Origin of the sequence: Agreia sp. Leaf335 (assembly GCF_001423605.1) — a bacterium.
Taxonomy (GTDB): Bacteria; Actinomycetota; Actinomycetes; order Actinomycetales; family Microbacteriaceae; genus Agreia.
Map to the genome: position 1 here is coordinate 456,136 of NZ_LMOQ01000002.1, position 452,855 is coordinate 908,990.

A 452,855-nucleotide genomic window follows, 5' to 3' on the forward strand; every position below is an offset into this window, starting at 1 on the left:
GAAGCCCTGCTCACGCAGGAGGCCTATCAGTCGCGACGTGTCGGGCATGGCCTCGGCACGGTAGTTCTGGTGCAGACGATCCTCCGTCGCGGCGAGCAGGAGCTCCGGGCTCTGAATGAGCGCTGCGATGAGGAGGGTCGAGCGCGACACGTTGAAGATGGCATCGGCATGCGGCACCGACTCCGGCTGCAGGCTACGAGCGAGCGCGGTGGACATCGTCGCCTGAGGAACGAGCACAAGAGGAGAGACGCCGCGGTGCACGATCAGTTTTTTGAACTGCGGCCCCTCTTCTGTGACCCACGCGATCGTGAGGCCACCGAAGAGGCACGGAGCGACGTTGTCGGGATGCCCCTCCATCTCGGTTGCCAACGCGAGCAGACCGAGCGCGTCGATGTCGACGATTCCGTCGAGCAGCCCCTTGGCCGCCATGATGCCCGACACGATGGCGGCACCCGAGGAGCCGAGGCCACGGCCGTGCGGAATGACGTTGCGGGCCACGAGGTCGAGGCCCGGCATGGGCTGGTCGTATGCGGCGAACGCGTGGGCTATCGCACGCACAACCAGGTTGGATTCGTCGGTGGGAACCTCGCCCTCACCGACACCGGAGACCTGAACGGTCGCTCCGGGCTGTTCTCTGACGGTGACCGTCAGTTCGTCGTAGAGGGCCAGCGCCAGGCCGAGGGTGTCGAATCCGGGGCCGAGGTTCGCGGTCGTGGCCGGAACCTTGACCGTGACCGATCGTCCGACAAGGCTCACGACGAGGCTTTCGACAGACCGAGCACACCGGCGATCTCGTCGGTGTCCACGGCGACCGACGTGGGAGTCACGTCGGAACCGTCTGCGGTCTTGAGAGCCCACTGCGGGTCTTTCAGCCCGTGACCCGTGACGGTGAGCACGACGACCGCGCCCTTGCCGATCACTCCGGCATCGGCGCGCTCCAGGAGGCCGGCGACACTGATCGCGGACGCGGGCTCCACGAAGATTCCGACCTCGGCCGAGAGAATACGGTAGGCCTCGAGGATCTTGTCGTCGTCGATGGCGCCGAAGTATCCGTCGCTTGCTTCGCGGGCCGCCAGGGCGAGCTCCCAGGATGCCGGGTTTCCGATGCGGATGGCGGAGGCGATGGTCTCGGGGTTGCGAACGATCTCGCCGCGCACGATCGGAGCGCTGCCCGAGGCCTGGAACCCGAACATGCGGGGCAGCTTCGTGGTCTCGCCGCGAACGAGTTCTTCGGAGTATCCACGCGAATAGGCCGTGTAGTTGCCGGCATTCCCCACGGGAACGATGTGGAAGTCGGGCGCGTCGCCCAGAACTTCGACGACCTCGAACGCGGCCGTCTTCTGGCCTTCGATGCGGTCGGGGTTCACGGAGTTCACGAGGTGCACGGGGTAGTTCTCGGCGAGATCGCGCGCGATGTCGAGGCAGTCGTCGAAGTTGCCCCGCACCTGCAGCAGCTCCGCGTTGTGCGCGATCGCCTGGCTCAGCTTGCCGAGCGCGATCTTGCCCTCGGGAACGAGAACTGCGGCCGTGATGCCGGCGTGCGTGGCATAGGCGGCCGCGGATGCCGAGGTGTTGCCGGTCGAGGCGCAGATGACGGCCTTGGCACCGTGCTCGACGGCCTTCGAGATGGCCATGGTCATGCCGCGGTCTTTGAAGGAGCCGGTCGGGTTCATGCCCTCGAACTTCACATAGACCTGCGCGCCCGTGCGAGCAGACAGCGCCGGTGCGGGGATGAGGGGCGTGCCACCCTCTCCCAGGGTCACGATGGGTGTCGCCTCCGAGATGTTGAGACGGTCCGCGTACTCGTGCAGCACTCCGCGCCACTGGCGGGATGCTCGTGTGGTGCTCACGGGATTATGCTCCTTCAACTCTCAAGACGGATTCGACCCGCACGACGACCTGCTGGTCTGCGATGTCGGCCACCGTGCGCGATAGAGCGCGCTCGCTGGCCACGTGCGTGACAATGACAAGGGTAGCGGTGCCGGAGGACTCCGACGTTCCGGCGCTCAGCGCGTCCGACTTCACCGCTCCTGACTCCACCGACGCGATGGACTGCTGCACCGTCTCGACGGAGACGCCGTGCTCGCTGAAGAGCGAGGCGATGCGGGCGAGCACGCCCGGCGCATCCGACACCTCGAGTGTGATCTGGTAGCGGGTGCTCACGCTGTCGATCGGAAGAATGGTCAGGTTGGCGTGCGTGGTCTCCGCCACACCGGGTCCGCCGGCGACGTGGCGACGGGCGGCGGACACGACATCGCCGAGAACCGCCGACGCGGTCTCGATCCCACCGGCTCCGGCGCCGTAGAACATGAGGTCGCCGGCCGCCTCGGCCTCGACGAAGACGGCGTTCTTTCCCCCGTGGACGGCGGCGAGCGGGTGCTGACGCGAGATCAGCGCGGGATAGACACGGGCCGATACCCCGTCGACGCCCGAGGTGGGGTCGGTGATCCGCTCGCAGATCGCCAGCAGTTTCACCACGTAACCGGCCTTCTGGGCCTTACTGACCTGCGCGGCCGTGATCTGCGTGATGCCCTCGCGGTGCACCGCTTCGACGGGGACATCGGTGTGGAACGCGAGGCGCGCGAGAATCGCCGCCTTCTGCGCAGCGTCGTACCCTTCGATATCGGCGGTGGGGTCGGCCTCGGCGTATCCGAGCTCGGTGGCGACGGCCAGGGCGTTCTCGAACGTGTCCCCCTCGACATCCATCTTGTCGAGGATGAAGTTCGTGGTGCCGTTGACGATGCCCAGGATGCGCTTCACCCGGTCTCCGGCGAGCGAGTCGCGGAGCGGACGGATGATGGGAATGGCGCCCGCGACCGCGGCCTCGTAGTACACCTGGGCACCCACCTGTTCGGCAGCGGCCTGCAGTTCGGGTCCGTGAGCCGCCAACAGCGCCTTGTTGCCCGTGACGACGTCGGCGCCCGAATTGAGTGCGTGAAGAATGTAGCTCCGCGCGGGCTCGATGCCGCCCATCAGCTCGATGACGATATCGGCCGATTCGATCAGGCCCATCGCGTCCGTCGTGAACAGCGCGGGGTCGATCGGCGCCGTGCGCGGAGCATCGACATCGCGGACGGCGATGCCGATGAGGTCGAGACCGGCGCCGACTCGTGACGCGAGTTCCTCGTGATGCTCGGTGAGCAGCGTCGCCACCTGGGCACCGACGGATCCCGCGCCCAATAGTGCGACTCGGAGGTTGCGGTAGGCGATCATGATGCTCCTGGTTCATCGGATGCGACACCCGTGTCGCGTGCAAGAAGGTCCTGCTCGGTCTCGCCCCGGATGAGCAGGCGTGCCTCGCCGTTGGCAACGGCAACGACGGGCGGGCGACCGACGATGTTGTAGTTGCTCGCCAGCGCCCAGCAGTACGCGCCCGTAGCGGGAACGGCCAGCAGATCGCCGGGAGCGACATCGCCGGGAAGGTAATCGGCGTAGACGATGATGTCGCCCGACTCGCAGTGCTTGCCGGCAATGCGCACGAGTGCGGTGTCGGCAGCGGATGCGCGGCTCGCGATGCGGACGGAATAGTCGGCTCCGTAGAGGGCCGGGCGGGCGTTGTCGCTCATGCCGCCGTCGACGCTCACGTAGCGCCGCACCGCCGTCGCTCCGGATTCGTCCCCCGGGAGGGTCACGTCGACGTCTTTGATCGTTCCGACGGTGTAGAGCGTCACTCCTGCACCGCCCACGATCGAGCGACCCGGTTCGAACGCGACGATGGGCAGAGCGATGTCGAGACGAGCGCACTCCGTGGCCACGATGTCGGCGATGCTGGCGGCGAGCTCGGCGATGGGGGTCGGGTCGTCGGCCGTCGTGTACGCGATGCCGAATCCTCCCCCGAGGTTGAGTTCGGGCACAGGGCCGTCCTCCAGGAGCGTGGCGTGCAATGAGAGCAGACGCGCTGCCGACTCGGCGAATCCGTCTGCACCGAAGATCTGCGAGCCGATGTGGCAGTGCAGCCCGAGGAACATCAGGCTGGTGTGCGAGCGGATCGTTCGCACGGCGGCTTCGGCTCGCTCGAGCGGGAAGCCGAACTTCTGGTCTTCGTGGGCGGTCGCGAGGAAGTCGTGCGTGTGGGCGTGGACACCGCTGTTGACCCGCAGCCTGACGGCCTGGATCTTGCCCGAGCGGGACGCCGCATCCGCCACGCGGTCGATCTCGATCTCGCTGTCGATCACGATCGTGCCGACCCCGGCGGCAACGGCGCGCTCGATCTCTTCGACCGACTTGTTGTTGCCGTGCATGCCGATGCGGGCCGCGTCCACTCCGCCCGCCAATGCGACGGCGAGCTCTCCGCCAGAACAGACGTCGACCCCGAGACCCTCGTCACTGACCCAGCCGGCCACCGCCGTGCTGAGAAACGCCTTGCCGGCGTAGTAGACCTTGGCCCGGGTGCCGATGCGCTCGAACTGCGACGAGAAGGCGGCGAGAGTCTCCCGGGCACGCGAGCGGACGTGCTCCTCGTCGACGACGTACAGCGGGGTTCCGAACTGGGCAGCGAGATCGGTGGCCGGTACTCCGCCGATCGAGACGACGCCACGCTGGTCGCGAGAAGCGCTCGACGGCCACACGGCCGGAGCGAGGTCATTCGCGTCGACGGGAACCGACAGCCATCCGGGGGCGAGCGGGTGTGCGACAGAGGTCATGGAGGATCCTGACGTGAGATCGATCGTCCCGGCACGGGACCAGTGGTCGGGTGGGGGCGAGCGAACCCGGATTGGTTCCTGAAGCCTTCGCGCGCCCGCAGACGGGGCGACAGCAGAATACTACTGGATGTCCGCCGCCAGGCTTCCTGGCTCGTGGATCTGCACGAGCTCTCCGGACTGGCGGGCCACCCAGAGTTCGCCGTCTGCGGAGAGCGCGATCGCCGTCGGCAGATCTCGCTCGCCCGGCATGGCGATCATTCTCGAGCGCCCGTCGCCGTCGAGGTGCCCGATCGCGTCGACGCCGTCGATCGTGAACCAGCACCCGTCCGTCGCGTCGGAGGCGACACGCACGGGCCGCCACTCCGGCTCGGGCAGAACGAACTCTGTCACGGCCCCGCCGCGGCCGACGCGACCGATGACGCGGCGTACGGGATCGGCGAACCACAGGCATCCGTCGTCGCCCATGCTGACCGCCGTCGGCGCGGCCGACGGGTCGTCGAACTCCACGAGCGAGGGCGCGGAGTCGCCTCCCCTGGCGTGCGCGATCGACCCGGCGCCGGGAAGGGCGAACCAGACGGACGAGCCGTTCGATGCGATCGAGGCGGGTGCGCCTCGGGGCACGCCCGTGTCGAATTCGGTCACGCGACCGAGGATGTCGACGTGGCCCACGGCATCGGCGTGTTCTTCGACGAACCATGCGCTGCCGTCGGGCTGTCCGACGATGCCCGCCGGGGCGGCATCCGGCGTGACCGTTGCCGACCATGCGATACCGCGTGAATCGAGACGGAGGACGCGATCCTCTGCACTGTCGGTGACCCAGACGGAGTCGTCGGTCGCGACGGCGACCGAGTGGGGTTCGGCGGACTCCCCCTCGAGCGCTATCCTCCGCTGCTCCCCGTGCGGCGACAGGCGCACGACGACGCCATCCTCGGCGAGAGCGCACCACACGGCTCCGTCCGCGGTGACCACGATGTCTCGGGCCCCCGCCGACGAGCCTTCGAGGGAGTGGACGACTAACGGCGACGGCATCACGGGCACGTTCCCATCGAGCGAAGACTCGTCTCATCGAGGGTGAAGTCGGCTGCACTCAGGGCGACCGTGGCCGACCCCGGAACGACCGTCAACGAGGTGAGGGTGACACCCTGCGGCAAGCGATCTGCGATGCACAGAGGAATCGACGTGTCGAGCACCGCGTTCACTGCACTCGAGGCATCGATCACGGTGGAACCTGCGGTGAGCGAGGCGGTCTCCGGCGTCAGGACGACGGAGTCGGCCGTCACCGAGACCCCGGCCGTCACCAGGTACTCGAGAGTGAGCCCGAGAACCGAGATCGACCCGTCGTAGCCCACCGACTGGTCGCCGAGTGTCAGCGCGGCCGCACCCGGAACCTGGATCACGCTGTTCACCGCGTCTTCGCTGAGCGACAGGCGTGCCGACACGGCGCCGACAGGCTTCGAGAGATCGGTGGGGACTCCCTCCGCCTCGACGTGCGCGGTGACAGGGACACCGTCGACCGACAGTGCCGGCGCGTCGAGAGTGACCCGATCGAATGTGCCCGAGAGATACTGCTGCAGAAAAGAGAAGCCGCCGATCTCGACGTCGACCTTTCCGTCGACGGTGTCGGGCAGGCTCGATGAGATCTCCGCTCTCGCGCGGTCTTCCGCATACGCGCGCAGCGCGATGTCTGCGACGACGACGACGACGGCGAGAACCACGACGGTCGCCAGGAGCACCACGATCCCTCGGGTGCGTCGGCGGGGCTTGGTGTTCGCTTCACCATTGATCATCGGCTCGCCCACGCGACCACCTACATCCGTTCCGGAGCGGAGACGCCGAGGAGGTCGAGGCCGTTGCGGATGACCTGTCCCGTCGCGTCGTTCAGCCACAGACGGGTGCGGTGGAGATCGCTGATCGGCTCGTCGCCCAGCGGAAGCACGCGAGCCTGGGAGTACCAGCGGTGGTAGTGACCGGCGACCTCCTCGAGGTAGCGTGCGATGCGATGCGGCTCGCGCAGTTCGGCGGACTTCTGCACGATGCGTGGGTATTCCTGCAGTGAACCGAGAAGCTCGGTCTCTGACTCGTGCGAGAGGAGGGTGGGCTCGAACACCGAGCGGTCGACGCCGGCTGAGGCAGCATTGCGCGCAACCGAACGGGTGCGCGAGTGCGCGTACTGAACGTAGAAGACAGGATTGTCGTTGGTCTTCGAGCGCAGCACATCTCCGTCGAGCGACAGGGGCGAATCCGCGGGATAGCGGGCGAGCGAGTAGCGCAGCGCGTCCGCGCCCACCCACTCGAGCAGATCGTCGAGTTCGATGATGTTTCCGGCGCGCTTCGAGAGCTTGGCGCCATTGAGATTCACCAGCTGGCCGATCAACACCGAGATGTTGACGGCGGGGTCGTCTCCCGCCGCAGCAGCCAGAGCCTTGAGCCGCCCGACATAGCCGTGGTGGTCGGCGCCGAGAAGGTAGATCTTCTCCGTGAACCCGCGGTCCTTCTTGCTCAGATAGTAGGCCGCGTCTGCGGCGAAGTAGGTGACGACTCCGTTGCCCCGCGTGAGCACCCTGTCTTTGTCGTCGCCGAAGTCGGTGGTGCGCACCCACACCGCGTCGTCTGCTTCGAACACGTGACCCTGGGCGCGGAGCCGGTCGGCCGCGTCATCGATCAGGCTTCGCCCGGTCGCCGGGTCGATCTGATGCAGCGTGCGCTCAGAGAAGAACACGTCGAAGTGCACGTGGAAGCGCTCGAGCGAATCCTTGATCTCTTCGAGCTGCCTTAGGTATCCGAGGTCGCGAGCGACCGGGACAGCCTCGTCGAGCGGGAGGTCGAGCAGATTCGGCGCGCTCTCGAGCACGTGCTTCGCGAGTTCTCCGATGTAGGCGCCCGGGTATCCCTTCTCCGGCGTCGGCTCGCCCTTTGCTGCGGCGAGGATCGAGAGGCCGAAGTTGTCCATCTGATTGCCGGCGTCGTTGATGTAGTACTCGGTCGCGACGACGGCACCGGATGCGCGCAGCACGCGAGCGATCGCGTCGCCGAGGGCGGCCCAGCGGGTGTGGCCCAGGTGCAGCGGCCCGGTCGGATTCGCCGAGACGAACTCCATGTTCACAGAGAGTCCGTCCAGCGAGTCGTTGCGGCCGTAGCTCTCTCCGGCGTCGACGATCTGTCGGGCGATCTCGGCGGCCGCGGCGACGTCGAGAGTGATGTTGATGAACCCGGGACCCGCGACATCCACCGACGCGACGCCCGGGATGGCCTCGATCTCGGGCGTGATCTCCGCGGCGAAGGCGCGAGGATTCGTTCCCAGCCTGCCCGCGAACTTCATCGCCACGTTGGAGGCCCAGTCTCCGTGATCGCGGTTGCGAGGACGTTCGAGCACCAGGTCGGCGATGGTGACACCAGCGTCGGGAACGGACTCCCCCGCAGCTCGGCGCCGCTCGATACGAGCGGTCACGATGTCGAAGAGGGCCAGGGAGAGCTGTTCGGGAGTCACGAACGTCGATCTTACCGTTCAGGCTGCGCCGGCCGCGGTGCGTGCGCGACGGTCGTCCTCAGCGCAATTGCACCAGCCGCGTCACATCGTCGGTCGGCAGCTCGTCGACCGTCGCCGTCACCTCGAGCTCGGTCAGAGTGAGCAGCCCGTCGTGGTTCGTGAGAAATGCCGTGTCCGCCGCATCGCGTCCCGTCGAGATTCGGACAAGGCTCTGCCTCGGGGCCAGCGCCGTCGCATCCACGATGTACCACGCGCCGTCGACGAAGGCTTCGGCCACGGCATGGAAGTCCATGGGATCGAGCCCCGGCGCGTACACGGCGACCAGCCGAGCGGGCACGTCGAGTGCGCGGAGCAGCGCTACGACGAGGTGCGCGTAGTCGCGGCAGACTCCCTGTCTGGCGAGCAGCGTTCGAACGGCACCGTCGGTGGGCAGACTCGAGCCGGGAACGTAGCTCAGCTTGTCGCCCACCCACGAGCTGACGCCGTCGAGCAGGGCCCGCCCCTTGAGACCGGCGAACTCGGACACGGCGGTGGGCAGGAGGATGTCGGACTCGCAGTACCGACTGGGCTTGAGATAGGTGATGCGGTCGATCGCCGTGATGGCGGCGGGCACCGCCTCCCCCGTGACCGTCGCCCAGTAGTCCATCGTCAGCGTTCCCGCGCCGACAGTGAACTGGTGCAGCCGCGTGCCGTGCACATCCGAGATCTCGACCGGGGTGATGCTGCTGCCGCCGTAGCGGAAGTCGATGGTCTCGACGTGTCGGGTGATGCCTTCAGCGACCGATGCCGCGAAGACCATCGTGACGGGACTGTCGATACGAACGGCGATGTGTGCTGAGACGGAGCGCTTCATGGCATGCATCATGCCATTCGAATGTTTCGAGTTCGTGTTGCGCACGGGTCGTCGCCACCGTCCGATCACGCGCGCTACAGTGTGCCGCTTCTGGTAGGTTTTCTGGAGTACGCCCTCGTAGCTCAGCGGAAGAGCGCTTCCCTCCGAAGGAATAGGTCGCTGGTTCAAATCCAGTCGAGGGCACACCGGCGCTTCGTCGGCCGCGCACATCCGGGGGTCGGATCGCCATGAGGATTCTCTTCGCCGCACTCCGCGTCGCCGTCGCCATCGCCATCCTCGCCGCGATCGTCGGCCAGTTGATGACGAGCCTCGCGTTCTGGTCGGATCGAGGCGTCACAAACGTCGGCAGCAACATCGTGAACTTCTTCAGCTTCTTCACGATCGAGTCGAACGTCGCTGCGGCGATCGTGTTATTGATCGGCGCGGTCCTGATGGTGGCACGCCGTGGCCACGATCCCGAGTGGTTTCAGGTGACGCGCGCGGCCGTCGTGAGCTACATGGTCGTGACCGGCCTCGTCTACAACGTGCTGCTGCGCGGCATCGACCTGCCGCAGGGGGCGACGCTCGGCTGGTCGAACGAGATCGTCCACGCCGTCGCGCCCGCCTACGTTCTGCTCGATTGGATCCTCGCTCCCGGACGCCGCCCGATCTCCGCGCGCCGGATAGGCGTGATCCTGATCTACCCGCTGGCCTGGGTGGTCTACACGCTGGTCCGAGCGCCCTTCGTCACCGATCAGGTCTACGGGACCGAGTACTGGTACCCGTATCCGTTCCTGAACCCGAACAGCTCGCCACAGGGATACGTCTCGGTCGCGTTCTACGTCGTGCTCATCGCCGCGGTCATCGGGCTGACGGCAGCCGGCGTCCTGTGGCTCTCTCGACGGGGCACGGTCTCCCGCCGAGACTCTCGACAGCTGTCCTAGCCCGACCCCGGGCCACGGGGGTTAACTGGATCCATGGCCACAACCGTTGCAGACCAGCTCATCGCCCAGCTCATCGACGCGGGAGTCCACCGCATCTACGGCATCGTCGGAGACAGCCTCAATCCGGTGGTCGACGCCGTGCGCCGCACCGGTGGATCCGCCAAAGGCGGCATCGACTGGATCCACGTGCGCAACGAGGAGGCTGCGGCCTTCGCCGCCGGAGCCGAGGCACAGCTCACCGGCAAGCTCGCCGTATGCGCCGGCAGTTGCGGCCCGGGGAATCTGCATCTCATCAACGGTCTCTTCGACGCCCATCGATCGGGTGCGCCCGTTCTTGCGATCGCGAGCCACATTCCGAGCATCGAGATCGGCAGCTCCTACTTTCAAGAGACCCACCCCGACCGTCTGTTCGTCGAGTGCTCGAATTATCGCGAGCTGATCTCGACGGCCGTACAGGCGCCGCGCGTCGTGAACTCCGCCATCCGGCACGCGACAGGACTCGGCGGTGTGGCCGTCGTCACGCTGCCCGGCGATATCGCCGAGTTGGATGCCGTCGGCTCGGCCCCGGCATTCGTTCTCCCCCGGCCTCCCGCGATCGTGCCCGACGCGAACGACATCGCTGAATTGGCCAGCGCGATCAATGATGCGAAGACGGTCGCCATCTTCGCGGGCGCGGGCGTCGAGGGCTCGCACGACGAGGTCGTCGCCTTCGCCGACCTGCTCGCCGCCCCCGTGGGTCACACGCTACGCGGCAAGCAGTGGATCCAGTACGACAACCCCTTCGACGTCGGCATGACAGGTCTCCTCGGCTATGGTGCGGCACATGCGGGAATGCACGATGCAGAGCTGCTCATCCTGCTCGGCACCGATTTTCCGTACGAGCCGTTCCTGCCCGACGGAACGAAGGTGCAGATCGCCCAGATCGACGCCGACGCGTCCCACCTCGGGCGGCGCGCGAGCGTCACTCATGCGATCCACGGTGACGTCGCATCGACCCTGGCCGCCCTCACCCCGCTGATCCGGGGCGAGCGAAACCGGAGCTTCCTCGAGAAGACCCTCAAGCGGCACCACAAGTTGCTCGACTCGGTCGTGGGAAAGTACACCGACGTCGACAAGACCGTGCCGATCCACCCGGAATTCGCCGTCACCGTGCTCGACGAGCTGCTGTCGGACGATGCCATCGTGACCGCCGATACCGGCATGGGCAACGTCTGGCAGGCGCGCTACATCACTCCCAACGGGCGCCGCCGGCTGATCGGTTCGTACCTGCACGGATCGATGGCCAACGCCGTTCCCCAGGCCATCGGAGCCCAGTCTGCTTATCCGGGTCGTCAGGTGGTCACGATCTCGGGCGACGGTGGCCTGTCGATGCTGCTCGGCGAGCTGGTGACCATCGCCGCGTACAAGCTCCCCGTCAAGGTGGTCGTGTTCAACAACTCCACCCTCGGCCTCGTGAAGCTCGAGATGTTCGTCGACGGCTACCCAGATTTCGGCGTGGACGTGCCAGGGGTCGACTACGCCGCCGTCGCCGCTGCACTCGGCTTCTTCTCCCGTCGCGTCGAGGATCCACAGGACCTGCACGGGGCCCTGAGCGAGGCGTTCGCCCACGACGGCCCCGCGCTGGTCGACATCGCCACCGATCCGCTCGCCCTGTCGCTGCCACCGAACATCACGGTAAAGCAGGTCACCGGATTCGGACTGGCGTTGTCGAAGCTCGTTCTGAATGGCGGCGTCGGCGAGGCCGTGCGGATGGCGCGCTCGAACATCAGACACGTTCCGGGGCTCTGAGCCTCTTATACTTAGTGCCCTATTGATTCGTGCGCATCGCACGGGCGAAGGGAAGCGTGCATGCCGCAGGACGTCGACGTGCTGGCGCTCGAGAATCAGGTGTGCTTCGCTCTGGCCGTGGCATCGCGCAGCGTGATCGGGCTCTATCGCCCCGTTCTCGAGCCGCTCGGTCTCACGCACCCGCAATACCTCGTGATGCTGGCGCTCTGGCAGCAGGATCCGAGGTCGGTGAAAGAGCTCGGAGCGGCGCTTCAGCTCGAACCCGCGACCCTCTCGCCCCTGCTCAAGCGGCTGGAGGCATCCGGTCTCATCGATCGACGACGCAGCGCGGCCGACGAACGGCGCCTCGACGTGACCCTCACCGAAGCAGGCCGGGCGCTGCGGTCACGGGCGGAGAGCATCCCGCAGACGATGATCGAGCAGTTGGGCATGCCCGTCGCCGAGCTCCAGGCGATGCAGGCGTCGCTGACGGCGATCATCGCGGCGGCGACGCGGTCGAGCGACTGAGACGACCGGTTCGAGTCTCAGGCCAGAGCGCGCTCGCGCACGCTGAGCCGGGCCACCAGCTGCGCGAGCTGGCCGTCCGGGGCACCCGGGTCCTCGGGGTGGAACTGCACCCCCGTGACCTGTGCGTCGGCATGCTCGACCGCCTCGACGACGCCATCCGGCGCCGTGCCGATCGCGACGAGACCCTCGCCCAGCCGGGCGACCGCCTGGTGGTGCGCGCTCTGTACGACGATCTCGGTCGCGTCCAGATCCGTCGACAGTCTGCTCGAGGAGTCGAGAGCCACGGTGTGCGCGGCCATGATGTCTCGAATGGGCGCACCGAGGTTCTTGTGGATGGTCTGGTTGCCGAGGTCCTGCACGACGTCTCCGCCGAGAGCGACGTTGATGACCTGGAGTCCCCGACAGATGCCGAGCAGAGGCGTGCCGCGTCGCAGCGCTCGGTGCACGAGCGCGATCTGACCCTCGTCGGCGGTCTCGAAGTGCTGGCTCTCGAAGGGGTAGTCCGCCGCTCCGCCATAGAAGCGAGGCGAGATGTCTTCGCCGCCCATGATCATGATGGCGTCGCTCGCGTCGGTGAGAGAGAGCAGTGATGCTGTTCCGACATCGGCGGCGGCGACACGGTTGACGAGCCAACCGTCATTCTCCGCAGCACGCACGGCTCGGGAGTTGAGCACCTCGACATAGGCGTGGTACTCGACATCGCGCGGGCGGTACCGGGTGACCTCGACGACGCTGAGTCGCTTCTCGGTGCGGGTGGGCATGCATCCATCATGCTGATTTCGACGCGCGCTCCCCAGCACACTCGTAACGCGGCGACACACAGTGTCGATACCGTCGAGACAGACCTCTGTTCTAGACTGCCTGCGATGTCCAGTAGCGATCGACGACGATTCTCCAGCCTCTCATCCCGCCTTCTCGCCGGGGTCGGACTCGTGCTCGCCCTGTTCGCACTTCAGGTGCCCTCGGCCGCTACGGCGACCGGACCGGTCGACCTGGACGGGGCATACATCGTCGACCGGTCGAGCGTGCTCGGTAGCCGGGCCGGCGAGGTGCAGGACGCTCTCGACGACCTCTCGGCCGACGAGAGCGTCAATCTCTTCGTCGTCTACGTCGACAGCTTCACCGGAGTAGACGACAGGCAGGCATGGGCCGACGACACGGCCATCAAGAACGATCTCGGCGTCAACGACGTGTTGCTCGCCGTGGCGACAGACGACCGGCTCTATCAGGTCTCCGTCGATCCGGGGTTCGCTCTGGATGACGCGCAGCTCTCGAGGCTGGCCACCACCTCGATCCAGCCGTCGTTGCGCGAGAACGACTGGGCTGGCGCCGCCATCAACACGGCTACCGGATTGGGTGAACTCCTCCGGGGAGATGATCTCTCCGCCCCGGTGATCGCACCGGGCCAGGAGACCGCGAATGGCTCGGGTGGCGGGTCGACCGTCTTGACCTGGATCCTCGGAGGCGCCGTCGTTCTGGTGGCGGCCATCGTCGGGCTCGTCTTTCTGCGGCGTCGAACGAAAGCCTCGGCAGAATCGGCGCGGTCCCGAGGATCCGGCCCTAGCCAGGAAGACCTCGATCGGCAGGTCGGCAGGCTGCTCGTGCAACTCGATGACGCGACCGCGAGCAGCGAACAGGAATTGGGTTTCGCCATCGCCCAGTTCGGAGACGACGCGACCGCGACGTTCGCGCAGACCCTGGAGAGCGCCAAGCAGAAGGTGCGCGAGAGCTTCGCGCTCAAACAGCGTCTCGACGACAGCACGCCCGATAGCGCAGAAGACCGGAGAGCATGGTCGCTGAGGATCATCGACCTGTGCACGAAGGCCGATGCCGAGCTCGACGCTCAGGCCGAGGCGTTCGCGGCGCTGCGCGAGCTCGAGAAGAATCCGCAGCCCGCGCTCGACGCCATCGCGACGGGCGTAGCAGCGGCCCGTCAGACCGCTCCGAGGGCGGCGTCGACCCTCGCCTCACTCACCGCGCGCTATGAGCCTCACGCACTCGCGACGGTCATCGAGAACGCGTCTCAAGCGGAGAAACTGTTGTCGTACGCCGACGCCACGGCGCGCGCCGTGCCGGATCTCGTCGCCGCCGGTCGCGCAAGCGAGGCGGCCGTGAGCATCCAACGTGCGCAGGGCGCGGTCGCGCAAGCCGGAGTCCTGTTCTCAGCGATCGACACCCAGGCGACCGCGTTGCAGAGCGCGGTCGCCTCGCTCACCTCGGCTATCGGAGAAGCGTCCAGCGACACAGCCGAAGCAAGGGCCCTGCTATCGACTCCCTCGGGCGCGGCCCGCGGCGCCGAATTGAGTCCGTTGATCGCCCAGCTGGAGGCGGCCGTGGCTCAAGCGCAGACCTCCGGTCCTTCGGATCCCGTTGCCGCGCTCCAGTCGCTCCAGTCGGCGAACGGGCCACTCGACGCGGCACTCGCGGTCGAGCGTGAGAAGGCGCAACGGTTGGCGCGCACGCAGGAACAGCTCTCGAGAACGCTCGCGGCTGCATCCGGCACCATCTCGGCGGTCAAGGAGTATGTCGTGACGCGCCGAGGGGCCGTCAGCGTCGATGCCCGCACCCGCATAGCCGAGGCCGAACGGCTGCTCACCGAGGCCTACGGCCTGCAGACGACAGATCCGGAACGGGCGTTGGCCTCCGCCACACAGGCGAACAGATTCGCGCAGACAGCCGATCAGTCCGCCCGCATCGATGTCGACGCCTACAGTCCTCCGTCGAGCCGGGGATGGCCCGACGACGACGGCGATTCGGCCGCGCTCGGAGGTCTCCTCGGGGGTCTGTTCTCGGGTGGCGGCTCGACGAGACGCTCGTCCTCCGGCGGCTTGTTCGGAGGATCATCAGGCTGGGGCGGCAGCTCGCGTTCCTCGGGTTCATCACGTTCCTCGCGGTCGTCGGGCTCACGTCGGAGTTCCTCGTCATCACGCTCAGGCGGTCGTCGCGGCAGCGGCGGGCGTTTCTAGCACACGCACGATCCACGGTCACAACCCAAGGAGAAGACAATGGCAAAGCAGTCCATCATCGGTCGCATCACGCAGCTCGCCAAGGCGAACATCAACGCTCTGATCGATCAGGCCGAGGATCCCCAGTTGATGCTCGATCAGCTCGTGCGCGACTACAGCGACAACATCGCCGATGCCGAGAGCGCCATCGCGCAGACCATCGGAAACCTGCGTCTGCTCGAAGACGACCACCGCGAAGACGTGTCGACGGCAGAAGACTGGGGTCGCAAGGCGCTCGCTGCAAGCCAGAAGGGCGACGAGCTCCGTGTCGCCGGCAACACTATCGACGCCGACAAGTTCGATGCTCTCGCCAAGGTGGCCCTGACGCGTCAGCTCCAGAGCGAAAAGGAGGCCGCCGACGCCGAACCCTCGATCGCCTCGCAGACCGAGGTGGTCGAGAAACTCAAGGCGGGCCTCAACGCCATGAAAGAGAAGCTCGGCCAGCTCACGCGCAAGCGCGACGAGCTCGCGGCGCGCGCCAAGACCGTCGAGGCGCAGAGCACGGTGCAGGATGCGCTGAAGAGCATCGATCTGCTCGACCCGACCAGCGACCTCGGCCGGTTCGAAGACAAGATCCGACGCGAGGAGGCGAAGGTGCGCGGCCAGGAAGAGCTCACGGCCTCGAGCCTCGACGCCCAGTTCGAGAGCCTCGACGATCTCGGGGAGCTCACCGAGGTCGATGCCCGTCTGGCGCAGCTGAAAGCGAAGAACCAGCCGGCTCGACCCATCGACGCGCCGGTCGAATAGCATCCGGTCCGACGCCCCGAAGACCGTGGAAGACTGAGCAGGTGCCAGCTACTTTCGTGATCGTGCCCCAGTGGCAGGGCTCCGGTTCGTCGAGGGCCATGCGCCTCGTCGACGGGGCGTCGGCCATCCAGGGCGATCTGCCCGCCGCAGCCACCAGAGTCGTCGATGTACCGATGGGCGCGGGCGAATCGCAGGGCACCGGCGTTCTGCGCTACACGGCCATCCAGTCCGTGCTCGCCAATCAGCGACGCGTGCTCGGCGCCACCGTCGGCCCGGTGGTGACGATCGGCGGCGATTGCGGCGTGGAGTTGGGAGCCGTCCCGCACGCCCTCGAGTCGTCCGGCGAATCGGTTGCCGTCGTCTGGTTCGATGCCCACGGTGACCTCAACTCGCCTGAGACCTCGCCGTCGCACGCGTTCCACGGAATGGTTCTGCGCGCTCTGCTCGGCGATGGTCCCGACGCGCTCCTGCCCTCCGTCCCACTGTCGAGCACACGAGTCGTGCTCGCCGGCACGCGGTCGCTCGACGACGACGAGGCCGCCTACATCGAGTCCGCGGGCCTGCGCGTGGTCTCGGTCGCCGAGCTCCAGGAGCCGGAGGCCGTGGTCGAGGCGGTCCTGCAAACGGGGGCGAGCTCCGTGTACATCCACGTCGACCTCGACGTCATCGACCCCGCCGGGATCGACGGCGTCGGCTACCCCGAACCGTTCGGACTCACCGTTCAGCAGCTCGTGCAGGCGATCTCGGCCATCCGTGCGCGGTTCGCGCTCGTCGGTGCCGGCATCACGGAGTTCGCTCCATCGACGCCCGAGTCCGCGTCCGACGATCTGCCCGGCATCCTCCGCATCATCTCGGCCCTCACCCGCCCCGTGCCGCGACAAGAAGAGAGCACCCCGTGACCGACTCCCCCCGGCCCCATGGGGCGCGGATCGTGACCGAACGACGCGGCCACGTTCTCCTGATCCAGCTCCACAGGCCTGAGAAGCGCAACGCGGCCGACTTCTCGATGCTGCAGCAGCTCTCGTCCGCCTACGGCGAGCTCGACTCCGATCCCGAACTGCGGGTGGGGCTCGTGCACGCTGCCGGTGATCATTTCACCGCCGGGCTCGACCTCGCCGACATCGGCCCGCGCATCACCGAATCGGGAATCGACTACGTCGATGACGACGGAATCAATCCGTGGCAGGTCTCGGGGCGCAGTCTCAGCAAGCCTGTCGTCATGGCGGTGCAGGGAATCTGCCTGACGCTCGGAATCGAGTTGATGCTCGCCAGCGACATCGTCGTCGCCGCCGATTCGACGCGCTTCGGACAGCTCGAGGTGAGCCGTGGCATCCTGCCCTTCGGCGGGGCCACCCTGCGTTTTCCCCGCGCCGTCGGCTGGGGGAACGCCATGCGCTGGATTCTGACGGGCGACATGTTCGACGCGGCGGAGGCCCTCAGAATCGGACTGGTGCAGGAGGTCGTTCCCGAGGGAACGCAGTTCGAGAGGGCGCTCGAGCTCGCCGAACGCGTGGCGGCGCAAGCGCCCCTCGCCGTGCAGGCCGCGCTCGCCAACGCCAGACTCGCCGTTCGCTCGGGCGACGCGGCAGCCGAGGCCGAGCTTCAGCCCGCTCTCGTTCGTCTCGCGTCGAGCGACGACGCACGGGTCGGTCTCGAGGCATTCGCAACCCGCACCACGGCTCGTTTCACAGGCCACTGAGCAAGGACACATCATGACAACGACCGAATACGACCTCATCGTCATCGGCGCGGGCGCCATCGGAGAGAACGTGGCAGACCGCGCCGTCCAGGGCGGCCTGCGCACGGCCCTCATCGAGAGCGAACTCGTCGGAGGAGAGTGCAGCTACTGGGCGTGCATGCCCTCGAAAGCCCTGCTGCGGAGTGGGTCGGTGCTGCGCTCGGCGCAGTCCGTGGAGGGTGCGAAGGAGGCGGTGACGGGAGACATCGACGTGTCCGCAGTGCTGAATCGACGCAACTCGTTCACCAAAGACTGGAAAGACGACAGCCAGGCGGACTGGGTCTCGAGCGCTGGCATCGACCTCATCCGCGGGCACGCGCGGTTCGTCGGCCGCAAGCGCATCGAGGTCACCGGTGCCGACGGAACGACGACCACCTACTCGGCGAAGCACGCCATCACGGTCTCGACCGGATCCGCGGCCCTGCTGCCCGACATTCCCGGTTTGGCCCAGTCCCGTCCGTGGACGAGTCGCGAAGCGACCAGCGCGCAGTCGATCCCGTCGCGACTCGCCATCATCGGCGGCGGTGTCGTGGCCGTGGAAATGGCCACAGCCTATGCCAGCCTGGGCGCCGTCGTCACTCTCCTCGTGCGTGGGGCGCTCCTCGACTCGATGGAGCCGTTCGCCGGCGAGCTCGTCGGATCGTCGCTCGCCGACCTCGGTGTCACCCTGAAGCTGCACACCTCGCCGACGTCGGTCGAAAGGCTTGCGGGCGGCGACGTCGTCGTTCACCTCGACGACGGATCGACCGTCACGTCCGACGAGCTTCTGGTGGCCACCGGACGCACGCCGCGCACGGAGGACCTCGGGCTCGAGACGATCGGGCTCACGCCCGGCGACTGGCTCACCGTCGACGACACCCTGCGAGTCGTCGACGGCAGCGGTCAGCCCTTCGACGGAGGCTGGCTGTACGCCACGGGCGATGTCAACCACCGCGCGCTCCTGACTCATCAGGGCAAGTACCAGGCGCGGGCCGCCGGCGACGTGATCGCGGCGCGCGCCGATGGCAGAGAGGTGTTCGACGAGCCGTGGGGCGCACACGTCGCCACGGCAGACCACCGCGCTGTTCCGCAGGTCACCTTCAGCGACCCGGAGGTCGCGTCGGTCGGATTGACCGTGGCTGCGGCAGAGAAGGCGGGGTACCGCACGCGCGTCGTCGACTACGAGATCGGCAACGTCGCCGGCGCGAGCGTACATGCCGACGGCTACACCGGCACCGCGCGCATGGTCGTCGACGAAGATCGCCGGGTCGTTCTGGGAGTCACCTTCGTCGGCCCCGACGTGGGCGAGATGCTGCACGCCGCCACCATCGCCGTCAGCGCCGAGGTCCCCATCGACCGACTCTGGCACGCGGTTCCGGCCTATCCGACGATGAACGAGATCTGGCTCCGCCTGCTCGAGACCTACGGTCGGCCCGTCGGCGCGTGAAGCCGATCTCGATTCCCGACGTCGCGCTGACCCGGGCAGTGAAGTCGGTCGTGCTGACTCCCCCATTGGCCCGCGCCGGCTACCTGTACGCCACGGCGGTGGCGCTCGTCTGGGGCTTCTCGCTCAGCACCGGAAAGGTGAGGCGCGTCGATGGTCTCTTCGTGTGCGAGGGCATGCCCACGTGGTCGTTCTCGAGGGGCGGATCGTGCGTGGGCGGGGTCTACCTCACCGACACGAACACGAAACCCGCCGTCCTCGAGCACGAGTCCGTGCACCGGACCCAGTGGAAGAAGTACGGAATGGTCTTCCCCGTCCTCTACTTTCTCGCGGGTCGAAACCCTCTGACCAACCGGTTCGAGATCGAAGCCGGTCTCGAGAAGGGCAACTATCGGTGACCGCGACGAGCCGTCCGTTGGCCGACGCCACAGTGGTGATCACCGGCGCGAGCTCAGGAATCGGACGAGCCGCGGCCGAAGAGCTCGGGCGTCGGGGGGCGCGCGTCGCCGTTCTCGGTCGCGATGCCGACCGAACCCGCGACGTGGCCGCATCCATCACGAATGCCGAGCCGTTCGTGGCGGATTTCGCATCGTTGGCCGACGTGCGGCGCGTGTCGAGCGAGCTGCTCGAGCGCTTCGACCGCATCGATGTGCTCGCCAACAACGCGGGTGGCCTCGTCTCGCGCCGCACGCAGACGGTCGACGGCCACGAGAAGACGTTCCAGGTCAACCACCTCGCGCCCTTCCTCCTCACCCGTCTTCTGCTTCCTCGACTTCGAGAGACAGCAGCCGCAGGGCACCCTGTCACCGTGATAGCCACGGGGAGCGTGGCGAATCGATGGGGTCGGCTCCGGCTCGACGACCTCGATTCCCGCGCGAGGCCGTGGCTCGGCGGATGGCAGGCCTACGGCTCGGCCAAGACCGCGGTGCTGCTCGGCACGCGAGAACTCGCTCGCAGAACTCGCGGCAGTGGCATCACCGCATACGCTTTTCATCCGGGGTTCGTCACGACCTCGTTCGGTGCCGACTCGTGGATGCTCCGGCTCGGCAACGCGCTCGGCAACGGCGGCCTCGGAATCACTCCGGAGACCGGCGCGGTGCCGTTGATCGAGTTGGCATCGGCCGCCATCCCTCCCGCCCCGAGCGGAACGTACTTCGACGGGCTGGTCCCCAACGGGAGAACGAGCGGCGCCGCACGCGATGACACCCTCGCGTCACGTCTCTGGGGGGTATCCGAGAAACTCGTCGATCTCGAGGTCGTCACCGACTGACCGGGCCGTGCGGAAACGTTTCCATGTAGCCGCTACTATGGCGGAGTTACCCGCTTCACCCGACATCTTCCCCTTCCCCTCTTCGCCTCAGAACCCCCCGAGGATTCCTGTGACTTCTGCCCCGATTCCGGTGCTCTCCATCACTGACGCACGCGAGCGACTCACGTCGCTGAAAGCCGTGCTGTTCGACCTCGACGGAGTACTCACACCGACCGCCGACGTGCACATGTCGGCATGGGCCCGTCTCTTCTCTCCTTACCTCGCCTCGCGCGGCATCGACGAGCCGTACACCGACGCCGACTACTTCGCCTATATCGACGGCAAGCCGCGTTACGACGGCGTGCGCTCGTTTCTGGCCTCGCGCTCCATCACGCTTCCGGAGGGCACGCCTGATGACGCTCCCGAACTCGAGACCGTCTGCGGTCTGGGCAACCGCAAGAATTCGGCGTTCACAGAGTCTCTCGAATCCGACGGCGTAGCTCCGTACCCCGGGTCTCTGCGCTTTCTCGATGCGATCACCGACGAGGGACTCCTCGTGGCCGTCGTGTCGAGCTCGCGCAATGCCGAACCCGTGTTGCGTGCGGCGGGCATCCGCGATCGTTTCGAGGTGGTCGTCGATGGTCTCGTCGCGGCTCGCGAGGGTCTCGCGGGCAAGCCCTCTCCGGCGACCTACGCCTACGGCGCGGCGCTGCTCGGGCTGTCTCCTCAGCAGTGCGTCGTCGTCGAGGACGCCCACTCCGGAGTACAAGCCGGACGCGATGGTAAATTCGGTCTCGTACTCGGGGTGAACCGCGGCGCCGGCACGGCCGAACTCCTCGAAAGCGGCGCCGACATCGTGGTCGACGACCTCGCCGAGCTGCTTCCCCTTACTCCTTCAACCTCGACTCCTACCCCAGGGGAACCCGCATGAATCTGATCTCCCGCGACCCGCTCGACCGCAACCGTTTTCCCCTCGACGAGTGGGCGCTCGTCGAGACGGACTTCAGCTCGAAGGACATGGGCCGCACCGAGACCCTCTTCGCCATCGGCAACGGCTACCTGGGACTCCGAGGCAACGTCGACGAGGGGCGCGACGGCCACGAGCACGGCACCTACATCAACGGGTTCCACGAGACGTGGCCCATCAGGCACGCCGAAGAGGCCTTCGGCTTCGCCCGGGTCGGCCAGACCATCGTCAACGCCCCCGACGCCAAGATCATCCGGCTCTATGTCGACGACGAGCCGCTGGTCCTGACCGAGGCCGATCTGCCGATGTACGAGCGTCGGCTCGACTTCGCCGACGGCATCCTGTGCCGCTCTCTGGAATGGCGCACGCCGTCCGGCAAACGGGTACTGATCAACTCGCGTCGCATGGTCTCGTTCACCGATCGTCATCTGGCGTTCATGGACTACGAGGTGACCCTGCTCGATGCCGACGCCTCGGTCGTCATCTCGAGCCAGATCCTCAACAGGCAGGACGGTATCGACGAATACCACGCTCCGACCGCCGCGTCGAAGGACTTCGACCCGCGCAAGGCCGAGGCATTCACCGATCGTGTCCTCCAGCCACGCTACAAGCGCGACGAGGACGGCCGTTATGTGCTGGGCTACCGCTGCACGAATTCGGGCATGACGATCGCCTGCGGGGCGGACCACACGATCGAGACCGAGAACGAGTTCGAGGAGTCGTCCCAGATCGGCGACGATCTGGCCAAGCACGTCTATCGGATCCGTGCCCACCAGGGCAAGACCATCCGCATCACGAAGACGGTGAGCTACCACACGTCGTCCGGAGTTCCCACGCGCGAACTCGCGGACCGCTGCGATCGCACTCTCGACCGCGCGCGTGACGAGGGCATGGAGTCGTTCGTCGAGCGCCAGCGCGAGTGGCTCTCGGAGTTCTGGGCCCGCACCGACGTGGTGCTGCCCGGGCAGCCGGTCCTCCAGCAGGCCACGAGATGGAACCTGTTCCAACTCGCGCAGGCATCCATGCGTGCCGACGGCCAGGGAGTCTCTGCCAAGGGTGTCAGCGGATCGGGCTACGGCGGCCACTACTTCTGGGACACCGAGGTGTACGTACTGCCGTTCCTCACGTACACGTCGCCGATCGCCGCGCGCAACGCTCTCCGCTTCCGTCATGCCATGCTCGACCATGCCCGCATGCGTGCGACCGAGCTCAACCAGCTCGGCGCCCTGTTCCCGTGGCGCACCATCAACGGTCTCGAGTCGAGCGCGTATTACGCCGCCGGCACGGCGCAGTACCACATCGATGCCGACATCTCTCATGCGCTCACCCAGTACGTCTCGGCCACGGGCGACGAGGACTTCCTCGCTCGGGAGGCCATCGACATCCTGGTCGAGACCGCGCGGATGTGGGCCGACCTCGGGTTCTGGCGGGCCAACGGCGGCGATATCTTCCACATCCACGGCGTGACCGGTCCCGACGAGTACACCACCGTCGTCAACGACAATCTGTACACCAACGTCATGGCACGCTCGAATCTGCGCTCCGCCGCGGCGGCCGTCACACGTATCCGCGAAGAAGACCCCCAGGCGTACGACCGTATGGTGGCGCGGGTCAAGTTCGACGAGGCCGAGATCGACGAGTGGTCGCGTGCCGCCGAGGCGATGCACATTCCGTTCGACGAGAATCTGCGCATCCACCCGCAGGACGCCCAGTTCCTCGAGAAGGAGCGCTGGGATCTCTCGCACACTCCGCCCGAGAAGCGCCCGCTCCTTCTGCACTTCCACCCGCTGGTGATCTACCGCTTCCAGGTGCTCAAGCAGGCCGACGTCGTTCTCGCTCTCCTGCTGCAGGGCGACCAGTTCACGGCCGCAGAGAAGCGTGCCGACTTCGATTACTACGATCCGATCACCACCGGCGACTCGACGCTGTCGGCCGTTGTGCAGTCGATCATCGCGGCCGAGGTCGGGTACTCGAGCTTGGCGCTCAGATACTTCACCTCGGGCCTCTTCGTCGATCTGGCGGATCTGCACAACAACACCGCCGACGGCGTTCACGTCGCCTCGACGGGCGGGGTGTGGAGCGCGCTGGTCTACGGATTCGGAGGCTTCCGTGACCACGGCGGTCGCGTCACGATCGACCCGCGGTTGCCCGAGGAATGGCAGGGACTCACCTACCGCATCACGCTGCGTGACACTCGGATCCGAGTCGACCTGCGGCAGGCCGACATCGAGCTGACGGTCGAGGACGGCGACAGGGCCACGGTCTTCGTTCGTGGCGAGCGTGTGACGGTGCAGGCGGGCGAGCCCGTTCTTATCGGACTCGATCACCAGGGGCCACGGCTGCCGGGCGCTCCGAGGGCCGCCGACGTCGAGGGCAATCTCAGGGCAGATGGAAGTGTCATCACCTCGTCACTTCCGACCATCTCGCTCGACACCTCCGAGGCCGGCCTGCTCGAGCCCATCGACTGATACGCGGTGTCGCGGGCGCTAACGTGGAGGGTGTGAGCACCTCAACGCAGTCCCTCGAACTCCGCACATTTCAGGCAGGCCGCGACGGTGAGACCGCCGACGGGCCGACCGCTGGTTGGCTCGAGGCGGACTTCCTCGGCTTTCTCGGACGCCGACCGACAGAGGCGCACGCCGCTGCCCTGGGGGGATACCTCCGGGAGGACGGTCAGGAACTGACGGGCGTGTACGACACCGCGTCGCCCGAGCACTCGTTGCGCCCCGACATTCCCGTGGCCACGTTCGCCTCGTTCGAAAAGCCCCTCACGGTGAGCCCCGGGGTGCAGCTGAAAGCCCACCTCATCTCGTCCGTCACCGTCCGCGCCACGCATCGGCGCCGCGGCATCCTCCGCCGCATGATGACAGAGGATCTCCGGCGCGCCGCCGAAGCCGGGTTCGCCGTCGCGGCCCTCACTGCATCAGAGGCATCGATCTATCGTCGCTTCGGCTTCGGGGCGGCAACGTGGGTGCACGAGCTGACCGTCGACACCGACGCGCGTTTCGCTCTCATGAAAGCACCCTCCGGCCGGTGCAGCGTCGTCGATCCACGCGATATCCCCGCCCTCGCTGGCACCGTCTTCGATGCCTTCCATGCGAGCCAGCCGGGATCCATAGGCCGGCACGCCCAGTATTCCGACCGTATCTCCGGCACACTCACCGACGAAGGCGAAGAAGACCGGGCGCGGCGGGCTGCTGTGCACTACGACGAGAGCGGCGTCGTCGACGGCTACGTCACCTACCGATTCGGCGGGTGGGAGACGAAACCTCACGCGATCGAGGTCAACGACCTCGTCGCCGCTACGGGCGATGCCTATCTGGCGTTGTGGCAGTACCTCGCCTCGGTCGACTTGAGTACTCGGGTGACGTTCTCGTCTGGTGCGCCCGACGATGCTCTGCGCTGGGCGCTTGTCGACCCGCGAGTGCTGACGGTCACGAATGTCGAGGATCGGATCTGGCTGCGCATCCTCGACCCCATAGCGGCGTTCAGCGCTCGGCGGTACACCTCCGATGGGGAGGTCACGTTCCGGGTTGTCGACTCCCTGGGATTCGCGGACGGCTTCTACAGGCTGACCGCCGCGGAGGGCGCGGGGTCACTCGAACGCATCGGCTCCGGTTCCGTCGACATCGAGATGGATGCGTGGGTGCTCGGCGCCCTGTACCTCGGCGGCGCGGATCCGCGCGTGGCCGCAGCGGCGGGTGCCCTGAGCGAGGTCGTTCCGGGCTCCGCAGAGACGCTGCAGCGTCTTCTCGCCCCGGCGGTGCCGGTCTACTGCAACACCGCGTTCTAGACGAGGGCCTGGCCCCGAGAACCGAAAAGCCGACGAGCTCGGACTACCGAGCGAGCGTTTCGCGGCTGGAACCGAGTCGTTCAGCGAGGTCGGCTCGAAGATCGTCGATGCGCGCGGCCTCTCCGCCGAGCCACACGCAGAGTTCGGCTCCATCGGCCACAACATCGCCCGTGGTCATCTCGCTCACCCACGCTCGGACAGCGCGGCCGAGCACCTGCCCGGGAGTACCGGTGCGCACGTCGCGCGCCAACCAGCTCACGGTGATGCGTTCGGGTGACTCGAGGGCGATGACGTCGAGCGCCGTCTCCACCTCGATGAAGATCTGCCCGCGTGCGGTATCCGGGAGAGTCTCTATGAGGCCCTGAATGACGGGAATGATCGTCGAATCGCCTGCCAGCAGTACGCGCCCGGCGGTCGTGGGCATGGCTCCCGCCTCGGTCATCAGAACTCTCATCGAACTTAGTATAGGCATACCTAACCTACGAAGAGAATCCCCCTATGACCAGATCGGCGGATGCTTCTCCTCCCACCGCAGCCGACGCTCGAGCTGCCGCGCGATAGACAGGAGGACGCTCTCTCCCCCGGGTCGGCCGATGAGCTGCATGCCGATCGGAAGAGAATCGGAACTCGTGCCGACCGGCAGTGTGATGGCCGGAAGCCCGGCGGCGTTGACGTACGACGAGAACGGCGAGTACTCCACCTGCTGGGCGAAGTTGCGTTCTGGATCGGCGGCGTCGTACCAGCCGATGGGACGTGGAAGAAGGGCGAGGGTCGGCGTGAGCACAGCATCGAATCCAGAGAATCGATCGATGGTGCGACGTTCGAAACGAGACAGCTCGGCGAGTGCCTGCGCGAGCTGCACGGCCGTCAGCTCGCGGCCGCGGCGACGAAGCCAGCGGGTGAGCGGTTCAACGTCGCCATCGGCATCCGCATCGGCTTCGGCTTCGATGGGCGCGCCGGACTCGATCCGGATCTGGGCCGCGCCGGCCTGCCAGACGGTCGTGAACGCCGAGCCGTACTCGGGAGCCGGTTCGAGCCCGACCTCCTCGATCCCGTGATCGAGGGCCGACAGCAGAGCGACCGTATCGGCGAGCACCGCCGTGATCTCGGGGTCGATGACGAGCTCGTGCGAGCTCGACCACGGGGAGTCGACGCAGACCCCGATCTGAAAGCGGCCCTCGCCTCTGATGGCGAAACCCAGAAAGTCGCCGTCATCCTCGCTCGGAGCACGCAGGGCGAAGTGATCGTCGATCACCGAGCCCCGGCGTCCGATCATTCCATCGAGCAGGAAAGCCGCATCCACGACGCTGCGAGCGATAGGCCCAGCGACCGGGAGCCCGCCGAGCGCGTCGATGCCCGACAGAGCCGGGACGCGCCCGCGCGAGGGCTTGATCCCGACGAGCCCGCATGCCGCCGCGGGGATGCGGATCGACCCGCCGCCATCCGACCCCGGTGCGAACGGGAGCAGCCCGGCGGAGACGGCGGCAGCCGCTCCCCCGCTCGACCCTCCCGGACCGAGATCGAGATTCCACGGGTTGCGGGCTGGCGGAGCCAGAAGGGTCTCGCTGTGGCTCGTCATACCGAATTCGGGTGTCGCCGTCTTGCCGAGGCTGATGCCGCCCGCTTCGTCGAGGACTCCGGGCAGCTCGTCGCTCGCCTCGGGAACGAAGTTGGCGAACGCGCGCGAACCGAATGTCGTGCGCACTCCCTCCCTCCTCCACAGGTCTTTGTCGGCGAACGGCATGCCCCACAGGCGCGTCGACCGAGGGACATGCATCTCGACGTGGCGGGCGCGCTCGAGCGCGCGCTCGGCCGTCACGGTGAAGAACGCGCCGAGCTCGCCGTCGCGTGCCCCTATGCGGTCGAGGTAATGCTGGGTCAGTTCGACCACGCCGAGCTCTCCTCGCTGCAGGAGGCGGTACTGGTCGAGGGCCGAGAACTCGTGCGGGGCGGTCATGAATCGAGCCTAGTTCTAGGCTGGAGATCGTGACCTCGATAAGCACCGGGACTCTGCCCGAAGACGACCGACCGGAACCGCCCGAACGCGGCGGCGAACGCGAGATGCTCGATGGGTTCCTCGACCTGCAGCGCGCGACGGTCGTCTACAAGGCCACCGGTCTCAGCGACGCCGACGCCGGGCGACGCCTCCTGCCCTCGCTGACCACGGTGGCGGGCCTCATACGGCACCTCGCCGATGTGGAACGTTCCTGGTTCCGAGAGGTCATGGACGGCGAAGCGATGATCTCGTATCGCTGGTCTGACGAAGACCCCGATGGCGAGTTCAGGATCAGCGAGAAAGACACGCTCGCCGAGATCATCGCCGACTACGAGAAGGCGGTCGCAGAGTCCCGAGCAGTGCAGCTGAGGCACTCGCTCGACGATCGCTGCCAGGGTCGCGAGGCCCGTTTCACCCTGCGCTGGATCACGGTGCATCTCATCGAGGAGACGGCACGCCACATCGGTCACATCGACATCCTGCGCGAGATGCTCGACGGAGCAACAGGCGAATGATCGGGTGCCGAGCGGCGAGACCCCGGTCGATCGAACTCTCTTCTACTTCAGCGACTTCTGCAGCATGACCGTGCCGAGCCACCGGTTGAACTTGAATCCGACGCGGCCGAGGCGACCGACCTCCTTGAATCCGAAGCTCTCGTGCATCTTCAGCGAGGCTTCGGCGCCCTGATCCGCGATCACGGCGAGCACCTCTTTGATGCCCACAGCCTTGGCCCGGGTCAGGAGTTCTGCCATCAGCGCCTTGCCGAGACCCTTGCCCGTGGCGGCCGGGCCGAGGTAGATCGAGTTCTCGACGGTGCGACGGTACGCGGCCTTCTCCTTCCACGGGGCGACATAGGCGAAACCGAGGATGTTACCGCTCGGCGACACAGCGACGAGAAAAGGGAATCCGAGCTTGGAGACCCACGCGAATTTGGAGCGCCAGGCCTTCAACGACATCGGATCCTCGTCGAAGGTGACGGTGCTGTTCGCCACGTAGTGGTTGTAGATCTCGCGCACGTCAGGGAGGTCGCGAGTCGTCGCGTCACGAATGACGTATTCGAACTTCGGCGGCGGCGGGGTCTTTGGGCGCAAAGCTGGCGGCAGTCTGCGTCGCGGCTGGTACTCCTCTTCAAGCATTGTGCAAGCCTATTCCGCCGCGGTCTCGAGCGACCAGTCGACAGGCTGCGCGCCCTGCGTTTCGAGCAGTGTGTTTGCTCGACTGAATGGCCGCGATCCGAAGAAACCGCGACTGGCGGAGAGAGGGCTGGGATGCGCCGACTCGATGAACGGGGTGTCTCCCAGAAGCGGTTTGAGTGCCGCTGCATCTCTACCCCAGAGGATCGATACGAGCGGCTCGCCACGAGAGGCGAGGGTACGCACGGCGAGATCCGTCACTCTCTCCCAGCCCTTTCGCCGGTGCGAGCCTGCATCACCCGGGCGCACGGTGAGCACCCTGTTGAGCAGCATCACCCCGGAACGCGACCACGAACTCAGATCTCCGTGTGCCGGCGGCTCGACCCCGAGGTCGTCGCGCAGTTCTCGGTAGATGTTCTGCAGGCTGCGCGGCAGCGGACGCACGTGGGCATCGGTCGCGAAAGACAGGCCGATCGGATGCCCGGGCGTCGGATACGGGTCCTGTCCGACGATGAGCACACGGACCTGCGCCAGCGGAAGACGGAATGCTCGGAACACATTGCGACCGCTCGGCTGGTAGCCGCGCCCCTCAGCGACCTCGGTGCGCAGGAACTCGCCCAGCGCGACGATGGTCTCCTCCTCCGGGGACAGCGCCTCCGCCCACGATGGGTCGATCAGTCCCTCGTCGACCAGTGTGCGCAGAGAACCGGCCATCGATCAGCCGACGCCGATCGTCGAAACCCGAACGGTTCCGTTCTCTCGTGTGACAGACCAGACGCTGCCTGATCCGACCACGCGTAGCGAGCTCTCCCCCACGATCAGCGCTGTGTGCTCATCGATGGCCAGTCCGCCGTCGACCACCGCGGCCTCCGTCGCCGCGATGAGTCGAGCGACGGTGCCCCACTGCGCGGCGTGAACGTCGATCGCCGTATCGATGAGCCCGATGCCCTCGGCTACGGTGACCTGCTCGATCTCCTGGGCCGCATCGACCGGGCAGACCTGCACCTCGCCGATCTTCCACCCGCCGATCAGTGCTCCGTCGCTGACCACGGCAGCGCCGGCCGACATGCCGAAGTAGGGAACGCCGGACTCCACGAGCGCACGGATGGCCGCAAACGACGACGCCAGGCTCTCGCGATAAGCGGGCACGAGACCGCCCCAGACGACCAGGCCGTCGAGGTCGACGAGGAGCGACTGATCGATCGGTGCGCCTTCCGGGGCGAGTACGGCGATCGGATCGATCTTGCCGAGAGTGCCGAAGACCGCAGACAGCTCCACGAACTTCTCCGGGCCGTCGCCATCGCGAACGAGCACGATGGCCACGCGGGGGCCATCGAGACGACCCGCTTCGGTCGCCCTCTGGGTGGCCTCGTCGAGGAAGGGACGGAAGACCGCCCCATCGTCGTCGAAAGGCCAGCCGCCGCCGGAGAGGTGGATGGACATCAGACGGTGACCGGAGGATGCGCCGACCACGGGAACACTATCCACCGATCGGTCTTGCGCCAGAAGAAGTCGGGTTCGATCACGGATCGAGGCTTCGAGTACAGCGTCGCCGTCTTGACGATGACTCCGACGTTCTCGAGCAGTCCGACGACCATCGCGAGCGTGCGTCCGGAGTCGGCGACGTCGTCGACCAGGAGGATGTTCTTGCCGATGAGAGCGGTGTTGTCGAGCATCGGCGGAAGGAGAATCGGTTCGGGCAGCGTGGTCTCGATGTCGGAGTAGAACTCGACGTTGAGACTGCCGCAGCTCTTGGTTCCGAGAGCGTAGGCGAGGGCGCCGGCTGGCAGGAGGCCACCGCGGGCGATAGCGATCACGAAGTCCGGAACGAAACCGCTTCCGAGAACGTCCCGCGCGAGATCCCGAGAAGCGTCACCGAACTCCAACCACCCGAGGACCTCTCTCTCGGGTTCGGCCGCAGGGGCCAGATCGGCAGTCGTCTTCTCGTCGCTTCGAACCATGCCTCATACGGTACCGGGTTTCTCACCCGTCACAGCGCGAGTAATATCCGCTCATGACGACCGAACCGGGCAGGCGGCGATTCGTCGCGACGCGATCTCTCGGCACGACGTCCGTGGGTGTCACGGCGAGCCTCATCGGCTACTTGTTCCTCGTCGAGATCACCAGCGGCATCCTTCAGGGCTACTACATCCCCCTCATTCCCGACCTGGTGAAGCATCTGGGAATCGTCGATGCAGACTTCAACTGGTTCGAGGCCGGTCAGCTTCTGGTGGCTGCTCTCGTCGTACCCATCATCGCGAAGCTCGGCGACATGTGGGGCCACAAGCGGATGCTGCTTCTCACGACGGTTCTGACGGCCGCGGCGAGCTGGTGGCTCGTCGTCGCAGACGACTTCGTGTCGTTTCTCATCGCGTGGGCGCTGCAGGGATTCTATGTGGTGTGGCTGCCGCTCGAAGTGGCGCTGATCTTCGAACGAGGTCGTCGTACCGGCCGTGCCGCGTCGCAGACCCGTCGCGCCGCCGGCCTGCTCGTCGTCGCTCTCGAGGCAGGCGCGATCCTGGGCGCACTGGCGGGTGGCCGTGTCTTCGCGGCATTCGGCGACGCCGTCGGCCCCACCCTGATGATTCCCGCGATCGCCGTCACCCTCGTCTTCTTCGTGGTGCTGTTCGGCGTTCCCGAATCGTCGCCTCATCCCGGGCGCTCTCTCGATCTCGCGGGCTTCTCGATCCTCACCGCCGGCCTGCTGCTCATTACGTCCGGGCTGACATTCCTCCGAATCAATGGTCCTGAGACCTGGTGGGTCTGGGCGCTCATCGTGGTGGGGGCTCTCGTCTTCGTGCCGTTCGTGCAGTTCGAGCGGCGACAGTCCGATCCGGCGATCGACATGAGGGTGCTCGCGCAGCCCTCCATGTGGCCGGTTCAGCTCACGGCTGCGCTCATCGGAATCAGCCTGCTGGGTGCCCAGGCGCCGCTCAGTACCTTTGCAGGCACGAATCCGGTCAACGGATACGGCCTGGGTCTCGCGGCCAGCGATATATCCAACCTCATCGGCGCGTACCTCGTGTCGATGATCGTCGGAGCGATCCTCTTTCCGATCGTGTCGACCTGGGCGACCCCGCGGGTCGCGCTCATCGGGGGCGCCTTCCTCGTTGCGCTCGGCTACCTCCTCTTCCTGCCTTTTCACGACTCGACTCCGCAGGTGGTCGTCAACATGGTCGTGGCGGGACTCGGATCGGGAGCCTTGGTCGGCGCGCTCCCCAGCGCAGCCGCCGCGGCAGCTCCCCGTGGTCAGACGGGCGTCGCCGCAGCACTCACGAACACGACGAAGACGATCGGTGGCTCGTTCGCCTCAGCGGTCTTCGGCGTCGTGCTCTTCGCCGGAGCGTCCTCGATCACCGCCACCGCGTCGAGCCTTCTCGGCTATATGCAGGTGTGGGCCATTTGCGGCCTCGGTGCACTCACCGCGGCCATCCTGCTCTTCTTCGTACCGCGCCTGGCGTTTGCCGACCCCGTCGCCCCAGAGGAGGGACCGACGGAGCTCGGGTCAGCCTCGAATCAGCCCCGGTGATCCTCGGGGCGCACGTGGAGCGCTCCCCGATGCACCTTGTGCGGCGCCGACTGCGCAACGGGCTTGATCACGACGAGGTCGAGAGACACGTGCGGGGGCTGCTCGACCATCGACACGATGACCCGTGCGACGTCGTCGGCGACCAGAGGATCGGGCACGTTCGCGTACACGCTCTCTGCCCGCTCCCTGTCGCCTCCGAATCGGTTCAGCGAGAACTCTTCGGTGTAGACCATGCCGGGCGCGATCTCGAGCACGCGGATGGGCTCGCCGCTCACCTCGAGCCTCAGCACCTCGAGCATGGCGGCCGCCGCGAATTTGGCAGCGTTGTAGCCGCCGCCGCCCTCGTAGGCCGTATGTCCCGCAATAGAGGTCACGGTGATGATGTCGGCGACATCGCCGTCGCGGACCGACTCGCGTAGCTGTGGCAACAGGGCCGAGATCACTCTCTTGACGGCCACCACATTCACCTCGTACATCCAGGCCCAGTCGTCGACATCGCCGTTCTCGATCGAGTCGAGACCGCGCGCTCCCCCGGCGTTGTTCACCAGGGTGTTGACGCCGCCCGTCTCCTCGACGTACGCGGCAAGGGCATCGACCTCGCTCTGCACCGTCAGGTCTGCGACGAAGTACCGGGCGCCCGTGCGCTCGGCGAGCGCTTCGAGTCGATCCCTGCGTCGCGCCACGCCCACGACATCCCATCCGGCGGCACGCAGTGCGACCACCGTGGCCTCTCCGATACCCGAGCTTGCTCCGGTGACGACCGCGCGACGAATCATTGACCTACCTCTTTCGACAAGGTTCGAACTCCGCTTCCACGGTAGTGCGTTCGAGACTCCCTCTCCGACCGTGCGATGCGAGGCCGTTTCAGGCCGAAGCTAGGCTGGTCGCCGTGACATCTCCTCAGCAGCCGCGCCAGCCGGGCGGCGCCGTGCTCGCCGCCGGATCGAAGCAGCGCCTGCCGTTGTGGGACAACGCACGGTACCTCGCGATCACCCTGGTGGTGGTCGGTCACGCCATCCTGCGGCTGATCGACGCGTCCGACACGTCGTACAGCGTCTACATCATCATCTACGCCTTCCACGTTCCGGTCTTCGTTCTCGTCAGCGGGTACTTCGCCAAGGCGAGCCCTCCCGGCGCGAAGCAGCTCAAACGGCTGGTCACCGATCTCGTGTTGCCGTATCTGATCTTCGAGACCATCTGGACCCTGGTGCGATGGGCGGTCGTCGGAACCCTGAACCTCGATCTCGCGCAACCGTCGTGGACCCTGTGGTTCATCCTCTCCCTCATCGCCTGGCGCATCGGGCTCCCCTACCTCGCACAGCTGCGCTACCCGCTCCTGATCAGCGTGGGAGTATCGGTCTGGGCGGGATACATCGGGGATATCACCTCGGAGTTCGCCATTTCGCGCACCCTCGGCCTTCTGCCCTTCTTCGTGCTCGGATGGCGCCTACGGGGCAGCGATCTGACACGCCGGTGGCTGTCATGGTCTCCATCCACGGTCATCTGGTGGCGCGTCGGCGCTGCAGCACTGTTCGCCGCCGTCGCCATCGTCGTCTTCACCGGCATCGACTTCTGGCGAGAAATCGGAATCCGACAGTTCCTGCTCTTCGACGAGTCCTACGCCGCAGTGGGATACGACCACTGGTGGGCCGGCGGCGTGCGCCTCGCCGTGATCGTCGTCGCCGTCATCCTGTCGTTCGCCTTCCTCGTGCTCGTGCCGCGCCGTCGGACGGTCTTCACCGACCTGGGCCAGGCGACGCTGTACATCTACCTCCTGCACACGTTCGTTCTGTACCCGTTCCGGGAGTCCGGCGTACTCGAAGGCGACGTGCCCATCTGGTATCTGCCGGCCATGATCGTGTTCGCGATCGTCGTCACGTTCCTGCTGGCCTCTAAGCCGGTGCGCACACTCCTCAGGCCGCTCGTCGAGCCGCACCCTCGCTGGCTGTTACGTCGTGTGTCCCCGTCCGTTGACGCCCGTGGGCCCGGTTCCTAGGCTCGCCTGAGAGCGATCAGCTCTCGCATTCGCCCCAAGGAAGCAGGACTCATGAGCGACAACGACGCCAGCTGGAAATTCGAGACCAAGCAGATCCATTCGGGTGCGGCTCCCGACCCGGTGACGAATGCCCGCGCCACACCCATCTATCAGACGACCTCTTACGTCTTCAACAACTCCGACCACGCGAAGAACCTCTTCGCGCTCGCGGAATTCGGCAACATCTACACGCGCATCCAGAACCCCACGCAGAACGTGGTGGAGGAGCGCGTCGCCGCGCTCGAGGGAGGGACCGCCGCACTACTCGTCGCCTCCGGTCAGGCCGCCGAGACATTCGCCGTGCTGAACATCGCCGAGGCCGGTGACCACATCGTGTCGAGTGCGTCGATCTACGGCGGCACCTACAACCTCTTCAAGTACACGCTGGCGAAGCTCGGCATCGAGACCACGTTCGTCGAGAACCAGGACGACGCCGAGGAGTGGCGCCGTGCGGTGCGCCCCAACACGAAGCTCTTCTTCGCTGAGACGATCGGCAACCCGAAGATCAACATCCTCGACATCGAGCTCGTCGCCGAGGTCGCCCACGCGTCGGGCGTGCCGCTCATCGTCGACAACACGATCGCCACGCCCTATCTGATCCGCCCCTTCGAGCACGGTGCCGACATCATCGTCCACTCCGCCACCAAGTTCCTCGGCGGTCACGGCACGGTCATCGGCGGTGTGATCGTCGACGGCGGAAAGTTCGCGTGGAGCAAGAACCCCGAACGATTCCCCGGCCTCACCTCGCCAGACCCGTCGTATCACGGCGTGAACTACGCAGAGGCGCTCGGCGATGGGATCGCGTACATCATCAAGGCCCGCGTGCAGCTGCTCCGCGACCTCGGCTCATCGATCGCCCCGGCCAGCGCGTGGCAGCTCATCCAGGGCATCGAAACGCTCAGTCTGCGCATCGAACGCCACGTGCAGAACGCGCAGGAGGTCGCCGAATGGCTCGATGCACACGACGACATCGCCACGGTCTACTACGCGGGCCTGCCTACTAGCCCCTGGTACGCCACAGCCAACAAGTACGCGCCGAAGGGCGTCGGCGCCGTTCTGTCATTCGAACTGAAAGGCGGGGTGGATGCCGGGCGCGCGCTGGTCGACAACCTCACGCTGTTCAGCCACCTGGCCAACATCGGCGACGTGCGCAGTCTCGTCATCCACCCCGCCTCGACGACCCACTCGCAGTTGACGCCCGAGCAGCAGCTCACCTCGGGTGTGACCCCCGGTCTCGTGCGGCTCTCGGTGGGGCTCGAGAACATCGACGACATCAAGGCCGATCTCGAGGCCGGCCTGAGCGCGGCCCGCGAGGTGGCGCGCGCCAACGCCATCGTCTAATTCGCTCGTCCGCTCCCGCCGGCGTCCCGGCCCGACGTAACATTCGGGCCGCGACGCTCGCTGCACGCCAGAATGAAGTGATATGGACTGGCAGACACCCGAAGACACCGTCCCGAGCGGCTTCGTCACCGACGCACAGATCAGGTCGATCCTCGGCAAGCCGCCCGCATCCGGCGCCTGGCGCGACGGCGACCCGATCGGCAGCCGCACGTTCGTGTCTATCGGTTCGTTCGACTTCGAGATCGGAACGAGCATCCCGGATGTCCGCATCGCGTACGAGACGCTCGGCACGCTCTCGCCCGAGCGCGATAACGCGGTTCTCGTTCTGCACGCCCTGACGGGTGACAGCCACCTCGTCGGACACGCCGCACCCGGGCATCCGACCGACGGCTGGTGGGGCGGCATCGTCGGGCCGGGTCTGGCGATCGACACGAACCGGTGGTTCGTCGTCAGCCCCAACATGCTGGGAGGCTGCCAGGGAAGCACCGGACCGGCGTCGCTCGGTCCCGACGGAATCGAATGGGGCGCGTCCTTTCCGTACACGACCATCTCCGACCAGGTGCGTGCGCAGCTCGCGTTCTCCGACGCGATCGGGATCGATCGCTGGGCCGCAGTCGTCGGAGGTTCCATGGGAGGGATGCACGCGATCGAGTGGGGCGTCGCCCACCCCGAGCGCATCGATCGACTGGCGGTGATCGCGGCGCCGGCCCGCTCGAACGCCGACCAGGTCGCACTCAACTCCGTTCAGGTCGAGGCGATCCACATCGATCCGCGATTCGCTGGCGGCGCCTACTACGACGCGGCGGATGGAGAGGGGCCCCATCGCGGCCTCGCACTGGCCCGACGTATGGCGCTTCTCAACTACCGCAGCCCCTCCGAGCTGAACGATCGGTTCCAGAGGAGCTGGCAGTCGGGCATCAGCCCACTCGGCAGCGACGGCAGATTCGCCGTGGAGTCGTATCTCGACTTTCACGGCAACAAGTTCACGCGTCGCTTCGACGCCAACTCCTACGTGACGCTGGTGCAGGCGATGAACTCGCACGATGTGGGTCGCGGGCGCGGCGGGCTGGCCGACGCTCTCGCGAATGTGACGATCCCCACGGTCGTCATCGGCATCGACAGCGACCGGCTCTTCCCCATCGAGGATCAGTTCGAGATCGCGCGGCATGTTCCCGGAAACATCGACGGCACCGAAGCGGTGGTTCTCTCGTCGCCGTTCGGGCACGACGGTTTTCTGATCGAGAACGAGGCGGTCGGTCGACAACTCACGCGCTTACTGGATGCCTGACCCCGGCGACCGCGCGTCTGCCGAGAAACACAAAAAGCCGGGAGCGTCGCCTTGCCAACGACACTCCCGGCGGTTCCCCCCAAGCAGTTCACTCAGGCTACGCCCCCTCCATCTGCAACACAATATGTGCATGTCCCCCCACTTCAGGGCACAGGACCAGTAGCATGACAGTCGTGAAAGTACGCCGGTTTTCTGCAATCACCCGGCGTCGATCATGGCACTGAGTACAAGCGGTCAACGCCGGTTCCTCGCCCGCACGACCCGCCTGGTCGGCCTCTCCTTCGTTGGCGCGTCGTTCATCACGCTCCTGCTCGACATTCCCACCGACCTCGACGTGCTCGCAGCGGCGCTCCCTCTCTTCGCCGTCATGGCGACCGGCTTCACCGTCGTCGGAAGAACGCGGTCGCTGCCCTGGACGGCGACAATCCTCGTGACGGGCGTGGCGACGATCCTTCTTCTCAGCCTGGATGCCCTCGGAGGCGGCGCCGATTCGACCTCCACGGCCGCGCTCCTCCTCGGTTCGGCGGCCCTGCCCTCCCTCGTGATCTGCAACCTCGATTCCCTCGCTCGGATCGTCACCGTCGCCACCGGTGCCGCACTCGTCGTCGTGACGACCGTCCTGACCACCGTGCGGGCTGTGCCTTGGCTCGAGAGCCTGCTGTCCGTCGTCGTCGGTTGGTCGATCCTCACCGGCGTCACCGTCTGGCTCTCCGTCAGCATCTCCCGCGCCCTCGACCGCATCTCGCGCCTGGGACGAGCGCATCTCGCCGAACGGCAAGCCACAGAGACCGAAGCGCAACGCCGACAGGGCGCGCGCCTCCTGCACGACACTGTTCTCGCCACCCTCACGCTGCTCGCGCACTCGGGCGTCGGCGTGCGTCCTGACGCGCTGAGGGCCCAAGCAGCCGAAGATGCCCGTCTCCTGAGACAGCTCCGCCTCGGCGGAACCCCGATGCCTCGGTCGTCGGGCGCCTACACGCTGGAAGCGACGGAGACGAGCGATCTCGGGCATACGCTCGAATCGGTCAAGCAGCGCTTCGATCGCATGGGACTGACGGTCTCGTGGCACGGCGCGGGGCGTCTTCTGCTGCCCAGCGACGTGCTCGACGCCTTCCTTCTCTCGCTTGCGGAGTGCCTCGAGAATGTGCGCCGACACTCGGGCGTCAGCAATGCGGAGGTCACGATAACCCAAGACGACACGACGGTACGGGCCATGGTGACCGACACGGGTGTGGGTTTCGATCTGGACCAGGTCGACTCGGCCAGGCTCGGTCTCGCCGAGTCGGTGGTCGCCAGGATCAGAGAGGTGGGCGGTCGCACTCGACTGTTCTCCGCCCCGGGCTCAGGAACCACGGTCGTGCTGGAGGTGCCCAAAGCATGACCGAAACCCTGCCGCCAGATGAACCGCAGCGCAGCGAGGATCCGAACGTCCTCAGTCGACTCGTGCGCGCACGGCGTATCGGACCCCGAGCCGTTTCGGCTCTGCACGACGATCTCGCCAGGGATTCCCGGCTGGGCTACGGCTACCTGGGCATCGCGGCGATCGTCCTCGGCTCGTGCCTCTTCCTGAGGGGCCTGCTCTCGTTCTTCGTCGAGACGCTCGCCCGCCCCGCAGACGGGTCCACCCTGGTCCGGGTTGTCGCCTGGACCCTTCTCACGGTAGCCCTCGTCGGGTCGTGCCTGCTCGCCCGCAGATTCCACGGCCGCATTCCTGCCGTCGCATTCGCGTCGGCCACGGTGCTCATGGCGCTCGCTCTGCTTCTGGAGACCATCGCGAATCTGGGCACCGCCCAACCCATCCTCCACTCGTCGACCGTCTTCGGAGTGGGAGCGACGCTACTCGCCCTGGTCGGATCGCGGCCGGCACGACAGCTGCTCGTCGCGGACGCGGTGTTCGCGGTGATCATCGTCGCGATGCTGGTCTCCGGCGCCTTCTCCGACTCATTCGCCCCCGGCCCGTCTATGCAGATCGCCTCCATTGCACTGCTGCCCCCGCTCCTCGGCGCGCTGGTCGTACAGGGTTTCGGTGCGCTCGTGCAACTGGAGCTCGACCGCTCAGTCGTCGAGAGCGCGCTCCTCTCGCCCCGCTTCGCGTTCGGCATGCGCGCATCCGACGAACTCGCGCGTCTCGACCTCGACGCCGAAAAGATCCTCGATGGTGTCGCCCGAGGCACGATCGATCTCCCCCTCGATCCGGAGGTGGCGGGGGCGGCCTCGTCGATCGCGACGGAGTTGCGCCTGCTCCTGGTTGCGGGGCGTCACGACACCTGGCTGCACCACGCGATCGAAGAGTCGGAGGTGCTCGGTCCCGTGGTGACCCTCACGGATCCGCGCGGTCTAGCCGGATTCCTCGATCCCAGCCAGCGCGAGGGACTCCTCTCTGCCGTGTGGCTGCTGGTGGCGGACTCCCTGCGCGTACAACCGACCCTGCAGATCGTGGTGGGGCCACAGAGCGTCGAAGAAGACGGCGACGCTGCCGATAGGATGAGCTTCCCGGTCGCACTCACGGTCGACGGCGTCCCCAAGCGGCGCATCGACCCCGCCGTATGGCCGGCGCTCGATCGTGTCGGCGACCATTCTGAGATGGTCACGAGGGCCAGTATCACGATCGTGACGACAGTTCGTACCGTGGCACAGCAGGTCGCAGCGTAAGCGGCCGGGAGGACAACCGTGACAGACTCCGCAGCACAGATCAGACTCGCGATCGTCGACGACCACCGCATGCTCCTGGGAGCGTTGACCGAGTGGATACGAGGTGCGGCCGACGACATCGACATGGTGGCCGCCGTCACGACGTGGCCAGATCTGCTGACCCACCCCGAGTTCCCCGTCGACGTGGTGCTGCTCGACCTCGACCTCAAGGACTCGCTTCCGATCTCGGTCAAGCTGCGCACTCTCAAGACCACCGGAGTCAAGACCGTGCTGATGAGCACGTACTCCGAGCCTGCGGTCATTCGCGAGGCGATCGCCGCCGGCGCCCTGGGCTACCTCGTCAAGAGCGAAGAGGCGGGGATGATCGTCGAGGCCATCCGTGCCGCGCACGCGGGAAAGCCGTTCATCTCGAGCGAGCTCGATCTCGCACTGTCTGCCGACGAGGTCGGCGGTGCGCCCAAGCTCTCGGCGCAGGAACGGCGGGTCATGGCCCTCTACGGTGGCGGCGAGCCGGTCAAGCAGGTCGCCCAGGCGCTCGAGATCTCAGAGGAGACCGCGAAGTCCTACCTCAAGCGCATCCGAGAGAAATACCGGGTGGCCGGCATCGACGTCGGAACAAAGGTCGCCCTGCGCAAGAGGGCGATTCAAGACGGGCTGCTCGTGCAGGTCGACTACCACAGGGCCTCGGAGACCGACCTCACGGAGTGATCTCGTCGAGTGCGCTTTCGAGCCGTTCGACCTTGGCTGTCAGTTCGCCGGCGTAGCCGTCACGGATGTCCGCCTTCAAGACGAGCGAGACCCGACTGCCGAAACGTCCCACGGCCTCGGTCGCCTCCTTGACGACGGCGAACACCTCGTCCCACTCCCCCTCGATGGTCGTGAACATCGAATCGGTCTGATTCGGCAGCCCCGAATCGCGGACGACCTTCACGGCCGCGGCGACGGCGTCATGCACCGACCCGTCTTCGCGCCCGGTTCCCGAGGGTGCTACAGAGAATGCGACAAGCATCAGGTGAACTGCCTTTCCAGTGGATCGTGACGAGGGCGAGAAGATACGGGGTGGCGTCTCAACCGCCAGACCATGCGGACGGCCATGGCGAATAAGACGACGAGCGCCGCATTGCGCAGAGTCAAGACGAGGAGCATCCCTGGTTGCAGCACCAGAAGGGCGTCGTAGCCGAACGGGTAGATGATCTGGGTGACGGCGGCGATCACCAAGGCCAGCACCGCGGGGGCCAGAAACCGTCTTCCCTGGCTGACGATACCCAGCACCACGGGGGCGGCGATCCACAGCACGAACTGAGGTGAGCCGACCTTGTTGAAGACGAGAAGACCGACGACGATGGCGAGGCTGAGCGGGGCGAGCAGATGAGCAGGCCGAGCCCCGCTTCGCGCGACGAGAGCGCCCAGGGCCAGCAGAGCCGCTGACGAGATGACGAGGAGGGGGGTCATGACGGCGCTGGCGGTGTCGACACCCGAGCCGAGCACCTGGAAGGTGTTGATCGACTGGATGTACTTCACCGAGGCGGCCGCCGGATCGAAGAAGGCGATCCACATCCACACCGTGCTGATCGGCGCCTCGATCTGCAGTCCGCGAGAAGACTGCTGCGAGATGAATCCGAGGCTGTTCACGCCGCTTCCGACCAGGAGCACGACCAGCCCGATGACGACGCCGGTCGCGACGAACGAGATCGCCGCGCTTGCCCGCCGTCGGATTGCCACGACCATCGCGGCGACGAGGACCGCGGGCCACACCTTGATCCAGGTCGCGAGAGCGAGCATCGCACCGGCGACGGCCGGCCGATGCTGAGCCACCAGGAGAGCGATGATCGCGATGGCGACCGTGGTCACGTCGATCCTGCCGAGGGCCACCGGGCCCAGGAACAGCATGAAACCGATCCACCACCATGCGGCTGTGATCCGCAGCGCGCCGAATCGGGCGCCCGGCCCCGTGCGCGCAAGCAGATAGGACAACACGACGGCGTTGGTGACGACCACGACGAGCAACCAGCCGACCCCGTACAGCTCGGGACCGAGCACCATCGCCGCGAGCATGGGGACCAGGGCGACGAGCGGGTAGACCCAAGGCTCGGACACTCCCACGACGTCTCCGGCAAGGGCGTTCTGCACCCACGTGCTGTATTGCCGGGTCACATCCCCCCACGGCAGCGTCGGGTGCGTGAGTCCGACGAATCCCAGCCACGCGTGCACGAGCACGAACGCCACCCACAGGACCGCGGGTCGCCGCACCGTCGTCGCCAGCATCATCCGCACGTCGCCCATACTAGGCCGCACCCCACCGGCCGTGCGCGATCTCGATCACAGGCTGCTCTCCGGTGGCTCCCAGGCAAGGATCACCTGCGCCTGATTGTCTGGCCCTTCTCCCACCAAACACCACGGACGGATCATGAAGAGAATTGCGAGCATCGCACTCGGCGTCTCGGCGTCGGTTCTCGCGTTGGGGACCATGGCTGCCGTAGCTGGCCCCATCATGTACGGCAGTGCAGCCGCGAGTCCGACAACCGTGGTGCCGAGCGTGATACCCACCGTGCGCGAGGCATCGCCCCAGGTCGACGTCGACGATCCCGCCGGTCTCTCCGGCGACTGGGCCGTCGCAGACGGTTCCGAGGCGGGGTACACGATCGACGCGGTGGTGAATGGTTCCGCTCTCACCGTCACCGGCACGACCGACCATGTGACCGGGTCGGCGATCGTCGACGACAGTGTTCTCACGGGCGCGACGATCGTGGTGGAGGTCGCGAGCATCACCACCGACAACGCCGCACGCGACGCCTATTTCAGGGGGCCGGCGCTCGACGCAGACGACTTTCCCACGGCGTTGTTCACCCTGACCACTCCGATCCCGCTCGACGACGATCTGGTCGGCGGCACGCCGGTGGTCGTCGCCGCATCGGGCGACCTCACCCTTCACGGCGTGAGTCGACCGGTCGACGTGTCGCTCACCGCCACTCTGCAGAATGGTCGACTGACCCTGGCCGGCACTGTGCCCGTGTCATTCGGCGACTACGGCATCGCGCCCATCGACCTCGGATTCGCGCGCGTCAACGATCAGGGCTCGATCGACTTCGCTCTCTCCGTCTCACCGCGCTGACGCCCGCGCTCGCCCGGCCGTCGACGCGGGCGCCAGGTCAGCGTGCGGCGTGGTCGAGCAGATCCGCGATCGTCGCGCCGACCGACTCGGCGATGTCCAGCGCCGTGATGGGCCCTCCGCCCGACGCACGAGCACCCGCCGCCTGGTGAAGGTACGCTGCCGTGGCCGCCACCCCAAGCAGAATGTCCGTGCCCTCGTCTGCGAGGAATGTCGCGTTCGTCGCGAGCAACGCCCCCAGAATGCCGCCGAGGACGTCGCCCGAGCCCGCGGTCGCTGCCCAGCTCGACGACGCGGTGACGCTGATGGTGTCGGTCGACGGCCCGGCGATGATCGTGCGCGCCCCCTTGAGGAGCACGACCACGCCGAAACGCTCCGCGGTCGCTGCGGCCCAGTGCTCGGGGTCGTCGGAGATGGCGGCCCGCTCGACGGTGACGCCGACACGGTCCCAGAGCGACGCGAGTTCGCCCGCGTGCGGAGTGATGATCGTGCTGGCTCCGGCCGTGAGCACGAGGTCGAGAGCACCCGCGTCGATCACGCAGGGCACGTTTTCTCCAAGAGCGCTTCGAAGCAGCGCTGTGTCGTCGTCCGATCTCTTCTCGGCGTCCATGCCAGACCCGAGCAGCCATGCCTGCACCCGGCCCGGTGCGGTCACGACCTCCGGTCGCCGTTGGAGCACGAGACCCGTCGGCACGACGGGCCCTAGGTAGCGGATCATCCCGACGCCGGTTCGCGCAGCGGCGTCGACGCCGAGCACGGCAGCTCCCGGATACATGTCCGATCCCGTCCGCACCCCCAGAACGCCGCGCCGATACTTGTCGTCGCTGGGTTGCGGGACCCGCACTAACGGCACCGCGTCGGCGGCGGTCCACTCGGTCGATCCTGCCGCGAGGCCGGTCTTAGATGCAGAGGTGGGTTCGGTCTTGTCGCTCACAGCTCCACGATAGATTGGATGAGTCCCCCACCCTCTTCCGACGTGCGGAGCTTCATGCCCATCAGCATCCCCGGCAAGGTCGTGGTCTTCGACTACGGCGAGGTCATCTCCTTCTCCCCCTCGGATGCCGACCGCCAGGCGCTGCTGTCGATCGCCCGGGTGCCGGAGGAGAAGTTCTGGCCGCCGTACTGGGCCAATCGGGACGCTCTCGACGGCGGCACCCTGAGCATCCGCGACTACTGGCTCGCGATCGCTCGGCACGCCGGGGTCGAATTCAGCGAGTCGCGCATCCAGCAGCTCTGGATCGCCGACTATCGGAGCTGGCTCAGCATCAATCCCGATACCTACGACATCCTCCTCGCGCTTCGCGACGGCGGCACGCGCATCGCACTCCTGTCGAACGCGGGCTTCGATTTCGGCGACTACTTCCGTCACGGGCCCATGGGCGCTCTCTTCGAGCGGGTCTTCGTCAGCGCGGAGATGGGCCGACTGAAACCGGACGAGGGCATCTATCTCGAGGTACTGCGCGATCTCGGCGTCGAGGCTCACGACATGATCTTCATCGACAACAAGGCCGTCAACATCGAGGGAGCGGCGAGCGTCGGCATCGCCGGTCACGTGTTCACGACCGCACCTCTTCTCCGCGCCTACCTCGACGACACAGCCGCATCCGCGACTCCGGCCTCCTGACACCCCACGAAAGACCCCTCATGAGCGAATCCATCCTCTTCCGTCCACTCAGCATCCGGGGCGTGACCATCCGCAACCGCATCTGGGTCGCGCCCATGTGCCAGTACTCCGCCGAGGCCTGCGACGGCATGACCACCGACTGGCATCTCGTGCACCTGGGATCCTTCGGCCAGGGCGGTGCTGGCCTCGTGATCACCGAGGCGACGGCAGTGAGTCCGGAGGGCCGCATCTCTCCGCAAGACCTGGGAATCTGGAACGACGAGCAGACGCAGGCGTTCCGGCGTATCACCGACTTCCTGCACGGCCAGGGCGCGACGACGGGCATCCAGTTGGCCCACGCCGGCCGTAAAGCCTCGACGTATCGGCCCTGGGCACCCGAGCGCGGCACGGTTCCGATAGATGCCGGCGGTTGGCCGACCGTGGCGCCGTCGCCTGTCGCATTCCCCGGCTACGCGACGCCCGGCGAGCTCGACACCGCTGCGATCGACGGTGTCGTCGACGACTTCGTCGCCGCGGCCCTCCGGTCGATCGATGCCGGATTCGACGTGCTCGAGATCCACGCGGCCCACGGCTACCTGATCCATCAGTTCCTCTCGCCGCTCAGCAATGAGCGCACAGACGAATACGGGGGAAGCCTCGAGAACAGAGCCCGGCTCCTCCTCCGGATCGTCGGCGAGACCCGGGCCGCGGTCGGCGAAGACGTTCCGCTCCTGGTGCGCTTCTCCGCCACGGACTGGGTGGACGACGGCTGGAACGAAGAGCAGACCGCCACCGTGGCAGCGTGGGCGAAAGACGGCGGCGCCGACGTGTTCGACATCTCGAGCGGCGGGAACATGACCGGCGTCACGATTCCGGTGTCGCCCGGTTATCAGGTTCCCCTCGCCGAGTACGTCGCGGCGAACGGCGACGTTCCGGTCAGCGCCGTGGGTCTCATCACGACGGCGGCCCAGGCCGCCGAGATCGTCGACGAGGGTCGCGCCGATGCGGTCATGCTCGGACGCGAGATGCTCCGAGACCCGCACTTCGCCCTGAGAGCTGCGCACGAGCTGGGCGTGACGGTCGATTACTGGCCTGCTCAGTACGAGCGCTCGGCCTGGCCCGCCTAGAACCGCGGCACGCGCCCGACGGCTCGATTGTCAGAGCCGCCGAGTCGCGTCCTGGACCTCGCCCACCAGCTCCTCGATGATGTCCTCGAGGAAGAGCACGCCGGTTGTGCGACCCGACTCGGAGAACGTGCGCGCGAGGTGCGCGTTCGTACGGCGCATGCTGGCCAGTGCGTCTTCGAGTTCCGTTCCCTCGTAGATCGAGACGAGCTGCCTGATGCGTTTGGCAGGCACCGGCAGGTCGACCTCGTCTGCATCGATGTCGATCACGTCTTTCAGGTGCAGGTAGCCGTCGGGGCGCCCCTCCTCATCGACCACGATGTAGCGAGAGAAACCGTGTTTGGCCACGGCGTGCTCGATCTCGGCGGGGGTCACGTGGTCCGAGAGGCTCACGAGCGATTCGAGTGGAACAGCCACGTCTTTCACCGTCTTCGAGGTGAACTCGAACGCCGCGTTGAGAGCGCCGGTCGTGTCGCTCAGCACACCCTCGCGAGTGGACTGCGAGACGATGGTCGACACCTCGTCGAGCGTGAACGCGCTCGCCGCCTCGTCTTTCGGCTCGACACCGAACAACCGCAGGATCGAATTGGCGGTCGCGTTGAGCGCGACGATCGCGAACCGGAAGATTCGGGCGAGCCACACGAGAGGCGGAGCGAGCAGCAGAACGGCGCGCTCCGGAAGCGAGAACGACAGGTTCTTGGGAACCATCTCGCCGAAGACGACGTGCAGGAACGAGACGATGAGCAGCGCGATGACGAACGCGATCGTGCCGATGACCTCCTCCGGCAGGCCGGTGAACGCCAGAGGAATCTCGAGCAGGTGATGGATCGCGGGCTCGGAGACGTTGAGGATCAGCAGCGAGCACACGGTGATTCCGAGCTGACACATGGCCAGCATCAATGTCGCGTGCTCCATGGCCCAGAGCGCGGTCTTGGCGCTCGCCTTGCCCTGCTCCGCCAAGGGCTCGATCTGCGATCGACGAGCCGAGATGACGGCGAACTCGGCGCCGACGAAGAAGGCGTTGGCCAGGAGAAGCACAACGAGCCAGACGATACCCAGCCAATCAGCCACGGTCGTTCACCTCCGTATTCGATTCGTCGGTGATGAGCGCGTCGACGGGGGCCGCTGCCTCGTCGGTGGCGATCGGGGTGAAGCGGATGCGATCGATACGACGTCCGTCGAGCCGCACGACCGCGAGTTGGCCGGTGGGCAACTCGACGGTGTCTCCGACGACGGGAAGCCGACCGAGTTCGCTCATCATGTAACCGGCCACCGTCTCGAACGGACCATCGTCGGGAACGCTGATTCCTGCGCGATCGGCGAGCTCATCGGGTCGCAGCATTCCGGGGAACGACACGGAGTTCAGGGTCTTGACCACTCCGGCGCGTGACCGGTCGTGCTCGTCGTCGAGTTCGCCGACGAGCTCTTCGACCAGATCTTCGAGTGTGACCACACCCGCCGTTCCGCCGTATTCGTCGACCACGATCGCCATCTGGTAGCCGCGTCCGCGCAGCTCACCGAGGAGCGAGTCGAGCTTCATGGTCTCGGGCACGCGGATGACGCTCGAAGCGAGTGCCGCGGCCGGCACGTCGTGCCTCCTGTCGCGCGGAACGCTGACGGCCTGCTTGACGTGCACGACTCCGACGATGTCGTCGATGTCGTCGTCCAGCACGGGGAAGCGGCTGTGTCCCGTCGTTCGGGTGAGCGTGATCACGTCTTCCGCGCTGTCCGTGCGCTTGACGCTCGCGATGCGGGGCCTCGGCGTCATGGCGTCGGACGCCGTGTGTCCGGAGAAGAGCAGAGTGCGGTTGAGCAGTGTCGCAGTGTCGACGTCGAGGCTGCCCTGCATGGCAGATCGGCGCACGAGCGACGAGAGCTCCTCCGCGGTGCGGGCGCCCGACAGCTCTTCTTTCGGCTCGATGCCCATAGCTCGCAGCAACCCGTTCGCGCTGTTGTTGAGAAGACTCACGGCGGGCTTGAACACCATCGTGAAGAGGCGTTGAGCCGGAATCACCAGCTTCGCGGTCTGCAGCGGCAGGGCCAGCGCGAAACTCTTCGGCACGAGCTCGCCGACGATCATCGACAGCAGCGTGGCGAAGACGATCGCGATCGTCGCGGAGACGCCCGGCACGACCGCTTCGGGGATGCCGACGCCGGTCAGAGGGGCGCGAAGCAGATTCGAGATGGCCGGCTCCATGGTGTACCCGGTGAGCAGGGTCGTGAGCGTGATGCCGAGTTGAGCGCTCGAGAGATGCGTCGACGTGATCTTCAGCGCCGCGATCGTCGGGCCGAGGCCCGTCGCACCACGATTCTGCCGCGTCTCGAGATCGTTCCGATCGAGATTGACGAGCGCGAACTCGCTGGCGACGAAGATGCCGGTACCGAACGTGAGAACGATACCGACGCCGAACATGATCCAGTCAAGAGGCATGAGTGCCGCCGGAACTGCTCAGAAGAAGGGATGGATGGGCTGAGGGAGGGTCGTCCATTGTCTCGCCAGTATACCGGCAGCCGGCGCCAGAGCGGCCGTGCTCCTACCAGCTGACGGGCAACGCCTTGCCCTCTTCGTACCCCGCCGCCGACTGAATGCCGACCAGCGCGCGATCGTGGAACTCGGCCACGTCGGAGGCGCCCGCGTACGTGAACGAGCTGCGGACTCCGGACGTGATCATGTCGAGCAGATCCTCGACAGAGGGGCGCAGCGGGTCGAGGTAGATGCTGCTCGACGAGATCCCCTCGGCGAACAGGGTCTTGCGGGCGAGCTCGTAAGCGTCGAGACGTCCGAAGCGGTCTTTCACGGCCTTGGTCGACGCCATGCCCCAGCTCTCCTTGTAGAGCCGACCCGTCGCATCCGTCTTCAAGACGCCGGGGGCCTCGATCGTGCCCGCGAACCATGAACCGATCATCACGCTCGACGCCCCGGCGGCCAGAGCGAGGGCAACGTCGCGCGGGTAGCGCACTCCCCCGTCGGCCCAGACGTGGGCGCCGAGTTCACGAGCCGCGTCGGCCGTCTCGAGCACGGCAGAGAACTGGGGTCGTCCGACGGCCGTCATCATGCGGGTGGTGCACATGGCGCCCGGGCCGACTCCGACCTTGAGGATGGTGGCACCCGCAGACACGAGATCGCGCACCGCATCGGCGGTCACGATGTTGCCGGCCACGATCGGGAGGCCGAGGTTCTCGTTCGCCACCGTCTCGATGGCGCGCAGCATGCCCTCCTGGTGTCCGTGCGCCGTGTCGATCACCAGCACGTCGACGCCGGCCGCCGCCAGGGCCCGGGCCTTGGATGCGACGTCGCCGTTGATTCCGACCGCCGCGGCGACCCGGAGCCGACCCTGCGCGTCGACCGCCGGTGTGTAGAGCGTAGAGCGGAGCGCGCTGGTGCGGCTGAGCGTTCCGATGACCGATCCGTGCCTCATCACGGGAGCGAACTCGAGCTCGGCCTCGACCATCGCATCGAACGCCTCACGGGGCGAGTCGATGTCGTCGGCCGACAGCGCGGTGAGCGGTCCGTGCAGCAGATCTCCGAGGAGCGCGTCGGGCAGTGCCGAGGCGAGCCGGGCAGCAGCGATGCATCCGAGATACACCCCGGCGGAGTCGTGGATGACGATTCCGTGCCCGGCCACCGCGGGAATCTGACGCAGAGCCTCCTCGACGGTGTCATCCGGGGCGAAATCGAAGGGGGTGTCGAATTCGACGGGCTGCGCCTTCACCCAGCGAATCGCCGCATCGAGGTCCTGCAGATGCATGTCCTGCGGCAGCACACCGAGCCCGCCGCGTCGCGCCAGAGTGGCGGAGAGCCGGGGGCCCGTGACCGAGTTCATGTTCGCGCTGACGATCGGGATGCTCGCTCCCGTGCCGTCGTTCGGCGCGAGAGACACGTCGAGCCTGCTCGTCACCCGCGACCGTGACGGCACGAGGAAGACGTCTGAATACGTGAGGTCGTGGGTCGCGGTCGCGTGATAAAACTCCATACCTCAACGGTAGTCGCTTCCGCGCCGAGCGGGCCCACGTCGGGTGGCGCTTCAGGCTGAGGGGATTAGGCTTGACCATGAACGTGTCGGGCGCCCGCCGGCAACGATGCAGGGCGCTGACGACTGTCATGAATGTACTGATTTCAGGCGAATTGTCGATGCACGATGAAGAGAGTGGGCGATCGGGCTTGTCTAGCCAAACGACCGGAGTGGAAAACGACGAGAGCGCGTCGGAGTTCGGAGCCAATGAATGGCTCGTCGAGGAGCTCTACGAGCAGTTCAAGGTAGACCGCAAGTCGGTCGACGAGTCGTGGTGGCCGATCCTCGAGAGCTACCACTCGACCGTGGTGTCCAAGGGCGGTGCAGCCTCGGCGCCGACGGCCCAGCAGGCGCCACCCGCGGCGACCGAATCCGAGCAGATCGCCGAAGCCTCCGAAGCGACCACCCCGCCGACGTCACCCGTCGCCACGGTCTCGACCGAGGCGCCGTCCGGCGCATCCGTCGCCGACCAGCGCGAGAGCCAGCCCGCGGCCCGCACGACGAGCATGCAGGCGCGACAGGCGCCGATCCCCGCAGAGGCACCGGTCTCCGCGCCGAAGCGTGACACCACGGCAGAGTCCACCAGCAACGAAGACGACGTCGAGAAGGACACGGTCACCCCGCTCAGAGGTATGGCCAAGACGCTCGCGACCAACATGGATGCCAGCCTCACCGTGCCGACGGCCACCAGTGTCCGCTCGATCCCGGCGAAGCTGCTGATCGACAACCGCATCGTCATCAACTCGAACCTCAAGCGCAGCCGCGGCGGCAAGGTATCGTTCACCCACATCATCGGCTGGGCCCTCGTGCAGGCGATGAAGGAGTTCCGCAGCCAGAACGTCTACTACGACGAGGTCGACGGAAAGCCCTCGGTCGTCGCGCCGGCCCACGTCGGACTGGGCATCGCCATCGACATCCCGAAGCCCGACGGCACACGCGCCCTCCTCGTTCCGGGAATCAAGCGCGCCGACACCATGGGCTTCAACGAGTTCCTCGGGGCTTACGAAGAACTGGTCAGCCGCGCCCGAGCGAACAAGCTCACGGCATCCGATTTCCAGGGCACCACGATCTCGCTCACCAACCCCGGCGGAATCGGAACGGTGCACTCGGTTCCGCGCCTGATGAAGGGGCAGGGTTGCATCATCGGCGCCGGAGCCCTCGAGTACCCCGCCGAATTCCAGGGCACGAGCGCGAGGACGCTCAACGACCTGGGTATCGGCAAGATCATCACTCTGACGAGCACCTACGACCACCGCGTCATCCAGGGCGCCGGTTCCGGTGAGTACCTGCGCAAGGTGCACGAGCTGCTCATCGGTGAACGCAACTTCTACGAGAACATCTTCGCCGAGTTGCGCATCCCCTACGCTCCGATCCACTGGGCTCCCGACATCAGCGTCGACCTCTCGGACGCCGTCGACAAGACCGCTCGGGTGCAGGAACTGATCAACGCCTTCCGCGTGCGCGGCCATCTGATGGCCGACATCGACCCCCTCGAATACCGCCAGCGCACGCACCCCGACCTCGACATCGAGAACCACGGGCTGACCCTGTGGGATCTCGACCGAGAGTTCGTGACCGGCGAGTTCGGTGCGAAGCGCAGCGCGCTCCTCCGCGACATCCTCGGCGTGCTCCGCGACTCCTACTGCCGCAAGACCGGCATCGAGTACATGCACATCCAGGATCCCGCCCAGCGCAAGTGGATTCAGGACAAGGTCGAGCGTCCTTACGCCAAGCCCGGCCACGACGAGCAGATGCGCATCCTCGCCAAGCTCAACGAAGCCGAGGCTTTCGAGACCTTCCTGCAGACCAAGTACGTCGGCCAGAAGCGATTCAGCCTCGAGGGCGGTGAATCCACGATCGCGCTCCTCGATGCGATCATCCAGGGTGCCGCAGACGAAGGTCTCGACGAGGTCGCGATCGGTATGGCGCACCGTGGCCGTCTCAACGTGCTCACCAACATCGCCGGTAAGACCTACGGTCAGATCTTCCGCGAATTCGAGGGCACTCAAGACCCGCGAACCGTTCAGGGCTCGGGAGACGTGAAGTACCACCTCGGCACCGAGGGCACCTTCCACGGCAGCGACGGCACCGAGATTCCCGTCTACCTCGCCGCCAACCCGTCGCACCTCGAGGCTGCCGATGGCGTCCTCGAAGGAATCGTCCGGGCCAAGCAGGACCGCAAGGCGATCGGAACGTTCTCGACGCTGCCGATCCTCATCCACGGAGACGCGGCCCTCGCGGGACAGGGCATCGTGGTCGAGACCCTGCAGATGTCCCAGCTGCGCGGCTACCGCACCGGCGGAACGATCCACATCAACATCAACAACCAGGTCGGCTTCACGACCCCTCCCGGCGAATCACGCTCGTCGGTCTACTCCACCGACGTCGCGAAGACGATTCAGGCTCCGATCTTCCACGTGAACGGCGACGACCCCGAGTCGGTCGTGCGTGTGGCGCAGCTCGCCTTCGAGTACCGGCAGCAGTTCCACCGCGACGTCTTCATCGATCTGATCTGCTACCGACGCCGCGGGCACAACGAGGGCGACGACCCGTCGATGACCCAGCCGCTCATGTACAACCTCATCGAGGCGAAGCGCAGTGTGCGCCGGCTGTACACGGAGTCTTTGGTGGGTCGTGGCGACATCACCGAGGAGGAGTACCAGGCAGCCCACCGAGACTTCCAGGACCGCCTCGAGCGCGCCTTCGCCGAAACCCACGCCGCGCAGACCTCGTCGATTCCGGTCATCACGGCCGACGGATCGAGCGTCGCGGATCTCGAGCTTCCCGATGCTCAGCAGAGCGACTCGGCCAGCTCTGATGCGTTCTCGACCGCGGTGGCGGAGTCGACGATCCACCAGATCGGCGACGCGTTCCAGAACAAGCCCGCCGGCTTCACGGTTCACCCCAAGCTGCAGCAACTGCTGAACAAGCGTCTCGAGATGAGTCGTTCGGGCGGAATCGACTGGGCATTCGCCGAGCTGCTCGCCCTTGGTTCACTGCTGCTCGAGGGCACCCCCGTGCGTCTGGCCGGTCAAGACACGCGTCGCGGCACCTTCGTGCAGCGTCACGCGGTGCTCCACGATCGGGAGAACGGCCAGGAATGGCTGCCGCTGGCCAACCTCAGCGAGAGCCAGGCCAGATTCTGGATCTACGACTCCCTGCTGAGCGAATACGCCGCGATGGGCTTCGAATACGGCTACTCCGTCGAGCGGCCCGATGCTCTCGTGCTCTGGGAGGCCCAGTTCGGCGACTTCGCCAACGGCGCTCAGATCGTGATCGACGAGTTCATCTCGTCGGCCGAGCAGAAGTGGGCGCAGCGCTCGTCGCTCGTCTTGCTCCTGCCTCACGGCTACGAAGGCCAGGGTCCCGACCACTCCTCGGCTCGCATCGAGCGCTACCTGCAGCTGTGCGCAGAGAACAATATGACCGTCGCGCGTCCGTCGACGCCGGCCTCGTATTTCCATCTGCTGCGCCGGCAGGCGTACGCTCGTCCGCGCAAACCGATGGTCGTCTTCACCCCGAAGGCGATGCTGCGGTTGCGCGGCGCGACGAGCGACGTGCCCGATCTCACCAACGGAACATTCGAGCCGGTCATCGACGACAGTCGCATCACCGACAGGTCTTCGGTCACTCGGGTTCTGCTGCACTCGGGCAAGATCCACTACGACCTGGTCAACGAACTGCAGAAGAATCCCGACGACACGATCGCGCTGGTGCGTCTCGAGCAGTACTACCCGGCTCCGCTCGACGAACTGAAGTCGGTTCTCGATCAGTACCCAGACGCCGACGTGGTGTGGGTGCAGGACGAGCCCGAGAATCAGGGAGCCTGGCCCTTCGTGGCGGTCGAGGTCGCACCGCACCTCGGGCGTTCGGTGCGTGTCGTGTCACGCCCCGCGGCGGCATCGCCCGCGGCCGGATCGGCCAAGCGCCACGCCGTCGAGCAGACCGAGCTCATCGAGCGCGCCACCCAGAGGTGATGATCGGTCGGTTCCTCGGGCGTGGCTCGAGGAACCGACCGCTAGCCGCGTGTCAGTGCGTGGCTTGAATGGTGCGGATCTTCAGCAGCACCTGGTCGCGCAGGTCGCCGGGCGCGGTCTCGCGACAGGCACGCTGAACGGCCTCGGTCAGCACGCGTCCGACATGCAGCTCAGACTCGCAGTCGATGCATCCGGCGAGGTGCTCGCGGATGTCTTCAGCGTCTGTCGAGCAGAGTTCGTTGTGCAGGTATTCCTCGAGTTCGGCCTTGGCCTTATCGCAACCGCAATCGGTCATTTCTTCGTGCTCCCCGTCTTCGATGCGACATTAATGCCGCGATCTGCTGCGTAGTCGGTCAGAAGTCCCCGGAGAAGTCGTCTGCCTCGATGCAGACGACTCATCACTGTGCCGACAGGGGTCTTCATGATGTCGGCGATCTCCTGGTAGGAGAAACCTTCGACGTCGGCGAAATAGACCGCCAGACGGAAATCTTCGGGTATCGACTGCAGCGCGTCTTTGACCGCGCTGTCGGGCAGGTGATCGATGGCCTCTGCCTCGGCAGAGCGGCTCGACATCGCGGTGGCCGATTCGGCCTCGCCCAGCTGCCAGTCCTCCATATCGGAGATCGTGCCCTTATAAGGGTCGCGCTGCTTCTTGCGATATGTGTTGATGAACGTGTTAGTGAGAATGCGGTAGAGCCACGCCTTGAGGTTCGTGCCCTGCTCGAACTGCCCGAAAGCCGCGTAGGCCTTCACGAACGTCTCTTGAACCAGGTCTTGAGCGTCGGCAGGATTGCGCGTCATGCGCAGGGCAGCGCCGTACAGCTGATCGAGGAACGGTATCGCCTGTTCCTCGAACAGATCCCGCGGATCTGGGGTGGCCGCCGGAGGGGTGTCAGGTGTGGAGTTGCTCATCAGAGCAGAGTCTACTTTGGCGAGGGCGCGTTCCGCCCAGGCCATGCCTGGGGTTGCGAGCGAAGGCCGTACGCGTTCCTGTGTCAGCATGTCTGCCCCCACCTCCTGCCTCTCGCTCCGCCGTCGGTCCGTTCGACCGCCATACGATCAACAACGACGATCGGAACGTCGTTTATTCCGCTGTCGCGGTAATCTGGGGAGCAATGGGCATCATCAATCAACTCGATCCGCGCTTCTCCCCCTACGACGACGAGACGCCGGGGGTCGCCGCCGTTCCTCCCGGCGATGCGCCGTGGCCGGCCCCGACCACCTCCGGGCCGATCGACGCCGCTGTCGTCCTGCCCGGCTCGAAGAGCCTGACGAACCGGCAACTCGTGCTGTCGGCGTTGGCCGATTCGCCGTCGACACTCCGCGCTCCTCTGCACTCGCGCGACACCACCCTGATGGTCGAGGCGCTCCGATCCATGGGAACGACCATCGAGGCAGTCGCCGGTGGGGGCGAGTTCGGCGAGGACTGGCTCATCACTCCCGCCGACGAGCTTCTCGGCAGTACGACGGTCGACTGCGGGCTCGCCGGAACGGTGATGCGATTCATCCCGCCCGTCGCCGCGCTGGCCCTCGGACCCGTCGTGTTCGACGGCGACGAGGCCGCTCGTCGCAGGCCCATGAAGACGACGATCTCATCGCTCCGCTCGCTCGGCGTCGATATCGCAGACGACGGAGCCGGGGCGCTGCCCTTCACCGTGCACGGCACGGGTGCTGTCACGGGCGGGGAGATCGTCATCGATGCGTCGAGCTCTAGTCAGTTCGTCTCCGGTCTTCTGCTCTCCGCCGCTCGGTTCGACGAGGGCCTCGTACTGCGTCATTCTGGCGAGCGGGTGCCCAGCCAACCCCATATCGAGATGACGATCCAGGCTCTGGCAGATCGCGGCATCACCGTCGAGACGCCCGAGCCGGGCGTCTGGGCGATCGTCCCCGGCAGCATCCGGGGTGCGACCGTCGACATCGAGCCCGATCTCTCGAATGCGGCGCCCTTCCTCGCCGCGGCCGTGGCCACCGGCGGGCGGGTGAGCGTCAGCGGCTGGCCGACGACCACCACTCAGGTGGGCGCCCACCTCATAGACTTCCTGCCGCTCTTCGGGGCCACCGTGTCACTGGTCGATGGGGTGCTCACTGTCGAAGGCACGGGCCACATCAACGGCATCACGCTCGACCTCTCCGAAGGCGGAGAGCTCGCTCCGGCGTTGGTGGCGCTTGCCGCTCTCGCCGACTCGCCCAGCGAGATCACCGGCATCGGACACATCAGACACCACGAGACCGACCGGCTCGCTGCCCTCGCTGCCGAGATCACGGCGCTGGGTGGTGCCGTCACCGAACTCGACGACGGGCTGCGCATCGAGCCCGCGCCTCTGCACGGCGGAACGTGGAAGACGTACGCCGACCACCGGATGGCCCACGCCGGCGCGATCATCGCGCTCGTCACCCCCGATGTCCTCATCGAGGACATCGCCACGACCTCCAAGACGCTCCCCGAGTTTCCCGAACTCTGGAGCGCGCTGGCCGCGAGCAGCTCATGACCTGGTGGTCGAACGACGACGATGACGACGACGACGAGGAGTCGCAGTACGACGAGTCGAGCGTTCGTGTGCGGCCCAATCCGAAGGGCAACAAGCCGCGCACGAAGATCCGCCCCGAGTACGCCGATGCAGTGCCGGGTCGCATCCTGACGGTCGACCGGGGGCGCTTCACCGTCTTGGTCGACGAGGACACACCAGGCGAACGGGCGATAACCGCATCGCGGGCCCGCGAGCTGGGCAAGACCGCCATCGTGACCGGTGACCGGGTCGGTCTCGTGGGTGATACCTCCGGAGCCGAGGGCAGTCTCTCTCGGGTGGTCAAGATCATTCCGAGAACCACGCTGCTGCGGCGCAGCGCTGACGACACCGACGCCGTCGAGCGCGTCATCGTGGCCAATGCCGACCAGATGCTGATCGTCGTGGCGGCCGCCAACCCCGAGCCGCGCGCACGACTCATCGATCGCTACCTCGTCGCCGCGTTCGATGCCGGGATCACGCCGATCCTCTTCATCACGAAGACCGACCTCGCCGATCCCGCCGAGTTCCTCTCGGAATTCGACTGTCTCGACCTCACCGTGATCACGGGTCAACGCGACGAACTGCCCCTCGACGAGTTGAAGGCTCTGCTCATCGGCCACACCACGGTGACCGTGGGCCATTCCGGGGTCGGCAAATCCACCCTCGTCAACGCTCTGGTACCAGGTACCGATCGGGCGATCGGGCGAGTGAACGTCGTGACCGGAAGGGGCCGGCACACGTCCTCGTCGACCCTCGGCCTTCGCGTGCACGACGACGAGGGCCGCTCCGGCTGGATCATCGACACGCCGGGCGTGCGTTCGTTCGGCCTCGGCCATGTCGACCCGGCGAACGTCCTGAAATCCTTCGCGCGGATGGCTATTCCTTCCTCCGTGCCTCCGCCCGATGGCATCCCGCTCAGCCAGGCTCACGATTGGGAGATCGTCGACCGTGTGCTGGCGGGCGAATTGGGATCGAGCGGCATAGCCCGCATCGAGTCGCTGCAGAAGCTCGTCGGCTCGCTCAGCGACTCGTAGCAGCCGCTCGGCGATGACGGTGTGTTCACCCGCGCTGACTACGCTTGGGGCATGACCGAGCCGTACGCAGATGATCTGGCCCTCGCCCTCACGATCGCAGACGCCGCCGATGCGATCTCGCTCGATCGCTTCATGGCGCTCGATCTCGTCGTCGAGAAGAAGCCCGACCGAACACCGGTGACGGATGCGGACAGGGCCGTAGAACGCGAGATCAGAGACCGGCTCGCCGAGGCGCGTCCCAGCGACGCCATCCTCGGCGAGGAGTACGGCTCCGCCGGCGACTCCGTTCGACAGTGGATCATCGATCCCATCGACGGAACGGCGAACTACCTGAGGGGCGTCCCCGTGTGGGCGACCCTGATCTCCCTCGTCGTCGACGGCGAGCCCGTGGTCGGAGTCGTGAGCTCCCCCGCCCTCGGACGCCGCTGGTGGGGTGCGCTTGGTCAGGGCGCCTGGACGACGGACTCCACCCTCGCACCGGCATCGCCAGCCCGACGCCTCGCGGTATCGGCCGTCGCGCGGCTCGACGATGCGAGCGTGAGCTACAACAGCCTGAAAGGGTGGGACGAGGCCGGCAGGCTCGACAGCCTGCTCTCGCTGAGCCGCGGAGTCTGGCGAACCCGGGCCTACGGCGAGATGTGGTCGTACATGCTCGTCGCGGAGGGCGCGCTCGATGTGGCCGGCGAGTTCGACCTGCAGCCCTACGACATGGCAGCTCTCATCCCCGTCATCCATGAGGCCGGCGGTCGATTCACGTCCATCGACGGCGTTCCCGGCCCGTGGTCGGGCTCTGCTCTCGCCACCAACGGGCTGTTGCACGACGAGGCGCTCCGCGTGCTCGCCGAGGAGAGCTCCGCCCCACGAGTGGCGCGCTAGTACCGTCGGTCGATGCGCGTCGTCTCGACATCGTCGACCCGACCCGCCCGAGGGTCGTACTCGAACGACCCGCGGTAGGCGAACACCTGACCGAAGACCGGATGCGTCAGGGTGACATCGACGCGCTGGCACGCCGATGCCGCATCCCAGCGTTCGAGGAGGTCGACGCGAGCCGACAGAAGCCGAGGAACGGCGAGGCGCAGACGACCGAGCCACAGCCAGGTTCCGACAGACCGCATCTGGAGCCAGCCCTCGGGTGACACGGAGAGCCTCAATGACACTTCCAGAAACCGGGTCCGACCGAGGAAGTCGTGGAGCAGCCCGTCGCGGCCGGCCAGCATCGTGTCCTGCATGGTTCGCGTCACTCTCGCGAATGCAAAAGTGCGGGTTGAGCTGAGACACAGCCGACCGTGGGCATCGGAATGCGGCACGTTGACCACGGTGAGACCCACGCCGTTGCCGCGTTCGCCGAACAGCGCGTCGGCCCTGGCTATCGCCGCGAACAGAGGCACGAGCCAGGCCTTCGTCGGCCCGGCGAAGGCGTAGACCCCGCGCCCGATTCCCGCCTCACCTCGGGCAGCACCGCCGACGTAGTGCGACAGTTCCGGCTGCAGCCGATCGGTCTGGTCGCCGAGCAGGGCCTGATACACGGACCGGTGCGCCACGGGCACGGTTGTCTATCCCGTGTTCTGCAGGCCGGCGGCGACACCGTTCACGGCGAGCAGGAGTAGTCGATGCGTGTCGTCCGCCGGGTCGACGCTGCCTGACCTACGCACTGCTCTCAGCGCGCGCAGCTGCAGCAACGACAGAGCGTCGACGTAAGGGCTTCTCAGACGCACCGCGCGCTGCAGCACGGGACGGCCCTCGAGGATCTCCCCGTGCCCTGTGGTTCGCCGTACCCACTCGCGGGTGAGTTCCATCTCGTCGAGCACGAGCGAAGCCAGGTCGTCGCGGTCGCCCAGGGCGAGGTACCGCTCGGCGAGCCTGTCGTCGGTCTTCGCGAGCGACATCTCGACGTTGTTGATCATCGCGGTGAAGAGCGGCCAGCGCTCGTAGGCGTCGCGGAGGGCGTCGACGTCTCCCACAGCGGCGAGAGCCGAACCCAGCCCGAACCACCCGGTCAGGTTGATTCGCGCCTGCGTCCACGCGAACACCCATGGGATGGCCCGCAGATCCTCGAGCGATTCGACCGACAGACCGCGGCGGGCGGGCCGGGAACCGAGCGCCAGCAAGCCCACTTCCTCCATCGGCGTGACCTGGGCGAACCAGGGAGCGAACCCATCGGCCTTGATGAGCTCGAAGAAGCGTTCGCGCGAGCGGAGATCGAGCGTGCGGGCGATGTCGGCGAAGTCACGCGTGGCGGTGTTGTTCGCCTCTTCGTTCGACGGACTCGACGCGAGCAGCGTCGCCGCAGCCATCTGTTCGATGTGGCGCGCCGCGATGGCCTTGTCGCCGTACTGAGCGAAGATCACCTCGCCCTGCTCGGTCAGTTTGAACCGGCCCTGCACTGATCCCCCGGGCTGGGCCATCACGGCCTCGTTGGCCGGACCGCCACCGCGACCGAGTGCGCCGCCTCGACCATGGAAGAGGGTCAACTCGATGTCGTTGTCCTGCGCCCAGCGCGAGATGCGCTCCTGCGCCGAGTACAGGGCGAGCGTCGCCGAGACCGGTCCGACATCCTTCGACGAGTCGGAGTACCCGAGCATGACCTCGAGACGCCGACCGGTTGCGGCAAGCCGTTCCTGCACCTGCGGCAGCGTGATCATCTCGTCGAGGATCGTCGTGCTCGCTTCGAGGTCGGCGAAGGTCTCGAAGAGGGGAACCGCGTCGAGGACCGGCGCTGCCTCGGGCGATCCGAGGGCGGCCTCGGCCAGGGCGAACACGGTGGCGATGTCGGCGGAGGACTGGGTGAATGAGACGATGTAGCGGCGCGCCGCGGCCGTCCCATAGCGCTTCTGCAGTGTCGAGATGGTGCGATAGACCGACAGCACCTCCTGCGTCATCTCACTCAGTTCGCCCCCGGCCCGGATCTCTTCGAGAGCCTGGCGGTGCACCTTGGAGTGCTGGCGAACCTCGAGCTCGGCCAGGTGGAAACCGAAGGTCTCGACCTGCCAGATGAGGTTCTGCAGTTCGCCGTTGGCGCTCCGATCGGCGCCGGCCTCGCGGAGGGACTGCTGGATGACCCGCAGATCGGAGATCAGCTCATCCGGCAGGCCGTAGGCCAGGTCGGTGCCTTGACGCGTGGCGACGATGCGCGCCGCGACGACCATGAGCACGCGGCGATGAGGCTCGTGCGGCGAACGAGTACCGATCTGGCTGGTCACCTGGGGGGCGATCGACTGCTGCCGCTGCCACAGAGCCATCAACGCGTCACTCGCCGGGGTGTCCTCGGAATCGAGGGTCAGCGTGCGACCGATGCGGGTGGCCGCGTGTTCGAGACCGAAGAGAATGTGCTCGCTCGCGATCGCTGCCGCCTCCTCGGTGACCTCTGCCGTGACGAAGGGATTGCCGTCACGGTCCGCCGCGATCCAGCTCCCGAGTCGCATGAAGGCCGGAGCGACGACGGGCGCCTTGCCGGCTTCGGAATCGAGCATCCAGTCGTCGAGCAGCCGGTAGACCTGCGGCACGACCTGAAACAGCGTCTGGTCGAAGATGTTCATCGCCGTACGCACCTCGTCGAGGGGGGTCGGCCTGGTCGTTCGCAACGGAGAAGTGCGCCAGAGAACGTCGATCTGCTCGAGCAGGCGCCGTTCGATCTCTGCCGAAGCCAGGCGGCCCTGCTGACCGGCGTCTCTGTCAGAGAGGAGATCGCTGATGCGACGGATGGCAGAGGCGACCGCCCGGCGGCGCGCCTCTGTCGGATGGGCGGTGAGCACGGGGTGGAATCGAAGCGCTGCCAACCGCGCCGCCGTCTCGTCTCGACCGACCTCGTCGACGAGACGCTCGATCGCCGCGGGAAGCGAATCCGCTGGAGCCGGATCGCTCGGAGAGGAGAAGCGCGTTCTCAGCACCCGCACCCTGTGGTGCTCCTCCGCCAGATTCGCCAGGTGGAAGTAGCTCGTGAAGGCACGCGCGACCTGCTCGGCCCGCACGGGCGTGAAGGAGTCGACCAACTTCTCCGCGTCTTCGATCGACGCATTGTTCTGCTTCTCGTACGCGTCGATGGTGAGTTCGCGCAACCGCTCGACGTCGTTCAGGAGTTCTGCGCCACCGGCTTCGGTCAGAATCTTTCCGAGTAGCGATCCGAGTAGACGAACGTCGGAGCGCAACGCAGCGTCGACCTCGTCGCGAATGCTTCTGCGGCTGGGCTCGGGAGTGCCAGGGTTCGTGTCAGCGAAAATCGTCACCGACCTAAACTAGCGCTCCCGTGTTGACGGCATGTTTCGTCGTCGTCATAAGTCGACGCGATCGGTCGACTGCACGCGGTCGATCAGCTGCCTCCACGGTCCGACCACGCGGGTTTCTGGAAGGGTCGCCCGCAGTTCGGAGTCGTCGGTGTCGACGACAGCCGCCAGGGCATCGGGAGGCGACTCGACAGTGATGACGAACACGAAGCGATCAGGCACGCCGTCACCATCGAGATCTCGTGCCTCACGCCAGGGACAGGCGTCGAGGATTCGGAGCCATTCCTCGAGTGCCGACCGCGATTCTGCGCCGAGCTCGACACGCCATGTGCGACGCAGGGCTGCGAAGCCGCCGGTGCGCACGACGATGATGTTCATGCGCGCACACCCACCGAAGACCAGGCCCGTTCGACCGCGTCGAGTTCACTCGAGCCGTCGCCGAACCGATTTCTCGCGGACTGCCCCGTCGCCCGTGCGAAGTCGGCGAAAGTCGCCGCGGGAGCGAGCATTCCCTGAGTGAGGGTGTCGTACCAGATCTGGCCAGCGCGCTGCCACGCGTACCCGCCGAGCGTTTCGGCCACCAGGTAGAACGCGCGATTCGGGATCCCGGAGTTGATGTGGACCCCGCCGTTGTCGTCGTTCGTGTCGACGAAGTCGCGCATGTGTGCGGGTTGTGGATCGACGCCCAGGATGTCGTCGTTGTAGGCGGTGCCGGGAGCTTTCATCGAGCGGAGCGCAGCCCCCTCGACCATGTCTGTGAACAACTCCTCACCGATGAGCCAGCTCGCGTCGGCAACGGTCTGCTGCCGGGCGTACTGCTCGACCAGAGATCCGAACACATCGGAGACGGACTCGTTGAGCGCGCCGGACTGCCCCGAGTAGTCGAGCGGGTTCGAGTACTGGGTGACCCCGTGGCTCAGTTCGTGTCCGATGACGCTGAGCGACAGGGTGAAGCGGCGGAAGATCTCTCCGTCTCCGTCTCCGAAGACCATGCGCTCGCCGTCCCAGAAGGCGTTGTCGTACCGAGAGCCGTAATGCACCGTGGCGTCGAGCCCGAGCCCCCTGTCGTCGATCGACGACCGGCCGTAGGCGTCGGCGAAGAGCGCGTATGTCGCCCCGAGGCCTTCGTATGCCTCGTCGACCGCCGGGTCAGCCGTCGGTGCGCCACCTTCGCGCCTCACGACCGTGCCGGGCAGGACCTCCCGGCCACCCGCGTCGCTGATGGTGCGCTGAGGACCGCGGGCCGCCTGCGTCGGGTCTGCCGGGCGCAGCACCGCGCTCTGGCGCGCGGCGCGCAGCGGTCGGGTGTTGAGCAACGTCTGGTGAGCGGCCGTAGCGACCGTCTCGAGATTGCTGGCATCGAGCGTCGACAGGCGGGCCAGCAGGTACGGGGGAACAATCGTGCATCGCATGAATCGAGCCTCGCACCTACGACCGACACCGTCCACGAGACGCGAGGGCCTCGGGCTAGAATTTACGGTATGACGACTGCTTCCGCCCCGGCCAAGACCTCCGCTCCAGTCAAGTATCTGACCAAGGCCGTCGGCGGCGGTCTGTTCATCCTCTTCTGGGCCATCGCCATCGTGCTGTGGGTACTGGTCGGACAATTCGACGACGCGGGGCTTCGCGGCTTCGTCGCCGACGCGGGGATCGTCTTCGCGTCGCTGGGCACCGCCGCACCGTTTCTGGCGACGACGCGCTCTCTGACGATCGCGTTCGGCTGGGGAGCCGTCGCGCTCGGCTTGTTCGCGCTGGCCGATCTGGGGCAGCTCACGGTGATCGTCTACCTCCTGCGCATGTTCGTGCCGCTTGTCGCGATCCTCGCTCCCGTCAACAAGTTCGTCAACGGTTACCGAGTGTTCGTCTAAGTGCTGCGCATAGCTCTCGTCTGCCTGCACACCTCACCAGCCGACGAGCCCGGCTCCGGCGATGCCGGAGGCATGAACGTGGTCGTTCTGCACCAGGCGCAGGCGCTGGCGGCTCTTGGGCACGATGTCGAGATCGTCACCCGACGATCGACGTCGACCGCCCCGGCCGTCGTGAATCTCGGCAAGAGCCTGCGGCTGCGCTTCATCGATGCCGGCCCCGCGCATCCGGTCGCCAAGGGCGACCACGAGAAGTACATCGACGAGTTCGGTGAGCGGCTCTCGGAGCTCGGCCCCTACGACGTCATCCACTCCCATCACTGGTTCTCCGGCATGGCCGCGCTGCCCGTCGCGCGGGCCCGCCGCGTCCCGCACATCCAGAGTTTCCACAGCATCGCCGCCGACGACGCGACGCCTCTCTCCGACGGAGAGCGGTCGGAATCTCCCGGGCGGATGGCCGGAGAATCCTGGCTGGCGCGCGAGTCCGACGCTCTGATCGCCATCAGCAATGCCGAAGCACGCACGATCGAGACCCGATTGGGCGGTGACCCTGCGCGGATCACGGTCGTCTCCCCCGGTGTCGACAGCGACCTCTTCACGCCCGCCGGCCACGGATCCTCGACACCGGCGCGCGCTCCCTACGCGGTGGTGGCCGCCAGACTGCAACCGCTGAAAGGTCTCGACCTGGCAATCGAAGCCGTCGCCGCCGTCTCTCCCGACCTCAGGCCCGACCTCGTCGTGTCTGGCGACGCATCCGCTGATTTCGACGGCTACGTCGACGAGCTCTCCCGGCTCGCCGAGCTCAGAGGCATCGCCGACGCGGTGCACTTCATCGGGCCGCAGTCACGTGAGGCTCTGGCCGAACTGCTGCGCCAGGCGCGCGTCGTGTTGATCCCCTCGCATTCCGAGACCTATGGACTCGTCGCCCTCGAAGCCGCTGCCAGCCGGGTTCCCGTCGTCGCGGCGGCATCGGGAGGGCTCCGAGAGGCTGTGATCGACGGCGTCACCGGAATAGTCCTCGACTCTCGCGATCCCGCCGCGTGGGCGCAGGCCATTGCGCGGCTTCTCTCAGACGACCATGAGGCCGCGGCCCTGTCGAGGCGGGCCCGAGAACACGCGGAGGAGCTCAGCTGGTCACGGTCTGCCGAGGCGCTCCTGAGCGTATACACCGGCCTCGCATTACCCATCGCTGTCGCGTGAGCATCCTCGACGGTGTGAGCCGCGTGCTGTTCGTGCACGCGCATCCCGATGACGAGACCCTGGCCACGGGTGCCCTGATCTCGGAGATGGTCGACCGAGGCATCCGGGTTCATCTGGTGACCGCAACGCGAGGCGAGCGTGGAGAGATCGTCGCCGGCGCCCTGGCGGTGGAGCCAGACCCGGAGACCCTCTCGCAGATCCGCGAATCCGAGTTGAGCGCCGCATCCGCGATTCTCGGCATCAGCGACAGATACTGGCTCGGCAGCACGCCGGCACGAGCTCGCGGTCTCGCCGAGCGGCGGTACCGGGATTCGGGCATGGCATGGATCACACCGGAACTCGCCGGCCCCTCCCCCGATGTCACGGCCGATGCGCTCGTCAGCGCCCAGCTCGACGAGGTCGCGAACGACCTGACCGCGCTGATCGAGGAGATCCGGCCGACCCTGGTCGTGGGTTACGACGACGCCGGCGGATACGGGCATCCCGATCACGTCCGCATGCACGACGCGACCGAGGCCGCGTGCCGCATGACGAACACCCCGTGGGCCGAGATCGTGGCAGAACAGGGCGACGAGGTCGAGTGGTTCGATCTCGAGCACCGACTGCCCGTCGTCGCCTCGGCGCTCAGCGCCCATGCGACGCAGGTTCGCGTCGACGGAGACCACATCGTGCACTCCGGAGGTCAGCGACAGGCCATCCCGACGTCCATCGGGCTCCGCGCACGCTGAAAGCCAGCCCTCGGATCAACGGGGCGACGAGAACTCGACAGTGCGTGATGTGACCTCTGTGGTGGAGATGCGGGGAATTGAACCCCGGTCCACTGCTGTGATTCTGCGCCTTCTACGGGCGTATCCTGTTGAGTCGTTCTACTCGGCCCCGAGTCTTGTTACAGGCATCTGACTCGACGGGCCCAGCCCGAGTGCAAGTCCCTCCGCGCCCTCTGGCGTAACGCGGAAGCAATCTCTCTGAATGTCGCCAGAACCCGGGTAGAGAGCATTCCCGGACTGACGGTCTCTATTTAGTGCTTAGAAGAGAACTACGCCGCGAGGGCGAAGTCTGCCTGAGCAGAGACAGTGCGGTTTGATTTGGCACTTATTGTTTTTCAGAGATCGTTAACGAGATAACCCTGAATCCTCGACCCGCTTCTCGCAGTTTCGCAGGCAATGTCGAAACCGATCATCCCCGAGCGGGTCACTATCACGCACTGTTGAGTTGTGTTGTGCACCAGCACCTCTATGGATGCAGCTTCTTATCTTACGACAGATATGCGGCAAGGGCCAGCACGGGTCGATCGCCGTCGCGGATAAAGTGAACCCATGAGCGAGACGATCATCACTGTCACTGCATCGGCCGATACCCACCACGCCCCGGAACGCGCCGTCGTTCAGCTCGCCCTCGGCTTCGAGGGAGCCGATCGACAGGACGTCTTCGAGAAGACCCGTCGGCTGCACGCAGAGACCTCCGACAGCCTGCGGGCCTTGCACGACCCGGTGGCTGACGCGGTCACCCGGTGGAGCGCTGACCAGGTGAGCGTATGGGGCCAGCGCCCGTGGAGCCAGGACGGCGCACAGCTGCCCCCCGTCTATCACGCGACGACGACGGTGCGTGCTCGCTTCCGCGACTTCTCTGCGCTGGCTGCCTGGATCGATTCCATCGCCTTCCGTGACGGGGTGACGGTGACGAGCGTCGACTGGGCGCTCACGTCGGCCACGCATTCGGCACTGCAGTCCGACGCTCAGAAGACCGCGATCGTCTCTGCTCGCTCGAAAGCACAGAGTTACGCAGAGGCACTCGGGCTGTCGACCCTCCGCGCGATCGCTGTCGCCGATCCCGGGATGCTCGGAGACGACGGCCGAGCCGGGTCGACCGTGAGCGTCGCCCGGTTCGCGTCGCACGAGATGGCGAAGAGCAGTGCAGGCGGGCCGCTCGACCTGACGCCCGCCGACGTTGTCATCAGCGCATCCATCGAGGCACGATTCGCGGCCACGGCATGACCCGCGACCTCGTCGGCCGAACCATCGTCGTCACCGGTGGCAACGCCGGGCTCGGATACTTCACCGCCGAACAGCTCGCCCGCCGCGGCGCTCGCATCGTCATCGCGAGTCGAAACGAGGCCAAGGCGAAGCTGGCCATCGATTCCCTGTTGCGTGAGGTCGAGGGCGCCGAGCAACCGTCGTTCGTCCATCTCGATCTCGCCGACCTCGCGAGCGTGTCACGCGCATCCGACGAATTGGCCGCGCTGCCCTCGAACGACGTGCTGGTCGCGAATGCCGGCATCACCGAGGGCACCGCCGAGTCGAAGACGGTCGACGGCTTCGAGAGCATGTTCGGCACCAATCACCTCGGCCACTTCGCCTTGATCTCGCAGTTGATGCCGTCACTTCTCGCCACGGCGAGCTCCCGCATCGTCCACCTGGGCAGCATCAGTCACCGGTTCTACCCTCTCGATCTCGACGAGCTCGATTCTCCATCGAAGTTCCGCAGCTTTCGGAGCTACGCCCGTTCGAAGCTGGCCGTGATGACGTTCGCCTTCGAACTCGACCGACGACTTCGAGAGGCCGGTCACGACACGCGGAGCATCGTCGCGCATCCCGGATTCGCGCTCGACGAACTGACGCCACTACGGCCTGGGGTCACCCCCGACGCCCGGCCGAGTTCCGCCGTGCAGACCCTGCTTGGGTCATTCGCTCAGGGCAAGGATGCCGGCGCCTGGCCGATCGTGCTGGCCGCCACAGACGTCTATCTTCGCGGCGGTGAATACGTCGGGCCCGCAGGATGGCAGCAACTCAAAGGACGCCCCCGTGTCACGGCCGCCAAGGCATGGTCTCGCGATCGAGCCGCCGCAGCCAGGCTGTGGCAGCTGTCGGAGGATCTGACCGGAGCATCCCTGCGACTGTGACCGGCGGCTGCGCCGCCGTCGATCAGGCGATCAGTCGCCGAGATTACGGCGTGCCGACATCGCCCTGTCAGACTCGCGCTTGTCCTGCCGTTCACGCAGCGTCTGGCGCTTGTCGTACTCGCGCTTTCCCTTCGCCACAGCCAACTCGACCTTGGCACGCCCATCGCTGAAATAGAGCTGCAAGGGAATGAGCGTGTAACCGCCCTCTTTCGTCTTGTTGTGCAGCTTGAGGATCTGCTCCTTGTGCAGCAGCAGTTTGCGCTTGCGACGTGGGGTGTGGTTGTTCCACGTACCCTGCGTGTACTCGGGGATGTGCACGGCGTCGAGCCACGCCTCGCCGTTCTCGATGAACGCGTAGCCGTCGACCAGCGAAGCCCGACCCATGCGCAGCGACTTGACCTCGGTGCCGTTCAAGACCATTCCGGCCTCGTACGTCGACTCGATCGTGTAGTCGTGCCGAGCCTTGCGGTTGGTCGCGACGACCTTCTGACCGCTCTCCTTGGGCACGTTGCACTCCTGACGATTCGTGTGCCGCACAGCGCGTGCGGCAGCCGTCCAGTATACGCCCAGCCGAGGGTCGCGCTCGCCCGCGCCCGCAGCGTGACGATCAGACCTTGAGGTACCGGGTGATAGCGAACTTCGCCGACAGTGCCGCCAGCACTGCTCCGACGACCACCAGGATGGGTGCAACCAGAAGCGCGTCCCCGGTATTGACGAACGAGGTGAATGGCAGTTGGTTCAACAACCAGCCCTGCACGAAGAACTTCACGATCGACCAGATAGCCAGCCCGGCGAGGGCCGATCCGATGAGCGAGGCGATCACGCCCTCGATGATGAACGGGGTCTGGATGAACCTGTTCGACGCACCCACCAATCGCATGATCCCGAGTTCTCGGCGGCGCGAGAAGGCTGAGAGCCTGATGGTGGTGGCGATCAGCAGCACGGCCGCGATCAGCATGATGGCGGCGACGGCGATCGCGGTGTAGCTGGCTGCGTTGAGTACCGTGAAGATCTGCTCGAGATAACTTCGTTGGTCGGTCACGCTCTGCACGCCGGCGAAGCCGGAAAGGCTCTCGACGAGCACGGCCGACTGAGTGGGGTCCTTCAGGTTGACCCAGAAGGTCTGCGGCAGCAGATCGGGCGTCACGTAGTCGGTGACCGGGTTGCCCTTGAACTGCTCCTGGAAGTTCTCGAACGCCTGATCGTGATCCTCGAAGTAGTACTTGTCGATGAATGGCGACAGCGTCGGACCGTCAAGCTGTGCTTTGACAGCGTCGATCTGGTCCTGCGTCACATCGCCGTTTCCACAGGTCTCCCCCGTGTCGGTGGCGGTACACAGGTAGACGGCGACCTGAGCCTTGTCGTACCAGTAGTTCTTCATCTGGCCGATCTGCATCTGCAGCAGAATAGCCGTGCCGACGAAGGTGAGAGAGATGAAGGTGACGAGCACGACGGAGATGACCATCGAGACGTTGCGTCTGAGGCCGGTGCCGACCTCGCCGAAGATGAGTCCGAGTCTCACGAGGTGGGTCCTACGTTCTGGTCTTTGGCCGGGTCGATTCGTTCACCGGGAGCCCGAAGCCCCAGCTTCTCGGCCAGGCCGAGCTGATCGGTGACCGGGTCGACCGCACGAGGCGTGGCCGACAGCGGCGCCGGCGGCGCGGATGCGGCGGGTGCAGCGGCGGCGGGAGCGGATACGGCCGGCTCGCCCTGGTCTGGAGCGGGGGTCGCTTGGGTCTGGGCCGGAGTCGCAGAGACGTTCGCTGCCTCCGAGGCATTCGGTGCTTGGGGCGCGACGACGGGCGCGGAGAAGGTGGGAGTCGTGCCGCTCATTCCGCGGCTGCCGCGCACCATGCCGGGGATGCCGATCTCGGCGGTCATGCCGCTGTCACGAAGGGCGATCTCGGCCGTCATTCCATAGCCGCCTTCGAGCTCGTCACGAACGACCTCGCCCTGTACGAGCTCGATCACGCGACGCTGCATCTGGTCGACGATGGCGTTGTCGTGGGTCGCCATGATCACCGTGGTGCCGCCCGCGTTGATGCGCTGCAGGACCTGCATGATGCCACCACTGGTGAGGGGGTCGAGGTTTCCGGTCGGCTCGTCGGCGAGCAGGATGGCGGGCTTGTTGACGACGGCGCGGGCGATGGCCACGCGCTGCTGCTCTCCACCCGACAGCTCGTGCGGCAGGCGATTGGCCTTCTCGTTCAGACCGACCATGGCCAGCACGTCGGGCACGGCCTCCTGGATGAATCCGCGCGACTTGCCGATGACCTGGAGCGTGAACGCCACGTTGTCGAACACGTTCTTGTTCGGCAGAAGGCGGAAGTCCTGGAAGACGACGCCGAGGTTGCGCCTGAAGTAGGGCACCTTCCGCGACGAAATCGTTCCCAGGTCTTGGCCGAGCACGTGGATGCTGCCACTCGTGGGCTTGTCTTCCTTCAGCACGAGGCGCAGGAAGCTCGACTTGCCGGAGCCCGAGGCTCCCACAAGAAAGACGAATTCACCGCGGAGGATCTCGAGGTCGACGCGGTTGAGCGCCGGCTTCTTGGTCCCCCGGTAAATCTGGGATACGTGATCAAATCGAATCATGGCAGGTTGAGCTTAAGCAGGCCGACGAGCTTGTCCACGCACGACTCGCCACGGAGCGCCGATTGACCCGCGAGTCTGAAAGCGAGCCCGGTATTGCCTAGGAGACCTTCTGCTTGCGCCAGCGGATGCCCGCCGAGATGAAGCCGTCGAGCTCGCCGTCGAAGACATTCGAGGGGTTGTTCGATTCGTAGTCGGTGCGCAGGTCTTTGACCATCTGGTAGGGCGCGAGCACGTAGCTGCGCATCTGGTCGCCCCAGCTCGCCGTGATGACACCGGCCAGTTCCTTCTTCTTCGCGTTCTCCTCGTCGCGCTGCAGCAGGAGCAGTCTCGACTGGAGGACCCGCAGTGCTGCGGCGCGGTTCTGGATCTGGCTCTTCTCGTTCTGGCAGCTCACGACGATTCCCGTGGGGAGGTGCGTGATGCGAACGGCCGAGTCCGTCGTGTTGACCGACTGGCCGCCCGGGCCTGACGAGCGGAAGACATCCACCCGGATGTCGCTTTCGGGAACGTCGACGGATTCGGTCTGAGCGATAAGCGGGATGACCTCGACGGCCGCGAAGCTCGTCTGGCGCTTGCCCGCCGAGTTGAAGGGGCTCATGCGCACGAGCCGGTGGGTTCCCGCCTCGACAGACAGCGTGCCGAATGCGTATGGAGCGTCGACCTCGAACGTCGCGCTCTTGATGCCCGCCTCTTCTGCGTAGCTGGTGTCGAGCACCGTGACCGAGTAGCCGTGCTGCTCGGAGTAGCGCAGGTACATGCGCAACAGCATCTCTGCGAAGTCGGCGGCGTCGACGCCGCCCGCTCCGGCGCGGATGGTGATGACGGCGGCCCTCGGGTCGTACTCGCCGTTCAGAAGCGTCTGCACCTCGAGCTCTCCGAGGAGCTTCGTGAGGCTTTCGAGCTCGGCCTGAGCCTCCTGGGCCGACTCCTCGTCGCCCTCGGAGTTGATGAGTTCGACCATGATCTCGAGGTCTTCGAGACGCGAGGTGATGCTGGTGACCTTCCCGAGGTCGGACTGCGCGTGCGACAGAGCGCTGGTCACCTTCTGCGCCTTCTCGGTGTCGTCCCAGAGGTCGGGCACACCGGCCTGAGCGCTGAGGTCGTCGATACGTGCCTTCAGGTCATCGACGTCGATGACCGAGAGGATGTCGCGGAAGGTGGAGCGGAGGGCGGCGATCTGCTCGCTGAAATCAAGTTCCTGCATGGTGCACCCAGCCTACCGGGCGGCCGCGGGCGATCCTCCGGCGTAGGGTTGGATGCGATATGAGCGACACAGAGACCGGTTTCCGTTTCCGTTCCATCGCCCTCCCCGCTCTTCTGCCCTCTCTGCTCTTCGCTATCGGCGAGGGGTCGATCATCCCGATCATCCCCGCCATCGCCCAGGATCTCGGCGCGGGTCTCGCCTTCGCCGGCTTCATCGCGGCGATGATCATGGTCGGAGAACTGATCGGCGACATCCCGAGCGGCTGGATCGTGAGCCGCATCGGCGAGCGGAGGGCCATGGTCGGGGCGTCGCTCGTCTCGATCATCGGCGTCACGACGTGCATCGTCGCATCCGGGCCCTGGATGCTCGGGGTCGGCATCTTCTTGCTCGGCCTGTCGACCGCGACCTTCGCCCTGGCGCGGCACGCGTTCATGACGACCTTCGTTCCGCTGCCGTACCGGGCTCGGGCGCTGTCGACACTCGGTGGAACATTCCGGGCGGGATGGTTCGTCGGACCGTTCATCGCCGCAGGACTCATCGCCCTCACGGCACACGCGGCGATCGTCTTCTGGGTGCACCTCGGATGCGCCGTCATCGTGATCGTGCTGCTCATGGTGATGCCCGATCCCACAGCCGCGGCCGCCGCTCGCACCGGCGCCTCCGGCTCGCACGAGACCGAGGGCGAACAGCTCGTCGCCGGGGAATCGCACGGCCTCTTCCGCACGATCTGGAACTTCCGCGGGGTGCTCGTACGGCTCGGAACGGGTGTGGCGATCGTCGGCGCGCTGCGCGCGAGCCGCTCGGTCATCCTGCCGCTCTGGGCCGTGAGCCTCGGACTTCCCGAGAGTACGACAGCCCTCATCATCGGTCTCGGCGGCGCCATGGACTTCGCCCTCTTCTACGCCAGCGGGCAGGTGATGGACCGCTTCGGCAGGCTGTGGAGCGTCGTGCCGTCGATGCTCGGAATGGGCATCGGACTCTTCGTCCTCGCGTTCACCCATGACCTGCAGAACGCCGTGGGCTGGTTCATCGGCATCACGGCCGTCACCGGTCTCGCGAACGGAATCGGCAGCGGCATCCTGATGACCCTCGGCGCCGATCTGGCCCCCAAGAACGATCCGGCGCCGTTCCTCGGCGCGTTCCGCTTCACCGGCGACGCGGGAACGGCCGCCGCTCCCCTGCTGGTCTCCCTGGTGGTGGCCGTGGCGACACTGTCGCTGTCGACCGCGATCATCGGCGTCATCGGCGTTCTCGGGGCAGGCCTCATGCTGCGCTACGTGCCCCGCTACGTTCCCCGACGGCCGGGCCGCCCGTCTGCGTGATCAGGCCTCGATAGTTCTCATCAGGTGGATGGCGTGGCCTGCTGCGCCCGGGCCTTCGCGCGCGATCGCAGGTCGACGAGTCCCACGATCAGTGAGACGGTGATCAGCGCGATCGCGATGAGGATTCCGTTGCGGAATCCGTCGTGGTACACGGTGAGCTGGTCGGGCGTCGTCGCCTCGCGATAGAGCGTGGAGAAGAAGGTCGAACTGACGGCGGCCACTCCGATCGCGGTTCCGACGCGCTGACCGACCTGCGCGAGCGAACCTGCGACGCCGCCCTCGCTCACGGGCACCTCGGCCAGCGTGAGCGTCTGATTGGGCGAGATCACGAGGCCGCCTCCGGCTCCCGCGACGGCCATGGCGGCGGCCATCCACCAGATCGTCTGATCGCGCGGAGTGAGCACGGCGGCGGCGAGGATCAGCGAGAAGCCGATGATGACCGTGACGGTACCGATGACCACGAGCTTGCGCCCGTAGCGCTCGACGATGCGCCCGCCGATGAGCGAACTGGCGGCAGAGGTGAGCGCGAACGGGATGCTGACCATGCCGGCGAAGACGGGAAGCGCGCCGAGGCCCTGCTGCAAGTAGAGAGTCGTGAGCAGGAAGGTACCGGGGATGGCGGCGAAGTAGGCCGTGGCCACGAGGATGCCGTTGCGATACGAGGCGATGCGGAACAGGGCGAAGTGCACCACCGACGACTTTCCGCGGCGGGAGTAGTCGCGCTCCCACAGTAGGAACGCGACTGTTCCGAGCACGAAGCCGATGAGCCAGAACCAGCGCTTGGGGTCGTCGTCGGGGCCGCCCGTGGTGAAGACGAAAGGCACCATGACGCTGAACACCGAGAATCCGAGGAGCAGGATCCCGACGAGGTCGAGTTCGGTCTTGACCGTCGACCCCTTCGGTTTTGTGGGCAGCAGACGCAGCGCGAAGAACAGGGCGATGAGTCCGAGCGGGATGTTCATCCAGAACAGGAGTCTCCACCCGTCGGTCTCGCCTCCGAGGGCGATCAGAAGGCCACCGAGGGTCGGACCGAACGCGGTCGAGACTCCGATCGTCGCTCCGAAGATTCCGAAGGCACGCCCGCGGGCCGGGCCCTGAAAGAGCTGCTGCACGAGCCCGAGTACCTGTGGCATCTGGATGCCGGCGGCGACGCCCTGCAGGATGCGCGCGATGAGCAGCGTCTCGACCGTCGGTGCGAGGGCGCAGGCGAGGCTCGCCAGGGTGAACGAGATGAGGCCGATGGAGAACAGGAGTTTGCGCGAGTAGATGTCGCCGAGCCGCCCGGCCGGAACGAGCGCGAGTCCGAAGGCGAGGGCGTAGCCTGCGACGATCAGCTGGAGTTCGGTGGACCCGGCGCCGAGCGCCTTCTCGATCGACGGAAGACCCACGTTGACCTTCGACAGGTCGAGGATGGTGAGCGCGGCGACTCCGACGGCAACGGCGAACGCCTGCCACTTCGCCCGCTCGGTGATCTCGATCTGAGGTGTCGGTGAAGTCGCTGCCATGGACACGTACGCTACACCGAGGCTGTGGGTTGCCTGAGGGCCTTGCGTAGATTTCAGCGGAATGTAGAACGAGCGACCGAGGTGACCTCGATGGGAAACCCGTTCGGCACGACGAGCGACAGCACCGCGGGCCGCCACGACGCGGAAAGGGTGACGCTGGCGCTGCGCCCGTCGGAGGTGGTGGCCTCGATCACCGTGAGGTCGTCGAACGATGCGGATGACGGGGCGTTGTCGAGATAGTCGTCGACGGCTGCGTCGACGGCCTGCGGCTCGAGCCTCGGAACGACGGCGGAGTCGACCAGCTCGACATCGTCGAGGGAGAACGACTCGGCACCGGCGAGGGCGGCACCGTCGGCCATGGTGAAGAGGCGTGTGCGTTCAAGGTAGAGACTCGATGCGGCAACGACGACGAGCACGACGAGCAGTGCCAAGGCCGCGTAGAAGATGGTCAGCAGCAGGGTCGAGCCCTCGTCGGAGCGGAGTCGCTCTGCCACGGCGTTCGCACTCACCAGTTGGGCCGCATCATGAATGGAATCTCGAGACCGTCTGGGTCGCAGTAGCGACGAACGGAATTCCGCCGGCTTTCTCGCTCCCCAGGAACGCCGGGAGCAGAGGAAGAGGAACCGACACGCGCACCGTGACCGTGACGTGACCCGCCCGCGTGAGGCAGGCATCCGGAACCGGCTGGCACGAGTATTCGAGCGGAGCGACGCCGGCGGAGATGCCGAAATCGGAGAAGGCGATCGCCGCCGCCTGCTCGGCCGACGCGGCGCCCTGCTCGACGGTCGGTGACTGCACGAACACACGAGCAGCCTGTCGCGCCGCGCCCTCGGCGGCGAAGGCGGCACCCTGCAGCACGGAGAGTGCGCTCACGAGGTAGACGAGCGGTACGAGAAGCAGGATTCCCGCGGTGATGAACTCGAGCGAGGCCGAGCCGTCGTCAGCCCACAAGCGTCTCCGCAGCCGCATGCCCTGTCACCTCCAACGATCTCGGAGGTCCGAAGGGACCGGCGAGCGGCAGGGGCGCGCTCACGGTGACCTCGGTAGCGGGAACCCCGAGGTACTCGGTGTACCCCGAGGTGACTCCGGCCGCGTAGTCGGCGCCCACCGCAGTGGTGATGAGTTGCCTCGTGCGCTCCGCTCCGTCTTCGGGCGAGTTTCCCGCGAGCGCCGCGAACCGAGCCCCCTCTGCCGCCGCGTCGATGAGCGTGTTGCGCACGTGCAGGGCGAAAGCCAGCTGGATGACCCCGAGCGTGAGAGCGGTCAGCAACACGCCCACGAGGACGAACTCGACCGCGGCCGAGCCTTCGTCACGCCGCAGTCTCTGCAGGAGCCGCCGACTCTTCGACTGCATGAGCAGATCAGAACGCCGTCACGCGATCGATGGCCTGCTCGAAGACCTGGCTGAGCGCGGGACCGGCGAGACCCCAGATGATGATCACCAGACCGGCCGTCATCAGTGTGATGAGCACCCAGCCGGGCACGTCGCCCTGATCGTCGCGCAGGCGCCGGGCGAGTCGAGTGGGTATCGAAATCATGTTTCTCTCTTTTCAGCGGAATCGGAGGATGGGGCGTTCAGGGAGCAGACGGAGGGACGAGTGGCTCGGCATCAGAAACCCGTCTGCAGCACGACGATGCCAGGCCACACGGCGAAGAGCACGGTGGTCGGGAGGATGAGGAAGACGAGGGGCACGAGCATCGTGACCTCTTTCTTGCCCGCCGACTCGAGCAGGGCGCGCTTGGTGTCTTCGCGGGAATCCTGAGCCTGGGCCCGCAGCACGTCGGACAGTGGGGTTCCCCGCTCGAGAGCACCCGTCATCTGTTCGACGCAGCGAGTGAAGGCGGGCAGGGCCAACGCACCGGCCCGCGACTCGAGTGCTGCGACGAGACCGACTCCCGAGTTCACCTCGGTGACCACGACGGCGAATTCGCGAGCCAGCTCTCCGCTCGAGACACGAGCCACGCGTCGCAGCCCGTCGAGTACCGTCTCTCCGGCCGAGAGGCTGAGCGTCAGGAACTCGAGCACCGTGGGAAGCTCGCTGTCGATGCGCGCGATGCGCTTTCTTGCTGCCCTCCGCAACACCAGATCGCGTGCGGCGATGCCCACTGCACCGAGCACGATCGGGATGGCCAGCTGAGTGGCCATCGGCATCGTCGTCGTGGGTGACGAGACGGCGACGAGGACCGCGCCGACGGTCGCTCCGGCCACACCGTAGACGAGTTGTTGCGAGCGGAAGTGCTCGACGGAGAGCTCCGACCGGGACTGCGCCAGACGACGCTCGATCTGTTCCGTACCTCCCAGGATTCCACTGAGGATGTCGATGGCGACCCGGGCGAGAGGCGACAGGAGCACACCAAAGACCGGAAGCGGGTCGCTGGAACGCTTCGTCAAGAATTCACGGGCGCCCGCCGAGACGTCGACCAGGTAGGGCGCGGTACGTTCGGCCAACGACGGTCTCGACAATCGCGGGGTCAGGCTCACCAGCGACCAGAGGCCGACGCCGAGAACGACTCCGAAGAGCATCGCCCAGGCCACGGTCGCGCTCATGCGAACCACCGACGTTCTTCTGGGATCCGCGCAATGACCAACATCACGCGGTACGCGATGACGCTGAGGACGAGGCCTCCCACGATGAGCGTCACTCCCCCGGCGCTGTTGTAGGCGGCAGCGGCCTCAGGACGTGTCGACAACAGCAGCAGAACGATCCACGGTGCCGCCACCCCCAACCGAGCCGCATTCATGACCCAGGACTGCCGGGCTTCCACTTCGCTGCGTATCGCCGCGTCTTCTCGCAGATAGCCCGAGAGACTCCGCAGCACCCTTGTGAGGTCGGTGCCACCGACCTCTCTCGACATGCGCAGCGTCTCGAGGATGCGGTCGGCCGTCGGGTCTGCGAGCCGCGCCTTGAGCGCGTCGAGACTCACGCCGAAGTTACCCGTCGTTCGGTACAGCGCTTCGTACTCGGCAAAGGCCGCGCGGCTGGAGACGGGCCCCGCGTGCGCGAGAGTACTCACGCTGTCGGGCAGGGCGACGCCGCTGCGAACGGCCGACACGAGGTGGTCGACGGCATCCGGCCAGTAAGTGTGACTCGCACGGCGACGAGCTCGGCCGCGGTGGCGCACCACGGAGATCGGCAGAAGCGCCCCCACCACAAGGGCGGCGGCATCGAGTGCGAGTACGGCGAGAGAGGCCTCCGCGACCGCGGAGGCGACCAGTCCCAGGCACGCGCTTGCCGTGATGAACACGGAAACGGGCATTCTCTCGAGTCCTGCACGATCGAGTAGGGAACGAAGACGACTGACGCGTCCCTTCACCACAGGCTCCGTCGGTGCGGGCCAGAGGGCAGGGGCCGCGCACAATACGAGGCCCAGACCCAGAATGAGTCCGAACACCGTGCTCATCGGTCGCCCCGGCCGAGCACGATCGATGGTTCGAGACCGGCGGCCCGGAATTTCGCCGTCTTCGTCGGGTATCCCCCGGTCGCGACGAGGTCGCGGCCCTCGAGAGCGAAGATCGTGCTGGCCTCGATGACTCCGCCCTGGCCCGGCGCGCCCGAGACCTGGCCGCTCGGCGCGAGGATCTCGACGATCCGACGCGCGCCACGCTTATCCATCTCGCAGTGCACGACGATGTCGATGCACGACGCCACCGTGGGTGTCACGAAGGCGGCATCGATGTTGCGACCGGCGAGCAGGGGCAGTGTGCAGAGCTTCACCAGCGCGTCCCGGGCGCTGTTGGCGTGGATGCTGCACGCTCCGGGCAACCCGGAGTTCAGCGCGATGAGCAGATCGAGACTCTCCGCCTCGCGCACCTCGCCGACCACGATGCGGTCAGGGCGCATTCTCAGTGCTTCTTTGATGAGGCGCCGCAGAGTGATCTCACCCGTTCCCTCGAGGCTGGCCTGACGGCATTGCATCGCGACCACGTCGCGCGCAGTGAGATCGAGTTCGAAGGTCTCCTCGACGGTGACGATGCGATCACTGGGCCGAGCGACAGAGAGCAGGGCATTGAGCAGGGTGGTCTTGCCGCTCTGCGTCGCACCCGACACCAGGATGTTCTGCTGCGCGAGCACGCACATGCGCAGGAACTCGGCAGATTGCTGGGTGAGTGCGCCCAGCCCGACGAGCTGATGAAGGTCTCGGATGCGCCGGGCGAATTTACGGATGTTGACCGCAAGGTGAGCTCGGGTGACGTCGGGGATCACGACGTGCAGTCGGCTGCCATCGGGAAGGGAGGCGTCGACGAAGGGAGAACTCAGATCGACGCGTCGGCCCGAACTCTGCAGCATGCGCTCGACGAGCTCTCTCACCTCGAGATCCGACAGCACCACGCTCGAGCGCTCCGAGACGCCGTTCTTGGCCACGAACACTCGGTTGGGGCCGTTGATCCAGATCTCCTCGATGCTGGGGTCGTCGAGGAGCGGCTGCAACGCACCGAAGCCGGTCAGCGAGGCCACGACCTCGCGGGTCGCGAGCGTCTCGTCGGCCAACAACGGAGAGCCGCCGCCCAGGGCCCGCTCGGTGTACCGCCGAACCTCGTCGTCGACGAACTGCCTTGCGAGGCTCTCGTCTGACGCCAGATCGACACCCTCGCGGCGCACGCGGTCACGCACACGTTCGGTGATCAGCTGCACGGCGTTCGCCACACGCATCCTCCTGTCGATCGTCCTCGACCGACATGATGCACCGAAACGCCGAAGCCCCGCGGAAGTTATCCACAGGGCTTCGACGAACAGGCGAGCGAACTACTCGTAGCGCAGCGACTCGATCGGATCCTGACGGGCCGCACGCAGCGCCGGGATCGTGCCGGCCAGGAACGCGATGCCCATCACCACGAGGATGATCACCGCGATCGACGCAGGATCGAAGGCGATCAGGGTGAGCCCCGGAAGAGCCGACAGCAGGCCGTTCGCCAACACCCCGTTCAACGCTGTTCCAGCGAGGATCGCCCCGGCCGCTCCGATGGCGCTTCCGAGGAATCCGATGAACACGGCCTCCAGGCTGAAGAGGCCGAACACCCGGCCGCCGCCCATGCCCATCGCCTTCATGAGTCCGATCTCCCGCGTGCGCTCCTGCACGCTCATCAGAAGGGTGTTCACGATGCCGAAGCCCGCCGCGATCAGCGCGATCACCGCGAAACCGTTCAGCACCAGCACGATCGCGTCGATGACCGTCTTGAACGACCCGATCTGATCCTCCACCGTGGTGGCGTCGTAGCCGAGCGCCTTGAGGTCGCTCTTGATCGTCGACACCTGCGCATCCGAGGACGACGGATCGAAGCGCACGCTGACCGACGCATAACTGTCTTTCGTCGAGCTGCTCAGACCGACCGATTGGGCGTCGTACAGCGCCGTTGTGAGCGCGTCATTGGCGGTGAGGCTCGAACTCCCGAGCAGACCTGCCTCGGCGACGCCGGAGACGGTGGCATCGATGGTGCTCGACGTGCCCGTCTGGTCTGTGACGCCGAACGTCACCGTCTTGCCCACGGCATCCGAATCGCTCGAGAAACCCAGGGGCTCGACGTACGACACTGGCAGGGCGACCTCGAAGGCATTTCCGTCGCTCGACGGCTCCGAGCCCGCGGCCAGGTCGAGGCTCATGCCCGACACGAAGCCGCCGATCGCCGCCTGGTACGGGGTGCCACCGTCGTACTCCACGTAGTTCGGTCGGGCCGTGAGTACGGGATCGACGGATTCGACGCCCTTCACCGCCCGAATGTCGCCGAGCTCGGCCGCCGTGATGGCCTCGACCGTCGACCCGGGCCTGCCGGTCGCGCTCTCGACGTTGGTGGTGTCGGGCTCGTACTTCGCCGGCCCCGACGTGGTGTCCTCCACGGTCTTCGTGACCGTCATCACATCGTCTGCGCCGATCGAGGAGACGGTCGTGTCGATGTAGCGATTGATGCCCGTCCCCACCCCGCTCGTCAGTGCCAGCGTGAAGGCTCCGATGAAGATGGCCAGCACCGTGAGGGTCGTTCGGGTCTTGCTGCGGAACGTGTTGCTGATCGCCGAACGGATCAGATCGAGGCCGCTCATGCCGTCGCTCCGTTCCGGTCGACGATGAGGCCGTCGCGGATGAAGACGCTGCGGTCGGTCTTCGCCGCCAGGTCCTCGTCGTGGGTCACCACGATCAGCGTGATCCCCGTGCGCCGGTTGAGATCGAAGAGGATGTCTTCGACCACCGCGCCCGTGGCCGTGTCGAGGTTGCCCGTCGGCTCGTCGGCGAAGATCACGCGCGGTTCGTTCACCAGGGCGCGAGCGATGACCACGCGCTGCTTCTGGCCGCCCGAGAGATCGGTGGCCTTGTTCTTCGCCTTGTCGGCGAGCTCGAGCCGCTCGAGCGCCTCCATTCCACGCCGCCGTCTTTCCGAACCGCCGACCCCGGCGATGCGCAGCGGCAGCGTCACGTTGTCGAGCACCGAGGTGTTGGGGGTGAGGAAGAACTGCTGGAAGACGAACCCGAAGGTCTGGTTGCGCGTGCGATTGAGGGTCCGACCGCCGAGAGCTCCCGCGTCACGACCGCTCAGCTCGACGGCGCCGGTCGACGGCTTGTCGAGCAGCGCCAGCAGGTGCATGAGCGTCGACTTGCCCGAGCCGCTCTTGCCGACGATCGAGATGGACTCGCCCTCGTCGATATCGAGCGATACCCCCTTCAGCGCGTCGAAGCGGGCTGCGCCTCGACCGTAGGACTTCTTGACGTCTCGCGCCGCGAGAACCGGAACCGGCATGGATGCTCCTGAGCTGTCTGCTCGTGCGATGTGCACGATCACTCCAGACTCGCTGCACATCGGATGCCCGTCGTCACCCCGGCACGGCATCTTCGGCTACCACGAACGTGGGACGCGCGCGGCTCGAGCGTGCTGCGAGACTGGACGACAGCGAACCCACGACAGGGATCACGACAGGAAGAAGGCGCGCCCGTGAGATCCGGTTCTCGAGCGTTCCCCGTGCCCTTCGAGTCGCCCCTGCCTGTGCGGCTGCGCTGGATCCCCTCGGCCCTCGCGATCATCGTCGTCTGCGTTCCCGTCGTCGTCGCATCCCGCAGCAGAGCCGCTGCCGGCGGCACCACGACCGAGGTGCTGGCGCTGTCTGTCGTGGTGGCGCTCGTTCTGGTCGCCGCCTTGGTGCTGCGCACGCGGTACCCCCGCAGCACGGCGGCGGTCGCGATCGCGGCGGCCTGCGCGGCAGTTCTGCTGTCGAGCCTGGCGCTGACCGGTCCCGGTCCGGTCGTCGCGTCGATCATCACACTGATGATCACGGTCTTCGGTGTCGGATCACGCCAGGGCCGCACCCCGGCGCTCATCGTGGCCGGTGCCGCAGTCGTGGCCACCGGCAGCGTGTTGCTTCTCGCTCCCCCGCCCGAGTCGCGCGGCGTCGAATCGCTCATACTGCTCGTCGCCCTCGTCGGCCTCGCCGCAACGGGTGGCGTGGCCCAGTACAACGGGCGCGCTTTCATTCAGGCCATCACCGAACGGGCACGACGAGCAGAGGAGACGCGGGAATCCGAGGCAGAGAGGCGGGTGACCGAGGAGCGGCTCGCCATCGCCCGCGATCTGCACGACGTCATGGCCCACCAGATCGCCGTGATCAACCTGCACGCCGCCTCGGCCTCGAAGGCCCTCCGCACGAGACCGGATGACGCGGAACGCTCCCTCACCACCGTGCGCGAGGCGGCGCGCACCGTGCTCGGTGAGATCGGGAGCCTCCTGACCGTGCTCCGCTCGGCCGACAGCGGGAGCTCGGCGGTGCTGGCTCCTACGCCCGGACTATCGGAGCTTCCGCGCCTCTTCGACGAGTTCTCGAAGGCCGGGCTCACCGTGGAGCAGAGGACGGTCGGCACCCCGGTCGAGCTCGACTCTCTGCGCGACATCGTCGCGCACCGCGTTCTGCAGGAGGGCCTGACGAACGCCCACAAGCACGGCGGCGACGGCACCGCCCTCGTGCAACTCGACTACGGCGACGACGGCCTCGGGATCACGGTCACCAACGTGACTCGGCCCCGGAGCGACGACAGGACCGTCGTGGAGAGCGGTCACGGACTCGCGGGGGTGCGCGAGCGTCTGTTGTCGGTGGGAGGAACGCTCGAGACGTCGTTCGGCCCGGGGCCCGTGCACCGCTTCGTGGCGCATCTTCCCCTCGACGCTCCTCATCACGATCCGCGCGGCAGCGCGCAGGCCGTCCCCGACCCGAAGAGGCACACATGATCTCCGTCGTTCTCGCCGACGACCAGGCGCTCATCCGCACCGCCGTCTCCGAACTCGTCTCCCACGAGGAGGGCTTCACCGTCGTGGGCGAGGCGGCGAACGGTCGGGAGGCCGTCGACGTCGTTCGCGCGACCCGTCCCGACATCGTGCTCATGGACATCCGGATGCCCGTGATGGACGGACTGCAGGCGACCGAGGCGATCTGCGCCGACCCCCTGCTCGCAGGGACGCGCATCGTGATCCTCACCACCTTCGAAGACGACGAGTACGTGCTGCGGGCGCTGCGGGCGGGCGCCAGCGGGTTCCTCGGCAAAGGCACCGAGGCGGATGCGCTCATGGCGGCGATCAGGACGGTCAACGACGGCGAGGCGCTGCTGTCCCCGAGGGCGACCAGAGCCCTCATCGATCGCTACCTGTCACCTGCGGAAGCGTCGCCGCAGCGTGTTCCTGACGAGCTGGCCCTCTTGACGGAGCGGGAGCGGGAGATTCTGCTTCTCGTCGGATCGGGCTTGTCGAACGGCGAGATCGCCGCCGGGCTCGTGATCTCGCCGCAGACGGCGAAGACCCACGTCAACCGCATGATGTCGAAGCTCGGCGTGCATGATCGCGCCCAACTCGTGATCATCGCCTACGAGTCCGGCCTGCTTGTTCCGGGGCGAAGCTGACCAGCCCCTGCCGGTACACTGGTTCTGCTCTGCGGGAGTGGTGGAATTGGTAGACACGCAGGATTTAGGTTCCTGTGCTTTCGAGCGTGAGGGTTCAAGTCCCTTCTCCCGTACTCCCCGCTGTCGTCCACGTATCCCGGGCCTCGGCGGGGGTACTCTTGATGCACCGCAGATCGCACACTTGTCCGCCGCCGACCGGCCTTGACTCGACCCGCCGACGACTGGAGCCCAGATGACACACGCCGCCCTCATTCCCTGGCTTGATCCTGAGACGCTCATCCAGAGCTTCGGGCCGTTCGCCTTGATCGGCGTCTGTCTGATCATCTTCGCGGAGACGGGACTCCTCATCGGATTCCTCTTCCCCGGCGACACTCTGCTGATCATCACCGGCGTTCTCGCCTTCAGCCCGGGCATCGGCGTCGACATCTGGTGGGTGTGTCTGGCCATCGGCTTTGCCGCCTTCGCGGGTGGTGAGGTGGGGTACCTCATCGGTCACAAGTTCGGACCGCGCCTCTTCGAGCGCAAGGAGTCCGGCCTCTTCAGTATCAAGAACGTCGAGCGAACCAACGCGTTCTTCACGAAATACGGCGCATTCGCCGTCATCCTCGCCCGCTTCGTTCCCATCGTGCGCACGTTCGCTCCGATCGCCGCCGGCATCGGACACATGAACTACCGCAAGTACTCGCTGTACAACCTCATCGGCGCCGTCATCTGGGGCGCAGGTGTGACATTCATCGGATATCTCATCGGGAACATCCCCCCGGTGAAGGACTTCGTCACCAGCTACATCGACATCATCCTGCTCGCCGCAGTCGCGGCGACGCTCATCCCCACGATCTGGCACTACGTGCAGTCGACGATGAAGGCTCGAAAGGCCAACGCTGCGGGGGCTGCCCAGGCTCAAGCAGATCTGGCACTCGACCCCGACGTCTTCGACCACAAGCCGGAGGCTTAGGAAGCTCGCACCAATGTACAGAACCAACTATGCGTCCTCGCTCACCCGCGAAGACGTGGGCCTCGACGTCATGCTCTCCGGCTGGGTGGCGCGCATCCGCGACCACGGCGGCGTCGCCTTCATCGACCTCCGTGACTCGTCCGGCATAGCCCAGGTCACATTCCGTGACGAGCTGGTGGCGGCAGCCGAGAGCCTCCGTGTCGAGTCCGTCGTGACGGTCAAGGGAATCGTCCGCGAGCGTCCCGCGGGCAACGTGAACACCACCATCGCCTCGGGCGAGGTCGAGATCCAGGCGACAAGCCTCGAGGTTCTGGCCGCCAGCGACGTCCTGCCCTTCCAGCTCGACGACGAACCCGGTGAAGAGACCCGCCTCGCCTACCGCTACCTCGATCTTCGCCGCGAGAGCGCCGCGTACCCCCTGAAGCTGCGCTCCAAGGTGTCTGCCGCCGTTCGCAACGTGCTCGTCGACGAGGATTTCGTCGAGGTCGAGACGCCCACACTCACCCACTCGACCCCCGAGGGTGCGCGTGACTTCCTAGTGCCCGCCCGTCTCAAGCCCGGCACGTTCTATGCCTTGCCGCAGAGCCCCCAGCTCTTCAAGCAGCTCCTCATGGTCGGCGGGTTCGAGAAGTACTTCCAGATCGCCCGTTGCTACCGCGACGAGGACTTCAGAGCCGACAGGCAGCCGGAGTTCACGCAGCTCGACGTCGAGATGAGCTTCGTCGACCAGGAGCAGGTCATCGAACTCGCAGAGAAGGTGCTGCGGGCTATGTGGCGCACGATCGATGTCGAGCTCCCCACGCCGCTGCCCCGCATGACCTACGCAGAGGCGATGCGTCGCTTCGGCTCGGACAAGCCCGACCTGCGCTTCGGCCTCGAGCTCGTCGAGTTCACGGAGTACTTCGAGGGCAGCGACTTCGCCATCTTCAAGGCACCCTACGTGGGTGCGGTTGTGATGCCCGGCGGTGCCGGACAGGCCCGCCGTGCCCTCGACGCATGGCAGGAGTGGGCGAAGCAGCGTGGCGCCAAGGGGCTCGCCTACGTGCTCGTCGGCGAAGACGGAGAACTGCGCGGCCCGGTCGCGAAGAACCTGTCCGAAGCCGAGCGCGCCGGCCTCGTGGCCCACGCCGGCGCTCAGCCCGGCGACTGCATCTTCTTCGCAGCGGGCGCCGCCAAGGCGTCACGCGGGCTCCTGGGTGCGCTCCGCGGCGAGATCGCAGAGCGCCAGGGCCTCATCAACCCCGCAGCCTGGGCCTTCACGTGGGTCGTCGACGCTCCCCTCTTCGAGCCTGCCGGCGACGCGGTCGCGAGCGGTGATGTCGCGGTCGGCGCCGGCGCGTGGACGGCAGTGCACCACGCCTTCACCTCGCCCAAGCCGGAGTTCATCGACACGTTCGACTCCGACCCAGAGTCGGCCCTGTCGTACGCCTATGACATCGTCTGCAACGGCAACGAGATCGGTGGCGGAAGCATCCGTATCCACACTCGCGAGCTGCAGGAGCGCGTGTTCAAGATCATGGGCATCAGCGAAGAAGAGGCGCAGGAGAAGTTCGGCTTCCTCCTGCAGGCCTTCGCGTTCGGTGCACCGCCTCACGGTGGATTCGCCATGGGCTTCGACCGCGTCGTGTCGCTGCTCGCGGCCACGGAGTCGATCCGCGACGTCATCGCCTTCCCGAAGTCGGGTGGCGGCAACGACCCGCTCACGGGCGCACCGGCCGAGCTGGAGACCGTGCAGCAGGTCGAGTTGTACCGCACGCTGGGCGTTCAGGCTCTGCCGCAGAAGTAGGCCCTCGGCACGGGGACACCTCGCCTACGGGTGCAGGTGTTCCTCGTGCTGCGCGTGCTCGGCGGGCTCGATCTGGAACGTGGAGTGTCCGACGTCGAAATGCGCTGACAGGCAGGTCGACAGGCGATCCAGCAGCCGCCCGGAGTCTCCGCGCTCGAACACGGCGGGCTCCACCACGACGTGCGCCGAGAAGATGTTCTTGCCTGTGGTCACCGCCCATACGTGCACGTCGTGCACATCAACCACACCGTCTTCCGCGAGGATGTGGCTGCGGATCTCGGCGACGTCGGTCTCGACGGGCGTCTGCTGAAGCAGAACCCGGATGACGTCGCGCAGCAACGAGACGGCGCGCGGAATGATCATGGCGGCGATCACCAGCGACGCGATCGCATCGGCCGGGGCGAATCCTGTGAACAGGATCACCAGCGACGCGACGATGACGGTCGCCGACCCGAGCAGATCGCCGAACACCTCGAGGTACGCCCCCCGCATGTTCAACGATGAGCTTGCGCCCCCTCGGAGCAGCATCAGCGCCGCGAAGTTGGCGATCAGTCCGATCGCGGCGACGACGAGCAACGGCACCGGAGGAATCTGCACGCCATCCGGCGTGATGAGCCGAGAGACTCCCTCGATGGCGACGAATGCCGCGACACCGATCAGCAGTAGCCCGTTGAACAACGCGGCGAAGACCTCCACGCGCTGGAAGCCGAAACTGTGCCTCTCCGTGGCGGGTCGGGCCGCCACGATGGTCGCGACGAGAGCTACGATCAGCCCGATCAGATCGGATGCCATGTGCCCCGCGTCGGCGAGGAGGGCGAGCGACCCCGTGGCCAGGGCACCGACGATCTCGACGATCAGGACGGTCGCGACGATCGCGATCGCCCAGCCGAGGCGCGACCGGTTCGTCGTCGCCGAGGCGTGGTCGTGGGAGCCGTGGGAGTGTTGTTCGCTGCGAGCCATCGTCCTCCCAGCGTAGGCAGCCACGCGAGCTGCACCTAGCGGCGCGGCTAGTTAGGAATGACGCTCATTCTCAACACGGGAACCAGTTCGCGGAACGCTCTGCTGCGGTGGCTGTCGGCGTTCTTCTGCTCGGGCGTCAGCTCGGCAGCGGAGAGATCTCCTCCGTCGGGCACGAAGATCGGGTCGTAACCGAATCCGTTCTCGCCGCGCGGCGCATCCACGATTCGGCCCGGCCATTCGCCCACGGCGAGATGCTCGCTGGCGGCCCGGCCCGGCTGTTCGGGCACGACCACGGCGATGGTGCACGCGTACCACCCTGTGCGGTGGGGGTCCTTGATGTCGGCCAGCTGGTCGAGCAGGAGGTCGAGGTTCGCCGTCGCTCCTCGTCCGTGACCAGCCCACCGCGCGGAGAAGATGCCCGGGGCTCCCCCGAGCACGTCGACGCAGATGCCCGAGTCGTCGGCGAGGGCCGGAAGACCGGTGTGGGCGGCCGCGACCCGCGCCTTGATCAGAGCGTTGTCGGCGAACGAGACGCCGTCTTCGATCGGCTCCGGCCCGTCGTACGCGACAATCTCGAGTTCGGGGATCTCGGCCGCCAGGATCTTCTGGAATTCCTCGACCTTGTGCGCGTTGTGCGTCGCCAGAACGACCCGGATGCTCATTCGCCCGATCCGAGAACCCTCGCCTGGATCTCGGCCAGCTCGGCCGTGCCCGCCAGCGCGAGGTCGAGAAGGGCATCGAGTTCGGCGCGATCGAAGGGCGCGCCCTCGGCTGTGCCCTGCACCTCGACGAAGAGTCCTCGGCCCGTGACGACCACGTTCATGTCGGTCTCCGCGCGCACGTCCTCGACATAGGCGAGATCGAGCATCGGAACGCCGTCGATGATGCCGACCGACACCGCGGACAGGCTGTCGATGACGGGCTGCGACTTCTGACCGATGAACTTCTTGGTGCGAGCCCACTCGATGGCATCGACCAGCGCCACGTACGCACCGGTGATCGCCGCCGTGCGGGTACCCCCGTCTGCCTGCAGCACGTCGCAGTCGATGACGATGGTGTTCTCGCCGAGAGCCTTCATATCGACGACCGCACGCAGGCTACGGCCGATCAGTCGCGAGATCTCGTGCGTGCGTCCGCCGATCTTGCCTTTGACGGCTTCGCGATCCATGCGGTCGTTGGTCGAGCGCGGAAGCATCGAGTACTCGGCCGTGACCCACCCCTGGCCCTTGCCCTGCTTCCAGCGGGGCACCCCGTTGGTGAACGACGCGGTGCAGAGCACCTTCGTCTTGCCGAACGAGATCAGGGCCGAACCCTCGGCCTGGTCGCTCCACCCACGCTCGATCGTGATGGGGCGCAGCTGGCTGGCGGTGCGGCCGTCTTTGCGGGAATCGTTCGACATGGTGTCTCCAGGAGGGGATCAGTGGATGGGGGGAAGGGTGATGACGCCGGTCTCGACGAACTCGACGGTCTCGACCTGGCGGCCGAGCATCAGGTCTGCGAGCCGCATGAATTCGTCGGCGCTCGCGCCGGTCGCCTCGTAGCGGTGCACTGGCGGCGGCGACGACGTGCGCTCGATTCCGCGGCTCACGAGTTCGCGGAACACATCGTTCGCCGTCTCGGTGTCGCTCGAGACAAGACGTACACCCTCTCCCATCACGTAGGAGATCGCCCCCTTCAGGAAGGGGTAGTGGGTGCAGCCGAGCACGAGTGTGTCGATATCGTGCTCACGAAGCGGGGCGAGGTAGCGCTCGGCGACGGCGAAGAGCTCACGACTCGTCGTGTCGCCCGCCTCGACGAATTCGACGAATCTCGGGCACGCCTGAGTGAAGAGTTCGAGGTGCGGGGCCGCGGCGAACGCGTCGTTGTACGCGCGGGAGCGGATCGTTCCCTCGGTGCCGATGACTCCGACCTTGAGATTTCTCGTCGACGATACGGCGGCGCGAACCGCGGGCTGGATCACTTCGACGACGGGAACCGAGTACCGTTCGCGGGCATCGCGCAGCATCGCGGCGGAGGCCGTGTTGCACGCGATGACGAGCATCTTCACGCCCTGCGCGACCAGCGTGTCGAGCGCCTCGAGCGCGAACTGCCTGACCTCGGCGAGAGGTCGCGGTCCGTACGGTGATCGAGCGGTGTCGCCGATGTAGGTGATGGATTCCCGGGGCAACTGATCGCGGATGGACCGAGCCACGGAGAGGCCGCCGACGCCGGAATCGAAGACTCCGATCGGCGCATCACTCACCCGTCAAGACTACTGCGCGCGCGGGCCGCGGATATGCTTGCCGAGTGACCGACGCCTCTTCGCTTCTCACCGACCGTTACGAACTCACGATGCTCGATGCGGCCATCCAGGCCGGAACGCACGAGCGGGAATGCGTTTTCGAAGCCTTTGCGCGCCGGCTCCCCCAGGGGCGTCGATACGGAATCGTGGCAGGTACAGGGCGTCTGCTCGAACTGATCGAGGCCTTCCGATTCGGCGACGCCGAACTCGAATGGCTGAGCAGGGAGGGCATCGTGCGCACCGCCGCGCTCGACTGGCTCGCCGACTACCGTTTTCGCGGCACGATCACCGGATACCGGGAGGGAGAGGTCTACTTCCCCAACTCCCCCATCCTCATCGTCGACTCGACCTTCGCAGAGGGAGTCATCCTCGAGACGCTCATCCTGAGCGTTCTCAACTACGACTCCTCGGTGGCGAGTGCAGCATCCCGCATGGTCTCGGCGGCGGCCGGGCGCCCACTCGCGGAGATGGGTTCGCGCCGCACAGGCGAAAGATCTGCCGTAGCGGCTGCGCGCGCCGCCTACATCGCGGGGTTCGGCGCCACCTCGAACCTCGAGGCAGGGCGCACCTGGGGCATTCCCACGATGGGCACGGCCGCCCACTCGTTCACCCTGCTGCACGACAGCGAGGAAGCCGCGTTCCAGGCCCAGGTCGACGCGCTCGGGCCATCGACGACGCTGCTCGTCGACACCTTCGACGTACACAAGGGCGTCGAGCTCGCCGTGCGCGTCGCGGGGCCCGAGCTGGGAGCGGTCCGCATCGACTCGGGCGACCTGCCCTCCCTCGTCACCGCCGTTCGGGAACAGCTCGATTCCCTCGGCAACCAGGGCACCAAGATCACCGTGACCAACGATCTCGACGAATACACCATCGCTGCGTTGGCCGCATCGCCTGTCGACTCCTACGGGGTGGGAACGTCTGTCGTGACCGGATCCGGCTCCCCCGCCGCCGGTATGGTCTACAAGCTCGTGGCGCATAAAGATGCCGAGGGCGCATGGGTCCCCGTCGCCAAGAAATCGGCCGAGAAGGCCACGGTGGGTGGGCGCAAGCATCCGGTGCGAACGATGAACGACCTCGGTCGAGCGGTTGCCGAGACGATCGACGTCGGCGATTCCGCGGTGTCGAACAGCTCAGCTCGCGACCTGCTCGTCACCCTCATCGAGAGGGGCGAGGTCGACGCCCGCTACACGGGCCCGGAGGGCGTTGAGCTGGCTCGCACCCACAGAGCCGACGCCATCGCCGAACTCCCCGATCAGGCGTTCCGTCTAGGCCGGGGCGAGCCCATCATCCCCACCGTCTACGTCTGATCAAACGGAGCGTCTATTCGGGCTTCAGGCCCTCGTAGATGCGCTTGCAGTCGGGGCACACCGGAAATTTCTCAGGATCACGACCGGGCAGCCACTTCTTGCCGCACAGCGCCTTGACCGGCTTACCCGTCATCGCAGACTCGAGGATCTGTTCTTTCTTGACGTAGTGAGAGAACCGCTCGTGGTCGCCTGGTTCGATCGTCTCCTGCTCGAGCAACTCCTCGAGTTCGCGGTCGAGAGTCGATGTGCCGCCACCCTCGCGGGGTCCGCCGGGTTCGGCGATGCTGGCTGCTGGACTGGTGTGAGGAACGTGACTCATGCCACCAGTCTAATTTCACCGAGCGCAGCGGTGACCCTGCACGCAACCGCGGTGCTCTGAGCTGCGAGGTGTCAGTTGCGCAGTGCGGCCGCGAGGATGTCCGGGCCGCGACGATCGAAGATCGCACCGCCGACGACGGTTCCGGCGACGAACACGACCACACCCGCGCCTGCCCCCCACCATAGCGACGGCCAGAAGGCCGACTCGTCGCCCAGGAGGCCGAGGATCGCGTAGACGACCGACGGCGCCGCGAACAGCGCCGTGAGAAGAACGAAGGCGATCTGCACCACGAATCCCGTACCGCCGCCGACCTGGGGCTGCGAGAACGGCCCGTCGCCGGGACGAACCGCAGGGTAGGGAAACAGCGATGAGAGGAGGTTTCCGACTCCCAGCCCCGCAAGCAGGAGGACTGTGCTGACCCCCAGGATCGCGGGCAGCGTCGCGAAGCTGTCGGCGAAGAACGCCGCAGCGACAGATCCCACCGCGATGAGGGGAATGCCCATCGCGAGAACGGGAGCGGTACGCCCCATACGATCGGCGAAGCCGACGCGGCTGGCGGAGACATGGAGCCAGACAGCCGAGTTGTCGAGGGCGACGTCGTTGTGCACCGAGAACGCCAGCGTCACACACAGCGCCGGCACCGTGAGCAAGACCAGATATGTGAGCGGGATTCCGGCGATCACAAAAGCGAGGAACACGACGACGAGGAATCCGAAGACGCCGATCACGGGAACCGGGTACCGGGCGTCGCGCGCCCAGTAGGTGAAGCTCCGAGCTGCCACGGCACCCGTGCGAGTGGTGGGTGTTCGAGCGAACCACCCGAGGTTCGCGTGCTCACGCTCGGGAGTGTTGCGCTGGGCGGTGACCAGCACTCGGGCGACGAGGGCTCTCCACGACACCCAGAGCAACGCGACGGAGGCGAGAGCGATGAGGAGTTTGAGGGCGATCTCGCCGGCAGGGATCTCTCTCGCGGCATCGGCCGGAAGAGCCCACGCGGCGCCGAGAGGACTCCAACTCAGCGCGTCGGCCGCAGCACCGGCGAGGCCCGAACCGTCTCGACCCCAGTTGACGCTGACCCAGAGGACAACGGCGGGCGATACGAGCACGAGAAGGACGACGGTCACAAGCGTGGCCGTCTCTCGAGCCCGGCGGGTGGCGAGGCCGATGGCGGCGAGGAGCGACGTCACACGCGACGCGAGAACCGCCGTGGCGACGACGAGGAGTACGGCGAGGACGGCCAACAGAATAGTCGCCGCGTTCTGCGACCACACCTGAAGGGTTGACACGGCCACGATCAGGGTCAGGATGACGGGCAGACCGACGAGGCCCGCGACGGCCAGACCGCGCGCCAGTGTCGACGCGGGAATGCCGAAGAGGGCGAAATTGCGGGGGTCGAGTGGATCGGGCACGGTGGAGACCAGTGGCCCGACGATGAAGGCCAAGACGATGACCGATCCACCGATCACTATCGTGGTTCGCGCCTCTTCGGATCCGGGAGCCACCGACGAGAGCACCCACACGCACACGACCGTCAGAGCAACGGCGACGACGACGCTCGCCACGACACCGACGTTCTGCTTAGGGGTGCGGTTGAACGTGTTGCCGAGAAGCCTGAGCTTCAGTTTGAGGAATTCAGCAACCATTCCATGCCTTCCGCTGCCTTGCGCCCACCGGCGAGCTCGACGAAGCGGTCTTCCAGTGTGCCGCCGCGCCTGACCTCATCGACCGTGCCCTGCGCCAGAACCTGCCCTTGAACGATGATCGCGACTCCGTCGCACACGCGCTGGATCATGTCCATGCTGTGGCTCGACAAAACAACCGTTCCGCCGGTCTCGACATATTTCTGCAGGATCTCGATCACATTGGCCGCAGACACGGGGTCGACGGACTCGAACGGCTCGTCGAGAACAAGGATGCGAGGCGAGTGGATCATTGCCGCGGCAAGAGCGATCTTCTTCGTCATTCCCGCCGAGTAGTCAGTGACGAGGCGCCCCAGGGCATCCTCGAGCCCGAAGGCCGCCGCGAGGTCATCGCTGCGCTCGCGCACCGACTTGTTGTCTAGACCGCGGAGGGTGCCTGCGTAATAGAGCATCTGTCGACCGGTGAGACGATCGAACAGTCGGAGCCGATCGGGAAGCACACCGATGATCTTCTTGGCCTGCGCCGGGTTTGCCCAGACATCGAGGTCGTTGATGGTGATCGTGCCCGAGTCGGGTCGGAGGAGACCCGTGACCATCGAGAGCGTTGTGGTCTTACCCGCACCGTTCGGGCCTACGATTCCGTAGAACGCTCCCTGTCGGACCTCGAGGTCGATGCCGTCTACCGCCGTCGTGCTGCCGAACTTCTTGACCAGGCGGCTGATCGAGAGAACGACCGGCTGCTGCGCACGGAACGCAGCGCGCTCAGCCGCCTCGGCCTCGGCCAGCGCGGCTGCCTTCTTCTGAGCTGCCGTGAGCCTGACGGCCTTCGGTGCCGGCTTCTTCGCCGTTTTGCTGATCGGCGCGGCCGTCAGGTCGAGAACGATGGGGGCATCGGATGCCGACGGTGCGGCCTTGGCGCGCGGCGCTGCGGGCTTACGTGGGGCGCGGGGCGCGGAGGGCACTCGGTCTGCACCGGCGGCGGCGCGCGAAGCGCTGGTGCTGCGAGCACGGGGAGATCGAGGTGAGGCCGGGCGGGGCTTGGCCGCGCTCTGAGCGGGGGCCCCGGGCTGATCGGGCTCGGACTGACCGGTCTCGGCACCAGGGGTCTCGGCTCCAGCGGTCTTGTCGCCGCCTTCTTCGTCCGGGGTCACGTTCGATTCAGAGTCCTGGGCGATCGCTTCCTCGGCGGAGGCACCGTCGGTCACGGCGTCATCGGCAACAGCGTTGTCGGCCGTGTCGGTCGGGGACTGGGGCGTCACATCGTCCTCTTCGCTGGTTGCGCCGATCGAGTCGGCGCCTGGTTCGGCAGGCTTCACCGGTCGGACTTGGGTGCGCGGCTTCGCCGTGCGCGACGGTCTCACCGTCGTAGAGGACTGCTCCGCGCCCGCCGAACGAGGTTTCGATGTTCTGGCGGCTCGCGGTTTTCGTGCTGTGGTGCCGGTTTTCGAGGGCCGAGACGTTGCGTCTTGGGCTCCGGTAGCTGATTGTGCTGCCGAGGTAATCGACTCCTCGTTCAACTCTTCGCTGCCTTCGCCCCCGGTCGCGGAAATGTCTGACTCTGAGCTCACCGAACTTAAGGTATCAGCCGAGACCGACACTCGCATTCATCACCGACACACAGTGATGTGCTTTCACCCGTCAATTCACACCCCGAGAAAAGGCTGACGGTTATATCACGAACACGAAACGATGAGCCAGCATCACGTGACCCGAAACGGGGGACACGATACAGTGAACAACGACATGACGGAGTGTCCAGCGCCTCTCATACGGCTTAACGGTTTCTGAATTCTCGACTCCTATGTAGATGCGCACTTTTGTCCTCAAGCACGTCCGCACCATCAAGGAGATCCATCGTGACCACCCAGGTAGTCATCCTCGCAGCGGGAATGGGTAGCCGACTCGGCCGCACCCTTCCCAAGCCGCTCACCGAACTCAATGATGGCCGCACGATCATGGGCCAGCAATTCGACAACATCCATCACGCCTTCGGCAACAACGCCAAGGTCACGATCGTCGTCGGCTACAAGCTCGAGCACATCATCGAGGCTTTCCCCCAGGCGTCGTTCGTGTACAACGAGCAGTACGACCAGACCAATACCTCGAAGAGCCTCATGCGCGCTCTCCAGGCATCGGGGCCCGGCGGCGTCCTGTGGATGAACGGCGACGTGGTCTTCGACCCCGCCGTTCTCGACCGCGCGGCCGCGATGATCGCCCGCGATCAGTCGTTCGTCACCGTCAACACCTCCAAGGTGTCCGACGAGGAAGTCAAGTACACGACCAGCGCCGAGGGCTACATCAAAGAACTGTCGAAGACAGTGAAGGGTGGCCTCGGTGAGGCTGTCGGCATCAACTACATCTCGGCAGCAGACAAGGCCACGCTGCTCCGCCAGCTCAAGGCGGTCGGCGATCAGGACTACTTCGAGCGCGGCATCGAACTCGCCATCGAGCAGAACCGACTGCTGGTCGAGCCCGTCGACATCTCCGATCTCTACGCCGTCGAGGTCGACTTCGCCGAAGACCTGGAGCGCGCGAACCTCTTCGTGTGACCCACCCGCTCGGCGTATGAATCGGCCGACCCGGACTTCGTGCCCCCTCATTTCGATCACTGATCGGCGTGAGGGGGCATTATTCGTGTGCGGGATAGAGTGGAGCGTTGTTCTTCGACAAGAAATGAGAACCGGCACGTGACGACGACGCTCAGCGAGGTGCGGCCGAACCAGCGCACTCCGTTCGCGCGATATCGCAACGCCCTCTGGCTCCTGACCAGACGAGACCTGCGCGTTCGCTACTCGACGTCGGCTCTGGGGTACGTCTGGTCGATCCTCGATCCGCTCGTCATGGCGCTGATCTACTGGTTCGTCTTTACGCAGGTCTTCCAGAAGTCCGTCGGCGAAGACCCGTACATCGTCTTCCTCCTGGCCGCGCTGCTGCCCTGGATGTGGTTCAACGGGACCACCGCCGACGCCACGCGCGCGTTCCTCCGCGAAGCGAAGCTCATCCGCTCGACGAAGATCCCCCGCACCATCTGGGTGAACAGGCTCGTGCTCTCGAAGGGAATCGAGTTCCTCGCCAGCCTGCCGGTGCTGGCGGTGTTCGCCATCTTCTCCGGCGCGACTCTGCACATCGAGGTCCTCCTCTTCCCGGTCGCGATCCTCATCCAAGGCGTCCTCACGGTCGGCGTCGGCCTCATCGTCGCGCCGCTCGTCGTCTTCTTCCGTGACCTCGAACGAGCGGTGAAGCTCGCTCTACGCGCACTCTTCTATGCCTCCCCGATCATCTACAGCACCACGGATCTGCCGGCTCAGCTGCACGTCTTCGCGGCATTCAATCCGCTCAGTGGAATCTTCTCGCTGTATCGATCGGCATTCTTCCCCGAACAGCTCGACTGGTTCCTCGTCGGCGTGAGCGCGGCGATGAGCGTTCTCGTTCTTCTCATTGGCATCCTCGTGTTCCGGCGCACCGAACGCGCTGTACTGAAAGAGATCTGATGAACGACTCCCCCGTCATCACCGTCGCCGATGCAGGCATCCGGTTCAAACGAAACCGGCGATCACGCCGCAACTTCAAGGATCTCTTCGCGGGGCGTCTGCGTCGTTCGCGGCCGGACGAGTTCTGGGCTCTGCGCAACGTGAGCTTCACCGTGCGACAGGGCGAGGCCATCGGAGTGATCGGTCGCAACGGTCAGGGTAAGTCCACCCTCCTCAAACTCGTCGCCGAGGTCGTCCTGCCCGACGAAGGAACCGTGCGCGTGGGCCAGGGGGTCGCCCCGCTCATCGAGATCACCGGAGGATTCGTCGACGACCTCTCTGTTCGCGACAACGTCTATCTCACCGCCGGGCTGCACGGCATGACCAAGGCGCAGATCGACGAGCGCTTCGCTCGCATCATCGAGTTCGCCGAGATCGGCGACTTCCTCGACACGCCCTACAAGCATCTCTCCAGCGGAATGAAGGTGCGGATCGCCTTCTCGGTGATCTCTCAACTCGAGGAACCGATCATTCTCGTCGACGAGGTGCTCGCCGTGGGTGACAAGGCATTCCGAGAGAAGTGCTACCGACGCATCGAGGAACTGCTCGCCGGAGGCCGCACTCTGTTCTTCGTCTCCCACAATGAGAAAGACCTCAGGCGTTTCTGCACCCGCGGGCTCTATCTCGACAAGGGTTCGCTGGTTCTGGATGCGCCGGTCGCGGACGTTCTCGCGCGTTACGCCGCGGACTACCCGGTCGCGGCCGCGCCCACAAAGCGCCCTTAGAAGTCGAATCCTCCGCCGAAGTCCCCTCCCCCGAAGTCTCCACCGCCGTCGCCGAATCCGCCGCCGTCGCCGCCGGATGCGTCCCCACCCGACGTATCGCCCCCGGTGCCGCTCTCGGAGCCAGTGTCCGCCGAAGCGTCCTGACCGGAAGCGTCGGCACCGGCGGTCTCGTTGCTGCCCAGATCGGGTATGAACGCCTGAGCGACTGCGCTGCCGATGACGATGCCGGCCACGCTGCCGAGGAGCGACCCCGCGAACATTGATCCCATGCCCGACCCGAAGCCCGGCCCGCCTGCCCGATTCTGCGCGCCGAGAGACCGCTCGAGTGTTCCCGGACTGCGCAACTCAGACCGGGTCGCCGCCTGTGCGAGCGCCGGGGCTCCCGCGTCGCGAGGTGCCTCACCCTGCGGAGCCTCCGCACTGAGCTGAGCGAACACCTGAGCCCGCTGATCCGGCGTCAGGCGGGCGAAGGCCTCTTCGTGCACCTGCTCGATCGTCTCGGGCGGCGCGGTTCTCAGAAGGTAGCGGTAGCGTTCGAGCGCGATCTCGTCGTCTGATCGGCCGTCCGGGGTCGCGTCCTTCACCGCTCCAGGCGGAGTGCCGTAGTCGGGGACCGATCCGGTCGTGCCCTGTGGTGCCTGCTCCGGTTCGCGACCCAGCAGCCTGTCGAGGAAGCCCATGGGATGTCCTTTCTCACATGTCTTCCGTCCATCTTCCCCGGTCGGGCTGGGGCGGGGCTGTGCCACTCGGCCGTTGGAGATAATGGACAGTGATGAGAACGCGCGACACCGGATCCCTTGCCCGCGCGATGCCGTGGTTCCTGCTGGCGGCGGTCGTACTCTTCGCGCTCAATCTGCGCGGACCGATCGTCGCGATCGCTCCGGTGATCGGGCAGATCCGAGAGGAGCTCGGCCTGTCTGCGGCGACGGCGGGCCTGCTCACGAGCCTTCCCGTTCTCTGCTTCGCCCTGGCCACTCCGCTGGCCGCAGCCCTGATCGGGCGCGCCGGACCCGAGCGGGCCGTGCTCATCTCGTTGACCGGGATCCTCATCGGTACCCTGATCCGGGCTCAGGGCGGGTTCGCCGTCGCGGTGATCGGAACCCTGGTGATCGGCATCGCTATCACCATCGGCAACGTCGTCGTCCCCGTCGTGGTTCGACGCGACTTCCCCGCGTCGAGAGTCGGCATCGTGACCGGTGTCTACACGGCGACGCTCAACGTGGGCGCCATGCTGACCTCGCTCGGCACCGCTCCCCTGGCTGATTGGCTGGGGTGGCGGGCTGCTATCACCGCCTGGGCCGTACTCGTCGTCGTCGCCATCCTCGTCTGGGGCCAGGCCGCAGGCTGGCGCCGATCGGTCCTCGGCGATCGAGCAATCACCTCCGAGACCACCGAGTCGGCACCCGTGCACTCCGCCTCGTACAGGAGCCTCACCGCGTGGCTGCTCATGCTCGCGTTCGGCGGACAGGCTTTCTCGTACTACGGCATCACCACGTGGCTGCCGACGATCCTCCACGAGGTACAAGGCCTCGACCCCAAATCAGCCGGGGCCAGCTCGTCCGTGTTCCAGCTTCTGGCAGTGGTCGGAGCTCTGGGTGTGCCGGTGCTCGCCAACCGTTGGCGTCCTGGCTCGGTGGTCGGGCTCGTCGGCGCGCTCTGGCTGGCCATGCCGGTGGGGCTTCTGCTCGCGCCTCAGCTCTGGCCCCTCTGGTCGGTCGTCGGCGGTGCCGCGCAGGGCGGCGGCATCACGATCGTCTTCATCATCATCGTGCGCATGTCGACCAGCAACGATCAGGCGAGGGGCATGTCCGCGTTCGTGCAGGGCGGCGGCTATCTGTTGGCGGCAACGGGGCCATCGATCGTCGGCGCGGTGCACGAGGCGACCGGCGGATGGTCGGCGCCGCTCATCGTCGTGTCCGCCTCGGTCGTGGTGCTTCTCGTCTTCGGGGTCACGGCATCAGCCCGCGTGGAGTCCCGGCACCCCTGAGCCTCGCCGGGGCCAGGCGCCTCAGTTCGGGAGCAGTATCGCGTCGTCGAGAAGAGAACGCACGAGCGGCAGCAACTCCGCTTCGAGGGCTAGCTCGTCGACCTCGAGCAGTTGGCCGAGCGCGGCGCAGATGGATCCGACCGTGAGTTCCCCATCGCACGCGCCGACGAGAGCGGCGAGCCCGGTGTCGATCGGTGTCTGTCGACCGAATCCGCCTCCCTGCCTCAAGATCATCGCTGTGGGGTCGTCGTCGCCGGGCCAGTAGTGCCGTTCCACGGTCACGTCGGATGCCACGACGAGCGTCGCCGAGGCGAGTTCGGCATCGTCGCGCGCGGCTTGCCAGTCGTGTCCGTCGAGGCACTCCGCCAGATGTGCGCCGAGTCCGGAGCCGGAACCCCCGAGCGGGCCGTGCAGCTGCTCGAGACGGCGCAGCGGGGCCGCGGGTGTATCGGGCGCCACCGCATCCGGTCGCCGAAGCGTGACGTAGCCGAACCCGACGTGATCGACCCCGCGGTGTTCGAAGTCGTTGAGCCACGCTCCGTAGAGACGGTCGAACTCCGGCGAAGCCGGGGTGGTGCCTCCGTCTCTGATCCAGGTCTCTGCGTACTCGTCGATGTGCTGCACGTCTCGTTCGATGACCCAGGCATCGATGAGAGGATCGGTCGCTTCGTCGAGCCATCCGTTCACTCGATCGAGGCCCGCCTGCCCACGCGTGTACTCCCAGTTGCCGAGGAACTGCGCGATGCCGCCCGGGGCGAGGTACTCGCTCGCGTGGCGCATGACGTGCTGCACGAGGGCGTCGCCGACCATGCCGCCATCGCGGTACTCGTAGCTCGGGACTCCTTCGGCTCGGGGCGTGATGACGAAGGGCGGATTCGAGACGATCTGGTCGAAGGTCTCATCGGCGACGGGCTCGAAGAGGCTGCCGAGCCGAAATTCGATGTTCTCGAATTCGTTCAGCTCGGCGTTCAGGGCGGCTATGTCGAGCGCACGGGCGGAGATATCGGTTGCCACGACCCGGCGCGCGTGCCGCGCCGCATGCATGGCCTGGATGCCGCATCCGGTTCCGAGGTCGAGCGCAGCGTCGACGGGCCGCTGGATCATGAGTCCGCTCAGGGTGAGAGAGGCGCCTCCCACGCCCAGCACGTGATCTTCGCCGACGGCGTGTCCGAGAGACAACTCGCCGAGGTCCGACGCGATCCACCAGCTGCCGACTCCGAGCTGGTCGATGAAGCTGTAGGGGCGCAGATCGGCTGTCGGCCGCACGCTCTCGTCTCGCTCGCTCACCGACGAGATCAACCTGAGCTCGGAGGCGCCCTGGAGTCCTAGGGTCGGCAAAGCTTCAGCAAGCATCGCGGGCGACACGGGCAGGCCGAGGACGAACAGCTCCGCGAGGGTGGCCGTCGGCGTGGATCGGCCGAGCGTGCGCTTCAGCGCGGACAACGCTCTGAGCGCCGGCACGCGCTGGTTGCGGTGCAGTGCCGCATCCGCGTCCGGGCCCCACAGGCCGGAGAGGGCGGAAACGGTGAATCCCGCCGCGGTGAGGTCTGAACGGAGGGCGGCGATGAGGTCGCGTTGGGGATGGGTCACCCCCTTATTCAATCCCACCCGCGCTGCCAGACTGAACGGGTGAGCACCCGACTAGTCATCATCGCCGACACTCATCTGCCGAAACGTGCGAAGGCGCTACCGCCTGAGCTGTGGTCTGCAATCGACACGGCCGATGTCGTCCTGCACGCCGGCGACTGGGTCGACGAGGCGACGCTCGACGCACTCGAGGCTCGATCCCAACGCCTGATCGGCGTGTACGGCAACAACGACGGCCCGGAGCTCCGGTCACGACTGCCCGAGATCGCACGATTCGAGATCGAGGGACTGCGATTCGCGATGGTTCACGAGACAGGGGCGTCGATCGGGCGCGACGAGCGCATGGCGCAAACGTTCGTCGACGAAGACGTCCTCGTCTTCGGCCACAGCCACATCCCGTGGAACTCCTCCGCAACAAACGGTCTGCGCCTGCTGAATCCCGGCTCACCCACCGACCGCCGCAGGCAACCGCACTGCACCTTTCTCACGGCGGTGGCCGACGCCGCAGAACTGCGAGAGGTCGAACTGCACGCCATCGACAGGGGGCGCTCGTGACTGCCTCGCCCGTCCTGTTCTTCGTCGACGCATCGGGCTTTCTACGAGCCGATCCTCGCGAGCCGCAGGTGAACGTAACCGACTGGGGCGCCACGCGCGGAGATGGCATCTTCGAGAGCATCAGCGTCATCGCAGGCCGGATGCCCGCCCTCGCGGCCCGCTTCGACCGTCTCGAGGCTTCGGCGGGGGCGCTCGACCTGCCGCTCATCGACCGGTCGATCTGGACGACCGCTCTGGCTCGAGCGATCGAGACACACGAGGCCGTCGACCGTCTCGCCGTCACTCTGGTCATGACCCGGGGAGTCGAGAATGCTGACAGCTCCCCCACGGCCTGGCTGCTCGCACGACCCGCCCGCGATTTCACAGCCATCAGGCGCAGGGGCGTCTCAGTGGTCACCCTCGACCGGGGCTACGCGAGCGATGCCGCCGACGGTGCGCCGTGGCTCCTGCTCGGCGCCAAGCATCTGTCGTACGCGACGAACGCGGCGGCCCTGCGCGAGGCATCCAGACGCGGCGCCGACGACGTGATCTTCACGTCGACCGACGGACTCGCACTCGAGGGTCCGACGTCGAGTCTTATCGTGCGCCGCGGCGACCTGGTCGAGACCCCTGGCGTAGAGACGGGGATCCTGGCTGGAACGACGCAGGCCACCACGTTCGGCTTCTTCGAGTCGAAGGGGTACCGAACGAGATTCGCCGGCATCAGGGCTGCCGACCTATCGACGTGCGACGCCTTGTGGCTCGTGTCGAGCGTACGTCAGGCCGTAGCGGTACACACTCTCGACGGCCGAGCCATGCCCGTCGACGACGCCCTGACGGCCGAGCTCAATTCATGGCTGAGTGACGAGGCCCGGCCCGAGTGATCAGTTCTTGCCGGGCGCGATGATGGGGATGCTCGCCGTCGTGTAGATCGTCTCGCGTCGAGGCAGGAAGAGCGCGAGGATCGCGCCCGCGAGGGCGACGGCGGCCGCGAGACCGAACGACCACTGGAATGCCGCGGCTGTGGGAACGGCACGCTCTCCCACGATGTCGACGTGCGACGAGAGGATCACCCCGATGACGGCAGCTGCGATGGTCGAGCCGAGCGTGCGCATCACCGAGTTGAACCCGTTCGCCGCCGCGGTCTCCGAGGCCGGCACCGCGTGCATGATGAGTGTGGGCATTGCGGCATACGCGAAGCCCACGCCGAATCCCACCGCGGTGGCGACGAGCACCGCGTGCCAGACCTCCGTCATCAGACCGACGGCCAGCACATAGCCCACGGCGATGATGAACGAGCCCAGAACGAGAGACGTTCGCGGACCCCTGCTTGCCGACAACCGCGCCGCGATGGGCGAGAGGAAGAACATCACGATTCCGCTGGGCATCAGGCAGAGGCTGGCGATGAACAGCGTCTGCCCGAGACCGACACCCGTGTCGGTGGGCGCCTCGAGGAGTTGCGGCAGAACGGCGACGCTGGCGAAGTAGGCGAAGCCCACGGTGATCGAGGCCAGGTTGGTCAGCAGCACCGGTCGGCGCGCGGCGATCCGAAGATCGATCAGCGGGTTGGATGCGCGGAGCTCGTAGACGCCCCAGACGATGAGGACGACGGCTCCTCCGGCGAAGAGGCCGATCGTTCCCGGCGTCGCCCAGCCCCACTCACTGCCCTTCGAGACAGCGAGCAGGATCGCCACGAGTCCGATTCCGAACCCAGTCGCTCCGATGAAATCGAATGAGCCGCCCGTGCGCAGCGTGGAGACCGGGATGATCCAGAGGACGAGCACGAACGCGAGAGCCGACAGCGCGGTCGCCATCCAGAACAGCACGTGCCAATCGAACGTGTCGGCGACGAAGGCCGCCACCGGCAGGCCCAGAGCGCCTCCGATTCCGAGGGTCGAGCTGACCAGCGCGACCGCCGCACCCAACCGCTTGGGATGCAGTACATCGCGCAGAATGCTGATACCGAGCGCGATCACGCCGAGTCCGACTCCCTGGAGCGCTCGACCGGCGATGAGCACGGTCACGTCTTGTGCCAGTGCACAGACGATCGAGCCGACGATCGTGATGGCGAGAAGCAGCAGCGTGATGCGACGTTTGCCGAACATGTCGCCCAGCCGACCGGAGATCGGAGTGGTGATGGCCGCCGCCAAAAGGGTGGCCGTGAGCACCCAGGTCGCGTTCGAGCTGGAGGTGTCGAGCAGTGCGGGCAGCTCCGGCGTGATGGGCGTGACCAGGGTCTGCATCACCGCTGCCGTCAGGCCGGTCAGCGCCAGTGTGAAGACGATCGCCCGTTCGCTCGGGGTGCGGCTCAGTCGCGCACGCTGGCGGCGTTCTCGTTCGCTGTGGTCGTCGGTGGGTTCGGGTGTATTCGTCGAGGGGGCCATAGGCCGGGTGGTGCCTTTCGAGAGGAGGTTGCGCGTGTGCAACAATCTCGACCCGAGTTCTATGCCCGGTCCCCTCGACGAATATTTCGCGCTTAGAGTGCGCGGAGCTTCTCCAGCAATGGCTCGGCGACCTCGTCGAGGAATCGCTGCTGAAGTTCATCGCCGATCTGCACGATCGCCACGTCGGTGAACCCGGCGTCGAGGTACGGGCGCACGCTCTCGGCGAGTTCGTCGAGATCGGGACCGCAGGCGATCTGCGCCGCCACATCCTCGGGACGCACGAACTGAGTGGCGCCCTCGAAGCCCGCGGGAGTCGGCAGGTCCGCGTTTACCGCCCAGCCACCCGCGAACCAGCGGAACTGCTCGTGAGCCCGGGCAATCGCATCCTCTTTGTCAGGCGCCCAGCTGATGGGGATCTGCCCGATCGACCGCGAGGGTGCGCCTCCCGAACGCGCCGCCGCCCAGCCGGAGACGAGCTCCGCCGACGGCTCGGTCGTGATGAGGTGATCACCGAGAGGGGCGAACCGCTCGATCGATTTCTCGCCCGACACGGCCAGTCCGATGGGGACCCCGCCCTCGGGCACATCCCAGATGCGGGCCGAGTCGACGCGGAAGTACTCGCCCTCCCACGTGACGAGATCGCCGGTGTGCAGCTGACGGATGATCGTCACCGCCTCCTCAAGCATGTCCTGGCGTGGCGCGACCGACGGCCACCCTTCGCCGACGACGTGCTCGTTGAGGTTCTCGCCGGATCCGAGTCCCAGAATGAACCGGCCATCGCTCAACAGCTGCATCGTGGCTGCCTTCTGGGCGATCACTGCGGGGTGGTAGCGCATGGTCGGGCAGGTCACATAGGTGGCGAGTTCCACCCGTTCGGTGGCCTGAGCGACGGCACCGAGCATCGACCAGGCATACGAGGCGTGACCCTGCTCGGTCAACCAGGGTGAGTAGTGATCGCTCGAGACTTCGAAGTCGAACCCTGCTCGCTCGGCATCGACGGCGTAGCCCACCAGCTCCTTCGGGCCGCTCTGCTCTGTCATGAGGGTGTATCCGAACCGTGTCATAGACGTGCCTTTCTCGTGTGCGTGCTCTTCACGCTACGAGGTCGTCGAGCGGGCTGTCAGGGGTTGTCCTCGAACCGACCATGTGCTGGCCCAACGGGAGTAATGTCCTCGCATGACCCGCTTCGAGTCCCCGGCTCAGCATGACGATCGTCTCCTTCGGTTGCCCGACATGGCGCGTCTCCGACGACTCCTCCCGTCGAATCTGGATGTCGCGGGGCTGGCTTCGCGCAGCGTGGCCGATTTCGTCGGGGCGATCAACGACTACCTCGTCGCCGCCGGCAGCCCTCCCAGACGGTGGTCGCTGGATGCGGATCGCATCGCGGGCGCCTACGGATGCGACCGGCTCCTGCGCCAGAACGGCCAGCCCGTGCAGATGTTCGCCGAGCTCTCCGGATTCTTTCCCACCCGCGACGGGTGGATTCGCACCCACGCGAACTACCCCCATCACCGAGGGCGCCTCTGCCTGGCGATGGGACTCGACGACACGGCGACGGCCGCCGACTTCGCCGCGAAAGTCTCTGGTCTTGACGCTACAGACGTCGAAGATGCCGCGTGGCCCGTCGGGGCGCTCGCCGTGCGGGTACGCGAGCCCGGTGAATGGACGCCGTCGGAAGGCGTTGTCGTCAGCGACCACCTCGTGGATCGTCGCGAGGCGACCCGCCAGCCGCGCGACCGACCCGGAGGGCCGCTGTCGGGCATCCGGGTTCTCGACCTCACGCGGGTGATCGCGGGTCCTGTGGCCACACGGAGCCTCGCACTCCTCGGGGCTGACGTGCTGCGTGTCGACCCGCCCGCGATGCCCGAGATCGCCGTTCAGCACATCGACACGGGTCAGGGCAAGCGCTCTACGTTCATCGACGGCAAGGCCTCTTCGGGGCGCGCCAGGCTCGACGCTCTTCTGGCCGAGGCAGACGTTCTCGTGAGCGGCTACCGGCCCGGCGCGATCGAGGCTCTCGGATTGACCGTACCCCCGGGGCTGGTGCACGCAACGGTGAACGCCTGGGGCGAGGAGGAGAGCTGGAGGGATCGACGGGGCTTCGACAGTCTCGTGCAGGCGGTCACGGGTATCTCGATGATCGAGTCACGGTCGACTGCGGATGAACGGCCCACCCCCGGGGCTCTGCCGGTCCAGGCACTCGACCACTCCGCCGGATACAGGCTCGCCGCGGCGGTCGTACGCGCCCTCACGCGCCAGATCGAGCACCCGTCAGGTCATCGCATCTCTGTGTCGCTCGCCGGTGTCGCCGCCGAGCTTCTCGAAGCCCGTCCGGGAGTTCGGACGACGGAGGGCGCGGCGCTGACGAACGCGGTCGTCGTCACCCACGGCGACGTGACGACCGCCCGACCCGCCCTCGCCGAGTTCGCCGACTACGCCTCGATCGCGCATCCACTCGGAACCGACTCGCCTACGTGGGTCTGACGGCCCGAGACCGCGCCCAGCGAGTCTCTCGGGCTGGCCTGTCGTGAGTTGCTAACGTCGACCAGATGAACACCGACGATCGCTATGGCTCCGACGTACTGGCCGACTTCTCGAGGCGTCCAGCCAAAATCGACCTCCCGGTCGTCGAGGCCGTCACCGATCTCGTTCTCGAAGACGTCGCGAGCGACTTCTGCGGCTCCGTCGTGCGGATCGAAGGACGGATGGTCGAGCTGGAGGATTGGAAAGGCCGCCGCCGCATGTTCCCTCTCGGACCGGGCTTCCTCCTCGAGGGCACTCCGGTGGCCGTTCGCGCTCCTCGAACGAAGCAGACCGGACTCGGACGCACGGCATCCGGCTCGATCGCGGGGCCGCAGGAACGAGCACGCGTCGCCAGGGCGAGCCGCATCTTCGTCGAGGGCCGACACGACGCCGAGCTCGTCGAGAAGGTCTGGGGTTCCGACCTGCGGGCCGAGGGCGTGGTGGTCGAATATCTCGAGGGTGTCGACCACCTCGAGGAGGTCCTCGCCGAGTTCCGGCCCCGACCAGGGCGGCGTGTGGGAGTTCTCGTCGACCATCTGGTTCCGAACTCGAAGGAGAGCCGCATCGCCGAGAAGGTCGCTCGCGGCCCCCACGGCGCGAACGTGATCGTCGTGGGCCACCCCTACGTCGATGTGTGGCAGTCGGTGAAACCCGCCAGACTCGGGCTCACGGAGTGGCCGGTCATTCCTCGCTCCATCGAGTGGAAGCACGGAATCTGCGAGGCCTTCGGGTGGCCGCACGCGGAGCAGGCCGACATCGCGCGCGCCTGGCAGCGCATCCTCTCTCGGGTGTCGACCTACACCGATCTCGAGCCCGAGCTACTCGGCCGTGTGGAGCAGCTCATCGACTTCGTCACGGCCGAATAGGGCTCGCCTCACCAGCCGAGAGTTCCCGGCGCGCCCTTGAACGGGCCGACCACCCGCGAGGTGATCCACCCGCCGTAGAAGTCACCCTCCTGCGGCGTGACCGCCTCGCCGTCGACGGTGCAGGAATCCATGGCCGACGGATAGACGGCGACCCTGTCTCGAAGCTCGTCGAATCCGGCCGTCGGCGTGGGATAGAACCAGCCCGCGCCCTGCGCCACATGTCCTCCGCCCTGAAGCGTGACGTATTTCGCGGATCCCTTGAACTCGCAGAACGAGCTGCCGGACGCGGGGCTGAGCACCCCGTCGGCGAAGTCGGCACGGGGCACGTAGTACACGGGCGGATGGCTCGTCTCCAATACTCGGCGAGCGTCGGTCGTATCGGCTATCACGACACCGCCAAGGGTGATCTGGATGCGTTCGGTCGATTTCTCGACACGAGGAGGGCGTGGGTAGTCCCACACCGACTCTTGGCCGTCTTCGGGAATCTGGGCATGCGCGGGTCGAGTTTGCATGTGTCGACGCTACGCCTCTCGGGTTCGAAACGTAGGATGATCACCCCACCGACCGAACGAAGGACTCTCAGTGGCGAAGAAGCAGAAACAGATCGGCGAGGCCCAGCCAGGGCCGACGGTCTACGACCCGGACCTGCACCCGCAGTTCACCAAAGGCATCGACGGCCTCTTGAGCGTGCACCGCCCGGTCGTGATCGCGCACATCCGATCCATCCGCAAGATGCATCCGAACGCGACGACCGAGCAGATCATCAAGATCCTCGAGACCCGCTATCTCGCCGCCGTCACGACAGGCGGCGCAGCCGTCGGCGCAAGCGCCGTGATCCCGGGAATCGGAGTCGGCATCTCTCTCGCCCTCACGAGCGTCGAGACGGCGGGGTTCCTCGAGGCCAGCGCCCTGTTCGCGCAGTCGATCACAGAGGTACACGGCATCGCCGTCGACGACCCCGATCGGGCACGCACACTCGTGATGTCGATGATGATGGGTACCGCGGGATCCGATCTGGTCAAACAGTTGGCTGGTCAGGTGACGGGCACGGGTGCGCCACGAAACCAGTACTGGGGCACATTGGTGACGCGCAGCCTCCCCCAGTTCGCTATCGGACCGATCGCAGACCGGATGAAGACCACGTTCCTCAAACACCTGGCCGCTCGGGCGGGAGCAGGGGCTGTCGGTCGCCTCGTGCCCTTCGGCGTCGGCGCCGTGATCGGCGGAACGGGCAATCACATCCTCGGACGCAAGGTCGTTCACAGCGCACGCTACGCCTTCGGCCCTCCCCCGCCGTTCTTCCCTGCGAGCCTCGAGCCGAAGGTCGTCGTGCCGCGAGAGAAGAAGGCGCCTCGCCAGAAAGAGTTGTCGAACGAGAAACGACGTCGGCCGCGCATGCTCACCCGCTCTCGTACGACGCCAGAGCCCGACGTGCTGGCACCGGATGCTCCGGGTTCGCAGTGGCCGGACGTGCGAATCTGAGTCGATGGGGCCTCAGTGACGTTCGGGGGTCTGGCCGGTCTCGGGTGCGTCCACTCCCGCCGGAGCGTCGACCAGATCGGCGAAGTCGTTGTGCTTCCCGAGATAGGACGACACCATAGGGCAGCGAGCCACGATGCGCATTCCCTGAGTGCGACAGTCGTTCAGCGCGTACTCGATAAGCGTCGTCGCCAGACCTTGCCCGGTGTGGGCGGCGTCGACCTCGGTGTGGGTGAAGACCCGACGAGGCCCGGCGTCTCGGTAGTCACAGCGGGCCACGACCTCGCCATCGATGCTCAGCTCGTAGCTGTGTCCGGAATCGGTGATATCAACCATGGTCTCTATTGTGCTTCGATTCGGCGACTCGCACATCAACGTGGTGAATTGCTGAGAGTCAACTGCTAGGGTTGACGAAGTTACACATTTGTTACACATATGAAGGCGAGGTGAGAGCATTGTTCGCACGTTTCACAGAAATCACCCCGGTGAGCACGACGCTAGCCGATACCGGCGTTGCCTTCGTACCCATGCTCGTCGCCGCAGCCGTCGTTCTGGTCGTCATCGGCATCGCCGTCGTTCTGGTGCGCATGCGACTCGCCCGCGTCGAGCGCTGAAGACAGCCCTCAGCTCCCCGCTCCCTGTCGTCAGTCCGACTCTTCGGTGACAGGCTCGTGGTCGTCGACAGCGCCATCGTCGGCGTGTAGCGCCGCGTTCCTCTGCCACTCGGCCATCAGCCCGGCGATCGCTTCGTGGAAACGGCGCGTCGTGGCACCGGGCGTCGTATCGCCGAAGTATCGCTCGACCCAGTACGCGAGGCGAGCCTCTGCTTCCGGGTCATGCTCGAGCGCGTCGATCCGCGACACGATGTCGACGGCCTCATCGGCGTCGAGCCACTCGGCCTCGAAGAGATAGCCGCTCGAGTCGATCTCGGCGAGGGCGTTCGCCGGGCGTGTCACGAACAGCGGCTTGCCGCTCGCCAGTCGGTCGTAGACCATGGCAGAGATGTCGACGATCGCCATGTCCGCCGCAGCGAGCTGCCACCCCAGCTGGGGGCCGTCGTCGTAGACGTGCTGGGCCCGAGGATCGGCGCTGTTGGCCTGCGCGATCAGCCTGATGATCTGCTGGTTCGCCGCGGCATAATTCGCATCGACGACACCGCTCCGGGGGTGGGGCCGGTAGATCACGCGATGCTTTCCGGTCGCCAGAAGCTGCGTCACGAGGCCGACTCCGTGGGTCGCGATCGACCCGTATGCTGCAGACGGCCGATCGCCTTCCCACGTGGGTGCATAGAGAACGACGCGGCGCCCATCTGGAGTGTAGGGAACCGGCCCCGAGTAGTGGTCGGCCTGAGGTCGTCCGATGCGGATCGCCCGCTTGTCGAAGTCGTAGTCCCACAGAACACGGTTGAGTCTCGCGACAGCCGCCTCTCCGGCGACAAGGCTGTAGTCGTAGGCCTTGAACTGGTTTGTCGTCATGTACATCTTGTCGCTCTCACCATGGTTGATGAAAACGTGCCAGCGGCGCCCGTAACGCATCATCTGGAAGTTGCGGGTGTTCTGATTCACATAGAACATGATCTTGAGCGGCTGCTCTTCGATCAGGCGCTCGAGATCGACGACCTTGCGCACGTAGGCGACCGGGAGCGGGGACTCGTCGAGGAGAGCGTTCATCGCCGAGGGGCTTCGGCTGAGGATCACGACGGGCCAGGTCTTCGACAGCTCGAGCAGCGGCTCGTACCACTGTCGGAGCTGATAGAGGTTGACGTCGCCATCGGCGAAGTACACCCCGATCTCGAACGTTCCGGGCGCGAACTCGGGCCGACGAGAGAGCTTGTGAGCGAGTTGACCCCGTGTTCGTCGCGACTTCATCAGGTCCACTCCGACCTTGAGACCGAGCTTGGCGTCGCGAAGAATTCCCACGTTTCAAGGGTACTCAGCCTCCGCTGCGGCCCCCGACCAGGGGGCTCTACCGGTAGCCAATCGTGATCAACGAGCTCGAGGCATCCGGGAACAGCGCTGGTGCGCCGTCTAGACGATCGGCGGCCTGCCGGCCCTCGTCATCCGCGCGACGGTGCGCCAGCGCATAGGCCGCCGCTCGCCGGCGTCTTCGCGCCAGCCTGCGAGCCAACCACCGAACCAGGCACGCAGTGCTGTCGGGCGGCGGGCCCAGCGAAGAATCTGGATGCCTGTCCACGCGCCGACGTAGACGGGAACGAGCACCGCGGGCAGGTTGCGCTTGGCCAACCAGACCCGGTTCCGGGCGTTGAGACGGTAGTAAAACGAGTGCCGGGTCGGCTCGATGGCCGGGTGATTCGCCACAAGCTCGCCCGCGTACCAGGTGATGAGGCCCTGATCCCAGACGCGCCACGCGAGCTCGATACCCTCGTGTGCGTAGAAGAACGGCGCCGCCCACCCACCCGTCGCATCGAAGACGGATCGGGGCAGGAGCACCGCGCCCTCCCACACGGAGAAGACGGGCGACGAGACACGAGGGTCGCCCTTGCGGATGCGCGGGGTCCAGCGACGGGGATTCGTCACGCCCCGCGGGTCGACCACCCGCGGCTGCAGGAGTCCGATGCGCTGATCTCGTCGGATGACATCGATGGCGTCGAGGAGGAAAGTCGTCGACGGGATGCTCGCGTCGTCGTCGAGAAAGAAGATGAACTCCCCCGAGACCGCACTGACGCCAGCGTTGCGGCCCGCGGGAATACCGAGGTTCTCGGGCAGGGCCAGCGAGGCGACGCCATCCGGCAGCCCCTCCGGCACCCAGCCGTTGCCGACGCAGACGATGTCGAGCACTACTCCCGTCTGAGCGAGAATCGACTCGAGACCGCGGCGCAGGTCATCGGGCCTCTTGCCCTGGGTCAGCACGACGACCCCCACGGCGGGCGTTTGCGCCTCGGGCGTCGGCACCCCGGGCGTTGGCACGTCGCCTATGAGCGCACCCGCTTCGACGCCATGATCGCGACGAAGTGTCCGATGAGAGCCAGCACCGCGAGGGGCAGCAGAGCGCTCACCAGGATGCGGTCGGCAAGAGGACCTCCGATGACGAGGCCGAGGGCGGCGAAGGCGAACGCCAACATCGTGAGTTCGACGGAGTGGTAGAGGCGGTGGAAGGGGACGAATCGAGCCAGTCTGCGCAGCCGCGCAACAAGACGCTGAGACGGCTCGGATTCCCCCTGCTTGTCGGCGAGCTTGCTGAGCCCCGCGTTGGCCCGGGCCACATGCACCATGTCGTTCAGTGCCTTGTTCAGAACGATGACGAGGGCGAGGGCGAAGCCCAGAGTCGTCCAGAGATAGTCGGCCGGTGCGTCGAACGGAAAGCCGGCCGCCCGGATGCCGAGGGCGATGGGAATCAGCGATTCGGTCGTGTAGTGGCCGACCTTGTCGAGGAAGACACCGGCGGGAGAGGAGGTTCCCCGCCATCGCGCAACCTCGCCGTCGCAGCAGTCGACGAGCATCTGCAACTGGCCGAGCACGAGAGCGAGGAAAGCCCCTCCGATGCCCGGGATGAGAAGCGCGGCCGCCGTCGACCATCCCACGAGGATCATGAGGCCGGTGACCCCGTTCGCCGAGATCGACGTCTTGAGCAGCAACCAGGTCAGATAGGGAGAGATGTTGCGCAGGTAGAGCGACGCGGTCCAGTGCTCGGCATTGCGGCGGCCTCGAACCTCAGGAGGCTGGGCGACAGCGCGCAGCTCGGCGATCGAGGACGGCCGTCCTCGCGTTGACGTCGGTGACACGGTTACCTTCCGGTGTGCGCGGTGATATTGCTCGTGAGCTTCAGGAACCCCAGAATGAAGCCCGTTCCCCAACTGAAGTGGATGCACGGCAAGACTACGAGAAACCATGCACCCGTGCGAATACCTCGACGGGCAGCGATGCCGATCGACGCCACGACCACGAGCAGCAGGTAGAGAATCGGAAAGATGAAAAGCGCCGTGAAGATCCAGGAGATCACCAGCGCGGGGCCTTGGGCGTTCCCGACCAGGCCGAAGTACCCGAAGCATCCCAACAGAAGGCCGAGAGCCACGCTGAGCACCGCCACGGGCGGAGCGAAGTACTTGAGCGCGTTAGAGCTGAAGAACCGCCGGGCCAGATCACCCCGCCAGAGGCCTGTGGAGAAGAATTGCCGGCCGAGCTTCTCGAGTGACGGCCGCGGGCGGTAGACGACCGTGAGCTTCGGCGTGAACCAGACGACGCCCCCGGCTTCGCGCAGGCGCCGGTTGAGCTCCCAGTCCTGGCCGCGGCGGATCTCCTCGTTGAAGAGGCCCACCCGCTTGATCCACTCGCGGCGGAAGACCCCGAGGTAGACCGTCTCCGCCGGACCTTCTTCACCACCGAGGTGGTGTTGACCTCCTCCGAGTCCGATTGCCGACCCGTAGGCCGCGGCGACGGCATCCTCGAACGGCGTTGTGCCTTCGGCCTGCATGATGCCGCCGACGTTCGCGGCATTCGTGCGCGCCATCGTCTCGACGGCGATCCGCGTGTAATCCGTCGGAAGCACCGAATGCGCGTCGACCCGAACAACGATCGGATTGTGCGAGGCGTTGATCGCCACATTCAGGCCGCTGGGAGTCGAGCCCGTGGGGTTGTCGATCACCTGGATGCGCGGATCGACCCTCGAGAGACGCTCGACGAGCTCGGTGGTTCCGTCGATGCTCGGTCCGAGCGCCACGATCACATCGAACGGACCGCGGTAGTCCTGAGAGAGCAGACTGTCGATCGCCGCTTCGACGTGGGTGACCTCGTTGAGCACCGGCATGACGTAAGAGACGCCGGGCAGTGAGCTCGCTGGGGTGTTCGGGGTCATGGCATCCACTCGTTGTGTTCTGGTGCCCTGTCGCACGCGGGATTCGATGTCGTCGCGCCGACACTGGCCGAACGAGCCTATCGCAGGCCTCATCGGCGCATCTGTTCGCGGTCTCCCCCGGCACGCAGCAATCCCCGGACAGCCGAAGCCGTCCGGGGATCGCCGACACGCAGATCGATTACTGGGTGAGCTCTCCGAGCTTCACATCGATGTCCTGGTTCTTGCCGTCACGGTAGACCGTGAGCTTGGCATCGGAGCCCGCAGCGAGACTGCGAACCTGCGCCGTGAGGTCGGTCGCGCCGGCCACGGGGATGCCGTTGAAGGCCGTGATCACGTCGCCAGCCTTGATTCCCGCCTTCTCCGCAGCTCCGCCCGATGAGACCTCTTTCACGAGGGCTCCTGCGGTGACGCTGGCGAGTGCCTGATCCGAGCTGGCGTCGCCCACGGAGGCACCGAGGAGTCCGTGGCTTCCGGCACCGTTCTTGATGATCTCTTCGGAAATGCGCTTGGCGAGGTCTGCGGGAATGGAGAATCCCACTCCGATCGAGCCCGACTGCCCAGACGAACTCGAGCTAGAACCTGCGCTGGCGATCGCCACGTTGATTCCGATGAGTTCACCCTTGTCGTTCAGCAGCGCACCGCCCGAATTGCCGGGGTTGATGGCAGCGTCGGTCTGGATGACGGCAAGCGAGATGCTCGACGTGGCCTGAGCCTGCTTCGGAGCTTCCGAACCTCCCTGGCCGGGAATGTCGAAGTTCCAGAAGTCGTAGGGGTTCTGCTGGGTGCCGTCGCCCGGTGCGCCGTTCTGGTCGGGAGGAGTCGAGTCGGTGTCACCCTTGGGCGCAGCGGACGACGCGACGGTGATCGCGCGGTTCAGAGCACTGACGATGCCGGTCGTCACCGTTCCCGAGAGGCCGAGTGGTGCGCCGATGGCGACAACGGAGTCACCCACGTTGAGCTTGGACGAGTCACCCCAGGTGATCGGAGTGAGGTCTTTCGCCTTGTCGAGCTTGACCACGGCGAGATCTGCCACGGGATCGGTGCCGACGAGCGTTCCGGAGAAGATCCGTCCGTCGTTCGTGGTGACCTGGATGGTCGGCTTTCCCGTCGCACCGTCGAGTGTCACCACGTGGGTGTTGGTGAGGATGTAGCCGTCGTCCGAGAGGATGACACCCGAGCCCGTTCCGCCCGACTGTCCGTCGTTGACCGAGAGCGTGACGACCGAGGGCGATGCCTTGGCGGCGACCGCCGTGGCGAGCGTCGCGTCATTCGCGTCGTTCACCGTGATGGTCTGCGGGCCGGATGCGCTCGAGCTCGAGGTCTGCTGGTTCTGGTTCAGCGTCAGCGCGGTAATTCCAGCCCCGGATGCGCCGCCGACGAGCGCCGCAATGGCAAGAGCGGCCACGATCAGGGTCGCTCCACGCTTCTTGGGGGCCTTGGAGCCGGAGGTGTCCGCTCCCGCGACCGGCGGCTGCTGAGGCGGCTGGCCGAAAGAGCCGTTTCCGTAGTTGCCCGGTGCAGCGGCGTAGGGCAGAGTCGGCTGGGTCTGGTTGGCCTGCGGCTGGTGGGGCGCATGAGGGCCCGATGGGGTCTGGTTGTGCGGTGCGGCGTACTGCGCGGTCGTGCCGTGAACAGGTTGGGTCGGCGCGGTGTGCTGCGGAGGCTGCGGTGCGGCGGCGGGCGTCTGCGAGTAGCCCGGGGTGTACGGCGCAGCTGCGGGCTGCGGAGTATGAGGCTGCGGAGACGAGGGCTGCGGCGCAGCTGCCTCAGGCTCGGTCGCCGGGTTGGGTGTCGCGGCGGATGCACCGGGTGCGTAGTGGGGGAAGGCGGGGGCGTGCTCGGTGGCGGCGGGGCTCGAACCGGTGTTCGTGGTGTCGTCGCGGTCAACGCCCTCGGCTGCCGCCGGGTTGATCGGGTTGTCGGTGTTCTCAGACAATGGGTGCTCCTTCCAAGCCACATAAGCATCGCCATCGAAGCTGGACGTTGGCTATACGTGGGCTGAAAACGGACTGCCGTATCGCTCGGGCCGAGCTTTGAGTTGCCACGGGCCGCATCGCGCTCAGCCATTCCAGGGGATTCAGCATCCCGGAGATACGCGTCGCTGACCGCAGTTGTCAGCCACGAGCACCGTCTTAGCGGCCTTCGCCGAAGCCGTCAGCGGCGGCGATGTGGAGGGCACCGTTCCCGCGAGCGCCTGCCACGCGCCGCCGCCGATTCGGTATTCCGCGGAATAGCGGATGGTGAGCGAGATCGTGTAGTCGCCGGCGCGATCGAAGACGTGACTCGTCGCTGTCTCTGAGAACTCGGCCAGGCCCAGAGCTGACCACGTGGCGCCGCCCGTTCCGCTCGTCATGCTGGAGCCGTCGCCGTGATCCCAGGTGAAGGACACAGGCGTGAACCGAACCTCGGCCGGAGTTCCCAGCAGGGTCGTCGTCACGATCGATGACGTGGCGTCGGCGTAGAAGTTCGTCGGAAGCCCGACCACCATGAAGCCCCTCGGCTCCATGCCTTGCGCGCTGACGGCCGGTACGAGGTGAGCGACTTCGCCCGTCGTGACGCCTGGCGCCGCTGGATTGCCCGCGTTGGGCGCGTCGAGCCGCACCTCGTCGCACAGCTCCTCATTCGTCGCGATGCACGGAACCTCGACACCGCCGCCCCCGGGTTCGCCAGACTCGCCGCCGCCGGACTCCTGAGCGCCGCCACCGCCACCCGATCCGCCGCTGCCGGGGCTGCTACCACCCACCCCGACATTGACCCCGCCGCCGGACACCTCCCCGCACCCCGATGTCCACTGATCGATTTGAGAACAACCCGCCGCGTTCGCAACAGAAGCGTGCACAGGCAGGAATATGCCTAAAACGACTAACGAGCTCAGAACTGCTACTCGCAGAAATTCTTTCCCGTCCATACCTTCCTCTCAGAAAGCAGGAAGAGTGAATCTTGACTGTGTTTCAACTCGACTTCAAATGGCGTAATCGACACACGGTCAGGAGAAACGAGGGAGTTGCCCTGGGAATCAAGGAGGTCAACAGCTCCCACATCTTCACAGATATACGCCCGAATCCGACTGTCGTCCCAGTCAGCAATTTCGACGTAAACGAGTCCAGTCGCTCCGGTAATCCGAAGACCGGCCTCACTAAGTTCGCTCATATTTTGAACGATCTCTTTGAGCGCTTCTCCCTCTGAAACCTGAGACAGCTTTGTAGTATCGGATCCTCCTTGGGCACCCACTTCATCGCTGACAGCAAGGAAACTCTTGTAACTCTCGGTCGCGATTGTTTTGGCTTCTTCACGAGATGTCGTTTGAGTCGCTATCGGAGACGCTGGGGTCGGTCCACTTCCGTTTTGGGGGCGAGCGCAGCCAGCTGCAGAAAGCATGACTATGACTAGGCCGCTTGCGAACAAAGATCGCCGAACAGACGCACCGCGTTTCTGACCGAACATGGGTACACCGTAAAGGATGACGGCGGATGACGGGGAAAGTTATCCACAGAGCCTCTGGCGGTAGGTTTGGTGTTCGTGACTATCTCCGGTTCTTGGCGGCGCACAGCGCGTGGCGCGGGCCTTCTCTCGCCCGACGGCTCCATCCGTTCCACGATCTTCGCCGAGATGAGCGCGCTCGCCACGTCGACAGGAGCGATCAATCTCGGGCAGGGCTTTCCCGACGAAGACGGCCCCGCCGAGATCCTCGATGCGGCACGACAGGCGATCAGCGATGGACTGAACCAATACCCGCCTGGCCTCGGAATGCCCGTTCTCCGCGACGCGATCGCCGCTCACCAGAAACGCTTCTACGGGCTCGATGTCGACGCTGAACGCGAGGTACTCGTCACGGCCGGCGCCACCGAGGGTCTTGCGGCCACGCTGCTGGCCCTCGTCGACGACGGCGACGAGGTGGTGACTCTCGAGCCTTTCTACGATGCGTACGGCGCCGTGATCGCCCTGGCCCGCGGCATCCATCGGACCGTACCCCTGCGGCTCCCCGCGTTCCTGCCCGACCACGACGAGTTGCGCGCAGCCGTGACCGACCGCACCCGGGTCATCCTGATCAACAACCCGCACAACCCCACCGGCACGGTGCTCCCCCGAGAAACACTCGAGCTGATCGTCGAACTCGCTCACGCGCACGACGCGATCATCGTGACCGACGAGGTGTACGAGCACCTCACCTTCGACATTCCGCACATCCCCGTCGCGACTCTGCCCGGCGCCCGGGAGCGCACCGTGACGATCTCCTCGGGCGGCAAGACGTTCAACACCACAGGCTGGAAGATCGGGTGGCTGACCGCACCCCACGAGATCGTCACCGCCATCCTCGCCGTGAAGCAGTTTCTGACGTTCGTGAACGGCGCACCTTTTCAGCCCGCGATCGCCGTCGGCCTCGGGCTGCCCGACCAGTTCTTCGAACAGATCGCCCGCATCCTGCGGTCGAAGCGCGACATTCTCTCGGCGGGACTCGTCAAGGCCGGCTTCGACGTCTTCACCCCGCGCGCCGGTTATTTCATCGTGGCCGATGCCGCACCCCTGGGGTACAGCGATGCAGCAGCGCTCTGCCGAGAACTGCCCGCTCTCGCCGGCGTCGTAGGAATTCCGATCAGTGCTTTCTGCGGCGAACAGCTCGCGGCCGAGTACTCGTCGCTCGTGCGGTTCGCGTACTGCAAGAAGGTCGACGTGCTCGAACGGGCCGCAGCCCAGCTCGCGCGCGCGGGGCGCGAGAGCCGCTGACCTCAGCCCGCGGGCTTCTCTCCACGCGCGAGCTTCTCGACCATTCGCTCGATGGCGCGAGCCCGACCCTGCTCCGTCTTCAGGGCATGGATGCGGTAGTACACCGCGAACCGGTTCTGCGCATTGAGGGTCGCGTAGAACGCCTGTGCGGCGGGGTTCCGCTCCAGAGCGATGAGAAAGTCCGGATGCGGCTGCGCATCTGTCGAGGTCGCGTATGCCCTGTCCCACCGGCCATCTGCCCGTGCCCGCTCGATCTCGGCCAGGCCGCGAGACGACATCCGGCCCTCGGCGATCATCGCCTCTGCCGCCAGGCGGTTGCGCATCGACCACGGGCTGGCAGCCCTGCGTGGTGTGAACCCTCGGAACGACGTGTACTCGTCGCGTGAGCGCGACTGCCCGTCGATCCATCCGAACTCGAGCGCCACGTCGAGCGCCTCGGCATAGGTGACCGTCGCGAAGGGCGCGCCTTTCTTGGCCACGATCAGCCAGATGCCGACTTCCAGATCCTGGTTCTTGAGCATCCAGTCGCGGAACTCGTCACGCGACGAGAATTGCAGGCTCTCCCGCTCCGCAGCCATATCAACCGCCTCTTACAGCTCTCGCGTTCCGAAGCGTCGCAGAGCCAGCGCAGGATTCACACGCCGCACCTCGTCGAGGCGTCCCCGGTCGATCCACGCGACGGCGACGTCTTCGTTCTCCGCGAGGGATGCGACGGTCACTCCCATCGGATCGACGACGAGGCTGGCCCCGACCCCGATAGGCGGCGTGTGATCGGCCGCGGCGACATAGATGGTGTTCTCGAGGGCCCGCGCGGTCACGAGCGTGCGCCAGTGGTGCTCCTTCAGTACTCCCCTGACCCACTCGGCGGGCACGAGCACGAGGTCCGCTCCGGCGTCGACCAGGCGCCTCGACACCTCGGGAAAGCGGATGTCGTAACAGGTCTGCAGCCCCACGGTGAATGGCCCGACGGTGAAGGTCTCAGGAGCCTCGATGGCACCAGGTTCGACGAAGTCGCTCTCACGCGACCCGAACGCGTCGTAGAGGTGGAGCTTTCGGTACGAGGCCACGAGCTGCCCAGACGGCGAGACGGCGACGACGGCATTCGAGAACCGTTCGCCCTTCAGTGTCGTCTCGATCATGCCCGCGACGATGTGGATCTGCAGTCGGCCAGCCAGGGAACGCAGCGCCGTGACGAATGCGCCGTCGAGTGGTTCGGCATTCTCGAGGAAACCCTCGCCGAACGGGTCGGAGAAGTACGACGAGTACTCGGGAAAGACGACGATGGATGCGCCACGCGACGCCGCCCGCTCGGCCAGCCTCGTGATCGTCGTCACGTTGGCGGCCTTGTCAGTGCCGGGGGCGAATTGGGCGACGCCGACGCCCAGGGCCTCGGTGAAATCGGACGGCGAGATTGACGGGCTGACCATTCCCACACCCTAGCGAAGAGGAGTGATGAGAGGATCGGTCAAATGACCATGACAGAGCCCGCACCCGAAACAGCCGCCTGGTGGACCCGCGCCGTGGTCTACCAGATCTACCCCCGGAGCTTCGCCGACTCGAACGGCGACGGCATCGGAGACCTCGGCGGCATCCGCTCGAAGCTCGACCATCTCGCCGAGCTGGGCGTCGACGTGATCTGGCTGTCGCCGATCTACCGCTCGCCCCAGGCCGACAATGGCTACGACATCAGCGACTACGAGGACATCGACCCCCTCTTCGGCACCCTCGAGGAATTCGACGTGCTGCTGGCCGAGGTGCACGAACGCGGCATGAAGCTCGTGATGGATCTGGTGGTCAACCACACGAGCGACGAACACCCCTGGTTCATCGAGTCACGGTCTTCGAGGGACAGCCCGAAGCGCGACTGGTACATCTGGCGCGACCCGATGGAGGGGCACGAGCCCAACGGCTGGACGAGTGCCTTCAGCGGTCCGGCCTGGACCCTTGACGCCGCGACGGGTCAGTACTATCTGCACCTCTTCGCGGCCAAGCAGCCCGACCTCAATTGGCAGAACCCCGAGGTGCGAGCCGCCGTGTTCGCCATGATGAACCGCTGGCTCGATCGTGGAGTCGACGGCTTCCGGATGGACGTCATCAACTTCATCGCCAAGACGGAGGCGGAGCTGGTCGGCGAGAGCGTGCAGCCGAGCATGGGCCCGCAGATCCACGACTACCTGCACGAGATGCATCGCGAGGTGTTCGCGGGCAGAGACACCGAGCTGATCACCGTCGGTGAGATGCCCGGAGTCACGGTCGAGGACGCGGCTCTGTTCACGGGAGCCGACCGCGAAGAACTCGACATGGTCTTCCAGTTCGAGCATGTCGGGCTCGATCACAGCGACGCGGGCAAGTTCGACAATCTCCCGTTCGATCTCGTCGCTCTCAAGACATCGCTCGCGCGGTGGCAGACGGGCCTCGCCTCGTCGGGCTGGAACAGCCTGTACTTCGGCAACCACGACCAGCCGCGCTCGGTTTCGCGTTTCGGCGACGACGCACGCTTCCGCTACGAGTCAGCCACGTTGCTCGCTGCGATTCTGCACCTTCATCGTGGCACGCCGTACATCTACCAGGGCGACGAGATCGGCATGACCAACGCCGGTTTCACGACGATCGAGCAGTACAAGGACATCGAGAGCGTGAATCACTACTCGGAGGTCGTCGCCGGGGGCGCGGACCCCGCGATCGTCCTCGAGCAGATGGCGTTCCGCAGCCGGGACAATGCCCGCACCCCCGTGCAGTGGACGCCGGGTCCGCAGGCGGGCTTCACCCACGCAGAGCCGTGGATCGAGGTCAACCTCAATGCCGACACGATCAACGTGCAGACCGACCGTGCTGCGGCGGACAGGTCGATCTTCGAGTTCTACCGTGGCCTCATCGCGCTGCGGCACGAGCTCGCCGTCGTCGCGCTGGGCGAATTCGCGCTGCTCGAGCCGGAGCATCCGACTCTCTACGCCTTCACGCGCACCCTCGGCAGCGATCGTCTGCTCGTCGTGGGCAACTGGTCGAGCGAGCAGCTGAGATTGCCGCAGGGCCTGACGGACGACGCCGGCACGCGGCTCATCGGAAACTACCCGGAGTGGGATATGCAGACACTCGAACCATGGGAGGTTCGGGTCTACTCTCGCGCGGAGCGGTCTGGCACCTGACACGTGGCCTAGCCTTGTCTCAGGCGCCGTCTTGCCGCGCCGTTGTCGTCGAAAGGACATCGCACCCGTGAAGCTCCACTCCGTTCGCGTCCATCCCAGCTCCGATTCGCTGGCGCGTGGCGACCAGCTTGCGCACGCGATCGCGGAGGTCGCAGCGGACCCGGTGGCTGTCGATGCCGATGTCACCGAGATGATCATCAACCGTGTGATCGACAACGCCGCGGTCGCCGCAGCCTCGTTGACCAGGCGGCCCGTCGTCTCCGCGCGATCGCAGGCAGAACGGCACCCCTACTCCCCCGGGTCGACCGTGTTCGGTCTGGCATCGGATGCGCGTTTCTCGCCCGAGTGGGCGGCCTGGGCCAACGGCGTCGCCGTTCGCGAGCTCGACTTTCACGACACGTTCCTCGCGGCCGAGTACTCGCACCCCGGCGACAACATCCCGCCGATCCTCGCGGTGGCCCAGCACGCGGGCCGCTCGGGGGCCGAGCTGATTCGCGGCATCGCCACTGGCTACGAGATCCAGGTCGATCTCGTCCGTGCGATCAGCCTCCACGCGCACAAGATCGACCACGTCGCGCACCTCGGGCCCTCTGCCGCTGCCGGAATCGGAACCCTGCTCGGTCTCGACATCGAGACGATCTTCCAGGCCGTCGGCCAGGCGTTGCACACGACCACGGCCACGCGGCAGTCCCGCAAGGGCGAGATCTCGTCGTGGAAGGCCCACGCTCCGGCCTTCGCCGGCAAGATGGCAGTCGAGGCCGTCGATCGAGCGATGCGCGGAGAGACCAGCCCCACTCCGATCTACGAGGGCGAAGACGGCGTCATCGCCTGGCTGCTCGATGGTCCCGGTGCCTCCTACGAGGTTCCGCTGCCCACCGCCGGCGAGTCGAAGCGCGGCATCCTCGACACGTACACGAAGGAGCATTCGGCCGAGTACCAGGCCCAGGCCTGGATCGACCTGGCGCGCAAGCTGCACAACGAATATCCGATTCTCGTGGAGCACCCGGAGGACATCGGAAGCATCACGATCCACACGAGTCACCACACGCACTTCGTGATCGGCTCGGGTGCCGGCGACCCGCAGAAATACGACCCCACCGCATCGCGCGAGACCCTCGACCACTCGATCCCCTACATCTTCACGGTGGCGCTGCAAGACGGCTCATGGCATCACGTCGACTCGTATGCCCCCGAGCGCGCGGGGCGCGAAGACACCGTGCGGCTCTGGAAGAGCGTGCGCACTGTCGAGGACTCAGAGTGGACGAGGCGATACCACTCGATCGACCCGCAGGAGAAGGCGTTCGGAGGACGCGTCGAGATCCTTCTCACCGATGGCACCCTGATCAGCGATCAGATCGCCGTCGCCGACGCTCACCCGCTCGGCGCGCGACCCTTCGCCCGCGAGCAGTACGTCGCCAAGTTCCGCACTCTCGCCGAGGGCGTGCTTGAGCAGTCCGAGATCGAGCGATTCCTGTCTGTCGCCACCCGCCTGCCCGAACTCCGCGCCGACGAGCTCGCGGGCCTCACCATCACGGCGCGTCCCGGATTGTTCGAGGGCATCGCCACACCGAAGGGACTCTTCTGATGCTGTATGCCCCGACATCCGCGGCCGACAAGCGCGTAGCTCTGCGCGCCGGCCTGGCCAGCGGCGAACTGCAGCTCTTTCCCGGGGCGTTCAACCCCCTCTCCGCCAAGCTCATCCAGCAGAAGGGCATGGACGGGGTCTACATCTCGGGCGCCGTTCTCTCCGCCGATCTCGGACTCCCCGATATCGGTCTCACGACCCTCACCGAGGTCGCGGGCCGCTCGCAGCAGATCGCCCGCATGACCGATCTGCCCTCGATCGTCGACGCCGACACCGGTTTCGGCGAACCCATGAACGTCGCTCGTACGATCCAGACACTCGAAGACGCCGGCGTGGCAGGAATGCACCTCGAAGATCAGGTCAACCCGAAGCGCTGCGGCCACCTCGACGGCAAGCAGGTCGTCGATCTCGACACGGCCCTGAAACGCATCAAGGCAGCCGTCGAAGCGCGTCGAGACCCCAATTTCTTGATCATGGCCCGAACGGATGCCCGTGGTGTCGATGGTCTGCAGGCCGCGGTCGACCGCGCGAAGGCTCTCGTCGATGCCGGAGCCGACGCGATCTTCCCGGAGGCCATGGCCTCGCTCGAGGAGTTCGCCGCTGTGCGTGCTGCCGTCGACGTGCCGATCCTCGCCAACATGACGGAGTTCGGTAAGAGCGAGCTGTTCACGACCAGACAACTCGCCGATGTCGGGCTCAATCTCGTCATCTTCCCGGTGTCGCTGCTGCGACTGGCGATGGGCGCCGCCGAGAAGGGGCTCGACACGATCACGCGTGAGGGCTCGCTCACCTCGATGCTGCCCGAGATGCAGACGCGCGCTCGCCTCTACGAGGTGCTCGACTACGAGGCGTACAACGCCTTCGATTCCGGCGTGTTCAACTTCTCGCTCGATCGCCACTTCGGAGCTCAGTAACCGGGCTGCACCAGCTTCTGCGCGGCACGTACCGCTGAGACTCGTCTTCGGGCGGTGACGGCCTTCGATTGTGCGTCGGCAGGGCCCGTGAAGGTGCTCGGCGCGCTCGCCCAGGCGAAGGCGAGCCCGAAGAGCATCGTGATCAGATCCTCGGGCTCCCACTGGTCATCGAGCTTCCCGTCCGCCTGCGCGTCGAGGATTAGCTGCCGCTCGGGGAAGAGGCGCGACCTGTCGTCGTCGGAGAGCGAGGGAGACACGCCCTCCAGTCGGGCCCAGTGCAGCATCCGTATGTGCTCCGGGTGCGAGATCGTGTGATCGAAGACCCCACCCACGAAGCCCGGCAGGTCGTCGATGTCGATCGGATTCGCCTCGGCAACTTCGCGCTGATTCAACTGCAGCACCACCTGGAACAGAGCCTTCTTGTCGCCGAAGTAGGCGTACAGCCGCTCCTTGCTGGCGCTCGCGGCCGCAGCGATGCGATCCACCCGAGCCCCCGCAAGGCCGAAGTCGGCGAATTCCGTTCGCGCAGCGTCGAGAATTCGCTGTCTGGTCGCCTCACCGTCACTTCTCATGGGTATAGCATAGCTAAGCCAACCAACTAGTTCGTACGAAAAGGATCCCGCTTCTTCATGACGCTTCCCTCCACCGCCTCGACCGAGGCCGTCCACGATCACGCCGCACACCCACGACGGTGGTGGCTGCTCGCTGTGCTCGCACTCGCGCAGCTCATGGTGGTGCTCGACGGCACGATCGTGAACATCGCCCTGCCCGACGCTCAGATGGAGCTCGGCATGAGCGATGGCGACAGGACCTGGGTCGTCACGATCTACGCCCTCGCATTCGGTTCTCTTCTCCTGCTCGGCGGTCGTATCGCCGACTACTGGGGACGCAAACGGTCGTTCATGCTCGGCATGGTGGGGTTCGCCATCGCATCCGGCATCGGCGGATTCGCCGCGACGACCGAGCAGCTTCTGATCGCACGTGGCCTGCAGGGCGCCTTCGCGGCGATCCTCGCACCCGCTTCCCTCGCCATCCTCACCATCACCTTCCCCAACGGCAAAGACCGCATCAAGGCGTTCGCCGTCTACGGGGCGATCGGCGGAGGCGGAGCGGCCGTCGGGCTCCTCCTCGGCGGCGTGCTCACCGAGTACGCGAGCTGGGGCTGGTGCCTGCTGGTGAACGTGCCCATCGCGATCGTCGCCATCGTGGCCGGGTTCCCCCTGATCCGAGAGAGCCGCGCACACGGCAACACACGCTACGACCTTCCCGGTACCGTGCTCGTCGTCGCTGGACTCGCATCCCTGGTCTACGGCTTCTCGCAGGCCGAGAACGGATGGGGCCGTTGGGAGACCATCGGCTTCCTCGCCCTGGGCGTCGTTCTGCTTGCCGCCTTCGTCTGGTGGGAGTCGCGTGCGGCCAACCCGCTACTTCCGCTCCGCGTCATCGTCAACCGGGTCCGCGGCGGCGCGTTCCTCGTCTCTCTGCTTACCGGCGCCGCCCTCCTCGGCGGCCTGCTCTTCCTGACGTTCTACTTCCAGATCGTGCTCGGCTTCAGCCCGTTGCAGTCGGGCCTCGCGTCGCTACCCATGACCTTTACGATCATGATCGGCGCCACCGTGCTGTCGAAGTTCCTTCCCACGACCGGCGTTCGCCTGCCCATGACCGTCGGTCCGATCGTGGCGGCCGCCGGACTCACCTGGCTCTCGTTCATCACCGTGGAGGGCAACTACGTCGTCGAGGTGCTGCCCGGAGTCATCCTGCTGGGCATCGGTCTGGCCTGCATCTTCGTTCCCCTGCAGAACGTCGCACTCTCCGGAATCGACGAGCACGACGCGGGAGTCGCCAGCGCGGCGGTCTCGGCGACGCAGCAGATCGGCGGTTCGATCGGAACGGCCCTTTTCACCGCGCTCTACACCGCGGCGATCTCGGCCTACCTGGCGGCGAACCCGCCCTCCGCGACGGCTCAGCTCGAGGCATTCGTGAGCGGCTACTCGACGGCATTCCTGTGGGCCGCGGGCCTCATCCTGCTCGCCGCACCGATCTCGTTCTTTCTCGTGCGGCCGTCGAAAGACGAGCTGATGAACGTGCCCGACGCCGTTCACCTGGGCTGACCTTCTGACGCTACGGTGGAGGCACTATGAACACTGCCTCCACCCTGTCCGACATTCCTCTCGCCGGCGCCGCCTACACACTGACCTCGGGCGACTATTCGGCCGACATCGCGGGAGTCGGCGCAAGTCTGCGCGCTCTGCGCCATCGAGGGCGCGATCTCATCGTTCCTTTCGATGCCGATGAGGTTCGGCCCGCTTTCCGCGGAGCCGTTCTCGCCCCGTGGCCGAACCGGGTGGTCGACGGCCGGTACACGTTCCGCGGCACCGAATACGAACTCGCGCTCACCGAGCCCCGCCGTGGGCACGCACTGCACGGTCTCGCTGCATGGCAGGAATGGCTTCTGGTCGACTCCGGTGACGAGTTCGTCGAACTCGCGTTCCAGATCGAGGCCCAGTCGGGGTACCCCTTCCGCGTGCTCGTCGCCGCGCGCTACGAGCTGTCTGAATCGGGCCTCACCACGACCATCCGGGCCATCAACACGGGCCGCGACGCCGCCCCCTACGGAACGGGCCCGCATCCGTATCTCGTCGCCGGGCCCGGCCGGGTCGACGACTGGTCGCTCGAACTGCCGGCACGTGCGGTGCTGACGGTCACTCCCGACCGGTTGATTCCGATCGATCTCGGCGACGTCGAGCTCGAAGACGACGGCGCGTTCGATTTCGTTGCGGCCAGGCCGATCGATTCGACCTTCATCGATCACGCGTTCACCGAACTGGAACGAGACGACGACGGCGTCTCAACAGTGCGGGTCACGACCCGAGATGGAGAGTCCGGAGTGGCGATCAGCTGGGGCACCGAATGCCAGTGGGTGCAGATCCATACGGCGGATCAGCCAGAGCCGGCGATCAACCGACTCGGCTTGGCCGTCGAGCCGATGACCTGTCCCCCGGATGCCTTCAACACGGGCACCGACCTGATCGTCCTCGACCGAGGCGAAGAGCACACGGCCAGCTGGACCATCTTCGCCCTTTAACGAACTCGTTCCCTGAGCCTGTCGAGGGTTGTACCTCGACAGGCTCAGGGAACGACGACGGCCTATGCCGTCAGCTATTCGGCGACGTCCTCGTCGACCCAGTCGAGGGTCTTCGTAACGGCCTTCTTCCAGTTGCGGTACAGGCGCTCACGCTCGGCGTCGTCCATGTTCGGCGTCCAACGCTTGTCTTCCTGCCAGTTGTTGCGCAGGTCGTCGAGGTTGTCCCAGTATCCGACCGCGAGGCCGGCCGCATACGCGGCGCCGAGCGCGGTGGTCTCGGCGACGACCGGGCGAACCACGGGAACGTTCAGGATGTCGGCCTGGAACTGCAGAAGGGTGTCGTTAGCGGTGGCTCCGCCGTCGACCTTGAGCTCGGTCAGCGGCACACCCGAATCGGCGTTGACCGCGTCGAGAACCTCGCGGGTCTGGAATGCGATGGATTCCAGCGCCGCCCGGGCGATGTGGCCCTTGTTCACGTACCGGGTGAGGCCGACCAGCGCGCCACGGGCATCCGAGCGCCAGTGCGGCGCGAAGAGACCCGAGAACGCGGGCACGAAGTACGCGCCGCCGTTGTCGTCGACCGTCTTGGCGAGCACTTCGATGTCGGGAGCGCTCTGGATGATGCCGAGGTTGTCGCGCAGCCACTGCACCAGCGAACCGGTGACGGCAATCGATCCTTCGAGTGCGTAGTGGGTCGCGCCGTCGCCGAGCTTGTAGCCGATGGTGGTGAGTAGTCCGTTCTCGCTCTTGACGATGTCGGTGCCGGTGTTGAAGATCAGGAAGTTGCCGGTGCCGTAGGTGTTCTTGGCCTCGCCGAACCTCACGGAGCAGGCTCGAGTCGGAGACCGTGCCGTATACCTCTGACGAGCTGCGGACCTCGGGCAGCATCGACTTCGGTACGTCGAACGCCTTCAGGATCTCGTCGTCCCATTCCAGGGTCTTGAGGTCGAGGAAGAGGGTGCGACTGGCGTTGGTCACGTCGGTCGCGTGGACTCCCCCGTTGATGCCGCCGGTCAGGTTCCAGAGAACCCACGTGTCGGTCGTTCCGAAGATGAGGTCACCGGCCTCGGCACGCTCCCGCGCTCCGTCGACGTTCTCGAGGATCCAGACGATCTTCGTTCCCGCGAAGTAGGTCGAGAGCGGCAGCCCCACGGTGTCCTTGAAGCGATCGCCACCGCCATCCTTCGACAGGCGGTCGACGATGGCCTGGGTGCGGGTGTCTTGCCAGACGATGGCGTTGTACACGGGTTCGCCCGTGTTCTTGTCCCAGACGACGGCGGTCTCCCGCTGATTGGTGATACCCACCGCGACGATGTCGTGACGCGTCAGGTTGGCCTTCGAGAGGGCCTGGCCGATGACCTCGCGAACGTTGTCCCAGATCTCTTTGGGGTTGTGCTCGACCCAGCCCGCCTTCGGGAAGATCTGTTCGTGCTCCTTCTGACCCGTCGAGACGATTCCGCCCTCGTGGTTGAAGATGATCGCTCGAGAACTCGTGGTTCCCTGATCGATCGCAATGACGTACTTGCTCATGTCTAACTCCTTCGTTATGTGGTTCTGCCTAGCCGGGGTGCCGGTTACGTGAGGATGGGAAGAAGGGGCACAGCCGCGAGGCCGGCGAGCACGCCACCGACGATGGGGCCGAAGACCGGGATCCAGGAGTAGGACCAGTCGGACGATCCTTTGCCCTTGATGGGCAGCAGGGCGTGCGCGATGCGCGGGCCGAGGTCACGGGCCGGGTTGATCGCGTAGCCGGTCGGGCCACCGAGGGATGCGCCGATCGCGATCACGAGAATCGCCACCGGAAGAGCGCCCAACGCCGCAAGACCGCCGCCCGGCTCCTGCCGACCGAAACCGATCACCACGAACACCAGGACGAAGGTGCCGATGACCTCGGTCACGAAGTTCCACCCGTAGGAACGGATGGCGGGACCGGTCGAGAAGACGCCGAGCTTGTTGGCCGCGTCGGGCTCCTCGTCGAAGTGCTGCTTGTAAGCCAGCCACACGAACACAGCACCGATGATCGCACCCAACAGCTGAGCGGCGATGTAGACGAGGATCGAGATCAGGTTCACGGGAACACCCGAGCCGAATTCCTTCGCCCCGTTCGCGACGAGCCCCAGCGTGACGGCCGGGTTCAGGTGCGCACCGCTGTTGTACGACACGATGACACCGCAGAAGACGGCGAAGCCCCAGCCGATGTTGACCATCAGGGTGCCGCCGTTGAAGCCCTTGGTCTTCACCAGGGCCACATTGGCGACGACGCCGCAACCGAGCAGGACAAGCAGGGCAGTGCCTACGAGTTCCGCGATGAATACAACCCCGAGATTGTCCACATTGACCTTCTTTCGCGTGACGTCGACGTCACATTGATAAGAATGAGGGGCCGACCGACGCCGACCCCTCATTGACGCTAGCGATCAGTTGTCGATGCAATCAACAGATTCTCGTGCACGTCTGTTCAGACTCTGCCCCGTCAGTCGGCGACGACGGCAGTCGCCGTAGGCGCCTTCGCGGCGTCGAGCTCGAGGCCGTGGAACAACGCGAGGTCGCGCACGGCTGCCGCGCGCTCGTCGGCGAGTTGCGTCTCGGACCAGCCCAGCGCATCCGATACGAGCGAGCTGAGTTCGTCGAACGCCGACTGATCGAGATCGCCCACGAACGCGAGGATCGTGCGACGTAGGACGAGGTCGGTGAGGTGCACCACGAATTCGTTCTCGACGAGGTACGCGATCTCGGCGGCAGAGAATCCCGAGACGTTCTGGAGTTGCTTGTCGTCGACCGCTGCGCTGATGGAGTCGATGACCTTGTCGGCCTTGGTGCCGTAGCGGGCCAGCAGGGCGCGCGCACGCTCGGCGCCCACGTCGGACGCGTGTGCCGACACCCAGGTATTGGTCGCCTGGGTCGTCGTCGGGAAGCCGACCCCGCCGCCGATGGAGAGCTTCTCAGTGTTGACGGTGCGCGTACGACCGATCAGCTCGAGCGTCTCGTTCGCGAGGTGCTCGGAGAGGGCCCGGAAAGTCGTCCACTTGCCACCGACGAGACTCAGCATGGGAATCTTCGTTCCACCGAGACGTGACGGCTCGATGCGGTAGTCGCGGGAGACGAATCCGGGCGCCGTGTCATCGTGCTTCGGCAGGGGGCGGATGCCCGAGTAACGGAAAACGATCTGCGAACGGTCCACGGGGATGCGTGGGAAAACGTGCGACACGAGCTTGAAGAAGTAGTCGACCTCCTCTTCGGTGCACACTGCAGGCTTCGTGATATCGGCTTCCAGGTCGGTGGTACCGACGAGAACCCGACCGTTGAGCGGGTAGATGAGCACGATCCGACCGTCGTTGTTCTCGAAGAAGACCTCGCCGCCTGCGCACGCCTTGTAGAGCGCCGGGTTGTCGAGAACGATGTGAGAGCCCTTGGTGCCTCCCATGAAGGTGCTCGGCATACCGAGGGCCTCGTTGGTCAGGTCGGTCCACGGGCCCGTGGTGTTGACGACGGCGTCGGCGGCGATGCTGAACTCGCGACCGGAGACCGTGTCGCGCAGGAGGACCTCGTCGCCTGAGACGCCGATGGCCTCGACGTAGTTCGCGCTGCGCGCGTTCGGTCCCACGGCTCGGGCGTCCTCGACCAGATCCAAGGCGAGCCGTTCCGGGTTCTCGACCGCAGCGTCGAAGTAGGTCGCCGTGTACTTCACGTCAGGGCGCAGCTGGGGAAGCTTCTTGAGGGACTTCTTGCGACCCGCGAACTGGTGCCGGGGCACAGAACCGCCGTCACGCGAGAAGGAGTCATAGCCGAGCAGTCCCAGCTTGATGAGAAGCGCTCCGCGCTCCTTCGGCTTTCCCTGCTTGTGGGTGAGGAAGCGCAGAGGAGCGGAGACGATGCCGGAGAACGTGGAGAAGATGGGAATCGTCGTCGGCAGAGGCTTCACGTAGTGAGGCGCGAGCCGCAGAAGACGGTTGCGCTCCTGCACCGACTCGCGAACGAGCCTGAACTCGCCGTTCTCGAGGTAGCGGACTCCACCGTGGATCATGTGGCTCGACGCCGCCGACGCACCGGAGCAGTAATCGCTGCGCTCGACGAGGACGACATCGACACCCTGCAGCGCCAGGTCTCGGAAGGTCGCGATGCCGTTGATGCCGCCACCGATTACGAGCACCTGTGCTCGCGGTGTGGCGATGAGGCCAGCGACGTCGGGGCGCAGCTCTGTGCCATTGGATGGGGAAACGACTGGTGCACTCACTGTGTACTCGCCTTCGTGTAAGTAAGTTCTTGATTACTGAACAAGTCTGAGCATCCGTACACAATTGTTCAAGCGTTATGCACAGACGTGCACTCCGTGGGAGACTGTTCACCATGACCATCGCCTCCGCGGACCAGCACGCAGAAAAGTCGCGCGACGCGCTGCGTGCCGCGCAGCTCTACTACCTCCAGGACATCACCATGGAGGCGATAGCGCACGAGCTGCACACATCGCGCTCCTCCGTCTCCCGACTGCTGAGTTTCGCCCGGGAAACCGGCCTCGTCGAGATCCAGGTGAAGTCGCCGGCCGAGCGGGTGTCGACGTCGCAACAGCGTATGCGCGAGCGCTACGGCGTCACCGCGCACATCGTGCCCGTGCCGGCCTCGACGAACGAGGTCGATCGACTCGAACGCGTGGCGGTGTCGGCTGCACGCATTCTCACCCCCTTCGTCGACTCCAACATGACGATCGGAGTCGCGTGGGGATCGACGATCAGCGCGGTGAGCCGCCACCTTCCCGAGAAGGTGACGCACAACACGACTCTCGTGCAGTTGAACGGTGCGGCGAATTTTCAGACCACGGGAATCGTGTACGCAAGCGAGATCATGACTCGCTTCGGTGTCGCCTTCGGCGCCGCCGTTCAACAGTTTCCTGTGCCCGCCTTCTTCGACGACGCCGCCACCAAACAGGCGATGTGGCGAGAGCGGGCCATCAGGCGGGTACTCGACATACAGAAGCGCATGGACATCGCCCTCTTCGGTCTCGGTTCGCCGTTCGCCGATGTGCCCAGCCATGTCTATATCGGCGGCTACCTCGACGAATCCGACTACGCATCCCTCACCCGCTCGGATGTCGTCGGTGACGTCGCGACGGTCTTCTACCGCGAAGACGGGTCGTCTACGGATATCCCCATGAATTCGCGCACGAGCGGTCCCGGTCTCGAGCTCGTGTCGCGCGTTGCTCGACGGATCTGCGTGGTGAGCGGCAAATCGAAACTTCCGGCCCTGCGCGGCGCTCTGGCAGCCGGCCTGATCACCGACCTCATCATCGACGAGCCCACGGCCCACCTGCTGACCGACGACGCGGTCTGATCGACCTCTGCGACCCGCACCCCGGATGTCCGCGGTGAGGTTTCCATTCCTGACCCCACGCCGGTCCGTGTCCCGGTATCCTGAAAAACGGCCTGCCCGACCACAGTGACGGCATTCGATCGATCCGGATGCCGAAGGAGTTTCATGACTTTCGACGACCTCTCCCCCGAACCTCAGAATTCTGACGAGAACAGGGAGAATCGCGCTCCTGCTGCGGCATCCACCACCGAGCAGCCCCTCGTGCTCTCGGGGCGCGATCGCTTCGCGGTGAGGCTCATCGACGCCGCCGTGAAGATCGGTTCCGAGGACTTTCAGGCGCGCTATCGCCCTGTCACCGAAGAACTCTTCAGCCACCACCTCATCGACCCAACGGCCAAGCCGGCCTACGTGCAGCCCGACCTCGAACCGATCTCGACGCTCGAGACCACCGAGGATCCCCTGGAGATCATCCGTCTTCATCTCGACAGCGTGATCGAAGATCGTCAGGCCCGTGACGAAGCACGAATGAATGCCGAGGCTCACCTCGCAGATGTCTCGGCGCAGTTGGCCGAATCCCGGGCCCATGCAGACGACCTGCAGCAGCAGCTCACCACCCAGACCGCCCGGGCAGAGAATGCCGAGTCCGAGGTCGCCCGACTCCGAGCAGAACTCCAGAGCCAGGTCTCTGCGCTCACGGCGCAGCGCGAGGGTGAGGTAGCCGCTCTGCACCAGCAGCGCGAGGCCGAGGTCGCTGTGCTGACGGAACAACGGGCCACCGAGGTGGCAGAGCTCTCCGCTCGCCTGACCGCCGAGGTGAGCGCGCTCACCGCTCAGCGCGACACCGATCTCGGCGCTGCTCACCAGCAGCGCGAAGCAGAACTCGCGGCGCTCGCGAATGAGCGTGATGCGCAGGTCGCGGCGCTGCACCAACAGCGGGAGAACGAGCTCCTCTCGTTGACGGCTCAGCGCGACGCCGAGATCGCCGAGCTGCGCCAGCAGCGCGACACCGAGGTCGCCGAGCTTCAGGCGAGGCTCGCGTCGGAGGTTGCCTCTGTGTCGAGTCAGCGTGAGAACGAGGTCGCGACGCTGCGCAGTGAGCGGGACGCCACGATCGCTGGGCTCCACGCGCAGCGCGAGACCGAGGTGGCGTCGCTCACGGCCGAACTGGCAGAGCTTCGTGCACAGCGTGACGCGCAGGTTGCAGAGCTCACGGCGAGACTCGAGTCGCAGATCGCGGAGCTAGACGGTACCCGCACGACGGATGTCTCCGCGTTGGCGGCCGAGCACGCGAACCAGCTCGAGACGATCGACGAGGCGCACCAGCAGCAGATCGCCGAGCTGAAGGCCGCTCACGACGCGCAGGTCGACGAACTCACCAGCGCGCACGAACAGCAGCTCGCCGAGGTGAACGCCAGCCACGAACGGCAGACATCGGAATTGATTGTCGAGAAGGCGTCGGCCGCCTCCGTGGTGCAGGCGGAGTCGGGAGACTCCGACGCTGCCCTCTCCGAGACCAGGAGCAATCTCGCCGACGCCGTCGCTCGGGCAGAGCAGACCGCGTCCGAACTCGAGAAGAGTCGCGCCGAGATCGCCACGTTGCGCGAGGAACGAGACCGCAGCGACGCACAGCGTGACGCGGCCATCGAAGAGCTCGACGGCGTCACCGCCCAGCGGGGTGAATGGGAGAACCGGCTTCGCCTCACGGTGGCCGCTCTGGCCAGCGCCGAGGTCGTCGGCGACTGGACTGAAGACAACGCTCCCGATGAGCGCCTCGTCGAGTTCGTACGCTCGAGCACCCAGTCACTCGAGGAGAAGATCACTCGGATCGAACAGATCGCCACTGAGGAGCTGGTCGACGAGAACGAGACGAATGAGTACGCGATCGGCGCGAACGACGCCGCCGTGCGAGTCCTCAACGCCCTCGACGATGTCGAGGCCGACGCGCCGGTCGCCGCTCCCTAGCGAACGAGCGCCGGTCGCCGCTCCCTAGCGAACGGCGACCCGGCCTGGCGTCACGATGTGCTCTCGGCCGGGGCTGAGGCGGCCTCGTCGAGCCGGAGACCCGGCTGGGGCTGCTTCTTCAGCTGGCCTGTCACGGCCAGTACCACGATGACGGCACCGAGAACGAGGGCACCGGATACTCCGAGGATCGTGCCGAAGATCGCGTTGTCACCGGGCGTCTCGTCTGAGAACGTGACCAGCCAGGTCGTCGTCGCCGCGTTGAGGGCCCCGTGCGCGATGACCGCGGGCCAGACCGAGGCGGTGCGCAACCGGAGCCATCCGAAGATGACACTGAGAAACACGCACCAGGCCGTCATCATCGCAACCCCGAGCAGATCTGTGCGGCCGTAGTTGTAGCCGAGGAGAATGATCGGCGAGTGCCACACCCCCCAGATGACACCGGTGATCAGGAGCGCCGGCCATGTGCCGAGGGGACGCAGATTCGGCAGGAGCCATCCTCGCCAGCCGAGTTCCTCGCCGAACGCCGCGAACGATGAACTCACGATCGCGATCGGCAACGTCACCACATTGATCAGCACGATCATCTCGATCGACAGCCCAGGCACGCTCTGTCCGGTTGCAGCCATGGCCGCATCGAGACCTGAGAACGACACGAAGTCGAGACGGATGAGGCCGAGGGCGCTGCCCAGCAGCATCGCCAGGAACGCCAGGACGGGAATCCCAAGGAATGCCACAGCGCAGAAGAGAAGAGTTCGACCGACCGGCCGCAACGGAGAGAGCCCGAGCAGCCGCGGGATGTTCGCCGGCCTCTTGACGAACAGAACGCAGACGAAGGCTGCGATCGTCGGGGTGTACATCATCGCGAGAGTGGTGAGCATGAACCGGGGATCCGAGAGGCCGTCGCCGGAGAACCAGATGGGAAGCTGCACCAGCCAGGCGAGGCCCAACGAGATCACCACGAAGCAGAGCACCGCCGACCACGGTACCGAGGTCGGATAGACCGGACCGCGTCGAGTGTTCTTGGCCTTCTGAGCGTCGACCTTCGCCGATCGAGCATCGACCGTTGGGGCCGGCTCGGCCACAGCGGGTGACGCTGCCTGCACAGGCGTGAGATCGTTCGACGCGTTGCTCATGGAAGACTCCTTAGTCGACACCTGGTTGTGCGTCTCAGCGTAAGAAGCTCGTCCGTGCGCCACATCCGCCGCTCGGGTGACCCGTACGGTGCGCCTCCCCCTGGCGAGGGAGAGAGACCGCCCGTTTTCAACCCCCTGGAGTGGGTCTGATCGGCCTCGCTAGCATCGAAAAATAAGCGCATACGCGTCGGTCAGGAGGGGCACCGTGCCAGACAAAAAGAATCCATCCATCAAAGATCCGAAGCTCTACGAGGAGCTTCGCGACGAGGGCGCGTCGAAGCAGAAGGCCGCGCGCATCTCCAACGCGGCCGCGAAGAAGGGCCGGTCTGAAGTCGGGCGTTCGGGTGGGGAGGCCGGGTCTTACGAGGACTGGACCGTGGCCGAACTGAAGAAACGCGCCAAGGAGCTCGGACAGAGCGGCTACTCGAAGAAGACCAAGCCTCAGCTCATCTCTTCGCTGCGAGACAGCTGAGATCACCGAGCGACCATCGGCGACACCGCGATGTGACAGGCTTGTCGTCGTGGCCCAGACTCTCGATGCGACCGATGTCGACGTTGCCCTCGAAGAGAAATTGGGATTGGGGGTGCCGTGGATAACGCTCGTCTGGAACGACCCGGTCAATCTCATGTCGTACGTCTCGTACGTCTTCCGCAGTTACTTCGGATTCTCAAAGGCCGAGGCAGAGCGTCGGATGCTGCAGGTGCACAATGACGGTCGTGCTGTCGTGGCGACAGGTACACGAGAAGAGATGGAACGACATGTGGAGGCCATGCACGACTTCGGCCTCTGGGCCACGCTGCAGAAAGCGGACTCATGACACCGTTCGCGCACGAGGGCGGGGTCGCAGTCGCCTCGTTCGAGCCCGCGGAGGTCGAGATCCTCGCGCGGCTCGCCAGCGAGGTGCAGGACCTCCTGACGAACACGACCGATGCGGAGGGCGACGCGATCAGATCGTCCGCCATTGACAGGCTCCTTCCCGCAGGCTATGGCGACGACGGGGAGAACGACGCGGAATTCCGCCGCTTCACTTCGGAGGGACTCATCGAACGCAAGGTGCGCAATGCCCAGGTCATCATCGAGACGTTGTCGTCCGTAGATGGGTTTCCCCGGCTGGTAGAGCTGGATGCGGCCGCCTCGCAGGCGTGGTTGCGCGGTCTCACCGATATCAGACTCTCGATCGCGGCCGATCTGGGCATCGAACACGACGACGACGAGCTCCACCTCGCCGATGGAGACCTGTACCTGCTCGAGGTCTATCGGTGGCTGGCGTTCGTTCAGGAGAGCCTCATCGACACCCTGGAGATTCACTCCTCCTGAGCGATTGGGACACAAAGTCTCATTGCGCATTACAGCCGTAGCGACAAGACGGCGAGACTGTAGGGCGGAAACGATCTACGGGAGAATCCATGGCAGTCGAGCACAGCGAATCGCTGAGCGGAATTCGGTCGACCCGCATGACCTCGGAACAGATCCGACGCCGGATGCTGGATGCAGCACTCGAGTCGGTGGGCGAGAGCGGAATGTCTCTGGGATACCCGGGCCTTCAGATGGACGAGGTCATCTCCGCGGCGGGGGTTTCTCGAAGCTCTGTCTATCGAATCTGGCACTCCAAGGAGCTCTTCGTCGCTGATCTGCTCAACGAGGCTGCCAGCCGCTTCGCGGACAAGATCAACGACGACCGGGCGCTGAGTACGGCCATCGACGTCATCTCCTCCCGACCAGACTTGCACTCCACCGAGGAGGGACGACGGCGTCTCATGCGAGAGACCATCCGAGTCGTCCTCGAGCAGAACTTCTACAGCACGATCGACTCCGCTGCCTGGCAGTCCTTTCTTTCGACGTCGGCGGCTCTTCTCGTCCATGACGGCAATGACTCGCTCCGTCGAGTAGCGGACACGTTGCGGCAGGGCAGTGACCGATTCATCTCCGACATGGCCGCGTTCCACGAGGCCCTGACCTGTCTCCTCGGTTTCACGTTGCGCGACGAATTCGCCGGCGGCTACACCCTGTACGCCGTGCTCGGCTCGTCGATCGTCGAAGGTCTCGCGATACGTCACCTGTCGAACCCCACGGTGACGGACAACTTCTACGTCGGCCCTCCGACCCTCACCGACGAGCCCACCGAATGGGCACCGTCGGCCATCGGCTTCCTCTCCATTTTCGATCAGTTCTTCGTTTCCGATCCAGAATTCGATCCGAGCACCATCTGGTCATGCATGGAGGAGCTCAGCGGGAAGACGGGACGCGGGTCCACTGAGCTCGACGCTCCATGACATCCACGCACCATCACGCCCCATCGACGATCTCGCAGATGAGAGCCGACGCGCGCCTCACCGCGAGAGAGGCTCTCGTGATGCTCGGCTCGACGTTTCGATTTCCGCTCGAGGTCGAGGACGATGGATCGGCCTATCTGAGACCCACCTCAGACACGACACTCGAAGTGCATGTCGACGACGTCGATCCGCAGCACCCCCTCGTGCTGACGGTGTGGCATTGGAAGAGCGCTGACGACGCACTACTCGCTCGGGACGCGTTGCAGACGCTCATCTCGCACGGAACGGGCTGGCGTATCGTTCCCTCGGGTTAGGGGGTGTTCCATCTCGACGCCGCTTTGAAAACCGATGCAGCGGAGCTGATGAACGACGAAAGCCCCAGACAGTGTCTGGGGCTTTCGTTCTCTTCTCTGTTGCGGGGACAGGATTTGAACCTGCGACCTCTGGGTTATGAGCCCAGCGAGCTACCGAACTGCTCCACCCCGCGCTACCTGTTAAGACTAACACAGGGCGGGAGCGGTTCGGACCACTCGGGGCTGGTTACTGCCCCTGAGCCGACAATGCTCGATCGAGGGCTGCCTGGAGTTTGGCGTCGGCGACACCGTATGCTGCCCAGTCACCTGCCTTGAGGGCGGTTTCGCGCTCATCGAGTGCTGCCTTGGCGTCTTTCAACGCCTGCGTGAGACCGCCGGTATCGGTCGTGGGCGTACCCGTTCCGGCATCCGGCTGTGTGCCCGCCGAGTTGTCGGGCGCCTGCGCGCCGTCACCCGCGGGAACCGCCTCGTCGCCGGCGACAGCGCCCGAGTCTCCGCCGAACAGCTCGTCGAGTGCGGCGTCGAGCGTGTCTTCGAACGCGATCTTGTCACCGAAGGCGACAAGGATCTTCTGCAGGAGCGGATAGCTCGTGCCGCCCTTGGATTGCACGTAGACGGGCTGCACGTAGAGAAGACCGCCTCCGACCGGCAGAGTCAACAGGTTTCCGCTCTTGACCTGGGTCTCGCCCTGGCGCAACAGGTTGAGCGCCTGAGACACGGTCGGGTCGGTGGTGAAGTTGTTCTGCACCTGACCTGGCCCGGGAACAGTGTCGTCCTTCGGCAACGTGAGCAGCCTCAGCTTGCCGTAGTCGTCCGAGACCTTTCCGTCTTCCGATCCGGCGTTCGAGTCGACCGCCAGATATCCGTTCAGCACGTTACGGCTGCCCTCCCCTGTCGACACCGGGATGAAGGTGGAGTACAGGGAATACGAGGGAGCTTCCTGCCCGGGCATCTGCAGCGTCAGATAGTACGGCGGCTGCAGACTGGGGCTCTCGCTCGGGGCGGTGGGATCGTTCGGCGTCGTCCAAGCGTCTTGCTTGGAATAGAACGAACCAGCGTCTGTCACGTGGTACTCGCCGAGGATGGCGCGCTGCACCTTGAACAGGTCGGCCGGGTAGCGCACGTGACTCAGCAGATCTCCGCTCATCTCGCTCATGGGCTTGAGCGTCGAGGGGAAGATCTTCTGCCAGGTCTTCAGCAGCGGGTCGGTGTCGTCCCAGGCGTAGAGGGTGACCTTGCCGTCGTAGGCGTCGACCGTGGCCTTCACCGAGTTGCGGATGTAGTTGATGTCGTCGACCGCGAAGGCGGGTCGAGGCTGGTACGTGTCGGCGATCACGTCGGAGAGGCTCTCCGTGCGCGAGTACGGGTAGTTCGCGCTCGTGGTGTAACCGTCGACTATCCAGACGACCTTCCCGTCTACGACTGAGGCGTAGGGGTCGGAGTCCATCGTCAGATACGGTGCGACCTTCGAGACTCGCTTGGCCGGGTCACGGTCGTAGAGGATCTGCGACTGATCGGTCACGCCGTCTGACAGGAAGATCTGCTCGGACTGGAACTTCAGCGCGTAGACGAGCTTGTTGAAGATGTTGTCGAGCTTCGGCCCGCCGTCTCCGGTGAACGTCGTGTACGTCTGCTGCGCGCCCTCTTCACCCGACGGGTAGTCGAGCTCGTTCTTGGGCCCGCCCTCGGGTCCGCCCACGATGGAGTAGTCCGGCGACGATTCGCCGAAGTAGACCCTCGGCTCGTACTGACCGAGTTCACCCGTGGTGGGGATACCGGACTCGAGGAAGACCGGCTGGCCGTCGACAGAACGCTGGTTGCCGAACGCCGCGACGAGGCCATAGCCGTGCGTGTAGACGATGTGCTGGTTGTACCAGGTGTTCGATGTGCCGAGGCCCTCGAGGTTCAGGTCGCGAACGGTGGTGACGGCGTCTTGTACGGTGCCGTTGATGTTGTAGCGATCCACGTCGAGATACTGCGGGAACTGGTAGTACTGACGGAACTGCTCGAGCTGCTTGTACGTGTCGGAGACGAGAGCCGGGTCGATGATGCGGATGTTCGCGGTCGTGACCGCATCCTGACGCAGTGCGCCGGCCGTCGCGTCGGTCGTCGCGTCGTACTCGGTTTCTTCGACGCCGGAGACGCCGTAGGCGTCGCGGGTCGAGTCGATGTTGCGCTGGATGTACTCCGACTCGAGGGAACGCTCGGAAGGGTCGACCTGGAAGCGCTGAACGACCCAGGGATACAGGGATCCGAGAATCAGGCTCGACACGATGAGCAGCACCGTGCCGATGATGGGCAGACGCCAACGACCGATGACCGCGGCGACGATGAAGAGCAACGCCACGATGCCCGCGATGCCCGCCAGGATCGACAGACCGGGGATGGTGCCGTTGACATCGGCATACGTGGCTCCGGTGATGAGCTTGCCGGTGCCGTTCGTGGCCGTGGAGTACTGGTCGAGCCAGATGCTCGCGGCCTGGACGGCGAGATACAGGGCCGCGAGAACGGCGATCTGGATGCGCGCGGTCTTGGAGATGCGCACCTCACGGCCCGCGACACGAATCGCTCCGTAGAGGTAGCTCGTGGCGAGGGCGGCGATTCCGGCGACCAGGATGACGGCGGATGCGAATCCGACGACGCCCCTGAAGAACGGCAGGTCGTAGAGGAAGAACGAGATGTCGAGGCCGAACTGCGGATCGGTCTGACCCGTCGGCGTTCTGTTCAGCCACATGAGCGTCAACTGCCAGCGTGATGCGGTGGCGACACCCGCGAAGATGCCGAGCACGACGGGAATGCCGATCGAGGCGAGGCGACGGAGCGGCTCTACGACCTGCTGATAGCGATCCAGCTGCGAGTTGAGCTTCGCGTAGACCGGGCGCCAGCGGAAGGCGATCTCGATCGACGCCCAGACCGGAATGGCCATGGCGAGGAAGCCGACGAGGAACATCACCCCGCCTGCGGCCCACTGGGTGGTCAGTACATCGACGAAGCCCACCTGGTCGTACCAGAGGATTTCGGTGTAGAGATTGGAGAAAGCGAAGAATACTATCGCCAGGGCGACGACGATGGCGATGGTGATCGCCAGAGGTGCTCTGGATCTTCTGATGGGCTTCTCGGCGGTTTGGGAAGTCACGTGTGGGGGCCTCTTTACAGCGGTGCGGTGTCCGTCCATCCTAGACAAGGCATGCTGAGAAGTGCCCCGCCGACAGTTGCGCCACGGGAGAACACGGCCGAGTGCACGGCCGTCGAGCGACTACTTGGCGGTGCTCGCGTCGCAGGTGGGCAGGGCGTCGAGTCCGCTACCGCTCGAGATCGCTTTCAAAGCGGCCAGCGAATCGTCGAGGGTCGCGACGGCGAAGACTCGGATGCCGTCGGGCACGTGGCCCGTGACCTCGTCGCAATTCGATGCGGGGGCCAGGAACCAGTCTGCTCCCGCGTCACGCGCGCCGAACAGCTTCTGCCGGATGCCGCCGATGGGGCCCACCGTGCCGTCCGCCGAGATCGTCCCGGTGCCCGCCACCTTCTGGCCGCCGTTCAACTCGCCATCGCTGAGCTTGTCGATGATCCCCAGAGCGAACATCATGCCGGCGCTCGGTCCGCCGACGTTGTCGAGTTGGATCTTCACATCGAACGGGAACTCGAAGCTCGCCTGCACACCGATTCCGAGGACCGAGGTGTCGCCGCTGGTGATCGGGGTGACGGATGCCTCGATGGGCGCACCCGCGCGCGTCACGTCGACGACGGCCGGCTTGTCGGTGCCGTTCGCCGCCACAGCCGCGCGGAGTTGGTCGATGGAGCCGACAGCCTGTCCATTAACACTGGTGACGACGTCGCCGGCCTCGAGTTCGCCCTCTGCCGGCGAGCCCTTCGCCACGCTTCCCACGCTGACGCTGGTCGTGAAGTCGTATCCGAGGCTGCTGAGCGCGGCGGCGATAGCCTCCTGCTGGCTGTCGACCATCAGAGCGGCGTTCTGCTCGTCACGCTGTTCGGTGGTGACGTCAGGAGGATAGACAGCCTCGAGCGGTACGACGGCTTTACTGCTGTCGAAGTACGCCTGCACGACCTCGGCCCACGACGGAGTCTGCTTCGGGGTTCCGACAACGGAGACCGTCAGCATGTCGAGCGTTCCGCCCGTGGGATACGTGGGCTCCCCGTCGATCGAGATCAGGGGCGTGTCCTTGCCCTCTACGGTCTGGGAGCCCAGGGTGTCGAACACGGGCCCCGGCTGCTCGATGACGTACGGCGTCGGGAGGAAACTCATGACGAGGCCGAGTACGAGTGCGATGACGAGCACGGTCCACCCCGTCGTCCGACGGCGCGCGGAGCGTCGCTCGGCCGAGATCTCCTCGGGCGTACGGAGGGCGAACGGCACGCCGTGCTGGGCATCGGAGTCGTCGACACGATTCGCGTCATTCAAACCGAACAGGCTCACGTGTCTCCTCGACGACGGGTGGAAATCAGTTGGGGCGTCACCCCGGGAAGACTGTTCGCCACGGGCGCACGGCCGGAGGCCCCAGCCTATGGGAAATCCCAGCAAGGCCGATCGGCCACCAGCTAGCGTAGAGAGCAATTCTGACAGCGGGCATGGAGCACACCGGATCCCCGCCGACTGTCGGGCGAAAGAGGTTTCCTGCCATGAGCGACGACACATCCAAGGAGCCGGAGGACGACTTCCGCGACATGCTGCGGAGTTTCCTCGAGGGCAACTCGGAGATGGACCCGGCCAAGCTTGCCAGCGCGGCGGGACTCCCCTCCGACCCAGCTGCCGTGCAGCAGCTCATGCAGCAGCTGCAGAACGCCATGAGCACGACGGGCGACGGCATCGACTGGCAGGTCGCCACCAAGCAGGCGAACGAGTTCGCCGGGCAGTCGACGCTGAGCGTCACAGACTCCCAGCGCATCGAGCTCGACGGCGCTCTGCACATCGCGGCTCTGTGGCTAGACGAGGTCACGAGCGTGACCGAACTCGCCCTGTCGCCGGTCTATCTCACCCGACAGCAGTGGACTACCGAGACCATGCCCGTGTGGAGCCAGCTGGCTGAGCCCGTCGCACTGAGCATCGCCGATGCCCTCACCGCCGTGCTGAAAGACCAGGCTCCCGAGGAGATGGCGGGCATGCTCGCCGGGGCATCCAAGCTCATGCGCAATCTCGGGGGCGCGCTCTTCGCCGTGCAGCTCGGTCAGGTCGTCGGCCAGCTCTCGACCGAGGTCGTCTCCGGCGGCGATGTCGGCATCCCTCTCTTCGAAGATCAGAAGGCCGCGCTGCTTCCACAGAACATCTCGACGTTCAGCGAAGGTCTCGACATCCCCCTCGACCAGGTTCAGCTCTACCTGGCGGTGCGAGAGCTGGCGCACGCCCGCCTCTTCCGGCACGCCAAGTGGCTGCGATTGCACCTCATCACGTCCATCACGGAGTTCGCCCGCGGAATCCGGATCGACACGGAACGCCTGGAGGAGCTCGCAGAGGGCTTCGACCCGTCGAACCCCGAGGAGCTTCGTCAAGCCGTCGTCTCCGGCGCGCTCATCCCGCCCAAAACCGAGGCGCAGCAGCATGCCCTCACCCGTCTCGAGACGATGCTCGCGCTCATCGAGGGCTGGGTCGATGTCGTCACCGCACAGGCGACGAAGCGGCTCCCCTCGAGCAATGCCGTCGCCGAGACCGTACGCCGACGTCGGGCCACGGGCGGGCCTGCGGAGTCCGCATTCTCGACGCTCATCGGGCTCGAGCTGCGTCCGCGTCGTCTTCGAGAGGCGGCTGCGATGTGGCAGGCCGTGACCGACGCGGTGGGCTCAGACGTTCGAGACGAACTGTGGTCACACCCCGACCTCGTTCCCACGAACGAGGACATCGACGACCCAGCGGCGCTCGTCGCTCGACTGCAGGCAGGTACTCCCGCCCCCGACGAGATGGACCAGGCACTCGAAGATCTACTGCGCGGCGAGGGCGAGTAACGAGAGGGCGTCAGTCGGCCGCTCGCCGGTCGGCTGTGCATAACTTCGGCGGCGCGCGTCGTCGATCGGGCATCATCTGTGCATGGTTCTGCAGATAGATCCCCGTTATCCCGTCCTCTGGCGCACACCGTCTAGCTTGCAGATCGGAGCCGACCGGTCGATCGTGACCCTGCACGACGTCACGGTCGCCGAGGAGCACCTGGTCGCCGTGCTGCGCAAAGGCATCAGCCCGTCCGGCCTCGACATGGTCGGCGAGACCGTCGGCGCGACCCCCGAACACGTCGAAGACCTCCTGGCGCGAGTTCGTCCGGCACTGCGCGGTCGCGACGTATCGAGCCGCGGTCTCGAGGGCACGAACATCGTCGTCACCGGTTCTGCCGTCGGCGCGGCCGCCATCCGCTCGGTGCTCGCCGGTTTGGGCACCACCCTCGTCGACGACGGCGGCCCCGCCGACCTGGCCGTCATCGTGTCGACCTTCAGTACCGACCCTCGTCAGTCCGGCGCCTGGCTCCGTCGCGACATCCCCCATCTCGCCGTCGTGTTCGGTGATTCCGAAGTGCGCGTCGGTCCACTGGTCGAGCCGGGCTCTGGTCCCTGTCTGCACTGCGTCGAACGTGCCCACATCGACGACGATCCCCACTGGCCGGCCCTCGCCGGACAGCTTCTCGGACGACGTGCGTACACCGAGGACGCGCTGACGGTCTCGACGGTCACGCCCCTCGTAGCACGCGCCGTGCTCGACCGTCTCGCCACGGATACGCCCGGCGACAGGAGACTCCGGCTACGCTCACGCGCCAGCATCGTCGACGGAAAGACGGGCGACTTCGGCGAGAAGTCGTTCAGTCCTCACGCCGAGTGCGCGTGCCAGGGAGTGCCTCCTGCAGAAAGCGAGACGGTTGTCTCTGCTGAGAGCGGCCCATCCCCGACTCCGAGTACGACAGCTCCAGCCGACGGCGTGCGCGGGTGAGCCCTACGTAGAGCAGCCTCCGCTCCTCGTCGATCTGGTCGAACGTCGTGGCGTAGCTGATCGGGACAAGCCCCTCCGACAACCCGGCCAGAAAGACGACAGGCCACTCGAGGCCCTTGGCAGAATGCAGGGTGGCGAGCGTGACCGCCTGGATGGTCGGCTCGTGACCCGATCCTTGGCGCTCCATCAATTCGTCGGTGAACTCTCGGAAGGTCGTGGAGTCTTTCTGGCCCTCCGCCAACGCCATCAATGCGTTCAGCGCTTCCCACTTGTCTCGAACGGCGCCGCGCGCCTCGGGCGCGTCCTGACTCCACCCGAGCGAGCGCAGAACGTCACTGACCGATTTGAACAGCGGTTCGCCGGAGATCGACACCGAGGCCGCACGCAGTGACATGACCGCCTGCTTGACCTCGGGGAGGTCGAAGAATCTCTTCGATCCTCGGATCTGATAGCTGACGCCGGCATCGGCCAGCGCGGTCTCGAGAGCAGCCGCCTGCACATTCACTCGGTACAAGACGGCGATATCTTCCGCCGGTGTCCCCTCGTCGATGAGCCGCGCGATTCTGGCCGCGATGCCCCTCGCCTCTGCGACATCGGATGCGTACGGGGTGATCTCGGGAGTCACTCCCTGTTCGCCGAGTGCGTGCAGCGACAACGCGCCCGAACGCCCCTTCATCAGTCGGTTCGCCACGTCGACGATCGCCGGCGTGCTGCGGTAATTCTGCTCCAGCCGCACCGTGGTGGCGTTGTCGTACTCCGCTGCGAACGAGAGGAGGTAGTCGCTCCGGGCACCCGCGAAGGAGTAGATGGTCTGGCTGGCGTCACCGACGACGCAGAGGTCGCTGCGCCCACCGACCCACAGTGACAGCAGATGATGCTGGAGCGGCGAGACGTCCTGGTATTCGTCGACGACGAAGAAGCGGTACTGCTCGTGCACCTGCATCGCGACGGCAGGCTCCTGCTCGATCATGCCGGCCGTCGCGAGCAGCACGTCCTCGAAGTCGAGCTGACGGCGTTCGTCTTTGATGTCTTCGTACTTCTGGTGCAGGGCGAGTACCTGATCGACCGTGAGCGAGCCCGGCAGCGAACGCGACGTGCGCAGCGCCAGTTCGTAGGCATCCAGGTCGAGACTCGACACCTTTCGCCATTCGATCTCAGCGGCGAGGTCGCGCAGGCTGGCGGTATCGACCTTCAGCCGCAGCGTCTCTGCCGCGTGACCGAGGAGGCGCGCCTTACCCTCGAGCACCCGGGGCGTATCGCCCCCGACGACGGTGGGCCAGAAGTAATTCAGTTGCGAGAGGGCCGCGGCGTGGAACGTCCGCGCCGAGACACCCCCGGCCCCGAGAGGCCGCAGCCGCGTTCGCAGTTCAGCGGCCGAGCGCGCGGTGAAGGTGAGCGCCATGACGCGATTGGGTGAGTAGACGCCTGTCGCGACTCCATACGCGATGCGGTGCGTGATCGCCCGCGTCTTGCCCGTTCCCGCACCGGCGAGGATGCACACCGGACCGATGAGAGCGCGAGCGGCGATCTGCTGGTCGTCGTCGAGGGCCGCCAGGATGCTCTCCGAGAGCTCGCCGTTAGTGAGGGTGCCGGCGCTCACCACGCGAGGGCCTCTTCGGGCAGCGGTCCCCCGTACCAGTGCTCGAGGATGGCATGGGCGATCGACGACGGACCGGGGAGGGCCACGCCCGTGGTCGGATCGGCGATTTCGGCCCGAGTGAACCAGCGGAGATCGAGAATCTCTTCGCCGTCGGGGCGTAGAGCTTCGTCTGCGAAGGCGGGATCGACATGGGCGTAGAACCCGACCATCAACGATGCGGGGAACGGCCACGGCTGCGACCCGAGGTACTGAGGGGTGAGGATGCGCACGCCCGACTCCTCGAAGACCTCACGCTGAGCCGCCGCCTCGAACGACTCCCCCGGCTCGACGAACCCGGCGAGCAGCGAATAGCGGTTCTGCTTCCACATCGCGTTGGAGCCGAGGAGGATCCTGTCTTGAGAGTCGACGATGCCCACGATGACGGCCGCGTCGGTGCGAGGGAAGAGCTCGACGCCCAGCTCTACGTCGCGGCGAACCCAGCCGCCCTTCTCGACGACCGTCTCCGCGCCGCTTCGAGGCGAGTGACTGTGTGACGCATGCCATCCGGCGATCGCCAGGGCCTCGACGAAGGCACCGGCATCGCGATCGCTCAACACGGTCGCCGCCTCCCGCAGATTCAGCCAGCGAGCCTCATCGGGCTCGAGTCTCTCGGCCTCGTCATCGTTCACGACGACGAGCACGATACGCGTTCCGACCGGTTCCGGAGACGTCGTCGACAGCGAGATTCCCAGATAGACCCGTAGCTCGATGTCCTGAATCCGATCGACGGGAAGAAGCGCCAGAGCGGGCCTGCTGCTGAAGTCGGCCGCGGCCAGAGCTCGCCCCCGCCACAGGGGCAGCAGGCGAGTCGTCGGATCCGCCCAGAGCTCCTCGAAGAGCTCGGGCCGCGCTCGCGACTCGTGGTCGCGATCGATTTCCTGCCGAGAGAGGGGCAGATGAGAAAGGAAGGTGGAAGTCATATGAACCAATCGTGCGTGGCGAACGCACCTCTGAGAAGATGCCAGCCCTACCCTGTTGGTATGGCCAGATCCCACTTCACTCTAGCCGCGCTCTCGACCGCGGCCGTTCCCGGGGCTGACATCGTCTCGACCAGGCCAATCGGCACAGGTACGGGCGGGCGTTACGACTCCGCCGTCGTCACCTTGCGCGACCGCAACGAACTCATCGTTCGAGTGCCGACGTCGCAAGATGCCGAGACCGAGCAGTCTCGCGACCTCGTCGCCCTCAACGCCCTCACGGCCGGATTCCGAGGCCGTCTTCCGTTCGATGTTCCTCAGGTCGAGGGCCAGACACCGGTGGCGAACACGCGCGCGATCGTCTACGGCTACATCACCGGCAACCCCGCCGTGTTGGCCGAACTCGACGCGGCCGATCCGGTGGCCGAGTCGATCGGGCGCGCCATCGCATCCATTCACTCTCTGCCGACATCGCTCGTCACCGACTCGGGACTTCCGGTGCAGACGGCGGCCGATGCGGCGCGTCTCGCCCGCATCACCAAAGACAGGGCAGCCGCCACCGGCTCAGTGCCCTCTGATCTGCTTGCACGCTGGTCGACGGCGCTCGAAGACAGCGCACTCTGGCAGTTCCAGCCGACCGTCGTGCACGGATCGCTCTCGCCCGAATCCTTTCTCATCGCCGGTGATGCGGTGACGGGAGTGCTGGGGTGGTCGCAGCTGCAGGTCGGAGACCCCGCGTCGGATCTGTTCTGGCTCAGCTCGGCCCCCAGCGAACAGTTGGCGACCCGCGTCTTCGGCGCCTACAACCTGGGCCGCAGCACGCCGGTCGACCGTCAGCTACGAAAGCGGGCGCGCCTGTACGCCGAGCTCGAGATCGCCAAGTGGCTGCTGCACGGCACCGAGAAGCACGACGAGACGATCATCTCCGATGCGAAGACGATGCTGGCGGGCCTATCTGTGAGCGTGGAATCGGACATGCTGAATCCTCTGTCTACCGACACCGGCCAGATCATGGCCGTCGAAGAAGTCGAGGAGATGTTGCGTCGCACACCACGCGCCGACGTGTCCTCTGCGCGCGACAGCACGCGGGTGAGTGGAATCTCGGAAGACTAGAACGGCCAGAGCTCGAGAAGCTGTTTCTCTGAGAACAGCTGCTCGGGTGCGATGACCGTGTCGTCTGCGACGAAGTAAAAGACCGCGTCGATCAAGTCAGGGTCGATGCCCTTCCACTTGGCGTAGGCCAGACGGTAGAGCGCGAGCTGCAGCTGCTTCACCTCGAGGTCTTCGGGCGTCGTCGGTGCTTTTCCCGTCTTCCAGTCGACCACTTGGTAACGCTCGCCCTCGGCGAAGATCGCGTCGATCTTGCAGACCACGACCTGGGTTCCGAGCACCAGATGGATCTCGATCTCGACCTCGAGCGGCTGTCTGTCGGCCCACGGTGACGCTTCGAACGTGGCCTTGAGGGCGTCGAGTTGCGACTGCTCGAGCGGAAGCTCGTCGGCTGCCTGGTCGCTTTCGCCTGCCACGACATCGATCAACTCCGCGCTACCCGCCATGCCGTAGCGACTCTCGACCCACGAATGGAAGCGCGTGCCCAGTCGTGTCTGCCGGAACGGCTTCTCGGGCATCGGGCGGCGAAGCGATCGCGCGACGGCGTGCGGATCGGTCACGTAGTCCTTGAACCGCGAGGCAGCGATTCGGTTGGGAACCGGTGCGTGACCCGCCTCCTCGACCTGTCGGTCACGTTCGGCCAGGAGCAGGTCGAGGTCGCGCTGCCACCGGCCGGCCGTGAGGGGCTGCGGGCTCTGGATGCGCTCGAGCACCGATTCGGCGGCCTGCTCGACGCGGCCACGTCGGGCGCCCAGGGGGTCGAGGGGCCATCGTGCAGTGAGGCCCTCGCCCTCGAGCGGGTTCTCTTCGTTCTCCGGATACTCCGGTACGTCATCGATCAGACCGGAGTGCGCGAGTTCGGTCAGAAAGGTCGACGCGCGGCGCGGCTTCGACTGCGTGGCCCAGAACGATCCGGTGAGCAGCAGCGAGTTGCGCGCGCGGGTGACTGCGACGTAGACGAGTCGTCGCTCCTCTGCCAGGTGTTTCGCCGCGAGCTGGGCCTGGAAGGTCTTCACCGCGCTGTCGAAGGCCTGTTGCGACGCAAGGCCGCGCCACTCGAGCGATGGCAGCGATGAGGCATCGCCCCTGAACTCGTAGGGCAGGACTCCGAAACGGAGCCACCCTTTTCCTTCTTTGCTCTGGGCTGGAATCTCATCGGCGACCAACCTGGGCACGGCCACGACGTCCCACTCCAGGCCCTTCGACCCGTGGATCGTCAACAGCTGCACGGTTCCCGGCTCCGGCTCATCGGTGCGAGGACTCAGGTCGTCTCGCTTCTCTGCCCTGTCGAGCCAGGCGAGGAAGCTGCCGAGGGTTCCCTCGTCGTCTCCGGCCAGGAACGAGGCGATCTCGTCGTGGAACGCATCGAGCGCTCCCCGGGAGCCGCCGCTCGCCGCGACCCGCTCGTTGGCGGCGAGTTCGACGTCGAGTAGCAGCTGCTGCTCGACGAAGCGCACGAAATCGATCAGAGGGAGATTCGCGCGGGCGCGGAATGTGGCCAGGGTGCGCCCAGCGTGTCGCAGACGTTCGAGCCCCTGTTCGGTGAAGCGCTCGAGTTGATGGTGCGTCGACGCATGCTCAATGACGAAATCGAGGGCGTCGACGATCGATGCCGAATCGTCGGGCGCCACCGATTCGCGCATGCTGCGTTTGACGTCGTCGGGCACGGCGCGGTGAAAGGAGTCTCGAGCGGCGAGCCAGCTCGCGACCTCGGTCAGGGCCCTGAGATCCCGCACTCCGATGTTCCATCGGGCACCGGAGAGAAGCCTGATCAACGACGAGCCCGCTGAAGGGTCGTGGGTTGCCCGGAGGGCGCTCACGACGTCGACCACCTCGGGCGAGCTCAAGAGTCCGCCAACACCGAGGATGTGGAACGGGATCCCCCGACGGTCGAGAGCGGCCGCGAAGAAGTCCATGTGGCTTCGAACCCGAAACAGCATCGCAGCGGACAGCGGCCGTTCTTTGTCGATGTCGTCAGACGACGCGTGCGATGCGAACTGCTGAGCGAGCCAGTCCGCGACCGCTTCGGCCTCGTCGTCGCGAGTCTCGAGGAAGCGGTACTCGACACTGCCCTCGGGTGCTTCGGGTCGCGGTCTCAGGCGATGCACGTCGACGGGAGCATCTCTGCGTAACGGCTCGACGAGGGTGTTCGCCGCGTCGAGCACCGAACGCGAGTTGCGCCAACTCGTCGACAGCGAGAAGGTCGGAACGGTACCGGAGCCGAAGTCGCGTCCGAACCATCCCAGGTTGCTGGCGCTGGCGCCTCTCCACCCGTAGATCGACTGATGCGGGTCGCCCACGGCCATGACGCCGTGGCCTCCGAAGAGTCTGGCGAGCAGACGTGTCTGCACAACGGACGTGTCTTGGTACTCATCGAGAAGCACCACGGAGAATCGCGAGCGATATTCGTCGACGATCTGCGGATTGCGCATGCAGATCTCGAGCGCCAGCGCCACCTGGTCGGAGAACTCGACGAGGCCCTTCGCCTGCTTCTGCCGAGCGTAGGATCTGGCGAGATCGACGAGCAGGGGAAGCGCGCTGACGGGCTCGATAGCGGCGCCTATCGACGCGTACGGAGTCGACTTCGCCTTGCCCTCTGTGTAGGGAAGGTCTGCCAGGTACGTGAATCTCTCGGCCAGCCCGGCCACGCCCGCGGCATCGACCACGTTCTCGCTCAACTCTGAGCTGAGCGAGAGCACCGCTTCGACGAGTTGATCGAGGCTCTTGCCGAGCGGCACGAGCCTCTCGTCGCCCTCCGCGAGCAGCACCCGTCGAGCGAGGCCCCATGCTGCGTTCTCTCCCAAGAGCACCGACTCCGGTTCGCGTCCGACGAGCAGCGCGTTGTCTCTGAAGATCGTGTTGCCGAACGAGTTGTAGGTCGACACCGTGGGCCGGTCGAAAAGGTCACGCGAGTCGGTGGCGCCGTCGAGCCCGCCCGCGGCCTGGGCGGCGGCGGCGGGGAGCAGCCCTGCCCTGCGCAACGAATCGATGTGCCCTGTTATGCGGGTGTTCAATTCGCCGGCTGCTTTGCGAGTGAAGGTGAGCCCGAGGACTTCGTTGACCTGAACCAGACCGTTCGCGAGCAACCAGACGACCCTGTTCGCCATCGTCGCCGTCTTGCCGCTCCCGGCGCCGGCGATGACGAGAGACGGGACGAGGGGCGCCTCGATCACCGCGCACTGCTCGTCGGTGGGCCGGGGCATGCCCAGGGCCTCGGCCAGTTCGACCGCGCCGATCATGCGCTCACCGCCCGGATCACGTGTATACGACACGCGCCATGCGACCACGGATCGAGGCAGTGAGATCCGATGCGAGCCTCGACGTGCGAGCCGGCCATGCCCGACGCATCGGCGATGATGCGTCGCCGAAACTCCTCGAGTTCGGAGGACGATCGGGGGGCCTGAGTATGGTCGACGAAGTTCTTACCCCGTGACGATTTCGACACGATGAGGAGTCGTGCCCCGCCCGAAATGGCATCGGCGGGCACTCCCTCGATCAGGCCCGCATCGAACGCGAGCTGATATGCCCCCAGTTGCGCGTTCTCGCCGATCTCCGAGGCGGAGTATGCGCGTTTGCCGGTCTTCAGATCGACGATCACCACTGATCCGTCGGGGTAGAGCTCGACCCGATCGATCGTGCCTCTGAGAACCGCCTGGTCGACCTCGAGTTCGAACTTCGATTCCGCGCCGAGGAGCGTGCCGCCCTGGCGGTCGAACTCGGCGAGATACGTCGACAGGCGGGAGACGAGCTGCCGGGCCTCTCGACGTTTGATCTCGCTGAGCCACGACGATTCGAAGTACAGTTCGCTCCATCGCGAGTCGACGAGATCGAACAGCGCCTCTTCGCTCGTGTCGGGGGCGTCCGACGTCGTGCTCGTCTCCATGGCCTCGTGAATCAACGTTCCAACCTGCGACGAGGTGTTCGACGATCCTCCCCCGAGATGATCGATCAGCCAGTTGAGCGGGCAGGTCTCGAAGGACTCCATGCGCGATGGCGAGACGGTGACCCGGGACTCCTCGTCGGACAGATCGACGAGCGGCTCCGATGAACTCGCCCCCGCGAGTCCGTACCACTCGGCCGGATGCGCACCGGGCACGGCCTCACGCGCGAGAGTGGCGAGTGCCGACACCGACTGCGAGTCACCTCGGGTGGCGACCGATCGTCGAAGAACCCCTACGAGGCCACGAAGAGACAACGGTGTGCGGGATATGGCACCGGGTACAGGTTCGGGAAGCAGCCGGAAGAGAGGTGACGGTGACGAATCGTCGTCGTCGACCGCGGTGACCAGCAGCTCGGCAGAGGCCCGGGAGATGGCCTGGGCGAACATACGGAGCTCGTCGTGGAGCACAGCCGTTCTCTGATCGAGCACAGCCGGAGCCTCGCCCCGCCTCGCCCCCTCGAGGGCATCGGCCCCGAGCAGGGTGCCCCGTATTCGCAGGTTGGGCCAGACGTTCTCCTGCACCCCCGCCACCACGACGAGGGCGAACTGCGTGCCGACGGCGCCGGCCGGTGACGTGACGGTGACCGCCCGAGCGGTAGCCGCCCTCGCCAGAGTGTCTTCGGGAACGTCGACGTCGAGCAGCTGCTCGAGGAACACGGTCGCCGGAGCCTCAGGCGACCGCTCGACGAACCTCTTGGCCGACGAGAAGAGTGCGACGACGGCGTCGAGTTCGTGCGACGTCTCGTCGGCGATGAGGCCGGTGCCGAGGGATTGCGCGCGCCAGGGCTCCGCGAGGCCGCTCGTCTCCCAGATCTGCCACAACAGCTCTTCGACGCTCGCTTCGGTGGAAGCGGCCTTGCGTGCACTGTCGATCATCGAGGCAAGGAGACGCGCCTTGCGACCCACTCGCGGCTCGATTCGAGCGAGGACCAGCGGCATCTGCAGAGCGTCGACCAGCAGCTCGGACCCGGTACGGTGCCCGCCGGCCTCGAACTCGAGTTGCCGAAGAGCGCGCTTCAGCCGCCGAAGGAGCACCGCATCGGAGGCCGCCAGCGGACTCAACAGAAGCGACTCGGCGAGGTCGCCCGTGAGCTCGCGGCGCCCGAGCGCGACTTCGAGAATGGAGGCGAAGGCGCGAACCACGGGTTCGTCTCTCAACGCAACACGGGCCCGGGACACGCGAGTCGGCACGTCGAAAGCGGCGAGCCCCCTCTCGAGAGGCGCGATCTGCGATCCGCTGCGAACGATCACCGCCATGTCGTCCCATGCGACGTTCTCGAACACGTGCGCCTCGCGAAGACGGCGCGCGATCACTCCGATCTCGTCGGACGGGCTCGTGGCGAGAACCGTGGAGACACCCGGTCGCACACGGGAGTGCGCGGCCTCGCCGGCCGCAACCGCTCGGCGCTGACTGCCCGCACGCGCGGTGCCGATTCGGCCGGTGACGTCGGCCACGAGCGACCGCAGCTGGGCACCGTGCCGATGCACCGTGTCGAGCACGATCGGCGGTTCGGTCGACACACCGAGATAGTCGCCCAGTCGAGCGAGGGTGTCGGGGTGCGCTCCGCGGAACGTGCCGGTGCTAATGTCGGGGTCTCCGAACGCCACGACGGCCACGCCCCGACGCGCGAACTCGCGGACCAGAGTGAGGGTGGCGAGGGTCGACTCCTGTGCGTCGTCGAGCACCAGGAGTCGCAGCCGCGCGAGCGATCCGACCGCCGCTTCGAGTTCGTCGGGCGCCGACTCTGCCGCCCGCAGCAGCACAGCTGCCTCTCGAGCGAGTTCGGCGGAATCGAAACTGCGGTCGCGATAACTGGTCTTGACCCGGTCGTACCCCTCGATGAACTGGGCGGCGGCCGCCCACTCCGGCCGGCCTGCAGACTCGGCGAGCGTCGCGAGCCGATCTGTGGATGTGCCCGTCTCGACGGCGCGCATCATGAGGTCGCGCAACTCGGTGCGGAACCCTCGAAGACGCCGAACATCCTCTGCGAGATGGTCAGGCCAGGCAGGGCCGGACGCGTCGGCGATGTCACCGTCGAGCAACTCGGAGATGATCTGGTCTTGTTCTGCGCCGGTCAGGAGAACGGGCGGCTCATCGCCGTGCACGGCCGCCATGCCGCGCATAATCTGGAAAGCTATCGAATTCGCCGTTCGAGCGAGCGGGCCGTTCGACGGCACCGCCATGCGAAGGGCGAGGCGATCTCTCAGGGCCGTCGCCGATGCACGCGTGGGGGTGATCACGAGAACCTCGTCGGGCGAGAATCCGCCGTCGTGCACGCGATGGCAGAGCAGCTCGACCAACGTCGTTGTCTTGCCTGTGCCCGGCGCGCCTATGACGGCGCAGCTGGCCGAGTCGCCGAGCGCCAGGACGCGCAACTGCGCGGGGTCGCTGGCGTAGGGCCGATCAAATTCCACGAGAGCAAAGCTAACGTGTGCCGCCGACACAGGTCGGCATCCCCGGCATCGAGCCTGTTCGCTATCGGCGAGTCGCCGGAGTCTCGGATCGGCGTGACGGCTCGCGATTCTGTCCTAATCTGGACGCATGGCCCCAGAGCGGGCCGCAGCACTTGTGAAAGGTAGCCCTGGTGGATATTCGAATCGGCATTGCCCACTCCCCCCGCGAGATCAGCTTCGAGTCGGGCCAGTCCCCGGCCGACATCGAGAAGGCCGTCGCCGAGGTTCTGAGCGGAGCCTCCAGCCACCTGTCGCTGACCGACGTCAAGGGCACCGTCTACCTCGTTCCGGCGACGACCCTCAGCTACGTCGAGATCGGCGCAGAAGAGGCACGACGAGTCGGTTTCGTCCTCTAGCCTCATGGAGCTGCTCTTCATCACGCTCGGCGGCGCCATTCTGGGCCTGATCGCGCGCTACAGCTTGCCGCGCCGCGAGAACCACGGAGTTGCGTTCATTCCGTCGATCGGCGCGGCGGTGGCGGCCGTCATCTGGGTCGCCCTCACCTGGGCAGGCCTGCCGTGGGACGGTGGCTGGATCTGGGTGATCAGTCTCGTCGTCACCGCCGCGGTGGTGACCATCGCGGATCGCGCGATCGGCAGCTCCCGCGAGCGTGCAGACATGGCTCGGTTCAACCTGCTCCGCACGCCGTCCGCCGCGAACTGATCCGATGGCATCCCTCGCCGAGGCCGAGCAGCTCGATGCACGCGACCCTCTGGCGGCGCGGCGCCACCTGTTCGTCGGCGCCGATGACGCGAGCATCGTCTCCTATCTCGACGGCAATTCCCTCGGCCGTCCTCTCCTGAGCAGCGCCGCGCGACTCGCGTCGTTCGCATCGGATGCCTGGGGCCAACGTCTGATCCGTGGCTGGGACGAAGAGTGGTTCGATCTGCCGCTCGCCGTCGGAGACCGGATCGGAACAGCGACCCTCGGAGCCGCTCCGGGCCAGGTCGCTGTGGGCGATTCGACCACCGTGCTCCTCTACAAGCTCATTCGCGCGGCTGTCGACGCGCGGCCCGGTCGCGCCGAGATCGTCGTCGATACCGACAACTTTCCGACAGACCGCTATCTCGTCGAGGGCATCGCCGCCGAGCGCGGCCTCTCTCTCAGATGGATCGAGTCCGACACGCGGGGCGGCGTCTCCCCCGCCGACCTCGAGGCCGTGGTGAGCTCCGACACCGCCCTGGTGCTCCTGTCGCAGGTCGCCTACCGATCGGGGTTCCTGGCCGATGTGCCCGCGCTCACGGCGCTCGCGCACGACGCCGGCGCGCTCGTGCTGTGGGATGTCTGCCATTCGGTTGCGAGCGTGCCCATCGAGCTTGACGCGTGGGGCGTCGACATCGCCGTCGGATGCACCTACAAGTATCTGAACGGTGGCCCGGGATCGCCTGCTTTCGTCTACGTTCGCCGCGACCTGCAGAGTGACCTGTCTCAGCCGATCCAGGGATGGATGGGGCACGCTGCGCCATTCGAGATGGGCCCCGGTTACTCCCCCGCGTCAGGCATGCGGCGGTTCCTTAGCGGCACGCCGTCGATCGTCGGCATGCAGGCCCTTCGTGACATGGTCGAGCTCATCGACGAGGTGGGGATGGCGGCGATCCGCGCGAAGTCGGAGACTCTGACCCGCTTCGCCATCGATGCCGTCGACGACTGGCCCGCATCCTGGGGCGTCGAGGTCGCGACCCCGCGCGAGGCAGAACGCCGGGGCAGTCACGTGACCATCGAGCATCCCGCATTCAAACAGATCACCGCCGAGCTGTGGCGCCGTGGCGTCATCCCCGATTTCCGCGCCCCTCAGGGAATGCGCCTGGGACTGTCTCCTCTGTCGACGAGTCACGTCGAGCTCTGGAACGGCCTCGAGGCCGTGCGAGAGCAACTCGTCAGGCTGTGAGCCCGAGCCCGTCCATGCGGCGGGTGTGTGCCGCGATGACCTCGGTGAACACCGGTTCGATGCGCTGCTCGTCGGAGTTGCGGTTGTCTGTGTGGTGGATGGCGGAGCGGGCGACGAGAAGAGTGTCTCCCACCACGCGGCGACCCCACATGGCAAGGTGCGATCCGAGCTTTGGATCGGTCGCGATGCCGTCTGCCACGATCGTGGCGATCGCGTGCCGGCCGGTCTCGGCGTCGAGGATCTGCACCATGCGCGGACCCGACCCGTTCTCGAGCCCGGCGGCGAGATGGATGAAGAAATCGTCGAGGATGCCGGCGCTCACGTAGAGGCTCGTGAGAGCCTCGAACCAGGTCGCCCCCGCGACGACCTCGCGATAGTCGTCGATCGCAGCGGCGAACGGCTGCATGATGACGGCCGGATCGGCGACGTGCCGACGGATCTCGGCGACCAGCCGTTCGTGCTTGTCGAGCGCCTGACCGGCGGCCGGGCCGAGAGACTCCTTGTGGGCGACGGTGGGCGCCTGCGTGACGATGCGCGAGAGCGACTCGAAGAGCGAGAGCTGGATGTAGGCGGCCTGGCCCAGGTACGGCAGCAGGGCCGGAGTGAGTTCGGCGAGATTGACGCGCGGCAGTGCCACGGCCTCGCCGCGCGGCTTCAGGCGGGGCACCTCGAGGCGCACCTTGGGCCGGCGAAACGTGAACACCCTCGTTAGCCTAGCGGCGCGCCGCACCCGCCAACGGACCCAACGCGCCCTTATTCGTGTCGATCCAGTAAACTCGGGGAAGCCCTGACACAAATCGGGGCGTCTACGCCGCCCGCCAGGCGCCATCGCCGGCCTTCGACGCGCAGGGGACGGACCACTCCGGTCACGATCCCCGCCTCGACCACTCTCCCCAGCGGCGTAGCCCGATAATTCATGACAGGGCATCACACAGTGACTTTCACCGATCTAGGCATCGACCAGGACATGGCCGACGCTCTTGCGAGCAAGGGCATCCTCGAGCCGTTCCCCATCCAGACCCAGACGATCCCCCTCGCCCTCGACGGCCAGGACATCATCGGCCAGGCCAAGACAGGCACCGGAAAGACGTTCGGATTCGGCCTGCCGCTGATCCAGCGCCTCGGACTCACCCCGGAGAACGGTGTGCAGGCGCTCGTCGTCGTGCCCACCCGCGAGCTCGCAGTGCAGGTGACCGAAGACCTCGTACTCGCCACGTCGAACCGTCCCACGACGATCGTGTCCATCTACGGCGGCAAGGCCTACGAAGGCCAGATCGAGCAGTTGAAGGCGGGCGCGCAGATCGTCGTCGGCACCCCCGGTCGACTGCTCGACCTCGCGGGCCAGCGACTGCTGAACCTCGCCAACGTGCGAGAGATGGTGCTCGACGAGGCCGACAAGATGCTCGACCTCGGGTTCCTCGCCGACATCGAGAAGCTCTTCGCGCAAACCCCGGCGACGCGTCACACCATGCTGTTCTCGGCGACCATGCCCGGCCCGATCGTGGCCCTCGCGCGCCGATTCATGACGAAGCCCATCCACATCCGGGCCACCGACCCCGACGAGGGCCAGGTACAGGCGCAGATCAACCACCTCATCTACCGCGCCCACAACATGGACAAAGACGAGGTCATCGCCCGCATCCTGCAGGCCGAGGGCCGCGGCAAGACCGTGATCTTCACCCGCACGAAGCGCGCCGCGGCGAAGCTCGTCGAAGAGCTGAACGACCGCGGATTCAACGCCGCGGCAGTGCACGGCGATCTGAATCAAGAACAGCGCGAGCGTGCGATGGCGGCGTTCAAGGCGGGCAAGAAAGACATCCTCATCGCCACCGACGTCGCAGCACGCGGCATCGACGTGCTCGACGTGACCCACGTCATCAACCACACGATCCCCGAAGACGAGAAGGCGTACCTGCACCGCGTCGGTCGCACGGGCCGTGCCGGCAAGACCGGTATCGCCGTGACGTTCGTCGACTGGGACGATCTGCACAAGTGGGCGCTCATCAACCGTGCTCTCGAGTTCGGCCAGCCGGAGCCCACCGAGACGTACTCGTCGAGCCCGCACCTCTTCTCCGACCTGAACATCCCGGCCGGCACCAAGGGCCGTCTGCGGCCCGCTTCGCCCAAGACGGATGCGCCCGCCACGGACCGCGCCCCGCGTGGTTCGGGCGACTCCCGTCCCCCGCGCACCCGCTCGCGTGCGCCGCGTTCCGCCGGCACAGAGTCGGGTACCGCGAACGCTCCCCGCACCACGTCTGCAGACGGTGCCGGAACCCACACGGGCACGGGCCCGGAGCACCACGACGGCAACAGCGCTCCTCGCCGCCGCACGCGTCGTCGCACACCACGCGCCGCGGAGTAGATCGACCCGTTTCGTCAGTCGGGCAGCACGGGCTTCCAGCCCGTGCTGCGCTCGACGAGGCGTTCGAGCACTTCCGGTGAGGTCTGGTTCTCCGCCAGTCTGTTGGGCTTTCCCTCTCCGTGATAGTCGCTCGACCCCGTGATCGCCAGGCCGAATTGGGCCGCGAGTTCTCGCAGCCGCGCCTTGCCGTCTTCGGTGTTCTCGCGGTGGTCGATCTCGAGCCCGAACAGACCCGCGTCGACGAGTCGCGACAGTTCCCTCTCGCTCACGACGCCATCGCGCCCGTGTGTGGCGGGATGCGCGATAACAGGAACGCCGCCCGCCGCCACGATGAGTTCGACCCCCGTCAGCGGGTCGGGCGCGTAATGCGGAAGGTAGTAGCCGGCCTGCCAGTGCAGGATTCCGGCGAACGCATCGCTTCTCGTCACCGAGTGTCCCTTGGCGACGAGAGCGTCGGCGATGTGCGGCCGCCCCACGGTCGCCCCGTCCTGCGTCTGCGCCAGCACATCGTCCCAGCTCAAGTCGTAATCTGCGGCGATGGCCTGCACCATGTCCTCCGCCCGGGTAAGCCGGGCAGACCGGATGCGCGCGGTCTCGGCGACCAGCCCGGCGCTGTTGGGATCGAAGAGATACGCGAGCATGTGGATGCTTGCACGGCCTCGGCGAGTCGACAGCTCCATTCCGGGAATCAGGGCGATTCCCGCCTTCCGAGCCTCAGCGGATGCCGACTCCCAGCCGGCCGTCGAGTCGTGGTCGGTGAGGGCCACGGTACCCAGTCCCGCTTCCGCTGCCGCGCGCACGAGCCTGGCCGGAGTCTCGGTTCCGTCCGAGGCACTGGAGTGTGTGTGCAGATCGATCGGCCCTGGGGGGAATACGGATGCCATCTGCCCATCGTACGAGTTCGAGCACGCACGGGCTCGCCGCTACGATGAGCGCATGAGGTCGACGATCCGCGAGGTGCTCCGGCTCGCGGGCCGCACGTGGCCCATGCTGCTGGTCTGGTTTCTCGGCGGCTGGATCGTGCGCTGGATCGTCATCCGTATCGCCGCCGAGCTCGGGGCGATCGACGCGACGCTGGGCCTGATCGTTCTGCCGATCGCCGTGCTGGCCAGGCTGGTGTCGTACATCGGCATGTTTCTGGTGCTCCGGGACTCCATGCCCGCCTTCACTCGGCTCGCGCAAGGCAACGTCACCGACGACTCCGCCGAGGAGACAGCCCTCGGTTTCCGCGACATTCTGCTCTCGAGCGTGCTCGTCTTCTTCGCGTTGTATTCGGCGATGGATCTCATGCGCCAAGACCTCCTGCAGTACGCAGGTCTCGCCATCGAGTCCGACAACTTCTTCACCTACGCCGACTCCGGCACGACCGTGCTGGCCGTCACCGCCACTCCTGGGTCGGTCGCGGTGGCCATCATCGCCTTCGTCGGTCGCTTCGCCCTCAAACGCCTGCGATCACGGTTGCCGGCGTGGACCTCGATCATCACGGTCTACCTCGAAGCGGTGTGGGTGTTCATCGCGGTCAACGTGTTGTCGAGTCTCTTCAGCGTCGTACCCGACTGGATCGACAGCCGCCAGTTCATCCGGTCTCTCGACGACCTGCGTCAGACACTCGTCGAGAATTCTCTGACTCTGAGGCTCGCGTGGGATGGCGCATCCTGGGTCTGGAACTCGAGCAGTGAGATCGTCTTTCTCGCCCTGGCCTGGCTTCTCGTCGCCGGCGTCGTCTATGTGCGTTCGCTGACGACCTCGCGGCTCGAGTTGCGCCGGCGCGACCGCCCCCGAGGACCGCTCCTCGGGGCCACCCTGAACTCCGCCCCAGTCGGCCTGGCTCGCCGTGCGCGACCCTTGTTCGACGACGCCATCGAGATAGCGAAGCCCCTGCTTCTGAGCGCCAGGGTGATTCTGAGAGGCGGCATCGTCTTTCTGGCCGTCTACGTCTTCGCCTACGCCCTCTGGGTGAGCATCGGCGACTGGGTGCTCGCGGGAATCTACGCGGCGATCGGCCCACATCCCTACGCGTGGTGGATGGCGACCGATCAGCCGATCGGCTTCTTCATCGATCTCCTCGTCGAGCCCGTGCGCATCAGCCTGCTCGCGGTCGCGTTCGACTTCTGCCTGAGGTCGTCTCGCCGCGCCGCCGATGTGGCGCTCGACGACATGTCTTCCGACGTCGATGCGCTCGAGACCTCCGACGGCGAGAGTTCCAGCTCGAGGTAGTTCGGTGACAGTCCGGGCTTCTCGATCTGCACCCACGAACCCGTCTTCGCGGCACCGCCCGGAAGAGTAGCGGCGACGATGAGCCTGTAGGGCGCGCCCTCAGAGTCGGCGCACGTCGTCTGCGCATCGCCGGTCGAGGGGAACTTGCGGGGCAGGTCGACGTTGGCGTTCCAGGTGCGTCTCTCCGGATGTTCCGGGCTCGTCGCCGAGATGGTGAGATTACACGAGTCGACGGGTCCGTCGCCCGGCGTGACCTCGAGAACCGCCACGATCAGATCCAGATCGGGCTCGAGTTCGAGCTCGTCGCCACCCTCTGTTCCGCCGCGCACGAGCACCGTATCGTCGACCCTGAACTCGACACCGCCGTAGACGACGCTGTCACCGCCGGCCACCTCGATCGGGCGGGAATAGAGGCCGTTCTGGTAGTCGAACCACTCGCTCGACGTGGTGAGGATCAGTGTTCCCGGCAGCAGCACGGCGAGGGCCAGCACCGGCCAACGATTTCGTCTCCACCACGACGGCTCGGATGCCTGGGCCGGCTCGCCGGGCTGCTCCGCGCTCACAGGACCCTCTCTTGGGGCCGCGACACCGCGACGTCTGCTTCGACGGGAAGCGACGTCAGATCGACCTGCGTGACGAGGCGGGAGTCGAGAATCGCTTGAAACGATGCATTGATGCCGATCTCGGCCCTGGCAGCCTCTGGTGATCTCAGTGCCTCGTCGGAGACTTCGAACAGAATGACCCCGGCCGAGGCGATGCCGGGTCTGACGCTGCCGTCGTCGAGCGTCACCAGAGGCAGTCGTTCGGTCGCGTAGTAGGTCGTGTCTCCGATCGTGAGGGTCGGTCGGTACAGCGACGAGGGTTCGAACCTGGCCGCGATATCTGCGTCGACCACGACCCAGGTTCCCGTCGTCTCGCCTGTCCACTCGCTGTCGGCGGCCGTGGCGTCGATCGACGATGCCAGGCGCACGGCGGTCACCGACCCCGTGAGCGTGCGGCCGGTCAGGACATCGCCGATGTCGCCGCGCACGTTGAAGGGCGCATTGATGTCGTCGCCGTGCGGCGTGATCCCGTAGACCACTACCGTGGCCGTCAGCGCGACGACGACCGTCAGCGCCGACACTGCGCCGCGTCGGGTCACTCGCACGCGGGCCGTCACCGGGCGTCGTCCTTCGCGAAGTCGAAGCCTCGGTCGCCCACGACGAGGGAGACGTCCGCCGTGACGACGGGGTTGTCCCACGTGTCGTCGAAGAGGAACCCTTTTCGCAGGGTCTTGTCGAGCACGTGCACGGTGATCGTCGAACCGGCTCGTTCGTCGGTGGCGGGGATCTGCCACAGCAGAACGACCTCTTGTGAGACCCCGGGCTGCAGCATGGCATTGCTCGAAGACTCGCCGATACGGATGACCTCATCGGCTTGCGGGTCGCCGTTGGAACCCGTGAGACCGTCGACCAGGACGTTGTCCTTCGACTTGTCCATCGGCGTCGTCGACACGTTGGTGATCAGCGCTCGTACCGCGAAGAACCGATTGCCCTCGTCGGGCTCGAAGTACGGATCGAACTCATCGGCGAGAAACGCGTCCGTGATCGTCACATCGAGCTGCTTGCCCTCGATGACCTCGCCGCTCGCCGCCTGCGCAACCGGCGGCTTCGCCACCGTGTTCAACCCTCCGAAGCCCGCGACCGTTCCGAGCACGACGACGATCGCCGAGACGACGTAGAGAGCGGGAGAGGCGCGCTCGACCAGCGAGACCAGACGCGACGTCGAACGGTCACGGACGGCTGGCATGCGTCTAACTTACTCGGCACCCGAATCGATGGCTCAGAATAGATGCATGGCCGACGCACAGAAGACAGACAACTCCGACGCTCCGACGCAAGCCGAAGCGTCGAACAGAAGCACCACCCCGGGCTCGACGACGTTCCGCGATTTCATCGCCAGCGGGTGGGCGGATCGAACCGGCATCGTCCCGCCGGCCCGGCCCGAGGCATCCTTCGCCGCGGCGCGCCGCGACGCTATCTCGGCTCTGTACCCCGACGAAACCCTGGTCATTCCCGCCGGCGATCGCAAGCAGCGCTCCAACGACACCGACTATCCCTTCCGCGCCCACTCCGCGTTCTCGTGGCTCACGGGCTGGGGCTCCGACAGCGAGCCCGGAGCCGTGCTGGTGCTCGCCCCGCGGGCCGGCGGTGGACACGACGCGACGCTCTACTTCCGCGAGCGGGCGGGGCGCGACTCCGACGAGTTCTACGCGAACTCGGAGATCGGCGAGTTCTGGATCGGTGCCCGACCGTCACTGGCCCAGGTCGCCGGCGACCTGGGGATCGCCACCCGCGGCATCGCCGACTTCGATGCCGTTCGACAGACGGCGGATGCGTCGACCCGGATCGTTCGCGAGGCGGCCGGTGATCTGCTGACGGGCGCAGACGACGAGCTCGACGCTGCCTTCGCCCGCGATCTCTCCGAGCTACGCCTCGTGAAGGACTCCTTCGAGATCGAACAGATGCGATTGGCCGTGGCCGCCACCGCGCGTGGCTTCGACGACGTGATTCGTGACCTGCCGAAGATCTCTGCGCACCAGCGCGGCGAACGCCTGGTCGAGGGCGTCTTCAACACCCGCGCCCGGGTCGACGGCAATGCGGTCGGTTATGACACCATCGCCGCGTCCGGGCCTCACGCGTGCATCCTGCACTGGACCACGAACGACGGGCCCGTCGTGCCTGGCGATCTGATGCTGCTCGATGCGGGGGTCGAGGTCGATACTCTCTACACCGCCGACATCACGCGCACCCTGCCGATCTCCGGCACCTTCTCCCCCGTGCAGAGAGACATCTACGAGGCCGTGCGCGAGGCGGCCGATGCCGCCTTCGCCATCGTGCGTCCGGGCATCCGGTTCCGCGAGATCCACGCCACCGCGATGGCCGTGATCGCTCGGCGTACCGCGGAGTGGGGTCTGCTGCCCGTCTCGGCCGACGAGGCTCTCGAGGCCGACAACCAGCAGCACCGCCGGTACATGGTGCACGGCACGAGCCATCACCTCGGCATCGACGTGCACGACTGCGCCCAGGCACGACGGGAGATGTACATCGACGGCATCGTGGAGGAAGGAATGGTCTTCACGATCGAGCCGGGGCTCTACTTCCAGCCGGATGACCTGACGGTTCCCGAGTCGTTCCGGGGTATCGGCGTCCGCATCGAGGACGACATCCTCGTCACGGCCGACGGTGCAGAGAACCTCTCTGCCGACATCCCGCGTACGGCCGACGACGTCGAGGCCTGGATCGCTCGCCTGAGCTAGTTTCGAGCGAGGGCGCTCGTCGATCAGGCGGCGGGCGCCTCGAGCACGTTCTTCGCCTTGTTGGCCACATCCGGGCTGACGAGGAGGGAGTAGCTCGTGGCGATCACCTGCATGGTCGAGGTGAAGTCCCGTCGTCTCCGTGAGATCGAGTAGGTGACGATGCGGAAGATCATTCCGAAGCCCGCGCCGATGAGGCTGGCCGCGGCGATGAACGGGAGTGATGTCGCCGTCGGCGACAGGATCACGAGGAAGAAGCCGAAGAACAGGCCGAGCCACAGTCCGCTCAGGGCCCCGGAGACAGCAGCCCTGGCGTAGCTCTGCTTGCCCAGCACGCGCTCGACCGTCTTGAGGTCGCTGCCCACGATAGAGACCTCGGCAACCGGAAAATCGGCGTGCGCGAGCCGGTCGACCGCGCTCTGCGCCTCGACGTACGACTCGTAGGTCGCAACGACCTCACCCCTGGGCATCGTCACGGAATTGCTGGGCGTACGGCCGCCGAATGGCATCTGGTTACTCACAGGACCATCCTCCCATGACCCTCATGTGGAAGGTCTAAGTTAGACGTGTGAGTGCCACCAGAGTCTTCGTCGCCCGTCTGGCCGGGTGTACCGTCTTCGACCCCGCCGGCGATCGACTCGGCAAGGTCCGCGACGTGCTCGTGGTGTACCGCAGAACCGAGTCGCCGCGGGTCGTCGGACTGATCGTGGAGATTCCTGGCAAACGCCGTGTCTTCCTGTCGATCGGGCGTGTGACATCGATCGGCAGCGGTCAGATCATCACGACCGGCCTCATCAACGTGCGCCGCTTCGCGCAGCGCGGCGGTGAGGTGCGCGTGATCGCCGAGATGCTCGGCCGCAAGTTCGACTTCAACGATGGCAGCGGCGAGGCCACGGTCGAAGATGTCGCGATCGAAGAGGTCGGCCCCGGCGAGTGGCAGGTCGCTCAGCTCTTCGTGCGCCGGCCGAAGGCTGGCGGTTCACCGTTCGCCAAGGGAGCGACCTCGTTCGTGCTCTGGCGGGAGGTCGTCGAGCAGACCAAGGGCGGCGAGGCCCAATCCGCGGAGCAGCTCATCGCGACGTACTCCGATCTCAAGCCCGCCGACCTCGCGTCGACGCTCATGGATCTTCCTCAGGCCCGCATGCTCGAGGTGGCCGAAGAACTGCCGGATGCCCGCCTCGCCGACGTTCTCGAAGAGATGCCCGAGAGCGAACAGGTCGAGATCCTCGGACAGCTCGGCGACGACCGCGCCGCAGACGTGCTCGATCAGATGCAGCCGGACGATGCGGCCGACCTGATCGCGCAGCTGTCCGGTGAACGCGGCGAGGCTCTGCTGAGCCTGATGCAGCCCGAGGAAGCCGACGACGTGCGCATGCTGCTGTCGTACGAACCCGACACGGCAGGTGGTCTCATGACCACGGAGCCGATCATCGTGTCTGCCGATGCGACGGTCGCCGAGGGCCTCGCACTCATCCGACGTCAGGAGATGGCCCCCGCGCTGGGCGCCGCGATCTGCGTCACCCTGCCCCCGTACGAGCCGCCTACGGGACGGTTTCTCGGCATGGTGCACTTCCAGCGCATGCTCCGCTATCCCCCGCACGAGCGCCTCGGCACACTGCTCGACTCGAGCCTCGACCCGGTCACGGCCGATACGTCCGCGGCCGAGGTATCCCGCATCCTCGCGAGCTACAACCTCGTGTCCGTTCCGGTCGTCGACGACAACCACCGACTCGTCGGGGTGGTGACCATTGACGATGTCCTCGACTATCTACTGCCCGATGACTGGCGAAGTCACGACGGCGACGACGAGAAACGCACCCCGACGCGTTTCCCCGAACGAACAGTCCCCGTTCCCACGAAGAGACCAGTACGCATAGGCGCACGAAGGAGGGCCGGCAATGGCACGCAATAACCGCTCAGACGTTCGCCTCGACGCGCCCAAGGGCCTCCGCAGCAATGTGATACCCCGGCGCAACCGGCAGAGCCGCGACAGATTCGGACGAGGAACAGAGGCCATCGCCCGCGGCATGGGGACGCCCTGGTTCCTCGTCATCCTCACGGTGTTCGTCGTGGCATGGATGTTCTACAACACCACGGCGCCCGAGGGCCTGCGGTTCGACGACGCGGCGATCGGATTCACGGCGCTCACTCTCATCCTGTCGCTGCAGGCCTCGTACGCCGCGCCTCTGATCCTGTTGGCGCAGAACCGACAGGACGACCGCGACCGGGTACAGATCGAGCAGGACAGGCAGCGCGCCGAGCGCAATCTGGCCGATACCGAATACCTGGCCCGCGAGGTCGTCGCCCTCAGACTCGCCATGAAAGATCTGGCCAGCAAGGACTTCATCCGCACGGAGCTGCGCGCGTTCCTCGACGAACTCGATCGCGACGCCGAGCCGGATGCCGAGGGTCGCCGTGCAGCCGGAACACCGAGTGTCTGAGGCGCCCGGCACACAGCTCGGTGAGGCCGTCCGGCAAGCTTTGGCGCGCGTCATCGACCCGGAGATCCGCAAGCCGATCACCGACCTCGATATGGTCGGCGGCGTCGACGTCGACGAGGCGGGTCGCGCGTCCGTCGATCTCAAGCTCACCATCGTCGGATGCCCGGCAGCAGACACCATCGAACGAGACGTTCGGGCGGCGGCGTCCTCCGTTCCGGGCGTGACGACGGTCGACGTCGACGTCTCCATCATGAGTTCCGACGAGCGCAGAGCGCTCGTCGACAAACTCCGAGGCTCGGGGGCCCATCGGTCGGTGCAGTTCGGACCCGAATCACTGACCCGCGTCTACGCGGTCACCAGCGGCAAGGGCGGGGTGGGCAAATCGACCCTGACGGCGAATCTCGCCGTGGCCCTCGCCGCCCGCGGGCTGCGGGTCGGCATCGTCGACGCCGACGTCTACGGGTTCTCCATACCCGCGATCCTCGGTCTCGTCGACGATGACGGGCTCGCGGTGAAGCCGACCCGCGTCGGCGACATGATCCTGCCCCCGGTGGGTCGAGACGTGAAGGTCATCTCGATCGGCATGTTCATCGACTCGGCGCCCGGATCGGGCTCGTCCGGTGGCGCGGTGGCGTGGCGCGGCCCGATGCTGCACCGCACGATTCAGCAGTTCCTCACGGATGTATTCTTCGGCGACCTCGATGTACTCCTTCTCGACCTTCCGCCCGGAACGGGCGACATCGCCATCTCGATAGGGCAGCTGCTTCCGAACGCCGAGGTCATCGTCGTGACTACTCCTCAGCCCGCGGCGGCCGATGTCGCCGAGCGCAGTGGCATCGTCGCGCGACAGACCGGTCAGCGCATCTTCGGAGTCATCGAGAACATGGGTCCACTCACGCAGCCCGACGGCTCGATTCTCGACCTGTTCGGATCGGGTGGTGGCGAGGAGGTCGCCAGACGGCTGTCGGCGGGACAGGACGATCCTGTTCCCTTGCTCGCATCGGTTCCCCTGAGCCTTCGGCTGCGTCAGGGAGGCGACACGGGTGATCCCCTGGTGCTTGCAGACCCCTCTGATCCGGCAAGCGTCGCGATCCTCTCCGTCGCAGACCGGATTGCGACCCGGGGACGTCAGCTGGCCGGTCGCCGGCTCGGCGTCTCCCCTCGCTGAACCGACGCCTCCTCCCCACAGTCCGCACGCCGAGGTCCATCCACAGCATCGACCCTCGTGGGGAAGAAACAGCCTTTCGGGGTCGGTCGGTGCGTCTAGCCTGCCCGCATGATCGACGACGCGTATCCGGTTCCCTTCGCCATCGAGAGGCGCACCGCGCCGCACGCTGTCGTGCTCACCAACCGCAGCTCCGAACGCCTGACCGCTTTGTCGTTCAGCCTGCTCGGAACCGGTGCCCTGCGCACGAGCGCCCCGCTGATTCTCGACCCCGGCCGCCAGGTCAGGCTCGTGGTGACCGGCGAGGAGCTGCCCCGTCGGGGCATCGTCGTCGTGCGCTGGTTCCGGCCAGACGGCACCGAATATCTCTGGCGCATCACCTTCTGACGCGACGATGGCACTCGTAGGCTCCCGGAGAGGGCTGCGTCTTCGCCCTAGAGAACGACGATCGCGGGAAGCCAGCCGAGCACGAGATCCGCCACGACCGGGATGACGACGACGAGCAACGCGGTGACCGCGACGCAGCCCACCAGCACAAGGCCGGCGAGTGTCCACGGCGACGACGTCCAGTCGGCAGAGACGGAGTCGTCGGTGACCACGAAACCGTCCGGTCCAGAGAAGAGGGAGGTGACCGAGTCTGTCTCGTCGACGTCGCTTGTCATGCCCTCAATCTACCGCCCTCGGGCGCAGAATCAGGTCGACTCCGAGTCGAACGGCGTGGCCGTGCCCTCCGACGATTGCGACGCCACACCGTCTTTCTGCCGAGACAGGTACGCGGGTTCGGGCCTCGATACGGGCTTGATGACCGGAGCTGCGGCGGCGGGAGCATCCTCGAGCAACGCCTCGCGAATGATGCGACGCGGATCGTACTGGCGCGGATCGAGCTTCTTCCAGTCGACGTCGTCGAACTCGGGGCCCATCTCCTCTTTCATGCGGACCTTGGCGCCGTTGGCGTAGTCGCGCAGAGTCCTGACGAGGCGGCCGAGCTTCGCCGCGTAACTCGGAAGCTTGTCCGGACCGAGCAGGAAGACCGCTATGACTCCGACGAGCAGTAGCTTCTCGAACGACAACCCGTTGAACACCCTCACAGACTACCTCCGCCGCGTGGCTCGCGTCTGACAGGGTGCCCAGTACCTATGCTTGCCTTCGGGAGAGTGACGTGTCAGGTAAAGAAATGAATTGGAAGTACTCCGAGGACATCGTCCTGGAGCCGGCCGGGCTTGCGCAGGCTCGCGCCCACTCGCTCGAACTCGGCATCGATCCGGTGTCGCCCGCGATCGGCGCGCAACTCGGTGTTCTCGCCGCGGCATCCGGTGCTCAGGCGATCATCGAGGTCGGCACGGGTGCCGGCGTGTCGGGCCTGTGGATGCTGCGGGGTGCGCCCCACGCGTCGATCACGTCGATCGACACCGAGGTCGAGTACCAGCAGGCCGCCCGCGCCGCATTCCTGGCAGAAGGCATCCCGGCCAATCGCTTCCGGCTCATCGCCGGGCGCGCGGTCGACGTCCTGCCGCGGATGAATGAGAACTCCTACGATCTCGTGCTGATCGATGCCGACACCGACAATGTGATCGAATACGTCGAACACGGTCTCCGACTCGTGCGCAAGGGAGGAACGGTCGCCGTTCCCCACGCTCTCTGGCGCGACCGCGTGGCTGACCCCGCGCAGCGCGACGACACCTCGACGGATTTCCGCACCCTCATCACCGAGCTCTCGAAGTCGAGCGCGGTGCTGGTGGCCCTCTCCCCCGCGGGCGACGGACTTCTGCAGATAACAAAAGTCGGCGACTGATCGTCGGGGAGAATGGGTGTGAACCCGTTCTCCCGTCGGATCAGCCGCCGAGCTTCGCTGTGTGGTGCGTTTCTCGAACGCAGCCAGATCAGGCGGGGGTCACTACCCCCGCGAGAGCATCGTGCAACTCTTTCGCCTCGGCATCGTTCACCGAAACCACGAGGCGACCGCCTCCTTCGAGTGGCACTCGCACGATAATGAGGCGTCCTTCTTTGACAGCCTCCATTGGTCCGTCTCCGGTCCTGGGCTTCATGGCGGCCATGCGGCTCCCTTTCGTCGTGAACTTCTATTATCCGCTATTTCGCGGCGGTTCCACCGCCGCCCCTCTGGACGCGGGGTCTACGGCGGGGTCCAGTCCGCTCCGTCGACGCCCCAGCACAGCAGCAGCCAGCCTGTCTGCGCGGCCACGAAGACGACGATCATCGAGACCCGGTAGATCGGCGACTTGGGCTGCGCCACCGCACCGAGCAACGGAAACATGGGCATAAGCAGCCGAAATGTGCTGGACTGCGGAAAGAAGACGGCGAGGAGATACAGACCGTAGCTCAGGACCCAGAGCCTCAGATCGGCCCCGAGCCGACGGACCGGGCGAAGAAACAGACTGAGGCCGAAGGCGATGATCAGCAGCACGACCACCGCTCCCCCGGTCGGGAAGCCGGACTGCGAGTTCAACCACCAGTTGGCCCCCTGGAACCACGGCGCGAATGGCACGAGGTGCTGGTAGCCGATGTAGGCCGACCGCCAGGCCAGCTCAGTGTCGGTGTAGGCCGTGAGGTCTCCTGTGACCACGCCCGCGATCGCTGGCCAGAGGAGCCCCATGGCGGCGCTGAAGACAGCGATCACGCTGACCAGGATCCGTTCCGGCCACGGGAACGGGTCGGCGCGCCGCGTGACGAAGCGCACGATCACATGGAGCCCGAGGAAGAGCGCGAAGGCCAGCCCCGATGGACGTGTGAGCGCCATGACGGCGATCAGGGGTAACAGCCATCCGTACCGCCGCTGCACGACGAGATAGAGGCCGACGACGAGCAGGAAGGTGTAGAGCGATTCCGCATACGACAACTGGAAGAGCGCGGAGACCGGCGCCACACAGAACAGCACCACCGAGAACATGGCCGTCTGCGAGTCTCCCAGCACCCGCAGCATCAGCTTGTAGAACACGAGCGCCGCCCCGAGCCCCGCCACCACCGACACGGCCACCGACACGACAGGCCACGAGAGCGTGGTGACGATCATGAGCCCTCTGATCAGGAACGGGTACACAGGCATGAACGCCCACGCATTCTCACCGATGTGCCCGTCGACGGTGATCGGCAGCTGTTCCGGATACCCCGTCATCGCCACGATGAAATACCAGTGGCCGTCCCAGATGGTGGCGAAATCGACGTACGACGGATGCGCGCCCGTCCACGGATTCGCTCCCTGCCCGGCGGCTATGGCCAGGATGATGACCGTGCTGACCACTCGAGCCGCCACATAGATGAGTGCGACTCGCGCCCACCAGGGAAGGACCCGGTACCGGATGAGCGCAGCGCGCCTGCGCGTGATCATTCGCCCGAGACGGCTGTTCCGTTCAGCCACCGTCGCAGGCCGTCTTCGCAGGCAGTGATCTGACTGAGGAGCACCCGCTCGTCGTCGGCATGGGCCTTCAACGGATCCCCCGGCCCGTAGTTCACGGCGGGAACGCCGAGCGCCGAGAAGCGCGCGACGTCGGTCCATCCGTACTTGGGCAGCGGAACCCCGCCCACGGCGTCGATGAACTGTCGTGCCACGGGAGCGTCTAGACCGGGCCGAGCCCCCTCGGCCACATCGACGATCGTCACGTCGAAGCCGTCGAACAGCTCGCGAATGTGGGCCTCGGCCTCCGCACCGGAGCGAGACGGCGCGAATCTGTAGTTGACCTCCACCGCGGCCGCATCCGGAATCACGTTGCCGGCCACCCCGCCGCTGACGCCGACGGCGTTCAGACCCTCGCGGAACACGAGCCCCTCGACCTCGACCTGGCGGGGCTCATACGACGCCAATGTCGCCAGGACGGGCGCCAAGGAGTGGATGGCGTTGTCGCCGACCCAGCTGCGCGCGGAATGGGCGCGCAGTCCGTGCGTTCGTATCTGTGCCCGCAGCGTTCCGTTGCAGCCGCCCTCGATCAGTGAATTGGTCGGTTCACCGAGAATGGCGAAGTCGCCTGCGAACAGCTCAGGAGAGTTTCTCGCCAGTCGTCCGAGGCCGTTCAGCTCGCTCGACACCTCTTCGTTGTCGTACCACATCCACGTGATGTCGACGGAGGGATCGGTCAGCTCGGCCGCGAGCTTGAGCTGCACCGCCACTCCGCCCTTCATGTCGACGGTTCCTCGCCCCCACAGGTACTCGCCGGGAGCACCGTGCGTCGAGCCCTCCGGCAGGGTCTCGTATCGGGTCGGCAGGTTGTCATTGATGGGCACCGTGTCGATGTGTCCGGCGATCACGACGCGCGAGGCGCGGCCCAGGTCGGTTCTCGCGACGACGGTGTCTCCATCTCGATGCAGCTCGAGGTGGCTGAACTCACCGAGGCTCGCGACGATCGCGTCGGCGATGGATGTCTCGCCGCCCGACACCGACGGCATGTCGCACAGCTGCTTCGTCAGGGCGATCGACGTGGCGCCGAGATCGAGGGGCGACGTCAGGGCGGTGGCAGAATCCGTCATGCCGCCAAGCCTAGATGCCGACGTCGCACACAGCTGGCGACGACGACGGACTCGATAGGCTCAGCGTATGAGTTCTGAGACATTTGCCAGCCCCGCGACGCCCGAATTCGCCTGGGCGACCGGTCTTGCCACGGTGTCGGGCGGCGGAGTCGTTCTCGACACCTGGTACCTGAGCCCCGCCCTCGGACGAGCACCCGAAGGCAGAGACCCGCACCTCGCGGACGCGTCGCTCGACGCCCACGCCCAGCCGGATGCCCGGCGCAACGTCACGGTCGAGGTCGTCACCACCGAGATCGATCTGCGCGAGCCCCCGGCCTCGACCCCGGATGCATACCTGCGGCTCCACCTCCTGTCGCACCTTCTCGTGCGCCCCAACACCATCAACCTCGACGGCATCTTCGGGCATCTCCCGATCGTGGTGTGGACGAATGCCGGCCCCGTGCATCCAGACGACTTCACCCGTCTCCGCCCATCGCTTCAACGGCACGGTATCGCGAGCACCGGCATCGACAAGTTCCCTCGCCTGCTCGACTACGTCAGCCCGGTCGGGGTGCGCATCGCCGACGCCTCTCGCGTGCGCCTCGGCGCCCACCTCGCCCCCGGCACCACGGTCATGCACGAGGGCTTCGTGAACTTCAATGCGGGCACGATCGGCACCTCCATGGTCGAGGGCCGGATCTCGCAGGGCGTCGTGGTCGGCGACGGTTCCGACATCGGCGGCGGCGCATCGATCATGGGCACCCTGTCCGGAGGAGGAACCCAGCGGGTCTCCATCGGTGCTCGTGCCCTTCTCGGCGCCAACTCCGGAATCGGCATCTCCATCGGCGACGACTCGGTCGTCGAAGCGGGTCTCTACGTGACCGCCGGCACCAAGGTGGTCATCGTCGACTCGGCCCCCACTGCGGATGGCGTGCGACGCACCGCGAAGGCCGTCGAACTCTCCGGGATTCCGAACCTGCTGTTCCGTCGCAACTCGCTCACGGGCGCGGTCGAGGTGCTGCCCCGCACGGGCACCGGCATCGAACTCAACGCCATGCTGCACGCCTGAGCCGACTCGCTCTTCCCGCCGACTCCCGATCAAAGGACACGTTCATGACCCCCTCCGACAGCACACCCATCACAACCGAACAACTCGCGCGCTACTTCGATCACACGCTGCTGAAGCCGGAGGCCACGGCCGCCGACGTCGCGACCCTCATCACGGAGGCCGACGATCTGTGGGCGTACTCCGTCTGCGTCTCTCCGTCGATGCTGCCCCTGGAACTGCCGCAGGGCTCGTCGCTCAAGATCGCCGTCGTCTGCGGCTTCCCCTCCGGCAAGCACCACTCCTCGATCAAGGCCGCCGAGGCCGCTCTCTCGGTAGAGCAGGGCGCCGACGAGGTCGACATGGTGATCGACGTCGGTGCGGCCAAAGCCGGTGCATTCGACCGCGTCGAGGCCGACATCGCCGCCGTCCGCGCCGTGATCCCAGCCCCCCGCATCCTGAAGGTGATCATCGAGTCGGCGGCGCTGACCGACGATGAGATCGTGTCTGCCTGCCTCGCGGCGCAGAACGCAGGCGCGGACTTCGTGAAGACCTCCACGGGCTTCCACCCGAGCGGCGGCGCCACGGTGCACGCCGTGCGGCTCATGGCCGAGACCGTCGGCGCACGTCTGGGCGTCAAGGCATCCGGCGGCATCCGCAGCTACGACGACGCCGTGGCCATGATCGAGGCCGGCGCCACCCGTCTGGGCGTCTCGAGCTCGCGTCAGGTACTCTCCGGCGCACCGGCGACCGGAGACGGCGGCTACTAGAGCCGCCGTCCGCGCGGTCGGCCGGTCCTAGCGGCCTGAAGGCAGGTCGCGGGCCGCGTGGCCTAAGTACAGCTGCTGAGGGCGGCCGATCTTCGTCTGCGGATCGGTCGTCATCTCGCGCCAGTGGGCGATCCACCCCGGCAGTCGACCGATGGCGAAGAGCACCGTGAACATGCGGGTGGGAAAGCCCATCGCCTTGTAGATGACGCCCGTGTAGAAGTCGACGTTGGGGTACAGGCGACGCTCCTTGAAGTAGTCGTCTGCGAGTGCGATCTGCTCCAGTTCCTTGGCGATCTCGAGCAGGTCGTCGTGAACTCCGAGCGCCTCGAGCACCTCGTCGGCGCTCTCTTTCACGAGCTTGGCGCGTGGGTCGTAGTTCTTGTAGACGCGGTGGCCGAAGCCCATCAGCTTCACGCCGGCCTCTTTGTTCTTGACGCGCTCCACGTACTTCGCGACGCCCTCCCCCGATGCCTGGATGTCGCCCAGCATGCTCAGGACGGCCTCGTTGGCGCCGCCGTGCAGCGGACCGAAGAGGGCGTTGATGCCGGCCGAGATCGACGCGAACATGTTGGCCTGGGTCGAACCGACCAGGCGCACGGTCGACGTCGACGCGTTCTGCTCGTGATCGGCGTGGAGGATGAGCAGCCGCTCGAGCGCGCTCGACACGACGGGGTTCACCTCGTAGGGCTCGGCCATGGTGCCGAAGTTGAGGCGCAAGAAGTTGTCGACGAAGCTCAGCGTGTTGTCGGGATAGAGGAACGCCTGCCCGACGCTCTTCTTGTGCGCGTACGCAGCCATGACCGGCATCTTCGCGAGAAGTCTCAGCGTCGAGATCTCGACGTGCTCGGGGTTGGTGGGATCGAGCGAGTCCTGGTAGTACGTCGACAGGGCGGACACGCCGCTCGAGAGTACCGACATGGGGTGAGCCTGGTGCGGCAGCCCGTCGAAGAAGCGCTTGAGATCCTCGTGCAGCAGCGTATGCCGACGGATGCGTCGATCGAAGTCTTCGAGTTCGCTCTCGGTGGGAATCTCGCCGTAGATCAGAAGCCATGAGACCTCGAGGAAGCTGAGCCCCTTCGCCACCTGCTCGATCGGGTATCCGCGATAGCGCAGAATGCCCTGGTCTCCATCGATGTACGTGATGTTCGACTTGGTGGCGGCCGTATTGACGAACCCGTAGTCGAGGGTCGTCATTCCGGTCTGCTTGGTGAAGGTCGACAGGTCGATGGACGATGCCCCGTCGACGCTCTCGAGGATGGGGAACTCGGCGGTGCCTCCCGGGTACGAGAGTGTCGCCTTTCCCGGTTCTACTGCTTCGGGTTCTGATGCTGATGTGTGCTGCCCGACGTCGGTCACGGCGCCTCCTGACGAGTGTTCCTGCCTGATGGTAAGTGGCGGGACGCTAGACGCAGGATGTGTGACCCCGGACCGCGTTGACCCTCCTACAGCCTAGGGCGAAATGAGGGCAACCATGACATCCGCCCGCAACCGACGGGTCTCATTGGAGGGTGCCGACAACGCGAGACGTCAGGAAAGACGCGTGACGGCGGCCGCGATCCGTTCATCTGTAGCGGTGAGCGAGACCCTGACGTGCTGCGGGTAGTGATCACCGTAGAAGGGGCCGGGACCGGCCAGAATGCCCCGTTCCGCGAGTTCTGCGATGGTCGTCCAGGCGTCGACGCCCTTCGTGCCCCAGAGGTAGAGACCGGCCTCGCTGCGATCGATACGAAGCCCGAACTGCTCGAGGGCGGGTCGCAGCGCGTCGCGTCGCGCCCGGTAGAGACCCTTCTGCGCGGCGACATGCTCGTCGTCGGCGAGTGCGACCACCATCGCGGCCTGCACGGGAGCGGGGGGAATCATGCCGGCGTGCTTTCGCACGGTCAGGAGGCGCTCGATCAGAGAGCTGTCACCCGCCACGAAGGCCGCCCGGTACCCGGCGAGATTCGACTGCTTGCTGAGCGAATACACCGCCAGCAGGCCGGTGCGATCTCCCCCGGTCACCCGGGGGTCGAGCACGCTCGGAACGGGCTCGTCGCTCCAGGGACCGTCCCAGCCGAGCTCGGCGTAGCATTCGTCGCTCGCCACGATCGCACCGAGCTCGCGCGCGCGGGCCACCGCACGACGTAGGTCTGCGACATCCAGAACCGAACCGTCGGGATTGCCGGGCGAGTTCAGCCAGACGAGGCGCGTGTTCTCCGGCCAGTCGGCCGGGTCGTCGGATGCGATGGGCAAGGCACCCGCAATCGCGGCGCCGACGGCGTAGGTAGGGTAAGCGGCCCGGGGGTGCACGACGACATCGCCGTCGCCGAGACCGAGCATAAAAGGCAACCACGCGACGAGTTCCTTCGACCCGATGGTGGGCAACACCTCGTCGTCGCGCACGTCCGGCACAGCGCGACGGCGATGGAACCAGCCGGCGACCGCCGATCTGAGCGCCGGTGTCCCGGCCGTCTGCGGATACGCGTGCGCATCCGTCGCCGATGCGAGCGCCTCTCGAACGAGCCGTGGCGTCTCATCGACAGGCGAACCGATCGACAGGTCGACGATTCCGTCGGGGTGTCGACGCGCGATGTCGGCATAAGGCCTCATCGCGTCCCACGGGTAGTCGGGAAGAGCCGCGAGGGCCACTTACTTCTCGCCGTGCGACTGCGGAGGCAGAGCCGAGATGACGGGGTGATCCTTGGCGATCACGCCGACCTTTGCAGCGCCGCCGGGAGAACCGATGTCGTCGAAGAATTCGACGTTGGCCTTGTAGTAGTCGGCCCATTCCTCAGGCAGATCGTCTTCGTAGTAGATGGCCTCGACGGGGCAGACAGGCTCGCATGCACCACAGTCGACGCATTCATCGGGGTGGATGTAGAGCGAGCGTTCGCCCTCGTAAATGCAGTCGACCGGACATTCGTCGATACAGGCCCGGTCTTTGACGTCGACACAGGGCAGGGCGATGACGTAGGTCACAGTGCGTTCGTTCCCTTCATGCCGCACAGGAGATGGTGCGACTGGACAAGTCTAATTCTTCGAAAAGCGGGGCCATGCGAGTACCAGCAGTGCGATGACCGTGGGGGCGAAGGTCCAGATGACCCCGAGCACGTTTCCGGGCACGAGAATCGAGCCTCCCGCGCTGGGCTGGGAGAGCAGGAAGATGGTCACGACGATGCCGAATGCGGCGAGGATCGCGGTGGTACGCGTGCGCAGAACCAGGCGCAGCCCGACGAGCAGGAGCGTGACTGCGAGAAGCGCGATGATGATGCCGACCGGCAGGGCGAACCCCGCGACGATCGTCCACGTCGATTGACTGACGGCCGTGCCCATGACGCCGAACAGCACGCCCAGGCCCAGGCCGACGACCCACGACACGGCGCGCGACGACAGCGCCTCAGGGGATGCCGCCCGGAGCGGCTCTCTCGTCTCGTCGATCACCACCCCAGACTATCTGGCAGCGGAGCTGCGCCGACCCCCCACCACTCGTCGCTATCATGTTCGATACCCACCCGGAGGGAATGATCCCGTGCCCAACCGATCCACCCGAACGGCCGCGACCAGCGGCAGAGAATCGGTCGACGTCGTCGGTCTCGCGGCGAAGAGCAAGCGCGACCTCGTCGTCGACCTGGCGCGGGTGTTCTGCGTCTTCGCCGTCGTCACGATGCACTCGCTGATGGTGGGCCTCTACCGCGATGGCGACGCGATCGGTCAGATCAATCCGCTGCAGACGCAGAGCTGGTTCGCTCTCGCCACGTGGGTCGGCCAGATCATGCCTCTCTTCTTCGTCGTCGGGGGCTTTGCGGGCGCCGTCTCCTGGCGGAGCGCCATGCGGCGCGGCACGACGCCCGGTGAGTTCCTCCGGACACGCCTCGTTCGCCTGCTCAGGCCCGCACTACCGCTCCTCGTGTTCCTGACGGTCGTCCTCTGGGTTCTCGTGCTCTGCGGCGTCGACCGAGGAGTCGTCGACATCGTCGCGGCCGGCGTCGGCATGCCGCTGTGGTTCCTGGCGGCGTTCATCTCCTGTCAGGCCTTTCTCCCGATCGTGCATCGCTGGCACGTCTCGCGCCCCGGCTCGACGATCGCCACACTCGTCGCGCTGTCCGTCATCGTGGATGCCGCACGCATCCTCAGCGGCATTCAGGAGATCGGTCTCCTCAACCTCGTCTTCGTCTGGCTTGCCGTGCAGCAGCTCGGATTCTTCTACGCCGACGGATGGTTCGCGCGGCGAGCGCGCTGGCAACTCGCCGCGGGGGCGGTCGCGAGTTACACGCTCCTCGCCGTGCTCACCTATGCGCTCGACATCTATCCGGTCGACATGCTCACGAACCTCAACCCCGCGACCGTGCCCCTGATTCTGCTGGGCGTCGCACAGGTCTGCATCCTTCATCTGCTGTACCCGCTTCTGCGGGTGGCCATGACACTCAAGCCGGTGCTGATCGCGACGTTCTTCGTCGGCAGCAGGGCGATGACCATCTACCTATGGCATCTGCCCATCATCGTGGCGCTCAGTGGTGGACTGTTCCTCAGCGGCTGGGTCGACAGCGTGCCGGGAAGCGGCGCATGGTGGGCGACCCGTCCATTCTTCGTCGTGGCCGTCTGGCTGATCCTCGGAGCGCTGAGCCTGGCCGTCGTGCGCTGGGAGCGCCCGGCGAACGCCGCGCTCGAAGGGCTGCGCGACCCCGGTACGGTGCGCATCCGGGTGGCCGCTCTTCTCGCGTTCGCCGTGTTCGTGGCCGAGATCCAGTGGGGGTGGAGTCTGCTGCTTCTGACGCTGACCGCGGCGGTGATCGCCGTTGCTCTTCGTCTAGTGACGCCGGGTCGTGAAGTCACTGTGAACGCTCAGCCGAGCTAACTGGACAGTACGACACCGCTGGGTTACAGTCAGTTTTGGTAAGGCAAGCCTTACCGAACGTACGAGACGACCAGCGTGGGCCGCCTCTCTGCCCCGGCGCCACCCTGCGCCGCCTCACCCGAAGGCTCTACCGTGCTCGCGAACTTTCTCATCGGCCTGCGCGAAGGACTCGAAGCCGCCCTGGTCGTCGGAATCCTCATCGCGTACGTCGTCAAGATCAAACGACGCGACGTACTGAAACGCATCTGGCTCGGCGTCGCTCTCGCGATCCTCGTCGCGCTGTCTCTCGGTGCGATCCTGACATTCGGCACCTACGGACTCTCGTTCGAGGCGCAGGAGGCGATCGGCGGATCACTCTCGATCGTCGCCACCATCTTCGTCACCTGGATGGTCTTCTGGATGCTTCGCACGTCGAAGAACCTCAAGCACCACCTGCAGAATGACGTCGACCAGCATCTCGCGGGTGCCGGATGGGGGCTCGTCCTGGTCGCGTTCCTGGCCGTCGGCCGAGAGGGAATCGAGACGGCCCTGTTCATCTGGGCCGCGGTGCAGGCGACGGGATCGACCACTCTGCCGCTGATCGGGGCCGCCCTCGGAATCGTGGTCGCTGTCATCCTCGGCTGGCTCATCAATCGCGGTCTGGTGCGCATCAACCTGGCGAAGTTCTTCGCCTGGTCGGGCGCCGTCCTCATCGTCGTGGCCGCCGGGGTCCTGTCGTACGGTGTGCACGATCTGCAGGAGGCCGGGATCCTGCCCGGCCTGAACAACCTCGCCTTCGACGTATCCGCCGCCATTCCGCCCGACAGCTGGTACGGAACGCTCCTCAAGGGCACCGTCAACTTCTCTCCGGCTACGACGTGGCTCGAAGCTGCCGCCTGGACCCTCTACGTGGTTCCGACGATGACGATCTTCCTTCGCGCGGTGGTCCGCAAGACGCCCGCACCCCAGACGAGCACGTCCGACAGCAGCACAGCACGTTCAACCCCCCAAGGAGCCCGGTGAAAGCCAGAGCAGTAATCACGACGATCGGCGCCGCAGCGACCCTGCTGGCACTCACAGGTTGCGTGCCCAACGCCACATCGTCGGACGCGGCCGCCATCTCGGTCGACTCCAGCGCTGACGCGTGCTCGGTCAGCAAGAACACGGCATCGAGCGGGACCCTGCGCTTCAAGGTCACGAACTCGGGCGACAAGGTCACCGAGTTCTACCTGCTCGCCGACGACGGCCTGCGCATCATCGGCGAGGTCGAGAACGTCGGCCCCGGGATCTCGCGCGACCTCGTCGTGCAGGCACAGCCCGGCGACTACTTCACCGTCTGCAAGCCCGGAATGATCGGAGACGGCGTCGGCAACGCCGCCTTCTCGGTCACGGGCGACAAGGTGAAGCTCGCGGGCGACGAGCAGGAACAGGTCGACGCGGCAGCCACAAACTACGTCGCCTACATCAAAGACCAGGTCGCTCAACTCGTGACCGGCACCGACACGTTCCTCGCTGCGTACAAGGCCGGCGACGACGCTACAGCGCGCGCCACCTACGCCACCACCCGAGCGAATTACGAGCGCATCGAGCCCGTCGCCGAGTCGTTCGGAGACCTCGATCCCGAGATCGACTTCCGCGAGGCCGACGTCGCGCCCGATAAGGAGTGGACGGGGTGGCACCGTATCGAGAAGGATCTCTTCCCGCCGGCGGCAGCCGAGAACGGCGGCGTCGAGTACGTCGCTCTGACGGCCGACCAGCGCAACTACTACGCCGACAAGCTCGCCGAGAACACCCAGCAGCTCTATGACGCCGTTCACGCGAGCGACTACACGGTGTCGATCGACGCCATCTCCAACGGAGCGATCGGCCTGCTCGAAGAAGTCGCCAGCGGCAAGATCACGGGTGAAGAGGAGATCTGGTCGCACACGGATCTCTGGGACTTCCAGGCCAACCTCGAAGGCGCACGCGTGGCGTATGAGGGCGTACGCGACATCGTCGAGTCGAAGGACCCGGAACTCGTGACGACACTCGACACGCGGTTCAGCGACCTCGAGAAGCAGCTCTCCTCGTACGGCAGCCTCGACAATGGCTTCGTCTACTACAACGAGCTCACCCCGGCACAGGTCAAGGAACTCGCCGACGGCGTCAACGCGCTCAGCGAGCCGCTCAGCAAGCTCACCGCGACCCTCGTCGGCTGACTCCCATGACAGACGAGCGCTCCGCCGAGGAGCAGGTGCCGGTCACCCCGCAGAAACTCTCTCGTCGAGGGCTTCTCGGGCTGGCGGGCGCCGGCGTCGTGGGTCTGGGCGTGGGCGTGGCGGGCGACCGCGGAATCATTGCCGCGTCTGCGGCCACCACGACCGGAGCGACGAGCGCGTCCACCGCGGCGTACCCCTTCCATGGCACGCACCAGTCCGGAATCGTCACCCCTGCGCAAGACCGCCTTCACTTTGCGGCGTTCGACATGTCGTCGACCGCCTCCAGGTCCGATCTCATAGAGCTCCTTCAAGACTGGAGTGCGGCGGCCGCACAGATGTGCGCGGGTAAGCCCGTAGGCGAGTACGGCGCGGTCGACGGTCCGTACGATGCTCCGCCGGAGGACACGGGCGAGGCGCTCGATCTGCCCACCGGCGGACTCACCATCACCTTCGGTTTCGGCCCCACGCTGTTCGTCGACGGGTCAGGAGCCGATCGCTTCGGCATCGCGTCGCAGCAACCGGCCGAGCTGCGCGAGCTGCCGCATTTTCCCGCGGACGATCTCGATCCGCAGAAAACGGGTGGAGATCTCTGCATCCAGGCCTGTTCCGACGACCCGCAGATCGCGGTGCACGCCATCCGCAATCTGTCGCGCATCGCCTTCGGCCGCGCCAGCCTGCGCTGGTCGCAGCTCGGATTCGGTCGGACGTCGTCGACCAGTACGTCGCAGGTGACACCCCGCAACCTGTTCGGCTTCAAGGACGGAACCGCCAACATCAAGGCGGAGCAGCTCGGCAAGGTGATGAACTCCGTGTGGGTTCCCGCCTCGGCGACGCCCGCCTGGCTGGCCGGTGGCTCCTACCTGGTCGCCCGGCGCATCCGCATGACGATCGAGACGTGGGACAGGACGGCGCTCAGCGAGCAGGAACGCATCATCGGTCGCACCAAGGGTGCGGGCGCACCGCTGTCGGGGGGAACGGAGTTCACCGCTCCCGACTTCGCCGTGCTCGGCAGAGCCGACAAGCCGCTCATCGACGCCGATTCGCACGTGCGTCTCGCGCATCCGGAATCGAATAGCGGAACCGAGATCCTCAGACGGGGATACAACTTCGTCGACGGCAACGACAATCTCGGCCGCCTCGACGCCGGCCTCTTCTTCATCAGTTACCAGCGCTCCCCCGCTCAGTTCATCGACATTCAGATGAACCTGGCGAAGAACGACCTCATGAACGAGTACATCAGGCACGTGGGGTCGGGTCTCTTCGCCGTTCCCCCGGGGGCGCGACAGGGCTCGTACGTCGGAGCCGGGCTCTTCGCCTAGAAGACCGCCCGGTCATGGTCCGCAACGACGAAGCGGGGCAACGGAGACGAACTCCGTTGCCCCGCTTCGTCGTGAAGAGCTAGTTCTTGCCCTGGTTGGCGCGCTTGAGGTTCGCCGTGGCACGGGCACGGGAATTCGCGTCGAGCTCGACCTTGCGGATGCGCACGAACTCGGGCGTGACCTCGACGCACTCGTCTTCGCGGGCGAACTCGAGGCTCTCTTCGAGGGTGAGCTTGCGTGACGGGGTCATGCGCTCGAACGTGTCAGACGTCGACTGGCGCATGTTCGTGAGCTGCTTCTCTTTGGTGATGTTCACGTCCATGTCGTCGGCGCGCGAGTTCTCGCCGATGACCATGCCCTCGTAGACCTCCTGAGTCGGCTCGACGAAGAAGCTCATGCGCTCCTGCAGGTTGACGAGCGAGAAGGGCGTGACGACTCCTGCGCGGTCGGCGACGATCGAGCCGTTGTTGCGGGTGACGATCGGGCCGGTCCAGGGGCCATAGCCGTGCGAGATGGCGTTGGCGATGCCGGTGCCGCGGGTCGTGGTCAGGAACTCGGTGCGGAAGCCGATGAGGCCGCGCGACGGAACGATGAACTCCATGCGCACCCAGCCGGTGCCGTGGTTCGACATGCCGTCCATGACGCCCTTGCGAGCGGCGAGGAGCTGCGTGATCGCACCGAGGTACTCTTCCGGCGCGTCGATGGTGAGGTGCTCCATCGGCTCGTAGGTCTTGCCGTCGACCTGCTTGGTGACGACCTGCGGCTTGCCCACGGTGAGCTCGTAGCCTTCGCGACGCATCTGCTCGACCAGGATGGCAAGGGCGAGTTCTCCACGACCCTGCACCTCCCACGCGGCGGGGTTTCCGATATCGACGATCTTGAGCGAGACGTTACCGACGAGCTCGCGGTCGAGGCGGTCCTTCACCATACGCGCGGTGAGTTTGTGTCCCTTGACCTTGCCGACGAGGGGCGAGGTGTTGGTTCCGATGGTCATCGAGATGGCCGGGTCGTCGACCGTGATAGTCGGCAGGGGGCGAACGTCTTCGGGGTCGGCGAGCGTTTCGCCGATGGTGATCTCCTCGATGCCGGCGACGGCGACGATGTCGCCGGGGCCCGCGCTGTCGACGGGGTAGCGCGTGAGCGCCTTCGTCATCAGCAGTTCGGTGAGTTTGACGTTCTGAACGGAGCCGTCGTGACGGACCCAGGCGACCTGCTGGCCCTTCTTGATGTTGCCGTTGAAGATGCGCAGCAGAGCGAGGCGGCCGAGGAACGGCGAGGCGTCGAGGTTCGTGACGTGCGCCTGCAGGGGGTGCTCGTCGTCGTACTTCGGGGCGGGCACGTGAGTGAGGATCGCTTCGAACAGCGGCTCGAGATCGTCGTTGTCGGGCAGCTCGCCATTGGCAGGCTTGTTCGTGCTGGCGGCACCGTTACGACCCGAGGCGTACACGACGGGAACGTCGAGGATGGCGTCGAGGTCGAGGTCGGGAACATCGTCGGCCATGTCGCTGGCGAGGCCGAGGAGCAGGTCCTGGCTCTCGGCCACGACCTCGTCGATGCGCGCGTCGGGGCGGTCGGTCTTGTTGACGAGCAGAATGACCGGGAGCTTCGCCTCGAGGGCCTTGCGCAGCACGAAACGCGTCTGCGGAAGCGGGCCCTCACTGGCGTCGACGAGCAGAACGACGCCGTCGACCATGGACAGGCCGCGCTCGACCTCGCCACCGAAGTCGGCGTGACCCGGGGTGTCGATGACGTTGATGACGATCGGGCCACCGGCACCGTGCTCAGCCGCGTGAATACCGTTGTACGTGACAGCGGTGTTCTTCGCGAGGATCGTGATGCCCTTTTCGCGCTCGAGGTCGTTCGAGTCCATCATGCGGTCGTCGCCCTCGAAGTGGGCATCGAACGAGTTGGTCTGCTTGAGCATGGCGTCGACGAGAGTCGTCTTGCCGTGGTCGACGTGGGCGACGATTGCGACGTTGCGCAGGTCGGCGCGGGTGGCTTCAGCCATGGAGAAAGTCCTTGAGGATCGGGATGAACCCGAATCGTGACGGGCTCTTATTAGCGTGGGATATCGGGCGACAACGCCCTGAACGGCTAGATGCCCAGGGGTATGTTGGCCCCGGGAATTGCATCAAGCAACTCTTTAGTATATTCCTCACGCGGGTTATCGAACACCTCGTCTGTTGCAGCGGCCTCGACGATGCGCCCCGACTTCATCACGCTGACGTTGTCTGCGATGACTCGCACCACGGCCAGGTCATGTGTGATGAAGAGGTAGGTGAGCCCCAGCTCCGACTGCAGATCGGTGAGCAGCTGCAGAATCTGCGCCTGCACGAGCACGTCGAGAGCCGAGACGGCCTCGTCGAGCACGACGATCTCGGGCTTGAGTGCCAGGGCGCGCGCGATGGCGACACGCTGGCGCTGCCCACCGGACAGCTCGTTCGGGTAGCGCGTGACGAGCGACTTCGGCAGGGCGACCTGGTCGAGCAGCTCGTTCACCCTGGCGCGTCGCGACGTGGAGTCGCCCACCTTGAACACGCTCAGAGGCTCCGAGATCGTGTTGCCGATGTTGCGCAGCGGGTCGAGGGAACCGTACGGGTCTTGGAACACCGGCTGCATCTTGCGGCGCAGAGCCAGGAGGCTCTTGCCCTTCAGCGGCGCCGTGTCCGTGCCGTCGATGCGGATCTCGCCGCTCGTGGCGTCCTCGAGCCTCAGCAGGAGCTTCGCGACGGTGGACTTGCCCGAACCGGACTCCCCCACCAGCGCCATCGTCGTGCCACGCTCGATCTCGAAGCTGACACCGTCGACGGCCTTGAGGGTCGATGCCGACCCTTTGCCACCACGGATCTTGTAGACCTTGGTGAGATCCTTGACGGCAATGGCTGCCGTCGTGTCCGCCGTCGCAGCGTGCGCCTCGTGCCGCGACTCCGCCGCGGCGATGAGGTCGACACCCTCGGTCACGCGGGTGGCCTCGTAGCCGAGGTCTTCGAGCGGCTTCGAGGCGGACTGGATCCGACGAGAGGCGAGGCTCGGCGCCGCGGCAACGAGACGCTGGGTGTAGGGATGCATCGGGTTCTGCAGGATCTCCCGAGAGGGACCCGACTCGACGACCTTGCCCTTGTACATGACGACGAGCTGCTCTGCGCGCTCTGCCGCGAGTCCCAGGTCGTGCGTGATGAACACGAGTGCCGTGCCCGACTCGCGGGTGAGCTTCTCGAGGTGGTCGAGAATGCGTCGCTGCACCGTGACGTCGAGTGCTGACGTGGGCTCGTCGGCGATCAGCAGCTTGGGGTTCGAGCTGAGGCCCATTCCGATGAGCACGCGCTGACGCATACCGCCCGAGAACTGGTGCGGGAACTGCTTCAGGCGCTTGTCGGCGTCTGAGAGCCCGGCTTCGGTCAGAACCTGGATAGCGCGCTTCTTGACGTCTTGTTTGCCGGTGGCGATACCGTTCGCACGGATCGCCTCCTCCACCTGGAAGCCGACGCTCCAGACGGGGTTGAGGTTCGACATGGGGTCCTGGGGAACGAAGCCGATCTTGCGGCCGCGAATCTCCTCCATCTGCTTCTCGTCGAGGGCGGCGATGTTGCGCCCCTCGAAGAGGATCTCTCCACCGGTGATCCGGCCCGAACCGGGCAGCAGGTTGATGATGGCGTGGGCTGTCGTGGACTTGCCCGATCCCGACTCCCCCACGATGGCCAGAGTCTGGCCGGGCATGAGCGTGATGTTCACGCCGTCGACGGCGGTCACCATGCCGCGCTGTGTCTGGAAACCGACCTGCAGATCTTTGATCTCGAGCAGAGGCGTGACGGCTCGGCCGTCGATAGGGGCTGCGGATGCGTCGGTGGCGATCATCGGAGCGCCCTCGCTTTCGGGTCGAGTGCGTCTCTCACGACTTCACCCATGAGGATGAAGCTGAAGACCGTGACGGAGAGGGCGAGCGACGGCCAGATCAGGGTCTGCGGGTGAACCCGGATGTCGCGCTGCGCCTGGTTGATGTCGTTGCCCCAGGACATGATGCTTCCACCGAGTCCCACGCCGAGGAACGACAGCGTCGCCTCCGCGACGATCGCACCGGCGAGCGAGATCGTGGTGATGGCGATCACGGGTGCAATGGAGTTCGGCAGCACGTGCTGGAAGAGGATCTTCATGCGCGAGACGCCGAGTGCTTCAGAGGCGGTGATGTAGTCGGCCTGCTTGACCCTGAGGATCTCGGCACGCAGCACCCTGGCCGTGGAGGGCCAGGCGAACAGACCGATCGCGAGCGAGATCGTCCAGATGCTGCGGTACTGCGACAGCACGCTCATGATCACGACCGCGGCGAGGATGTAGGGGATCGAGAAGAAGATGTCGCCGATTCGGGAGAGGGTCGCGTCGACCCAGCCTCCGAAGAACCCTGCGAACGCGCCGAATGCAACGCCGAGGACGGTCGTGAGCAGGATGACGATCAGACCGACCGAGATGGAGGTCGACGTGCCGTAGATGATGCGCGCGTAGACGTCGCAGCCCTGCTTCGTGAAGCCGAGGAGGTGACCCGCGGACGGATCGCCGTTGCTGTCACCCAGAGCACACGCCTCGGTGAGCGGGTTGATGGGCGAGAAGAGCGACGGAAGGAGGGCCACGGCGATGATCAGGAGGATCAGGGCACCGGAGATCCAGAAGATCGGCCGACGGCGGGCGTCCCTCCAGGCGTCGATCCAGAGGTTGGACGGCTTCTCGTCGACCTTGACGGCGTCGATGGCGACCAGGGGCGTTTCCTCGAGAGGCGCAACGAAGTGCGTCGTCGAGCGTGGTGTGTTATTTGACAAGGCGGATCCTTGGATCGAGCAGGCCATACAAGAGGTCTACGACAAGATTGACGACGAGGTAGAGCAGCACCATCACGGTGACGAACGACACGACGGTCGGTCCCTCGCCTCGGATGATCGCCTGGTACAAGGTGTTTCCGACGCCGGGAACGTTGAAGATTCCCTCCGTCACCGTCGCACCGACCAGAAGCACGCCAAAGTCCGTGGCGAGGAAGGTGACGACGGGAATGAGTGAGTTGCGCAGGATGTGCACGGGCACGATGCGTCGGCGGCTCAGGCCCTTGCTGTAGGCCGTCCGCACGAAGTCGAGTCCGCTCGTCTCGATCACCGATGACCGAGTGAGTCGCACGATCTGCGCGAAGCTGACGCTGGCGAGCACGAGGGCCGGCATGATCAGATCCTGGATTGGAGCTCCGGAACCGACCGTTGTTCTCGCCAAGCCCAACTGCACACCGAAGACGTACTGCGCCACGTAGGCGATCACGAAGATGGGCAGCGAGATCAGGATGAGGCTGACGACGAGAGCGCTCGAGTCGAACAGCTTTCCCTTGCGGAGGCCCGAGTAGAGTCCCACGACGATTCCGGCGATGGACTGGAACAGAAGCGCGAGGATCGCCAGCCGAATCGTGACCGGGAACGTACGGGCCAGGATCTGCGTGACCGGCTCGCCCGAGAATGAGATGCCGAAGTCTCCGCGGAAGATGCCGCCGATGTAGATGAAGTACTGCACGATGAACGGCTGGTCGAGGTGGTACTGCTGGCGCAGCTGCTCGATGACCGCGGGGTTCGGCGTCTTGTCGCCGAAGAGGGCGACGATGGGGTCGCCCGGCATGGCGAACACCATGAAGTAGATGAGGAAGGTCGTCCCGAAGAAGACGGGGATCGCCTGAAGAACGCGTCTGAAAATATATCCGGCCATGGTCTGGTCACATCACCGGTTCGGGCTTGTTGCACATTCGAGTGGAAACACCTATCTCTTACTTGGCCGCACGCGCTGGGAATACCTTACAGAGCGCATGTGTGGGGCGGCAGCGAGAGTCGCTGCCGCCCCACAGACGAGGATGCTATGAGTTAGCCCTTGGTGATCTCGGAGTACAGCGGAACGGAGTTCCAACCGAAGGTCACGTTCGACACCTCGGTGCCGTAGCCACCGGTGACGTTCGAGTACCACAGCGGGATCGCCGGCAGATCCTTCAGCAGGATCTCCTGAGCGTCCTGGAAGTCCTTGTTCGCCGTGTCGACGTCGGTCTCCGAGGAGCCCTTCGCCAGCAGTGCGTCGAAGTCCGGGTTCGAGTAGTCACCGTCGTTGGAGCCAGCGTTCGTGGCATAGATCGGTCCGAGGAAGTTGAACAGACCCGGGTAGTCGGCCTGCCATCCGGTGCGGAACGCCGTCTGGATGCTGCGGTCGGTGATAGCCGTGCGCACCTGGGCGAACGTCGGCGACGGAGCGCCCGATGCGTCGATGCCCAGGGTGTTCTTCAGGCTGTTCGCCACTGCGTCGACCCAGCCCTGGTGGCCACCGTCGGAGTTGTACGCGATCTGGAAGGTACCGCTCCACGGCGAGATCTTGTCGGCCTCGGCCCACAGCTTCTTGGCCTCGTCGGGGTTGTACTTGAGTACGTCGGCACCGTCGAGCTTGTCGGACCATCCGTCGATGACCGGCGACGTGAAGTCGCTGGCCGGCGTACGGGTTCCCTCGAAGATCACCTTGGTGATCTCCTCGCGGTTGATGGCCATCGAGATCGCCTGCTTACGCAGCGTTCCCTCTTCGCCACCGAAGTGGGCGAGGCGCGACGGGATCGTGAACGACTGGAAGACGGCCGCCGGCTGGTTGACCGCACGGTCACCCAGGTCGGACTGGAACGTCTGGTAGGCGCTGTCCGGCACGGCGTCGAGGACGTCGAGGTTGCCGCCCTGCAGGTCGGAGTATGCGGCGTCCTGGGTGGCGTAGAACACGATGGTCACGCCGCCGTTCTTGGGAACGCGTCCACCTTGGTAGTCGGGGTTCACGACGAGGTCGATCTTCTCGTTGTGCTTCCAGGCACCCTCGCCGGCGAGCATGTAGGGACCGTTACCGATCGGGTTCTCACCGAACGCGGCCATGTCGGCGAACGCCGACTTGGGCAGCGGGAAGAACGCCGAGTAGCCGAGCCGCAGCGGGAAGTCGGACTTCGGGCTCGTGAGCGCGACCGTGAAGGTCGTGTCATCGACGACCGTGAGGCCGGTCAGTGGGCTGTCAGCGTCGTAGCTGAACCCCTGGATGTCCTCGAAGAAGTAGCTGGAGAGCTGCGCGTTCGAGAGAAGCGCGCCGTACTGCCATGCGTCGACGAAGGAGGCTGCGTCGACCGGGTCGCCGTTGGTGAACTTCAGGCCCGGCTTGATCTTGATGGTGTAGTTCTGAGCATCGGTGGTCTCGATGGACTCAGCGACGTCGTTGATGGGAGCGCCCTTGGCGTCGTAGTAGACCAGACCAGCGAAGATCTCGTCGAGGATCTTGCCGCCACCGACCTCGTTGGTGTTGGTGGGGATCAACGGGTTCTGCGGCTCCGAGCCGTTCGCCGTGATGATTGCGGAGTTGTTTCCGCCGGAGTTCGTGCTGGGCGTGTCTCCACCCGCCGAACAACCGGACAGCATAAGGGCGCTGGCCGCAGCGAGGGCGATAGCCCCGATGCCAATGCGTCTGATTTTCAATTTTCCTCCTGAGGACTTTCTTGGGCTACCGGATGCTCACTAGACGTTCTCGGAGGCACCCGAAAGGTGATCAGTCGCGTGGCTGACTACCCAGTACCCTAAAAGGGGGCTGGGATCCTGCCAAATCCATCAGGAAAAAGTTACACACTAGAAACGTGAAATCGGCATTCCTTGTGCCGCACGCACAATTTTCCCTCCGTATGGGCCAGCCCACGCAAGAAAGAGCACGTGTGTCTCAATCGATCCCCTCTCCCTGGCGTACGACGCGGCGACGACGGCTGACCTGGGAGATCGCGATCGTCCTCGGGCTGTCGCTCGGCGCATCCGCCGTGTACTCGATCGTGAGTATCGTGGCCAAGCTCACCGACGACACCCCTCTCGCGGATCAGTCGACAGCCCTGAACTCGGCGCTGAGTACGCGCGAGTGGCTCGACTTCACGTACCAGTCCCTCGCCATCCTGTTCGATCTGGTTCCGGTGATCCTCGTCTTCTACCTGCTGGCGATCTCGGGAACGAACCCGTTCCGAAGGATCGGCTTCGACCTGAAGTCCCCTGCTCGCGACTCGGCTCGGGGGCTTCTGCTCGTTCTCGTCATCGGAGTACCCGGAATAGCGCTCTACTTCATCGGCCGAGCCGTGGGCATCACCGTCAATGTGGTCCCGGCCCCTATCGACGCCTACTGGTGGACCGTGCCGGTGCTGATCGCCTCCGCCCTGAGGGCAGCCCTCACCGAGGAATTGATCGTCGTGGGCTACCTCTTCACCCGGCTCAAACAGCTCGGCTGGGGTCGGTGGCAGATCATCCTGTCGGCCGCGGTGCTGCGGGGCAGCTACCACCTCTATCAGGGCATCGGACCATTCTTCGGAAACGTCGTGATGGGAATCGTCTTCGGCTGGTGCTACACGCGCTGGGGCCGCACGATGCCGCTCGTCATCGCCCATTGGATCATCGACATCGCCTCGTTCGTGGGCTACGCCTGGGCCGTCTCGACTTTTCCGGACCTCTTCCGCCTGAGCTAGAGTCCGGGCGCCTTCGGTGCGTCGTCGTCATCCGGCTCCGCGACGTCGTCGTCACCGGTGGCTGCGACGGGCCTCCGCCGCGAGATGACCATCGCGGCGACTCCGAGCGCGAGAACCACGACAGCTCCACCACCGACCGCGGCGATGAGTCCCCAGTCCGCCGGCTGCCTGGTCGAGGTCGCCGTGGGCGCCTGACCTGGCTCATCGGTGAACAGCGGCGTGGGCGCCTCTGTCTGCTCCGGGTGAGGGGTGACCTGGATCTTCACCACGGCGAGGGCGGTGCCGTTCGACGACGAGAACTTGCAGACCATGCCGGAGTCGCCGACGGGAAACACGGTGCCCGACGCGACCGGAACGTCGACGATCATGCAGTCTCCCGCTGTGAGACCTGCGGGCACCACGGGTGCGAATTCGATCGGAGCTCCGCTCGCATCGGCGGCCTCGGCGGTGATCGTGCCGGGAAGGATTCCCGAGTCGGTGAAGTCGGCGCCCTCTATCTGTGCGTCGGTGAAATCAGCACCCTCGATGTTCGCTCCGGTGAAGTTCGCTGCCTGCAGCTTCGATCCCGACAGGTTCGCGCCGGCCAGGTTCGCGCCCATGAAAGCGGCCTGGCCCATGCTCACGCCGCCGAAGTCGACGCCCGCGCACTGGCTGCCGCCCGCCGGCGCACCGTCGGTGACCTGCTGCACGACGCATCCGCCCTCATCGAAGAAGACCTCGGCGTGTGCGGCCGTAGCGGGAACGGCGATCAGGGCGAAGGAACCCAGCGTCACCGCCGCCAGCATCGAAAATCGGCCGCGCTGAATCGCAAATCGTCTCGCCATGCTGAGAGGCTACCGCACGCGCGGAAACGGCCGGCTCTGCTACTCGAACGCCTCCGGCGGCGGGCACGAGCACACCAGGTTGCGATCACCCCACGCCTGATCGATGCGACGCACGGGCGGCCAGTACTTCGAGCGGATCAACGAACGCACCGGATAAACCGCAGTCTCGCGATCATACGGATGCATCCATTCGCCCTCGACGACGGACTGTGCCGTGTGCGGCGCGTTGTGCAGGGGGTTGTCGTCGGCGGGCCAGACACCCTCGGCGACCTGCATGGCCTCGCCCTTGATGGCGATCATCGCGTCGATGAAGCGATCGATCTCGGTGAGGTCTTCGCTCTCGGTCGGTTCGACCATCAGCGTTCCCGCGACGGGGAAGCTCATCGTCGGGGCGTGGAATCCATAATCGATCAGTCGCTTGGCGACGTCGTCGACCGAGACGCCGGTCGATGCCGTCAGAGGCCGGATATCGATGATGCACTCATGCGCGACGAGACCGTTGTCGCCCGCGTAGAGCACCGGAAAGTGCTCGGAGAGCCGTGCGGCGACGTAGTTGGCCGAGAGCACGGCCGCACCCGTCGCATCCGCGAGGCCCTGCGAGCCCATCATGCGCACGTACGACCAGCTGATCGGCAGGATGCTCGGGCTGCCGTACGGCGCGGCCGAGATCGGCCCACCGCCGTGTACGACGGTGCCACCACCGGCGAGCGGATGCGACGGGTCCTGCGCCTGCGCGTGGCCCGGCAGGAAGGGCGCAAGGTGCGCCTTGGCCGCGACCGGGCCGACGCCAGGGCCTCCCCCGCCGTGAGGGATGCAGAAGGTCTTGTGCAGATTGAGGTGCGACACGTCGCCCCCGAAGTCGCCGAAGCGGGCGAAGCCGAGCAGGGCGTTGAGATTCGCGCCGTCGACGTAGACCTGGCCGCCGGCCGAGTGCACCAGACGGCAGATCTCGGCCACCTCGTGCTCGTATACCCCGTGCGTCGAGGGGTAGGTGATCATGAGCGCGGCGAGCGAGTCGGCGTGCAGCTCGATCTTGGACCGAAGGTCGTCGACGTCGACGTTGCCGTTCTCATCGCAGGCGACCACGACGACCTTCATGCCGGCGAGAACAGCCGAGGCCGCGTTCGTTCCGTGAGCGCTCGACGGGATGAGACACACGCTGCGCTCGAACGATCCGTTGGCGTGGTGGTAGCCGCGGATGGCGAGCAGGCCCGCCAGCTCGCCCTGACTTCCCGCATTGGGCTGCAGTGAGACCGAGTCATAGCCTGTGACCTCTGCGAGCCAGGTCTCGAGCTGCGAGATGAGCGTGAGGTAGCCCTCGACGTCTGCTCTGGGCGCGAAGGGGTGCAGGGCTCCGAACTCGGGCCAGGTCACGGCCTCCATCTCGGTGGCCGCGTTCAGCTTCATGGTGCACGAGCCGAGCGGGATCATGCCCCGGTCGAGCGCGTAGTCGTAGTCGGCAAGGCGCTTGAGGTAACGCATCATGCTCGTCTCCGAGCGGTGCGTGTTGAACACCTCGTGCGTGAGGTAGTCGCTCGTGCGCAGAATGTGCTCGGGCAGGCTCTCGGCGAGCTGTTCGGCATCGCTGGCGGGCGACACCCCGAACAGGCCGAGCACCGTGTCGATGTCGGCAGATGTCGTCGTCTCGTCGACCGAGACACCGATGGTGTCGTCATCGGCGACGTTCAGAAGGTAGCCGCCGGCGTGAGCCTGGGCGGCGATCTCGGCGGCACGTCCGGGCACCCGCACCTGGATGGTATCGAAGAAGTCCTCGTGCACGAGCTCCGCTCCGGCCGCCTCGAGCGCGCTGGCGAGCCGACGGGCGATGTCGTTGACGTCGAGAGCGATGCGCTGCAGACCTTCCGGCCCGTGGTAGACGGCGTACATACCGGCCATGACGGCGAGAAGAACCTGGGCGGTGCAGATGTTCGAGGTGGCCTTCTCGCGACGGATGTGCTGCTCTCGCGCCTGCAGGCTCAGCCGGTAGGCGGGGTGACCCGACGCATCCTGACTCACGCCCACGAGGCGACCAGGGAGCTGACGCTCGAGGCCCTTGCGCACAGCCATGTAGCCGGCGTGCGGTCCACCGAAGCCCATGGGAACGCCGAAACGCTGGCTCGTGCCGACGGCGACGTCGGCCCCCAGTTCGCCGGGAGAGGTGATGAGGGTGAGGGCCAGCAGGTCGGCCGCGACGACGGCGAGTCCGCCGGATGCGTGCACCGCCTCGATCACGTCGCGCGGGTCCCAGACTCGGCCGGATGCGCCGGGGTACTGGATGAAGGCGCCGAAACCGGTGGCGAGCGGGTGGTCGTGCGACGCCGGGTGGTCGACGCGGTCGAGGGTGAGCTCGACGATCTCGATGCCCACGGCGTCGGCGCGCGAACGCAGTAGAGCCTTCGTCTGCGGCAGAGCGTCGGCGTCGACGAGGAAGACATTCGAGGTCGACTTCGAGGCGCGCCTGGCGAGCAGCATGCCCTCGACGACGGCGGTGGCCTCGTCGAGCATGGAGGCGTTGGCGGTCGACAGACCCGTGAGGTCGGCGACCATGGTCTGGAAGTTGATGAGCGCTTCGAGGCGCCCCTGCGAGATCTCCGGCTGGTAGGGCGTGTAGGCGGTGTACCAACTGGGGTTCTCGAGCACGTTGCGGCGGATGACTGCCGGTGTGATGGTGTCGTAGTAACCGAGCCCGATCATCGACCGGTTCACGGTGTTGTGCGATGCCAGGGTGCGGAGCTCGGCGATGGTCTCGCGCTCGGTCGCGGCCGCAGGGATCGCCTCCGCGCGGTGGGTCTCGCTCAGCTGGATCGAGCCGGGGATCGCGGCGCGCACGAGGGCGTCGACCGAGTCGTAGCCGAGGCGGGCGAGCATAACGGCCTGCGCGCTGTCATCGATGCCGATGTGACGCGCGGTGAAAGGAAGCGACATCGGTGTGTTACTCCCCCAGCAGCGCGGTGTACTCGTCGAACGACAGCAACGGCGGCAGCTCGGTGAACTCGATCTTGATGAGCCAGCCCTCGCCCAGCGGGTCGCTGTTCACCAGCTCGGGGGTGTCTTCGACCGCGGAGTTCTTCTCGAGCACCGTGCCATCGACGGGGGCGAAGAGCTCACCCACCGATTTCGTCGACTCGATCTCGCCGACGATCGAGCCGTTCGCCAGCGACGTGCCGACGTCGGGCAGGTCGACGAAGACCACGTCGCCCAGCTTCTCTGCCGCATACGCGGTGATGCCGACGGTGGCGGTGGTGCCCTCGACGAGCACCCACTCGTGCTCGCTTGTGTACTGCAGTTCGCTTTCGGTAGCCATGGCTTCAGTCTTTCTTCGCGCGGTAGAACGGGAGGGAGGTGACGCGGTAGCTCAGGCGCTTGCCGCGGATGTCTATGCTGACGACTGTGTCGGGCGTCGCGAAGGCGGCGTCGACGTAGGCCATCGCGATCGGGATGCCGAGGGTCGGCGATAGGGCACCGCTCGTGACGACGCCGATCACGTCGGTGGAGTCGTCGGAGGCGAAGATCTCGTAGTCCGCCCGCGCGGCCCGCTTGCCTTCGGCGACCAGACCGACCAGCGTGCGCGCATCCGGGTTGGGGCCGGCTTCGACGGCCTCGCGACCCACGAAGTCACCCTTCGTCGCTGTTGCGACGACGCGGCCGAGGCCGGCCTGCACGGGGAACGTCTCGGTGCCGAGCTCGTGGCCGTACAGCGGCATACCCGCCTCGAGACGCAGGGTGTCGCGGCTCGCGAGCCCGGCCGGCACGAGTCCGAGCGGGGTTCCGGATTCGGTGAGCGCGTTCCAGAGCTCTTCGGCGTGATCGGGGCTGACGTAGAGCTCGAATCCGTCTTCACCCGTGTAACCGGTGCGGGCGATGAGCACGGGCTGAGTGCGGAACGACCCGGACAGGGCGCGGTAGTACTTGAGCTCGGCGAGCTTCTCCCCCACGTCGCGGCCGTCGGGGTGGCCGCCCTCGATGGCGAAGCCGTCGGTCGCGACGAGGATCTCGCGCGATCGCGGACCCTGCACGGCGATGAGGGCGAGCTCGTCGCTCTCGTCGAAGACCTCGCATTCGAACGGGGAGGTGCGCTCGAGGAGCTCGGCGGCGACGACCTCACGGTTGGACGCGTTCGCCACGACCATGAACCGGTCGTCGCCGGTGCGGTACACGACGAGGTCATCGATGATTCCGCCGGTTCGATCGAGGAGGAGGCTGTACTTGGCCTGCCCGACGACGGTGGCCGAGAGCTTGCCGGCGAGCGCGTAGTCGAGGGCGTCTGCCGCCTCGGGCCCCACGACGAAGATCTCGCCCATGTGCGAGAGGTCGAAGATGCCCGCGGCGGTGCGCACGGCGTGATGCTCGGCGAGGTCGCTCGAGTAACGCACGGGCATCTGCCAACCGGCGAAGTCGGTGAAGCTGGCTCCGGCAGCCACATGGATGCGGTTGAGCGGCGAATATCTATCGGTCACGAGTTCTCCAAGGCGCAGTGGGTATTGCGGACCCGGGCGCGAACCCGAGCAGTCAAGAACTCCCCCTCTGTCATCTGTGCCTGAGAGCTTCGACGCTGCGTGGCAGCGACTTTCACCGTGGGCGGACCGTCGAACACTGTTCGAGATCTCTTTTCAGAGTGGCCTGTTCGATGCGGTACACGTACCTGAGAGATTGGTGGGGAGAATTGCTCCTTCGGTGCCTGCCGAGGTGATCGGCGGGCTCTCCCGCATCGCGTGATGTCGGCCCGATATTCGTTTGTGCGGCCAGCCTAGCAACATACGGCTCACGCGTCGCGAGGCTCGAGCGCGTAATCTGAGGGTGACCGGGCGATGCGCGCAGTCAGGACGGATTTTGTGGATCATCGTTTGAACAGGCTCTTCATCACGGCGGCGAAAGAGCTGCATTTCGCCAAAGCCGCCAAGATCGAGGGCATTCCGCGCTCCAGCATGATCGCCGCCGTCAAGCAGCTCGAGCAGAATCTGGGTTACCCGCTGTTCGACTACGACGCCGAATCGACCGTTCTGACGCCCGAGGGTGTGGCCTTCGCCGAGAAGGCGGCTGCGGATCTCGCGAAGTCGACCGGGAATTCCACGATCACCGCTCCCCTCGCCGGGGGTAAGGCGAAGGCATCGAAGGGCAAGGGTCGAGCCCCGGTAGTGAAGGGTGCTCCAAGGGTGGGAAAACGCCGCCAGTCTCGTTGAGTTCCGGGCGGCGAGTCAGGTAAGGCTATCCTTATCTTTCTGGGTGTCGTTCTTCGATGCGGCCCCGATCTGACTCCCCCACCCGAACGAAGGAGCCCGACGTGCGCCAGCGCGCCGCTATCAGTCTTGCCCTCGCATCCGTTCTCGCGGTCGGCCTCACCGGATGCGGCGCATCCGAGGCCGTCGAGACCAGCCCGACGTCCACGTCTGGACAGGGATCGACCGAATATCCGTTGACCATCGACAACTGCGGCACTCAGACCGTCGTCGATGCACCACCGCAGCGCGTCGTCTCTCTCGACCAGAACTCGACAGAGATCATGCTCTCGCTCGGGCTCGCCGACCATCTGGTCGGGACTGCTTCGTGGACCGATCCCGTGCTCGACTCCCTCGCTGCCGCCAACTCCGAGGTTCCGCGGCTGTCAGACAACGCGCCGAGCTACGAGGTCGTGCTCGGCACCGATCCAGACTTCGTGACCGCCTCGTTCGGGCGGCACTTCGCTCAGGGAGGCGTGGCGAGCCGCGAGCGCTTCGCCGAGACGGGCATCGGAAGCTACCTCTCACCCACCGACTGCGACAACGGCACCAGCATCAACGGCGGCGGCACCCGCACCCATGCGCTCACGATCGATTCGCTCTACGAGGAGATCACCGAGCTGGGCGCGATCTTCGACGTTCCGGATCGTGCGAAGGCGCTCGTCGACGGACTCCGAACCCGGGCCGCGGCGGCGACCGAAGGCGTCGATTTCGCTGGCGCAACAGTCGCTTTCTGGTTCGCCGACACGAAGACCCCCTATATGGCTGGCGGGCTGAGTGCCGCCGGCCTGCTCGCCACGACAGTGGACTTCGACAACGTGTTCTCTGCATCCCCGGAGGACTGGCCGGCCACGACCTGGGAGGCTGTCGCCGACAGGGATCCGCACATCCTCGTGCTCGGCGACCTGCAACGAGACCGCTTCCCCGGCGACCGTCTCGACGACAAGATCAGTTTCCTCGAGTCGGACCCGCTCACTCAGACGATCGATGCCGTACGCAACAAGCGATACATCGTTCTTCACGGCGCCGAACTCAATCCGTCTATCCGATTCGTCGACGGCCTCGAGAAGATTCAATCCTGGCTGCGCGAGCACAAGGACGAGCTCTGAGCACCGCCCCGCCTCCGACACACCCGCAGACGACGACGCCCGTGCTGCGGCCGGCCTCCCGCACGCGCCGGACCGCGATCGCAGGTCTGCTCGTGCTGGCCGGACTGGTCCTTTTGCTCGTCTCGGTCGGTGTCGCGATCACGCTCGGACCGGCGGACATCCTGCTCGTCAACGTGCGCGACATCGTCACCAACCATCTCGGTCTCACCGACATTGCTGTGAAGGTCTCGAAGAACGCGATCGTGTGGGAGGAGCGTCTGCCCCGCGCCTTCGTCGCTGCCGCGTGCGGCGCCGGTCTGGGACTCTGCGGCGTGATCATGCAGTCGCTGCTGCGCAACCCTCTGGCCGATCCGTTCATCCTCGGCGTCTCGTCTGGCGCGTCCACCGGCGCAGTGGTGATCGGCGTACTGGGACTGGGCGGCGCTGCGGTAGGTCTCTCGGGCGGCGCGTTCATCGGGGCACTGATCGCGTTCGGCCTCGTTCTGCTGCTGGCACGACTGTCTGGCGGCGGCACCGATCGTGTGGTGCTCGCCGGCGTCGCGAGCACCCAGCTGTTCTCGGCCGTGACATCTCTCATCATCTTCGCCTTCGCCGACTCGGACGAGACGCGCGGAGTGATGTTCTGGCTGCTGGGCTCGCTGGAAGGAATGCGATGGGACGACGTCGCACTCTGCGCGATCGTGGTCGTGATCGGTTCGTTCGTGTGCCTGCGTTACGCCCACGCGCTCGATGCCTTCGCGTTCGGTGACGATGTCGCCGCGTCTCTCGGCATACATGTGACCCGCACCCGTGCTGTGCTGCTGGTCGCGACCGCGCTGATCACAGCCACGCTCGTGAGCGTGGCCGGTGCGGTCGGCTTCGTGGGGCTCGTTCTGCCGCATGCCGCTCGCCTGCTCGTCGGCCCCCGCCACGCGCGCCTCGTTCCCGCCACCGCGATCATCGGCGCGATCTTCATGGTCTGGGTCGATGCCGGATCGAGGGTCGCCTTCTCGCCGACCCCTCTGCCGGTCGGCGTGGGAACGGCGCTCGTCGGCGTTCCCGTGTTCATCGCCTTACTGGCCCGGCGAAGGAGGCGCGCATGACGCTCCGCGCCGAGCAGGTGACCTGGAGCAGGAACGGTGTGCTCGTCGTCGACGGCGCGACCCTGCACCCCGAGCCTGGGCAGACGGTCGGCCTCCTCGGGCCGAACGGTTCGGGCAAATCCTCTTTGCTGAGAGTGCTGCACGGGCTCGTCAGGCCGACGTCGGGATTCGTCACGCTCGACGGTGTCGACCTCACCTCCGTCGGTCGTCGACACGTCGCACGCTCGGTCGCGTCTGTCACGCAGCACGCTGACACCGAGGTCGACATCACCGTGCGCGACATCGTGAGGCTCGGTCGCATCCCGCATCGCACAGCACTCGGTGGAGGAACCACCGCAGATGAAGACGCCGTCGACAGGGCGCTCGCACACGTCGGCCTGCTCGATCAGGCGAAACGTCTGTGGCACACGCTGTCGGGCGGGGAGCGTCAGCGCGCTCAGATCGCGAGGGCCCTTGCCCAGGAACCGCGAGAGTTGCTTCTCGACGAGCCCACCAACCATCTCGACGTCCGCCATCAGCTCGAGCTCCTCGAGCTCGTGTGCGCCCTACCGGTCACCACCGTCATCGCCATCCACGACCTGAACCTCGCAGCCATGTACTGCGATCTCGTCGTCGTACTGCAGGAGGGCCGTGTGGTCGCCACGGGAGCACCGGGCGACGTGCTCACGACAGAACTCATCTCCGCGGTCTACGGCGTCACCGCCACGATTGCACGGGACGCGCAGCGTGGCCACCCTGTCATCACGTTCTCCAGACGACAGTGACCTGCCGGACTACTTCTGGGAATCCCCGTACTCGTCGCCCGACGGCGCATCCGGCTTCTCGAACGGGTCACGTCGGATGCGCCGCAGGGTGAGCACGATCACCGTCACGATCAGCGCAAGGCCGCCGATCGATACGGCGACAGCGATACCGATCCGGCTCCCATCGGCGCCGTCGTCGTTCGTCGATGCAGGGTCGGCCGTCGCGGTGGCGGCCGGAGCAGGCTCCTCGGCCATCGTGGTCGCCGACGGCTCGGGAGTCGCCGCCGGAGCCGAGTCCTCGCGAGGCGAGCCCGCCCACTGCGCCCCGCAGGCGGGAGCGGCCGCCATGCCGGGCAGCGAGTTGCCCGAGTCCACCGGCTGGTAGTCGAAGGTGTAGCTGCCCGACGTCGGGTGTCCGTCGCTCGAGACGACCTGCCAGGTGGCGGTGTAGATCCCCGCATCTCCCAGGGCGATGCCGGTGGATGCGACGGCCCCGTCGACGACGACGCACCCGTTCTCGTGGAACGCGCCCGACGCATCCGTCACCTGAATGGCGAAGGCGCTCGTGTCGTCACCCAGGGTGAGGAGCTCGTCGCTGTACGTCAGGGAGACCACGGTCGGGTCGGCCGTGACGACCTCGCCCGCTGCGGGGGTCGACGACTCCAGCGCGTCGTGTGCCGAAGCACTGGATGCGCCGACGAGCACGAGCGCGGCGCCCACGAGGGCGGTCGCGGCGAGAGCGGAGGGCAGGGCGAAGAGGCGTCGAGTCACCCGGCTCACGATAGCCGACGGCCCTGATCGGGGCCCTAGCCTGTGGCGACGATGGATTCGGCAGGAACGTCGTAAGGTCGGCGACGATCGCGAATAGTCACGACTCCGATCGCCGTGACCCACACCAGCCACGGGAACGTGGCGAAGAGCGCCGTTCCCGCTCCTCCGGCGGCGAAGAACGACGCGGGATCGGTTCCGCCGAACATGGTCGGGACGGCGAGGAGATTGAGTGCTGCCACCGTGTAGGCGAGCCAGCCGGTCCACCGAGGTAAGGCCTCGGAGCCGAGCGTCACGTATCCGCTCGCCGCCGCGACCAGAGCCGTCAACACGCATCCGATCGAGCCGAAGAGAACCGTGTGCCCCACGGTGAGCGCCCGCAGAACCGAGTAGTCGCCCGCCATGCCCGTGACATCGAGGGCCGTGCCAGCCTCCATGGCATCGCCGACGAGCGTCACGGCCACGAAGACGAGTCCCGCGCCGTAAGCCAGGTCGGCCACCCACTGCAGCGCGACCTCGGAGTGCGTGATGAGCTGCCGGAATCCCGCGAGGAACACGATGAGCGCGGCCATCAGCATGGTGTCGATGAGAATCGTGAGCAGGGTGCCGTTGCTCGTTCTCGTCATGAAGTCGACGAGAGCCAACTCGTCGTCGAGGCTGGGTCGCGCGCCGACGACGAACACCTGCACCGAGAACTCGGTCACCGTGAGCAGCGCCACCGCGACCGCGGCGATGCCCGTCCACAGCCTCACATCGGGCATCAGCTTTCGGTGCGGGTGCTGCGTCATCGTGATGTCTCCCCCTGGTCTTCTTTCGCTAAGCGTCGCAGTGCGAGAGGTCGGTCTCGGCAAGAGGCTTGCCCTCGGGAATGATGTAGGTCACCCAGAGCACCACGTTCTCGTCGCCTTCGTTCCGCCCTTCGTGGCGATAGCCCGCTCCTTCGATGATGCTGTCTCCCGTCTTGTAGACGTGCACGCCACTCGGATAGATGTCGGCATAGTGCGTCAGAGTTCCCTCCGAGACCACGGCGACCAGCTGCCCGTAGTGGCAGTGCACGCCCGTGGATGCGCCCGGCGCCAGGGTGATCTCGCGAAAGGTGACTCCGACGCCGTCGTCACCGGATACGGAGACCTCGACCGGCGCATCCTGCTCGCCCGCCGCGAGATCGACGGCCTCGACGGGCGCGTGCGACTCGGTAGGCGAGGCGGTCGGCGACGCGGAGGGCGCGTCGGCCGCGGTCGAGCACGCCGACAGCGCGAGGATCGCTGCGAGGAGAAGGACGGTTGTGCGCGCACGATCGAGCGTGCGAGGTCGGGACGCTTTCATGGTCAGCCTTTCGGACAGCTCTGTCGAGTCGCGCTTAGTGCTACACAGCGTAGTGAACGTGGCTCGCTAACATGAGCGGATGATCACCGTCACCACATCGGTACGAGCACTCCGAGCGTTCCAAGCCGTCTGGTTGATCGGCTTTGTCGTGGGAACGATCACCCACACGGCGGATCTGATCTTCGGCGGGGTGGATGCCTACAGCGGCTTCCCTCTCGGCGTCCGGCTGTTCTGGGTAACGCTGACGATCCTGGATCCGCTCACGGTTGCGCTGATCATCTTTCGCCGGCGCTCCGGCATCGTGCTCGGCATCGTCGTGATGATCGCCGACATCACGGTGAACTGGACCGTCTTCGCCGTGATCGGCGGACTCTCGGTCTTCGGGGTCCTCAGTCAGAGCCTGTTCGCGGTGCTCGTCATCGTTACGGCTCGCCCGCTGTGGATGTGGTTCGGGCGTTCGTCGCAGCGAGATCGCGTCAGGGTCGACGGAACGGCTTAGCGGCAAGAGAGGTGTGCGGCATCGCCGGGGCCTACGCCGCCGTGACGTCGATCTCCCCCGCACCCGCGCCGACAGCGCCAAAGACGAGCATCCTGTTCGCGATCTTGTCGGTGAAGAACCGGTCGTGGCTGACCACGACGACGGCGCCGGGAAAGTGCACGAGGGCGCGTTCCATCACCTGGGTGCTTGCGAGGTCGAGGTGGTTGGTGGGTTCGTCGAGCAGAAGAACGGATGCGCCGGACAGCAGACACTGGGCCATGGCGACGCGGGCGCGTTGTCCGCCCGAGAGTTCGCGGATGCGCTTCTTGAGGTCGGCCTCCGAGAACTGGAACATGGCGAGGAACCGGCCCACCGATTTGCGCGTCGCTGTGAGAGCGAGGCTGTCGGGCAGCGCGTTGACGGCGTGTGTGACCGTGTCGTCGAGATCGAGCTCGTCGAGCATCCGGTTGTACGAGACGACCTTCGCGCCCGACGCCCAATCGACGTGGCCGTGATCCTGCTTCTCGTCGCCCGTGAGCACGCGCAGCAGCGTGCTCTTGCCGCTGCCGTTGGCGCCGAGCACCACGATGCGATTGCCCCGTCGGATCTCGAATCCCAGACCTGTGAACAGCAGTTTGTCGCCGTAGGCCTTTTCGAGACCGTCAACGCGGCAGAGAACGTCTTTCACGTGCAGGCCGCCGTAGATCTCGGTGATGATCTGATCGACAGGGCGGGGAGCTCGCGACTTCTTGATTCCCGAGAGCTGCTTGTCGAGCTTCTTGCTCGACGCCTTGGCCGCCTCGCGTCGATCGGAGATGCCCTCGGCCTCGAAGGCCAGCAGTTCGTTCTCGTGCACGAACTGCGCCTCGAGCGTCTTCAGGCGGAACTGCTTCTGCACGATGTATTCACCGAAGTTGCCCGGGTACTCGTGCAGATGAAAGTTCTCGAGCTCGATGATGCGGGTCACGACGACGTCGAGGAACGCCCGATCGTGCGACACGATGATGGCGGCGCCCTTGAAGTCGCGGAACCACGACTCGAGCCACTCGACTCCGGCGACATCGAGGAAGTTGGTGGGCTCGTCGAGCAGCAGCACGTCGGGGTCTTCGAGCAGGATCTTCGCGAGAGCCGCGCGGTTGCGCCATCCACCCGACAGGGCGTCGATGGGGCACGTGCGATGCGCCTCGTCGAATCCGAGCGTCGTCAGGGCCTGGTCGATCTTGCGGGTGTAGTCCCAGCCATCGAGGCGGTCCATCTCGCCGAAGAGCTCGGACTGCCGCTCGATGAGCGTGTCGAGGGAGCCGCCGGCCGCGGCCTCGACCGCGATCGTCGCGTCGATCGACGCGAGTTCGTCTTCGACGGCGTGCACCTCGACGAACAGCGCATCCAGCACCTCGGTGATCGTCTGCTCGCCGTTCAGCTCGGAGAACTGCGAGAAGTAGCCGATCTTCACTCCGGCTTCGACGGTGACGGTTCCCTGGTCGGGCTGCACCTGGTCGAGCACGAGCTTCAACAGTGTGGTCTTGCCGGAGCCGTTGCGGCCGATGAGGCCGACGCGGTCTTTAGGCTCGAGGCGGAAGAAGGCCTCACGCAGGATCTGCGTGTTCTCGAACTTGACGCTCACGTCGTTCAGGCGGATCAGGCTCATTGGTGTTCCTTCGGTGCATCGTCGAACGCGGGTGTTGTCGCCGAACGCGGTGGTGCGGCCACCGCTCTCGGCGAGAACCGCCGCGTTCGGTGCAGAGAGAACTCAGTCCCAGTCGAGGTAGTCCTCGATGGCCCACGAGGTGGCGCCGACGTTCTCGGAGGGGAACAGGTGGCCGCCTCCGTCGACGGAGACCACGCTCACGCGATCGGGAGCCGCCGCCTGCAGCGCCTCGCCGTTCGCGGGCGGGGTGACGTCGTCTTCAGACCCCTGGATGACCAGGACAGGCAGGCCCTCGGCCAGCGTCAGGTCGCCGGCTTCTACTCCGAGCAGCAGCACGCCGTTGACACGGTCGTGGAAGTCCAGAGCAACGGCGCGAGCCACGGAACCGCCGAACCCGTGGCCGCCCAGCCATGCATCCTCGATGCCCGCGGCATCCATGATGTCGACCACGCCTCGTGCGAGATCGTGCGCCGAGGTGCCATCGGAGGCGGACGCACCGCCTGCAGCGACCCGCAGAACCCTGAAGTCTTCTTCGACGAGGATGTGGGCAAGCGTGCCGAGGTAGTCGATGGGAAGACCCTTCTCGGCGACCAGGACGACCGTGGGGCCGTTTCCCTCGACGGCGTACGAGATGGCGCGTGCCTCGGGGTCGAAGATCTGCGTTTCAGTCATGGTCTGGGCTCCCTTTCGTGCGACGGCGAAGCTCCCGCTCGCCTCCGACACCCTACTTGAGTCGGAAATGGAAAGTGGACGTCACGACAGGGCGACGCTCGCTTTCGCTACGAGCCGTGCGTGCCCCGCAGCGCATCGAGGAGGACCTGGGCATCGACATCGAGGTTGTCGGCAGCCACCATGCGCCTGCGCGGCTTGCGGTCGTCCTGCCGGGTGAACACCACTCGTGCCGCTCTCAGCAGACCAGACGCGGGCAGGATCTCGGCGCTCGTTCCCTCACGAGGCCACTACTCTGCTCGGATGCGAGGTGCCAGCGGCGACGGCCGTTCGATGGCAGGAAACAGCACGGCGACCGGAGTGATCGTCACGGCGACCTCGGGCAGGTGGAACTGTCGCCGAAGTTGCCGTACGCCCAGCGCCCCGATCGCGATGGGGACCACGAACATCGTAGAGAGAATGAAGGCCCCGCCGACGTCGTGCCCGTCGGTCGCCACGCCAACGACCGGCAGCAGCGTCACGAGTCCCCACAGCACTGCCAGGATCAGCATGACGATGCCCTGCTTGCGCATGAGCTTTCGCACTGTCTGCTCGACGGCTGCGCGCTTGGCGTCGTCGTAGCGCGCGACCAGAGTCGCCGTGGAGGTCATCGCTCGAACTCGACGGTCATGCGTGTCTTCCCCAGGATGCGTCGTCGGTCTACGTCGTTCCGCGGCAGAAACAGGCCACTTAGACGTTGAAGCGGAACTCCACCACGTCGCCGTCCTGCATCACGTAGTCCTTGCCCTCGATGCGCGCCTTGCCCTTGGAACGCGCCTCCGCGATCGAGCCGGTCTCCACCAGGTCTTCGAAGCCGATGATCTCGGCCTTGATGAAACCCTTCTCGAAGTCGGTGTGGATCACGCCGGCAGCCTGGGGGGCCTTGGCACCCTTCGGGATGGTCCAGGCGCGCGTCTCTTTCGGACCGGCGGTGAGGTACGTCTGCAGCCCGAGGGTGTCGAAGCCGATGCGGGCGAGCTGGTCGAGGCCGCTCTCCTCTTGGCCGGTCGACTCGAGCAGCTCGGCCGCGTCTGCGGGGTCGAGGTCGATGAGCTCCGACTCGAGCTTCGCGTCGAGGAAGATGGCGTGCGCCGGGGCGACGAGGGCTGCGAGCCCGTCGAGCTTGGCTTTGTCGTTCAACACTCCCTCGTCGATGTTGAACACGTAGATGAAGGGCTTTGCGGTCAGCAGGCCGAGCTCGCGGATGGGCTCGAGGTCGACCGTCGAGGCCGACAGCGGCTTGCCCGTGTCGAGCCACTCGCGCGCGGCCTTGACGGCGACGAGCGTCGAGGGGTCGGCCTTCTTGCCCTTGACCTCTTTCTCGAAGCGAACTTCCGCCTTCTCGAGAGTCTGAAGGTCGGCGAGGATCAGCTCGGTGTTGATCGTCTCGAGGTCGCTCGCCGCGTCGACCTTGCCGTCGACGTGCACCACGTCTTCGTCGGTGAATCCGCGCACGACCTGGGCGATCGCATCCGCTTCGCGAATGTTCGCGAGGAACTTGTTGCCGAGGCCCTCGCCCTCGCTCGCACCCTTCACGATGCCGGCGATGTCGACGAACGACACGGGGGCGGGCAGGATGCGCTCGCTTCCGAAGATCTCGGCGAGCGCGGCGAGCCGCGCGTCGGGAAGGTTGACCACACCGACGTTCGGCTCGATGGTCGCGAACGGGTAGTTCGCCGCGAGCACCTGATTCTTGGTCAGGGCGTTGAACAGGGTGGACTTGCCGACATTGGGCAGACCGACGATTGCAATAGTGAGAGCCACGAGCATCCATCGTACTTGCCCGGCGCGCGGCCTCCTTCGAAACGAGGGTCGGTGCAGCGTGAGAGCATCGATATGTGCCCCTGAATTTCACTGCCATCGACTTCGAGACCGCCAACTCCTATCGCGAGTCCGCGTGTTCGGTGGGCCTCGTCAAGGTGCGCGACGGCATCGTCGTCGACGAGACCTCGTGGTTCATCAAACCCGAGATCGGTTTCGACGAGTTCTTGCCCTGGAACACCAAGATCCACGGCATCTACAGCGAAGACGTACAAGACGCCCGTGGCTGGGAGGAGCAGCTCGACGAGCTCGTCGACTTCGTCGGAGACGATCACTTCGTGGCCCACAACGCGGCGTTCGACATGGCGGTCATCCGGGCGGCAAGCGCGGCGGCCCGCGTCGAGTGCCCCCCGAACGCCTACGCCTGCAGCCTGCAGATCGCGCGCAAGACCTACACGCTCGACTCGTATCGACTCCCCGTGGCGGCTATGGCGGCCGGCTTCGAAGACTTCAGACACCACGACGCGCTGGCGGATGCCGAGGCGTGCGCGGCGATCATCATCCATGCGGCAGAACGTCACGAGGTCAACTCGATCGAGACCCTCGCAGGGGCCGCCGGGGTGAAGATCTCGCAGCTGCGACCGCCGGTCGTCGCCCCCGTTCTCTGACCCGCGGCCGATCCTTCCGACGATGTCGGAGGCCGGTGCGAGACTTCCCGTATGGACCCCATTCTCGCTCTCGTGCTCGGTCTGCTCATCGGCGTGGCGCTCGGCGGCGCCATCGGCTGGATGCTCCGCGCGGGCCGCATTCCGCAGGTCGATCCGAGGCCCATGGCTGAGCTCCAGGCCCGCTCAGCAGCGGCAGAGGCGACCATCGCGGGTCTGCACGAACAGCTCGATCTGCAGGTCGGTCGCATCGGCGAGTTCCAGCAGCGAATTCGAGAGATGAGCGAAGCCGAGGCCGAGCGGGTCAGCTCCGACGGCCGAGTGCTCGTCGCACTCAGCCCCGTGGCCGAGAGCCTCCGTCTGGTTCAGCGCAAAGTCTCCGAACTCGAAGAGCAGCGCCAGAAACAGCACGGCGAACTCAGCGAGCAGCTGCGCAGTGCGACCGAGTCCGAAGAGAGGCTGCGCAGCACCGCGGAATCGCTCGCGTCGGCCCTGCGATCGAACAGCACACGCGGCGTGTGGGGAGAGACTCAGCTGCGCCGGGTCGTCGAGGCCGCCGGCCTGATCGAGCGCGTCGACTTCGATGTCCAGACGAGCATCGTCGGCTCCTCTGGCGCAGGTCGCCCCGACATGGTCGTGCATCTGCCCGGCGGCAAGAACATCGCTGTCGACGCGAAAGTCCCCTTCGACGCCTACCTCGAGGCCAGCATGATTCCAGCCACCGCAACGGGAGCCGACGGCGCGGAGAGAGACCGGCTTATGAAGCGCCACGTCAAGGCCGTGCGAGACCACATCACGACGTTGAGCAACAAGGGCTACTGGACTGGCCTCGACGCCTCCCCCGAACTCGTCATCGCCTTTATCCCGAGCGAGTCCCTCGTGTCGAGCGCCCTCGAGGCCGATCCGAGCATCATGGAATTCGCCTTCTCCCGCAAGGTCGCTCTGGCATCGCCCGTCACCCTGTGGTCGGTATTGAAGACGGTGGCCTACAGCTGGCAGCAAGACGTGCTGACCCACGACGCGAAGGTGCTCTTCGACCTGAGTCGCGAGCTGTATACGCGACTCGCCACCACCGCCACCCACGCCGAGAAGCTCGGTCGATCGATCGAACGCAGTGTGCGCGACTACAACTCATTCGTCGGCTCACTCGAGCGACAGGTCTTCCCGACCGCGCGAAAGCTCAACGCGCTCGACGAGTCCACGGTCCTCGGCGTACTCCCCACGATCGAGGAGCAGCGCCGAGAGCTATCGAGTTTCGAGCTCGTCGCCGAACTCGAGAAGAGCGATCCCGCAGCCTAGAACGGTCGAGGGCTCAGGAACCGCGAGGGCTCAAAACCGTCGAGGACTCAAAACCACTTGTCGGCGATGTGGTCGGCCACGATCCGGCGGATCGTTCCCGAGCGACTGCGCAGAACCAGGCTCTCCGTGCGAATCACGGGGCCCTTCTTGCGCACACCGGCGACCAAGCCGCCATCCGTCACGCCCGTCGCCACGAACATGGTGTTGTTGCCTTTCACCAGGTCGTCGGCCTCGTAGACGCGGTCGATGTCGAGTCCGGCATCGATTGCACGCTGGCGCTCGTCGTCGGTCTTGGGCAGCAGACGCCCCTGAATGAGTCCGCCCAGCGCCTTGATCGCACAGGCCGTGACGATCCCCTCCGGGCTGCCGCCGACTCCGACGCACATGTCTGTCCTCGTCTCGTAGCGGGCGGCGTTGATGCCGCCGGCCACGTCACCGTCGAGCAACAGGCGGGTTCCGGCACCGGCGGCGCGGATCTCCTCGATCAGGCCGACGTGTCGGGGGCGGTCGAGCACGGCGACCTTGATGTCGGAGACGTCTTTGCCCTTCGCCTTGGCGAGCGCCCGGATGTTGTCGCCGATGGGCCGGTCGATGTCGATCACTCCGATGCCTTCTGGGCCGGTGACGATCTTGTCCATGTAGAAGACGCTGGAGGCGTCGAGCATGGTGCCTCGGTCAGACACGGCGATGACCGAGAGCGCATTCTGCCGGCCCGCGGCCGTGAGGCTCGTTCCATCGATGGGATCGACGGCGATGTCGCAGGCGGGCCCCCGCCCATTCCCCACGTGCTCGCCGTTGAAGAGCATCGGCGCCTCGTCCTTCTCGCCCTCGCCGATCACGACGACACCGTCGAAATTGACCGTGGTGAGGAAGGCGCGCATGGCGTCGACGGCGGCTCCGTCGGCAGCGAGCTTGTCGCCTCGGCCGATGAACGGATACGCGCGGATCGAGGCGGCCTCGGTGGCGCGCACGAGTTCCATGGCGAGGTTGCGGTCGGGGTGAAGGTAGAGGGCGTCGTTTTCGGTATTCGTCATTGCAGACCTCGCAGAATTCGTTGCCATGTGACGGCTCCTGTCGCGCGTCATCGACTGGCTCCTCCAGCGTACCGGTGGGCCTCTCGCGCTAGCTGTGCACGTTCTCCCACGTCGAAAGATGAGCCTCCCCTAGGATGAAGTCGCGTAGACACAAGGAGAAACCATGCCCATCGCAACGCCTGACCAGTACGCCCAGATGCTCGACACCGCGAAGGCGAAGGGATTCGCCTATCCCGCGTTCAACGTGTCGTCGTCACAGACCCTCAACGCCGTTCTTCAGGGGCTCACCGAGGCCGAGTCCGACGGAATCATCCAGGTGACCACGGGTGGTGCAGACTACTTCGCCGGCCACACCCGCAGCGGAGCCCGCGCCACGGGAGCCCTCGCGTTCGCCGCGTTCGCGCACGAAGTCGCCAAGAACTACCCGGTGACCGTCGCGCTGCACACCGACCACTGCCCGAAGAACGCTCTCGACAGCTTCGTTCTCCCCCTCATCGCGGCGTCCGAGGCCGAGGTCAAGGCCGGTCGCAACCCGATCTTCCAGTCCCACATGTGGGACGGCTCGGCGGTTCCCCTCGCAGAGAACCTCGAGATCGCCCAGGACATCATCGCGCGCACCCGCGCCATCAACGCCATCCTCGAGGTCGAGATCGGTGTCGTCGGCGGCGAAGAAGACGGTGTCAGCCACGACATCAACGAGCACCTCTACACCACCGTCGATGACGCGATCGCGACTGTCGAGGCGCTCGGACTCGGAGACAAGGGCCGCTACATGGCGGCTCTGACCTTCGGCAACGTGCACGGCGTCTACAAGCCAGGAAACGTCAAGCTGCGCCCCGAGCTCCTCAAAGAGATCCAAGACGGCGTGCAGGCGAAGTACGGAACCGGCCCTCTGCCGTTCGACCTCGTCTTCCACGGCGGATCAGGCTCGACCGATGCCGAGATCTCCGAGGCCGTCTCGAACGGCGTCATCAAGATGAACATCGATACGGATACGCAGTACGCCTTCAGCCGTTCGGTCGCAGACACCGTTCTGAAGAACTACGACGGCTTCCTCAAGGTCGACGGCGAGGTCGGCAACAAGAAGGTCTACGACCCTCGTTCCTGGGGAAAGCTCGCCGAGACGGCAATGGCCGCTCGCGTCATCGAGTCGACCCACCAGCTTGGCTCCGCCGGCAACTCGGGCAAGTAGGCTCAGGCGACAATGGCAGACGACCGGCCCACTCCTCGCTACGGCGAACTCGCACCCGAGGGGTGGGTCTGGTCGCCGCCCGCCGACCCGCACGCCACCGAGACCGCAGACACGGCTCCGGATGGAGCTGACGCCGACGAAGTAGTCTCACCGGCTCCGTACCGCGTCCTCGACGCGTCGATCTCCGTGTTCCTTCTCGTGACCGCGGTGATGATGAGCTCATCGAGCGTGCCGTCGCTCTTCGATCTGCGCAGCACACTCGACATGTTCTACGCCGACCGGGGCCTCGGCGAATACGGAGGCGGCTCTGCTGTCGACATCGCGGGCGCGATAGCCGCGATCGCGCAGCTGGTGCTCCTCGCCACGACGATCTGGCTCACCGTTCGCCTCATCGGTCAGCGCAGAAGATCGTGGCCCGTTCCGCTGCTGATGGGTGCTCTCGCGCTCATCGTGACGTTCGGATGCGTCGCTCTTGCTCTCGTCGCGGATCCCGGGCTGCTCTCGAGCCTCAGCTCTACCTGAGCGCGTCCGACTACTGCGCGTCCGGCTACTGAGAGTCTGACGGCTCCGCGCCCGAACGGCGACCGCCGAGTGCACGGGCGTCGTTCTTGCCGGTCATGTCTTTGCGCAGCTCTTTCGGCAGCGAGAAGATCAGGTCTTCCTCGGCCGTGATCACGGTCTCGATGTCGCCGTATCCGGCACCGGCGAGCTCGTCGAGCAGATCCTGCACGAGAACCTCGGGCACGGATGCTCCGCTGGTGACGCCGACGGTATTGACACCGTCGAGCCACTCCTGCTTGACCTCGTGGGCATAGTCGACCCGGTAGGCGGCCTTCGCGCCGTACTCGAGGGCGACCTCGACGAGGCGCACGGAGTTGGACGAGTTGGCGGAGCCGACCACGATGACCAGGTCGGCGTTCTTGGCCACCTTCTTGATGGCCACCTGTCGGTTCTGGGTGGCGTAGCAGATGTCATCGCTCGGCGGATCCTGCAGATTGGGGAACCGCGCGCGGAGCCGGTTCACCGTCTCCATGGTCTCGTCGACCGAGAGGGTGGTCTGCGACAGCCAGACGACCTTGTCGGGATCGCGAACGACCACGGTGTCGGCTTCGTCAGGGCTGCCGACCAGAGTCGTGTGCTCCGGAGCCTCCCCCGCTGTGCCCTCGACCTCTTCGTGTCCTTCGTGTCCGATCAGCAAAATCTCGAAGTCGTCGCGCGCGAACCGCACGGCCTCGCGGTGCACTTTGGTGACGAGCGGACACGTCGCGTCTATGGCCTGAAGGCCGCGATCGGCGGCACCCTGCACGACGGCGGGCGACACTCCGTGGGCGCTGAAGACCACGTGGGCTCCGGGCGGAACCTCGTCGACTTCCTCGACGAAGATCGCTCCGCGCTTCTCGAGGGTCTGAACGACGTGAATGTTGTGCACGATCTGCTTGCGCACGTACACAGGGGCACCGTAATGCTCGAGTGCTTTTTCGACGGCGACGACGGCGCGGTCTACTCCTGCACAGTAGCCTCGGGGTGCTGCGAGCAACACCTTCTTCTCCCCGGTGACGGGGGTATCCTTTAGCCTGTTTCTTACGCCGGGAATCCTCGGCATCGGCAGACTTATAGTGGCTTGGCTCACTCCTCCATGGTAACCGTGAAATCTCGGTGGTCGGCCGTCGCAGAACCACGCGCAGGGAGCACCCGCATGACAGACGCCCCACAGGCCGACGCCCCGGCGACTCTCGAGAACCCGTGGCCGGTCGCCCTGCTCTCGAGCAAGATCAAGGGATACATCGAGAGACTCGGCACCGCATGGGTCGAAGGCCAGATCACCCAGTGGGGCGTTTCGGGCTCCAACGTCTACGGAAAACTGCGCGATGTGACCGACGACGTCACCATCGGATTCACCATCTGGTCGAGCGTGCGCAGCCGGATTCCCGACGATCTCAAGCAGGGCGACCGTGTCGTCGCTCTCGTGAAGCCGAACTACTGGCTCAAGGGCGGCACGCTCACGATGCAGGTCTTCGAGATGCGGCACGTGGGGCTCGGCGACCTGCTGGAGCGCCTCGAACGGCTGAGGCGACAACTCGCATCCGAAGGGCTCTTCGATGCGTCGAGAAAGAAGCGTCTTCCGTTCTTGCCGCACTGCGTCGGGCTGATCACCGGTAAAGACAGCGACGCCGAGAAAGACGTGCTCCGCAATGCGCAATTGCGCTGGCCGTCGGTGGAGTTCCGGGTCGTGCACGCCGCCGTGCAGGGCGAGCGCACGCCGCGCGAGGTCACCGCGGCGATCCAGCAGCTCGATGCCGACCCCGAGGTCGATGTCATCATCATCGCCCGAGGCGGCGGAGACTTTCAGAATCTCCTCGGGTTCAGCGATGAGGGCGTCGTGCGTGCCGCCGCCGCGGCCACGACGCCGATCGTCAGCGCGATCGGTCACGAGGCCGACCGCCCTCTGCTCGACGATGTGGCCGATCTTCGCGCGTCGACCCCCACAGACGCCGCCAAACGAGTCGTGCCCGATGTAGCCGAAGAACTCTCCCGGGTTCTCCAGGCCAGAGCCCGACTGGGCGTGCGCGTCAACCACGTCATCAAGAACGAGATCGATCGACTGGGGCAGTTGCGAAGTCGGCCGGTGCTCGCGACTTCGAGCTGGCTCGTCGATGTCCGCAGTGAAGAACTCACCCGGTACGTCGCCCGCGGCAGCGAACTGGTGTCACGGGTCGTCGAGCGAGCCGACGACAGCACCCGTCAACTCGTCTCCCACTTGCGCGCACTGTCTCCGCAGCGCACCCTCGATCGCGGTTACGCGATCGTCCAGCGCGACGACTCCTCGATCGTCCGAGGTCGAGACGAGGCCCCCAGCGGCGCGAACCTCGTGATCACCGTGTCCGACGGGTCGATCGGCGCCACCTCTACCGGTGCTCGCAGCGTCTCCGCAGCCGCCACCCCCTCTCCCGCAGAATAAGATTGGAACCATGCCCTCCACAGCGACAACACCGTCGACAGCAGACATCGACGCTCTCAGCTACGAGCAGGCTCGCGACGAACTCGTGCGCGTCGTCACCGAGCTCGAACAGGGTTCATCGACACTCGAGCAGTCGCTCGCGCTCTGGGAGCGGGGCGAGGCGCTCGCCCGTCGCTGTGAGCAGTGGCTGATCGGCGCCAAGGCGCGCCTCGACGCCGCCCGCCAGTCGGTCGCCGAGTAGAGGTGGCGCGCCGCGAACCGAAACCCCGCCCCGTTGTGGCGGAACTCGGAAGACCCGAGACTCCCGAAGAAGAGGTGGCCCGCAAGGCCCAGAACTCCAAGAACTACCGCGACAGCAAGACGATCCGCAATCTCTGGGTCGCGGTCGGTGTCACGGTCGCCATCGTCGCACTCATGGTGTTCATCGTTCCGAGAGACGACTCCTCGCGACTCCAGTCGATCGACTACCGCTCGGTCGCCGTCAGCGCGCAGCGCACGCTTCCTGTTCCCCTCGCCGTTCCCGAGTTGCCCGACACCTGGTCGTCGAACGTGGCCGAGATCCGCACTGCGAGTCTCGATGGCGTGACCTCGTGGTTCATCGGCCTCATCACCCCGTCGAAGCAGTTCCTCTCGATCACCCAGGGGGTCGACGCGAACCCGAGCTGGCTGGTCAACGAGATGCAGCAGACCATCCCCACAGGCACCGTCAATATCGATGGAATCGACTGGATCGTCTACGACAACCGAGACTCCGATCGCGATGTCGGCAACGTGGAATACGCGCTGACAACCGAGTCGGGTCGCAGCACGTTCATCGTGGCCGGAACGGCCACACCCGAAGAAGCAGCGGCACTGGCGTCCACCCTCACGGGCACCATCGAAGAACAGACGAACGAGGCGACATCATGAGCGATTCCCCCCTTACACCCGCCAAGATCTGGGGCGAGATGGTGCGCGGCAACGAGCGCTTCATCAACGGCACGCCGCGCCACCCACGCCAAGACGTCGAGCGTCGGCACCAGATCGCCGCGGGCCAGGCGCCCCGGGCCGCCCTGTTCGGCTGCAGCGACTCCCGACTCGCCGCCGAGATCATCTTCGACAAGGGTCTCGGTGACCTCTTCGTCGTGCGCAATGCCGGCCAGGTCATCTCCGATTCCGTGCTCGGCAGCCTCGAATATGCCGTCGGCGTGCTCGGGGTGCCCCTGATCGTCGTGCTGGGCCACGACGAGTGCGGTGCCGTCGCCGCAGCCATCGAATCGGTCGGTCCAGACGCGCCGCCCCTGCCGGTGCACATCCGCGGCATCATCGAGAAGATCACTCCGGCAGTGCACGCAGCCGAACACCAGGGAACAGACTCGGCCGACGCCGTCGACCCCTACGAGGTCGGTCGGCTGCATCTGCGCGACACCGTGCGCGAGCTGCTCGAGAGCTCCGAGTTGATCAGCGAGGCCGTGGCCGAGGGCCGCCTCGCAATCGTCGGCGCAAACTACCGACTGGCGGAGGGCCGCGCGGTAGCGGACCTCGTGATCGGCACGGTCTAACGCCAAGCCCTCCCCCGGGCGATCTTCACGACCACGACTTTTCAGACCCACACACAGCGCCCACGAGGCGAAACACAGGAAGGCAGGCCACACAGTGGTGGACACAGCAACCGGAACGACAGGAACAGAGCAGTTCCGAATCGAGCACGACACGATGGGCGAGGTGCGGGTGCCCATCGACGCCAAGTACGGCGCTCAGACGCAGCGCGCCGTCGAGAACTTCCCCGTCTCGGGCGCGGGTCTCGAATCCGCCCAGATCTCGGCACTGGCTCGCATCAAGAAAGCCGCGGCTCTCGCGAACGCGCAGCTCGGTGTTCTCGACAACGCCATCGCGGACGCCATCGCGTCGGCGGCCGATGAGGTGATCTCCGGCGACCTCGACGGCGAGTTCCCGATCGACGTCTACCAGACGGGCAGCGGCACCTCGTCGAACATGAATATGAACGAGGTGCTCAGCACTCTCGCGACGGCCCGGCTCGGCAGCCCGGTTCACCCCAATGACCACGTCAACGCCTCGCAGTCGTCGAACGACGTGTTCCCCACCTCCGTACATGTCGCCGTCACAGGCGCGCTCATCTCTCAGCTGCTGCCTGCTCTTGACCACCTCGCCGTCGCTCTCGAGGCCAAGGCCGAGCTCTGGAAGACGGCGGTGAAGGCCGGGCGCACGCACCTCATGGACGCCACGCCGGTGACTCTGGGCCAGGAGTTCGGTGGTTACGCCATGCAGATCAGACTCGGCATCGAGCGAGTGCAGTCCGCGCTCCCCCGCGTCGCCGAGGTGCCGCTGGGCGGCACCGCGGTCGGCACCGGCATCAACACCCCCGCCGGATTCCCGCAACTGGTCATCCGGCTGCTCGCAGAAGAGACCGGGCTGCCCATCACCGAGGCGCGCGACCACTTCGAGGCCCAGGGCGCCCGTGATTCGCTGGTGGAGGCATCCGGAGCTCTGCGGGTGCTCGCGGTGAGCCTCACGAAGATCTGCAACGACCTCCGCTGGATGGGATCAGGCCCCAACGCGGGCCTGGGTGAACTGCACATCCCCGATCTGCAGCCGGGATCGTCGATCATGCCCGGCAAGGTCAATCCGGTCATCCCCGAGGCCGTGCTCATGGTCTGCTCCCGGGTCATCGGAAACGACGCGAGCATCGCCTGGTCCGGGGCATCCGGTGCATTCGAGCTCAACGTCGCCATCCCGGTCATGGGCACCGCCCTGCTCGAGTCGATCCGGCTTCTCTCGAACTCGTCCGTGCTCCTCGCCGACAAGACGATTTCGGGTCTCGAGGCCAATCTCGATCGGGCACGCGCCCTCGCCGAGTCGTCGCCCTCGATCGTCACGCCACTCAACCGCATCATCGGCTACGAGGCGGCAGCCAAGATCGCCAAGCACTCCGTGGCCAACAAGGTGACGGTGCGCGAGGCTGTCATCGAACTCGGATTCGTGGAGCGGGGCGAGGTCACACTCGAGCAGCTCGACACGGCGCTCGATGTGCTCTCGATGACGGCGCCGCCCTCCGCCTGACCCGAGGCGACACCACCTGACTCGACGCGAGGCCGTTCGAGCCGCATTACAGTGCGGCTCGGGCGGCCTCGTTCCAGTAAAGCGCGACCAGGACGACCACCGTCCAGAACCCCGACAGCAGCAAAGGGCCGAAGGCGATGCGGCTGCCGCGCCGCCCCCGAGCGCGCAGCAGGAGCGCAGCCGCGTACACTCCACCGAGCAGGAACGCGAGCATCAGCGCAGCGACCGCGAGAACGGGTGAGACGAGCGACAGGCATCCGGTCATGACCACGCTCAGCTTGACGTCGCCCATTCCCAGGCCTCCGACGAGGTGGAGAACGAGCATGACCGCCGCGACGATCGATGTCGTCAGAAAGGCGAGAAACGGGAATTGGCCAGCCGAGGCGGTCTCCCAACAGCCGTCGACCACCACGGCCGCGAGACCGGGAACCACAAGCACATTCGGAAGCCGCCGCAGACGGACGTCGATGACGACCAGGCTGGGCGTCACGAGCGCGAGCCACGCCATGGAGACGATGCCCGGGGCCATTCCGAACGCAGCGAACGACATGCAGAGCAAGACGCCGGCGATGACGAGCTGAGACGGATGTGCACCTCGCGCCACATCGATCAGACCGATACGCTCTCGCGGGATGGGCTCCGAGGTCATGCGCCCCACGGTAACGAGGTGCGGGGCGTGCCGTCAGAAGTTATCCACAAGGGACTCCCTTACGCGCACGCCCCGCACACTGACGATCAGGCCAGTTCGTTCGACTCCAGCATCTCTGTCACGAGAGCGGCGATGGCCGAGCGCTCCGAGCGGGTCAGCGTCATGTGACCGAAGAGTGGGTGCCCCTTCAGCGTCTCGATGACGGAGGCGACGCCGTCGTGCCGGCCCACGCGCAGGTTGTCGCGCTGCGCCACATCGTGCGTCAGCACGACCCGCGAATTCTGTCCGATGCGGCTCAGTACAGTGAGCAGCACATTGCGCTCGAGTGACTGAGCCTCGTCGACGATCACGAACGCGTCATGCAACGAACGACCGCGGATGTGGGTGAGCGGCAGGACCTCGAGGATATTGCGCTCGATGACCTCGTCGATGACGTTCTGCGACACGATCGAGCCGAGGGTGTCGAAGACGGCCTGCGCCCACGGATTCATCTTCTCGGACGCGTCGCCAGGGAGGAACCCGAGCTCTTGCCCACCGACCGCGTAGAGCGGCCGGAAGACCATGATCTTGCGGTGCTGCTGCTTCTCCAGAACGGCCTCGAGTCCCGCGCAGAGCGCCAGAGCCGACTTTCCCGTTCCGGCTCGACCTCCCAACGAGATGATTCCGACCTCGGGGTCGAGCAGCATGTCGATGGCCACCCTCTGCTCGGCCGAGCGGCCGTGCAGCCCGAACACATCACGATCGCCTCGAACGAGTCGGAAGCTGCGCTTGCCCGTGACGCGGCCCAGCGCCGATCCTCGGTCGGAATGGATCACCAGCCCCGTGTTCACGGGAATCCCGTCGACGAGGTCGGTGTCCATCGACTCGGCGTCGTAGAGCGCCGACATCTGGTCGGAGCCGAGGGTGATATCCGCCAGCCCCGTCCAGCCGGAGTCGACCGCCAGCTCCGCGCGATACTCCTCCGCCGCGAGTCCGATGGATGCCGCCTTCACCCGCAATGGCAGATCCTTCGAGACGACGGTCACGTCGAGCCCGTCGTTCGCCAGGTTGAGGGCGACGGCGAGAATGCGCGAGTCGTTGTCGTTCAGCTGGAGCCCCGAAGGAAGGACCGACATGTTCGAGTGGTTGAGCTCCACGCGAAGGCTGCCGCCCTCCCCCACTGCGATCGGAAAGTCGAGCCGTTCGTGGAGCACACGCAGTTCATCGAGGTTGCGCAGCGCCTGGCGAGCGAAATATCCGATCTCGGGATCGATCCTCTTCGATTCGAGTTCCGTGATGACGATCACGGGAAGAACGACGGGATGCTCCGCGAAACGGAAGATCGCCTTCGGATCGGACAGCAGAACCGAGGTGTCCAGAACGTAGGTACGTTCCTTCTGGTTCACGACTGCCGGGGCAGAACCGGATGCCCGTGTGCGGGCCCCGGTGTCGGTTGACTGGTGGGAATTGCGATCGGCCACGACTACTCCAACCCCGAGCGCATGATGCACTCGGATCACTGTGGCGAGTCGGCCCCTAAGCCTTTCTCAAGTCTTTAGGTTTCTCCCGAGTCGTACTTATGTGGCCGACTCGACCAGGTGCCATACCTGATGAGAGTGACGCTACGTGCCGATGTGTTTCGCCGAGTGACGACACGCCCCGTGTCGGGTTACGTTCGTGTAAACGGCAAGCCAATCGCACATTGACGCGGATGGTCGGCTCAGCCCCCGAAGCGTCGGTGCCTGCGCGAGTAGTCGCGCAGGGCGCGCAGGAAGTCGACCTCGCGGATGTCCGGCCCGAGGGCCTCCATGAAGTAGAACTCGCTGTGCGCGCTCTGCCACAGCATGAAGTCGCTGAGGCGCTGCTCACCCGAGGTGCGGATGACCAGGTCGGGGTCGCGCTGACCACCCGTGTAAAGGTGCTCCGCGATGAGCTCCTGGTCGATGCTCTCGGCCAGGTCTTCGAGGGTGTGACCCTGCTCCTGGTGCGCGCGGATGATGCTGCGCACGGCATCCGCGATCTCGGTGCGGCCGCCATAGCCGACAGCCAGGTTGACGTGCAGCCCGGTGTGACCTGCCGTTCGTTCTTCGGCCTCGTCGAGTGCCGTGACGAGAGCCGAAGGCAGGCCGAGGTCGCTGCCGACGTGCTTGATCCGCCAGTCGCGGAAGTGGGAGAGCGCGCCCGCCAATTCGGCGATGATCTCGACGAGCTCGTCGAGCTCGTCTTTATTGCGGCTCGTCAAGTTGTCGGTCGACAGCAGGTAGAGCGTGACGACCTTGATGCCGACATCGTCGCACCAGACAAGGAACTCACGCATCTTCGCGGCCCCAGCCCGGTGGCCGTGTGCCGCGGTGCCGAGAAGTCTCTGCTTGGCCCAGCGGCGGTTTCCGTCGATGATCATCGCGACGTGATGCGGAAGCGCGTCGACGGCGAGCTCACGCCTCAGCCGCTTCTGGTAGAGGCCGTAGAGGAAGCCGCTTCCCCGTGGGTTCTCTTCGATGGACACACGCATACGCTACCCGTCTTCGCGGAGAAACTCACAGCGGCACGAACTCGGCGGCGCGTACCCTGGTGCCATGCCCGCGCGCGCCGACCTCCCCAATATCCCCCTGCTCGACGACGCGGTCGAACACCCCGTCGAGGTCAAGCCCACATGGCGAGGCTGGATCCACGCCGGCACCTTCCCCCTGGCGATCGTCGCGGGCATCGTGCTCATCGTCCTTGCCGACGGTGCGGCAGCGAAGGCCGCCAGCGCGGTCTTCATGGCCACGTCGCTGCTGCTCTTCGGCAACAGTGCGCTCTATCACCGCTTCAACTGGAAGCCGCGCATGAAGCGGCTGCTCAAGCGCATCGACCACGCCAACATCTTCCTGCTGATCGCCGGCACCTACACCCCGATCGCCGTGCTCGCCCTACCTCCCGAGAAGGGCATCCTGCTGCTGTGCCTCGTCTGGGCCGGAGCCCTGTTCGGCATCGGCTTCCGGGTGTTCTGGATCGACGCTCCACGCTGGCTCTACGTGATGCTCTACCTCGTGCTGAGTTGGGCCGCGGTCATGTACCTCGGCGATCTGCTCGCCACGAATGCCGCCATGATGCTGCTCGTGCTCATCGGCGGCCTCTGCTACACGGTCGGCGCCGTCGTCTACGCGCTGAAGCGACCCAATCCGTTCCCCGGGCACTTCGGGTTCCACGAGATCTTCCATGCGCTCACGCTCGTGGCGTTCCTCTGCCACTGGACGGCCATCCTGCTGATCGTCCTGAAGCCCTCCTACGGGGGCTGACCCGTCTCTAGGGCCGGGTGTCGCCGTCCGCCGCACCGTCGGCATCCCGAGCCTCTTGCTCGAGCTGCTGCCGCACCTGCTCGCGGTAGTTCACGCGGCGCACCCGCCGCACCATGTCGATCACCAGCAGGATCACGATGACGGCCACGCCGAAGGTGGCGATGAACCCGACGAAGCCGGGCGTGACGGTGTTCGGATCGAACTGGGGCTGATCGGCCGCGCGAATGAGGCCCTCTGTCACCGTCACCGCGATCTGGTCAAAGCTGTACATCGTCGTCCTCGATTCCGGCGAACAGATCGGCCTCGGGCTTGGTCGTCTCGACCTTCGACGAGATGAGCTGGTAGTCCTCGAAGGGCCACGCCTTCAGTTGCAGTTCGTTAGGCCAGAAGAAGAACTGGCTGTCTGGCGACACCTGGCTGGCGTGGGCCCTCAGGGCGTTGTCCCGCACCTCGAAGAACGCACCGGCCGGCACCTGCGTCGTGGCGAGGAACGGGCTCTCCTTCATCCACGAGCGCAGCTCGGTCATGGATGCGATGAGCGGGCTCTCGGGGTCGGTCGCCACGATCTCGTCGTAGACGGCCTTCATGCGCTGGTAGCTGAAGATGCGGTCGTAGTAGAGCTTCGAGACGCTCCACGGCTCTCCTGCGTCGGGGTAGGCCGCGGCGTCGGACGCCGCCTCGAGAGCACGCACCGAGATCTCGTGCGTACGGATGTGATCGGGGTGGGGGTACCCGCCGTTCTCGTCGTAGGTGAGAAGCACCTGCGGCTTGAAGTCGCGGATGAGGCGCACGAGCGGTTCTGCCGAGATCTCGACGGGAATCGTCGCGAACGCGTTCGCCGGCAGAGGCTCTCCCTCGTCGGGAAGCCCGGAGTCGGCATACCCGAGCCAGCGGTGCTCGAAGCCCACGACCTTCTGAGCCGCCGCCATCTCGTAGCGACGAAGGCCAGCCATGTCTCGCTCGGCGTGACGGCGCTCGGCCAGGGACTCGTTGAGGATGCTGCCGCGCTCGCCTCCGGTGCAACTCACCACCATTACCTCGACACCGCGGTCGAGGTAGTAGGCATATGTGGCAGCGCCCTTGCTCGATTCGTCGTCGGGGTGCGCGTGCACGGCCATCAGGCGCAGCGTCATCGGTCTCGTCTCCTCAGCATTGCCGATTAGCCTAGACATCTAAGCCAACACCTAAGACTAATCGCTGCTTCGAGAGGCACCCATTCCGTGACGCGTGAAGACCTTGCCATCCGCTACGGGCGAACGCGCGCCAACAGTCGGCGCACCCGCGTGATCGCGCTCATCACCGCGGCCGTCTTCGCCGTCGTTCTCGTGGGCTGGGTCGTGTGGGCCGGTCTCGACAACTCCGGCGCCGAACTCGAGGCGAAAGACACCGGGCACACCGTCATCGACGAGCACTCGGTCTCGATCGACTTCCTGCTCACCGTGCCCAAGGGATCGACGTCGAGTTGTGCCCTGCAGGCGCAGAGCGCCAAGTTCGCCATCGTGGGATGGAAGGTCATCGACATCCCCGCCTCCGACAAGGCGACGCGGGGAATCACGGAGACCATCCGCACCACCGAGCAGTCGGTCACAGGTTTGATTTACCGCTGCTGGCTCACCTAGGCTCTTCTTCGATGCCCGGGAGATTTCCCGGGCCATATTTGCGGGATATATCCGTACAGAGGGAGTTCCGATGGCAGACGAAGCAGCCCAGGTCACGTGGCTGACCCAGGAGGCCTACGACCGCCTCACGAATGAGCTCGAGGAGCTCAGTGGGTTCGGCCGCACCGACATCGCGAAGAAGATCGAGATGGCTCGCGAGGAGGGCGATCTCAAGGAGAACGGCGGCTACCACGCCGCCAAAGAAGAGCAGGGCAAGATGGAGGCTCGCATCCGCCAGCTGACCCTGCTGCTGCGCACAGCCGAGGTCGGCGAGATCCCCGAGAGCCACGGCGTGGTCGAGGGCGGCACCGTGATCACCGCGCTCGTTGCGGGCGACGAGACCGTCTTTCTTCTCGGAAATCGCGAGATCGCGGGCGACAACGACCTCGACGTGTGGAGCGAATCCAGCCCGCTGGGTCAGGCCATCATCGGCCTCAAGGTCGGAGACAAGACCTCGTTCGTCGGCCCGACCGGCCGCAACATCGACGTCGAGATCGTGAAGGTCGAGACGTACCGAGCCTGATCAGTCGTCGCTGATGCGCGGGTCGAAGCCCGCATCGCGCAGCATGTCGAGCACCTGCTGACGATGCTCCGGCCCGCGCGTCTCGACGCTCAGCTCGAGTTCGACCTCGCTGATCTGCAGGCCCTTGCCATGGCGCGTGTGCAGCACCTCGAGCACGTTGGCGTTCGCCTCGGCGAGCAGCTCGGAGATACGCGCCAGCTGGCCGGGGCGGTCGGGCAGCATGATCCGCATCTTGAGGTAGCGATCCGACGCGGCCAGGCCGTAGTTGATGAGCTTCAGCATCAGGAGCGGGTCGATGTTTCCGCCCGAGAGAATCACGACGGTGCGACCGGATGCGACGATCTGGCCCGACAGGATCGCGGCGACGCCGACCGCGCCGGCGGGTTCGACGACCTGTTTGGCCCGCTCGAGAAGCACCAGGAGCCCCTTCGCCATGTCGGCCTCGGAGACGGTGACGACCTCGTCGACGAGCTCCTTGATGATGGCGAAGTTGAGGATGCCGGGCTTGGCGACCGTGATGCCGTCGGCCATCGTGGGCGACGTGACGATCTGGGTGGGCTCGCCCGCGGCCAGAGACGGCGGGTAGGCGGCCGCATTCGCGGCCTGCACGCCGATCACTCGGATGGCGCGCCCCTCGAGCTCCGCGCGGCGCTTGACCGCCGACGCCACGCCTGAGATCAGTCCGCCGCCACCGATCGGAACGATCACGGTTTCGAGGTCGGGGACCTGGTCGAGGATCTCGAGGCCCAGGGTCGACTGCCCGAGAACGACGTCGGGGTGATCGAACGGCGGGATGAAGACCGCGCCCGTCTGCTCGGAGAACTCTGCCGCAGCCCGCAACGCCTCTTCAACGCTGTGCCCGCGGAGAACGACATCGGCCCCGTACTGCTTGGTGGCCTGCAGCTTCGGCAGCGGCACGCCGAGGGGCATGAAGATGGTCGCCGAGATTCCGAGTTCGCGGGCGGCGAAGGCCACGCCTTGGGCGTGGTTGCCGGCAGACGCCGCGACGACTCCGCGGGCCTGCTCCTCAGCCGAGAGCCGCGACAGCCTGTTGTACGCGCCACGGATCTTGTACGAGCCGGTGCGCTGCAGGTTCTCGCACTTCAGAAAGACGGGAGCGCCCAGTTCGGCGCTGAGGTAGCGGGATGTCTCCATGGGAGTGGGGTCGACGATACGCGAGACGCGCTCCCGGGCATCCATCATCTCGTCGAGCGAGGGAACCACGGTGAGCACGGGCTGCGTCAGGGAATCAGTCATTCGAGAACGGTGTCTTTCGATGTCGGGAGAGAGGGTTGTCGCCAGTCGCCTCGGGCGATGTAGCCGATCATCACGTTGAGCACGGCGACGATCGGAACAGCGAACAGAGCGCCGGGTATTCCGGCTACAACGGATCCGCCCGCAACGGCGAGCACCACGGCCAGGGGGTGAACCTTGACGGCGGTTCCCATGACCAGAGGCTGCAGAACGTGGCCCTCGATCTGCTGCACGAGCAGAACGATGCCGAGCATGATGAGCGCGACGACCCAGCCGTTGTAGACGAGGGCGATGAAGACCGCGAGTGCTCCCGTCGCGACGGCACCGATCACGGGGATGAACGACCCCAGGAAGACCAGCACAGCGATGGGAATGGCCAGGGGCAGTTGAAGGATCGCGGCTCCCGCACCGATGCCGATGGCGTCGATCGTGGCGACGAGGATCTGCACCTTGATGAAGTTCTGCAGCGTCAGCCATCCGGCTTTGCCTGCCCCGTCGAGGGCCGTGCGAGCGCGGCGCGGGAAGATCCGCACGATCCACGCCCAGATGCCCTTGCCGTCGATCAGGATGAAGAGGGTGGAGAACAGGGTCAAGAGAACGCCGGCGAAGAGCTCGGTGACGGTCGAACCGACCGATACTGCTCCGGAGAGCAGGGCCGACGAGTCGGCCTGCAGGAACGACATCGCCTGGTTGATGTAGCCCGTGAGGTCGCTGTCGGAGACGTTGAACGGGGGCTGGGTGAGCCAGTCACGGAGGTCGTGGACGCTCGCGACCGTCTGGTCGCGCAGATCGCCGAAACCGGCCCGCACCTGGGCGACGACCAGATAGATGAGCGCCGCGACGATCACGAGTGTGCCCAGCTCGGCCACCGTGATGGCCAGCCACTTCGGCCACCGGTGCGCGACGAGCCAGTTCTTCAGCGGAACGAGGAGCGCCGAGAGCAGCGTTGCGACCAGAAGGGGAATGACGAGGAGTCGGAGATACGACACCAGGAAGAAGAACACGGCCAATGCACCGGCGATCGCCAGCAGGCGCCACGACCACGCTCCCGCTATGCGGAGTCCCGGGGGAACCGCAGCGTCATTCACGTCAGGCTCAGACATGTCCTCATTCTAGGCGCGCAGACCTGAGGAGAATTCGTTATGACGCGTCGGCCGCCTTCACCGCCACGGGTGCCCCCGTGAAGGTGAGAAAGACCCTGTCGCCGACCGCTACGGGAGACGTGGCTCCGTGTTGAACGCGCACGAGCGCGCCCGAGGCCAGGCGCACCGTGCTGCGACGGAAGCTGCCGAGGAAACTGCTCGAGACCACCTCCGCGGAGATGCCCTCCGACGCGAAGACCACGTCTTCTGGGCGCACATAGGCCGAGACCGCTCCGATCTGGGCCGCCTGGTCGATGAGAGGAAGGACGACACCCTCGACGGTGACGACTCCGGGCGTCTCGATCACCCCGTCGAGCCGGTTGCTGAGCCCGACGAACTCCGCGACGAACGACGTCTTGGCACGCGTGTACAGCTCTTCGGGCGCACCGATCTGCTCGATCGTGCCCGCCCGCATCACGGCGACCCGATCGGCCACGGCGAGGGCTTCCTCCTGATCGTGCGTCACGAACAGCGTGGTGATTCCGAGATCGATCTGGATGCGCCGGATCTCGTCGCGCAACTGCACCCGAACGCGGGCGTCGAGCGCCGACAGCGGCTCGTCGAGCAGCAGCACGCGCGGTTCGGTGACGAGCGCCCTTGCGAGAGCCACCCGCTGCTGCTGGCCACCGGAGAGCTGATGCGCGTAGCGCTCGGCGTGCGCTCCCAGGCCGACCATTTCGAGGGCCTCCAGCGCCCGCGTTCGCCGCTCGCCCTTCTCGACTTTGCGCATCCGCAAGCCGAATTCGACGTTCGACAGCACGGTCAGGTGCGGGAACAGGGAGTAGGACTGGAACACCATTCCGATGTCGCGCCTGTTGGCCGGCAGACCCGACACGTCGTCGCCGTCGATGGTGATGCTGCCGCCCGTGGCGTCTTCGAGACCGGCCAGCACCCGCAAGGCCGTGGTCTTGCCGCAGCCGCTCGGGCCGAGGAGCGCGACGAACTCGCCGGGCTGCAACGTGAGGTCGACGCCGTCGAGGGCTCGGTGCCCGGGAAACTCCTTGACGATGGAACGGAACTCTACGGTTGCGCCGGCCCCGCGCGTCTTCGGGTCGGTTCGTGCGGCGGAACGGGTGGCGAGGCTCATGAGGATGCTCCGGTCGGGGTGACTGCGGCGGGTGCGGTGATGGATGCGGCCCGCCCGCGACGGCGACGGCGGGGTGCGCCGATCCGGCCGATCGCGAGCAGCAGGACGAAGGCGAAGACCAGGGCGATCAGAGCGAAGATGACGGCGACGAAGGGATCCGACTTCGACACGATCACGAGCGCCGTCTGCAGATTGACCCGGTTCAGAAGGGCCGCGATCGTGTATTCGCCCAGCACGACGGCGACCGAGATGAACGACGCCGAAAGGATGCCGCGGCGCAGGTTCGGCAACAGCACGCGCAGAAGCACGGTCGGCCACCCGGCACCCAGGGAACGCGCCGCCTCGCTGAGGGTGATCACGTCGATCGCGGCCAGGTTGGCCTGGATCGCTCGGTAGGCGAACGGAAGAACGATGATTCCGTAGGCGAACGAGAGTGTCCACACACCGCTGCCGAACATCTTCGCCACGACGGAGTAGACGGGAGCGAGACCCACGACGAGCACGATGGCGGGAATGGTGATGGGAAGCAGGCAGAGGAACTCCATCGCGCGACGCAGATACGGGAAGCGCAACTGCACGAGGATCATGGTGGGCACGAGGATGACGAGCATGACCGCGACGGTGACGATCGCCAGCACCACGGAGTTGCCGAGCGCGGTGAGCACTCCCTTGTACTCCCCCGTCAGCCCTCCGGAGAAGACCGCGATCCACCGGCTGAAGTCGTAGCCGCCCTCGAGCCCGCGACGCAGCGTGAACTCTCCCATGGCCACGATGGGTACAAGAAAGACGAGCCCGACGACGCCGAGGATCAGCCAGCGGGTGAGCGCGCCGGGTTCGGGTCGGAACGCCTTCGCCTGGCCGCTCATCGCTGCCACTTCGCCGACCGCTTCATCAGCAGCGAGTAGAGCGTCATGACGATGACCATCACGACGATCATTCCGAGGGCGAGGGCGCCGGCGAGATTCTCTCGGCCCAGCACCGTCTCGCTCGTGAGAGCTGAGCGGATCTGCAGGGGAACGATCTGCGACCCCTGACTCGTGAGCGCGGCGGCCGTCGCGAACGACGAGAAGGCGTTCGCGAACAGCAGCAGCAGGCAGCCGAGGAACGACGGGGTGAGCACGGGGATGCCGATGCGCCACCAGTACGTCGCCCGCGATCCGCCGAGGCTCGCGTTCGCTTCGGCCCACTGGGGCTTCAGGCCCTCGAGCGCCGGAAGGAATGTGATGATCATCAGGGGAACCTGGAAGTAGATGTACGGCAGGATGAGGCCGGGCAGCTCGTACAGCCACACACCGTCGGCGAAGATGTCGATACCGAGCGAGTCACGCAGGTAGACGGTGACCATGCCCTGGATGCCGATGGTCGCGACGAACGCGAAGGCCAGCATCACGCCGCCGAATTGCGCGAGGACTCCGCTCGCCGAGTCGACGACCGAGCGCAGCATCCCGGTGGGGTTCGTGCCGATCAGCGCGTAACAACAGGCGGCACCGACCACCGACCCGATCACGGCGGTGAGCGCCGAGAGCCCGATGGAGTTGCCGAAGGTGCTGAGAATCAGGGGGTCGGCAAGCGCCTCGATGTTGGTGAGCGAGAACGAACCCGTGCCATCGAGGAAACCGGTGAATAGCGCGATAGCGGTGGGCAACCCGAGGAAGAGGAGGATGTACGCCGCGAAGGGAACGAGGCCGAGAAAACTCGGCACGGTGAAGGCCGCCCGTCGCGACGACTCGGGGCGCCGAGCCTGCACTGCTGCAGGTTCGACGCCCTCGAGGGGAGCGACGACCGACACGAGGGTGTCAGCCATCAGTTGTGTCTCTCTCTTCGTTACTGGACGGCCGCGGCCCAGTTGCTGCCGAGCAGGGCGGCAGCGTCTTCGGACTCCTTCGCGCTCGGCACCACGGTCTCGGCGGGCGTCTCCGGCAGGGCGTCGAAGAGTTCCTTGTCGATCGTTCCGGCCGCTTCCATCGCCTCGGCACGCGCCGGGCGGGCGCCACCCGCGAGCCACAGGTTCTGGGCCTCGTCGCTGTAGAGGAACTCCTGCCACAGACGAGCGGCGGCCGGGTGCGGAGCGTCGGCACTGATGGCCTGGTTGTAGTACCCGGCGTAGCCCGTGCCGGGAAGCACGACGACCTCCCACTTGCGCTGACCGTCGAGCTTCTTGCCGTAGCCCACGTTCAGGTAGTCCCAGTCGAAGACGACGGGCGTCTCGCCCGAGGCGATCGTGGCGGGGGTGGGGTCGATCTTCACGAAGTTGCCGGCCTTGTTCAGCTTCGAGAAGAAGTCGATTCCGGGCTGGAAGTCGGCGGTCGATCCGCCGCTCTGAACGGATGCCATGCCGACGGCGGCGAAGGCCGCCCCCGCCTGCGTCGGGTCGCCGTTGATCGCGACCTTGCCCTTGTACTCGTCGCCGAGCAGATCGTCGAGGCTCTTCGGCGCGGGAACCGCGTCGGGATCGTAGCCGATGGCCATGTATCCGCCGTAGTCGCCGACCCAGAGGCCCGACTGCTCCTTCAGCGCATCCGGGATGTCGGCCCAGGTCGCGACCTGATACGGAGCGAACTTCTTCGTGTTCGCCAGCGCGACGGCGGCGCCCACGTCGAAGACGTCGGGAGCGGTGTCCTGTCCCTTGAGGTTGTCGGCCGCCTGGATCTCCTCGGCGCTCGATGCGTCAGGCGACGCCTCGGTGATGGTGATCTCGGGGTACTTCTCGGTGAACGCGTCGAGCACAGCACCATAGTTGGCCCAGTCCCGCGGGAGGGCGATCACGTTGAGCGCACCTTCGGCTTTCGCCGCCTTCTCGAGACCGGCGAGGTCTCCGAATGCAGAGACGCTGGTGGCGGTGGCCGCGTCGACTCCGCCGTCTGCGGAGGCATCGGCCGAGGTGCTCGCGCACGAGCTGAGAGTAAGCGTGAGGGCGATCGCTGCGGCGATGCCGGCGATGGCTGTGCGGGTGGAAAGCAAGAGTCCTCCAGGTGGATCGGGCGGGTGCCGGGCGGGGCTGTGGTGCCGACGTGCCGACGCTATGGGGGTCGCGCGACGAGGATGCGACCGCCCGGTATCGCCGAGGTGAACGGCGTATGTCTCGATGTCGTAGGTGCATGAGTACTCTCGAGAACATGGCTCAGTCGCTGTCTCCCGCTCTCGCCCGTCGCGTCGCGCTGGCCGCGCAGGGCTTCGGGCGTCCACCCACGAGCGTCGTTCCCGGGGTGCGCCAGTTCGGTGCCCTGATCGATCGGCTGGGGCTGCTGCAGATCGACTCGGTCAACGTCTTCGAGCGCAGCCACTACCTTCCCGTCTTCGCCCGGCTCGGCAGCTACGACAAGGCGCAGCTCGACCGCGTCACCTATTCGCCCCGTATCACCGAGTACTGGGCGCACGAGGCGTCGTTCATTCCCGTCGACACACTTCCGCTGCTGCGCTGGCGGCAGCAGGAGTATCGCGACCGCGCCGAGACCGAAGCCGACTCGTGGTTCGCCGCGAACAGGTCCATGACCGAGTGGCTGCTCGCCGAATTGGCTGCCAAGGGCCCGATGCGCGCGAGCGAGATCGAGCACGAGTCGAACACCCGAAGCGGCTCCTGGTGGGGGTGGTCCGACGTCAAGCGCGGGCTCGAGACCCTGTTCCGTTGGGGCGACGTCGTCAGTGCCGGGCGAACGCGCTTCGAGCGCGTCTACGCCCTGCCCGAGCAGGTGCTCCCCGCCTCCGTGCGTGAGCTGCACGTTCCCCGCGACGAGGCCATGCGCCGCCTTGTCTCCATCTCGGCCCGGGCCCACGGCGTCGGAACAGCCGACGACATCGCAGACTACTTCCGCCTGAAGGCCGTCGACGCGGTTCCCGCGATTCGCGAGCTCGAAGAGGCGGGCGAGCTCGTTCCTGTCACGATCGATGGATGGGGCAAGCCTGCCTGGCTGCACCGCGATGCGCGCCTTCCCCGTCGCATGAACGCCGCGGCCCTCCTCTCACCGTTCGACCCCGTGGTGTGGGCGCGATCCAGAGCACTGCGTCTCTTCGACTTCCACTACCGCATCGAGATCTACACCCCCGAGCCCAAGCGGGTATTCGGCTACTACGTGTTGCCGGTGCTGATCGACGACCGGGTCGTGGGCAGAGTCGACCTCAAGAGCGACCGACAGGCCGGCGTGCTTCGCGTGCGGGCGGCCTGGGCCGAAGACGGCGCGCCCGACGACACCGCCGCACGACTTGCCCCCGTGCTTCGTCAGACGATGCAGTGGCAGGGCCTCGACTCCATCGAGGTCTCGGCCAAAGGCACGCTCGCATCGGCGCTCGCCGCCGAGATCTCGAGCACGACCTAGCGGGTCAGAACTCTCCCCCGATCTTCTCGAGGCGCGCGACGCGATCGTCGATGGGAGGGTGTGTGCTGAACAGGCGCGTGAGCATGCCCGGCTTGAGCGGGTCGGCGATCCACATGTGCGACATCGACGATGACTGCTTCTGCATCGGACGCCCGTAGGCCGCCAGCTTCTCGAGGGCACTGGCCAGGGCATCCGGATGCCGCGTGGTCAGCGCGCCCGTTGCGTCGGCGAGGTACTCCCGCTGGCGCGACACCGCCGTCTGAACGAGTCCGGCGACGAGCGGGGCAACCAGCATGGCGATCAGACCGAGAATCAACACGACGGGATTGCCGCCTCCGCCTCCCCCGTTGCTGTTGTTGTTGCGGCCTCCGCCGAAGAAGGCGAAGCGCAGGAACATGTCGGCGATGAAGCCCACGGCCACGACGAGGCCGAAGACGATCATCGACACCCTGATGTCGTAGTTGCGGACGTGCCCCAGCTCGTGAGCCATCACGCCCTCGAGTTCGGCGTCGGTCATGATGTCGAGCAAGCCTGTGGTGGCGGCGACGCTGGCATGCTGCGGGTCACGCCCGGTAGCGAAAGCGTTCGGCGCGGGATCGGGCACGATGTACACGGCCGGCATCGGCGTTCCCGTGGTGATCGACAGATTCTCGACGATGCGCCAGAGCCGGGGATTGTCGGCCTTCTCGATCCGCACGGCGCCGCTCGACGATATCGCCTGTCCGCTGGCGAAGAAGTACTGGAAGACCGCGTACGCGATGGCCACGACCACCGTGACGATCACGATCGTGGTGTTGTTGTAGATCGCGCTCGCCAGATAACCCAGGCCGCCGATGATCCCCAAGAAGATGAGGATGATGAAGACGGTGTTGCGTTTGTTCGCGGCTATCGCCCGATACATTCAGCCCTCGCCCCGGGGCTAGAACTGTACGCGCGGCGGCTCTGCGATGGCGGCGAGGTCTGCCACCTCAAAGAAGTCACGCTCGGTGAAGCCGAGGTTCTTGGCGAAGATGTTGTTCGGGAAGACGCGGATCTTCGTGTTGAGCTCGCGTACCCCTCCGTTGTAGAACCGACGAGACGCCTGCACCTTGTCTTCGGTGTCGACGAGCTCGGCCTGGAGCTGGAGGAAGTTCTGGCTCGCCTGCAGCTGAGGGTAGGCCTCGGCGACGGCGAAGATGCTCTTGAGCGCGCTCTGCATGTGGGTCTCGGCGACGGACGCGTCGACCGGGCCCTGCGCCTGCAGGGTCTCCGCGCGGGCCGCCGTGACTGACTCGAACACGCCCTTCTCGTGAGCCGCGTATCCCTTGACGCTCTCGATGAGGTTGGGAATCAGATCGGCGCGGCGCTTCAGCTGGACCGTGATGTCGCTCCACGCCTCATCGACGCGCACCTTCAGAGTCACCAGCGAGTTGTACGTGGCCCACAGGTAGATACCGATGATGGCTACGAGGACAACGACGACGATTACCGGGATAAGCCATTCCATAGCGTTTACTATAAGCCAGCACTCAGCAGACCCCGTTCGCTGTGGAGCAAGCTCCCAGAGATCGTGGCCTACGGCAGCTCTGCCGCCTGTCTCGGCGGAAGAGCCGCCACCGCCCGCACCGTCTCGGCGATGACCAGGGGCTCCGCGAGCACCCGGAAGTGACCGGTCAGGGGGAGAGCGATGTTCGTGGCTCCGGCGAGTTCGCTACCGCTCGGGATGTGGGTGTCGTAGTAGGGGTAGATCGACACGATGTGCTCGTTGATCACCTTCTCTGCAGCCAGGGTCGCGATACTCCCCCGCCCCGGAGCGAACTCCCTCAGGGGCTTCGTGAGCGGCAGCCTCGAGAGCGAAGAGCCCTGAAAGGGCGACGCGATGGCGACGACCCCGGCGACTCGCCCATCCGGATCGTCGAAAGCGAGCACATGCTTGCCGATCAAGCCCCCCTTGCTGTGCGCCACGATCACGACATCGCTGAGGTCGCGCTCGCGCAGAACCGCTCCCGCCAGGCGCGCCGCCTCGGGAATGGGGATGCTGTTGCGCTGCAATGCGGGAACGATGAAGCATGGATGTCCCCGCTCGTTCAGCGCCTGAGCGACGGGAAGCAGGTACTCCCATCTCTCGTAGACCCCCGGCACGAGCAGCACAGCTCGCTCGCTGCCCTTCTCGAAGGGAACGGGATCGGGACGCGAACGGACGCTCCGACGTTCCGCCTGCAGCGCGTAGGCGTAGTCGCCGAGCCAGATTCCCGCGCGATCCCGTAGAGATCGGGGTGCTCGAATGCGGGGCGCCATGCCCGCAATCCTAGGTGGCTACCGTCTGCGGTCGCCCGCGAGCGCCTGCATCCAGCGGAACGAATCCTTCGGTGTGCGCTCCTGGGTGACGAAGTCGACGTGCACGAGACCGAACCGCTGGCTGTAACCCGCGGCCCACTCGAAGTTGTCGAGCAGGGTCCACACGAAGTAGCCGCGCAGATCGAGCGTTTCGGCGACTCCTCCCGGCGCGGTCGACCGCAGGGCCGCCTCGAGGTGACGGGCGAGGTAGTCGATGCGCCTGGGGTCGGAGACCACCCGTTCGCCGGTGCGCTCGTCGAACACGAGCGACTCCGGGAAGCTCGCTCCGCCTTCGGTGATGATCACGGGCGGAAGCGCAGAACCGTATCTGTTCGCCAGCTCGGCGAGCGTCGTCTCGAGGAACTCCGGAGCGACCGGCCAGCCGAAGCCCGTGGTGGGGAACTCGGGCCAGGGCGCGAGATGGAACGGGAGCGACGCCATGGCCGCCGACTCTCCGTCGGGCGCGATCGCGCGACCCGCACCTGCGGCGATGCGCGTCGGGAAGTAGTAGTTGAGACCGTAGAAATCGATGGGCTGCGAGATGAGCTCGAGATCGCGCGAGTCGACCTCGATCAGTGTTTTCAGGACCGACGCGAAGTCGTCGCGCGGCTCGGGATAGCGGCCCAGCAGTACGGGGTCGGCGAAGATGCGATTGTGCAGAACATCGAACAGCCACGCGAAGGCGGTGTCGTCGTCAGACGACGTCGCGGGTGTCGTGGGTGTGTGCACGTTCGTGATGCCGATGCCGCCGGAGACGTCGGCTCCCCTCAACCCTTCGAGGGCGTAGCCGTGCGCGAGCAGAAGATTGTGGGCGACGGGGAGCGCATCGAAGAGCAGCGTCTCCCCCGGAGCGTGGATTCCGAGGGCGTAGCCGTTGAGCATCACCGTGGCGGGCTCGTTGACGGTGACCCAGCGGTCGACCCGGTCGCCGAATCGCTCCCCCAGCAGAAAGGCGAGCTCGCCCAGCCGACGCGCCGTGTCGCGCGAGCGCCAGCCACCCGCCAGTTCGTTCGGCGTGTCCCAGTGGAACAGCGTGGCCATCGGGCTGATCCCGTCGGCGAGCAGCCGATCGAGGAGACGATCGTAGAAGGCGACGCCGTTCTCATTCAGTCTGCCTGTGCCGCCCGGCTGGACCCGGGGCCACGAGATCGAGAAGCGGTAGGCATCCACCCCCAGATCGCGCACCAGGTCGAGGTCGTCGCCCTGCCTGTGGATGTGATCGGCCGCGACATCCGCGGTCCCCCCGCCCCGAATACGGCCGGCCTGGTGCGAGAAGACGTCCCACGTCGACGCCCCACGCCCGCCCTCCCGGGTCGCCCCCTCGATCTGGAAGGCGCTCGTCGCCACACCCAGAACGAAGTCGCGGGGCATTTCGGCGGCGAGTGTCTCTGCGCTCGGAAACCGTGTGGCTCTGCTCGTCATTCTCCGAGTACTCGATTCAGGTAGGGGTTCGCGAAGACGCGCTGAGGATCGAGACGATCACGCACGGCGAGAAAGTCGTCGAAGTGCGGGTACATCGCACGAAGATCCTCCGACTGCCTCGTATGCATCTTGCCCCAGTGCGGGCGCCCTCCGTAGCCGAGCATGATCTGCTCGACCGCCTCGAAGTACTCGGTCGGGTCTTCGCGATAGTAGCGGTGCACGGCGATGTAGCCGCTGTCTCTGCCCTGAGCCGTCGACAGCCACAGGTCGTCGCCCCTAGCGAAGCGCACCTCTATGGGAAACGAGATGCGCCAGCCGCGCTCGTCGATGAGCCTCATGATGTCGCGCAGTGCATCGGGCACGCACTCCGCCGGGATCGCGTACTCCATCTCGCGGAAGCGCACCGTGCGCCGCGTGGCGAAGACGCGGTGCGAGCGGTCGCTGAACTCGCGGTTGCCCATCAGGCGCTCGGCCATTCCGTTGATCCGAGGAATGATCGTCGGCACCGCAACGGCGGCGGCGCAGGTCGCCCGGTAGACGCCGTTGCTCAGAACCACATCGTCGAGCCAGTATGCGAAGGGCGAGAGCGGAGAGGTACTCGCGGACGCCGGCAGCCGCGTGTTGGTCTTGGAGACTGCGGTTCGCGTGTGCGGGAACCAGTAGAACTCGAAATGATCGCTCGAGCGCACCCGGTCGGCGAGCGAACCGTGCTCAGTCGGTTCGGCCTCGAGCAGGCCCCCTAATGGAATCGGTCGCTCCTGGGCGTGCAGCACGAAGCAGTCGACGCACTGCAGCGTGACTTCGATGAGAATGCCGAGGGCCCCGAGCCCCAGGGCCACGGCCGGCAGCAGTTCCGCGTTCTCCGACTCGGAGATGCGCAGGAGGCTGCCGTCTCCCGTGACCAGCACGGCTCCGCGCACCTGTCCCGCGATGCCGGTGAACTCGGCGCCCGTTCCGTGCGTTCCGGTCGAGATGGCGCCGCTGATGCTCTGACGATCGATGTCACCCAGGTTCGGCATCGCCAGACCGAGCGGTTCGATGAGGGCCGGAATGTCGTAGAGGCGGGTGCCCGCCGCGAGCGTGACTCGTTTGCGCTCGCCATCCACTCCGATCAGACCGCTGAGCGCGCTCAGATCGAGCTGAACTCCGGGGGCCACCGCGATACCGGTGAAGCTGTGCCCCGCCCCGACCGCCTTGATGGGCAGACCCGACCGCGCCGCCGCGATGATGGCTCGTTGCACGGCGCCTGCACTCGTCGGACGCTCGACGCGGCGTGGACGCACCTCTTCTGTGCGGCTCCAGTTGCGCCAGACGGCACCGCTCGCGGTCACAGGAAGGACTTCCCTTCGCCCCGATAACTGGGAACCGTGGCGACCACCTCATCGCCCGAGACGATCGCCACCTCGGCGACGTGTTCGGCGAGTTCGCCCGACTTCGTGTGCCGCAGCCAGGCCCGGTCGCCGATGCGCAGATCGGCCGCGAGCGCGCCCGAGACGGGCGACTGCACCTCTCCGGCCATCTCCCGCGCCTGCAGATCCAGCCCCTCGGGCCAGACGATCTCGGGGGTGCGGTCTCTCTGCGGCGGTCCGGATGCGATCCAGCCGCCGCCGAGGAGCGTCGCCATGCGGGGCGTCGGCTTGCGTACGACAGACAGCGCGAAGGCCGCCGCCGGCGCAGGCCGGAACCGGGAGTAGGTATCGAAGAGGTGCCCGCCCAGCAGACCGGAGCCCGCGGCGATCTCCGTCACCGACGCATCCGCCGACGTGCTCTCGAGAGAGCCCGTGCCGCCGCCGTTCACGAACTCGAGCGGAGCGATGCGCTCTACCGCCTCGACGATCGCACCCCGCCTGTCGGTGAGCTCGGTCACCGACTGCTTCTGCATCCAATCGAGCACGACCGCCCGCGCCGGATTGCCCTTCGGCCGGTTTCCGACCCCGGCGATCTGCGCCTCGTAGCCCATGATGCCCACGAGGGTGAATCCGCGGCGCCGGGCGACAGCCTCGGCGATCCGCTGCGCCTGCGCCACCTCGCGCACGGGCGAACGCCACACGCCGACATGGCCGAGCGCCTTCGTGACGAACGACATGTCGATCTCGAGGCAGAGCCGCAGGTTCTCGCGTGTTCCCGGAGGAGCGACCTCGTCGATGAAGTCGAGATGATCGAGGCTGTCGATCATCAGCGTGATCCGGGCGGCCAGCTCGGGGCTCGAGGCCAACTGGCGAAGAGCGCCGACGTCGGCGCTCGGATAGCCCACGACGACATCGTCGACCGTCTCGGCCAACCAGAGCGCCTCGGGGAGCGTATAGGCGAGGATGCCCGCGTAACCGTCGAGAGCGAGCACGGCATCGACGAGAGACCGGATGCGCACCGACTTCGATGCGACGCGGATCGTCTTGCCCGCGGCCCGATCGATCATGTCGAAGGCGTTGTGCGCGAAGGCCTCGAGGCCGACGGCCGCGAGCGGGGTGTCGAGATGCGCCGTCGCCGCGTCGAGACGAGGCCACCACGTCGAGGGAGTGCGCCACGGTTCGTCGCTGGAGCGCTGAAAAGGGGGAATCACGGGCTACCTCACAGATCTGATGCGGGAGACGGCCAGAGCACCGCCGAAAGCGAAGAGTGCAGACAGGACGAAGAGTCCTTGGAAACCGCCGAGCCAGGCGACCACAGCAGCACCGAGCAGCGGAGCAAGGGCCTGCGGCACGGCGGTGGCGATGTTCATGATGCCGAGGTCCTTGCCACGCGTCGCCGGGTCGGGAAGGACCTGCGTCGCGAGCGCCTGATCGACGCTGAGGAAGCATCCGTAGCCCGCGCCCAACAGGCCGGCGGCAATCATGGCCACAGAGAGCTCGGGCACGAATGCGAGAAGGAGCGCCGCGACGGCCTGGAGTGTCGAGGACACGAACACGAAGACGCGTCGTCGTCCGAGCCGATCGCTGAGCGCGCCTGCCCCGAGCGACGAGATGACGACGAAGACCATATAGATCAGGGTCAAGACGAGGAGGTCGTCTTCGGCGTTCTCGTCGTCGAGCCCGTACATCAGGAAATAGAGCAGAAGGGTCGTTCCGAGCGCGTTGCCCGTGTTGACGAGGACTCGGCCGAGCAGGGTCCATCCGAAATCGGGATAACGCCGGGGACTGATCCACAACTCGTCGAGCAGCCGACCGCGAGGGATTCGCCTGGCGGCCTCGCGAGTCAGCACCTGGTCACGGCCGAAGACCAGGAAGGGCGCAACCAAGACGACGAGCAGCACCGCCACTGCGGCGTACCCTCCGAACTGACCGGTGAAGAGGGTGAGAACGAGTACGAGGCCGAGAATCGTGCCGATGGCCTGGGGAGCCGAGATCCAGCCGGAGACGAATCCGCGCTGCTCGACAGGCACCCTGTCGGAGATCGTCGCCGTGAGAGCGGCCGTGAGCACGCAGAACCCGACGATCGACAGCGTCCAGAAGATGCCGATTCCGATGAAGCTCTCCTGCAGTCCGAGCAGCAGAAGCGAGACGGCGAACACCGCCGCTCCCCCGGCTATCCAGGGGCGGCGACGACCGAAGCGCGATGTCGTGCGGTCGGAGAGGAGTCCGGTGACGGGGAAGGCGACGAACGCAGCCACGCCCGCGATTCCCGAGATGACACCGAACGCGACGACATTCTCGACCCACGATGCGGCGCCGAGGCGCTGCTCGATCTGTACGGGCAGCAAGAGCTGCACCGGGGTGAGCTGCGCCATCCAGACGCCGAGCCACGCGGCCGCGAAGAGGGCAATCCACCCGCCCTCGACGCGGCGAACGGGCTCTGAGAACACTCCCGCGGCTGCGGTATCCGTGCCGCTCATGCGGCGACCGCCAGACCGACGACCGAGTCGGCCGCGAAGTCGAGCGCACGGGCGGCCGCGGCGTCGTCTCGCGTCACGAGCCATGACAGCGTGACCCCGTCGGTGACCACCACGAGGATGCGGGCGATCTGGTCGACCGGCATAGTCCACATCATGTTCCAGCGCTCCGCCGCCGTCGCCAGGGCGTCCTGGGCGAGCACGCAATAGCGCTCGTACTGCGTCGAGGCGACGACCTCGAGCCCTGGCGTGCGGAGGGCGTACTGGGTGAGTTCGAGCATGGCCTTCTCCCTTTGCGGGTCGGAGCGCAGATGCTGCAGATACCGTTCGAGCCCGAGCCGCACGGTGTCGCGGAAGGTCTCCCCCGGTGTCAGATCGGTGAGCATGGCGTGACGCTCGGCCTCGACGACGACGCTCACCAGTTCGGCCATCAGCTCGTCGCGCGTGGCGAAGACGTAGTGAAAGCTCGCGAGCGCCATGCTCGCCTCTGCGCAGATCACGCGAACGCTCGCCGCCGCGACCCCGCGGGCAGCGACGACGCGGAACGCTGCGGAGACGAGCTCGGCGCGTCGCTCCTGTGCCGACATCCTGGCCATCGAGTCGCCCCCTCGCCGAGTGGGTCGATCGTCCCACTCGTGCCCAGTATGGCGCGGCACGCGTTACGGGCGTGTGAATTTTTCATCGCGCAGGCCCATACGAACGCAACAGACTTTGACTTCGCTCGCGCAACACCCCTAAATGGGAGGTACGTGACCGATCTGCCCGAACCACCTCTGTCTGCAGCACAGCGCCGTCGTGCTGCCGTGTTGTCGACGGCATCGGCGCTTCTCGGCGTCTTTCTTCTCACGATCGCCTTCGTCGCCCCGGCTACCGTCGCGCTCGCCACGGAGACCGATCCGCCCCCCACGTCGACGCCCGTGGCGCCTCCCGCCTCGCCGATCGAGCCGGCGCCGAGTCCCGATTCGACCGCGGTCGCCGCCCCGGTGATCGAGCGGCCCGCGGCGTCGACTCTGGTCGGCGACAGCATCCCCTTCAGCGGTACGGCCGAACCGGGCAGCGGCATCGACCTGTATTCCAGCGCCGGCGGGCAGCCCCTGTGCAGTGTCGTCACGAGCACCACGGGAACGTGGTCGTGCGCGGTCTCGCTGCCCTCGACCCCCTCTGTCACCGTGCGCGCGGTCCAGACCGTGGCCGCTCAGTCGTCGGAGACGAGCGTCGAGGTCTCTGTGCTCAATGCCCCGACCGCCGGTTCAGCGGGAAACGGCACCGTCTCGAATGGAACAGTCATGGGCGAGGCGGTGCCGGGCGCCACGGTGACGGCCGTCGCGGGACAGGTGTCCTGCACCGCGACGGCGGATGCATCGGGAGCCTGGTTCTGCGCCCTTCCCAAGGGTCTCTCGAGCGGCTCCTACGAGCTCACGGCCACACAGGTGGCGCCGTGGAGCGGAGGTCGCTCGTCGTCGCCGAGCCGGGCGAGCACCCTGACGATCGACGTCGATGCACCCGCGCCTCCCGGCGTGACGATTCCCACCGGCTCGATTCAGGCTTCCGGCGCCTCGTTCTCGGGCAGTGGTGAAGACGGCGCTACGGTGACGCTCTTCGCCGGTCCGCACTCACTGTGCCAGGCTGTCGTCTCGGCAGGGCGCTGGTCGTGCACCTCCGCCGCGATCGACGCCGGCACCTATCCGGTCTCGGCCATCCAGCAGGATGCGGCAGGCAATATCAGCGACGAGAGCGCTCACGTCTCGGTGGCGTTCACCGCCCCGGCGACACCACCGTCGCCGACCGAGCAGCCCACACCGAGTGCGACGCAGCCCGCTCCGAACTCCACCCCCATCCCCTCTATCGCCGGCGGCGACCCCACGGCCGCGGCCCCTCAGCAGCCGCAGGCTCAGCCAGGCGCGGCGGGTGCGCCACCGATGACCGCCTCGGGCGGGTGGTCGGCCTCGACTCGGTTCAGCGCCGCGATGCAGCCGGCCTTCGGAACATCGGGCTCGGTCGACTGGACCCTGGCGCTGGGGATCGGGCTGGCCATGGTCGCCCTGCTCGCCGTTCCGGCCCGCCTCCTCGCGGGCACCCTCCGGGGTCTCCGAGCCACGCCTGAGCTGCAATCGGCAACCGGTGGCAGGTTCACCGGTCGCAACCGATCCCGCTACCAGGAGTTCGAGACCGCTCCTGCCCTGCGCTGGAATGCGCGAGTCACCGGCACATTCGCCCTCATCGCCAGCGCCGCCATCACCGTGCTCAGCGCCCCCGTGACCGACGAACCCGCCTACCTGCGGCTGCTCGTCGCGGTGATCCTGGGCGTGCTCGTGGTGAACACGGTCGCCGTGCTCCTGCCCCGGATGCTTGCGCGCACCGTCTTCGACGCCACCACCGACATCCGACTTCGCCCGCTCTTTCTTCTCGTCTCCGTGGGCGCGACGGCGCTCTCGCGCGTTCTCGACCTCGATCCGGCGCTGGTCTTCGGCATCGTCTTCGGCCTGGGACTGACGCTTCCCGCCTCGCGACGAGCGAGGGGTCGCCTGGCAGCACTCCAGGTCGGTGCGCTTCTCGCCGTCGGCACGACCGCTTTCCTGATCTCCGGGTCGATTGCCGCTGGCGCCGGTTCGAGCACCGTCGGCGCGTTCCTTGCCGAGTTCGTCAACACCGTCGCGCTGGCCTCACTCGGCGGGGCCGCGATCCTGCTGCTTCCGATCGCCGATCTGCCGGGACGCCATATCCTGCGCTGGAAGCCGATCGGCTGGCTGGTGCTCGCCCTGACGGGCTTCACGCTTCTGGCCGGCGTTCTGTCGTCCGCGCTCGAGGGGCTGGGCGGCGGAGCGGGCCTCATCGTTCTCGGCCTGGCATCGCTCGCCTTCGCGACCGCCTGTTTCGCGGTCTGGCTCTGGGCCCGCTTCGTGCGAGCGCCCGCTCACGACGAGAGCAGCACGCCCACCGCGTAGCCGGCCACGGCGAGCGTGATGCCCACGAACAGATTGCCGAGACACGAGACGACGGCTGTACGCCACCGACCGGAGCGCAGAAGGTCGACGGTCTCGACGCTGAAGGTGCTGAAGGTGGTGAGCCCCCCGGCGACCCCGGTGATGAGAACGAGGCGCACGTCGGTGGTCAGCGCCGACCCCGCTGCGAGCCCGGCCGCGCAGCCGGCGAGCGCCGAGCCGACGGCATTCACGAGAAGCACGGCCCACGGGAACCGCCCCAGCCGCGACGCGCGCGGACGCGAGGCGGCGAACGTGCTCACCCCGTAGCGCACGATCGCGGCCAGGCCGCCTGCCACGACGACCACGAGAGCGAGAAGAGGCGTCATCTCGTCGGCTCCCCTGCGTGGGGAGAGCGATCGCGTCGCTCGCCCAGACGGAGTCCGATGAATGCGGCGCCGAGGCCGAGCAGCAGCGTCGCGATCAGATAGACGACGGCGACGATGATCTGATCCGGCCCCGAGACGGTCAGGAGCACGAGGGCGAGGATCACGGCGGAGAAGGTGGTGAACGAACCGAGGACTCCCGGACCGACGGCAGCTGTGACGATCGACGACGCACCCCGTCGGAAGACTGCTGCCGTGAGCCAGCCGAGCACGAATGATCCGATCGTGTTGATGAGAAGAGTGTCGACCGGAAACTGCTGATCCGTGTGGGGAAGCGCGAGGTCGAGGCCGAGCCGCAGAGCGCTCCCCACGACTCCCCCGAGGAAGACCGCTACGAGATGGGCGAGTGGACGATTCTGCACAGGCGCGAGGCTACCTCGTCTCGCCCCAGAACGGCCTGAGTGTCGGCCGGGGTCGGTGGTGGATGGCAGGCTCGAGTCATGACCGTGCAACCGCAGCAGACCGCGACCGACATCCTGCGCTCCCTCGTCGGCCGCCCCGACGCCGAGTTCCACGACGGGCAACGCGAGGCCATCGACGCCCTGGTCACCGACCGCAGTCGCGCCCTCGTCGTGCAGCGCACCGGGTGGGGCAAGTCCGCGGTCTACTTCATCGCCACCCTCCTTCTGCGCCAGAGAGGCGCGGGGCCCACGATCCTCGTGTCACCCCTGCTCGCACTGATGCGCGATCAGGTGGCCGCGGCAGCGCGCGCGGGTGTCACCGCCGCGAGCCTCAACTCGGCCAACACCCACGAGTGGGAGTCGATCAAGGAGCGTCTCGCACGCAACGAGATCGATGTGCTGCTCGTCTCGCCCGAACGACTCAACAATCCCCGCTTTCGCGACGAACAGCTGCCCGAACTCGTGCGTCGCACGGGCCTTCTCGTCGTCGACGAGGCGCACTGCATCTCAGACTGGGGTCACGATTTCCGCCCCGACTATCGACGCCTGCGCACCCTCATCGCGGAGCTTCCCTCGGGCGTACCGGTTCTCGCGACCACGGCGACCGCGAACTCCCGGGTGGTGGCCGACGTGGCAGAGCAGCTCAGCGTCGACACACACGGGCCGCAGGCGAATACCGTCGTCACTATCCGGGGCCCGCTCGCGCGTGCATCGCTGCGACTCGGAGCACTCCGGCTGCCCGACTCGAAAGCGCGTCTCGGCTGGCTGCTGACCCACCTCGGCGAGATGCAGGGCAGCGGAATCATCTACGCGCTCACCGTCTCTGCAGCCGAAGACACGGCTCGTCTGCTTCGCGAGGCTGGCCACGAGGTGCTGGCCTACACCGGCCGCACCGATCCTGCCGACCGCGAGGCGGCAGAGGCGAAGCTCAAGAACAACGAGGTCAAGGCCCTCGTCGCCACGAGCGCACTCGGCATGGGATTCGACAAGCCCGACCTCGGTTTCGTGATCCATCTCGGAGCACCGTCGTCTCCCGTGGCCTACTACCAGCAGGTCGGGCGGGCCGGGCGCGCCACCGACAACGCAGACGTTCTGCTTCTGCCGGGCAGAGAAGACCCTGAGATCTGGCATTACTTCGCCACGGTATCCATGCCCGACGATCGGAGGGCCCGCGCGGTTCTCGACGCCCTCGACGCCGCATCCGGCCCCCTGTCGACGCCCGCGCTCGAGGCACTGGTCGACCTGCGCCGAACTCCGCTCGAACTCCTGCTCAAGGTCCTCGACGTCGACGGTGCCGTATCGAAGGTTCAGGGCGGGTGGCGATCGACCGGCAGGCCCTGGGTCTACGACGCCGAACGCTACGAGCGCATCGCTGCGGAGCGCGTGGCCGAACAGCAGTCGATGCTCGACTACGAGACCACCACGGGGTGCCGCATGGAGTTTCTGCAGCGTGCGCTCGACGACCCGACCGCCGCGCCCTGCGGCCGCTGCGACAGGTGCACCACGGCGTGGTACGACACTTCCGTGTCCACGGGCGACCAGGCCACGGCGGAGACGGCGCTCCAAAGGGTCGGCGCGGTCATCGAGCCCCGCACCCAATGGCCGACGGGCGCATCGGAGCGCGGAGTGGCGGCGAAGGGGCGCATTGCCCTCGACGAGCGCGTCGAGCCGGGCCGCGCACTGGCCAGGCTCACTGATCTGGGGTGGGGAGGCACGCTGCGGCAACTGTTCGCCGCGGGAGCCCCGGACGAGGCCGCCAGCCCGGCGCTGATCCAGGCCTGCGCGAAGGTCCTGGGCGAGTGGCCGTGGAGCGAGCGACCCGCCGCCATCGTGAGCATGCCCTCCAGGCGTCGGCCTGCACTCGTGCAATCGATCGCTCAGGGCCTGTCCGAGCTGGGTCGGCTCCCGCATCTCGGTTCACTCGAGCTCGTCGGCGCGGGCCCCGAGGGAGCTCCGGGAGGAAACAGTGTGTACCGCCTCTCGTCGGTGTGGCAGCGGTTCGAGGTCTCCGAGCAGATGGCGTCGCGACTCGAGTCTCTCGCCGGCAGCCCGGTACTGCTCGTCGACGACCTCGTCGACAGCCGCTGGACGCTGACGGTCGCCGGGCGCGAACTTCGACGGCACGGCTCGGGGCCGGTTCTGCCCTTCGCCCTCGCTCTGCAGATGTAATCTCGAACAGATGAGCACCGCTGACGCACTGCAGAACACCTCCGAGGCCCGCATCAGGCGTCGCATCCCGGAGCAGCTCGACGACATCGAACGCATCGAACCGCAGCCCGACTTCAGGGTCGACCTCGAGCGCATCCGATTCTCGCCGTACTTCTCCCGTCTGTCGGCCGTCACTCAGGTCATCTCGCAGGCGGGGGCGGGCCCCGTCATCCACAATCGACTCACCCATTCCGTCAAGGTCACCGCCGTTGCACGGTCCATCGCGGTGATGCTCGAGCAAGACCGAGGCGACACCGGGGCTCTCGTGCGCGAGCTCGGTGGGTGCGACCCCGTCGTCGTGCAGGCGGCCGCCAGCGCTCACGACCTGGGGCATCCGCCGTTCGGTCACCTCGGCGAACAGGTGCTCGATCGACTCGCCCGCGAACGCCTGGGCCTGTCTGAGGGCTTCGAAGGCAACGCGCAGACGTTCCGCATCCTCACCGAGCTCGACGCATGCGACGCGACCGAGCAGGGCCTCAATCTCACGGCCGCGGTGCGCGCGGGTGTGCTCAAGTACCCGTGGCTGCGCGCAGATTGGCAGTCGCGCGTGCGCACCGACATGCCCGACGGCATGCCGCGCGGCGTGGGCTCCCAACGCAACGGAGGCGCCGACAAGTTCTCGGCCTACACGCTCGATGTCGAGGAGCTTCGCGAGGCGCAGAGAGCCTTCCCGAACATCGGCGAGTGGCGCCAGACCGTCGAATGCTCGGTCATGGACATCGCCGACGACATCGCCTACTCGATCCACGATCTCGACGACTTCTATCGGGCGGGCGTTCTGCAGCAGGCGTCGGTCTCGGCCGAATTGCGCAGCTGGCTGCGCGACCAGACCGCGCTGTCCAGGCTCGACGAACAGGCGCTCGAAGCGAGCGCTCGCACACCGGGGCACGCGCTCGAGCTGGTGAGGCGACGCATCCACGCCCGAGATGCGTGGATCGCATCGGACGACGCATTCAGGGCCGCCGTGCAGAGAGTCAGCGAAGACCTGGGCGACGGCCTGCTGTCGGTGCCGTTCGACGGCTCTATGGGAGCCGAGAGGGCGATCTCGTCGTTCACACGCAGCTGGATCAACAGGCTCCAGCGCTCCATCGTCGTCGATCGCACTCCGCATGTGAGAAGCGCCCACGTGCGACTCGGCCAGCAGGCGTGGCACGACGTCGTCGTGCTCAAGTTCGTGCACACCCGCTTCGTGCTCGAACGTCCCGACCTCGCCACCTACCAACGCGGTCAGGGCCGAGTGCTCGAGACCCTGGTCGAGGGATTCCGGGCCTGGCTCTCCGACGAAGACGACGCCGCACGCGCCCCGCGTCGGCTGGTCGAACTCGTACAGGTGGCGACGGCGGGCTACTTCAGACTTCGATCCGACACGCCTGAGCTGCTGCGCGGCACGACCGACGACGAGAGCCTCATCGCGCGAGGTCGAGGCCGCGGCATCGTCGACTACATCGCCTCGCTGACCGACAGCCAGGCGATGAGCGTGGCCTCGTTGATCAGCGGCACCTCGGAGCACCTGTGGGAGGGCGGCACGGGCATCTAGCGCCCGTGCCGACCCGTCTTACAGGTTGATCATGTGCCCCTTGAGGCCGTGGAAGGCCTCCTGCAGGGCCTCGCTCAGGGTCGGGTGCGTGTGCACGTTCCGCGCCAGCTCCGTGGCGGTCAGATCCCACATCTGAGCGAGCGTGAGCTCGGGCAGAAGCTCGGACACGTCGTGACCGACCATGTGGCCACCCAGCAACTCGCCGTACTTGGCGTCGGCGACCAGCTTGACGAAACCGGCGGGCTCCCCGAGCCCGTGTGCCTTGCCGTTGGCCGTCATCGGGAAGGTCGAGACGAGCACGTCGTGGCCCTCGTCGCGCGCCTGCTGCTCCGTGAGGCCGAAGCTCGCCACCTGCGGCTGGCAGAACGTGGCCCGCGGCATGTTGCGGTAGTCGCCCAGCGTCTGGGTCTCCGCTCCTGCCATGGTCTCAGCGGCGACGACTCCCTGCGCCTCGGCGACGTGGGCAAGCTGCAGCTTGGCTGTGACATCGCCGATGGCGTAGATGTTGGGAACGTTGGTGCGCATGTGGTCGTCGATCGCGATCGCTCCGCGTTCGGTGAGCTGCACGCCGGTCTTGTCGAGTCCGAAGCCCTCGACCCGGGGTGCGAACCCGATCGACATCATGACCTTGTCGACCTCCATCGATCCCTTGGTGCCGTCCTTGGCTGTGTAGGAGACAGCGACGGAGGAGCCGTTGTCGACGATGCTCTCGACCTTGGTCGAGGTGAGCAGCGTGACGCCGAGCTTCTTGTACTGCTTCGCGATCTCCTTCGACACATCGGCGTCTTCGTTCGGGAGCGCGCGGTCGAGGAACTCGATGATCGTGATCTCGACGCCGTAGTTGCGCAGGATGTAGGCGAATTCCATGCCGATGGCACCGGCGCCGACGATGACCATCGACTTCGGCAGCTCCCTCGTGAGGATCTGGCTCTCGTATGTGACGACGTTGTCGCTGAGGGTCACGCCGGGAAGGAGTCGCACGAACGAGCCGGTGGCGATGATCGCGTTGTCGAAAGTGATCTGCTCGGCGGTGCCGTCTGACTTGGCCACCGTCATCGAGTGGCTGTCATTGAACGAGCCGCGACCGTCGTACTCGGTGATCTTGTTCTTCTTCATCAAGAAGTGCACGCCCTTGACGCGCCCCTCGGCCACCTTGCGACTGCGGTCGAACGCGGCGCCGAAGTCGAACGAGACATCTCCCGAGATGCCGAACTCCTTGGACTGCGTCGCGAAGATGTTGGCCAGCTCCGCGTTGCGGAGCAGGGCCTTAGAGGGGATGCAGCCCACGTTGAGGCAGACACCGCCCCAGTACTTCTCTTCGACGACGGCGACGCTGAGCCCGAGCTGCGCGGCACGGATGGCAGCGACATAGCCACCGGGGCCGGCTCCCAGAACGACGAGGTTGTAGTGAGCGCTCATTATGTTTTAGGACTTCCTTCGGTTTGCACGAGGTCTTTCTCGTTCAACTCTATTCGCACTAGCGAGGAAGTCGGCCGTTCACGCGTCGATGCGGGAGTGCTCGCCCAGCCGGTGCCACGTGCGGTTGTGATAGACGAGAGGCTCACCCGAGTCGACGTCGTCGGAGATGCCCGCCTGCAGGGCGTGGATGGCGATCACGGTCGAGCCACCGGCATCCATGCGTTCGATGACCTTGCCGCGGATCCACGACTGTGCCGACGGAAAGTAGGGCTCCCCGGTGATGAGCCGGTCCCAGATCGACGTGTCGGCGAAGCGATCTATGCCGCTCGTGGCGCAGAGGGTTGCGAGGTCGAGCTGTTCGGAGCCGAGGAGATGCACGACCACCGTGTCGGCGGCCAGGATCGTCGGAGCGCTCGAGGACTGTCCTGACACGGAGAAGACCAGCAACGGCGGTTGTGCACTGACAGAGAAGACCGACGTGGCCGTGAGGCCCACCGGCCCGTTTCCGGCGTCCGCGGTGATCACGGCGACACCGGCGGGGTGATTGCGGAACACGGCTTTGAAGGAGTCGGCGTCGAGCCCCGAGTGCTCGGCGATCGAATCGACGGAACCGGTCTGCTGTGGTCCGCGAGCGGAAGAGTGCAGTGTCATGTGCACAAGCCTTACTCTCTGCGGCCGCGCAGGGAACTTCTGTGTCCTCGTGTGACGCTCGGGCTCGATTCAGCCGCTTCGGAGGTGCGCGAACGTATCCTCAACTGTTATGCCTGATTCCTCGTCACGTCTTATGTCTGCGGCGAAGCCCTGGTTGAAGCTCCTCGGTGCGAGTGTCGTCGCCGGCGTTCTCGTCACCGCGCTCGCCGTTCCTGCGGTCTCTCTCACCAGCGCATCCGTCTCACGCTCGGTCGGCCTCTTCGAGGATCTGCCCTCGACCCTCAACATCGGTGCGCTCGCGCAGAAGTCCGAGATCTACTCGACGAACCCCGACGGCTCGAACACCCTTCTGGCCACGGTCTTCGACCAGAACCGGCAAGAGGTGGGCTGGGACGAGATCGCCCCCGCGGTGAAAGACGCCGTCGTGTCCACCGAGGATCCGCGCTTCTACGAGCACAACGGCGTCGACCTGACATCGACGCTCCGTGCGGCCCTCAAGAACGTCACGTCTGGAGGAGTCGAGAGCGGCGCATCGACCATCACGATGCAGTATGTGAAGAACATCCTCGTGCAGCGGGCTGAAGCGCTCGACAACGAGACCGACAGGGAGAAGGCCTACGCCGAAGCGACCGACACGTCGCTCGATCGCAAGCTGTCAGAGATGCGTCTGGCGATCGGTCTGGAGAAGAAGTACAGCAAAGACGAGATCCTGCTCGGCTACCTGAACATTGCGAACTTCGGCGGCTCCGTCTACGGCATCGAGGCCGCGGCGAACTACTACTACGGAACGACCGCAGCTCAATTGACGGTCGCCCAGGCAGCCAGCCTCATCGCGACGGTGAACGAGCCGAACGGGCTGCGCATCGACGAGCCCGACAACATCGAGGCCAATAAGGCCCGGCGCGACGTCGACGTTCTCGCGTCGATGCTCAAGCACCACACGATCACCCAGGCACAGCACGACGAGGCCGTCGCGACGCCCGTGACCCCCGTGATCACCGAGCCGTCGACGGGATGCCAGACCGCGGCGAACGGGGCCGCGTATTTCTGCGACTACGTGACCTGGATCGTCAAGAACGACCCCACCTTCGGCGCAACAGCCGACGAGCGCTGGTCGAACTTCAAGACGGGCGGGTTCCAGATCTACACGACTCTCAACTCCGCGCTCCAAGCCAACGCCAACGAGACGATGACCAAGTACATCCCGGCCTCGAGCGACGAACTCGACCTGGGCTCCACGATCGTCACCGTCGAACCCGGAACGGGGCGCATCCTCGCGATGGCGCAGAACAAGACGTACGTGGCCGGCGATTCCGCCGACCCCGGCAGCACGTCGTTGAACTACAACACCGATCAGGGGTACGGCGGATCGACCGGCTTCCAGGTCGGCTCGACGTACAAGGTCTTCACTCTCGCCGAGTGGCTGAAGCAGGGTCACACGCTCGGCGAGCGGATCAACGGCAATCCCCAGACGTTCAATCGATCGAATTTCACGAACTCGTGCATCGACATCAGCGGCGACCCGTATTCGCCCAAGAACGACAGCGGATCGCGGCCGGGAACGGTGACCGTGCAGAACGCCCTCACCGACTCGGTGAACAACGCGTTCATCGCCATGGCCCAGAAGCTCGATCTCTGCCAGATCCGCAACACGGCCCAGTCTCTCGGCGTGCACCGCGCAGACGGCGGTGACCTCGGCTCGAACCTCGCCGACATCCTGGGCACGCAGACGATCGCGCCCCTGACCATGGCGGCGGCCTATGCCGGAATCGCCGCGAACGGCGTCTACTGCAAGCCGATCGCCATCGACCGCATCGTGGATGCGACGGGTGCGGAACTGCAGCCGCCCCAGGCCGGGTGCGCGCAGGCTCTCGACCCGAAGGTGGCCGCCACCCTCGCTTACGCGATGAAAGGCCCGATCCAGAGCGGAACCGCCACGGCGTCGAATCCCTACGACGATGTCGAGCACATCGGTAAGACGGGAACGACCGACAACGAGAAAGACACCTGGATGATCGGGGCCAGCACGAGGGCGGCCACGGCTGTCTGGGTGGGCAACGTGTCGGGAGACGTCTCGATGACCGACGTCGAGACGAACGGGTACTCCGGGTACAGCGTGCGCCACCGCATCTGGAAATCCGTGATGACGGCGAACGACGAGACGCTGCCCGCTGCGGCGGACTTTCCTGACCCCGAGGACTCCCTCGTCTACGGATCGGGATCGAGTTCGGGCTCCGGATCGAGTTCCGATGCGCCCACCGATTCTCCGACGGCGACGCCCACGCCGGCGCCCTCTCAGAACGCCCCTGGCATCGCACCGACGCCGGGCGCAACTGTGGCGCCCCCGGCCGAAGAAGACGGAACCGACGGCCGCGGCGACGAGGACAACACCGGAATCGTGCCCGGCGTCGGGGGCAATTAGAGACGCTGGATCTCTTGATTCGGCGCCGAACGCGCGGTAACGTACAACCAAATGGTTGTATCTGAACTGACAGATTCCGAGATCGATCGCATCTTCCAGGCCCTGGCGGATGCGACCAGGCGCGACATCGTGAGCCGCGTGCTCACCTCCGAGCATTCGGTGACCGCTCTCGCCGAGCGCTACGACATGAGCTTCGCTGCCGTGCAGAAGCACGTGCAGGTGCTCGAGCGCGCCCTTCTCGTCACGAAAGAACGGCGCGGTCGCGAGCAGCTCGTGCACAGCCGCATCGAGACCATCGGCCAGGCAACCACATTGCTGCAGGCCTACGAGCAGATCTGGGCGAAACGCGCCCTCCGCATCGACGAGATACTCGCCGAAGACACCGCCAAGGAGAAGTCATGACCGTCATCAGCGTTGAGAAGGACACCGACGCACTCACCCTCACCTTCGTCGCCGAGTTCTCGGCCGACGTCGAACGGGTCTGGCAGGTCTGGGAGGACCCGCGCCAGCTCGAGCGCTGGTGGGGGCCGCCCACCTGGCCCGCCACGTTCACGCAGCACGAGCTGTCGGTCGGCTCGCGCTCGGCGTATGTCATGACGGGGCCCGATGGCACGAAGGCGGGCGGATGGTGGCTGATCACCGCGGTCGAGGCTCCCGCTCGCCTCGAATTCGACGACGGTTTCGCAGACGAGAACGGCGAACCCGACGACTCGATCGCGCCCGTCAGGGCGACGGTGACGTTCGAGTCGATCGACGGAGGAACTCGGATGACCACCCTGAGTCGATTCGTGAGTATCGACCAGCTCGAGAAGATGGTCGAGATGGGCATGGAAGAGGGCATGACCCTTGCCATGGGCCAGATCGACGACGTGCTCAGGGCGTAAGCACCGCGACGTGCTCGAGCACGTGCGCGATGCGCTCCTTGCAGCCGCCGCATCCCGTGCCCGCGCGCGTCGCCTTGCCGATGCACGCCACGCTGGCATGTCCCGCCTCGGCGGCTGTCGCGATGGCTCCGACCGTAACGGCATTACACCAGCACACGGTGGCGTCCCCCGCGAACATGTCGCCCGTCGACGCATCGTCGACGTCGGGGCCGTCGTGACGCAACAGCACGGAACGATCCGTGGGGAGTTCGCTGCGTCGTTCGAAGAGCAGCGTAAGCTCGGCGGCTGCGCGGGGCATTCCCACGCAGACGAGCGCCTCGAGCACCCCCGCTCGCGTGATCATCTTCACGTAGCGGCCGTGCTCCGCGTCCATCCAACTCGACACTCTGCGGGGCGGTTCGTGGCGGCATCCGCTCGTGTGCGCTACGGCTCCGCCGTGCACGTCGTCGGCGAGGTCGTCGAGCGCATCTCTCGAGACGTCGCCCACGGCGACGACGTCGATGCCGGATGCCTTCAGCATGACCACGGCATCGCGGTCGACCTCGAGAGGTTCGGGCTTCGCGAGCCCTGAGGCGCTAGCGGTCAACGACCGGGCGAGCCAGTCGGCCTGACGCCAGCCTGGACCGATGAGGCCGGACGGTGCACCGCGAGGCGGAGCCTGAGAATCGCCGATACTCGGTCGTGCCGCGATCTGTGCGCAGTCGCCGATGGCATGGATTCGATCGTCGCTCCAGCAGGTGAGTCGCTCGTCGACGAGGATGCCCGTGGCCACGTCGAGGCCGCAGAGCCGAGCGAGCTCGCTGCGGGCGCCGACACCGCAGCTGAGTACCAGCAGATCCGCCGAGATCTGTTTGCCGTCCGCGCACACGAGCGCATCGAATCGATCCACCCCGTCGTGGTCCTGACGAAAGACGACGCTCTCCGCAGGAGAACGCGAGATCATGCTCACCGACGAATGGCGGGCGCCTCGGGCGAGCAGCAGACCGGCGCCGCGATCGAGCTGACGTGCCATGGGGATCTCGCCGTGATAGACCACGCCCACCTCCGCTCCGGCCTCGGCGGCGGCCAGGGCGAGCTCCATACCCAGCACTCCCGCTCCGAGAACGAGGATTCTCTGACCGAGACTCACTGCGCGTGCCACGGTGTCGGCGTCGGCCAGATCGCGCAGCGCGGTGATGCCGCGAGGCAGAGGTGCCTCGGCCGAGTCGAGTCGGCTGGCATCAGCCGCAGGAGGGCGATGGTCATAACGCAGACGGGTGACCCCTGCGAGCGTGGGCACGTTCGCCCGGGCACCGGTGGCGAGGACCACGCGGTCGTATCCGATCGTGGAGCCGTCGCTCAGCGTCACCGTGCGGCGCGTGCGCTCGATCGACACAGCGGCGACGCCGGTGCGCACGGAAACACCGGCCGCGATGGCCTCGCCCGGGTCGGTCACCTCGAGACTCTCCCTGTCGGCGCGCCCGACGGCGAGTTCGGCGATGAGCACCCTGTTGTACGCGGCGTCGGCCTCCGCTCCGACCACGGTGACCGCGATGAGCCCGGCGGACACGGCCGGCAGCAGTTCGTCGACGAGGCGTGCACCCACGGGTCCATATCCGATCACGACGACACGGAGCGGCGACTCAGACATGAACGACCTCCGGTAGGGCGACCGTGTCGAGAGAGCGGATGCGAACGGTGGTGCGCTTGAACTCGGGCATGCCCGAGACCGGGTCGGTGACCTGTTCGGTCAGGAGGTTCGCGCACTGCTCGCCGCCGAAGTGGAAGGGCAGGAAGACGGTGTCGGGGCGGATTCCGAGGCTCCACTCGGCCCGGCAGCTCACGATGGCGTCGCCCCGGCTCAGTTCGACCCGGCATCCGTCGTCGATACCGAGCAACTCGGCCGTGGCAGGGTGGATCTGCATCCGTGCCTCCGGTTTCGCGGTCAGAAGCTCCGGCACCCGACGGGTCTGTGCTCCCGACTGGTAGTGCTCGAGCAGGCGACCGGTGATGAGAGTGACGACGCCGTCTCTCTGCGCCACCCCGTCTCGTTCGGTCGCTTTCACCGCGACGAGACGGGCGCGGTCATCGGCGTGAGCGAAGGCGTCGACGAAGAGACGCGGGGTTCCCGACGATCCGCGGGGGTAGGGCCAGTACGCCGCAGCAGTATCGTCGTCGAGCGCGTCGTAGCTGAGCCCCGAGTAGTCAGCGAGCCCGCCCTCAGAGGCCCGGCACAGCTCGTCGAACACGGTCGGAGCGTCGGTGCTGAACCGACCGGCGGAGCCGAGCCGACGTGCCAGCTCGCTCAGAATCCACAGCTCGCTGCGCACGCCCTCGGGAGGGTCGATCGCTCTGCGTCGACGCAGGACGCGGCCCTCGAGATTCGTCATCGTGCCCTCCTCCTCCGCCCACTGCGTGACGGGCAAAACGACGTCGGCGAGCGACGCGGTCTCGGAGAGAAAGAAATCGCAGACGACGAGCAGGTCGAGGCGGGCGAGTCCGGCACGGACGGCGGACACGTCGGGCGCGGAGACCACGACGTTCGAACCGTGCACGAGAAGGCATCGCACGCCGCCGTCCATTCCGAGAGACTGCAGCAGTTCGACGGCCGGGAGGCCCGGGCCTGGCAGCGACGCCGCCTCGACGCCCCAGACCGTCGCGACGTGGGCGCGAGCCGCGGCATCGGTGATCTTCCGGTATCCGGGCAGCTGGTCGCTCTTCTGTCCGTGTTCGCGACCGCCCTGGCCGTTGCCCTGCCCCGTCAACGTTCCGTAGCCGCCCGTCGCGCTGCCCACGAGGCCGAGCACGAGGCTCAGATTGATGGCGGCGGTCGCGGTGTCGGTGCCGTCGGCGTGCTGCTCCACTCCCCTGCCGGTGAGGATGTAGGTTCCCTCACCCTGCGCGAGCCGACGCGCGATCGCCCGCAGCTGGTGCACCGGAACGCCGGTTCGAGACTGCACTCTCTCTGGCCACCAGGAGCTGACGCTCCGTCGGACGCTGTCGAATCCGCTCGTGCGGCGCTCGAGATACTCGACGTCGTGCAGCCTCTCGGCGATCACGATGTGGGTGAGCCCCAGAAGCAGAATCAGATCGCTGCCCGGTGTGGGCTGCACGTGCATGCCTCCCCCGTCCTCCGTGAGGCGGGCCGTCGGCGATCGACGGGGGTCGACGACGATGAGGCCGCCAGCCGCGCGCGCACCGGCCAGATGTCCGATGAACGGCGGCATGGTCTCGGCGACGTTCGAGCCGAGCATCATGATCGTCGACGCCCGATCGAGATCGTCGAGGGGAAAGGGCAGGCCACGGTCGAGGCCGAAAGCCCGGTTGCCGGCCGCGGCCGCGGACGACATGCAAAACCGCCCGTTGTAGTCGATGCGCGACGTTCCCAGCGCGACGCGAGCGAACTTGCCCAGCTGATAGGCCTTCTCGTTGGTCAGTCCGCCTCCGCCGAAGACACCCACCGAATCCGCCCCGAACTCCGCTCGGCTGCGGGCCACCGTATCCGCTACCGCGTCGAGAGCGTCCTCCCACGACGCCGCGACGAGCTCGCCCTTCGCATCGCGCATGAGCGGCGAGCTGATGCGTTGCGGCGAGTCGATGAGCTCGGCCGAGGTCCAGCCCTTCTTGCACAGCCCGCCGCGATTCGTGGGAAAGTCGCGACCCGAGACGCTCAACGAAGCACCGGCCGCGGCCGACGGCGACAGGGTCATGGCACATTGCAGCGCACAGTACGGGCAATGGGTGCGGGTGTTCCGGCTCGTCATCTAGGGCAGGTCCTTTGTGTCGGCTCGGTCGGATCAGATGCGCTGGCCGCTGAACGCGGAGCCGCGGCGCAGGTAGACGACTCCGGTGACGATCATCAACACGACGTAGGCCACGACGAACATGTTCAGCGCACTCGTGTAGTCGCCCGTCGAGGTCTTCGAGAGGCCCAGCATCTGCGGGATGACGAACCCTCCGTACGCCCCGATTGCAGAGATGAGGCCGAGCGAGGCCGCGGTCTTGCGCTGTGTCGACACGTCTCCGGAGTTCGTCGCCGCGTCCGTGACGCCGGACCGGGCCGCGAAGACGCTCGGGATCATGCGGTAGGTGGAGCCGTTGCCCACACCGCCCGCCACGAAGAGCAGGAGGAAACAGCCCAGGAAGATCCAGAAGTTGTTCATACCGATCGTCCACGTCACGGCGAGGGCGCCGAGCGCCATCACCGCGAAGGCGGCCATCGTCACGCGGGCACCGCCGAAGCGGTCGGCGAGCCGCCCGCCGTAGGGCCGCGAAAGCGAGCCCACCAGAGCTCCGAGAAAGGCGAGCGAGATCGACGCCGACCCGACGGCGAAGGTCGAGAAGTCGGGAAACTGGTCGGCGATGAGCTTGGGAAAAACGCTGGCGAATCCGATGAACGACCCGAACGTGCCGATGTACAGCAGGGCGAGAATCCAGAGATGCGGCTCTCGCAGCGCGGCGAGCGAGGCTCTGAAGTCGGACTTGGCGCTCGAGAGGTTGTCCATGTGGCGGTAGGCGCCCCACATCGCGAGAAGGATGAACGGAATCCAGATCCACCCGGCGAGCGGCAGGTTGAGGGTCACTGCCGCGCCGATGGTGATGGCGATCGGCACGACGAGCTGTGCGACGGATGCGCCCAGGTTGCCGCCGGCCGCGTTCAAGCCGAGCGCCCATCCCTTCTGACTCTGGGGATAGAAGTAGGTAATATTCGACATCGAGCTGGCGAAGTTTCCGCCGCCGAGGCCCGCGAGCGCCGCGACGCCGAGCATGACGCCGAACGGCGTGTCCGGATGCCCGACACAGATCGCGAGGCCGGTCGCCGGAATCAGAAGCAGGCCTGCCGAGATGATCGTCCAGTTCCGGCCGCCGAACTTCGGCACCATGAAGCTGTACGGAAAGCGCAGGGTCGCGCCGACCAGGCTGGGGATGGAGATCAGCCAGAAGATCTGACCGGTGTCGAAGGTGAAGCCGACCGCCGGCAGTGACACGACGACGATGCTCCAGAGCTGCCAAATGACGAAGCCGAGGAACTCGGCGAAGATCGACCATCTGAGGTTGCGGGCCGCGATCTGCTTTCCTCCACCCTCCCATTGGGCGGGATCCTCCGCGTTCCAGTTGTCGATCCAGCGGCCCGGGCGCATCACGAGCCCGGGGGGCGTCGTCGTATCGGCGACGAGCGGTGCGGAGGGTGTTTCGGTGTGGGTCAAGACGTTCTCCGATGGTCGAGGGTGCGGGTAGACGAGCTGTCGGTGTCGACGCTAGCCACGCGGTGTTTCAGCCGACGGCCTCAGCGATTACCGTTCGGTCACCAGGTCGTCGCACGCGTGCGACCGGTCTGATAGGCCTCGGAAACATGCTCGTCACATTGCCGCTCGAAGCGATCGACGACAACGTCGACGAGCTCGGGCGGAGGGCTCTGCCCGTCGATCAGCAAGGGATCCGTCACGACGTCGGCACCCGCGCGGTGCACCAGGGACTGGAAGTAGCCGGGGGCGAGCAGGTAGCTCGCGACGACCACGCGTCGACCGGGCGACTCGGCGCGAACAGTCGTGACCGCCTGCTCGAGCCTCGGCTCAGCAGCGGAGAGGAATCCCACGGTCACGGGTCTCTTCAGCTCTGCTGCGAGCAGCGACCCCATCGCCCGGCAGTCCTCCACCGCGCCGGAGTCGCTCGATCCTGCGGCGGCGAGCACCACGGTGTCGTCGTCTCGGAGACTGGCGGACGCGAGCCTCTCTGCCAGGATGCGCGACAGCCGCGCATCCGGGCCGAGGGCCGACGTCACGACGACCTCACGCGGCGTCGGCGAACGGACGGCCTCGGCCGCCGCCTCGGCGAGGTCGACGTGCACGTGATAGCCGGTCGAGAGCAGAAGCGGCACGATCACCACGGGAGTGCCCGGGCCGATCGTGTCGAGCGCCGTCGGTACATCGGGCTGCTGCACATCGACGAACGAGCCGACGACGGTCAGGTCGCGCCGACGTTCAGCGACGGCCGAGACGAGGGATGCGACGGCACGCCGTCCCGACGGATCGCTCGTTCCGTGGGATGCGGCCAGCAGGACGGGGCGTGCGGTCATCACGCGGCTACGCCGGTGCCCGCGCCGGACCGACTCGTGCGCGCGATCTCGACGACGCCGTCGACGACACGAACACCGACGACCGGCAGGCTGTACTCCGGCGTGCTGTAGCACTCCCCTGTCTCGAGGTCGTAGACCTGCTTGTGCAGCGGCGAGGCGATCGTGACCCGGTCTCCCCTCGAACCGACGATGCCGCGCGCCAGCACCTGCGACCCGGTGGCCGGATCCTCGTTCGAGACGGCGTGGACGCGGTCGCCGGGGAGGCGGAAGAGCGCGAACTGCTCGCCGTCGAGGAGCACGGCCTCACCCCAGAGCACTTCGAGGTCGTCGAGGCGGCAGACGGGAATCCAGGTCGTCATAGGTCGAGCCTTTCTGGCGCGGTCGCGAACGGGGATGCCCTCAACCTAGGCGGCGTAGATTTCGCCCTCTGACCGCTGCCATGACAGTCGCGTAACAAAGACCTCTCGGCGCCGCCGGAAGACGGTGAGGCGCGCGTCACACACTGTTACGTGGGCGCAATCGTGAGGAAATCGAGGCTGCCTAGGCTTCGAGCATCCCCTGACGACGCACGTGGAAGGCACAGCCATGACGAGCCCGAACTTCTCTGGCGATCGAGCTCATCGAGTCGTCGTCATCGGTGGCGGACCCGCCGCGCACAGGTTCGCCGAGTCGGTGCACTCGCGCCGTGCCCACGGCGACTCTCCCGGCGTGACGGTGACCGTCGTCGGCGAAGAGACACATCTGCCGTACGACCGCGTGGCCCTCTCCCGCCGTCTCGTGTCATCGGAGGATCTGACCCTCGGCGACAGGGAACTGTGGAGTTCGCCGGGAATCACATACCGGGGCGGCGTCGCCGCGAGCCGAGTCGACCTCGAGGCGTGTTCCGTCGAACTGGCGGACGGCAGCATCCTGTCGTACGACGACCTGGTCTTCGCCACGGGTTCGACGGCGACGGTTCCTCCGATCCCCGGCGCATCGTCGGGATACGTCTACCGCACCATCGAGGACGTCGACTTCCTCGTGGCCGAGGCCTCGAGGCTGGCGACGAGTCTCGGTCGCCCCGCCGATGTGGTCGTGGTGGGCGGCGGCCTTCTCGGACTCGAGGCCGCCGGTGGCCTCCAGAGGCTTGGAGCCCGCTCGACGATCGTGCACTCCGGCAGATGGCTGATGTCGGCTCAACTCGACGAGGGTGCCGGACAGGCCCTCGGTCGCCTGATCGAGGCTCAGGGAGTGACGCTCGCTCTGGGAAACCGGCCGACCCAGGTGCTCACCGGCCCTTCCGGCAGAGTGCTCGGCGTCGAGTTGACCGACGGCCGGGCCATCAGCGCCGATCTCGTGGTGTTCTCGATCGGCATCACCCCGCGCGACGAACTCGCGCGTGCGGCGGGGCTCGATATCGGCGCGCGAGGCGGCATCGCCATCGGTGACGACTGCGGCTCGTCTCACCCAGGCGTCTGGGCGATCGGCGAGGTCGCGAGCGTCGGCGGTGTCTGCGTGGGTCTCGTCGCTCCGGCGAACGCCATGGCCGAGGTCGTGGCCGACAGGATCCACGGCGGCGCCGCGAGCTTCCCCGGCATCGACGACGCGACGAAACTCAAGCTGTCGGGCGTCGAGGTGGCGAGCTTCGGCGACGCACTCGGAGCATCCGACGGTGCCCTCGAGGTCGTCTACGCAGATCCTGCACGTGGCATCTACCAGAAGATCGTCGTCTCGAACGATGCCAAGACGCTGCTCGGCGGCATCTTCGTGGGAGATGCCGCGCCGTACACCGCGCTGAGGCCTCTCCTCGGCCGAGAGCTTCCGGGCGAGCCCAGCGCCTACCTTTCTGCTGCCGGCGTCGAGGCCCCCGCGAGCGCCGAGCTGCCCGACGACGTTCAGCTGTGCTCGTGCAACAACGTCTCGGTCGGAGCCGTACGCGAAGCGATCCGCGGCGAGCACGCGGAGGCGTGCACCGAGCTGGGGCCGCTCAAGGCGTGTACCCGGGCGGGAACCCAGTGCGGATCGTGCGTGCCGCTGGTCAAGAAGATTCTCGAGACCGAGCTCTCCAAAGCCGGAATCGAGGTGTCGAAGGCCCTCTGCGAGCACGTCGATCTCAGCCGCAGCGAGCTGTTCGAGGCCGTGCGCATTCTGCAGCTCACCAGTTACGAGCAGATCATGGAGCACTTCGGGCGCGGCCTCGGCTGCGACGTGTGCAAACCCGTGATGGCGTCGATCCTGGCCACCCAGACCTCGAAATACATCCTCGACTCCGGAAGCGGCGCCCTGCAGGACACGAACGACCGGGCCCTCGCGAATATGCAGAAAGACGGCACGTACTCGGTCGTCCCCCGCATTCCGGGTGGGGAGATCACCCCGGCCAAGCTCAAGGTGATCGCCGAGGTGGCCGAGCAGTTCAATCTCTATACGAAGCTCACGGGCGGGCTGCGCATCGACATGTTCGGCGCTCGTCTCGAGCATCTTCCCGACATCTGGAAGATCCTCGTCGACGCGGGCTTCGAGTCGGGACAGGCCTACGGCAAGTCGCTGCGCACGGTGAAGTCGTGCGTGGGCTCGACCTGGTGTCGTTTCGGCGTGCAGGATGCCGTGGCGATGGCCATCGAGCTCGAGTTGCGCTATCGAGGGTTGCGGTCGCCGCACAAATTCAAGCTCGGAGTCTCTGGTTGCGCCCGCGAATGCGCGGAGGCGCGCAGCAAGGACATCGGCATCATCGCCACCGAGCAGGGGTGGAATCTGTACGTGGGTGGCAACGGGGGCTATCAGCCGGCGCACGCTCTGCTGCTCGCCCAGGACCTCGACGACAAGACGCTCATCGCATACATCGACCGATACCTCATGTACTACATCCGCACCGCCGACCGCCTGCAGCGCACGGCACGCTGGCAGGAGGAACTGCCCGGCGGACTCGACCACGTGCGCGACGTCGTCTGCAACGACTCGCTCGGGCTGGCCGACGAGCTCGAGGCCGCGATGGCCGAGCACGTCGGCAACTACGAAGACGAATGGGCGGCGACGCTGAACGACCCTGAGCGGCTTCGTCGGTTCCGCTCGTTCGTGAATGCCCCGCGCACCGCGGATCCGAACGTGGTGCAGGTCACCGAACGCGACCAACCGAGACCGGCCCGCCCTGACGAGCGGGCCGCAGCAGAGGAACGTGTTCTCGTCTCGGGACCGTCGATTCCCGTGCGAAAGGGACAATAAGCCCATGGACATCTCCGTGAACCTCACGGGCCGCCGCGTTCTGGTCGTCGGGCACGCCGGTCACGCGCGGCACACCATCGCGCGCTGCGTGGCGTCGGGCGCGCGCGTCTACCTCGCCGATGATGGGAGTGGTGACGATTCGCGTGCGCGTGACAACGTCGTGCGCGTCGTCGTGCCCGTGAACCGCCTCGAGTGGAAGACCCTCGTGTCGTCGGTCGACCTCGTGATCTCGGTCGGTGTCGATTCGGCGACCACCGATTCGCTGGAGCGCGCAACGCGAGACGCGCGCATCTGGCTCACGACGGAGCCACCGAGTCCGACGCTGCCGATCGGCCGGGTGACCCTCGTCGGCGGCGGTCCCGGCGACGGCCAGCTTCTCACTGTCGCGGCGCTCGCCGCGCTGCGGGAGGCCGACATCGTCTTCTTCGACCGCCTCGGTCCGATCGCACGGCTGGCCGAGTGGGCTCCGGGCGCCGAGCTGGTCAACGTGGGCAAGACGCCGGGTCACCACGCGGTGAACCAGACCGAGATCCAAGAGCTGCTCGTCGAGGCGGCGCTCGCGGGAAAGACCGTCGTTCGGCTGAAGGGCGGCGACCCTTTCGTCTTCGGACGAGGCGGCGAAGAGGTCATCGCGTGCAGCCGGGCCGGGGTCCCCGTGACGGTCGTCTCCGGCGTCACCAGCGCCATCGCAGTCCCCGGCGCAGCTGGCATCCCCGTCACTCATCGCGAGATCTCCCGGCTGTTCACGGTGGTGTCGGGCCACGTGCCGCTCAGCGAGAACGAGCTGCTGCATCTGGCAGGCCTGGGCGGCACGATCGTCGTGCTGATGGGCGTGGGGACCCTGCCGCATCTCACGGCGGGCCTTGCGCGAGCCGGCATGTCTGCCTCGATGCCCGTAGCCGTCGTCGAGAAGGGCTTCTCGACGAGTCAGCGAACGACCCGTGCCACCCTCGACGAGATCGCCCCGCTCGCCTCGCGGCTCGGAGTGCGATCGCCCGCCGTCGTGGTGATCGGCGAGGTCGTACGATTGAGCGAGCAACTCGATGTGACGGCCGCTACCTTCCTTCAGGATGCAGCGGCCGAACTGACGACCGACTGACGAAAGAGGCCTGTGACCGACTCAGACGCGGATGCTCTGGTCAGAGCGTTCCGCCCGGATCAGCTTCGCGGTTTTCGTATCGGTGTGACCAGCGACCGCAGGTCGGAGGACCTGATCGCAGCGTTCGAGCGCAGGGGCGCCGACGTTCTGCACGCACCCGCCATCCGAATCGCCGCCGCCGATGACGACGCAGAGCTGACCGCCGACACGCTGGCGATCATCGCGGCACGACCCGACGTGCTCCTCGCGACCACCTCCTATGGGGTACGGCGCTGGTTCGAAGCCGCTGACGCCGCAGGAATCGGCCACGAGCTGAGCGAGACTCTCGCCCACACCCGTATTCTCGTGCGCGGCCCGAAGGCACGCGGCGCGGTCCGCGCCGCCGGCCTCGACGATTCGGGAATGAGCGACGAAGAGACCACGAAGTCTCTGGTCGACCATGTGCTGCGAGACGGCGCCGAGGGAAAGACCGTCGCCGTGCAGCTGCACGGATTCACCGACGAGGGGCAGCTGCAGCGGCTCCGCGATTCCGCCGCGACCGTGCTCACCGTCGCCCCCTACCGATGGTCGCTGCCCGCCGATTCTTCTCGGGTGCTGAGACTTGTCGATGCCATCTGCGCCGGCTCGCTCGACGCCGTCACCTTCACGAGCGCGCCGGCCGTCGAAGCCCTGTTCTCTGCAGCCGACGGAGCCGGCCGTCTCGACGCTCTGCAGACGGCCTTCATGGGCCCCGTGGTCGCAGCGGCGGTCGGCCATGTCACGGCAGCTCCCCTGGTCGCCTCGGGCATCGAAGCGATCATTCCGCCGCGCTACCGCATGGGCGCGCTCATCCGACTCGTCTGCGAGCACCTCGAGGAGCATCGCATCCAGCGTCTGTCCACCCGACACGGCGACATCGAACTGCGCGGTCGGCTCGTTCGCATCGGAGACTCCGAGGCGGTGCTCGCCCCGCTCTCGCTCGCCCTGTTCCGGGCTCTGCTGAGCGCGGAAGGGGCGGTTCTCTCGCGCGCGGAACTCATGGCCGCGCAGCCGGACATGCAGGACGACCACGCGACCGACGTCGCCATTAGTCGACTGAGGCAGTCCCTGCCGATGCCCGGGATCGTGTCGACCGTCATCAAGCGGGGGTACCGGATCGCGGTCTGACCTGTCATCGCCGAGCTGTCCGACGTAGGCTTTAATAGAGCCTGCGCTCCATAATTTCGGTGCTCGTAGACGTCAGGACACCATGACCGCCACCCGGCCCTCCCTCGCTCCACGACCGCCGCGCGTCGGCATCCTGCTGTTCGACGGCGTCAAGATGCTCGACTTCGCCGGCCCCGCAGAGGTGTTCTTCGAGGCCAATCAGCGCTCCGCAGGCTATGAGATCATCACGATCTCACGCTCCGGGGAGCCCGTGATGACCTCTATGGGCATCCAGGTCGGCGTTCAGACCTCCGTTGCTGAGGCGGGGCGCCTCGACACCCTCATCGTTCCGGGCACGGAGAAGGCGGCGACGGTGTTCGCCGACCCCTTGCTGCTCGCCTCGGTCGCGGAACTCGCTTCCCGGTCGACTCGGATCGCCGGCGTCTGCACCGGCGCGTTCGGTCTCGCCGCTACGGGACTCCTCGCGGGCAAGTCGGCAACGACGCATTGGAAGTTCACGTCTCTGCTCGCCGAGACCTACCCCGAGATCGACGTGCAGCCCGAGGCCATCTTCGTCAACGACGGCAACGTCTTCACCTCTGCCGGAGTCGCTGCGGGCATCGATCTCGCTCTCTGTCTGCTCGAACTCGACTACGGTCCCGAGGTCGCGCGGTCCGTGGCTCAGCTGCTGCTCGTCTACATGAAACGCTCCGGCAACCAATCGCAGTTCTCCGCGGCTCTGCAGGGCCCTTCCCCTCGCACGCCGGTGATCACCGTCATCACGGACCACATCAGCGAAGACCCTTCTCGTCCCTACACGGTGGGCTCGCTGGCGGCGATCGCGAGCGTGAGTCCGAGGCACCTGACGCGCGTCATGCGAGACGAGGTCGGAATGTCGCCCATGGAATACGTCACCGCGATGCGCCTCGACCTCGCCGTCTCATTCCTCGATTCCGGGGCCTCGGTGGCGGATGCCGCGGCACGCTCGGGCTATGCGACTCCTGTGGCGCTACGACGCTCGTTCGTCGCGCGCTTCACGATCACTCCCTCCGAGTACCAGCGGCGGTTCCAGTCGACGCATCGGGACCTCATCGCCTGACGACGCTCCGCTCGAGAGGGTGCGCAGAACAGCGGCAGCCGCGGACCCGGGCTCTGCCATGTAGGTCGTGAGAAATTGCCCCGGCGATCGCGGAATGCCGAGTGTCTGCCAGTTCAGTGAAACGGTGCCGAAGGGCTCGATGAGAGTCTCGCTGACTCCGGCGCTGAGCGGTTTCACGTCGTACTCGGCCCAGATGCGGCGAAACGAGAGGTGCCTCGTCGAGAGCCGACCCACGACATCCTGAAGCCGGGCGTCGTGCGGGTCACCGTTGAAGCGCAGGGCCGCGACGTACTCGCGGATGATCTCCTCGTCGTCGGGCTTCCCCTCTCCCGCGCGCATGACCGTCGTCATCGTTCGCCGTTCATACGCCGCCTCGAGCAGGTTCGTGCCGGGAACGAGAATCTCGGGGGCGATCAGACGCGCCATGGGGTTCGACGCCAGCACGTCGAGATTCGCATCGGTCACGTAGGCGGGTGTCTGCTTCCACCGCTCGAGAAGCCGGGTCACGCTCTCGCTCACCGCCACGGATGCGCGCACGGCGCGAAGGTACGGACGAGGCCGCGCGAGCCGAGACAGGTAGGTCAATCCGTTGTCATCGAGCATCAAGGCCTTCGCGAGCGAACGCACGACCTGCTCGGACGGTCGTCTGTCGCGACCCTGTTCGATGCGGAGGTAGTACTCGGGACTGATGTCGGCACGCGCTGCGACTTCTTCTCTGCGCAGTCCGGGAACACGACGCGAGGCCTCACGGGGCAGGCCGACATCCTCGGGTTGCAGGAGTTCGCGGCGAGCGCGAAGGAACTCCCCCAACGGACTCGATGACCAGCCCATCCCCTCGTCCCCCGTCTTGGCGCCCCGGTTGCAACCGCTCTCATTCTGGAGGCGTCGACGGCCCCCGCGTGAGTGCGAGTCGGGCCGAGCATGGTGCACAAACGGACACGTGCGCTGGGTGGTACTGACACGGCCAGGTGGGCGGCATGACCCCGCTCATAGACTCGCGGTCATCACCCGCTCGAGCGACAGAGGGCTGCATCGACCATGAGTCTCTACCATCTGACAGACGACCGCATCGGCCAATCCCGGCTGCTCGACGACGATCCAGGCAGGCGCCACGAGGCCTTCGGCACCGCCGTCGCGCATCAGCGGATCGACCCCGGCTTCCACTCGTCTGTGTGGGCCGTCATCGTCGATCCGAACGCCGGCGCAGACCGCGCTCGTGCGCTGGCCTCACGCATCGCCGCATCGTCTCGCGCGGAGGCCGTGTTCGTGCGCGAGAGAGCCGGATGCCTGTACTTCGTCACCCGAGCACGCCCCGAGTCGACGACGTTCGACGAGCGGATCCGCGAGTTCGCGAGCCGCTTCGAACTGCGTGTGCTCGGCATCGGCGCAGCTCTCATCGAGCACACCGACTACGACCTCGCACCCGTGGCCGAGCGGGCCCACCGCGCCGCCGGCATCCTCGCCGCACTGCCCGAGCTCGGCGACATGGGCTGGCACAACCAGCTCGGCCCGTGGATCATGCTGAGCCGCATCGCCCCGGGATCCGTTCGGGTGCGAGACATCTCACCCGCCGCCGATATGCTGCTCGAACCGGTGAACTCGATCTACCGCGAGACGGTGGAGGTCTATCTCGACGTCGCCGGCAGGATCTCCGACGCGTGCGCACGACTGCACATCCACCGCACGACCCTGTACTACCGGTTGGACAAGGCACCAGAGGCGGTTCGCGACGCCCTCCACGATGGATCCGCGCGGAGCAGTCTCCACCTCGCGCTCAAGTTGGAGCGGCTGTGGAATGCCCACCGGGAATCGCCCATCGACTACGCCCTGTGATCGTCGTCAGTTCGATTCCGAGGTTTTTCTCCGCTCGATGAGCTCGTCGAGCCTGCTGCGAGAGACCTCGTCGACCGGCTGCCAGATGAAGAGCACATCGTCGTCGCTCTCGGGCACGGTCAACATGTAGTACGAGCAGGTGATCCGACCGACCGGGCTGTCGTCGAACGGCACGATCCCTCGACTCGTCGCACGGCGTGATTCATCGGCCCAGGCGACCGAGAAGTCTCGACTGTGCACCGAGAGCTCCCCCACGATCGTGTCGACAGCGCTGTCCGGCTCGTGCTCGTCGAGCGACTCCCTCAGCAGCGCCGCCATCTGCGCCGACGCCTCGTGCCAATTGGCGTGCCCTCGATCGACGTCGGGCTCGAGAAACGCGAACCGCGCCAGGTTGGTGCCCTCTGTGAAGCCCTGGCTCAACGCGGCGGCGGCGTCGTTCGACGCCAGCACTGTGAAGAAGCGGTCACACAGGAACGCGGGAATCGTCGTCCATGACGCCAGGAGATCACTCAGCGCGGCGCGAGAACGAACAGAAGCGGCATCATCGTGCATGACGCTCACGGTAGACCTCGGGCCGGGCGGCGGACACCCCGCCGCACGAATTCCGACGATGATCGAAAGAGGGGCCGTTTGCGAGGTGCGCAGGTGGTTGACTGGGCCGATGGATGCCTTGACACCGGAGCGCGCAGGATACCGATCCGACTTTCTCGCCGTTCCGGTAGCGCTACCCGCGCCGACGGCCGGAACGCCCCTCCGAGAGCTGCGCTACACGCACTTCAGCGTCCTTCTCGATCCGGTGAGACGGCTCGCACGCTCGACGGGGGTGAACATCGACGGCGACGCACTGACCGACATCGAGCGCGGTGACGACTGGCACCTCGACGACAGGATCCCCGAGGACGAACAGGTCGGAGAGGCCGTATACGCGCGCAACGACCTCGACCGAGGTCACCTGGTGCGGCGCAGAGATCCGGTGTGGGGAGACCGTGCGACGGCGGAGCAGGCGAACCTCGACACCTTCGCCTATCCGAACGCGGCACCGCAGGCCGGCGACTTCAACCAGTCGAAGGAGTTGTGGCTCGGGCTGGAAGACCACGTGCTCGCCTACGCCCAGACGAACCGCAATCGGATCAGCGTCTTCACCTCTCCCGTCCTCGCCCTGAACGATCCGCTGTACCGCGGTGTGGGCATCCCGCAGGCGTTCTGGAAAGTGGCCGCCTGGACCACTGCCGTCGATGGCATCGCCTCGCTCCGAGCGGCCGCCTTCGTGCTGGATCAGTCATCTCAACTCGTCGACATCGACCTCAACGACGCGAGCGCGCAGGCCCTGATCGACGGGGGTCCGCCGCCGCTCGGACCGTACCTCAGCTACCAGGTTCCCGTCGAAGACGTGGAGAGCCTGACGGGCCTCGATTTCGGAGGGCTCGTCATGGCAGACGTCATGGCTCCGGTGCTGGCCGGCCGAGCCGACGGGTCACCTCGAACCGGTTGGGTGAGGCTGCGCAACGACGGCGACATCACTCTCGAGAAGGCAGCCTCGTAATGGAGCTCTCACGCACGGCTCCCCCACTTCGCGGAGGCGTCGTCGCCGCCCAGGAATGGCGCCAGGTCGCATTCGTTCACTGGCGGGTCGACCCCACGCTCGTCGCACCCCTCCTTCCGCCTGGTGTCGTGCCCGACCTCTTCGACGGCTCGGCGTGGGTGGGGCTCATCGCCTTCCGCCTCGGCGATGCGCGCATCGGCCCGCTGCCCCCGACCTCGCGCTGGGGGTCGTTCACCGAGGTCAATGTGCGGCTCTACGGCGTCGACGCGGCCGGCCGCCGGGGCGTGGTGTTCCGCTCGCTCGAAGCATCCAGCCTGCCCGCCGTGATCGCCGCCCGCGCCCTTTTCGGGCTCCCTTACATCTGGGCACGCTCTGATCAGCGGCAGATCGCGGGCGGGTGGCAGTACGCATCCCGTCGGCGAGGTCTGCGCCCCGGGTCACCGGAGCCACGCTTCCGCCTCGACGTGGCGGTCGATGAGACGCGCACGGTAGACGACGCACTCTCCCTGTTCTTGACCGCTCGCTGGGGACTGTTCCAAGAACGCTTCGGCCGCACCCTGTGGCTACCGAACGAGCACGAGCCCTGGGTACTCCATCCGGCCCGGGTCACCGCGCTGCACGATGAACTCTGCGCGGCCGCTGGGCTTCCGGGCATCGTCGACCCCGCACCCGACTCGGTTCTGTTCAGCCCCGGCGTGGATGCGCGCTTCGGCCTCGGCAGCATGAACGGCGCGGTGTGACGAGGCCCCGCCTCGTCGGCGTGGCAGCCGTCCTCGTGACCTCGGTGCTGTGGGGAACGACCGGTACCGCCGCGACCTTCGCCCCCTCCGCGGGCCCCGTGGCGATCGGATCCGCGGCGTTGGGGATCGGCGGGCTGTTGCAGGCTGCCGTCGCGCTGCCCGCCCTGCGCGCAGCACGCGTCGCTCTTCGTGCACGGATCGGCATCGTGCTTCTCGGCGCCGTCTCCGTGGCCGTCTACCCGCTCGCCTTCTACAGCTCGATGCATCTGGCGGGAGTAGCCGTGGGCTCTGTCGTCTCCCTCGCCTCCGCACCCCTGGCGTCTGGCATCCTCGAACGCGTCGTCGACCGCCGAGCCCTGAGCCGGTGGTGGATGCTCGCGGCCGGCCTGGGCGTGATCGGCAGCGTCATGCTGTGCGCGACGAGACTCGACGGCCCCGCAGCCTCTGTCTCGGGCACCTTCTGGGGCATCGTGCTCGGATTGCTCGCGGGCGCGACCTACGCCGTCTACTCGTGGGCGGCGCACCGACTGATGCACGAGGGGGTGAGCCGCGGAGCGGCGATGGGCGCCGTCTTCGGGATGGGAGGGCTGCTCCTTGTTCCCGTGCTCGTGATCACGGGGGCTCCGTTGCTCGCGTCATCGCAGGCCTTCGCCGTCGCCGGGTATATGGCGCTCGTGCCAATGTTCCTCGGTTACGTGCTCTTCGGAATCGGCCTGGCCCGGGTGCCGGCGAGCACGGCCACCACGATCACGATCGCCGAGCCCGCCGTCGCCACTCTGCTCGCCGTGCTCGTCATCGGCGAACGACTGACTCCGCTCGGGTGGGCAGGACTGGCCGTGATCGGCCTCGTGCTCGTGCTGCTGGCCGCCGCTCCGGCCACGACGCTGCCGCGGCAGAACCGGTCGGGCCTACCTCTTCGCGGGTCGATGACCGGGTAGGTGCGCGCGCTCTCCATCGTGATCGAAGATCGTGAGCAGCTCGACGGGCCCGTCATTCGCTTCGAGCGCGTGGGGCGTCATCGTCGAGAACTCCGCCGCCTGGCCCTCGCGCACGAGAATGGTCCGTTCGCCGAGGCGCAAGGTGAGGACCCCCTGGAGAACCGTGAACCACTCGTAACCGGGGTGCACCTGCTGCTCGGTCTTCTCCCGCTCCGCCGTGATGCGCATCTTGGCTATCATCACGCCCCTGCGATCGCGATCGCGAGACAACAGCCAGATGGTCGATCCGACGCCCGTCTCGGGTTCCGGCCTGATCACCACGTCGTCGTCGCCCTCCGGTTCGACGAGTTGATCGAGAGTCGTACCGAGCGCCTGGGCTATCGGCACGAGCTGGTCGAGGGCGATGCGCCGGTGGCCGGTCTCGATGCGGCTCAGTGTCGACGGAGAGAGATAGCACCGGCTCGCGAGAGTGTCGAGCGTCCAGCCCAGCGACAGCCGAAGGCTTCGGATGCGCTGGCGCACCACGTCGTCGATCATGTCTTGCGTCATACGCAAGATCATATGTCGAAAATGGATGCCTCGCGTACCGTTGTCGTATGACGCACGCCTTCCCCGCACCCCACCATTCGCATCCGGACCGCCCCGGCTTCGGACCGGCACCCGCCCACCACGCCGAGCTCGAAAAACTGCTCGATCTCGACGCCCTGTTCGGCGCACCGGTGCTGGCTCAGGCCACGGATGAGGCCTCGCACGCGATGATCACCGAGCCCCGCACGATCGTCGATCTGGGCGCAGGCACCGGAACCGGAACCGTCGCGCTCGCCCACCGCTTCCCCGGAGCCCGAATCCACAGCATCGACGCATCCGTCGGCATGCTCGATCGCCTGCGCGAGGCCGCGAGAGACGCGGGCGTGGCCGCGAACGTCGAGGCCCACCTGGCCGACCTCGACGACGACTGGATCGCCGATCTGCCCGACGGGATCGATCTGGCGTGGGCGGCTCTGTCACTGCACCATGTCGGTGATCCCGCTCGTCTTCTTCGTCAGGTGTTCGACGCCCTCCGCCCCGGAGGCGCGCTCGTCGTGATCGAGATGACAGGCGAGACGACCTACGAACCGGCAGACCTCGACACCGAACGCTCTCGACTCGGTGAGCGTGTCGTGAACACGCTCGCGGAGCGTGGCTACCCGGTGGTCGCCGACTGGACTCGCGCCCTCGAATCGGCCGGTTTCGCACCGATCGCGCGCAGCGAGGCCACGCTGACAGCATCGACGGACACCCCAGACGGTGCTCGCTACCTCGGCTTGCAGCTGGGTTTCAATCGCACCCTGCTCGGCGACGGCCTGGAGCCCGACGACCTCGCGGCGCTCGATGATGCCATCACACGTCTTCGAGCCGGTCGCGCGACGATCTCCGTCGCATCCGGCCGCGTCATCTGGGTCGCCGCGCGACCGGTCGTCGCCGAGTAGCCGATGCCCGTCACGCGCCCTCGTGGGTAGCGGGCACATAGCGGAGCCAGAGCCCTCCGGCCGCTAGCCGATGCTGGTCGAGCAACGTGAGATCGAGTCGGACGCCGGCCGGAAAGAAGGGCGTGCCGCCTCCGACGGTCTTCGGCGCGAGGACGGGCTGATACTCGTCGACGACACCCGCGCGAACGGCGTGAGCCGCGAGATGGGGGCCGTCGATCGTGATGTCGCTGTCGGACGCCGCCTGGAGCTCTCGGATCGCCGCAGCATCGAAGGAGCGCTCGATACGCGTCCGCTCGCTCGTGACCTCTTCCAAGGTCGTCGAGTAGACGACCTTGTCGGCGGCCTGCCAGACGCGAGCGAAATCGACGATGAACGGGGGCGCCTCCTCGAGCAGATGCGCGGTCTCCCAGAAGACCATGGTCTCGTACATGCGCCGGCCATAGAGGAACGTGCCCACCGACCGCAGCTGCTCTGCGAAGAAGTCGTGTTCCTCCTCGCCGACCTCCATGAAATCGAATCCGCCGTCGGCATCGATGGCGTAGCCGTCGAGAGAGGTGATCATCGAATAGATCAGCTTGCCCATGGGAACCTCCGGTTGCTGTGCCCCGTCATCGTCGACACGCTCCGAGAGTACTCGCGCGTGCGTGTGCCGCACACCCGTTGGTGCGCGGCACACGCACACTCAGCTCGTGGCCCGGCTGCGACGAGCGCGCTTTCTCGCCCACAGCGTCGCCACCCCGACTGCGAGCAGCAGCGCCGCCAGCGACCCGGCGGAGCCGACCGAGAGGCCCGTAGCGGCGAGCCCGCCCGTCGATGCCCCCGCCGGCGCAGATGGCGCGCCGACCGACGGCGTGCCGGGCGCCGTTCCCGATGCGTCGGCGATCCGTACGTCGACCGGAGCCGAGCTCGCGCCCTCTCCCACCACGGTGCGAGCGGACACGGCGAAGCTCACCACGGAGCCGGGCTCGAGCCCGGTTACCCGGCACTCGTTCGCTGCGACCTCGCACACCGGACCCGCAGCCCTGGCGTCCGCAGCGACCGATCGCACGACATATGACGTGACCGGCGATCCGCCGTCGTCATCCGGCGCTGCCCAGGTGATGGTGGCAAGACCCTGCTCAGTCGACGTCGCCGCAACCGAGGTCGGAGCACCGGGCGTCTCGAGCACCGTCTGCGGATCGTACATTCCGCCGTACAGCGGCGTGATCGTCAGGCTCTCGATCTCGGCGGAGCCTCCGTTCGACACGAGCGAGATTCCCGTCGACGACGGGTCGGGGAACACCTGATCCGTGATCGTCGTCCCGCCTCCCTGGGCGAAAGCCTGCACCGACGCATTGTCGACGTACACCTCGAGCCGCAGACGGCCATCGCTATCCAAGGCCACGGGTGCCGTCTCGACAGACGAGAAGGTCGGGTTGAACGACACATCACCCGACGTGCGACGATCTAGACTCAACGACCCGGATGCGGTGTCGTAGGTGAGCGGTGTCGACTGCGCGCCGTCGCTCGACGTGCGCAGGGCGAGCCCGAAGCTCGACGCCGTACCCGGCTTGAGAACGGCATCCACCCGGTACACCGCACCGACGCCGTCGACCGGTAGGGCCGTCGTGCCCTCGGAGACGGCACCGGCGGGCACCGACACCGCGGCGAACGGCTTGGCCAACCCATCGACCTGAGGCGTGACCTCGGAGACGAGCCGCGGACGCCCATCGATGGTCTGCAGCGAGAGCTCGCGAGGCAGAGCCATGGCGCTCCTCCACTGGCCGGTCGGAATGTCGTTCGCATACTCCCAGTTGTTCATCCAGGCGATCATGATGCGTTTGCCGTCGGGCGCGTTGTCGTAGGTGACTCCCGCATAGAAGTCACGCCCCCAGTCGAGCCAGTCGTACGACTCGATGCGGGGCGCGGCGGCCGTGTCCGAGAACATGAACTGGTCGGCGAGAACGTGCCCCCATCCGGCGCGATTGTTGTCGACCACCTCGATGTGTGCCGTCGTGCCGATGAGATCGGAGACGTCCCATGCGGACCAGTCCAGGGTCTCGCTGTCGTTGCCGGTGGAGCTTCGAGCCACCTGGCCGTCGACGACGAGGTTGACGGAGGTCTCACTGCTTCGCACAAGGGCAGGGCTGTCGGCCAGAACGACCTCGTCGAGGGTGAGATGGCCCCATCCGCCGGTCGCCTGGTCGTTCACTCGTAGCTGAGCCTGCTTGCCCTGGTACGCGCTGACATCCCAGCTCTTCCAGTTCAAGGCGCCGTCGTTGTCGCCTGACGCCGCCGCGACGACCGCTCCGTCGACGAGAAGTTCGACCTGCAGAACCTGGCCGCTCGCCGCGTCGCGTTTTCCGCCCCCGACGAGCATGCTGACGAAGGACTTGTCGATGGTGAAAAACCCCGAGGTGAGGGTTCCGGTGTTGTCGTCTCCCCTGGCCCCGCCCTCCCAGGTGTTGATGCGTTTGGCTCCGATGGCGTAGTCGCCGCCCGAGGTGGAAGGGTTGCGCTCCGCCACGAAGTCGCCCGACACTGTCCACCCGTGATCGACCACGCTCTCGGTGCCCGCGTACTCGAAGCCGTCGAAGAGAAGCTCACTGCCGACGGGCGGCTCGTTGCCCAGCTGACCGCCGTCGAGGTGAGCGTGCTTGCCGCCTCCGACCAGGAAGTTGACGTAGTCCTTGCTGATCGTGAAGTCCGGCGACGACACGCGTCCGATCGGCCAGTCGCCATCGTTGAATCCGTTGATGAGTCCAGACCCGACCTGGCCGACGACCGTCTGCTGTCCGTCGATCGCGCCGGTGGCCGGCTGGTCTCCGAACGGTCCGTTCTTCCAGTTTCCCGGCTCGTTGTCGACGGCCCATCCTGAGTAGGTGCCATCGTCGAATCCAGCGAAGAGGTCACCCTTGGGCAGCGAGTCGGTCGGCTGCGTGGTGTCCGACGTGAAGGTGGTGCCGTCGAAATCACCCACGAAGTACTGCCCGCCAGAACCGCCGGACACCGCGCCCGGGTTGAGATTCACCACCATCACCCACTTGGTGTTGGCTGGATCGCCGTCGACGGCGAGCGGAAAGAGATCGGGGCATTCCCATACGCCACCCGTGGCGTTGGCAGGGCCGAAGTCGCTGAGGTAGCTCCAGTCGACCAGATTGTCAGAGCGGTAGAGCAGCACGCGGTGTTCGGTCGCCTCGACGGTAGCCACGACCCAGTAGGAGTTCTCGGGCGAGCCGCCGTCGTACCAGAACATGTGCGGGTCTCTGAAGTTGTTCGAGTCGCGATCGAGGATGGGGTTGCCGGAGTACTTGGTCCAGGTCGTGCCCGCGTCGGTGCTGTAGGCGAGCGCCTGAGCCTGCTTGCCGGTTTTGTACGCGGCCGTGTACATGGCCACCAGCGGTGGGTTGTCCGCCGTTCCGAAACCGGAGGTGTTGTCGTGGTCTACGACGATGGAGCCCGAGAAGATGTCCGCGTCGGCATCTTGGGGAATCGCCAGCGGCTGCTCAGACCAGTGCACGAGATCGGTGCTCGTGGCGTGGCCCCAACTCATGTTGCCCCAGGTCGTGCCGAAGGGGTTGTACTGGTAGAAGAGGTGGTAGACGCCCTCGTAGTAGACGAGACCGTTGGGGTCGTTCATCCAGTTCTTCTCGGGGCTGTACCCGAGGTAGGGGCGATACGGCTCGGCAGGAGGGGCCACGTCGGACACCGCTGCCGAGCCGATGAACTGCGCCGGCGATACGGTCACCGGATCAGCCGCCGCCGCCGAGGTGGCACCCGAGACCCCGGCGGCCACGAGCAGACAGGCCCCGGCCGCCGCCACGATTCTCGTGGTTGTTCCGGGTCGATTTCTCCATTGCTGTTGTTGTTTGTCGTGATGCTTCACAGGACGCCCTTCGCTGCGCGTTGTCGCGATGACATCGATGTCATCGATCGCGAGCGATGCTACGGAATGTCCACCGAACAATTCAAGGAGCACCGTGAATTGTCCTTCGAACGGCTCAAGCCGGCGGGATCTCCCCCGAGCCCCTCACGACGAGTCGGGTCGGCACGACGAAGTCGCGCGCCGGTTCGTCGAGTCCGTCTAGCCGCTCGAAGACACGGCGTGCCGCGATCTCTCCGATCGAGGTGGGATCCTGCGCCACGACGGTGATCGCCGGCTCGAGCAGAGCGGCCATGGGCACGTCGTCGAAACCGACGAGGGCGACTCGCGTCGATGCCCCTGCCGACCTCAGCGAGGTGATCACTCCGAGCGTGATGAGGTTCTGTGCGCTGAAGATGGCCGTCGGCGGGTCATCGAGCGCGAGCAGTCGAGCGACAGCATCGGATGCCTTGCCCTCGTCGTCGAGATTGTCCACGATGATCCGCTCGTCTGGCGCAACACCATGACGCCGAAGCGTGTCGAGGTAGCCGCGCTTGCGCTCCCTGGCCGTGAAGATCTTCTCGTCGTCGCCGAGATAGGCGATACGGCGGTGACCGACGGCGAGAAGATGCTCGACGGCCCCGGCGGCCCCTTCGGCGTTCTCCGTGATCACGGCGTCCGCCTCGATTCCGTGGGGCCTGCGGTCGACGAAGACGATGGGGATGCCCTGATCGAGCTGAGACCCGAGATAGGCCTGACTCGGCTGGATCGTCGTGAGGATCAGTCCATCGACTCTCCTGCGAAGAAAGGCGTTCACCGACGAGAGCTCGCGCTCCGGATCCTCGTCGAGGCTCGAGGCGAAGACCGCCACATGTCGCTCGAGCGCGATGTCTTCGACCGCTCGATGGACCGCGGCCGAGAACGGGTTGGCCACGCTTCCGACGAGCAGACCGAGCGTGTCGGTTCGACGGTCGGCCCGTCGCAGATTCCCGGCGTGGATATCCGGTTGATACTGCAATTGTTCGGCAGCCCGGCGCACCCGCGCGATGGTCTCCTCCGACACGTGCGGTTCACGATTGATCACGCGAGAAACGGTCTTGACCCCGACGCCCGCCAGGTCGGCCACGTTCTTCATGGTGGGACGGCGACGAAGCGCTTCGCTTCGCCGGGGGTCTGATAACGATGTCATAACTGCTCTTCTTCTGCGAGGATTAACTTGACTCTACTAATCGAAGGCGCCTATACCTATACCTGACATCGTTGTCGGGCAGATCGCCCCCTGAGCCAATGAGGACTCCATGAACACACGCAAATCGCCCATCGCCCGGCTTGCCGGCCTTGGCACCATCGCGCTCGTCGCATCCGTGGGGCTCGCCGCCTGCTCGAGCGGCGGAGCATCGACCAGCACCGACTCGGCCGGCAGCGGCGACGTCGGCGTCACGCTCATCGTCAAGACCACGACGAACCCCTTCTTCGTCGCCATGGAAGACGGCGCGAAGGCCGCGGCCGACAAGGCCGGCGTCAAGCTGACGCTGGCGGCCGGCAAAGAAGATGGCGACGAGGACACTCAGATCCAGGCCATCGAGAACGCGATCTCAAAGGGAGACAAGGGCATCCTCATCACGCCCAACGGTCCGTCGGTCGTCGACGCCATTCAGAAGGCACGCGACGCCGGTCTCTATGTGATCGCCCTCGACACGGCCCCCGACCCCGCCGACGCCGTCGACATCACCTTCGCCACCGATAACTTCACCGCCGGAGAGTCGATTGGCAAGTGGACTGCAGCACAGCTCGGTGGCAAGAAGGCCACCATCGCCATGCTCGACCTCTTCAACGACAAGGTCGTCTCGGTCGACTACAACCGCGACCAGGGATTCCTGACCGGAATGGGCATCGACACCGCCGACGACAAGAAGAACGGCGATGAGGCCAAGACCGGCAAGTACAGCGGCGGCGAGTACGAGCTCGTCGGCAACGAGGCGACCGACGGAGCCGAAGATGGCGGCCGCACGGCGATGGAGACCCTGCTGTCGAAGAACTCCGACATCAACGTGGTCTACACGATCAACGAGCCTGCTGCGTACGGCGCATACCAGGCTCTGCAGGCCGCAGGAAAAGAGAAGGACGTGCTGCTCGTCTCGATCGACGGCGGCTGCGCCGGCGTCAAGAACGTAGCCGACGGCGTCATCGGGGCCACGGCACAGCAGTACCCCGTGAAGATGGCCGAGCTCGGTGTGGAGGCCATCGCCAAGCTCGCCACCGACGGCACCAAGCCGTCGACCAGCGCAGGACTCGACTTCTTCGACACCGGCTCGAAGCTGGTCACCGAGAAGCCCGTCGATGGACTCGACAGCATCACCGCTGCCGACGCTACCGACATCTGCTGGGGCAAATAGTCCGACGGCAGGGGGTGGAGCAATGCTCCACCCCCTGCATCCTCCTGCTCCACCTCCCCCAGAAAGGCTCTCGTGACTTCTCCCAACCCGGTGACCAACCCACCGACCTCTTCACTCGCTCTCGCTTCTGAATTTCTCGACCGCCGCACGCCCATCGACCGCGTGCGAGGCGTCCTCCACCGCTACCCAGCCGTCAGCCCGGCCGTGGTTCTCGTCATCGCCGTCATCGTCTTCGGCATCCTCAACGACCGATTCCTCGCCCCCGCCAATCTCTCGCTGATCACTCAGCAGGTCGCCGTCGTCGGAACCCTCGCCGTCGCGCAGACCTTGATCATCCTCACGGCGGGAATCGATCTCTCAGTCGGTGCCGTGATGGTGCTCGCCTCGATGGTGATGGCTCAGACCGCCACCCAGAACGGAGTGCCCGCCTTCCTGGCTCTGCTCATCGGCATCCTGGTCGCCGTTGCCGCGGGTCTGTTCAACGGTCTGCTCGTCACGAAGCTCAGGCTTCCTCCGTTCATCGTGACCCTCGGAACCCTGAACATCTTCGTCGCCCTCACCCTGCTGTACTCCGCCGGCTCCACCGTTCGTGGCTCCGACATGCCGGAACTGCTGCCCTCGACGGGCCAGACCTTCGACCTCTTCGGTGTGCGGGTCAGCTTCGGCGTGATCATCATGCTCGCGCTCTACATCGTCGTGGCCTTCATTCTGGGTAAGACGGCCTGGGGTCGTCACGTCTATGCGGTGGGTGACGACAAGGAGGCCGCGCGCCTCGCCGGAATCAGCGTCAACCGCGTGCTCGTCAGCGTGTACATCGCTGCCGGCGCCATCCTGGCCATCGGCGCCTGGATTCAGATCGGTCGCAGCAACGCGGCCAGCCCGAATGCCGGAGCAGACCTCAACCTCGACTCGATCACGGCCGTCGTGATCGGCGGAACGAGCCTGTTCGGCGGTCGAGGCACCATCTGGGGCACCTTGCTCGGCGCCCTCATCGTCGGTGTCTTCCGTAACGGGCTCTCGCTCGCCGGACTCGACGTGCTCTACCAGACGCTCGCCGTGGGCATTCTCATCATCGTCGCGGTCGGCGTCGACCAGTGGATTCGAAAGGTACGCAAGTGACCATCACAGACAACGTCGTTCCCGAAGCCGAGACGCGCACGCCGGTTCTGCAGGCCCGTCGTCTCGTCAAGACCTACGGCCGGGTCGTGGGCCTCGACGGCGTGAGCCTCGAGCTCTACCCCGGCGAAGTGCTCGCCATCATCGGCGACAACGGAGCCGGAAAGTCGACCCTCATCAAGTGCCTCACCGGTGCCGAGATTCCCGACGAGGGTGAGATCTTCCTCGACGGCAAACGGGTCTCGTTCAAGCGGCCGCAGGATGCCCGCTCGGCAGGAATCGAGACCGTCTACCAGAACCTCGCCGTCTCCCCGGCCCTCGACGTGGCGTCGAATCTCTACCTCGGTCGAGAGAAGCGCAAGAAGGGCATCCTGGGGTCGGTCTTCCGTGTGCTCGACACCGCGGGAATGCGGCGCGAGGCGAAGGAGGAGCTCACGAAGCTCGGCATCTCGACGCTTCAAGACGTCACTGTGCCCGTCGAGAATCTCTCCGGCGGACAACGCCAGGCTGTGGCCGTTGCGCGTTCCGCGGCCTTCGGGTCGAAGGTCGTCGTCTTGGACGAGCCGACAGCTGCCCTCGGTGTTCGCGAGTCGAACCAGGTTCTCGAGTTGATCCGCAACCTGCGCGATCGTGGCGTGCCCGTCATCCTGATCAGTCACAACATGCCGCACGTGTTCGACGTGGCCGATCGCATCCACATTCAGCGTCTGGGAAAGAGGGCGGCGACCATCACGCCGCAGTCGCACTCGATGACCGACGCCGTCGCCATCATGACGGGTGCGGCCACCGCGTGAGCGCCGTCGCCCCCGCCTCGAAGGTGTTGTACGCCGAGTTCACGGCGCGACCTGGATGCGAGGAGACCGTGGCCGAGCTTCTGGCAGGGCTGGCAGACGACGTGAGGCGCGAACCCGGATGCATCGAGTTCGCCCCCTCTCGTCTGAGCGCTGAGCCCGCCCGTTTCTTCGTCTACGAGGTCTATCGCGATGACGACGCGTTCGCGGCGCACATCGGCGCGTCCTACGGTCGTGTCTTCAACGAGCGGCTCGCTCCCCTGATCGTCGAAGACGGGTCGCAGCTAACCTGGCTGCAGCCGCTTTCGAACTGATCACTCCCGACAATGGCTCTGCCTGCTGCTTTTCGGGCAGGCAGAGCCGTTTCCATGCCCCGAAAGGCCCCCTGTGTCGCACTCGCTCACCGCAGTCACCGCAATCGGTGAATCCCTCGTCGACGTGATCGTGGGCTCCGGCGAAGCACCCAGCGTGGAACACCCCGGCGGATCGCCGATGAACATCGCACTGGGACTGGCACGGCTGAACAGGCCCGTCTCCCTCGTCACGCATATCGGCGACGATGCCCGCGGGGCGGCGATCGCGGAGCATCTGAGCGAAGCGGGCGTCAGCCTGGCCGCCGGCTCGATCCGCGACGAGCCGAGCTCGACGGCCACGGCCTACCTCAAGGCAGACGGATCGGCCGACTATGTCTTCGACCTCCGCTGGTCGCTTCCGCTCGGTCTCAGCATCGACGACGCGGTGCTCGACGGATCGGAGATCGTGCACGTCGGATCGATCGGAGCGTTCCTCGAACCCGGCGGAAGCACCGTCGTGTCGCTGCTGAGGCAAATGGTCGATTCCGAACGATCACCCCTCATCTGCTTCGACCCCAACATGCGACCGAGCATCGTGACCGACCACGAGGCAGCACTCGCTCGATTCGAGCAGATCGCGTCGCTCGCGGGCGTCGTGAAGCTCAGCGACGAAGACGCCGAGTGGCTTTACCCCGAACTGGGTCTCGGGGCCGTCGTCGAGCACATCCTGCGTCTCGGCGTCGGGCTCGTGACGCTGACCCTCGGCAGCGCCGGTGCGATGCTGGCGACGCGCTCACTGCGGCTGACCGTCGCGGGAATCGTCGTGGAGGTCGCCGACACCATCGGCGCGGGCGATTCGTTCATGAGTGCGCTCATCGACTTCATCGCCGAACTACGCGACGAGGGCGTGTCGACCGCTGACCTGAGGAGCGGCCACGCGTTCGACGCCGCACTGCTCACAGACATCGGCGACTACGCGGTGCGCTGCGCCGCCATCACCGTCTCGCGTCCCGGAGCCAATCCCCCGACCCGAGCCGAGATCGGCTATCCCCAGAAGGGACCGCGCGCCTCCTAGCGAGGCAGGCCCGTACCGAAGGGCTCAGTCGGCGACAACGCCCGGGTGCTACGACCCACCTTCGGCTTGGTTCTCGTCAGCGGCGACGTCGGTAGAGATCGTGGCGTCGAGAAACTCCGTCGTCTCGGGCAGGCTGAGGTGCAGCTCACTGATCGGAGATATCTCCACCTTCCCGCTGCTGAGCACGAAGTCGAGCACATGACCTCCGCGGGTGCGGGAGTCGTCGATGAAGTGGAGGTGGTAACCCGCCACGGATATCTCGTCTTCGAACGGCGGAGTCCGGTATCCGGCGATCGTCCCTGTCACCTGAGTGAGCGTGTTCTCCGCCTGGCCGGCGGCGGCGTCGACGAGCGGGGGGTACGGCTTTTTCTGCTCCCCCACCGTTCGGGTCCGAACGCTGTCGAAGGTTCCGGAGATTCGGATGGACGCTCCCACATTCGCACTGTTGATGGTGCCGTCTATCAGAGCGGTGAGGGCATGGCGCGTCGTCACCGTGTCGATGGCGAGTTCGTGTTTGGCGTGGAAATACGTGACAGCCGCGAACGGGGTGTGCTCCGTTCCCGTGGCGACTGTCACCGAACCATCTGATCGCAGGTGGTAGCAGACCCCGTCGAGGACGATCATCTCCCCGTCGAGGTGGTTGAAGGTGCCCAATCCGAAGTCGCCGTGAGCGAGGAGCTCCGAGACGGTCACGGTTCCGTCGTACACGCCGGCCAGCAGGGCCGAGATGGTAGAGGTCTGGTAGACCGAGTAGTCGTCGTTCGTGTCGATCGCTGCATTGCTCATTCGAACGCGTCCTCCGGCAGGTCCTTAGCGATGTCGGTGTTCTTGCTGTAGTCGACCCAGATATCGATGATCGACACTCCGGGCTCGTTGAGCGAGGCCGAGAACACGGTCGAGAACTCATCCAAAGTCGTCACCTTGTGGCCCTTCGCCCCGAACGCTTCCGCCAGAGCCACGGAGTCGTAGTCTCCGAGCTGAATCCCAGAAGTGCGCCCGTATTTCAGCTCCTCCTGGAAAGCGACCATGTTGTACGTGTTGTCGCGCATGATGACGTGGGTGAAGGTGACGCCGAGACGCGTAGCCGTTTCCAATTCCTGAACGGAGAACAGGAACCCTCCATCGCCCGAGATGGAAACGACGTGGGTTCCGGGGCGCACGAGACTCGCGGCGATAGCCCACGGCATGGCAACGCCGAGGGTCTGCTGCCCATTCGAGAACAGGATGTGACGGGGTTCGTACACGCGGAAGTGGCGGGCCGTGAAGATGTAATTGGAGCCCATGTCCACCGCCACCGTGGCATCATCGTCGAGGAGTTCGCGCATGCGAAGCACGAGGGCTGCAGGGTTGACACCCTGGTCCGAGTCCGGAGTCGCTCTCGCCTCATCGTCGAGCGCGGCCAGCGCCGCGCGGTGGGCTGCGAGACGCGTCTGCTGCTGCTCGCTCACCACGAGCCCATCGAGAAGCGGCACGAGGGCGTCGACTGTTGCGGCTATGTCGCCTCGCAGCTCCAGTGTCGGCTGGTAGTGATTGTCCATGTCCGGAGACACGACATCGAGATGGATGATGGTTCTGGAGACGTCTTCGTTCCAGATGACCGGGTCGTACTCGACCGCGTCATAACCGATGGTCACAACGACGTCGGCGTCGTAGAGCACGAGATCGCCGGGCTGATTCTGGAACAGACCGACACGACCGATGTACTGGTCTTCGAGCTCGCGAGAGACGACCCCGGCGGCCTGGAATGTCTCGACGATCGGAAGCCCGGTTGCCGTGAGAAGCGAGCGCACCGCGGCGGTCGCCTCATCGGTTGCACCCCTCAGCCCGACCAGCAGCACTGGAGTCTCGGCAGCTTTGATGAGTTCGGCGGCACGGGTGATGTCGGCCTGCACCGCAGGGCCGTATTGCGCTTTCGGGGCGATATCCGTGATCTCGAACGTGGTCGGTGTCTTCAGCACGCTTGCCGACAGGACGACGGCAGCGGCACCCTTCGGCTCGTCGATCGCGGCACGGAAGGCGTTGGCCACAGCTTCTGACACATCGTCCGCATCCGTGGACTCGACGGTGGACTTGGTGACGGTCGAGAGGAACGCGGCCGCGTCCATCGACTGGTGCGTGCGCTTGAGGCGATCCGAGAGCTGAACGGAGCCGGCCAGCGCCACAACGGGATCCTGTTCCGTGTTTGCCGTGAGGAGCCCGGTCGCGAGGTTCGTCGTGCCGGGGCCTGAAGTGACCAGTACGACGCCGGGGACCCCGGTGAGTCGACCGATGGCCCCGGCCATGAACGCGGCGTTCTGCTCGTGACGACACACGATCAGTTCGGGGCCACCGTCTTCGAGGGCATCGAAGATCGCGTCGACCTTCGCACCAGGGATACCGAAGATGTACTTCACACCGTGACGGGCGACGGTGGAGACAACGCGGTCAGCACTTCTCAGCGCTTCGGATTGCGTGGACATGTTAACTCCTTGGATGACGTTGGACTCGGTGTGCATCACGGTAGGAGCTGTCTGCGATCGCGGGTATAGACGAATGTCTAGACGTGACGGCGGTGTTCTTTCGGATCATGGGGAAAGTAGTGCCGTTCCACTGTGTCGCCGTCGACATGGGTCATGGCTGCGGCACGGATCTCACGGTCGCGTCCGGTGAGGCGCTGGGTCTCCTGCCGTCGATACTCCGCCCACGACGGCACGATGAACGACTCGAGAAAGGCGTCGGCCACCTCACCGCTGCGGTAGAGCTGCCAGCGAGAGCCACCCGTCCGGCGACGCGACCGTTCAACCTGACCCATGGCATCCACAAACGCGTCGAGCGACGCGGCCCGCACCGTGTAAGAGATCTGAACGAGCACGGGGCCGTCTGCGGGATCGGGCTCGAACACCAGGGTCGGCGTCGGCCACGACATGGAGATGGTGCGGTCGACGGTTCCGGTTCCCGGGAGAAGAGGCAGGCCTCGAACACTGCCCGCGACGAGGAGCAGCAGTACGGCCGCGGCGGCGAGAGCGGTCGTTGTACCGAGCGCCTGGGCCACGAGGCCCCAGGCGAACGACCCGACAGCCATCGTTCCCATGAAGACCAGGATGTAGATGGATGCCCCGCGTGACCGCACCCACTGCGGCAGCGTGAGCTGCAGGGCGGCATTCAATACCGTGAGAGTGCCGATCCAGGCCAGGCCCGCGAGCACGAGCAGCACCAGAGTGGGCACGAACGGCAGGAGGGCCGCCGCGATGGTGCCGGCCGCGAACAGGATGGCGCTGGCTGCGACTATGGCATTGTCCGAGACGCGCTTGCGCGCGATCGGCAGGGCGAAGATGCCGAGAACGGCACCGAGCCCGACGGCGCCGAGCAGTAGTCCGTATCCACTCGAGTCCAGGCCGAGTCGTTTCGCCGTGACGGGGAGCAGCGCCCAGAGGGCACTTGCGGGCAGGGCGAAGAGCGCGGAGCGAACGAGGATGCGCCGCACAAGTCGGGCCGATGCGACGTAGCGCACTCCTGCTCGAAGTGCAGCGCCAAACGGTTCTCGGTCGTCGAGGCCCGTCTGCGGCGGCCGCTTCCACCACCAGAGGGCGAGGACCGCGCCGACGAAGCTCAGTGCGTTGATCCCGAAGACGACAGGTGCCCCGAAGGCCGAGAGGATGACGCCGGCGAGAGCGGGCCCAACGGCCCGCGCCCCATTGACCGTGACCCCGCCAAGCGCAGATGACGAGGCGATGAGGTTGCGCGGAACGAGCTCGGGCTGGATGGCCTGCCAGGCTGGCGAGGTCAGCGTCGAGGTGATGCCCAGCAGGAAGGTGAAGCCCAGAATCGTCAGTGGCGTGAGCGCGTTCGACGCGGCGACGACAGTCAAGCCCGCGGCGATCACAGCGCTCGCGGCCGATCCCCAGATGAGCAGCCGGCGTCGATCGAGCGAGTCCGACAGCACGCCAGCAGGCAGCGAGAAGATGACCGCCGGCGCCAGGCTGGCCGTCTGGACGAGCGCGATGATGGTGGCCCCCGCCGCGGCTTCGACCAAGTACCACTGGGCGCCGACCGTCTGCATCCAGCTGCCGATGTTGCTTCCCAATTGCGCGAACCAGAGAACACGGAACGCCGTGATCGCCATCGGCGCCCAGGCCGATACAGGTGGGCCGGACGGTGTGCTTGTCATCGGTTCTCCTTCAGCCGGGGAATCTCGCTTCCGATCTCACTATGCCCGCCCGCTCGCAGAAGCGGTTCCGACGCCCGCCGTTGGCAGCGTGATGAACGCGCAAACAATCAAATCCTCGACAAATGAAGCAAGATAACGACGACGTCGTCGACCCGATGCCCTGGCCAGACCCTGGGACGGCGCCCCGGTACCTGTTGCGATCGACAGGTGCGGTCGGATCGTCGAGCCGCGATGCGCGCTGAGCGACAGAAGTACCCCCACAGGGACTCGAACCCGAATATGCGGTCAACCATGACGAGGCACATAAGGAATTTCAGCAATCTTCCGCGAATGTTGGCCACAAGAGATAACGGGTGATCACGTCTGTTCTCAGAGACATGTGGGCAAATTGTGGGCAGAACTTACGAAAGCGCGTCGTCTAAACAGATCGATCTCGCCGACCTCTTTATACCTCCGCCGACTTGGGCAGGTTTGGCCGTCCATTGCTGCCGGGGGTCGGGAACGGAAGGGATTTAGACCCCGCCAGCGCCGATACCACCCGTTCTGCCAATAGGAAGCGGTCGCTCACCGCCGCTCAAGCGGAGCACATCATTGCAGGAGCACGACGGAGGCGAAATAGTGGCGGCTCTCGTCGGTAGGGATGGTTTGGCCCTTCGGCTATCCTCCAACTGATGCGGCAGCAGACCGAGTGCGTCAGTCAGCTGGGCCTGACGGCCTTGCCAGGATCATGATGGCCGAGACCGCAACTGGTGCAGCGTTGGCCAATCTCGAACGACGTCGCAACCTCTCACGCGGAGTGGTATTCGGCGCACTACATCGCTTTGATTGAGGCCCAACACCGTTAAGACGAGGTAGTTCACCTGCCGTATCGTTTGTGTACCTTCATAGGGTTTCGATCATCTTCCACCTTCGTAACGATCCCCCGCTGCTTTAGAGAATCGAGCAACCGGTGGTTGTCGGAAGTATTCGGAATCCTCGGCTTGTCCCTTCCGAGTCGAGTCAACTGCCCGTAGTCACCGCCCAGGTCGTTGAGGACGCCGAAGAGTTGCGGATCTGACGCCGTGTTCAGGAACGGCATGAGGTGATGCAGAACTGCTTCATTGCCGATCCGGTGACTGGCCATCTGCTCGACTACTGAGAAGCTCACGAGCATCTGAAGCCTTCGCGCCGTCTTCCCAACCTCGACGAGCCCGGGCCTGCCGCCAGCTGGCGTGTACTCGTCCGCATTCGTGATGATTGCCCGCTTCGCTACGTCCTTGACCAATGCGCTGGCGAGCACGTTCGCCAGGTCGGCGCTGACTAGTCCCGGCGTTGTCCACTCAGCGAAGGTGGCCGACCCGGCGATAACTCGCTCGCGTGTCGCCCAGTCAGCCGACGCAAGGTGCTCGTAGGTCATGGCACTGGCCAATATCACGTTTCGAGCAATCAGCTCGGGGTACAGATCACCCGACTCGACGGGCAGTTCACTCGCCGCAATGTACTTCTTCAGCTCCATGCCCTCGACGAGCTTCGCGCGGAGAACGGCGCCGAGCGTCGTAGGAGTAGATATCAAGGTGATGGCGAGACCGCGCTTCTCGTCCTCACCTGCATCCTCGAGGTCAGCGATCTCCCCTGCCGACGCGAGTACCACGGCAAGATTCACGTCCGCACTGCCGATTTGCTCGATATATCTCGTCACGTTAGAGAACGTGGCCGGGAACTTACAGTGGGCGGCAAGAACCGCCCACGTCTCCTCTGGCACGTCCTCGAGGTCTGCAATTTGACTCTCAGCCGAGACGCCCGCAATGAAGCGATCAAGCAGTTCTGGCGCCGCTTCGTGCACCTCACCTAAAACGACGTGGAACCGGTCAGCCGCGTAGTTCGTCGAAGCGTGACCGTCGACAGCATCGAGGTAACCCGATAACTCGGCCAGCGCCTTGGTGTACACGTCCGCCCTGCGAGTAGACCTGAGCTGATCGAGTGCGAGGCCGACCTCGTCGCCGACTGCAGCCTGGAGGTTGGGCAGACTCATCTCGTAGAGTCCAAGCTTCACGAATGCCGGCCGCACCGCGTCGCTCGTTCCCGATAGGTCAGGCAACGACAGGCCACAATCCTTGAATAGAAGCGCGATTCGATCGGCTTGCGCAGCAGGCAACGCAGCGCTCGCAATTGCGGCCAGCTGCGCGTAGTTCGCAGAGAGGTAGGCCTTCGCCTTTTCCGTCACAGTCTGTTTCGGCTTCGTGGCCAAACTTCCAAGGCACGCGCTGACGAGTTCGGTCCTCGTCTCATCGTCGAGGTCGAGGTCCGCGATCAAGTAGTGGAGGATACGCGGACTCCGTACCGTGAGCTTCTTCACGAGGGCGTCACGCGATGCACCGCTGCTCAGATAGCTCTGCAGGAATCGCGTGCCATCAGCGTCGAGGCGAGCCAGAGCCGTGATCATGATGTCCGCATCCGGGCTATCCATTCCCAGCAGATAGTCGAGGATGGCGATGTTGAACAACGCCGGGTCTGCCAGCGAACGGGATCCGCGTTCTCGGATCACTGCTTCCGCGTCTTCGGCTGTTAGGACGAACTGCTCGTCCATGAGCCCGCGCTCGACGTGATGAATGATGAAGTTGGTCGCCGCCGGACTGACGCGATCGCCATGGAACGTCGACGTGTAGAGCGTGAAGTTGCGGTCGATGTATCCCGCACGGATCAGGTCGAACGCGAGCCCCTTGGTAAGCAGCTTCTCTGCCACTGCGTGCAACGACTGCGAGACGTCCTCGTACTCGACCAGAAAATCGGATCGACTCATGAGGTCACCCATGTCAGACGTGCGCAGGAACGCAAGCTGCTCCTGCAATTCGCGCACTTGCTCGGACTCGGCCTCATCGTCGGCTTCGCGCCACGCGTCTGCGTCCAGCGAGTCACCAACGAGAGCAGATATGTCGAATCGGCTCAGCTCGATCTGCTGGCGTCCATAGTGCGGGTTATGCCAGCCAGCAGTAGGACTTCCCTCATCGGTTGCGAGCTTGCGCCAGAACTCGACTGATTCGAACTTGACCGGCTCCACGGCTTGACTTTCGATCAGGTAGTAGCCGTTCGACTTCTGATAGCTCCCCGCGCGCACCATAAGGTCGATGCGAGACACGAGGAGCTTGCCGAGTCGCGACGCTCGCTGCTTCGAGGCTGCGCGACGCGAAATCTGCACACGCGCGGAGCGGAGCTCGCGCTCAACGCGCCGGATGTTCTCAGACACCAGCATCCGGCTGATCTCGTACAGCTTGTCGAGCTTGCTCTTGCCGAGCCGGATGACCTCAAAATCACTGAGATGCGTGCTCTTATAGAGCATCATCGCGAACAGGTGCGTCTCGCTGAGTTCGAGTTGCTTCCCGTCACCGGCGAAAATCCTGTCCCGGAAGACAATGAATTCATTGCGCACGTTCTTGAGCAGACGCATGTCCGGCACGAATCGGCCGGCGAGGTCGATCAGTTCTGGCGATACGCCGTGCTCGATGCCACGCAGGATCTGGGTGGTCAGGTTGCGCGCGCTTCGATGGGTGATGAACGGAACGACCGGGATGACGAGGTCGAAGAATTTGGTGCGGTTCGCGCGCACAATCTCGGCCTGCGCCGGGTCGGTGATTTCGACGAGCGTTACATCGATCTCCCGCTGCTCGTGCGCGAGGCTGACCCGGTCGAAGATGCTGTCCTTAACCGCGTAGATAAAGCGGATTGGTTTCTTGATCTGCGGTGATGCGTTGAGGAGCGCATTTAGAGACCTCAGCGTCTCAAAGATGTGAGAGTCGTTGAAGCGGTCAATGTCCTCGAAGATGACGATGTCGCGCTTCGACGTCTCGAAGAAGTAAACGATCTCGTCCAGATACTGATCGAAGTACGAGACTGAATTCTCGTCCAATGTCACGGTGGCAGGACCAGCGGAGAGCTGACGGATGTGTATCCGGCCGTGAAGAAGCACGCGAGTACTAACAATCGCGCCAGCTGCGAGAAGGGCGGTGATCGGGTAGACCCAAAGGCCCAGCTCGAAGAGCGGTCGGAGGGTTCGCACGATCGTCCCTGCCCACCCGAGAATCATGAAGGCGAGCGAAACGATAACACCGCCCATAACGGCGAGCACGACCTCCCTCCCCCAATTGAAGCGCTCGATTCGGCGGAAGCGCGAAGCCCGAGCGGACTTCGGCTCTTCTCGGTAGAGCAGCTGCTTGACGATCTCCTGCTGAATCCGGTTCGTTGGTGTCCTTGCCTGGGCCGGAACTGAGTCATCGACCTTCGAGTAGTCGATCGGCGAAAGCGTCGAGAGCGACAGCTCGACCACGCGGCCATGGTGGTCGTCAGCGACGCGACCCAAGATGCTGCTCTTGCCGACACCGTAGTTCCCGGACAATGCGATATTCAGGACATCGTTCTTCTTCAGGTTGTGGGCGATAGCCACCGCGTACTGCGCGTGCTCGGCTTCGATGAACTCGGGCGTGAGCGCAGTGAGATCCCACCCTGCAGATTCGAGCTCCTGGGGGCCTATGCCATCCGGCTTGCGAGCGCGCTCGGTCATACTTACCAGTCCTCCTCTGCGAGAGGCGCCCCGTAATAATGTCGGGCCACCGGTCTCACGGTATCGGTCGGCTATGACAATCAAGCCGAGGAAGCCTCATGCGGACCTTCGTGTCTCGTTCCGGTTGGGAGGCAGCTCGCCCCAACCTGATGCCAGAGTGCGCAGACCTCATTCCAGAAGCCCGCGGACTTTGCTAGCAAGCCCCGTTGACGATCCCTATAAAGACACCCAGCCCTCGCGTGCATCACGGCTATCGCCCAGACGCTTCCAGCCATCAGAAGTAATCGATTCCGGCCGAGCCGAACGACCATTGCCTCAGATTTCCGTCCCAGCCAGGATGGTGACCGTGACTACTGCCAATGGCAACCCTCCTCAATCTCGCAGCACAACCACTGTCGAGATAAACCCGCATCACGCGCAGATCGAGCGGCGCCTGTACCGAGCTGCCCGATCCGCTGCACAGAAGGCGCTCATGACCTATGGCGAGGACGACGAGCGCGCACAGCTTGAAGCCGCCCTCTCGATAGGCGCAGCTGCTGAGTACCTCGGCCGCGCCGTCGTCGCATTTCACGATCCCCTCCTGCTTGCCAAGCCGGGTTCCATCGATTCACAAATCATGCTCTCGCGAGCAAACACATCCGGGGCCCTAGATCATGCGATCCTGCGCACAGTGGACTCGGCCTCTGTCTGGAAGATGCTTGAGACGCTCCGCCCAACGTTTGCTCCGCATATGAAGAACCGCGACAAAGAGAAGCTCCCTTCACTCGTCAACCGGGTGATGTGGAACAGAAACGCGGCTGCTCACATGGCGCTCGTAGAACAGACCGACCTCGAAGATGCTGTCAGAGCACTCGTCACAATCGTCGAGTCCCTCCACCCTTTGGGCTCTTCGAGCGAGAACGACTTTTGGCCAGCTGATCTGATGCCAACTGTTGCGCTGCTGAAGGACAAGAACAGCAAGGCTGCCGCCCTCAGTTTTGAGGCCAAGCTAGCCAGTGCGAAAGCTCGCGTCGCCAACCTTTTGAGTGGGATGAGCACCAGCGAGGCCGAGCGGTTTCAAAGGGCACTTGAGGCTCGGGACATTTCGAGCCTGGTGCTCGACAGACACAGAGACGTTTACCAATCCTGTCCCGCGTGCGGTCGCGGTGGCACCGCGGTCTACCTCGTCCTGGAAGGTGACCCCAAGAGTGAAGGTTACGAGGAAACGAGAGGCGGCTCTTACGTCGACTATGGGTGGTCCCGGCCCCTCAACTTCTACGCTCTGACGTTTCGCTGCCCAGTCTGCGGACTTGACCTTGAGCCGGAGGAGTTCAGCTTCGCGGCGATCCCTATCGAACTGGACGAAGACTACGAAGCGACCGACGACCCGTACGAGGACTGGGAACCCGACGAAGACTATCTACGAGGACGGTAACCCAGACCGAATGAAGAAGGCGGGGTTAGTCGAACTTCATACCGGCCAGCGCCGCGCGGATGCGGTCTTGGTGCTCAGCCTCAGCATTGGCTTGTCGTTGCTGTTGGCGCTGTTCGGCTCCTCGAGCTTTTTGTTCCCGCTCGTTTGCTTCCAGGACCACCGCACGAACGGTTTCGAGGTGGTGCTGAGCAACTTCTTCAACGCTCGTACCGTCCAGCAGAATGCGGTCACCGGAGACGGACGCGATACCCGGACGGTGCATGGTCGAGAACAATCTCCCATTCCACGTCTGCTCGAAATTCGCAGCCCACGTCTGAGACGGTCGTCGAGAGAGCCTTAGCGGCACAAGGTAGAGCGCGCTTCCCGGTGTTCCGTCGTTTCTTGGGCTCCCCAATCCTTTCTCGTCGACCCCCGTGACTCGGATGGGAGCATCTGCCGCCTCGTCGTTGCTAGCTCGCACCCCTGCGGGTCTAGATCGGCGCCGCGGCGGGATCGCTTGCGGTGGGGTCAGATGGCGCTCGATGCTGGCGGCTAGCCGCTCCGTTGCTTGAACGACGTCTCCCCCGTGCACCTCCACGTAGAGCTTGTCTTTGAGACTCGGAGGCATCTCTACCTGGTCGATGCGGACCGGCAAGACTTTCACGCCGCTTTGAGCGATCTCGCCCGTCATGGCCAATGACACTTCTTTTTGACACCACTGACTTGAGACACTGTTGTTGCTGATGAGGGCAACGACAAAATCGATCTGATCGAGAGCCGCAGTGATGCGGTCAACGATGCTGTCCCCGACCAGAAGTTCACCCTCATCACGCCAAACGAAGTATCCGAGCCTTTCGAGACCGTCTTGAAGACCCGCAGCCAGTCGCTTGTCCGCATGCTGATAGCTGATGAATACGCTGGCTACGAAGTCGACGGACGTCATGGCACTAAGGATAGATCCATGCAGGCCGTTCGAGGAGCGTCGCGAAAACGATCTTTTTTTAGAGGAGCAAGTTAGAGTGATCTCTTCGAGTTCGCTCGGAGTCATTGAAGGACGGTCTTCATGCCCTCCGCTATCGACCACGACCCCGCACCCGTCTACGAGGCTTTCGCCCACCGTGACGGCCGATGGTGGTCATTCTTTATCCCTGAACTCAATTGCCCGTCACCAGTCGGCGGAGACGTCCGCATTGAAGCGATGGGTCAGGCGCGCACGTTAGGTGAGCTCCGCGGCGCTGCCAGAGAAGTCGCGGCCCTGTGGCTTGACGTTGACGAGACAGCGGTAGAGGTCCGTGTACATCTCCGACGTAAATCGTCGCAACGGTGACGACACGCCGTTCCAGATTGTAGTGTCGGAGGTCCTGACCTAGATTCGAACACACGTTCGAATAAAGGCGGTGGCGTGGTGGCGTTGGTGACTGTAGCGACGACCGGTGACGGCACCCCAGCGTCGCTGGTCTGGGACGGCGAGACATTCGTGGTGATCCGCAAACCCCAGCGGTGGATCGACCGCAACGCCTGGTGGGCGGGGCCAGTTCGCGCACCGCGAGGCTCTTCGGGAGGTTTGCTCGAGCGCCTGGTATATCGGGTCGAAGTGCAGAGTCCAGATGGCGCGATCTTGCTGGTCGACGTCTGCCACGGCGAGGGCGGTTGGGCGCTCGACCAGGTCTCGGGACGGTGACGTTCACGCATTTGCACGTGGCGTCGTCGTTCTCTGTTCACCATGGCACCCGTGGCCCCGCAGAGCTTGTGGAGCGCGCTGCAGAGACTGGCGCACGGTCTGCGGCAATCACGGATCGGGACGGTCTCTACGGGGCGGTCCGGCACATCCGGCAGTGCATTGAGTCAGCCGTAAACCCGATTGTGGGTGTCGAGCTGCAGCTCGACGACGCGACGACGGACACCCGCCCGTCGAGCGTCACGGTGCTCGCTCATGGGCACAACGACGGGGCCGGCTGGGCTGGTCTGTCGCGGCTGATCAGTGCCGCCCACTCCCCCAGGCGAGGCCGGCGCATCCTGTCGGGCACGGCTAATAGGGCGGCCGCGATCCCTGCTAGCCGTCTGCCGTCGTTCGTCTTCTCCGACGGACGCCCTGTCGCGACAGTCATGATCGGTGCCGACTCCGACGTCGGACGCGCCGTCGCCGCCCCTGACAAGACCGCGGCGTGGTCGAAGCTGCAGGCATGGAAGCGTCTACTCCCGGGCGCTGTTGTCGTGGAGGTGGTGTGCCATTTCACGACGCCTGGGCACCCGCGCAGCGTCGAGCACGCGGCCGCGATGCTCGAGCTCGCCGATGCCGCCCACGTGCCAGCCGTGCTGACGAACGAAGTTCGTTACGGGGTTCCCGATGACGCGCTCACCGGGGATGTGCTCGACGCGGCGGGGCGCTTGCAACCGCTCGGGGCCTTCACTCCGCAACCGAACGGGCAGGCGTGGCTGAAACCTGAGTCCAAGATGCGCGCGATCGCGAAGGAGATCATGGAGTTCTCCACGCTCGACAGCCATGCCGGCAGAGACCTCCTGACGGCCACCGATGCGCTTGCTGAACGTTGCGTGCTGGATCCGGTGTCGGATGTGGCGTGGCAGAAGCCGAAGGTGCCGGAGCTCACGGCGCTCGACATCACCGGGGATCCCGCTGAGGTTCTGTGGAGGAAGTGTCTGGCCGCCATCCCGGAGCGCTACCCGCACGCCCGCGACACCGCGCTCGAGGTGGTGCATGGCCGGTTAGCGGACGAGATGAAGAACATCATCGCGTTCGGGTTCTCGAGCTACTTCCTGACCGTCTCCGACGTGTCAGAGATGATGCACCGGATGCGGATCCGCAACCAGGCTCGCGGCAGCGGTGCCGGCAGCCTGGTCGTGTATCTGTTGCGGATCTCAAACGTCGACCCGCTCGAGCACGATCTTCTGTTCGAACGGTTCCTCGGCAACAAACGCTCAACCCTGCCCGATATCGACATCGATGTGGAATCCGCCCGCCGCCACGACGTGTACCGGGCAATTTTCGACCGGTACGGCGACCACCGCGTCACACTCTTGTCGATGCAGAACACGTACCGGGCTCGAGGGGCAGCGCGCGACGCCGGACTCGCGCTGGGTCTCGACGAGCAGCAGATCGACTTCATCGCGAACAACATCTGGCGCTTCGAAGCCCGAGACTTCCGGGCCGTTCTCGACGAGAAACCCGAGCTGCAGGAGATCGCCGCGCTCGTACGCAACGATTCGCGAATGGATTTGCTCGTCGACGTCGTTGGTCGACTCGATCGACTCCCTCGCCACATCTCGCAGCACCCCTGCGGTGTGATCCTCGGCGACAGCAACCTTCTCAGTTACACCCCGACCCAACCGAGCGGTATCGGCCTGGCCATGAGCCAATTCGACAAAGACGACATCGACGACGTCGGCTTCCTGAAACTCGACGTCCTCGGCGTCCGCATGCAATCGACCCTCGCCTACGCCGTACGCGAGATCGAAAGAGTCAACGGGCCAGACGCCGCGGCCGCCGGCGGACTCCCCGTCGACGCGCCTTATGTGAGCCCGGGCGGGATCGTGAAGCTCGACGCGATCCCGCACGACGACGAACCGACGTTCGAAGCGATCCGCACCGCCCACACCCTGGGCATGTTCCAGATCGAGAGCCCCGGCCAGCGCGAGCTCATCGGCAAGATGCAGCCCGACTGCTACGAAGACCTCATCGCCGACATCTCCCTGTTCCGGCCCGGGCCGATGAAAGGGAACATGGTCGCCCCGTTCATCGACACCAAACACGGGTTCCAGGATCCCGACTACCTGCACCCCAGCTTCAAACCGTTCCTCAAAGAAACATTCGGCGTCGTGCTCTACCACGAGCACATTCTCCGGATTTTTCATGCCTGCATGGGGATCTCGCTCGCCGAGGCGGACGAGCTACGCCGGGTCATGGAGAAGAAAGCCGAGGGCATCGAAGAGTACTTCCGGCAGAAGACTCGAGCGAACGTCGACGAGCGCGGCCGGCGCCGCTTCACAGACGCCGACGTGAACCGGATCTGGAAAGTGCTGGCCGGGTTCGCAAGCTACGGCTTCTGCAAAGCCCACGGTGCCGCGTTCGCACTCCCGACCTATCAAAGCGCGTGGCTGAAGACGCATTACCCGGTCGAGTTCCTCGCCGGCGTCTTCGAGCACGACCCCGGCATGTACGAACGCCGCCTCCTCATGGCCGAAGCCAGGCGCATGGGGGTCCCAATTCTGCCGCTCGACGTCAACGCGTCCACCGACGAATACCTCGTCGAGCACACACAGGACGGCACCAAAGGGATCCGCTACTCCCTGACCGACGTGCACGGCATCACCCAACCCGAGAAGGACCGCATCCTCGCCGGCCAGCCCTACGACAGCGTCGTCAACTTCTACACTCGTGCCACACCCTCGAGGCGACTCCTGATCAGCCTTGCAACCGTCGGCGCGCTCGACACCCTCAGTGGCAGTGCGAGCCGCGGCGACGTGATCGCGTATGCCCGCCAACTCACGGCCACGCGCAAGCCAAAGGCGGGCGAACATGAGAACCAGCTCGAGCTGTACGCCGTCGACGACGTTCCGGTCGGCCACGCGGAGCCAACCGCGCAGGAACGGATCGGCGCGGAACTCGACATCCTCTCGACCGAACTCAACGAGCACCTCATCGAGGGCTACCGGCCGCTGCTCGACTCCCTCGGCGTCACCCCTGCCGCTGACCTGGTGTCCCTGCCCAACAAGACCGAGGTGATCGTCGCCGGGGTACGAGTCGCTACTCAGACTCCACCGATGCGCAGCGGCAAACGAGTGGTGTTCATCAGCCTCGATGACGGCACGGGATGCTCGGATGCGACGTTCTTCGACGAGGCCCAGGAGCGTTCCGGGCAACTCCTGTTTGGCACTCGGCTCCTTCTGATTCGTGGGCGGACCCGCAGAACCGGAGCTCGAGGCGTTAGCCTCCAGGCCGAAGAAGCCTTCGACCTAAAGGAAGCGTGGTCAACGTTCACCTCCGTCGCTGAGTGAGGTTGCGAGGGGCCAGGCCGACCAGCAAAACCTCGAATCGACGCCTTCACCCTACGGAGGTCGTGCTTTGGTGCAGCACCATGCCATGTTCGAGTGGCAGCATCCGACGACGCTGCACACTAGGTCTGTGGACACGCCATCTCAACCAGGTGTCGTCTGGTACCTCGTATCGCCTGCGCGATCAGCGGACTCGAGAGTGCTGCGAAAGAAGTCGCGGCGCCTCGGCTTGACATCGACGAGGCCGACGCCAAAGTCCACGTAGTGTCCTTCAGGGGCGGGCCACCAAGGGATCACTAAACATTGCAGATCACTGCTCAAATACGCACGCAGGCCATAGGCTGCGCGCATGGGCGGAGAAAAGGTGCGCCGCGCGCACATGTTGACCAAGGCATACATCCGTGCGTGGGCTGACGAGCGTAACCGGGTGGATGTCATTGATGTGGACCGCAACTTCGGCTATCCCTCGTCAGTGAACAACGCAACGGTTCGGAGTTTCGCGTACGACCCGAACATCATGACCCACGATCTCGAGCAGGAATACTCCGTGATCGAGAGCAACGGGTTGCGGGCCATCGTCAGGCTCCGTGGCGAAGACCCAACTTTGGACGACAAGACCGTGGCTGCCATGATCGCGTTCCTCGACATGCACCTCAACCGTGGCCGCTACGCGGACCAAATGGAAGTCCGAACGCCAGCCCTTCTGTTAAAGACGGACGGGACGATCAAAGGTGTGGAGCTCAATGCCGCAGACCGTCTCTTACTTTCTCATTCGCTGGAGGACGTTATCCGCCTGAAGGCGTTCGATCTCGAATCGTGGGAATGGCGAATTTATCCAGGTGAATTCATTACCGGCGATGGTGCTGTCCTGCTCTTTCACGAAACCGAGGGTGCGGACTTGTGTACAGTCGCGTACCCGCTTTCGCCGACACAGCTCCTCCTGATCGGCAAGCCCTTCGACCGTCCGGTGGCTCTTAATCCACTTATTGCGGGCAAGAGTCGTCGTTGGCTTGTTGGCCGTCCGGGAACGCTACGGAAGGGCGCCCTCCTGCCCGCCCGCGACGGCAAGGTTCCACCGATGGGTGCCCACGGGCCTGCTTCAGAGAGCTGAACAATCGAGCGCCTCAAAGTGACAGCGGAAACACACCTCATGGCCGATGTCCGTGGCGTCTCGTGGACGCCCCACAAGCGCCGACTTGACCACAAGGTCAGGCGGCTTGTTATAGCCAAAGCATATTTCCGCCTCACAACCGCAAGGAGGGCGCTGGCGAGTCTGGCGGAGGGCCCTGGAGTAACATTAGGCCGTGAATACCGGCCAGATTCTCGAGAGTTGCGGTACACCGTGATCAGGCGTTTCGGTTCGCGTTCTAAGACGTGGGGCATCCTCAGCATAACTCTGGTCGGACTGTTAAATCCCGTCCGAGCTTCTTACGTTCTCGTAGTGTTGCCCCCAGGCACAACGTCCCTGGAAGGTGCCGCCGTTTCCAGATACCTCGTTTGGAAGTCCCTCGGGCTTACTGTTTGGGTACCCGCATCCACTGTCCTTGGCTTTGGCTTGATGGCCCCAACCACATCCGCTTCGCCTGTCCTTTGCCTTGTGGGACTACTTGCGGCGTCCGTATCGACAGGGCTGGCATTTGCAGGAATCCTCAGAGGCCGAGCGCTCCCTCTCCTCCGGTCGTCAGCGGTTATCCCGGTTGACGGAAAGACGCGTCGAGATCTCAAGCAGGAATCATCCAAGTGGCTCGTCACGTACTTAGAAGATCTTTCGCGAGATATGCACGAGTCGAAGGCATCGAACGTCAACGAGGAACTTTTGTGGATCACGTTGTGGACGATGGCTCGAGAAGGGCTTTAACGGTCACACGGGCGGACCAGTGCATGACTGCACATAGTCCGCCCGCGGAGGCTGGTGTTAAACGAATTCGCAGTATCGACCCATGACGGCGGCACCGCTTTTCACCGTCAACGAGAACGTTGTATTGGAGTTGGAGCCGGCCTCCACTTCGATGGTTCCCTGTTCGGGGACATACACGTCGCCCGACTCAGCCAAAACGGTGCCCGTCACGCAGCCACTGGACGGCTTTCCGAGCACAATGTTTCGCGTGTACCCCAACTGGTAGTTGTCGTTGTACCACGAACCGATAACGGTACCGCTGCCCATGTTATTCAGGCAGGCCTCGCCCACGTCGGCCCGGCCACATGCTTTGGCCAAGGCTTCGAAGGTCGGGCTCGACGAAGGCATACGGCTTGATGATGGCAGCGCGACAGCATTGGCCGTGGGAACGATGACAGAGGACCTGGTCGCCCTCGGAATACCATCAGCCCCAGTCACCATGGAGAGGTTAGTGTCGACAACGTCATAGCCGTACTGACCGTATACGGCATCCCATGGTGTGGACTCCCAGTAGGCCAGGAGTTCTTCGGACTGCGTTTGGAATTCCGTCGTACCTTCGACAGCAGTCAGAGCCGGCTCGGGGCTTGTGGCAGCGAAGTCTGTGACTTCAGCGGCGTAAGCGCTCATGGACTCTTTGAGAATCGGCGCGCTGCCCTCATCAGCATTCGCGGCAATCCCGGGAATGAATACGAGCGCCACTCCAGTCGCCAGGGTGACCGCAAGGGCCGGGAGGAGACGCGACTTACGCGCCGTCGAGTTGAGCTTGGTCATTTTTCTCTCCTAATTGCATCAACTTCGATGCGCCATATTCGATAACGTCCAGTAGCAGAACACCCCTCGAAAGGGGCACATTTCAGGTATACCCCCACAAATGGGTCACATATCGAACCTCACAGGAGTCCGTGATCAACCTGTGTGGTAAAAGCCACCCATCACGAGTGAGTCGGGAGTATGATCCGTGCGCCAGGCCCGCGTCACCTGTAACGGGGTGAACGAGTGTTGATGACGCACCGCTCGCAAGTACTCCGCGGAGCCTCCCAGAGGGTGCATATGCTGGACTGCGGATGTCGACATCAAGCAAAAGCTGCACGTCGAGCACGATCTGTCCCGGAACAGCACGCGGAGCGCAGCCCGAGGAGCCGGTTCTGTAAGTCAAGTCAGCCGTCGTCAGTCGATAAGTTTTCGCCGCGGGCCCTTGTTCCCACGGACGACTGTGGATCACACCGGATGCCTTGGACCGTCCCTTTGTGTCCACGCCCGCGTTTGGCCGCTTGATTCCATGATCATGTCCGGGATACCGCCTCGAGTTACGCCCTCAGTGTGGGGATGCGACAACCGCAGAGAGTCCGTAGCACCCGCGGACGCTCCGAGCATGTGACGCTTATCCCATGGGAGGATCGGGAGTCAGCGGGCCGCCCTCATCGTCTTTCGCCTTCGTAGGGCTCCCTGCGCCTTCGAGAGAAGCCTCACGGGCAAGTAACTTAGCCATCGCGTCGGGAGGGGCCACTTGGAACGCCGGCTGCTTGGAATCAGGCAGATACAGGTAAAACGGCCAGTGATCATCCGCATTGCATGCTCTGCACGTCGATGATTCCCATCGGGTCGAGCTTTTTCCCGTTGAGATTGCTCACTCCTTCACGGTTCGCCATTGCGTTGCGCCACCCGTTCAGTAAGCCCAGGATCCTGCCCTGGGCCGCGTCCTCCACAGCCTCGTCGGCATGGCGTTGAAGGTACTGGCCAGTTCGAGCGGCCAGGATCGCCTCCCTGACCTGCTGGCCGATCTCGCTCATGCACGAGAGCGTACTGGCTTCGCGGTTCTCCTTAGGCGCTTCTAGACGATCGGCATCCGAAACGTCCTTGCCGGCCATGCAGGCTCCGCGATCGCGTCGAGTTCGAAGCGCTTAGTCGCTCAGATCGGCTCGGTTCCAGCCACGAAGCTTCAGCCGTCCTTCCGAACAGGAAAAAGTCCAACGGAGTGGCAGCGCATGATGAGTAAAAAAGGGCACGAGCAATCGAGAAGGGTCGGACCGGTAATGAATAGGAGTGGAGACGGGGTGGTAGTACAGAGGAGGGAGATACAGATATGGAGTTGAAGATGCACGTATGCTCTATCTCCGACAGAGGTAAGCTAACTGCCATGCGAGGCGGGGTGCGGGTGTGGCGGAGAGGCTCTGGGAGCCGCGGTGTGGGGTCCGCTGTCGCCTATGCATTCGAGGGCACCTGTGACGCGTCACAGGCCCATGCGCACACTGCGCATGAGGCTGTGGAGTCTGCTGCTCACTATGCCGGCGACACGGTGACCAGGTGGACGGTCGAGGATGGGCAGATCAGCGGGGACACTTTGACCGCGTCGAAGCTGCGTGCCTGGATCGATGGTCGCGACCCGCTTACGGATGAGACGCGTGGTCGGGCCGACATGTCGGAGAAGGCGAACCTGATTTTCGATTCCACGATCAACACTCCGAAGTCGTTCTCGATCGCGGCGATGCTGAACCCGGAGCTGGCACTCGAGTTCAGTCGCCTGCAGGACCGGCTGCGTGACCGTGTTGTCGTGAAGTGGCAGACGGAGCTCAACGCTCGCCGCGGTGCCGGGTCCAAGGTGATGGAGTCGCTGGCGCGGGTGGAGGTCGTCGAGCTGAACCATGAGCGGTCACGTTCTCTGGATCCGCACTCTCATCGGCACCTGTGGCTCAACGCCAAGGTGCAGGGCGCGGACGGCAAGTGGTCGAATGTTGACTCTGCGGTGATGATGAAGTTCCAGCCCATCGTGAACGGTGAGGGTGAGCTGGCCGCTCGCACGGATCCCGAGTGGATCGCGGCGCTCAACAAGAACGGTCTGACGCTCAACGCTCAGGGCGAGATCACCGAGTTGGCTCATCTGGTCCGGCCCATGAGCCGCCGGTCAAACCAGATCGAGGCGAACCGCTCAGCGCGCGAGGCCGAGTGGCGGGCGCTGAATCCTGACCGTGAGCCGTCCCCGCAGGACGTCGCGGCGTTTGATGCGTGGGCGTGGGCGAAGGATCGCCCAAACAAGCCGGGCGATCTGGACGAGCTCACGTGGGCGCAGCAGGTCAGAGATGAGATTGCCGGTCTGGATCCGCGCCTCGGTGAGCGGCTCAAAGATGGGCGGCTCACGCCCATGATGAGTGAGCGGGTGACCGTGGCCGATCTTGATCGTGACCGTCTGGCCGCTCAGGCGGTCGCCTGGGCGGACGCCCGGTCGGCCCGCTCAAATGACCGGTTCAGCCTGTTCGACCTTCGAGCGGGAGCGGCCTACATGGTCGCCGCGTCCGGTGTGGTCGCTGAGCGCTCAACCCTGGACGAGCTGCTCGAGGATGTGACCGAGCGAGCCGTGGGCGCTCACACGATCAGCTTGTCGGACGCCGAGTATGTGCCCGCTCATGTGAAGTCGCTCCGCTCAACCGCGACCGTGCAGGTCAAGCTCGACCTCGAGGCCGAGCTTGCCGAGTTGGCCGTCGATGGCCCCGAGGTTCCGGTCGATGTCGTGGGAGCGATCGCCGCCGAGGTGAGCGAGAACCCGCTGGACGCCGGTCAGCTCAAAGCGGCGCAGCTCATCGCGGGTAAGGCCGGTCTGGTGACCGTGACCGGTCCTGCGGGAACGGGCAAGACCACCATCCTCCAGGTCGTGAAGCGGTCACTCGACGAGCAGGGCCGGCGGCTGCTGGTCGTCGCTCCGTCGAAGAAGGCGGCCAACGTGGCCCGTAAAGCGATCGGTGGTGACTCTTCGAGCGTTCACGCTCTGATCCGTGCGTACGGGTGGCGGTGGGAGACCACCCCGGAGGGCGAGCAGTGGACGAAGCTGAACCCCGGCGACACCGAGCCGACCACCGGGTCGATCTACCGTGGCGTCCCGGAAGAGTTCGTGCTGCGCCCGGGCGACCGGATCGTGGTCGACGAGGCCGGGATGATGGACCTCTACACCGCGCGTGCCGTCGCCCAGGTTGCTGCGTCCACGGGTGCCGGTATCGCCATGGTCGGTGACCATCTCCAGCTGAACCCGGTCGGTCACTCGGGCGCAATGGCCCTCGCTCACCGCCTTGCACCGGCGACCGCTGAACTGTCTGCCGTTCACCGGTTCCGCACGGCCGCCGGTAACTCGGATGTGGAGTACGCGGCGCTCTCGCTGCGTCTGCGTGACCCGAAGGATCTTGTCGACGCGACCGACGTGGTCGACGAGCTCGCCGAGCGCAGCCTCATCGTGCGAGTGGACGATGATCGGGACGCCCGCGACACTCTGATCGACCGGTGGTTCACCGCTCACGGTCTCGGGCAGTCGATCGCGATCACGACGTCGACCAACGAAGAGGCCCAGGCGATCAACGACGAGATCCAGCGCCTCCGTATCGAGCGCGGCCAGCTCGAACAAGGTCGGTCGGCGCTTGGCCAGCACGACCAGCGCCTCATGATCGGTGACCGGATCCAGACCAGGAAGAACGATCGTGAAGCCGGCGTGGCCAACCGCGACGACTGGACGGTCCTCTCCGTCAAGCGTGACGGATCCGTTCGGGCCATGCGAGAGGGCGAACTGGGCAACGAGGTCGTCACGCTCGACGCCGAGTACCTGGCAGACTCCGCGCACCTGGCGTACGCGTCGACCGCTCACGGAATTCAGGGCACGACGGTCGACGTCGCGATCACCGGGCCGGGCGTGACCGGGGCCGGTCTCTACGTTGGTATGACTCGAGGCAAGCGTGCCAACGAGGTCGTCGTCGCCGCCTCGAGCGACGAGAAAGCTCGCGTGGAGCTCGCTGAGGCGATCGTCCGTGGGCGCATTGAGAACACGCTCGAGGAGTCGAAAGTGGCAGTTGAGCACGAGGTGTCCGTGGCCGCGAAACCCGCCGACCGCATGGTTGCCCCCTGGACCGATCGTCTTGCCCGGCCGTTCGGTCACGAGCGAGACCTGGCCGGAAAGATCGCAACCACCGAGGCGAGCCTGGCCAAGAATCTACGCGTCGCCGATCGCTTGGCTGGATCCGATGATCCCGAGGACCAAAGCATTAACCGGTCGGCGATCGCCAACATCGAAGCCCGCGAATCCTTGCTTGAGCGCCTTCGCCTCGAAGTAGCTCTCCGCGGCCAGCTCCCTGTCGAACTGCTGTCAGCTGAGACTGCAGAACGGGAAGCATTCAGGGTTCAACGACGGGCCGAAAGGCGCGCGGCATCCGCTCCACAACCGACCTACGATCCGACCAAGGACAACAATCCGACCTTCGGCAAGGCCTAGTCAACAGCACAACCAAAGCTCAGCTACCTTCGTCTCGCCAATAGGTCGGCCTGCCGGGCCAAGTCACTGATATCGCTGGCCTGAGCGGTTCATGCCGGATGCCTCCCTCTCCCGGCCAGTCGCGTTGGACTTAGTCGTGAAGAAGTACCGAACCATTGAAACGCCCGTTTCGTCTCGAAAATGTGGAGCCTTCCCAGGAGGAGGGCTTTCCTGCGGTCCTACCCTTTCGACCCCTTTGATAGACCGGGAAAGAGTTTCCGGATATGAACGCTGGATGGCAGTGTCCTGCGCCGGCTTGATCGCGCGGTGGGTGTCGGAACACTTGAGAATCGCACGTGGCACGAGACAGAGGACGACGACCTCGATTGTCTGTGACGCCGCACCTATGGGATAGGGATGAGTCGATCACACAATTTAGTGAGCCAATCGCTCTTCGAAAGAGCGAGACCAGCGCTGCTGTGCAGCTGTCCAGTAAGGACGGACTCTGTCGCAGCAGCCGACGGTAGCGAACCAGCTATGCGTCGGAGAGACGCCCCAGCGAGCGCAACCACATCCTTACCTCGCGGCCCATGAAGGTCGGGCAAATCCTCGGCAGCAATTTCGAGCATACGATCTATCGCGATAGAGACCCGGCTCTTAGATAAGAGAGCTGCGCAATAGGACCTGGTTTGAAACTCCAGACTTGCGAGCACCACTTTTGATCCAAGGTCGACCTCATCGAAGATCAGGCCGTATTCCTCCTGAGCGTTGCGATGCCGAAGCGATGCCGCAGGTACCGCGAGACCCTCCAACCGTTCGACCAATGCATCTGGCCCTCCAAGATTCGAGAGTTTTTCGCTAGAGCCTTGGTGCTGTAAGACGAGCGCAAGTACTCCCAAACCGATGAGCATGCTTTCAAGGTCACGACGGTCATACGGATATACATGCGCAGACAATTCTTCTGTCGAGTCGAAGTCGCGATCGATGACCGTCATGAATTGCATCTTCCAACTCTCGAGCGAGTCCGTCGCCCTCAACGCATTGACTTTGCCGTCTGCGGCAAAGATGGAGACGTTAGGGAGATGCAGCTCGAGTATCTGTTGGTCGTCAGGGCCCTCGACCAGAAGAATTGGCTCCTTCACTACTTGAAGATGCTGACGAATGCGGTCCTCAACACGGTCGAGCTCTCGCAGAGTCTCTTGAGAATTACTCATCGAATTCGTCGAGTTCTTCGTCGACTTCGCTTAAGGCATCCTGGCCTGCACTCAATTCGAAGGACAGTTCTTCGGTGAGATCCCAGTTCCCGTTTATGATTCCTGCAGAATGAGTAGCCATGATGACCTGTAGGTTGCTGATTTCTGCAACACGGGTAATGTCCGCCAAGAAGGCGTGCTTCCAAGCGGCGTGAAGCGATATTTCTGGCTCGTCGATAAGCACTAGTGACCCCGGTGATGCTGAAAAAAGTAGAAGGGTGAAGAGTGCCACCAAATGCTGTTCACCCGACGATAAATCGGCAACGCGGATTCGCTTACCGGCGAAAGTCCGGAACTCTAGGTCTCCTCGCGACGACATAGCTGTCTTCTTCCTTGAAGGCGCAAGTTTGGAGTCGAGGATCTCCCTTAGTGTCTGGATCTTCTCATTAAGCGGCATGAGGGGCTCTAACCGCTTGTCCCAGTCGCTAAGAAATACGTGAAGGATTCGGCGGACAGTGGGGGTGGTCTTCGAAGGGAATTCCAATGGCGCATCGCCGACTGCAAGCGAATTCCGCGCCAGGGTTTCATATCGCTGCACCGTTTGGTCATATCGCTTGTGAAGGTCGTCTTCCTTTACCGTCTCTCGTGCCGCCTCAAGTGCGCGCGCTGCGAAGCTCAGGTCTGCGCTCTGCGTCGCCTGGATTGAGCTCCGTCGAGCCTCCGTGACTTCACCGCGAAGCTGTGCCGTGTACTCACTAATCCGGGATACGGCGCTCGGCCTATCGGCTCTAGAGCCCCCTGCATAGTCGCCGTCCGGACTTTCAGGTCCTACAACATCAAGACGTTTTGTATCAATGAAAACTGGATACGGGGGCGAGCAAATATCCATTACCTCGGGGCTCAAGTCGCGGGCCTCCGCTGGGAGACGATCAAAAAGCGCTCCATAGCGACGCTCGACAAAGGATCTGGACATGAACCTATTGGAACGACTGTCGAACCACCTGTCGGGCCCTACTTTCCGCACGTGGCCCGGCAAATCTGGAGAAAGCGCTTCCAAAAGATCTCGGTCGAGCACGAGTGGAAAGCCAACCTTCTTGCCATCTCGTTCGACAGAAAGCCCTACGGCTACATCACCATCCTCGTCGACCGATCGACTCGCCGCCAGGTGACGTCCATCAGCGAGGGCAATCCGGATTTCGGAGTACTGAGTGAACAGCAAGACGCGAACGTCCAAGGCAAGTAAACCGCGAAGAAGCGAAAGAAGATGCGTCTTACCAGCACCGTTGGGTCCTGTAATGATGGTCGGTCCAGCCGGCCGAATATCGACTTGGTGATCCACTGCGCCGAATAGGCCACTGACCTCGAGTTTTACGATCCGCATTCCAAGTTCCCCCATTTGTCCATAATCGTAGGGGCACATCAGCGCGCTCTCAGACCCTTTTTGACACACGACGTTTCAAATCGGGAATCTTGCTCTACGCAGACTCACCAGGATCGTAGGAGGTGCTGCACCTCATACCTCGCAGAATCTCCTGAACAATGGCGGTTTTGATTCTCAGTTTCGGGATACCGTCGATTACAGCAACGCAGGGAGCGGAAGTGTCTCTCCGACCGAGGTTCGGCCCAACATCCAAGAGTCCCGGGATGGCGAGATTTTTGTTGACTAATCGCTCAGGTAGAGATGGGCGACTGTCTTCTCCCCCCTATCAGCGTTGCCGCCAGTGACGACCATCCGGCCCGAGGCTATGTCTCTCGCTTCGCGCTCTCGTCGCCGGGCTTGAAGAACAGCTCCCTCTCGTCGATAGCCGCGATCGCGCTCCGCCTTGTCCTCGTCTAGCCATTCTTGGATGTCGCCGAGAGTGGGTTGCCAGAACTGTCGAATATTGCTCTCGAAACGACGCTCTGCGCGTTCTCGGCGAAGGTCGGCAGCGGCTTTTAGGCGATCCACACCGTCCACACTTCCTCGACCTGGGCCCCTTACGAATCCGCGTTGGGGTTGCATTAGATAACTGTAGAGCTAACCGCAGACGCTCGATGCTAACCGGCGAGTCAACCGCCCGACAGTGACGATCTGTTCTCCGACTTGATCCACCAGCCTCCGGAGTTCGAGCCAGGGGGCTCAGCTAATGAGTTGTGGCGGAGAAAAAGGACGCCGGATCGACCCCAAGCGCCGCCGCAATATCGAAAAGCCGGTCGTACGCGAGAGGCCGTGTGCCGTGCTCGACGTAAATCAGCATGTTGCGGGTCACGCCCGACTCGATCGCAAGGGCTTCTTGAGTCAGCCCCGCCTCAACTCGAGCAAGGCGAATGGCAGCGCCCACGAGACGCCGACCCTTCTCGCGCCGCGCAAGTTGTTCTGGAGAGGCGTTGGCAGGCGAAACAGGCACTGTCCTATCCAGCCCGTAGGATGCACAAAAGTCTGCCCAACTAGTTGCGCATATGCTCACTAGGTAGCGCCAGCCAGGCGTCGGGCGTCGAGAGGAACACCATGAACGAGCTGGGCCTGAGCATTCTGATCGTCATCGCGGTCATCGTGATCGTGACATTCGTGGTCTTGGCCGCCGCCGGCGGGGGCCATCCCGAGGAAAGCGACTATGAACGCCACATGCGAATGCACCGCGCCGCGCAGTACACCAAGCGTCACAGGTAGCGCCTCATGCTGCCCTCCGCCCAGACAGACAGCAGACTACGAAACGAGTGGGATACACACGCCAATGCTGGTCCCCCGCCCGAGAGGTTCAGCACGGGAAACCATTCCAAGGCGCATTGGCGCTGCACCGAGCACGGCCATGCGTGGAATTCTCGGATCGGTCATCGTGCGAACGGGGTCGGGTGTCCCGTCTGCTGCGGCCACATCGTCATGGTCGGCTTCAATGACCTGGCGGCAAAGAACCCGCAACTTGCAGCCGATTGGGACATTGAAGCCAACGGCGGTCTCACAGCACAGGAAGTGACGTCCGCCTCCCCGCGGAACTTCTACTGGCGTTGTCAGAAGTTCGGACATAAATGGCGCGCGTCGATAGGTAACCGGCAAACACGAGGCTGTCCGACCTGCGTTGGACGGCGCGTGCTCGCCGGCTTCAACGACCTCGCATCCCGAGATCCTGTCCTCGCCGCCGAATGGGATCCGGAGGGCAACGAGGGACGTCGCCCCACGGCGATAACAACGGGTTCGAGCTACAGGGCGCGATGGTTATGTGGCAAATGTGGGCACCGCTGGCGTGCCGCGGTCTCTGAACGAAAGAAAGGCGGCGGCTGCCCCGCCTGCAGAGGACGCGCCCTTAATCCCGGCAGCAACGACCTCGCCACGAGACGCCCAGAGCTCGTCGCCGAATGGGATGCCGAGCGAAACGCACCCCTCTCCCCCGCCCAGGTCACGAACGGCTCAGGGATGAAGGTGTGGTGGTTATGTGCTGCCCGCGGACATTCCTGGTACGGGCCGATCAACACACGGACTGCAGGTAGCTGCGGAATATGCTCTGGGACGCGCGTCATAGCAGGCCTAAATGACCTCGCGTCTCAACGCCCTGATCTCCTCAAGGAATGGGATTACAACGCAAATGGCGCAAACACGCCTGACCGTGTTTTCGTCAACGGCTCCACGCGAAGATACTGGAAATGCCACAAACACGGCCACAGATGGACTACGACGGTTGCCATGAGAAACGGAGGCAGCGGATGCCCATACTGCTCGAGCCATCGCGTCCTGGCCGGGTTCAACGATTTCGCCTCCGCCCGACCCTCGCTAGTGAAGGATTGGGACCAGGCAGCCAACGGAGACTTGAAGCCCACACAAGTTACCGCGAGAAGCAACAAGAGGATCTGGTGGAAATGTGCGGCCGGCCATCAGTGGCAGTCCACACCGAGCAACCGATTTGTCGGAACGGGGTGCACCAGGTGCATAGGCGCTCAAACGTCCCTCATCGAGATGTCATTCTTCGCCGCCTTCCAAGAACAGCTGGGTGATCTACGAAACGGCGCAAGGGTGCTCGTGAAAAAGCGCGGCCAACTCCGTTCCATGTCCATAGACATCCTTGGGATCTCCCACGGCCGGCGCCTCGTCATCGAATACGACGGTGAGTATTACCATCGCGGCAAAACGGATCACGACTTGACCAAGACCGCCGCGCTCCTAGATGCCGGATTCGCCGTTATTCGAATCAGAGAAAGGCCGCTCCCCGCGGTAGCGCTCACTCACCCGCATCTCCGGCAGATCGACTTCAGATATCCCCGAGCGAAAAAGGACTCGGGCCTCAAACCCCTGCTCACGCCCGTGGTGCAGGAGGCCGCCGAATGGCTAGAAAGGTTGAACTGAAGCGTTCAGCTCGCCTCAGAGGTCGACTCGACTAGGGCAGAAACGCTCTGGTGAAACACCTTCTTCGACCGCACACTCTGGACATGGAACAGAGAGAATGCCGCCACCAGTTTCGCCTCCTTGAGCTCTGGCCCGGCTACGACGATACATACATGATCGTCTGCGATCTGTGTGGCTGCTACGCCCCAATCGACCGCAGATCCATACCTGGATGAGACGGCTTCTCAAAGTTGCGCCTCACCACCCGTATACACCCGACGAAGTATAAGGAAAAAATCTCGACTAATTTGCTTCGCTGGAGTGCGTTTACATCCTCAGCGCCCGTGTAGCTCTGTGACACGTCACGAGGCGGCGTCCTGAGCAACGAACTGTCTCAGCAGATAACTCATGTCAGAGAGACGCACATGCAAAGGCAACAGAATTCCGAAAATCAGAATCAGCTCTTAGTACCCGAGAAGACGGCACTCGCGGACCGAGATCCAAACGAACTCCTACTAGCGGCAGAGGTCGCTCCCTGGCTTCATCAATCCGTGCAAGCCCTGGCACAGATGCGCTATCGAGGCACAGGTCCCCGATATATCAAGGTGAGTGCCAGAAAGGTTCTGTATCGGAAGGCGGACGTTGACGCCTGGATTGAGTCGAGATCCACGACTCAGACCGGCCAGGTGTAAAAATGTCGCAGGACAGTTTGTTCTCGCGACGGCAGGTCCGCACTCTGAACCACCTCGCTAAAGCGGAACTCACAAGCAACAAGCCAAACATCGGGTACGTGTGGCAAGCACTGGCGTTATTCTCGCTGCCTCACAAGGAGACACCGAGTCTGAACCAATGGGTGACGACGAACAGGTCCGTGACAATTACTATTCAGTCCGGACGATTCACGACCCATACGGGACACACGGCATCAGCCCTCCCCTCGGGCATTCAAGCCCGACGCGCGCTTTTGTGGATTTCCACGGAGGCCATCCGCCGCCAGTCCAGCATTCTTCACTTGGACGCGAAACTGTCGAATTACCTGCGCGCGTGCGGTACGCCCTTAGGAGGTGACTCCGCGAACAAAGCGATCCGGGAACTACAACTGGTGCTCTCCTGCACTTGGACAGTGGAAACTTCCGGTTCCCGTGATTTCGGATATGGAAACATGAACACCCGATTCCACATTGCCCAGCAGGATTCCGTACGAAACCTCTTGAGAAAGGCCTCGCTGCGGGAGCCAGCGGCGATAGAGCTGAATCCGCTATTTTTCGAGCACCTTCTCGCAAAAAAGACGCCGGTCGACCTCGACGCGCTTCGCGCCTTGGGAGGTTCGTCTCTGAGTTTCGACGTATACGTCTGGGCGACATACAAGGGGTTTTCTTCCACGGGCCGCTCTCGGGGCCCGTCAATAACATGGGAGAGCCTTCATCATCAGTTCGCCTCCACATACAAGCGCATACCGATGTTTCGGCTCCGCTTCATAACAGAACTGGAACACGTCAAACTCGTTTATCCAGAAGTTGAATACGTCGCCGATCCGCACCGGGGACTGACACTCAAGCCTTTTGTGCCACATGTGAAGCCTCGCGTCCGCGCGGGTACAAGAGGTCATCTCTCGGCCATGCCGTCTTCCAGATCCACGCCTGATCATGCGGAAAGATCTACAGGAAATCAAAGCTTCGTCGACAACCAGAGTGATTTTTAGTAGATCGTGTTTGATTTTTGGTAGACATCGCCTTGATTTTTGGTAGACGCTCGTTCTCGATCGCGCACCGCAAATGCGCTGATGGGCACGTGTTTTTTATCGCGGATTCCGGAGACCTACTATGAACAACTATTTCTTCAACTAGCACGCCATTCCTCTTTATGAGGAGGTGACCAAGAATGCAAAACCACGGAGAGGATGAAAATGGCAACCATCGAGACCTATTCGACGAACGGGGGGAAACGCTATCGGGTTAGATATCGCGGGCCAGACCGAAAGCAGACCGACAAGCGCGGCTTCACGACAAAACGAGAAGCCCAACTGTTTCTCGCAACCATCGAAGTCTCTTTAGCTCAGGGTCAATTCGTCAGCGCCTCAGCTGGACGCATCACAGTGGAGGAACTTGCGAGCACCTGGATCTCACACCAGTCGCAAATGAAGCCTTCTTCACTCGACGCCATCCAACGCTCGTTGCGTATCTACGTGCTGCCGAGCTGGGGACCACGACGAGTCTCAGAAATCCGGCCAAGCGAAGTTCAATCGTGGGTATCGCAAATATCGTCAGGCGAGCACAGCAAAACCGCCCCCGGAATCGCTCGACCGATGAGTGCCACTACAGTGCTTCGCGCTCATGGCGTCCTTGCCGCGATCTTAGATACGGCTCTCTCTGATCGGAGAATCCTCGCGAACCCAGCGAGGGGCATCAACCTTCCCCGTAAGACCCCGAAGTCCCGCGTTTACTTGACGCATGCGCAAGTCGAATTGCTTGCGCTCAGCGCGGACGATAAAGACTCGCTCATTCGACTCCTTGCCTACACGGGACTTCGATGGGGTGAGGCGATCGGAATCAGGGTGGGAAAGGTCGACTTCCTCCGCAGGCGTGTGCAGATCGATGAAAACGCGGTACGAGTAGGGGGCCGAATAGTTGTTGGAACTCCCAAGACCCACGAGAGAAGAAGCGTTCCCTTCCCGATATTTCTTGCCGAACCGCTTTCAGCTCGTTCATTGGGCAAGTCTCGAGATGACTTAATCTTCGGCAACGGCGCAATTCATCTACAGACTCCATCCTCTCGAGACGGCTGGTACGAGAAGGCCATCCGCCATGCGCAAGCCATCGATCCGGATTTTCCTCGGGTGACCATTCACGACCTGAGGCATACAGCGGCCTCGCTCGCAATCTCTTCGAGCGCCAACGTGAAAGCCGTCCAAAGAATGCTCGGGCACAAATCCGCCGCGATGACCTTGGACACCTACGCCGACCTCTTTGACGACGACCTTGATGCCGTTGCGACCGCTCTCGGCGACGCCCGTTCACAAGCGAATGTGGGCAAAATGTGGGCAATCCCCGTTAAAGCGAAGTCGTCCAGGCAGCCCGATCCCCGCCAGATAGCCGATGCGCGCTAACCGGCGGAAGTACCCCCACAGGGACTCGAACCCTGACTGAAACGATTTTAAGTCGTCTGCCTCTGCCGATTGGGCTATGGGGGCGTGAGCCACTTCCGAGGATACCGAACACCTCTCTTGACCATGACGCCGTCGAGGTCTACCGTGTCCCTAAACCGGTTTAGATCAGCGCCCCACACGAACTGACCGACCCGCCGTTTCGATGAGGAGACCGCGATGGACGCATCTCGCCCGACCATCGCCGACGTCGCGCGTGTCGCCGGAGTCAGCAAGGGTCTCGTCTCATTCGCCCTGAATGGGCGCCCGGGGGTATCGCCCGAAAGCCGAACGCGCATCCTCGCCGCAGCCGACGAGTTGGGGTGGTCCCCGAGCATCCGGGCCCGCTCGCTGAGCGCTGATCAGTCGTTCGCCGTAGGCCTGGTCATCGCGCGCGATCCGGAGATCATCGCCGACGACTCGTTCTTTCCCTCGTTCATCTCTGGCGTCGAACAGGTGCTGGCCCCACGAGGTCAGTCGCTGGTGCTGAGCGTCGTGCCCGACGAGCACCTCGAAGAGGCGACGTACCGCAGGCTGGCATCCGAGCGACGCGTCGACGGGGCCATCCTGACCGACCTCCGATCAAACGACTCCCGCATCGCACTTCTCCGCGACATCGGCCTGCGCGCGGTCACCCTCGGCCGACCCGACACCGACGCGACGGCCCCGCCCGCCGTTACGCTCGACGACGACCTGGCCATCCACGATGCCGTTCGTCACCTCGTCGATCTCGGCCACACACGCATCGCACACGTCGCCGGGCCCGACCGCATGGTGCACGCGGCCAAACGCAAGGCGTCATTTCTGCACGCAATGGCTGACTTCCCGCAGGCGCAACCGGTCGTGGTCGAGACGAACTTCAGCGCGGCGGACGGTGCCCGCGCAACCTCCCAGCTCATGTCCGCCTCCGCTCCCCCGACCGCGATCGTCTATGCGAACGACGCGATGGCGATCGCCGGAATCGGAGTCGCCCGACGTGCCGGCCTCGACGTACCTTCCCAACTGTCGATCCTCGGCTTCGACGACTCTGCGATCGGGCGTTACATCGAGCCCGCGCTCACGACCGTGGCGACGGATGCGCGGGGCTGGGGATTCACGGCCGCGGACGTTCTGCTTCGGCTGGTGGGCGGCGAAACCGTTACCGACGTCGAGTTGCAGCCCGCACGACTGGTAGTCCGATCGTCGACGGCGAAGGCGCCCGGCGAACCGGCATAAACGAGGGCTGCAGCGTTGCCGCCCGAGACAGGAGATGACGATGAAGAAGAGACGCGTTGTGGCTGCGGCCGCACTTGTCGTGGCGGCGTTGGCCCTGACGGCGTGCTCGCGGGCGGGGTCGGGAGGATCGCCCGACAAACATGGACCAATCACGATCTGGTACTCGAACAACGAGCAGGAGGTCGCCTGGGGTAAGCAGATGGTCGAGGCGTGGAACGCGGAGCATCCCGATGAGAAGGTCACCGGGCAGGAGATTCCCGCGGGAAGGTCGAGCGAGGAGGTCATTGGAGCCGCCATCACGGCGGGCAACGCCCCCTGCCTCATCTACAACACGGCGCCGAGCGCCGTGGGCCAATTCGAGAAGGCGGGCGGGCTCGTCGACATCTCGTCGTTGCCGGATGGCGCGGAATACGTCGAGGGGCGGTCGGGTGCGTTGTCGACGCAGTACCAGAACGCCGACGGCGACTACTTCCAGATCCCCTGGAAGTCGAACCCGGTCGTGATCTTCTACAACAAGGACATCTTCGACAAGGCCGGACTCGACCCCGACGATCCGCAGCTGTCCACCTACGACGATTTCCTCGCTGCTTCGAAGACCGTCGTCGCCAAGGGTGGCGCCGACTACGCGATCTGGCCCGCGCCGACGAGCGAGTTCTTCCAGATGCAGTTCGACTTCTATCCGCTGTATGCCGCCCAGACCGGCGGAAAGCTCGTCGTGGAGGACGGCAAGTCCACCTTCGATGACGAGGCCGGCGAGGGAGTCGGCGAATTCTGGTCGACTCTCTACACCGACGGCCTCGCCGGGCAGGAGAAGTACACGGGCGACGCCTTCGCCGACGGCAAGGCGGCCATGGCGATCGTCGGCCCGTGGGCGGTGTCGGTCTACGAAGGCGTGAACTGGGGTTCCGTTCCGGTTCCCACTCAAGACGGAATCGCCGCCGACGAGACCTACACGTTCAGCGACGCGAAGAACATCGGCTTCTACACGGCGTGCGTGAACCAGGGAACGGCGTGGGACGTGGCGAAATTCTCGACCAGCCTCGAGCAGGACAGGAAGCTGCTCGAGACCACCGGCCAGATGCCGTTGCGCGCGGATCTGCTCGACACCTTCCCCGACTACTTCGAGGCCAATCCGGCCTATGCCGAGTTCGGTGATCAGGCCAGCCGAACGGTCGACGTTCCCGCCGGCCCGAACACGGTGCAGATATTGCAGGCTTTCCGCGACCAGTGGTCTCAATCGGTGATCTTCGGTGGCAAAGACGTCAAGCAAGCCCTAGCCGATGCGGCGGCCAAGATCGACGACATCGCGAAGCAGCCGTAAGGGAGACGACCATGACCACACTCATCGAGAACCCGCCCCGTCCTGTCGGCCGTACGCGTCGAATCTTCGGCCGCAACCCGCTCGGACTCCTGTTCAGCGCCCCCTACCTGGTGTTCGTGATTGCGGTTTTCGCCTATCCGCTCATCTACTCCGTCTGGATCTCGTTCCACGACTTCTTCTTCACGGCGCCCGGCTTCGAGGCCGACCGGCCGTTCGTGGGTCTGACCAACTATCTGACGGCGTTCCAAGATCCCGCGGTCATCCGCTCGTTCGGCAACGTGGGCGTCTTTCTCCTCATCAACGTTCCGCTGACCGTGGTGCTGTCCCTGCTCCTCGCCTCGGGCCTGAACCGCATCGTGCACTTCCGCACATTCTTGCGCGTCGCCTACTACGTGCCCTATGTGACAGCGAGCGTGGCCGTGGTGGCCATCTGGCTGTTCCTCTTCAATGGCGACGGACTCGTGAACGCGGTGCTCGGTCCGCTCGCCCCTGATCCGTCGTGGCTCATCAACTCGGCATGGGCGATGCCCACGATCGCATTCTTCGTCACCTGGAAGCAGCTCGGGTTCTACATCCTTCTCTATCTCGCGGCCCTGCAGGGCATTCCGAAAGAGCTCTACGAGTCCGCGTCGACCGACGGCGCCGGCCCCATTCGGAGCTTCTTCTCGGTGACCGTGCCCGGTGTGCGGCCCGCAACAGTGCTCGTACTTCTCGTCTCCACCGTCACGGGCGCGAACCTGTTCACGGAGCCATATCTGCTCACGGGCGGCGGCGGCCCCGACGGCGCCTCGGCCTCGCCGGTGCTCATCATGTATCAGAAGGGCCTGCAGCAGGGCCAGCCCGACGTGGCCGCGGCCATCGGCGTTGTCCTCGTGATCCTCGTGCTCGGGGTCGCATTGCTGCAGAACCGTTTCGCGGGAGGTAAGGACTGATGTCGAGATTCCAGAAGATCCTGCGCGGCATCGTGCTGTTCATCGGTGCGGTCGCATTCCTGTTCCCGTTTTACTACATGATCATCGGATCCCTACAGACGGCTCCCGATCCCACGATCGCGGGCGCTTTTCCCAACCCGGCGAACGTCACGACAGAGAACTACACGGCGATCAACGAACGCATCAATCTCTTCCAGGGACTGCTGAACTCCGGCATCTTCACCGGCGGCGTACTGCTCGGCACCCTTGTCTTCGGAGTGCTCGTCGGCTACGCACTGGCTGTTCTGCAGTGGCGTGGTCGAGGGGTGACGTTTGCGCTGGCACTGCTCGTTCAGGTCGTTCCGTTCCAGCTGCTCATGATTCCGCTCTACGTGTTGATCGCTCGCGACTACGGCCTGAGCGACAACTACCTGGGCATGATCCTGCCGTTCGCCATCAACTCCACGGCGGTCATCATCTTCCGGCAGTACTTCTTGCAGCTTCCCAAGGAGCTCTTCGAGGCGGCACGGATCGACGGTGCCGGGGAGTTCGCGGTGCTACGCCGAATCGCGCTGCCCCTTGTGCGGCCGGCTCTCATCACAGTCGTGTTGCTGACGTTCATCGGGCCGTGGAACGAGTTCCTCTGGCCATTCCTCATCACGAAGGAGGCGGGCCTCCAGCCACTCGCGGTATCTCTGGCCAACTACATCTCGAATGTCGCCGCCACTGCGGCCAACCCGTTCGGCGCGACCCTTGCCGGCGCCGCGGTACTCGCGGGCCCGGTCGTCATTCTGTTCATCGTGTTCCAGCGCTACTTCATCTCGACCGATATCGGTTCGGGAGTGAAAGGATAATCATGCACACCGCTACTCCGTTCCCCTACGAGCTCACCCGTGTCGGCGTCATCATGACACCAGAAGAGGGCAACGACCTCGAGGCCGAAGGCGTCCTCAATCCCGGAAGCGGGCACACCCCCGATGGTGCGCTGTATCTTCTGCCTCGCCTGGTGGCATCCGGCAACGTCAGCAGGGTCGGTCTCGCTCGCGTCGTCGTCGAGGACGGCGTGCCTGTTGGCGTCGAGCGAGAGGGCGTCGTGCTCGAACCCGATCGCGGATGGGAACGCGGCGCCCGCACCGCTGGCGTCGAAGACCCGCGGGTGACATTCATCTCCGCCCTCGGTCTGCATGTCATGACCTACGTCGCCTATGGCCCACTCGGCCCGCGAACGGCGATTGCGACGTCGTCTGATCTCCGCGAGTGGACCCGCCTCGGGCCCGCGCTGTTCGACTACGACGACTCCCTCGACATGGATCTGAACTTCTTCCACAACAAAGACACCGTGTTCTTCCCCGAGCCCGTCACCGCGCCCGATGGCACCGAGAGCCTCGCGGTGCTGCACCGACCGATGTGGGATCTCGGCGAGACGAAGCCGGGCGAGGGAATCCGTGTGCCGCAGGGCGTACCCGATGATCGACAGAGCATCTGGATCAGTTTCATACCGCTGGACGAGGTGCTCCGAGACCCGCGCACCCTCGTGCGGTGGGGGCAGCACCGGTTCCTCGCCGGCCCCGAGTTCCCGTTCGAAGCCGTGAAGATCGGCGGTGGTCCGCCGCCCATCCGCGTCGACGAGGGCTGGCTCATCCTGCACCACGGCGTGACAGGCGTGATCAACAGCGCGTTCGCGCAGCAGCAGAAGGTCAACTACGCCGCTGGCGGCATGATTCTCGATGCGTCAGACCCCACGAGGGTGATCGCTCGCAGCCCGGAGCCCCTGCTCTTCGCAGAGACGGACGACGAACGCAGCGGTATCGTGCCGAATGTCGTCTTCCCCACCGCGATAGAGACGATCGACGGCCAGAGATTCGTGTTCTATGGAATGGCCGACTCGAAGATCGGGGTGGCCCGGCTCGATCGGCGCTGACTCAGAGGCGCAGCCAGAGGAACTGGTGCGGCTCTAGCACGAGATCCGTCCACAGGTCGACGGTGCTGGCCGTCACGAGGTCGTCGGCGGTGGGCGGAAGCCCCGCGAGGGTCTCCTGGGTCACCGTCTGCTCCGTGTCGGAGAAGTTGGCGAGCACAACGACCGTCGACGGCACTCCGTAGTAGTGCCCGACCCGCTGATAGCCCAGCACGTGGGGGTTGTTCGTGCCGAAGGGCACGAGGTCTCCTCCGGCGAACTCCGGTGTGGCCTGCCGCACCGCGATCAGGTGACGCAGCCTCAGATAGATGGCACCGGCATCCGTCGTCGCATCCCGTCGAGAGGCGTAGCGCGAGGCCGGATATCGCGGCCGCCCGACCCACCGGCTGTCGCCCGCGTGACCGGCGACGTCGAGCTGACCGTAGTCGTTCGTCTGCCCGACCTCATCGCCGAGATACAGCAGCGGAATGCCGCCGGTGCTCAGAACGATCGAGTGCGCCAGCACGATGCGATAGACGGCCTCGGGGTCGCCCGCCTCGAGCCCTGCGAGGGATGCCGTGGTGCCGGACACGCGCGCATCCCCGGTTTTCGGGTTCTCCTGGAAGGCGACCCCGCGGGCGAAGCTTCCGGGAAAGCGGTTGACGTAGAACGAGTTGAGGAAGCGCCGGTGGTCGAAGCCGTCGATGCCGAGTTCGCGAGCGTCTTCGTCGGCGAAGGTCCACCCGATGTCGTCGTGGCTGCGTACGTAGTTCACCCACGCGGTGCCCGGGGCGATCGAGTGTCGACGCTCCAGCGCCTGCGAGAGAAGGCCCACCTCGCGGGTCGCGAGCGAGTTCCAGATCAAGGCCATCTGCAGCGGGTTGTAGCTGAGCTGGCATTCGTCCGGCGAGATGTACTGCGCCACCTCGTCGGGATGCACGATGGCCTCCGACTTGAAGAGCAGAGATGGTGCCGCGATTCGGCACACGGCGTTGAATGCCTGCAGCAGCAGATGCGCCTCAGGCAGGTTCTCGCTGGTCGTGCCGAGCCTCTTCCAGATGAAGGCCACGGCATCCATGCGCACCACGTCGACGCCGGCGTTCGCCAGAAAGAGCAGCTCGCCCGCCATCGCCCGGAAGACCGCGGGGTTCGAATAGTTCAGATCCCACTGGAACGAGTGGAAGGTGGCCCACACCCATCGCCCGTCGTCGAGCTGCACGAACGACCCGGGGTGGTCATCGGGAAAGATCTCGCGCACCGTCTCCTCGTACGCGTCCGGCATCGCGCGGTCGGGGAAGATCCAGTAGAAGTCCTCGAACTCAGGGTCGCGGGCGAGCGCCTTCTGCGCCCACTCGTGCTCGTTCGAGGTGTGGTTGAAGATGAAGTCGATTACCAGCGAAATGCCGTGCGCGCGCAGCTCTGCGGCGAGCTCGGTGAGCTGCTGCATCGTGCCGAGCGAGGGGTTCACCTGTCGATAGCTCGACACCGCATAGCCCCCGTCGGAATTCTCGCTCGGAGCGAGGAAGAGCGGCATCAGATGCAGATAAGTGAGTCCCAGCTCGACGAAATACGGGATGCGATCGCGGATTCCCGACAGATCGCCCGCGTAGAGGTCGACGTAGCAGACGCCGCCCAGCATGCGATTCGAGAGAAACCACTCCGGTTCGGCGTCGCGCCTCTCATCGAGCAGCCGCAGATCGGCGGGGCGCGCCCGCCACGACTCGGTCAGCTCACGAACGAGGGATGCGAGTTGCTCGGCAACCGCGGGCGAGTCGCCGTAGATTCGGGTGAAGAGAGACTCGAGCCGCGGGTACTCGGCGTCTAGTCGCTGCTGGAACTCCCGTTCGTGCAGTGTCGTCATCGTTTCTCCCTTGCACACACTGCCAGCACTCTATCGATCACTCCTTAGTACCCTCTATGCATGAGTGCGTCGCGACGTTCTGAACCCCAGACGAATTCCTCCACCGAGGTCACCGTCGATCGGGTGTACGACGGTGAACTCTACGTGCGCGTCAGCACGATCGGAAAAACGGGAGACCGTCCATTCGTTCTCGTTCCGGGAATCGGAGTATCGAGCAACTACTTCGAGCGCCTGGCGCCGAACCTCAATCGCTTCGGCCCCGTGCACGCGCTCGATCTGCCGGGATTCGCGGGCGTGCCGCACCCGAAGTCGGCACTGAGCATCCGCGGGTATGCCGATCTGGTCGGCCGGGTCATCGATGAGTTCGACCTCGTCGATCCGATCGTCGTCGGCCACTCCATGGGCACCCAGATCGTCAGCGATCTCGCCTCGCGCCGTCCCGACATCACCACGCTGGTGCTGATCGGCCCCGTCGTCAATCCGGCCGAACGGCGCATACCCATCCAGGCCGTCCGCTTTCTGCAGTCCGCCTGGCACGAACCGGGGCGGGTCAAGTTCTTGGCCGTCAGCTCCTACCTGCTCTGTGGCTTCAAGTGGTTCTTCCGAGTGCTCCCCCGCATGATCAGCTTTCCCCTCGAAGACCGGCTGCCGCTCATTCAGGCCAATACGCTGGTGATCCGCGGCGAGCATGACGCGGTGGCGCCCCGAGACTGGGTCACCCGGGTCGGACGGCTGCTCCCCCACTCGCGCAGCTGGGAGATGCCGGACTCTGCACACTCGGTGATGCACGCCCACGCCGATGAGGTCGCGCGTCTCTGTGTGGCCTTCGCGGAGCATCCGGGAACGGACGACGACACGCTGCGCACCTACGATCTATCGGCGGATGACATCCCTGATGCCGAAGACGAGAAACCCCCGGCGGATGCCGCCAAGGGCATCGCGGGCAGGGTCACCGAGACGGTCGGAATCCTCACGGAAGACGACGAGACGATCGCTCGCGGCAAGACGATGCACGCCGAGTCGATGAACGACTCCGACGAGACCTCGCGCTGACGCACGAAGCGCCCGCCCCCTGTGAGGGAACGGGCGCTTCGAACCGATGCGACTACTTGGTGTCGACCGGGTCTCCGCCACCGGCGATGATGGGAGCGCCCTCGGGCGACGGCAGGTCTTTCTCGGCCGACTTCTTGGCGGGCGCGCGCTTCGACGCCACCTTCTTGACGGTGGGTGCTGCTTCGGTCGGCGCGGACGTGATGGACGACGTCGCGGGTGCCGAGGCGGCAGCGGCCGCGGGTGCCGGAGCGGGCGCGTCAGCCGAAGGGCGGGGACGCGACGCGAACGTCTCGAACGCGGCGCGCGGGGTGACCCGGGCCTCGAGCGACGCGATGTCGCGACCGAGGACGAAGTTGAAGACCCAGTTGCCGATCACGCGGATCTTGCGCTCCCACGTGGGCATTGCGAGCCCGTGGTAACCACGGTGCATGAACCAGGCGGGGAGGCCCTTGATCGCGATCTTGCCCGACTGGAATGCGCCCACTCCAATTCCGAGGCCAGCAACGGCACCGGCGTTCTTGTGGTTGTAGTCGACGAGTGCCTCGCCGCGCAGCTCGGCCACGATGTTCTTGGCCATCAGGCGGCCCTGGCGAACGGCGTGCTGAGCGTTCGGCACGCAGAACCCGCCGACGCCACCACCCGAGAGGTCGGGAACGGCAGAGACGTCGCCGGCGCCCCAGGCATCGGCCACGATCTCATCGGCGGTTCCGACGCGCAGGTCGGGGCGAACCATGAGGCGTCCGCGTTCTTCGATGGGAAGGTCTGTGCCCTTCAGCATCGGGCTCGCCATGACGCCGGCGGTCCAGATGATGGTGTCGGACTCGAAGCTCTCACCCGTCGAGAGCTCGATGACACCGCCGACGGCGGACTTGAGCTGCGTGTCGAGGTGGATCTGAGCGCCGCGCTCGGCGAGGTTCTTGATGACCCAGAGGCTGGTGGGCAGCGAGACCTCGGGCATGATGCGACCCATGGCCTCGATGAGGTGGAAGTGCGTGTCTTCGAAGGTGATCTCGGGGTACTGCTTGAGCAGACCGCTCACGAACGAGCGCAGTTCGGCGAAGATCTCGATGCCGGCGAACCCGCCACCGACGACGACGACGGTGAGCAGTCGATCGCGCTCGGGACCGGGCGCCATGCCGGCAGCCTTGTCCATGTTGGTGAGGATGCGATCGCGGATCGCGACGGCCTCTTCGATGGTCTTGAGGCCGATGGCCTCGTCGGCGACGCCCGGGATCGGGAATGTGCGCGAGACCGAACCCGCGGTGACGACGATCTGGTCGTAGGCGAACTCGTAGGGCTCGCCGATGTTGGGCGTGATCGTCGCCGTCTTCGACGCGTGATCGATGCCGGTGACCTTAGCCGCGACGATGGCGGTCTTCTTGAGGTGACGACGAAGCGGCACGATCGCGTGGCGCGGCTCGATGGAGCCTGCGGCGACCTCAGGAAGGAAGGGCTGGTAGGTCATGTAGGGAAGCGGGTCGACGACGGTGACCTCTGCTTCGCCGGGCCGGAGCCACTTTTCGAGTTTCCATGCGGTGTAGAAACCGGCGTAGCCGCCGCCGACGATCAAGATTCTGGGCACAGTGAAAGCTCTCCTAGGGGGAAGGTGTTGTAGTTAATCTACTCCCTGCGCCGCACGCGCCGAACATGCACCACTGCTGCTGTGACGATCATCGCGAAAAGCATCAGGAACACGGAGATCACTGCGATGGGAATTCCGTTCATCGTCAGTTTAGCAACGCTCGGCCACCAGGAGGCAGCCGGTTGGGCGGTCTTCGCCGGGTCGCCGACCTCGGGAGCCGCAATCGGCTTCGGGCCTGCACCCGACGCATCCGGCGACGGCCTGTAGGTCGCGACCCAGTCTTTGAGCGATCCCATCGGATTCGCCGTGACCGACGGAACGTCTGCCGTGACCGCGGCCTCGGCGTTGATGAGACCGTGGCCGTAGATCGGCCCGGGCACGGGATCGCCCTTCGGCGTCGCCGTGCTGACGATTCGATTGATGACGCCGGCCACGTCGAGGTCGGGGTGCGCTGCACGAACGAGCGCGACGAGGCCGGACACGATGGGCGTCGCCCCACTCGTTCCCGCCCATCGCACGTATCCCCCGCCGGGAACGACGCCGACCAGTTGTTCGCTGGGCGCGGCGACCGCGATCGTGATGCCCTGGCTCGACGCGTCGAAGCTCGCGTCTCCGGCCCGATCGACGCCCGCAACCGTCAGCACACCCGGGATCGTGGCGGGTGCACCGACCTCGGTCGTGCCGCTGCCGCGGTTGCCGGCGGCGGCCACCACCACGACATCGTGATCGGCAGCGTAGAGAAAGGCGTCGTCCCAGCTCGTGGGCCAGTCGAGGCTGTTGCGAGTGAGAGACATGTTGATGACATCGGCACCGTTGTCGACAGCCCAACGCACGGCGTTGGCGATCTGATCGTCGGTGCCGACCACACCGGCGCCCAGTGCGACACTCACCGAGAGGAGCGACGCCTCGGGGGCCACTCCGATGACGCCGTCGTTTGGCCCGGTTCCGCGGCCCGCGATGAGCGAGCCCACCATGGTTCCATGCTCGTTCTCGTCGCCGACGGGCGTCTGGCCATCGGGCGAGCCCACACCCGACACGTCGGTGCCGCCGGTGACGACGCCTGCCAGGTCGGCGACGGATCCATCTACCCCGGTATCGATCACGGCGACCGTCACACCGGCGCCGCGCGTGGTGTTCCACGCCGCCTGCACTCCGTAGTCGGCCAGCCAGTACTCGGCATTGCGCACGGTGTCGGCGTGAGCCGTAGATACCGGCCCCACCGGGGCGGCGACGAGGATGCTTGTGGCGAGCGCCGCCGAGATCGCCACGACCCGAAGGCGCGGCGTACGACGGCGCGCGATCACGCGCTGGCCTCGTAGTCGATGCATTCGCACACAAGGGGCGACCAGCGCCCGCGCTCGAGTGCGAGATCGCCGATCGGGTTCACCCCGGGGCCGGCCGCCAGCGCGTGACCCGCGAGGGCATGAAGACACTTCACTCGCACGGGCATACCGCCGGCCGAGACGCCGGCGAGCTCGGGGACGACCTCGATGCCCTCGCGATCGGAGATGTACGTCGTGTGGGCCGACTCGTACTGCTGGCGAAGCTCGTCGTCGTTCGGCAGCAGATCCTGGAATTCGGCCATGACCTGGGTCGCCTCGAGGGCCGACATGGCCGCGGTGGCGGCGGGGTGGCTCAAGTAGTAGAGAGTCGGAAACGGGGTTCCGTCTTCGAGCCGCGGCTTGGTCGCCACGACGGTCGGCGCGCCGCAGACGCAGCGAGCGGCGATGCCGATCACGTTGCGCGCCGGGCGTCCGAGCTGTGCCGAGACGGTCGCGACGTCTTTCTCGGAGGGCGGGTCGAACGGGGGTGTCGTCACTGGATGGTTCCGGATTTCTGGAGTTCTTCGGGCGTCTGCGTGCTGAGACCGGCATTGACGCCGGAGGAGAAGATGGCGCCGAGCCAGTCGACCTTGGTGTTCTGGATGCCGGTGGTCACGGGTGTGTCATCGGCTGGCGCCGTGGGCGCCTGGTCGTCGATCACGAGAAAGCTCGTCTCCCCCGGCATCACGAAGTACAGCCTGTCTCTCGCCTGTGCCTTGATGTAGGCGGGGTCGCTCCACCTGGCGACCTGAGAGTCGAGTTGGGTGTTCTCTGTCTGCTTGTCCGTCACCGCCTGCTGCAGTGCAGCAAGCTGCTGCCGTTGCTCGATGTAGAGCCGCAGTCCTGGCGCGAGCACGATGACGAACACGACGAGTACGCCGAGGATCACGAAGGTGAGGCCGGAGACCCTGAAGCTGTACTTCTGAGGCGACGTTCCTCGGGAACGCGGAATGCGCGTACCCCGTGGGGCACGCGCATTCCGAGGCTTCGGTGCGTCGTCCGACGATGCGGCCCCGAGGGGCACACCCAGTGTCGGCTTGCGCATCGAGCGCCTTTCGTTCGGTGGTGTCTTTCGGCTTCGGAAGCCCTTAGCCCTTGAATCGGGGGAAAGCGGTGCGACCGGCGTAGAATGCGGCGTCGCCCAGCTCTTCTTCGATCCTCAGAAGCTGATTGTACTTAGCGACGCGCTCGCTGCGGGCAGGCGCTCCGGTCTTGATCTGACCCGAGTCCGTGGCGACCGCGAGGTCGGCGATGGTGGTGTCTTCGGTCTCTCCCGAGCGGTGCGACAGGATCGCGGTGTAGCCGTGGCGCTGGGCCAGGCTCACTGCGTCGAGCGTCTCGGTGAGCGTGCCGATCTGGTTGACCTTCACCAGAATCGAGTTGCCGGCGCCCAGGTCGAGACCCTTCTGTAGGCGGACGGGGTTGGTGACGAACAGGTCGTCTCCGACGATCTGCAGCTTGGAGCCGAGCTCGGCGGTGAAGTGCTGGTAGCCCTCCCAGTCGTCTTCCTGCAGCGGGTCCTCGATCGACACGAGCGGGTAGTTCGCAGCCAGGTCGGCGAAGTAGGCGGTGAGTTCGAGCGCCGAGAGCTGCTTGCCCTCGAAGTGGTACGACCCGTCTTTGTAGAACTCGCTGGCGGCGACGTCGGTGGCGAGCGCGATGTCGCTGCCGAGGGTGAAGCCGGCGTTCTGGATCGCCTGGGCGATGAGGTCGAGGGCCTCGCGGTTGCTCGACAGGTTGGGGGCGAAACCACCCTCGTCGCCGAGTCCCGTCGAGAGGCCCTTGGAGTGGAGGAGCGACTTGAGCGAGTGGTAGGTCTCGACGCCCCAGCGCAGCGCTTCGGAGAACGACTCCGCACCGAGCGGGACGATCATGAACTCCTGCACGTCGATGTCGTTGTCGGCGTGCGATCCGCCGTTGATGATGTTGAGCAGCGGAACGGGCAGGGTGTGCGCGTTCGGGCCGCCGACGTAGCGGAACAGGGGCAGGTCGGCCGAGTCGGCCGCGGCCTTGGCGACGGCGAGCGAGACGCCGAGGATGGCGTTGGCGCCGACGCGCTTCTTGTTCTCGGTGCCGTCGACCTTGATCAGTTCGGCGTCGATGAGGCGCTGGTCGGTGGCGTCGAGCCCCTCGATGGCCGGGCCGAGCTCGTCGATGACGGCGGCGACAGCCTTCTGCACGCCCTTGCCGAGGTAACGGCTCTTGTCTCCGTCGCGCAGCTCGTACGCTTCGAACGCACCGGTGGAGGCCCCCGAGGGAACGGCCGCGCGAGAGACGATGCCGTCTTCGAGAAGCACCTCTACCTCAACGGTCGGGTTTCCCCGGGAATCAAGAATCTCGCGAGCGCCTACAGCTTCGATCAATGCCACTGGTGTTTCTCCTCTATCAGAGCAAGGTGGTTTGCATGGAGAGCGCCTTCCGCTGTCCGATCGCAAGTCTAACGACCCGCCGGATGCGGGTGGCTGTGTCAGGCGCGCGGGTCACTCGCGTTGAATCGCTCGAGCAGCCCCGAGAACGTCGCGAGTTCATCGGCGGTCCACTCCCCCAGCCTGTCGCGGTAGTCGCTCTTCACCCGCTGACGCAGGATCTCCATGCGCTCCTCGGCCAGCGGCGTCGGAACGAGGAAGCTCGAGCGGCCGTCGCGCGGATCGGGCTGGGTGTCGACGAGACCGAGGTCACGCAGCACCTTGATCTGCCGACTCACGGCGCTCTTGTCGAGTCCGGTCTGCTGGATGATCGTGCTCGCCTGGGCGGGCGCGCAGGTGAAGATCATGCGGAGGATGTTGAATCCGGTGGGCTGCAGCTCCGGGTGGAAGCCGTTCGAGTAATCCCGCAAGGCCGATCGTCCGGATCGGAAGAGCTGCGCGATACCGGCCTCGATGCCGAGCAGCAGCTCCTGCTCGACGTTCGTGGGTTCTGTCACAGGCACTAGGTTACCGGTCCCTCACAGCGGACATGGAGCCGGTGCGCGGGGTCGCGGCGACCTCGTCGGCACTCACCGCCACGATCGTGTCGGCGGGTTCGCCCTCCAGCTGTTCGAGCGCGGTCTTGGTTCCCAGCGGCTTTGCCGGCAGGAACGCGATGGCGATCACCGTGACGACAGCGAGAGGAATAGCCAGCATGAACACGTCGCCGATCGCGTGGCCGTACGCGGACTCGACGATCACGCGAACAGGCCCTGGCAGGGTGCTGACATCGGGGATCGCTCCCCCACTCAGGCCTTGAGCCGCCTGCGCTCCAGCCGCGCCGAGGCCCGTCAGGCCATCCTTCACGAATTGAGCGACCTGGGTACCGAGCACCGCGCCCATGACGGACACGCCGATCGTGCCGCCCAGGCTGCGGAAGAACGCCACCGAGGCGCTCGCCACACCGAGCTGACGAGGGTCGACCGAGTTCTGAACGACGAGCACCAGGTTCTGCATGACCATGCCCACTCCGGAGCCCATGATGAACATGAAGACGGCGACCAGAACGTAGCTCGTGTCGTAGCGCAGCGTCGACATGAGCGAGACGCCGATGGTGAGGAGGATCGATCCGACGACCATGTAGCGTTTCCACGTACCGGTGCGGCTGATCAGTTGCCCGACGATCGTCGATGAGACGAGCACACCGCCGATCATGGGAATCGTCAGCAGACCCGACTCGGTCGGCGTGGCGCCGCGGGCCAGCTGCATGTACTGACCGAGGAAGACACTGGTGCCGAACATGGCGACGCCCACGGAGATGCTGGCGACGACCGCGAGCGTGAAGGTGCGGTTCTTGAAGAGGGTCATCGGGATGATGGGCTCCTTCACGGTGAGCTCGACCCAGACCGCTAGTCCCAGCAGCACGACGCTGCCACCGACCATGAGGTACGTCTGCCACGAGTTCCAGTCGAAGTTGTTGCCCGCGAGCGTGACCCAGATGAGCAGCAGAGAGACACCGGCCGCGATCAGCACAGCCCCGAGGTAGTCGATGGTGACCTTCTTGCGCACCTTGGGCAGCTTCAGGGTGAGCTGCAGCACGATGATCGCGGCGACGGCGAAGGGAACGGCGATGTAGAAGTTCCAGCGCCATCCGATCGAGTCGGTGACGATGCCGCCGACGAGGGGGCCACCCACGGTGGCGACCGCCATGACCGCGCCGAGCAGTCCCATGTACTTTCCGCGCTCACGCGGACTGATGATGTCGGCCATCACGACCTGCACGAGGGCGGTCAGACCACCGGCGCCCAGACCCTGGAGGACGCGGAAGAGAATCAGCGTTCCCGTGTCTTGCGAGAAGCCCGCCAGGATCGATCCGAGCGTGAAGATGACGAGGGAGATCTGGATGAGCAGCTTGCGGTTGGTGAGATCGGCGAGCTTGCCCCAGATCGGCGTCGACACGGTGGTGGCGAGCAGAGTCGCTGTGACGACCCAGGTGAAGGCAGCCTGGTTTCCCTTGAGATCGCCGATGATCTTCGGCAGTGAGCTCGACACGACCGTCGAGGCGAGAAGGGCGACGAACATGCCGAGCAGCAGACCCGAGAGAGCCTGCAGCGTCTGTCGCGGGGTCATGGAAGGCCGCGCCGCAGCAGCGGCGCCGGGTTGGGACTCGGCGGTGGAGAGAGAAGACAAAGGGGCTCCTGAAAAAGAAAACTCCTCACCGCTCGTCGATGAGGAGAAAGTTGACTTGCGTCAACGTTATCAAATTAGTTGATTAAACGCAACGACCCTCGGATTTCTCCGAGGGTCGTTGCAGAAGCCGGGCTGCCGGATGACTCAGGCGGCGACGACCTCGCTGCGCACCGCGATGCTGCACTCGAGGAGGTCGACCGTGCGCTGAAGGACGGCGACGTCGTCGGGGTCGAGTTCCTCGAAGAGGGGCTCGAGAGTGGAACCCAGTCGATCGCGCCAATCGGCGAGAGCGCGCTGGCCCTTGGGAGCGACGGCGATCTGCCATGCACGCGCATCGGTCGAGTCGGCGATGCGCTTGATCCACTCGAGCTCGTTGAGGTTCGCCACGATCTTGGTCATGGTGGGCTGACTGACCCGGCTGTGCTTGGCGAGTTCGCCGAGTCGCATGGGACCGAAAGAGGTGAGCACGCTGAGCGTGCGCCAAGTGGCAGGAGACGTGGAATCGCCGGTGGCCTGCGCAGCGAGGCGGGTAAGACGGTGGGTGACCGATACGAGGTCACCGAGAATGGTACTGAGTTCGCTGTTCACTTGATTCATTGTATAGCCCGGCTATGGTCTAGTGCCCCAGTGCGCGGAATGTCAGATCGGCGGCATTCTCGGCCCCGGGCTGCACGGACGCCACGCGGGCGAAACCCGCGGCGCTGAGCCGCTCGAGCTGAAGCTTGGCGTTCTTGGCCTTGCGCTCGAGTCGCACACGCGAACCGGATGCGATCAGCTCGGTCTTCAGCGACTGCAACAGCACCGCAGACGCCCCCGAATCGTGCAGCAGCACGACGGCGTCGGCCGCCTGCTCGTCGGGCAGATCCACCAGGTCGACGATGCGCTCGAACCCGATGGAGAAACCGACGGCGGGAACATCGGTTCCGAGGAACCGGCCGATCATGCCGTCGTAGCGGCCTCCGCCCCCGAGCGAGAACGTGAAGTCGGGGTGGGCGATCTCGAAGATGGTGCCCGTGTAGTAGCCCATGCCCCGCACCAGGAACGGATCGAAGAAGATGCGCCCGGCATCCAGAGCATCACCGATGGACGAGAGCTCTGCGACGACGTCTGCGTCGATACCGTCAGGCAATGCCCGCGCGATGGCCTCGCGACCGAAATCATGCGCACTTCCTGCGGGTGAGCGAAGGAGGAAAGCCTCGAGCGCGGAGATCGCATCGGCCAGGTGCGGAGCCTTGGTGCGCAGTTCGTCGACGACACCCTCGGTGCCGATCTTGTCGGCCTTGTCGATGACGATGAGAACGAAGTCGTGCTGGTCTGCGGGGAAGCCGAAGAGCTCGAGCATGCCGATGAGCAGCCGACGGTCGTTGATGCGCACCGTGCACCCCTGCAGGCCGAGCGCATCCAGCGTCGAGAGCGTCGCCGAGATCAATTCGACCTCCGCCAACGAGGAGGCATCGCCGATGATGTCGATGTCGCACTGCATGAACTGGCGGTATCGACCCTTTTGCGGGCGCTCCGCGCGCCAGACCGGAGCGATCTGCACGCTGCGGAATACCGGGGGCAACTCGGCGCGGTGAGTGGCGTAGAACCGCGCGAGCGGAACCGTGAGATCGAAGCGAAGCCCCAGGTCGGCGAGAGCCTGCGCGTCATCGCTCTGTGCGGCGGCGTCGAGGTCGCTCCGCTCGATACCCCGTTTCAGCACGCTGAACGACAGCTTCTCGTTGTCTCCGCCGAGGCCGGAGTGCAGGCGCTGGATGTCTTCCATCACCGGTGTCTCGATCTCGTCGAACCCGTGCGCCGAGTAGCTGCGTCGGATCACGCCGAGCGCGTGCTCCCTCTTGGCCTTCTCTCCGGGGAGGAAATCGCGCATGCCACGGGGAGGAGTTACTGCAGAAGCCATTGTTCGATTCTATTGACCGCCGGCGGGTAGCTCGGCGTCGCGGATCTCGCCCTGCAGATCGCGCAGGGTCGATCTGAGGGCGCGCTCCGCGTCGAGGCCCTGGGACTTGGCGGACGCGACGATCGCCAGGAGCAGCCCACCGAGCTCGTCTTCGGTCTGCATCGGGATCGCCGCGACCGCATCCTTGTCGAGCACACCGATCTTCTGGGCCCGCCCGATGACCTTGTCGGCGAGGGCCAGCGCAGGCATGCCCTGAGGAATGCCATCGAGCACGCTGGTGCGCCCCGGCTTCTCGACGGCCTTCAGGTCGTCCCAGACGGCCACGACATCGTCGGCGGTGTGCGCGACGGCATCGCCGAACACGTGCGGATGACGACCGACCATCTTGGCCGTCATTCGCTCGGCCACCACCTCGATGTCGAAGTCCTCACCGGGGGTGTTCGCCGCCAGGTCGGCGTGGAACAGCACCTGGTAGAGCACATCTCCGAGTTCTTCGATGACGTCGTCACGCGTTCCTGCCTCGAGCGCGTCGATCAACTCGTAGCTCTCTTCGACGAGGTACTGCACGAGCGACTCATGGGTCTGCTCCGCGTCCCACGCGCAGCCGCCAGGACCGCGCAGCCGGGCGACCGTGCGCACGAGTTCGTCGAGCTTCGGATAGCTCACGATTGCTTCTCTTTCTCTGCCACGACCGGCGCAGGAAAGAGCGCCGTGAGCACGCTCTTCGTCCAGTCGATGAGGGCGGCGTCTTCGAGGACCTTGCCGTCGACGACGGGCAGCGGAATGGAGACGGCCGCAGCCTGGGCGAAGTACTTGGCGTCTGGATACATGCGCCGCATTCGCACCTGGATGGAATCAGGAAGATCGGCCGGCGCGAGGCGGAGATTCGACCCCATCGTGACGACCTCGCCGAGCCCGGACTTCTGGGCCTGGCGACGAAGTCGTGACACCGCGACGAGGTTGGCGACCTGTTCGGGCGGCTGCCCGTAGCGGTCGGTGAGCTCCTCGATGACCAGGTCGATCTGCTCGTCGTTCGACGTGGGCGAGCTCGCCGTCGACAGCTTCTGGTATGCCTCGAGGCGAAGCCGCTCGCTGTCGACGTAGTCGTCGGGGATATGGGCGTCGACCGGGAGCTCGAGTCGCAGCTCCGTCTGACCCTCGGCGACGTCTCCGCGGAAGGTCGACACGGCCTCACCGATCATGCGGAGATAGAGGTCGAAGCCGACGCCGGCGATGTGGCCCGACTGCTCTCCGCCGAGGAGATTTCCGGCGCCCCTGATCTCGAGGTCTTTGAGGGCGACCTGGATGCCCGAGCCGAGCTCGTTGTTGGCCGCCAGGGTGGTGAGCCGGTCGTTCGCGAGGTCGGTGAGCGGCTTGTGCTCGTCGTACAGGAGGTAGGCGTAGGCGCGTTCGCGCCCGCGGCCGACGCGGCCTCGCAGCTGGTGCAACTGGCTGAGACCGTACTTGTCGGCTCGATCGACGATGAGCGTGTTGGCATTCGCGATGTCGAGGCCCGTCTCGATGATCGTCGTCGAGACGAGCACGTCGAACTTGCGCTCCCAGAAGTCGACGATCACCTGCTCGAGCTGGTGCTCACCGAGCTGTCCGTGGGCCACACCGATGCGCGCCTCCGGAACGAGCTCGGCGAGTTGGGCGGCGACCTTGTTGATGCTCGAGACGCGGTTGTGCACGAAGAAGACCTGGCCTTCGCGCAGCAGCTCTCGCCGAATCGCCGCTCCGACCTGCTTGTCGGAGTAGGGGCCGACGAACGTGAGGATCGGATGCCGGTCTTCGGGCGGGGTGGCGAGCGTCGACATCTCGCGGATGCCGGTGACCGCCATCTCGAGCGTGCGCGGAATGGGGGTGGCGCTCATCGAGAGGATGTCGACGTTCGTCTTGAGCTTCTTCAGCGCGTCCTTGTGCTCGACTCCGAAGCGCTGCTCCTCGTCGATGATCATGAGGCCGAGGTCTTTGAAGCCGATGTTCTCGGAGAGCAGTCGGTGCGTGGCGATGACCACGTCGACCGTGCCGTCTTTCATGCCGGCGATCGTCTCCTTCGACTCCTTCTCTGTCTGGAATCTGCTCAGAGGGCGAAGGTGCACGGGAAAGCCGGCGAAGCGCTCTTGGAACGTCTCGAGGTGCTGACGTACGAGGAGGGTCGTCGGAACGAGCACGGCCACCTGCTTGCCGTCTTGCACCGCCTTGAACGCCGCCCGCACCGCGACCTCGGTTTTTCCGAAGCCCACGTCGCCGGACAGGAGCCTGTCCATCGGGATGGGCCGCTCCATGTCGGCCTTCACCTCGTCGATGACGGTGAGCTGGTCGGGTGTCTCGGCGAAGGGGAAGGCCTCCTCGAGCTCACGCTGCCAGGGTGTGTCGGGGCCGAAAGCGTGCCCCTTCGATGCCATGCGCGCCGAGTAGAGCTTCACGAGCTCCACAGCGATGTCGCGCACGGCCTTGCGTGCCTTGCCCTTTGCCGCAGACCAGTCGCTACCACCCATCTTGGAAAGACCGGGGGCCTCGCCCCCGACGTAGCGAGAGAGCAGGTCGAGCTGGTCGGTAGGCACGTAGAGCTTGTCGCCGGGGTATCCGCGCTTCGACGGCGCATACTCGATGACCAGGTACTCGCGCGTGGTCTTGATGGGGTTGCGACCGCCCGACTTGACCTCGCGCTGAGTGAGCTCGATGAACTTGCCGATGCCGTGGGTGGTGTGCACGACGTAGTCGCCCTGCTTCAACTGCAACGGGTCGACCACGTTGCGCCTGCGGGATGCCAGCTTCTTGACCTGGCGCGAGTCGTAGCCGACCGTTCGTCCGTAGAACTCCGACTCGGCGATGAGCGCGAGCTTGAGCTCGGGCAGCTGGAATCCGTGGTCGACCGTGGCCTTGAGGAGATAGGCGATTCCGGGCTCCGCATCTGCGGGGAACAGCTCGACCACGCGGGCGGCGATCTCGTTCTCGGCCAGCACATCGGCGGCTCGCTCGACGAGCCCGGCCCCCTGGGCGACGACAGCGACGGTCCACCCATCGGCGACGAGGCCTCGCACGTGCTCGATCGCGCCATCGACGTTGCCTTGGAAACTGGGCACGGGATCGGCCTCGATGCGCACCGTGAGGTGCTCTTCGATGTCGCGATGCTCTGGAAGTACCTCGATGAGACCGTCGGCGGATCCCGGAGCGGACTGGAAGGTCGACAGGGTCCACCACGCGCGATCGGCGCCGGCCGCCGCCCGCAGCTCGTTGAGGGTGATGAACTCCCCGCTCGTCAGGTCGATCGGCGCCTCGGCCCCGGCCGTCGCGGCCGTCCACGCCGCCGCGAGGAACTCCCGGTTCGTCTCGGCGAGGCTCACGGCGCGACTGGCGACCTTCTCGGGTGAGAGCACGGCGATGGCCGAGCCCTTCGGCAGGTAGTGAGCGACGGTGACCAGCCGGTCGAGCAGTGCCGGCGCGAGAGACTCCATGCCCTCGACAGGAATCCCCTCGGCGATCTTCGCGAGCAGTCCGGCGATGCTCGGAAACTCGTGCTGCATCTCTCTGGCGCGCTGGCGCACAGCGTCGGAGAGCAGGAGCTCGCGGCTGGGCGGAAGGTCGACCGACTCGACCGGCGTATCGAGAGATCGCTGGTCGGCCACCGAGAATGCACGGATGGTCTCGACCTCGTCGCCGAAGAAGTCGACCCGGTAGGGGTGCTCCGCGATGGGCGGGAAGACATCGAGGATGCCTCCGCGCACCGCATACTCGCCCCGACGTGTGACCATGTCGACGCGTGAATACGCGAGATTAACGAGGTCGAGCGACAGCCGAGAGAGATCGTGCCCCCGTGCGCCCGTGACGAGATGGATGGGTTCGAGGTCGGCGAGGTTGTCTGCGAGGGGTTGCAGCGCGGCTCGCACCGAGGCGACGACGACGAGCGGCTTCTGGCCGTTCCAGGTCGAGAGTCGACGCAGCGCGTCGATCCTCTTGCCGACGATCTCGGCGCTAGGGCTGAGTCGCTCGTGTGGCAGCGTCTCCCAGGCGGGGAACTCGACGATCTCGGCCTCGGGAGTCATCGAGGCCAGGGTTCCCCTGAGCATCTCCGACTCTCGCCCGGTGGCCGTGACCACGAGCAGAGCCTGCGGCAGACCGTTCGCTCCGCGCTGGCTGAGAAGCCCGGCGAGCAGCGGAGCACGAAGCCCCTCGGTCAGGGAGAAATCGACGTCGCGCGCAGCATACGCAAGGGCGTTGTCGAACGTGGAGGCGCGCGAAAGCGCGTGAGTCAAGCCCTGAAGGATCACCGTGCAAGCTTACGCGGGCCCGCCGACAGGCGCCCCTGGCGCAGGTAGAGTTCCTAGGGACTCACTCCGCCCGAACAGTTCTGAGGACCCCGTGTCGCACGTTCCCCCCATCGAACCATCCGAGCCCGCCCGCGACGAGCGTCCGCGTCCCCGGTATGGCGAGTACGCGCCGGCGTCGCAGACACCCCCTGGGGAGGCAGATCGCTCCGAGGCCACGTCGACCGGCGCGACCGCAGAGGCCCAGCCGTTCGCCGCCTCGACGTTCGCTCCGACCTCGGCCGTCTTCCACAACGCTCCCCCAGCGAAACCGAAGACTCTCGGGGTCGTGGCCTTCGTCGTCGGCCTGGTCGTGCTCCTGTTCGCCGTCGTCTTCTCCGTCGTCGGAGGCCTCGCCTTCGCGCCCATCGCGGGCAAGGCGATCACCGCCGGCGGCACGATAGACCAGACGGTCATCAACAGCGATGATCCGGGCATCGCCGCGTTCGGAGTGCTGAGCACGGTGTTCTTCGTCGCCGGAACACTGTTGGGCCTGTGGGCCATCGTGCAGGGCCTCATTGCCACGATCAAGAAGCGCGGCAGGGCATTCGGAATCGTTGCCATGGCACTCGCCGTCGCGACCCCGGTGATCTCGTTCGTCGTCTTCTACGCCGTGACCTTCGCCTCGGCCCCGGAGATCTTCAGCAACGTCGGCTGACGAGAGGCGTCAAGCCGGTGAGTGAAACTGCTGCTGGGCGGCCGTCAGACCGTCGTCGGCGATCTTCTCGACCGCGTCCGCGGCATCCACGAGCAGATTCGGCAGTACCTGACGCTCGGTGCCGGAGAAGTCGCGCAGCACGAAGTCGGCCGCATCCATGCGACCGGGCGGCCGCCCCACGCCGACCCGCACGCGAATGAAGTCGGGCGTGCCTGCGGCACTGATGATGTCGCGGATGCCGTTATGACCGCCCGGGCCACCCCCTGACTTCAGGCGAAGGGTGTCGAACGGAATATCGAGCTCATCGTGCACGACGATGAGCCTCGACGGATCGAGGCTGTAGAAATTGAGAAGCTGAGAGACCGGACCGCCCGAATTGTTCATGAATGAATTCGGCTTGGCGAGGATCAGCTTGGGACCGCCCGGGCGCAGAAAGCCCTCGGCCACCGTCGAGTTCGTCTTGTGTTTGCCGAACTTCGCACCGATTCGGGTGGCCAGTTCGGCGAGGACCATCTGGCCCACATTGTGCCTATTGCCGGCGTAGCCGGGCCCGGGGTTCCCGAGCCCGGCTACGAGCCAGACATTGTCAGACAGTTTCGTGCCTCACGTCGTGCGTTGAGATCGTTACTCGGCAGCCTCGGGCGAACCGGTGGCCTCGTCGCCAGCGCTCAGCGAGTCGCCGAGGTCGGCCTCTTCCGGAACGGTGACGTTGATGACGAGCAGCTCCGGGTCGCTGACGAGCGTGGCGCCCTCGGGCAGCACGACGTCCTTCGCGAGGATCTGGGTGCCTTCGACGGCGCCCTCGATGTCGACGACGATGCGCTCCGGGATGCTGATGGCCAGCACCTCGACGAGCAGCGTGTTCTCGTCGAGCGAAGCCAGCGTGCCGGCGAACGACTCGCCCTCGACGTGGATCGGAACCTCGACCTGGACCTTCTCGCCCTTGCGCAGGACGATGAGGTCGATGTGCTCGATGATCTGCAGAACCGGGTCCTTCTGAACGTCCTTGACCAGGGCGGCCTGCTCGGTGCCCTCGATGTCGAGGTCGAGAACGGCGTTTGCCTTGCGCAGGATCAGCGCGACCTGGTGGCCGGGAAGCGTGATGTGCACGGGCTCGGTGCCGTGACCGTAGAGAACGGCAGGGATCTTGCCCACGGCGCGGATCTTGCGGGCAGCGCCCTTGCCGAACGAGGTGCGAACCTCGGCGACGACGTTGTTGTCGTTCTGGGCGTCTTTTTTGTCAGCCATGAAAGTGCTCCTTGACGAGCCGAGAGGCCCGCATCGTTAGTGTCAATGATTCAACTCGACCGCGTATTGCGAGAGGAAAGACCCAGTTCTTGCGTGCCTCATCCACCGCGTCGATAACGGATGCTCTTCGGGCGCGGTGATCGCGCGCCGAACGGCATCCCTCGCCGAAGTTCAGTGGCCAGTGTACACGGCGGGTCAGCGCGCCGCTCGCCGCGCACGCGCAGACGACGCTGCCGATCCGATCAATGCCACGCCCAGTACGGCGATGACACCGACCGCGAACATCGTGGATGCTCCGGCGGAGGCGTCCGTGGACACCCAGGTCAGGGCGCGAAAGACGAACGTCGACACAGCGGGCAGGAAGCCAGCCACGCCGGCGACCAGGAGGATCACACCCACGACCGCCGTTCCGACCGAGCTCCACGCGGCGGTGAGTGCGACACCGCCCAGAACGAGACATCCGGCCAAGAGGATCACGAGCGAGGCGACGTCGAGGGAACGGCCGCCGAACGCCCCGGCCGAGCGCAGCAGCTCGGTCGATCCGACGACGAGCAGCGCGAGCCCTCCTGTCGTCGCGACCACGGCCACGACGAGCGACACGACCGCGCGGGCGCCGCGGCGCCGGGCTGCAGCCGAGCGCGAGGCGATGACGCGTGCGAGAGCAGATGCGAGCAGCACGACACCGACGGCGAGGAGAAAGCCGGACTGGGACCAGAGAGTGAGTGTCACGACGGCGGTCGGCCCGAAACCGGGCAGCACCTGTGCCGCCGACAGCGCCAGCATCGGATCGAGAAGGAACGCCACGGACGATGCGGTGACGAGGATTCCGCCAATCAGTGGGCCCGCTGCGGAGAGCAGTCCGGACAGCACGACCACGATAAGCAGCACCAATCCGGCCACGGCGACGAGGATCGACCCGATGTCGGGTTCGGTTCGGGCTTGCAGGACGGTCTCCTGGTACGCCCGACCTCCTCCCGCGATGACGAGCAGAAGAGCCGGCACCGTGACGATCAGCCCGATCACCGCGCTGACGACTCGGGCGGCGACCGACCCTCCCCCGGATCGTGACCCGCGCGCGGGAGATTCCTGAAAGTCGGACGCGGAGAAGATTCGCTGGGACATTCAGCGATCTTCTCAGGCGGTGGCCGGCACCGCCACCCGCCTGCCTCGCGCGCTGGCGAACAGCACGCCGCCGACCACGAACACCCCGGCGACCAACTCGACGATGTCGATGACCTCGCCGAAGGCCAGCCACGACGCCAGAACCCCCACGACGGGTACGAGCATGGAGAACGGAGCGACCACACTCGACGGATTGCGTTTCAGAAGCCCGCCCCAGATTCCGTAGCCGACGAGCGTGGCGATGAGCACGATGTAGAGCAGCCCGAATACGGCAGGCAGCGCGTCGAGCGTGAACATCGTTCCGAGGCTGTCGCCGATGCGCTGCGGGCCTTCGACCAGCAGCGCGAGCGCGAGCATCGGAACCGGCGGCACCACCGACATCCAGAGCGTGAGACGGAACGGATTCGGCGCCTCGGCCTTGCGGGTCGACACGTTGCCGATCGCCCAACCCAGCGCACCGCACAGGGTGAGGATGACGGGCAGCAACGCGGCGACCTGGGCTCTGTACACCGCGATCGCCGCGAGGCCCAGCACGGCGACGGCGATGCCGATCGCCTGCCGCTGGGTGATCCGCTCGCGCAGCCAGATTCCCGCGATCAGCACCGTGAACGGGGCGGATGCCTGCAGCACGAGCGAGGCGAGACCGCTCGGCATCCCTGCGGCCATGCCCGCGTAGAGAAAGGCGAACTGGAGCAGTCCGATACCGAGACCGGCGCCGAACAGCCAACGCAGCTTGATCGCCGGTCGGGGAACGAAGAGCACCGTCGGAATCGCGATCAGGGCGAACCGGAAAGCCACGAGAAAGAAGGGCGGAAAGTGATCGAGGGCGAGCGCGGTGGCGGGAAAGTTGAGCCCCCAGCACACGGCGACGAGTACAGCGAGGAGTCGATCTCGGGGGGACATATGCCCATGGTGACCTACTTGTAGCTGAAGGACAATTGCATCGGAAGGCATCGACTTTGTAGCCTTCCTTCATGGATGTCAATCAACTCGCCCTGCTCCGCGAGCTGGCCGAACGCGGAAGTGTCACCGAGGTTGCCTATGCACTGGGCAAGACGCCCAGTGCCGTCTCGCAGCAGTTGCGCACGCTGCAGCGTCAGGTCGGCACCGTGCTGGTCGAACGGGTAGGCCGAGGCGTGCGCCTCACCGACGCCGGACACGCCCTGGCAGAGAGCTCCGTGCGGGTCGCGACGGCCGTAGCCGAGGCCGAGGCGATCTGGAGCGCCTTCCGCGGCGGCGCATCCGGAACCGTGCGCATGGCGATCTTCTACTCGGCGGCGGAGCTTCTTGTGCCCGGGCTGCTCACCCGTATGCGCGCGCACCCCGGCATCGCATTGGAGATCTCCGACCGCGATGTGTCGCAAGACGATTTCGCCGCGCTCACGAGCGACTTCGACGTCGTCGTCGCCCACCGCTCCGACGACGTCCTTCCGGCAGACCGCGAACGCCTCACTGTCGTACCTCTCTTGCGCGAACCGCTCGACGTCGCGCTTCCGCTCGATCACCCGTTGTCGTCGCGGTCGCGGGTCTCTCCCGCCGACGTGATCGAAGAAGACTGGATCGGCGTTCCGGTGAACTTTCCGCTCGATCGGGTCCTGCAGGCGATGTCGGCCCAGGCGGGCATCTCCGCACACGTCGTCCACCGCACCACCCATCTGCCGCTCACGGAGAAACTGGTGGCGGCGGGCCACGGCGTCGCGCTACTCCCCCGCAATACGTCGCTCGAACGCGCATCCGGGCGCTACGTGCTCGTACCACTCACCGACCTCAGGGCCGGTCGCCGCATCGAGGTCATCATGCGTCCAGACCGGGCGGCCAGACGCGCCGTACACCTCGTTCTCGACGAACTCGTGGCCGAAGCCGGCGCATCCGACCCCCATGAGGGCGTCGAATCAGAACCGCAGCAGCACCTTTCCTGACACCGCGGAGTCCTTCGCCACCTCGAACGCCCGCAGAGCTTCCTCAACGCCGAACTCGTGGGTCACGACGGCGCCCACCCGCAGCGAACCGTCCGCGAGCGCCGCGATGACCTCGTCGATCTCGTCGTTGAATCGGAACGACCCGACGAGTTCGAGTTCTCGAGTGATCGCCGTGGAGATGAGCGCCGGCTGTTCTCCCGAGGGCAGGAGCCCGACCATCACGACCCGGCCGCCTCGGGTGACTCCGCGCACCGCCGACGCGAGCCCGCGGTGACTGCCCGATGACTCGAGGGCGATGTCGGCATCGACAGCGGCGATCGCGGCACTGTCGGTTGCATGGATCGTCCTGTCGGCTCCGACCGCCGAAGCGATGGCCAGGGGCCCTTCGAACATGTCGGTGACGACGATCTCGGCCGCACCGGCGCGCTTCAGAACGGCGACGATCAACGCACCGATCGGGCCGCTTCCGATGACGAGCACGCGTTTGCCTCGCACCTCGCCCGCCCGGGCGACGGCGTGCCACGCCACGCTGGCCGGCTCGACCAGCGCGGCGTCGCGCAGTGACAGGCCGTCGGGAAGCGGGCGCAGCATCCGGCTCTCGAGCACGACACGAGATGCAAAAGCGCCGTCAGTGTGCGGGTCTCTCGCCGCGCTGCCGAGATAGGTGCACCCGGGCGACAGATTGGGACGGTCCTCGGGATAGCGGGAGCCGTCGCCCGGCCCGGGTGTGGCCGGGTGCACGGCGACGCGCGTTCCCGCAGCGGGGCCCGAGCCGTCGGCCGCAGCCTGGCGCACCGTGCCCACGACCTCGTGCCCCAGGAGCATGGGCCGCTTCAGGATCGACTCGCCAGCAGCCCCGTGCAACCAGTAGTGGAGATCGGAGCCGCAGATGCCCCCATACGCCACGTCGACGACCGCCTGATCCGGGCGGGCGGTCGGCACGGCGACGCTCTCGACGCGCAGATCGTCTGTGGCGTGTGCCACGACGCCGACGGCGGCGCCGCTCACAGCGTGGGTAGCGGCTGCTTCTGTGGGGGAACTCATCGGGTGCGTCTCCTAGACGATCGTGCTGCTGAGGGTTCCGATTCCCTCGAGACGGATGTCGACCCGGTCGCCGGGAACGACGGGGAGAAACGTTCGCGGTGCACCTGTCATCACGACATCGCCGGCTTCGAGATCGAGCCACGATGTGACATAGACGAGCGTCTCCACCACCGTCGAGCCCAGGTTGAACGAGCCCGACTCAGCCAGCACGACACCATTGATGGCAACCTCGGTGGGCACGGATTCGGGGTCGTCGATCTCGGTCTCGATCCACGGACCGAGCGGCGTGTAGCGCGGTCCGCTCTTGCTCTGAAAGTTCTTCTCGTCGATCGGCACCTGGTCGACGTTGGTCACGTCATTCGCAATCGTGTAGCCGAGAACGACGTCGAGAGCGTCGTCGACCGTGAGCTTCGACGCGCGGCGACCAATCACGACGGCGAGCTCGCCTTCGACGTTGACCTGGCCCACTCCGCGCACGATCTCGATGTGCGCGTTCTGCCCGGTCACCGTGTGGGGCGATTTGTACCAGGCCTGAATGGGCAGCACGTGGTCGTTGTTGCCCTTGTTCTGCGCAATACCGAGCAGAACCCGCGGTTCGACGGGCGCGAGCAGCACAGCCTCGTCGAATGCCGTTGTGGCGCCCGTGAACACGAGTTCGTCTGCGAAGGGGTCGACGACGTGCTGCCAACCGGCGGCGTCGGCCACCGCATGGCTCGGGCCGTTGGATGTATCGAGTCGCGCGATGCGCATATCGGTGCCTTTCAGAGAGGGTGGGAGGTGAGGAGTCGCACGGTGCCGTCAGACCACGGCGGTCATCCCGCCGTCGACGTAGACGATCTGTCCATTGACGAAGTCCGATGCACGCGACGAGAGGAACACGAGCGTGCCCACGAGATCCTGCGTATCTCCCCAGCGACCCGCCGGAGTGCGCGTCCTCACCCACTCGCTGAATGCCGCATCGTCGACGAGTGCCTGGGTGAGCTCGGTTGCGAAGTATCCGGGCGCGAGCGCGTTGACCTGGATTCCGCTCGGCCCGAGATCGGCGCACATGCCCTTGGTCAGCATGGCGATTCCGCCCTTGGTCGCGGCGTAGGCGGCGATGCCCGGTCGGCCCAACTGCGACTGCACCGAGCCGATGTTCACGATCTTTCCCGAGCCGCGAGACACCATGCCGCGCGCGACCTGCTGACCGACGAAGAACGCGCTCGACAGGTTCGTCGCCACGAGGTCGTTCCAGTCGTCGGCGCTGAACTCGGTGAACGGAGCGCGGCGTTGGATCCCCGCGTTGTTGACGAGGATGTCGATGTCGCCGAAATCCCGCTCGATCCGAGTCACCCCCGCTTCGACGGCGTCACGATCGGTGACGTCGAACGTCGCCGTGGAGACCTCGACATCGCTCGAGGCGAGCACTGCCTCTCGGGCGGCGTCGAGAGTCGCCTGATCGCGACCGTGCAGCACCACCCGTGCCCCCGAGGCCGCGAGGCCGTGGGCGAGCGTGAGGCCGATGCCCCGGCTAGACCCGGTGACGAGGGCGGTGCGGCCCGTGAGGTCGAAGAGGTCGGTCATCGTGAGTCCTTTGCGTGTGATGCGAGTCGGGTGCGGGTCATGGAGTGCGCGCGTCAGCGTGACGATCGGGCGAGGTGTTCCTTCTTCGAGACCATCGCGGTGGGGCGGGTGCGCACGTCCTCGTCGCTATCGAGCACGGCGTCCTGCAACCGCGTCAGATCCCGGCCCCGGGTCTCCGGAGTGATGAACGTGGAGCCCAGCGTGATGGCGGCCAGAACGAAGACGTAGATCGCGAGCGGCCACCAGGCTCCGCCGGTGATCGCGATGAGCCACGCTCCGAGAACGGGCGCGAGGCCTCCGGCAAGAACCGCACTGAGCTCGCGCGAGGTGGCGACGCCGATGTAGCGGTGACGGTTGCCGAAGAGTTCCGGCAGCATGGCGCATTGAGCACCCAGCATGGTGTTCACGCCGAATCCGATGGCGACGGCGATCACGACGATGACGACCACGGGGTTGCCGAGCGACAACAGCCACCAGCCGGGGAAAGCGAGCACGAGCAGGAACGCTGCTCCGAATCGGTAGACCGGAAGCCGTCCGAACCTGTCCGACAGATGTCCCGCGAAGGGCACCGAGACCATGCCCACCAGGGAGCCGACGGCGACGGCCAGCGGGCCGATCCACGCGCCGATTCCGATGGTGCCGACCACGTAGCTCACGGCGAGCGTGTTGAAGAGGTACGAGCCGCCGTTCTCCGCCATCCGCAGACCGATGCCGCGCAGAACCGAGGGGAAAGAACTGGTGAAGATCTCTTTGAGCGGGCTGTCGGCGACCTGCTCCTGCTTCTCGAGTTGCACGAAGGTCGGGCTCTCGCGCAGTCGGAGCCTGATGAAGAGCGCGACGCCGATGAGCACGATCGAGGCGAGGAACGGGATGCGCCAGACACCCGAGAGCAGCACCTCGGTGGGCAGCGTGCCGAGGTAGACGAAAACGCCGGCCGCGAGAAGCGTTCCAGCCTGGATGCCGATGAAGGGCAGTGCGGCGAAGAAGCCTCGACGGCGGACGGGCGCGTACTCGGCCATCAGCACCGTTGCGCCTGCCTGCTCGGCGCCGGCCCCGAAGCCCTGCAGCAGACGCATGAGGACGAGGAGGATCGGAGCCCAGATGCCGACCTGCTCGTAGCTCGGCAGAACGCCGACGAGCGTCGACGCGCCGCCCATCAGCGCGATCGTCACGAGGAGAACCCACTTGCGACCGAGACGGTCTCCGATGGTTCCGAAGAAGATGCCGCCGAGCGGGCGGGCGATGAACGCCACACCGAATGTGGCCATACTCGCCACGAGACCCACGGCGGGATCGAGATCCGTGAAGAAGACCTTCGAGAAGATGAGCGCCGAGGCCAGCCCGTAGAGGGCGAAGTCGTAGTACTCGAGGGCGCTTCCCACGCTCGAGGCGAGGGTGGCTCGACGGAGATTAGCAGCGTAGTCGGGATCGTCGGATGCCCTGGCCGGTGTGGATTGATCGTTCGTAGTCACGGTTGTTCTCCTCGCTTGGAGACACCTCATACGGTGCCTACGAGAAGTCACCGTTGATTTCGAGGCGTCGACCTCAGCGGGCTGCTTTGCCCGCCGAGACCGACGCTAACATCCTGCTGAACAGAGTTCAACATTCTGAACGAAATATTTATCGCTCACCTTTACGGCAGCCGTCAGGCGACCAACAGAGGTCGCGTCAGCTCGTCGGCCGCCACCCGCAGCGCCTCCAGAACGTCGCCCCTCTGCTCGGGGGTGTCGCCCGGATGCACGAGCGACGCGCCGATACTGAACGACGGTTCGCCCACTCTGCTTGACGGAATGAGCACGGCCAGACCGAGCACGCTGAGATGGATCTCCCCGTCATCGACGGCGTACCCCTGCACCCGCGTCTCCTCGAGCTTCGCCTGCAAGGACTCGAGATCGGCGGTCGATCGGTTCGTGAGGGTCACGAGATGACTGGGCTCTCTGAAGAGGTCTTCTATGCGTCGCGGATCGAGTTCCGCGAGCAGGGCGGTGCCTACCGCCGTCGCGGATGCGGGATAGCGGTCCCCGACGCTCGCGGAGAGAGGAAAGCGCTCGCGCCCCTCGTAGACGGCGAGGTAGAGAACTCGCGCCCCGTCGAGCATCGCTATCTGCACCAACTGCGAGCGAAGCACCTCGGACTCTTCGCAGATGCGATAGAACTCCCGGATCTGATCGAATCCGGCGAGGTACGCGCTGCCGAGCTCGACAGCGCGCCGACCCAGCAGAAAGCCACCCTCCGTGCGTCGCACGAGGCCACCCTCCTCGAGGGAGGCGCACAGATTGGAGGTCGACGACTTGGCGATACCCAGCTCGCGCGCGATATCACTCAAGGCCCTGGCACGCCCGGGGGTCTCCGCGAGCAGATCGAGGATCTTGACCGCCTTCACGACCGCGGGAGCGAGTGCACCCTTGTCGGCCTCGGTGTCTGGAACAGCCATCGTCTCCCCTTCGACTCGGACTCGTGGCCCGTCGACTAGTAGAACTCGACCGTATCAACCCGATTGATCAGATCCTCGCCATCGAGGTAGCGCCGTGCATTCTCGGCGAAGAGCTCGGCGATGAGCCTGTCCTCCTCGGAGTTGACGGCGGCGGTGTGCGGGCTCACCAGCACTCGAGGAGAATCCCACAGCGGGCTGTCCGCTGACAGCGGCTCCGACGCGAAGACGTCGAGCGCTGCGAAGCCGATACGCCCGTCGTCGAGGGCGGCGACGAGGGCCTCTTCGTCGATGACGGTGCCGCGGCCCACGTTGACGAGAGTGGTTCCGGGAACCACACTTGCGAGGACGCGCGAGTCGATCATCTTGTCGGTGGCGGCCGTCCCCGGCAGCGTGACGACGATTCCGTCGACTCGGGCCACGACCTCGGCCAGGTCATCGGGATGAACGATCTCGTCGACGTGCTCCACGGGCGTCGCGTGCCTGCTCGTGCCGATGACGCCGGCTCCCATGGCCTTCAGCTTGCGCGCGGTCTCACGCCCGATACTGCCGAGGCCGACGACCAGGATCGTCTGCTGCGCCAGGTGCTTCATGTTCCACCTGTCGGTCCAGCGGTGCTCGCGTTGCTGCTGCTGCAATCGCGGAAGCGTCTTGGCACCCGCGAGCAGGCCGAAGACGGCGAACTCGGCGAGCGGGCCGACATGCACGCCGGCCGACGAGGTGACGGCGACCCGCGCGAGCTGCTCGTCGGTCAATCCGGCCTTCTTCACCTGACCACCCACACCGGCGGGCATGCCCTGAACCCAGCGGAGACCCGGATTCGCATCGGCGGCGCGCTTGAGCGCGGTGGCCGATTCGTCGGGCAGTCCATAGAGCGCCTCTGCACTGTCTATCAGCGATTCGAAGCGCTCCTGCTGCTCTGGAGTGCGCTCGAAAGAGGGGTCTCCCGAGTGATCTCCCGGAAATCGCATCGGGGGCAGAAGCTCCTGATCGCGGATGAAGTCGATGCGGGGCTCGCGCGCCACGACCATCTCGATGAGCTCTTCGCTGATCGGGGTAGCCGCAACGACACGGAGTCGATGGTCTTCTTGAGTCACGTCGTCGTCCTTAGAAATCCGTAAACTTGTCGGACGTCCAGTCTATCCAGCTATTCACTACTCTGAACAGAGTTCTATATGCTGTTCACATGTCAACGGTGCATACAGCTTCTTCCGCTACAAGGAATCCTGATACCCGGCTCTCGATCGGCATGATCGGTCTCGGCAACATGGGAACGCCCATGGCGTTGAACCTCCTCGCCGCATTCCCCGGCTCTCTCACGGTCACCGCTCGCTCCCGTGATCGGGCCGCTGCCGCCTTGTCGGCGGGTGCCGCGTGGGCCGACACCTCGGCCGAGATCGCACGCGCGAGCGACGTCGTCATCCTCATGGTCCCCGACCTCCCTCAAGTCGACGAGCTCCTGTTCGCCGAAGGGGGCCTGACCGAGGCACCGACCACCTGCGTGGTCGTCGTCTGCTCGTCCGTGTCGCCCACAGGCATCCGCCTGACCGATGAGCGTCTGCGACAGCAGACCGACGGCCGGATGCGCATCGTCGACGCGCCCGTCTCGGGCGGAACCGAGGGCGCGGCGGCCGCGACGCTCTCGATCATGGTCGGCGGCGGCGAGGCCGATGTCGCCACCGCTCTACCCATCCTCGCGGCGTGCGGCACCCCGGTGCATCTCGGGCCCCTCGGTTCGGGCGACATCGCGAAGGCCTGCAACCAGCTCATCGTCGCGGCGACGATGGCCGCCGTCAGCGAGGCGAGCGTCATCGCCGAGCGCTCGGGGCTCGACCTCGACGCCCTGTTGACACTGCTGCAGGGCGGGTACGCGGGTAGCCGTGTCCTCGAGACGAAGAAGGACAGGCTCGTCGAGCGCGACTACTCCCCCTCGGGCGCCGCCCGCTACATGGTCAAAGACCTCTCGTTCGCCCATGCGGCGGCCGTCGAGACGGCCACGACGGCGCCGGTTCTGGATGCGCTGCGCGCACAGTTCGACGGCCTGGTCGCAGCGGGTCTCGGCGACGACGATCTCGCCGTCATTCACCGCTACATCTCAAGCCCCGAGCAACCCCGTTAGCTACGCTGTAGACGACGGAACAACACCTAGGAGACCAGACAGTGTCAGACACTTCAAGTTCGACGGCCACCGCCAACATCGGCGTGGTCGGCCTCGCCGTGATGGGCTCGAATCTCGCCCGCAACCTCGCCAGCCGCGAGGGCAACACGGTCGCCGTGTACAACCGCTCGCCGGAGCGCACCGACCTCTTGACCAGTGAACATCCGGAGGCCGAGTTCGTCGCCTCCAAGACGATCGAGGAGTTCGTGGCTTCACTGCAGAAGCCGCGTACCGCGATCATCATGGTGCAGGCGGGCAAGGGCACCGACGCGGTGATCAGCCAGCTCTCCGACCTCTTCGAGGAAGGCGACATCATCGTCGACGGCGGCAACGCGTTGTTCACCGACACCATCCGTCGCGAGAAGGCCGTGCGCGAACGCGGCATCAACTTCGTCGGTGCCGGAATCTCAGGTGGCGAAGAGGGCGCCCTGAACGGCCCCAGCATCATGCCCGGCGGTTCGGCAGAGGCCTACGAGACCCTCGGCCCCATCCTCGCCTCGATCGCAGCCGTCGCCGAAGGCGAGCCCTGCGTCACCCACGTGGGCACCGACGGCGCGGGCCACTTCGTCAAGATGATCCACAACGGCATCGAGTACGCCGACATGCAGCTCATCGCCGAGGCCTACGACCTGATCCGTCGCGGCACGGGCTACTCCCCCGCACAGATCGCCGATGTCTTCGCCGAGTGGAACACCGGCGAGCTCGAGAGCTACCTCATCGAGATCACCGCCGAGGTCCTTCGTCAGGTCGACGCGGAGACGGGCCGCCCGCTCGTCGATGTGATCCTCGACCAGGCAGGATCGAAGGGCACCGGCGTCTGGACCGTGCAGACCGCGCTCGACCTCGGCATCCCCGTCTCGGGCATCGCCGAGGCCGTCTTCGCCCGGGCCCTGTCATCGAAGCCCGCCCAGCGCGCCGCATCCAGCAGTCTGCCCGGCCCAAGCGAGACCGTGGCCGTCGACGACCCGGCCGCGTTCATCGAAGACGTGCGCAAGGCGCTCTACGCGTCGAAGATCATCGCCTACTCGCAGGGCTTCGACGCCATCGTCGCCGGCGCCGAGCACTACGGCTGGGACATCAAGAAGGGCGAGATCGCCAAGATCTGGCGCGGCGGCTGCATCATCCGGGCCCGCTTCCTCAACCGCATCACCGAGGCGTACGCCGAGAACCCTGGCCTCGTCGCCCTGGTCACCGCGCCGTACTTCACCGAGGCGATCGCCGGAACGCAGGATGCCTGGCGACGGGTCGTCGTGAGCGCGGTTCAGGCCGGAATCCCGACCCCCGCCTTCTCGTCGTCGCTCGCCTATTACGACGGACTGCGCGCAGACCGCCTGCCGGCATCCATCGTGCAGGGGCAGCGCGACTTCTTCGGAGCGCACACCTACAAGCGCATCGACAAAGAAGGCACCTTCCACACTCTCTGGTCTGGTGACCGCACAGAGATCGAGTCCGAGGGCTCCTCGCACTAGCCGACGCAAAAAAGCCCCGTGCCTGCTCTTCAGCGGGCACGGGGCTTTGTGTCGTCTAGAGGACCTTCGAGAGGAACGACTTCGTACGGTCCTGCTGCGGGTTCGTGAGCACCTCGCGAGGATCACCCCGTTCGACCACGACGCCGCCGTCCATGAAGACAAGAGAGTCGGCCACCTCTCGGGCGAATCCCATCTCGTGCGTCACCACGATCATGGTCATGCCGTCTTTGGCGAGCTGCTTCATCACATCGAGCACCTCGCCGACGAGTTCGGGGTCGAGCGCCGACGTAGGCTCATCGAACAGCATCAGTTTCGGATCCATCGCGAGTGCCCGAGCGATGGCGACCCGCTGCTGCTGCCCACCTGATAGAGAAGCCGGGTAGGCCTTCGCCTTCTCCGCGAGCCCCACCCGGGCGAGCAGCTCGAGCGCTCGCGCAGACGCGGACGCCCGGCTCTGCCGCTTCACCTGCAGCGGTGCCTCCATGATGTTCTCGAGAACGGTCAGGTGTGGAAACAGGTTGAAGCGCTGGAACACCATGCCGATGTCCTTGCGCTGCGCCGCAGCCTCCTTCGGTTTCAGCTCGTAGATCTTGTCGCCGCGCTGGCGATATCCGATCAGCTCGCCGTCGACCGTCAACCGGCCTCCATCGAGCTTCTCCAGGTGGTTGATGCAGCGGAGGAACGTGGACTTGCCCGATCCGGACGGCCCGATGACACACACCACCTCGCCCCGGTTCACAGTCAGAGAGATGTCTTTCAACACGGTGTGCGACCCGAACGACTTCACGACGCGGTCGGCGATCACCATGGGGCTGGATGCGAGGGGTTCGGTCATGAGGATCGGCCTTCCGTCGAGGTGTCCGGTTGCGCGGCGACAGGAGCCGTCGGGGTCGCGCCCACGAGAACGGTGGGGTTCTCCACGCCCGGTCCCACATCGACGAAGCGCGATCCGCGGGCGAAACGACGCTCGAGGAAGTACTGCCCGATCATCAGGAGAGAGGTGAAGAACAGGTACCAGATCGATGCCACGATGAGCAGCGGAATGGGATTGAACGTCTCTGCCGAAATATCCCTCGTGCGCGTGTAGAGGTCGGTCGACAACGGCACCGCCGTGACCAGCGAGGTCGTCTTGAGCATCGAGATCACCTCGTTGCCGGTGGGCGGAATGATCACTCTCATCGACTGCGGGATGATGATGCGGCGCATCGTCTGCGACCACGACATGCCGAGCGCGGTCGATGCCTCGCTCTGTCCAGGGTCAACCGAGAGCATTCCCGCCCGGACGATCTCGGCCATGTAGGCGGCCTCATTGAGCGCGAGACCGATCACGGCGAGCCAGAACACGCTGATCGCGTCTTGGGTGGTCCAGCTGAACAGCACATCGGAGCTGAAGGGCACCCCGACCGAGATGGTCTTGTAGATCGTTGCGAGCAGGCCCCAGAAGACCAGCTGCACATACACCGGGGTGCCGCGGAAGATCCACAGGTAGGCCCAGGCCACCGACTTCAGCACCGGATTGGGCGAGAGCCTCATGACGGCGAGAAGAGTGCCGAGCACGATCGCGCCCACCATCGCCAGCACGGTCAATTCGATCGTGACGAGCGCCGCCTGCGAGACGCGCACATCGAAGATGTACTTGCCCACCGCCGGCCAGTCGTACGCCGGGCGGAAGAATGCCGCGTCGACGACGAACAGCACGACGATGAGGATGATGACGACGGCTACGACGTTGCGCACCGGGTGCCGGAGCGGGATCGCGACGATCCGCTCCGGCTGACTCGAGGGTCCTGTGGTCTCCATGAGAGCTACTCCGTGGCGCCGTTGATGTCGATCTTGTCGATCGCGCCCTGCTCGACGCCCCACTTTGAGAGGATCTCCGTGTAGGTTCCGTCATCCATCAGCGACTGCAGCGCAGCCTGAAGCGCCTCCCCGAGTCCCGAGTCCTTCGCGATGGGCATGCCGTAGAGGAAGACCGAGTAGACCTCGCCCGAGGTGACGAGCTTGCCGTCCGACTGTGCGACGGCATACTGCGTCACGGGAGAGTCTGCCGACATCGCGTCGGCACGGCCGAGGGTGACCGCCGCCGTGGCGTCGTCCTGAGTGTCGTAGCCGAGCAGTTCAATCGGCTCCTTGCCCGCGGCGACGCAGGCGTCCGACTTCGCGGGGCCATCGTCGAGGGCCTCCGTCGTTCCGTTCTGCACGGCGAGCTTGATGCCGCAGGCGTTCTCAGGATCGATCTTCTTGTCGGCCAACGACGCCCACTGGATTCCCGCGGTGTAGTAGTCGATCATGTCGACCTGCTGCTGGCGTTCCTTCGTGTCGAAGAACGACGACAGACCCAGGTTGTACTTTCCACCGGTGATCGAAGGAATGATGTTGTCGAACTTGGCGATCTGGTAGTCGGTCGTCAGACCGAGCTTGGCGGCCATCGCGTCGGCCAGCTCGATCTCCCAGCCCGTCGGGTTGCCGTCGGCATCCTTGAATTCGTTCGGAGCGTAGGTGGCGTCGGTGCCGATGACGAGCTTGCCGGCCGATGCCACGTCTTCGGGAAGGAGCTTCGCTGCCGCGTCGTCTTTGGCGACGGCAGCGGCGGTGCCGCTCGACGCGGGAGTGGCGGGCTCGTTGTTCACGCAGCCGGTGAGCAGCAGGGCCGCGCTGGCCAGCAGAGCGATGGGGACGAGTCTGATCGATTTCATTAGAGCCTCATTCGGTGTGTTGATGGTGGTGATGATGCGATAAGGAGAAGCTGAGTGGGGACCGGCGTCATCAGAACACCCGACGGCCCCGGACCCAGGTCTCGCGGGTGCGGGTCTCGGAGATGAGTTCGGCGGGTGACGCGAAGGGGTCACGATCCACGACCACCAGGTCTGCATCGAATCCCGCCTTGATTCGTCCGGCGGAATCGTGGCCGTTGATGCGCGCCGACCCCGAGGTGTACGACGCGAGCGCCTGCTCGAGGCTGAGCGCCTGTGCAGGGTAGAAGACGCGGGGCGTGTAGTCGGCGTCGCCTGGAGGAAGCGTGCGATTGACAGCCACATGCAACGCGGCCCAGGGATCGGGCGTGGTGACGGGCCAGTCGCTGCCGGACGCCAGCTCTGCTCCGGCGCGCGCGAGGTCGGCGAACGGGTATTGCCACGCCGCGCGCTCATCTCCGAGGACCGGCAGGTTCAGTTCGATCATCTGCGGTTCGAAGCTCGCCCAGAGTGTCTGCAGATTGGCGGTCACGTCGAGCTCCGCGAAGCGAGGGACGTCGTGTGGATGCACCACCTGGACATGGGCGATGTGGTGTCTGTTCGCGCTCGGCCCGTTGCGTCTACGCGCCTCGGCGAACGCATCCAGAGCCTCGCGCACGGCGCGGTCACCGATAGCGTGAAAGTGAATCTGAAAGGCGAGCGCGTCGAGGGCAGCGACGTAGTCGCCGAGCACGGCGGGGTCGACGAAGGACAACCCCGACCCGAGCCCCTCCGCGCCGCATCGGCATCCGGCGGGAACGACGTAGGGATCGATCATCGCCGCTGTCTGGTTCTCGGGAATGCCGTCCTGCATGATCTTGATGCTCGACGCGGCGAAGCGTTCGTGCACGAGCTGATCGCGTCGCGCGACGAGCTCGGGGATCTGTTCGGCGCCCCTGTTGCGATCCCACCAGAGAGCCGCGACGACGCGGGCGGTGAGGTCACCGTTTCGCGCAGCACGCAGATACACGTCTCCCGTATCGCTGTGGTTACCGTAGTCACCCACGATCGCGTCCTGCCAGCCGGTGACGCCGACGGAGTGCAGGTACTGCTGAGCAGTGAGCAAGGCCGAGTAGTTGTCGTCGTCGGTGTCTTCCGGGATGTGCCGGGAGACAAGCAGCCGCGCGCCCTCCTGCAGCACTCCGCTCGGTGATCCGTCGGCGTGCCGCTCGATACGGCCGTCTATCGGATCGGGCGTGTTCCGGTCGATCCCGGCGAGCTCGAGCGCACGGGTCGATACCCAGGCGCCGTGATGGTCGCGGTTCGCGAGGAACACCGGTCGTCTGCCGACGACGGCATCGAGATCGGATGCCGCGGGTACGCCGCCGGGGAAAGCCGCGAGCTGCCATCCCCCGCCCAGAATCCACGGGAGCTCGGGGTGGGCATCGGCGTAGGAGCGGATGATCGCGAGGTACTCGTCACGCGTCGACGCCGGCGACAGGTCGCAGCGCATGCGCTCGAGTCCTCCCTCGATGGGATGGATGTGGGCGTCGGTGAAGCCGGGAAGGAGGAGGCCACCGTCGAGGTCGACCGTGCGAGTGCCGGGGCCGACCATACCGTCGATATCGGAACCCACGCCGATGATGTCCTTGCCCGAGATGGCCACTCGTGTCGACGAGGGCAGCAATCGCCGCCCGTCGAACACGGAACCATTCTCGAAGACGATGTCTGCCTGTGCTGTCACGTCTGGAGCCCTCCGATATCCAGAGCATAACTCACCGATGGCGACGGAATCAGTGCCGTAATGAAGTGTTTACAACCTGATCCGCAGGCCGGGCCGCCGGGTGAGAGACTAGACGGCAGATGTCCTCCTACTCAGACGAACCAGAACTCTCGGGCTACGTTCCGCACGGCGAACGGCCCATGAGAAGTGTGCGCATGCGCCGAGCGATGCGCATCGTCGTGATCGTCGGGCTCGTCTGTCTGGTACTGCCGGGCATTCTCACGACGGCGAGTTTCAGCCACGCCACCGCCGAGCGCGCCTGCGCGATCATCGCCCCCTACCAGGACCCCTCGACGCAGGGCTCGTCCGCGCATTTCGAGTTCTTCGGGGAAGGCGGCCTCGGGTGGCAGTGCTACACGGTGGGAGCCTACGGCGGCGACCGCAATGTCGCGCCACTCGGTCTGTTCCCGTCGATTCCCGTCCGGCCCGAGCCGGGCCAGGCGACCTAGACGGATCCACCTAGGTCAGATCCAGCTAGCCCAGACGCGTGACGACCTCGCGGGCCGAGGGATTCGTCGCACTCGTGCCGTCGGGGAAGATGACGGTCGGAACAGTCTGGTTTCCGCCGTTCAGCGACGCCACCAGCTCGGCGGTACCGTCTACCTCTTCGATGTTGACCTCGGTGTAGCCGATGCCCTGCTTGTCGAGCTGGGTCTTGAGCCGCGAACAGTAGCCGCACCACGTGGTCGAGAACATGGTGATGGTGCCGGCTTCGGGAATGTAGTCCATGCCTACGAGCCTACGCTCGAAAAAAGATCAGGCGTCCCCGTCGAACATGCTCGTCACCGAACCGTCTTCGAAGACCTCGTGGATAGCGCGGGCGATCAGCGGGGCGATCGGAAGGATCGTGAGCTTGTCGAATCGCTTCTCGGTAGGCAGAGGAAGGGTGTCGGTGACGACCACCGAATCGATGAAGTCGGACTGGAGGATCTCGGTGGCCGGATCGGAGAACACAGCGTGGGTGGCCGCGACGACGACGCTCAGCGCCCCCGCCTTCTTCAGCGCTTCGGATGCCGCAACGATGGTTCGTCCGGTGTCGATCAGGTCGTCGACCAGCAGACACACTCGGCCGCTGACGTCTCCCACGATCTCGTGCACAGAGACCTGGTTGGGAACGAGCGGGTCGCGACGCTTGTGGATGATCGCGAGAGGAACTCCGAGCTTGTCGCTCCAGATGTCGGCGACGCGCACGCGGCCCATGTCGGGAGACACGACCGTGAGCATCGAGGGGTCGAGCGCGGTGCGCATGTGCGCGAGGAGCACGGGCATGGCGAAGAGGTGGTCGACCGGGCCGTCGAAGAACCCCTGGATCTGTGCGGCGTGCAGGTCGACCGACATAATGCGATCGGCGCCGGCTGCCTTGAAGAGGTCGGCGACCAGGCGGGCGGAGATAGGCTCACGGCCGCGGCCCTTCTTGTCTTGCCGGGCGTAGGGGTAGAACGGGGCGACCACGGTGATGCGCTTGGCCGACGCACGCTTCAGGGCATCGACCATGATGAGCTGCTCCATGAGCCACTCGTTGATCGGCGCCGTGTGCGACTGGATCACGAAGACATCTGCGCCGCGCACGCTCTCGTCGTAGCGCACGTACAGCTCGCCGTTGGCGAACGTGCGGGCATCGGTGGGGAGCAGATCGGTTCCGAGCGCCGCAGCGACGTCGATGGCCAGCTGCGGGTGTGCACGACCGGATGCGACCAGAAGGCGCTTCTCCCCGGTAGAGGTGATGTCCGACAAATTAGTCTCCGCTCTGTTCTGACGCACGGTCTTCGGCGGCGATCGCCGCGGCGGTTCCCGGTCGGTTCGTGCTGACCCAGCCCTCGAGGTTTCGCTGTGGGGCCACGTTGATGGCCAATGCGCCGGCCGGTACATCCTTTCGGACGACGGTCCCGGCGCCCGTGTAGGCTCCGTCGCCAATTCTAACGGGGGCGACGAACACGTTGTGCGAACCGGTGCGCACGTGCGAACCGACGATGGTCTTGTTCTTGTTGACGCCGTCGTAGTTCGCGGTGATGGTACCCGCGCCGACGTTGGATGCGACTCCGACGGTGGTGTCACCGATGTACGAGAGGTGCGGAACCTTGCTGCCCGCACCGATCGTGGAGTTCTTGGTCTCGACGAACGTGCCGATCTTGCCGCCCGCCTCAAGGATCGTGTTGGGGCGCAGATAGGCGAAGGGGCCGACGCTGGCACCGGCACCGATGACCGACAGGGTCGCATCCGTGCGTTTCACCACGGCGCCCTCGCCGATCTCGCAGTCGACGAGAGTCGTGTCGGGGCCGATGACGGCGCCGGTCGCGATGACCGTGGCCCCGCGGATCTGCGAGCCCGGGAGGATCTCGACGTCGTTGGCGATGGTCGCCTTGAGGTCGATCCACGTCGTCGCGGGGTCGTGCACCGTCACGCCCGCCAGCTGCCATCCGCGCACGATGAGCGCGTTGAGCTTGGCGGCCGCGACGCTGAGCTGGGCGCGGTCGTTGATGCCCTCGACGAGCCAGGGTTCGGAGACCGGAACGGCCGCGACCTCGGAGCCCGCCTCGCGAAGCAGGCCGACGACGTCGGTGAGGTACTTCTCTCCCTGGGAGTTCTGCGTGTCGAGCGAAGCAAGCGTGTCGCGCAGCTCGGAGAGACCGAACAGGTAGACACCCGCGTTGATCTCGGAGATCGCGAGCTCGGACTCGGAGGCGTCGCGATGCTCGACGATGCGCTCGAGGCGGCCGTCGCCATCGCGCACGATACGGCCGTAGCCCGTCGCATCGTCGAGGAAGGCCGAGAGGAGCGTGGCCGAGGATGCGCCCGCTCGGTGCGACTCGATGAGGGCGGTGAGCGTGGCCGCGTCGAGCAGGGGCACGTCGCCGTTGACGACCAGGACCTCGCCAGTAAAGTCGGCCGGAAGTGCCGCGACAGCCTGCTCGACTGCTCGCCCGGTTCCGGGAATCTCGTCTTGATCGACGATCATGCCCCCGGGCAGCTGCTCGTCGATGACCTCGGCGAGCTGGTCGCGTTCGTGACGGACGACGGCGACCGTGTACGCGGCATCCATCTCACGCGCCGTCGCGAGCACGTGGCTCACGATCGGGATACCCGCGAGGGTGTGCAGAAGTTTGGGAGTGATGGACTTCATACGCGTGCCCTGGCCTGCCGCCAGGATCACGATGGCCAGGTGGGAATCGGTCAATGCTCTGCTCCGTTTTCTGGCTGCGGCACGGCGTCCGTCGTCGGCCGCGGTGCGGTTTGCGTCGCCTCAACGATACCGTCAGCGGGCTCGCCCTCGCTGCACTCGAACGCTGCGCGCGCACCCTGCGCACGGCATACTTGCGCTATGACGCGAGGATTGGGGACTCTGGCCATTGCGCTCGGCATCCTGCTTCTGGCCGGATGCTCCGCAGACGCGGGCGCGCCCACGCCGGGCCCGTCGGCGAGCGGTTCCCAGAACGGCTCCGCTGCGGACGACGCGCGGCCCGTGCTCTCGCCCGGGACGACCGCGGCATCCGGTAGCTTCGTCGGCTCGGGCGACGTGATGGGTTCGGTTGTCGTGCGGGTGAACGACGCGGGCATCTTCGAACTCGTGGTCGACGACCTCGTCGTGTCAGACTCCGCCGCCGTGCAATTCACGCTCACCGCCGATGCGCTGTCACCTGACGAACGGTGTCTCGATTCCGACTGGCGCTTCGGCCTCGGACAGGCGGATGCGGGCCACGATCCCGCGGCCCAGCTCGTCTTTCCGATCGGCGGCAGCGACGGCATCGGGCAGGGCGACCTCTCTTTCATTCGAGAAGTGGTCGTGACCCGCGCAGCGTCGGGCGGCGCAGTGGACAAGTCCTGCCCCATTCCGATCGTCTCGCACGCGACACTGACGTGGGATACGCCTGACCTGCGCCCCGGCCTGTCTGTCGCGGACTCGGGCGCGACGACGGGAGCCATGGGGACCGTGAGCCTCGACAGCGATGACAAGCCGATCGCCTACACGGTCGCGCAGGGAGACACGCTCGCTGCGGTGGCCGAGCGCTTCGGCATCGCCCTCGACGATCTCTTTTACCTCAACCCGAGGCGCTCTCCCAACCCGGAAGACGCACAAGCCTTCACGGGCGAGACGCTCAACCTCTCGCGCGAGAATCGGTGAGAGCTAGAAGGGGCAGTCGGCGAGATCGTTCTGCTGTTCTGTTCCGTTTGCAGCCGCATTTTCTGCTGCGACTGCTGCCACGAGTTGTTTCGGTGCGGGTTTCATCCTGCCCTCCGGTCGGATCACGTATCGGTAGCCCGCGGGTGAGGTGGCGGTGAGGGTGTCGTCTCCGTTCTGCACGATCTGCCACCTCGTGTGGTGCTTCACCTTGTGATGCCCCTGACTCAGCGGGGCCAGGTTCTCTGGCGTCGTGTGCCCGCCGCAAGCGTGGTCTTCGGTGTGATCGATATCAGCCTGCTCCGACGGAACAGTGCACCCCGGAAACACACACGTCGGATGCACCAACCGGGCATGGTCGATCATCCGGGCTGTCGGCCGGTAGTCGCGGGGATCGGTCGTGAGGATGCGTCCGGTGATGGGGTCGGTGAGGATGCGCCTCCAGGAGGTTGCCTCCGCCGTCAACTGCGCCGCGGTCGCCGGGTCGATCGGACCGTAACCGCGGAGGATCGCGGCCTCCTCACCAACACCGAGCAACGTCATCGCCGGAACCATCACGTGAACGCGCCCCCGAACACCCCGGGTCGCCCCAGGGATCGACGTTTCACCGTTGAGCATCAGATCGGTGAGGACATCGAGCTTCAGATGCCCCATGCTGCGCGGGTCGCCCGCTGCCCGCAATCCGGCAGCGAGCCGTGCCGCCCGATCTGCGATCGCGTGGATCTCGGGCGCCGGCGCGAACAGCGTCAAATACGCCATGCCATCCGCCCCGGGATCGACATAGATGCGCCGGGTGGCCGCGGCCTTCTCGGCCCGTTCGACCGCGGTGGACGGTTGGGCGAGTTCGACTTGCGCTCTCGCTTTGCGGTCGAGCTGCTTCGGGTTCACCTCCGCCGCCAGCGCCGCAAGCCGGGCGTCATACGACACCAGCGCCTCGCCCTCGAGGCCGTCGGAATGCTTTGCGATGACCTCCGCATGCTCCCACGACAACGCGCCCGCAGCAACGGCAGCCAGTGTTGCGGGCAGCAAGTCGACCAGCGCGGTGCTCGTGTCGACGAGAGTGGCGGTCCGGTACTCCGTTCGACGGGTGAACTGGGCCAGTTCAGTGACGAGCTCGACCCGTTCGACCCGGGCCGTCGACCAGACCGGCCCACCCGTTGATGTGTCTGATGGTGCCTGCCTGTGCAGGTGGTTTCTCGCGTCGGTGACGCGTCTGGCCCTGGCTGCAGACAGCGCTGCTATCTGCTGATCAAGGGCGGCGACCTCCTCGAGCGCGACCACATACGGGTCGGGCTCAAGAAGCGGGATCGTTGATGTCATACGAGAAGTCAAACAGCAGCCACCGACATTGGTCCGAAACCAAGAATCAATGCTTGATCAGGCGTTATCACTGTGGATAACTTCCGAAAGGCGCGCCCTGTGGAGGAATAGTCGCACAGCCCGACCGCGCCAGCCCGACCACACAGCCCCACCGCGCCAGCCCGTTCGCGTCAGCAACCGCCGATTTGCTCGGAGTCGAGGGGCCAGCGAATGTCGAGCACGTCGCCGGGCTGCACCTCGAGGTAGTCCGAACAGCGGAAGTTCACTCTGACGACGTCGTCGACCTGCAGATTGAACCGCGACGCGATCGCCAGCACCTGATCCTGGTTGGCCACGGTGTAGCTGTACTCGTAGTCGCTGAGCGGCACGACCGCCCCCGTGGCGAAGGGCTGCGATCCCGAGTCGCTGACCAAGGGCGTCGTCGCCGTATTGCCCCCGTCGGTCTGCCCGCCCATCGCGTTCGGCGGCACAGGTGGTGCCGGTGGAGCCGGCGGCGCCGGCGCGGGCTCGGGCTCGGGTGCGGCAGCCGGAGGAGGAGGCGGTGTGGGTGTGGGTGTCGGAGTCACGGTGACGGCGGGAGCGCTCTGCGTGACCGTGACGGTCGGTGCGGGAGCAGGGGCGGGAACACAGGCCGTGAGGCCAAGCACCACCGTGAATACGAGAAGGGCGAGTCGCGGTCGGCGCGAGGCGTGGGTCATGAGTTCATTCTGCACACCCCGGTGCCGATCGTCACGCGTTGTTATTCAGAGACGGGCTCGATCACGCCGACGGGCTCTCGCTTCTCGGCCTGGAATCTGTCTTCTGTGCGGCCGAAGGCCCAGTAGCCCGAGAGCGAGAGCTGCGCCCGTGTGACTCCGCGTTGTTTGAACACGTCGCGCAGCTGCTTCATCGCCCCGCGCTCCCCGTGAGCGAACACCTGCACGCGTCCGTCGACCCACGGATGCTGCGACACGGCGTCAGCGAGGAGGGTCGCCTCCCCCGCCAGGCGATCGCCGCGGAAGAGCCAGCGCACGTCGACGCCGGCGGGCGAGCGGAGCTCGAGCACATCGGCATCGGAGTACGTCTCGATGAACGCGACGCCCTGCGCTGACGCAGGAAGAGCATCCAGAGCCGACGCGATCGCGGGGAGGGCCGACTCATCGCCGACGAGCAGATGCCAGTCTGCCGAAGGATCGGGCGCGTAGCCCCCGCCCGGGCCGGAGATGACGGCGGTGTCGCCCGGCTGGGCGGCTGCAGCCCAGGGGCCGGCGAGACCCTCGTCACCGTGCACGACGAAATCGATCGAGATGGACTTCTCGACCGCATTCACCTCGCGCACCGTGTACGTGCGGGTCACATCGTGCCCATCCGAGTCGGTGAAGAGGATCTTCACGTACTTATCGGTCTTGTCATTGCTCTCGAAGTCGTCGAATCCCGCGCCGCCGAGAACGACTCGAACGAGGTGGGGCGTCAACCGTTCCGAGCGCAGAACGGTGAGCGCGATCTGCGCGCGAGGCTTACGTGCGCCAGGGGCGGGGGCGGTGACAGACATCAGACAACCTAACTTTGACAGCAAGTTAGGTAAGCCTAACAAACAGAAGCCGGCGACGACCCCGAGTGGAGTCGTCGCCCGCTTCTGTTACCGACTAGCGTTCGATCTTGTCGAGGTGCAGCATCTTGGCGAGGTTCTTGTCGAGCTCCTCGTCGCTGAAGACCTTCTTCCAGTCCTCCTTGATGATGGCGCCGCGGCCGTAGTCCATCGCGATGAGGCAGGCGTCGCTGAACGGGTTGTCTCCCTTGAGCGTGTTCGCCAGAGCGACCTGCGTGTGCCCGAGCAGGATGGCGCGGGCGGCAGGCTCGGGAACACCCATCGTGTTGACGGCCTCGTCGAGCGACTCCTTGAGCAGGGCGCCGATCATGCACGCGATGGTCTCGACCAGGGTGGGTTCGAGCTGGGCGAGCTGCTTCACCGTCGTCCAGTGCACGTCGCCGACCGGAGCGAAGATGGCACGCACGACCTGCTCGACCTGCGTCTTCTTCGTCTCGTCGTCGCTCTCGATCGCGGCGATCGCGTCTTGCAGTGCGGCGATCCCTCCGAAGGTGTCGGCGTACTCCTCGGGGGTGTGACGCTCGACGAAGATCGACGGGTGGCACGGGTGGGTGACGGCCTCGATCACGTCGTCGCGGCGCGTCAGGAGCCCGGCGTAGGCGGCGGCCGGATCGAGGGTCAGAACGATCGCCCCGCTCTTCATCTGCGGCACGACGTCGGCCGAGACGGCCTTGAGCGCGAGGTCGGGAACGGCGAGCACGACGACGTCGGCATCCTTGACCGCATCCGGGGTGTCGGTCAACACCCGACCGGTCGCGGTGACCCGCTCCTGGCCCGCCGGCGAGACCTCGCTGTAGTAGACGGTGTAGTCGGTCTTGACGAGGTTGTTGGACACCCGCATGCCCATCTTGCCGCCGGCGCCGATGACGGCGATGGTGAGGTTGTCAGTAGACATTCTTGCTCCTTAGATATGCGAGGTTGTGGTCGTTCCAGTCGTTCTCCAGCCGAATCGTCTCGTCGACGGTGTCGGCCAGGGGAAGCCAGTGTTCGATGACCTGGTTGATGCCGCGCTCATTCGGACGAACGGTCTCGAGCAGGTAGTCGTAGTCGAGGAGCCCCGTACCCAGTGGCGCGCCCTCGAGGGTGAATCCCACCCAGCCGCCGCGCCGCGTGAAGGCGAAGTCCTTGACGTGGATGTTCTTGACATAGGGCGCGGTGCGGTCGATGACGTCGCGCGGATTCTCGAGCGCGGCCACACTGTTGGCCGGGTCGAGACAGATGCCGAGCCGCGAATGACCGATGCTCTCGACCAGCGACACCAGGTCGGTCGATGAGACCTGCTCGTAGGTCTCGAGCGCGAGGTCGATGCCCGCGTCGCCGTAGGCGACGAGAGCCTCGCGCAGCTGCGCATCGGCTTCGGCCAGGGTGGGCCGCGAGGTCGGCGAATACAGCATGCTGCGAACGACGGATGCGTCGAGCGCGGCCGCGAGGTCGAGATATTTCTCGAGATGCTCGGGTTCGACGCCCTTCGTGCCGAGTTCGATCGCGATGCCGTTGTCGCGCGCGAACCCCGCCAGCCGAGCGAGGTCGGCGTCGCTCAGGTCTTCGATCGGCGCGTAGTCGCAGAACTGAAAGAGTTCGACCTTCAGCTCCGCCGTGCGGCGGAGCATGTCGAAGGCGTCGAGGCGCTGCGGCGCCAGCTCCGAGTGCTGCCAGAAGAAGGCATACGATCCGAGGCCGATCATCGACGGGCCCCGGCCTCGTCGAGAACGCGCCCCAACGCATCCGTGTCGTGCGCGAACCGGCCGAGGAAGATGCCGTCGACGTCGTCGCCGAGCTCGGTGAGCAGCCCCGGGCCGGCACTGCCACCGTAGATGACGGCGCTGCTCGGGCGGTCGGCAACGGCTGCATGCAGCCGGGCGCAGACGGCACCGACGTACGCCGGTTCGGCCGGCTCGGCCGCGCCGATGGCCCACACCGGCTCGTAAGCCACGATCACGCGACCGTCGGGCGCACCCTCGAGGGCCGAATCGAGCTGGCGAAGACACTCCAGCGCCGCAATCTCAGCGGTGCTCCGCGTCTTCTCGCCGACGCACAGCACGGGGGTGAGGCCGTTGCGCAGAGCAGCGGCAGTCTTGGCGGACACGATCTCGTCTGTCTCGCCGAAGAGAGCGCGGCGCTCCGCATGACCCACCTCGACGACGCGCGCACCGACCTCGAACAGTTCGACCCCGCTGACCTCGCCGGTGAACGCTCCCGCATCCTCCGTCGCCACGTCTTGCGCACCGACGACCACAGGCGTGTCGTCGAGTGCGCTGACGCTGGCGGCGAGCGACACGAATCCGGGAATGACGAAGACCTCGACGGTGCCGTTCTGCACCGCCGGGTGGCGGCGTGCGAGTTCGGCGACCCTCGCGATCCAATCGAGAGTCTGCGCGTGCCCGAAATACATCTTCAGGCTCACACCGACGAGGGTGGGGACGGTCATCAGCAGGAACCCGTTGCCTCGTACTCCGAGAGCACGGCGACCTTCTCGGCGCTGGCGCTCGATTCGTCGAAGCGGTAGGTGAGCCACTCGCGAACGAGGCGGCGGGCGAGCTCGATTCCGATGACGCGCTGGCCCATGGTGAGCACCTGCGCATTGTTGCTCAGAATCAGTCGCTCGACCGAGAAGCTGTCATGGGCGACGGATGCGCGAATTCCCGCGACTTTGCCGGCAGCCATGGCGACACCGATTCCCGTTCCGCAAAAGAGGAGCGCGCGGTCGGCCTCGCCGGCCGCAACCAGCTCGCCTGCGGCGACGCCGATCTTGGGATAGGCGGTGTGCCCGGACGAGTCGACACCGATGTCGGTGACGCTCTCGACGAGATCGCTCTTCTCGAGATCCTTCTTCAGAATCTCCTTGTAATCGAATCCAGCGTCATCGCAACCGATGACGATGCGGAGCTTGTCAGTCATTTCTCTCCTTCAGTGGTGACGGTTAGGCGGTCTCGTCGACGAGTGTGTCGGCGATGGCGTGCACGATGAGACCGAACGAATAGGCGCCTGCGTCTACGGTGCCGAGGCTCTTCTCCGCGTGCGGACGAGCGCGGCCCATGCGTGGAAGCAGATCGGCCGTCGCTGCCGCGGCTGCCGTTGCTGCGTCGGCCGCACTTCTCCAAGCATCCGCCAGCGTGGCGTTCCCGTCGACCTCTCGCGCGAGAGTGTCCCGGAAGGGCACGAGGGCGTCGACCATCGTCTTGTCGCCCACCTCGGCCTTGCCGAACGACATGATGCCGTCGACGGCTGCCGCGACTCCGGTCGAGACCGTGGCGGCGGAGGGCGAGCCCTCGTCTCCGAGGGCCTCACCGACCGCGGAGAGCGCAACGCCCCAGAGAGCGCCGGACGTGCCACCGGCCTTGTTCGCCCACGCACTCGCGGCCAGCTCCAGCAGTGTTTTTGCGCCGGCACCCAGCGCGAGCGCCTCCGATGCTGCGGCAGACGCGGCTCGCGCGCCCCTCTGCATCCCGATGCCGTGATCGCCGTCTCCGGCCACCGCGTCGATTCGTCCGAGTTCGTCGGCATTGTCGTCGACGACCCGCTCGATCGCCTCGATCGCTCGGGCGACGAAGCCGGCAGCGCGCTTCGACGCGTCATCGGCCTCGGGAATGACGACCGCCTCGGCGGCCTTCACCTCACTCGGGTCGAGCTGCTGCACCGCACCGACGGAGCCCTTGCGGTACGCCGGCGTATCGGCCGGAGCACGCCAGAATCGTTCGAGTTCGTCATCGAGCCAGAACAGCGTGAGCGACGCCCCGGCCATATCGAAGCTCGTGACCAGTTCACCGACCTCGGGGTCGACGACCTCGAGACCGGCCCTGTCGAGCAGCACGGCGACGTGACGGTAGACGACGAACAGCTCCTCGTACTTCACCGAACCGAGACCGTTGAGGATCACGCCGACCCGGTGGCCCTCGGGCGAGTGAATGCCGTCGGGCAACTCGGCGAGCAGCGCGTCGACGAACAGGGTGGCCAGCTCATTGGCTGTGGGCACGTCGGTCTCGTCGATGCCCGGCTCGCCGTGGATTCCCATGCCCACGGCCATGCGCCCCTCGGGAACGGAGAAGAGGGGCGCATCGGCGCCGGGAAGGGTGCAACCCGAGAACGCGACACCGACGGAACGCGTGCGTTCGTTCGCCAATGCGGCGACACGCACGACCTCGTCGAGCGAGTAGCCCTCTTCGGCTGCCGCGGCCGCCGCCTTGAAGACGGTCACGTCGCCCGCGATGCCGCGTCGCTTGTGCTTCTCCGAGACAGGAGCAGAGGAGATGTCGTCGGTCACGACGACGGTGCGCGTCGGGATGCCCGCGGCATTCAACTTCTGCTCGGCCTGAGTGAAGTGCAGCACGTCTCCGGCGTAGTTGCCGTAGCTGAGCAGCACTCCTCCCCCATGATTCGCGGCGGTGGCCACCGACTCGACCTGCTGGGCAGAGGGAGACGCGAACAGGTTGCCCATGGCCGCGCCGTGGGCAAGTCCCTGTCCCACGATTCCGCCGAAGGCCGGGTAGTGGCCCGAGCCGCCTCCGATGACGAGCGCGACCGTGCCGTCCGGGGTGCGAGTGCTCCGAACCACTCCACCAGCGACTCGGCGGACCTTGTCGGCGTTGGCGGCGACGAAACCGTCGATCATCTCATCGGCGAATTCAGTCGGATCGTTGAAGAGGCGGGTCATCTGAGAGCTCCTTTAGATTCTGGACATCGGTGCGGTCAATGGACGATCGCCGGCGCCTTCGCGTCGGGGTTGAAGGAGCCGTCCTTCTTTCCCCGGCGCGAGAGCACGACCATCAGAACGGCGGACAGCAACAGAAAGAAGCCCACGATGGCCATCGGAACGAAGTACTGCGGTTCTCCTGAGGAGTCCTTCGTCATGTCCGCGACGGCACCCGTGATGTACGGGGCGCCGAATCCGGCGAGGTTTCCGACGGTGTTGATCAGGGCGACACCCGCAGCCGCCGCGACTCCGGTGAGGAACTGGGTGGGAAGCGTCCAGAAGTTAGGGAGCACGGCGAAGATGGCCATAGCCGTGATCGCGATGACGGCGATCGTGGCCACCGGCGATCCGGCGAAGAGCGCCAGAGGAATCGTGAGGGCACCGATCACGGCGGGGCCGGCGATGTGCCACGTCTTCAGGCCGCGCTTCGAGACGTCCTTGGTCCAGAGCCACAGGGCGATGGCCGCCGGGATGTAGGGAACGGCCGTGATGAGGCCCTTCTCGAAGACGTTGTACTCGGTGCCGTAGAGCTCCTGGAAGCCGTTGATGATCGTCGGCAGGAAGAAGGCGAGCGTGTAGAGGCCGTAGATGAACCCGAAGTAGATGAAGGCGAGCACCCAGACGCGACCGCTGGTGAAGGCCTGCATGAAGCCGCCGCGCTGCTTGCCACCGGTGACGGCGCTCAGCGACTCTGTCTTGGTCTTCTCAGCAGCGAGTTCCTCGGTGAGCCAGACCTGCTCTTCTTTGGTGAGCCACTTGGCGTCACTGGGCTTGTCTTTCAGGTAGAACCAGGCCACGACGCCGATGACGATGGCCGGCAGGCCGACGCCGAGGAACATCACGCGCCATCCCTCGAGGCCGAACAGACCGTCCGCACCGATGAGGAGACCGGCGAGAGGGGCGCCGATTACGGTGGTCAGGGGCTGAGCCAAGTAGAAGAGTGCCAGGATCTTGCCGCGGTGCCGTGCAGGAACCCACAGGCTGAGGAACAGGATGGCTCCGGGGAAGAATCCGGCCTCGGCCACACCCAGGATGAAGCGCAGGATGGCCAGCTGCTCGAAGTTTCCCACCCAGGTGAAGAGAACCGCGACGATTCCCCAGGTGACCATGATGCGCGAGAGCCAGCGGCGAGCGCCGAAGCGGGCGAGAGCCAGGTTCGACGGCACCTCGAGCAGGATGTATCCGATGAAGAAGACTCCGGAGGCGAAGCCGACCTGCGTCACGGTCAGAGCGAGGTCGTCGTTCATGCCGTTCGGCGCGGCGAAGCCGATTGCCGATCTGTCGAGGTAGTTGATGAAGAACATGAATGCGACGAAGGGAACGAGTCGCCAGGCGACCTTCTTGATCGTCGATTTCTCGATTGCGGAGACGGTGGTCTCGGCGCGGGCCGTGGTCATTGATAACTCCTTTGTCATGTCAATCTCGGCCTCACTGCCGTCCCAACGAATCCGTGAGCGCTGACAACCGGTTGACCAATTCGACAACCATAGCGCGCTCGCGAACAGCCGCGCAAGACAATGAGGGAGAGGAAGATATCTGGGAGTTCGCCATACAAGCCCGGGACGATTGCACTCAGTGCGTCGTTGCACGTAGTGTAACGACCGTGAGTAGCGAGCCGATTGCGTTGGACCGACGTGCCGAATTGAAGGCGCGGCACCGTGAGGCGATTCTCGACGCCGCCGACTCCCTCATCCTCGACAGGGGCAAGGCGCGGTTCAGCGTCGATGAGCTCGCCGAGCGCGCAGACATCGCCCGTCGCACCGTCTTCAACCACTTCTCGTCGCTCGACGACGTGATCATGACGAGCTGTACCCGCACACTCAATCGTGCCGTCGATGAGTTCCTCACCGTCGCGAGCGTGACTCCCTCGAGCCATGGAAGCCGCGTGCACCTGTTCGATGAGGTCACCACGGCGATGAAGGCCATGGACCTGCCTGGCCTGGTCTCCTACTTCTTCGGGCTCCTCGATGGAGACGACACACGCACCCAGAATGCGGACGGCGTCTTCCTTCGATCGACCGAGGACCTCACCGTGGAACTCGCCCGGCGCAGCGGAGTCGACGAATTCGAAGTCTCGATCCTGGTGAGCACGCTGATGAACGGCATCGCCGTGGTGGCGCGACACTGGATGATCCAGTCCGGCGGCACACTCGATCTCGCATCGCGCAGCCTCTGGGACAGCGTCCTCGACCGCTTCATCGCAATCGTCCGCGACGGATACTCCGCCCCCAGCTGAGTTCCGCACACCCCCTCCCCCTCTCTCTTCCCAACGATGCGACGTGAGATTCCCTCCCCGTCACCGCTCATTTCAGAAAGAAGCTGAGGAACATGGCATCCCTTCTCTACCGACTCGGTCGGTTCTCTGCCCGACGAGCGTGGCTCGTCATCGTTGCGTGGGTGGTGATTCTCGGTCTGGCGGGCGCCGCCTTTGCGGTGTTCGGCGGCACGCTCACCTCGGCCGTGAGCATTCCGGGTACGGCAACGCAGAAGGTGAGCGACGAGCTCTCGGAGAAGTTCCCCTCCGCCAGCGGAGGACGCGGCACCGTGGTCTTCACGACCACCGATGACTCGGCCTTCACCGACGAGCAGAAGACAGCCATCGGAGACCTGCTCACCAAGGCGAAGTCACTCGACGATGTGAAGTCGACGACCAATCCGTTCGACACCCAGGCGCAGATCGACGGGCAGGCCCAGAAGGTCACCGACGGCCGCCAGCAGATCGCCGACGGCAAAGCGAAGCTCGACGCCGGCCAGGCTCAGCTCGACGCGGCCAAGAGCCAGGCGGCGACGGGTCAGCAGCAGCTCGATCAGGCGAGAGCGCAGGCCGAGGCAGCAGGACAGCTGGCGGCCGCGCAGCCGCAGCTCGACGCACAGCAGGCTCAGCTCGACGCCGGCAACGCCGAACTGACCTCGCAGCAGGCCGCCATCGACTCGGGGCGGACCGAGCTCGAGACTCAGAGCGCGACCCTCGAGGAGGGTTCGAAGCTACTGGACCTCGCCTCCAACATCCGCCAGGTCTCCTCCGACGACACGACCGCCGTCGGCACCGTGCAGTTCGACAAGTCGCTCAACCTCGTTCCGGCCGAGGCCAAGGAGGCCGTGGTCGAGACGATGAACGACGCCAAGATCGACGGCGTCTCCGTCGAGGTGTCGAATGACATCGCCGCGACCATCCCCGAAGTTCTTGGCCCGGGCGAGATCGGTGGCGTGATCTTCGCGGCCATCGTGCTGTTCGTCATGCTCGGCACCCTGATCGGCGCAAGCCTGCCGCTGATCAACGCGATCATCGGCGTGGGCGTGGGCGTCCTCGCATCCCTCGCCCTGTCGGGCACCGTCACCATGCTCTCGGTCACCCCCGTGCTCGGCGTGATGCTCGGTCTCGCCGTCGGCATCGACTACTCCCTGTTCATCCTCAACCGACACCGAACGCAATTACGCTCGGGCCTCGAATTGCAGGAGTCCATCGGGCTGGCCAACGGAACCTCCGGCAACGCTGTGGTCTTTGCTGGCTCGACCGTGCTGATCGCTCTGTTGGCGCTCAACCTCACTGGCATCCCGTTCCTCGGGCTCATGGGAACGGTGGGAGCGGTCTGCGTCTTCGTGGCCATCCTCATCGCGATCACGTTGACACCGGCCGTGCTGCGACTGGCCGGCATGCGCATCCTCACCAAGAAGGCCCGCGCCAAGGTCGGCCACACCGATCACCAGGCCCGGGTTCCGAACAAGCCGATGAACACCCTGCGCGCCGCGGTCACCGTCGTGGCCGGAATCGCCGTGCTGCTCATCGTGGCCCTGCCCGCGCTCTCGATGCGACTGGGACTGCCGGCCGGATCCTCCGAGCCGGTCGACTCCAGCGCCTACAAGGCGTACAAGCTGGTCGACGACAAGTTCGGCGCCGGAGTCAACGGACCGCTGATCGTCGTCGCCGACCTCGACAAGGCCATCACCGACGACCAGCTCGTGAGCGAGCAGGTGCGTATCGGCACCCTGTTGAAGGCCGAGAACGACGTCGTCGCGGTCGCGCCGATCGGCGCCAGCGACGACGACCTGCTGCTGGCATTCCAGGTGGTACCCAAGGAGGGGCCCACCAGCGAGTCCACCGAGCAGCTGGTGCGCGACCTCCGCGGCCTCGACATCGATGGCGTCGCTGAGCTGGGCGTCGCCGGCAACGCCTCGGGCAACATCGATGTGAGCGAGAAGCTCGCCGCTGCACTGCCGCTCTATCTGACCGTCGTGGTGGGCCTCTCGCTGATCATCCTGATCCTCGTGTTCAGGTCGATCCTCGTGCCGATCACGGCGACAGCCGGCTTCGTGCTGTCTCTGTTCGCGGCATTCGGCGGTATCACCGCGGTGTTCCAGTGGGGTTGGCTGGCTCCGGTATTCGGCGTGCATGACCCGGGTCCCATCCTGAGCTTCCTTCCGATCCTCGTCGTCGGTGTGCTGTTCGGCCTGGCGATGGACTACCAGCTGTTCCTGGTGAGCGGCATGCGCGAGTCGTATGCGCACGGCTCGCCCGCCAGGCTGGCGGTGCAGCGCGGCGTTCACGCCGGGCGCACGGTGGTCATCGCCGCCGCGCTGATCATGACCAGCGTGTTCGGCGGGTTCGTCTTCTCGAACTCCGTCATGATCCAGTCGATCGGTCTCGGCCTCGGTCTCGGCGTGCTGCTCGATGCATTCGTCGTTCGACTGCTGATCATCCCGGCGGTCATGCACCTGCTGGGCAAGTCGGCCTGGTGGCTGCCGAAATGGCTCGACCGCATCCTGCCGGATGTCGACGTCGAGGGCGCATCACTGCACCGCAAGCACACGAGCGAAGCTCACGAGGCCTCCGGGCCGAAACACGCTGAGGCGCCGACCGCGTAGCGCACACGAACGAGCCCCGCCGCTCGCCCGCACGGGCGGCGGCGGGGCTTTCTCGTGGTCGACGTCGATCCACTACAGAACCCGGCCCCGACACATTGCTAATCTGAGCCTGTGCCCGCATTTCCCGATCGACCCGCAACCGACGAGATCAGCGCCTCGTTGAGTTCCGTCGCCAGCGGCACCGCCGTCTCCGCGGTAGCGAAGCGCCTGCTCGACCTCTTTATGGGCGGCGACATCGCCCCGGGCACGCGCCTCCCGCCCGAACGGCAGCTGGCCACGGCCCTGGGAATCGGTCGGTCGGCCGTGCGCGAGGCGCTCGCGGCACTCGAGATCCTGGGAATCGTCGATGTCCGGCCCGGCAGCGGAACGTATCTTCGCGGCTCCGCGTCGGAGCTCCTACCCGAGACCCTCAGCTGGGGACTCATGCTCGGCGAGCCGCGAACGCGAGAATTGATCGAGGTGCGCGGAGCGCTCGAGGTCTTCGCGACCGAGCTCGCGGCGGTGCGTATGCCCGATGAGGCATTGAAGAGACTCGGACAGCACCTCGCGGCGATGAAGGAGGCGGGCGACAACCACACCCGCTTCATCGAGGCCGACCTCAAGTTCCACCTCGAGATCGCGCGAGGAGTCGACAACTCCGTGCTCGTCACGCTGCTGCAGAGCATCCGTTCGCTTCTGCGCATCTGGGTCGAGCGTGGCCTGCACGACTCCGGCGATGCCGACCAGGCCTACGACGAGCACGCGGCAGTGCACGCAGCCCTGCTCTCGCGCGACCCGGCGGCCGCGGCAGCAGCCATGCGCTCGCACATGGTGACGGCGACCGAGCGACTGCTCAGAACTCTTCCGGCTGCCTGATGGCCAGAACGACCTGGCGATCGATCCTCAAAGTGTTCCCGACCATCATTCTGGTGGTCGACATCCTCATCCGCATCGGGGCCGTCGTGACGGTTCCCCGCAATCGGCGCCCGAGCTCGGCCATGGCATGGCTGCTCGCGATCTTCATCTCCCCCATCCCGGGCAGCCTCCTCTATGTGCTGCTCGGCAGTTCTCGTCTGCCGAAAGACCGACGCGACAAACAGCGCGAGGTGAACGCGTTCATCCTCGACGCCGCCGGTCCCTTCGACAGCGCCCAGACCACGATCACCGAACCCGCGTGGTTCGGCTCGGTCGTGCATCTCAATCGCACCCTCGGCGCGATGCCCCTCATCGCCGGCAACACGGCGACCCTGCTGCCCGACTACGAGGCGTCGATTGGGGCGATGACCGACGCCGTCGCATCCGCAACCCAGTACGTGCACGTCGAGTTTTACATTCTGGGGCGCGACGACACGACCAGCGCATTTTTCGACGCCCTGAAAGCGGCCCACGACCGCGGAGTCACCGTTCGCGTGCTCTACGACCACTGGGCGACTATGCGCAATCCGCGGGGACGCTCGACACGCGCGTGGCTCCGCGAGAGCGGGATCCCCTTCGAGGAGATGCTCCCGTTCCGCCCGTGGCAGGGAAACTGGCGTCGCCCGGATCTGCGCAACCACCGCAAGATCGTGGTCGTCGACGGCCACATCGCGTTCACGGGGTCACAGAACATGATCGACGCCAGCTACAACAAGCGCGGAAACATCCGCCGCGGTCTCAGGTGGAAAGACCTGATGGTGCGGCTCGAGGGCCCGGCGGCCCTGGGCCTCGACGCACTGTTCGTCACCGACTGGTACAGCGAGACGGGCGATATCGTCGAGGCCGACGACTCGCGTGCCATGCCCGTCGCGTCACCCGACAGCATCGAGTGCCAGGTGGTTCCGAGCGGGCCGGGATTCGACGGAGAGAACAACCTGCGTCTCTTCAACGCCCTGGTCTATGGAGCGCAGGAGCGCCTGATCATCGCGAGCCCGTACTTCGTGCCCGACGATTCGATGCTCTACGCCATCACCACCGCCGCCGAGCGCGGCGTCGATGTGCAGCTCTTCGCCTGCGCCGTGGCAGACCAGTACGTGGTGTACCACGCTCAGCGCTCGTACTACGAGACGCTGCTGCGTTCCGGCGTTCGCATCTTCCTCTACCAGGAACCGACGGTTCTGCACTCGAAGCACTTCACGGTCGACGACGACGTGGCCGTGGTCGGATCGAGCAACATGGACATGCGCTCGTTCAGCCTCAACTTCGAGGTCTCGCTCATGGTGCGCAGCTCCTCGTTCGTCGAGCAGCTGCGCGACATCGAAGACGGCTACCGCGAGAAGTCACGAGAGATCACGCTCGAGCAGTGGATCGCCCGCCCCGCCGTTGCCCAGGCTCTCGACACGGTCGCCCGCCTCACGGCGTCGGTGCAGTAGAGCACCGACTCAGTTCAGCGGGCCGAGTCGCGACTCGGCCGCGTCGCGTACGGCACCACGGCGAACGAGGGATGCGACGGCCTCGATCTCGGGCGACAGAAAGCGATCGGGCCCCGGCCCCTCGACCTCGCGGCGCACGAGCTCGACCACGGCGGCGGAGCCCGCACCGGGCTCGAGCGGAGCACGCAGATCGAGCGCTCGCGACGCCGTCATGACCTCGATGGCGACCACGCGGCTCAGCCCGTCGATCGCCGTCCGGAGCTTGCGAGCGCCAGCCCAGCCCATCGAGACGTGGTCCTCCTGCATGGCGGACGAGGGGATGGAGTCGACCGAGGAGGGAACCGCGAGGCGCTTGAGCTCGGAGACGATGCCGGCCGCCGTGTACTGGGCGATCATGAGCCCGCTATCGACTCCCGCATCGTGGGCGAGGAACGCAGGAAGGCCGTGGCTTCGAGCCGGATCGAGCATGCGGTCGGTGCGGCGCTCCGACATACTCGCGACATCCGCGACGACGATGGCGAGAAAGTCGAGCACGTAGGCCACGGGGGCTCCGTGGAAGTTGCCGTTCGATTCGACCCGTCCGTCGACGGTGACGACAGGATTGTCGACGGCCGACGCCAGCTCTCGCCCGGCCACGAGAGCGGCGTGGTCGACCGTGTCGCGAGCGGCACCGTGCACCTGGGGCGAACAGCGCAACGAGTAGGCGTCCTGCACGGTCGTGTGCGTCGAGGGCCGATGGCTCTCGACGATCGGTGATCCCGCGAGCATCGCACGCAGATTCGACGCCGACAGGGCCTGCCCGTGCTGGGGTCGCAGGGCCTGCAGATCGGCGGCGAACACGGCGTCCGTGCCCAGCAGCGCTTCGACGCTCATCGCCGCCGCGATGTCGACGCTGGTGAGCAACATGCGCAGGTCGTCGATCGCGAGGCTCAGTTGGCCGAGCATTCCGTCGGTGCCGTTGATCAGCGCCAAGCCTTCCTTCTCGGCGAGGACGACGGGGTCGATTCCTGCAGCCGCCAGCGCAGCGGCCGCCGACATCGGCTCGCCGTCGGCGTTGCGCACCTCGCCCTCGCCCATCAACGCGAGCGCACAGTGCGCGAGAGGAGCCAGGTCGCCCGAGCAGCCGAGCGATCCGTACTCCCGCACGATGGGGGTGATTCCGGCATTGAGCAGCGCGACGTAGCTGTCGACGGTCGAGAGTCGGATTCCCGTTCGCCCCGTGAGAAGCGTCGAGATGCGCAGCAGCATCAGAGCACGAATCACCTCGCGCTCGACCTCGGGGCCCGACCCCGCCGCGTGCGATCGCACGAGGCTGCGTTGCAACTGCGCGCGCTGCTCGCCGGCGATGAACGTCGATGCGAGGGCGCCGAAGCCCGTCGAGATCCCGTAGTGCGGAGCGACGTCGACGGCCAGGGCATCGATGATGACACGACTCGCATCCACGGCGGACCGGGCCTCATCGTCGATCTTGATCTGGGCGCCGCGCCGCGCAACGGCGACGACATCGCCGATACCGATGGCCCCCGTGCCGACGGGCACGACGGTGGGAATCTGCTGTTCGGTGAGGAGGTGCGTGGTCATAGGCCCAGTCGACCGCACGCGACCCGTCGTTCGAGGAACGAATCGAGCAAAACCGTCTCGTATGCGAGACAGTTGAGCATGACAGTCGAGACCGGAGTTCCCGCAGCCAGCGCGACGCTGCGCATCCTCAGCTACCTGGCCGCGCAGAGCCGACCCGTACCGGCCGCCACCCTGGCGTCGCACCTCTCGCTCCCCCGCTCGTCGGTGTACAAGCTGCTGGCCGTGCTGGTGGATGCCGGATTCGTTCTGCACGTCGCCGAGACACGGCGTTACGGTCTGGGAATCGCGGCGTTCGAGCTGGGTTCGGGCTTCGCAAGACAGGAGCCGTTGGCCAGATTGGGCCATCCGGTGCTGGCGCTTCTCGTCGACCGCATCGCAGAGAGCGCGCACCTCGCCGTGACGCACGGGCGCGACGTGCTCTACCTGATCGAAGAGCGCGCTCCGCGACGGCCGGCGCTCGTCAGCGATGTGGGCGTGCGGCTGCCCGCTCATCTCACGGCGAGCGGGATCGCCATGCTCGCGTCGATGCCGGCGGCCCAGGTGAGGGCGCTCTTTCCCGACGAGAGGGCATTCGCGCGCCGGGGCGAGGTGGCGGGGCCGCGCAGCTACTCGCAGTTGCGGCGGGTGCTGACCGAGACCCGCACCCGGGGCTACGCGATCGAAGACGAGACGATTACGCCGGGCATCGCGTCGATCGCGGTCTCGGTCGTCGATCACGCGGGGTGGCCCGCTGCGGCGATCGCGGTCACGTTCGACCGTGCCTCGCGCGACGCCGCGAGCTGGGACGAACTCGCCGACGAGACGAGGCGGCACGCCCGCGAGCTGTCTCGGCGAATAGGCGGCCACTCGGCACCGAGGTGAACCGCACTCACGACGTGGCGGTGCGGACCAGCCGGTCGAACGTATCGCGCAGGAGATCGGCGAGCGGCTTGGTGTTCTGTGCGCTCAGCCAGCGGCCGATCGAGACGCTGAAGACCGTGGACGTGAGATGCGCCGCCAAGAGCGCATCGACCTCCTCGCTTCCGCGCTGCGCGAATCCGACGCGCAGGGCCTCGACCAGGGCGGCCTGGGTGTTCAGCTGCCTCTCCCGCAGACCCTCGTCGGACTGGATGATCTGATGACGTGCCAGGTAATAGCTCTTCTCGCGCGAGAACTGGGCCGACGCCACAGCGTCGAACGCGCTCGCGACGATCTGCAGCGAGCTGATCCCGGCAGGCGCTTCGGCGACAATGCGTGCCGCCTGCTCGGGTACCGCGTGCTCGTCGGCGAAGAGCGCATCGCGCTTGTCTGCGAAGTGACGAAAGAAGGTGCGGGTCGATAAGCCTGCGCGCTCGGCGATCTGGGGAACCGTCGTCAGAGCGAAACCCTGTTCGACGAAGAGGTCGAACGCGGCGCGCTCGAGCCGCTCACGCGCATCCGGTTGCCATCGAGCCATAAGACCAGTGTAGTGATGACATGCCGTGCCATCATGTGTATTCTGATGTCACTGCATGTCATCACTCATCGAAAACGCGAGGTCGTCTCTATGTCCGCCACCAACTCAGTGTCTGTCACCAACTCAGCCGCCTGGCTCACCGCGCCGTACTCCGACCTCACCGTCGGCGACGCGCCCTACACCTCGGCTGCCGCCGGAGAGCTCGTGATTCGCAATCGCGCCGTGGCGGTCAACCCGCTCGACGAGGTCAAGCAGTCGACGGGCAACCTCATGTACTCGTGGCTCCCCCACCCCTCGATCCTGGGTGAAGACGTGGCAGGCGAGGTCGTCGAGGTCGGCGCAGGCGTCACCGGATTCGCGGTGGGTGATCGAGTGATCGCCTACGCCGTGGGCATGGAGAAGAATCGCAACCACTCCGCAGAGGGCGGCTTCCAGCTGTTCTCGGTCGTACGCGCCGACCTGGCCTCGCCCATCCCCGACGACCTGGCCTTCGAGAGTGCTGTGGTGCTGCCGCTCGCGGTCTCGACAGCCGCCTCCGCCCTCTTCCAGTCCGACCAGCTGGGCCTCCGGCATCCGACGGCGAAGACCACCACCGAAGAACCGCGCGAGTGGGTCGTCGTGTGGGGCGGTTCGACGAGCGTCGGCAGCAACGCGATCCAACTCGCCGTCGCCGCCGGCTACTCGGTGCTCGCCACGGCGTCGCCGCAGAACCACGACCGGATGCGTGCGCTCGGCGCCCAGCACGTCGTCGACTACCGCAGCCCGTCGGCCGTGCGCGAGGTCGTCGCGCTGCTTCGCGACGAGCAGCTCGCCGGGGTGTTCGCCGTGGGAACCGGGTCTGCCGAACCGGCGGTGGCCATCGCCTCAGCGCTGGGGTGCAGGCGCGTCAGTCTCGCGAGTCCGTCCGTCTCGATGAGCACTCTCCCCCGTCGACCTCGAGCCTGGCTGTCGCTCGCGCGTTTCGGAGTGACGATCGCGTCTCGCATGGGAGCCCTGCAGCTACGCTGCCTGCGCCGCGGCATCCGCGCCAGGTTCGTCTGGGGCAGCTCGTTGATGACGAACGAGGTGGGGCCAATGCTGTGGCAGGAGTTCCTTCCGAACGCGCTCGCCGAAGGCCGCTACGCGACCGTCCCTCGAGCCGAGATCGTCGGATCGGGGCTCACCAGCATCCAGCCCGCGCTCGACGCACTCCGGCGCGGAGCGTCGGCCACGAAGTTCGTCGTCACGCTCTGACCCCGCCGTGTCAACCGCTCGTCGGGCCTTTCGCTTCTCGTTAGCGTGGAGCGATGGGTGCGACACAGCTTCTTCTTGTCAGGCACGGCGAGAGCATCGGCAACGCGGCCGCAAGCCGGGCTGAGCGAGACGGCGCCGAGACCATCGACATCGCCATGCGGGATGCCGACGTGCCTCTCACCGAGACCGGCGAGCGCCAGGCGACGGCGGTCGGGGCGTGGCTGCGTTCCCTCGAGCCCGACGACCGACCGACCCGCGCCTGGACCTCTCCCTATGTCAGGGCGGCCAGCACGGGCGCACGGGCCATCGCCGAATCGGGAATCGATCTTCTGCTGCGCAGCGACGAGCGCCTGCGCGATCGCGAACTCGGCATCACCGATCTGCTCACCACCCGAGGCTTCGAGGCCAGGCTTCCTTTCGAGGCCGAGCGACGGCGCTGGCTCGGCAAGTTCTACTACCGTCCGCCGGGTGGCGAGTCCTGGGCGGACATGACACTGCGAGCGCGGTCGGTGCTCTCCGACATCGACCTGGTCGATGATGGCGAACGAGTGCTGATCGTCTGCCACGACGCGATGATCCTCATTCTTCGCTACATCTGCGAGGGCATGACCGAGGCCCAGCTGCTCGAGACATCGCAGCGCTCCTCCGTGGCGAATGCCTCGATCACCCGCCTGTCGCGCCCGAGCGGCGCGGGCTTCTGGACGGCGGACAGCGTCAACGATGTAGCGCACCTCTCCGACGACGGAGCCCCCGTGACCACGCACTCTGGAGGAATGGATGACCGACCAGCCCACTGACACGAAGACCCCATCGATCACCCCGGAGTCTCTTCAGACCTGGCCGTTGCCGTCGGGCGGCGAGTCGAAGCGTGACCGAGGAAGCATCCTCATCGTCGGCGGGTCGCCCAAGTCGCCCGGCGCGGTGCTGCTCGCCGGTCGCGCGGCCCTGCGCTCGGGCGGAGGACGGCTCACCCTCGCCCTCGCCGAGTCGCGTGCGCCGTCAGCATCCGTCGCCCTGCCCGAAGCCGGCGTCGTGGGCCTGCCCGAGAGCTCCTCCGGCCAGGTGGGTGAGGGCGTGGTCTTCGCTCTGCGTTCGGAACTCGAGTCGGCTGATGCTGTACTGATCGGGCCTGGCCTGCACAGCGCAGAGGAGGCGCGCACCGTGCTCGAGTCCCTCCTGCCCCATGTGACGGACTCGACCACTCTCGTGCTGGATGCGTTCGCGCTCGGAGTTCTCCCGGGCCTCATCGACCGCATCGAGCCGTTCGCCGGTCGACTCGTGCTCACGCCGAACAAGACCGAGGCCTCGATCCTCCTCGGCAGATCGCCGACGACAAGCCGCGCGAGGGCGACGTCGAGGAGGTCGCGTCGCGCTACGGGGCGGCGGTGTCGTGCTTCGACCGCATCGCGGATGCCGACGGCTCGTCGTGGCTCGTCACCGAGGGCGGGCCCGGCCTGGGCGTGTCCGGCAGCGGAGACGTGCTCGCGGGCTCGATCACAGGCCTGCTCGCCCGAGGGCTGAGTCCCGTCGGCGCCGCGTGCTGGGGAACGTGGGCGCACTCGCACGCCGGCGATCGACTCGCCGAGCGCGTATTCGAGACCGGATTCCTCGCATCCGAGATCGCCGACGAGCTCACCGCGAGTTTCGCCGACGCGCAGCGGGCGTCGGATCAGGAGTAGGTGTCGAGGGCGGCCAGGAGTCGTGTGACCGAACCCCCCAGGTTCCAGTCGTTCGACAGGCGCTCGAGCTCGGCTCGTTTCTTCCCCGTCACGGCCGACAAGCGGGCACCGGCCTTCGCCGGCGTCGGCAGATCGAGATCGCGAACGACCCTCACGACCCTCGGCGCGACGTCGAGGTAGTCGCTCGCCGCGGTCAATTTCGACCGCACCGACGCACTCAACGCGCTCTCGGCATCCGTCGCGGCGTCGCGCACCGACTCGAGCGAGCCGTATTCGCCGAGCAGAGTCGCGGCGGTCTTCTCACCGACGCCGGCCACTCCGGGCAGCCCGTCGGAGGCATCGCCCCGCAGCGTCGCGTAGTCGACGTACTGGCCGGGCAGCACCCGATACTTGCCCACGATGACCTCATCGGTCACGAGCTCGAGGTTCTTCATTCCCCGCGCGGTGTAGATCACACGCACCTCATGAGCGTCGTCGACCAGCTGGAACAGGTCACGGTCGCCTGTGACGACGTCGACAGCAGAGCGCGCTCCGCTGGCGTAGGTGCCGATCACGTCGTCGGCCTCGTGATCCGCCGCGCCGACGATGGCGACTCCGGCGAGCTCGAGTACCTCACGAATGAGCGGGATCTGAGCCGTCAGGCCATCCGGCACCTCTTCGACGTCGGGGCCGTTCGCGACGCTCTCGGCAACCCGCTGAGCCTTGTAGCTCGGAAGCAGATCGACTCGCCACCCGGGACGCCAGTTGTCGTCCCAGCACGCGATGAGATGGGTCGCCTCGAACTCCACCGTGAGCCGGGCGATCATGTCGAGCAATCCGCGGATCGCGTTGACCGGCGTCCCGTCGCTTCTCGTGATCTTGTCGGGCACACCGTAGAACGCGCGGAAGTACAGCGAGGCGGTGTCGAGCAAAAGCAACTTCTCCGGGCGTGTCATCGACATCACTCTTTCCTAAGGGTCTCTCTGCTCGACTGCGACGAACGAGTCAGCCAACTGAATGATTCGCTATCGGGCGGAATCACGAGCGCATCGACGTAATCGAGTAACGCAAGGGCGGCCCGCTCAGCCGTCGCAACCGATCGTTCCTCGAGTCGCTTAATCTCGTCGTACAGCATGTCTGTCGTCGGGTCAGGCTTCCACTTGTAGTGGATGAACGCGTTTCGCTCCGCCGCCGTAGCACGAATGTCTGCTGCGAGACTCTCGGGGAACTGCTCGTCGAACATCAAGAGCCAAATGACACCCGTCTTGTCATGAAGGGATTTTTTCATCACCTCCATAGTCTCAGCTTCACTCAGACCGATCTGGAATGCCCGGTCCCTGATCGCCCGGTTGAGCAGGTGCTCGAGGTATAGGCCGTAGAAAACAAAGTCATACTCCAGCTTCCCTTCATCGACGTACTTACGCGCGTCCTGAAGAATCGTGTCAGTGTGGTCAACCACCATGGAGAAGGAAAACTCGCCGGTTTCCCTCAGCTCGATTAATCGTCGCCAAGCCGCCTTGCTTAACTCTTCCCGGGAGACCCCCACTTCCACCTCGCCACTGAGAATCATCTCGCGAGCAATGCCACGAATAACAGCATCCACGATTTCCTTTTGAGCCTGCCGAGCCTCCGGCGTATCGAAAAGACCGTTGGTCGATTTCTCAATGCCGTGATCGCTCACGAGATCTTCCCGAGAGACTTCGAAAAGTACAGCGAGGCGGTGTCGAGCAGCATCAGTCGGTCGGCCATGCTCGATCTTGGCACGCACGACTCTCGATCGGCGACTCTTGATCGATGACTACGTGGCGGTCTCGTCTGCTCGCCCGGACACCCGGACGACGACGAAGAACGACCCCGCTCCCAGGATGGCTCCCCCGAGCATCGCCATGAAGGCCAGCCCCGCACGGTCGACGTCGCCGCCTGCCGGGATGATCCCGTTCACGAGAACGACCGCGATCGCAAGCGGCGTGGCGATCGACACGAGTGCACTGATGGGCACCGAGAGACGGCCATGGCGAGCACCGACCACGAGCGCGACGATGCTGGCGATCATGGTCAGCGCGGCACACACCAGCTGAACGATCACGAAGACGTCGGTGGCGACCTCCAACGACGATGCGGTTCCGCGACCCGTCAGCTCGATCAGAAAAAGATCGGGGAGGAGAGGCGCTAAGACCAGAGCGAAGATCACCGCCGCGACCACGCCGAGCGCGGCCCAGCCGACTCCCAGTAGGGCGAGAGCACGAACGTCGAGCCGCTCGAGCGACACCCTTCCTCGGGTTCTGCCACCGCGCCCACCCTCGCATCGGTCAGCATCGCTCATGCTCTGAACCTAGCGGACGGTCGCGCCCCGAAAGTTCAGTCCCACTCCTCAGGGCCGATGCCGCCGTCTCGACCCGACAGCACATTGGCGTCGATGTCGAAGGCCTGGCCTGCTGACGTGACCTGTCGCGCCTGGATCTGGTTGAACGCCCAGTTGCCGGGCAGGGGCTCGGTCTCATTGCCGCCCCACCCCGACGACATGCCCGCCACGAACGAGAAATGGGCGAGACTGGCGCCGCTGATCCGAGAGCACACCAACCGCGATCCGTAGACGCCGGCCTTGTACGTGTCGCCGGTGTCGCTCAGCCCCTGCGCCACGCCCTCGAAATACGGGGTGATCGACGTGGTGATGTCGTCGGGCGTCACATCGAGATCGACGGCGAAGTAGATGGTGGTCTGCTTGGGCACACCGAGCGCGCGGGCGGCGTCCACCGCCGAGCGGGCGTCGAGGGCTCCCTGGGCTCGGTTGAACCACGACAGCTCGTCGCCGCCCTCCTCGAAGATGGGCCAGACCCGCAGCTGTGCGCCGGCGATCGCCGACACCTCGTCTCTCGTGATCCTCTTGTCGAGCGCGCCGCTGACCGAGGAATTCGTCAGGTAGCGCCCGATCGTCGTGTAGCCCGCCGCCGCGAGCGCCTGAGCCCCGCCGGCGTCGAGCCTGTGCGCCAGATCGGCACCCGAGACTGCCCGGTCCGCGTCGCCGTAGCTCACGAGCAGAGCGGCCCAGGTGGGGAATCGGCAGACCCCCGTCTGATCTTCGGGCGCCAGTGCCTGGAACTGCTGGAAGGATGTGAGGACGTCGGCATCGCCCGCGGAGAAGGTGTCGTCGAACGGCACTAGAGAGCCACCGAGAATCAGCAGGCCTTTCGCCAGGCGCACCCACGATCCCTGTACTCCGATCGCCACGGTGCTCGCGTCGGTCGCCTTCAACGCTCGGGCGGTGGCCGGTCCGTAGATGCCATCCGCGGCAGCCGGGTCTTGACCGGTACCCAGCTGCACCGCGCGAACGATCGACATCAGTGTGCTCGAATCGTAGACCCCGCCCACCGAGCAGTAGGTGGCGCCCGGGAGTTCTGAGTACTGGCCATTCAGCCATTGCTGCACCGGCACGATCTCCTGCCTGCCGTCCTCGGCGAGCGAGATCGAGGTCACCGTGAGCAGCGCCCTCGTCAGATTCGGCGACAGGGTCGCTCCGCTCGTCGGCGATCCGAGAGCGCGGCGCAGGCCGTCGACCGCCTGCATCGTCGTGTCATCCCACACACCGGAGAGAGCGACGCCCGAGAATCCGCGGCAGATGAGCGCGCCCTGCACGAGCTGGCGCCACGCCTGGGCATCCGCGCCGCTCTCGCTTCCCACCTCGCCGTGCTGTTGCAGTCGCTGCAGCGTCGTGGGTCCGAACGCGGGCACGAGCGGAGCGATACCGAGCAGTGCCTGCAGACCCTGCACGAGGCCGGTCAGAGTTCCCTGTCCGGCGACGCCATCCTCGGCGACGGCGACCCACCCGTCGCGGCCACCGAATGTGGCATTCAACCAGCGCTGCACGGCGAGAACATCCGCGGGCGGCGCCTGTTGAGATGTGGCGGCGCTCGCCGTCTCCGGCTCCATCATCGACATGACGAGCGGCGCCGCGGCGGCGAGTCCGATCAGAGCGGTCCGGCGCGAGATCTCCATGACTTTCCTCTTCCTGTGACGAGTCAGACGCGCTACGAGACGCGCATCGTCAACTAGACGATCGTCTGATGGTAGATCGACCGTCGGAGAAGACCCCCCGGCCGGGGGTAATCGCACCAGAATCACAGGGAGGAGACAGCTAGCGGGCGGGACACCGTCGTCGTGCACGTGAAAAGCTCCGCCTCCAGGACTCGAACCTAGACCTAACAGCTCCAAAGGCTGTCGTGCTGCCATTACACCAAGGCGGACCGCGTGCTCCGTAGAGCACGCATTCCCCAATTCTGCCAGACACGAAGCCTGCCGACGGCCCGTGGCCCACATAATGGATGCGTGCCAGATGCGACTCCCCGTGATTCCGTCGACGGAATCGTCGACGCGTGGGAGCGCGAACGACCCGATCTCGACTTCGCGCCTCTCAAGGTGCTCTCGCGGGTCTGGCGCCTCTCGAGGCATCTCGAGCGCACCCGGCGAACGGCCTTCGCCACCAGCGAGCTCGAATCGTGGGAGTTCGACGTGCTCTCGGCCCTCCGCCGAGCGGGCGAACCGCACCAGCTCAGCCCCAAGGCGCTGCTCGAGCAGACGCTCGTCTCCTCCGGCACCATGACCAACCGCATAGACAGGATGTCGCGGCGCGGACTGGTCGAGCGCCGCACGGATCCGCACGACGGACGCGGCATCCTCGTCTCGATGACCGACGAGGGCCGAGACCGCGTCGACGGAGCGATCACCGCGCTCGTCACCGCCGAGGGCGAGCTACTCAGCAGGCTCAGCACATCCGACCAGGAGCGCATCGCGACCCTGCTCCGCAAACTCAGCGTGGACTTCGACTAGGTGGTTCGTCTTATCTCTCGTCGTTTCACCCTGTTCACCGCCGCCCTCGTCGGCTTGGCCTTCGTCACGACGGCGGTCGGCCCGACGAACCCGGCCAGCGCGCGAGCGGATGCCGCATCCATCACCCCGACGGCCGTGACGGCCGTCGCCGACACGACGACGCGACTCGTCGAGGCGGCGACTCCCGACGTCTTCGACCCCGGCTTCATCATCTCCGACGAACTCTTCTACGACGGCGGCGCCCTCGACGCCGACGAGGTGCAGGAGTTCCTCGACGAGCAGGTTCCCGCCTGCTCCCCAGGAGTGGTGTGCCTCGCCGATTACACGCAGAAGACCGTCACCCGTGAAGGCGACGACGTGTGTGGCGCCTACGGCGGGCGCGAGTCGGAGACGGGAGCCGAGATCATCGCCAAGGTCGGCCTCGCCTGCGGCATCAGCCAGAAGGCCCTGCTCGTTCTCGTGCAGAAGGAGCAGTCGCTGGTGCGCAACCCCGCACCGACGGCCGGAGACTACTCGTTCGCCACGGGCTACGCCTGCCCCGACACCGCGGCATGTGACGTGGAATACTCCGGCTTCTACAACCAGGTGTACTGGGCCGCGTGGCAACTCAAGCGCTACTCCAACCCGCCCGGAACCAGCGAGTTCTTCACAAGCCGCCCCATCGGTCAGCCGAGCCCGATCGGCTACAACCCCGATGCATCCTGCGGCAGCACCGACGTGACGCTCAAGAACATCGCGACGGCCGCCCTCTACTACTACACGCCGTACCAGCCCAACGCGGCCGCCATCGCCGGCGACGCGAACGCGCCCTGCGGCGCCTTCGGCAACCTCAACTTCTGGCGGTTCTACTCCGAGTGGTTCGGCGATCCGACGCGCGGCTCGATCACCCAGGGCTCGCTCGACGACGTCTCCGTCGTACGCGGTCGGATCGTCGCCAAAGGCTGGGCGATCGATCCCAGCTCGCTGCGCGCACCCAGCTCTGTGCGCATCACCGTGACGGATGCGGCCGGCCGCGTCTCGACCACGACTCTGCAGGCCGGGGCGACGACGCGAGGCGCCCTGGCGTTCCATTCGCTATCGGGTCTCGACCACGGGTTCAACGGAGGAACCGCCGTCGGAACGCAGGGTCTCGTGCGGGTGTGCGCCGCGGCGCTGCCCCTCGAGGGCACGTCGTCGAGCATCGAACCGCTGGGCTGCGCGACGGTGTTCGTCCTCACGCCCTGAGACGGTTCGATGCTCGTGACGAGCGTCTGCTGCTAGTCGGTGCCCGAGTCGAACGCCGCGCCCTCGGACGCGAGGTCGGTGGCTCGCTCGAGAGCTTCGTCGCCGACCGACGACTCGGCCGCATCGAAGATCTCGCTCGATTCGCCCTGTTCGAGCTGCCCGACGAGCTCTGCCGTCGAGCCGCCGACGAGACCTGCGGCGGCGTACTGCTCGAGTCGCGCACGTGAATCCGCGATGTCGAGGTTGCGCATGGTGAGCTGGCCGATGCGGTCGTCGGGGCCGAAGGCGGCATCGCCGACGCGCTCCATCGACAGCTTGTCGGGGTGGTAGCTGAGGCTGGGGCCAGTGGTGTCGAGGATCGTGTAGTCGTCGCCACGACGCAGGCGCACCGTGACCTCACCGGTGACGGCCGAGCCGACCCAGCGCACGATGGATTCGCGCAGCATGAGCGACTGCGGGTCGAGCCAGCGGCCCTCGTACATCAGGCGGCCGAGACGACGACCCTCCGAGTGATAGTTCGCGATGGTGTCTTCGTTGTGCACCGCGTTGAGCAGGCGCTCGTAGGCGATGTGCAGCAGGGCCATGCCCGGCGCCTCGTAGATGCCGCGGCTCTTCGCCTCGATGATGCGGTTCTCGATCTGATCGCTCATACCGAGGCCGTGGCGACCGCCGATGGCGTTCGCCTCGAGAACGAGGGCGACGGGGTCGGAGAACTCGGTGCCGTTGATGGCGACCGGTCGACCGGCCTCGAAGCGCACGGTGACGACCTCGGAGGCGACCTCGACGTCGTCGCGCCAGAACGCGACACCCATGATGGGCTCGACGATCTCGATGCCGGCGCTCAGCTCTTCGAGCTTCTTCGCCTCGTGCGTCGCACCCCAGATGTTGGCGTCGGTGCTGTAGGCCTTCTCGGCCGAGTCACGGTAGGGGAATCCGCGAGCGACGAGCCACTCGCTCATCTCCTTGCGCCCGCCGAGCTCGCCGACGAACTGCGAGTCGAGCCAGGGCTTGTAGATGCGCAGACGCGGGTTGGCCAGCAGTCCGTAGCGGTAGAACCGCTCGATGTCGTTGCCCTTGTAGGTGGAGCCATCGCCCCAGATGTCGACGCCGTCTTCCTTCATCGCGCGAACGAGCAGCGTGCCCGTGGCGACGCGACCGAGCGGCGTGGTGTTGAAGTAGGTCTTTCCGCCGGAGCGGATGTGGAAGGCGCCGCACGCGAGGGCGACGAGGCCCTCCTCGACCAGAGCGGCCTTCGCGTCGACGATGCGCGCGACCTCGGCACCGTACTCCAGTGCCCTCGCGGGCACCTTGTCGATCTCGGGCTCGTCGTACTGCCCGATGTCGGCGGTGTAGGTGCAGGGAACCGCACCCTTCTCGCGCATCCAGGCGACGGCGACCGAGGTATCGAGACCACCGGAGAATGCAATGCCGACTCGCTCGCCGACCGGAAGACTGCTCAAGACTTTAGACACGATCAATATCCTAGGAGTGATCAGCCCTCGAGAAGTTCCGTCAGCTCGAGCCAGCGCAGTTCGACCGTGTCCATCTGGTCGCGCAGCGCCTGCACTTTCTGCTGCATCTCGCCCAGTCCGGCGTAATCGCTCTGATCGTGCTTGGCGAAGGCCACGTCCATCTCGGCGATCTGCGTGCTCAGTTTCTCCATCTTGCGACCGGCCGCGGCCAGCTCCTTCTGAGCATTGCGCAGCTCGGCCCCCTGCAGGCCCGTTTTCTTGGCGGGAGCCTCGGCGGATCCACCCGCCGCGATGCGCGCCTGCTCCTTCTGCTGGGCGAGACGCAGCTCGAGGTACTGCTCGACACCGCGAGGAAGGTGGGTGAAACCGCCGTTCATCACGGCGTACTGGTTGTCGGTGACGCGCTCGAGCAGGTACCGGTCGTGGCTCACGACCAGAAGCGTTCCCGCGTAGGAGTCGAGCAGGTCTTCGATGGCCGCGAGCATGTCGGTGTCGAGGTCGTTGGTGGGCTCGTCGAGGATCAGCACGTTCGGCTCGTCGAGAATGATGAGCAACAGCTGCAGTCGACGCTTCTGGCCACCGGAGAGGTCTTTCACCGGGGTCGAGAGCTGGGCGCTCGTGAAGCCGACCCGCTCGAGCAGCTGACCGGGAGTCATCTCTTTTCCGCCGGAGACGTACGAGCTCTTCTGCCGGCCGATCACCTCGCTGACACGATCGTTCCAGATGTCTTCGAGCTCGAAGAGCTGCTGCGTCAGAGTGGCCACGCGAATGGTCTTGCCGCGCTTGACCTTGCCCGAAGTCGGCAGCAGAGTTCCCGAGACCAGGCTCAGCAGGGTGCTCTTTCCGGCGCCGTTCACCCCGAGGATGCCGGTGCGCTCTCCGGGCGCGATGCGCCACGTCACGTCGTGCAGCACCTTCTTGCCGTTGTCGTATTCGACCGAGATGTTCTCGAGGTCGACGACGTCTTTTCCGAGGCGCTGCATGGCCATCGCCGCGAGCGAGACCTTGTCGCGCACGGGGGGCTCGTCCTCGATGAGAGCGTTGGCCGCGTCGATGCGGAACTTCGGTTTCGCCGTGCGGGCCGGGGCACCGCGGCGCAGCCAGGCCAGCTCTTTCTTCATGAGGTTCTGACGCTTGGCCTCCGACGTGGCCGCCATGCGATCGCGCTCGACTCGCTGCAGGATGTAGGCGGCGTAGCCGCCCTCGAACGGCTCGATCAGGCGATCGTGCACCTCCCACGTGGCCGTGCAGATCTCGTCGAGGAACCAGCGGTCGTGAGTCACGACCATCAGCCCGCCGGAGTTCGTCGCCCAGCGCTTGCGCAGGTGCTGCGCGAGCCACGCGATGCCCTCGACGTCGAGGTGGTTCGTGGGCTCGTCGAGGAAGATGACGTCGTGGTCGCCGATGAGCAGCTTTGCGAGCGCGATGCGTCGGCGCTGCCCTCCGGAGAGGCTCGAGACGAGCACGTCCCAGGGGATGTCTGAGGCGAGACCAGAGATCACGTCGCGGATGATCGGGTCGCCGGCCCAGACGTGCTCGTCGATGTCGCCGACGATCGTCTCCTTGACGGTGAGGTCGCCGTCGAGGTCGTCCGACTGGTCGAGCATGGCGAGAGTCACGCCGTTGCGGCGCGTCACACGTCCACCGTCGGGTTCGATACGACCCGCCAGCAGCCTGAGCAGGGTCGACTTGCCGTCTCCGTTGCGACCCACGATTCCCACGCGGTCGCCCTCGTTGAGACCGATGGTCACGGAGTCGAAGATGACGCGCGTCGGATATTCGAGATGGAGCGATTCCGCTCCCAGTAGATGGGCCACCTGTCGAGGTTACCCGCGATCCGAGGGCACCCCCGCCGGTCAGCCCAGAAAACGCCTGACGACCGAGTCGAGAGCGCGCGCGGTGAGCGCGACCGACTCGAGGTCGATGTGTTCGTCGTTGCCGTGGATGAGGTGACGGAATCGGCCGTAGTCCCAACGCCGTGACAGCACCGAGAATCCGTAGGCCCGTCGCCCCCTCGCGCGGTAGAACCGGGCGTCCGACCCGCCCGCCGCGATGATCGGCAGCGGAACAGCCCCCGGGTACGCCTCGTCGATGACCTCGGCGAGCACGTCGAAGAGCGGCGTATCCATCGGCGAGACGTTAGCCGGGCTGAACGACGCACCGACGACATCCACGATCTCGATGTGCTGCATCAGGTCGCCGAGCGCGGCCATGACATACGCATCGACCGCCTCCGGAGACACGCCGGGCAGCTGTCTGATATCGAGGTCGATACTCGCCTCACCCGGAATCACGTTGATCGCGTCGCCCGCTCGGATCACGTTGGGCGAGATGGTCGTGTGCGTCGTGGCGTGCGCGTACCCCGCGAGTTCGCCGAGCGCCGGAAGCGCCCCCAAGATCTCGGCGACGGAGGTGAGTCGCCTCGACACGTCCTGGTCGAGGGCGAGAGCGTCGACGTAGCGCGGCCAGTAGTCGCCGATGACGGCGCGTGGCGCGAAACGCGTGAGCCTCGTCACCGCCTCGGCCGCGATCACGCCGGCGTTCGACGACCCCCACGGCGCAGAACCGTGACCGGGGATTCCCCGGATCAGCAGCCGCCTCCGGGCCAGCCCCTTCTCCCCCACCGTCACGGTCACCGAGTGCGGCGCTCCCGCCGAGCCTCCGACGGGCACGCCGCCCGACTCGGTGAGCACATAGTCGGCGTCGATCAGTTCTGGGTGGTGCTTCATGAGCCACTCGATGCCGAGCCGGCTGCCGCCCTCTTCGTCGGCGACCGCCACGAACACGAGGTCGCCGCGCAAGGCACGACCCTCGGATGCCGCGGCGCGGGTCGCCACCGCGTAGGCCGCCGTCAGATAGAGCATGTCGAGAGTGCCCCGCCCGTAGAGCTCGTCGCCCACGATGTCCGCGGCGAACGGGTCGTGAGTCCAACCGCCGTGCATCACGGGGACGACATCGATGTGCCCGACCAGCGCGAGAGACGGCGCGTTCGGGTCGGTGCCGGGGATGCGCACGACGAGCGTCGCTCGGCCCGGGGCCGACTCGATGACGACCGGGTCGACATCCACTCCCTCGAAGAATCGCGTCAAGACGTCGGTGTTCCGCTTCTCCTGGCCGGATGCGTAGGTTCCGTCGTTCACACACGCGCTGCGGATGAGGTCGCGCAGCAACGCCAGCGCGTCGTCACCGAGGGATGAGGAGTCGATCATCGCTCAAACTTATCGCTCCTCGTCGGCGCACCTCGTCATCCGGTGGGGCCGAGCGCCGGTAGCGTGAAGGTATGCCCGCTGAAACGACTGCCGAACTGATCGACGCCCATCTGCTCACCGTGCAGGACTTCCCGAGCGAGGGCATCCTGTTCCGAGACGTGACCAGTGTCTACGCGAACGGCGAGGCGTTCGCGTCGGTCGTCGACGCCTTCGCCTCGCACGACTGGGGCCAGGTGGATGCGGTGCTCGGCATCGAGGCACGCGGGTTCGGCATCGCCGCGGCCATGGCCTACGCGCGCACGGTGGGGATGGTCTCGGTGCGCAAGGCGGGCAAGCTCCCCGGCGAGCTGCTGAGCGAGGACTACGCGCTCGAGTACGGTACCGCCACGCTGCAGGTGCAGCCGAACATCCTGCCCCGAGGTTCGCGCGTCGTCATCCTCGATGACCTTCTCGCGACCGGAGGCACACTCGCGGCCGTCGTGAAACTCGCCGAGCGGGCCGGCTGGGTCGTCGCCGGCATCGGCGTGGTCATCGCACTCGACGACCTCGGCGGGCGCGCTGCTCTCGCTGGCCACGACATCCTCGAGCTGAGCACGTACCCCGCGTCGTAGGTCGCGGTCAGCGCAGCTGCGCTGTGATCGTCTGAGCCAGTTCGCGCAGGAACTCAGCATGATCGAGACCTGGCGTAGGCGAAATGTGAGGCGGCAACGTGCTCATGAAGTCGTAGTGCCCCACGTTCGAGTGCTCACTGATGACCGCGATGCTGGGTGCCGAGCGAAGCACCGAAGCAGTGCCCGGCGGGGTTACCGTGTCTGAAGCGCCGACGTGAACGTACACGGGCGCCACAACATGATCGAGCGCTCCAGGGGCGGCGAACCATCCGACGGTAGGAGCGAGGAGCACGAGTCGGGTCACGCGCGGGTTCGAGCTCACGTCGATGGGCTGACCGTCTTTGCCCCACGGTTGGGCTCCCGCCAGACAGAGCGCTGCCCAGGCGCCGATCGAGTGTCCGACGACGCTCACCGCCGAATCGACGTCGCCATCCTCCGCGAGGGCACGGTTCAGGCCGTCTACCCGCGCTTGCAACTGCGACGTGGTGACGGTTCGCGGGTCGAAGCGTTCGCTCTGTGGGGCGACGACATGAAATCCTGCGTCGCGGATGGCATCGATGAGAACGGAATAGCGAGCAGGATCTCCTCCTGCCCCTGGTGCGAAAAGAACCGTGGGTGTGCTCACGACGTCTAGTCGCCGATGACGCGCGCGCCGTGCACCGGACCCGTAACGCGCACGACCCGGTGCCGAGCGGCGCTCAGCGCGATCTGCAGTTCGAGGGCCGCATCGAGGTTCTCGGCGAGAAACGCGACCGTGGGGCCAGATCCCGACACGATGCCCGCGAGCGCACCGTTGGCCTCGCCCAGTTCGAGGATGCCCGTGAGCGCCGGGTTCAGGTGTAGGGCGGGGGCCTGCAGGTCGTTGTAGAGCGCGTCGGCGAGCACGAGGGAGTCGCCCGACCGGAGCGCCTGCAGCACGGCGGTGTCGACCGTCGGCTGGGTCTGCGCGGGAAAGATGTCTTGAGCATGGCGATCGCGGTGCCGGTCGAGCTCGCGGTACACCTCGGGCGTGCTCGATCCGAAGTCGGCGAGCACGAGAACCCACTGGAAGGAGCCCTTGGCGAGAGCGGGGCTGAGCTGGTCGCCGCGACCTGTTCCGATGGCCGTTCCGCCGGTAAGCGCGAACGGGACGTCGGCTCCGAGACGGGATGCGAGACCGAGGAGCTCGTCTCGGCCCAGGTCGGTTCCCCACAGGGTGTCGCAGGCGACGAGCGTCGCGGCGGCATCCGCCGATCCACCGCCCATCCCCCCGGCGATGGGCACGTTCTTCTCGATGTCGAGGTGGACGCCGCCGCGGTAGCCGGCCTTGCGCGCAAGCATGCGTGCTGCCCGGATGGCGAGGTTGGTGCCGTCGACCTCGAGGCCCGAGCAGTCGATGCTGCCGCTGAAAGAGACCGAGAAGTCGTCGGAGATCGTGGCCCGCACGTTCTCGTAGAGCGAGACGGCCTGATACGCCGTGGCCACGTCGTGGTACCCGTCGTCCATCACCGCCCCGACCTTCAGGAAGACGTTGATCTTTCCCGGCGCCCGAACGTGCACTGTCGACAGCGCCCTCTGAGTGACCATGCAATCAACCTATATGCAACCGGAGGGGCGATCCGACCGCGGGCTACGCGCGACCGAGTCCGGCCAGTACCGAGACGAAGTCGGCGAGGAACGCCTGCCTGTCGACATCGAGCACGACCTGCGTGTCGGGAGCCGGTGTGACCTGCCAGCTCACGGGCAGACCCTCGTCGGTGCGCACGAGGTGGGCCCGGGTCGCGAAGCCGTCGGTGGTGATGTTCACGGGCCCCGTGATCGACGAGGTGATCCACTCGGGCTGCACGAGCAGAGCTGCTGCGAGCCCGTCGTGGGCGGGAGAGACGCGGCGTCCCCACGAGAACTGATAGAAGTCCATGTAGGCCTCGAGGATGTCGGCCGAGAACGTGCCCCACTCCGTTCCCGCTCGATGCAGCGACTGCACGGCCGCCTCGTCGACGATCGTGCCCGCCGTCACGTTCACGCCCACCATCACGAGGTTCGTGCGTTCAGCGGCGAACACGCGTGCTGCGGCGATGGCGTCGTTGTGGATGTTCGCGTCGACCATCTGCACGGTGCCGAGAGGCGGGAACGGGCCTGAGCCGCCCATGATGACCGTCGAGCGGAACAGCGTGAGCAGCTCGGGTTCGATCTCGAGGGCGAGGCCGACGTTGGTGAGCGGTCCGATCGGCAGGAGGTCGTAATAGCCGGGGCGCGATCGGGCGAGCTCGACGAGCAGCTCGGCCGACGACAGGGGCGACAGGTTGCGTGGCGTGAGCTTCTCGCTGTAGAGGTCTCCGAGGCCGTCGTGTCCGTGCACGTGACCGGCGATGCGCGGCTCGCCGTTGATCGGCCCCTCGGCTCCCCGCGCCACGAGGGTGTCCTCGAGTCCCGCGATCTTCAGCACGCGAGCGATGTTCGCCACCGCGTCTTCCACGGGGGTGTTGCCGCAGACGCTGGTGATCGCCGAGATCTCCGCGTCTTCCCGGCCGGCCAGGTAGAGCAGTGCGAGAGCGTCGTCGATGCCCGTGTCGGTGTCGACGATGATGTGGCGAACGTCGTGCGGCGATGCTGCGGTCATGCGAGGGTCTCCTTGGGAACGAGGGTGTTCGTGCGTCGCCGGGTGACGACGATGCGCATAATCACGAGAACGACGAGGGTGATGGCGTAGGGGGCGGCGTCCGTGAGCTGCTGCGGAGCTCCGATGCCCTGCAGACGGAACCCGAGGGCCTCAGCGGCACCGAAGCCGAGGCAGGCCACCGGCAGCCAGAACGCCTTATTGGCGACGAGGATCACGGCGGCGACGGCGATCCAGCCACGGCCCGCCGTCATGTTCTCGGTGAACAGGGTGACGTTGCCGAGCGACAGTTGCGCGCCGGCCAGGCCGCAGAGTCCGCCGCCCAGGATGGTGACCCACGTCTGGTACCGGGCGACGCCGATGCCCAGCGTGGCCGCGGCATCCGGATGCTCGCCCACGCCGCGCAGGCGGAGACCGCCGGGCGTCAATCGCAGCCACAGACCCGCCGCGACGATGAGCACGAACGCCAGCGGCACCAACACGGACTGGCCCGCGAAGATATCGCCGATCACCGGGATGCCCGCCAGGAACGGCATGGTTCCGATACCGGCGAGCCCTTGAGGAGCGAACGAACCCGAGGTGTCGAAGAGCACCCGCAGGAGGAAGCCGGTAAGCCCCAGAGACAGCAGATTCGTGCCGATCGCGATGATGATCGGATCGGCCTTCCACCGCGCGGCGCCGACGGCGAGGATCACGGAGTAGATCGCTGTGGAGAGCACGGCGATGAGCACTCCGGCCCAGGCGTTTCCGGTGTAGTAGCTGCCCACGACCGCGGCGAAGGCACCCCACAGCATCTGACCCTCGAGCGCGATGTTGAACACCCCCGCCTGGGCGCACAGCGCTCCCGCGAGGGCCGCGAAGAGAATGGGCGTCGCGCTGGTGAGCACCGCGGCGACGAAGCTCCACTCGAAGATGCTCATCAGCTGTCCTTCCCTGCACCGGCTCGGCGGGCATCGAGCACGACGCGCAGCGCGAGAATAACGATGACCACGCCCTGCAGCACATCCGAGAGCTGTCGCGGCACATCGGCCGTGCGCTCCATGCTCGCTCCCCCGACCTGCAGGATGGTGAACAGGATGGCGGTGACCGGAACGAGGGCGGGGCGGCCTCCGGCGAGAAGCGCCGCCGCGAGCCCGGCGAACGTGTAGCCGGGCGAGATGAGCGCCCCGTCGATGAATCGGTAGGGCGAGGAGAGCACGATGATCGCGCCCACGAGGCCGGCGACAGCCCCCGCCGAGCCCATGGCTCCCAGGGCGAGCCGCCCCGGCTTGAGTCCGGCGTACTCGCCGAAGCGACGGTTCGCGCCCGTGACGCGCAGCTCGAAACCCACCGCCGAGCGCGAATCGACGACATAGAAGATCACCATGACAGCGATGATGAGCAGCAGTCCGACCGTCGTGTAACGCAGATCGCCCAGACTCCAGATGTGCGCGTCCTCGGGCAGCACGGGAGTCTGGGCGGTGCCGGATCCCTTCTCGGCGAGCGGAAAGCGCACCAGGTACGACGCGACGGCCACGGCAACGGGAGACAGCAGGAGGGTGGAGATGATGATCGGGATGCCGAAGCGCGTGGCCAGGGGCGCCGAGACGGCGGCGAATCCACCGCTCACGAGCATCGCGGCGATCAGAGCGAGCGGCACGGCGACGATTCCGGGCAGACCGAGCTGGCTGGCGACGACGTAGGCGGTGACGCCGCCCAAGACGAGTTGGCCGTTTCCACCGAGGTTGAATTCGCCCATGCGCAGCGGAATGGCTGCGACGAGGCCCATCCCGCAGATGAAGCCCCAGACCGAGAACGTGTAGTCGAGGTTGCGGGGATCGAGCGAGCCCTGCAACACGGCGGCGTAGGCGTCGATGGGGTTGAGCCCGGCGACGATGATGATCACCGCACCGATGAGGATGGCGAGAACGACGGCCCCGATGGGCACGACCGCCGGATGACGTGTCAGGCGCGCGATCATGCTGTCCACTCCTCGCCCGCCGCTGCCGCGGCTCCGGCCATCGCCGCGCCGATGCGCTCGGCACTGGCCTGCGTTCGGTCGAATTCGGCCACTATCTCGCCCGCGAACATCACCAGAACACGGTCGGCCAGGGCCAGGAGTTCGGAGATCTCGTGCGACACGAGCAGGATGCCACGACCCGATGCGCGATAGTCGAGCAGGCGGCCGTGGATCGCCTCGATCGCCCCGACGTCGACGCCCTGTGTGGGCTGCTCGGCGATGAGCAGCGGCGCCTCGAACGACAGTTCTCGGGCGATCACCACTTTCTGAGCGTTTCCGCCGGACAGAGACCCGACGGGCTGCTTCTCGCCCGAGGTGCGGATGTCGTACGACGAGATCTGCTCGCTGGCGCGCCTCCGCGCCCCGGCCAGCGACATCCAGCCCCTGCCGAAGCCCTTCGGCCTGCCGATCGGCGGCTGCCTGTGGTGGCCGAGCGAGAGGTTCTCGGTGATCGACATCGTCACCGCGCTGCCCTCACCCCGACGGTCTTCGGGAATCACGGCCAGACCGGCTGTTCGACGAGAAGCGACGGATGCGCGCGTCACGTCGTCACCGCCGAGCACGACGCGGCCGGCCGACACGGGGACCGTGCCCAGGATGGCGGCCACGAGGTCGTGCTGTCCGTTGCCCGAGACGCCGGCGATGCCGACGATCTCCCCTCGGCGAACAGAGAGCGACACGTTCGAGACCCGCTCCACCCGCGCGTCCACGACAGAGACCCCCTCGACCTCGAGAACGGTGTCGCCCAGCGTTCCGGTTCCCGGGTTCGCGACGGTCTCGATGTCTCGCCCGGTCATGGCCCGCACGAGTTCGGCCGCCGTCGTGTCGGCGGTCGTGAAGCGACCGGACACACGGCCGTCGCGCAGGACGGTGACCTCCGTCGAGACGTCGAGGACTTCCTGGATCTTGTGCGTGACGAGAACGACGGTCGTACCGGCCTCAGCCGCGCGCCGGATCACGGCGAACAGCGATGTCACCTCGGAGGGGGTGAGAACCGCGGTCGGCTCGTCGAGGATGAGGATGCGCGCATCGCGGTGGAGTGCCTTGAGGATCTCGACGCGCTGACGCGCTCCCGCCGAGAGGTCTCCGACCCGGGCCTGTGGATCGGTGTCGAGCCCGTAGCGCTCGGCCAGGGCGCGAACCCGTGCGTCTGCAGCACCCCGGTCGATGCGACCAGCGCGAGTCGGCTCTGCACCGAAGACCACGTTCTCGGCTACGGTCATCGAGTCGAAAAGCCGGAAGTGCTGGTGAACCATGCCGAGACCGGCGGCGATTGCGTCGAGCGGGCTCGAGAACGTGCGCGCCTCGCCGTCGACGACGATCTCACCCGAATCGGGGCGCACGAGACCGAACAGGATCGACATGAGCGTCGACTTTCCCGCGCCGTTCTCTCCCATCACCGCGTGCACGGTGCCCCTGGCCAGCACGAGGTCGATGCCGTCGTTCGCCACGACGGCATCGAACCTCTTGCTGATCGATCTCAGCTCTACCGCGGCAGTGCTCATCCGGCGGTGAGGGGATCCTCGACGACGACCTCGCCCGAGATGATCTGGTCGCGAACGGCCTTGACCTTCTCGATCACATCGGGGTGCTCGGCGATGAGGCACTTCGACGACGCGACGTCGTCTTCGAGACCGGTGACTCCGACGCCACCCTCGGCGAGACCATACGACTTGAAGCCGCCTCCGTCGCCCGCGAAAATGTCCTTCACCGCGTTCTCGATCGCGACGTCGACTCGCTTGATCGAGTTGTCGACCACGTTTCCGGGCGACTCGAGGCACTGGTTCGCGTCGACGCCGAACGCCTTGAAGCTGCCGGCCGCTGCTGCCTCGAACACGCCGAGGTTTCCGGCCGAGGCGGCCGCGTTCACGTAGTCGGCGCCCGAGTCGGCGATGATCTGGGCCTGAGCCTTTGCTCGCGCCTGGTCACCGAAGGGGTTGTCGCCGCCCACGTACTGCTGCGTCGTCTTGACCTCGGGGTTCACACTCTTGGCGCCCGCGAAATAGGGGTCGATCCAACGGTGGATGAACGGGGTGTCGAGCGCGCCGATCGCGCCGATGCTGTTGGTCTTCGTGAGCAGGCCAGCCTCGACCCCGATGAGGTAGTTGGACTCGTATTCCTTGAACACGGCTGCGGTCAGATTGTCGGTGGGCTTCTCGGCCGACGTGTCGATCAGCAGGAACTGCTGGTCGGGGTTGTCTGTGGCGGCAGCGGTGACCTGATCGAGCACGTTGAACGAGACGCCGATGATCACGTCGGGAGCGGCACGGACGGCCTCGTCGACGTTCTGCTGGATCGACGCCGGGTCCTTGCTCTCGTAGACGTCGACCTTCGCGCCGTTCGCCTTGCCCGCAGCCTTCGCGCCCTCGACGGCGAGCTTCAGGAAGTTGTTCGATCCGACGGCGGTCGGGGTGATGAGAATGATCGACTTGTCTCCCGATGGTTCGTCGGACGACGAGCCTGACGAGCTCGAACACGCGGAGACGCCCGCGACGAGCGCGGCCGTGAGAGCGACGGCGCCGATGCGCCGAGAGAGAGTGGACATGGAAGTCTCCAGGGTGTGTGCTGTCGGGAGGGGTGCGATCCAACGCTAGCAAGCGATTCGTGCCGTCACGCACGCGAGCGTCACAGGCGGTAATGACGATTGCTTAGTTCTTGAACGCCGCGCGCCCGATACGGTGGAAATCCTCCATCGCCAAGGCTTCTCCGCGCATCGTGGGCTCCACGCCGGCGCGTTCGAGAACCTCCTGCGCCTGCTGGGTGTCGCCGAAGACCGGGATGAGCGATTGACGCAGCATCTTGCGCCGCTGCTGGAACGCGGCGTCGACGACCTCGAAGGTGCGTACGCGCACCTCTTCGGTGTCGGGAAGCGTCTCGTGGCGTTGGAACGAGACGAGCACGGAGTCGACGTTGGGAACCGGCCAGAACACCTGGCGACTCACGTTTCCGCTCGTCTTCCAGTCGCCGTACCACGCCGCCTTCACGCTCGGGCTGCCGTAGATCTTCGATCCGGGAACAGCGGCGAGCCGATGTCCGACCTCGGCCTGCACCATGACGACGCCCGACTGGATCGAGGGGAAGTGCTCGAGGAAGTGCAGCAGAACCGGAACCGAGACGTTGTAGGGCAGGTTGGCGACGAGCCGCACGGGCTCGTCGGGCAGGCTCTGGATGCTCATGGCGTCGTCGCGCACGACCGTCAGCCGGGCGTTCGGCTGCAGCGCGCGAACCGTGTCGGGCAGCTGGGCCGCAAGCCTCTTGTCGATCTCGACGGCGACCACCGAGGCTCCGGTCTCGAGGATGCCGAGGGTCAGCGACCCGAGCCCGGGCCCCACCTCGACGACGGTCTCCCCGGACTGCACGCCCGCGACGCGCACGATTCGGCGCACGGTGTTGCCGTCGATCACGAAGTTCTGACCGAGCTTCTTCGTCGGTGTCAGATCGAGCAGTTCCGCCAGGTCGCGGATCTCCGCTGGCCCCAACAGCGTCATTCGGCCGTCACCGGCTCTGAATCCCAGGTGCCGTAGACGAGCTCGGTGTTCGAGGTGATCTGAGCCGCGAGCATCGATACGTCGGTGCCGAGATGCGACGCCATGAACCGCAGGGTGTGCGGCAGCAGATACGGAGCGTTCGGCCGCCCCCGCAACGGTGTCGGCGTCAAGAACGGCGCATCCGTCTCGACGAGCAGCAGCTGACGCGGGGCGATCTCGAGGGCGTCGCGCAGATTCTCGGCGTTCTTGAACGTCACGGTTCCAGCAAACGACATGTACCAGCCGTTGTCGGCGCAGATGCGGGCCATCGCGCCGTCGCCCGAGTAGCAGTGGAAGACCGTGCGCTCCGGCGCTCCCACCCGAAGAAGCGTCTCGATGACGTCGTCGTGCGCGTCGCGGTCGTGGATCTGAAGGGCCAGTCCGTTCGTCTTGGCGATCTCGATGTGCGCCTCGAACGACCTGAACTGAGCAGCACGTCCCTCTTCCGGCGTGCGGAAGAAGTCCAGCCCCGTCTCGCCGATTGCCCGTACCCTCGGGCGTGTGGCGAGCTCGGCGATCACGGCGAGGGCCTCATCGAGCCGACCCGCCTCGTCGTAGCGCGGTGCCTCGTTCGGATGGATGGCGACGGCCGCCAGCATGCGCGGCTCGCGTGCCGCCTGCTCGGCCGCCCAGATGCTCGACTCGACGTCTCCGCCGACCTGCACGACTCCGCGTACACCGACGCTCGACGCCCGGTCGAGCTGCTCGAGGTAGTCGAGTACCTCGCGTTCGGGGCCCTCGCCCTCCTCGTTGCCTGAGCCTGTCGACGGGGGCGGGTCGAGGTGCGTGTGGTTGTCGTACACGCCCACCACGAGGGGCTCGGGCAGCGGCGGATAGCTGTGATCAGTAGGCACGACTACGCAGCCGACCCGTCGGACTCGCTCGTCTCGATGCGCGGGAACAGGGGCTCGAGAGCAGAGACCGTCGTGCCACCTGCCCAGTCGAACGCCGATCGAATGGGCTGGTCGGAGACCGCACCCGCACCGTTCAGCGCCGTCCACAGCTTGCTCGAGGCCTCGGGGATCACGGGCGAAAGCAGCACCGCCAGGGTTCCGATTCCGCGCACCGCCGTGTTGAGCACGGTTCCGAGCCTCTCCCGGTTCGCCGGGTCCTTCGAGAGCGCCCACGGCTCCTGCAGCGTGATGTACCCGTTCAGCTCGTCGACGAGCTGCCATACCTGGGCGATGGCCTCGTGGATGGCGAGTCGCGAGATGGCGTCGTCGGCGGCGGCCGTCACCCGCACCTCGGTGTCACGGATCGCCTGGTCCGGCGCATCCAGAACCCCGGCGTCGGGAACGACGCCGTCGAAGTAGCGGGTGACCATGGCGATCACACGAGACGCCAGGTTGCCGAAGCCGTTCGCGAGTTCGGCCTGGTAGCGGGCCGACAGATCCTCCCAGCTGAACGAACCGTCTTGGCCGAAGTTGATGGCACGCATGAAGTAGTAGCGGAACGCGTCGGAGCCGAAGGTGTCGGTGATCTGGTTCGGGGCGATACCGGTGAGCTTCGACTTCGACATCTTCTCGCCGCCGACGAGCAGCCACCCGTGGCCGAAGACCTGCTTCGGAACCTCGAGACCGGCGGCCATCAGCATCGCGGGCCAGATCACGGCGTGGAAGCGGGCGATGTCTTTTCCGACGATGTGGGTCGCGGGCCAACGCCGCGCGAAGGCCTCGTCGTCATAGCCGTAGCCGGCCGCGGTGATGTAGTTGAGCAGCGCGTCGAACCACACGTAGACGACGTGGGACTCGTCCCACGGAACCTTCACGCCCCAGTCGAACGTCTGCCGCGAGATCGACAGATCGGTGAGACCCCGTCGCACGAACGACACGATCTCGTTGCGCACGCTCTCGGGCTGGATGAAGTTCGGGTTCTCGTCGTAGAGGTCGAGCAGCCGCTGGCTGAACTCGCTCATCTTGAAGAAGTAGTTGCGTTCCTTCAGCAGCTCGACGGGCTTCGAGTGGATCGCGCAGACCTTCTGGCCGGCGTATTCGCCCGTGCCGTCGACGAGGTCGCTGTCGGCCTTGTACTCCTCGCAGCCCACGCAGTAGTAGCCCTCGTACTCGCCGGTGTAGATGTACCCCGCATCGAAGAGGCGCTGGAGGAAGAGCTGCACGTTGACCTCGTGGCGCTCATCCGTCGTGCGGATAAAGTCGTCGTTCGAGATGTCGATCGTCTTCAGCAGGGGCTGCCATGCCGTCTCGACCAGGCGGTCGGCCCACTCCTTGGGAGTGACGCCGTTGGCGGTGGCCGTGCGCAGGATCTTCTGCCCGTGCTCGTCGGTTCCGGTGAGGAACCAGGTGTCGTCACCCGCTTGACGGTGCCAGCGCGCGAGCACGTCGGCGGCCACCTCTGTGTACGCGTGCCCGATGTGGGGCACGTCGTTCACATAGAAAATAGGCGTGGTGACATAAAACGAGGAGCCGTCGGACATGCTCCCCATCATAAAGGCGCGGCTCGAGTGCACCTGCCCGTGTTACGAGCTACAGAAGAGGCAGCTGCGCGTGCTCGTTCGCGGGGGTGCGCCCCGTGCGCTGCGCCAACGCCGCCTCGTACAGGTCGCGCCTGGAGAGTCCCGTGGCCTCGGCGATCGCAGCCGACGCGTCCTTCAGCCTCGTGCCGTCGGCGACCAGTTCGAGCACCTGTACGACCCCTGTGGCCAGGTCGACCTCGAGCGGCTCTGCACCGGCGACGACGATCACGATCTCGCCCTTCACGCCGGCCTCGGCCCATTCCAGCAACTCGGATGCCGTGCCGCGTTTCACCTGCTCGTACATCTTCGTGAGTTCCCGCGCCACCGCCACTCGGCGGTCCGCGCCGAGGGCTGCGGCGATGTCGGCGAGAGACGCGGCGATGCGGTTCGGAGACTCGAAGAACACCATGGTGCGCCGCTCCCGGGCCAGCGCTCCCAGAACCTGAAGCCGCTCACCCTGCTTGCGCGGCAGAAACCCCTCGAAGGTGAATCTGTCTGTGGGCAGACCCGACACCGCGAGCGCCATGAGCACGGCGGAGGGGCCCGGGATCGCGGTGACCTCGACGCCCGCGGCGACGGCGGCGGCCACGAGGTGGAACCCCGGATCGGACACCGTCGGCATGCCCGCATCGCTCATCACGACGAGGTCGGCAGTGCGGGCGAACTCCACGAGTTCCGCCGCCTTCTCCCGCTCGTTGTGATCGTGCAGGGCGACCAACCGCGGCCGGTTCTCGAGGTTCAGGGCACGCAGCAGCTTGATCGCGACCCGGGTGTCTTCGGCCGCGATGAGCTCGCAGGCCTCGAGCGTCTCGACGAGACGCACCGACGCATCCTTCAGATTGCCGATGGGCGTGCCCGCGAGGATGATCATTGCCTCAGCGTATCGAGCGCTGACCCTTCGCACGTCGGTCGGGTAGCATCGGGCGGCGGCGAGACGGAGGGCACGCATGACGAAATCAGACGGACGCTCCTTCGTCGCCACCCTGTGGCAGAGTCGTGTGCTCCGCTTCGGCCTGATCGGCGGCCTCAACAACCTGCTGTCGTACGGCATCTTCGTCGCCCTGACACTGGCCGGAATGCCGTCTATCGCCGCAGCCACGATCACGTATGCCACGGGCATGGTCGTCAGCTACGTCGCCAATCGCTCGTTCACGTTCCGCCACACGGGCAGCGCCAGACGCTCCCTGGTTCGATTCGTCGTCGTGAACCTTGCGGGTTACGCCCTGAACGTCGCGATCCTCGCGCTGTTCGTCGAGCTGATCGGGTGGAATGCGCTCGTCGTGCAATTGGGTGCCATCGTCGTCGTCGCGACCGGAATCTTCCTCGGGATGCGCTTCTGGGTCTTTCGCGGGGACGGCACCCCGGACGCGTGATTCGGCGGCGTCGGCGACGGCACCTACGATGGGGCAGGTGACCGAGCCCCGCACCCCGATCGACTTCGACGAGACGCTCGCGGCGCAGACCGAGTTGCAGGCGCCGGCGCAGCCCGAGCCGACCGGGTCGAGACTCGACGAGTGGTGGGGCCGTCTCCTTTCCACGCCCGGCCGACAGCGCCTGTGGGCGTGGGGCGGGCCGATCGCCGTCACTCTCCTCGCCGCCATCCTGCGCCTGGTCAATCTCGGGCATCCGCACTCGCTGGTCTTCGACGAGACGTTCTACGTCAAGGATGCCTACACGACGCTGCGCAACGGCTACGAGTCGACCTGGCCGGCCGATGCCGATGAGGCGTTCAACGCGGGCGACACAGACGGGTTCCTTCAGCAGGGGTCCTTCGCCGTCCATCCGCCGCTCGGAAAGTGGGTGATCGCACTCGGTCTGGCCGTCTTCGGCGCCGACTCGAGCGTCGGCTGGCGCATCTCGGTCGCCGTCTGCGGAATCCTCCTCGTGCTCCTCACCACGCTCGTGGCCAAGAAGCTGTTCAACTCCACCTTCCTCGCGACGGTCGCCGGTTTCCTCATCGCCATCGACGGCCACGCCATCGTCATGAGCCGCGTCGCACTGCTCGACGGCATCTTCGCGCTCGTCGCCCTCGCCGGAGTCGGCGCCGTTCTCATGGATCGCGAGTGGCACGCGAGGCGGCTTGACGAGAAGGTCATGGTCTCGGAGAAGCTCGGCCGGGTCGCCCGGTGGGGACCAGCGCTCTGGTGGCGCCCCTGGGTGCTCGCCGCAGGCATCCTGTTCGGTCTGGCCTCGAGCGTCAAGTGGTCTGGCCTGTACTTTCTCGCCGCCTTCGCCGTCTATCTGGTCGTCGTCGATGCCCTCGCACGCCGCCGAGCAGGGCTGCCGCTGTGGGCTGCAGGGGCGATCCTCAAGCAGGGGCCCATCACTTTTCTGCTGACCGTTCCGATCGCGATCGTCGCCTACCTCTCCACCTGGTCGGGCTGGTTCCTCACCTCGGGCGGAATGTACCGGCAGTGGGTGCAGACGTCGGGCGAGCACTGGACCGGCCCGCTCGCCTGGGTTCCCAATTGGGCACAGAACTTCTGGCATCTCGAGGCAGCGGTGTACAACTACCACGTCAACGAGCACACACCCCATCCGTATCAGGCCAACCCCTTCTCGTGGCTGTTCCTCATCCGCCCCACGCAGATGTACATCAGAACCCTCGACAACGGTCAGGGCGGCTGCGGGGCAGACACCTGCTACGAGAACATCACCTCGATCGCGAACCCCATCATCTGGTGGGCGGGAACGGCGGCGCTGCTCTACCTGGTCTTCCGATTGATCCGCAAACGCGAGTGGGTCGTCGGGTTCATACTCGTGGGCATGGTCGCGGGCTATCTGCCGTGGCTGCTCTACGTGAACCGCACGATTTACCAGTTCTATACGATCGCCTTCGAACCGTATCTGATCCTTGGGCTGGTCTTCGTGATCGGTCTGGCGCTGGGTAAACGCACAGACCCCCGATGGATGCGAGTGGGCGGCGTGCGCGCGGTCATCGCGTTCCTGATCATCTGCTCGGCCGTCACGGTGTTCTTCTATCCCGTGTGGACAGCGCAGGAGATTCCCGGCTGGCTGCTCTCGCTGCACTACTGGCTGCCCACCTGGCGATGACCCGGTCAACGCTTCGTGCCTGGCCACCGGGCATGCTCGTCGCCGCTGCTGCCGCCGGCATCGCGTTCGTGCTGCATCTCGCGTTTCCTGCCCTGCCTCTGCTGACCGTCTCCGTGGCGCTCGGCGTGGTCGTCGCTCAGATTCCGGCGCTGCGGCCTCTGCTCGACGGCCCACTGAAGGCCGGACTCTCGCTGTCGGCACGACGCCTGCTGCGCATCGGCATCGTGCTTCTCGGCCTCAAGCTGAGCCTCGTCGACATCGCCGGCCTCGGCGTGGTCACGATCATCGCCATCGTCCTGGTGGTCGTCCTCACGTTCGGCGTCACCCTGCTGCTCGGCCGCATGCTCGGCCTGCCCGGCTACCAGCCGCTGCTCATCGCCGCCGGTTTCTCGATCTGCGGCGCATCCGCCGTCGGCGCCATGAGCGCGGTCACGCGCGCCAAAGACTCGGAGAGCGCCACCCCGATCGCTCTCGTCACGCTGTGTGGCACCCTCGCGATCGTGCTGCTGCCGCTCGCCCGCATCCCCCTGGGCTTCGACGCTTCGGAGTTCGGAACCTGGGTCGGGCTCAGCGTGCACGACGTGGGTCAGGTCGTGGCGACCGCTCAGATCGCCGGGCCCGTCGCCCTGGCTGCCGCCGTGGTCGTGAAGCTCACCCGCGTTCTCACGCTCGCCCCGATTGTGGCCATCGTGGGTGCCGTCGAGCGCCGCCGCACCCCGCTCTCCTCAGACGAAGCACCCTCGAAGCGCCCGCCGATCGTTCCCCTGTTCGTGCTCGGCTTCATTGCGGCGGTTCTGATCCGAACGTTCGTGCCGCTGACTCCCGAGCTGCCCGCGGTGGCCGATGTGGTGCAGACGGCCCTGCTCGCCACAGCCCTGTTCGCGCTGGGCACGGGCATCCGATTCGCCGAGCTGGCGCGCACGGGCTGGAAGGCTCTGATCGTGGGTCTCGGTTCGTGGGTGTTCATCGCCGCACTGTCGGTCGTGGCCGTCTGGGTGACGACCGGCCTCAGTGCAGCACCTTGAGCCCGACGACGCAGGCCACGATGCCGAGCACCAGAAGCAGCTTCACGATCGAGACTCCCTCTCCCCCGAAGAACATCGCATAGCCGACTGTCAGCGCGGCTCCGATGCCGACCCACACGGCGTACGACGTGCCGACCGGGATGTCGCGCATCGAATACGCCAGCCCGGCCATGCTCAGCACGAGCGCGCCGACGAAGATGAGACTCGGCCAGAGCCGAGTGAAACCCTCTGACTTGCCCAGGGCTGTTGCCCACACGGCTTCGAGGATTCCCGAGACGATGAGTACGATCCATGACATGACTGCTGCGCTCCTTAGCGGTGGTCAGTCTTGTCGCGTTCCGGGTACTGCGCCCTCGTCCGGTGGCCCCCATTCGGGGACGTCGATCAAGCCTAGGCGAAGGTCTGGTTGCCGACAACCCGCAGCAGGGCCAACTTCTCCGCCGCCTCGCTGCCCGGCGACGCCGTGAGCACGAGCAGCGTCTGCGCCTGATTCTCGGTGAACAACGCCTGGCAGTCGACCTCGATCTCGCCGATCTCCGGGTGCACGAGCGTCTTGTGATCGTCGAATCTGTTGCGCACCTCGTGCAGTTCCCAGATCGTCGCGAATTCCTCGCTCGACGCCAGCAGCTCGGCGACGATCGCCCGACCACGCTCGGACTCGCCCGAGGCGGAGACCGCGGCCCGCAGCGCAGAGACCTGGATGCGACTCTGATGATCGTGGTCTCGCTGCGGATACCGGCTGCGCGCCTCAGGGTCGGTGAACCAGCGGTACACGGCGCTCGCCGCCAGACCGGTGAACCGCGTCTCGTCGCCGAGCAACGCTGTGGCCATGTCGTTCTGTGCCAGCGTCTCCGCGAGGTCGGAGAGAACGAGGGCGGGGGTGTCGTCGAGCCGATCGAGAACGCGCATGAGGGCGGGCGCCACGTGATGGGTCGCGAGTGCGCGACGCGGCGCGTTGTGACCGGTGAGCCGGAACAGGTGGTCGCGCTCATCGGGAGTCAGCCGGAGTCCGCGAGCGATCGCAGCGACCATCTGCTCCGATGGCTGCGGACCGCGTTGCTGCTCGAGCCTCGAGTAGTAGTCGGTCGACATGCCGACGAGGAGAGCGACCTCCTCGCGCTTCAGACCGGGCGTCCGCCGTCTCGGTCCGTCGAGCAGGCCCACGTCGCGCGGCTGCAACGCCTCCCGGCGGCGTCTGAGAAAGTCGGCGAGTGCGGGTCTGTCCATGTGACCATCGTGGCGGTGCGCAGTCCCCGCAACAAGGGACTGCGAATCCGTGGACAAACGCTCCCTTCTGCACCCCCGTCGATCGGTGTTGAGTGGAGCCATGAACATCACCGGAAACACCATTTTCATCCCCGGCGCCACGTCGGGACTCGGACTCGGTCTGGCTCTGCGTTTTCAGGCAGCCGGCAATCACGTGATCGTAGGAGGGCGACGCACCGAACTGCTCGATCGCATCGTCGCGGAGAACCCGGGAATCGACTCCGTGCAGATCGATACCGCCGACGCCGCTTCGATCGAACGTGCCACGCAGCGGGTCGTCACCGAGCACCCCGAACTCGACACGGTCATTCTGATGGCCGGAATCATGCAGCCCGAAGACCTGCATTCCGCCGGCTTCCTCGACACCGCCGAGCGCACGATCACCACGAACCTCCTCGGCCCGATCAGGCTCATCGCCGCCCTCGTGCCGCATCTGGCGTCGCGTCCGAGCGCCACGATCATGACCGTCTCCTCCGGCCTCGCCTTCGTACCCCTGCCGGCCACGCCGACCTACAGCGCGACCAAAGCCGCCATCCATTCGTTCACGCAGAGCCTGCGCGTGCAGCTCGCCGACACCTCGATCGAGGTGCTCGAACTCGCACCTCCCGCCGTCGCCACCAGCCTCATGGGCCAGGAAGACGACCCGAACGCCATGCCCGTCGAGGAATTCCTCGACGAGACCATGTCGATCCTCGCCTCACAGCCGGATGCGCGCGAGATTCTCGTGAGTCGGGTCGGCTTTCTGCGGTTCGCCGAGAGGGAGGGCCGCACCGACGAGGTGCTCACCATCCTCTCGGCGCACTGACGCCTATTTCTTGATCGCCGACAGCGGGTTCGTGATGGTCTCGAGCGACTTGCGCTCTGCGTCCACCCCGAAGATCAGGGCTATCAGGCCTCCGACGAACATGATCGCGGCCCCGAGGAAGTAACCGAAGGTCAGGGGGCCGCGGTCGGTCCCGTCTCCGATCAGGATTCCGTAGAGCAGCGGTGCGACCGACCCGGCGATCTGGCCGAGGGCGAAGAAGTACGAGATCGCCTGACTGCGGATCTCGAGCGGGAACGTCTCGCTGACGGTGAGGTAGGCGCTCGAGGCTCCGGCCGACGCGAAGAAGAACGACACGCACCAGAAGATGGTCTGGGTCGTCGCGTCGAGCACGTCCATGCTGAAGAGCACAGCGGATGCCGCCAGCACGGCCGCCGAGACACCGTACGTGAGGAAGATCATCTTGCGCCGGCCCCACACATCGAAGAAGTGCCCGAGCAGCAGCGGGCCGAGCAGGTTTCCGATCGCGAACGGGAAGAAGAAGTACTGCGTCGACGATGGGGAAGTTCCGTAGAAATTCTGCAGAACCAGCGCGTAGGTGAAGAAGATCGCGTTGTAGAGGAACGACTGGGTGACCATCATCGTGGCGCCGACGAGGGTGCGCTTCGGATAGAGCTTGAAGAGCACGTGCACGATCGTCTTGAAAGGCACTCGCTCGGTCTCGGTGACCGTGATGGCCTTGCTCTCGTCGACCGGCTCGATGTCGCCGCCCTGAGCCTTCACCCGCTTCTCGATGTCGTCGACCGTCGCCTCGGCCTCCTCTTCGCGCCCGTGGGTCATGAGCCAGCGCGGGCTCTCGGGAATGTGGCGGCGCAGGTAGATGATGGCGAGTCCGAGCACAGGGCCGATGAAGAAGCCGATGCGCCAGCCGATGTTCTCGTCGAAGATGTCGGGGTTCAGCAGAAAGAGATTGGCGGCCGATCCCAACGCGGCGCCACCCCAGTAGGTGCCGTTGATAGCGATGTCGACGCGGCCCCGGTACTTCGATGGGATGAGCTCGTCGATGGCCGAGTTGATCGCGGCGTACTCGCCGCCGATGCCCATGCCGGCGAAGAAGCGAAAGGCCAGCAGGAACCACATGTTCGGTGCCAGGCCGGCGATGCCGCTGGCGATGAGGTAGATGGCCAAGGTCAGGATGAAGAGCTTCTTGCGCCCGAGCTTGTCGGAGAGACGCCCGAAGATCAGCGCACCCGCGATCTGTCCGAACAGGTACACGGTTCCGAGCAGGCCCACCTCCGCCGCGGTCATGTCGAGCGCCTTCTGGAATCCGGCGGAGGCGACGATCTGGATCTCGAGCCCGTCGAGCACCCACGAGAAGCCCAGGCCGACCACGATCGACCAATGGAATCTCGTCCAGGGAAGCCTGTCCATGCGGGCAGGAACGAGGCTGCGGACGCCGCCGTCTTTGCCGCGGGCTGGTGCAGAAGCCGACATCGTGAACTCCCTCGAACGTCGAATCAGATGACAAACGTCAACAGATTAGTCCTCAGAGAAATGCGGGGTCAGCCGATGCGTGGGCACCGCCTCGAGGTCTACAATCCGCACGCAGATTCGTGCCATCTCGAGTCGTGGGCGCTCGTCTTTTCGGCGGGCGGGGCCAGGATGTTGCGCCACGGGTGTGCGCGCCCCGCTCGCCTATTAGGGTCTGGGTGTGACCGCATACGTCTCTCTCTTCGACCTGTTCTCGGTGGGCATCGGTCCGTCGAGTTCGCACACCGTCGGCCCGATGCGCGCCGCGCTCGATTTCGTCGACCGTCTCCGCGCATCCGGAGCACTAGAAGGCGTTCGCAGCGTCACCTGCACGCTCTATGGATCGCTGGGTGCAACGGGTCTCGGACACGGCACGCCCGACGCCGTCGTCGCCGGCCTGCAGGGCCTCGACCCGGAGAGCTGTGACCCCGACCTCGTGCACGGCGCCTGGTCGGGACTCGTGCGCGGCAGCTCGACCGCGCTGCGCGACGCCGGATTCCTCGAACTGGCGTCCGGCGGAGACCGCAGCACGATCGACCTCGGCGGAACCCATCCGATCGCCATCGAGCAGTCGGACATCTCGTTCGAAGCGCACACCCGGTTGCCCGCACACCCGAACGCCCTGAGCCTCGTCGCCTGGGGCGACGCCGACGCGCTCCCCTTGCTCAGCGAGACCTACTACTCGGTCGGCGGCGGGTTCATCCAGCGCGACGGCGACGACTCGTCGAGCATTCCGCTGGTCGAGCATCCGCTATCGTTCGCGAGCGCCAACGCCCTCTTAGAGGTCTGCGAGTCGACCGGACTCAGCATCGCCGAGGTCGCCTGGCGCATCGAGACCGAACTGCACGGCGAGGACGCCGTGCGCGCGCAGCTCGATCGCATCTGGAACGCGATGGAGGCCTGCATCGACGCGGGCCTGACCGCAACGGGCACGTTGCCCGGAGGGCTCAACGTGCCGAGACGCGCGACCCGACTTCGCGAGCGCCTCGAGCTCGAACGCGAGACCGCCACCGGCGACCACGACACCTCCACCGAGTGGCTGCACGCCTACGCTCTGGCGGTCAATGAGGAGAACGCCGCGGGCGGCCGGGTCGTGACGGCTCCGACCAATGGCGCGGCGGGCATCGTTCCCGCGGTCGGCCGGTACTACCTCGACTTCGTGCGCGGCGCGGATCGCGAGGGCATCCACCGCTATCTCCTGACGGCCACCGCCATCGGCTCGCTGTTCAAGTCGAACGCGTCGATCTCAGGCGCCGAGGCCGGATGCCAGGGGGAGGTCGGGTCGGCGTGCGCCATGGCGTGCGGTGCCCTGTGCGCCGTGCTCGGCGGCACCCCGCGCCAGGTCGAGAACGCGGCAGAGATCGCCATGGAGCACCACCTCGGACTGACGTGCGACCCCGTCGGCGGCCTCGTGCAGGTTCCGTGCATCGAGCGCAACGCGATCGCGTCGTCGACCGCGGTCAGCGCGGCGAGGCTCGCCATGAACGGCGACGGAACGCACCTGGTGTCGCTCGACATGGTGATCGAGACGATGCGACAGACCGGAGTAGACATGTCGACGAAGTACAAGGAGACGAGCGAGGGCGGCCTCGCGGTGAACGTGATCGAGTGCTGACGCGTTAGAACAGTCGAGCGTCGTCGTCGTCGAGGCGTAGCGACGACCGCAGCACGGCCAAACCTGTCGTGAGCTCGCCGCTGGTCAGCGGCTCGCAGCGCAGCCCGCCTCTTCCGCGCAGTGCCTTGTGTGCACCCGGGGCGAGCATCACATCCATCCACGCGCAGGGATTGGCCGGCCGATGCGCGTGGAACAGTACCGGGCCCAGGCCAGAATCGAGCGAGAAATCGGCCCCGCGAAGTCGATCGACGTCCACCCCGCGAACCAGGATGTTGCGGCGCGTGTCGAGCGGGTCGAGAGCGTTGGCGAGACCGAGGGCCCGTTCGACGTACTCGACCGATTCGACGGCCATGATCGTCACGGAGGCCGTGCGATGTGCCGCCTTGCCGAAGTGCCTGTCGCCGACGATACCGAGATGGGCTCGAACAGCGACTCGTTCGAAGTCTTCCGGCCCGACAGCGGGCCGAGGACCGTCTAACGGGCGGCCCTCGTAGCGATGGAGGGTGGAGGCCAGCAGATGCTCGATGCTCACCCGATACTCGAACTCGAGATTCGACCCGGATGCGTCCTCCACAGAACACAGGCTAGTCGGGCTTTGTTACCCCCGCTTACGAGGGAGGCCGCGCTGTCGGTGGCTCGGGTTAGCGTGAGCGTGTGAATACCGTTACGCCAGCCGCGCCCGGGCCCTACCTGCCGTCGTCGACCGTGTCGACGCAGTGGCTCGCCGATCATCTCGGCGCCGACAACCTGGCGATAGTGGCGGCCGCCAACCGGGTGCGACTCCTGTCGCTTCGGCTCGACGTCGCCATCAGCACCATCGTCGTCTACGACGAGAACGACGGTCTGTGTGCTTCAGAGTCGGCGCACACCCTGCGCGAGGCGGGGTTCGAGCGCGTCGCGGTGCTCACCGGCGGCCGACAGAAGTGGCTCAGCGAGCAGCGACCCGTCGACCTGCACGAGCTCGCCCACCGCAACGGGCGGTCACCGCTCTATACCGGCTACGTCTATACCGGCTACGTCTATGCCAGCGTCGACCCGGGTTACGTCGAGCCCCGCCTCGCGTAGCTCGTTAAGCGGCGCTGCTCGGGCGGAATGCCCGGTGATCACGCTGTCGACACCCCCGACGGGCGCGACTCGTCCGAGGTGAACCTGGCCGATCTTCGACCCGTCAGCCAAGACGATCCGTCTGGTCGCCGCCCCGAGCATCCGTCTCTTGATCTCGGCCTCGGGCAGGTTGATGTTCGTGATGCCGTGCTCTACGTCGACTCCGTTGCAGCCAATGAACGCGATGTCGGCGTGCAGGCTGTCGAAGAGCCCATCGGCCATCGGGTTCACGAGGGAGTGCTGGAGCGCCCTCAGCGTGCCGCCGGTGACGATGACGCTGAAGCGGGGCAGCGCCCTCTCGAGCTCGAGCGCGATCTTCAGGCCGTTCGTGATGATCACGACGTCGTGCAGATCGGCCCGATCGACGAGAGCCCGCGCTAACGCGGCCGCCGTCGTTCCCACGTCGATGATCACGGAGTCCCCTGGCGACACGAGTGCCGCGGCATGGGCCGCGATGCGCAGCTTCTCGTCCCACAGAGAACCGAGCGCCTCCTCGAAGGCGGGCTCGGTGCGTCTCGGCGTGGCCGAGGTCACCGCTCCCCCGTGCACTCGATCGAGCTGGCCCGCGGATTCGAGCGCGTCGAGGTCGGATCTGATCGTCACTTCGGAGACCCCGAAGACCACACTCAACTCGGTCACCTTGACGAACCCGCCCGCGGCCAGCAGCTCGAGGATGCGGGCGCGACGCACCGGTGCGGGGGCGTTGACGAATTCGAGATCGGACACAAGACGACTTTCGTTTATTTGCGATTGCTTGTCAATTCTTGCCGTGCAATACTGTCGCGTGTTGTGCCGCCGAGCGTGATCCGCGCTCGCGAGAAAGGGCTCGCTATGTCCACCATCGCCGTTCGAGAGACCGTGCTCGCAGACGGACGTCAACTCATCTACTTCGATGACGCAGACACCACCCTGTCGCCCGAGCGACGGCCCGACGCGCGCGTGCTCGATCCTCGCCCAGCGACCGCGAGCATGAGGCAGGACGTGCTGACCGGCGAGTGGGTCTCCATCGCGGCGGCCCGCCAGAACCGGGTGTTCCTCCCCTCCGATGACGCAGACCCGCTGGCGCCGGCCACACCCACGAACCCCTCCGAGATCCCCGACGTCTACGACGTTGCGGTCTTCGAGAACCGCTCCCCCTCGTTCGGCCCGCTGCTCGTCGACGACAATGCGCCCCGGGGTCTCGACGACCTCGCCGAACTCGGGCTCGAGCGCACACGTACCTCCGTGGGCCGCTGCGAAGTCGTGTGCTTCAGCCCAGCCCACACCGGCTCGTTCGCCTCTCAGACTCCCTCGCGCGCCCGCACGATCGTCGAGGCCTGGGCACAGCGCACCGCCGCCCTGTCGGCCATGCCCTCGATCGAGCAGGTCTTTCCGTTCGAGAACCGCGGCGCCGAGATCGGCGTCACCCTCAACCACCCGCACGGCCAGATCTACGCGTACCCCTACGTCACACCGCGCACCACCAAACTGCTCGACTCGATCGACAGGTTCGGCCCCGACATGTTCGCCCAGATCCTCGAGCGCGAACAGGCCTCCGAGCGCGTGCTGCTGCGCGGCGAGCACTTCACGGCGTTCGTGCCCTTCGCGGCGCGCTGGCCCATCGAGGTGCACATGCTGCCGCACCGGCACATCCCTGACCTCGCGGCAACGACGGCCGAGGAGCGAGACGAGCTGGCCGTGCTCTACCTGCGTCTCCTTCGCGGAATCGACGCCCTGTACGACACCCCCACGCCCTACATCTCCGCCTGGCACCAGGCACCGGTGAACAAAGGCCGCGACGACGTGCGCTTGATGTTGCAGGTCACCTCGCCCCGGCGGGCCGCGAATCGGCTCAAGTACCTCGCAGGCTCGGAGGCTGCCATGGGCGCCTTCATCGGAGACGTGCCTCCGGAGACATCCGCCGCACTCGTTCGCGAGGCGATCGCCCGCGCTGACCAGGAGAACCCCGTATGACCCACGACGACATCGCAACCCAGGCGGCCACCGACTTCCACACCCGATTCGGCCGCCCGGCCGATGGAGTCTGGTCGGCACCGGGCCGCGTCAATCTGATCGGCGAGCACACGGACTACAACGAGGGCTTCGTGCTGCCGTTCGCGATCGACCGTCGCACATGGGCGGCAGTCGGCCTGCGCGACGACAACACCGCGCGTGTCACCAGCACGTTCAGTGACGAGGAGGTCGAGGTAGAGCTCTCCTCCGTCGGCCCCGAGGAGCTCGACGGATGGTCGGCCTACCCTCTCGGAATCGCCTGGGCCCTCGGAGAGAACGGCGTCGATCTCGCCCAGCAGCGCGGCTTCGACGCGCACATCGCCTCCGACGTCCCCGTCGGCGCCGGACTGTCGTCGTCGGCCGCCATCGAAGGCGCGATCGTCCTCGCTCTCGACGAACGCTGGCAGCTCGGACTCGACAGGCCGACCCTCGCCCGCGTCGGACAGCTGGCAGAGAACGAGGCCGTCGGCGCTCCGACCGGAATCATGGATCAGTCGGCATCTCTGCTCGGGCGACGCGACTCGGCCGTGTTCCTCGACTGTCGCTCACTGCGCTCCGAGATCGTCGACCTCGGCTTCGCCGGGGCCGGGCTCGCGATCGTCATCATCGATACCAAGGTGAGCCACTCCCACGCGACCGGCGGATACGCGGCCCGCCGTGCATCCTGCGAGGCGGGCGCCGCCGCTCTCGGCGTCGAGAGCCTGCGCGACGTCGGCGTCGCCGACCTCGACCGAGCGCGCGAGGTCATGGACGACGAGACGTTCCGCCGCGTTCGGCACGTCGTCACCGAGAACGCCCGCGTGCTCGCCACGGTGCGTGCCCTGCGCGAGAGCGGGCCCCTCGCCATCGGCGAGATCCTGGATGCGTCGCACGTGTCGATGAGAGACGATTTCGAGATCTCGGTGCCGCAGCTCGACCTCGCTGTCGTGGCCGCTCGTGAGGCCGGAGCCATCGGCGCCCGCATGACGGGCGGCGGCTTCGGCGGTGCGGCAATCGCCTTGACGCCCGTCGACCTGATCGACGAGGTTACCGCGCGCGTCACCGAGGCGTTCGCGCAGGCCGGCTACACCGCACCCGAGATCTTCACGGTCACCCCGTCAGACGGAGCCCAGCGCGAGTTCTAACTCCCGAGGATCCGTGACCGGCAGCCGGCAGACGAAGTCGGTGCACAGATAGGCGGTGCTGCGACCGTCCGAGGTCGCGCGCCCCTCGAGCAGCCCGAAACCCGCCTCGGACCACTCCCTGGCCTGCGACTCCGACACGACCACGGTCAGCGACGCAGTGTTTCTGCGCGCCTCGTCGACCAGCGAATCGGGTGCACTCACGGCGGCATCCGGTGTCACGACGACCAGCTGCTGTGTCGGATCAAGCAGCCTCTGCACGAGTTCGAGCGTCGCGCCGAATCCGATCGGCCGGGTCAGGGCCTCTGCAGCGACCCCACCGACCGTCTGCGAGACGATCTCGCGGTAGCGCGCCTCGCCTGTGAGGTCGAACAGCGTGAGCGCGGCTGAGCAGACCGCGCTGACGCCGGAGGGATACGCACCTTCGGCGGTGTCGACCGCGGCCGCGATGTTCTGCGCCGACAGCACGGCGTCCCGCCCGCCCGGCGCGGTGAAGCCGGCGTCGAGGACGGCGTCGACGAACTGGCGGGCGCTGATCGCGTAGTGCGCTCGCCCCGTAGCGGCGGCCAGGGCGAGAAGCCCCCCGGCGAATGCGCCGTAATCCTCGAGTGTCGCGGCCGCGTCCGATCGCCGCGAACCGATGGATGCGCGCAGCAGCAGGCCGTCGGCTCTCACGTGCGACCCGAGCAGGTAGTCGGCGGCTCGCATCGCCGCGTCGATCCACTCGGCGTGACCGAGCGAGAAGCCGGCGCGCGCGAGTGCCGCTATGGCGAGACCGTTCCAGCCGGTGAGAATCTTCGCGTCGACCGCGGGAGGGGTCTCTCTAGCCCGACCCGCAGCATCCAGGGCGTAGTAGCCACCCTCACTCCGCGACCCCGCGACCGTGCTCTCGGAATCCTGCGCGGAGCCGAAGCCGCCCTCCGGCTGCTGCAGCACCGAGATGAGGAACGACGCGATCCCCTCGGCGGTGTGGCGCGCCTCCGCGGCCTGGGCATCGTGCCCCGCGGCGAGCCTCGCGTACTCGTCGAGCAGAAGGGCATTGTCGTAGAGCATGCGCTCGTAGTGCGGATCGCTCCAGTCTCGATTCACGCTGTAGCGGAAGAACCCGCCCTCGAGCGGGTCGCGCAGCGGCGAGCGGCTCATGGTCAGAAGAGTGCGCGCCGCGAGCGGGCTGCCTCTGCGCAGCAGCATCGACAGCACGGGAGCGACGGGGAACTTGGGTGCGCCGCCGAAGCCCCCGTAGGTGCTGTCTTCGTACGCCTCGAGGTCGCGCACCGCCTGCGCCATTCGCTCTTCGGCGTCATCGGGAAGCGCCCCCGTGGGCGTGGCCACGGCGGTCTGCGCCAGCGCATCCGAGATCGCGTCGGCCGTGAGATCGACCTGGTCTCTTCTCGATCTCCACGCGTCGTCGACGGCGTCGAGCACCTGAGAGAACGACGGGTGACCCTGAATCGGCACCGGCGGTGAGTAGGTGCCGGCGAAGAACGCCTTGCCCTCCGGGGTGACGAAGACGTTCAGCGGCCAGCCCAGACCCTGAGTGAATGCGCCGGCCGCCGCGAGGTATACCGAGTCGACCTCGGGATGCTCCTCGCGGTCGACCTTGATCGCCACGAAACCAGAGTTGAGCTGTGCCGCCAACTGCGGGTCGGAGAACGATTCGCGCGCCATGACGTGGCACCAGTGACAGGTGGAATACCCGATCGAGACGAGCACCGGAACATCGCGGCGCTTCGCCTCATCGAACGCCTCAGTTCCCCACGCGAACCAGTCCACCGGGTTGTCGGCGTGGGAGCGCAGATAGGGGCTGATCGCGTCGCGGAGCCTGTTCGTCATGGCGCGCCCCGTCAGTTGACCTCGTCGGGGTGGCCGCCGACGCGACCGTCTTTCTCCAGCGCGGTGATGGACGCCTGCTCGTCGTCGCTGAGCTCGAAGTCGAAGATCTGGAAGTTCTCTTCGATGCGCTCGCGGTTGTTCGACTTGGGGAAGATGATGTTGCCCTGCTGGATGTGCCAGCGCAGGATCACTTGGGCGAGCGACTTGCCGTGGGCCTCGGCAATCTCCTGCACGTTCGGCTCTTTCAGGAGCGCCCCCTGGGCGAGGGGGCTCCACGCCTCGGTCGCGATACCGTGCTCGCGGCCGAATGCGGTGATCTCGCGCTGCTGGAACTCGGGGTGCAGCTCGATCTGGTTGACGGCCGGCACCACATCGGTCTCGCCGAGGAGGCGTGTGAGGTGGTCGACGGTGAAGTTCGAGACGCCGATCGACTTGGCCCGACCCGACTCACGGATCTTCTCGAGGGCCTTCCACGCGTCGACGTAGTTGTCGTTGGCCGGCGCGGGCCAGTGAATCAGGTAGAGGTCGACGTAGTCGAGCTGCAGGCGACCGAGGCTCTTCTCGAATGCCTCGAGACCCGATTCGTAGCCCTGGTCGGCGTTCCACAGCTTCGTGGTGATGAAGAGCTCGTCGCGGTCGATGCCGCTGGTCTTGATGGCGTGACCGACGCCCTCCTCGTTGCCGTAGATCTTGGCCGTGTCGATGTGCCGGTAGCCCACCTCGAATGCGTCTCTGACGATGCGCGACGTCTTGTCGGGATCGACCTTGAAGACACCGAAGCCGAGCTGGGGAATGGTGTTGCCGTCGTTGAGGGTGACCAGGGGAACGGATGATTCGGAAATAGTCATTGATCAATCGTGTCACGTTCACCGGCCGACGCAACGGCCTTGACGGCATCGATCACGAGGTCACGGGCGGTGTCGAGACGCCCGATTCGTTCCACCAACTCGACGGCCAGTCGACGGGTGCCGCGTCCGAGGCGAGGGGGCGTGTCGAGGCTGCGCACGAGCTCGGCGGCGTGCAGCGCCTCCACGGCGAAGATCTGTCGGCAGAGCCTGATCTGCCGCTGCAGCAGGCGCACGGCCAGGGGCGCGAACGAGGCCTGATCCTCGACCTGCGACAGCGTCGTTCCGGATGCCGACACCGGGTTCGCGAGGTGCCGCACCTCGGCGAGGCTGGCCGCCGCCGCATACCAGCTGAGGCCGGGCACGGCGTTGTCGCCAGAGCGACGGAGCGGGGTGGCGAGGCCTGAGAGCACGGCGATGCGCCGCTCCGAGATACCGGCCAGATGGGCGAGCGCCACGCGCAGGCTTTCGATAGACAACACCAGTCGGAGCGGCTCGAAGTTGCCGTTCGAGAGCATGGCGCCGTCGCCCTGCGTCACGACGAGCGGGTTGTCTCCCGGCGCGTTGAGCTCGTCTTCGATCACCGATGCCGCGAGCGCCGTCGCGTCGCGCACGGCGCCGTGAACCTGCGGCACTGTGCGAAACGACAGCGGATCCTGCACGGATGCGGCGTGCTCCGCGTCTTCGAGGAGTCCCCCGGAGACTCGAGCGCGGAGGCTCCGGGCCGCCTCCCGCTGCCCGGAGGACCGACGACGAGCGTGCACCCGATCGCCGAACGGGCTGAGTGAGCCTCCCGACCCCGTGGCGCCCAGTGTTTCGAGCGACAACGCGGCCACCGCATCGGCCTCGCTCACGAGTGCGCGCAGCTCGGCCACGGCGAGGGCGCCCACGCCGATCGAATAGGAGTTCGCGCTGATCGCCGCGAGCGCCTCCCCCGCCGCGAAGGGCAGGCCCTGGCGCACACGGGCGGCGACCTCGGCGAGCAGGGCGAGATCGGATGCGCCGACCGAGCCCGTGGCATACACCTCGGGTAGCGGGCCGCCGTCGAGGAGCCGGGCGTACGCATCCGCGAGCTCTGGGCGCACGCCCGAGCCGCCGAGCGAGAAACCGACCACGCGGGCGAAGATGAGTGCGCGCACCTCGCGCGGGGCGAGCGGGTCACCGATACTGCCGCGGTGGTTGTCGATGACCTGGTTCTGAAACGCGGTGATCTCGTCGGCGGAGACACGGGTGTCGCGACCGGCACCCAGGTGGGTGTTCAGGCCGTAGACGGCCGATCCCGATTTCTGCACCGACTCGACGACGCGACGTGCGCGGGCGATCGTGCCCACGACATCCGGTGTCAGCTCGATCGACGCGCCGTCGGCGACGGTCACCACATCGTCGATCGTGATCGGCTGCCCCTCGAGCCGGAGCACACCCATCAGAAGTCCAGGAGGTTGCCGCGCAGCCCGCCATCGCCGAACTCCCGACGGATCAGCCCTCGACGGCGCAGAACGGGAACGAGCGGATCGAGGGTGCGGTGCACGTTCGCGGGATGCACCTGGCCAGCGAAGAGAAAGCCGTCTCCCCCGCTGGCCTCGCCGAGCTCCTCGAGGTGGTCGACGATCTCGTCGGCCGTGCCGATCACGGCGAGCCCGTCTCGGTTCGCACGCACCTGGAGGATCTCGCGCAGCGTCGAGCCGGGGGGCGCAGACTTCACGAAGTTGTCGAGGGTGCCCTGGTTGCTGTTCGTGGTGAGCTCGGGCAGCGGAGCGTCGAGGTCGAAGGCCTTGAAGTCGACTCCGGAGAGGTACGAGATCGACTGCAGGGCTTCGTCGATCGCGGCCTGGTTGAGATCGGAGCGGCGGGCCTTGGCGCTGGCCGTCTCCTCGGCGTTCGCGGTGACGATCGGCGTGACCGCGAAGAGCACCTTCACGTGATCGGGGTTGCGACCCGCTGCCAGTGCGATCTGGCGGATGCTGTCACGGAATTCGCGGTTGCGCTCGGGCGTCGACGACAGGGCGATGATCACGTCGGAGTTCTGGCCGGCGAAGTCGCGACCTCGGCCGGACGCGCCCGCCTGCACCATGACGGGTTCCTGCGACATCGGCACGGTGTTGATCGGGCCGCGGACCTTGAAGAACTGCCCCTCGTGGTTGATCGGCGCCACCTTCGTGAAGTCGGCGAACACCCCGCGCTCCGCGTCTTCGAGCACCGAACCCGGAGCCCAGCTGCGCCAGAGCTTGCGGATGACGCTGACCCACTCGTCGGCGCGGTCGTAGCGCAGGTCGTGCTCGATCTGCAAGGCGCGCCCGTAGTTCTGCGCCGCCAGGTCGCTGCCGCTGGTCACCACGTTCCAACCGAGTCGGCCATCGGCGAAGTGCTGCAGCGTCGCCAGGAGGCGAGCCGCCGTGAACGGTTCGTAGAACGACGCGCTGAGAGTCGGCACGATGCCGAGGTTCTCTGTCGCCGACAGCAGATAGGGCACCAGCGGCAGGGGGTCGTGCTTCGGAGCGAAGCGCGCGTTGGCGAGGTTGACCTCGCTCGTGCCGCCATAGGTGTCGGGAACGGTGACGCCGTCTTCGATGATCAGCAGGTCGAGGCCGCTGTGCTCGAACAGCCGCGCGGCGTCTTGGTAGATCTGGGGCTTCTTCCAGTCGTAGCCGATGCCGTAGCTGGGGTCGCCCCAGCCCTGCACGCCGAAACCGGCGCCGAGAAACCATCCGAAATGAAGCAGAGCCATAGCGATAAACCTTTGGAAAGAGAGCGTCGGTCAGATGGAATACGTGCCGACGCCGAGGTCGGTGAGCCACGCATCGTCGAACGCCTTGGTCAGATAGTTCGCACCGGTGTCGGGTGCGATCGCGACGACGACCGAACCCTGCGGGGCTTTCGCGGCCACCCGCAGAGCGACGGCCACGGCGAGCGCAGACGAGGGGCCGAGCAGCAGTGCCTCGGAAGCGGCGAGCGTGTGCACGGTGTCGTAGATCTCCTGATCCGACACCACGACGTACTCGTCGACGACCTCGTGGTGGTAGGTCTGCGGCCAATTCGACTGGGCCCATCTGTTGCCAGCGCCCTCGACGTTGATCTGGCCGGCCGCGTTGCCGCTGTAGGTCGACCCGGTCGGGTCGGCCCCGATGACCCGGATGCGATCGGCCGAGACATCCTTCAGGAAACGGCCCGTCCCACTGATCGTTCCGCCCGTGCCGACGGATGCGACGAGGTGCGTCACCTTGTGGGCGCTCTGGCGCCAGATCTCCGGCCCGGTGGTCTGGTAGTGGGCGCCGGGATTGCTCTCGTTCTCGTACTGCGACGGACGCCACGCGTTGGGCAGCTCGGCCGCGATGCGATCGGCGATGGCACGAGCATTGTTCGGACTCTCGGGCGGAGCCTCCCAGTCGGCCTCGACCAGGCGGGCACCGTAGGCCTTGAGCACGGCCCGCTTCTCATCGGAGATGTACGCGCTATGGATGATCACGACAGGGTGCCCCGTGAGCCGCCCAACCAGCGCCAGGCCGATGCCCGTGTTGCCCGAACTCGACTCGACGATGGTGGCGCCCGGCTTCAGCGCGCCGCTCGCCTCGGCGGCACGGATCATGTGCAGGGCGATGCGATCCTTCGCCGACCCACCTGCGTTGCGACTCTCGAGCTTCACGAGGACTCGCGCCGGAAGGCCGTGCGCCAGGACGTTCAATTCGATCAGTGGCGTGTTGCCGATCAGCGAGACGACCGACGGTGTGATGTCTTCGACGAGGTCGTCACACTGGCCGTCTCCTGACGCCGGAGCGGCCAGGGGTCGTGTGTCGAGGTTCGTCATGAGCCGACACTACGACGACCAAGACGCTTCAGACCGTCGTGTGTCGTCCTGTTACACAGCGGCCCCGGAGGCTCCCGCTCGGCGGCAGGACTAGCATTGCTCGGGTCATTCGGAGTCAGCCAACTGGAGGTAGTCGCATGAGCCAAGGATCACTCGTCTTCGCGGGCGGCGGCGTCGCCGGAATCGCCTGGGAGGTCGGCGTCATGCAGGGACTCTTCGACGCAGATCCGCAGCTCTTCGAGAGGCTGCTCGCCGCCGACACCCGCATCGTCGGCACCTCGGCCGGATCTGCAGTCGGAGCCCAGCTGGCCGGAGACACCGGAATCGCCGAGTCATTCGCCTCGCAGATCGAGGAGGAGACGGCCGAGCTCGGAGCCGACATCGACGCGGTCGAGCTGCAGGCGAAGTTCGTCGCAGCCGTCGAAGGCGCCACGTCTCCAGAGGACGCGCGCCGCCGCATCGGCCGACTGGCTCTCGAGACCCCGTCGGTCGACGAGAGCGTGCGTATCGAGGTCATCCGCTCCCGGCTCGCCGACACCCGGTGGCCGCAGCGCGACCTCAGGGTCACCGCCGTCGAGGTCGAGTCCGGCGACTTCGTGGTCTTCGACCGCACGAGCGGGGCCGAGCTCGCCGACGCGGTCGCCGCGAGCTGCGCCGTTCCCGGCGTCTGGCCACCGGTCACGATCAACGGCTCGCGTTACATGGATGGCGGGGTCCGATCGGGCAGCAACGCCGATCTCGCGGCCGGCTCCGACTGGGTCGTCATCGTCACGCCTCTTCCCGGTGTGGGCGAGCCAGGCCTCGGCACGATTGCCACGGCCGAGCTCGACGCGCTCGGCGGCGTTCCCACCGTGATCATCTACGCCGACCCCGCATCGATCGCCGCCTTCGGCCCGAATCCCCTCGACCCTGCCACCCGCCGCGCATCGGCCGAGGCGGGCCGCGCGGTCGGCCGCGCATCCGCCGAGCGTGTCGCAGCTACGCTCGCGGCGGCGCTCTAGGGGTGCTCTACGAGAGCCGGGGCGCGCGTCCGCGCGTCGATCCGGATGCGCTGGTCGCGGCATCCGCTATCGTCTCTGGCGATGTGACAATCGGGCCGGGCTCACGCGTCATGCACGGCGCCGTGCTGACGGCCGAGGACGGCCCGATCGTGATCGGCGCCAACGTCGTGGTGCTGGAGAACGCGGTGATTCGCGGGCGAGCGGGTCACGCCGCGATTATAGGCGACGAGGTCATGGTCGGGCCGCACGCGCACATCAACGGATGCACAGTCGGTTCCGGCGCGTTCATCGCCACGGGAGCATCCGTCTTTCCCGGCGCGGTCATCGGTGAGGGCGCCGAGGTGCGCATCAACGCCGTCGTTCAGGTCAACACCCGACTCGCGGCGGGCGCCGTCGTTCCCATCTCCTGGGTGGCCGTCGGCGATCCGGCCCAGCTGTTCTCGCCCGACCGACACGACGAGATCTGGGCCGTGCAGCGCACGCTCGACTTCGTAGGCACGGTGTACGGGGCAGGGAACGACGCGACGATGAAGGACATCATGCGATCCCAGTCCGAGTTCTACGGCGCGCACCGCGAAGACACCGAGCTGACCGGCTGAGGCCGGTCGCTTTCTCTCAAGGCCCGGTATCGAAGCACGAGCGGTGAGAGCATGCCGAACGCGGCGACGAGCACCGTGACGCCGATCATCGAGCCACGCAGCCCGACCGCGCTCGACAGCAGACCGACGAAGACAGGACCGAGGAGAAAGCCAATGTAGGCGGTCGTGGCGATGATCGACGTCGTGCTGCCGCGAATGTCGTCGTCGATGCCGCGCACCGCCTGACTCAGCAGAGTGGGGAACAACACGGATGTGCCCACTGCCGCCAGCGCGAGACCGACGAGGGCGACACCGACGTTCTCGGCAGCCGCCACGATGAGAGTGCCGACGACGGCGGTGGCGGCACCTCCGACAAGGAGAGCGACAGCGGGAACCCTGGCGGAGAAGCCCACGACGAAACGGGTGATCGCCGCGCAGGCCGCAAAGGTCGCCGGAGCGATGGCGGCCAGAGCCGGCGACGCCTTCAGTTCGTCGACGAGATAGATGGCGCCCCAACTCTGGTGCGCATTCTCTGCGGCGAAGCCGAGCGCCCCGACCAGGCCCACGATGACGAACGGCAGAAGCAGTGCCGGTCTGCGGCGCATGGTGTTCGTTGTGACGCCGGTTTCGGATTCGGCTCGGGTTCCGGATTCGGCTCGGGTTCCGGTTGTCGTACGGGTTCCGCGGCCGAACACCACGACGCCGCTTGCGAGGATCACGAGGCCTGAGACGACGAAGGTCAGGGGCGCCCCACCGCCGCTCCCGAAGATCGCACCCGCTCCGAGGCTGCCCACCACGACGAACGAAGAGAAGACGGCGTGCGCGAGCGTGATGATGCGACGGCCCGATCGGGCCTACTCCCCGCCGGCGAGGGCGTTTGCGGCGACGTCGGATGCCCCCGATGTCGCGCCGACCAGAAGCATGCCGACGCACACGGCCACGATGTCGCGGGCAAAGACGGCCACAAGGATGCCCGCTACCGCGAGGGTTGCGAGGAGCAGACCGGTGATCCTGGTTCCGAATCGATCGACGGCTCGCCCCGTGAACAGCATCGCCGGCAGAGCCCCGAGGCCTACGCAGAGCAGAGCGCCGCCGAGTTGAGCGTCGGACACCCCCGCCGTCTGTCTCAGCGCGGGCAGAGCCGCGCCCCACACACCCCAGAAAATGCCGAAACCGGCGAAGGCGACGAACGAAAGCGGTAGTCGAGTCATTTGTGTAACGATACACAACAGCGGCGGTAGGGTGGTGTCATGGCTTCGCAACGCGTCACGATGCGGCAGGTCGCCGCCGAAGCCGGTGTCGCCCCTATGACCGTGAGCTACACGTACACCCGACCCGAGCGCGTCGCGCCCGATACTCGCGCCCGAGTACTCGCCGCCGCCCGGCACCTCGGCTATGGGGGGCCCGACCCGGTTGCTCGCTCTCTGCGCAGCGGAGCCACGGGCAATCTCGGCGTCGTGTTGGGCGAACATCTCAGCTACGCGTTCGAAGACCCTCAGGCCGCCCGATTCCTGGCCGGCGTATCGAGCGTATGCGTCGAGGAACAGCTCGGGCTCGTTCTCATTCCCAGCACCGGAGCAGCCGACGATGTCGACCGGGTGCGCGAGGCGGCTGTCGATGGTTTTGTCCTCTGGACGACCGACGTCTCGGACCCCGTACTCGAGGCGGTCGCAGCAACGGGGCGACCAGCGGCCATCCAGGGAGGTCCATCCACCCCGGGAGTCTCCGTCGTCTCCCCCGATGACCGGAGCGCAGCGCGGGCCATGGCGTCGCACATGCTGTCCGAAGCCACCTCTCCACTGATCCTCTCGTTTCCCCTCGACCGCGGGCGCCGAGCGGAGCTTGTGCGAGGGCCCGACACAGCGGTGGGCTTTCCGATCACCCGAGCCCGCCTCGAAGGGTACCGAGACGCGGTCGACGACTCCGCAAGGACCTGGAACGACATACCCGTCGCCGTCGTGGCTCGAAACAGTCGTGACGATGGTCGACTGGCCATCCGCGATGCGCTCGTGCGCACGCGCCCCGATGTCGTCATCGCGATGAGCGACCAACTCGCCGCCGGGGCCATCGACGTCCTGGGGTCGAACGCCGCCGTCAGCGGATGGGATGACAGCGAACTTGCCCAGACGCTCGGGTTCTCGAGCGTGAGCCAGTCGCTCTACGATCAGGGCGTCACGTGCGCCCGCATCGCCTCCGGGTCCGCCAGCCCCGAGTCCCCCGCCTGGAGCCTGACGCTGCGCTGACCGGTCGCCGCGTTCGGCGTCGGTGCGCACCCATCATCTGCGTTGATCGAGTAGGCCGCCCGCGGCCGTATCGAGACCCCATCCGGGGTCGCGACTGCTCCTTCACAGGGCACGCCTTCGGATCGTTATCCACAGCCTTATTACCTGATCAACCAGCAAATGCCGGTTACTACTCGGTGTCGGTGGGTGCTGTTTGACTTCTCATATGACATCAACGATCCCGCTCCTCGAGCCCGACCCGTACGTGGTCGCGCTCAAGCAGGTCGCCGACCTCGACAGGCAGATAGCAGCGCTGTCTGCGGTCAGGGCCGAACGCGTCACCGACGCGAGAAACCACCTGCACCGGCAGGCGCCGTCCGACACATCAACGGGTGGGCCCGTCTGGTCGACGGACCGGGTCGAGAGGGTCGAGTTGTTCACCGAACTCGCCCAGTTCACTCGCCGCACCGAGTACCGGGCCGCGACCCTGATCGACACCAGTACCGCTCTCGTGGATCGCCTCCCTGCCACGCTCGCGGCAGTGGCTGCCGGAGCCGTGTCGTGGGAGCACGCCGAGGTCATCGCGAAGCATGCCGACGGCCTCGAGGGAGATGCGTTGACCGCCTATGACGCCCGGCTCGCGGCGCTGGCGGCTGAGGTGAACCCGAAACAGCTCGACCGCAAGGCGAGAGCGCAGGTCGAACTCGCCCAACCGTCTACCGCGGTCGAACGAGCCGAGAAGGCCGCGGCCACCCGGCGCATCTACGTCGATCCCGGAGCCGATGGCATGGCGTATTTGACGCTGTTCGCGCCGGCGCCCGAGATCCACGCGATCGCAGATCGGGCTGCACGCCTCGCTGCCGGGCTCAGGGCGGGTGGTGACCCGCGCAGCATGGGACACCTAAAGCTCGATGTCCTGTGCGATCTGATGCTCAACGGAGAGACCTCGATCCCCGGAGCCACCCGAGGAGTTCGAGGGCGGGTGCACATCATGGTTCCCGCGATGACTCTGCTCGGTCTCGGTGACGAGGCCGCGATCCTCCGCGGTTATGGTCCGATCGACCCGGCCACGGCGGCGCAGTTGACGGCGGAGGCGACCTCCTGGAGGCGCATCCTCACCGACCCGATCACGGGACGCATCCTCACGACCGATCCCCGCGACTACCGGCCAACCGCCCGGATGATCGACCACGCGAGACTCGTTCACCCGACGTGCGTGTTCCCGGGGTGCACTGTTCCGTCGGAGCGGGCCGACATCGACCACACCGAAGACCATGCCTTTGGCGGGCACACCACGTCAGAGAACCTCGCGCCACTCAGCCAGGGCCATCACAAGGTGAAGCACCACACGAGGTGGCAGATCGTGCAAAACGGAGAAGACACCCTCACCGCCACCTCACCAGCGGGCTACCAGTACACGATCCGGCCGGAAGGCAGGATGAAACCCGCACCGAAACAACTCATCACCGCGGCCACCACGGTCACCACGGTCGACGCGGTCACCACGGCAGCAGCTGCCGTCACCACCCCAGAAGAGGAGCTCGACGACTGTCCCTTCTGACGGGCCACGCGCGCGGAGCCCTTGGTCGACTTCGAGCACCCTTCCCCGAATGGACCCACCAACGAAGGAGAAGTTTCGACATCGCCAAAACCCGAGCCAGCGTCGAACGGGAGAACATCGGGGTTCCGCGTCGGCCGAAGTCGCCCCTGGAGTACCTCTCGACTGTCCCTCAAAGCTCTCGCCACAGCCTCGACCCGCTGGCAGACTGACGCTATGCAAAGCCGCCACGTCAGCCGCGTCATTTCGGCGAGCCCCCAATCGGTCTACGCTTTCGCGGCGAATCCCGACAACCTGCCGAGGTGGGCCTCCGGGTTGGCCCAATCCGAGGTGACCCGAGAGGGCGACACACTGTGGGTCGAATCGCCGATGGGTCGGGTCTCTGTGCGCTTCGTCGCGCCCAACGAGTTAGGCATTCTCGACCACGACGTCACACTTCCGTCGGGCGATACCGTGACCAATCCTGTTCGAGTGATATCGCACCCCGAGGGTGCAGAGGTCGTTTTCACGGTTCGCCAACTCGACCTCGACGACGACGAATTCGAGCGCGATGCACTCACCGTCGGGGAGGATCTCGACCGCTTGCGTCGGCTCCTCGAGCAAGCTACGACGTCACCACCCGGTATTTGAACCCGACGTGCGACGCCTCGAAGCCAAGCCGCTCGTAGAAGCGGTGCGCATCCACGCGGGCGGCATCTGACGTCAGCTGCACCAGCGGCACGCCCGAGACGCGAGCGTCCTCGATCGCCCACCGCATCATCGCCGCGCCGATACCGCGGTTGCGCCGACTCGACGAGACCCGCACGGCCTCGATCTGCAGACGAGACGCCCCGCGCCGGGCCAGGCCGGGAATCACCGTGAGCTGCATGGTGGCGACGACCGGGTCTGCGCCGTCTCCGTCGTCCGAGCCGTCCGCGCTCCCCACACCCTCGGAGTCGACGACCACGAGCAGGCGCTGGGCCGGGTCGCTGTCGATCGCGGCGAACGCCGCCTCGTATGCCTCACGATCGCTGGCATCGGCGGAGTCGCCCCTCGCGGCGCTGATGGGGTCGTCGGCGAGCAGGTCGATGATCGCAGAGAGATCGCCGATCGTGGCGCGTCGCAGCCGCATGGAACCGATAGGGAGCTGAAGCATCACGTCATCCATCGAACCCACGATACAGACGGGGCGAGACGCACAGAAAGACGAAGCCACGACCGGGGAACGGGCAGAGGGCGAGACAGACCCCGGAGAATCTAGAATGGAATGCTCATGGAATCCCTGCCCCGTATCGTCTTCCCGCCTGAACTTCCGGTCAGCCAGCGTCGCGACGATATCGCGCGCGCGATCGCCGAGAACCAGGTGGTCATCGTCGCGGGCGCAACCGGCTCGGGAAAGACCACGCAGCTTCCGAAGATCTGCCTCGAACTCGGTCGAGAATCAATCGGCCACACGCAGCCCCGTCGGCTCGCGGCGCGCACGATCGCCGAGCGCATCGCCGAAGAACTCGGCCAAGAGGTCGGCGGCCTCGTGGGCTACCAGGTGCGCTTCACCGACCGGGCGTCGAAAGACACCCGCATCAAGTTGATGACCGATGGCATCCTGCTCAACGAGATGCACCACGATCGCATGCTCTCGAAGTACGACACGATCATCATCGACGAGGCGCACGAACGCAGCCTGAACATCGACTTCCTGCTCGGCTACCTCAAGCAGCTGCTGCCGAAGCGGCCCGATCTCAAGCTGATCATCACCTCGGCCACGATCGACCCGCAGAGCTTTTCGCGGCACTTCGACGACGCACCCATCGTCGAGGTCTCCGGTCGCACGTTCCCCGTCGAGATCCGCTACCGACCGCTCGTTGCAGAAGACGGCACCGAGGAGCGAGACGAAGACGACCCTTCGACAGGCTCAGGGAACGCGACACCCGACCGCGACGTCTTCGAGGCCATCGGCGAAGCGGTCGACGAGCTGGGCCGAGAGAGCGACGGCGACGTCCTGGTCTTCCTCTCGGGAGAAAACGAGATCCGCGACGCGGAGGAGTCGCTCAAGGGCAAGTTCGCCAATCGCAGCTCGGCGGGCGGAGTCACCGAGATCCTGCCCCTCTACGGACGCCTCTCGAGCGCCGACCAGCACCGCGTGTTCCAGCGCAGCAGCACACCCGGCGTGCGCCGACGCATCGTGCTGGCGACCAACGTGGCAGAGACCAGCCTCACGGTGCCGGGCATCAAGTACGTGATCGATGCCGGTACCGCGCGCATCAGCCGCTACAGCGTGCGATCCAAGGTGCAGCGGCTGCCGATCGAGGCCATCTCTCAGGCCTCGGCCAACCAGCGTTCGGGCCGTTCGGGCCGCACCAGCGACGGAATCGCCATCCGGCTGTACTCGCAACAGGATTTCAAGAAGCGACCCGAGTTCACCGAACCCGAGATTCTGCGCACCAACCTGGCCGCGGTCATCCTGCAGATGATCTCGCTGGGCCTCGGCGACATCGCCTCCTTCCCGTTCCTTCAGCCGCCGGAATCCCGCGGCATCAAAGACGGCCTCGACCTGCTGACCGAGCTGGGCGCGCTGCGCACGGCTACGCCCGAAAACGGCACCGTCAAAACAAAGACGCCGGATGCCCAGCCACGGCTCACGAGGATCGGTCGCGACCTCGCGCGGCTGCCCATCGAGCCGCGCTTCGCCCGCATGGTGATCGAGTCCAAAGAAACGGGCACGAGTCGCGAGGTGATGCTCATCGTCGCAGGGCTCACGATCCAGGATCCCCGCGAGCGCCCGCTCGAACGCCGACAGAGGGCCGATGAGTTGCACGGCCGCTTCACCGATCCGACGAGCGACTTCCTCACCCTGCTCAACCTCTACAACTACCTCGAAGAGAAGCAGGCGGAGCTGTCGTCGAGCGCGTTCCGCCGCCTCTGCAAGAACGAGTTCCTCAACTACCTGCGCATCCGCGAGTGGCAAGACGTGTACCGCCAGCTGAAGCAACTGTCGAGGCCGCTGGGCCTCACGATCGGCGAGCCCGCGGTGAATCCCGACGGCATCCACCGCTCCATCCTCTCGGGTCTGCTCTCGCACATCGGCCTGAAAGACGCGGTCAAGAAGGACTATGTGGGTGCGCGCCAGACCCGCTTCAGCATCTTCCCTGGGTCGGTGCTGGGCAAGAAGCAGCCTGCCGCTGTCATGAGCGCGGAGCTCGTCGAGACGAGCAGATTGTTCGCTCGCATGAACGCGGCGATCGATCCCGCGTGGGCAGAGAAGCTCGCGGGCGACCTGGTCAAACGCAGCTACTCCGAGCCCCGCTGGGAGAAGAAGCAGGGCTCCGTCGTCGCCTACGAGCGGGTCACGCTGTTCGGCGTCCCCATCGTCGAGAAGCGGCGCATCCAGTTCTCTCGCGTCGACCCGTCGTACGCGCGCGAGCTGTTCATCCGGCACGCTCTCGTCGAAGGCGATTGGGAGTCGCAGCAGGCGTTCGACCGGGCCAACCGCGCGTTCCGGAAGGAGCTGGAGCAGATCGAGGAGCGCAGCCGCCGCCGCGATCTGCTGACAGACGACGAGGCAGTCTTCGACTTCTACAACGAGCGCATCCCCCGCGACGTCTTCTCGCAGCGCAGCTTCGAGGGGTGGTGGAAGACGGCGAAGCACGACACCCCTGACCTCCTCACCATGACCATCGACGCCCTGGTGCCCGAGGGCGCCCCCGAGATAGACGAGAACGAGTACCCGACGACGTGGCAGCAGGAGGACCAGCGTCTGGGCCTGAGCTACCGCTTCGAGCCCGGCACCGAAGACGACGGCGTCACGGCGACCGTGCCCCTCGCACTGCTTCCGCGGCTCAAGCCAGAGTCCTTCGAATATCAGGTGCCCGGCCTACGCGTCGAGTTGGTGACGGCGCTGATCAAATCGCTGCCCAAGAACATCCGCCGCAACTTTGTTCCCTCCACCGACTGGGCGGTGCGCCTGGTCGCCGAGACGCCCGAGGGCGGCGGCGACGAAGGATATCTCCAGGCCCTCGCCACGACCATGTCGCGCCTTGCCCACGTCTCGGTCAGCGCATCCGACTTCGACCGCGAGCGCCTGCCCTCTCATCTGCGCATGTCGTTCAGGGTCGTCGACGAGCGGGGCAAGACCCTGTCCGTCTCGAAGGATCTGCCCGCCCTGCAGCAGAAGCACCGCGGTGCTGCACGCGAGTCCGTGGCGAAGGCCACGACCCGCGTGTCGAGCGATCTCGAACGCACGGGGCTCACCTCGTGGAGCTTCGGCGAACTGCCCAAGCTCGTCGACACCAAGCAGCACGGCGGCGTGATCCGGGCCTACCCTGCGCTCGTCGACGAGGGGTCCTCCGTGGCCCTAAGACTGATGACCTCACCCGACGAGCAGGCGCTGCAGACTCCGGACGGCATCGTGCGTCTGCTGTTACTCGCCGTTCCGTCGCCCCTGTCGTACGTTCGTGAGCACCTCAGTCAGAACGAGAAGCTGATGCTCGCGACCAGCCCTTACCAGAACGTTCAGGCCCTGTTCGACGACTGCCTGCGGGCCGTGGCGCAGCGCGTGCTTTTCGAGACGGCACCGGATGGCATGCTCTGGAACGAGGCTGGGTTCCAGACGGCCCGAGACCGCCTCTCGGCGACGGTCATGGACGAGCTCTACGCGACGGTGGGAGTCGTCACCATGATTCTCTCGGCGGCGCGCGATGCCGAGAAGGCGCTGAAGGGTGTCACGAGCATGGCGATGCTGGCCGCCCTCGGCGATGCCCGGGAGCAGTTGAAGGGGCTCATCTACCCCGGCTTCGTGTCTGCGACGGGTACGACGCAGCTTCGCCAGCTGCCCCGCTATCTCAAGGCGCTCACGCAGAGACTCGACAAGTTGGCCGAGAATGCCGCACGCGATCGGGCCTGGATGACCGAGGTGCAGACGGCGACGAAACGCTATACCGACGCGGGTGGCCGCATCCCGCTCGCCCCGCACTCGCCGGCGAATATCGTGCGCGCGCGGTGGCTCCTCGAGGAATATCGTGTGAGCCTGTTTGCACAATCGCTCGGAACGGCGGAGCCTGTCTCTATGCAACGTATTCAGAAGGCACTTGTACCGGCTGGACGGTAGAGTGGAGAGGTTGTGAACAGCTACTCGAGTCTCCTCAAAACCCGCGGCGTCGCCCGCATCATCGCCGCGCAGCTGACCGCACGCTTTCCCTTCGGAATGCTGTCGCTTGCCTTCCTGCTGCATATCGAGAAGGTCCACGACTCCTACGGCTCGGCCGGTCTCGTTCTCGCGGCTCTCAGCATCGGCCAGGCCATTGCCGGGCCCCTCACCTCGCGGTTGATGGGCGTCTGGGGCATGCGTCAGGTGATCACGCTCACGATGATCATCTGCGCGTTCGCCATCACGGCCATCGCGCTGCTGCCGCTCGCGATCCCCGCCGCCATGGGTGTCGCCCTCGTCGCCGGCCTCACGATGCCGCCGATCCAACCGGCGGTCCGCACCATCTATCCGAAGATGGTCAACTCGAAGCAGCTCACCCCCCTCTTCTCGCTCGACGCCTCCGCGCAAGAGATCATCTGGGTGGTCGGCCCGGTCGTCACCACGTTCGTCGCCACCCAGATCAGCACCGTCTGGGGAATCCTGCTCGCGGCTATCTTCCTCGTCGGCGGAGGCATCTGGTTCATCGCGAGCCCCGAGCTCGGTCGAGTGCGCATCCCCCGCTCCCGACGCAAGCTCGGTGCCGTGCTCACGAAGCCGCCTGTGCTGCTCGCCACGGTCGTCGGTTTCCTCCTGATCGCCACCTGCGCTGCTATCGAGGCGGGCGTCGTCGCGTCGTTCGGCCACGACGGACTGGAGGCGGGCGTCGTGCTCGCCGTGTTCGCGATCGGCTCTCTGGTCGGCGGCCTTGCGCTGGGTCACGTTCCCATCGGGCCGTGGGCGCTGGCGCGTCGCATGCTCATCGTGCTCGTCGGTACGGCCCTGGCCGCCTTCTCGCTGAACATCTGGTGGCTCAGCGTCACCCTGTTCCTCGCGGGCGTCGGCATCGCACCCGCTCTCGCCGTCATGTTCTCCATCGTGTCGGCGAGCGTGCGCTTCAGTGACACGGCCGAGGCCTACGGTTGGGCGGGCACCGGCCAGCTCATCGGCGCCGCCGTGGGTTCGGCCGTCGCGGGCTTCATGATCGACAGCCGTGGGGCGTCTGGCGCGTTCGTCGTCGCGGCCGCCCTCGCGCTGATCGGCTTCATCGTGGCCTTCGTCGGAAAGCGCTGGCACCCCGATCTCCGCGGCAAAGACGCGAGCCCCATTCCCGACACCGAACCTATCCAGACAGTGAGCGGACTCTGATCGTGCGACCCCTTCGAGACAGTCTCCGTCCGCTCAAGAGCCTCACGAGCACTCCCCCGTCGTTCGATCCGTCGGCGGCCCCCGACAACCCGCTCGAACTCTTCGTGCGGTGGTTCACCCACGCGGTCGAGGCCGGTCAGGTCGAACCGCACGCCATGACGCTGTCCACCGTCGACGCCGATGGCGTTCCGGATGCGCGGGTGCTGATCCTGAAAGACCTCACCGACGACGGTTGGTGGTTCGCGAGCAGCTCCGCGAGCGCGAAGGGCGTGGAGTTGACGGCCAATCCGGTGGCCGCGCTCACTTTTTATTGGCCGGGGGTCGGCCGCTCCGTGCGCGTGCGCGGCACGGTCACCCGCGGCCCAGAAGAAGACAACGCGCGCGACTTCTCTCGCCGAGGACTCGGTGCGCGCGCCGTGGCGCTCGGCAGCCCGCAGAGTCAGCCGCTCGTCAGCCACGACGAGAGCGAGGCCGCCATCGAGGAGGCCGCGCGCGAACTCGACGCGCATCCAGAACTCGTGTCGCCCACGTGGACTCTCTGGTGCGTGTGCCCCGAGTCCGTCGAGTTCTGGCAGTCGGATGCCGAGCGCAGGCACCAGAGACTGCGGTACAGCAGTCAGGGCCAGAGCTGGTCGACGACGCTGCTCTGGCCCTGACTCCGAGCGCTTAGAGCCCGTTGGCCTTCGCGACCTCGCCGTACCAGCTCGCGCTGGGCTTGGGGGTGCGATCGAAGGTCTGCTTGTCCCAGGCGATGAGCCCGAAGGTGGGCGCGAAGCCAGACGCCCACTCGTAGTTGTCGAGAGCGGACCAGTGCTGGTAGCCCAGTAGCGTGACGCCGTCTTCGATGCACGCGTGCAGCCCCTCGAGGGCGCCGCGGGTGTAATCGATGCGGCGGCTGTCGTCCTGGGTCGCGATGCCGTTCTCGGTGACCATGACCGGAGTGTGGTCGCTGAGCTCCCAGGCGGCGCGAACGCCGATTCCGGCGGCCGGAGGGAAGTACTCCCACTCAGTGAGCGTCTTCTCCACCTCGGCGGCGGGCGGGCGGATGCCCTCCGGTCCGACGATGTTGCGCGTGTAGGCCTGCACGCCGATGAAGTCGTCGCCCGCGGCGCTCTCGAGGTACCAGTCTTCGGCCGGGTAGGCGATCTCGCGCTTCTTCTCTTCGGAGCCCGGCTCATCGGCCGCCTCGAACGCCTGGGTGGCGATGGTCCAGCCCGTCTTGAGTCCCGAGACCTGCGACAGCACCTCACGGGAGCGGCGGTGCGACTCGAGCAGCGCATCCGCGACGCCGAGGTCGGGCTTGGGAAGGCCGTACGCGACGAGGTTCGACGCGTCTTCTCCCCCGGCCAGCATCGCGGCGATGTTGGGCTCGTTGATCGTGCAGACGTAGTTCACGCCCTCCGCCACGACGGGCAGAGCGAGCTCCGTGTAGCGGGCGAACAGATCCGCCGCGTCGGACGCACGCCAGAAGCCGTCGTTCTCGAACCAGCGGGGCACGGTGAAGTGCATCAGCGTCACGATCGGCTCGATGCCGAACTCGTGGCAGGTGTCGACCATGCGCCGATAGTGATCGACCGACGCGCGCGAGTACAGCCCGCGCTCGGGTTCGATGCGCGACCACTCGATGCTGAACCGGTACGAGTTCAGCCCGAGCTCTGCGAGCAGACGGACGTCTTCGCGGTAGCGGTGGTAGCTGTCGGCCGCGTCTCCGGAAGGCTCGACGATCGTGGTGCCCGGCTCGTTCTCGTGAACCCACCAATTGCTGTTGACATTGTTTCCCTCGATCTGGTGCGCGGCGGTAGCCGCACCCCACAGAAAGCCGTCGGGGAAGGTGAGCATCAGGATTCTCCTTTGTGGTTGGTGCTGGGGTCTTGTGGGCCCGGCTGCTGCGACCAGAAGCCGTCGAGCAGCTCGGTCGTGTATTCCGGGTTGTCGATGTTCGGCAGGTGCCCGGCGTTCGGGATGATCTCGTAGCGGGCACCGACGCGGCGGGCCATCGCGAGCTGATCGGCGATCGGCCACGCGTCGTCGGCATCTCCGTGCGCCACGAGAACGGCAAGCCGGGTGTCGCGGAGCGCGTCTCCGGTGTCAGGGGTGTCGCGCAGGATGGCGGCGAGGGCGAGGAAATTGTCGTCGCTCGAGGCCGCGGCACGTTCGCGAACGAAGACCTCGTCTTCGTTTCTCGCACCGAGCGGGTTGTTGTGCTCCCACCAGGTGAGCGTGCCGTGTCGAGCCACGAACGCTGCGTCGTCGCGGTGATGCTCGGGTCCCTGGCCTCCCGGTCCCGAGCACAGCATGGTGAGATCGGCGAAGACTGACGGGCGCAGAATGGCCGCCGCTCGGGCGACGAGCCCGCCGAGGCTGTGGCCCACCAGGTGCACGGGGCGGCCTCCCGCGATGCGCTCGGCCACGGCGACCGCGTCGGCCGCGAGGGTGTCGAGAGAGTACTCGTCGATGCCGTGCGGAGCGATCGAATCGGCCTGGCCCCGCTGGCTGTATGAGTAGGCCTCCCACCCTCGATGCGCGGCGAGGTCGACGAGAAAGCGGTGGTCTTCTTTCGACCCGGTGAATCCCGGAACGAAGAGAACGACTCCTCGCTCGGGGCCGTCGGGCATCGCGCGAAATGCGGTCAGGCCGTCGATCGAGAACACGGTGAGCGATTCGGGCAGCGCGAGCCCGCCGAACGTCACGCCACGTCCCGTCGGCCGGGGTTCGGAATCGCGTCGAGCAGACGGATCGTGTATTCGTCGCTCGGGTTGCGCAGCACCTCCGCCGTGTTGCCGCGCTCCACCACCCGTCCGCCGTTCAACACCATGATGTTGTCGGTCACCACGCGCGCCGACAGCAGATCGTGGGTGATGTACAGCAACGAGACCCCCCACTGCTCACGCAGATCTTCGAGAAGAGCGAGCACGCCGGCGCGCAACGACACGTCGAGCATCGACACGGGCTCGTCGGCGATGATCACCTGCGGGTTGCTCGCCAGGGCTCGTGCGATCACCACGCGCTGACGCTGGCCTCCCGAGAGCTGGTGCGGGAGCTTGGCCGCGAACTCCTCGACGGGCGACAGGCCGACGGTGTCGAGCAGCTCGAGAACCCGGCGCCGCGCATCCAGGCCCTTCAGCCCCGTGAAGTTGACGACCGGCCGCGTGAGCGTGTACTCGACGGTGTGCAGCGGGTTCAGTGCGGCGTACGGATCCTGGAACACCATCTGCACGTCGCGGTGCAACTGCCGGAATTGGCCTCTGCGCAGAGAGCCCACGTCGAGGTCACCGAAGCGCACGCTGCCCGCAGAGGGTTTCTCGACGGCGGTGATCAGTTTCGCCAGCGTCGACTTGCCGCTTCCGGATGCGCCGACGAGCGCAAGCGACTGGCCCGGCTCGAGCGTGAACGAGACGTCGTCGACCGCGGTGACCTGCGGCTCGCCGCGGCGCGGTGCCGGGTACACCTTCGAGACGTGGTCGACGACGATAGCCTTCTGATCCTGGCGCCGGGTGCGCGACGACACGGTCGGCGGTGCCGCGGCGGGTGCACGGCGGGTGCGGCCCTCGAAGCCGGGCAGCTTCACGACCTCGGCCCGCGGATCCGCGTAGTGCGACAGCAGCATCTTCGTGTAGTCGTCGCCGGGGTTCTCGAGGATCTGCCGAGACGGCGCATCCTCGACGATCTCGCCCTCGTGCATCACGAGCACCCGCTGCGCCGACTCGAGGACGATGCCGAGATCGTGGCTGATCAGCAACGCCGTGAAGTTCTCTCTCTTCTGCAACTCGATGATCGTGTCCATCACGGCGTGCTGCACGAGAACGTCGAGCGCGGTCGTCGGCTCGTCGAACACCATGAGCTTCGGCTCGAGCGACAGGGCGAGCGCGATCGATACGCGCTGACGCATTCCTCCGGACAGCTCGCCGGGGAACCGGTCGAGAACGCTGGAGGGCAACTCGACCTTGGCGACGAGTTCCGCCGCCCGGGTGCCCCAGTCGGCTCGGTCGATGTGGCCATGGGCACGGAAGATGTCGACGAAGTGGTTGCGGATGCTGCGCACCGGGTTCAACGCGTTCATGCCCGACTGCAGCACCATGGCGATGCCGCCGTGGCGCTGCTCGCGCAGATCGTCACTCGAGAGGCTCGCGATGTCGACTCCGTCGAGCAGGATCCTGCCGCCCACGACTCGGGCCGGTGGTTTCGAGAGCCCTGTGACGGCGAAGCCCAGGGTGGACTTCCCCGATCCCGATTCGCCTACGAGCCCGACGAATTCGCCGTGCTCGAGGGTGAACGACACATGGTTCACGGCATGAGTGCTGTCTGCACCCTCTCCATAGTCGACGGAGAGGTCTGTGATCTCGAGCAGGGCGGTCATCGCTGCTTTCCTTCCCGGAGGCGCGGATTCGAGATTCCGTCGACGCCGAAGTTGATGAGGGTGAGGCTCGTGGCGAGCAGGGCGATGCACAGGCCGGGCGCGAACAGCAGCGCCCATTGACCGGTGAGCAGGGCGTTGGAGTTCTGCGCCCAGAAGAGCATCGTTCCCCAGCTGACCACCGTGGTGTCTCCGAGGCCCAGATACTCGAGCCCGGCTTCCGCCAGAATCGCCGCTGTCGCCGCTCCGAAGAAGTTGCCCACGATGAGAGAGGTCATGTTCGGCAGGATCTCGCGGAACACGATCCGGAACGGACGTTCGCCGCTGAAGACGGCGGCCGTGACGAAGTCACGAGAACGCAGCGACTGCGTCTGGCTGCGCAGTACGCGCGCACCCCACGCCCATCCTGTGATCACGACGACCACGATGATCATGCCGATACCGCCACCCGAGAGGTACGCGGCGATGACGATCATCAGCGGCAGACCGGGAATCACGAGGAACAGGTTGACGATGAAGTTGATGACATCGGCGCCGAAGCCTCGCACGTAACCCCAGCTGAGGCCCACGAGAACTGCGATCACGGTCGAGAGCAGTCCGGCGATGAGTCCGACGAAGATGCTGATCTGCGCGCCCCAGATGAGCTGGGAGAGCACGTCTTCGCCGGCGGCTGTCGTGCCGAGCCAGTGCGCAGCCGAGGCATCCGCAGAGCGGTCGAAGCCGTTCTGCCTCGCGCCGTACGGAGCCAGCAGCGGTGCGAAGACCGCGATCAGGATCATCAGTCCGAGGATGATGATGCCGATGCGGGCCTTGCCGTTCGACCACACGGTCGATGCGACGCGCAGCACCACCTTGAGCGGGCTCGGTGCGGGCGCGATCGACGCTTCCTCGATGGCGCGCACAGCGCGGGTCGAGGGGGGAATGCTCTGGGTGCTCATCGGCGGGTCCTCGGGTCAAGCACGCCGTACAAGATGTCGACGAGGAAGTTGGCGATGAGCACGCTCACGGTGATCATCAGGAACAGGGCCTGCATCAACGGGTAGTCCTGGTTGGTGACCGCGTTGAAGAGCAGGTAGCCGATGCCGGGGTATCCGAACACCCGCTCGACCAGGATCGATCCGCCGACGACGCCGCCGAGTGCAAGCCCGAACGAGGTGAGGTTCGGAAGGATTGCGTTGCGTGCCGCGTAGCGCAGGGCGACGGTGCGAGGCTTCAACCCGTTGGCCTCGGCGAAGGTCACGTAGTCGTCGCCGATCGTCGAGATCATCGTGTTGCGCATTCCGAGAATCCAGCCGCCGAGCGAGGTGATGAGGATCGTCAGCGCGGGTAGAGCGGCGTGATAGATCGCGTCGCCGAGGAAGCCGATCGTGAACTGCGGTGATGCGGTCGGCCCGTATGCGCCGGAGGTGGGGAACAGCCTGCCGACGTACCCCGCGAAGAACAGCAGAAGCAGAGCGGTCCAGAAATACGGGAACGCGCTGGCGAACGATCCCGCGAGGGTGGGCAGCGTGTCGAGCCAGGTTCCGCGCTTCCAGGCGGCGAGCACGCCGAGCAGGGTGCCGAGAACGAAGGCGATGATCGTCACGACGCCGACCAGCACGAGCGTGTACGGCAGCGCGGTGCTGACGAGCTCGGAGACGCTCTGCGGGTAGAACGTGTACGAGACGCCGAAGTCGAGCGTGATGACCTGATGCAGGTACGCCACATACTGCTCGAGGATGTTGCCGGTCGGCACTCCCAGTTGGGCCTCGATGGCCGCCTTGGTCGCGTCGCTGACCGGACCGTTCTGTGCCAGCTTCGCGAGGGCCGCGTCGGCCGGCGAACCGGGCATCAGACGGGGAAGGATGAAGTTGAGCGTGATGGCCGCCCACAGCGTGAGTAGCAGCAGGCCGGCCTTGCGGGCCACGTAGCCCCATGCCCTCCCTCCGCCTGATCCTGATGTGCGGGGCGCGGCAGAGACATCGGCGCTGCCGGGCGCGATCGTGACGCTAGTCATCGTTGACCTTCTTCAGATGGGTGAGAACGAGCAGGGGTGTGGAGTCGTAGGTCTTGGGCGAGGCATACGGGTCGGCTTCGCTCGGCCAGCCGGTGAACTTCGCGTTGCTCACGAGGCCCCATGATCCGCCGTAGTACAGGCTGAACACGGGCAGATCGTTGTAGACGATGTTCTGCAGCTGATAACCCAGCTGCTTCTGCTTCTCCGGATCGATGGCGAGCTTGTACTGGGTCAGCAGATCATCGGCTTCGGGGTTGTTGTACCGCTCGAAGTTGAACACGGCCTCTTCTCCGACCGGCTTGAGGTAGTCACTCGAGAGGAGCCCGTTGAAGTCGCGGAAGATCGAGCCGGTTCCGCCCGTTCCGCCCATGGCGAGGTCGTACTCGCCGTTGCGCAGAGCCAGTTGGTAGGCCGCGGGCTGCGGGCTCGCCACCTTCACGTCGATGCCGATGGCGCCCCACTGCTTCTGCACCTCCTGCACGCCCTTGAGCCAGTCGTTGTAGCCGTTGGCCGTCGTGATGGTGAAGCTCAGCTGGGTGCCGGAAGCATCCACGAGCTTTCCGCCCTGCTGGGTGTAGCCGGCCTGAGCGAAGTACTCGAGCGCCTTCTGCTGGTTCTGGGCCACGAGCCCCGAGTCGGGGATCGAGGGGTCGAGCAGGTTCTGCTGGTACGGGAGCAGGATGTTGGTCTGGCCCGCCACATCCATGTATCCCTCTGCAGCCGAATCGCCCACGGCCTTGCGATCGAGCGCGAGCGATAGCCCCTGTCGCACGTTCAGATCATTGAAGGGAGCCTTGGTCAGATTCGGGAACAGGGCGACCGTGCCTCCCGGCGGGAACCAGTAGGTGTTCTTGTTGCCGGCCCCGACCCAGGCGCCATCGACATCGGAGATGAACGAATAGGCCCAGTCGTAGCCCTTGGTGGCCACGTCGAGCTGGGTGTTGGTCGCGGGCAGGATGATGTGCTCGGCGGCGACCTTGTCGGCCTGCCAGTAGGTGCGGTTCTTGTCGATCGTGTACTGCTGAGCGGCGAAGTTGCCCAGGGTGTACGGACCGGTGCCGACGGGATCGGGATTGCGGAACGTCGACGGGTCGGGCACATCCTTCCAGATGTGCTCGGGCACGATGAGCGTCGTCGCGATGAGCTGCGCGGCCGGCACATCGGGTGCCTTGAGGTGCACGGTCACCGTCGTGTCGCTCGTCTCGACCGTGTCGATGTAGCTCCAGATGCCCTGCAGGTCGAAGGTCGGGTACTTCTTGAGGAGATCGAAGCTGAATGCGACGTCCTTCGGTGTGAAGGGCTTGCCGTCGCTCCACGTGACGCCGTCGCGAATGGTGAACACCACCGTGGAGGGATCGGGGAGTTCGTAGCCCGTGGCGAGCCACGGGTGCTCTTCGCCCGTCACGTTGTCGAGAATCACGAGCGGCTCGTACATGTAGAAAGCGGCCGTGCGCTTGTTCGTCATGTAGGGGTTGAAGTTGCGCTCGAACAGGGGCGAGCCGTTGTCGGCCGCGACGAGCATCGTGTCTTTCGGGATCGAGGGATCGGGTGCGCTCTCGATCTGGATGCTGCATGCCGCGAGCCCCGTGGTCAGCATGATGGCTGCGACGAGGGCGCCCAATCGGCGTCGGGTTGGGTGCTTCATTGGAACCGCTTTTCTCAGGTCGACGATGAACTGACGTGAATGGTGGTGACGTGCACGTTCACCACACTGTATGCGCTTACAGTTTGCAAATGCAAGCGGAATGCCCAGAGCGCTGCGAGCTCGCAGGCGACAGCTACGGGCAGCTCTCCCGCAGCACGACCTGCACTGGAAGCACGAGCGACCGCGCCTCCATCGACGGGTCGTCGAGCCGCGCGGTGAGCGCCTGAATGGCCGCTCGTCCGAGCTCGACCATCGGCTGATGCACGGTCGTCAGTCGTGGCGACGAGTGCCGCCCGGCCGCGATGCCGTCGAATCCGGTGACCATGACGTCGTCCGGGACGCTGATCGATCGGCGACCCATCGCATCCAGAACGCCGAGGGCCGTCTGATCGTTCGAGCAGACGATCGCGTCGGGCAGCGTGTCGACCCCGAGCGCGATCTCGCGCCCCCGCACCCGACTGAAGTCACCGCGGATCAGCTCGACCGTCACCTCGGAGACACCGTCGACAGCCGCCCGGAATCCCTGCAGTCGCTCGGCATCGTCGGGCGAGTCCTCCGGACCGGCGATGTACAGCAGGCGCCGGGCCCCCGCGCCCAGAACGTGCTCGGTCATCGCACGCATGCCGGGAGCGTTGTTGACGCTCACGTGATCGAACTCGTCTGTTCCGCGCGTCGCGGCGAGAACGACCACGGGGATGCGCCGGGCCACATGCGTGAGCAACTCGTCGGGCACGGTGCGCGCGAGCACGGCCAGGCCGTCGACCCGGCCCGCGATGTCGTTCACGATCGCCTCGCGCGACGCGCCGCGGCCGGCGGCCACCATCAGGGCGAACCCGCGTCGCCAGGCCTCGATCTCGGCCCCGCGCAGCACCTCGTCGAAGTAGAAGTTGTTCGTCTCGGGTTCGGTCGTCGGGTCGTCGCGCACGATCGTCACGCCGCCGGATGCCGCCAGGGGCTGAGCGTCGGATCCCGCCACATCGTCGTGGCCGGGAAAGAACAGCCCGATCACGTTCGTTCGGCGCGCCGCGAGCCCCCGGGCGTTCGCGCTGGGAACGTAGCCGAGGTGTCGTACCGCCTCGAGCACCCGCTCCCGGGTCTGCTCTTTCACCGAGTCGGGACTGCGCAGCACGCGCGACACGCTGGCGATCGATACGCCGGCGCGCTCGGCCACGTCGTAGACGGTAGGCGCTTTCGCCATGCTCGTTTCCCCCCTCGTCGCCCTCTAGTCTGCACGACGGGCGCCCGCCACCGAGTCGTCGATAATGGTCGGGTGCCTACTTCTCCCCTTGTGACCCTGTCCGACGGACGCGCCATCCCCCAGCTCGGCCTGGGCGTCTACAAGGTGTCAGACGCCGAGGCGACGGATGCTGTCGCTCACGCCCTCGACGCCGGCTACCGCCACATCGACACGGCCGCGTTCTACGAGAACGAGAGGGGCGTCGGTCAGGCGGTCCGTGCGAGCGACGTTCCGCGGCATGAGGTGTTCGTCACCTCGAAGGTCTGGCAGAGCGACCACGGATACGACGAGACTCGACGGGCGTTCGACGCCAGCCTCTCGAAGCTCGGCTTCGACTACCTCGACCTCTACCTCATCCACTGGCCTGCCCCGCGGCAGAACCGCTACGTCGAGACCTGGCGTGCGCTCAAGAGCCTCAAGGCCGACGGCCTCGTGCGCTCGATCGGCGTCTCGAACTTCCACCCGCACCACCTCGAGAGGCTCGCAGCGGAGGGTGGAGAGACGCCGGTGATCAATCAGGTCGAGCTGCATCCGTGGCTTCAGCAGGCCGAGGTGCGGGAGTATGACGCCGCACACTCGATCGCGACCGAGGCGTGGTCTCCGTTGGCACGCGGCCGCATCCTCGACGATCCGACGTTGGCGGCGCTCGCCTCGAAGCACGGCCGGTCAGCGGCTCAGGTCGTGCTGCGCTGGCAACTCGACCTCGGCAACATCGTGATCCCCAAGTCGATCACACCGGCACGGATCCGCGAGAACGTCGACGTCTTCGACTTCGAACTCGACGACGATGACCGCGCGCGCATCGCCGCGCTCGACAGCGGCCAGCGCACGGGAAAAGACCCCGACGACCTCGGTTGACGCTCAGGTCAGGTCGTCGACGTGCAGGTGGGTGCAGGTGTCGGCGAAGTCGTGGAAGTTCGCGAAATCGGGTTCATCCCCGGCATTGACGCGGCACTGGCGCTGGCCGAGTCCGGAGCCCGAGGGCATCACCTGGTCGAGCACCGCGATCAGGCGCAGCGAATTGTCGTCTGCTCCTGAGAGGCCCTGACCATCGAGCGCGTTGAAGTCCACCGCATGGCCTCCCCCGCCCACATAGTGCGCCGAATAGATGCCGGCACCCTCGATCTGGCCGGTGCACTTGCGATTGATATCGCTCACTCCGGCCGAGCCGAATGTGCGCACGGCGACGACGATCGCGGCGAGGATCTGCGTGTCGATGCCGCAGTTCTCCACGGAGTCACCGGCAGCGATCCACTCGATCTCCTGAAGGTGGTCGGGCTGGGCGCCCGTCAGACGACCGGCCTGGATGTCGCCGACCAGTTCCAGCGCGAGCGTGCGTGCGTCGTCAGAGATGGGCGCTCCGGGCGCGGACCCCGCCTGGGCGGCGGCCGCAGCCGCAGCAGCCGCGGCCGCCTCCGCCGCCGCGATGCCTGCCTGGTAGTCCGCTTCTGTGGTTGCGACGTTCTGAGTGAGCGAGGCGAGTTGAGCCTGCAGCTCCGACTCGTGGGCGGACTGGGCGTTCACCGCGCTGACCGCAGCCTTCTGAGCAGAGAGGGCGTCGGAGAGCGAGGACGCCGCCGTGTTCGCCAGCGACGTCAACGCGTCTTTCGCGACCTGCGCCTGATCACTCATCGCCGCCGCGTCGTTGCTCTGCGTCTTCGCGGTGGCATACACGCCGGAGACCGTTTGACTGAGTTTGCTCAACGACCCCAGCTTGCCGAGCAGATCGTCGCTCTCGCCGGAGGAGCTGGTCAGCAGCATCGACGTGACGTCTTCACCACCGCCCAGGCGAGCGAACTGCGCCGCGAGCTGCGCAGCCTGCTTCTTCGACGCGTCCGCGGACGCTTGCAGGGTGGCCGCGCGATCCGCGAGCGAATCCGCCGTCTTCTGTCCTTCTTCGAGCGCCTTCTGCGCCTTCTCGTTGAGCGTCCACTTCTCGTTGGCCTGCTGCTGAGCTGCCGACGCCTCGTCTTTCAGCTGCGCGAGGAGTTGGGTGATCTGGTCGACCTCGCTCTGCTTCGCCGATTCGCTCGCCTTCGCGGCCTGCACGTCGTCCCATGACGGGTAGTCGTCGGCCCGTGCGGCCGCGCCGCCAGACAATGTGGTCGCGCCGACAATCGCGGCGACGACCAGGGCCGTGATCGTATGGTTCGTACGACGTGCTCTGCTCACCGATGTCCTCGTTCTCTTGGGCCGCCTACGAAAGTAGACCCGAGTTCGCGAGCATCGACGCAGCAACACGCCACCGGCGCATCACCCACGGCAACTTGTCACCAGCGGCCGTGCACGGCCTCGCGGAAGTAGCGATCGTAGATGTCGTTGACGCCGTCTTCGAAAGCCTCGCCGAGATAACCGACAGAGCCGGCTGCGGCGTTCGCACGGGCCTGAGCCACATTGCGCGCACCGGGAATGACCGAGCTGACACCGGGACGCGACGCGACCCACGCGAGGGCCGCCGCGGCAGGTGTCGTTCCGTCAGGCACGAGCTCCGCGAACTCGCGGGCGGCAGCGACGCCGGCCTCGAAGTCGACACCGGAGAAGGTCTCGCCCACGTCGAACGCGCTGCCGTCGCGGTTGTAGTTGCGGTGGTCGTCGGCCGCGAACACCGTGTCGGCCGAGTACCGCCCACTGAGCAGACCGGATGCCAGCGGAACCCGCGCGATGATGCCCACTCCGGCCTCGATGGCCGCGGGCAGGACGGCATCGAGAGGCTTGAGACGGAAGGCGTTGAGGATGATCTGCACCGTTGCGGTGCCGGGGCGAGCGATGGCCGCGAGGGCCTCGTCGCACGTCTCGACGCTGACGCCGTAGTTGGCGATGACACCGTCGTCGACGAGCGTGTCGAGCGCGTCATACACGGCGTCGGAGCTGAACACCGCGGTGGGCGGGCAGTGCAACTGCACCAGATCGAGCGTCTGCACGTTGAGGTTGCGCCTCGAGCGGTCGGTCCACTCGCGGAACTTCTCGAGCGTGAAGTTCGACGGGTCCTGCGCCTCGCGTCGACCCATCTTCGTCGCCACGGTGACCTCGCTGACGGGGTGCGCCTCGAGGTATTCGCCGATCAACTGCTCACTGCGGCCGTCGCCGTAGACATCGGCGGTATCGAAGAACGTGACGCCCGACTCGACGGCCGCATCGAGAACCGCGTGGGCCTCGGCGGCGCTCACGTCGCCCCAATCCGCTCCGAGCTGCCAGGTACCGAGTCCGATGCTCGATACGGTTCGTCCAGTGCGTCCGAGAGTGCGATAGTCCATGCATCGAGCCTAGGTGCTCGTCCCCACGCAAGGTCCGTAACGGCGCGATAACGAGAGGGTAACCATCGCATCTCGCTCACTCTGCTCGCAGCCAACCGTCCCTAGCGTGACCCTCATGAAGAGATTCGCGCTCGCAGCCGTCGCCACCGTCGCCGCCGCATTGCTGTTCACGGGGTGCTCCAGTTCGTCCGGGGCGCCGGCCCCGGCCTCGCCCCAGCAGGAGAGGTCCGCGCCCGGCACGCCTCAAGACGGTGCCGTGTCGGCCGATGCGCAGGTCGTCACGACGGGGTGGGTCTCGATCACCGTGGATGACCCTGCCGAAGCCAGCGGATCGGCGGTGAGCGTGGTCGAGCAGCACGGCGGGCGCATCGACAATCGTTCAGAACAGGCCGAGACGGGTTCGGAGTCTGCGAGCGCGGCGCTCACGATCCGGGTGCCTCAAGACGAGGTCACAGAAACACTCGACGATCTGAAGAAACTCGGAACCGTCGAGTCTGTGTCGATCTCGTCGACAGACGTCACGGCCCAGACGACCGACCTCGATGCCCGCATCACGGCGATGCAGGCATCGGTCGACCGGCTTCTCGACCTCATGGCCGCCGCCACTGACACCGACGACCTGATCACGCTCGAGTCCGCGCTCTCCACGCGTCAAGCCGAGCTGGATTCCCTGACGTCGCAACGCGACCTGCTGGGCGACCAGATCTCCTATTCGACGATCGATCTGCAGTTGCACACCGCGGGTGCGATCGCAACGGGTGCGCCCCGGGACTTCTGGGGTGGATTGCTCGTCGGCTGGCGTTCCTTCGTCGGCGCTCTCAACGGTTCCCTGGTGGCCTTCGGCGTGGCCCTGCCCTGGCTGGCCGTTCTGACAATCCTCGCGTCGGTCACGATCGTCATCATCCGCACGGTGTCCCGACGCAGAGCTTCCCCTCCGCCGGCCTCCTGATTCATCACCCCGGTTCGATAGCATGGCGACCGCGTCCCCCGTTCGGGAGGGCGCAGCCTCATGCGAAGGAGCCCGCCCGTGTCAGATTCGTCCGCGATCGTCGAAGAACCTCGCATCCACAAGGGCCTGGCCGGTGTCGTCGTCGACACGACGGCCATCTCCAAGGTCAATCCCGAGAGCAACTCGCTGCTCTATCGCGGCTATCCCGTTCAAGAACTGGCCGCGCTCTGCTCGTTCGAACAGGTGGCGTATCTGCTCTGGCACGGCGAGCTCCCCACCGACGAGCAGCTCGCGGAGTTCGAGCGCGTGGAGCGCGCTCAGCGAGCGCTGCCCGTCGCGGTCCGTCGCATCATCGACGAGCTGCCGCTCACCGCTCACCCGATGGATGTGCTGCGCACGGCCGTGAGCGTCATCGGCGCAAGCGACCCACGGGCATCCGACGACTCGCCCGAGGCCGACCTCGAGAAGGCGATCGGTCTCTACGCCAGAATCCCCGCGATCGTGGCCTACGACCAGCGACGTCGTCACGGAGACGACGTCGTCGAACCGCGCGACGACCTCGGCTACTCGGCCAACTTTCTTCACATGACCTTCGGCGATGTTCCTGAGCTGGTCGTGGTCGACGCGTTCGACGTCTCGATGATCCTCTACGCGGAGCATTCGTTCAACGCGTCCACCTTCACGACCCGGGTCATCACCTCGACTCTCGCCGACCTGTACTCGGCGGTCGTCGGAGGGATCGGCGCGCTCAAAGGACCCCTGCACGGCGGGGCCAACGAGGCCGTGATGCACACGTTCGACGAGGTGGGCCGCGCCGACAAGGCTGCCGCCTGGCTCGACACCGCCCTCGCCGAGAAGCGCAAGATCATGGGCTTCGGCCACCGCGTCTACAAGCACGGCGACTCGCGAGTGCCCACGATGAAGACCAGCCTCGACGCACTCCTCGAGCACTACGACCGCCCCGATCTCGGTGCCCTCTACGACGCGCTCGAGACCGCCATGACCGCGCGCAAGAACATCCTGCCGAACCTCGACTACCCGTCGGGCCCCGCGTATCACCTCATGGGATTCGACACCGAGACGTTCACGCCGCTGTTCGTCGCGAGTCGCATCGTGGGCTGGACCGCTCACATCATGGAGCAGCGCGCCTCGAACTCACTGATCAGGCCGCTGAGCGCCTACTCCGGTCACGACGAGCGGCACCTCGAGGGCTGAATCAGAACGCAACGTCGGGATGCTGCCGGAGCCAGAGGGTCCGGCGCAGCTCCAGGTCTCGTTCGACCGCGTCGTCGATGACGGCGGGGTCGATGCGCCCGGCCTCGACGGCGCCGACGACCGAGGAGATGGTCGCGTCGATGTCCCCCGGTGTCACGTAGAGAAGCAGGTCGTTGCCGGCGGCGACCGCTCGGATGGCGTTCTCACCCGCATTCGCGTACTCGGGAAGGCCGGTCGCCTCGAGCATGCCCATGTCGTCGGTCACGGTCACGCCCGTGAACCCCAGTTCGTCTCGCAGGACGGCGTGCCAGGTAGACGACAGGCTCGCCGGCTGCGGGTCGACGGGCGTGTAGGCAAGGTGACCGAACATCACGAGTTCGGCTCCTCCGTCGATGCCCGCTTCGAAGGGTGGCGCGTCTCGAACACGCCATCCGTTCAGGTCGACGTCGATCTGCGGCACGCTGGTGTGCGAATCGCCCGTCGACTCCCCGTGCCCGGGAAAGTGCTTGAGCGTGCTGAAGACGCGCCCTTTCTCACCGGCGACCGCGGCAGCGACCTTCGGCGACGCCGACGCGGCATCCGGTCCGAGCGCTCGGCTGAAGATGAACGACGTCGGATCGGCCGTGACATCGGCGACGACGCCGAAGTTCACCGAGATTCCGGCGTCATGAAGTAGCGCCGCACGACCGGTGAAGGCGTCGAGCGTCGCCGATTCCGGCTCGGCAGCGAGAGTGTCCGCTCCGGCGAAGCCGTCGTACGGAAGCCGGGTCACGTCGCCGCCCTCCTCGTCGACCGCTATGAGCGGGGCGAGACCGTCTTCCGAGGCGACTCCGCCTGTCAGAGCAGCCAGCTCCTCTTGCGTTGCCGGAATGTTCTCGCCCATGAGGATCAGTCCGCCGAGGCCTCGCGACGACACGGCGGCCTGCCACGCCGCCCCGTCGACCCCGGGCGCACGAACGATGAACATCGAGGCGACCTTCTGCTCGAGCGTCATGGTGTCGGCGCGCACCGACGCATACTGCGCCGTCATCTCCTCGACAGAGGGGGCAGGGGCCGGCGTCGCCTGCGCGGTCTTCGTCGGGGTCTCGGCAGGAGCGTCCTGCGTCTTGCCCGCCCCAGCGCACGATGTCAGCAGCAGGCCGAGGCAGACGAACGTCGATATGGCGGCGGCTCTACGACGCATCGGACGCCATCACTCGGTCACCGGGCCCAGGAGCGAGTTGGCCACGGTGGCATGTGCGGATTCGTCGTCTGACGGGTGGAACATGCCCGCCAAGACGTCGCGGTAGAGACGGCCGAGCTCGCTCGAGTTCGACATCGCCGACCCTCCGGTCACTCTGATCGCCTGGTCCACCACGACACGTGCGGTCTCGGTCGCACGCACTTTCACACCCACGAGCTTCGAGAACCAGCGGGTGCCGTGGTCGACGAGTTCGTCGACATCGCGGCCCAACGCGTCGATCTGCGGTTCGAGCGCGTCAAGCGCGATCGCGGCCTCGGCAACGCGATGCCTGATGTCGGGGTCGGATGCGTAGGGTCGGCCGCCCGACTTCAGGCTCGTTCTTCGGTGGGCAGCCTGCACCGCCAGCTCGAGGGCGCGGTCGGCGATACCGGCGTAGACGGCTGCCACGAGGATCTCGAAGTTCGCGAAGATCGCGAAGACGAGCGGGTCTGCGCTCGGCCCAGGCGCGATGCGTCGGAACACGCGATCGGCCGGCGCCGTGACTCCCTCGAGGATCGTGGTGTGGCTCTGCGTCGCGCGCATGCCGAGCGTGTCCCAGTCATCTTCGATTCGATACCCGCCGGCCGCCCGATCGATGAAGGCGTGCACGAGCTGGGGCGCATCCGGGCTCGTGTCGTCGCGACCGAAGACGCCGAGTCGCGTCCAGACCGGCGACAGCGACGTGAAGATCTTGCGGCCGGTGAACGAATACGCCCCGTCCGGATGTCGGTCGGCTCGGGTGCGAGAGTCGAGGAGCACCAGGTCGTTGCCCGGCTCGCTGTTGCCGAAGGCGAAGATCTCACCGGCGACAGCCTCGTCGAGCACGAAGGCGAGCGACTCGTCTCCGCGATCCCGCAGGGCCTTCGCCACGCCCGTCCAGACGAGGTGCATGTTGATCGCCAGCGCCGTCGCGGGCGCCGCCGCTGCAAGGCGCCTCTGCTCACGCGCGACCGCGGCGAGCCCCAGGCCGCGGCCGCCCTGATCCGTAGAAGCGAAAAGACCGAGATACCCGAGCCCGATCAGCTCTGCAAGATCCTCGTGAGGAAAGACGTTGTCACGGTCGTATCCGGCGGCGCGCGAACGGATGCGCGCGATGACGTCGTCGGGGATCAGCGGGGAATGCACGCCCCCACATTACGCCCGGCGCTTCTTGGTCGCCGCCGGCTCCTTCTCGACAGCAGCCTTCTTCGCCGCAGCCGTCTTCTTCGCCGCCGGCTTCTTCTTCGGTGCCGACTTCTTCTTGGCCGCATTCCGTTCGACGCTCCGGCGCAGAGCCTCCATGAGATCGATGACCTCTCCCCCGGACTCCTTCTCGGGTTGCTCCCCGAACGTCGCGTCGGTGTCGAGGGCCTCGCCCTGCTCGAGCTTCGCATCGATGAGCGTGCGGAGCTGTTGCTGGTAGTCGTCGGTGAAGTCCTCGGGAGAGAAGTCGCTGGCGAAGCTGTCGACGAGCGCGCTCGACATCTCGAGTTCTTTCGCCGTGATGCGCACCCGCTCGTCGAGGGCGGAGAAGGATGCATCGCGCACCTCGTCCGACCAGAGGAGGGACTGCAGCATGAGCACATCGCCGTGTACGCGAAGGGCGCCGAGGCGCGTCTTCTGCCGGAGCGCGAAGTGCACGATCGCGGTGCGGTCGGTCTGCTCGAGCGTTCGCCGCAGTAGCACGTACGACTTGGCGCTCGACGAGTCGGGTTCGAGAAAATAGCTGCGGTCGAGCATGATCGGATCGATCTGCTCGCTCGGCACGAACTCGACCACATCGATCTCGCGGCTCTTCTCCTCCGGCAGACTCGAGAGGTCGTCGTCGGTCAGCACCACGGTGCGCTCCCCGTCGTCGAATGCCTTGTCGATGTGGGCGTAGTCCACGACCTTGCCGCAGATCTCGCAGCGTCTCTGATACCTGATTCGCCCGCCGTCTTCATCGTGCACCTGGTGCAACGAGATGTCGTGGTCTTCGGTGGCCGCGTAGACCTTCACGGGCACGTTCACGAGGCCGAACGTGACGGCGCCTTTCCAGATGGCTCTCATACATCCGAGTGAACTCCTCTCGAAGCGCAAGCACTAGCCCTTGACCCCCGGATCGTGCAGAGAATGTCAGCATGAGCGCGACGAAACAGGTGGTGTCCGTGGGCGGGCAGAGACTCACTCTGACCAACCTCGACAAGGTGTTGTATCCCGAGACCGGAACCACGAAGGGCGAGGTCCTCGACTACTACGCGTCCATCGCGCACGTGTTGATTCCGCATGCCCGCGAGAGGCCCGCCACCCGCAAGAGGTGGGTCAACGGCGTGGGCACCGCGGAGCATCCGGGCGAGATGTTCTTCCAGAAGAATCTCGACGACGGCACTCCGGACTGGGTCACCCGCGGCACGATCGAGCACAAGAACCATTCGAATGACTATCCGCTCGTCAACAATCTCGCCACGCTCACCTGGCTGGGCCAGATCGCGGCACTCGAGATCCACGTGCCGCAGTGGCGGTTCGCTCGAACGGGCGAGCCCAAGAATCCCGATCGTCTGGTGCTCGACCTCGACCCCGGCGAGGGTGCGGGTCTGCCCGAGTGTGCCGAAGTCGCCCGCCTCGCCCGCGAGATCCTGCGCGACATGGGACTCGATCCCATGCCCGTCACGAGCGGGTCGAAGGGCATCCATCTCTATGCGGCCCTCGACGGCCGACAGACGTCAGACGAGGTGTCCGCCGTGGCGCACGAGCTCGCCCGCGCCCTGGAGGCTGCCCACCCCGATCTCATCGTCAGCGACATGAAGAAAGAACTCCGGCAAGGCAAAGTGCTCGTCGACTGGAGCCAGAACAACGGATCGAAGACGACGATTACCCCGTATTCCTTGCGCGGCCGGTCGCATCCGATGGTCGCGGCGCCTCGCACCTGGCGCGAGTTGTCGAGTCCCTCGCTCGCCCAGCTCGACTTCCACGAGGTGCTGCGGCGCGTGAAGCGGCGCGGCGACCCACTCGCCGACCTCACGAAGGGCCACCTCGACGCGCTCGAACCGACGGCCGACCGCCTGTCGACGTACAGGCAGAAGCGCGACGCGTCTAAGACGCCGGAGCCGGTGCCGAGCGAGGCCGCGGAGCCCACCGAGGGGCGCTCGTTCGTCATTCAGGAGCATCACGCGAGGCGGCTGCACTACGACTTTCGCCTCGAACACGACGGGGTGCTGGTGAGCTGGGCGCTGCCGAAGGGAGTGCCCACGTCGGGAAAACAGAACCACCTTGCGGTGCAGACCGAGGACCACCCGCTCGCCTACGGTTCCTTCGAGGGCACGATTCCGGCCGGTGAGTACGGTGGCGGTGAGGTGACGATCTGGGATGCCGGCACGTACGAGCTCGAGAAGTGGCGCGACGGAAAAGAGGTGATCGCCACCCTGACGGGAACGAAGCCGTCGGGCCTCGGCGAGCCACGACGATTGGCCCTCATCCACACGGGGGGCGCCGGCCGCGCCGAGAACAACTGGCTCATCCATCTGATGGATCCGGCTCAGTCGGCAGCGGCGCCCTCGACCACTCCTGCAGCGGATTCTCGGCGCTCGGCGTCCTCGGAGCGATCCATCTCACCGATGCTCGCCACCCTGGGCACCAGGGAGACCGTTCTCGCCGACGACGCCCCCGCAGGATGGGCACTCGAGATGAAGTGGGACGGTATCCGCGCCATCGCCCGGCTACGAGATGGCGAGGTCCGACTCACGAGCCGGAACGGGAACGACCTCACGCGCAGCTTCCCCGAGATAGCCGAGTCGGTGGCGCAGTCCCTCGACGAAACGACCGACTGCGTGCTCGACGGCGAGATCGTCGCGCTCGACGCGCGGGGGCGTCCCGATTTCGGACGCCTGCAGAGCAGGATGAAACTCACGAAGAAATCCGAGGTCGAGCGTGCGATCTCGTCAACCAGGGCGCACTACTTCGTCTTCGATGCGCTCGAGCGGGGCAGCGAGTCGCTGACCTCCCGAGACTACGACGAGAGGCGCGCGGCGCTGCGGGAGATCGTCGTGCCCGACGCGAGCTCCCTCGTGCAGGTACCTCCCGCCTACGAGGGCGACCTCGACGAGGCACTCGCGGCGAGCGCAGAGCTGCACCTGGAGGGCGTCGTGGCAAAGAAGCGCGACTCGACGTATCGATCAGGCAAGAGATCGTCGGCGTGGATCAAGCTCAAGCTGCACAAGACGCAGGAGGTCGTGGTCGTGGGCTGGAGGCCCGGGGCCGGGCGACGGGCGAACACGATCGGTTCGCTGCTCGTGGCCGTACCTCGAGACGGCGAGCTCCGCTATGCGGGTCGGGTCGGGTCGGGCTTCAGCGAACGGGATCTCGCCGAGCTGGCCACACGGTTCGCCCGTATGGAGCGCAAGACGTCGCCGGCGACCGACGTGCCTGCGGCAGACGGCCGCGACGCGCACTGGATCACCCCGTCCGGCGTCGGAGAGGTCGAGTTTGCCGAATGGACGTCGACGAACCGGCTCCGTCAGCCCGTGTGGCGGGGATGGCGCACCGACAAGAACCCGGCGGATGTCGTGGTCGAAGAGCCGCGTCCCGCGTAGACCCCTAAAATCGATCCATGACCACGCCCCTCGACGCAGCATCGCTGGTCGTGGAACTGCTCTCGTGGATCGGGCTCTGCCTCGGCATACCGCTGCTGATCGCGGGCTACGTGCGCCGACTAGCTTTCAGCGGCTGGACCGAGACGATGGCCGTGATCGTGGCTCGTCACCCGGTTCCGGATGCGCCGCGCGGCGACGCTGACGACACGCACGTCTTCCGATGGCTGGGCGACGACGGCCACCTGTACGAGCTGCCCGCAGACACCGAAGAGACCGCCCATCTCGTCGAGGGCGACGACGTGACGGTGTTCGTGAACCCCCGGCGTCCGGAGCAGGCTCGCACCGACCCCGCCCACCGAGAGGGGCATCTGCTGAGGCTTCTCGGCTACATCTTCGCGGGTGTCGGCGCGGTCAGCGTCGTGCTCTCGATCGTGATCGCCGTCGTCGAGTAGCTCAGCGCTCCCGAACGGGCCTCACAGTTCGAAGCGGGCGGCGGGAATCTCATCGAGGGCGTATCGGATGCGCGTGCGCATGTCGAGAGACATCTCCGGCAGCTCGTGGAGGGCGAACCAGCGGGCCTCGGTGTTCTCGCCGTCGGCCGGGTAGGGATCACCGGACACGTAGCGCATGCGGAACGTGAGGTCGAGGTACTCCGACTGGTCGCCGTTCTCGTAGGTCAGCATCGGGAGCGTGTGCACCCATGACAGACGCTCGGCCACGGCGACCACGCCGGCCTCCTCGAGAACTTCGCGAGCGGCGGCGGTGGCGGGCTGCTCGCCCGGATCGATGATGCCGGTCACGGGGGTCCAGTCACCATTGTCGGAGCGTCGAACCATCAGCACGCTGTCGTTGTGTGTGACCACGGCCGTGATGCCCGACAGCCACAGCGGAGCGTGACCGATCTTCTCGCGCAGGGCCAGTACGAAATCAGGAGTCGCCATAAGACGAGACTATGGTGCCGAGCGGCCGCGGGTAGAATCGTTCGGTTATGACAGACCTGCCGAACGAACCCGAAACGCCGCCCGCCGGCTTCACCGCCGACGAGCTCGAGGTGACCCTTCGGGTGCTGGCACAGCTGCACACGCTCGAGCAGGAGCATCCTGATTTCGTGGCCGTGCGTCGAGCGACCGCCAAGATGTTCAAGGCCGTAAAGAACCACGGCCGCCAAGAGAAGCGCGCGCGAATCGCCGCAGCCGACAGGGCCGTCGTCGCGGCCACCGCGACGGGCGCATCCGATCGCATCGACGACGAGACACGCGGCATCCCCCTCGCCAGCACCATCGAGGCGCCCACCGCGGGCACCCTGCTCAAGTCGCGGGCCTGTTACATCTGCAAGCAGCACTACACGCTGGTCGACGCGTTCTATCATCAGCTGTGCCCCGACTGCGCGGCCATGAGCCACGAGAAACGGGATGCCCGTACCGACCTCACCGGCAAGCGCGCGCTCCTCACCGGCGGTCGGGCGAAGATCGGCATGTACATCGCCCTGCGTCTCCTGCGAGATGGGGCCCACACGACCATCACGACGCGCTTCCCCCGGGATGCCGTGCGTCGCTTCTCCAGCCTGCCCGACGCATCCGAGTGGGTGCACCGTCTGAAGGTCGTGGGAATCGACCTGAGAGATCCCGCACAGGTGATCGCCCTCGCAGACGCCGTCGCCGCAGAGGGACCCCTCGACATCCTGATCAACAACGCGGCTCAGACAGTCAAGCGCTCCCCCGGCTCGTACGCACCGCTCACCGACGCCGAGCTGGAGCCGTTGCCGACGGACCGGCCGCTGCCCGAGTTGGTGACCTTCGGCCATACCAACGACGCGCATCCTCAGGCGTTGGCGGCGTCCGTCGCCGCGCACCCGATTCTGGGATCCACCGCACTCGTCGCCGACAAGCTCACGGCGTCGGAACTCACGAATCTCGCCATGGCACCGGGTTCGAGCTCGCTCGACCGCCTCGCCGCGGGAACCGCGATCGACGCCGGAGGGCTGGTGCCCGATCTGCACGACGTCAACAGCTGGACGCAGAACGTCGAGCACGTCGATCCCCTCGAGATGCTCGAGGTGCAGCTCGCCAACACGACGGCGCCCTTCATCCTCGTGAGCCGGCTGCGCCCCGTGATGGCCGCTTCCGAGGCGCGCCGCACGTACATCGTGAACGTGTCGGCCATGGAAGGGCAGTTCAGCCGCCGGTACAAGGGGCCCGGGCACCCGCACACGAATATGGCCAAGGCGGCGATGAACATGCTCACGCGAACGAGCGCCGGCGAGATGCTCGAGTCGGATGGAATTCTGATGACCAGCGTCGACACCGGCTGGATCACCGACGAGCGTCCTCACCCCACCAAGGTGCGTCTGGCGGAAGAGGGCTTCCACGCCCCGCTCGACCTCGTCGACGGCGCGGCACGGGTCTACGACCCGATCGTTCGAGGCGAAGCCGGTGAAGACCTGCACGGAGTCTTCTTGAAGGACTACAAGCCCGCAGCCTGGTAGCTGCAGCCCGCTTCGGGGCTATGCCCGGTCGAGCCAGCGCAGAACACTCATCGGCACGAAGACGGCGGCCGACGACAGCAGCACGCCGCCCACGAACACCTCGGCGAGGAAGCCTCCGTCACCGGGGAACGAGTACGCCATCACAACCATCCCGGCGACGAAGACAGCCAGGCACAGGATGAAGACGATGACTCTCATGAAAACAACTACCGTTCGATCGTGGCGCCGCCGAGGCACCGCATGAAAAAGACTGTGCACCCAGACTATCGTGAGGCCGAGTCGCCCGGTTCCCTCAGCTCGCGTCGCAGGATCTTGCCGACATTGGTCTTCGGCAGCTCGTCGCGGAAGACGATGTACTTGGGTCGCTTGTAGCCGGCCAGGCGATCCTTGAGATAGCCGCGGATGTCGGCCTCGGTGAGCGACGGATCCTGGCGCACGACAAACAACTTGACCGTCTCGCCCGAGTGCTCGTCGTCGACGCCGATGACGCCGGCCTCCTTTACTCTGGGGTCGCTGAGCACCGCCTCTTCGACCTCAGCGGGATACACGTTGAAGCCACCGACCACGATCATGTCCTTCATGCGGTCGACGATCGTCACGTAGCCGTCAGCATCCATGATCGCGACGTCACCCGTGTGCAGCCAGCCGTCGGGTCCGATGGCTTTCGTAGACTCCTCTGGCTTGTTCCAGTAGCCCTTCATGATCTGGGGGCCGAAGACCACGAGTTCTCCCCTCTCGCCCAAGGGAACGGCCACATCGTCGTCGTTGCGGATCTCGACGTAGGTCGACGGAAGGGGAAGGCCGATCGTTCCGAGGCGAGCCGTGCCGATGGTGGGGTTCACCGACACCACGGGAGAGGCCTCGGTCAGCCCGTAGCCCTCCACCATCTGCGAGCCGGTCCTGCGCTCCCACTCCTCGGCGACCTGGGTGCGCAGCGCCATTCCACCTGCGACGCTCAGCTTGAGCGGGGCGAAGTCGAGTGTGTCGAAGCCCGGCCGGTCGAGCAGCGCCGCAGCGAGGGTGCTCACGAGGATGAGAACGCTCGGTCGGTACTTGGTCACGGTCTTGATGAGCGCATCCGTCTCGCGAGGGTTCGTGATGAGCACGTTGTGGGCCCCGAAGTGGAAGAACCCCAGGCAGTTCACCGTGAGACAGAACACGTGATACAGCGGCAGGGCGGCGATGACCGTCTCCACGCCCTCCTGCAGAGCCACCCTGATCGGTCCCATGATCTGGAACTGGTTCGCGAGCATGTTGTGGTGAGTCAGCATGGCGGCCTTCGTGCCGCCGGTGGTGCCTCCGGTGTACTGCAAGAAGGCCAGATCCTCCGGTGCGATGCTGGGTGCGTCGAAGACGAGCTGCGCTCCCCTGCTGAGCGCGTCGCGGAACGAGATGGTGCCCGACAGCGAATGAGCGGGAACCATCTTCTTCACGTACCTGACAGCGAAGTTCGTGAAAGCGCGCTGGGGCAGCGGCAGCAGGTCGCCCACCGAGGTCAAGATGACGTGCCGGATGTCCGTGCCGCCGATCTCCTGGTCGAGCGTGACGGCGAAGTTCTCGAGCACGACGATGGCGACGGCGCCGGAGTCTACGAGAATCGCTTTGAGCTCGTGTGCCGTGTAGAGCGGATTGGCGTTGACGACGACGAGGCCCGCCTTCAGCGCGCCGAACATGGCGACGGGAAACTGGAGGAGGTTGGGCAGCTGGATGACGATGCGATCGCCGGGAACCAGGCCAAGTTCCTTCTGATAGAAGGCCGCCATACGGTCGGAGAGCACATCGACGTCGCGGAACGACAGGGCATGGCCCATGTTCGAGAACGCCGGCTGATCACCGAACTTCGCGCACGTGGCGGCGACGAGTTCGGGGATCGATCGGAACGTGATGTCGGGGATGTCCGAGTCCTGGCCAGGAGGGTAGCTCGCGAGCCATGGTCGGGCGGACTGGGGATGATTCTCTGCTCTGAGCACCCTACGACTTTACCGTCCTGCTGAGAAGGTCGTTAAACAGCGAATGGCCACCCCTAGGGGGTGGCCATTCGTGTAATAGGAGTCCGGCGGTGTCCTACTCTCCCACAAGGTCCCCCTTGCAGTACCATCGGCGCAGAGAGTCTTAGCTTCCGGGTTCGGAATGTGACCGGGCGTTTCCCTCTCGGGCGCGCGAACCCTGAT

412 protein-coding genes, 5 tRNA genes, 1 rRNA gene, 1 other RNA gene, 5 pseudogenes and 3 riboswitches (1 of these 427 running past the window's edge) are annotated in these 452,855 nt (G+C 66.0%); of the genes and pseudogenes, 181 read left to right on the plus strand and 243 right to left on the minus strand.

Going from position 1 to position 452,855, the window contains the following annotated elements:
* The 8 genes from thrB to ASF79_RS08255 all read right to left on the minus strand — a co-directional run.
* Positions 1 to 756, minus strand: the 5' portion of a protein-coding gene (gene thrB / locus ASF79_RS08220; protein WP_055780739.1) for a homoserine kinase. The gene continues 177 nt to the left of window position 1, outside the view; only the first 756 of its 933 coding nucleotides appear in the window; its start codon is at positions 754 to 756; its stop codon lies beyond the left edge, outside the window.
* The gene (gene thrC / locus ASF79_RS08225; RefSeq protein ID WP_055780736.1) at positions 753 to 1,850 is read right to left on the minus strand and encodes a threonine synthase; all 1,098 of its coding nucleotides are present in this window, start codon (positions 1,848 to 1,850) and stop codon (positions 753 to 755) included. Before thrC ends, thrB begins: the two co-directional genes overlap by 4 nt.
* A 4-nt stretch (positions 1,851 to 1,854) precedes the next feature.
* Positions 1,855 to 3,213, minus strand: coding sequence for a homoserine dehydrogenase (locus ASF79_RS08230; protein ID WP_055853660.1), 1,359 nt, complete (start codon positions 3,211 to 3,213; stop codon positions 1,855 to 1,857).
* A complete protein-coding gene (gene lysA, locus ASF79_RS08235; protein ID WP_055853663.1) occupies positions 3,210 to 4,643 on the minus strand; it encodes a diaminopimelate decarboxylase in 1,434 nt (477 codons plus the stop codon). The genes ASF79_RS08230 and lysA overlap by 4 nt, the downstream gene beginning before the upstream one ends.
* A gap of 120 nt (positions 4,644 to 4,763) precedes the next feature.
* Positions 4,764 to 5,672, minus strand: coding sequence for a Vgb family protein (locus ASF79_RS08240; protein WP_156351855.1), 909 nt, complete (start codon positions 5,670 to 5,672; stop codon positions 4,764 to 4,766).
* Positions 5,672 to 6,430, minus strand: a complete 759-nt coding sequence (locus tag ASF79_RS08245) for an LmeA family phospholipid-binding protein (RefSeq protein ID WP_156351852.1) — start codon at positions 6,428 to 6,430, stop codon at positions 5,672 to 5,674. Before ASF79_RS08245 ends, ASF79_RS08240 begins: the two co-directional genes overlap by 1 nt.
* 20 nt (positions 6,431 to 6,450) lie before the next feature.
* Positions 6,451 to 8,130, minus strand: a complete 1,680-nt coding sequence (gene argS / locus ASF79_RS08250) for an arginine--tRNA ligase (RefSeq protein ID WP_055853665.1) — start codon at positions 8,128 to 8,130, stop codon at positions 6,451 to 6,453.
* A gap of 58 nt (positions 8,131 to 8,188) precedes the next feature.
* Positions 8,189 to 8,983 (minus strand): transglutaminase-like domain-containing protein, encoded by a 795-nt coding sequence (locus tag ASF79_RS08255; protein WP_055854619.1) that lies wholly within the window; start codon positions 8,981 to 8,983, stop codon positions 8,189 to 8,191.
* A gap of 111 nt (positions 8,984 to 9,094) precedes the next feature.
* Between ASF79_RS08255 and ASF79_RS08260 the strand changes: the two genes are divergently transcribed.
* The 4 genes from ASF79_RS08260 to ASF79_RS08275 all read left to right on the plus strand — a co-directional run bounded on the left by ASF79_RS08260 (position 9,095) and on the right by ASF79_RS08275 (position 12,201).
* Positions 9,095 to 9,166 (plus strand) — tRNA-Arg (locus tag ASF79_RS08260).
* A 44-nt stretch (positions 9,167 to 9,210) separates the two neighbouring features.
* Positions 9,211 to 9,906, plus strand: a complete 696-nt coding sequence (locus tag ASF79_RS08265; RefSeq protein WP_055853667.1) for a Pr6Pr family membrane protein — start codon at positions 9,211 to 9,213, stop codon at positions 9,904 to 9,906.
* Between the two features lie 33 nt (positions 9,907 to 9,939).
* The gene (locus ASF79_RS08270; RefSeq protein WP_055780717.1) at positions 9,940 to 11,694 is read left to right on the plus strand and encodes a pyruvate dehydrogenase; all 1,755 of its coding nucleotides are present in this window, start codon (positions 9,940 to 9,942) and stop codon (positions 11,692 to 11,694) included.
* A 60-nt stretch (positions 11,695 to 11,754) separates the two neighbouring features.
* The gene (locus tag ASF79_RS08275; RefSeq protein WP_055853669.1) at positions 11,755 to 12,201 is read left to right on the plus strand and encodes a MarR family winged helix-turn-helix transcriptional regulator; all 447 of its coding nucleotides are present in this window, start codon (positions 11,755 to 11,757) and stop codon (positions 12,199 to 12,201) included.
* Between the two features lie 17 nt (positions 12,202 to 12,218).
* On the opposite strand, the gene ASF79_RS08280 is transcribed toward ASF79_RS08275, so the two are convergent.
* The gene (locus ASF79_RS08280) at positions 12,219 to 12,962 is read right to left on the minus strand and encodes a gamma-glutamyl-gamma-aminobutyrate hydrolase family protein (protein WP_055853672.1); all 744 of its coding nucleotides are present in this window, start codon (positions 12,960 to 12,962) and stop codon (positions 12,219 to 12,221) included.
* A gap of 105 nt (positions 12,963 to 13,067) precedes the next feature.
* Here ASF79_RS08280 and ASF79_RS08285 point away from each other — a divergent pair, with 105 nt between their 5' ends.
* The 10 genes from ASF79_RS08285 (at position 13,068) to ASF79_RS08330 (ending at position 25,123) form a co-directional block, all read left to right on the plus strand.
* Complete coding sequence (locus tag ASF79_RS08285) at positions 13,068 to 15,167, plus strand: TPM domain-containing protein (protein WP_055853675.1); 2,100 nt, start codon at positions 13,068 to 13,070, stop codon at positions 15,165 to 15,167.
* Between the two features lie 39 nt (positions 15,168 to 15,206).
* On the plus strand, positions 15,207 to 15,953 hold the full coding sequence (locus tag ASF79_RS08290; protein WP_055780707.1) for a PspA/IM30 family protein: 747 nt from the start codon (positions 15,207 to 15,209) through the stop codon (positions 15,951 to 15,953).
* 41 nt (positions 15,954 to 15,994) lie between these two features.
* On the plus strand, positions 15,995 to 16,852 hold the full coding sequence (locus ASF79_RS08295; protein WP_055853678.1) for an arginase family protein: 858 nt from the start codon (positions 15,995 to 15,997) through the stop codon (positions 16,850 to 16,852).
* Positions 16,849 to 17,652 carry a crotonase/enoyl-CoA hydratase family protein gene (locus ASF79_RS08300; RefSeq protein ID WP_055853680.1) on the plus strand — a complete coding sequence of 268 codons (804 nt, stop codon included), beginning with the start codon at positions 16,849 to 16,851 and terminating at the stop codon, positions 17,650 to 17,652. Before ASF79_RS08295 ends, ASF79_RS08300 begins: the two co-directional genes overlap by 4 nt.
* 13 nt (positions 17,653 to 17,665) lie before the next feature.
* Positions 17,666 to 19,117, plus strand: a complete 1,452-nt coding sequence (locus tag ASF79_RS08305; protein WP_055853681.1) for a dihydrolipoyl dehydrogenase family protein — start codon at positions 17,666 to 17,668, stop codon at positions 19,115 to 19,117.
* Positions 19,118 to 19,122: 5 nt separating this feature from the next.
* On the plus strand, positions 19,123 to 19,512 hold the full coding sequence (locus tag ASF79_RS08310; protein ID WP_235500723.1) for a Fe-S oxidoreductase: 390 nt from the start codon (positions 19,123 to 19,125) through the stop codon (positions 19,510 to 19,512).
* Complete coding sequence (locus tag ASF79_RS08315) at positions 19,509 to 20,384, plus strand: SDR family NAD(P)-dependent oxidoreductase (protein ID WP_235500692.1); 876 nt, start codon at positions 19,509 to 19,511, stop codon at positions 20,382 to 20,384. Before ASF79_RS08310 ends, ASF79_RS08315 begins: the two co-directional genes overlap by 4 nt.
* Positions 20,385 to 20,493: 109 nt before the next feature.
* Entirely contained in the window at positions 20,494 to 21,294 is an 801-nt protein-coding gene (locus ASF79_RS08320) for an HAD family hydrolase (RefSeq protein ID WP_442853858.1), read from the plus strand.
* The gene (locus ASF79_RS08325) at positions 21,291 to 23,798 is read left to right on the plus strand and encodes a glycoside hydrolase family 65 protein (protein ID WP_055853683.1); all 2,508 of its coding nucleotides are present in this window, start codon (positions 21,291 to 21,293) and stop codon (positions 23,796 to 23,798) included. Before ASF79_RS08320 ends, ASF79_RS08325 begins: the two co-directional genes overlap by 4 nt.
* Positions 23,799 to 23,830: 32 nt before the next feature.
* Positions 23,831 to 25,123 carry a GNAT family N-acetyltransferase gene (locus ASF79_RS08330; RefSeq protein WP_156366189.1) on the plus strand — a complete coding sequence of 431 codons (1,293 nt, stop codon included), beginning with the start codon at positions 23,831 to 23,833 and terminating at the stop codon, positions 25,121 to 25,123.
* Positions 25,124 to 25,166: 43 nt separating this feature from the next.
* On the opposite strand, the gene ASF79_RS08335 is transcribed toward ASF79_RS08330, so the two are convergent.
* The gene (locus ASF79_RS08335) at positions 25,167 to 25,577 is read right to left on the minus strand and encodes a siderophore-interacting protein (protein ID WP_162239075.1); all 411 of its coding nucleotides are present in this window, start codon (positions 25,575 to 25,577) and stop codon (positions 25,167 to 25,169) included.
* A gap of 42 nt (positions 25,578 to 25,619) precedes the next feature.
* A complete protein-coding gene (locus ASF79_RS08340; RefSeq protein ID WP_055853690.1) occupies positions 25,620 to 27,080 on the minus strand; it encodes an amidase in 1,461 nt (486 codons plus the stop codon).
* A 29-nt stretch (positions 27,081 to 27,109) separates the two neighbouring features.
* Here ASF79_RS08340 and ASF79_RS08345 point away from each other — a divergent pair, with 29 nt between their 5' ends.
* Positions 27,110 to 27,634: a DinB family protein gene (locus ASF79_RS08345; protein ID WP_235500693.1), complete on the plus strand. Its 525-nt coding sequence runs from the start codon at positions 27,110 to 27,112 to the stop codon at positions 27,632 to 27,634.
* 42 nt (positions 27,635 to 27,676) lie between these two features.
* Here the strand turns inward: ASF79_RS08345 and ASF79_RS08350 are convergent, their stop codons facing one another.
* From ASF79_RS08350 to ASF79_RS08365, 4 genes are read right to left on the minus strand one after another with little or no spacing between them, the layout of a single operon-like run.
* Positions 27,677 to 28,255 (minus strand): GNAT family N-acetyltransferase, encoded by a 579-nt coding sequence (locus ASF79_RS08350; RefSeq protein ID WP_055780685.1) that lies wholly within the window; start codon positions 28,253 to 28,255, stop codon positions 27,677 to 27,679.
* 9 nt (positions 28,256 to 28,264) lie between these two features.
* Positions 28,265 to 28,966 (minus strand): uracil-DNA glycosylase, encoded by a 702-nt coding sequence (locus tag ASF79_RS08355; protein WP_055853692.1) that lies wholly within the window; start codon positions 28,964 to 28,966, stop codon positions 28,265 to 28,267.
* Positions 28,967 to 28,969: 3 nt separating this feature from the next.
* The gene (locus ASF79_RS08360; protein WP_235500694.1) at positions 28,970 to 29,725 is read right to left on the minus strand and encodes a peptidase S51; all 756 of its coding nucleotides are present in this window, start codon (positions 29,723 to 29,725) and stop codon (positions 28,970 to 28,972) included.
* Entirely contained in the window at positions 29,695 to 30,213 is a 519-nt protein-coding gene (locus tag ASF79_RS08365; protein ID WP_055853695.1) for a phosphoribosyltransferase, read from the minus strand. Before ASF79_RS08365 ends, ASF79_RS08360 begins: the two co-directional genes overlap by 31 nt.
* A gap of 53 nt (positions 30,214 to 30,266) precedes the next feature.
* On the opposite strand from ASF79_RS08365, the gene ASF79_RS08370 reads away from it, so the two are divergent.
* A complete protein-coding gene (locus ASF79_RS08370) occupies positions 30,267 to 31,781 on the plus strand; it encodes an MFS transporter (RefSeq protein WP_055853697.1) in 1,515 nt (504 codons plus the stop codon).
* Here the strand turns inward: ASF79_RS08370 and ASF79_RS08375 are convergent.
* Positions 31,769 to 32,557, minus strand: coding sequence for an SDR family oxidoreductase (locus ASF79_RS08375; RefSeq protein ID WP_055853699.1), 789 nt, complete (start codon positions 32,555 to 32,557; stop codon positions 31,769 to 31,771). The two genes, ASF79_RS08370 and ASF79_RS08375, sit on opposite strands and share 13 nt — an antisense overlap.
* Before the next feature lie 113 nt (positions 32,558 to 32,670).
* Between ASF79_RS08375 and ASF79_RS08380 the strand changes: the two genes are divergently transcribed.
* The 6 genes from ASF79_RS08380 (at position 32,671) to ASF79_RS08405 (ending at position 39,805) form a co-directional block, all read left to right on the plus strand.
* The gene (locus ASF79_RS08380; RefSeq protein WP_235500695.1) at positions 32,671 to 33,777 is read left to right on the plus strand and encodes an acyltransferase family protein; all 1,107 of its coding nucleotides are present in this window, start codon (positions 32,671 to 32,673) and stop codon (positions 33,775 to 33,777) included.
* Between the two features lie 51 nt (positions 33,778 to 33,828).
* A complete protein-coding gene (locus ASF79_RS08385; protein ID WP_055780671.1) occupies positions 33,829 to 35,157 on the plus strand; it encodes a bifunctional o-acetylhomoserine/o-acetylserine sulfhydrylase in 1,329 nt (442 codons plus the stop codon).
* An 82-nt stretch (positions 35,158 to 35,239) separates the two neighbouring features.
* The gene (gene metX, locus ASF79_RS08390; protein ID WP_055853701.1) at positions 35,240 to 36,445 is read left to right on the plus strand and encodes a homoserine O-acetyltransferase MetX; all 1,206 of its coding nucleotides are present in this window, start codon (positions 35,240 to 35,242) and stop codon (positions 36,443 to 36,445) included.
* A 214-nt stretch (positions 36,446 to 36,659) separates the two neighbouring features.
* Entirely contained in the window at positions 36,660 to 37,826 is a 1,167-nt protein-coding gene (locus ASF79_RS08395; RefSeq protein WP_055853703.1) for a sensor histidine kinase, read from the plus strand.
* Positions 37,823 to 39,097 (plus strand): hypothetical protein, encoded by a 1,275-nt coding sequence (locus tag ASF79_RS08400; RefSeq protein WP_055853705.1) that lies wholly within the window; start codon positions 37,823 to 37,825, stop codon positions 39,095 to 39,097. The genes ASF79_RS08395 and ASF79_RS08400 overlap by 4 nt, the downstream gene beginning before the upstream one ends.
* 18 nt (positions 39,098 to 39,115) lie before the next feature.
* Positions 39,116 to 39,805 carry a response regulator transcription factor gene (locus ASF79_RS08405; protein ID WP_055780657.1) on the plus strand — a complete coding sequence of 230 codons (690 nt, stop codon included), beginning with the start codon at positions 39,116 to 39,118 and terminating at the stop codon, positions 39,803 to 39,805.
* Here the strand turns inward: ASF79_RS08405 and ASF79_RS08410 are convergent.
* Positions 39,795 to 40,106, minus strand: coding sequence for a thiamine-binding protein (locus ASF79_RS08410; RefSeq protein WP_055780654.1), 312 nt, complete (start codon positions 40,104 to 40,106; stop codon positions 39,795 to 39,797). The genes ASF79_RS08405 and ASF79_RS08410 overlap by 11 nt on opposite strands.
* Entirely contained in the window at positions 40,106 to 41,380 is a 1,275-nt protein-coding gene (locus ASF79_RS08415; RefSeq protein ID WP_055853707.1) for a glycosyltransferase 87 family protein, read from the minus strand. The genes ASF79_RS08410 and ASF79_RS08415 overlap by 1 nt, the downstream gene beginning before the upstream one ends.
* Positions 41,381 to 41,504: 124 nt before the next feature.
* Here ASF79_RS08415 and ASF79_RS08425 point away from each other — a divergent pair, with 124 nt between their 5' ends.
* On the plus strand, positions 41,505 to 42,209 hold the full coding sequence (locus ASF79_RS08425; RefSeq protein WP_082495766.1) for a YceI family protein: 705 nt from the start codon (positions 41,505 to 41,507) through the stop codon (positions 42,207 to 42,209).
* Between the two features lie 37 nt (positions 42,210 to 42,246).
* Here the strand turns inward: ASF79_RS08425 and ASF79_RS08430 are convergent, their stop codons facing one another.
* The gene (locus tag ASF79_RS08430) at positions 42,247 to 43,140 is read right to left on the minus strand and encodes an ADP-dependent NAD(P)H-hydrate dehydratase (protein WP_055853714.1); all 894 of its coding nucleotides are present in this window, start codon (positions 43,138 to 43,140) and stop codon (positions 42,247 to 42,249) included.
* 54 nt (positions 43,141 to 43,194) lie between these two features.
* On the opposite strand from ASF79_RS08430, the gene ASF79_RS08435 reads away from it, so the two are divergent.
* Positions 43,195 to 43,830 carry an HAD-IA family hydrolase gene (locus ASF79_RS08435; protein WP_055854641.1) on the plus strand — a complete coding sequence of 212 codons (636 nt, stop codon included), beginning with the start codon at positions 43,195 to 43,197 and terminating at the stop codon, positions 43,828 to 43,830.
* A 20-nt stretch (positions 43,831 to 43,850) separates the two neighbouring features.
* A complete protein-coding gene (locus ASF79_RS08440; protein WP_055853716.1) occupies positions 43,851 to 44,936 on the plus strand; it encodes an NADH:flavin oxidoreductase/NADH oxidase in 1,086 nt (361 codons plus the stop codon).
* Positions 44,937 to 44,966: 30 nt separating this feature from the next.
* On the opposite strand, the gene ASF79_RS08445 is transcribed toward ASF79_RS08440, so the two are convergent.
* The 3 genes from ASF79_RS08445 to ASF79_RS08455 all read right to left on the minus strand — a co-directional run bounded on the left by ASF79_RS08445 (position 44,967) and on the right by ASF79_RS08455 (position 48,907).
* Entirely contained in the window at positions 44,967 to 46,004 is a 1,038-nt protein-coding gene (locus ASF79_RS08445) for a hemolysin family protein (RefSeq protein ID WP_055780642.1), read from the minus strand.
* The gene (locus ASF79_RS08450; protein WP_055780639.1) at positions 45,997 to 47,364 is read right to left on the minus strand and encodes a hemolysin family protein; all 1,368 of its coding nucleotides are present in this window, start codon (positions 47,362 to 47,364) and stop codon (positions 45,997 to 45,999) included. The genes ASF79_RS08445 and ASF79_RS08450 overlap by 8 nt, the downstream gene beginning before the upstream one ends.
* Before the next feature lie 103 nt (positions 47,365 to 47,467).
* Complete coding sequence (locus ASF79_RS08455; protein WP_055780636.1) at positions 47,468 to 48,907, minus strand: GuaB1 family IMP dehydrogenase-related protein; 1,440 nt, start codon at positions 48,905 to 48,907, stop codon at positions 47,468 to 47,470.
* Between the two features lie 188 nt (positions 48,908 to 49,095).
* Between ASF79_RS08455 and ASF79_RS08460 the strand changes: the two genes are divergently transcribed.
* Positions 49,096 to 52,923 (plus strand): multifunctional oxoglutarate decarboxylase/oxoglutarate dehydrogenase thiamine pyrophosphate-binding subunit/dihydrolipoyllysine-residue succinyltransferase subunit, encoded by a 3,828-nt coding sequence (locus ASF79_RS08460; RefSeq protein ID WP_200933551.1) that lies wholly within the window; start codon positions 49,096 to 49,098, stop codon positions 52,921 to 52,923.
* Positions 52,924 to 52,975: 52 nt separating this feature from the next.
* Here ASF79_RS08460 and ASF79_RS08465 read toward each other — a convergent pair whose 3' ends face one another.
* Entirely contained in the window at positions 52,976 to 53,218 is a 243-nt protein-coding gene (locus ASF79_RS08465; protein WP_055853721.1) for a hypothetical protein, read from the minus strand.
* On the minus strand, positions 53,215 to 53,835 hold the full coding sequence (locus tag ASF79_RS08470; protein WP_055854643.1) for a sigma-70 family RNA polymerase sigma factor: 621 nt from the start codon (positions 53,833 to 53,835) through the stop codon (positions 53,215 to 53,217). Before ASF79_RS08470 ends, ASF79_RS08465 begins: the two co-directional genes overlap by 4 nt.
* A gap of 203 nt (positions 53,836 to 54,038) precedes the next feature.
* Between ASF79_RS08470 and aroA the strand changes: the two genes are divergently transcribed.
* The 3 genes from aroA to ASF79_RS08485 are packed head-to-tail and all read left to right on the plus strand — an operon-like array spanning position 54,039 to position 57,340.
* Complete coding sequence (gene aroA, locus ASF79_RS08475) at positions 54,039 to 55,412, plus strand: 3-phosphoshikimate 1-carboxyvinyltransferase (RefSeq protein WP_055853723.1); 1,374 nt, start codon at positions 54,039 to 54,041, stop codon at positions 55,410 to 55,412.
* Positions 55,409 to 56,464: a ribosome small subunit-dependent GTPase A gene (gene rsgA, locus ASF79_RS08480; protein ID WP_055853725.1), complete on the plus strand. Its 1,056-nt coding sequence runs from the start codon at positions 55,409 to 55,411 to the stop codon at positions 56,462 to 56,464. The genes aroA and rsgA overlap by 4 nt, the downstream gene beginning before the upstream one ends.
* 51 nt (positions 56,465 to 56,515) lie before the next feature.
* On the plus strand, positions 56,516 to 57,340 hold the full coding sequence (locus ASF79_RS08485; RefSeq protein WP_055853727.1) for an inositol monophosphatase family protein: 825 nt from the start codon (positions 56,516 to 56,518) through the stop codon (positions 57,338 to 57,340).
* Here the strand turns inward: ASF79_RS08485 and ASF79_RS08490 are convergent.
* From ASF79_RS08490 to ASF79_RS08505, 4 genes are read right to left on the minus strand one after another with little or no spacing between them, the layout of a single operon-like run.
* Positions 57,337 to 58,005 carry a DUF4166 domain-containing protein gene (locus tag ASF79_RS08490; protein WP_162239076.1) on the minus strand — a complete coding sequence of 223 codons (669 nt, stop codon included), beginning with the start codon at positions 58,003 to 58,005 and terminating at the stop codon, positions 57,337 to 57,339. The two genes, ASF79_RS08485 and ASF79_RS08490, sit on opposite strands and share 4 nt — an antisense overlap.
* 12 nt (positions 58,006 to 58,017) lie before the next feature.
* The gene (locus ASF79_RS08495; RefSeq protein WP_055781937.1) at positions 58,018 to 60,681 is read right to left on the minus strand and encodes a phosphoenolpyruvate carboxylase; all 2,664 of its coding nucleotides are present in this window, start codon (positions 60,679 to 60,681) and stop codon (positions 58,018 to 58,020) included.
* A 51-nt stretch (positions 60,682 to 60,732) separates the two neighbouring features.
* A complete protein-coding gene (locus ASF79_RS08500; RefSeq protein ID WP_055780617.1) occupies positions 60,733 to 61,062 on the minus strand; it encodes a protealysin inhibitor emfourin in 330 nt (109 codons plus the stop codon).
* Positions 61,059 to 62,096, minus strand: a complete 1,038-nt coding sequence (locus ASF79_RS08505; RefSeq protein ID WP_055853731.1) for a M4 family metallopeptidase — start codon at positions 62,094 to 62,096, stop codon at positions 61,059 to 61,061. The genes ASF79_RS08500 and ASF79_RS08505 overlap by 4 nt, the downstream gene beginning before the upstream one ends.
* A gap of 69 nt (positions 62,097 to 62,165) precedes the next feature.
* Here ASF79_RS08505 and ASF79_RS08510 point away from each other — a divergent pair, with 69 nt between their 5' ends.
* From ASF79_RS08510 to ASF79_RS08520, 3 genes are read left to right on the plus strand one after another with little or no spacing between them, the layout of a single operon-like run.
* The gene (locus ASF79_RS08510) at positions 62,166 to 62,552 is read left to right on the plus strand and encodes a hypothetical protein (RefSeq protein WP_055853732.1); all 387 of its coding nucleotides are present in this window, start codon (positions 62,166 to 62,168) and stop codon (positions 62,550 to 62,552) included.
* Positions 62,553 to 63,749, plus strand: coding sequence for a glycosyltransferase (locus ASF79_RS08515; protein ID WP_055853734.1), 1,197 nt, complete (start codon positions 62,553 to 62,555; stop codon positions 63,747 to 63,749).
* Entirely contained in the window at positions 63,746 to 64,477 is a 732-nt protein-coding gene (locus ASF79_RS08520) for a PIG-L deacetylase family protein (RefSeq protein ID WP_055853737.1), read from the plus strand. Before ASF79_RS08515 ends, ASF79_RS08520 begins: the two co-directional genes overlap by 4 nt.
* A 59-nt stretch (positions 64,478 to 64,536) precedes the next feature.
* Here the strand turns inward: ASF79_RS08520 and ssrA are convergent.
* Positions 64,537 to 64,933, minus strand: a transfer-messenger RNA (tmRNA) gene (gene ssrA / locus ASF79_RS17045).
* 132 nt (positions 64,934 to 65,065) lie between these two features.
* Between ssrA and ASF79_RS08525 the strand changes: the two genes are divergently transcribed.
* Together ASF79_RS08525 and ASF79_RS08530 are read left to right on the plus strand one after the other, a co-directional pair.
* Positions 65,066 to 65,743, plus strand: a complete 678-nt coding sequence (locus ASF79_RS08525) for an SIMPL domain-containing protein (protein WP_055853740.1) — start codon at positions 65,066 to 65,068, stop codon at positions 65,741 to 65,743.
* Positions 65,740 to 66,648 carry an SDR family NAD(P)-dependent oxidoreductase gene (locus ASF79_RS08530; RefSeq protein WP_055853742.1) on the plus strand — a complete coding sequence of 303 codons (909 nt, stop codon included), beginning with the start codon at positions 65,740 to 65,742 and terminating at the stop codon, positions 66,646 to 66,648. The genes ASF79_RS08525 and ASF79_RS08530 overlap by 4 nt, the downstream gene beginning before the upstream one ends.
* Before the next feature lie 30 nt (positions 66,649 to 66,678).
* On the opposite strand, the gene smpB is transcribed toward ASF79_RS08530, so the two are convergent.
* From smpB to prfB, 4 genes are all read right to left on the minus strand, one after another.
* Positions 66,679 to 67,155: an SsrA-binding protein SmpB gene (gene smpB / locus ASF79_RS08535; RefSeq protein ID WP_055780595.1), complete on the minus strand. Its 477-nt coding sequence runs from the start codon at positions 67,153 to 67,155 to the stop codon at positions 66,679 to 66,681.
* 100 nt (positions 67,156 to 67,255) lie between these two features.
* Positions 67,256 to 68,170, minus strand: coding sequence for a permease-like cell division protein FtsX (gene ftsX, locus ASF79_RS08540; protein ID WP_055780590.1), 915 nt, complete (start codon positions 68,168 to 68,170; stop codon positions 67,256 to 67,258).
* Positions 68,167 to 69,240 carry a cell division ATP-binding protein FtsE gene (gene ftsE / locus ASF79_RS17050; protein ID WP_082495770.1) on the minus strand — a complete coding sequence of 358 codons (1,074 nt, stop codon included), beginning with the start codon at positions 69,238 to 69,240 and terminating at the stop codon, positions 68,167 to 68,169. The genes ftsX and ftsE overlap by 4 nt, the downstream gene beginning before the upstream one ends.
* Before the next feature lie 97 nt (positions 69,241 to 69,337).
* On the minus strand, positions 69,338 to 70,444 hold the full coding sequence (prfB, locus tag ASF79_RS08550) for a peptide chain release factor 2 (RefSeq protein WP_055780586.1): 1,107 nt from the start codon (positions 70,442 to 70,444) through the stop codon (positions 69,338 to 69,340).
* 59 nt (positions 70,445 to 70,503) lie between these two features.
* Between prfB and ASF79_RS08555 the strand changes: the two genes are divergently transcribed.
* Complete coding sequence (locus tag ASF79_RS08555; protein WP_055853743.1) at positions 70,504 to 71,766, plus strand: MFS transporter; 1,263 nt, start codon at positions 70,504 to 70,506, stop codon at positions 71,764 to 71,766.
* 20 nt (positions 71,767 to 71,786) lie between these two features.
* Here the strand turns inward: ASF79_RS08555 and ASF79_RS08560 are convergent, their stop codons facing one another.
* From ASF79_RS08560 to ASF79_RS08600, 10 genes are all read right to left on the minus strand, one after another.
* Entirely contained in the window at positions 71,787 to 73,271 is a 1,485-nt protein-coding gene (locus ASF79_RS08560; RefSeq protein ID WP_055853745.1) for an MFS transporter, read from the minus strand.
* Positions 73,272 to 73,324: 53 nt separating this feature from the next.
* Positions 73,325 to 73,780 carry a pilus assembly protein TadG-related protein gene (locus ASF79_RS08565; RefSeq protein WP_235500696.1) on the minus strand — a complete coding sequence of 152 codons (456 nt, stop codon included), beginning with the start codon at positions 73,778 to 73,780 and terminating at the stop codon, positions 73,325 to 73,327.
* A gap of 13 nt (positions 73,781 to 73,793) precedes the next feature.
* On the minus strand, positions 73,794 to 74,222 hold the full coding sequence (locus ASF79_RS17315) for a hypothetical protein (RefSeq protein ID WP_235500697.1): 429 nt from the start codon (positions 74,220 to 74,222) through the stop codon (positions 73,794 to 73,796).
* Positions 74,212 to 74,625 carry a TadE family protein gene (locus tag ASF79_RS08575; protein ID WP_200933552.1) on the minus strand — a complete coding sequence of 138 codons (414 nt, stop codon included), beginning with the start codon at positions 74,623 to 74,625 and terminating at the stop codon, positions 74,212 to 74,214. The genes ASF79_RS17315 and ASF79_RS08575 overlap by 11 nt, the downstream gene beginning before the upstream one ends.
* A 7-nt stretch (positions 74,626 to 74,632) precedes the next feature.
* Entirely contained in the window at positions 74,633 to 74,809 is a 177-nt protein-coding gene (locus ASF79_RS17545; RefSeq protein ID WP_181035629.1) for a hypothetical protein, read from the minus strand.
* 71 nt (positions 74,810 to 74,880) lie between these two features.
* Positions 74,881 to 75,819 carry a type II secretion system F family protein gene (locus tag ASF79_RS08580; RefSeq protein WP_055854649.1) on the minus strand — a complete coding sequence of 313 codons (939 nt, stop codon included), beginning with the start codon at positions 75,817 to 75,819 and terminating at the stop codon, positions 74,881 to 74,883.
* Entirely contained in the window at positions 75,816 to 76,529 is a 714-nt protein-coding gene (locus ASF79_RS08585) for a type II secretion system F family protein (RefSeq protein WP_235500698.1), read from the minus strand. Before ASF79_RS08585 ends, ASF79_RS08580 begins: the two co-directional genes overlap by 4 nt.
* A gap of 140 nt (positions 76,530 to 76,669) precedes the next feature.
* The gene (locus ASF79_RS08590; RefSeq protein WP_055853752.1) at positions 76,670 to 77,923 is read right to left on the minus strand and encodes a CpaF family protein; all 1,254 of its coding nucleotides are present in this window, start codon (positions 77,921 to 77,923) and stop codon (positions 76,670 to 76,672) included.
* Positions 77,924 to 78,016: 93 nt separating this feature from the next.
* Positions 78,017 to 79,306, minus strand: a complete 1,290-nt coding sequence (locus ASF79_RS08595) for an ABC transporter permease (protein WP_055853754.1) — start codon at positions 79,304 to 79,306, stop codon at positions 78,017 to 78,019.
* Entirely contained in the window at positions 79,303 to 79,998 is a 696-nt protein-coding gene (locus ASF79_RS08600; protein WP_055781927.1) for an ABC transporter ATP-binding protein, read from the minus strand. The genes ASF79_RS08595 and ASF79_RS08600 overlap by 4 nt, the downstream gene beginning before the upstream one ends.
* A gap of 192 nt (positions 79,999 to 80,190) precedes the next feature.
* On the opposite strand from ASF79_RS08600, the gene ASF79_RS08605 reads away from it, so the two are divergent.
* The 5 genes from ASF79_RS08605 (at position 80,191) to aspS (ending at position 84,880) form a co-directional block, all read left to right on the plus strand.
* Positions 80,191 to 81,474, plus strand: coding sequence for a sensor histidine kinase (locus ASF79_RS08605; protein ID WP_162239077.1), 1,284 nt, complete (start codon positions 80,191 to 80,193; stop codon positions 81,472 to 81,474).
* The gene (locus ASF79_RS08610; protein WP_055853759.1) at positions 81,471 to 82,139 is read left to right on the plus strand and encodes a response regulator transcription factor; all 669 of its coding nucleotides are present in this window, start codon (positions 81,471 to 81,473) and stop codon (positions 82,137 to 82,139) included. The genes ASF79_RS08605 and ASF79_RS08610 overlap by 4 nt, the downstream gene beginning before the upstream one ends.
* Positions 82,140 to 82,170: 31 nt before the next feature.
* Positions 82,171 to 82,252: transfer RNA gene (locus tag ASF79_RS08615), tRNA-Leu, on the plus strand.
* Positions 82,253 to 82,371: 119 nt separating this feature from the next.
* A complete protein-coding gene (locus tag ASF79_RS08620; RefSeq protein WP_055780510.1) occupies positions 82,372 to 83,094 on the plus strand; it encodes a DedA family protein in 723 nt (240 codons plus the stop codon).
* A gap of 13 nt (positions 83,095 to 83,107) precedes the next feature.
* Entirely contained in the window at positions 83,108 to 84,880 is a 1,773-nt protein-coding gene (gene aspS, locus ASF79_RS08625) for an aspartate--tRNA ligase (RefSeq protein WP_055853761.1), read from the plus strand.
* A 24-nt stretch (positions 84,881 to 84,904) separates the two neighbouring features.
* Here the strand turns inward: aspS and ASF79_RS08630 are convergent, their stop codons facing one another.
* Genes ASF79_RS08630 through murI form a run of 4 tightly spaced genes read right to left on the minus strand, consistent with a single transcriptional unit; the run spans position 84,905 to position 88,082 of the window.
* Positions 84,905 to 85,840, minus strand: a complete 936-nt coding sequence (locus ASF79_RS08630) for a cation diffusion facilitator family transporter (protein WP_055853765.1) — start codon at positions 85,838 to 85,840, stop codon at positions 84,905 to 84,907.
* Between the two features lie 47 nt (positions 85,841 to 85,887).
* Complete coding sequence (gene rdgB, locus ASF79_RS08635; protein ID WP_055780502.1) at positions 85,888 to 86,502, minus strand: RdgB/HAM1 family non-canonical purine NTP pyrophosphatase; 615 nt, start codon at positions 86,500 to 86,502, stop codon at positions 85,888 to 85,890.
* A complete protein-coding gene (gene rph, locus ASF79_RS08640; protein ID WP_055780500.1) occupies positions 86,499 to 87,239 on the minus strand; it encodes a ribonuclease PH in 741 nt (246 codons plus the stop codon). Before rph ends, rdgB begins: the two co-directional genes overlap by 4 nt.
* Positions 87,240 to 87,257: 18 nt before the next feature.
* Complete coding sequence (murI, locus tag ASF79_RS08645; protein WP_055780497.1) at positions 87,258 to 88,082, minus strand: glutamate racemase; 825 nt, start codon at positions 88,080 to 88,082, stop codon at positions 87,258 to 87,260.
* Between the two features lie 44 nt (positions 88,083 to 88,126).
* Here murI and ASF79_RS08650 point away from each other — a divergent pair, with 44 nt between their 5' ends.
* Entirely contained in the window at positions 88,127 to 89,428 is a 1,302-nt protein-coding gene (locus tag ASF79_RS08650) for a nicotinate phosphoribosyltransferase (protein WP_055853769.1), read from the plus strand.
* Positions 89,429 to 89,441: 13 nt separating this feature from the next.
* Here the strand turns inward: ASF79_RS08650 and ASF79_RS08655 are convergent, their stop codons facing one another.
* From ASF79_RS08655 to ASF79_RS17690, 3 genes are all read right to left on the minus strand, one after another.
* Positions 89,442 to 89,747, minus strand: a complete 306-nt coding sequence (locus ASF79_RS08655; RefSeq protein ID WP_055853773.1) for a DUF3039 domain-containing protein — start codon at positions 89,745 to 89,747, stop codon at positions 89,442 to 89,444.
* A 71-nt stretch (positions 89,748 to 89,818) separates the two neighbouring features.
* On the minus strand, positions 89,819 to 91,390 hold the full coding sequence (locus ASF79_RS08660) for a hypothetical protein (RefSeq protein WP_055853776.1): 1,572 nt from the start codon (positions 91,388 to 91,390) through the stop codon (positions 89,819 to 89,821).
* Positions 91,366 to 92,646: an ABC transporter ATP-binding protein gene (locus tag ASF79_RS17690; RefSeq protein ID WP_326942857.1), complete on the minus strand. Its 1,281-nt coding sequence runs from the start codon at positions 92,644 to 92,646 to the stop codon at positions 91,366 to 91,368. The genes ASF79_RS08660 and ASF79_RS17690 overlap by 25 nt, the downstream gene beginning before the upstream one ends.
* A gap of 597 nt (positions 92,647 to 93,243) precedes the next feature.
* Here ASF79_RS17690 and ASF79_RS08670 point away from each other — a divergent pair.
* The 3 genes from ASF79_RS08670 to ASF79_RS08680 all read left to right on the plus strand — a co-directional run bounded on the left by ASF79_RS08670 (position 93,244) and on the right by ASF79_RS08680 (position 95,642).
* Positions 93,244 to 93,936: a phosphocholine cytidylyltransferase family protein gene (locus tag ASF79_RS08670; protein WP_044438827.1), complete on the plus strand. Its 693-nt coding sequence runs from the start codon at positions 93,244 to 93,246 to the stop codon at positions 93,934 to 93,936.
* Between the two features lie 138 nt (positions 93,937 to 94,074).
* Complete coding sequence (locus ASF79_RS08675; protein WP_235480599.1) at positions 94,075 to 94,878, plus strand: ABC transporter permease; 804 nt, start codon at positions 94,075 to 94,077, stop codon at positions 94,876 to 94,878.
* A complete protein-coding gene (locus ASF79_RS08680; RefSeq protein ID WP_055853780.1) occupies positions 94,878 to 95,642 on the plus strand; it encodes an ABC transporter ATP-binding protein in 765 nt (254 codons plus the stop codon). The genes ASF79_RS08675 and ASF79_RS08680 overlap by 1 nt, the downstream gene beginning before the upstream one ends.
* On the opposite strand, the gene ASF79_RS08685 is transcribed toward ASF79_RS08680, so the two are convergent.
* Positions 95,639 to 96,322: a hypothetical protein gene (locus ASF79_RS08685; RefSeq protein ID WP_055853783.1), complete on the minus strand. Its 684-nt coding sequence runs from the start codon at positions 96,320 to 96,322 to the stop codon at positions 95,639 to 95,641. The genes ASF79_RS08680 and ASF79_RS08685 overlap by 4 nt on opposite strands.
* 92 nt (positions 96,323 to 96,414) lie before the next feature.
* On the opposite strand from ASF79_RS08685, the gene ASF79_RS08690 reads away from it, so the two are divergent.
* Positions 96,415 to 97,629 carry an MFS transporter gene (locus ASF79_RS08690; RefSeq protein WP_055853786.1) on the plus strand — a complete coding sequence of 405 codons (1,215 nt, stop codon included), beginning with the start codon at positions 96,415 to 96,417 and terminating at the stop codon, positions 97,627 to 97,629.
* 21 nt (positions 97,630 to 97,650) lie between these two features.
* Here the strand turns inward: ASF79_RS08690 and ASF79_RS08695 are convergent, their stop codons facing one another.
* Entirely contained in the window at positions 97,651 to 99,219 is a 1,569-nt protein-coding gene (locus tag ASF79_RS08695) for a DUF7059 domain-containing protein (protein ID WP_055853789.1), read from the minus strand.
* 39 nt (positions 99,220 to 99,258) lie between these two features.
* Between ASF79_RS08695 and ASF79_RS08700 the strand changes: the two genes are divergently transcribed.
* Entirely contained in the window at positions 99,259 to 99,771 is a 513-nt protein-coding gene (locus ASF79_RS08700; protein ID WP_200933553.1) for a metallophosphoesterase family protein, read from the plus strand.
* Positions 99,768 to 100,634, plus strand: coding sequence for an aminotransferase class IV (locus tag ASF79_RS08705; protein ID WP_055853796.1), 867 nt, complete (start codon positions 99,768 to 99,770; stop codon positions 100,632 to 100,634). The genes ASF79_RS08700 and ASF79_RS08705 overlap by 4 nt, the downstream gene beginning before the upstream one ends.
* Here ASF79_RS08705 and ASF79_RS08710 read toward each other — a convergent pair whose 3' ends face one another.
* Together ASF79_RS08710 and ASF79_RS08715 are read right to left on the minus strand one after the other, a co-directional pair.
* Positions 100,635 to 102,134 carry an MFS transporter gene (locus tag ASF79_RS08710; protein WP_082495773.1) on the minus strand — a complete coding sequence of 500 codons (1,500 nt, stop codon included), beginning with the start codon at positions 102,132 to 102,134 and terminating at the stop codon, positions 100,635 to 100,637.
* Positions 102,135 to 102,226: 92 nt separating this feature from the next.
* Positions 102,227 to 103,198 (minus strand): LLM class F420-dependent oxidoreductase, encoded by a 972-nt coding sequence (locus ASF79_RS08715; protein WP_055780470.1) that lies wholly within the window; start codon positions 103,196 to 103,198, stop codon positions 102,227 to 102,229.
* A gap of 112 nt (positions 103,199 to 103,310) precedes the next feature.
* On the opposite strand from ASF79_RS08715, the gene ASF79_RS08720 reads away from it, so the two are divergent.
* A complete protein-coding gene (locus tag ASF79_RS08720; protein WP_200933554.1) occupies positions 103,311 to 104,618 on the plus strand; it encodes a CoA transferase in 1,308 nt (435 codons plus the stop codon).
* Between the two features lie 65 nt (positions 104,619 to 104,683).
* Positions 104,684 to 105,523 carry a DUF3097 domain-containing protein gene (locus ASF79_RS08725; protein WP_055853799.1) on the plus strand — a complete coding sequence of 280 codons (840 nt, stop codon included), beginning with the start codon at positions 104,684 to 104,686 and terminating at the stop codon, positions 105,521 to 105,523.
* An 8-nt stretch (positions 105,524 to 105,531) separates the two neighbouring features.
* Here ASF79_RS08725 and ASF79_RS08730 read toward each other — a convergent pair whose 3' ends face one another.
* Positions 105,532 to 106,035 carry a DUF427 domain-containing protein gene (locus tag ASF79_RS08730; protein WP_055853803.1) on the minus strand — a complete coding sequence of 168 codons (504 nt, stop codon included), beginning with the start codon at positions 106,033 to 106,035 and terminating at the stop codon, positions 105,532 to 105,534.
* Between the two features lie 70 nt (positions 106,036 to 106,105).
* Here ASF79_RS08730 and ASF79_RS08735 point away from each other — a divergent pair, with 70 nt between their 5' ends.
* A complete protein-coding gene (locus tag ASF79_RS08735; RefSeq protein ID WP_235500700.1) occupies positions 106,106 to 107,005 on the plus strand; it encodes a hypothetical protein in 900 nt (299 codons plus the stop codon).
* 12 nt (positions 107,006 to 107,017) lie between these two features.
* On the opposite strand, the gene ASF79_RS08740 is transcribed toward ASF79_RS08735, so the two are convergent.
* Positions 107,018 to 107,338 carry a GNAT family N-acetyltransferase gene (locus tag ASF79_RS08740; protein WP_055853807.1) on the minus strand — a complete coding sequence of 107 codons (321 nt, stop codon included), beginning with the start codon at positions 107,336 to 107,338 and terminating at the stop codon, positions 107,018 to 107,020.
* 149 nt (positions 107,339 to 107,487) lie between these two features.
* Between ASF79_RS08740 and ASF79_RS17785 the strand changes: the two genes are divergently transcribed.
* Positions 107,488 to 107,616, plus strand: a complete 129-nt coding sequence (locus tag ASF79_RS17785; RefSeq protein ID WP_268750580.1) for a hypothetical protein — start codon at positions 107,488 to 107,490, stop codon at positions 107,614 to 107,616.
* Positions 107,617 to 107,646: 30 nt separating this feature from the next.
* Here the strand turns inward: ASF79_RS17785 and ASF79_RS08745 are convergent, their stop codons facing one another.
* From ASF79_RS08745 to ASF79_RS17320, 7 genes are all read right to left on the minus strand, one after another.
* On the minus strand, positions 107,647 to 108,921 hold the full coding sequence (locus ASF79_RS08745) for a hypothetical protein (protein ID WP_055853809.1): 1,275 nt from the start codon (positions 108,919 to 108,921) through the stop codon (positions 107,647 to 107,649).
* A 108-nt stretch (positions 108,922 to 109,029) separates the two neighbouring features.
* Positions 109,030 to 109,929 (minus strand): glycosyltransferase family 2 protein, encoded by a 900-nt coding sequence (locus ASF79_RS08750; protein ID WP_235500701.1) that lies wholly within the window; start codon positions 109,927 to 109,929, stop codon positions 109,030 to 109,032.
* Positions 109,930 to 109,934: 5 nt separating this feature from the next.
* On the minus strand, positions 109,935 to 110,744 hold the full coding sequence (locus tag ASF79_RS08755) for a CDP-alcohol phosphatidyltransferase family protein (protein ID WP_055780454.1): 810 nt from the start codon (positions 110,742 to 110,744) through the stop codon (positions 109,935 to 109,937).
* 2 nt (positions 110,745 to 110,746) lie between these two features.
* Complete coding sequence (locus ASF79_RS08760) at positions 110,747 to 111,814, minus strand: glycosyltransferase family 2 protein (protein WP_055854667.1); 1,068 nt, start codon at positions 111,812 to 111,814, stop codon at positions 110,747 to 110,749.
* Between the two features lie 178 nt (positions 111,815 to 111,992).
* A complete protein-coding gene (locus tag ASF79_RS08765) occupies positions 111,993 to 113,750 on the minus strand; it encodes a S1C family serine protease (RefSeq protein ID WP_235500702.1) in 1,758 nt (585 codons plus the stop codon).
* A 141-nt stretch (positions 113,751 to 113,891) separates the two neighbouring features.
* Positions 113,892 to 114,557, minus strand: coding sequence for a PKD domain-containing protein (locus tag ASF79_RS08770; protein WP_156366191.1), 666 nt, complete (start codon positions 114,555 to 114,557; stop codon positions 113,892 to 113,894).
* Between the two features lie 137 nt (positions 114,558 to 114,694).
* The gene (locus ASF79_RS17320) at positions 114,695 to 115,258 is read right to left on the minus strand and encodes a hypothetical protein (protein ID WP_156366192.1); all 564 of its coding nucleotides are present in this window, start codon (positions 115,256 to 115,258) and stop codon (positions 114,695 to 114,697) included.
* Between the two features lie 75 nt (positions 115,259 to 115,333).
* Here ASF79_RS17320 and ASF79_RS08775 point away from each other — a divergent pair, with 75 nt between their 5' ends.
* Positions 115,334 to 116,539, plus strand: a complete 1,206-nt coding sequence (locus tag ASF79_RS08775; protein ID WP_055854670.1) for an aminotransferase class I/II-fold pyridoxal phosphate-dependent enzyme — start codon at positions 115,334 to 115,336, stop codon at positions 116,537 to 116,539.
* A gap of 2 nt (positions 116,540 to 116,541) precedes the next feature.
* Here ASF79_RS08775 and ASF79_RS08780 read toward each other — a convergent pair whose 3' ends face one another.
* Positions 116,542 to 117,117 carry a YdeI/OmpD-associated family protein gene (locus ASF79_RS08780; RefSeq protein WP_055853819.1) on the minus strand — a complete coding sequence of 192 codons (576 nt, stop codon included), beginning with the start codon at positions 117,115 to 117,117 and terminating at the stop codon, positions 116,542 to 116,544.
* A gap of 12 nt (positions 117,118 to 117,129) precedes the next feature.
* On the minus strand, positions 117,130 to 117,966 hold the full coding sequence (locus ASF79_RS08785; protein WP_055853824.1) for a carbon-nitrogen hydrolase family protein: 837 nt from the start codon (positions 117,964 to 117,966) through the stop codon (positions 117,130 to 117,132).
* A 42-nt stretch (positions 117,967 to 118,008) separates the two neighbouring features.
* On the opposite strand from ASF79_RS08785, the gene ASF79_RS08790 reads away from it, so the two are divergent.
* The 3 genes from ASF79_RS08790 (at position 118,009) to prpB (ending at position 122,184) form a co-directional block, all read left to right on the plus strand.
* Positions 118,009 to 119,685 carry a glycoside hydrolase family 13 protein gene (locus tag ASF79_RS08790; RefSeq protein ID WP_055853827.1) on the plus strand — a complete coding sequence of 559 codons (1,677 nt, stop codon included), beginning with the start codon at positions 118,009 to 118,011 and terminating at the stop codon, positions 119,683 to 119,685.
* Positions 119,686 to 119,752: 67 nt separating this feature from the next.
* Positions 119,753 to 121,270: an MmgE/PrpD family protein gene (locus tag ASF79_RS08795; protein WP_055853830.1), complete on the plus strand. Its 1,518-nt coding sequence runs from the start codon at positions 119,753 to 119,755 to the stop codon at positions 121,268 to 121,270.
* The gene (gene prpB / locus ASF79_RS08800) at positions 121,270 to 122,184 is read left to right on the plus strand and encodes a methylisocitrate lyase (protein ID WP_055780432.1); all 915 of its coding nucleotides are present in this window, start codon (positions 121,270 to 121,272) and stop codon (positions 122,182 to 122,184) included. Before ASF79_RS08795 ends, prpB begins: the two co-directional genes overlap by 1 nt.
* Here prpB and ASF79_RS08805 read toward each other — a convergent pair.
* Positions 122,178 to 122,756, minus strand: coding sequence for a TetR family transcriptional regulator (locus tag ASF79_RS08805; RefSeq protein ID WP_055853832.1), 579 nt, complete (start codon positions 122,754 to 122,756; stop codon positions 122,178 to 122,180). The genes prpB and ASF79_RS08805 overlap by 7 nt on opposite strands.
* Positions 122,757 to 122,813: 57 nt before the next feature.
* On the opposite strand from ASF79_RS08805, the gene ASF79_RS08810 reads away from it, so the two are divergent.
* Positions 122,814 to 124,295 carry an MFS transporter gene (locus ASF79_RS08810; RefSeq protein WP_055853836.1) on the plus strand — a complete coding sequence of 494 codons (1,482 nt, stop codon included), beginning with the start codon at positions 122,814 to 122,816 and terminating at the stop codon, positions 124,293 to 124,295.
* Positions 124,296 to 124,321: 26 nt separating this feature from the next.
* Positions 124,322 to 125,269 (plus strand): aldose 1-epimerase family protein, encoded by a 948-nt coding sequence (locus ASF79_RS08815; protein WP_055853838.1) that lies wholly within the window; start codon positions 124,322 to 124,324, stop codon positions 125,267 to 125,269.
* A gap of 74 nt (positions 125,270 to 125,343) precedes the next feature.
* On the opposite strand, the pseudogene ASF79_RS08820 reads toward ASF79_RS08815, so the two are convergent.
* The 3 genes and pseudogenes from ASF79_RS08820 to ASF79_RS08830 form a co-directional block, all read right to left on the minus strand.
* Positions 125,344 to 126,799, minus strand: a pseudogene (locus ASF79_RS08820) (FGGY family carbohydrate kinase).
* 44 nt (positions 126,800 to 126,843) lie between these two features.
* Positions 126,844 to 127,554, minus strand: a complete 711-nt coding sequence (locus ASF79_RS08825) for an MIP/aquaporin family protein (protein ID WP_055854674.1) — start codon at positions 127,552 to 127,554, stop codon at positions 126,844 to 126,846.
* A gap of 188 nt (positions 127,555 to 127,742) precedes the next feature.
* Positions 127,743 to 129,503: a glycerol-3-phosphate dehydrogenase/oxidase gene (locus ASF79_RS08830; protein ID WP_055853842.1), complete on the minus strand. Its 1,761-nt coding sequence runs from the start codon at positions 129,501 to 129,503 to the stop codon at positions 127,743 to 127,745.
* A 113-nt stretch (positions 129,504 to 129,616) separates the two neighbouring features.
* On the opposite strand from ASF79_RS08830, the gene ASF79_RS08835 reads away from it, so the two are divergent.
* Both ASF79_RS08835 and ASF79_RS08840 read left to right on the plus strand, forming a co-directional pair.
* Positions 129,617 to 130,594, plus strand: coding sequence for a sugar-binding transcriptional regulator (locus ASF79_RS08835; protein WP_055780420.1), 978 nt, complete (start codon positions 129,617 to 129,619; stop codon positions 130,592 to 130,594).
* Positions 130,595 to 130,738: 144 nt separating this feature from the next.
* On the plus strand, positions 130,739 to 132,535 hold the full coding sequence (locus ASF79_RS08840; protein WP_055853845.1) for a hypothetical protein: 1,797 nt from the start codon (positions 130,739 to 130,741) through the stop codon (positions 132,533 to 132,535).
* Between the two features lie 50 nt (positions 132,536 to 132,585).
* Here the strand turns inward: ASF79_RS08840 and ASF79_RS08845 are convergent, their stop codons facing one another.
* Positions 132,586 to 133,668: a CPBP family intramembrane glutamic endopeptidase gene (locus tag ASF79_RS08845; protein WP_055780415.1), complete on the minus strand. Its 1,083-nt coding sequence runs from the start codon at positions 133,666 to 133,668 to the stop codon at positions 132,586 to 132,588.
* Positions 133,669 to 133,873: 205 nt separating this feature from the next.
* On the opposite strand from ASF79_RS08845, the gene ASF79_RS08850 reads away from it, so the two are divergent.
* The 5 genes from ASF79_RS08850 to ASF79_RS08870 all read left to right on the plus strand — a co-directional run bounded on the left by ASF79_RS08850 (position 133,874) and on the right by ASF79_RS08870 (position 136,256).
* Positions 133,874 to 134,140: a DUF7218 family protein gene (locus tag ASF79_RS08850; RefSeq protein WP_055853848.1), complete on the plus strand. Its 267-nt coding sequence runs from the start codon at positions 133,874 to 133,876 to the stop codon at positions 134,138 to 134,140.
* Between the two features lie 49 nt (positions 134,141 to 134,189).
* The gene (gene clpS, locus ASF79_RS08855) at positions 134,190 to 134,486 is read left to right on the plus strand and encodes an ATP-dependent Clp protease adapter ClpS (protein WP_055853852.1); all 297 of its coding nucleotides are present in this window, start codon (positions 134,190 to 134,192) and stop codon (positions 134,484 to 134,486) included.
* The gene (locus ASF79_RS08860) at positions 134,483 to 134,986 is read left to right on the plus strand and encodes a DUF2017 family protein (RefSeq protein ID WP_055780407.1); all 504 of its coding nucleotides are present in this window, start codon (positions 134,483 to 134,485) and stop codon (positions 134,984 to 134,986) included. The genes clpS and ASF79_RS08860 overlap by 4 nt, the downstream gene beginning before the upstream one ends.
* A gap of 89 nt (positions 134,987 to 135,075) precedes the next feature.
* Positions 135,076 to 135,942 carry a TetR/AcrR family transcriptional regulator gene (locus ASF79_RS08865; protein ID WP_055780403.1) on the plus strand — a complete coding sequence of 289 codons (867 nt, stop codon included), beginning with the start codon at positions 135,076 to 135,078 and terminating at the stop codon, positions 135,940 to 135,942.
* Complete coding sequence (locus ASF79_RS08870; RefSeq protein WP_055780401.1) at positions 135,939 to 136,256, plus strand: hypothetical protein; 318 nt, start codon at positions 135,939 to 135,941, stop codon at positions 136,254 to 136,256. Before ASF79_RS08865 ends, ASF79_RS08870 begins: the two co-directional genes overlap by 4 nt.
* A 99-nt stretch (positions 136,257 to 136,355) precedes the next feature.
* On the opposite strand, the gene ASF79_RS08875 is transcribed toward ASF79_RS08870, so the two are convergent.
* From ASF79_RS08875 to ASF79_RS08885, 3 genes are all read right to left on the minus strand, one after another.
* Positions 136,356 to 136,429, minus strand: a tRNA-Met gene (locus ASF79_RS08875).
* A gap of 53 nt (positions 136,430 to 136,482) precedes the next feature.
* Positions 136,483 to 139,431, minus strand: coding sequence for a UPF0182 family protein (locus ASF79_RS08880; RefSeq protein ID WP_200933555.1), 2,949 nt, complete (start codon positions 139,429 to 139,431; stop codon positions 136,483 to 136,485).
* Between the two features lie 81 nt (positions 139,432 to 139,512).
* Complete coding sequence (locus ASF79_RS08885; RefSeq protein ID WP_055781903.1) at positions 139,513 to 140,631, minus strand: YlbL family protein; 1,119 nt, start codon at positions 140,629 to 140,631, stop codon at positions 139,513 to 139,515.
* 263 nt (positions 140,632 to 140,894) lie between these two features.
* Here ASF79_RS08885 and ASF79_RS08890 point away from each other — a divergent pair, with 263 nt between their 5' ends.
* Together ASF79_RS08890 and ASF79_RS17695 are read left to right on the plus strand one after the other, a co-directional pair.
* A complete protein-coding gene (locus ASF79_RS08890) occupies positions 140,895 to 142,211 on the plus strand; it encodes a zinc-dependent metalloprotease (protein ID WP_055853856.1) in 1,317 nt (438 codons plus the stop codon).
* A gap of 244 nt (positions 142,212 to 142,455) precedes the next feature.
* Positions 142,456 to 143,085: pseudogene (locus tag ASF79_RS17695) on the plus strand (TOMM precursor leader peptide-binding protein); the annotation flags it as partial.
* Here ASF79_RS17695 and ASF79_RS08895 read toward each other — a convergent pair.
* Positions 143,051 to 144,778 carry an ATP-dependent helicase gene (locus ASF79_RS08895; RefSeq protein ID WP_055854681.1) on the minus strand — a complete coding sequence of 576 codons (1,728 nt, stop codon included), beginning with the start codon at positions 144,776 to 144,778 and terminating at the stop codon, positions 143,051 to 143,053. The pseudogene ASF79_RS17695 and the gene ASF79_RS08895 overlap by 35 nt on opposite strands.
* Positions 144,775 to 145,737 carry an NAD(+) diphosphatase gene (nudC, locus tag ASF79_RS08900; RefSeq protein WP_055853859.1) on the minus strand — a complete coding sequence of 321 codons (963 nt, stop codon included), beginning with the start codon at positions 145,735 to 145,737 and terminating at the stop codon, positions 144,775 to 144,777. The genes ASF79_RS08895 and nudC overlap by 4 nt, the downstream gene beginning before the upstream one ends.
* 60 nt (positions 145,738 to 145,797) lie before the next feature.
* Between nudC and ASF79_RS08905 the strand changes: the two genes are divergently transcribed.
* Positions 145,798 to 146,847: a phosphotransferase gene (locus ASF79_RS08905; RefSeq protein WP_055853864.1), complete on the plus strand. Its 1,050-nt coding sequence runs from the start codon at positions 145,798 to 145,800 to the stop codon at positions 146,845 to 146,847.
* On the opposite strand, the gene ASF79_RS08910 is transcribed toward ASF79_RS08905, so the two are convergent.
* Both ASF79_RS08910 and ASF79_RS08915 read right to left on the minus strand, forming a co-directional pair.
* A complete protein-coding gene (locus ASF79_RS08910; protein ID WP_235500706.1) occupies positions 146,844 to 150,116 on the minus strand; it encodes an ATP-dependent DNA helicase in 3,273 nt (1,090 codons plus the stop codon). The genes ASF79_RS08905 and ASF79_RS08910 overlap by 4 nt on opposite strands.
* Entirely contained in the window at positions 150,080 to 153,199 is a 3,120-nt protein-coding gene (locus ASF79_RS08915) for an ATP-dependent helicase (protein WP_235500707.1), read from the minus strand. The genes ASF79_RS08910 and ASF79_RS08915 overlap by 37 nt, the downstream gene beginning before the upstream one ends.
* 170 nt (positions 153,200 to 153,369) lie before the next feature.
* On the opposite strand from ASF79_RS08915, the gene ASF79_RS08920 reads away from it, so the two are divergent.
* The 3 genes from ASF79_RS08920 to ASF79_RS08930 are packed head-to-tail and all read left to right on the plus strand — an operon-like array spanning position 153,370 to position 155,126.
* Positions 153,370 to 153,594 (plus strand): DUF3107 domain-containing protein, encoded by a 225-nt coding sequence (locus tag ASF79_RS08920; protein WP_055853870.1) that lies wholly within the window; start codon positions 153,370 to 153,372, stop codon positions 153,592 to 153,594.
* 4 nt (positions 153,595 to 153,598) lie between these two features.
* On the plus strand, positions 153,599 to 153,901 hold the full coding sequence (locus tag ASF79_RS08925) for a hypothetical protein (RefSeq protein WP_055853874.1): 303 nt from the start codon (positions 153,599 to 153,601) through the stop codon (positions 153,899 to 153,901).
* Positions 153,902 to 153,905: 4 nt separating this feature from the next.
* A complete protein-coding gene (locus ASF79_RS08930; protein WP_055853877.1) occupies positions 153,906 to 155,126 on the plus strand; it encodes a kynureninase in 1,221 nt (406 codons plus the stop codon).
* On the opposite strand, the gene ASF79_RS08935 is transcribed toward ASF79_RS08930, so the two are convergent.
* Positions 155,116 to 155,829, minus strand: a complete 714-nt coding sequence (locus ASF79_RS08935; protein WP_055780376.1) for a ferritin-like fold-containing protein — start codon at positions 155,827 to 155,829, stop codon at positions 155,116 to 155,118. The two genes, ASF79_RS08930 and ASF79_RS08935, sit on opposite strands and share 11 nt — an antisense overlap.
* Positions 155,830 to 156,060: 231 nt before the next feature.
* On the opposite strand from ASF79_RS08935, the gene ASF79_RS08940 reads away from it, so the two are divergent.
* Positions 156,061 to 157,488 (plus strand): DEAD/DEAH box helicase, encoded by a 1,428-nt coding sequence (locus ASF79_RS08940; protein WP_055780374.1) that lies wholly within the window; start codon positions 156,061 to 156,063, stop codon positions 157,486 to 157,488.
* A 14-nt stretch (positions 157,489 to 157,502) separates the two neighbouring features.
* On the opposite strand, the gene ASF79_RS08945 is transcribed toward ASF79_RS08940, so the two are convergent.
* Entirely contained in the window at positions 157,503 to 158,372 is an 870-nt protein-coding gene (locus ASF79_RS08945) for a PHP domain-containing protein (RefSeq protein ID WP_055853880.1), read from the minus strand.
* A gap of 52 nt (positions 158,373 to 158,424) precedes the next feature.
* On the opposite strand from ASF79_RS08945, the gene ASF79_RS08950 reads away from it, so the two are divergent.
* Entirely contained in the window at positions 158,425 to 159,705 is a 1,281-nt protein-coding gene (locus ASF79_RS08950; RefSeq protein WP_055780368.1) for a hypothetical protein, read from the plus strand.
* A 559-nt stretch (positions 159,706 to 160,264) separates the two neighbouring features.
* Here the strand turns inward: ASF79_RS08950 and ASF79_RS08955 are convergent.
* Together ASF79_RS08955 and ASF79_RS08960 are read right to left on the minus strand one after the other, a co-directional pair.
* Complete coding sequence (locus tag ASF79_RS08955) at positions 160,265 to 160,864, minus strand: hypothetical protein (RefSeq protein WP_055853881.1); 600 nt, start codon at positions 160,862 to 160,864, stop codon at positions 160,265 to 160,267.
* Positions 160,861 to 161,493, minus strand: a complete 633-nt coding sequence (locus tag ASF79_RS08960; RefSeq protein ID WP_055853886.1) for a hypothetical protein — start codon at positions 161,491 to 161,493, stop codon at positions 160,861 to 160,863. Before ASF79_RS08960 ends, ASF79_RS08955 begins: the two co-directional genes overlap by 4 nt.
* 46 nt (positions 161,494 to 161,539) lie before the next feature.
* Between ASF79_RS08960 and ASF79_RS08965 the strand changes: the two genes are divergently transcribed.
* On the plus strand, positions 161,540 to 163,003 hold the full coding sequence (locus tag ASF79_RS08965; RefSeq protein WP_055853890.1) for an aminopeptidase P family protein: 1,464 nt from the start codon (positions 161,540 to 161,542) through the stop codon (positions 163,001 to 163,003).
* A gap of 23 nt (positions 163,004 to 163,026) precedes the next feature.
* Here ASF79_RS08965 and ASF79_RS08970 read toward each other — a convergent pair whose 3' ends face one another.
* Complete coding sequence (locus ASF79_RS08970; protein ID WP_235500708.1) at positions 163,027 to 163,521, minus strand: general stress protein; 495 nt, start codon at positions 163,519 to 163,521, stop codon at positions 163,027 to 163,029.
* Between the two features lie 47 nt (positions 163,522 to 163,568).
* Here ASF79_RS08970 and ASF79_RS08975 point away from each other — a divergent pair, with 47 nt between their 5' ends.
* The 4 genes from ASF79_RS08975 (at position 163,569) to ASF79_RS08990 (ending at position 166,993) form a co-directional block, all read left to right on the plus strand.
* Positions 163,569 to 164,912, plus strand: a complete 1,344-nt coding sequence (locus ASF79_RS08975) for a magnesium transporter MgtE N-terminal domain-containing protein (protein WP_055780353.1) — start codon at positions 163,569 to 163,571, stop codon at positions 164,910 to 164,912.
* Positions 164,899 to 165,441: a DUF1003 domain-containing protein gene (locus ASF79_RS08980; RefSeq protein ID WP_055853893.1), complete on the plus strand. Its 543-nt coding sequence runs from the start codon at positions 164,899 to 164,901 to the stop codon at positions 165,439 to 165,441. The genes ASF79_RS08975 and ASF79_RS08980 overlap by 14 nt, the downstream gene beginning before the upstream one ends.
* Positions 165,401 to 166,609 carry a P-loop NTPase gene (locus ASF79_RS08985; RefSeq protein WP_082495776.1) on the plus strand — a complete coding sequence of 403 codons (1,209 nt, stop codon included), beginning with the start codon at positions 165,401 to 165,403 and terminating at the stop codon, positions 166,607 to 166,609. Before ASF79_RS08980 ends, ASF79_RS08985 begins: the two co-directional genes overlap by 41 nt.
* Before the next feature lie 108 nt (positions 166,610 to 166,717).
* Positions 166,718 to 166,993, plus strand: coding sequence for a hypothetical protein (locus ASF79_RS08990; protein ID WP_055780344.1), 276 nt, complete (start codon positions 166,718 to 166,720; stop codon positions 166,991 to 166,993).
* A gap of 47 nt (positions 166,994 to 167,040) precedes the next feature.
* Here the strand turns inward: ASF79_RS08990 and ASF79_RS08995 are convergent, their stop codons facing one another.
* Both ASF79_RS08995 and ASF79_RS09000 read right to left on the minus strand, forming a co-directional pair.
* A complete protein-coding gene (locus tag ASF79_RS08995) occupies positions 167,041 to 167,268 on the minus strand; it encodes a hypothetical protein (protein WP_055780341.1) in 228 nt (75 codons plus the stop codon).
* 30 nt (positions 167,269 to 167,298) lie between these two features.
* Positions 167,299 to 167,688 (minus strand): twin-arginine translocase TatA/TatE family subunit, encoded by a 390-nt coding sequence (locus ASF79_RS09000; protein WP_055780338.1) that lies wholly within the window; start codon positions 167,686 to 167,688, stop codon positions 167,299 to 167,301.
* Positions 167,689 to 167,765: 77 nt separating this feature from the next.
* On the opposite strand from ASF79_RS09000, the gene ASF79_RS09005 reads away from it, so the two are divergent.
* Positions 167,766 to 168,398: an O-methyltransferase gene (locus tag ASF79_RS09005; RefSeq protein WP_055853895.1), complete on the plus strand. Its 633-nt coding sequence runs from the start codon at positions 167,766 to 167,768 to the stop codon at positions 168,396 to 168,398.
* An 88-nt stretch (positions 168,399 to 168,486) separates the two neighbouring features.
* On the opposite strand, the gene ASF79_RS17065 is transcribed toward ASF79_RS09005, so the two are convergent.
* The 3 genes from ASF79_RS17065 to dapE form a co-directional block, all read right to left on the minus strand.
* Entirely contained in the window at positions 168,487 to 168,660 is a 174-nt protein-coding gene (locus ASF79_RS17065; protein ID WP_078714890.1) for a DUF3117 domain-containing protein, read from the minus strand.
* Between the two features lie 77 nt (positions 168,661 to 168,737).
* Positions 168,738 to 169,949, minus strand: coding sequence for a mannosyltransferase family protein (locus ASF79_RS09010; protein ID WP_055853898.1), 1,212 nt, complete (start codon positions 169,947 to 169,949; stop codon positions 168,738 to 168,740).
* Positions 169,946 to 171,082 carry a succinyl-diaminopimelate desuccinylase gene (dapE, locus tag ASF79_RS09015; protein WP_055853902.1) on the minus strand — a complete coding sequence of 379 codons (1,137 nt, stop codon included), beginning with the start codon at positions 171,080 to 171,082 and terminating at the stop codon, positions 169,946 to 169,948. The genes ASF79_RS09010 and dapE overlap by 4 nt, the downstream gene beginning before the upstream one ends.
* Before the next feature lie 67 nt (positions 171,083 to 171,149).
* On the opposite strand from dapE, the gene dapD reads away from it, so the two are divergent.
* Together dapD and deoC are read left to right on the plus strand one after the other, a co-directional pair.
* A complete protein-coding gene (gene dapD, locus ASF79_RS09020; protein ID WP_055853907.1) occupies positions 171,150 to 172,130 on the plus strand; it encodes a 2,3,4,5-tetrahydropyridine-2,6-dicarboxylate N-succinyltransferase in 981 nt (326 codons plus the stop codon).
* A 44-nt stretch (positions 172,131 to 172,174) separates the two neighbouring features.
* Complete coding sequence (deoC, locus tag ASF79_RS09025; protein ID WP_055853910.1) at positions 172,175 to 172,876, plus strand: deoxyribose-phosphate aldolase; 702 nt, start codon at positions 172,175 to 172,177, stop codon at positions 172,874 to 172,876.
* A gap of 27 nt (positions 172,877 to 172,903) precedes the next feature.
* On the opposite strand, the gene ASF79_RS09030 is transcribed toward deoC, so the two are convergent.
* From ASF79_RS09030 to ASF79_RS09045, 4 genes are all read right to left on the minus strand, one after another.
* Positions 172,904 to 174,232, minus strand: coding sequence for a citrate synthase (locus ASF79_RS09030; RefSeq protein WP_082466188.1), 1,329 nt, complete (start codon positions 174,230 to 174,232; stop codon positions 172,904 to 172,906).
* A gap of 171 nt (positions 174,233 to 174,403) precedes the next feature.
* Positions 174,404 to 175,504, minus strand: coding sequence for a succinyldiaminopimelate transaminase (dapC, locus tag ASF79_RS09035; RefSeq protein ID WP_055853914.1), 1,101 nt, complete (start codon positions 175,502 to 175,504; stop codon positions 174,404 to 174,406).
* The gene (gene fdxA / locus ASF79_RS09040) at positions 175,505 to 175,834 is read right to left on the minus strand and encodes a ferredoxin (protein ID WP_055780318.1); all 330 of its coding nucleotides are present in this window, start codon (positions 175,832 to 175,834) and stop codon (positions 175,505 to 175,507) included.
* A gap of 51 nt (positions 175,835 to 175,885) precedes the next feature.
* Positions 175,886 to 176,296: a hypothetical protein gene (locus ASF79_RS09045; RefSeq protein ID WP_162239078.1), complete on the minus strand. Its 411-nt coding sequence runs from the start codon at positions 176,294 to 176,296 to the stop codon at positions 175,886 to 175,888.
* 88 nt (positions 176,297 to 176,384) lie between these two features.
* Here ASF79_RS09045 and ASF79_RS09050 point away from each other — a divergent pair, with 88 nt between their 5' ends.
* From ASF79_RS09050 to efeB, 4 genes are all read left to right on the plus strand, one after another.
* Positions 176,385 to 177,710, plus strand: coding sequence for an acyltransferase family protein (locus tag ASF79_RS09050; RefSeq protein WP_055853922.1), 1,326 nt, complete (start codon positions 176,385 to 176,387; stop codon positions 177,708 to 177,710).
* Between the two features lie 132 nt (positions 177,711 to 177,842).
* Positions 177,843 to 178,712, plus strand: coding sequence for an iron uptake transporter permease EfeU (gene efeU / locus ASF79_RS09055; RefSeq protein WP_055853925.1), 870 nt, complete (start codon positions 177,843 to 177,845; stop codon positions 178,710 to 178,712).
* A complete protein-coding gene (gene efeO, locus ASF79_RS09060) occupies positions 178,709 to 179,887 on the plus strand; it encodes an iron uptake system protein EfeO (protein WP_055853930.1) in 1,179 nt (392 codons plus the stop codon). The genes efeU and efeO overlap by 4 nt, the downstream gene beginning before the upstream one ends.
* A gap of 5 nt (positions 179,888 to 179,892) precedes the next feature.
* Entirely contained in the window at positions 179,893 to 181,206 is a 1,314-nt protein-coding gene (gene efeB / locus ASF79_RS09065) for an iron uptake transporter deferrochelatase/peroxidase subunit (RefSeq protein ID WP_055853933.1), read from the plus strand.
* A gap of 79 nt (positions 181,207 to 181,285) precedes the next feature.
* Here the strand turns inward: efeB and typA are convergent, their stop codons facing one another.
* The 5 genes from typA to ASF79_RS09090 form a co-directional block, all read right to left on the minus strand.
* On the minus strand, positions 181,286 to 183,214 hold the full coding sequence (typA, locus tag ASF79_RS09070; RefSeq protein ID WP_055853937.1) for a translational GTPase TypA: 1,929 nt from the start codon (positions 183,212 to 183,214) through the stop codon (positions 181,286 to 181,288).
* 86 nt (positions 183,215 to 183,300) lie between these two features.
* A complete protein-coding gene (locus tag ASF79_RS09075) occupies positions 183,301 to 185,061 on the minus strand; it encodes a dipeptide ABC transporter ATP-binding protein (protein ID WP_055853940.1) in 1,761 nt (586 codons plus the stop codon).
* Complete coding sequence (locus ASF79_RS09080) at positions 185,058 to 186,014, minus strand: ABC transporter permease (protein ID WP_235480590.1); 957 nt, start codon at positions 186,012 to 186,014, stop codon at positions 185,058 to 185,060. Before ASF79_RS09080 ends, ASF79_RS09075 begins: the two co-directional genes overlap by 4 nt.
* Positions 186,004 to 186,933, minus strand: a complete 930-nt coding sequence (locus ASF79_RS09085; RefSeq protein ID WP_055780293.1) for an ABC transporter permease — start codon at positions 186,931 to 186,933, stop codon at positions 186,004 to 186,006. The genes ASF79_RS09080 and ASF79_RS09085 overlap by 11 nt, the downstream gene beginning before the upstream one ends.
* Before the next feature lie 152 nt (positions 186,934 to 187,085).
* Complete coding sequence (locus ASF79_RS09090) at positions 187,086 to 188,705, minus strand: peptide ABC transporter substrate-binding protein (RefSeq protein ID WP_055853945.1); 1,620 nt, start codon at positions 188,703 to 188,705, stop codon at positions 187,086 to 187,088.
* Between the two features lie 200 nt (positions 188,706 to 188,905).
* On the opposite strand from ASF79_RS09090, the gene ASF79_RS09095 reads away from it, so the two are divergent.
* Entirely contained in the window at positions 188,906 to 189,724 is an 819-nt protein-coding gene (locus tag ASF79_RS09095; protein ID WP_082495779.1) for a CPBP family intramembrane glutamic endopeptidase, read from the plus strand.
* On the opposite strand, the gene ASF79_RS09100 is transcribed toward ASF79_RS09095, so the two are convergent.
* From ASF79_RS09100 to gcvT, 4 genes are read right to left on the minus strand one after another with little or no spacing between them, the layout of a single operon-like run.
* The gene (locus tag ASF79_RS09100) at positions 189,721 to 190,548 is read right to left on the minus strand and encodes a pentapeptide repeat-containing protein (RefSeq protein ID WP_082495780.1); all 828 of its coding nucleotides are present in this window, start codon (positions 190,546 to 190,548) and stop codon (positions 189,721 to 189,723) included. The two genes, ASF79_RS09095 and ASF79_RS09100, sit on opposite strands and share 4 nt — an antisense overlap.
* A gap of 39 nt (positions 190,549 to 190,587) precedes the next feature.
* Positions 190,588 to 193,473: an aminomethyl-transferring glycine dehydrogenase gene (gene gcvP / locus ASF79_RS09105; RefSeq protein WP_055853954.1), complete on the minus strand. Its 2,886-nt coding sequence runs from the start codon at positions 193,471 to 193,473 to the stop codon at positions 190,588 to 190,590.
* A gap of 7 nt (positions 193,474 to 193,480) precedes the next feature.
* The gene (gene gcvH / locus ASF79_RS09110; protein WP_055780280.1) at positions 193,481 to 193,852 is read right to left on the minus strand and encodes a glycine cleavage system protein GcvH; all 372 of its coding nucleotides are present in this window, start codon (positions 193,850 to 193,852) and stop codon (positions 193,481 to 193,483) included.
* A gap of 4 nt (positions 193,853 to 193,856) precedes the next feature.
* A complete protein-coding gene (gene gcvT, locus ASF79_RS09115) occupies positions 193,857 to 195,005 on the minus strand; it encodes a glycine cleavage system aminomethyltransferase GcvT (RefSeq protein WP_235500709.1) in 1,149 nt (382 codons plus the stop codon).
* Positions 195,006 to 195,062: 57 nt separating this feature from the next.
* A riboswitch (glycine riboswitch) is annotated at positions 195,063 to 195,168 on the minus strand.
* Positions 195,169 to 195,264, minus strand: a riboswitch (glycine riboswitch).
* A gap of 128 nt (positions 195,265 to 195,392) precedes the next feature.
* On the opposite strand from gcvT, the gene ASF79_RS09120 reads away from it, so the two are divergent.
* From ASF79_RS09120 to ASF79_RS09135, 4 genes are all read left to right on the plus strand, one after another.
* Positions 195,393 to 195,728, plus strand: coding sequence for a LysR family transcriptional regulator (locus tag ASF79_RS09120; protein WP_235480588.1), 336 nt, complete (start codon positions 195,393 to 195,395; stop codon positions 195,726 to 195,728).
* A 101-nt stretch (positions 195,729 to 195,829) separates the two neighbouring features.
* On the plus strand, positions 195,830 to 196,873 hold the full coding sequence (locus tag ASF79_RS09125; RefSeq protein WP_235500710.1) for an ABC transporter substrate-binding protein: 1,044 nt from the start codon (positions 195,830 to 195,832) through the stop codon (positions 196,871 to 196,873).
* 41 nt (positions 196,874 to 196,914) lie between these two features.
* On the plus strand, positions 196,915 to 197,955 hold the full coding sequence (locus tag ASF79_RS09130) for a FecCD family ABC transporter permease (protein ID WP_200933556.1): 1,041 nt from the start codon (positions 196,915 to 196,917) through the stop codon (positions 197,953 to 197,955).
* Entirely contained in the window at positions 197,952 to 198,719 is a 768-nt protein-coding gene (locus ASF79_RS09135) for an ABC transporter ATP-binding protein (RefSeq protein WP_055853967.1), read from the plus strand. The genes ASF79_RS09130 and ASF79_RS09135 overlap by 4 nt, the downstream gene beginning before the upstream one ends.
* A gap of 9 nt (positions 198,720 to 198,728) precedes the next feature.
* Here the strand turns inward: ASF79_RS09135 and ASF79_RS09140 are convergent, their stop codons facing one another.
* Genes ASF79_RS09140 through ASF79_RS09150 form a run of 3 tightly spaced genes read right to left on the minus strand, consistent with a single transcriptional unit; the run spans position 198,729 to position 200,792 of the window.
* Positions 198,729 to 199,469: a copper resistance CopC family protein gene (locus tag ASF79_RS09140; protein WP_055853971.1), complete on the minus strand. Its 741-nt coding sequence runs from the start codon at positions 199,467 to 199,469 to the stop codon at positions 198,729 to 198,731.
* Between the two features lie 35 nt (positions 199,470 to 199,504).
* Positions 199,505 to 200,254, minus strand: a complete 750-nt coding sequence (locus tag ASF79_RS17475) for a hypothetical protein (RefSeq protein ID WP_055780261.1) — start codon at positions 200,252 to 200,254, stop codon at positions 199,505 to 199,507.
* Positions 200,255 to 200,282: 28 nt separating this feature from the next.
* The gene (locus ASF79_RS09150; protein WP_055853974.1) at positions 200,283 to 200,792 is read right to left on the minus strand and encodes a cupin domain-containing protein; all 510 of its coding nucleotides are present in this window, start codon (positions 200,790 to 200,792) and stop codon (positions 200,283 to 200,285) included.
* Positions 200,793 to 200,871: 79 nt separating this feature from the next.
* On the opposite strand from ASF79_RS09150, the gene ASF79_RS09155 reads away from it, so the two are divergent.
* On the plus strand, positions 200,872 to 201,291 hold the full coding sequence (locus ASF79_RS09155; RefSeq protein WP_055853978.1) for a hypothetical protein: 420 nt from the start codon (positions 200,872 to 200,874) through the stop codon (positions 201,289 to 201,291).
* Between the two features lie 31 nt (positions 201,292 to 201,322).
* Here the strand turns inward: ASF79_RS09155 and ASF79_RS09160 are convergent, their stop codons facing one another.
* The 4 genes from ASF79_RS09160 to ychF form a co-directional block, all read right to left on the minus strand.
* Positions 201,323 to 202,918, minus strand: coding sequence for an ABC-F family ATP-binding cassette domain-containing protein (locus ASF79_RS09160; RefSeq protein WP_055853981.1), 1,596 nt, complete (start codon positions 202,916 to 202,918; stop codon positions 201,323 to 201,325).
* Positions 202,919 to 203,020: 102 nt separating this feature from the next.
* On the minus strand, positions 203,021 to 203,590 hold the full coding sequence (locus tag ASF79_RS09165; protein ID WP_055853983.1) for an alpha/beta fold hydrolase: 570 nt from the start codon (positions 203,588 to 203,590) through the stop codon (positions 203,021 to 203,023).
* Between the two features lie 287 nt (positions 203,591 to 203,877).
* Positions 203,878 to 204,237, minus strand: a complete 360-nt coding sequence (locus tag ASF79_RS09170) for a hypothetical protein (RefSeq protein ID WP_055853986.1) — start codon at positions 204,235 to 204,237, stop codon at positions 203,878 to 203,880.
* 79 nt (positions 204,238 to 204,316) lie between these two features.
* On the minus strand, positions 204,317 to 205,390 hold the full coding sequence (gene ychF, locus ASF79_RS09175) for a redox-regulated ATPase YchF (RefSeq protein WP_055854693.1): 1,074 nt from the start codon (positions 205,388 to 205,390) through the stop codon (positions 204,317 to 204,319).
* 74 nt (positions 205,391 to 205,464) lie between these two features.
* On the opposite strand from ychF, the gene ASF79_RS09180 reads away from it, so the two are divergent.
* Positions 205,465 to 206,055, plus strand: coding sequence for an exonuclease domain-containing protein (locus ASF79_RS09180; protein ID WP_055853990.1), 591 nt, complete (start codon positions 205,465 to 205,467; stop codon positions 206,053 to 206,055).
* Between the two features lie 276 nt (positions 206,056 to 206,331).
* A pseudogene (locus tag ASF79_RS09185) lies at positions 206,332 to 207,240 on the plus strand (DNA recombination protein RmuC); the annotation flags it as partial.
* A 57-nt stretch (positions 207,241 to 207,297) separates the two neighbouring features.
* On the opposite strand, the pseudogene ASF79_RS17860 reads toward ASF79_RS09185, so the two are convergent.
* Together ASF79_RS17860 and glpX are read right to left on the minus strand one after the other, a co-directional pair.
* Positions 207,298 to 207,354, minus strand: a pseudogene (locus tag ASF79_RS17860) (hypothetical protein); the annotation flags it as partial.
* A gap of 44 nt (positions 207,355 to 207,398) precedes the next feature.
* Complete coding sequence (gene glpX / locus ASF79_RS09190; RefSeq protein ID WP_055780240.1) at positions 207,399 to 208,385, minus strand: class II fructose-bisphosphatase; 987 nt, start codon at positions 208,383 to 208,385, stop codon at positions 207,399 to 207,401.
* Between the two features lie 163 nt (positions 208,386 to 208,548).
* On the opposite strand from glpX, the gene fbaA reads away from it, so the two are divergent.
* Both fbaA and ASF79_RS09200 read left to right on the plus strand, forming a co-directional pair.
* A complete protein-coding gene (fbaA, locus tag ASF79_RS09195) occupies positions 208,549 to 209,577 on the plus strand; it encodes a class II fructose-bisphosphate aldolase (protein ID WP_055780236.1) in 1,029 nt (342 codons plus the stop codon).
* Positions 209,578 to 209,589: 12 nt separating this feature from the next.
* Positions 209,590 to 210,099, plus strand: a complete 510-nt coding sequence (locus ASF79_RS09200; RefSeq protein WP_055853994.1) for a DUF6264 family protein — start codon at positions 209,590 to 209,592, stop codon at positions 210,097 to 210,099.
* A 25-nt stretch (positions 210,100 to 210,124) separates the two neighbouring features.
* On the opposite strand, the gene ASF79_RS09205 is transcribed toward ASF79_RS09200, so the two are convergent.
* Complete coding sequence (locus ASF79_RS09205; RefSeq protein WP_055853997.1) at positions 210,125 to 211,180, minus strand: 4-hydroxy-3-methylbut-2-enyl diphosphate reductase; 1,056 nt, start codon at positions 211,178 to 211,180, stop codon at positions 210,125 to 210,127.
* 93 nt (positions 211,181 to 211,273) lie between these two features.
* Here ASF79_RS09205 and xseA point away from each other — a divergent pair, with 93 nt between their 5' ends.
* From xseA to ASF79_RS09230, 5 genes are all read left to right on the plus strand, one after another.
* Positions 211,274 to 212,536 carry an exodeoxyribonuclease VII large subunit gene (xseA, locus tag ASF79_RS09210; RefSeq protein WP_055853999.1) on the plus strand — a complete coding sequence of 421 codons (1,263 nt, stop codon included), beginning with the start codon at positions 211,274 to 211,276 and terminating at the stop codon, positions 212,534 to 212,536.
* Positions 212,537 to 212,546: 10 nt separating this feature from the next.
* Positions 212,547 to 212,777, plus strand: coding sequence for an exodeoxyribonuclease VII small subunit (locus ASF79_RS09215; RefSeq protein ID WP_055780222.1), 231 nt, complete (start codon positions 212,547 to 212,549; stop codon positions 212,775 to 212,777).
* Between the two features lie 74 nt (positions 212,778 to 212,851).
* Positions 212,852 to 213,445 carry a DUF4245 domain-containing protein gene (locus tag ASF79_RS09220; RefSeq protein WP_235500711.1) on the plus strand — a complete coding sequence of 198 codons (594 nt, stop codon included), beginning with the start codon at positions 212,852 to 212,854 and terminating at the stop codon, positions 213,443 to 213,445.
* Entirely contained in the window at positions 213,442 to 214,077 is a 636-nt protein-coding gene (locus ASF79_RS09225) for a carbonic anhydrase (RefSeq protein WP_055780217.1), read from the plus strand. The genes ASF79_RS09220 and ASF79_RS09225 overlap by 4 nt, the downstream gene beginning before the upstream one ends.
* A gap of 94 nt (positions 214,078 to 214,171) precedes the next feature.
* Entirely contained in the window at positions 214,172 to 215,596 is a 1,425-nt protein-coding gene (locus ASF79_RS09230; RefSeq protein ID WP_082466178.1) for a class II fumarate hydratase, read from the plus strand.
* A gap of 46 nt (positions 215,597 to 215,642) precedes the next feature.
* Here the strand turns inward: ASF79_RS09230 and ASF79_RS09235 are convergent, their stop codons facing one another.
* From ASF79_RS09235 to ASF79_RS09245, 3 genes are all read right to left on the minus strand, one after another.
* A complete protein-coding gene (locus tag ASF79_RS09235; protein ID WP_055854005.1) occupies positions 215,643 to 216,245 on the minus strand; it encodes a prepilin peptidase in 603 nt (200 codons plus the stop codon).
* Positions 216,246 to 216,331: 86 nt separating this feature from the next.
* A complete protein-coding gene (locus ASF79_RS09240) occupies positions 216,332 to 217,705 on the minus strand; it encodes a PhoH family protein (protein ID WP_055854008.1) in 1,374 nt (457 codons plus the stop codon).
* A 239-nt stretch (positions 217,706 to 217,944) separates the two neighbouring features.
* Positions 217,945 to 218,730, minus strand: coding sequence for an isoprenyl transferase (locus ASF79_RS09245; RefSeq protein WP_235500712.1), 786 nt, complete (start codon positions 218,728 to 218,730; stop codon positions 217,945 to 217,947).
* A 70-nt stretch (positions 218,731 to 218,800) separates the two neighbouring features.
* Between ASF79_RS09245 and trhA the strand changes: the two genes are divergently transcribed.
* Positions 218,801 to 219,505, plus strand: coding sequence for a PAQR family membrane homeostasis protein TrhA (trhA, locus tag ASF79_RS09250; protein ID WP_055780205.1), 705 nt, complete (start codon positions 218,801 to 218,803; stop codon positions 219,503 to 219,505).
* Positions 219,506 to 219,512: 7 nt separating this feature from the next.
* Here the strand turns inward: trhA and ASF79_RS09255 are convergent, their stop codons facing one another.
* Together ASF79_RS09255 and mca are read right to left on the minus strand one after the other, a co-directional pair.
* Positions 219,513 to 219,776, minus strand: coding sequence for a hypothetical protein (locus tag ASF79_RS09255; RefSeq protein ID WP_055854013.1), 264 nt, complete (start codon positions 219,774 to 219,776; stop codon positions 219,513 to 219,515).
* A complete protein-coding gene (gene mca, locus ASF79_RS09260; RefSeq protein ID WP_200933557.1) occupies positions 219,763 to 220,638 on the minus strand; it encodes a mycothiol conjugate amidase Mca in 876 nt (291 codons plus the stop codon). The genes ASF79_RS09255 and mca overlap by 14 nt, the downstream gene beginning before the upstream one ends.
* An 87-nt stretch (positions 220,639 to 220,725) precedes the next feature.
* On the opposite strand from mca, the gene ASF79_RS09265 reads away from it, so the two are divergent.
* Positions 220,726 to 221,124 carry a DUF4307 domain-containing protein gene (locus tag ASF79_RS09265; protein WP_055780201.1) on the plus strand — a complete coding sequence of 133 codons (399 nt, stop codon included), beginning with the start codon at positions 220,726 to 220,728 and terminating at the stop codon, positions 221,122 to 221,124.
* A 70-nt stretch (positions 221,125 to 221,194) separates the two neighbouring features.
* Entirely contained in the window at positions 221,195 to 221,686 is a 492-nt protein-coding gene (greA, locus tag ASF79_RS09270) for a transcription elongation factor GreA (RefSeq protein ID WP_044438983.1), read from the plus strand.
* Here greA and ilvA read toward each other — a convergent pair whose 3' ends face one another.
* Genes ilvA through ASF79_RS09300 form a run of 6 tightly spaced genes read right to left on the minus strand, consistent with a single transcriptional unit; the run spans position 221,687 to position 228,130 of the window.
* Positions 221,687 to 222,943: a threonine ammonia-lyase gene (gene ilvA, locus ASF79_RS09275; RefSeq protein ID WP_055854016.1), complete on the minus strand. Its 1,257-nt coding sequence runs from the start codon at positions 222,941 to 222,943 to the stop codon at positions 221,687 to 221,689.
* Entirely contained in the window at positions 222,940 to 224,043 is a 1,104-nt protein-coding gene (locus ASF79_RS09280) for an AI-2E family transporter (protein WP_055780194.1), read from the minus strand. The genes ilvA and ASF79_RS09280 overlap by 4 nt, the downstream gene beginning before the upstream one ends.
* 37 nt (positions 224,044 to 224,080) lie before the next feature.
* Complete coding sequence (locus ASF79_RS09285) at positions 224,081 to 225,169, minus strand: ABC transporter ATP-binding protein (protein WP_055854018.1); 1,089 nt, start codon at positions 225,167 to 225,169, stop codon at positions 224,081 to 224,083.
* Positions 225,166 to 226,035: an ABC transporter permease gene (locus tag ASF79_RS09290; protein ID WP_055854698.1), complete on the minus strand. Its 870-nt coding sequence runs from the start codon at positions 226,033 to 226,035 to the stop codon at positions 225,166 to 225,168. Before ASF79_RS09290 ends, ASF79_RS09285 begins: the two co-directional genes overlap by 4 nt.
* Positions 226,032 to 226,973, minus strand: a complete 942-nt coding sequence (locus ASF79_RS09295; RefSeq protein ID WP_055780190.1) for an ABC transporter permease — start codon at positions 226,971 to 226,973, stop codon at positions 226,032 to 226,034. The genes ASF79_RS09290 and ASF79_RS09295 overlap by 4 nt, the downstream gene beginning before the upstream one ends.
* A gap of 20 nt (positions 226,974 to 226,993) precedes the next feature.
* Complete coding sequence (locus ASF79_RS09300; protein ID WP_055854021.1) at positions 226,994 to 228,130, minus strand: ABC transporter substrate-binding protein; 1,137 nt, start codon at positions 228,128 to 228,130, stop codon at positions 226,994 to 226,996.
* 155 nt (positions 228,131 to 228,285) lie between these two features.
* Between ASF79_RS09300 and ASF79_RS09305 the strand changes: the two genes are divergently transcribed.
* Complete coding sequence (locus ASF79_RS09305; RefSeq protein WP_055854701.1) at positions 228,286 to 229,482, plus strand: winged helix-turn-helix domain-containing protein; 1,197 nt, start codon at positions 228,286 to 228,288, stop codon at positions 229,480 to 229,482.
* Between the two features lie 4 nt (positions 229,483 to 229,486).
* Here the strand turns inward: ASF79_RS09305 and ASF79_RS09310 are convergent, their stop codons facing one another.
* The 8 genes from ASF79_RS09310 to ASF79_RS09345 form a co-directional block, all read right to left on the minus strand.
* Positions 229,487 to 230,383 carry a M48 family metallopeptidase gene (locus ASF79_RS09310; RefSeq protein ID WP_055854034.1) on the minus strand — a complete coding sequence of 299 codons (897 nt, stop codon included), beginning with the start codon at positions 230,381 to 230,383 and terminating at the stop codon, positions 229,487 to 229,489.
* Between the two features lie 18 nt (positions 230,384 to 230,401).
* On the minus strand, positions 230,402 to 230,968 hold the full coding sequence (locus ASF79_RS09315) for a LemA family protein (protein WP_055780180.1): 567 nt from the start codon (positions 230,966 to 230,968) through the stop codon (positions 230,402 to 230,404).
* 68 nt (positions 230,969 to 231,036) lie between these two features.
* A complete protein-coding gene (locus ASF79_RS09320) occupies positions 231,037 to 231,759 on the minus strand; it encodes an esterase/lipase family protein (RefSeq protein WP_055854037.1) in 723 nt (240 codons plus the stop codon).
* Positions 231,760 to 231,777: 18 nt separating this feature from the next.
* Positions 231,778 to 233,169: a glycoside hydrolase family 1 protein gene (locus ASF79_RS09325; RefSeq protein WP_235500713.1), complete on the minus strand. Its 1,392-nt coding sequence runs from the start codon at positions 233,167 to 233,169 to the stop codon at positions 231,778 to 231,780.
* 47 nt (positions 233,170 to 233,216) lie between these two features.
* On the minus strand, positions 233,217 to 234,551 hold the full coding sequence (locus ASF79_RS09330) for a D-arabinono-1,4-lactone oxidase (RefSeq protein WP_055854042.1): 1,335 nt from the start codon (positions 234,549 to 234,551) through the stop codon (positions 233,217 to 233,219).
* Positions 234,548 to 235,780, minus strand: a complete 1,233-nt coding sequence (locus tag ASF79_RS09335; RefSeq protein WP_055854046.1) for an alanine racemase — start codon at positions 235,778 to 235,780, stop codon at positions 234,548 to 234,550. Before ASF79_RS09335 ends, ASF79_RS09330 begins: the two co-directional genes overlap by 4 nt.
* A gap of 3 nt (positions 235,781 to 235,783) precedes the next feature.
* Positions 235,784 to 237,049: an MFS transporter gene (locus ASF79_RS09340; RefSeq protein ID WP_055854048.1), complete on the minus strand. Its 1,266-nt coding sequence runs from the start codon at positions 237,047 to 237,049 to the stop codon at positions 235,784 to 235,786.
* On the minus strand, positions 237,046 to 237,642 hold the full coding sequence (locus tag ASF79_RS09345) for a TetR/AcrR family transcriptional regulator (RefSeq protein WP_082495784.1): 597 nt from the start codon (positions 237,640 to 237,642) through the stop codon (positions 237,046 to 237,048). The genes ASF79_RS09340 and ASF79_RS09345 overlap by 4 nt, the downstream gene beginning before the upstream one ends.
* A gap of 153 nt (positions 237,643 to 237,795) precedes the next feature.
* On the opposite strand from ASF79_RS09345, the gene ASF79_RS09350 reads away from it, so the two are divergent.
* A complete protein-coding gene (locus tag ASF79_RS09350; protein WP_162239079.1) occupies positions 237,796 to 239,991 on the plus strand; it encodes an Ig-like domain-containing protein in 2,196 nt (731 codons plus the stop codon).
* Here the strand turns inward: ASF79_RS09350 and ASF79_RS09355 are convergent.
* A complete protein-coding gene (locus ASF79_RS09355) occupies positions 239,961 to 240,356 on the minus strand; it encodes a fluoride efflux transporter FluC (RefSeq protein ID WP_055854060.1) in 396 nt (131 codons plus the stop codon). The two genes, ASF79_RS09350 and ASF79_RS09355, sit on opposite strands and share 31 nt — an antisense overlap.
* Positions 240,353 to 240,775 (minus strand): fluoride efflux transporter FluC, encoded by a 423-nt coding sequence (locus tag ASF79_RS09360; protein WP_055854063.1) that lies wholly within the window; start codon positions 240,773 to 240,775, stop codon positions 240,353 to 240,355. The genes ASF79_RS09355 and ASF79_RS09360 overlap by 4 nt, the downstream gene beginning before the upstream one ends.
* Before the next feature lie 78 nt (positions 240,776 to 240,853).
* On the opposite strand from ASF79_RS09360, the gene ASF79_RS09365 reads away from it, so the two are divergent.
* Both ASF79_RS09365 and ASF79_RS09370 read left to right on the plus strand, forming a co-directional pair.
* The gene (locus tag ASF79_RS09365) at positions 240,854 to 242,983 is read left to right on the plus strand and encodes a RecQ family ATP-dependent DNA helicase (RefSeq protein ID WP_055854065.1); all 2,130 of its coding nucleotides are present in this window, start codon (positions 240,854 to 240,856) and stop codon (positions 242,981 to 242,983) included.
* 10 nt (positions 242,984 to 242,993) lie between these two features.
* Positions 242,994 to 244,559 (plus strand): deoxyguanosinetriphosphate triphosphohydrolase family protein, encoded by a 1,566-nt coding sequence (locus ASF79_RS09370; RefSeq protein ID WP_082466169.1) that lies wholly within the window; start codon positions 242,994 to 242,996, stop codon positions 244,557 to 244,559.
* Positions 244,560 to 244,577: 18 nt separating this feature from the next.
* Here ASF79_RS09370 and lpdA read toward each other — a convergent pair whose 3' ends face one another.
* On the minus strand, positions 244,578 to 245,978 hold the full coding sequence (gene lpdA / locus ASF79_RS09375) for a dihydrolipoyl dehydrogenase (protein WP_055854068.1): 1,401 nt from the start codon (positions 245,976 to 245,978) through the stop codon (positions 244,578 to 244,580).
* 78 nt (positions 245,979 to 246,056) lie between these two features.
* The gene (locus ASF79_RS09380) at positions 246,057 to 246,629 is read right to left on the minus strand and encodes a flavin reductase family protein (RefSeq protein ID WP_082466340.1); all 573 of its coding nucleotides are present in this window, start codon (positions 246,627 to 246,629) and stop codon (positions 246,057 to 246,059) included.
* A 109-nt stretch (positions 246,630 to 246,738) separates the two neighbouring features.
* Here ASF79_RS09380 and ASF79_RS09385 point away from each other — a divergent pair, with 109 nt between their 5' ends.
* Genes ASF79_RS09385 through ASF79_RS09395 form a run of 3 tightly spaced genes read left to right on the plus strand, consistent with a single transcriptional unit; the run spans position 246,739 to position 249,935 of the window.
* Positions 246,739 to 249,051 (plus strand): transglycosylase domain-containing protein, encoded by a 2,313-nt coding sequence (locus ASF79_RS09385; protein ID WP_082495785.1) that lies wholly within the window; start codon positions 246,739 to 246,741, stop codon positions 249,049 to 249,051.
* 51 nt (positions 249,052 to 249,102) lie between these two features.
* The gene (locus tag ASF79_RS09390; RefSeq protein ID WP_055854074.1) at positions 249,103 to 249,453 is read left to right on the plus strand and encodes an ArsR/SmtB family transcription factor; all 351 of its coding nucleotides are present in this window, start codon (positions 249,103 to 249,105) and stop codon (positions 249,451 to 249,453) included.
* Positions 249,450 to 249,935, plus strand: a complete 486-nt coding sequence (locus tag ASF79_RS09395) for an SRPBCC family protein (RefSeq protein ID WP_055854077.1) — start codon at positions 249,450 to 249,452, stop codon at positions 249,933 to 249,935. The genes ASF79_RS09390 and ASF79_RS09395 overlap by 4 nt, the downstream gene beginning before the upstream one ends.
* Here the strand turns inward: ASF79_RS09395 and ASF79_RS09400 are convergent.
* From ASF79_RS09400 to nirD, 5 genes are all read right to left on the minus strand, one after another.
* On the minus strand, positions 249,925 to 251,565 hold the full coding sequence (locus ASF79_RS09400; RefSeq protein ID WP_055854079.1) for an FAD-dependent oxidoreductase: 1,641 nt from the start codon (positions 251,563 to 251,565) through the stop codon (positions 249,925 to 249,927). The two genes, ASF79_RS09395 and ASF79_RS09400, sit on opposite strands and share 11 nt — an antisense overlap.
* Positions 251,558 to 253,678 (minus strand): molybdopterin oxidoreductase family protein, encoded by a 2,121-nt coding sequence (locus ASF79_RS09405; RefSeq protein WP_055854082.1) that lies wholly within the window; start codon positions 253,676 to 253,678, stop codon positions 251,558 to 251,560. Before ASF79_RS09405 ends, ASF79_RS09400 begins: the two co-directional genes overlap by 8 nt.
* 33 nt (positions 253,679 to 253,711) lie before the next feature.
* Positions 253,712 to 255,121, minus strand: a complete 1,410-nt coding sequence (locus ASF79_RS09410) for an MFS transporter (protein WP_055854085.1) — start codon at positions 255,119 to 255,121, stop codon at positions 253,712 to 253,714.
* Between the two features lie 98 nt (positions 255,122 to 255,219).
* Positions 255,220 to 255,990 (minus strand): sirohydrochlorin chelatase, encoded by a 771-nt coding sequence (locus ASF79_RS09415; protein ID WP_082495786.1) that lies wholly within the window; start codon positions 255,988 to 255,990, stop codon positions 255,220 to 255,222.
* Complete coding sequence (gene nirD / locus ASF79_RS09420) at positions 255,990 to 256,349, minus strand: nitrite reductase small subunit NirD (protein ID WP_055854088.1); 360 nt, start codon at positions 256,347 to 256,349, stop codon at positions 255,990 to 255,992. The genes ASF79_RS09415 and nirD overlap by 1 nt, the downstream gene beginning before the upstream one ends.
* A gap of 226 nt (positions 256,350 to 256,575) precedes the next feature.
* Here nirD and nirB point away from each other — a divergent pair, with 226 nt between their 5' ends.
* From nirB to ASF79_RS09440, 4 genes are all read left to right on the plus strand, one after another.
* Positions 256,576 to 259,188 carry a nitrite reductase large subunit NirB gene (gene nirB, locus ASF79_RS09425; protein WP_055854092.1) on the plus strand — a complete coding sequence of 871 codons (2,613 nt, stop codon included), beginning with the start codon at positions 256,576 to 256,578 and terminating at the stop codon, positions 259,186 to 259,188.
* Positions 259,189 to 259,192: 4 nt separating this feature from the next.
* Complete coding sequence (gene cobA, locus ASF79_RS09430; RefSeq protein ID WP_082466166.1) at positions 259,193 to 260,287, plus strand: uroporphyrinogen-III C-methyltransferase; 1,095 nt, start codon at positions 259,193 to 259,195, stop codon at positions 260,285 to 260,287.
* A 12-nt stretch (positions 260,288 to 260,299) separates the two neighbouring features.
* Positions 260,300 to 261,433, plus strand: a complete 1,134-nt coding sequence (locus tag ASF79_RS09435) for a uroporphyrinogen-III synthase (RefSeq protein WP_055854094.1) — start codon at positions 260,300 to 260,302, stop codon at positions 261,431 to 261,433.
* Between the two features lie 82 nt (positions 261,434 to 261,515).
* Positions 261,516 to 262,511: a GlxA family transcriptional regulator gene (locus tag ASF79_RS09440; RefSeq protein WP_055854097.1), complete on the plus strand. Its 996-nt coding sequence runs from the start codon at positions 261,516 to 261,518 to the stop codon at positions 262,509 to 262,511.
* Here the strand turns inward: ASF79_RS09440 and ASF79_RS09445 are convergent.
* Positions 262,422 to 263,342 (minus strand): helix-turn-helix transcriptional regulator, encoded by a 921-nt coding sequence (locus ASF79_RS09445; protein WP_055854100.1) that lies wholly within the window; start codon positions 263,340 to 263,342, stop codon positions 262,422 to 262,424. The two genes, ASF79_RS09440 and ASF79_RS09445, sit on opposite strands and share 90 nt — an antisense overlap.
* 207 nt (positions 263,343 to 263,549) lie before the next feature.
* Between ASF79_RS09445 and ASF79_RS09450 the strand changes: the two genes are divergently transcribed.
* On the plus strand, positions 263,550 to 264,344 hold the full coding sequence (locus ASF79_RS09450) for a helix-turn-helix domain-containing protein (RefSeq protein ID WP_055854102.1): 795 nt from the start codon (positions 263,550 to 263,552) through the stop codon (positions 264,342 to 264,344).
* A gap of 6 nt (positions 264,345 to 264,350) precedes the next feature.
* Here the strand turns inward: ASF79_RS09450 and ASF79_RS09455 are convergent, their stop codons facing one another.
* Positions 264,351 to 264,896: an MmyB family transcriptional regulator gene (locus ASF79_RS09455; protein ID WP_156366197.1), complete on the minus strand. Its 546-nt coding sequence runs from the start codon at positions 264,894 to 264,896 to the stop codon at positions 264,351 to 264,353.
* Between the two features lie 109 nt (positions 264,897 to 265,005).
* Here ASF79_RS09455 and ASF79_RS09460 point away from each other — a divergent pair, with 109 nt between their 5' ends.
* The 3 genes from ASF79_RS09460 to ASF79_RS09470 are packed head-to-tail and all read left to right on the plus strand — an operon-like array spanning position 265,006 to position 267,565.
* Entirely contained in the window at positions 265,006 to 265,887 is an 882-nt protein-coding gene (locus ASF79_RS09460; RefSeq protein ID WP_055854108.1) for a DNA/RNA non-specific endonuclease, read from the plus strand.
* The gene (locus ASF79_RS09465; RefSeq protein ID WP_055854111.1) at positions 265,887 to 266,627 is read left to right on the plus strand and encodes a YqjF family protein; all 741 of its coding nucleotides are present in this window, start codon (positions 265,887 to 265,889) and stop codon (positions 266,625 to 266,627) included. Before ASF79_RS09460 ends, ASF79_RS09465 begins: the two co-directional genes overlap by 1 nt.
* Entirely contained in the window at positions 266,624 to 267,565 is a 942-nt protein-coding gene (locus ASF79_RS09470) for an EamA family transporter (protein ID WP_055854113.1), read from the plus strand. Before ASF79_RS09465 ends, ASF79_RS09470 begins: the two co-directional genes overlap by 4 nt.
* Here the strand turns inward: ASF79_RS09470 and ASF79_RS09475 are convergent.
* Positions 267,536 to 268,114: a helix-turn-helix domain-containing protein gene (locus ASF79_RS09475; protein WP_055781866.1), complete on the minus strand. Its 579-nt coding sequence runs from the start codon at positions 268,112 to 268,114 to the stop codon at positions 267,536 to 267,538. The two genes, ASF79_RS09470 and ASF79_RS09475, sit on opposite strands and share 30 nt — an antisense overlap.
* Positions 268,115 to 268,161: 47 nt before the next feature.
* Here ASF79_RS09475 and ASF79_RS09480 point away from each other — a divergent pair, with 47 nt between their 5' ends.
* Positions 268,162 to 269,034, plus strand: a complete 873-nt coding sequence (locus tag ASF79_RS09480; RefSeq protein WP_055854117.1) for a class I SAM-dependent methyltransferase — start codon at positions 268,162 to 268,164, stop codon at positions 269,032 to 269,034.
* A 10-nt stretch (positions 269,035 to 269,044) separates the two neighbouring features.
* Here ASF79_RS09480 and ASF79_RS09485 read toward each other — a convergent pair whose 3' ends face one another.
* From ASF79_RS09485 to ASF79_RS09495, 3 genes are all read right to left on the minus strand, one after another.
* Positions 269,045 to 269,617: a dihydrofolate reductase family protein gene (locus ASF79_RS09485; protein WP_055854119.1), complete on the minus strand. Its 573-nt coding sequence runs from the start codon at positions 269,615 to 269,617 to the stop codon at positions 269,045 to 269,047.
* A 99-nt stretch (positions 269,618 to 269,716) separates the two neighbouring features.
* Positions 269,717 to 272,836, minus strand: coding sequence for a GH32 C-terminal domain-containing protein (locus ASF79_RS09490; RefSeq protein ID WP_082495787.1), 3,120 nt, complete (start codon positions 272,834 to 272,836; stop codon positions 269,717 to 269,719).
* A 178-nt stretch (positions 272,837 to 273,014) separates the two neighbouring features.
* Positions 273,015 to 274,064 (minus strand): LacI family DNA-binding transcriptional regulator, encoded by a 1,050-nt coding sequence (locus ASF79_RS09495; RefSeq protein ID WP_055780100.1) that lies wholly within the window; start codon positions 274,062 to 274,064, stop codon positions 273,015 to 273,017.
* A 109-nt stretch (positions 274,065 to 274,173) separates the two neighbouring features.
* Between ASF79_RS09495 and ASF79_RS09500 the strand changes: the two genes are divergently transcribed.
* The 5 genes from ASF79_RS09500 to ASF79_RS09520 all read left to right on the plus strand — a co-directional run bounded on the left by ASF79_RS09500 (position 274,174) and on the right by ASF79_RS09520 (position 278,546).
* A complete protein-coding gene (locus ASF79_RS09500; RefSeq protein WP_055780099.1) occupies positions 274,174 to 275,271 on the plus strand; it encodes a substrate-binding domain-containing protein in 1,098 nt (365 codons plus the stop codon).
* Positions 275,272 to 275,343: 72 nt separating this feature from the next.
* Positions 275,344 to 276,390: an ABC transporter permease gene (locus ASF79_RS09505; protein ID WP_104278054.1), complete on the plus strand. Its 1,047-nt coding sequence runs from the start codon at positions 275,344 to 275,346 to the stop codon at positions 276,388 to 276,390.
* Entirely contained in the window at positions 276,387 to 277,181 is a 795-nt protein-coding gene (locus tag ASF79_RS09510; protein ID WP_055780092.1) for an ATP-binding cassette domain-containing protein, read from the plus strand. The genes ASF79_RS09505 and ASF79_RS09510 overlap by 4 nt, the downstream gene beginning before the upstream one ends.
* Entirely contained in the window at positions 277,178 to 277,492 is a 315-nt protein-coding gene (locus tag ASF79_RS09515; protein ID WP_055854120.1) for a putative quinol monooxygenase, read from the plus strand. Before ASF79_RS09510 ends, ASF79_RS09515 begins: the two co-directional genes overlap by 4 nt.
* A gap of 73 nt (positions 277,493 to 277,565) precedes the next feature.
* Positions 277,566 to 278,546 (plus strand): carbohydrate kinase family protein, encoded by a 981-nt coding sequence (locus ASF79_RS09520; RefSeq protein WP_055854123.1) that lies wholly within the window; start codon positions 277,566 to 277,568, stop codon positions 278,544 to 278,546.
* 48 nt (positions 278,547 to 278,594) lie between these two features.
* Here the strand turns inward: ASF79_RS09520 and budA are convergent, their stop codons facing one another.
* From budA to ASF79_RS09540, 4 genes are all read right to left on the minus strand, one after another.
* Positions 278,595 to 279,332 carry an acetolactate decarboxylase gene (budA, locus tag ASF79_RS09525; RefSeq protein ID WP_055854125.1) on the minus strand — a complete coding sequence of 246 codons (738 nt, stop codon included), beginning with the start codon at positions 279,330 to 279,332 and terminating at the stop codon, positions 278,595 to 278,597.
* Positions 279,329 to 281,005, minus strand: a complete 1,677-nt coding sequence (gene alsS / locus ASF79_RS09530; RefSeq protein WP_055854127.1) for an acetolactate synthase AlsS — start codon at positions 281,003 to 281,005, stop codon at positions 279,329 to 279,331. The genes budA and alsS overlap by 4 nt, the downstream gene beginning before the upstream one ends.
* A gap of 77 nt (positions 281,006 to 281,082) precedes the next feature.
* Positions 281,083 to 282,693 carry an MFS transporter gene (locus tag ASF79_RS09535; protein ID WP_055854132.1) on the minus strand — a complete coding sequence of 537 codons (1,611 nt, stop codon included), beginning with the start codon at positions 282,691 to 282,693 and terminating at the stop codon, positions 281,083 to 281,085.
* An 856-nt stretch (positions 282,694 to 283,549) separates the two neighbouring features.
* Positions 283,550 to 287,227 (minus strand): YobI family P-loop NTPase, encoded by a 3,678-nt coding sequence (locus tag ASF79_RS09540; RefSeq protein ID WP_055854135.1) that lies wholly within the window; start codon positions 287,225 to 287,227, stop codon positions 283,550 to 283,552.
* A gap of 472 nt (positions 287,228 to 287,699) precedes the next feature.
* Here ASF79_RS09540 and ASF79_RS09545 point away from each other — a divergent pair, with 472 nt between their 5' ends.
* Positions 287,700 to 288,641 (plus strand): hypothetical protein, encoded by a 942-nt coding sequence (locus tag ASF79_RS09545; RefSeq protein ID WP_055854138.1) that lies wholly within the window; start codon positions 287,700 to 287,702, stop codon positions 288,639 to 288,641.
* A 25-nt stretch (positions 288,642 to 288,666) separates the two neighbouring features.
* On the opposite strand, the gene ASF79_RS09550 is transcribed toward ASF79_RS09545, so the two are convergent.
* The gene (locus ASF79_RS09550; RefSeq protein ID WP_055854143.1) at positions 288,667 to 289,563 is read right to left on the minus strand and encodes a toll/interleukin-1 receptor domain-containing protein; all 897 of its coding nucleotides are present in this window, start codon (positions 289,561 to 289,563) and stop codon (positions 288,667 to 288,669) included.
* 471 nt (positions 289,564 to 290,034) lie between these two features.
* Here ASF79_RS09550 and ASF79_RS09555 point away from each other — a divergent pair, with 471 nt between their 5' ends.
* The 4 genes from ASF79_RS09555 to ASF79_RS17865 all read left to right on the plus strand — a co-directional run bounded on the left by ASF79_RS09555 (position 290,035) and on the right by ASF79_RS17865 (position 295,488).
* Positions 290,035 to 290,301, plus strand: a complete 267-nt coding sequence (locus ASF79_RS09555; RefSeq protein ID WP_156366199.1) for a DUF6504 family protein — start codon at positions 290,035 to 290,037, stop codon at positions 290,299 to 290,301.
* Positions 290,298 to 293,633, plus strand: coding sequence for a DNA polymerase III subunit alpha (locus ASF79_RS09560; RefSeq protein ID WP_055854148.1), 3,336 nt, complete (start codon positions 290,298 to 290,300; stop codon positions 293,631 to 293,633). The genes ASF79_RS09555 and ASF79_RS09560 overlap by 4 nt, the downstream gene beginning before the upstream one ends.
* A gap of 346 nt (positions 293,634 to 293,979) precedes the next feature.
* Positions 293,980 to 294,741 carry a DUF4238 domain-containing protein gene (locus ASF79_RS09565; RefSeq protein WP_055854151.1) on the plus strand — a complete coding sequence of 254 codons (762 nt, stop codon included), beginning with the start codon at positions 293,980 to 293,982 and terminating at the stop codon, positions 294,739 to 294,741.
* Between the two features lie 39 nt (positions 294,742 to 294,780).
* Complete coding sequence (locus ASF79_RS17865) at positions 294,781 to 295,488, plus strand: DUF6611 family protein (RefSeq protein WP_442853859.1); 708 nt, start codon at positions 294,781 to 294,783, stop codon at positions 295,486 to 295,488.
* 57 nt (positions 295,489 to 295,545) lie between these two features.
* On the opposite strand, the gene ASF79_RS09570 is transcribed toward ASF79_RS17865, so the two are convergent.
* On the minus strand, positions 295,546 to 296,298 hold the full coding sequence (locus tag ASF79_RS09570) for a hypothetical protein (protein WP_055854154.1): 753 nt from the start codon (positions 296,296 to 296,298) through the stop codon (positions 295,546 to 295,548).
* A 788-nt stretch (positions 296,299 to 297,086) separates the two neighbouring features.
* On the minus strand, positions 297,087 to 297,395 hold the full coding sequence (locus ASF79_RS09575; protein ID WP_055854157.1) for a hypothetical protein: 309 nt from the start codon (positions 297,393 to 297,395) through the stop codon (positions 297,087 to 297,089).
* A 395-nt stretch (positions 297,396 to 297,790) separates the two neighbouring features.
* Between ASF79_RS09575 and ASF79_RS09580 the strand changes: the two genes are divergently transcribed.
* A complete protein-coding gene (locus tag ASF79_RS09580) occupies positions 297,791 to 300,772 on the plus strand; it encodes an AAA family ATPase (RefSeq protein ID WP_055854160.1) in 2,982 nt (993 codons plus the stop codon).
* A gap of 383 nt (positions 300,773 to 301,155) precedes the next feature.
* On the opposite strand, the gene ASF79_RS09585 is transcribed toward ASF79_RS09580, so the two are convergent.
* Together ASF79_RS09585 and ASF79_RS17330 are read right to left on the minus strand one after the other, a co-directional pair.
* Entirely contained in the window at positions 301,156 to 301,965 is an 810-nt protein-coding gene (locus ASF79_RS09585) for a DUF4435 domain-containing protein (RefSeq protein WP_055854163.1), read from the minus strand.
* Positions 301,958 to 302,917: an AAA family ATPase gene (locus ASF79_RS17330; protein ID WP_162239080.1), complete on the minus strand. Its 960-nt coding sequence runs from the start codon at positions 302,915 to 302,917 to the stop codon at positions 301,958 to 301,960. The genes ASF79_RS09585 and ASF79_RS17330 overlap by 8 nt, the downstream gene beginning before the upstream one ends.
* 51 nt (positions 302,918 to 302,968) lie before the next feature.
* Between ASF79_RS17330 and ASF79_RS17480 the strand changes: the two genes are divergently transcribed.
* On the plus strand, positions 302,969 to 303,187 hold the full coding sequence (locus ASF79_RS17480; RefSeq protein ID WP_055854166.1) for a hypothetical protein: 219 nt from the start codon (positions 302,969 to 302,971) through the stop codon (positions 303,185 to 303,187).
* An 880-nt stretch (positions 303,188 to 304,067) separates the two neighbouring features.
* On the opposite strand, the gene ASF79_RS09600 is transcribed toward ASF79_RS17480, so the two are convergent.
* Complete coding sequence (locus tag ASF79_RS09600) at positions 304,068 to 304,265, minus strand: helix-turn-helix domain-containing protein (RefSeq protein WP_055854168.1); 198 nt, start codon at positions 304,263 to 304,265, stop codon at positions 304,068 to 304,070.
* A 167-nt stretch (positions 304,266 to 304,432) separates the two neighbouring features.
* Between ASF79_RS09600 and ASF79_RS17335 the strand changes: the two genes are divergently transcribed.
* The 5 genes and pseudogenes from ASF79_RS17335 (at position 304,433) to ASF79_RS09615 (ending at position 309,344) form a co-directional block, all read left to right on the plus strand.
* Positions 304,433 to 304,594 carry a hypothetical protein gene (locus ASF79_RS17335; RefSeq protein WP_156366201.1) on the plus strand — a complete coding sequence of 54 codons (162 nt, stop codon included), beginning with the start codon at positions 304,433 to 304,435 and terminating at the stop codon, positions 304,592 to 304,594.
* Positions 304,595 to 304,600: 6 nt separating this feature from the next.
* Positions 304,601 to 305,836: pseudogene (locus ASF79_RS17870) on the plus strand (zinc-ribbon domain-containing protein); the annotation flags it as partial.
* Between the two features lie 36 nt (positions 305,837 to 305,872).
* On the plus strand, positions 305,873 to 306,259 hold the full coding sequence (locus ASF79_RS17700; protein ID WP_235500714.1) for a DUF559 domain-containing protein: 387 nt from the start codon (positions 305,873 to 305,875) through the stop codon (positions 306,257 to 306,259).
* 673 nt (positions 306,260 to 306,932) lie between these two features.
* The gene (locus tag ASF79_RS17085) at positions 306,933 to 307,940 is read left to right on the plus strand and encodes a replication protein RepA (RefSeq protein WP_082495793.1); all 1,008 of its coding nucleotides are present in this window, start codon (positions 306,933 to 306,935) and stop codon (positions 307,938 to 307,940) included.
* 204 nt (positions 307,941 to 308,144) lie between these two features.
* Positions 308,145 to 309,344, plus strand: coding sequence for a tyrosine-type recombinase/integrase (locus ASF79_RS09615; protein ID WP_055854707.1), 1,200 nt, complete (start codon positions 308,145 to 308,147; stop codon positions 309,342 to 309,344).
* A gap of 10 nt (positions 309,345 to 309,354) precedes the next feature.
* Here ASF79_RS09615 and ASF79_RS09620 read toward each other — a convergent pair.
* Positions 309,355 to 309,428: transfer RNA gene (locus ASF79_RS09620), tRNA-Leu, on the minus strand.
* 132 nt (positions 309,429 to 309,560) lie between these two features.
* Here ASF79_RS09620 and ASF79_RS09625 point away from each other — a divergent pair.
* Genes ASF79_RS09625 through ASF79_RS09645 form a run of 5 tightly spaced genes read left to right on the plus strand, consistent with a single transcriptional unit; the run spans position 309,561 to position 314,748 of the window.
* Positions 309,561 to 310,595 carry a LacI family DNA-binding transcriptional regulator gene (locus ASF79_RS09625; RefSeq protein WP_055854176.1) on the plus strand — a complete coding sequence of 345 codons (1,035 nt, stop codon included), beginning with the start codon at positions 309,561 to 309,563 and terminating at the stop codon, positions 310,593 to 310,595.
* 40 nt (positions 310,596 to 310,635) lie between these two features.
* Positions 310,636 to 311,916 carry an extracellular solute-binding protein gene (locus ASF79_RS09630; RefSeq protein WP_055854710.1) on the plus strand — a complete coding sequence of 427 codons (1,281 nt, stop codon included), beginning with the start codon at positions 310,636 to 310,638 and terminating at the stop codon, positions 311,914 to 311,916.
* 11 nt (positions 311,917 to 311,927) lie between these two features.
* A complete protein-coding gene (locus tag ASF79_RS09635; RefSeq protein ID WP_055780071.1) occupies positions 311,928 to 312,848 on the plus strand; it encodes a carbohydrate ABC transporter permease in 921 nt (306 codons plus the stop codon).
* The gene (locus ASF79_RS09640) at positions 312,848 to 313,681 is read left to right on the plus strand and encodes a carbohydrate ABC transporter permease (RefSeq protein ID WP_055854179.1); all 834 of its coding nucleotides are present in this window, start codon (positions 312,848 to 312,850) and stop codon (positions 313,679 to 313,681) included. Before ASF79_RS09635 ends, ASF79_RS09640 begins: the two co-directional genes overlap by 1 nt.
* Positions 313,682 to 313,683: 2 nt before the next feature.
* Positions 313,684 to 314,748, plus strand: coding sequence for a glycoside hydrolase family 130 protein (locus ASF79_RS09645; protein WP_055854182.1), 1,065 nt, complete (start codon positions 313,684 to 313,686; stop codon positions 314,746 to 314,748).
* 1 nt (position 314,749) lies between these two features.
* Here ASF79_RS09645 and ASF79_RS09650 read toward each other — a convergent pair whose 3' ends face one another.
* The gene (locus ASF79_RS09650; RefSeq protein ID WP_082495794.1) at positions 314,750 to 316,585 is read right to left on the minus strand and encodes an alpha-amylase family protein; all 1,836 of its coding nucleotides are present in this window, start codon (positions 316,583 to 316,585) and stop codon (positions 314,750 to 314,752) included.
* A gap of 60 nt (positions 316,586 to 316,645) precedes the next feature.
* On the opposite strand from ASF79_RS09650, the gene ASF79_RS09655 reads away from it, so the two are divergent.
* Entirely contained in the window at positions 316,646 to 317,638 is a 993-nt protein-coding gene (locus ASF79_RS09655; RefSeq protein WP_055854189.1) for an alpha/beta fold hydrolase, read from the plus strand.
* 52 nt (positions 317,639 to 317,690) lie between these two features.
* Here ASF79_RS09655 and ASF79_RS09660 read toward each other — a convergent pair whose 3' ends face one another.
* From ASF79_RS09660 to mfd, 11 genes are all read right to left on the minus strand, one after another.
* On the minus strand, positions 317,691 to 319,220 hold the full coding sequence (locus ASF79_RS09660; protein ID WP_082495795.1) for an NAD(P)/FAD-dependent oxidoreductase: 1,530 nt from the start codon (positions 319,218 to 319,220) through the stop codon (positions 317,691 to 317,693).
* 38 nt (positions 319,221 to 319,258) lie between these two features.
* Positions 319,259 to 320,548 carry a S8 family peptidase gene (locus tag ASF79_RS09665; RefSeq protein ID WP_055854191.1) on the minus strand — a complete coding sequence of 430 codons (1,290 nt, stop codon included), beginning with the start codon at positions 320,546 to 320,548 and terminating at the stop codon, positions 319,259 to 319,261.
* Entirely contained in the window at positions 320,521 to 321,039 is a 519-nt protein-coding gene (locus ASF79_RS09670) for a DUF501 domain-containing protein (protein WP_055854194.1), read from the minus strand. The genes ASF79_RS09665 and ASF79_RS09670 overlap by 28 nt, the downstream gene beginning before the upstream one ends.
* Positions 321,036 to 321,587 carry an FtsB family cell division protein gene (locus ASF79_RS09675; protein WP_055854197.1) on the minus strand — a complete coding sequence of 184 codons (552 nt, stop codon included), beginning with the start codon at positions 321,585 to 321,587 and terminating at the stop codon, positions 321,036 to 321,038. The genes ASF79_RS09670 and ASF79_RS09675 overlap by 4 nt, the downstream gene beginning before the upstream one ends.
* A 43-nt stretch (positions 321,588 to 321,630) precedes the next feature.
* Complete coding sequence (eno, locus tag ASF79_RS09680; RefSeq protein ID WP_055854200.1) at positions 321,631 to 322,911, minus strand: phosphopyruvate hydratase; 1,281 nt, start codon at positions 322,909 to 322,911, stop codon at positions 321,631 to 321,633.
* Between the two features lie 98 nt (positions 322,912 to 323,009).
* Positions 323,010 to 323,465, minus strand: coding sequence for a MarR family winged helix-turn-helix transcriptional regulator (locus ASF79_RS09685; protein WP_055780047.1), 456 nt, complete (start codon positions 323,463 to 323,465; stop codon positions 323,010 to 323,012).
* A gap of 10 nt (positions 323,466 to 323,475) precedes the next feature.
* Positions 323,476 to 325,077, minus strand: coding sequence for an MDR family MFS transporter (locus tag ASF79_RS09690; RefSeq protein ID WP_055854203.1), 1,602 nt, complete (start codon positions 325,075 to 325,077; stop codon positions 323,476 to 323,478).
* A 204-nt stretch (positions 325,078 to 325,281) separates the two neighbouring features.
* Positions 325,282 to 325,734 (minus strand): MarR family winged helix-turn-helix transcriptional regulator, encoded by a 453-nt coding sequence (locus ASF79_RS09695; RefSeq protein ID WP_055854206.1) that lies wholly within the window; start codon positions 325,732 to 325,734, stop codon positions 325,282 to 325,284.
* Between the two features lie 19 nt (positions 325,735 to 325,753).
* Positions 325,754 to 327,037 carry a histidine--tRNA ligase gene (gene hisS / locus ASF79_RS09700; RefSeq protein ID WP_055780041.1) on the minus strand — a complete coding sequence of 428 codons (1,284 nt, stop codon included), beginning with the start codon at positions 327,035 to 327,037 and terminating at the stop codon, positions 325,754 to 325,756.
* Between the two features lie 9 nt (positions 327,038 to 327,046).
* Positions 327,047 to 327,703: a MazG family protein gene (locus ASF79_RS09705; protein WP_235500715.1), complete on the minus strand. Its 657-nt coding sequence runs from the start codon at positions 327,701 to 327,703 to the stop codon at positions 327,047 to 327,049.
* Positions 327,700 to 331,311, minus strand: a complete 3,612-nt coding sequence (mfd, locus tag ASF79_RS09710) for a transcription-repair coupling factor (protein WP_055854211.1) — start codon at positions 331,309 to 331,311, stop codon at positions 327,700 to 327,702. The genes ASF79_RS09705 and mfd overlap by 4 nt, the downstream gene beginning before the upstream one ends.
* Before the next feature lie 91 nt (positions 331,312 to 331,402).
* Between mfd and ASF79_RS09715 the strand changes: the two genes are divergently transcribed.
* On the plus strand, positions 331,403 to 332,005 hold the full coding sequence (locus tag ASF79_RS09715) for a DUF6264 family protein (RefSeq protein WP_055854214.1): 603 nt from the start codon (positions 331,403 to 331,405) through the stop codon (positions 332,003 to 332,005).
* A gap of 9 nt (positions 332,006 to 332,014) precedes the next feature.
* On the opposite strand, the gene pth is transcribed toward ASF79_RS09715, so the two are convergent.
* The 4 genes from pth to ASF79_RS09735 form a co-directional block, all read right to left on the minus strand.
* A complete protein-coding gene (gene pth, locus ASF79_RS09720; RefSeq protein ID WP_082495796.1) occupies positions 332,015 to 332,599 on the minus strand; it encodes an aminoacyl-tRNA hydrolase in 585 nt (194 codons plus the stop codon).
* A 30-nt stretch (positions 332,600 to 332,629) separates the two neighbouring features.
* Complete coding sequence (locus ASF79_RS09725) at positions 332,630 to 333,253, minus strand: 50S ribosomal protein L25/general stress protein Ctc (protein ID WP_055780027.1); 624 nt, start codon at positions 333,251 to 333,253, stop codon at positions 332,630 to 332,632.
* Positions 333,254 to 333,448: 195 nt separating this feature from the next.
* Complete coding sequence (locus ASF79_RS09730) at positions 333,449 to 334,375, minus strand: hypothetical protein (protein ID WP_055854220.1); 927 nt, start codon at positions 334,373 to 334,375, stop codon at positions 333,449 to 333,451.
* A gap of 12 nt (positions 334,376 to 334,387) precedes the next feature.
* Positions 334,388 to 335,278, minus strand: coding sequence for an EamA family transporter (locus tag ASF79_RS09735; protein ID WP_055854223.1), 891 nt, complete (start codon positions 335,276 to 335,278; stop codon positions 334,388 to 334,390).
* Positions 335,279 to 335,349: 71 nt separating this feature from the next.
* Here ASF79_RS09735 and ASF79_RS09740 point away from each other — a divergent pair, with 71 nt between their 5' ends.
* Positions 335,350 to 336,294 (plus strand): LysR family transcriptional regulator, encoded by a 945-nt coding sequence (locus ASF79_RS09740; protein ID WP_055854231.1) that lies wholly within the window; start codon positions 335,350 to 335,352, stop codon positions 336,292 to 336,294.
* Here the strand turns inward: ASF79_RS09740 and ASF79_RS09745 are convergent.
* From ASF79_RS09745 to ASF79_RS09770, 6 genes are all read right to left on the minus strand, one after another.
* Entirely contained in the window at positions 336,268 to 337,338 is a 1,071-nt protein-coding gene (locus ASF79_RS09745; protein WP_055854234.1) for an L-idonate 5-dehydrogenase, read from the minus strand. The two genes, ASF79_RS09740 and ASF79_RS09745, sit on opposite strands and share 27 nt — an antisense overlap.
* Positions 337,339 to 337,350: 12 nt before the next feature.
* Positions 337,351 to 338,088: a fumarylacetoacetate hydrolase family protein gene (locus ASF79_RS09750; RefSeq protein ID WP_055854236.1), complete on the minus strand. Its 738-nt coding sequence runs from the start codon at positions 338,086 to 338,088 to the stop codon at positions 337,351 to 337,353.
* Between the two features lie 48 nt (positions 338,089 to 338,136).
* Entirely contained in the window at positions 338,137 to 338,904 is a 768-nt protein-coding gene (locus ASF79_RS09755; RefSeq protein ID WP_055854239.1) for an SDR family oxidoreductase, read from the minus strand.
* Between the two features lie 53 nt (positions 338,905 to 338,957).
* Positions 338,958 to 340,406 carry an MFS transporter gene (locus ASF79_RS09760; protein WP_055854242.1) on the minus strand — a complete coding sequence of 483 codons (1,449 nt, stop codon included), beginning with the start codon at positions 340,404 to 340,406 and terminating at the stop codon, positions 338,958 to 338,960.
* Positions 340,407 to 340,549: 143 nt separating this feature from the next.
* Positions 340,550 to 341,338 carry an IclR family transcriptional regulator gene (locus ASF79_RS09765; RefSeq protein WP_055854245.1) on the minus strand — a complete coding sequence of 263 codons (789 nt, stop codon included), beginning with the start codon at positions 341,336 to 341,338 and terminating at the stop codon, positions 340,550 to 340,552.
* 35 nt (positions 341,339 to 341,373) lie between these two features.
* Complete coding sequence (locus tag ASF79_RS09770; RefSeq protein WP_055854247.1) at positions 341,374 to 342,432, minus strand: D-2-hydroxyacid dehydrogenase; 1,059 nt, start codon at positions 342,430 to 342,432, stop codon at positions 341,374 to 341,376.
* Positions 342,433 to 342,521: 89 nt separating this feature from the next.
* Between ASF79_RS09770 and ASF79_RS09775 the strand changes: the two genes are divergently transcribed.
* On the plus strand, positions 342,522 to 343,454 hold the full coding sequence (locus ASF79_RS09775; protein WP_055854250.1) for an NAD(P)-dependent oxidoreductase: 933 nt from the start codon (positions 342,522 to 342,524) through the stop codon (positions 343,452 to 343,454).
* A gap of 41 nt (positions 343,455 to 343,495) precedes the next feature.
* Complete coding sequence (gndA, locus tag ASF79_RS09780; RefSeq protein WP_082466153.1) at positions 343,496 to 344,962, plus strand: NADP-dependent phosphogluconate dehydrogenase; 1,467 nt, start codon at positions 343,496 to 343,498, stop codon at positions 344,960 to 344,962.
* A gap of 55 nt (positions 344,963 to 345,017) precedes the next feature.
* On the opposite strand, the gene ASF79_RS09785 is transcribed toward gndA, so the two are convergent.
* From ASF79_RS09785 to ASF79_RS09800, 4 genes are all read right to left on the minus strand, one after another.
* The gene (locus tag ASF79_RS09785) at positions 345,018 to 345,797 is read right to left on the minus strand and encodes an amino acid ABC transporter ATP-binding protein (protein WP_055779994.1); all 780 of its coding nucleotides are present in this window, start codon (positions 345,795 to 345,797) and stop codon (positions 345,018 to 345,020) included.
* On the minus strand, positions 345,794 to 346,762 hold the full coding sequence (locus ASF79_RS09790; RefSeq protein WP_055854254.1) for an amino acid ABC transporter permease: 969 nt from the start codon (positions 346,760 to 346,762) through the stop codon (positions 345,794 to 345,796). Before ASF79_RS09790 ends, ASF79_RS09785 begins: the two co-directional genes overlap by 4 nt.
* A gap of 5 nt (positions 346,763 to 346,767) precedes the next feature.
* Positions 346,768 to 347,658: an ABC transporter substrate-binding protein gene (locus tag ASF79_RS09795; protein ID WP_055854257.1), complete on the minus strand. Its 891-nt coding sequence runs from the start codon at positions 347,656 to 347,658 to the stop codon at positions 346,768 to 346,770.
* A gap of 70 nt (positions 347,659 to 347,728) precedes the next feature.
* Positions 347,729 to 349,378 carry an amidohydrolase gene (locus ASF79_RS09800; protein WP_055854260.1) on the minus strand — a complete coding sequence of 550 codons (1,650 nt, stop codon included), beginning with the start codon at positions 349,376 to 349,378 and terminating at the stop codon, positions 347,729 to 347,731.
* 119 nt (positions 349,379 to 349,497) lie between these two features.
* Between ASF79_RS09800 and ASF79_RS09805 the strand changes: the two genes are divergently transcribed.
* Positions 349,498 to 349,866, plus strand: a complete 369-nt coding sequence (locus ASF79_RS09805; protein ID WP_055854264.1) for a hypothetical protein — start codon at positions 349,498 to 349,500, stop codon at positions 349,864 to 349,866.
* A 25-nt stretch (positions 349,867 to 349,891) separates the two neighbouring features.
* Here the strand turns inward: ASF79_RS09805 and ASF79_RS09810 are convergent, their stop codons facing one another.
* Genes ASF79_RS09810 through glmU form a run of 3 tightly spaced genes read right to left on the minus strand, consistent with a single transcriptional unit; the run spans position 349,892 to position 352,592 of the window.
* Positions 349,892 to 350,146 (minus strand): mycoredoxin, encoded by a 255-nt coding sequence (locus ASF79_RS09810; protein WP_055779981.1) that lies wholly within the window; start codon positions 350,144 to 350,146, stop codon positions 349,892 to 349,894.
* A 27-nt stretch (positions 350,147 to 350,173) separates the two neighbouring features.
* Positions 350,174 to 351,151, minus strand: a complete 978-nt coding sequence (locus tag ASF79_RS09815; protein ID WP_055854267.1) for a ribose-phosphate diphosphokinase — start codon at positions 351,149 to 351,151, stop codon at positions 350,174 to 350,176.
* Position 351,152: 1 nt separating this feature from the next.
* Positions 351,153 to 352,592, minus strand: a complete 1,440-nt coding sequence (glmU, locus tag ASF79_RS09820) for a bifunctional UDP-N-acetylglucosamine diphosphorylase/glucosamine-1-phosphate N-acetyltransferase GlmU (RefSeq protein ID WP_055854270.1) — start codon at positions 352,590 to 352,592, stop codon at positions 351,153 to 351,155.
* A gap of 144 nt (positions 352,593 to 352,736) precedes the next feature.
* Between glmU and ASF79_RS09825 the strand changes: the two genes are divergently transcribed.
* Entirely contained in the window at positions 352,737 to 353,537 is an 801-nt protein-coding gene (locus ASF79_RS09825; protein ID WP_055854272.1) for a LysM peptidoglycan-binding domain-containing protein, read from the plus strand.
* 3 nt (positions 353,538 to 353,540) lie between these two features.
* Here the strand turns inward: ASF79_RS09825 and ASF79_RS09830 are convergent, their stop codons facing one another.
* The 9 genes from ASF79_RS09830 to ASF79_RS09870 all read right to left on the minus strand — a co-directional run bounded on the left by ASF79_RS09830 (position 353,541) and on the right by ASF79_RS09870 (position 362,529).
* Entirely contained in the window at positions 353,541 to 354,854 is a 1,314-nt protein-coding gene (locus ASF79_RS09830) for an HNH endonuclease signature motif containing protein (RefSeq protein ID WP_082495797.1), read from the minus strand.
* Between the two features lie 170 nt (positions 354,855 to 355,024).
* Entirely contained in the window at positions 355,025 to 355,552 is a 528-nt protein-coding gene (locus ASF79_RS17550; RefSeq protein WP_200933558.1) for a hypothetical protein, read from the minus strand.
* Positions 355,553 to 355,593: 41 nt separating this feature from the next.
* Positions 355,594 to 356,388, minus strand: a complete 795-nt coding sequence (locus tag ASF79_RS09840; RefSeq protein ID WP_442853862.1) for a siderophore-interacting protein — start codon at positions 356,386 to 356,388, stop codon at positions 355,594 to 355,596.
* A gap of 91 nt (positions 356,389 to 356,479) precedes the next feature.
* The gene (locus ASF79_RS09845; protein WP_055854284.1) at positions 356,480 to 357,337 is read right to left on the minus strand and encodes a phosphogluconate dehydrogenase C-terminal domain-containing protein; all 858 of its coding nucleotides are present in this window, start codon (positions 357,335 to 357,337) and stop codon (positions 356,480 to 356,482) included.
* Positions 357,327 to 358,127, minus strand: a complete 801-nt coding sequence (locus ASF79_RS09850) for a sugar phosphate isomerase/epimerase family protein (protein ID WP_055783252.1) — start codon at positions 358,125 to 358,127, stop codon at positions 357,327 to 357,329. Before ASF79_RS09850 ends, ASF79_RS09845 begins: the two co-directional genes overlap by 11 nt.
* Positions 358,124 to 358,870 carry a triose-phosphate isomerase family protein gene (locus tag ASF79_RS09855; protein ID WP_055854287.1) on the minus strand — a complete coding sequence of 249 codons (747 nt, stop codon included), beginning with the start codon at positions 358,868 to 358,870 and terminating at the stop codon, positions 358,124 to 358,126. Before ASF79_RS09855 ends, ASF79_RS09850 begins: the two co-directional genes overlap by 4 nt.
* The gene (locus tag ASF79_RS09860) at positions 358,870 to 359,340 is read right to left on the minus strand and encodes a ribose-5-phosphate isomerase (protein ID WP_055783258.1); all 471 of its coding nucleotides are present in this window, start codon (positions 359,338 to 359,340) and stop codon (positions 358,870 to 358,872) included. The genes ASF79_RS09855 and ASF79_RS09860 overlap by 1 nt, the downstream gene beginning before the upstream one ends.
* Positions 359,341 to 359,362: 22 nt before the next feature.
* A complete protein-coding gene (locus ASF79_RS09865) occupies positions 359,363 to 361,093 on the minus strand; it encodes a dihydroxyacetone kinase family protein (RefSeq protein ID WP_055854289.1) in 1,731 nt (576 codons plus the stop codon).
* 35 nt (positions 361,094 to 361,128) lie between these two features.
* Positions 361,129 to 362,529, minus strand: a complete 1,401-nt coding sequence (locus tag ASF79_RS09870) for an MFS transporter (RefSeq protein ID WP_055783264.1) — start codon at positions 362,527 to 362,529, stop codon at positions 361,129 to 361,131.
* Between the two features lie 206 nt (positions 362,530 to 362,735).
* Between ASF79_RS09870 and ASF79_RS09875 the strand changes: the two genes are divergently transcribed.
* The 4 genes from ASF79_RS09875 to cls all read left to right on the plus strand — a co-directional run bounded on the left by ASF79_RS09875 (position 362,736) and on the right by cls (position 368,322).
* Positions 362,736 to 363,368, plus strand: a complete 633-nt coding sequence (locus ASF79_RS09875) for a TetR/AcrR family transcriptional regulator (RefSeq protein WP_162234583.1) — start codon at positions 362,736 to 362,738, stop codon at positions 363,366 to 363,368.
* A gap of 92 nt (positions 363,369 to 363,460) precedes the next feature.
* A complete protein-coding gene (locus ASF79_RS09880; protein WP_055854292.1) occupies positions 363,461 to 365,995 on the plus strand; it encodes an MMPL family transporter in 2,535 nt (844 codons plus the stop codon).
* Positions 365,996 to 366,106: 111 nt separating this feature from the next.
* Positions 366,107 to 366,850 carry a FadR/GntR family transcriptional regulator gene (locus tag ASF79_RS09885; RefSeq protein WP_055854295.1) on the plus strand — a complete coding sequence of 248 codons (744 nt, stop codon included), beginning with the start codon at positions 366,107 to 366,109 and terminating at the stop codon, positions 366,848 to 366,850.
* Positions 366,850 to 368,322 (plus strand): cardiolipin synthase, encoded by a 1,473-nt coding sequence (cls, locus tag ASF79_RS09890; RefSeq protein ID WP_055854297.1) that lies wholly within the window; start codon positions 366,850 to 366,852, stop codon positions 368,320 to 368,322. The genes ASF79_RS09885 and cls overlap by 1 nt, the downstream gene beginning before the upstream one ends.
* 9 nt (positions 368,323 to 368,331) lie before the next feature.
* Here cls and hutH read toward each other — a convergent pair whose 3' ends face one another.
* Positions 368,332 to 369,903 (minus strand): histidine ammonia-lyase, encoded by a 1,572-nt coding sequence (gene hutH / locus ASF79_RS09895; RefSeq protein ID WP_055854300.1) that lies wholly within the window; start codon positions 369,901 to 369,903, stop codon positions 368,332 to 368,334.
* 78 nt (positions 369,904 to 369,981) lie between these two features.
* Here hutH and ASF79_RS09900 point away from each other — a divergent pair, with 78 nt between their 5' ends.
* On the plus strand, positions 369,982 to 370,764 hold the full coding sequence (locus ASF79_RS09900; RefSeq protein WP_055854303.1) for an IclR family transcriptional regulator: 783 nt from the start codon (positions 369,982 to 369,984) through the stop codon (positions 370,762 to 370,764).
* A gap of 7 nt (positions 370,765 to 370,771) precedes the next feature.
* On the opposite strand, the gene ASF79_RS09905 is transcribed toward ASF79_RS09900, so the two are convergent.
* Positions 370,772 to 371,338 carry a TetR/AcrR family transcriptional regulator gene (locus tag ASF79_RS09905; protein ID WP_055854307.1) on the minus strand — a complete coding sequence of 189 codons (567 nt, stop codon included), beginning with the start codon at positions 371,336 to 371,338 and terminating at the stop codon, positions 370,772 to 370,774.
* Positions 371,339 to 371,428: 90 nt separating this feature from the next.
* Between ASF79_RS09905 and ASF79_RS09910 the strand changes: the two genes are divergently transcribed.
* Genes ASF79_RS09910 through ASF79_RS17830 form a run of 4 tightly spaced genes read left to right on the plus strand, consistent with a single transcriptional unit; the run spans position 371,429 to position 374,250 of the window.
* Positions 371,429 to 372,571: a zinc-binding alcohol dehydrogenase family protein gene (locus tag ASF79_RS09910; protein WP_055854310.1), complete on the plus strand. Its 1,143-nt coding sequence runs from the start codon at positions 371,429 to 371,431 to the stop codon at positions 372,569 to 372,571.
* A 53-nt stretch (positions 372,572 to 372,624) separates the two neighbouring features.
* Positions 372,625 to 373,368: a histidine phosphatase family protein gene (locus ASF79_RS09915; RefSeq protein WP_055854312.1), complete on the plus strand. Its 744-nt coding sequence runs from the start codon at positions 372,625 to 372,627 to the stop codon at positions 373,366 to 373,368.
* A complete protein-coding gene (locus ASF79_RS09920) occupies positions 373,349 to 374,092 on the plus strand; it encodes an ADP-dependent NAD(P)H-hydrate dehydratase (RefSeq protein ID WP_326942860.1) in 744 nt (247 codons plus the stop codon). Before ASF79_RS09915 ends, ASF79_RS09920 begins: the two co-directional genes overlap by 20 nt.
* Positions 374,026 to 374,250 carry an NAD(P)H-hydrate dehydratase gene (locus ASF79_RS17830; protein ID WP_326942863.1) on the plus strand — a complete coding sequence of 75 codons (225 nt, stop codon included), beginning with the start codon at positions 374,026 to 374,028 and terminating at the stop codon, positions 374,248 to 374,250. Before ASF79_RS09920 ends, ASF79_RS17830 begins: the two co-directional genes overlap by 67 nt.
* Here the strand turns inward: ASF79_RS17830 and ASF79_RS09925 are convergent.
* The 5 genes from ASF79_RS09925 to ASF79_RS09945 all read right to left on the minus strand — a co-directional run bounded on the left by ASF79_RS09925 (position 374,241) and on the right by ASF79_RS09945 (position 378,470).
* A complete protein-coding gene (locus ASF79_RS09925) occupies positions 374,241 to 375,191 on the minus strand; it encodes a 5'-3' exonuclease (RefSeq protein WP_055854315.1) in 951 nt (316 codons plus the stop codon). The genes ASF79_RS17830 and ASF79_RS09925 overlap by 10 nt on opposite strands.
* Positions 375,191 to 375,910, minus strand: a complete 720-nt coding sequence (locus tag ASF79_RS09930; RefSeq protein ID WP_055854318.1) for a hypothetical protein — start codon at positions 375,908 to 375,910, stop codon at positions 375,191 to 375,193. The genes ASF79_RS09925 and ASF79_RS09930 overlap by 1 nt, the downstream gene beginning before the upstream one ends.
* Positions 375,911 to 376,027: 117 nt before the next feature.
* A complete protein-coding gene (locus ASF79_RS09935) occupies positions 376,028 to 376,552 on the minus strand; it encodes a hypothetical protein (protein ID WP_156366203.1) in 525 nt (174 codons plus the stop codon).
* A 35-nt stretch (positions 376,553 to 376,587) separates the two neighbouring features.
* Entirely contained in the window at positions 376,588 to 378,222 is a 1,635-nt protein-coding gene (locus ASF79_RS09940; protein ID WP_055854325.1) for a glycoside hydrolase domain-containing protein, read from the minus strand.
* 176 nt (positions 378,223 to 378,398) lie between these two features.
* A tRNA-Gln gene (locus tag ASF79_RS09945) sits at positions 378,399 to 378,470 on the minus strand.
* 82 nt (positions 378,471 to 378,552) lie between these two features.
* On the opposite strand from ASF79_RS09945, the gene ASF79_RS09950 reads away from it, so the two are divergent.
* Entirely contained in the window at positions 378,553 to 379,053 is a 501-nt protein-coding gene (locus tag ASF79_RS09950) for a MarR family winged helix-turn-helix transcriptional regulator (RefSeq protein WP_055783309.1), read from the plus strand.
* Positions 379,054 to 380,277 (plus strand): hypothetical protein, encoded by a 1,224-nt coding sequence (locus ASF79_RS09955; RefSeq protein ID WP_055854327.1) that lies wholly within the window; start codon positions 379,054 to 379,056, stop codon positions 380,275 to 380,277.
* A 32-nt stretch (positions 380,278 to 380,309) separates the two neighbouring features.
* Here ASF79_RS09955 and argG read toward each other — a convergent pair whose 3' ends face one another.
* From argG to ASF79_RS09970, 3 genes are read right to left on the minus strand one after another with little or no spacing between them, the layout of a single operon-like run.
* Entirely contained in the window at positions 380,310 to 381,749 is a 1,440-nt protein-coding gene (argG, locus tag ASF79_RS09960; protein WP_055854715.1) for an argininosuccinate synthase, read from the minus strand.
* Positions 381,750 to 381,769: 20 nt separating this feature from the next.
* Entirely contained in the window at positions 381,770 to 383,566 is a 1,797-nt protein-coding gene (locus ASF79_RS09965) for an ABC-F family ATP-binding cassette domain-containing protein (protein ID WP_055854330.1), read from the minus strand.
* Between the two features lie 39 nt (positions 383,567 to 383,605).
* Entirely contained in the window at positions 383,606 to 384,958 is a 1,353-nt protein-coding gene (locus tag ASF79_RS09970) for a M20/M25/M40 family metallo-hydrolase (RefSeq protein WP_055783316.1), read from the minus strand.
* Positions 384,959 to 385,029: 71 nt separating this feature from the next.
* Here ASF79_RS09970 and ASF79_RS09975 point away from each other — a divergent pair, with 71 nt between their 5' ends.
* Positions 385,030 to 385,569: an adenine phosphoribosyltransferase gene (locus tag ASF79_RS09975; RefSeq protein ID WP_055854333.1), complete on the plus strand. Its 540-nt coding sequence runs from the start codon at positions 385,030 to 385,032 to the stop codon at positions 385,567 to 385,569.
* Positions 385,570 to 385,576: 7 nt separating this feature from the next.
* On the opposite strand, the gene ASF79_RS09980 is transcribed toward ASF79_RS09975, so the two are convergent.
* From ASF79_RS09980 to rsmI, 11 genes are all read right to left on the minus strand, one after another.
* Positions 385,577 to 386,194, minus strand: coding sequence for an alpha/beta fold hydrolase (locus ASF79_RS09980; RefSeq protein ID WP_055854336.1), 618 nt, complete (start codon positions 386,192 to 386,194; stop codon positions 385,577 to 385,579).
* 5 nt (positions 386,195 to 386,199) lie between these two features.
* Positions 386,200 to 387,135 (minus strand): 4-(cytidine 5'-diphospho)-2-C-methyl-D-erythritol kinase, encoded by a 936-nt coding sequence (locus ASF79_RS09985; protein WP_055854339.1) that lies wholly within the window; start codon positions 387,133 to 387,135, stop codon positions 386,200 to 386,202.
* A gap of 43 nt (positions 387,136 to 387,178) precedes the next feature.
* Entirely contained in the window at positions 387,179 to 388,168 is a 990-nt protein-coding gene (locus ASF79_RS09990; protein WP_055854342.1) for a nucleoside hydrolase, read from the minus strand.
* Positions 388,165 to 389,085, minus strand: coding sequence for an ABC transporter permease (locus ASF79_RS09995; RefSeq protein WP_055854345.1), 921 nt, complete (start codon positions 389,083 to 389,085; stop codon positions 388,165 to 388,167). The genes ASF79_RS09990 and ASF79_RS09995 overlap by 4 nt, the downstream gene beginning before the upstream one ends.
* On the minus strand, positions 389,085 to 390,125 hold the full coding sequence (locus tag ASF79_RS10000) for an ABC transporter permease (protein WP_055783333.1): 1,041 nt from the start codon (positions 390,123 to 390,125) through the stop codon (positions 389,085 to 389,087). Before ASF79_RS10000 ends, ASF79_RS09995 begins: the two co-directional genes overlap by 1 nt.
* Positions 390,122 to 391,669: an ABC transporter ATP-binding protein gene (locus ASF79_RS10005; RefSeq protein WP_055854349.1), complete on the minus strand. Its 1,548-nt coding sequence runs from the start codon at positions 391,667 to 391,669 to the stop codon at positions 390,122 to 390,124. The genes ASF79_RS10000 and ASF79_RS10005 overlap by 4 nt, the downstream gene beginning before the upstream one ends.
* The gene (locus ASF79_RS10010; protein ID WP_055783339.1) at positions 391,666 to 392,709 is read right to left on the minus strand and encodes a BMP family ABC transporter substrate-binding protein; all 1,044 of its coding nucleotides are present in this window, start codon (positions 392,707 to 392,709) and stop codon (positions 391,666 to 391,668) included. The genes ASF79_RS10005 and ASF79_RS10010 overlap by 4 nt, the downstream gene beginning before the upstream one ends.
* Positions 392,710 to 392,812: 103 nt before the next feature.
* Positions 392,813 to 393,652: a 16S rRNA (adenine(1518)-N(6)/adenine(1519)-N(6))-dimethyltransferase RsmA gene (rsmA, locus tag ASF79_RS10015; protein ID WP_055783342.1), complete on the minus strand. Its 840-nt coding sequence runs from the start codon at positions 393,650 to 393,652 to the stop codon at positions 392,813 to 392,815.
* Entirely contained in the window at positions 393,649 to 394,545 is an 897-nt protein-coding gene (locus ASF79_RS10020) for a TatD family hydrolase (RefSeq protein WP_055854352.1), read from the minus strand. The genes rsmA and ASF79_RS10020 overlap by 4 nt, the downstream gene beginning before the upstream one ends.
* A gap of 2 nt (positions 394,546 to 394,547) precedes the next feature.
* The gene (gene metG / locus ASF79_RS10025) at positions 394,548 to 396,125 is read right to left on the minus strand and encodes a methionine--tRNA ligase (protein ID WP_055854357.1); all 1,578 of its coding nucleotides are present in this window, start codon (positions 396,123 to 396,125) and stop codon (positions 394,548 to 394,550) included.
* Between the two features lie 49 nt (positions 396,126 to 396,174).
* The gene (gene rsmI / locus ASF79_RS10030) at positions 396,175 to 397,035 is read right to left on the minus strand and encodes a 16S rRNA (cytidine(1402)-2'-O)-methyltransferase (RefSeq protein WP_055854360.1); all 861 of its coding nucleotides are present in this window, start codon (positions 397,033 to 397,035) and stop codon (positions 396,175 to 396,177) included.
* 76 nt (positions 397,036 to 397,111) lie between these two features.
* On the opposite strand from rsmI, the gene ASF79_RS10035 reads away from it, so the two are divergent.
* From ASF79_RS10035 to ASF79_RS10045, 3 genes are read left to right on the plus strand one after another with little or no spacing between them, the layout of a single operon-like run.
* Positions 397,112 to 397,537: a GtrA family protein gene (locus tag ASF79_RS10035; protein WP_055854363.1), complete on the plus strand. Its 426-nt coding sequence runs from the start codon at positions 397,112 to 397,114 to the stop codon at positions 397,535 to 397,537.
* Between the two features lie 28 nt (positions 397,538 to 397,565).
* Positions 397,566 to 399,218, plus strand: coding sequence for a phospholipid carrier-dependent glycosyltransferase (locus tag ASF79_RS10040; RefSeq protein WP_082495798.1), 1,653 nt, complete (start codon positions 397,566 to 397,568; stop codon positions 399,216 to 399,218).
* Positions 399,215 to 400,243: a YeiH family protein gene (locus ASF79_RS10045; protein ID WP_055854367.1), complete on the plus strand. Its 1,029-nt coding sequence runs from the start codon at positions 399,215 to 399,217 to the stop codon at positions 400,241 to 400,243. The genes ASF79_RS10040 and ASF79_RS10045 overlap by 4 nt, the downstream gene beginning before the upstream one ends.
* On the opposite strand, the gene ASF79_RS10050 is transcribed toward ASF79_RS10045, so the two are convergent.
* Together ASF79_RS10050 and ASF79_RS10055 are read right to left on the minus strand one after the other, a co-directional pair.
* On the minus strand, positions 400,227 to 400,541 hold the full coding sequence (locus ASF79_RS10050; protein ID WP_055783358.1) for a DMT family transporter: 315 nt from the start codon (positions 400,539 to 400,541) through the stop codon (positions 400,227 to 400,229). The two genes, ASF79_RS10045 and ASF79_RS10050, sit on opposite strands and share 17 nt — an antisense overlap.
* 19 nt (positions 400,542 to 400,560) lie before the next feature.
* Positions 400,561 to 400,627: riboswitch (guanidine-III (ykkC-III) riboswitch) on the minus strand.
* 6 nt (positions 400,628 to 400,633) lie between these two features.
* On the minus strand, positions 400,634 to 401,470 hold the full coding sequence (locus ASF79_RS10055) for a helix-turn-helix transcriptional regulator (RefSeq protein ID WP_055854371.1): 837 nt from the start codon (positions 401,468 to 401,470) through the stop codon (positions 400,634 to 400,636).
* Positions 401,471 to 401,570: 100 nt separating this feature from the next.
* On the opposite strand from ASF79_RS10055, the gene ASF79_RS10060 reads away from it, so the two are divergent.
* Positions 401,571 to 402,314, plus strand: coding sequence for an SDR family oxidoreductase (locus ASF79_RS10060; protein WP_055854375.1), 744 nt, complete (start codon positions 401,571 to 401,573; stop codon positions 402,312 to 402,314).
* Between the two features lie 3 nt (positions 402,315 to 402,317).
* Here the strand turns inward: ASF79_RS10060 and ASF79_RS10065 are convergent, their stop codons facing one another.
* The gene (locus ASF79_RS10065) at positions 402,318 to 403,766 is read right to left on the minus strand and encodes an MFS transporter (RefSeq protein WP_055854380.1); all 1,449 of its coding nucleotides are present in this window, start codon (positions 403,764 to 403,766) and stop codon (positions 402,318 to 402,320) included.
* A 217-nt stretch (positions 403,767 to 403,983) separates the two neighbouring features.
* Here ASF79_RS10065 and ASF79_RS10070 point away from each other — a divergent pair, with 217 nt between their 5' ends.
* Positions 403,984 to 405,417, plus strand: a complete 1,434-nt coding sequence (locus tag ASF79_RS10070; RefSeq protein ID WP_055854383.1) for an L-serine ammonia-lyase — start codon at positions 403,984 to 403,986, stop codon at positions 405,415 to 405,417.
* Between the two features lie 4 nt (positions 405,418 to 405,421).
* Here the strand turns inward: ASF79_RS10070 and ASF79_RS10075 are convergent, their stop codons facing one another.
* Positions 405,422 to 405,991, minus strand: coding sequence for an MOSC domain-containing protein (locus tag ASF79_RS10075; RefSeq protein ID WP_055854386.1), 570 nt, complete (start codon positions 405,989 to 405,991; stop codon positions 405,422 to 405,424).
* An 80-nt stretch (positions 405,992 to 406,071) separates the two neighbouring features.
* On the opposite strand from ASF79_RS10075, the gene ASF79_RS10080 reads away from it, so the two are divergent.
* Entirely contained in the window at positions 406,072 to 406,482 is a 411-nt protein-coding gene (locus tag ASF79_RS10080; RefSeq protein ID WP_156366204.1) for a rhodanese-like domain-containing protein, read from the plus strand.
* On the opposite strand, the gene ASF79_RS10085 is transcribed toward ASF79_RS10080, so the two are convergent.
* On the minus strand, positions 406,399 to 407,247 hold the full coding sequence (locus ASF79_RS10085; protein ID WP_055783378.1) for a DeoR/GlpR family DNA-binding transcription regulator: 849 nt from the start codon (positions 407,245 to 407,247) through the stop codon (positions 406,399 to 406,401). The two genes, ASF79_RS10080 and ASF79_RS10085, sit on opposite strands and share 84 nt — an antisense overlap.
* A gap of 105 nt (positions 407,248 to 407,352) precedes the next feature.
* On the opposite strand from ASF79_RS10085, the gene galT reads away from it, so the two are divergent.
* Positions 407,353 to 408,474, plus strand: a complete 1,122-nt coding sequence (gene galT / locus ASF79_RS10090; protein ID WP_055854394.1) for a galactose-1-phosphate uridylyltransferase — start codon at positions 407,353 to 407,355, stop codon at positions 408,472 to 408,474.
* Positions 408,471 to 409,637, plus strand: coding sequence for a galactokinase (galK, locus tag ASF79_RS10095; protein ID WP_055854398.1), 1,167 nt, complete (start codon positions 408,471 to 408,473; stop codon positions 409,635 to 409,637). The genes galT and galK overlap by 4 nt, the downstream gene beginning before the upstream one ends.
* On the opposite strand, the gene ASF79_RS10100 is transcribed toward galK, so the two are convergent.
* The 5 genes from ASF79_RS10100 to ASF79_RS10120 are packed head-to-tail and all read right to left on the minus strand — an operon-like array spanning position 409,611 to position 416,114.
* Positions 409,611 to 411,467 (minus strand): thioredoxin domain-containing protein, encoded by a 1,857-nt coding sequence (locus tag ASF79_RS10100; protein ID WP_055854400.1) that lies wholly within the window; start codon positions 411,465 to 411,467, stop codon positions 409,611 to 409,613. The genes galK and ASF79_RS10100 overlap by 27 nt on opposite strands.
* Positions 411,468 to 411,478: 11 nt before the next feature.
* A complete protein-coding gene (locus tag ASF79_RS10105; protein WP_055783388.1) occupies positions 411,479 to 412,315 on the minus strand; it encodes an aldo/keto reductase in 837 nt (278 codons plus the stop codon).
* Positions 412,312 to 413,736 (minus strand): aromatic amino acid ammonia-lyase, encoded by a 1,425-nt coding sequence (locus tag ASF79_RS10110; RefSeq protein WP_055854402.1) that lies wholly within the window; start codon positions 413,734 to 413,736, stop codon positions 412,312 to 412,314. Before ASF79_RS10110 ends, ASF79_RS10105 begins: the two co-directional genes overlap by 4 nt.
* Positions 413,736 to 415,037 (minus strand): NtaA/DmoA family FMN-dependent monooxygenase, encoded by a 1,302-nt coding sequence (locus tag ASF79_RS10115; RefSeq protein WP_055854406.1) that lies wholly within the window; start codon positions 415,035 to 415,037, stop codon positions 413,736 to 413,738. Before ASF79_RS10115 ends, ASF79_RS10110 begins: the two co-directional genes overlap by 1 nt.
* A gap of 30 nt (positions 415,038 to 415,067) precedes the next feature.
* Positions 415,068 to 416,114: a PLP-dependent cysteine synthase family protein gene (locus tag ASF79_RS10120; RefSeq protein ID WP_082466492.1), complete on the minus strand. Its 1,047-nt coding sequence runs from the start codon at positions 416,112 to 416,114 to the stop codon at positions 415,068 to 415,070.
* A 137-nt stretch (positions 416,115 to 416,251) separates the two neighbouring features.
* Between ASF79_RS10120 and ASF79_RS10125 the strand changes: the two genes are divergently transcribed.
* Together ASF79_RS10125 and ASF79_RS10130 are read left to right on the plus strand one after the other, a co-directional pair.
* Positions 416,252 to 417,115, plus strand: a complete 864-nt coding sequence (locus ASF79_RS10125) for a patatin-like phospholipase family protein (protein WP_055854409.1) — start codon at positions 416,252 to 416,254, stop codon at positions 417,113 to 417,115.
* A 2-nt stretch (positions 417,116 to 417,117) separates the two neighbouring features.
* A complete protein-coding gene (locus tag ASF79_RS10130; RefSeq protein WP_055854411.1) occupies positions 417,118 to 417,714 on the plus strand; it encodes a gamma carbonic anhydrase family protein in 597 nt (198 codons plus the stop codon).
* On the opposite strand, the gene ASF79_RS10135 is transcribed toward ASF79_RS10130, so the two are convergent.
* Together ASF79_RS10135 and ASF79_RS10140 are read right to left on the minus strand one after the other, a co-directional pair.
* Positions 417,675 to 418,529 (minus strand): MFS transporter, encoded by an 855-nt coding sequence (locus tag ASF79_RS10135; RefSeq protein WP_082495799.1) that lies wholly within the window; start codon positions 418,527 to 418,529, stop codon positions 417,675 to 417,677. The two genes, ASF79_RS10130 and ASF79_RS10135, sit on opposite strands and share 40 nt — an antisense overlap.
* Positions 418,530 to 418,547: 18 nt before the next feature.
* Positions 418,548 to 418,904: an MFS transporter gene (locus ASF79_RS10140; protein ID WP_055854417.1), complete on the minus strand. Its 357-nt coding sequence runs from the start codon at positions 418,902 to 418,904 to the stop codon at positions 418,548 to 418,550.
* A gap of 39 nt (positions 418,905 to 418,943) precedes the next feature.
* Here ASF79_RS10140 and ASF79_RS10145 point away from each other — a divergent pair, with 39 nt between their 5' ends.
* The 3 genes from ASF79_RS10145 (at position 418,944) to ASF79_RS10155 (ending at position 422,103) form a co-directional block, all read left to right on the plus strand.
* On the plus strand, positions 418,944 to 419,936 hold the full coding sequence (locus ASF79_RS10145; protein ID WP_200933559.1) for a LacI family DNA-binding transcriptional regulator: 993 nt from the start codon (positions 418,944 to 418,946) through the stop codon (positions 419,934 to 419,936).
* A 205-nt stretch (positions 419,937 to 420,141) separates the two neighbouring features.
* Positions 420,142 to 421,476, plus strand: a complete 1,335-nt coding sequence (locus tag ASF79_RS10150) for an HNH endonuclease signature motif containing protein (protein WP_055854420.1) — start codon at positions 420,142 to 420,144, stop codon at positions 421,474 to 421,476.
* Between the two features lie 213 nt (positions 421,477 to 421,689).
* Positions 421,690 to 422,103, plus strand: a complete 414-nt coding sequence (locus tag ASF79_RS10155) for an SRPBCC family protein (protein WP_055854425.1) — start codon at positions 421,690 to 421,692, stop codon at positions 422,101 to 422,103.
* On the opposite strand, the gene ASF79_RS10160 is transcribed toward ASF79_RS10155, so the two are convergent.
* Complete coding sequence (locus tag ASF79_RS10160) at positions 422,078 to 422,608, minus strand: GNAT family N-acetyltransferase (RefSeq protein WP_235500718.1); 531 nt, start codon at positions 422,606 to 422,608, stop codon at positions 422,078 to 422,080. The genes ASF79_RS10155 and ASF79_RS10160 overlap by 26 nt on opposite strands.
* A gap of 117 nt (positions 422,609 to 422,725) precedes the next feature.
* On the opposite strand from ASF79_RS10160, the gene hrpA reads away from it, so the two are divergent.
* The 3 genes from hrpA to ASF79_RS10175 are packed head-to-tail and all read left to right on the plus strand — an operon-like array spanning position 422,726 to position 428,436.
* Positions 422,726 to 426,556, plus strand: coding sequence for an ATP-dependent RNA helicase HrpA (hrpA, locus tag ASF79_RS10165; protein WP_055854428.1), 3,831 nt, complete (start codon positions 422,726 to 422,728; stop codon positions 426,554 to 426,556).
* A gap of 12 nt (positions 426,557 to 426,568) precedes the next feature.
* The gene (locus ASF79_RS10170; RefSeq protein ID WP_055854431.1) at positions 426,569 to 427,780 is read left to right on the plus strand and encodes an MFS transporter; all 1,212 of its coding nucleotides are present in this window, start codon (positions 426,569 to 426,571) and stop codon (positions 427,778 to 427,780) included.
* Positions 427,781 to 427,782: 2 nt separating this feature from the next.
* Positions 427,783 to 428,436 carry a pyridoxine/pyridoxamine 5'-phosphate oxidase gene (locus ASF79_RS10175; protein ID WP_200933560.1) on the plus strand — a complete coding sequence of 218 codons (654 nt, stop codon included), beginning with the start codon at positions 427,783 to 427,785 and terminating at the stop codon, positions 428,434 to 428,436.
* Positions 428,437 to 428,446: 10 nt separating this feature from the next.
* On the opposite strand, the gene ASF79_RS10180 is transcribed toward ASF79_RS10175, so the two are convergent.
* From ASF79_RS10180 to ASF79_RS10210, 7 genes are all read right to left on the minus strand, one after another.
* Complete coding sequence (locus tag ASF79_RS10180) at positions 428,447 to 429,619, minus strand: glycoside hydrolase family 1 protein (protein ID WP_055854434.1); 1,173 nt, start codon at positions 429,617 to 429,619, stop codon at positions 428,447 to 428,449.
* Positions 429,619 to 430,470 (minus strand): alpha/beta fold hydrolase, encoded by an 852-nt coding sequence (locus ASF79_RS10185; protein ID WP_055854438.1) that lies wholly within the window; start codon positions 430,468 to 430,470, stop codon positions 429,619 to 429,621. Before ASF79_RS10185 ends, ASF79_RS10180 begins: the two co-directional genes overlap by 1 nt.
* Positions 430,467 to 432,137 (minus strand): ABC transporter ATP-binding protein, encoded by a 1,671-nt coding sequence (locus ASF79_RS10190; RefSeq protein WP_055854440.1) that lies wholly within the window; start codon positions 432,135 to 432,137, stop codon positions 430,467 to 430,469. Before ASF79_RS10190 ends, ASF79_RS10185 begins: the two co-directional genes overlap by 4 nt.
* A complete protein-coding gene (locus tag ASF79_RS10195; protein WP_082466496.1) occupies positions 432,134 to 433,072 on the minus strand; it encodes an ABC transporter permease in 939 nt (312 codons plus the stop codon). The genes ASF79_RS10190 and ASF79_RS10195 overlap by 4 nt, the downstream gene beginning before the upstream one ends.
* Complete coding sequence (locus ASF79_RS10200; RefSeq protein ID WP_082466498.1) at positions 433,069 to 434,130, minus strand: ABC transporter permease; 1,062 nt, start codon at positions 434,128 to 434,130, stop codon at positions 433,069 to 433,071. The genes ASF79_RS10195 and ASF79_RS10200 overlap by 4 nt, the downstream gene beginning before the upstream one ends.
* The gene (locus tag ASF79_RS10205) at positions 434,123 to 435,775 is read right to left on the minus strand and encodes an ABC transporter substrate-binding protein (RefSeq protein ID WP_082495801.1); all 1,653 of its coding nucleotides are present in this window, start codon (positions 435,773 to 435,775) and stop codon (positions 434,123 to 434,125) included. Before ASF79_RS10205 ends, ASF79_RS10200 begins: the two co-directional genes overlap by 8 nt.
* Positions 435,776 to 435,908: 133 nt before the next feature.
* A complete protein-coding gene (locus ASF79_RS10210) occupies positions 435,909 to 436,973 on the minus strand; it encodes a LacI family DNA-binding transcriptional regulator (RefSeq protein WP_055854445.1) in 1,065 nt (354 codons plus the stop codon).
* A gap of 72 nt (positions 436,974 to 437,045) precedes the next feature.
* Here ASF79_RS10210 and ASF79_RS10215 point away from each other — a divergent pair, with 72 nt between their 5' ends.
* The gene (locus tag ASF79_RS10215; protein WP_055854448.1) at positions 437,046 to 437,870 is read left to right on the plus strand and encodes an aldo/keto reductase; all 825 of its coding nucleotides are present in this window, start codon (positions 437,046 to 437,048) and stop codon (positions 437,868 to 437,870) included.
* A 3-nt stretch (positions 437,871 to 437,873) separates the two neighbouring features.
* Here the strand turns inward: ASF79_RS10215 and ASF79_RS10220 are convergent, their stop codons facing one another.
* Positions 437,874 to 439,184: a coiled-coil domain-containing protein gene (locus ASF79_RS10220; protein ID WP_055854452.1), complete on the minus strand. Its 1,311-nt coding sequence runs from the start codon at positions 439,182 to 439,184 to the stop codon at positions 437,874 to 437,876.
* A 98-nt stretch (positions 439,185 to 439,282) separates the two neighbouring features.
* Positions 439,283 to 440,266, minus strand: coding sequence for an aldo/keto reductase (locus tag ASF79_RS10225; protein WP_055854456.1), 984 nt, complete (start codon positions 440,264 to 440,266; stop codon positions 439,283 to 439,285).
* Positions 440,267 to 440,381: 115 nt separating this feature from the next.
* Between ASF79_RS10225 and ASF79_RS10230 the strand changes: the two genes are divergently transcribed.
* Entirely contained in the window at positions 440,382 to 441,215 is an 834-nt protein-coding gene (locus tag ASF79_RS10230) for a DUF4349 domain-containing protein (protein WP_082495802.1), read from the plus strand.
* 60 nt (positions 441,216 to 441,275) lie between these two features.
* Positions 441,276 to 442,430 (plus strand): bifunctional 2-methylcitrate synthase/citrate synthase, encoded by a 1,155-nt coding sequence (locus ASF79_RS10235; RefSeq protein WP_055783456.1) that lies wholly within the window; start codon positions 441,276 to 441,278, stop codon positions 442,428 to 442,430.
* 1 nt (position 442,431) lies between these two features.
* On the opposite strand, the gene ASF79_RS10240 is transcribed toward ASF79_RS10235, so the two are convergent.
* The 3 genes from ASF79_RS10240 to ku are packed head-to-tail and all read right to left on the minus strand — an operon-like array spanning position 442,432 to position 445,680.
* Positions 442,432 to 443,613: a glycoside hydrolase family 3 N-terminal domain-containing protein gene (locus ASF79_RS10240; protein WP_055854460.1), complete on the minus strand. Its 1,182-nt coding sequence runs from the start codon at positions 443,611 to 443,613 to the stop codon at positions 442,432 to 442,434.
* Between the two features lie 9 nt (positions 443,614 to 443,622).
* The gene (locus ASF79_RS10245) at positions 443,623 to 444,777 is read right to left on the minus strand and encodes an acyl-CoA dehydrogenase family protein (RefSeq protein WP_055854463.1); all 1,155 of its coding nucleotides are present in this window, start codon (positions 444,775 to 444,777) and stop codon (positions 443,623 to 443,625) included.
* Positions 444,778 to 444,786: 9 nt separating this feature from the next.
* Complete coding sequence (gene ku / locus ASF79_RS10250) at positions 444,787 to 445,680, minus strand: non-homologous end joining protein Ku (RefSeq protein WP_055854465.1); 894 nt, start codon at positions 445,678 to 445,680, stop codon at positions 444,787 to 444,789.
* 71 nt (positions 445,681 to 445,751) lie between these two features.
* On the opposite strand from ku, the gene ASF79_RS10255 reads away from it, so the two are divergent.
* Positions 445,752 to 448,199 (plus strand): ATP-dependent DNA ligase, encoded by a 2,448-nt coding sequence (locus ASF79_RS10255; protein ID WP_055854468.1) that lies wholly within the window; start codon positions 445,752 to 445,754, stop codon positions 448,197 to 448,199.
* Positions 448,200 to 448,216: 17 nt separating this feature from the next.
* Positions 448,217 to 448,651 (plus strand): DUF3592 domain-containing protein, encoded by a 435-nt coding sequence (locus ASF79_RS10260; RefSeq protein WP_055854471.1) that lies wholly within the window; start codon positions 448,217 to 448,219, stop codon positions 448,649 to 448,651.
* Positions 448,652 to 448,672: 21 nt separating this feature from the next.
* Here ASF79_RS10260 and ASF79_RS10265 read toward each other — a convergent pair whose 3' ends face one another.
* Positions 448,673 to 449,140 (minus strand): NUDIX hydrolase, encoded by a 468-nt coding sequence (locus tag ASF79_RS10265; protein WP_055854475.1) that lies wholly within the window; start codon positions 449,138 to 449,140, stop codon positions 448,673 to 448,675.
* Between the two features lie 47 nt (positions 449,141 to 449,187).
* Here ASF79_RS10265 and ASF79_RS10270 point away from each other — a divergent pair, with 47 nt between their 5' ends.
* A complete protein-coding gene (locus ASF79_RS10270) occupies positions 449,188 to 450,684 on the plus strand; it encodes an SDR family oxidoreductase (RefSeq protein WP_055854479.1) in 1,497 nt (498 codons plus the stop codon).
* 18 nt (positions 450,685 to 450,702) lie between these two features.
* On the opposite strand, the gene ASF79_RS10275 is transcribed toward ASF79_RS10270, so the two are convergent.
* From ASF79_RS10275 to rrf, 3 genes are all read right to left on the minus strand, one after another.
* Positions 450,703 to 450,882: a hypothetical protein gene (locus ASF79_RS10275; RefSeq protein WP_055783479.1), complete on the minus strand. Its 180-nt coding sequence runs from the start codon at positions 450,880 to 450,882 to the stop codon at positions 450,703 to 450,705.
* A 65-nt stretch (positions 450,883 to 450,947) separates the two neighbouring features.
* Positions 450,948 to 452,654: an AMP-binding protein gene (locus ASF79_RS10280; protein WP_055783481.1), complete on the minus strand. Its 1,707-nt coding sequence runs from the start codon at positions 452,652 to 452,654 to the stop codon at positions 450,948 to 450,950.
* An 81-nt stretch (positions 452,655 to 452,735) separates the two neighbouring features.
* A 5S ribosomal RNA gene (gene rrf, locus ASF79_RS10285) occupies positions 452,736 to 452,847 on the minus strand.
* Between the last annotated feature and the right edge of the window lie 8 nt (positions 452,848 to 452,855).

Coding starts and splice junctions, on each gene's coding strand:
- ASF79_RS08275 (WP_055853669.1), top strand. CDS start 11,755: ATGCCGCAGGACGTCGACGTGCTGGCGCTCGAGAATCAGGTGTGCTTC.
- ASF79_RS09340 (WP_055854048.1), bottom strand. CDS start 237,049: ATGAGCGGCACGGATACCGCAGCCGCGGGAGTGTTCTCAGAGCCCGTT.
- ASF79_RS09480 (WP_055854117.1), top strand. CDS start 268,162: ATGACGCACGCCTTCCCCGCACCCCACCATTCGCATCCGGACCGCCCC.
- nudC (WP_055853859.1), bottom strand. CDS start 145,737: ATGACTTCCACCTTCCTTTCTCATCTGCCCCTCTCTCGGCAGGAAATC.
- ASF79_RS09290 (WP_055854698.1), bottom strand. CDS start 226,035: ATGAGCGGCCAGGCGAAGGCGTTCCGACCCGAACCCGGCGCGCTCACC.
- ASF79_RS17700 (WP_235500714.1), top strand. CDS start 305,873: ATGTCATTCTTCGCCGCCTTCCAAGAACAGCTGGGTGATCTACGAAAC.
- ASF79_RS10230 (WP_082495802.1), top strand. CDS start 440,382: ATGAAGAGATTCGCGCTCGCAGCCGTCGCCACCGTCGCCGCCGCATTG.
- ASF79_RS09365 (WP_055854065.1), top strand. CDS start 240,854: ATGACCGTGCAACCGCAGCAGACCGCGACCGACATCCTGCGCTCCCTC.
- ASF79_RS09825 (WP_055854272.1), top strand. CDS start 352,737: ATGACGCGAGGATTGGGGACTCTGGCCATTGCGCTCGGCATCCTGCTT.
- ASF79_RS10150 (WP_055854420.1), top strand. CDS start 420,142: ATGACATCAACGATCCCGCTCCTCGAGCCCGACCCGTACGTGGTCGCG.
- ASF79_RS10140 (WP_055854417.1), bottom strand. CDS start 418,904: ATGACTCGACTACCGCTTTCGTTCGTCGCCTTCGCCGGTTTCGGCATT.
- ASF79_RS09450 (WP_055854102.1), top strand. CDS start 263,550: ATGAGTCTCTACCATCTGACAGACGACCGCATCGGCCAATCCCGGCTG.
- ASF79_RS08305 (WP_055853681.1), top strand. CDS start 17,666: ATGACAACGACCGAATACGACCTCATCGTCATCGGCGCGGGCGCCATC.
- ASF79_RS08255 (WP_055854619.1), bottom strand. CDS start 8,983: ATGAAGCGCTCCGTCTCAGCACACATCGCCGTTCGTATCGACAGTCCC.
- ASF79_RS10210 (WP_055854445.1), bottom strand. CDS start 436,973: ATGGCGAAAGCGCCTACCGTCTACGACGTGGCCGAGCGCGCCGGCGTA.
- rsmI (WP_055854360.1), bottom strand. CDS start 397,035: ATGATCATCCTCGCGGGCACGCCCATCGGCAATCTGAAGGATGCGTCG.
- ASF79_RS09570 (WP_055854154.1), bottom strand. CDS start 296,298: ATGACCAAGCTCAACTCGACGGCGCGTAAGTCGCGTCTCCTCCCGGCC.
- ASF79_RS09455 (WP_156366197.1), bottom strand. CDS start 264,896: ATGCACGATGATGCCGCTTCTGTTCGTTCTCGCGCCGCGCTGAGTGAT.
- ASF79_RS09135 (WP_055853967.1), top strand. CDS start 197,952: ATGACGCTCCGCGCCGAGCAGGTGACCTGGAGCAGGAACGGTGTGCTC.
- ASF79_RS08965 (WP_055853890.1), top strand. CDS start 161,540: ATGGCCGACGCACAGAAGACAGACAACTCCGACGCTCCGACGCAAGCC.
- prfB (WP_055780586.1), bottom strand. CDS start 70,444: ATGCAGGAACTTGATTTCAGCGAGCAGATCGCCGCCCTCCGCTCCACC.
- ku (WP_055854465.1), bottom strand. CDS start 445,680: ATGAGAGCCATCTGGAAAGGCGCCGTCACGTTCGGCCTCGTGAACGTG.
- ASF79_RS08655 (WP_055853773.1), bottom strand. CDS start 89,747: ATGAGTCACGTTCCTCACACCAGTCCAGCAGCCAGCATCGCCGAACCC.
- ASF79_RS08575 (WP_200933552.1), bottom strand. CDS start 74,625: ATGCAGTCGAAGAGTCGGCGGCTCCTGCAGAGACTGCGGCGTGACGAA.
- ASF79_RS09860 (WP_055783258.1), bottom strand. CDS start 359,340: ATGACTGACAAGCTCCGCATCGTCATCGGTTGCGATGACGCTGGATTC.
- ASF79_RS08950 (WP_055780368.1), top strand. CDS start 158,425: ATGAGGTCGACGATCCGCGAGGTGCTCCGGCTCGCGGGCCGCACGTGG.
- ASF79_RS08710 (WP_082495773.1), bottom strand. CDS start 102,134: ATGGCCCCCTCGACGAATACACCCGAACCCACCGACGACCACAGCGAA.
- ASF79_RS09615 (WP_055854707.1), top strand. CDS start 308,145: ATGGCAACCATCGAGACCTATTCGACGAACGGGGGGAAACGCTATCGG.
- ASF79_RS17545 (WP_181035629.1), bottom strand. CDS start 74,809: ATGATTTCGATACCCACTCGACTCGCCCGGCGCCTGCGCGACGATCAG.
- ASF79_RS09460 (WP_055854108.1), top strand. CDS start 265,006: ATGGATGCCTTGACACCGGAGCGCGCAGGATACCGATCCGACTTTCTC.
- ASF79_RS09995 (WP_055854345.1), bottom strand. CDS start 389,085: ATGAGCATCTTCGAGTGGAGCTTCGTCGCCGCGGTGCTCACCAGCGCG.
- ASF79_RS09400 (WP_055854079.1), bottom strand. CDS start 251,565: ATGTCTGAGTCGCCGCTCCGTGTCGTCGTGATCGGATATGGACCCGTG.
- ASF79_RS09805 (WP_055854264.1), top strand. CDS start 349,498: ATGTCCTCCTACTCAGACGAACCAGAACTCTCGGGCTACGTTCCGCAC.
- ASF79_RS08985 (WP_082495776.1), top strand. CDS start 165,401: ATGCCGAGGGTCGCCGTGCAGCCGGAACACCGAGTGTCTGAGGCGCCC.
- ASF79_RS09735 (WP_055854223.1), bottom strand. CDS start 335,278: ATGTCCCCCCGAGATCGACTCCTCGCTGTACTCGTCGCCGTGTGCTGG.
- ASF79_RS09845 (WP_055854284.1), bottom strand. CDS start 357,337: ATGTCTACTGACAACCTCACCATCGCCGTCATCGGCGCCGGCGGCAAG.
- ASF79_RS08410 (WP_055780654.1), bottom strand. CDS start 40,106: ATGCTTGTCGCATTCTCTGTAGCACCCTCGGGAACCGGGCGCGAAGAC.
- ASF79_RS08395 (WP_055853703.1), top strand. CDS start 36,660: ATGGCACTGAGTACAAGCGGTCAACGCCGGTTCCTCGCCCGCACGACC.
- ASF79_RS08590 (WP_055853752.1), bottom strand. CDS start 77,923: ATGCGTGTGGCGAACGCCGTGCAGCTGATCACCGAACGTGTGCGTGAC.
- ASF79_RS09075 (WP_055853940.1), bottom strand. CDS start 185,061: ATGATCGCCACCGACGCATCCGCAGCCCCTATCGACGGCCGAGCCGTC.
- ASF79_RS10125 (WP_055854409.1), top strand. CDS start 416,252: ATGAGCCAAGGATCACTCGTCTTCGCGGGCGGCGGCGTCGCCGGAATC.
- ASF79_RS08680 (WP_055853780.1), top strand. CDS start 94,878: ATGAACGACTCCCCCGTCATCACCGTCGCCGATGCAGGCATCCGGTTC.
- ASF79_RS10235 (WP_055783456.1), top strand. CDS start 441,276: ATGCGAAGGAGCCCGCCCGTGTCAGATTCGTCCGCGATCGTCGAAGAA.
- ASF79_RS17550 (WP_200933558.1), bottom strand. CDS start 355,552: ATGACCCACGCCTCGCGCCGACCGCGACTCGCCCTTCTCGTATTCACG.
- ASF79_RS08960 (WP_055853886.1), bottom strand. CDS start 161,493: ATGCCAGCCGTCCGTGACCGTTCGACGTCGCGTCTGGTCTCGCTGGTC.
- ASF79_RS10055 (WP_055854371.1), bottom strand. CDS start 401,470: ATGGACAGACCCGCACTCGCCGACTTTCTCAGACGCCGCCGGGAGGCG.
- ASF79_RS08980 (WP_055853893.1), top strand. CDS start 164,899: ATGGCACGCAATAACCGCTCAGACGTTCGCCTCGACGCGCCCAAGGGC.
- ASF79_RS09690 (WP_055854203.1), bottom strand. CDS start 325,077: ATGACCCCGCGACAGACGCTGCAGGCTCTCTCGGGTCTGCTGCTCGGC.
- ASF79_RS09155 (WP_055853978.1), top strand. CDS start 200,872: ATGATCACCGTCACCACATCGGTACGAGCACTCCGAGCGTTCCAAGCC.
- ASF79_RS08530 (WP_055853742.1), top strand. CDS start 65,740: ATGACCCGCGACCTCGTCGGCCGAACCATCGTCGTCACCGGTGGCAAC.
- ASF79_RS08560 (WP_055853745.1), bottom strand. CDS start 73,271: ATGGCAGCGACTTCACCGACACCTCAGATCGAGATCACCGAGCGGGCG.
- ASF79_RS09940 (WP_055854325.1), bottom strand. CDS start 378,222: ATGGAGATCTCGCGCCGGACCGCTCTGATCGGACTCGCCGCCGCGGCG.
- nirB (WP_055854092.1), top strand. CDS start 256,576: ATGACGAGCCCGAACTTCTCTGGCGATCGAGCTCATCGAGTCGTCGTC.
- ASF79_RS09215 (WP_055780222.1), top strand. CDS start 212,547: ATGCCCTCCACAGCGACAACACCGTCGACAGCAGACATCGACGCTCTC.
- ASF79_RS09440 (WP_055854097.1), top strand. CDS start 261,516: ATGACCGCCACCCGGCCCTCCCTCGCTCCACGACCGCCGCGCGTCGGC.
- ASF79_RS08630 (WP_055853765.1), bottom strand. CDS start 85,840: ATGGCTCGCAGCGAACAACACTCCCACGGCTCCCACGACCACGCCTCG.
- ASF79_RS09990 (WP_055854342.1), bottom strand. CDS start 388,168: ATGACCGCAGCATCGCCGCACGACGTTCGCCACATCATCGTCGACACC.
- ASF79_RS09200 (WP_055853994.1), top strand. CDS start 209,590: ATGGCAGACGACCGGCCCACTCCTCGCTACGGCGAACTCGCACCCGAG.
- ASF79_RS09545 (WP_055854138.1), top strand. CDS start 287,700: ATGACCTATGGCGAGGACGACGAGCGCGCACAGCTTGAAGCCGCCCTC.
- ASF79_RS10270 (WP_055854479.1), top strand. CDS start 449,188: ATGACAGACCTGCCGAACGAACCCGAAACGCCGCCCGCCGGCTTCACC.
- efeB (WP_055853933.1), top strand. CDS start 179,893: ATGACAGACGAGCGCTCCGCCGAGGAGCAGGTGCCGGTCACCCCGCAG.
- ASF79_RS17320 (WP_156366192.1), bottom strand. CDS start 115,258: ATGTTCGGTCAGAAACGCGGTGCGTCTGTTCGGCGATCTTTGTTCGCA.
- ASF79_RS09165 (WP_055853983.1), bottom strand. CDS start 203,590: ATGACTGAAACGCAGATCTTCGACCCCGAGGCACGCGCCATCTCGTAC.
- ASF79_RS09900 (WP_055854303.1), top strand. CDS start 369,982: ATGACAGTCGAGACCGGAGTTCCCGCAGCCAGCGCGACGCTGCGCATC.
- ASF79_RS08505 (WP_055853731.1), bottom strand. CDS start 62,096: ATGCGATGCACGATTGTTCCCCCGTACCTGCTGGCCCGCCTGTCGACG.
- ASF79_RS09650 (WP_082495794.1), bottom strand. CDS start 316,585: ATGACGACACTGCACGAACGGGAGTTCCAGCAGCGACTAGACGCCGAG.
- ASF79_RS09170 (WP_055853986.1), bottom strand. CDS start 204,237: ATGACCTCCACGGCGACTCTGGTCGCGCGCTACGACGACGCCAAGCGC.
- ASF79_RS08450 (WP_055780639.1), bottom strand. CDS start 47,364: ATGCCTCTTGACTGGATCATGTTCGGCGTCGGTATCGTTCTCACGTTC.
- ASF79_RS08400 (WP_055853705.1), top strand. CDS start 37,823: ATGACCGAAACCCTGCCGCCAGATGAACCGCAGCGCAGCGAGGATCCG.
- ASF79_RS08990 (WP_055780344.1), top strand. CDS start 166,718: ATGATCGACGACGCGTATCCGGTTCCCTTCGCCATCGAGAGGCGCACC.
- ASF79_RS08815 (WP_055853838.1), top strand. CDS start 124,322: ATGAACACTGCCTCCACCCTGTCCGACATTCCTCTCGCCGGCGCCGCC.
- ASF79_RS08995 (WP_055780341.1), bottom strand. CDS start 167,268: ATGACAAGCGACGTCGACGAGACAGACTCGGTCACCTCCCTCTTCTCT.
- ASF79_RS09935 (WP_156366203.1), bottom strand. CDS start 376,552: ATGAGCGATGCTGACCGATGCGAGGGTGGGCGCGGTGGCAGAACCCGA.
- prpB (WP_055780432.1), top strand. CDS start 121,270: ATGCTGTATGCCCCGACATCCGCGGCCGACAAGCGCGTAGCTCTGCGC.
- gcvH (WP_055780280.1), bottom strand. CDS start 193,852: ATGGCTACCGAAAGCGAACTGCAGTACACAAGCGAGCACGAGTGGGTG.
- ASF79_RS09850 (WP_055783252.1), bottom strand. CDS start 358,127: ATGATCGGCCTCGGATCGTATGCCTTCTTCTGGCAGCACTCGGAGCTG.
- ASF79_RS08785 (WP_055853824.1), bottom strand. CDS start 117,966: ATGGTCAGCCCGTCAATCTCGCCGTCCGATTTCACCGAGGCCCTGGGC.
- ASF79_RS08890 (WP_055853856.1), top strand. CDS start 140,895: ATGAGCGACGACACATCCAAGGAGCCGGAGGACGACTTCCGCGACATG.
- ASF79_RS10265 (WP_055854475.1), bottom strand. CDS start 449,140: ATGGCGACTCCTGATTTCGTACTGGCCCTGCGCGAGAAGATCGGTCAC.
- ASF79_RS08355 (WP_055853692.1), bottom strand. CDS start 28,966: ATGGCCGGTTCTCTGCGCACACTGGTCGACGAGGGACTGATCGACCCA.
- ASF79_RS08455 (WP_055780636.1), bottom strand. CDS start 48,907: ATGGAGTTTTATCACGCGACCGCGACCCACGACCTCACGTATTCAGAC.
- aspS (WP_055853761.1), top strand. CDS start 83,108: ATGTACAGAACCAACTATGCGTCCTCGCTCACCCGCGAAGACGTGGGC.
- ASF79_RS09565 (WP_055854151.1), top strand. CDS start 293,980: ATGGGCGGAGAAAAGGTGCGCCGCGCGCACATGTTGACCAAGGCATAC.
- ASF79_RS09225 (WP_055780217.1), top strand. CDS start 213,442: ATGAGCGATTCCCCCCTTACACCCGCCAAGATCTGGGGCGAGATGGTG.
- rdgB (WP_055780502.1), bottom strand. CDS start 86,502: ATGAGCATCCGGGTCGTTCTGGCGACGCACAACGCGCACAAGGTCGAG.
- ASF79_RS09725 (WP_055780027.1), bottom strand. CDS start 333,253: ATGGCTGACAAAAAAGACGCCCAGAACGACAACAACGTCGTCGCCGAG.
- ASF79_RS09310 (WP_055854034.1), bottom strand. CDS start 230,383: ATGTATCGGGCGATAGCCGCGAACAAACGCAACACCGTCTTCATCATC.
- greA (WP_044438983.1), top strand. CDS start 221,195: ATGGCAGACGAAGCAGCCCAGGTCACGTGGCTGACCCAGGAGGCCTAC.
- rsmA (WP_055783342.1), bottom strand. CDS start 393,652: ATGACGCTGTTGGGGCCAGCGGAGATCCGCGACCTGGCGGAACTGCTC.
- ASF79_RS09255 (WP_055854013.1), bottom strand. CDS start 219,776: ATGTACAGCTTTGACCAGATCGCGGTGACGGTGACAGAGGGCCTCATT.
- lysA (WP_055853663.1), bottom strand. CDS start 4,643: ATGACCTCTGTCGCACACCCGCTCGCCCCCGGATGGCTGTCGGTTCCC.
- ASF79_RS08500 (WP_055780617.1), bottom strand. CDS start 61,062: ATGAACATCATCGTCGTGCGCACCGGCGGCTTCGCAGCCCTGCGTCGC.
- ASF79_RS09585 (WP_055854163.1), bottom strand. CDS start 301,965: ATGAGTAATTCTCAAGAGACTCTGCGAGAGCTCGACCGTGTTGAGGAC.
- ASF79_RS09445 (WP_055854100.1), bottom strand. CDS start 263,342: ATGGGCTGGTCATCGAGTCCGTTGGGGGAGTTCCTTCGCGCTCGCCGC.
- ASF79_RS09085 (WP_055780293.1), bottom strand. CDS start 186,933: ATGGCCGGATATATTTTCAGACGCGTTCTTCAGGCGATCCCCGTCTTC.
- ASF79_RS09785 (WP_055779994.1), bottom strand. CDS start 345,797: ATGACCGAACCCCTCGCATCCAGCCCCATGGTGATCGCCGACCGCGTC.
- ASF79_RS08835 (WP_055780420.1), top strand. CDS start 129,617: ATGACCATCGCCTCCGCGGACCAGCACGCAGAAAAGTCGCGCGACGCG.
- ASF79_RS09540 (WP_055854135.1), bottom strand. CDS start 287,227: ATGACCGAGCGCGCTCGCAAGCCGGATGGCATAGGCCCCCAGGAGCTC.
- ASF79_RS09370 (WP_082466169.1), top strand. CDS start 242,994: ATGAGCACCGCTGACGCACTGCAGAACACCTCCGAGGCCCGCATCAGG.
- ASF79_RS08925 (WP_055853874.1), top strand. CDS start 153,599: ATGGAGCTGCTCTTCATCACGCTCGGCGGCGCCATTCTGGGCCTGATC.
- ASF79_RS09405 (WP_055854082.1), bottom strand. CDS start 253,678: ATGACGAGCCGGAACACCCGCACCCATTGCCCGTACTGTGCGCTGCAA.
- alsS (WP_055854127.1), bottom strand. CDS start 281,005: ATGTCCACGCAATCCGAAGCGCTGAGAAGTGCTGACCGCGTTGTCTCC.
- ASF79_RS09575 (WP_055854157.1), bottom strand. CDS start 297,395: ATGGCCGGCAAGGACGTTTCGGATGCCGATCGTCTAGAAGCGCCTAAG.
- ASF79_RS10255 (WP_055854468.1), top strand. CDS start 445,752: ATGAGCGCGACGAAACAGGTGGTGTCCGTGGGCGGGCAGAGACTCACT.
- ASF79_RS08240 (WP_156351855.1), bottom strand. CDS start 5,672: ATGCCGTCGCCGTTAGTCGTCCACTCCCTCGAAGGCTCGTCGGCGGGG.
- ASF79_RS09550 (WP_055854143.1), bottom strand. CDS start 289,563: ATGACGTCCGTCGACTTCGTAGCCAGCGTATTCATCAGCTATCAGCAT.
- ASF79_RS09100 (WP_082495780.1), bottom strand. CDS start 190,548: ATGGCGAGACGATTTGCGATTCAGCGCGGCCGATTTTCGATGCTGGCG.
- ASF79_RS10065 (WP_055854380.1), bottom strand. CDS start 403,766: ATGTCGGCTTCTGCACCAGCCCGCGGCAAAGACGGCGGCGTCCGCAGC.
- ASF79_RS09790 (WP_055854254.1), bottom strand. CDS start 346,762: ATGGAGACCACAGGACCCTCGAGTCAGCCGGAGCGGATCGTCGCGATC.
- ASF79_RS09325 (WP_235500713.1), bottom strand. CDS start 233,169: ATGCCCCGCGACTTCGTTCTGGGTGTGGCGACGAGCGCCTTCCAGATC.
- ASF79_RS09915 (WP_055854312.1), top strand. CDS start 372,625: ATGGGTGCGACACAGCTTCTTCTTGTCAGGCACGGCGAGAGCATCGGC.
- ASF79_RS09640 (WP_055854179.1), top strand. CDS start 312,848: ATGTCGAGATTCCAGAAGATCCTGCGCGGCATCGTGCTGTTCATCGGT.
- ASF79_RS09320 (WP_055854037.1), bottom strand. CDS start 231,759: ATGGCGCCCCGCATTCGAGCACCCCGATCTCTACGGGATCGCGCGGGA.
- ASF79_RS08620 (WP_055780510.1), top strand. CDS start 82,372: ATGACACACGCCGCCCTCATTCCCTGGCTTGATCCTGAGACGCTCATC.
- ASF79_RS09880 (WP_055854292.1), top strand. CDS start 363,461: ATGGCATCCCTTCTCTACCGACTCGGTCGGTTCTCTGCCCGACGAGCG.
- ASF79_RS08580 (WP_055854649.1), bottom strand. CDS start 75,819: ATGAGCGCGACCGTGGCCTGGGCGATGCTCTTCGGAGTCGTTCTCGGC.
- hrpA (WP_055854428.1), top strand. CDS start 422,726: ATGGAATCCCTGCCCCGTATCGTCTTCCCGCCTGAACTTCCGGTCAGC.
- ASF79_RS09830 (WP_082495797.1), bottom strand. CDS start 354,854: ATGACATCAACGATCCCGCTTCTTGAGCCCGACCCGTATGTGGTCGCG.
- ASF79_RS08880 (WP_200933555.1), bottom strand. CDS start 139,431: ATGGACGGACACCGCACCGCTGTAAAGAGGCCCCCACACGTGACTTCC.
- ASF79_RS09235 (WP_055854005.1), bottom strand. CDS start 216,245: ATGACCTCGGAGCCCATCCCGCGAGAGCGTATCGGTCTGATCGATGTG.
- ASF79_RS10100 (WP_055854400.1), bottom strand. CDS start 411,467: ATGACGAACAGGCTCCGCGACGCGATCAGCCCCTATCTGCGCTCCCAC.
- ASF79_RS08435 (WP_055854641.1), top strand. CDS start 43,195: ATGCCCATCAGCATCCCCGGCAAGGTCGTGGTCTTCGACTACGGCGAG.
- ASF79_RS10035 (WP_055854363.1), top strand. CDS start 397,112: ATGACGAAATCAGACGGACGCTCCTTCGTCGCCACCCTGTGGCAGAGT.
- ASF79_RS09205 (WP_055853997.1), bottom strand. CDS start 211,180: ATGCCGAGGATTCCCGGCGTAAGAAACAGGCTAAAGGATACCCCCGTC.
- ASF79_RS08510 (WP_055853732.1), top strand. CDS start 62,166: ATGACGACTGCTTCCGCCCCGGCCAAGACCTCCGCTCCAGTCAAGTAT.
- ASF79_RS08325 (WP_055853683.1), top strand. CDS start 21,291: ATGAATCTGATCTCCCGCGACCCGCTCGACCGCAACCGTTTTCCCCTC.
- ASF79_RS08350 (WP_055780685.1), bottom strand. CDS start 28,255: ATGCTTGAAGAGGAGTACCAGCCGCGACGCAGACTGCCGCCAGCTTTG.
- ASF79_RS09495 (WP_055780100.1), bottom strand. CDS start 274,064: ATGACATCGTTATCAGACCCCCGGCGAAGCGAAGCGCTTCGTCGCCGT.
- ASF79_RS09910 (WP_055854310.1), top strand. CDS start 371,429: ATGTCCGCCACCAACTCAGTGTCTGTCACCAACTCAGCCGCCTGGCTC.
- ASF79_RS09395 (WP_055854077.1), top strand. CDS start 249,450: ATGACCGTCATCAGCGTTGAGAAGGACACCGACGCACTCACCCTCACC.
- ASF79_RS09765 (WP_055854245.1), bottom strand. CDS start 341,338: ATGGCTGTTCCAGACACCGAGGCCGACAAGGGTGCACTCGCTCCCGCG.
- ASF79_RS09535 (WP_055854132.1), bottom strand. CDS start 282,693: ATGACAAGCACACCGTCCGGCCCACCTGTATCGGCCTGGGCGCCGATG.
- ASF79_RS10115 (WP_055854406.1), bottom strand. CDS start 415,037: ATGGCTCTGCTTCATTTCGGATGGTTTCTCGGCGCCGGTTTCGGCGTG.
- ASF79_RS09285 (WP_055854018.1), bottom strand. CDS start 225,169: ATGAGCCTCGCCACCCGTTCCGCCGCACGAACCGACCCGAAGACGCGC.
- ASF79_RS08415 (WP_055853707.1), bottom strand. CDS start 41,380: ATGGGCGACGTGCGGATGATGCTGGCGACGACGGTGCGGCGACCCGCG.
- ASF79_RS09730 (WP_055854220.1), bottom strand. CDS start 334,375: ATGTCCCAGCGAATCTTCTCCGCGTCCGACTTTCAGGAATCTCCCGCG.
- hisS (WP_055780041.1), bottom strand. CDS start 327,037: ATGGCTTCTGCAGTAACTCCTCCCCGTGGCATGCGCGATTTCCTCCCC.
- ASF79_RS10155 (WP_055854425.1), top strand. CDS start 421,690: ATGCAAAGCCGCCACGTCAGCCGCGTCATTTCGGCGAGCCCCCAATCG.
- ASF79_RS08790 (WP_055853827.1), top strand. CDS start 118,009: ATGACCATGACAGAGCCCGCACCCGAAACAGCCGCCTGGTGGACCCGC.
- ASF79_RS08525 (WP_055853740.1), top strand. CDS start 65,066: ATGAGCGAGACGATCATCACTGTCACTGCATCGGCCGATACCCACCAC.
- ASF79_RS09625 (WP_055854176.1), top strand. CDS start 309,561: ATGGACGCATCTCGCCCGACCATCGCCGACGTCGCGCGTGTCGCCGGA.
- ASF79_RS09305 (WP_055854701.1), top strand. CDS start 228,286: ATGGCTCAGTCGCTGTCTCCCGCTCTCGCCCGTCGCGTCGCGCTGGCC.
- ASF79_RS08270 (WP_055780717.1), top strand. CDS start 9,940: ATGGCCACAACCGTTGCAGACCAGCTCATCGCCCAGCTCATCGACGCG.
- typA (WP_055853937.1), bottom strand. CDS start 183,214: ATGGCTGAAGCCACCCGCGCCGACCTGCGCAACGTCGCAATCGTCGCC.
- ASF79_RS09485 (WP_055854119.1), bottom strand. CDS start 269,617: ATGGGCAAGCTGATCTATTCGATGATCACCTCTCTCGACGGCTACGCC.
- ASF79_RS09390 (WP_055854074.1), top strand. CDS start 249,103: ATGGTTGTATCTGAACTGACAGATTCCGAGATCGATCGCATCTTCCAG.
- ASF79_RS10200 (WP_082466498.1), bottom strand. CDS start 434,130: ATGACTAGCGTCACGATCGCGCCCGGCAGCGCCGATGTCTCTGCCGCG.
- ASF79_RS09740 (WP_055854231.1), top strand. CDS start 335,350: ATGGATGTCAATCAACTCGCCCTGCTCCGCGAGCTGGCCGAACGCGGA.
- ASF79_RS09010 (WP_055853898.1), bottom strand. CDS start 169,949: ATGATCACGCGCAGGCGCGCTGCGCTCATCCGGTACCGGGTCCTTCCC.
- ASF79_RS08375 (WP_055853699.1), bottom strand. CDS start 32,557: ATGATTCGTCGCGCGGTCGTCACCGGAGCAAGCTCGGGTATCGGAGAG.
- ASF79_RS09975 (WP_055854333.1), top strand. CDS start 385,030: ATGCCCGCTGAAACGACTGCCGAACTGATCGACGCCCATCTGCTCACC.
- ASF79_RS08290 (WP_055780707.1), top strand. CDS start 15,207: ATGGCAAAGCAGTCCATCATCGGTCGCATCACGCAGCTCGCCAAGGCG.
- ASF79_RS09665 (WP_055854191.1), bottom strand. CDS start 320,548: ATGCATCGACTACGAGGCCAGCGCGTGATCGCGCGCCGTCGTACGCCG.
- ASF79_RS08930 (WP_055853877.1), top strand. CDS start 153,906: ATGGCATCCCTCGCCGAGGCCGAGCAGCTCGATGCACGCGACCCTCTG.
- ilvA (WP_055854016.1), bottom strand. CDS start 222,943: ATGACTGATTCCCTGACGCAGCCCGTGCTCACCGTGGTTCCCTCGCTC.
- ASF79_RS17085 (WP_082495793.1), top strand. CDS start 306,933: ATGTCGCAGGACAGTTTGTTCTCGCGACGGCAGGTCCGCACTCTGAAC.
- ASF79_RS09095 (WP_082495779.1), top strand. CDS start 188,906: ATGGGCCAGCCCACGCAAGAAAGAGCACGTGTGTCTCAATCGATCCCC.
- ASF79_RS09150 (WP_055853974.1), bottom strand. CDS start 200,792: ATGAAAGCGTCCCGACCTCGCACGCTCGATCGTGCGCGCACAACCGTC.
- ASF79_RS08805 (WP_055853832.1), bottom strand. CDS start 122,756: ATGAGAAGTGACGGTGAGGCGACCAGACAGCGAATTCTCGACGCTGCG.
- cobA (WP_082466166.1), top strand. CDS start 259,193: ATGGACATCTCCGTGAACCTCACGGGCCGCCGCGTTCTGGTCGTCGGG.
- dapD (WP_055853907.1), top strand. CDS start 171,150: ATGAGTTCTGAGACATTTGCCAGCCCCGCGACGCCCGAATTCGCCTGG.
- ASF79_RS10275 (WP_055783479.1), bottom strand. CDS start 450,882: ATGAGAGTCATCGTCTTCATCCTGTGCCTGGCTGTCTTCGTCGCCGGG.
- ASF79_RS08740 (WP_055853807.1), bottom strand. CDS start 107,338: ATGGTTGATATCACCGATTCCGGACACAGCTACGAGCTGAGCATCGAT.
- ASF79_RS10180 (WP_055854434.1), bottom strand. CDS start 429,619: ATGCTCACCTTCCCCGACGGCTTTCTGTGGGGTGCGGCTACCGCCGCG.
- ASF79_RS08265 (WP_055853667.1), top strand. CDS start 9,211: ATGAGGATTCTCTTCGCCGCACTCCGCGTCGCCGTCGCCATCGCCATC.
- ASF79_RS08585 (WP_235500698.1), bottom strand. CDS start 76,529: ATGCCCGTTTCCGTGTTCATCACGGCAAGCGCGTGCCTGGGACTGGTC.
- ASF79_RS08715 (WP_055780470.1), bottom strand. CDS start 103,198: ATGACACGGTTCGGATACACCCTCATGACAGAGCAGAGCGGCCCGAAG.
- rsgA (WP_055853725.1), top strand. CDS start 55,409: ATGACCTGGTGGTCGAACGACGACGATGACGACGACGACGAGGAGTCG.
- ASF79_RS10205 (WP_082495801.1), bottom strand. CDS start 435,775: ATGAAGCACCCAACCCGACGCCGATTGGGCGCCCTCGTCGCAGCCATC.
- xseA (WP_055853999.1), top strand. CDS start 211,274: ATGACAGACGCCCCACAGGCCGACGCCCCGGCGACTCTCGAGAACCCG.
- ASF79_RS08865 (WP_055780403.1), top strand. CDS start 135,076: ATGGCAGTCGAGCACAGCGAATCGCTGAGCGGAATTCGGTCGACCCGC.
- ASF79_RS10045 (WP_055854367.1), top strand. CDS start 399,215: ATGACCCGGTCAACGCTTCGTGCCTGGCCACCGGGCATGCTCGTCGCC.
- glpX (WP_055780240.1), bottom strand. CDS start 208,385: ATGACGAATACCGAAAACGACGCCCTCTACCTTCACCCCGACCGCAAC.
- ASF79_RS08335 (WP_162239075.1), bottom strand. CDS start 25,577: ATGAGAGTTCTGATGACCGAGGCGGGAGCCATGCCCACGACCGCCGGG.
- metG (WP_055854357.1), bottom strand. CDS start 396,125: ATGTCCGACGGCTCCTCGTTTTATGTCACCACGCCTATTTTCTATGTG.
- ASF79_RS08945 (WP_055853880.1), bottom strand. CDS start 158,372: ATGGCATCCGTATTCCCCCCAGGGCCGATCGATCTGCACACACACTCC.
- ASF79_RS08365 (WP_055853695.1), bottom strand. CDS start 30,213: ATGGTTCGAAGCGACGAGAAGACGACTGCCGATCTGGCCCCTGCGGCC.
- deoC (WP_055853910.1), top strand. CDS start 172,175: ATGACCCCCTCCGACAGCACACCCATCACAACCGAACAACTCGCGCGC.
- ASF79_RS08720 (WP_200933554.1), top strand. CDS start 103,311: ATGACCCGCTTCGAGTCCCCGGCTCAGCATGACGATCGTCTCCTTCGG.
- ASF79_RS10225 (WP_055854456.1), bottom strand. CDS start 440,266: ATGGACTATCGCACTCTCGGACGCACTGGACGAACCGTATCGAGCATC.
- ASF79_RS08870 (WP_055780401.1), top strand. CDS start 135,939: ATGACATCCACGCACCATCACGCCCCATCGACGATCTCGCAGATGAGA.
- ASF79_RS09675 (WP_055854197.1), bottom strand. CDS start 321,587: ATGCGCAAGCCGACACTGGGTGTGCCCCTCGGGGCCGCATCGTCGGAC.
- ASF79_RS09695 (WP_055854206.1), bottom strand. CDS start 325,734: ATGAATCAAGTGAACAGCGAACTCAGTACCATTCTCGGTGACCTCGTA.
- ASF79_RS08780 (WP_055853819.1), bottom strand. CDS start 117,117: ATGGCTGCGGAGCGGGAGAGCCTGCAATTCTCGTCGCGTGACGAGTTC.
- ASF79_RS10240 (WP_055854460.1), bottom strand. CDS start 443,613: ATGCGTCGTAGAGCCGCCGCCATATCGACGTTCGTCTGCCTCGGCCTG.
- ASF79_RS08600 (WP_055781927.1), bottom strand. CDS start 79,998: ATGCCGGTTCCGGTTCTCGCGGCGCGAGACGTCAAGAAGTCCTACGGT.
- ASF79_RS08760 (WP_055854667.1), bottom strand. CDS start 111,814: ATGACCCCGAACACCCCAGCGAGCTCACTGCCCGGCGTCTCTTACGTC.
- metX (WP_055853701.1), top strand. CDS start 35,240: ATGGACTGGCAGACACCCGAAGACACCGTCCCGAGCGGCTTCGTCACC.
- ASF79_RS10190 (WP_055854440.1), bottom strand. CDS start 432,137: ATGACCGCCCTGCTCGAGATCACAGACCTCTCCGTCGACTATGGAGAG.
- ASF79_RS10060 (WP_055854375.1), top strand. CDS start 401,571: ATGAACATCACCGGAAACACCATTTTCATCCCCGGCGCCACGTCGGGA.
- ASF79_RS08595 (WP_055853754.1), bottom strand. CDS start 79,306: ATGAGCGGCCTCGATCTGATCCGTTCGGCGATCAGCAACACGTTCCGC.
- ASF79_RS09465 (WP_055854111.1), top strand. CDS start 265,887: ATGGAGCTCTCACGCACGGCTCCCCCACTTCGCGGAGGCGTCGTCGCC.
- ASF79_RS17865 (WP_442853859.1), top strand. CDS start 294,781: ATGGCCGATGTCCGTGGCGTCTCGTGGACGCCCCACAAGCGCCGACTT.
- ASF79_RS09865 (WP_055854289.1), bottom strand. CDS start 361,093: ATGACCCGCCTCTTCAACGATCCGACTGAATTCGCCGATGAGATGATC.
- galT (WP_055854394.1), top strand. CDS start 407,353: ATGTCCACCATCGCCGTTCGAGAGACCGTGCTCGCAGACGGACGTCAA.
- cls (WP_055854297.1), top strand. CDS start 366,850: ATGGCCAGAACGACCTGGCGATCGATCCTCAAAGTGTTCCCGACCATC.
- ASF79_RS08845 (WP_055780415.1), bottom strand. CDS start 133,668: ATGAGCAACGCGTCGAACGATCTCACGCCTGTGCAGGCAGCGTCACCC.
- ASF79_RS09500 (WP_055780099.1), top strand. CDS start 274,174: ATGAACACACGCAAATCGCCCATCGCCCGGCTTGCCGGCCTTGGCACC.
- ASF79_RS09655 (WP_055854189.1), top strand. CDS start 316,646: ATGAGTGCGTCGCGACGTTCTGAACCCCAGACGAATTCCTCCACCGAG.
- ASF79_RS10160 (WP_235500718.1), bottom strand. CDS start 422,608: ATGCTTCAGCTCCCTATCGGTTCCATGCGGCTGCGACGCGCCACGATC.
- ASF79_RS08465 (WP_055853721.1), bottom strand. CDS start 53,218: ATGACCGATTGCGGTTGCGATAAGGCCAAGGCCGAACTCGAGGAATAC.
- ASF79_RS09985 (WP_055854339.1), bottom strand. CDS start 387,135: ATGGTCACTCAGAGGGCGCTGTCGACAGTGCACGTTCGGGCGCCGGGA.
- ASF79_RS08425 (WP_082495766.1), top strand. CDS start 41,505: ATGAAGAGAATTGCGAGCATCGCACTCGGCGTCTCGGCGTCGGTTCTC.
- ASF79_RS09920 (WP_326942860.1), top strand. CDS start 373,349: ATGACCGACCAGCCCACTGACACGAAGACCCCATCGATCACCCCGGAG.
- ASF79_RS08485 (WP_055853727.1), top strand. CDS start 56,516: ATGACCGAGCCGTACGCAGATGATCTGGCCCTCGCCCTCACGATCGCA.
- galK (WP_055854398.1), top strand. CDS start 408,471: ATGACCCACGACGACATCGCAACCCAGGCGGCCACCGACTTCCACACC.
- ASF79_RS09925 (WP_055854315.1), bottom strand. CDS start 375,191: ATGTCGATGACACGCCCGGAGAAGTTGCTTTTGCTCGACACCGCCTCG.
- ASF79_RS10000 (WP_055783333.1), bottom strand. CDS start 390,125: ATGATCGCGCGCCTGACACGTCATCCGGCGGTCGTGCCCATCGGGGCC.
- nirD (WP_055854088.1), bottom strand. CDS start 256,349: ATGACGACCTGGATTCCCGTCTGCCGCCTCGACGACCTCGAAGTGCTC.
- gcvP (WP_055853954.1), bottom strand. CDS start 193,473: ATGTCGCTTCCTTTCACCGCGCGTCACATCGGCATCGATGACAGCGCG.
- ASF79_RS10145 (WP_200933559.1), top strand. CDS start 418,944: ATGGCTTCGCAACGCGTCACGATGCGGCAGGTCGCCGCCGAAGCCGGT.
- ASF79_RS08340 (WP_055853690.1), bottom strand. CDS start 27,080: ATGACCGCCCCGCACGAGTTCTCGGCCCTCGACCAGTACCGCCTCCTG.
- ftsE (WP_082495770.1), bottom strand. CDS start 69,240: ATGATTCGATTTGATCACGTATCCCAGATTTACCGGGGGACCAAGAAG.
- ASF79_RS10010 (WP_055783339.1), bottom strand. CDS start 392,709: ATGTCCACTCTCTCTCGGCGCATCGGCGCCGTCGCTCTCACGGCCGCG.
- ASF79_RS08230 (WP_055853660.1), bottom strand. CDS start 3,213: ATGATCGCCTACCGCAACCTCCGAGTCGCACTATTGGGCGCGGGATCC.
- ASF79_RS10120 (WP_082466492.1), bottom strand. CDS start 416,114: ATGACGAACCTCGACACACGACCCCTGGCCGCTCCGGCGTCAGGAGAC.
- ASF79_RS08840 (WP_055853845.1), top strand. CDS start 130,739: ATGACTTTCGACGACCTCTCCCCCGAACCTCAGAATTCTGACGAGAAC.
- ASF79_RS08245 (WP_156351852.1), bottom strand. CDS start 6,430: ATGATCAATGGTGAAGCGAACACCAAGCCCCGCCGACGCACCCGAGGG.
- ASF79_RS08730 (WP_055853803.1), bottom strand. CDS start 106,035: ATGCAAACTCGACCCGCGCATGCCCAGATTCCCGAAGACGGCCAAGAG.
- ASF79_RS08660 (WP_055853776.1), bottom strand. CDS start 91,390: ATGGTTGCTGAATTCCTCAAACTGAAGCTCAGGCTTCTCGGCAACACG.
- ASF79_RS10105 (WP_055783388.1), bottom strand. CDS start 412,315: ATGACTATTTCCGAATCATCCGTTCCCCTGGTCACCCTCAACGACGGC.
- trhA (WP_055780205.1), top strand. CDS start 218,801: ATGCCCGCGCGCGCCGACCTCCCCAATATCCCCCTGCTCGACGACGCG.
- ASF79_RS09415 (WP_082495786.1), bottom strand. CDS start 255,990: ATGACCGCACGCCCCGTCCTGCTGGCCGCATCCCACGGAACGAGCGAT.
- ASF79_RS09750 (WP_055854236.1), bottom strand. CDS start 338,088: ATGCGCATCGCGCGACTCGATACATCCAACGGCCCGAGCCATGCGGTG.
- ASF79_RS10195 (WP_082466496.1), bottom strand. CDS start 433,072: ATGAGCACCCAGAGCATTCCCCCCTCGACCCGCGCTGTGCGCGCCATC.
- ASF79_RS08385 (WP_055780671.1), top strand. CDS start 33,829: ATGAGCGACAACGACGCCAGCTGGAAATTCGAGACCAAGCAGATCCAT.
- ASF79_RS08685 (WP_055853783.1), bottom strand. CDS start 96,322: ATGGGCTTCCTCGACAGGCTGCTGGGTCGCGAACCGGAGCAGGCACCA.
- ASF79_RS09760 (WP_055854242.1), bottom strand. CDS start 340,406: ATGAGGTGTCTCCAAGCGAGGAGAACAACCGTGACTACGAACGATCAA.
- ASF79_RS10040 (WP_082495798.1), top strand. CDS start 397,566: ATGGGGCAGGTGACCGAGCCCCGCACCCCGATCGACTTCGACGAGACG.
- budA (WP_055854125.1), bottom strand. CDS start 279,332: ATGAGCAATGCAGCGATCGACACGAACGACGACTACTCGGTCTACCAG.
- ASF79_RS17475 (WP_055780261.1), bottom strand. CDS start 200,254: ATGACGCAGCACCCGCACCGAAAGCTGATGCCCGATGTGAGGCTGTGG.
- ASF79_RS09630 (WP_055854710.1), top strand. CDS start 310,636: ATGAAGAAGAGACGCGTTGTGGCTGCGGCCGCACTTGTCGTGGCGGCG.
- ASF79_RS08725 (WP_055853799.1), top strand. CDS start 104,684: ATGAACACCGACGATCGCTATGGCTCCGACGTACTGGCCGACTTCTCG.
- ASF79_RS09645 (WP_055854182.1), top strand. CDS start 313,684: ATGCACACCGCTACTCCGTTCCCCTACGAGCTCACCCGTGTCGGCGTC.
- ASF79_RS09970 (WP_055783316.1), bottom strand. CDS start 384,958: ATGATCGACTCCTCATCCCTCGGTGACGACGCGCTGGCGTTGCTGCGC.
- ASF79_RS09345 (WP_082495784.1), bottom strand. CDS start 237,642: ATGGCCAGGATGTCGGCACAGGAGCGACGCGCCGAGCTCGTCTCCGCA.
- ASF79_RS09905 (WP_055854307.1), bottom strand. CDS start 371,338: ATGGCTCGATGGCAACCGGATGCGCGTGAGCGGCTCGAGCGCGCCGCG.
- ASF79_RS08810 (WP_055853836.1), top strand. CDS start 122,814: ATGACGCTTCCCTCCACCGCCTCGACCGAGGCCGTCCACGATCACGCC.
- ASF79_RS08690 (WP_055853786.1), top strand. CDS start 96,415: ATGAGAACGCGCGACACCGGATCCCTTGCCCGCGCGATGCCGTGGTTC.
- ASF79_RS09380 (WP_082466340.1), bottom strand. CDS start 246,629: ATGACACTGCACTCTTCCGCTCGCGGACCACAGCAGACCGGTTCCGTC.
- ASF79_RS08285 (WP_055853675.1), top strand. CDS start 13,068: ATGTCCAGTAGCGATCGACGACGATTCTCCAGCCTCTCATCCCGCCTT.
- ASF79_RS09795 (WP_055854257.1), bottom strand. CDS start 347,658: ATGAAATCGATCAGACTCGTCCCCATCGCTCTGCTGGCCAGCGCGGCC.
- ASF79_RS08905 (WP_055853864.1), top strand. CDS start 145,798: ATGGCCAGATCCCACTTCACTCTAGCCGCGCTCTCGACCGCGGCCGTT.
- ASF79_RS08470 (WP_055854643.1), bottom strand. CDS start 53,835: ATGAGCAACTCCACACCTGACACCCCTCCGGCGGCCACCCCAGATCCG.
- ASF79_RS08440 (WP_055853716.1), top strand. CDS start 43,851: ATGAGCGAATCCATCCTCTTCCGTCCACTCAGCATCCGGGGCGTGACC.
- ASF79_RS10005 (WP_055854349.1), bottom strand. CDS start 391,669: ATGAGCACTGCCGCGGTAGAGCTGAGATCGATCAGCAAGAGGTTCGAT.
- ASF79_RS09870 (WP_055783264.1), bottom strand. CDS start 362,529: ATGACCACGGCCCGCGCCGAGACCACCGTCTCCGCAATCGAGAAATCG.
- ASF79_RS09775 (WP_055854250.1), top strand. CDS start 342,522: ATGTCAACGGTGCATACAGCTTCTTCCGCTACAAGGAATCCTGATACC.
- hutH (WP_055854300.1), bottom strand. CDS start 369,903: ATGACCACGCACCTCCTCACCGAACAGCAGATTCCCACCGTCGTGCCC.
- ASF79_RS09295 (WP_055780190.1), bottom strand. CDS start 226,973: ATGGCTGACACCCTCGTGTCGGTCGTCGCTCCCCTCGAGGGCGTCGAA.
- fbaA (WP_055780236.1), top strand. CDS start 208,549: ATGCCCATCGCAACGCCTGACCAGTACGCCCAGATGCTCGACACCGCG.
- ASF79_RS08610 (WP_055853759.1), top strand. CDS start 81,471: ATGATCTCCGTCGTTCTCGCCGACGACCAGGCGCTCATCCGCACCGCC.
- ASF79_RS08280 (WP_055853672.1), bottom strand. CDS start 12,962: ATGCCCACCCGCACCGAGAAGCGACTCAGCGTCGTCGAGGTCACCCGG.
- ASF79_RS10050 (WP_055783358.1), bottom strand. CDS start 400,541: ATGTCATGGATCGTACTCATCGTCTCGGGAATCCTCGAAGCCGTGTGG.
- ASF79_RS17330 (WP_162239080.1), bottom strand. CDS start 302,917: ATGTCCAGATCCTTTGTCGAGCGTCGCTATGGAGCGCTTTTTGATCGT.
- aroA (WP_055853723.1), top strand. CDS start 54,039: ATGGGCATCATCAATCAACTCGATCCGCGCTTCTCCCCCTACGACGAC.
- ASF79_RS08370 (WP_055853697.1), top strand. CDS start 30,267: ATGACGACCGAACCGGGCAGGCGGCGATTCGTCGCGACGCGATCTCTC.
- ASF79_RS09475 (WP_055781866.1), bottom strand. CDS start 268,114: ATGACGCAAGACATGATCGACGACGTGGTGCGCCAGCGCATCCGAAGC.
- ASF79_RS09755 (WP_055854239.1), bottom strand. CDS start 338,904: ATGACCGACCTCTTCGACCTCACGGGCCGCACCGCCCTCGTCACCGGG.
- ASF79_RS17335 (WP_156366201.1), top strand. CDS start 304,433: ATGAACGAGCTGGGCCTGAGCATTCTGATCGTCATCGCGGTCATCGTG.
- rph (WP_055780500.1), bottom strand. CDS start 87,239: ATGTCGAACGATTCCCGCAAAGACGGCCGCACCGCCAGCCAGCTGCGC.
- ASF79_RS09355 (WP_055854060.1), bottom strand. CDS start 240,356: ATGACGCCTCTTCTCGCTCTCGTGGTCGTCGTGGCAGGCGGCCTGGCC.
- dapE (WP_055853902.1), bottom strand. CDS start 171,082: ATGACGGATTCTGCCACCGCCCTGACGTCGCCCCTCGATCTCGGCGCC.
- ASF79_RS10260 (WP_055854471.1), top strand. CDS start 448,217: ATGACCACGCCCCTCGACGCAGCATCGCTGGTCGTGGAACTGCTCTCG.
- ASF79_RS09745 (WP_055854234.1), bottom strand. CDS start 337,338: ATGAGTTCCCCCACAGAAGCAGCCGCTACCCACGCTGTGAGCGGCGCC.
- ASF79_RS09315 (WP_055780180.1), bottom strand. CDS start 230,968: ATGGAATGGCTTATCCCGGTAATCGTCGTCGTTGTCCTCGTAGCCATC.
- lpdA (WP_055854068.1), bottom strand. CDS start 245,978: ATGAGCGCTCACTACAACCTCGTCGTTCTGGGAGCCGGCCCCGGTGGC.
- ASF79_RS09635 (WP_055780071.1), top strand. CDS start 311,928: ATGACCACACTCATCGAGAACCCGCCCCGTCCTGTCGGCCGTACGCGT.
- ASF79_RS09385 (WP_082495785.1), top strand. CDS start 246,739: ATGCCTGATTCCTCGTCACGTCTTATGTCTGCGGCGAAGCCCTGGTTG.
- ASF79_RS09855 (WP_055854287.1), bottom strand. CDS start 358,870: ATGACCGTCCCCACCCTCGTCGGTGTGAGCCTGAAGATGTATTTCGGG.
- ASF79_RS09810 (WP_055779981.1), bottom strand. CDS start 350,146: ATGGACTACATTCCCGAAGCCGGCACCATCACCATGTTCTCGACCACG.
- ASF79_RS08555 (WP_055853743.1), top strand. CDS start 70,504: ATGAGCGACACAGAGACCGGTTTCCGTTTCCGTTCCATCGCCCTCCCC.
- ASF79_RS10110 (WP_055854402.1), bottom strand. CDS start 413,736: ATGGGTGTGCTCCGGCTCGAGGGGCAGCCGATCACGATCGACGATGTG.
- mca (WP_200933557.1), bottom strand. CDS start 220,638: ATGACGCTGCGCCTGATGGCCGTGCACGCGCACCCCGACGACGAATCG.
- ASF79_RS08860 (WP_055780407.1), top strand. CDS start 134,483: ATGACACCGTTCGCGCACGAGGGCGGGGTCGCAGTCGCCTCGTTCGAG.
- ASF79_RS17065 (WP_078714890.1), bottom strand. CDS start 168,660: ATGGCCGCCATGAAGCCCAGGACCGGAGACGGACCAATGGAGGCTGTC.
- ASF79_RS09160 (WP_055853981.1), bottom strand. CDS start 202,918: ATGAGCCTGATCCGCCTGAACGACGTGAGCGTCAAGTTCGAGAACACG.
- ASF79_RS09280 (WP_055780194.1), bottom strand. CDS start 224,043: ATGTCTGAGCCTGACGTGAATGACGCTGCGGTTCCCCCGGGACTCCGC.